The 461,373-nt window shown below is 52.3% G+C and carries 419 protein-coding genes, 1 tRNA gene, 2 other RNA genes, 23 pseudogenes and 1 riboswitch; of the genes and pseudogenes, 101 read left to right on the top strand and 344 right to left on the bottom strand.

What is annotated here, in order from left to right; translation table 11 throughout:
* Nucleotides 1–72: 72 nt before the first annotated feature.
* A complete protein-coding gene (locus QWV57_RS08195; protein WP_240673904.1) occupies nt 73–621 on the top strand; it encodes a hypothetical protein in 549 nt (182 codons plus the stop codon).
* A 270-nt stretch (nt 622–891) separates the two neighbouring features.
* Here QWV57_RS08195 and QWV57_RS08190 read toward each other — a convergent pair whose 3' ends face one another.
* The 9 genes from QWV57_RS08190 to QWV57_RS08150 all read right to left on the bottom strand — a co-directional run bounded on the left by QWV57_RS08190 (nt 892) and on the right by QWV57_RS08150 (nt 9,263).
* Nucleotides 892–1,872, bottom strand: a complete 981-nt coding sequence (locus tag QWV57_RS08190; protein ID WP_011231139.1) for an ABC transporter permease — start codon at nt 1,870–1,872, stop codon at nt 892–894.
* Nucleotides 1,865–2,779 carry an ABC transporter ATP-binding protein gene (locus QWV57_RS08185; protein WP_011231138.1) on the bottom strand — a complete coding sequence of 305 codons (915 nt, stop codon included), beginning with the start codon at nt 2,777–2,779 and terminating at the stop codon, nt 1,865–1,867. The genes QWV57_RS08190 and QWV57_RS08185 overlap by 8 nt, the downstream gene beginning before the upstream one ends.
* Nucleotides 2,776–3,573 carry an SGNH/GDSL hydrolase family protein gene (locus tag QWV57_RS08180; RefSeq protein ID WP_060787776.1) on the bottom strand — a complete coding sequence of 266 codons (798 nt, stop codon included), beginning with the start codon at nt 3,571–3,573 and terminating at the stop codon, nt 2,776–2,778. The genes QWV57_RS08185 and QWV57_RS08180 overlap by 4 nt, the downstream gene beginning before the upstream one ends.
* A gap of 17 nt (nt 3,574–3,590) precedes the next feature.
* Nucleotides 3,591–3,899, bottom strand: a complete 309-nt coding sequence (locus tag QWV57_RS08175) for a transporter suffix domain-containing protein (protein ID WP_060787777.1) — start codon at nt 3,897–3,899, stop codon at nt 3,591–3,593.
* A gap of 203 nt (nt 3,900–4,102) precedes the next feature.
* Complete coding sequence (locus tag QWV57_RS08170) at nt 4,103–5,059, bottom strand: MBL fold metallo-hydrolase (protein ID WP_301101796.1); 957 nt, start codon at nt 5,057–5,059, stop codon at nt 4,103–4,105.
* 287 nt (nt 5,060–5,346) lie between these two features.
* The gene (locus QWV57_RS08165) at nt 5,347–6,234 is read right to left on the bottom strand and encodes a sulfite exporter TauE/SafE family protein (RefSeq protein WP_060787779.1); all 888 of its coding nucleotides are present in this window, start codon (nt 6,232–6,234) and stop codon (nt 5,347–5,349) included.
* A 266-nt stretch (nt 6,235–6,500) separates the two neighbouring features.
* On the bottom strand, nt 6,501–7,859 hold the full coding sequence (gene glnA / locus QWV57_RS08160) for a type I glutamate--ammonia ligase (protein ID WP_015374771.1): 1,359 nt from the start codon (nt 7,857–7,859) through the stop codon (nt 6,501–6,503).
* 191 nt (nt 7,860–8,050) lie between these two features.
* The gene (locus tag QWV57_RS08155) at nt 8,051–8,440 is read right to left on the bottom strand and encodes a gamma-glutamylcyclotransferase family protein (protein WP_015374770.1); all 390 of its coding nucleotides are present in this window, start codon (nt 8,438–8,440) and stop codon (nt 8,051–8,053) included.
* 259 nt (nt 8,441–8,699) lie between these two features.
* Complete coding sequence (locus tag QWV57_RS08150) at nt 8,700–9,263, bottom strand: thioredoxin family protein (RefSeq protein WP_033004757.1); 564 nt, start codon at nt 9,261–9,263, stop codon at nt 8,700–8,702.
* Nucleotides 9,264–9,399: 136 nt separating this feature from the next.
* Between QWV57_RS08150 and QWV57_RS08145 the strand changes: the two genes are divergently transcribed.
* The 5 genes from QWV57_RS08145 (at nt 9,400) to QWV57_RS08125 (ending at nt 14,533) form a co-directional block, all read left to right on the top strand.
* Nucleotides 9,400–10,374, top strand: coding sequence for a coiled-coil domain-containing protein (locus tag QWV57_RS08145; protein WP_356948121.1), 975 nt, complete (start codon nt 9,400–9,402; stop codon nt 10,372–10,374).
* Nucleotides 10,375–10,530: 156 nt separating this feature from the next.
* Nucleotides 10,531–11,535 (top strand): LLM class flavin-dependent oxidoreductase, encoded by a 1,005-nt coding sequence (locus QWV57_RS08140; RefSeq protein WP_301101791.1) that lies wholly within the window; start codon nt 10,531–10,533, stop codon nt 11,533–11,535.
* 4 nt (nt 11,536–11,539) lie between these two features.
* Complete coding sequence (locus QWV57_RS08135; protein WP_301101789.1) at nt 11,540–12,187, top strand: MOSC domain-containing protein; 648 nt, start codon at nt 11,540–11,542, stop codon at nt 12,185–12,187.
* Nucleotides 12,188–12,330: 143 nt separating this feature from the next.
* Entirely contained in the window at nt 12,331–13,209 is an 879-nt protein-coding gene (locus QWV57_RS08130; protein ID WP_060787781.1) for an IS982-like element ISGsp1 family transposase, read from the top strand.
* 205 nt (nt 13,210–13,414) lie between these two features.
* Nucleotides 13,415–14,533, top strand: coding sequence for an RNA-guided endonuclease InsQ/TnpB family protein (locus QWV57_RS08125; protein WP_190300102.1), 1,119 nt, complete (start codon nt 13,415–13,417; stop codon nt 14,531–14,533).
* Between the two features lie 218 nt (nt 14,534–14,751).
* On the opposite strand, the gene QWV57_RS08120 is transcribed toward QWV57_RS08125, so the two are convergent.
* The 8 genes from QWV57_RS08120 to QWV57_RS08085 all read right to left on the bottom strand — a co-directional run bounded on the left by QWV57_RS08120 (nt 14,752) and on the right by QWV57_RS08085 (nt 25,294).
* Complete coding sequence (locus QWV57_RS08120) at nt 14,752–16,554, bottom strand: ABC transporter ATP-binding protein (protein ID WP_301101784.1); 1,803 nt, start codon at nt 16,552–16,554, stop codon at nt 14,752–14,754.
* On the bottom strand, nt 16,538–18,274 hold the full coding sequence (locus QWV57_RS08115) for an ABC transporter ATP-binding protein (RefSeq protein WP_081133049.1): 1,737 nt from the start codon (nt 18,272–18,274) through the stop codon (nt 16,538–16,540). The genes QWV57_RS08120 and QWV57_RS08115 overlap by 17 nt, the downstream gene beginning before the upstream one ends.
* Before the next feature lie 406 nt (nt 18,275–18,680).
* Complete coding sequence (locus tag QWV57_RS08110; RefSeq protein WP_020754856.1) at nt 18,681–19,106, bottom strand: STAS domain-containing protein; 426 nt, start codon at nt 19,104–19,106, stop codon at nt 18,681–18,683.
* A gap of 93 nt (nt 19,107–19,199) precedes the next feature.
* Nucleotides 19,200–19,625: an ATP-binding protein gene (locus QWV57_RS08105; protein ID WP_020754855.1), complete on the bottom strand. Its 426-nt coding sequence runs from the start codon at nt 19,623–19,625 to the stop codon at nt 19,200–19,202.
* A gap of 12 nt (nt 19,626–19,637) precedes the next feature.
* On the bottom strand, nt 19,638–21,083 hold the full coding sequence (locus QWV57_RS08100) for a SpoIIE family protein phosphatase (protein WP_020754854.1): 1,446 nt from the start codon (nt 21,081–21,083) through the stop codon (nt 19,638–19,640).
* Between the two features lie 228 nt (nt 21,084–21,311).
* Nucleotides 21,312–22,415 (bottom strand): GerAB/ArcD/ProY family transporter, encoded by a 1,104-nt coding sequence (locus QWV57_RS08095; RefSeq protein ID WP_020754852.1) that lies wholly within the window; start codon nt 22,413–22,415, stop codon nt 21,312–21,314.
* Between the two features lie 54 nt (nt 22,416–22,469).
* Nucleotides 22,470–23,672, bottom strand: a complete 1,203-nt coding sequence (locus tag QWV57_RS08090; protein WP_301101778.1) for a Ger(x)C family spore germination protein — start codon at nt 23,670–23,672, stop codon at nt 22,470–22,472.
* Nucleotides 23,669–25,294, bottom strand: a complete 1,626-nt coding sequence (locus tag QWV57_RS08085; protein WP_301101776.1) for a spore germination protein — start codon at nt 25,292–25,294, stop codon at nt 23,669–23,671. The genes QWV57_RS08090 and QWV57_RS08085 overlap by 4 nt, the downstream gene beginning before the upstream one ends.
* Nucleotides 25,295–25,419: 125 nt before the next feature.
* On the opposite strand from QWV57_RS08085, the gene QWV57_RS08080 reads away from it, so the two are divergent.
* Nucleotides 25,420–25,647 (top strand): YczF family membrane protein, encoded by a 228-nt coding sequence (locus tag QWV57_RS08080; protein WP_020754848.1) that lies wholly within the window; start codon nt 25,420–25,422, stop codon nt 25,645–25,647.
* Between the two features lie 69 nt (nt 25,648–25,716).
* On the opposite strand, the gene QWV57_RS08075 is transcribed toward QWV57_RS08080, so the two are convergent.
* The 4 genes from QWV57_RS08075 to QWV57_RS08060 all read right to left on the bottom strand — a co-directional run bounded on the left by QWV57_RS08075 (nt 25,717) and on the right by QWV57_RS08060 (nt 29,070).
* Nucleotides 25,717–27,423: an ABC transporter permease gene (locus QWV57_RS08075; RefSeq protein WP_060787789.1), complete on the bottom strand. Its 1,707-nt coding sequence runs from the start codon at nt 27,421–27,423 to the stop codon at nt 25,717–25,719.
* Nucleotides 27,398–28,297, bottom strand: a complete 900-nt coding sequence (locus QWV57_RS08070) for an ABC transporter ATP-binding protein (protein ID WP_033005452.1) — start codon at nt 28,295–28,297, stop codon at nt 27,398–27,400. The genes QWV57_RS08075 and QWV57_RS08070 overlap by 26 nt, the downstream gene beginning before the upstream one ends.
* The gene (locus QWV57_RS08065; protein ID WP_223810906.1) at nt 28,294–28,671 is read right to left on the bottom strand and encodes a GntR family transcriptional regulator; all 378 of its coding nucleotides are present in this window, start codon (nt 28,669–28,671) and stop codon (nt 28,294–28,296) included. Before QWV57_RS08065 ends, QWV57_RS08070 begins: the two co-directional genes overlap by 4 nt.
* Before the next feature lie 120 nt (nt 28,672–28,791).
* Nucleotides 28,792–29,070: a YetF domain-containing protein gene (locus QWV57_RS08060; RefSeq protein WP_020754843.1), complete on the bottom strand. Its 279-nt coding sequence runs from the start codon at nt 29,068–29,070 to the stop codon at nt 28,792–28,794.
* A gap of 169 nt (nt 29,071–29,239) precedes the next feature.
* Here QWV57_RS08060 and QWV57_RS08055 point away from each other — a divergent pair, with 169 nt between their 5' ends.
* From QWV57_RS08055 to QWV57_RS08035, 5 genes and pseudogenes are all read left to right on the top strand, one after another.
* Nucleotides 29,240–30,331 (top strand): GerAB/ArcD/ProY family transporter, encoded by a 1,092-nt coding sequence (locus QWV57_RS08055; RefSeq protein ID WP_301102046.1) that lies wholly within the window; start codon nt 29,240–29,242, stop codon nt 30,329–30,331.
* On the top strand, nt 30,331–31,866 hold the full coding sequence (locus tag QWV57_RS08050) for a spore germination protein (RefSeq protein ID WP_301102044.1): 1,536 nt from the start codon (nt 30,331–30,333) through the stop codon (nt 31,864–31,866). The genes QWV57_RS08055 and QWV57_RS08050 overlap by 1 nt, the downstream gene beginning before the upstream one ends.
* Complete coding sequence (locus QWV57_RS08045) at nt 31,863–33,011, top strand: Ger(x)C family spore germination protein (RefSeq protein ID WP_301101770.1); 1,149 nt, start codon at nt 31,863–31,865, stop codon at nt 33,009–33,011. Before QWV57_RS08050 ends, QWV57_RS08045 begins: the two co-directional genes overlap by 4 nt.
* A 121-nt stretch (nt 33,012–33,132) precedes the next feature.
* Nucleotides 33,133–33,269 (top strand): annotated as a pseudogene (locus QWV57_RS08040) (MFS transporter); the annotation flags it as partial.
* Nucleotides 33,270–33,417: 148 nt separating this feature from the next.
* Nucleotides 33,418–34,710, top strand: a complete 1,293-nt coding sequence (locus QWV57_RS08035) for a sensor histidine kinase (RefSeq protein WP_301101768.1) — start codon at nt 33,418–33,420, stop codon at nt 34,708–34,710.
* A gap of 74 nt (nt 34,711–34,784) precedes the next feature.
* Here QWV57_RS08035 and ltrA read toward each other — a convergent pair whose 3' ends face one another.
* Both ltrA and QWV57_RS08025 read right to left on the bottom strand, forming a co-directional pair.
* Complete coding sequence (gene ltrA, locus QWV57_RS08030) at nt 34,785–36,044, bottom strand: group II intron reverse transcriptase/maturase (protein WP_301101766.1); 1,260 nt, start codon at nt 36,042–36,044, stop codon at nt 34,785–34,787.
* 609 nt (nt 36,045–36,653) lie between these two features.
* Nucleotides 36,654–36,860, bottom strand: coding sequence for a DUF6501 family protein (locus QWV57_RS08025; protein WP_014195730.1), 207 nt, complete (start codon nt 36,858–36,860; stop codon nt 36,654–36,656).
* A 195-nt stretch (nt 36,861–37,055) separates the two neighbouring features.
* Between QWV57_RS08025 and QWV57_RS08020 the strand changes: the two genes are divergently transcribed.
* Entirely contained in the window at nt 37,056–37,829 is a 774-nt protein-coding gene (locus QWV57_RS08020; RefSeq protein WP_020754836.1) for an SDR family NAD(P)-dependent oxidoreductase, read from the top strand.
* Nucleotides 37,830–37,894: 65 nt separating this feature from the next.
* Complete coding sequence (locus tag QWV57_RS08015; RefSeq protein ID WP_164832316.1) at nt 37,895–38,071, top strand: hypothetical protein; 177 nt, start codon at nt 37,895–37,897, stop codon at nt 38,069–38,071.
* Nucleotides 38,072–38,187: 116 nt separating this feature from the next.
* Here the strand turns inward: QWV57_RS08015 and QWV57_RS08010 are convergent, their stop codons facing one another.
* From QWV57_RS08010 to QWV57_RS07945, 14 genes are all read right to left on the bottom strand, one after another.
* Nucleotides 38,188–38,382, bottom strand: coding sequence for an NETI motif-containing protein (locus QWV57_RS08010; RefSeq protein WP_033015194.1), 195 nt, complete (start codon nt 38,380–38,382; stop codon nt 38,188–38,190).
* Nucleotides 38,383–38,471: 89 nt separating this feature from the next.
* The gene (locus tag QWV57_RS08005; RefSeq protein WP_079936670.1) at nt 38,472–38,621 is read right to left on the bottom strand and encodes a DUF2639 domain-containing protein; all 150 of its coding nucleotides are present in this window, start codon (nt 38,619–38,621) and stop codon (nt 38,472–38,474) included.
* A gap of 130 nt (nt 38,622–38,751) precedes the next feature.
* Nucleotides 38,752–40,464 (bottom strand): DHA2 family efflux MFS transporter permease subunit, encoded by a 1,713-nt coding sequence (locus QWV57_RS08000; RefSeq protein WP_301101756.1) that lies wholly within the window; start codon nt 40,462–40,464, stop codon nt 38,752–38,754.
* A gap of 10 nt (nt 40,465–40,474) precedes the next feature.
* Nucleotides 40,475–41,113 (bottom strand): HlyD family secretion protein, encoded by a 639-nt coding sequence (locus tag QWV57_RS07995; protein WP_301101754.1) that lies wholly within the window; start codon nt 41,111–41,113, stop codon nt 40,475–40,477.
* Nucleotides 41,114–41,116: 3 nt separating this feature from the next.
* Nucleotides 41,117–41,557 carry a MarR family winged helix-turn-helix transcriptional regulator gene (locus tag QWV57_RS07990; RefSeq protein WP_060787796.1) on the bottom strand — a complete coding sequence of 147 codons (441 nt, stop codon included), beginning with the start codon at nt 41,555–41,557 and terminating at the stop codon, nt 41,117–41,119.
* Nucleotides 41,558–41,757: 200 nt separating this feature from the next.
* Nucleotides 41,758–41,946, bottom strand: a non-coding RNA gene (gene ssrS, locus QWV57_RS07985) — 6S RNA.
* A 63-nt stretch (nt 41,947–42,009) separates the two neighbouring features.
* Nucleotides 42,010–43,563, bottom strand: coding sequence for an acyl-CoA carboxylase subunit beta (locus QWV57_RS07980; RefSeq protein ID WP_301101752.1), 1,554 nt, complete (start codon nt 43,561–43,563; stop codon nt 42,010–42,012).
* Between the two features lie 169 nt (nt 43,564–43,732).
* Nucleotides 43,733–44,515 carry an enoyl-CoA hydratase gene (locus QWV57_RS07975; protein ID WP_033012204.1) on the bottom strand — a complete coding sequence of 261 codons (783 nt, stop codon included), beginning with the start codon at nt 44,513–44,515 and terminating at the stop codon, nt 43,733–43,735.
* Between the two features lie 19 nt (nt 44,516–44,534).
* Entirely contained in the window at nt 44,535–45,428 is an 894-nt protein-coding gene (locus tag QWV57_RS07970; protein ID WP_301101748.1) for a hydroxymethylglutaryl-CoA lyase, read from the bottom strand.
* A gap of 14 nt (nt 45,429–45,442) precedes the next feature.
* A complete protein-coding gene (locus QWV57_RS07965) occupies nt 45,443–45,655 on the bottom strand; it encodes an acetyl-CoA carboxylase biotin carboxyl carrier protein subunit (protein ID WP_014195717.1) in 213 nt (70 codons plus the stop codon).
* 22 nt (nt 45,656–45,677) lie between these two features.
* Nucleotides 45,678–47,030: an acetyl-CoA carboxylase biotin carboxylase subunit gene (gene accC, locus QWV57_RS07960; protein ID WP_020755510.1), complete on the bottom strand. Its 1,353-nt coding sequence runs from the start codon at nt 47,028–47,030 to the stop codon at nt 45,678–45,680.
* A 71-nt stretch (nt 47,031–47,101) separates the two neighbouring features.
* Nucleotides 47,102–48,736, bottom strand: coding sequence for an AMP-binding protein (locus QWV57_RS07955; protein ID WP_301101745.1), 1,635 nt, complete (start codon nt 48,734–48,736; stop codon nt 47,102–47,104).
* 59 nt (nt 48,737–48,795) lie between these two features.
* Entirely contained in the window at nt 48,796–49,938 is a 1,143-nt protein-coding gene (locus tag QWV57_RS07950) for an acyl-CoA dehydrogenase (protein WP_044743976.1), read from the bottom strand.
* Between the two features lie 137 nt (nt 49,939–50,075).
* Nucleotides 50,076–50,702, bottom strand: coding sequence for a TetR/AcrR family transcriptional regulator (locus QWV57_RS07945; protein WP_013145419.1), 627 nt, complete (start codon nt 50,700–50,702; stop codon nt 50,076–50,078).
* 192 nt (nt 50,703–50,894) lie between these two features.
* Here QWV57_RS07945 and QWV57_RS07940 point away from each other — a divergent pair, with 192 nt between their 5' ends.
* Complete coding sequence (locus QWV57_RS07940) at nt 50,895–51,143, top strand: hypothetical protein (RefSeq protein ID WP_013145420.1); 249 nt, start codon at nt 50,895–50,897, stop codon at nt 51,141–51,143.
* Between the two features lie 6 nt (nt 51,144–51,149).
* Nucleotides 51,150–51,284, top strand: a complete 135-nt coding sequence (locus QWV57_RS07935; protein ID WP_020755515.1) for a hypothetical protein — start codon at nt 51,150–51,152, stop codon at nt 51,282–51,284.
* Between the two features lie 49 nt (nt 51,285–51,333).
* On the opposite strand, the gene QWV57_RS07930 is transcribed toward QWV57_RS07935, so the two are convergent.
* On the bottom strand, nt 51,334–52,122 hold the full coding sequence (locus tag QWV57_RS07930; RefSeq protein ID WP_033005911.1) for a GNAT family N-acetyltransferase: 789 nt from the start codon (nt 52,120–52,122) through the stop codon (nt 51,334–51,336).
* Between the two features lie 167 nt (nt 52,123–52,289).
* On the opposite strand from QWV57_RS07930, the gene QWV57_RS07925 reads away from it, so the two are divergent.
* On the top strand, nt 52,290–52,547 hold the full coding sequence (locus tag QWV57_RS07925; RefSeq protein ID WP_020755517.1) for a DUF6154 family protein: 258 nt from the start codon (nt 52,290–52,292) through the stop codon (nt 52,545–52,547).
* Nucleotides 52,548–53,116: 569 nt separating this feature from the next.
* Here QWV57_RS07925 and ilvA read toward each other — a convergent pair.
* The gene (gene ilvA, locus QWV57_RS07920; RefSeq protein WP_033006938.1) at nt 53,117–54,325 is read right to left on the bottom strand and encodes a threonine ammonia-lyase; all 1,209 of its coding nucleotides are present in this window, start codon (nt 54,323–54,325) and stop codon (nt 53,117–53,119) included.
* Between the two features lie 412 nt (nt 54,326–54,737).
* Here ilvA and QWV57_RS07915 point away from each other — a divergent pair, with 412 nt between their 5' ends.
* From QWV57_RS07915 to QWV57_RS07905, 3 genes are all read left to right on the top strand, one after another.
* Nucleotides 54,738–55,907, top strand: a complete 1,170-nt coding sequence (locus QWV57_RS07915; protein ID WP_020756909.1) for an alanyl-tRNA editing protein — start codon at nt 54,738–54,740, stop codon at nt 55,905–55,907.
* A gap of 136 nt (nt 55,908–56,043) precedes the next feature.
* Nucleotides 56,044–57,306 (top strand): two-component system sensor histidine kinase NtrB, encoded by a 1,263-nt coding sequence (locus tag QWV57_RS07910; protein ID WP_020756910.1) that lies wholly within the window; start codon nt 56,044–56,046, stop codon nt 57,304–57,306.
* A gap of 97 nt (nt 57,307–57,403) precedes the next feature.
* A complete protein-coding gene (locus QWV57_RS07905; RefSeq protein ID WP_033006937.1) occupies nt 57,404–58,771 on the top strand; it encodes an MATE family efflux transporter in 1,368 nt (455 codons plus the stop codon).
* Between the two features lie 98 nt (nt 58,772–58,869).
* Here QWV57_RS07905 and QWV57_RS07900 read toward each other — a convergent pair whose 3' ends face one another.
* The 7 genes from QWV57_RS07900 to QWV57_RS07870 all read right to left on the bottom strand — a co-directional run bounded on the left by QWV57_RS07900 (nt 58,870) and on the right by QWV57_RS07870 (nt 64,037).
* Nucleotides 58,870–59,763 (bottom strand): DUF1028 domain-containing protein, encoded by an 894-nt coding sequence (locus tag QWV57_RS07900; protein WP_060787802.1) that lies wholly within the window; start codon nt 59,761–59,763, stop codon nt 58,870–58,872.
* 140 nt (nt 59,764–59,903) lie between these two features.
* Nucleotides 59,904–60,038: a YjcZ family sporulation protein gene (locus QWV57_RS07895; protein WP_081212792.1), complete on the bottom strand. Its 135-nt coding sequence runs from the start codon at nt 60,036–60,038 to the stop codon at nt 59,904–59,906.
* Nucleotides 60,039–60,071: 33 nt separating this feature from the next.
* The gene (locus tag QWV57_RS07890; RefSeq protein WP_013145429.1) at nt 60,072–60,170 is read right to left on the bottom strand and encodes a YjcZ family sporulation protein; all 99 of its coding nucleotides are present in this window, start codon (nt 60,168–60,170) and stop codon (nt 60,072–60,074) included.
* A gap of 127 nt (nt 60,171–60,297) precedes the next feature.
* Nucleotides 60,298–61,227 (bottom strand): EamA family transporter RarD, encoded by a 930-nt coding sequence (gene rarD, locus QWV57_RS07885; RefSeq protein ID WP_060787803.1) that lies wholly within the window; start codon nt 61,225–61,227, stop codon nt 60,298–60,300.
* A gap of 185 nt (nt 61,228–61,412) precedes the next feature.
* On the bottom strand, nt 61,413–61,517 hold the full coding sequence (locus QWV57_RS07880) for a YjcZ family sporulation protein (RefSeq protein ID WP_013145431.1): 105 nt from the start codon (nt 61,515–61,517) through the stop codon (nt 61,413–61,415).
* 197 nt (nt 61,518–61,714) lie between these two features.
* The gene (corA, locus tag QWV57_RS07875; protein WP_023634444.1) at nt 61,715–62,671 is read right to left on the bottom strand and encodes a magnesium/cobalt transporter CorA; all 957 of its coding nucleotides are present in this window, start codon (nt 62,669–62,671) and stop codon (nt 61,715–61,717) included.
* A gap of 478 nt (nt 62,672–63,149) precedes the next feature.
* Nucleotides 63,150–64,037 (bottom strand): cation diffusion facilitator family transporter, encoded by an 888-nt coding sequence (locus tag QWV57_RS07870; RefSeq protein WP_047753178.1) that lies wholly within the window; start codon nt 64,035–64,037, stop codon nt 63,150–63,152.
* Between the two features lie 167 nt (nt 64,038–64,204).
* Between QWV57_RS07870 and QWV57_RS07865 the strand changes: the two genes are divergently transcribed.
* On the top strand, nt 64,205–64,903 hold the full coding sequence (locus tag QWV57_RS07865) for a class I SAM-dependent methyltransferase (RefSeq protein ID WP_013145434.1): 699 nt from the start codon (nt 64,205–64,207) through the stop codon (nt 64,901–64,903).
* Between the two features lie 38 nt (nt 64,904–64,941).
* Here the strand turns inward: QWV57_RS07865 and QWV57_RS07860 are convergent, their stop codons facing one another.
* The 3 genes from QWV57_RS07860 to QWV57_RS07850 form a co-directional block, all read right to left on the bottom strand.
* Nucleotides 64,942–65,763, bottom strand: coding sequence for a M15 family metallopeptidase (locus QWV57_RS07860; RefSeq protein ID WP_081133104.1), 822 nt, complete (start codon nt 65,761–65,763; stop codon nt 64,942–64,944).
* 49 nt (nt 65,764–65,812) lie between these two features.
* Entirely contained in the window at nt 65,813–66,523 is a 711-nt protein-coding gene (deoD, locus tag QWV57_RS07855) for a purine-nucleoside phosphorylase (RefSeq protein WP_013145436.1), read from the bottom strand.
* A 511-nt stretch (nt 66,524–67,034) separates the two neighbouring features.
* Entirely contained in the window at nt 67,035–67,442 is a 408-nt protein-coding gene (locus QWV57_RS07850; RefSeq protein WP_013145438.1) for a hypothetical protein, read from the bottom strand.
* Between the two features lie 126 nt (nt 67,443–67,568).
* On the opposite strand from QWV57_RS07850, the gene QWV57_RS07845 reads away from it, so the two are divergent.
* The gene (locus QWV57_RS07845) at nt 67,569–67,727 is read left to right on the top strand and encodes a protein YoyE (protein ID WP_008879283.1); all 159 of its coding nucleotides are present in this window, start codon (nt 67,569–67,571) and stop codon (nt 67,725–67,727) included.
* A 35-nt stretch (nt 67,728–67,762) separates the two neighbouring features.
* Here the strand turns inward: QWV57_RS07845 and QWV57_RS07840 are convergent, their stop codons facing one another.
* Together QWV57_RS07840 and QWV57_RS07835 are read right to left on the bottom strand one after the other, a co-directional pair.
* Nucleotides 67,763–67,927 carry a hypothetical protein gene (locus tag QWV57_RS07840; RefSeq protein WP_015374739.1) on the bottom strand — a complete coding sequence of 55 codons (165 nt, stop codon included), beginning with the start codon at nt 67,925–67,927 and terminating at the stop codon, nt 67,763–67,765.
* A gap of 105 nt (nt 67,928–68,032) precedes the next feature.
* Nucleotides 68,033–68,350 carry a YodL-like protein gene (locus tag QWV57_RS07835; RefSeq protein ID WP_015374738.1) on the bottom strand — a complete coding sequence of 106 codons (318 nt, stop codon included), beginning with the start codon at nt 68,348–68,350 and terminating at the stop codon, nt 68,033–68,035.
* A gap of 222 nt (nt 68,351–68,572) precedes the next feature.
* Here QWV57_RS07835 and QWV57_RS07830 point away from each other — a divergent pair, with 222 nt between their 5' ends.
* The gene (locus QWV57_RS07830; RefSeq protein WP_081133103.1) at nt 68,573–69,694 is read left to right on the top strand and encodes a DUF2515 domain-containing protein; all 1,122 of its coding nucleotides are present in this window, start codon (nt 68,573–68,575) and stop codon (nt 69,692–69,694) included.
* 11 nt (nt 69,695–69,705) lie between these two features.
* Here the strand turns inward: QWV57_RS07830 and QWV57_RS07825 are convergent, their stop codons facing one another.
* Nucleotides 69,706–69,885, bottom strand: coding sequence for a YozD family protein (locus QWV57_RS07825; protein WP_011231069.1), 180 nt, complete (start codon nt 69,883–69,885; stop codon nt 69,706–69,708).
* A gap of 130 nt (nt 69,886–70,015) precedes the next feature.
* Here QWV57_RS07825 and QWV57_RS07820 point away from each other — a divergent pair, with 130 nt between their 5' ends.
* Nucleotides 70,016–70,138: a hypothetical protein gene (locus tag QWV57_RS07820; protein WP_013145441.1), complete on the top strand. Its 123-nt coding sequence runs from the start codon at nt 70,016–70,018 to the stop codon at nt 70,136–70,138.
* Here QWV57_RS07820 and yodN read toward each other — a convergent pair.
* From yodN to QWV57_RS07800, 4 genes are all read right to left on the bottom strand, one after another.
* Nucleotides 70,120–70,764 carry a germination protein YodN gene (gene yodN / locus QWV57_RS07815; protein ID WP_020756799.1) on the bottom strand — a complete coding sequence of 215 codons (645 nt, stop codon included), beginning with the start codon at nt 70,762–70,764 and terminating at the stop codon, nt 70,120–70,122. The genes QWV57_RS07820 and yodN overlap by 19 nt on opposite strands.
* Before the next feature lie 132 nt (nt 70,765–70,896).
* Nucleotides 70,897–71,115 carry a YozE family protein gene (locus QWV57_RS07810; RefSeq protein ID WP_011231067.1) on the bottom strand — a complete coding sequence of 73 codons (219 nt, stop codon included), beginning with the start codon at nt 71,113–71,115 and terminating at the stop codon, nt 70,897–70,899.
* Between the two features lie 346 nt (nt 71,116–71,461).
* The gene (bioB, locus tag QWV57_RS07805) at nt 71,462–72,463 is read right to left on the bottom strand and encodes a biotin synthase BioB (protein ID WP_011231066.1); all 1,002 of its coding nucleotides are present in this window, start codon (nt 72,461–72,463) and stop codon (nt 71,462–71,464) included.
* A gap of 157 nt (nt 72,464–72,620) precedes the next feature.
* Nucleotides 72,621–74,060, bottom strand: a complete 1,440-nt coding sequence (locus tag QWV57_RS07800; protein ID WP_013523669.1) for an NAD(P)/FAD-dependent oxidoreductase — start codon at nt 74,058–74,060, stop codon at nt 72,621–72,623.
* 178 nt (nt 74,061–74,238) lie between these two features.
* Between QWV57_RS07800 and QWV57_RS07795 the strand changes: the two genes are divergently transcribed.
* Nucleotides 74,239–74,832, top strand: a complete 594-nt coding sequence (locus QWV57_RS07795; RefSeq protein ID WP_060787806.1) for a DUF502 domain-containing protein — start codon at nt 74,239–74,241, stop codon at nt 74,830–74,832.
* Nucleotides 74,833–74,874: 42 nt separating this feature from the next.
* Here QWV57_RS07795 and QWV57_RS07790 read toward each other — a convergent pair whose 3' ends face one another.
* Nucleotides 74,875–75,813 carry a magnesium transporter CorA family protein gene (locus tag QWV57_RS07790; RefSeq protein WP_060787807.1) on the bottom strand — a complete coding sequence of 313 codons (939 nt, stop codon included), beginning with the start codon at nt 75,811–75,813 and terminating at the stop codon, nt 74,875–74,877.
* Between the two features lie 314 nt (nt 75,814–76,127).
* Nucleotides 76,128–76,274, bottom strand: coding sequence for a hypothetical protein (locus tag QWV57_RS07785; protein WP_013145445.1), 147 nt, complete (start codon nt 76,272–76,274; stop codon nt 76,128–76,130).
* Between the two features lie 182 nt (nt 76,275–76,456).
* On the opposite strand from QWV57_RS07785, the gene QWV57_RS07780 reads away from it, so the two are divergent.
* The gene (locus tag QWV57_RS07780) at nt 76,457–76,747 is read left to right on the top strand and encodes a HesB/YadR/YfhF family protein (protein WP_015374734.1); all 291 of its coding nucleotides are present in this window, start codon (nt 76,457–76,459) and stop codon (nt 76,745–76,747) included.
* A 25-nt stretch (nt 76,748–76,772) separates the two neighbouring features.
* On the opposite strand, the gene QWV57_RS07775 is transcribed toward QWV57_RS07780, so the two are convergent.
* The 16 genes and pseudogenes from QWV57_RS07775 to QWV57_RS07700 all read right to left on the bottom strand — a co-directional run.
* Complete coding sequence (locus tag QWV57_RS07775; RefSeq protein WP_301102040.1) at nt 76,773–77,180, bottom strand: hotdog fold thioesterase; 408 nt, start codon at nt 77,178–77,180, stop codon at nt 76,773–76,775.
* Complete coding sequence (locus QWV57_RS07770; RefSeq protein ID WP_060787808.1) at nt 77,180–77,494, bottom strand: hypothetical protein; 315 nt, start codon at nt 77,492–77,494, stop codon at nt 77,180–77,182. Before QWV57_RS07770 ends, QWV57_RS07775 begins: the two co-directional genes overlap by 1 nt.
* Nucleotides 77,495–77,508: 14 nt before the next feature.
* Nucleotides 77,509–77,925 carry an acyl-CoA thioesterase gene (locus tag QWV57_RS07765; RefSeq protein WP_013145448.1) on the bottom strand — a complete coding sequence of 139 codons (417 nt, stop codon included), beginning with the start codon at nt 77,923–77,925 and terminating at the stop codon, nt 77,509–77,511.
* Nucleotides 77,926–78,042: 117 nt separating this feature from the next.
* Complete coding sequence (gene tlp, locus QWV57_RS07760) at nt 78,043–78,270, bottom strand: small acid-soluble spore protein Tlp (RefSeq protein ID WP_013145449.1); 228 nt, start codon at nt 78,268–78,270, stop codon at nt 78,043–78,045.
* 30 nt (nt 78,271–78,300) lie between these two features.
* On the bottom strand, nt 78,301–78,444 hold the full coding sequence (locus QWV57_RS07755; RefSeq protein WP_011231056.1) for an acid-soluble spore protein N: 144 nt from the start codon (nt 78,442–78,444) through the stop codon (nt 78,301–78,303).
* 55 nt (nt 78,445–78,499) lie between these two features.
* Complete coding sequence (locus QWV57_RS07750) at nt 78,500–78,631, bottom strand: FbpB family small basic protein (protein ID WP_011231055.1); 132 nt, start codon at nt 78,629–78,631, stop codon at nt 78,500–78,502.
* 122 nt (nt 78,632–78,753) lie between these two features.
* The gene (locus QWV57_RS07745; RefSeq protein ID WP_301101701.1) at nt 78,754–79,281 is read right to left on the bottom strand and encodes a TlpA family protein disulfide reductase; all 528 of its coding nucleotides are present in this window, start codon (nt 79,279–79,281) and stop codon (nt 78,754–78,756) included.
* Between the two features lie 138 nt (nt 79,282–79,419).
* The gene (locus QWV57_RS07740; RefSeq protein WP_015374731.1) at nt 79,420–79,569 is read right to left on the bottom strand and encodes a hypothetical protein; all 150 of its coding nucleotides are present in this window, start codon (nt 79,567–79,569) and stop codon (nt 79,420–79,422) included.
* A gap of 249 nt (nt 79,570–79,818) precedes the next feature.
* The gene (locus QWV57_RS07735) at nt 79,819–80,667 is read right to left on the bottom strand and encodes a sulfurtransferase (RefSeq protein WP_015374730.1); all 849 of its coding nucleotides are present in this window, start codon (nt 80,665–80,667) and stop codon (nt 79,819–79,821) included.
* A gap of 120 nt (nt 80,668–80,787) precedes the next feature.
* Nucleotides 80,788–81,063 carry a YpbS family protein gene (locus tag QWV57_RS07730; RefSeq protein WP_015374729.1) on the bottom strand — a complete coding sequence of 92 codons (276 nt, stop codon included), beginning with the start codon at nt 81,061–81,063 and terminating at the stop codon, nt 80,788–80,790.
* Nucleotides 81,060–81,248 carry a hypothetical protein gene (locus QWV57_RS07725; protein ID WP_013145453.1) on the bottom strand — a complete coding sequence of 63 codons (189 nt, stop codon included), beginning with the start codon at nt 81,246–81,248 and terminating at the stop codon, nt 81,060–81,062. The genes QWV57_RS07730 and QWV57_RS07725 overlap by 4 nt, the downstream gene beginning before the upstream one ends.
* The gene (locus tag QWV57_RS07720) at nt 81,248–84,997 is read right to left on the bottom strand and encodes a dynamin family protein (RefSeq protein ID WP_060787811.1); all 3,750 of its coding nucleotides are present in this window, start codon (nt 84,995–84,997) and stop codon (nt 81,248–81,250) included. Before QWV57_RS07720 ends, QWV57_RS07725 begins: the two co-directional genes overlap by 1 nt.
* 179 nt (nt 84,998–85,176) lie before the next feature.
* Complete coding sequence (locus QWV57_RS07715; RefSeq protein ID WP_015374727.1) at nt 85,177–85,800, bottom strand: isoprenylcysteine carboxyl methyltransferase family protein; 624 nt, start codon at nt 85,798–85,800, stop codon at nt 85,177–85,179.
* Entirely contained in the window at nt 85,797–86,864 is a 1,068-nt protein-coding gene (locus tag QWV57_RS07710) for a type III polyketide synthase (protein ID WP_060787812.1), read from the bottom strand. Before QWV57_RS07710 ends, QWV57_RS07715 begins: the two co-directional genes overlap by 4 nt.
* 586 nt (nt 86,865–87,450) lie before the next feature.
* Entirely contained in the window at nt 87,451–88,284 is an 834-nt protein-coding gene (locus tag QWV57_RS07705; RefSeq protein ID WP_301101694.1) for a hypothetical protein, read from the bottom strand.
* Nucleotides 88,285–88,441: 157 nt separating this feature from the next.
* Nucleotides 88,442–89,401, bottom strand: a pseudogene (locus QWV57_RS07700) (nucleobase:cation symporter-2 family protein); the annotation flags it as partial.
* 198 nt (nt 89,402–89,599) lie between these two features.
* Here QWV57_RS07700 and QWV57_RS07695 point away from each other — a divergent pair.
* The 3 genes from QWV57_RS07695 to QWV57_RS07685 are packed head-to-tail and all read left to right on the top strand — an operon-like array spanning nt 89,600 to nt 91,889.
* On the top strand, nt 89,600–89,746 hold the full coding sequence (locus QWV57_RS07695; protein ID WP_015374723.1) for a cytochrome c oxidase subunit 2A: 147 nt from the start codon (nt 89,600–89,602) through the stop codon (nt 89,744–89,746).
* A gap of 21 nt (nt 89,747–89,767) precedes the next feature.
* Nucleotides 89,768–90,238 (top strand): cytochrome c oxidase subunit II, encoded by a 471-nt coding sequence (locus QWV57_RS07690; protein WP_011231043.1) that lies wholly within the window; start codon nt 89,768–89,770, stop codon nt 90,236–90,238.
* A 1-nt stretch (nt 90,239) separates the two neighbouring features.
* A complete protein-coding gene (locus QWV57_RS07685; protein ID WP_015374722.1) occupies nt 90,240–91,889 on the top strand; it encodes a b(o/a)3-type cytochrome-c oxidase subunit 1 in 1,650 nt (549 codons plus the stop codon).
* A gap of 132 nt (nt 91,890–92,021) precedes the next feature.
* Here QWV57_RS07685 and QWV57_RS07680 read toward each other — a convergent pair whose 3' ends face one another.
* The 5 genes from QWV57_RS07680 to gpsB form a co-directional block, all read right to left on the bottom strand.
* Nucleotides 92,022–93,524, bottom strand: a complete 1,503-nt coding sequence (locus QWV57_RS07680; protein ID WP_301101690.1) for a carboxypeptidase M32 — start codon at nt 93,522–93,524, stop codon at nt 92,022–92,024.
* A 118-nt stretch (nt 93,525–93,642) separates the two neighbouring features.
* Nucleotides 93,643–95,580 (bottom strand): ATP-dependent DNA helicase, encoded by a 1,938-nt coding sequence (locus QWV57_RS07675; protein ID WP_301101688.1) that lies wholly within the window; start codon nt 95,578–95,580, stop codon nt 93,643–93,645.
* 122 nt (nt 95,581–95,702) lie between these two features.
* The gene (locus QWV57_RS07670; protein WP_301101686.1) at nt 95,703–96,845 is read right to left on the bottom strand and encodes a THUMP domain-containing class I SAM-dependent RNA methyltransferase; all 1,143 of its coding nucleotides are present in this window, start codon (nt 96,843–96,845) and stop codon (nt 95,703–95,705) included.
* A gap of 147 nt (nt 96,846–96,992) precedes the next feature.
* Nucleotides 96,993–97,389, bottom strand: an RNA gene (rnpB, locus tag QWV57_RS07665) — RNase P RNA component class B.
* A 99-nt stretch (nt 97,390–97,488) separates the two neighbouring features.
* The gene (gene gpsB, locus QWV57_RS07660) at nt 97,489–97,785 is read right to left on the bottom strand and encodes a cell division regulator GpsB (RefSeq protein WP_011231037.1); all 297 of its coding nucleotides are present in this window, start codon (nt 97,783–97,785) and stop codon (nt 97,489–97,491) included.
* On the opposite strand from gpsB, the gene QWV57_RS07655 reads away from it, so the two are divergent.
* Nucleotides 97,784–97,978 (top strand): hypothetical protein, encoded by a 195-nt coding sequence (locus tag QWV57_RS07655; RefSeq protein ID WP_014195685.1) that lies wholly within the window; start codon nt 97,784–97,786, stop codon nt 97,976–97,978. The two genes, gpsB and QWV57_RS07655, sit on opposite strands and share 2 nt — an antisense overlap.
* Nucleotides 97,979–98,020: 42 nt before the next feature.
* Here QWV57_RS07655 and QWV57_RS07650 read toward each other — a convergent pair whose 3' ends face one another.
* The 14 genes from QWV57_RS07650 to QWV57_RS07585 form a co-directional block, all read right to left on the bottom strand.
* The gene (locus QWV57_RS07650) at nt 98,021–98,266 is read right to left on the bottom strand and encodes a CotD family spore coat protein (protein WP_025950050.1); all 246 of its coding nucleotides are present in this window, start codon (nt 98,264–98,266) and stop codon (nt 98,021–98,023) included.
* 439 nt (nt 98,267–98,705) lie between these two features.
* Complete coding sequence (locus QWV57_RS07645; RefSeq protein ID WP_015374718.1) at nt 98,706–99,971, bottom strand: ribonuclease H-like domain-containing protein; 1,266 nt, start codon at nt 99,969–99,971, stop codon at nt 98,706–98,708.
* An 83-nt stretch (nt 99,972–100,054) separates the two neighbouring features.
* Complete coding sequence (locus QWV57_RS07640) at nt 100,055–102,331, bottom strand: DEAD/DEAH box helicase (RefSeq protein ID WP_301101681.1); 2,277 nt, start codon at nt 102,329–102,331, stop codon at nt 100,055–100,057.
* 245 nt (nt 102,332–102,576) lie between these two features.
* Nucleotides 102,577–103,362 (bottom strand): IclR family transcriptional regulator, encoded by a 786-nt coding sequence (locus tag QWV57_RS07635; RefSeq protein WP_031213154.1) that lies wholly within the window; start codon nt 103,360–103,362, stop codon nt 102,577–102,579.
* Nucleotides 103,363–103,537: 175 nt separating this feature from the next.
* Complete coding sequence (locus tag QWV57_RS07630; RefSeq protein WP_023634476.1) at nt 103,538–104,326, bottom strand: fumarylacetoacetate hydrolase family protein; 789 nt, start codon at nt 104,324–104,326, stop codon at nt 103,538–103,540.
* 6 nt (nt 104,327–104,332) lie between these two features.
* The gene (locus QWV57_RS07625) at nt 104,333–105,550 is read right to left on the bottom strand and encodes an NAD(P)-dependent malic enzyme (RefSeq protein ID WP_301101675.1); all 1,218 of its coding nucleotides are present in this window, start codon (nt 105,548–105,550) and stop codon (nt 104,333–104,335) included.
* Between the two features lie 188 nt (nt 105,551–105,738).
* Complete coding sequence (locus QWV57_RS07620; RefSeq protein ID WP_301101673.1) at nt 105,739–107,922, bottom strand: malate synthase G; 2,184 nt, start codon at nt 107,920–107,922, stop codon at nt 105,739–105,741.
* Between the two features lie 107 nt (nt 107,923–108,029).
* The gene (locus QWV57_RS07615) at nt 108,030–109,475 is read right to left on the bottom strand and encodes an FAD-linked oxidase C-terminal domain-containing protein (protein WP_014195677.1); all 1,446 of its coding nucleotides are present in this window, start codon (nt 109,473–109,475) and stop codon (nt 108,030–108,032) included.
* Nucleotides 109,472–110,833 (bottom strand): (Fe-S)-binding protein, encoded by a 1,362-nt coding sequence (locus tag QWV57_RS07610; RefSeq protein WP_014195676.1) that lies wholly within the window; start codon nt 110,831–110,833, stop codon nt 109,472–109,474. Before QWV57_RS07610 ends, QWV57_RS07615 begins: the two co-directional genes overlap by 4 nt.
* Nucleotides 110,833–112,155, bottom strand: a complete 1,323-nt coding sequence (locus tag QWV57_RS07605) for an FAD-binding oxidoreductase (RefSeq protein ID WP_129447030.1) — start codon at nt 112,153–112,155, stop codon at nt 110,833–110,835. The genes QWV57_RS07610 and QWV57_RS07605 overlap by 1 nt, the downstream gene beginning before the upstream one ends.
* A gap of 244 nt (nt 112,156–112,399) precedes the next feature.
* Nucleotides 112,400–113,305 (bottom strand): NAD(P)-dependent oxidoreductase, encoded by a 906-nt coding sequence (locus tag QWV57_RS07600; RefSeq protein ID WP_060788279.1) that lies wholly within the window; start codon nt 113,303–113,305, stop codon nt 112,400–112,402.
* The gene (gene hyi / locus QWV57_RS07595; protein ID WP_083509287.1) at nt 113,302–114,099 is read right to left on the bottom strand and encodes a hydroxypyruvate isomerase; all 798 of its coding nucleotides are present in this window, start codon (nt 114,097–114,099) and stop codon (nt 113,302–113,304) included. Before hyi ends, QWV57_RS07600 begins: the two co-directional genes overlap by 4 nt.
* Before the next feature lie 181 nt (nt 114,100–114,280).
* Nucleotides 114,281–114,919 carry a Bax inhibitor-1/YccA family protein gene (locus QWV57_RS07590; RefSeq protein WP_020755708.1) on the bottom strand — a complete coding sequence of 213 codons (639 nt, stop codon included), beginning with the start codon at nt 114,917–114,919 and terminating at the stop codon, nt 114,281–114,283.
* Nucleotides 114,920–114,967: 48 nt separating this feature from the next.
* On the bottom strand, nt 114,968–116,101 hold the full coding sequence (locus tag QWV57_RS07585; protein ID WP_020755709.1) for an AbrB family transcriptional regulator: 1,134 nt from the start codon (nt 116,099–116,101) through the stop codon (nt 114,968–114,970).
* Nucleotides 116,102–116,253: 152 nt separating this feature from the next.
* Between QWV57_RS07585 and QWV57_RS07580 the strand changes: the two genes are divergently transcribed.
* Nucleotides 116,254–116,637, top strand: a complete 384-nt coding sequence (locus QWV57_RS07580) for a hypothetical protein (protein ID WP_015374709.1) — start codon at nt 116,254–116,256, stop codon at nt 116,635–116,637.
* Here the strand turns inward: QWV57_RS07580 and cysK are convergent.
* Nucleotides 116,623–117,546 (bottom strand): cysteine synthase A, encoded by a 924-nt coding sequence (gene cysK, locus QWV57_RS07575; RefSeq protein WP_301101667.1) that lies wholly within the window; start codon nt 117,544–117,546, stop codon nt 116,623–116,625. The two genes, QWV57_RS07580 and cysK, sit on opposite strands and share 15 nt — an antisense overlap.
* A gap of 193 nt (nt 117,547–117,739) precedes the next feature.
* Between cysK and QWV57_RS07570 the strand changes: the two genes are divergently transcribed.
* Together QWV57_RS07570 and QWV57_RS07565 are read left to right on the top strand one after the other, a co-directional pair.
* A complete protein-coding gene (locus tag QWV57_RS07570) occupies nt 117,740–118,843 on the top strand; it encodes a histidine kinase N-terminal domain-containing protein (protein WP_033006779.1) in 1,104 nt (367 codons plus the stop codon).
* A 46-nt stretch (nt 118,844–118,889) separates the two neighbouring features.
* Nucleotides 118,890–119,243 carry a hypothetical protein gene (locus tag QWV57_RS07565; RefSeq protein WP_033006776.1) on the top strand — a complete coding sequence of 118 codons (354 nt, stop codon included), beginning with the start codon at nt 118,890–118,892 and terminating at the stop codon, nt 119,241–119,243.
* A 19-nt stretch (nt 119,244–119,262) separates the two neighbouring features.
* Here QWV57_RS07565 and QWV57_RS07560 read toward each other — a convergent pair whose 3' ends face one another.
* Nucleotides 119,263–119,403, bottom strand: coding sequence for a hypothetical protein (locus QWV57_RS07560; protein ID WP_015374705.1), 141 nt, complete (start codon nt 119,401–119,403; stop codon nt 119,263–119,265).
* A gap of 593 nt (nt 119,404–119,996) precedes the next feature.
* Between QWV57_RS07560 and QWV57_RS07555 the strand changes: the two genes are divergently transcribed.
* From QWV57_RS07555 to QWV57_RS07545, 3 genes are all read left to right on the top strand, one after another.
* A complete protein-coding gene (locus QWV57_RS07555) occupies nt 119,997–120,182 on the top strand; it encodes a hypothetical protein (RefSeq protein ID WP_015374704.1) in 186 nt (61 codons plus the stop codon).
* Nucleotides 120,183–120,202: 20 nt separating this feature from the next.
* Nucleotides 120,203–120,427 carry a spore coat protein gene (locus QWV57_RS07550; RefSeq protein WP_015374703.1) on the top strand — a complete coding sequence of 75 codons (225 nt, stop codon included), beginning with the start codon at nt 120,203–120,205 and terminating at the stop codon, nt 120,425–120,427.
* A gap of 398 nt (nt 120,428–120,825) precedes the next feature.
* Nucleotides 120,826–122,187: a S8 family peptidase gene (locus QWV57_RS07545; RefSeq protein ID WP_129447033.1), complete on the top strand. Its 1,362-nt coding sequence runs from the start codon at nt 120,826–120,828 to the stop codon at nt 122,185–122,187.
* A 197-nt stretch (nt 122,188–122,384) separates the two neighbouring features.
* Here QWV57_RS07545 and QWV57_RS07540 read toward each other — a convergent pair whose 3' ends face one another.
* From QWV57_RS07540 to QWV57_RS07525, 4 genes are all read right to left on the bottom strand, one after another.
* Nucleotides 122,385–122,960, bottom strand: coding sequence for a YitT family protein (locus tag QWV57_RS07540; RefSeq protein WP_015374701.1), 576 nt, complete (start codon nt 122,958–122,960; stop codon nt 122,385–122,387).
* Nucleotides 122,961–123,127: 167 nt separating this feature from the next.
* Nucleotides 123,128–123,298, bottom strand: coding sequence for a twin-arginine translocase TatA/TatE family subunit (locus QWV57_RS07535; protein WP_011231011.1), 171 nt, complete (start codon nt 123,296–123,298; stop codon nt 123,128–123,130).
* Between the two features lie 108 nt (nt 123,299–123,406).
* Complete coding sequence (locus QWV57_RS07530) at nt 123,407–123,586, bottom strand: H-type small acid-soluble spore protein (protein WP_011231010.1); 180 nt, start codon at nt 123,584–123,586, stop codon at nt 123,407–123,409.
* Entirely contained in the window at nt 123,587–123,748 is a 162-nt protein-coding gene (locus tag QWV57_RS07525; protein ID WP_223813664.1) for a hypothetical protein, read from the bottom strand. It lies immediately after the preceding gene.
* Between the two features lie 125 nt (nt 123,749–123,873).
* Between QWV57_RS07525 and QWV57_RS07520 the strand changes: the two genes are divergently transcribed.
* Entirely contained in the window at nt 123,874–124,869 is a 996-nt protein-coding gene (locus QWV57_RS07520) for an acyltransferase family protein (protein WP_015374699.1), read from the top strand.
* A 90-nt stretch (nt 124,870–124,959) separates the two neighbouring features.
* Here the strand turns inward: QWV57_RS07520 and thiE are convergent, their stop codons facing one another.
* From thiE to QWV57_RS07495, 5 genes are all read right to left on the bottom strand, one after another.
* Entirely contained in the window at nt 124,960–125,625 is a 666-nt protein-coding gene (gene thiE / locus QWV57_RS07515) for a thiamine phosphate synthase (protein ID WP_013145493.1), read from the bottom strand.
* 5 nt (nt 125,626–125,630) lie between these two features.
* On the bottom strand, nt 125,631–126,431 hold the full coding sequence (thiD, locus tag QWV57_RS07510; protein ID WP_053413475.1) for a bifunctional hydroxymethylpyrimidine kinase/phosphomethylpyrimidine kinase: 801 nt from the start codon (nt 126,429–126,431) through the stop codon (nt 125,631–125,633).
* An 18-nt stretch (nt 126,432–126,449) separates the two neighbouring features.
* Nucleotides 126,450–127,259, bottom strand: a complete 810-nt coding sequence (gene thiM, locus QWV57_RS07505; RefSeq protein ID WP_013145495.1) for a hydroxyethylthiazole kinase — start codon at nt 127,257–127,259, stop codon at nt 126,450–126,452.
* 172 nt (nt 127,260–127,431) lie between these two features.
* The gene (locus QWV57_RS07500) at nt 127,432–128,454 is read right to left on the bottom strand and encodes a glycosyltransferase family 2 protein (RefSeq protein WP_015374695.1); all 1,023 of its coding nucleotides are present in this window, start codon (nt 128,452–128,454) and stop codon (nt 127,432–127,434) included.
* Between the two features lies 1 nt (nt 128,455).
* A complete protein-coding gene (locus tag QWV57_RS07495; RefSeq protein WP_013523628.1) occupies nt 128,456–130,135 on the bottom strand; it encodes a DUF6044 family protein in 1,680 nt (559 codons plus the stop codon).
* Between QWV57_RS07495 and QWV57_RS07490 the strand changes: the two genes are divergently transcribed.
* Nucleotides 130,125–130,295: a hypothetical protein gene (locus QWV57_RS07490; RefSeq protein WP_155467694.1), complete on the top strand. Its 171-nt coding sequence runs from the start codon at nt 130,125–130,127 to the stop codon at nt 130,293–130,295. The genes QWV57_RS07495 and QWV57_RS07490 overlap by 11 nt on opposite strands.
* Before the next feature lie 219 nt (nt 130,296–130,514).
* Here QWV57_RS07490 and QWV57_RS07485 read toward each other — a convergent pair whose 3' ends face one another.
* The 9 genes from QWV57_RS07485 to QWV57_RS07440 form a co-directional block, all read right to left on the bottom strand.
* On the bottom strand, nt 130,515–131,495 hold the full coding sequence (locus QWV57_RS07485) for a phosphotriesterase family protein (RefSeq protein WP_015374694.1): 981 nt from the start codon (nt 131,493–131,495) through the stop codon (nt 130,515–130,517).
* Nucleotides 131,495–133,177, bottom strand: a complete 1,683-nt coding sequence (locus tag QWV57_RS07480; RefSeq protein ID WP_060788285.1) for a long-chain fatty acid--CoA ligase — start codon at nt 133,175–133,177, stop codon at nt 131,495–131,497. The genes QWV57_RS07485 and QWV57_RS07480 overlap by 1 nt, the downstream gene beginning before the upstream one ends.
* 302 nt (nt 133,178–133,479) lie before the next feature.
* Nucleotides 133,480–134,223 (bottom strand): 2-thiouracil desulfurase family protein, encoded by a 744-nt coding sequence (locus tag QWV57_RS17990; protein ID WP_015374692.1) that lies wholly within the window; start codon nt 134,221–134,223, stop codon nt 133,480–133,482.
* Nucleotides 134,220–134,990, bottom strand: coding sequence for a 5-oxoprolinase subunit PxpA (locus tag QWV57_RS07465; RefSeq protein WP_015374691.1), 771 nt, complete (start codon nt 134,988–134,990; stop codon nt 134,220–134,222). The genes QWV57_RS17990 and QWV57_RS07465 overlap by 4 nt, the downstream gene beginning before the upstream one ends.
* On the bottom strand, nt 134,987–135,958 hold the full coding sequence (locus tag QWV57_RS07460) for a 5-oxoprolinase subunit C family protein (RefSeq protein ID WP_033006630.1): 972 nt from the start codon (nt 135,956–135,958) through the stop codon (nt 134,987–134,989). Before QWV57_RS07460 ends, QWV57_RS07465 begins: the two co-directional genes overlap by 4 nt.
* The gene (pxpB, locus tag QWV57_RS07455; protein ID WP_015374688.1) at nt 135,951–136,643 is read right to left on the bottom strand and encodes a 5-oxoprolinase subunit PxpB; all 693 of its coding nucleotides are present in this window, start codon (nt 136,641–136,643) and stop codon (nt 135,951–135,953) included. The genes QWV57_RS07460 and pxpB overlap by 8 nt, the downstream gene beginning before the upstream one ends.
* Nucleotides 136,640–137,389 carry an IclR family transcriptional regulator gene (locus tag QWV57_RS07450; RefSeq protein ID WP_015374687.1) on the bottom strand — a complete coding sequence of 250 codons (750 nt, stop codon included), beginning with the start codon at nt 137,387–137,389 and terminating at the stop codon, nt 136,640–136,642. Before QWV57_RS07450 ends, pxpB begins: the two co-directional genes overlap by 4 nt.
* 132 nt (nt 137,390–137,521) lie before the next feature.
* Complete coding sequence (locus tag QWV57_RS07445) at nt 137,522–137,965, bottom strand: GNAT family N-acetyltransferase (protein WP_033006629.1); 444 nt, start codon at nt 137,963–137,965, stop codon at nt 137,522–137,524.
* Between the two features lie 314 nt (nt 137,966–138,279).
* Nucleotides 138,280–139,800: a bifunctional ADP-dependent NAD(P)H-hydrate dehydratase/NAD(P)H-hydrate epimerase gene (locus tag QWV57_RS07440; RefSeq protein ID WP_015374685.1), complete on the bottom strand. Its 1,521-nt coding sequence runs from the start codon at nt 139,798–139,800 to the stop codon at nt 138,280–138,282.
* Between the two features lie 275 nt (nt 139,801–140,075).
* Here QWV57_RS07440 and QWV57_RS07435 point away from each other — a divergent pair, with 275 nt between their 5' ends.
* Nucleotides 140,076–141,266 (top strand): MFS transporter, encoded by a 1,191-nt coding sequence (locus QWV57_RS07435; RefSeq protein WP_015374684.1) that lies wholly within the window; start codon nt 140,076–140,078, stop codon nt 141,264–141,266.
* 12 nt (nt 141,267–141,278) lie between these two features.
* On the opposite strand, the gene QWV57_RS07430 is transcribed toward QWV57_RS07435, so the two are convergent.
* From QWV57_RS07430 to QWV57_RS07385, 10 genes are all read right to left on the bottom strand, one after another.
* Nucleotides 141,279–141,677 carry a hypothetical protein gene (locus QWV57_RS07430; protein WP_015374683.1) on the bottom strand — a complete coding sequence of 133 codons (399 nt, stop codon included), beginning with the start codon at nt 141,675–141,677 and terminating at the stop codon, nt 141,279–141,281.
* Between the two features lie 63 nt (nt 141,678–141,740).
* Nucleotides 141,741–142,145, bottom strand: coding sequence for a thiol-disulfide oxidoreductase DCC family protein (locus tag QWV57_RS07425; RefSeq protein ID WP_015374682.1), 405 nt, complete (start codon nt 142,143–142,145; stop codon nt 141,741–141,743).
* Nucleotides 142,145–142,828: an SOS response-associated peptidase gene (locus QWV57_RS07420; protein WP_015374681.1), complete on the bottom strand. Its 684-nt coding sequence runs from the start codon at nt 142,826–142,828 to the stop codon at nt 142,145–142,147. The genes QWV57_RS07425 and QWV57_RS07420 overlap by 1 nt, the downstream gene beginning before the upstream one ends.
* Nucleotides 142,829–142,924: 96 nt before the next feature.
* Nucleotides 142,925–143,866, bottom strand: coding sequence for an alpha/beta hydrolase (locus QWV57_RS07415; RefSeq protein WP_060788290.1), 942 nt, complete (start codon nt 143,864–143,866; stop codon nt 142,925–142,927).
* Nucleotides 143,867–143,992: 126 nt separating this feature from the next.
* The gene (locus QWV57_RS07410; RefSeq protein WP_129447035.1) at nt 143,993–145,675 is read right to left on the bottom strand and encodes an acyl-CoA dehydrogenase family protein; all 1,683 of its coding nucleotides are present in this window, start codon (nt 145,673–145,675) and stop codon (nt 143,993–143,995) included.
* A 95-nt stretch (nt 145,676–145,770) separates the two neighbouring features.
* Nucleotides 145,771–147,297 (bottom strand): class I adenylate-forming enzyme family protein, encoded by a 1,527-nt coding sequence (locus QWV57_RS07405; RefSeq protein ID WP_060788292.1) that lies wholly within the window; start codon nt 147,295–147,297, stop codon nt 145,771–145,773.
* Entirely contained in the window at nt 147,294–147,683 is a 390-nt protein-coding gene (locus QWV57_RS07400) for a MerR family transcriptional regulator (protein WP_025950097.1), read from the bottom strand. Before QWV57_RS07400 ends, QWV57_RS07405 begins: the two co-directional genes overlap by 4 nt.
* A 351-nt stretch (nt 147,684–148,034) precedes the next feature.
* A complete protein-coding gene (locus QWV57_RS07395; protein WP_301102036.1) occupies nt 148,035–148,823 on the bottom strand; it encodes an ABC transporter permease in 789 nt (262 codons plus the stop codon).
* Between the two features lie 2 nt (nt 148,824–148,825).
* The gene (locus QWV57_RS07390) at nt 148,826–149,599 is read right to left on the bottom strand and encodes an ABC transporter permease (RefSeq protein WP_081132510.1); all 774 of its coding nucleotides are present in this window, start codon (nt 149,597–149,599) and stop codon (nt 148,826–148,828) included.
* A complete protein-coding gene (locus QWV57_RS07385; protein ID WP_081132509.1) occupies nt 149,596–150,567 on the bottom strand; it encodes an ABC transporter ATP-binding protein in 972 nt (323 codons plus the stop codon). Before QWV57_RS07385 ends, QWV57_RS07390 begins: the two co-directional genes overlap by 4 nt.
* Before the next feature lie 158 nt (nt 150,568–150,725).
* Here QWV57_RS07385 and QWV57_RS07380 point away from each other — a divergent pair, with 158 nt between their 5' ends.
* Nucleotides 150,726–151,070 (top strand): hypothetical protein, encoded by a 345-nt coding sequence (locus tag QWV57_RS07380; protein WP_081132508.1) that lies wholly within the window; start codon nt 150,726–150,728, stop codon nt 151,068–151,070.
* 392 nt (nt 151,071–151,462) lie between these two features.
* On the opposite strand, the gene QWV57_RS07375 is transcribed toward QWV57_RS07380, so the two are convergent.
* The gene (locus QWV57_RS07375) at nt 151,463–153,451 is read right to left on the bottom strand and encodes an acetoacetate--CoA ligase (protein ID WP_165754959.1); all 1,989 of its coding nucleotides are present in this window, start codon (nt 153,449–153,451) and stop codon (nt 151,463–151,465) included.
* A 237-nt stretch (nt 153,452–153,688) separates the two neighbouring features.
* On the opposite strand from QWV57_RS07375, the gene QWV57_RS07370 reads away from it, so the two are divergent.
* The 3 genes from QWV57_RS07370 to QWV57_RS07360 are packed head-to-tail and all read left to right on the top strand — an operon-like array spanning nt 153,689 to nt 156,033.
* Complete coding sequence (locus QWV57_RS07370; protein WP_081132506.1) at nt 153,689–153,943, top strand: FeoA family protein; 255 nt, start codon at nt 153,689–153,691, stop codon at nt 153,941–153,943.
* On the top strand, nt 153,936–154,670 hold the full coding sequence (locus QWV57_RS07365) for a FeoB small GTPase domain-containing protein (RefSeq protein WP_081132505.1): 735 nt from the start codon (nt 153,936–153,938) through the stop codon (nt 154,668–154,670). The genes QWV57_RS07370 and QWV57_RS07365 overlap by 8 nt, the downstream gene beginning before the upstream one ends.
* Nucleotides 154,639–156,033, top strand: a complete 1,395-nt coding sequence (locus tag QWV57_RS07360; RefSeq protein WP_081132504.1) for a nucleoside recognition domain-containing protein — start codon at nt 154,639–154,641, stop codon at nt 156,031–156,033. Before QWV57_RS07365 ends, QWV57_RS07360 begins: the two co-directional genes overlap by 32 nt.
* A gap of 249 nt (nt 156,034–156,282) precedes the next feature.
* Here QWV57_RS07360 and QWV57_RS07355 read toward each other — a convergent pair whose 3' ends face one another.
* The 8 genes from QWV57_RS07355 to QWV57_RS07320 form a co-directional block, all read right to left on the bottom strand.
* The gene (locus tag QWV57_RS07355; protein WP_301101632.1) at nt 156,283–156,909 is read right to left on the bottom strand and encodes a histidine phosphatase family protein; all 627 of its coding nucleotides are present in this window, start codon (nt 156,907–156,909) and stop codon (nt 156,283–156,285) included.
* Between the two features lie 176 nt (nt 156,910–157,085).
* A complete protein-coding gene (locus QWV57_RS07350; RefSeq protein WP_301101630.1) occupies nt 157,086–157,541 on the bottom strand; it encodes a GNAT family N-acetyltransferase in 456 nt (151 codons plus the stop codon).
* 54 nt (nt 157,542–157,595) lie between these two features.
* Nucleotides 157,596–157,895 (bottom strand): DUF5634 family protein, encoded by a 300-nt coding sequence (locus tag QWV57_RS07345; RefSeq protein WP_033016592.1) that lies wholly within the window; start codon nt 157,893–157,895, stop codon nt 157,596–157,598.
* A 77-nt stretch (nt 157,896–157,972) separates the two neighbouring features.
* Entirely contained in the window at nt 157,973–159,952 is a 1,980-nt protein-coding gene (locus QWV57_RS07340) for a putative bifunctional diguanylate cyclase/phosphodiesterase (protein ID WP_301101625.1), read from the bottom strand.
* 132 nt (nt 159,953–160,084) lie between these two features.
* Nucleotides 160,085–160,822 (bottom strand): IucA/IucC family C-terminal-domain containing protein, encoded by a 738-nt coding sequence (locus QWV57_RS07335; RefSeq protein WP_060788297.1) that lies wholly within the window; start codon nt 160,820–160,822, stop codon nt 160,085–160,087.
* Complete coding sequence (locus QWV57_RS07330; protein ID WP_081132501.1) at nt 160,822–161,634, bottom strand: ABC transporter ATP-binding protein; 813 nt, start codon at nt 161,632–161,634, stop codon at nt 160,822–160,824. Before QWV57_RS07330 ends, QWV57_RS07335 begins: the two co-directional genes overlap by 1 nt.
* Nucleotides 161,635–161,646: 12 nt before the next feature.
* Nucleotides 161,647–162,699 (bottom strand): FecCD family ABC transporter permease, encoded by a 1,053-nt coding sequence (locus QWV57_RS07325; protein WP_020756817.1) that lies wholly within the window; start codon nt 162,697–162,699, stop codon nt 161,647–161,649.
* Nucleotides 162,696–163,697 carry a FecCD family ABC transporter permease gene (locus QWV57_RS07320; RefSeq protein ID WP_060788299.1) on the bottom strand — a complete coding sequence of 334 codons (1,002 nt, stop codon included), beginning with the start codon at nt 163,695–163,697 and terminating at the stop codon, nt 162,696–162,698. Before QWV57_RS07320 ends, QWV57_RS07325 begins: the two co-directional genes overlap by 4 nt.
* Before the next feature lie 199 nt (nt 163,698–163,896).
* Between QWV57_RS07320 and QWV57_RS07315 the strand changes: the two genes are divergently transcribed.
* Together QWV57_RS07315 and QWV57_RS07310 are read left to right on the top strand one after the other, a co-directional pair.
* Entirely contained in the window at nt 163,897–164,871 is a 975-nt protein-coding gene (locus tag QWV57_RS07315; RefSeq protein WP_013523560.1) for an ABC transporter substrate-binding protein, read from the top strand.
* Between the two features lie 428 nt (nt 164,872–165,299).
* Nucleotides 165,300–166,239: pseudogene (locus QWV57_RS07310) on the top strand (IS110 family RNA-guided transposase); the annotation flags it as partial.
* A gap of 241 nt (nt 166,240–166,480) precedes the next feature.
* On the opposite strand, the gene QWV57_RS07305 reads toward QWV57_RS07310, so the two are convergent.
* From QWV57_RS07305 to QWV57_RS17945, 3 genes and pseudogenes are all read right to left on the bottom strand, one after another.
* Nucleotides 166,481–166,984 carry a DUF4411 family protein gene (locus tag QWV57_RS07305; RefSeq protein WP_020756559.1) on the bottom strand — a complete coding sequence of 168 codons (504 nt, stop codon included), beginning with the start codon at nt 166,982–166,984 and terminating at the stop codon, nt 166,481–166,483.
* Nucleotides 166,981–168,135, bottom strand: a complete 1,155-nt coding sequence (locus tag QWV57_RS07300; protein WP_081212921.1) for an ImmA/IrrE family metallo-endopeptidase — start codon at nt 168,133–168,135, stop codon at nt 166,981–166,983. The genes QWV57_RS07305 and QWV57_RS07300 overlap by 4 nt, the downstream gene beginning before the upstream one ends.
* Before the next feature lie 138 nt (nt 168,136–168,273).
* Nucleotides 168,274–169,147, bottom strand: a pseudogene (locus QWV57_RS17945) (restriction endonuclease); the annotation flags it as partial.
* Between the two features lie 122 nt (nt 169,148–169,269).
* On the opposite strand from QWV57_RS17945, the pseudogene QWV57_RS07285 reads away from it, so the two are divergent.
* The 7 genes and pseudogenes from QWV57_RS07285 to QWV57_RS07255 all read left to right on the top strand — a co-directional run.
* A pseudogene (locus QWV57_RS07285) lies at nt 169,270–169,617 on the top strand (IS982 family transposase); the annotation flags it as partial.
* 78 nt (nt 169,618–169,695) lie between these two features.
* Nucleotides 169,696–170,740 (top strand): IS630-like element ISBs2 family transposase gene (locus tag QWV57_RS07280; protein WP_301101616.1). Its coding sequence is split into 2 segments (ribosomal slippage): nt 169,696–170,199 and nt 170,201–170,740, totalling 1,044 coding nucleotides; the frame shifts between segments, so codons are not numbered across the junction.
* Nucleotides 170,741–171,050: 310 nt separating this feature from the next.
* The gene (locus tag QWV57_RS07275) at nt 171,051–171,251 is read left to right on the top strand and encodes a helix-turn-helix transcriptional regulator (RefSeq protein WP_020753652.1); all 201 of its coding nucleotides are present in this window, start codon (nt 171,051–171,053) and stop codon (nt 171,249–171,251) included.
* A 5-nt stretch (nt 171,252–171,256) separates the two neighbouring features.
* Complete coding sequence (locus tag QWV57_RS07270; protein WP_129447624.1) at nt 171,257–171,685, top strand: hypothetical protein; 429 nt, start codon at nt 171,257–171,259, stop codon at nt 171,683–171,685.
* A gap of 161 nt (nt 171,686–171,846) precedes the next feature.
* Nucleotides 171,847–173,022, top strand: a pseudogene (locus tag QWV57_RS07265) (ISL3 family transposase).
* A 170-nt stretch (nt 173,023–173,192) separates the two neighbouring features.
* Nucleotides 173,193–174,398, top strand: a complete 1,206-nt coding sequence (locus QWV57_RS07260; protein ID WP_013523552.1) for an MFS transporter — start codon at nt 173,193–173,195, stop codon at nt 174,396–174,398.
* A gap of 73 nt (nt 174,399–174,471) precedes the next feature.
* Entirely contained in the window at nt 174,472–174,960 is a 489-nt protein-coding gene (locus QWV57_RS07255) for a PCYCGC motif-containing (lipo)protein (protein ID WP_081212818.1), read from the top strand.
* A 174-nt stretch (nt 174,961–175,134) separates the two neighbouring features.
* Here the strand turns inward: QWV57_RS07255 and QWV57_RS07250 are convergent, their stop codons facing one another.
* The 5 genes from QWV57_RS07250 to QWV57_RS07230 all read right to left on the bottom strand — a co-directional run bounded on the left by QWV57_RS07250 (nt 175,135) and on the right by QWV57_RS07230 (nt 179,155).
* Entirely contained in the window at nt 175,135–175,863 is a 729-nt protein-coding gene (locus QWV57_RS07250; RefSeq protein WP_033006931.1) for a 3'-5' exonuclease, read from the bottom strand.
* A complete protein-coding gene (locus QWV57_RS07245; RefSeq protein ID WP_015374638.1) occupies nt 175,856–176,908 on the bottom strand; it encodes a DUF294 nucleotidyltransferase-like domain-containing protein in 1,053 nt (350 codons plus the stop codon). The genes QWV57_RS07250 and QWV57_RS07245 overlap by 8 nt, the downstream gene beginning before the upstream one ends.
* A gap of 17 nt (nt 176,909–176,925) precedes the next feature.
* A complete protein-coding gene (locus QWV57_RS07240) occupies nt 176,926–178,227 on the bottom strand; it encodes an ammonium transporter (protein WP_020756901.1) in 1,302 nt (433 codons plus the stop codon).
* Nucleotides 178,228–178,402: 175 nt separating this feature from the next.
* Nucleotides 178,403–178,810, bottom strand: coding sequence for a VWA-like domain-containing protein (locus QWV57_RS07235; RefSeq protein WP_015374636.1), 408 nt, complete (start codon nt 178,808–178,810; stop codon nt 178,403–178,405).
* A 150-nt stretch (nt 178,811–178,960) separates the two neighbouring features.
* A complete protein-coding gene (locus QWV57_RS07230) occupies nt 178,961–179,155 on the bottom strand; it encodes a YozQ family protein (RefSeq protein ID WP_020755559.1) in 195 nt (64 codons plus the stop codon).
* A 148-nt stretch (nt 179,156–179,303) separates the two neighbouring features.
* On the opposite strand from QWV57_RS07230, the gene QWV57_RS07225 reads away from it, so the two are divergent.
* Entirely contained in the window at nt 179,304–179,432 is a 129-nt protein-coding gene (locus tag QWV57_RS07225) for a hypothetical protein (RefSeq protein ID WP_013145583.1), read from the top strand.
* Between the two features lie 15 nt (nt 179,433–179,447).
* Nucleotides 179,448–179,960, top strand: coding sequence for a YndM family protein (locus QWV57_RS07220; RefSeq protein ID WP_060788300.1), 513 nt, complete (start codon nt 179,448–179,450; stop codon nt 179,958–179,960).
* 229 nt (nt 179,961–180,189) lie between these two features.
* Here QWV57_RS07220 and QWV57_RS07215 read toward each other — a convergent pair whose 3' ends face one another.
* Together QWV57_RS07215 and QWV57_RS07210 are read right to left on the bottom strand one after the other, a co-directional pair.
* Nucleotides 180,190–181,380 carry a toxic anion resistance protein gene (locus QWV57_RS07215; RefSeq protein ID WP_301101606.1) on the bottom strand — a complete coding sequence of 397 codons (1,191 nt, stop codon included), beginning with the start codon at nt 181,378–181,380 and terminating at the stop codon, nt 180,190–180,192.
* Between the two features lie 2 nt (nt 181,381–181,382).
* On the bottom strand, nt 181,383–182,027 hold the full coding sequence (locus QWV57_RS07210; RefSeq protein ID WP_301101604.1) for a 5-bromo-4-chloroindolyl phosphate hydrolysis family protein: 645 nt from the start codon (nt 182,025–182,027) through the stop codon (nt 181,383–181,385).
* Between the two features lie 160 nt (nt 182,028–182,187).
* Between QWV57_RS07210 and QWV57_RS07205 the strand changes: the two genes are divergently transcribed.
* Entirely contained in the window at nt 182,188–182,316 is a 129-nt protein-coding gene (locus QWV57_RS07205) for a hypothetical protein (RefSeq protein ID WP_013145587.1), read from the top strand.
* A gap of 20 nt (nt 182,317–182,336) precedes the next feature.
* Nucleotides 182,337–182,999 carry an SIMPL domain-containing protein gene (locus QWV57_RS07200; RefSeq protein ID WP_014195621.1) on the top strand — a complete coding sequence of 221 codons (663 nt, stop codon included), beginning with the start codon at nt 182,337–182,339 and terminating at the stop codon, nt 182,997–182,999.
* Here QWV57_RS07200 and QWV57_RS07195 read toward each other — a convergent pair.
* From QWV57_RS07195 to QWV57_RS07170, 6 genes and pseudogenes are all read right to left on the bottom strand, one after another.
* Complete coding sequence (locus QWV57_RS07195) at nt 182,989–183,738, bottom strand: zinc ribbon domain-containing protein (RefSeq protein ID WP_301101601.1); 750 nt, start codon at nt 183,736–183,738, stop codon at nt 182,989–182,991. The two genes, QWV57_RS07200 and QWV57_RS07195, sit on opposite strands and share 11 nt — an antisense overlap.
* A gap of 134 nt (nt 183,739–183,872) precedes the next feature.
* On the bottom strand, nt 183,873–185,138 hold the full coding sequence (locus QWV57_RS07190; protein WP_238980582.1) for an MDR family MFS transporter: 1,266 nt from the start codon (nt 185,136–185,138) through the stop codon (nt 183,873–183,875).
* A 210-nt stretch (nt 185,139–185,348) separates the two neighbouring features.
* On the bottom strand, nt 185,349–186,083 hold the full coding sequence (locus tag QWV57_RS07185; RefSeq protein ID WP_015374629.1) for a CAP domain-containing protein: 735 nt from the start codon (nt 186,081–186,083) through the stop codon (nt 185,349–185,351).
* Nucleotides 186,084–186,542: 459 nt separating this feature from the next.
* The gene (locus QWV57_RS07180) at nt 186,543–186,773 is read right to left on the bottom strand and encodes a glycosyl hydrolase-related protein (protein ID WP_301101598.1); all 231 of its coding nucleotides are present in this window, start codon (nt 186,771–186,773) and stop codon (nt 186,543–186,545) included.
* A gap of 79 nt (nt 186,774–186,852) precedes the next feature.
* Nucleotides 186,853–187,606, bottom strand: a pseudogene (locus QWV57_RS07175) (SIS domain-containing protein).
* 146 nt (nt 187,607–187,752) lie between these two features.
* Nucleotides 187,753–189,189: an NAD-dependent malic enzyme gene (locus QWV57_RS07170; RefSeq protein WP_011230936.1), complete on the bottom strand. Its 1,437-nt coding sequence runs from the start codon at nt 189,187–189,189 to the stop codon at nt 187,753–187,755.
* Between QWV57_RS07170 and QWV57_RS07165 the strand changes: the two genes are divergently transcribed.
* Nucleotides 189,158–189,580: a hypothetical protein gene (locus QWV57_RS07165; protein WP_133051530.1), complete on the top strand. Its 423-nt coding sequence runs from the start codon at nt 189,158–189,160 to the stop codon at nt 189,578–189,580. The genes QWV57_RS07170 and QWV57_RS07165 overlap by 32 nt on opposite strands.
* On the opposite strand, the gene QWV57_RS07160 is transcribed toward QWV57_RS07165, so the two are convergent.
* The gene (locus QWV57_RS07160) at nt 189,549–190,100 is read right to left on the bottom strand and encodes a DJ-1/PfpI family protein (RefSeq protein ID WP_015374626.1); all 552 of its coding nucleotides are present in this window, start codon (nt 190,098–190,100) and stop codon (nt 189,549–189,551) included. The genes QWV57_RS07165 and QWV57_RS07160 overlap by 32 nt on opposite strands.
* A 145-nt stretch (nt 190,101–190,245) precedes the next feature.
* Between QWV57_RS07160 and QWV57_RS07155 the strand changes: the two genes are divergently transcribed.
* Entirely contained in the window at nt 190,246–190,974 is a 729-nt protein-coding gene (locus QWV57_RS07155; RefSeq protein WP_060787951.1) for an NAD-dependent deacylase, read from the top strand.
* On the top strand, nt 190,971–191,843 hold the full coding sequence (locus tag QWV57_RS07150) for a fructosamine kinase family protein (protein WP_020755542.1): 873 nt from the start codon (nt 190,971–190,973) through the stop codon (nt 191,841–191,843). Before QWV57_RS07155 ends, QWV57_RS07150 begins: the two co-directional genes overlap by 4 nt.
* 24 nt (nt 191,844–191,867) lie before the next feature.
* Here the strand turns inward: QWV57_RS07150 and QWV57_RS07145 are convergent, their stop codons facing one another.
* The 5 genes from QWV57_RS07145 to gltB form a co-directional block, all read right to left on the bottom strand.
* On the bottom strand, nt 191,868–193,961 hold the full coding sequence (locus tag QWV57_RS07145) for a GDYXXLXY domain-containing protein (protein ID WP_060787952.1): 2,094 nt from the start codon (nt 193,959–193,961) through the stop codon (nt 191,868–191,870).
* Nucleotides 193,962–194,107: 146 nt separating this feature from the next.
* Complete coding sequence (locus tag QWV57_RS07140) at nt 194,108–195,148, bottom strand: coiled-coil domain-containing protein (protein WP_301101592.1); 1,041 nt, start codon at nt 195,146–195,148, stop codon at nt 194,108–194,110.
* A 176-nt stretch (nt 195,149–195,324) separates the two neighbouring features.
* Nucleotides 195,325–195,921: a phosphatase PAP2 family protein gene (locus tag QWV57_RS07135; RefSeq protein ID WP_060787954.1), complete on the bottom strand. Its 597-nt coding sequence runs from the start codon at nt 195,919–195,921 to the stop codon at nt 195,325–195,327.
* A gap of 79 nt (nt 195,922–196,000) precedes the next feature.
* Nucleotides 196,001–197,485, bottom strand: coding sequence for a glutamate synthase subunit beta (locus QWV57_RS07130; protein WP_060787955.1), 1,485 nt, complete (start codon nt 197,483–197,485; stop codon nt 196,001–196,003).
* 143 nt (nt 197,486–197,628) lie between these two features.
* Entirely contained in the window at nt 197,629–202,188 is a 4,560-nt protein-coding gene (gene gltB, locus QWV57_RS07125; RefSeq protein WP_060787956.1) for a glutamate synthase large subunit, read from the bottom strand.
* 125 nt (nt 202,189–202,313) lie between these two features.
* Here gltB and gltC point away from each other — a divergent pair, with 125 nt between their 5' ends.
* Entirely contained in the window at nt 202,314–203,225 is a 912-nt protein-coding gene (gene gltC, locus QWV57_RS07120; protein ID WP_020755536.1) for a glutamate biosynthesis transcriptional regulator GltC, read from the top strand.
* A 199-nt stretch (nt 203,226–203,424) separates the two neighbouring features.
* Here gltC and QWV57_RS07115 read toward each other — a convergent pair whose 3' ends face one another.
* Nucleotides 203,425–204,411 carry an NADPH:quinone oxidoreductase family protein gene (locus QWV57_RS07115; RefSeq protein ID WP_060787957.1) on the bottom strand — a complete coding sequence of 329 codons (987 nt, stop codon included), beginning with the start codon at nt 204,409–204,411 and terminating at the stop codon, nt 203,425–203,427.
* Nucleotides 204,412–204,602: 191 nt separating this feature from the next.
* Here QWV57_RS07115 and QWV57_RS07110 point away from each other — a divergent pair, with 191 nt between their 5' ends.
* Nucleotides 204,603–205,190 carry a Uma2 family endonuclease gene (locus QWV57_RS07110; RefSeq protein ID WP_033011094.1) on the top strand — a complete coding sequence of 196 codons (588 nt, stop codon included), beginning with the start codon at nt 204,603–204,605 and terminating at the stop codon, nt 205,188–205,190.
* Between the two features lie 222 nt (nt 205,191–205,412).
* Here QWV57_RS07110 and QWV57_RS07105 read toward each other — a convergent pair whose 3' ends face one another.
* The gene (locus tag QWV57_RS07105; protein ID WP_129447271.1) at nt 205,413–206,765 is read right to left on the bottom strand and encodes an aspartate aminotransferase family protein; all 1,353 of its coding nucleotides are present in this window, start codon (nt 206,763–206,765) and stop codon (nt 205,413–205,415) included.
* A gap of 204 nt (nt 206,766–206,969) precedes the next feature.
* The gene (locus QWV57_RS07100; protein ID WP_060787960.1) at nt 206,970–208,592 is read right to left on the bottom strand and encodes a PucR family transcriptional regulator; all 1,623 of its coding nucleotides are present in this window, start codon (nt 208,590–208,592) and stop codon (nt 206,970–206,972) included.
* 228 nt (nt 208,593–208,820) lie between these two features.
* Between QWV57_RS07100 and gabP the strand changes: the two genes are divergently transcribed.
* Nucleotides 208,821–210,212 carry a GABA permease gene (gene gabP, locus QWV57_RS07095; protein WP_033005920.1) on the top strand — a complete coding sequence of 464 codons (1,392 nt, stop codon included), beginning with the start codon at nt 208,821–208,823 and terminating at the stop codon, nt 210,210–210,212.
* Between the two features lie 183 nt (nt 210,213–210,395).
* Nucleotides 210,396–210,707, top strand: coding sequence for a hypothetical protein (locus QWV57_RS07090; RefSeq protein WP_020755528.1), 312 nt, complete (start codon nt 210,396–210,398; stop codon nt 210,705–210,707).
* Between the two features lie 101 nt (nt 210,708–210,808).
* On the opposite strand, the gene QWV57_RS07085 is transcribed toward QWV57_RS07090, so the two are convergent.
* The 5 genes from QWV57_RS07085 to QWV57_RS07065 all read right to left on the bottom strand — a co-directional run bounded on the left by QWV57_RS07085 (nt 210,809) and on the right by QWV57_RS07065 (nt 218,932).
* Entirely contained in the window at nt 210,809–212,245 is a 1,437-nt protein-coding gene (locus QWV57_RS07085) for a site-specific DNA-methyltransferase (RefSeq protein ID WP_060787961.1), read from the bottom strand.
* A 226-nt stretch (nt 212,246–212,471) separates the two neighbouring features.
* Nucleotides 212,472–215,096, bottom strand: coding sequence for a DEAD/DEAH box helicase (locus QWV57_RS07080; protein WP_060787962.1), 2,625 nt, complete (start codon nt 215,094–215,096; stop codon nt 212,472–212,474).
* Nucleotides 215,041–216,321 (bottom strand): hypothetical protein, encoded by a 1,281-nt coding sequence (locus QWV57_RS07075; protein WP_020755523.1) that lies wholly within the window; start codon nt 216,319–216,321, stop codon nt 215,041–215,043. Before QWV57_RS07075 ends, QWV57_RS07080 begins: the two co-directional genes overlap by 56 nt.
* On the bottom strand, nt 216,318–216,989 hold the full coding sequence (locus tag QWV57_RS07070; RefSeq protein ID WP_033005917.1) for an OmpA/MotB family protein: 672 nt from the start codon (nt 216,987–216,989) through the stop codon (nt 216,318–216,320). Before QWV57_RS07070 ends, QWV57_RS07075 begins: the two co-directional genes overlap by 4 nt.
* Nucleotides 216,986–218,932: a MotA/TolQ/ExbB proton channel family protein gene (locus QWV57_RS07065; protein WP_301101579.1), complete on the bottom strand. Its 1,947-nt coding sequence runs from the start codon at nt 218,930–218,932 to the stop codon at nt 216,986–216,988. The genes QWV57_RS07070 and QWV57_RS07065 overlap by 4 nt, the downstream gene beginning before the upstream one ends.
* Nucleotides 218,933–219,246: 314 nt before the next feature.
* On the opposite strand from QWV57_RS07065, the pseudogene QWV57_RS07060 reads away from it, so the two are divergent.
* A pseudogene (locus tag QWV57_RS07060) lies at nt 219,247–220,416 on the top strand (ISL3 family transposase).
* A 255-nt stretch (nt 220,417–220,671) separates the two neighbouring features.
* On the opposite strand, the gene QWV57_RS07055 reads toward QWV57_RS07060, so the two are convergent.
* A complete protein-coding gene (locus tag QWV57_RS07055) occupies nt 220,672–224,433 on the bottom strand; it encodes a bifunctional RecB family nuclease/DEAD/DEAH box helicase (RefSeq protein ID WP_301101576.1) in 3,762 nt (1,253 codons plus the stop codon).
* Nucleotides 224,434–224,604: 171 nt separating this feature from the next.
* Between QWV57_RS07055 and QWV57_RS07050 the strand changes: the two genes are divergently transcribed.
* On the top strand, nt 224,605–225,291 hold the full coding sequence (locus QWV57_RS07050; RefSeq protein WP_015374608.1) for a coiled-coil domain-containing protein: 687 nt from the start codon (nt 224,605–224,607) through the stop codon (nt 225,289–225,291).
* Nucleotides 225,292–225,329: 38 nt separating this feature from the next.
* Here the strand turns inward: QWV57_RS07050 and QWV57_RS07045 are convergent, their stop codons facing one another.
* The 18 genes from QWV57_RS07045 to QWV57_RS06960 all read right to left on the bottom strand — a co-directional run bounded on the left by QWV57_RS07045 (nt 225,330) and on the right by QWV57_RS06960 (nt 248,398).
* Nucleotides 225,330–226,289, bottom strand: coding sequence for a siderophore ABC transporter substrate-binding protein (locus tag QWV57_RS07045; protein WP_129447265.1), 960 nt, complete (start codon nt 226,287–226,289; stop codon nt 225,330–225,332).
* Nucleotides 226,290–226,957: 668 nt separating this feature from the next.
* Nucleotides 226,958–227,713 (bottom strand): iron ABC transporter ATP-binding protein, encoded by a 756-nt coding sequence (locus QWV57_RS07040; RefSeq protein WP_015374606.1) that lies wholly within the window; start codon nt 227,711–227,713, stop codon nt 226,958–226,960.
* A complete protein-coding gene (locus QWV57_RS07035) occupies nt 227,707–228,657 on the bottom strand; it encodes an iron chelate uptake ABC transporter family permease subunit (RefSeq protein WP_129447264.1) in 951 nt (316 codons plus the stop codon). The genes QWV57_RS07040 and QWV57_RS07035 overlap by 7 nt, the downstream gene beginning before the upstream one ends.
* Complete coding sequence (locus QWV57_RS07030; RefSeq protein WP_301101567.1) at nt 228,650–229,597, bottom strand: ABC transporter permease; 948 nt, start codon at nt 229,595–229,597, stop codon at nt 228,650–228,652. The genes QWV57_RS07035 and QWV57_RS07030 overlap by 8 nt, the downstream gene beginning before the upstream one ends.
* 673 nt (nt 229,598–230,270) lie before the next feature.
* The gene (locus tag QWV57_RS07025; RefSeq protein ID WP_015374603.1) at nt 230,271–230,594 is read right to left on the bottom strand and encodes an AtuA-related protein; all 324 of its coding nucleotides are present in this window, start codon (nt 230,592–230,594) and stop codon (nt 230,271–230,273) included.
* Nucleotides 230,595–230,599: 5 nt separating this feature from the next.
* Nucleotides 230,600–231,910 (bottom strand): acyclic terpene utilization AtuA family protein, encoded by a 1,311-nt coding sequence (locus tag QWV57_RS07020; RefSeq protein WP_015374602.1) that lies wholly within the window; start codon nt 231,908–231,910, stop codon nt 230,600–230,602.
* Nucleotides 231,911–231,953: 43 nt separating this feature from the next.
* Entirely contained in the window at nt 231,954–233,243 is a 1,290-nt protein-coding gene (locus QWV57_RS07015) for a CitMHS family transporter (RefSeq protein ID WP_015374601.1), read from the bottom strand.
* A gap of 315 nt (nt 233,244–233,558) precedes the next feature.
* Entirely contained in the window at nt 233,559–234,992 is a 1,434-nt protein-coding gene (locus tag QWV57_RS07010; RefSeq protein WP_020278757.1) for a sigma-54 interaction domain-containing protein, read from the bottom strand.
* Between the two features lie 133 nt (nt 234,993–235,125).
* Nucleotides 235,126–235,707: a Uma2 family endonuclease gene (locus tag QWV57_RS07005; RefSeq protein ID WP_015374599.1), complete on the bottom strand. Its 582-nt coding sequence runs from the start codon at nt 235,705–235,707 to the stop codon at nt 235,126–235,128.
* 137 nt (nt 235,708–235,844) lie between these two features.
* The gene (gene gucD / locus QWV57_RS07000) at nt 235,845–237,311 is read right to left on the bottom strand and encodes an alpha-ketoglutaric semialdehyde dehydrogenase GucD (RefSeq protein WP_108437844.1); all 1,467 of its coding nucleotides are present in this window, start codon (nt 237,309–237,311) and stop codon (nt 235,845–235,847) included.
* Between the two features lie 184 nt (nt 237,312–237,495).
* On the bottom strand, nt 237,496–238,458 hold the full coding sequence (gene kdgD, locus QWV57_RS06995; RefSeq protein WP_020755078.1) for a 5-dehydro-4-deoxyglucarate dehydratase: 963 nt from the start codon (nt 238,456–238,458) through the stop codon (nt 237,496–237,498).
* Nucleotides 238,459–238,510: 52 nt separating this feature from the next.
* The gene (gene garD, locus QWV57_RS06990; protein WP_015374595.1) at nt 238,511–240,028 is read right to left on the bottom strand and encodes a galactarate dehydratase; all 1,518 of its coding nucleotides are present in this window, start codon (nt 240,026–240,028) and stop codon (nt 238,511–238,513) included.
* Between the two features lie 71 nt (nt 240,029–240,099).
* Complete coding sequence (gudD, locus tag QWV57_RS06985) at nt 240,100–241,428, bottom strand: glucarate dehydratase (RefSeq protein ID WP_033005630.1); 1,329 nt, start codon at nt 241,426–241,428, stop codon at nt 240,100–240,102.
* Nucleotides 241,429–241,453: 25 nt separating this feature from the next.
* Nucleotides 241,454–242,770, bottom strand: a complete 1,317-nt coding sequence (locus QWV57_RS06980) for an MFS transporter (protein ID WP_129447261.1) — start codon at nt 242,768–242,770, stop codon at nt 241,454–241,456.
* A 22-nt stretch (nt 242,771–242,792) separates the two neighbouring features.
* On the bottom strand, nt 242,793–243,803 hold the full coding sequence (locus tag QWV57_RS06975; RefSeq protein WP_015374592.1) for a mannonate dehydratase: 1,011 nt from the start codon (nt 243,801–243,803) through the stop codon (nt 242,793–242,795).
* 156 nt (nt 243,804–243,959) lie between these two features.
* Complete coding sequence (locus QWV57_RS06970; protein ID WP_015374591.1) at nt 243,960–244,691, bottom strand: FadR/GntR family transcriptional regulator; 732 nt, start codon at nt 244,689–244,691, stop codon at nt 243,960–243,962.
* Between the two features lie 136 nt (nt 244,692–244,827).
* A complete protein-coding gene (cysI, locus tag QWV57_RS06965) occupies nt 244,828–246,549 on the bottom strand; it encodes an assimilatory sulfite reductase (NADPH) hemoprotein subunit (RefSeq protein WP_301101553.1) in 1,722 nt (573 codons plus the stop codon).
* 25 nt (nt 246,550–246,574) lie between these two features.
* A complete protein-coding gene (locus QWV57_RS06960; RefSeq protein WP_081132481.1) occupies nt 246,575–248,398 on the bottom strand; it encodes an assimilatory sulfite reductase (NADPH) flavoprotein subunit in 1,824 nt (607 codons plus the stop codon).
* A 241-nt stretch (nt 248,399–248,639) separates the two neighbouring features.
* On the opposite strand from QWV57_RS06960, the gene QWV57_RS06955 reads away from it, so the two are divergent.
* Nucleotides 248,640–249,527: a LysR family transcriptional regulator gene (locus QWV57_RS06955; protein WP_301101550.1), complete on the top strand. Its 888-nt coding sequence runs from the start codon at nt 248,640–248,642 to the stop codon at nt 249,525–249,527.
* A 31-nt stretch (nt 249,528–249,558) separates the two neighbouring features.
* On the opposite strand, the gene QWV57_RS06950 is transcribed toward QWV57_RS06955, so the two are convergent.
* From QWV57_RS06950 to QWV57_RS06935, 4 genes are all read right to left on the bottom strand, one after another.
* Nucleotides 249,559–250,482, bottom strand: a complete 924-nt coding sequence (locus tag QWV57_RS06950) for a cation diffusion facilitator family transporter (protein ID WP_020755087.1) — start codon at nt 250,480–250,482, stop codon at nt 249,559–249,561.
* Nucleotides 250,483–250,499: 17 nt separating this feature from the next.
* Nucleotides 250,500–250,808 (bottom strand): ArsR/SmtB family transcription factor, encoded by a 309-nt coding sequence (locus tag QWV57_RS06945; RefSeq protein WP_011230902.1) that lies wholly within the window; start codon nt 250,806–250,808, stop codon nt 250,500–250,502.
* 193 nt (nt 250,809–251,001) lie between these two features.
* Nucleotides 251,002–251,319 carry a YbjQ family protein gene (locus tag QWV57_RS06940; RefSeq protein WP_011230901.1) on the bottom strand — a complete coding sequence of 106 codons (318 nt, stop codon included), beginning with the start codon at nt 251,317–251,319 and terminating at the stop codon, nt 251,002–251,004.
* 67 nt (nt 251,320–251,386) lie between these two features.
* On the bottom strand, nt 251,387–251,857 hold the full coding sequence (locus QWV57_RS06935; protein WP_011230900.1) for a DUF2935 domain-containing protein: 471 nt from the start codon (nt 251,855–251,857) through the stop codon (nt 251,387–251,389).
* 167 nt (nt 251,858–252,024) lie between these two features.
* Between QWV57_RS06935 and QWV57_RS06930 the strand changes: the two genes are divergently transcribed.
* On the top strand, nt 252,025–252,783 hold the full coding sequence (locus QWV57_RS06930; protein WP_020755091.1) for an SDR family oxidoreductase: 759 nt from the start codon (nt 252,025–252,027) through the stop codon (nt 252,781–252,783).
* Nucleotides 252,784–252,914: 131 nt separating this feature from the next.
* Here QWV57_RS06930 and QWV57_RS06925 read toward each other — a convergent pair whose 3' ends face one another.
* Nucleotides 252,915–253,172, bottom strand: coding sequence for a membrane protein (locus QWV57_RS06925; protein ID WP_033005632.1), 258 nt, complete (start codon nt 253,170–253,172; stop codon nt 252,915–252,917).
* A gap of 357 nt (nt 253,173–253,529) precedes the next feature.
* On the opposite strand from QWV57_RS06925, the gene QWV57_RS06920 reads away from it, so the two are divergent.
* The 3 genes from QWV57_RS06920 (at nt 253,530) to QWV57_RS06910 (ending at nt 256,528) form a co-directional block, all read left to right on the top strand.
* Complete coding sequence (locus tag QWV57_RS06920) at nt 253,530–254,369, top strand: MBL fold metallo-hydrolase (RefSeq protein WP_020755094.1); 840 nt, start codon at nt 253,530–253,532, stop codon at nt 254,367–254,369.
* A 136-nt stretch (nt 254,370–254,505) separates the two neighbouring features.
* A complete protein-coding gene (gene speD, locus QWV57_RS06915; protein WP_015374578.1) occupies nt 254,506–255,300 on the top strand; it encodes an adenosylmethionine decarboxylase in 795 nt (264 codons plus the stop codon).
* Nucleotides 255,301–255,406: 106 nt separating this feature from the next.
* Nucleotides 255,407–256,528, top strand: a complete 1,122-nt coding sequence (locus QWV57_RS06910; RefSeq protein WP_015374577.1) for an NAD(P)/FAD-dependent oxidoreductase — start codon at nt 255,407–255,409, stop codon at nt 256,526–256,528.
* A 104-nt stretch (nt 256,529–256,632) separates the two neighbouring features.
* On the opposite strand, the gene QWV57_RS06905 is transcribed toward QWV57_RS06910, so the two are convergent.
* The 7 genes from QWV57_RS06905 to QWV57_RS06875 all read right to left on the bottom strand — a co-directional run bounded on the left by QWV57_RS06905 (nt 256,633) and on the right by QWV57_RS06875 (nt 261,531).
* Entirely contained in the window at nt 256,633–257,187 is a 555-nt protein-coding gene (locus QWV57_RS06905; RefSeq protein WP_015374576.1) for a YpiB family protein, read from the bottom strand.
* 284 nt (nt 257,188–257,471) lie between these two features.
* Nucleotides 257,472–258,986 carry a malate:quinone oxidoreductase gene (locus tag QWV57_RS06900; protein ID WP_301102029.1) on the bottom strand — a complete coding sequence of 505 codons (1,515 nt, stop codon included), beginning with the start codon at nt 258,984–258,986 and terminating at the stop codon, nt 257,472–257,474.
* Nucleotides 258,987–259,199: 213 nt separating this feature from the next.
* A complete protein-coding gene (locus QWV57_RS06895) occupies nt 259,200–259,430 on the bottom strand; it encodes a hypothetical protein (RefSeq protein WP_301101521.1) in 231 nt (76 codons plus the stop codon).
* A gap of 744 nt (nt 259,431–260,174) precedes the next feature.
* Entirely contained in the window at nt 260,175–260,555 is a 381-nt protein-coding gene (locus tag QWV57_RS06890; protein ID WP_050488640.1) for a hypothetical protein, read from the bottom strand.
* The gene (locus tag QWV57_RS06885; protein WP_020755101.1) at nt 260,533–260,880 is read right to left on the bottom strand and encodes a CDI toxin immunity protein; all 348 of its coding nucleotides are present in this window, start codon (nt 260,878–260,880) and stop codon (nt 260,533–260,535) included. Before QWV57_RS06885 ends, QWV57_RS06890 begins: the two co-directional genes overlap by 23 nt.
* A 335-nt stretch (nt 260,881–261,215) precedes the next feature.
* Nucleotides 261,216–261,288 (bottom strand) — tRNA-Arg (locus tag QWV57_RS06880).
* 21 nt (nt 261,289–261,309) lie between these two features.
* Entirely contained in the window at nt 261,310–261,531 is a 222-nt protein-coding gene (locus QWV57_RS06875) for a hypothetical protein (RefSeq protein ID WP_223810899.1), read from the bottom strand.
* A 763-nt stretch (nt 261,532–262,294) separates the two neighbouring features.
* On the opposite strand from QWV57_RS06875, the pseudogene QWV57_RS06865 reads away from it, so the two are divergent.
* Nucleotides 262,295–262,505, top strand: a pseudogene (locus QWV57_RS06865) (IS1634 family transposase); the annotation flags it as partial.
* 45 nt (nt 262,506–262,550) lie between these two features.
* Here QWV57_RS06865 and QWV57_RS06860 read toward each other — a convergent pair.
* Complete coding sequence (locus QWV57_RS06860; RefSeq protein ID WP_301101514.1) at nt 262,551–263,609, bottom strand: 2,3-butanediol dehydrogenase; 1,059 nt, start codon at nt 263,607–263,609, stop codon at nt 262,551–262,553.
* Nucleotides 263,610–263,752: 143 nt separating this feature from the next.
* Here QWV57_RS06860 and QWV57_RS06855 point away from each other — a divergent pair, with 143 nt between their 5' ends.
* Entirely contained in the window at nt 263,753–264,886 is a 1,134-nt protein-coding gene (locus QWV57_RS06855) for an IS4 family transposase (RefSeq protein ID WP_301101512.1), read from the top strand.
* A gap of 32 nt (nt 264,887–264,918) precedes the next feature.
* Here the strand turns inward: QWV57_RS06855 and lpdA are convergent, their stop codons facing one another.
* The 5 genes from lpdA to QWV57_RS06830 form a co-directional block, all read right to left on the bottom strand.
* Entirely contained in the window at nt 264,919–266,340 is a 1,422-nt protein-coding gene (gene lpdA / locus QWV57_RS06850) for a dihydrolipoyl dehydrogenase (RefSeq protein WP_301101507.1), read from the bottom strand.
* A gap of 79 nt (nt 266,341–266,419) precedes the next feature.
* Nucleotides 266,420–267,691, bottom strand: coding sequence for a dihydrolipoamide acetyltransferase family protein (locus QWV57_RS06845; RefSeq protein WP_060787978.1), 1,272 nt, complete (start codon nt 267,689–267,691; stop codon nt 266,420–266,422).
* Between the two features lie 82 nt (nt 267,692–267,773).
* Nucleotides 267,774–268,808: an alpha-ketoacid dehydrogenase subunit beta gene (locus QWV57_RS06840; protein WP_020753733.1), complete on the bottom strand. Its 1,035-nt coding sequence runs from the start codon at nt 268,806–268,808 to the stop codon at nt 267,774–267,776.
* A gap of 28 nt (nt 268,809–268,836) precedes the next feature.
* Entirely contained in the window at nt 268,837–269,829 is a 993-nt protein-coding gene (locus QWV57_RS06835; protein ID WP_020753732.1) for a thiamine pyrophosphate-dependent dehydrogenase E1 component subunit alpha, read from the bottom strand.
* A 162-nt stretch (nt 269,830–269,991) separates the two neighbouring features.
* Complete coding sequence (locus QWV57_RS06830; RefSeq protein WP_060787979.1) at nt 269,992–271,833, bottom strand: sigma-54-dependent Fis family transcriptional regulator; 1,842 nt, start codon at nt 271,831–271,833, stop codon at nt 269,992–269,994.
* A gap of 167 nt (nt 271,834–272,000) precedes the next feature.
* Here QWV57_RS06830 and QWV57_RS06825 point away from each other — a divergent pair.
* The 4 genes and pseudogenes from QWV57_RS06825 to QWV57_RS06810 form a co-directional block, all read left to right on the top strand.
* A pseudogene (locus tag QWV57_RS06825) lies at nt 272,001–272,344 on the top strand (DDE-type integrase/transposase/recombinase); the annotation flags it as partial.
* A gap of 868 nt (nt 272,345–273,212) precedes the next feature.
* Nucleotides 273,213–274,043, top strand: coding sequence for a MerR family transcriptional regulator (locus QWV57_RS06820; RefSeq protein ID WP_033004934.1), 831 nt, complete (start codon nt 273,213–273,215; stop codon nt 274,041–274,043).
* A complete protein-coding gene (locus QWV57_RS06815) occupies nt 274,033–275,781 on the top strand; it encodes an ABC transporter ATP-binding protein (RefSeq protein ID WP_033004936.1) in 1,749 nt (582 codons plus the stop codon). The genes QWV57_RS06820 and QWV57_RS06815 overlap by 11 nt, the downstream gene beginning before the upstream one ends.
* Nucleotides 275,782–275,965: 184 nt before the next feature.
* Nucleotides 275,966–276,289 (top strand): hypothetical protein, encoded by a 324-nt coding sequence (locus QWV57_RS06810; protein ID WP_301101501.1) that lies wholly within the window; start codon nt 275,966–275,968, stop codon nt 276,287–276,289.
* Nucleotides 276,290–276,527: 238 nt separating this feature from the next.
* On the opposite strand, the gene QWV57_RS06805 is transcribed toward QWV57_RS06810, so the two are convergent.
* From QWV57_RS06805 to QWV57_RS06785, 5 genes are all read right to left on the bottom strand, one after another.
* Nucleotides 276,528–279,482: a type III restriction-modification system endonuclease gene (locus QWV57_RS06805; RefSeq protein WP_020754183.1), complete on the bottom strand. Its 2,955-nt coding sequence runs from the start codon at nt 279,480–279,482 to the stop codon at nt 276,528–276,530.
* A 3-nt stretch (nt 279,483–279,485) separates the two neighbouring features.
* On the bottom strand, nt 279,486–281,387 hold the full coding sequence (locus QWV57_RS06800) for a site-specific DNA-methyltransferase (protein WP_301101498.1): 1,902 nt from the start codon (nt 281,385–281,387) through the stop codon (nt 279,486–279,488).
* Complete coding sequence (locus QWV57_RS06795) at nt 281,338–282,162, bottom strand: DUF4391 domain-containing protein (RefSeq protein ID WP_060787981.1); 825 nt, start codon at nt 282,160–282,162, stop codon at nt 281,338–281,340. Before QWV57_RS06795 ends, QWV57_RS06800 begins: the two co-directional genes overlap by 50 nt.
* A 5-nt stretch (nt 282,163–282,167) precedes the next feature.
* Entirely contained in the window at nt 282,168–282,674 is a 507-nt protein-coding gene (locus tag QWV57_RS06790) for a hypothetical protein (RefSeq protein ID WP_223810898.1), read from the bottom strand.
* Between the two features lie 643 nt (nt 282,675–283,317).
* Entirely contained in the window at nt 283,318–284,523 is a 1,206-nt protein-coding gene (locus QWV57_RS06785; RefSeq protein ID WP_015374550.1) for a trans-sulfuration enzyme family protein, read from the bottom strand.
* An 884-nt stretch (nt 284,524–285,407) separates the two neighbouring features.
* Here QWV57_RS06785 and QWV57_RS06780 point away from each other — a divergent pair.
* From QWV57_RS06780 to QWV57_RS06765, 4 genes and pseudogenes are all read left to right on the top strand, one after another.
* A pseudogene (locus tag QWV57_RS06780) lies at nt 285,408–286,262 on the top strand (ISL3 family transposase); the annotation flags it as partial.
* Between the two features lie 98 nt (nt 286,263–286,360).
* Nucleotides 286,361–287,692 (top strand): IS4 family transposase, encoded by a 1,332-nt coding sequence (locus tag QWV57_RS06775; protein WP_190300095.1) that lies wholly within the window; start codon nt 286,361–286,363, stop codon nt 287,690–287,692.
* A gap of 147 nt (nt 287,693–287,839) precedes the next feature.
* Nucleotides 287,840–288,181, top strand: a pseudogene (locus tag QWV57_RS06770) (ISL3 family transposase); the annotation flags it as partial.
* A 209-nt stretch (nt 288,182–288,390) separates the two neighbouring features.
* On the top strand, nt 288,391–288,819 hold the full coding sequence (locus QWV57_RS06765) for a DUF3888 domain-containing protein (protein WP_015374612.1): 429 nt from the start codon (nt 288,391–288,393) through the stop codon (nt 288,817–288,819).
* Nucleotides 288,820–289,029: 210 nt separating this feature from the next.
* On the opposite strand, the pseudogene QWV57_RS06760 reads toward QWV57_RS06765, so the two are convergent.
* The 6 genes and pseudogenes from QWV57_RS06760 to QWV57_RS06735 form a co-directional block, all read right to left on the bottom strand.
* A pseudogene (locus tag QWV57_RS06760) lies at nt 289,030–289,500 on the bottom strand (IS630 family transposase).
* A 56-nt stretch (nt 289,501–289,556) separates the two neighbouring features.
* A complete protein-coding gene (locus QWV57_RS06755) occupies nt 289,557–289,970 on the bottom strand; it encodes a helix-turn-helix domain-containing protein (protein ID WP_301102027.1) in 414 nt (137 codons plus the stop codon).
* A gap of 198 nt (nt 289,971–290,168) precedes the next feature.
* Nucleotides 290,169–290,597: pseudogene (locus tag QWV57_RS06750) on the bottom strand (IS1634 family transposase); the annotation flags it as partial.
* Nucleotides 290,598–290,864: 267 nt separating this feature from the next.
* On the bottom strand, nt 290,865–291,311 hold the full coding sequence (locus tag QWV57_RS06745; protein ID WP_128570075.1) for a DUF8837 domain-containing protein: 447 nt from the start codon (nt 291,309–291,311) through the stop codon (nt 290,865–290,867).
* Between the two features lie 58 nt (nt 291,312–291,369).
* A complete protein-coding gene (locus QWV57_RS06740) occupies nt 291,370–291,945 on the bottom strand; it encodes a hypothetical protein (RefSeq protein ID WP_200861011.1) in 576 nt (191 codons plus the stop codon).
* A 381-nt stretch (nt 291,946–292,326) separates the two neighbouring features.
* Nucleotides 292,327–292,764, bottom strand: coding sequence for a DUF6262 family protein (locus tag QWV57_RS06735; protein WP_020754776.1), 438 nt, complete (start codon nt 292,762–292,764; stop codon nt 292,327–292,329).
* On the opposite strand from QWV57_RS06735, the pseudogene QWV57_RS06730 reads away from it, so the two are divergent.
* Nucleotides 292,695–293,396, top strand: a pseudogene (locus QWV57_RS06730) (ExeA family protein); the annotation flags it as partial. The gene QWV57_RS06735 and the pseudogene QWV57_RS06730 overlap by 70 nt on opposite strands.
* Nucleotides 293,397–293,719: 323 nt before the next feature.
* On the opposite strand, the gene QWV57_RS06725 reads toward QWV57_RS06730, so the two are convergent.
* Nucleotides 293,720–294,634, bottom strand: a complete 915-nt coding sequence (locus QWV57_RS06725; RefSeq protein ID WP_033005380.1) for a tyrosine-type recombinase/integrase — start codon at nt 294,632–294,634, stop codon at nt 293,720–293,722.
* A 540-nt stretch (nt 294,635–295,174) separates the two neighbouring features.
* Entirely contained in the window at nt 295,175–296,833 is a 1,659-nt protein-coding gene (locus QWV57_RS06720; RefSeq protein ID WP_190300093.1) for an IS1634 family transposase, read from the bottom strand.
* Between the two features lie 817 nt (nt 296,834–297,650).
* Between QWV57_RS06720 and QWV57_RS06715 the strand changes: the two genes are divergently transcribed.
* Entirely contained in the window at nt 297,651–297,845 is a 195-nt protein-coding gene (locus QWV57_RS06715) for a hypothetical protein (RefSeq protein ID WP_014194626.1), read from the top strand.
* A gap of 42 nt (nt 297,846–297,887) precedes the next feature.
* On the opposite strand, the gene QWV57_RS06710 is transcribed toward QWV57_RS06715, so the two are convergent.
* The 14 genes and pseudogenes from QWV57_RS06710 to QWV57_RS06645 form a co-directional block, all read right to left on the bottom strand.
* Nucleotides 297,888–298,691, bottom strand: coding sequence for a hypothetical protein (locus tag QWV57_RS06710; protein ID WP_014194627.1), 804 nt, complete (start codon nt 298,689–298,691; stop codon nt 297,888–297,890).
* Nucleotides 298,692–298,971: 280 nt separating this feature from the next.
* Nucleotides 298,972–300,126: pseudogene (locus tag QWV57_RS06705) on the bottom strand (ISL3 family transposase).
* Between the two features lie 250 nt (nt 300,127–300,376).
* On the bottom strand, nt 300,377–301,513 hold the full coding sequence (locus QWV57_RS06700; RefSeq protein WP_062899035.1) for an IS110-like element ISGka2 family transposase: 1,137 nt from the start codon (nt 301,511–301,513) through the stop codon (nt 300,377–300,379).
* A gap of 397 nt (nt 301,514–301,910) precedes the next feature.
* The gene (locus QWV57_RS06695) at nt 301,911–303,191 is read right to left on the bottom strand and encodes an IS110 family RNA-guided transposase (protein WP_015864039.1); all 1,281 of its coding nucleotides are present in this window, start codon (nt 303,189–303,191) and stop codon (nt 301,911–301,913) included.
* 336 nt (nt 303,192–303,527) lie between these two features.
* Nucleotides 303,528–304,352 carry an ABC transporter permease gene (locus tag QWV57_RS06690; RefSeq protein WP_060788888.1) on the bottom strand — a complete coding sequence of 275 codons (825 nt, stop codon included), beginning with the start codon at nt 304,350–304,352 and terminating at the stop codon, nt 303,528–303,530.
* Nucleotides 304,353–304,361: 9 nt separating this feature from the next.
* On the bottom strand, nt 304,362–305,303 hold the full coding sequence (locus QWV57_RS06685) for an ABC transporter permease (protein WP_020756994.1): 942 nt from the start codon (nt 305,301–305,303) through the stop codon (nt 304,362–304,364).
* 37 nt (nt 305,304–305,340) lie between these two features.
* Nucleotides 305,341–306,900, bottom strand: coding sequence for an ABC transporter substrate-binding protein (locus tag QWV57_RS06680; protein ID WP_060788885.1), 1,560 nt, complete (start codon nt 306,898–306,900; stop codon nt 305,341–305,343).
* Nucleotides 306,901–306,938: 38 nt separating this feature from the next.
* The gene (locus QWV57_RS06675; protein ID WP_060788886.1) at nt 306,939–307,640 is read right to left on the bottom strand and encodes an HAD family hydrolase; all 702 of its coding nucleotides are present in this window, start codon (nt 307,638–307,640) and stop codon (nt 306,939–306,941) included.
* 37 nt (nt 307,641–307,677) lie between these two features.
* Entirely contained in the window at nt 307,678–309,411 is a 1,734-nt protein-coding gene (locus tag QWV57_RS06670; RefSeq protein WP_033006135.1) for a CocE/NonD family hydrolase, read from the bottom strand.
* Nucleotides 309,412–309,573: 162 nt separating this feature from the next.
* Nucleotides 309,574–310,911, bottom strand: a complete 1,338-nt coding sequence (locus QWV57_RS06665) for an LLM class flavin-dependent oxidoreductase (RefSeq protein WP_033006128.1) — start codon at nt 310,909–310,911, stop codon at nt 309,574–309,576.
* Nucleotides 310,901–311,932, bottom strand: a complete 1,032-nt coding sequence (locus tag QWV57_RS06660; protein ID WP_060788887.1) for an LLM class flavin-dependent oxidoreductase — start codon at nt 311,930–311,932, stop codon at nt 310,901–310,903. The genes QWV57_RS06665 and QWV57_RS06660 overlap by 11 nt, the downstream gene beginning before the upstream one ends.
* A gap of 143 nt (nt 311,933–312,075) precedes the next feature.
* Nucleotides 312,076–312,981 (bottom strand): LysR family transcriptional regulator, encoded by a 906-nt coding sequence (locus tag QWV57_RS06655; RefSeq protein ID WP_033006131.1) that lies wholly within the window; start codon nt 312,979–312,981, stop codon nt 312,076–312,078.
* 76 nt (nt 312,982–313,057) lie between these two features.
* Complete coding sequence (locus QWV57_RS06650; RefSeq protein WP_033006133.1) at nt 313,058–313,852, bottom strand: alpha/beta hydrolase family protein; 795 nt, start codon at nt 313,850–313,852, stop codon at nt 313,058–313,060.
* Nucleotides 313,853–314,373: 521 nt separating this feature from the next.
* Nucleotides 314,374–315,555 (bottom strand): IS701 family transposase, encoded by a 1,182-nt coding sequence (locus QWV57_RS06645; protein ID WP_301101466.1) that lies wholly within the window; start codon nt 315,553–315,555, stop codon nt 314,374–314,376.
* Nucleotides 315,556–315,854: 299 nt separating this feature from the next.
* Between QWV57_RS06645 and QWV57_RS06640 the strand changes: the two are divergent.
* Nucleotides 315,855–315,983 (top strand): annotated as a pseudogene (locus QWV57_RS06640) (IS982 family transposase); the annotation flags it as partial.
* 78 nt (nt 315,984–316,061) lie between these two features.
* Here the strand turns inward: QWV57_RS06640 and QWV57_RS06635 are convergent.
* Nucleotides 316,062–318,605, bottom strand: coding sequence for a restriction endonuclease-like protein (locus tag QWV57_RS06635; protein ID WP_301101464.1), 2,544 nt, complete (start codon nt 318,603–318,605; stop codon nt 316,062–316,064).
* On the bottom strand, nt 318,574–320,253 hold the full coding sequence (locus QWV57_RS06630) for an MrcB family domain-containing protein (RefSeq protein WP_020756107.1): 1,680 nt from the start codon (nt 320,251–320,253) through the stop codon (nt 318,574–318,576). Before QWV57_RS06630 ends, QWV57_RS06635 begins: the two co-directional genes overlap by 32 nt.
* 430 nt (nt 320,254–320,683) lie before the next feature.
* Between QWV57_RS06630 and QWV57_RS06625 the strand changes: the two genes are divergently transcribed.
* Complete coding sequence (locus tag QWV57_RS06625; RefSeq protein ID WP_033006288.1) at nt 320,684–321,451, top strand: DODA-type extradiol aromatic ring-opening family dioxygenase; 768 nt, start codon at nt 320,684–320,686, stop codon at nt 321,449–321,451.
* Nucleotides 321,452–321,685: 234 nt separating this feature from the next.
* Here the strand turns inward: QWV57_RS06625 and QWV57_RS06620 are convergent, their stop codons facing one another.
* Together QWV57_RS06620 and QWV57_RS06615 are read right to left on the bottom strand one after the other, a co-directional pair.
* The gene (locus tag QWV57_RS06620; RefSeq protein WP_223810896.1) at nt 321,686–322,177 is read right to left on the bottom strand and encodes a PIN domain-containing protein; all 492 of its coding nucleotides are present in this window, start codon (nt 322,175–322,177) and stop codon (nt 321,686–321,688) included.
* Nucleotides 322,178–322,190: 13 nt separating this feature from the next.
* Complete coding sequence (locus QWV57_RS06615; protein ID WP_033006286.1) at nt 322,191–323,351, bottom strand: helix-turn-helix domain-containing protein; 1,161 nt, start codon at nt 323,349–323,351, stop codon at nt 322,191–322,193.
* Nucleotides 323,352–323,934: 583 nt separating this feature from the next.
* On the opposite strand from QWV57_RS06615, the gene QWV57_RS06610 reads away from it, so the two are divergent.
* Complete coding sequence (locus QWV57_RS06610) at nt 323,935–324,372, top strand: hypothetical protein (protein ID WP_021321283.1); 438 nt, start codon at nt 323,935–323,937, stop codon at nt 324,370–324,372.
* 53 nt (nt 324,373–324,425) lie between these two features.
* On the opposite strand, the gene QWV57_RS06605 is transcribed toward QWV57_RS06610, so the two are convergent.
* The 3 genes from QWV57_RS06605 to QWV57_RS06595 form a co-directional block, all read right to left on the bottom strand.
* Nucleotides 324,426–325,331 carry a pseudouridine-5'-phosphate glycosidase gene (locus tag QWV57_RS06605; RefSeq protein WP_301102025.1) on the bottom strand — a complete coding sequence of 302 codons (906 nt, stop codon included), beginning with the start codon at nt 325,329–325,331 and terminating at the stop codon, nt 324,426–324,428.
* A complete protein-coding gene (locus QWV57_RS06600; RefSeq protein WP_301101458.1) occupies nt 325,331–326,272 on the bottom strand; it encodes a carbohydrate kinase family protein in 942 nt (313 codons plus the stop codon). The genes QWV57_RS06605 and QWV57_RS06600 overlap by 1 nt, the downstream gene beginning before the upstream one ends.
* A gap of 175 nt (nt 326,273–326,447) precedes the next feature.
* Nucleotides 326,448–327,671: a YeeE/YedE family protein gene (locus QWV57_RS06595; protein ID WP_301101456.1), complete on the bottom strand. Its 1,224-nt coding sequence runs from the start codon at nt 327,669–327,671 to the stop codon at nt 326,448–326,450.
* Nucleotides 327,672–327,820: 149 nt separating this feature from the next.
* Here QWV57_RS06595 and mscL point away from each other — a divergent pair, with 149 nt between their 5' ends.
* Nucleotides 327,821–328,216: a large conductance mechanosensitive channel protein MscL gene (gene mscL / locus QWV57_RS06590; RefSeq protein WP_015374498.1), complete on the top strand. Its 396-nt coding sequence runs from the start codon at nt 327,821–327,823 to the stop codon at nt 328,214–328,216.
* Between the two features lie 130 nt (nt 328,217–328,346).
* Here mscL and QWV57_RS06585 read toward each other — a convergent pair whose 3' ends face one another.
* The 5 genes from QWV57_RS06585 to hutG all read right to left on the bottom strand — a co-directional run bounded on the left by QWV57_RS06585 (nt 328,347) and on the right by hutG (nt 335,399).
* Complete coding sequence (locus QWV57_RS06585; protein WP_060788839.1) at nt 328,347–329,675, bottom strand: YjiH family protein; 1,329 nt, start codon at nt 329,673–329,675, stop codon at nt 328,347–328,349.
* A 98-nt stretch (nt 329,676–329,773) separates the two neighbouring features.
* The gene (gene hutI, locus QWV57_RS06580; RefSeq protein ID WP_060788840.1) at nt 329,774–331,048 is read right to left on the bottom strand and encodes an imidazolonepropionase; all 1,275 of its coding nucleotides are present in this window, start codon (nt 331,046–331,048) and stop codon (nt 329,774–329,776) included.
* Nucleotides 331,049–331,063: 15 nt separating this feature from the next.
* Nucleotides 331,064–332,719 (bottom strand): urocanate hydratase, encoded by a 1,656-nt coding sequence (gene hutU, locus QWV57_RS06575; protein WP_190300090.1) that lies wholly within the window; start codon nt 332,717–332,719, stop codon nt 331,064–331,066.
* Between the two features lie 222 nt (nt 332,720–332,941).
* Nucleotides 332,942–334,423, bottom strand: coding sequence for a helix-turn-helix domain-containing protein (locus tag QWV57_RS06570; RefSeq protein WP_129447478.1), 1,482 nt, complete (start codon nt 334,421–334,423; stop codon nt 332,942–332,944).
* Between the two features lie 4 nt (nt 334,424–334,427).
* The gene (hutG, locus tag QWV57_RS06565) at nt 334,428–335,399 is read right to left on the bottom strand and encodes a formimidoylglutamase (RefSeq protein WP_129447477.1); all 972 of its coding nucleotides are present in this window, start codon (nt 335,397–335,399) and stop codon (nt 334,428–334,430) included.
* A gap of 171 nt (nt 335,400–335,570) precedes the next feature.
* On the opposite strand from hutG, the gene QWV57_RS06560 reads away from it, so the two are divergent.
* Both QWV57_RS06560 and QWV57_RS06555 read left to right on the top strand, forming a co-directional pair.
* Nucleotides 335,571–337,007 (top strand): DDE-type integrase/transposase/recombinase, encoded by a 1,437-nt coding sequence (locus QWV57_RS06560; protein WP_060789010.1) that lies wholly within the window; start codon nt 335,571–335,573, stop codon nt 337,005–337,007.
* Between the two features lie 519 nt (nt 337,008–337,526).
* Nucleotides 337,527–337,943: a PaaI family thioesterase gene (locus tag QWV57_RS06555; RefSeq protein WP_081133113.1), complete on the top strand. Its 417-nt coding sequence runs from the start codon at nt 337,527–337,529 to the stop codon at nt 337,941–337,943.
* Here the strand turns inward: QWV57_RS06555 and QWV57_RS06550 are convergent.
* The 5 genes and pseudogenes from QWV57_RS06550 to QWV57_RS06530 form a co-directional block, all read right to left on the bottom strand.
* Nucleotides 337,927–338,169, bottom strand: coding sequence for a hypothetical protein (locus QWV57_RS06550; protein WP_133051538.1), 243 nt, complete (start codon nt 338,167–338,169; stop codon nt 337,927–337,929). The two genes, QWV57_RS06555 and QWV57_RS06550, sit on opposite strands and share 17 nt — an antisense overlap.
* A gap of 34 nt (nt 338,170–338,203) precedes the next feature.
* Nucleotides 338,204–338,686, bottom strand: coding sequence for a PaaI family thioesterase (locus QWV57_RS06545; RefSeq protein ID WP_060788845.1), 483 nt, complete (start codon nt 338,684–338,686; stop codon nt 338,204–338,206).
* 100 nt (nt 338,687–338,786) lie between these two features.
* Nucleotides 338,787–339,170 (bottom strand): VOC family protein, encoded by a 384-nt coding sequence (locus QWV57_RS06540; protein WP_015374489.1) that lies wholly within the window; start codon nt 339,168–339,170, stop codon nt 338,787–338,789.
* A gap of 15 nt (nt 339,171–339,185) precedes the next feature.
* Nucleotides 339,186–339,509, bottom strand: a complete 324-nt coding sequence (locus QWV57_RS06535) for a hypothetical protein (protein WP_015374488.1) — start codon at nt 339,507–339,509, stop codon at nt 339,186–339,188.
* 81 nt (nt 339,510–339,590) lie between these two features.
* A riboswitch (SAM riboswitch) is annotated at nt 339,591–339,695 on the bottom strand.
* Between the two features lie 61 nt (nt 339,696–339,756).
* Nucleotides 339,757–340,566, bottom strand: a pseudogene (locus QWV57_RS06530) (ABC transporter substrate-binding protein); the annotation flags it as partial.
* A 164-nt stretch (nt 340,567–340,730) separates the two neighbouring features.
* On the opposite strand from QWV57_RS06530, the gene QWV57_RS06525 reads away from it, so the two are divergent.
* The gene (locus QWV57_RS06525; protein ID WP_301101449.1) at nt 340,731–341,840 is read left to right on the top strand and encodes an RNA-guided endonuclease InsQ/TnpB family protein; all 1,110 of its coding nucleotides are present in this window, start codon (nt 340,731–340,733) and stop codon (nt 341,838–341,840) included.
* Nucleotides 341,841–341,923: 83 nt separating this feature from the next.
* Here QWV57_RS06525 and QWV57_RS06520 read toward each other — a convergent pair whose 3' ends face one another.
* The 6 genes and pseudogenes from QWV57_RS06520 to QWV57_RS06495 form a co-directional block, all read right to left on the bottom strand.
* Nucleotides 341,924–342,826 carry an ABC transporter permease gene (locus QWV57_RS06520; RefSeq protein ID WP_081133000.1) on the bottom strand — a complete coding sequence of 301 codons (903 nt, stop codon included), beginning with the start codon at nt 342,824–342,826 and terminating at the stop codon, nt 341,924–341,926.
* A gap of 16 nt (nt 342,827–342,842) precedes the next feature.
* A pseudogene (locus QWV57_RS06515) lies at nt 342,843–343,262 on the bottom strand (ABC transporter permease); the annotation flags it as partial.
* 238 nt (nt 343,263–343,500) lie between these two features.
* Nucleotides 343,501–344,991: a glycerol kinase GlpK gene (gene glpK, locus QWV57_RS06510; protein ID WP_301101448.1), complete on the bottom strand. Its 1,491-nt coding sequence runs from the start codon at nt 344,989–344,991 to the stop codon at nt 343,501–343,503.
* A 49-nt stretch (nt 344,992–345,040) separates the two neighbouring features.
* A complete protein-coding gene (locus QWV57_RS06505) occupies nt 345,041–345,859 on the bottom strand; it encodes an MIP/aquaporin family protein (RefSeq protein ID WP_081133002.1) in 819 nt (272 codons plus the stop codon).
* Nucleotides 345,860–346,063: 204 nt separating this feature from the next.
* Nucleotides 346,064–346,465 carry a sporulation protein gene (locus QWV57_RS06500; protein WP_013145663.1) on the bottom strand — a complete coding sequence of 134 codons (402 nt, stop codon included), beginning with the start codon at nt 346,463–346,465 and terminating at the stop codon, nt 346,064–346,066.
* 194 nt (nt 346,466–346,659) lie between these two features.
* Nucleotides 346,660–346,911: a hypothetical protein gene (locus tag QWV57_RS06495; RefSeq protein ID WP_013145664.1), complete on the bottom strand. Its 252-nt coding sequence runs from the start codon at nt 346,909–346,911 to the stop codon at nt 346,660–346,662.
* Between the two features lie 321 nt (nt 346,912–347,232).
* On the opposite strand from QWV57_RS06495, the gene cspD reads away from it, so the two are divergent.
* On the top strand, nt 347,233–347,433 hold the full coding sequence (gene cspD, locus QWV57_RS06490) for a cold-shock protein CspD (protein WP_003251474.1): 201 nt from the start codon (nt 347,233–347,235) through the stop codon (nt 347,431–347,433).
* Between the two features lie 129 nt (nt 347,434–347,562).
* Nucleotides 347,563–347,832 (top strand): DUF2564 family protein, encoded by a 270-nt coding sequence (locus tag QWV57_RS06485; protein ID WP_015374483.1) that lies wholly within the window; start codon nt 347,563–347,565, stop codon nt 347,830–347,832.
* Between the two features lie 280 nt (nt 347,833–348,112).
* On the opposite strand, the gene QWV57_RS06480 is transcribed toward QWV57_RS06485, so the two are convergent.
* Nucleotides 348,113–348,328: a zinc-finger domain-containing protein gene (locus QWV57_RS06480; protein ID WP_013145666.1), complete on the bottom strand. Its 216-nt coding sequence runs from the start codon at nt 348,326–348,328 to the stop codon at nt 348,113–348,115.
* A 6-nt stretch (nt 348,329–348,334) separates the two neighbouring features.
* Entirely contained in the window at nt 348,335–349,000 is a 666-nt protein-coding gene (locus tag QWV57_RS06475) for a ribonuclease H family protein (protein WP_015374482.1), read from the bottom strand.
* A 232-nt stretch (nt 349,001–349,232) separates the two neighbouring features.
* Here QWV57_RS06475 and QWV57_RS06470 point away from each other — a divergent pair, with 232 nt between their 5' ends.
* Complete coding sequence (locus QWV57_RS06470) at nt 349,233–350,159, top strand: DMT family transporter (protein ID WP_301101447.1); 927 nt, start codon at nt 349,233–349,235, stop codon at nt 350,157–350,159.
* A 102-nt stretch (nt 350,160–350,261) separates the two neighbouring features.
* Nucleotides 350,262–350,399 (top strand): small, acid-soluble spore protein L, encoded by a 138-nt coding sequence (gene sspL, locus QWV57_RS06465; protein WP_011230846.1) that lies wholly within the window; start codon nt 350,262–350,264, stop codon nt 350,397–350,399.
* Nucleotides 350,400–350,436: 37 nt separating this feature from the next.
* On the opposite strand, the gene acnA is transcribed toward sspL, so the two are convergent.
* Nucleotides 350,437–353,157: an aconitate hydratase AcnA gene (acnA, locus tag QWV57_RS06460; protein WP_013145670.1), complete on the bottom strand. Its 2,721-nt coding sequence runs from the start codon at nt 353,155–353,157 to the stop codon at nt 350,437–350,439.
* Between the two features lie 233 nt (nt 353,158–353,390).
* Between acnA and sspO the strand changes: the two genes are divergently transcribed.
* On the top strand, nt 353,391–353,540 hold the full coding sequence (gene sspO, locus QWV57_RS06455; RefSeq protein WP_008879509.1) for a small acid-soluble spore protein SspO: 150 nt from the start codon (nt 353,391–353,393) through the stop codon (nt 353,538–353,540).
* A gap of 70 nt (nt 353,541–353,610) precedes the next feature.
* Here sspO and QWV57_RS06450 read toward each other — a convergent pair whose 3' ends face one another.
* Complete coding sequence (locus QWV57_RS06450; protein ID WP_015374479.1) at nt 353,611–353,871, bottom strand: hypothetical protein; 261 nt, start codon at nt 353,869–353,871, stop codon at nt 353,611–353,613.
* Nucleotides 353,872–353,996: 125 nt separating this feature from the next.
* On the opposite strand from QWV57_RS06450, the gene QWV57_RS06445 reads away from it, so the two are divergent.
* A complete protein-coding gene (locus tag QWV57_RS06445; protein WP_011230843.1) occupies nt 353,997–354,143 on the top strand; it encodes a small acid-soluble spore protein P in 147 nt (48 codons plus the stop codon).
* A 211-nt stretch (nt 354,144–354,354) separates the two neighbouring features.
* On the opposite strand, the pseudogene QWV57_RS06440 reads toward QWV57_RS06445, so the two are convergent.
* Nucleotides 354,355–354,474: pseudogene (locus tag QWV57_RS06440) on the bottom strand (PTS lactose/cellobiose transporter subunit IIA); the annotation flags it as partial.
* Nucleotides 354,475–354,527: 53 nt separating this feature from the next.
* Nucleotides 354,528–355,196 (bottom strand): cell wall hydrolase, encoded by a 669-nt coding sequence (locus QWV57_RS06435; RefSeq protein WP_174520695.1) that lies wholly within the window; start codon nt 355,194–355,196, stop codon nt 354,528–354,530.
* 267 nt (nt 355,197–355,463) lie between these two features.
* Here QWV57_RS06435 and QWV57_RS06430 point away from each other — a divergent pair, with 267 nt between their 5' ends.
* A complete protein-coding gene (locus QWV57_RS06430; RefSeq protein ID WP_011230841.1) occupies nt 355,464–355,898 on the top strand; it encodes a DUF2621 domain-containing protein in 435 nt (144 codons plus the stop codon).
* 189 nt (nt 355,899–356,087) lie between these two features.
* Here the strand turns inward: QWV57_RS06430 and QWV57_RS06425 are convergent, their stop codons facing one another.
* The 3 genes from QWV57_RS06425 to QWV57_RS06415 all read right to left on the bottom strand — a co-directional run bounded on the left by QWV57_RS06425 (nt 356,088) and on the right by QWV57_RS06415 (nt 357,891).
* Nucleotides 356,088–356,567 carry a CcdC family protein gene (locus QWV57_RS06425; protein ID WP_371198483.1) on the bottom strand — a complete coding sequence of 160 codons (480 nt, stop codon included), beginning with the start codon at nt 356,565–356,567 and terminating at the stop codon, nt 356,088–356,090.
* A gap of 191 nt (nt 356,568–356,758) precedes the next feature.
* Complete coding sequence (locus QWV57_RS06420) at nt 356,759–357,115, bottom strand: response regulator (protein WP_301101436.1); 357 nt, start codon at nt 357,113–357,115, stop codon at nt 356,759–356,761.
* A 68-nt stretch (nt 357,116–357,183) separates the two neighbouring features.
* Nucleotides 357,184–357,891: a cytochrome c biogenesis protein CcdA gene (locus QWV57_RS06415; RefSeq protein ID WP_011230838.1), complete on the bottom strand. Its 708-nt coding sequence runs from the start codon at nt 357,889–357,891 to the stop codon at nt 357,184–357,186.
* 168 nt (nt 357,892–358,059) lie between these two features.
* Here QWV57_RS06415 and QWV57_RS06410 point away from each other — a divergent pair, with 168 nt between their 5' ends.
* Nucleotides 358,060–358,239 (top strand): aspartyl-phosphate phosphatase Spo0E family protein, encoded by a 180-nt coding sequence (locus tag QWV57_RS06410; protein WP_011230836.1) that lies wholly within the window; start codon nt 358,060–358,062, stop codon nt 358,237–358,239.
* Nucleotides 358,240–358,296: 57 nt separating this feature from the next.
* Here QWV57_RS06410 and QWV57_RS06405 read toward each other — a convergent pair whose 3' ends face one another.
* The 8 genes from QWV57_RS06405 to yneA all read right to left on the bottom strand — a co-directional run bounded on the left by QWV57_RS06405 (nt 358,297) and on the right by yneA (nt 366,461).
* Entirely contained in the window at nt 358,297–360,075 is a 1,779-nt protein-coding gene (locus QWV57_RS06405) for an ABC transporter ATP-binding protein (RefSeq protein ID WP_081133005.1), read from the bottom strand.
* A gap of 90 nt (nt 360,076–360,165) precedes the next feature.
* A complete protein-coding gene (locus QWV57_RS06400; RefSeq protein WP_060788109.1) occupies nt 360,166–361,905 on the bottom strand; it encodes an ABC transporter transmembrane domain-containing protein in 1,740 nt (579 codons plus the stop codon).
* A gap of 124 nt (nt 361,906–362,029) precedes the next feature.
* Nucleotides 362,030–362,242: a YneF family protein gene (locus QWV57_RS06395; protein WP_011230833.1), complete on the bottom strand. Its 213-nt coding sequence runs from the start codon at nt 362,240–362,242 to the stop codon at nt 362,030–362,032.
* An 89-nt stretch (nt 362,243–362,331) separates the two neighbouring features.
* Nucleotides 362,332–362,769: a sporulation inhibitor of replication protein SirA gene (gene sirA, locus QWV57_RS06390; protein WP_015374473.1), complete on the bottom strand. Its 438-nt coding sequence runs from the start codon at nt 362,767–362,769 to the stop codon at nt 362,332–362,334.
* Nucleotides 362,770–363,015: 246 nt separating this feature from the next.
* The gene (tkt, locus tag QWV57_RS06385; RefSeq protein WP_301101428.1) at nt 363,016–365,022 is read right to left on the bottom strand and encodes a transketolase; all 2,007 of its coding nucleotides are present in this window, start codon (nt 365,020–365,022) and stop codon (nt 363,016–363,018) included.
* Nucleotides 365,023–365,122: 100 nt separating this feature from the next.
* Entirely contained in the window at nt 365,123–365,353 is a 231-nt protein-coding gene (locus tag QWV57_RS06380) for a DUF896 domain-containing protein (protein WP_013145682.1), read from the bottom strand.
* Between the two features lie 129 nt (nt 365,354–365,482).
* A complete protein-coding gene (locus tag QWV57_RS06375; RefSeq protein ID WP_015374471.1) occupies nt 365,483–366,136 on the bottom strand; it encodes a YneB family resolvase-like protein in 654 nt (217 codons plus the stop codon).
* Nucleotides 366,137–366,155: 19 nt separating this feature from the next.
* A complete protein-coding gene (yneA, locus tag QWV57_RS06370) occupies nt 366,156–366,461 on the bottom strand; it encodes a cell division suppressor protein YneA (protein WP_033006263.1) in 306 nt (101 codons plus the stop codon).
* A 151-nt stretch (nt 366,462–366,612) separates the two neighbouring features.
* Here yneA and lexA point away from each other — a divergent pair, with 151 nt between their 5' ends.
* A complete protein-coding gene (lexA, locus tag QWV57_RS06365) occupies nt 366,613–367,236 on the top strand; it encodes a transcriptional repressor LexA (RefSeq protein ID WP_011230827.1) in 624 nt (207 codons plus the stop codon).
* 63 nt (nt 367,237–367,299) lie between these two features.
* On the opposite strand, the gene glnA (QWV57_RS06360) is transcribed toward lexA, so the two are convergent.
* The 4 genes from glnA (QWV57_RS06360) to hflX form a co-directional block, all read right to left on the bottom strand.
* Nucleotides 367,300–368,634, bottom strand: a complete 1,335-nt coding sequence (gene glnA, locus QWV57_RS06360) for a type I glutamate--ammonia ligase (RefSeq protein ID WP_033006260.1) — start codon at nt 368,632–368,634, stop codon at nt 367,300–367,302.
* Between the two features lie 39 nt (nt 368,635–368,673).
* Nucleotides 368,674–369,075 (bottom strand): MerR family transcriptional regulator, encoded by a 402-nt coding sequence (locus QWV57_RS06355; protein ID WP_081133006.1) that lies wholly within the window; start codon nt 369,073–369,075, stop codon nt 368,674–368,676.
* Between the two features lie 76 nt (nt 369,076–369,151).
* A complete protein-coding gene (locus tag QWV57_RS06350; protein ID WP_047818179.1) occupies nt 369,152–370,423 on the bottom strand; it encodes a methionine gamma-lyase family protein in 1,272 nt (423 codons plus the stop codon).
* Nucleotides 370,424–370,436: 13 nt separating this feature from the next.
* A complete protein-coding gene (hflX, locus tag QWV57_RS06345) occupies nt 370,437–371,684 on the bottom strand; it encodes a GTPase HflX (protein WP_081133009.1) in 1,248 nt (415 codons plus the stop codon).
* A gap of 160 nt (nt 371,685–371,844) precedes the next feature.
* On the opposite strand from hflX, the gene QWV57_RS06340 reads away from it, so the two are divergent.
* Nucleotides 371,845–372,462, top strand: a complete 618-nt coding sequence (locus QWV57_RS06340; protein WP_015374465.1) for a trimeric intracellular cation channel family protein — start codon at nt 371,845–371,847, stop codon at nt 372,460–372,462.
* A 322-nt stretch (nt 372,463–372,784) separates the two neighbouring features.
* Here the strand turns inward: QWV57_RS06340 and QWV57_RS06335 are convergent, their stop codons facing one another.
* The 13 genes from QWV57_RS06335 to QWV57_RS06275 form a co-directional block, all read right to left on the bottom strand.
* On the bottom strand, nt 372,785–373,663 hold the full coding sequence (locus QWV57_RS06335) for a DMT family transporter (protein ID WP_081132761.1): 879 nt from the start codon (nt 373,661–373,663) through the stop codon (nt 372,785–372,787).
* A gap of 99 nt (nt 373,664–373,762) precedes the next feature.
* Nucleotides 373,763–374,332, bottom strand: coding sequence for a Uma2 family endonuclease (locus tag QWV57_RS06330; RefSeq protein ID WP_020756055.1), 570 nt, complete (start codon nt 374,330–374,332; stop codon nt 373,763–373,765).
* Between the two features lie 149 nt (nt 374,333–374,481).
* Nucleotides 374,482–375,633: a thiolase family protein gene (locus QWV57_RS06325; RefSeq protein ID WP_174520673.1), complete on the bottom strand. Its 1,152-nt coding sequence runs from the start codon at nt 375,631–375,633 to the stop codon at nt 374,482–374,484.
* Nucleotides 375,634–375,761: 128 nt separating this feature from the next.
* A complete protein-coding gene (locus QWV57_RS06320; protein WP_013145691.1) occupies nt 375,762–376,613 on the bottom strand; it encodes a 3-hydroxyacyl-CoA dehydrogenase family protein in 852 nt (283 codons plus the stop codon).
* Nucleotides 376,614–376,627: 14 nt separating this feature from the next.
* Nucleotides 376,628–378,247, bottom strand: coding sequence for a long-chain fatty acid--CoA ligase (locus tag QWV57_RS06315; RefSeq protein WP_060788115.1), 1,620 nt, complete (start codon nt 378,245–378,247; stop codon nt 376,628–376,630).
* A 3-nt stretch (nt 378,248–378,250) separates the two neighbouring features.
* On the bottom strand, nt 378,251–379,324 hold the full coding sequence (locus QWV57_RS06310) for a CaiB/BaiF CoA transferase family protein (protein ID WP_020756049.1): 1,074 nt from the start codon (nt 379,322–379,324) through the stop codon (nt 378,251–378,253).
* 14 nt (nt 379,325–379,338) lie between these two features.
* Nucleotides 379,339–380,484: an acyl-CoA dehydrogenase family protein gene (locus tag QWV57_RS06305; protein WP_060788117.1), complete on the bottom strand. Its 1,146-nt coding sequence runs from the start codon at nt 380,482–380,484 to the stop codon at nt 379,339–379,341.
* Nucleotides 380,485–380,509: 25 nt separating this feature from the next.
* Nucleotides 380,510–382,084 carry a fatty acid--CoA ligase gene (locus tag QWV57_RS06300; RefSeq protein WP_081212774.1) on the bottom strand — a complete coding sequence of 525 codons (1,575 nt, stop codon included), beginning with the start codon at nt 382,082–382,084 and terminating at the stop codon, nt 380,510–380,512.
* A gap of 167 nt (nt 382,085–382,251) precedes the next feature.
* Entirely contained in the window at nt 382,252–383,184 is a 933-nt protein-coding gene (gene spoVK, locus QWV57_RS06295) for a stage V sporulation protein K (RefSeq protein ID WP_020756046.1), read from the bottom strand.
* A 333-nt stretch (nt 383,185–383,517) separates the two neighbouring features.
* Complete coding sequence (gene hfq, locus QWV57_RS06290; protein ID WP_011230812.1) at nt 383,518–383,745, bottom strand: RNA chaperone Hfq; 228 nt, start codon at nt 383,743–383,745, stop codon at nt 383,518–383,520.
* 34 nt (nt 383,746–383,779) lie between these two features.
* Nucleotides 383,780–384,727: a tRNA (adenosine(37)-N6)-dimethylallyltransferase MiaA gene (miaA, locus tag QWV57_RS06285; protein ID WP_042382102.1), complete on the bottom strand. Its 948-nt coding sequence runs from the start codon at nt 384,725–384,727 to the stop codon at nt 383,780–383,782.
* Between the two features lie 193 nt (nt 384,728–384,920).
* Nucleotides 384,921–386,618 (bottom strand): methyl-accepting chemotaxis protein, encoded by a 1,698-nt coding sequence (locus QWV57_RS06280; RefSeq protein WP_033006253.1) that lies wholly within the window; start codon nt 386,616–386,618, stop codon nt 384,921–384,923.
* 211 nt (nt 386,619–386,829) lie between these two features.
* The gene (locus QWV57_RS06275; RefSeq protein WP_301101405.1) at nt 386,830–388,179 is read right to left on the bottom strand and encodes an MDR family MFS transporter; all 1,350 of its coding nucleotides are present in this window, start codon (nt 388,177–388,179) and stop codon (nt 386,830–386,832) included.
* A gap of 193 nt (nt 388,180–388,372) precedes the next feature.
* Between QWV57_RS06275 and QWV57_RS06270 the strand changes: the two genes are divergently transcribed.
* Nucleotides 388,373–389,893, top strand: a complete 1,521-nt coding sequence (locus QWV57_RS06270; protein ID WP_020756986.1) for a glycine betaine uptake BCCT transporter — start codon at nt 388,373–388,375, stop codon at nt 389,891–389,893.
* A 227-nt stretch (nt 389,894–390,120) separates the two neighbouring features.
* Here QWV57_RS06270 and QWV57_RS06265 read toward each other — a convergent pair whose 3' ends face one another.
* The 38 genes and pseudogenes from QWV57_RS06265 to dpaA form a co-directional block, all read right to left on the bottom strand.
* Nucleotides 390,121–391,146 carry a C40 family peptidase gene (locus QWV57_RS06265; protein WP_020754383.1) on the bottom strand — a complete coding sequence of 342 codons (1,026 nt, stop codon included), beginning with the start codon at nt 391,144–391,146 and terminating at the stop codon, nt 390,121–390,123.
* A gap of 209 nt (nt 391,147–391,355) precedes the next feature.
* Nucleotides 391,356–393,248 (bottom strand): DNA mismatch repair endonuclease MutL, encoded by a 1,893-nt coding sequence (gene mutL, locus QWV57_RS06260; protein WP_060788124.1) that lies wholly within the window; start codon nt 393,246–393,248, stop codon nt 391,356–391,358.
* 14 nt (nt 393,249–393,262) lie between these two features.
* Nucleotides 393,263–395,974, bottom strand: a complete 2,712-nt coding sequence (mutS, locus tag QWV57_RS06255) for a DNA mismatch repair protein MutS (protein ID WP_020754381.1) — start codon at nt 395,972–395,974, stop codon at nt 393,263–393,265.
* Nucleotides 395,975–396,070: 96 nt separating this feature from the next.
* Nucleotides 396,071–396,619, bottom strand: a complete 549-nt coding sequence (locus tag QWV57_RS06250) for an outer spore coat protein CotE (protein ID WP_015374452.1) — start codon at nt 396,617–396,619, stop codon at nt 396,071–396,073.
* A gap of 224 nt (nt 396,620–396,843) precedes the next feature.
* Nucleotides 396,844–397,275: a YlbF/YmcA family competence regulator gene (locus QWV57_RS06245; RefSeq protein WP_011230803.1), complete on the bottom strand. Its 432-nt coding sequence runs from the start codon at nt 397,273–397,275 to the stop codon at nt 396,844–396,846.
* Nucleotides 397,253–398,848, bottom strand: a complete 1,596-nt coding sequence (gene miaB, locus QWV57_RS06240; protein ID WP_013145701.1) for a tRNA (N6-isopentenyl adenosine(37)-C2)-methylthiotransferase MiaB — start codon at nt 398,846–398,848, stop codon at nt 397,253–397,255. Before miaB ends, QWV57_RS06245 begins: the two co-directional genes overlap by 23 nt.
* 228 nt (nt 398,849–399,076) lie before the next feature.
* Complete coding sequence (locus tag QWV57_RS06235; RefSeq protein WP_011230801.1) at nt 399,077–399,943, bottom strand: 2-oxoacid:ferredoxin oxidoreductase subunit beta; 867 nt, start codon at nt 399,941–399,943, stop codon at nt 399,077–399,079.
* On the bottom strand, nt 399,910–401,682 hold the full coding sequence (locus tag QWV57_RS06230; RefSeq protein WP_015374451.1) for a 2-oxoacid:acceptor oxidoreductase subunit alpha: 1,773 nt from the start codon (nt 401,680–401,682) through the stop codon (nt 399,910–399,912). Before QWV57_RS06230 ends, QWV57_RS06235 begins: the two co-directional genes overlap by 34 nt.
* Nucleotides 401,683–401,837: 155 nt before the next feature.
* Nucleotides 401,838–402,761, bottom strand: a complete 924-nt coding sequence (locus QWV57_RS06225; RefSeq protein ID WP_033005061.1) for a dipeptidase — start codon at nt 402,759–402,761, stop codon at nt 401,838–401,840.
* Between the two features lie 92 nt (nt 402,762–402,853).
* Complete coding sequence (gene spoVS / locus QWV57_RS06220) at nt 402,854–403,114, bottom strand: stage V sporulation protein SpoVS (RefSeq protein WP_003251598.1); 261 nt, start codon at nt 403,112–403,114, stop codon at nt 402,854–402,856.
* Between the two features lie 128 nt (nt 403,115–403,242).
* Complete coding sequence (locus QWV57_RS06215; protein WP_011230798.1) at nt 403,243–404,037, bottom strand: TIGR00282 family metallophosphoesterase; 795 nt, start codon at nt 404,035–404,037, stop codon at nt 403,243–403,245.
* A 101-nt stretch (nt 404,038–404,138) separates the two neighbouring features.
* The gene (gene rny / locus QWV57_RS06210; protein WP_011230797.1) at nt 404,139–405,695 is read right to left on the bottom strand and encodes a ribonuclease Y; all 1,557 of its coding nucleotides are present in this window, start codon (nt 405,693–405,695) and stop codon (nt 404,139–404,141) included.
* 374 nt (nt 405,696–406,069) lie between these two features.
* A pseudogene (gene recA, locus QWV57_RS06205) lies at nt 406,070–406,744 on the bottom strand (recombinase RecA); the annotation flags it as partial.
* A gap of 185 nt (nt 406,745–406,929) precedes the next feature.
* Nucleotides 406,930–408,837 (bottom strand): group II intron reverse transcriptase, encoded by a 1,908-nt coding sequence (locus QWV57_RS06200; protein WP_301101380.1) that lies wholly within the window; start codon nt 408,835–408,837, stop codon nt 406,930–406,932.
* Between the two features lie 710 nt (nt 408,838–409,547).
* A pseudogene (locus tag QWV57_RS18035) lies at nt 409,548–409,631 on the bottom strand (hypothetical protein); the annotation flags it as partial.
* Nucleotides 409,632–410,655: 1,024 nt separating this feature from the next.
* Nucleotides 410,656–410,943, bottom strand: a pseudogene (locus tag QWV57_RS06190) (recombinase RecA); the annotation flags it as partial.
* 177 nt (nt 410,944–411,120) lie between these two features.
* On the bottom strand, nt 411,121–412,365 hold the full coding sequence (locus tag QWV57_RS06185) for a competence/damage-inducible protein A (protein ID WP_015374449.1): 1,245 nt from the start codon (nt 412,363–412,365) through the stop codon (nt 411,121–411,123).
* 26 nt (nt 412,366–412,391) lie between these two features.
* The gene (gene pgsA / locus QWV57_RS06180; RefSeq protein ID WP_011230793.1) at nt 412,392–412,970 is read right to left on the bottom strand and encodes a CDP-diacylglycerol--glycerol-3-phosphate 3-phosphatidyltransferase; all 579 of its coding nucleotides are present in this window, start codon (nt 412,968–412,970) and stop codon (nt 412,392–412,394) included.
* An 80-nt stretch (nt 412,971–413,050) separates the two neighbouring features.
* Nucleotides 413,051–413,944, bottom strand: a complete 894-nt coding sequence (locus tag QWV57_RS06175; protein ID WP_060788131.1) for a helix-turn-helix domain-containing protein — start codon at nt 413,942–413,944, stop codon at nt 413,051–413,053.
* Between the two features lie 27 nt (nt 413,945–413,971).
* Nucleotides 413,972–414,763: a DUF3388 domain-containing protein gene (locus tag QWV57_RS06170; protein ID WP_015374447.1), complete on the bottom strand. Its 792-nt coding sequence runs from the start codon at nt 414,761–414,763 to the stop codon at nt 413,972–413,974.
* A gap of 131 nt (nt 414,764–414,894) precedes the next feature.
* Nucleotides 414,895–415,143, bottom strand: a complete 249-nt coding sequence (locus QWV57_RS06165) for a DUF3243 domain-containing protein (RefSeq protein WP_011230790.1) — start codon at nt 415,141–415,143, stop codon at nt 414,895–414,897.
* Nucleotides 415,144–415,205: 62 nt separating this feature from the next.
* The gene (gene ymfI / locus QWV57_RS06160; protein ID WP_015374446.1) at nt 415,206–415,922 is read right to left on the bottom strand and encodes an elongation factor P 5-aminopentanone reductase; all 717 of its coding nucleotides are present in this window, start codon (nt 415,920–415,922) and stop codon (nt 415,206–415,208) included.
* 54 nt (nt 415,923–415,976) lie between these two features.
* Nucleotides 415,977–417,266, bottom strand: a complete 1,290-nt coding sequence (gene yfmH, locus QWV57_RS06155) for an EF-P 5-aminopentanol modification-associated protein YfmH (protein WP_015374445.1) — start codon at nt 417,264–417,266, stop codon at nt 415,977–415,979.
* The gene (yfmF, locus tag QWV57_RS06150) at nt 417,247–418,542 is read right to left on the bottom strand and encodes an EF-P 5-aminopentanol modification-associated protein YfmF (protein WP_015374444.1); all 1,296 of its coding nucleotides are present in this window, start codon (nt 418,540–418,542) and stop codon (nt 417,247–417,249) included. Before yfmF ends, yfmH begins: the two co-directional genes overlap by 20 nt.
* 153 nt (nt 418,543–418,695) lie before the next feature.
* A complete protein-coding gene (locus QWV57_RS06145; RefSeq protein WP_011230786.1) occupies nt 418,696–419,655 on the bottom strand; it encodes an ABC transporter permease in 960 nt (319 codons plus the stop codon).
* Entirely contained in the window at nt 419,656–420,702 is a 1,047-nt protein-coding gene (locus QWV57_RS06140; RefSeq protein ID WP_025951132.1) for an ABC transporter permease, read from the bottom strand.
* On the bottom strand, nt 420,702–422,228 hold the full coding sequence (locus tag QWV57_RS06135; RefSeq protein ID WP_301101365.1) for an ABC transporter ATP-binding protein: 1,527 nt from the start codon (nt 422,226–422,228) through the stop codon (nt 420,702–420,704). The genes QWV57_RS06140 and QWV57_RS06135 overlap by 1 nt, the downstream gene beginning before the upstream one ends.
* A 525-nt stretch (nt 422,229–422,753) precedes the next feature.
* The gene (locus tag QWV57_RS06130) at nt 422,754–423,842 is read right to left on the bottom strand and encodes a BMP family lipoprotein (RefSeq protein ID WP_013145713.1); all 1,089 of its coding nucleotides are present in this window, start codon (nt 423,840–423,842) and stop codon (nt 422,754–422,756) included.
* An 84-nt stretch (nt 423,843–423,926) separates the two neighbouring features.
* Nucleotides 423,927–424,658 (bottom strand): GntR family transcriptional regulator, encoded by a 732-nt coding sequence (locus QWV57_RS06125; RefSeq protein WP_011230782.1) that lies wholly within the window; start codon nt 424,656–424,658, stop codon nt 423,927–423,929.
* 209 nt (nt 424,659–424,867) lie between these two features.
* Nucleotides 424,868–427,198, bottom strand: a complete 2,331-nt coding sequence (locus QWV57_RS06120; protein WP_015374440.1) for an FtsK/SpoIIIE family DNA translocase — start codon at nt 427,196–427,198, stop codon at nt 424,868–424,870.
* 108 nt (nt 427,199–427,306) lie between these two features.
* The gene (locus QWV57_RS06115; RefSeq protein ID WP_013145716.1) at nt 427,307–427,531 is read right to left on the bottom strand and encodes a YlzJ-like family protein; all 225 of its coding nucleotides are present in this window, start codon (nt 427,529–427,531) and stop codon (nt 427,307–427,309) included.
* The gene (locus tag QWV57_RS06110; RefSeq protein WP_015374439.1) at nt 427,528–428,268 is read right to left on the bottom strand and encodes a ClpP family protease; all 741 of its coding nucleotides are present in this window, start codon (nt 428,266–428,268) and stop codon (nt 427,528–427,530) included. The genes QWV57_RS06115 and QWV57_RS06110 overlap by 4 nt, the downstream gene beginning before the upstream one ends.
* 117 nt (nt 428,269–428,385) lie before the next feature.
* Nucleotides 428,386–430,056, bottom strand: coding sequence for a ribonuclease J (locus QWV57_RS06105; protein WP_063192393.1), 1,671 nt, complete (start codon nt 430,054–430,056; stop codon nt 428,386–428,388).
* A 167-nt stretch (nt 430,057–430,223) separates the two neighbouring features.
* Entirely contained in the window at nt 430,224–431,099 is an 876-nt protein-coding gene (dapA, locus tag QWV57_RS06100; protein ID WP_015374437.1) for a 4-hydroxy-tetrahydrodipicolinate synthase, read from the bottom strand.
* Nucleotides 431,100–431,104: 5 nt separating this feature from the next.
* A complete protein-coding gene (gene dapG / locus QWV57_RS06095) occupies nt 431,105–432,358 on the bottom strand; it encodes an aspartate kinase (protein ID WP_011230776.1) in 1,254 nt (417 codons plus the stop codon).
* A 20-nt stretch (nt 432,359–432,378) separates the two neighbouring features.
* Nucleotides 432,379–433,422, bottom strand: a complete 1,044-nt coding sequence (asd, locus tag QWV57_RS06090; protein ID WP_015374436.1) for an aspartate-semialdehyde dehydrogenase — start codon at nt 433,420–433,422, stop codon at nt 432,379–432,381.
* Between the two features lie 111 nt (nt 433,423–433,533).
* Nucleotides 433,534–434,139, bottom strand: a complete 606-nt coding sequence (locus QWV57_RS06085) for a dipicolinate synthase subunit B (RefSeq protein ID WP_020756309.1) — start codon at nt 434,137–434,139, stop codon at nt 433,534–433,536.
* Complete coding sequence (gene dpaA, locus QWV57_RS06080; RefSeq protein ID WP_013145722.1) at nt 434,136–435,041, bottom strand: dipicolinic acid synthetase subunit A; 906 nt, start codon at nt 435,039–435,041, stop codon at nt 434,136–434,138. Before dpaA ends, QWV57_RS06085 begins: the two co-directional genes overlap by 4 nt.
* Before the next feature lie 192 nt (nt 435,042–435,233).
* On the opposite strand from dpaA, the gene QWV57_RS06075 reads away from it, so the two are divergent.
* Nucleotides 435,234–435,476: a YlmC/YmxH family sporulation protein gene (locus QWV57_RS06075; RefSeq protein ID WP_011230772.1), complete on the top strand. Its 243-nt coding sequence runs from the start codon at nt 435,234–435,236 to the stop codon at nt 435,474–435,476.
* Nucleotides 435,477–435,538: 62 nt separating this feature from the next.
* On the opposite strand, the gene QWV57_RS06070 is transcribed toward QWV57_RS06075, so the two are convergent.
* From QWV57_RS06070 to rpsB, 23 genes are all read right to left on the bottom strand, one after another.
* A complete protein-coding gene (locus QWV57_RS06070; protein WP_013145723.1) occupies nt 435,539–436,786 on the bottom strand; it encodes a M16 family metallopeptidase in 1,248 nt (415 codons plus the stop codon).
* Nucleotides 436,773–437,756 carry a polysaccharide deacetylase family protein gene (locus QWV57_RS06065; protein WP_015374435.1) on the bottom strand — a complete coding sequence of 328 codons (984 nt, stop codon included), beginning with the start codon at nt 437,754–437,756 and terminating at the stop codon, nt 436,773–436,775. Before QWV57_RS06065 ends, QWV57_RS06070 begins: the two co-directional genes overlap by 14 nt.
* 87 nt (nt 437,757–437,843) lie before the next feature.
* On the bottom strand, nt 437,844–440,015 hold the full coding sequence (gene pnp, locus QWV57_RS06060; RefSeq protein ID WP_015374434.1) for a polyribonucleotide nucleotidyltransferase: 2,172 nt from the start codon (nt 440,013–440,015) through the stop codon (nt 437,844–437,846).
* Nucleotides 440,016–440,155: 140 nt separating this feature from the next.
* Nucleotides 440,156–440,425 carry a 30S ribosomal protein S15 gene (rpsO, locus tag QWV57_RS06055; protein WP_011230768.1) on the bottom strand — a complete coding sequence of 90 codons (270 nt, stop codon included), beginning with the start codon at nt 440,423–440,425 and terminating at the stop codon, nt 440,156–440,158.
* 87 nt (nt 440,426–440,512) lie between these two features.
* Entirely contained in the window at nt 440,513–441,493 is a 981-nt protein-coding gene (ribF, locus tag QWV57_RS06050) for a bifunctional riboflavin kinase/FAD synthetase (protein WP_033006431.1), read from the bottom strand.
* Nucleotides 441,494–441,536: 43 nt separating this feature from the next.
* Nucleotides 441,537–442,445, bottom strand: a complete 909-nt coding sequence (truB, locus tag QWV57_RS06045; protein WP_013523418.1) for a tRNA pseudouridine(55) synthase TruB — start codon at nt 442,443–442,445, stop codon at nt 441,537–441,539.
* A 54-nt stretch (nt 442,446–442,499) separates the two neighbouring features.
* Nucleotides 442,500–442,883 carry a 30S ribosome-binding factor RbfA gene (gene rbfA / locus QWV57_RS06040; RefSeq protein ID WP_015374432.1) on the bottom strand — a complete coding sequence of 128 codons (384 nt, stop codon included), beginning with the start codon at nt 442,881–442,883 and terminating at the stop codon, nt 442,500–442,502.
* Between the two features lie 15 nt (nt 442,884–442,898).
* Nucleotides 442,899–443,177, bottom strand: coding sequence for a DUF503 domain-containing protein (locus QWV57_RS06035; RefSeq protein ID WP_015374431.1), 279 nt, complete (start codon nt 443,175–443,177; stop codon nt 442,899–442,901).
* A complete protein-coding gene (infB, locus tag QWV57_RS06030) occupies nt 443,174–445,393 on the bottom strand; it encodes a translation initiation factor IF-2 (RefSeq protein WP_015374430.1) in 2,220 nt (739 codons plus the stop codon). The genes QWV57_RS06035 and infB overlap by 4 nt, the downstream gene beginning before the upstream one ends.
* 19 nt (nt 445,394–445,412) lie before the next feature.
* A complete protein-coding gene (locus QWV57_RS06025; protein ID WP_015374429.1) occupies nt 445,413–445,715 on the bottom strand; it encodes a YlxQ family RNA-binding protein in 303 nt (100 codons plus the stop codon).
* On the bottom strand, nt 445,705–445,995 hold the full coding sequence (gene rnpM / locus QWV57_RS06020) for an RNase P modulator RnpM (RefSeq protein WP_011230761.1): 291 nt from the start codon (nt 445,993–445,995) through the stop codon (nt 445,705–445,707). The genes QWV57_RS06025 and rnpM overlap by 11 nt, the downstream gene beginning before the upstream one ends.
* A 13-nt stretch (nt 445,996–446,008) precedes the next feature.
* Complete coding sequence (gene nusA / locus QWV57_RS06015; protein ID WP_015374428.1) at nt 446,009–447,160, bottom strand: transcription termination factor NusA; 1,152 nt, start codon at nt 447,158–447,160, stop codon at nt 446,009–446,011.
* A gap of 24 nt (nt 447,161–447,184) precedes the next feature.
* A complete protein-coding gene (gene rimP, locus QWV57_RS06010) occupies nt 447,185–447,658 on the bottom strand; it encodes a ribosome maturation factor RimP (protein WP_015374427.1) in 474 nt (157 codons plus the stop codon).
* Nucleotides 447,659–447,902: 244 nt separating this feature from the next.
* Nucleotides 447,903–452,207 carry a PolC-type DNA polymerase III gene (locus tag QWV57_RS06005; RefSeq protein ID WP_060787845.1) on the bottom strand — a complete coding sequence of 1,435 codons (4,305 nt, stop codon included), beginning with the start codon at nt 452,205–452,207 and terminating at the stop codon, nt 447,903–447,905.
* Between the two features lie 102 nt (nt 452,208–452,309).
* Entirely contained in the window at nt 452,310–454,013 is a 1,704-nt protein-coding gene (locus tag QWV57_RS06000) for a proline--tRNA ligase (RefSeq protein ID WP_015374425.1), read from the bottom strand.
* 23 nt (nt 454,014–454,036) lie between these two features.
* Nucleotides 454,037–455,302, bottom strand: a complete 1,266-nt coding sequence (gene rseP / locus QWV57_RS05995; protein WP_011230756.1) for an RIP metalloprotease RseP — start codon at nt 455,300–455,302, stop codon at nt 454,037–454,039.
* A gap of 2 nt (nt 455,303–455,304) precedes the next feature.
* Complete coding sequence (gene dxr / locus QWV57_RS05990; RefSeq protein ID WP_011230755.1) at nt 455,305–456,453, bottom strand: 1-deoxy-D-xylulose-5-phosphate reductoisomerase; 1,149 nt, start codon at nt 456,451–456,453, stop codon at nt 455,305–455,307.
* A gap of 20 nt (nt 456,454–456,473) precedes the next feature.
* On the bottom strand, nt 456,474–457,268 hold the full coding sequence (locus tag QWV57_RS05985) for a phosphatidate cytidylyltransferase (RefSeq protein ID WP_011230754.1): 795 nt from the start codon (nt 457,266–457,268) through the stop codon (nt 456,474–456,476).
* Nucleotides 457,265–458,038: an undecaprenyl pyrophosphate synthase gene (gene uppS, locus QWV57_RS05980; RefSeq protein WP_011230753.1), complete on the bottom strand. Its 774-nt coding sequence runs from the start codon at nt 458,036–458,038 to the stop codon at nt 457,265–457,267. The genes QWV57_RS05985 and uppS overlap by 4 nt, the downstream gene beginning before the upstream one ends.
* 82 nt (nt 458,039–458,120) lie before the next feature.
* Complete coding sequence (gene frr, locus QWV57_RS05975) at nt 458,121–458,678, bottom strand: ribosome recycling factor (RefSeq protein ID WP_011230752.1); 558 nt, start codon at nt 458,676–458,678, stop codon at nt 458,121–458,123.
* Nucleotides 458,679–458,680: 2 nt separating this feature from the next.
* Nucleotides 458,681–459,403 carry a UMP kinase gene (gene pyrH, locus QWV57_RS05970; protein WP_011230751.1) on the bottom strand — a complete coding sequence of 241 codons (723 nt, stop codon included), beginning with the start codon at nt 459,401–459,403 and terminating at the stop codon, nt 458,681–458,683.
* A gap of 68 nt (nt 459,404–459,471) precedes the next feature.
* The gene (gene tsf, locus QWV57_RS05965) at nt 459,472–460,356 is read right to left on the bottom strand and encodes a translation elongation factor Ts (protein WP_011230750.1); all 885 of its coding nucleotides are present in this window, start codon (nt 460,354–460,356) and stop codon (nt 459,472–459,474) included.
* Nucleotides 460,357–460,513: 157 nt separating this feature from the next.
* Entirely contained in the window at nt 460,514–461,221 is a 708-nt protein-coding gene (rpsB, locus tag QWV57_RS05960) for a 30S ribosomal protein S2 (protein WP_013145737.1), read from the bottom strand.
* Nucleotides 461,222–461,373: the final 152 nt, after the last annotated feature.

Genomic DNA, 461,373 nt, shown 5'->3' with positions numbered 1-461,373 from the left:
CTCACTTTCATCCCACGCCTAAAGAGCGTGGGCTTTCTCGTTCGCGAATCTGTAAAGGAAAGGGGGCGCTTTGTGAAACTCATTCCGCCGGCGCGGCGCAAACGGGCGCATTTGTCGCAATTGACAACCACCCATTTCCATTTGCGTCATCCGCTTGTCGTCGCCTTTTTTTCCTTTTCGTTTCCGGGTTTCGGCAATTTGATGCAGCAACGCTACGCCACGGCCTTTATGTTAATCCTCTGGGAGCTGTTTATCAACACAAAAGCCCATATCAATACAGGTATATTATACTCGCTGCTTGGCGATTTTGAAAAGGCAAAAGCCGTTCTTGACGAACGATGGCTCATGTTTTATGTGGCCATCTACATGTACAGCATTTGGGACAGCTACCTCGGCTCAGTCGACATGAACAAGCTGTATTTGCTCGCCGACCGCGAAGATGCGCCGATCTCTTCCATACCGAATGGGATCGTGCTTCTCATCCGTTGCGATGAACAGCAATGGCCGGCCGTGGAGCATATAGATGCAACAAAGAAGTTTAACATATCCTTGACAGAAAAGTGGTTTGCCCATTTTCGACTGTCGAAGGCAAGCGTGTGGCTTGCCTCCGTCACGCCTTAGCGTGACGGAAGACCGAACAACGACTCGCTTCACAGACCCATTCATGGGTCTGGAAGCGGCGTTGTTCGGTCACTCGACAGTCGGATGCAATGACCGGCAAAGACGAAAAATGTTAAAGCTTTAAATTGCATCTATACAGTTGCTGCGGGGCCATCACGCGCTTGGACTCGCCGGCGTTCACGACAAGCAGCCGAATAGATAGGCATTTCATCCCCTTTCACTGAAAAACCCGAGGGAACACCCCCTCGGGTTTTCGCCGCTCTGCCGTTTTCAATAGACATCTCGCCGCATAAAGACAAAAAAAGCGACAAGAAGCCCTGCAAGCCCCCAGACAGCCAGCACGGCCATTGAAAAGCCAAGCGTCATCCCCTCAATCGGCGGAGCCGCTCCTTTGATGTAATCCGTCAGCCGCAAATTGACCATAAACAAATATTTTGCCGAATGCCACGACGACACCATGTTCGACAAAATCGCGCCAGAAATCAATGCTGCCAGCATGATGCCCATCACCGCCGCCGTGCTCCTAAGCAGCACGGAAAACATAAACGTCAGTGTACCGACGACAACGCTCACAAACGCTGCCAGCCCGAGCTCGATCAAAATGTATTTCCATTGCGGAATCATGTGGACATTCGCTGTATTGAGATCCTCTCCTTGCTGGACAAATCCGGTCAACAGCGGCAGACGGAAGCCGCCATATCCAAACACGAGTCCGGAGATGGCATACGACAGCACCGCCGCCATCAGCATAATGAGCGACACCGACAGGAGCAACGCGATATATTTGCTCAACAAAATTTTCCACCGCTTCACCGGCCGAACGAGAAGCAGCTTGATCGTTCCAGCGCTTGCCTCGGACGACACTAAATCGGCCGCCACCACCATCACTAAAAGCGGCAAAAACAAGTCGATGGCGTTTTCGATAAACGTCCGCATAAACGTCGGCGCTCCAGGGGCGGACGGATTAATGTTGTGCTCTAAGTAGTACTGCTGCTGCTTGAGGCGGATTTGCAAGTATTTCCGCCATTCCTCCGACATGCTCGGCGACTGCAAGCGGTTTTGCAAATCGACGATTTGCTGCTGCAGCTGCGTCCGCCAGTCGGTCGTGCCAAGCCGTTTTCTCAGCTCTTCCGTCTCGCGGTATTGGGCGTATGTAAACAAGGCGACGAGCACCGCAATGATGGCGGCGATCACCCATAGCCGCTTTTTGCGGACGATTTTCAACATTTCATTATACACGAGCTTACTCAATCGTTTCGCCCCCTGTCAGCTCGATAAACAAGTCCTCGAGCGTCGGCAGCCGCGGTTCAATTTCCGAAACCGAGACGCCGGCTTGGACAAGCTTGGCGTTCCAAGCGGCTAGTCTCGACGGCTCATATGGCGTGACGATCGTCTCTTCATCGGCGCGCAACACCTCGGTTTCCGCCGCTAACAGCGCCCGCGCCCGATCCGTTGGAGCGGCTTTCCAGACGACGCGCGCCTGTTGGTTTAACAGCCGCTCAACCGTGTCCACGGCCAAGAGCCGTCCTTTCGCCATAATGGCGACGCGGTCGCACATTAATTGAATTTCACTTAACAAATGCGATGAAACAAGGACGCTCAACCCTTCCGTTTCCGCCAAAAAGCGGATGAAGGCGCGCATTTCGCGAATGCCGGCCGGGTCAAGGCCGTTGGTCGGCTCGTCCAAAATGAGCACCTTCGGCTTTCCAAGCAGCGCCTGAGCGATGCCGAGCCGCTGCCGCATGCCGAGCGAATACGTGCCCACTCGGTCATGGATGCGCTGTTCAAGGCCGACGAGCTTCGCCACTTCCATGATCCGATCTGCACCAATTCCCGGCATCATGCGGGCGAAATGTTCAAGGTTTTCCCAGCCTGTTAAATACGGATACATTTCTGGGTTTTCGACGATGCAACCGATCTGGCGGATCGCGTCGGTAAACTGGCGGTGAAGATCATACCCGCAAATCGCCACCGTCCCCGACGTCGGCCGAATGAGCCCGACGAGCATGCGGATCGTCGTCGTTTTTCCCGCGCCGTTCGGCCCTAAAAAACCGAATACTTCCCCCTCATGCAACTCAAACGAAATGCCTTTAATAATTTCCTTGCCGCGAATCGTTTTCCGCAGCTCTTTGACCGCTAACGTCACCTGTTTGGTCATTGCTCACCCTCCTCCGTCAACGTGATGAGCGAGGCGACGCGCTCTCCAATCCGCTTGTAGCCTGCCGCGTTTGGATGAAAATGGTCGCTGTACAAATAGTCGTTGACATGGAGGGCAAACAAATCAAACGTCGGCACCGCGACGATGTTCGGATAGCGGGCCGCCACTTCCGCTGATGCAAAATTCCAATCGCGCACAACCGCCGACGTCCATTTAGCATCGTCTAAATCGCCAAACGGGTTGTACAAACCGATCGCAAAAATGACCGCTTCGCTGTTGAAGCGGCGCAGCGCGGCGAAAATGCGGTCTAGGTTGGCTACATATCGCCGTTTCGCCTCATTCAGCTGCTTTCGATCCAGTTTCAACGCTTCCCCGCCTTGAAACAAGTCGTTGCCGCCGATGGTCATCACAATAAGATCCGCCATGGCGACTTGCCGCTGAATCTCAGGCTGGCCAAGCTGGCGAAGCAGTCCGTCAGAGCGAAGGCCGCGGATGGCCAAGTTCGTCACACGGATCGGTTTGTCCGTTTGCCGGCGAAGCTCATCGACCATATAGCCGACATACCCTTTTCCGCTTTCATCGCCCGTTCCTCTCGTCAACGAGTCGCCAAGAGCAACAATATCCATTTTCTCATCATGTTGCCTTGTTTCAGCCGTTGACGGCCGTTGTTCTTTCGTCGGCGGCTTGGCGGTTGCAAAAAACTGATCTTGCACCGCCAATGCCAGGCCGCCAAGCCAAAGCGCTCCGGACAGAGCGGCAACAACGATGAGAAACGAAACAGCTCTCCGTCTCATGCCACCACCTCATCTCTTTATTGGCTTTCTTCCAACCGTTCCTCTTTTTGCTTAACATCATTGGTTTGATCCAACCGTTGCCGATTTATGCGCCAATGCTTCGGATTCCAATACGCTTTCAGCTTCCTCGCTGCTTCTTTTCCAGCCAGCAGCACCCCAAGCCAAAACATGACTTCCGCCGCCGCAATGACCGTGGCGACAATCGTTGCCTTGACAGCGGCTGAAAACGGCAGAAACGGCGCGATCGGCACCGCCACCCAAACGACGAACGATGCGATGATGAGCCCGACGCCGATGTGATGCGTGACGGACCGCCTCTGTTTCACTCTTCCGTTCCCCCTTGCTCATTGACGCTCTTTCCAACAGGAATCATGATCGCTTATTTCCACTCTAACATATACACCGCGATTTCACGAAATGATCCGCCTAAAAACCGAACACACACAAAAACAGTTTTTCCCGTTTTTCCAATTTTCGCTTTCCCGTCAAAAAAAGAAACCCAGCCGAATCGGCCAGGCCAATCGAATGATCACCGTTGTTTCTGCCAATAATCGATCAACCCCATCGCGCACACTTGCAAATCAAGCTCGATCGCCGCATGCGCCGACGATGAAGATGGAGCGCCATGATCATCAAGAAACGCCATCACTTCGCCGCGCAACCGATGCGCTGCCATTTTCGCCTGCTCGGCAGCCGGCGCTTCCGGATGACGGTCGACCGCTTCTTTTCCCGCCGCCACGAACTTCGGCAGCCAAACGCGAAGCTGGCGGAACGCCTCCTGCGGGTCATCCAGCATGCCAAAATGGCCAAAATAAATGCGTTCCGGTCTCAGCTCCTCAAGTCTTGCCGCCGACTGCTCCATTGCCTCGGGATCAAATTGGTTCGGAGATGTTGAAGGCAGGCAAAACGTAAGCCCCGCTTCTTGCAGCTGCGGATAAAAAACGCCGATCGTATCGCCGGTGAACACGCCGCGGCTGTACGAATCATAAATCGAAACGTGATGGTTCGCATGCCCCGGCGTATCATAAAACACAAGCGTCCGCTCCGCACTCAACTTCAACGTTTCCCCGTCCTCTTTCACGATCAATCGCTCTTCTGGCACCGGAAGAATCGGATCAAAGAGCGACTCAAACTGCGCGCCGTACACCGCCTTCGCTCCAGCGATGAGGCGCGATGGATCAGCCAAATGCCGCTTCCCTTTCGGATGGACGACAACCATCGCATTCGGGCAATGCTGAAGAAGCAACCCCACGCCGCCCGCATGATCCAAATGAATATGGGTGACGATGATATAGCGAATATCAGACGGATCAATATGAAGCGCTTTCAACCCAGCAAGCAAATGCGGCACCGACGGGCTTGGCCCTGTTTCCACGATCGCCAAGTTCTCTTCGTGAAGCACGTATGTACCGGTGCGCTGCGGCATGCGCAAATCATACAAATCGATGAGTGAAATGCGGCGGCCGAGATCAAGCGGCTGTGCCATGTTCCCTCTCCCCCTTTGGTTGATGATGCAGAATATTTTAACATAGAAACCGGCTTCCCGCTACAGGGGTTGATAAAAAATCAGCCCCTGCCCAGAGGGCAAGAGCCGCCTTCTCGTTTCAACTGTCGTCAAACGGGGCAACAACTGCTCCGCGCGCTATTTTTGAGGGCAGGCGCTGTCGACCGTTGCCCTCCGCAGCACGAACAAGCTCCCTGATGCTCAACCCGACCGCATCCAACGCTGCCGCCAACAGAAAGACACTGTCGTTTGCCAAGCGCGCCCAATGCTTACGACGCCAACTCCCTGCTAGTCGCCTTTCCTTTCCGTCCGTTTCTGATCGCCAGCCATACCGCCGCCGCCCAGCCGATGACGATGAGGCCATAAACGGTCGGATACACCGGCGCAGGCGCCTCCCAAGCGTGCAGGAGCGTGCGGACGTTCGTCAAAATAATCAACCCGCCGACCAACACTCCAAGCAAATGGGACGGCAGTTTGCGCACAAGCCAAGCGGCGATCGGCGCAGCAACGACCCCGCCCGCCATGAGCGTCAGCACCCAGTACCAGTTCACTTGCTCCCAACCAAGCGAAATGACGAATCCGAGCGTTGCCGACAGCGCGACGGCAAATTCGGACGTATCGACCGTGCCAACCACCTTGCGCGCCTCCATGTTTTTATTGGCCAACAACACCGGCGTCGCAATCGGCCCCCATCCTCCACCGCCGGTCGCATCAAGGAAGCCAGCCACCAATCCGAGAGGGACGAGCTGCTTATTGGACCACTGTTTTCCGGGCGTCGACGGCGCGCGGCCGTTCAACACTAAAAATCGATAAATAATGTAAAAGCCAAGCGCCAACAAAAACAAGGATACATATGGTTTAATCAAATCTCCCGGCAAGTTGCTTAAAAAGCATGCTCCGACAAACGCGCCGACCGACCCGGGAATGATGAGCCTAAAGGCCATGCGGCGGTCGACGTTGCCGAACTTCCAATGGGAAGCGCCAGATGCCGCCGTCGTCACCACTTCCGCCAAATGAACGGACGCCGAGGCGACGGCCGGAGCGATGCCGAACGTCAACAGCAGCGTCGACGACGTGACGCCATACGCCATCCCAAGCGAGCCGTCAATCAGCTGGGCGATAAATCCTACAAACACAAAAACGATCAGTTTTTTCATTGGTTTCCCTCCGTTTGCAATGGTTGAGCGCGTTACTTATAATTTAAATCTCATTATTCATAGATGTCAACTATGAATTTTAAAAAAATAAAAAATGCGATCATTTATTTTAGTCCCCGCTCGCAAGATGACGTTGCGAACACCGACGGCTTGGCGGCCGACGGACGGAAGGCGCCGCGCGGCCGTCCATAAAGACAAACAGCCGCCTGCAGAAAAAAGGCGCCCCGAATATGGCGACGGGACACCTTTTGGATGCTGGCTTTCGATCAGAACTTCCCTTGATACCGCTCGACTTCCCAAGCGTGGACCGCCGTGCGGTAGCTGTTCCATTCGTCTTTTTTCATCGCGACGTATTCGTTGAATACGTGCTCGCCAAGCGTCGCGCGGCCGATTTCTCCGCTTTCGAACGCAGCGATGGCCTCGCCCAAGTTTTCCGGCAAGTTGTCAATGCCAAGCTCCGCACGTCGTTCTTCCGACATATGGAAGATGTCTTCATCAATCGGCGCCGGAGCGGTTAAACCTTTTTCGACACCGTCAAGGCCAGCGGCAGCGATGATGGCATACGCCAAATACGGATTGGCCGACGGATCCGGGCAACGGAGCTCAACGCGCGTCGCGACGCCGCGTTTGGCCGGAATGCGGATGAGCGCCGAACGGTTGGAAGCGGACCAAGCGATGTAGCAAGGCGCTTCATACCCTGGCACAAGCCGTTTGTACGAGTTGACAAGCGGGTTCGTAACCGCCGCGAAGTGTTTTACGTTTTTCAGCAAGCCCGCGATGAATTGGTACGCTGTTTCTGACAACTGGTTCGCATCGTTCGGATCAAAGAACGCATTTTCCCCATCTTTGAAGAGGGAAATGTTGACATGCATGCCTGAACCGTTGATGCCAAACACCGGTTTTGGCATAAACGTCGCATGGAGGCCGAACTTGCTGGCAATCGTTTTGACAACCCATTTGTACGTCGTCGCATTGTCAGCCGCACCGAGCGCATCGGCATATTTGAAGTTGATCTCATGCTGGCCTTCCGCCACTTCATGGTGCGACGCTTCAATCGTAAAGCCCATCGCTTTTAAGGCGCGGTAAATTTCAAGGCGAACGCGTTCGCCCAAGTCTTTCGGAGACGGTTCGAAATAACCGCCGCCATCATGGAGCTCGAGCGTCGGATTGCCGTTTTCATCGGCTTTGAACAGGAAAAACTCCAGCTCCGGACCGACCGAGATCGTATATCCTTTTTCCGCCGCCCGCTCGATCGTTTTTTTCAGCACGTTGCGCGGGTCGCCTTCAAACAGCGTGCCGTCCGGATTGGTCACCGAGCAGAGAAAGCGCGCTTCCGCATAGCCTTCCTCGACCGTCCACGGCAAAACAGCAAACGTATTCAAATCCGGCAGAAGATACAAGTCGGAACGGTTGATCGGCGAGAAGCCTTTGATCGACGAACCATCAAACATGATTTTCCCTTCGACGACATCATCAAGCTGTTCAGCCGTCACGGTCACGTGCTTTAAGATCCCTTCAATGTCGACAAACTGCAAATGAAGAAGTTCAACGTTCTTTTGTTGGATCGTTTCTTTAATTTGTTCAAGCAATCCCGTTTGGGTGGAGGAAACGAACGTTTTTGACATGTCACATTACCTCACATTCTTACGTTTATTTTTCTAACATGCTTTTATTATAGAAAAAGAGTGGCCGTTTGGCAACACTTTTTTAGCAATTTTTCTGTATTTTTATAACGATTTTTTGCAATCGTTTTCATATTCATGTAAAAAATAAACAGCCCAGAGGATGACCGTTCCTCATAGGCTGTTTCTAGATGTTACATTTTCTCCTCACGCCGCCGCCATGATCCGGACGGAATAAGCGGCAAGCCGGCCGCTTTTTCCGGCGGATAGACGTACACATATCCTTCGATCGGTTTACGCGCGTCGCGAACCCACACCCGTTCGTATTCGTTATCGCGCCGCCCTTCAACGTAATCCTCGAGCTCATCCATTGCCTTGAGCCCTTCTTCCGTCACCGTCAGCCACTCCCCTTCCACTTCCCCCTCTTCTCCAAGCACAAGCGCAGGGTATGGGCCAACGTTGTATAAGCGGCCGTTTACTTTCCCTGAGCATACAGCGCGAACGTACGGAGCGACCACTTCATGGTTTTCTTCGCCAGTCAGCAGCGTGCCATACACAAACACCCGATATCGCCCTTCCGCCATCTCCTCGTTCTCCTTTTGTTTACATAACATAGATTATGAAAACTCAAGGAAAGGAAACAAAAACAATGGAAGCCCTTCCTCTCATCCATCCTTGCCGCTCCGAGGCGGCGCCAGTGTGAATTTGTTCAGTAGATCGCGGCCACAAAAACGCCGTGCCGGCTGCACTCGCAAGCCGACGGCACGGCGATGGCGATTCCGCAACGAACGAATGATGCTTTCTCCATCATACCCGCTTCACAATGAAAAGTCAAGCAAATTGTTACAGTGCTTGTTTCCATTTAATGCTGCAGCCGATGCTCGGCTTTTGCTTTTCTGGGACCGGCCGGCCCTCGAGCAAAGCGTCAAGCGCGGCGCGGATCGACTCCCCAGTGACCGGGATGCCGTTATTCGGGCGCGAGTCGTCCAACTGGCCGCGGTAGACGCATTTCAGATCCCGGTCGAAAATGTAAAAGTCCGGGGTGCAAGCGGCGTCGTACGCTTTCGCCACCTCTTGCGTCTCATCGTACAAATACGGAAACGGATAGCCGAGCTCTTCCGCCACCTTTTTCATGTTTTCCGGCGAATCGTCCGGATATTGTTCAACGTCGTTCGAATTGATGGCGACAAACGACACCCCTTTGGGCATGTAATCGTTCGCCAAGCGGACGAGCTCGTGCTGGACATGTTTCACAAACGGACAATGGTTGCAAATAAACATCACGACCGTCGCGACGTCCGATTTTACATCGTCAAGGCGAACGAGCCGGCCATCGACGGCGTTCGGGAGAGCAAACGGCGGCGCCTGTTTGCCAAGCGGAAACATGTTCGATTCAACAGCTGGCATCAACAACACCCTTTCTCCGCTATTTTCTTTCATTATAGCAAAAGACAGCCAGATGCCACAAATGCGGCGCCCAAACCGAACCGCACAGCTCGGCATATGATGCCACATAGACGAACGGAAAGGAGGCTTTTGCGCGTTGATTTATATGAATAAACACATGACCCCGCGCGTGTACGGGCCGGCTGCCGCGCCGCCCGCATCCCACCCGGTGTTTTATTACCGCCGCACGGACGCTCAACAAATGCTCGAACAGCAAAAACAACAGTTCGATCAGCTGGCGGAACGGCTCGCCCAGCTTGAGGCCGCCATCGAAGAAGGGCAAAAGAAACAGGAGGAACAGCGCGAACAAATGGCCGACGTGTTCGCCCGCCTCGAACAGTCGCTTGCTGCCGGCTGGGCGCGGCAAAGCAGGCAGCTTGCCGAGGCGCTGGCTGAGCTCGAACAAACAGTGACCGCTGGTCAAGCAGCACAAACCAACTATTACGAAGAAATGGCCGCCATGGTTGCCTCGCTTCAGCAAGCGGCCGAAACCGGGCAAAAGCAACAGGAAGCGCAAAGCGGGCAGTGGGCGGAAGCGCTCGCCCGCATCGAGCGGCTGCTTATGGAAGCACAGGCGGGGCAAGCCGCCTTGGCCGGAACGCTCGAACGCCTCGAGCAGTCAGTCATCGCCCAGCAGGAGCGGGAGGAAAGGCGGCAATCGCGGTGGGAAGAGCAGCTGGCCAAAGAAGAAGCGGCGCAGCAGGCCGTCATCGAAGCGCTCACCGTGCAAAGCGACACGATGCGCCGGCTCGAACAGCGGACGGCCGAACGCGAGCAGCTCGCCGAAGGAATGGCCGCCCGCCTCGAAGGGCAAGAAAAACTGTACCAAAAGTTGATCGAACAGCTCGAGCTGCAGCACGTGTTCCACGAGACGGTCATCGAACGGCTTGAAGCGCAAGAGGCAGCGCAATACAAAGTCACCCGCCAGCTTGACAGTTTAAAAGAAGCGCTGTATGAGCGATGTTCATTTATCATTGACAGCATGAAACAGCTGTTTCATTCCTTCTTCCCTAAGCGCGGCCCCAAACCCGACCGCCAGGCGGCCGAACAAAAGCAGTCCGTCAGCTTGTGAACTGCCGTGCATCTTGACGGGATTGACCGATCCGCCGGCGGCGGATCGGTTTTTGCCGGACGGGCGGGCAAATGAATGGACAAATCGAAACAAAACAGCGCATAATAGAAACTAATCATTTTTCCCGCCGCTGCGGCGGAAGAAGGAGGAATCGCAATGGCGCTGCAACTGAGCGTCCTCGATCAGTCGCCGATCGCGGAAGGCATGACAGCGGAAGAAGCGCTCGAGAACACCGTCAAGCTCGCCCGGCATGTTGAGCAGCTCGGCTATAAGCGGTTTTGGGTGTCAGAACACCACGATACGAACAGCCTTGCCGGTTCGTCGCCGGAAGTGCTGCTCGGACACATCGGAGCGAAAACGTCGCGCATCCGCATCGGCTCGGGCGGCGTGATGCTGCCGCATTACAGCCCGTACAAGGTAGCGGAAAATTTCCACGTACTTGCCGGACTCCACCCCGGCCGCGTCGACCTCGGCGTCGGGCGGGCGCCCGGGGGGATGCCGCGAGCGACGATCGCGCTGCAAGGCGACAGACGACGGTCCGTCGACCGCTACCCGGAGCAAATTGACGACTTGCTCGGCTATTTGTATGACGCCTTGCCGCCGGTTCACCCGCTGTATGGCGTCAAGGCGACGCCGATCGTGCAGTCCCCGCCGGAACTATGGCTGCTCGGCTCCAGTTCGGAAACGGCGAAGCTGGCAGCCGATAAAGGGCTGCCGTACGTGTTCGCCCAGTTTATCAACGGGGAAGGCGGCGAACATTATATGCGGCTGTACCGCGACCGGTTTGTTCCATCGCCGTATTTGGCCGAGCCGCGCGGAATGGTCGCGGTGTTTGCAATTTGCGCCGAAACGGATGAAAAAGCGGAATGGATCGCGGGAAGCCTTGACTTGACGCTGCTCATGATCGAGCAAGGGATGGCGCTGAACGGCACGCCAAGCCCGGAAAAAGCGGCTGCGTATCCGTACAGCCCGTATGAGCGCAAACGGGTGGAAGACAACCGGCGGCGGATGATCGTCGGCAGTCCGGCGCGCGTCAAAGACGAGCTGTATCGGCTGAGCGAAAAGTATGAAACAGAGGAAATCATGCTCGTGACGATTACATACGACTTCGAGGATAAACTCGCGAGTTTCCGGCTCATCGCCGAGGCGGTATGGGGGTGAACCAATGCAAATTGTTTCAATTAATGTCGGAAAGCCGAAAACAATAGAGGTAAATGGCGAGCGGCTAGTGACCGGCATTGACAAAACGCCGGTCGCCGGGCCGGTCGCTGTCGGCAAGCTCAACTTGGTTGGAGATGGACAAGCCGACCTCGTCCATCACGGAGGAGAAGATAAAGCGATTTGCGCCTATCCGTCCGAGCATTTCGTCTATTGGGAAGAGCGATACGGCCGCCCATTTACGGCGGGGGCGTTTGGCGAAAACTGGACGCTTCTCGGGTTGACGGAAGACGATGTATGTCTTGGCGACATTTATGCCGCCGGCACAGCGCTCGTACAAGTGTCACAGCCGCGCCAGCCGTGCTCCAAATTGGCGTTCAAACATCAGCTGCCCGATTTGCCGAAAGCCGTCTGCCAGACAGGAAAAAGTGGGTTTTATTTCCGCGTCTTGCAAGAAGGCGTCGTAGAGCCGGGCGCGCCGCTCGTTCTCGTCGAACGGGGCGTGGGGGCGCTGTCCATCGCGTATATCAATCACATTTACTATCATGAGCGCGACAATGCTGCTGCCATGAAGCAAATCGCCAGCCATCCGGCCTTATCCGCAAGCTGGCGCGAAACGTTTCAAAAGCGTCTCGCCGCTCGGCCCCGGCCGTAAAGCACAAAGCGGCGGAAATGACTAACAAAATATCTTTATACCCGTGGTGCTAGATAAACTTGATCAAGCATAAAAATAGCCCTTGCTGGCGGATCTCCAGTAGAATGAAAGTGTCACCCAACATTCGAAAGGAGAGATCCCCCATGCAAGAGCACTTTCATTTTACTACAGATCCAGCCAAACTTCAAAAACAATATGCCGCTATTTTCTGTTTTGTTTCTGCCCAACTGTCGTTGATTCAAATGTATCTTCATCGCCGCAACCGTCACTTGGTCAAGCAAGAAGACGAAGTGGTCATGGCGGTTCACCTTTTGGGGAAGCTGCTGGGCTTTTCTTCCGAACGAGCCTGGCATCGTTTTGTCACGGGAAATTTGTTCACAAACGGCTCGTTTCTTGAACGCTCCCGATACAACCGCCGCTGCCGGGCGCTTGGTTTCGCCATCAAATGGATCCGTCATGAGCTGGCGAAACGTGGCCAACACCATGCTTATGCGGTCGTCGACAGCTTGCCTCTTCCGTTGTGCCATCCCGCAAGAATGCAGCGCGTCAAGCGGTTTCGAGAGATCGCGGATATGGGGTATTGTGCTTCCAAAAAGCAATGGTACTACGGTTTCAAGCTGCATCTTCAAGTGACCAACCAAGGGCTGGCCATGGGCTATGTCGTGACGGAAGCGTCCTGCCACGACGTCAAAGCCGCTGAAACGGTGATGACTCAAATCCCTCATCCCTACAACTTTGGGGACAAAGGGTACATCAGCCACGCTCTTCGAGAAAAGCTGTACGAAGAACACCAAGCCGCGTTCTGGACACCGTCTCGACACAATCAAAAGCACGGCCCATCCAAGGCATGGGAAGAATGGATCAGGAAAAAACGCAAAGTCATCGAGACGGTGTTTTCGATTCTCGTAGACCAATACCGGATCACCGACATTCGAGCGAATTCCATGGCCGGGTTTGAAGTGGCACTCGATGGCATCTTGTTGGCTTATTCCTTGGTCACACTAGGGCTGGTTGAGCGCTGACACTCAACTAGCACCACGGGTATCTTTATATTTTTGTTTAATTGTTTTTTCATCGTCTTTGGCGAGGAGACCCCCACTTCAACGACCAAAGGGAGTAAGTGGGGGAGGAATCGCTTTTTTGTTTTTGTATCACTACTAAAAAATATGATATAATATATGATATAATATATTATATAATATATTTAGTGAAAGAGAGGTGAGACAAATGGACATGACGTTAACAGCCAAAATCAAAATTTACCCAACAGCGGAACAAGCAGAAGTATTGAAAGCCACCCTTTCCGCTTATCGACAAGCGTGCAACGCTGTATCTGTTGTGATTTTTGACACAAAAGTGCTTGCACAAGCCAAGTTACACGACATGACCTATCGTCTACTTCGATCAAACTACGCTTTGCGTTCACAAATGGCGCAATCTGTGATTAAAACGGTGATCGCTAGATACCGTTCCCTAAAAAGCAATGGTCACGAATGGACATTGGTTCGCTTTAAAAAGCCTGAATATGATCTCGTTTGGAATCGAGATTATTCGCTTGTTCAAGGCGTATTTTCTGTCAATACGCTAGAAGGACGAATCAAAGTACCGTTCGAACCAAAAGGCATGGAACAATATTTTGATGGCTCATGGACGTTTGGCACAGCCAAACTCGTCTATAAGCATAACCAATTCTTTTTGCACATCCCCATGACCAAAACAATTCCAACCGTAGATGAACACAACATTCGCCAAGTGGTCGGTGTCGATGTAGGGGTTAACTTTCTTGCAACAGCTTATGATTCGCAAGGGAAAACTACCTTTTTTAACGGACGAAAAATCAAGCATATGCGGGCGAAGTACAAACGAATGCGAAAAACCCTCCAGCAAAAAGGGACGGCTTCTGCGCGTCGGAAGTTGAAAACAATCGGACAACGAGAAAACCGTTGGATGACGGATGTGAACCATGCTGTCACGAAGGCACTCGTTCGTCAATATGGAGAACGTACCCTTTTTGTATTAGAAGATTTAACAGGCATTCGTGAAAAAACAGAACGTGTACGTATCCATGACCGATATGAAACCGTATCGTGGGCGTTCTATCAGTTCCGTCAAATGTTAGAGTATAAGGCACGTTTGCATGGGTCAAAAGTGATGGTGGTTGCTCCGCATTACACCTCTTTGACATGTCCAAAGTGTGGTCATACGGAAAAAGCCAATCGAAACAAGCGTACACACACCTTTTGTTGTCGAACATGCGGATATACCTCAAACGATGACCGCATTGGTGCTATGAACCTTCAACGAAAAGGAATAGAGTACATCGTTGAAGGAACGACACAGGCATGACCTGCGTCGTTGGGCAGCTGTCAACCTGCCCCTGATGCAACCCCAAGTCAAGGAAGGAGGACGAAGTCCGCTCGCACTTCTGGGGAGTTGCAAGCCCCCACTTCAAGCGTTAGCGAAGTGGGGGTAGTTGACCCACTCTTCCTTTCCTGAGCACTCGAGTTCGCATGGAGGAGACACGCATTCATCTGAAGTCCTCTGCAAACGTGAACACCATACAGTTATGCCTGCTGCACATTGCGCAACCAATAGCGCTGATACAATTGGAAGTAAAATCCTTTTGCAGCCAACAGCTCTTCATGCGTCCCTTTCTCGATCACTTTGCCTTCGTTGAGCACAAGGATGCGGTCGGCATGTTGAATCGTGTTCAACCGATGGGCGATGACCAAGCACGTCCGGCCGTTCATGAGCCGCGCGAGCGCTTCTTGAATGCGCACTTCGGTCACCGTATCGATGTTGCTCGTCGCTTCGTCCAAAATCAAAATGGCCGGGTCGGCGATCATCGCCCGAGCGATGGCCAACAGCTGCCGCTGCCCTTGGCTGATTCCGCCGCCTCCTGGGGCCAAAACGGTGTCATAGCCGTCCGGCAGCTTCATAATAAAGGAGTGGGCGTTCGCCTGGCGCGCCGCCTCCTCGACTTCTTCATCGGTCGCCTCAAGCCGGCCGTAACGGATGTTGTCGCGGATCGTTCCGGCGAACAAAAACGTATCTTGAAGCACAAACGCCATATGCCGGCGCAAACTCGCCCGCTTGATCGTCCGGCTGTCGCGCCCGTCGATCAAAATCACTCCTCGATCTGGATCATAAAAGCGGGTCAACAGCTGCAATACGGTCGTTTTGCCGGCTCCAGTTGGGCCGACAAGCGCGACCGTCTCTCCTGGGGCGATGGAAAAGGTGACGCCGTCGAGCGCCGGGCGCTGTTTGTCGTAAGAAAAGACGACTTGACGAAACTCAATGCGTCCATCAAGCCGGTCCAAGGCCGCCGCTTCCCGCTCGTCTTCCTCTTCTTTCGGCAAATCCAAAATTTCCAACACCCGTTCAGCGCCAGCCAACGCCGACAGCAACGTGTTCCATTGGTTGGCCAAATCGTTGAGCGGTCGGGTAAACTGGCGGGCGTATTCGACAAACACGACGATCGTCCCGACCGATATCGCTCCTTTGGCCGCCAGCCATCCGCCGACGCCAGCGATGAGGGCGAAGCTTACGTTGTTTAAAAAGTTCATCAGCTTCGGGATGAAGCCGGAATACGTTTGCGCCCAAAACCCGGCTTGTTTCAGCTCGGCGTTTTTGCGCGCCAATTCAGACTCCATCCGCTCTTCTTGGGAAAACAGCTTCACGACTTTCTGTCCGGAAATGACCTCTTCGATAAAGCCGTTCATCTCACCGAGCGCCCGTTGCTGCTCACGGAAACGCACCCGCGTCCGGTTTGTGATCCAGCGCATGCCCACATACATCAGCGGCACGACAACAAGCGTTACGATCGTCAACACAACGCTCTGTGAAAGCATGACCACGATAGCGCCCATCAAAGTCAACGTGCTCGAGACGACCTGAACAACAGTACTGTTAAATGTCTGGCTCATATTGTCGATGTCGTTTGTAATCCGGCTCATCAGCTCCCCTTGCTGGCGGCGGTCAAAAAACGAAATCGGCAGCTCATGAAAATGGCGAAACAACCGCTCTCTGATCGCATGCACCGTCCGCTGGCCGACATCGATCATCCAATAGTTTTGCAAAAACGTCGCCGCGCCAAGGGCCATATAAATGGCAAGAAGCAAAACGAGCGTCGCTAAAAAACCGTCCGTCCTCCGCTCGATGATGTACACATCGACCGTCCAGCCGATGACGTACGGACCGGCGAGCGCCAGCGCTGAGCTGACGACAACCATGGCCATAGCCGCAAACAGCTTTCGCTTTTGCGGAGCGATAAATGCCCAGAGCCGCCGCAAGGTGCCGACGCTGTTTTTTGCCCGCTGCGGACTTGCTCCCAAACGCGCTCCGTGAGGACTATGCCGTAGTGACATCAATCGATCCCTTCTTTCCTTCCTGCGTGGCGACGATGCGTCGATACAGTTCGCTTGCCGCCAGCAGTTGTTCATGGCTTCCTTGCGCGATCAGGCGGCCGTCTTCCAAAAGCAAAATCGTATCCGCCGCCATCGCTGTGCTCACCTTTTGCGTCACTATCACCGTCGTGCACGCATACCGCCGCAACGCTGCGAGCAGCTTTGCTTCCGTCTCTGCATCGAGCGCGCTTGTGCTGTCATCCAAAAGCAAAATGCGCGGTTGCCCAACCAAGGCGCGGGCGATCGACAGCCGCTGCTTTTGCCCGCCTGATAAATTGACGCCCTTTTGACCGATCAGTGCGTCGTATCCATCCGGAAACCGAGTGATTGTTTCATGAATTTGCGCATCACGAGCCGCCTGCACAATCTCTTCCATCGTCGCTGTCATCTTGCCGAAGCGAAGGTTGTCGGCGACCGTTCCGGAAAATAGCAGCACTTCCTGCGGAACAAAACGAACATACATTCGCAATTGTTCGACAGAAAACTCGCGCACGTCGATGCCGTCGATCAACACTCGCCCGGCGCCTGGTTCATACAGCCGGGGGATGAGCTGAAGAAGCGTCGATTTGCCGGCCCCTGTCGCTCCTAAAATGGCGGCTGTCTCATGCGGACGGATGACGAACGACACGTCCGAAAGCGCCTCGCGCGGACTCGACGGATAACGGAACGAAACGTGCTCAAACCGGATTTCCCCGCGCTGAACGACCGGACCACCGCCCGCATCCGCCCCGTGTCGCTCGCCCGGGGCTTCAAGCAGTTCAGCGAGGCGGGCGGCCGAGGCGCGCGCCCGCGAGAACGCCATGGTAATAAACGTAAACATCGACAACGCCGCCGTCGCCCGCGTCGCGTAGTTGACGACGGCGACGACTTGCCCGGCGCTCGCCGTCCCGGACTCAACATCCAGGCGGCCGAAAAACAGCAGAGCGAGAATGGCCGTGTTCATCAAAACCAACAACACCGGGCTGATCGTCTCGATGAGGCGCAGCACGCCCATCGTCCGCTCCATGAGCGCATTGTTCGCCGCCGCAAATCGCTCCTCTTCATATTCTTTTCTCATCCATGCTTTGATGAGGCGCATGCCGGCCAAATTTTCACGCATCACGCCATTCACTCGATCGAGCGCCCGTTGGACGGCGGAAAAGGACGCCGCTGTCCTTTGCACAACCCACAATAAAAAAGCGGCGGAAAGCGGAACCGCGACCGCTAAAACCAACGCCAGACGAGCATGGACGACAAACGCCATCGCGACGCCAAAGACGACCAGAAGCGGTGCACGCAAGGCGATGCGCAAACTCATAAACAACATGTTTTGCACTTGGGTCACATCGTTCGTCATCCGGGTGATGAGCGAGGCCGGCGCCAACTGCTCGATGCGCGCAAGCGAAAACGATTGGATTTTGGCAAACAGCGCCGTCCGCAGCGCAAATCCGTACTCCTGACCGACGTAGGCAGCAGCAAATGAGTTGGCGATGCCCGAGGCAAACGCCAACAGCGACGCCCCGAGCATCACGGCTCCCCACGTGAAAATGGCCGCAACATCCTGTTTCATGACACCATCGTCGATGATTTTCCCCATCAACAGCGGCTGCCAAAGCTCGATGATGAGCTCGGTCAACATAAACAACCAAGCCAACGCCATCCACTTCCAGTATGGCCGCAAATAGATCAGCACCCGCCCCATGTCTGCGCCACTCTCCTCTCCATTCCGATCGCGGGGCCCAGCCGCCGTTCATCGTTGTGTATAATTTTATTCTAAACCCGAAATATTTATTTGACAATGAGAATGCATTTGCAGAAGCAGGGATGCTCCCGGCCAAGAGGAACAAAACCCCCGAACGAATGTCTCATCGCTCGGGGGCCATCGGCGGCAATAGGGGAACAACTGGTCTGTTCAGTCGTTTCGATCGAGATGCCCGACTGGCGGGTGACTGAACAACACCGCTTCCAGACCCATGCATGGGTCTGTGAAGCAGGGGGTTATTCAGTCTTCCATCACACCTTGCCTTCAGCAGTCGGAAAAATAGACGACACGCTTTTGGGCCAGCGAAATGTGAAACCTTCCAGTTGATTCGGCATGAGAGCCATGTCTATGACGAACGCTGACGCCATGCCGAATAAAGCGCCTCCTGGCTAATATGGTCGAAAGAGCTTGGCGGTGCAAGGGACAACAGCTGTTGTTCATCGCCAACGATCGGCAACAGCCGGTCGAGCTTGGCCATCCGCAAAATCTTTTCTATAGCGGCGTTATCCCGGACGACGATGGCCATGGCGCGGCTTTCGCTGACGATTTGCTTAAAAAAGCGGACAAGGAGCGCTAATCCAGTACTGTCCAAAAATCGAAGGCCGCTCACGTCGACAACGACAAGGCAGCGCTTGACAGCAGCCACCGCCGTCGCCAGCTTTTGTTCCGCCGCGAGCTGCGTATCATAGGCGAGCCGTCCAGTTAGCTTGATGCATTCGTATGCGCGTTCTACAACCATTTCCAATTCAAACGACAACCGATGCTGTTTCATTGTATCCCCCTATCGTTGACCAGCCATGTCCTGCCCTCGGCCACCACCCGCATTCGTTCCGATCACATGGGTGCATCATGGCACCAAAGCCCGTTATGTTGCATTCCGACTCATTTTCATGACAAGCATCCGACGGCCGCCCTTCCGCTCAACCCACGTGACGTCATCCATAATTTCACGGATGAGCAAGAGCCCTCGTCCCGATTCGGCGAGCAATACATCAGAGAGCGTCATGTGATCGAGCTGCTCGATCACGTCCGCCGGAACGCCGCCGCCCTCATCCTCAACCGCCACGGCCACATCAGCGCTTGTGACAAAAAAGGAGAGCGAAATCGTCCCCGCCTCCATCCCCGCCCGTTGAACAGCTTTAACGGCATTGACGACCGCTTCATGCACCGCCAACACAAACAATTCCGCATCACGGACCGCAAACAACGAAGCAGCCTGCTCCGCAAGGAGATGGCAAACCAAAACCGCTTCCTCGTCCGCCCGGCAGCGCACGATCCATTCACACACCACAAAGCGTCCCGCCTATCCATGAACCGTGATGGACAATAAGCAAATGTCGTCGGAAGGGCTGACGAGCGGCGGACCTTGGCTGATTAAACGTTCGAGGAAGCGTTTATCCGGCAAATGGCGGCACATTTGCGTGCATGAGCGAATTTTTTCAATGCTTTGCAAAATCGACGGATCGATCTCCTCTAAAATGCCGTCTGTATACAAAAGGAGGCGGGCCCGCTTGTCGTAATGAATCACCCCTTTTTCAAACGGCAAGGAAAACGGGCTGCCGATCGCCAAACCGCCTTTGTCCAACTCATGGACGCTTCCATCGTCAAACACGAGCAGCCCAGCCGGATGGCCGGCGTTGGTATATTCAATTTTTCGCTCTTTCGTGTCAATCACTAAATAAATCATGGAAAACAGGTGGCGGATGTCGTTGGCCTCATCAGGAAACAACGTTTGCACATGCTTTTCCAGCTCGCTCGCCACCGAGACCGGGTCAATGACGCGCACGATCAACCCGCGCAAAAGCGAGCGGAGCAACATGCTCACCAAGGCCGACGAAATGCCGTGGCCCATCACGTCGATGACGATCACCCCGTAGCGGTACAGGTCGATTTGATAGCAAGCGTAAATATCGCCTGACAAATCATCCGATGGAATATAGACGGCATCCATCGTCACCGCCTCGTTTTGAATGAGCGGCGTCAACAAGTTGTGCTGAATTTTTTTCGCCAGCTCGACTTGGCGCCGCCGCTCCGCCTCTTTTTGCTTTTGCTTCGTCTCGTCTTCGACAAGGACGATATATCCGTCCGCCTGAAGCACGGGAATGACCGTATAGGCGACATTGGCGGACGTGCCGTCCCGGCGCTGCACCATCCCTTCGCCGCATCGCTGCTCTTTGGGAGGAAACGGAAGCCATGTTTGGCTGCCGCAACGAAAGAGCGACCATATCGGGCGGCCGACCGCCTCTTCTTTTCGGCGCCCAAACAGCCGCTCGGCACTAAGCCCCCAATCTTGCACGGTTCCGTCTGCCGCCACCGGAACAACCGCAAACGGGGCGGAATCGTAAATGACCCCGAGCAACTCAGACGGCGTCGGTCGATCAGCTGGAGGCATAGCGGTTTGTTCAACAAAATGCCAAACGAGCCATTCTCCCTCGCTGCCTGATAACCTATAGACGTTCATCCAGCTCGTATAGATTTTCCCGCTTTTCGCCACATGGCGCGCTTCTCCTTGCCAACATCCGTCCTTTTTTACCGCCTCGGCGATGCCGTCCAACAACGCGGCCGACCATTCGGCTGAAAACAGAACGCCGACCGGCCGCCCGACTAATTCATGTTTGGCAAATCCGAGCCATCTTGGCGTCGGCTCGCTGACCGCAACAATCAAAAGTTGATGGTCGGTCATCACCATGCCGCTGCCCAACTGTTCCGCGTCTAGCTGATCGATCGCCTGTACATTCGCCTTCACCATCGTTCAACCCTTTTTCGTTATAATCAAAATCCATCGCTTTCAGCTGACACCGGCTTCCCGAAACAAAAACGCACGTCGGCGCCGGGTTGTTTCCACCCCGCCTTCGGGTTGCATGTTCAGCACCACTTTTCGCCCCATTGTTCCTCACAGGAACAGGTTATTGTTGTATTCGTGTTTTTTTGCGGTTTTTCCTGCTTGCTGCCGCATAAATCTTCTAGTCCGTTTTTCTTATTTTGCCGATGATCCAAACCGCCGGCGAATCGCCGCAATCACAAGCAAGAGCACCGGAATGATGATTTGCAGCGGGATGTGCAGATAGAACATGACAATCTTTAATCCTTCATGAATATGCTCCACATAGTTGCTTGCCATCGCCACGGACCACAATAAGACAAGCGCCCCAAACGGATAAACAAGCCGCTGGTGGTTCGAAAACCCGAATACATGAGCCACCCCCACGACGCCGGCATAAAAAAAGATGGAGACTTTGAAAAACCCCCCGATCACTAGAGCGACCATAAAAAAGACATCAAGCCGCTCTAAAAAGTGAGCGACTTGAATGCGGCGGATCGTATCGAGCAACGGAAACGATGAACGTGACACCGCATCAGCTCCCAAGACGGCCGTATTAACGACCATAATGATCGCCAGGTTGATCCCGGTCAACACCATCCCGGCAACGGCGGCCCGCCGCGCTTTTTCCGGACGATTCAAGTATGGAAACAGCATGGTAAACACGATCATTTCACCAAACGGCACGTACAACGTTTCCGTGAACACCGTTTTCCACACCCGTTTCCACCCTTCCTCTAACACTGGCTGGAGCTGGGTGAGATCAACAAGTCCGGAAGCGATAACCAAGATGAATCCGACAACCGCCAGTATTTGCAACAACGTATAAAGCAGTTCGCCGGTGCGCGCCAATACTTCGATGCCTTTATAGGCGCTGTACATGACCGTCATAGCCATAAGGGCATTCAAAACAAACAGCGGTGTTTCCGGATAGGCAAACGTGAGCAACAGTTCGCCAAAATCACGCAACACACGGGCGGCGATATAGAAAAAATAGGTAATATAGAGAACCGCCAACAACTTGCCGAGCGGCTTGCCGACGATATGTGTCACATAGGAAGTCAGCGGCTGATCAGGGTAATAGTGAAACAAACGCTCGTAAATCAAAATCAGCAACAGCCCTAGAGCCAGACCGAGCAAAGTGGCGATCCATACATCTTGCTTGGCGCTGACGCCGAGCGGAATGACGATCGCACTGCCATGCTCAAACAATACGATCAGGACAAACAGCTGGCGCATATTGATTTTACTATGTTCCATCTCGCTCCATCGCTCCTCACTCCACCGTATCCAAGTTTTTTGAGCCGAAAACGCTTATTTGATATATGGCGTATTCCGCAATCCCGTGCGCCGAATGTAAGCATCCACTTTCACTGTCACCCGAAGATGAGGGAAATAGCGGTCATCCCACTCTTTTTTGATTCTTTTCCACAGGCGGGGGTGGGCGCGATGCACCGCCTCGCCAAAACCAAAAACATCAGTTTTTTCATACTGGGCCGTTTCAATCGCCTGTTTCACTTCCCGTTCAATATCCCGGCCAATGGCCTTTTCCAATTGGAACAATTGCCGGTAGTCATCCAAACGAATCGGAACGTATGCTTCACTGATATCCCCTTCCGTTTGAATGTGAACCAAAATCGATGGCCTTCCCTTTTTCCATTGGGGCTTGACCTCTGTTTTCACCCGCACGGTTCGATAGCCAATCGCTTCTTTTTTTCCATTCCAGGGGATCGTGATATTCGTTTGTTTAATTCGATCCAGCACCCAAAGCACGCCCCTTGATGTCGACCCGCTCACCCAGCGAACAAGGTGATCTTTTTTAAATAATGCCAATCCGTCCAAACTGATTCGGACGTTCGGGACCGATGTCTGGACGTTGGTTTGCCGTTTGCCGCGCTGGGGATCCCCTTCAATGGTAATACCGGTCATCACCGGATTTCTTCCGGCTCCAGACAAGCTACGAATCGCCCACCAGACATCGGTGTTGATTGTCTGCCCCCAGGCCATCTCGGAAAACTCCAACGTCTTAATAATTTGGTTGGCGGAAATTTTATCAATCGGTGTCAACACAGCTAGCACATCTTTCGCCGAATGGCCACGGGCAACAACCAGCCGTGAGGTCGTGCGAAACTGGTTGTTCCGTTCCATCGCATCGAATACCCCATTCAACCCCTCACGCGCCACCTCTTCGCCGATGACCACCAAGTTCGTATGGCCATAATACAGAATGCGTGACAACTTCTTCGAGGCTTTTCGGCTTGCCTCGACCAACGTGTCTCCGGTCGACGTATACATGGAAACGGGCACGCCGGCCGCCCCGCCGCCACGCTGGGTCGCGCCGGCGACGTTGCCCGGGTTGACGACTTGAAACGAGGCCAAATATCTGCCGTCTTCTGTTTTATCAAGGCCAACGGCAATGACAAACGCTAAGTCAGGAAGCTCCTTTTTACTCCAACAACCAGCCAGCAACACCGCACAAACAAAAAAGGACACAAACATGGCGATAGATCGTTTCATGATCCATCCTCCTTTTCCTGGCGTGTTGGTGCCGGAGGCTGCGGTTTCTGATCCCCTGATTGGCGAATGATATTTTTCTGGTTAATCAGGCGCGGCCGCTCGCGGTACATCCATGTCGGGATTCGAAACAGGGTATCGCCCATATTAGATGGGGTGAACGGAGCGAGCGGCGACATGTATGGCACCCCAAACGAACGCAGGCTGCATAAATGGAGAATCATGACCAACAACCCCATCATGATGCCGTAAAACCCGAACATCGCTGCTAAAAACATCAACCCAAAGCGGATGAGGCGGGCTGAAATGGCGATGGCAAACGACGGCGTCGCAAAGCTGGCGATCGCCGTGATCGAAACGACGATCACCATCGCCGAGGAAACGAACCCAGCTTCCACTGCCGCCTGCCCGATGACCAAGGCGCCAACAATCGACACCGCCTGTCCGACTGCACGCGGCAGCCGAATCCCCGCTTCACGCAAAATCTCAAATGTCACTTCCATCATCAACGCCTCGACAAAACCAGGAAACGGTACGGCCTCACGCTGGGCGGCAATGGCGATGACAAGCTGAGTTGGGATCATTTCTTGGTGAAACGTCGTCGCCGCTATATAAATGGCCGGCGCAACGAGCGAGAGAAAAAAAATCAATACGCGCAAAAAGCGAAGAGCAGTGGCGATATCAAAACGGGCATAATAATCCTCTATCGCTTGAAAAAATTGGATAAACAAAGCCGGCACGATCAAGATAAACGGCGTCCCATCAATAAAAATCGCTATCCGTCCTTCCAACAGGTTGGCGGCTACCACATCGGGACGCTCGGTATGATAGATTGTCGGAAACGTCGTAAACGTTTGATCTTCGATTAATTGTTCAATATAACCGGACTCAAGCACGCTGTCCGTATCAATGCGGCGCAGGCGCGCTCTCACTTCCTCGATAACCTCGTCATTGGCAATGCCTTTGATGTACATGATCGCGACATCCGTTTGCGTCACGGTGCCGATTTGCATCGTTTCCAGCCAAAGATTGGGATTTTTAATGCGGCGGCGGATCATCGCGGTGTTCGCGCGCAACGACTCCGTAAATCCCTCGCGCGGCCCGCGGACGGCGATTTGCGTTTGCGGTTCCTCGATCGCGCGATATTGGCCGCCTTTGGTGCTGGCGCTGACAGCGGACGGCACCCCGTCCAACAAGATGATGGTCTCTCCGGAAAACAGCTCCAAAAACAGGTGTTCCCAATCGACGACATGCTTCACACCGCCCACCGCGGCCAACTTTTGTTCGATCCACTGAAACCATTCTTTTTCTGTTAATGACAGTGGAAATGACGCCTCCAGCAGCGGCGTCAGCAAAAATTCGTACACATGTTTGTCGTCAACAAGACCATCCACAAAGACGATGGCTGCTTTGATTTGCCTCTCTTGACCCAGCGAAAACCGACGGATGACGACATCGCTGCTTTGTCCAGTCGTTTGGCGGATGATGTCAAGGTTGACGGCTAATTCAGCTGACATCGGCTCTTGCGGGACGTCCGCCGCCTCGCCGCTATGGTCCGGTCCTTCTTGTTTCACCCCGTCATTGATCTGCTTTTTTTGTCGGCCCATTCCCCATTGAAACAGCATGTTTTTCCTCCTCACTCCGCTTCCTTTTTATCCCTCATTATGGACACGAAATCGGGAGGGCATACGCCCGTGCATCGGTTTTGAATCAATAGCAAAAACTAAAGAAAAACAGCAGGTGGAACGCCATGAAACTAATTGTTGTTTGGCTGATGTTTGCCTTGCTCGCCCTAGGAACGATGGTAAGCATGGATCAGTTGATGGGGATGACCTTGCATCAATCGTTGCATATCGTGCTGAATCCCTTTCGGGTAATGGAAGCGCCGGAACTATTTATTTTATCCTTGTTCATTTTTTTGCTGTTGCTCGATCTATTGAACGTTTGGATGTGGAAACGAAAAAACAAAACGTCTTGACCAACAGCCGGAGGCAAAAAGAGGAAGGTGCCCCAAAAGCAACGGGACACCTTTCCTCTTCATTGGGCATTACCTTTTCTGTATTTGCTCCCAATGATGCTGTTGTTGCAACCATTCGCGAACATGGGTGCTGTGTGAAGATAAGGGAACGGTAAACGAATCGCCGTCGCTTTGCAGCAATTCAATATCCCCCTGCCATGTGCTCCCCCCGCGGATGATGTCCTCCACCGGCTCATTCCACAAATCTTGTTTGAGCGCCTGGACAAACGACTCGATCTCCTTCGGATCGGCCAGCACGACCACCGGACGCCCCGTTTCGACATTGCGGATCGTCACTTGGCGGATCGGAGAATAGCTCGGGCGAAGGAGCAAATAATATTGCTGCTTATATTCGTTTGAACCCATGATGCGCTGAAAATACAGCATGTACGGTTCAATCGGCACTTCGTAGCGGCGGAGGAGACGCGTGCCGTCTTTGAGCACATACCCGATCACAATCGGCCGGACGTTGCCAAAACGTGACGGGAGCGGCTGATCGTGCACAAGCTGCGCATGAAGCGCCCTGACAGCTTTGATGTTGTCCTTCGTGCGCAAAAACTGATCGAATGCTTCAAACTCTCTTTCCATCAAGTTAGGATTTTGCCAATTCATCACCGACTGGCCGAAATAGACTTTCTCAATATCGGACAAATTCGGAACGTGTCTCACATATCCAACCGGATCAAGGCGCACAGTCAAAAATAAGACCGACATCACAGCGGCAAAGGCGATATACCCTTTCCATTTATGAAAAACACGCCATGTTTTCATCACGACCATTTGCGCAACGGCATACCCGATAAGCGAAAACGCAACATACCCAAAGATGATCCATCCCCACTGCCGTTGGACTTGTCCAAAGTAGAACCCGCCGGTCAAGCACATGCAAAACGCCACTCCATACACAAACAGTGGGCGAAGCACTGAAAAGGCGAGCGCCTGTCCGGCCGCTTCCGTCGGCCGCCGCTCGTACAACCAAATGGACACCCCGAAAAACAGAAGCGACAACAGCAGCAACAGTCCGGCTTCCCCCGCGCTCATCGCCTGATCCGTCAGCATCTTGTAACGAATCGGCAGCGCCCAATCCATCAGATTTCCCGATAAATAGTACCCATCGGGGAATCCATACAACCATAACGGCAAATTGCTAAACAGCAGCACCATGATGCCTGTCGGAAAAAAGAGAGCAATATTCGTTAACACAATATGAACGATCGATTGGCCGACGAGCACGCCGACCATGACACCTAGCGCAAAAATCATCGTCTCTACGACAAGCGTCTCGCCAAGCCATCGTCCCACATCCCCCGCTCCAATCGGCCACGGGAGATCAAGTCCGTACAGACATCCGATCGCAACCAAGGCGGTCAACACGAGCGGAACCGCCAAAAAGAGCCATCCAATAAGCATCTGCCCGGCAAGCAGTTCGGTGCGGCGGATGGGCAAGCTATGGATGAAATCAGCCGACCGTTTCTCATGCATATAGCGAACCACGCCGGCCGCCGCCAAAATCGGAACGAGCCAAGCGCACAGCGCTTCCATTCCATTGGCTATATCATACACACTGTACCATTGCGGAATATTGCCGACCTTTGGGTCATATTGAGAATACGCGAGCGCCATCGGCAGCACAATCGCCGCCAGCCATAGCAGCCAGTGAATGATGGCAATCCAGCCGATTTGACGAAGATTTTGCCCCCACATGGCGCGGTTAGCCGACCACTGTTTCACGGACATGAGCATCGCCCCCCATTTCATACATAAAAATTTCTTCAAGCGACAGCGGCAGCACATCAAGGATGAGAGGATGAAATGCGCGGACCGTCTCCTCTATGCGCCGCTTTTCCCCGCGGACAATAAGAAGAACGATGCTGCCGCGCTCCTCGCGATGCACGATGTCAAGCCGTTCGGCCAACTCGCTCGGAAACCCGCCGCGAAAGGCGGCTTGCAGCTTATGCATCCCCGCGCGCAGCTCGTTTAAATCACGCTCCATCCGTACGGTCCCTTGCGCCATCAATCCGACGATGTCGCATAAATCTTCGAGCTCGCGCAAATTGTGCGACGAGATGACAACGGTCATTTCCCGTTCTACTACTTCATCGATTAACAGCTGTTTCACATGGCGACGGACGAATACGTCGAGCCCATCAAGCGGCTCATCCATAATAAGCACGTCCGGCCGGACGGAAAAAGCAAGCCAAAACGCCGCCTGGCGCTGCATGCCTTTGGAAAACTGCTGAATCTTTTTGTTTGGATCAAGCGCAAAGACGGACTGCAATTCCAGAAACCGTCCGCGGCTGAACGAAGGGTACAGTTGCTCGTAAAAATCCGCCATTTGGCGAATCGTCGCGTGCGGAAAAAAGTAAACAAAGTCCGGCAAAAACAAAAGGCGTTGCTTGATGCGGACATTTTCCCACACATCCTCCCCGTCCACTGCAATCGTTCCGCGATCTTGGCGGAGAATGCCGGCCATCATCTTGAGCAGCGTCGTTTTTCCGGCGCCGTTCGGGCCGAGCAGCCCGTAAATCGCTCCTTTTGGCACCATCATGTTCGCGCCCTTGACGGCCGCAAACCGATCAAACGTTTTCGTCACGTCCACAAGTTGAATCACGATCCTCCCCCTCTTTCTTCCCCTTCTCGAATCCATTGCCATAACTGCTCATTCGTCACCCCTAAAAACCGCGCTTCCTTGACAAGGCGGACAAACTGCTCACGGACCGCGGCGACCGCCTCGATGTTTGGTTCTTTTGAACGCGGGGCGACGAAACTGCCTTTCCCTGGAATCGAATAAATCCAGCCGTCGCGCTCCAGTTCGCGGTACGCTTTTTGAATCGTATTTGGGTTGATCATCAGCTGTTTCGCCATCGTCCTGACCGATGGCAGCTGATCGTGCGGCTGCCATAGTTCGCGAACGATCATTTCTTTCATTTTGTCAATCAGCTGCTCGTAAATCGGCTGGCGGCTTCGCAAATCGAGCTCAAACATCTCCCCTCCTCCTCTCATTGTCACAACCGTACTATAACCAATAGTACACATAAAACAGAAGAAAGGCAAGAATTTTTTCCAAAATAAAGAAAGAATCCATTCCCGGATTCTTTCTTCATCTCATTCCGGCGCCGTTTGCCGCCGCGTTGACCGTTGCCGCTCGGCGGGCTGATACGTCTGAACAAACAGCCCATCTCCTTCGAGCCACTCGGCGATCAACACGTCTTTTGGCGAGGCAATTCCTTGTTTTTGCAGTTTGGCGGCCAGCCATTGCTCCGTTTTCCCAAGCTCCGCTAATTCGTCTGCCAACAGCTGGCCATCGCGGATCAGCGTCACCGGGACATACACCGGGTGGGGCGGCAGCTGGAAATCTTCACGCCGATCGTCAAATGAAGCCATTTCATGCTGCGCCCCCCTTGCATGCCGTTGATGTTCGCCCTTTCTTCCCTGTATTGTGCCCCCTGCCGCCTGAGAAGTTTCGCTGTTGGGTTGCCGTTTGCGCGGATAAATTCCCCTAGACTGGAAACACTATCGTTCTAGAGATTGCATGGAAAGAAAGGGATTCATGATGAACGGACAGCCGCTTAGCGCTCTGCAACTGTTATTTATGGTCATGCTGTCGGTCGGGCTGATGAATCATGTCATCATCATCCCCTTTATGCTTGAGGCCGCCCACCGCGATGCGTGGATCGCCGCCTTGGGAGCGTTGGCAGGTTTGCTCGTTTGGCTGCCGCTTCTTTATTTCATCGCCAAGCAGCTGAACGGGGAGCGGCTGTTTGACTGGCTGAAAAGCCGGTTTTCGAGCGCGGCTGCTTATGCGGTGGCCGGTGTCAGCAGCGCTTTTTTGCTTCTTCATAGTTTTGTCACGTTAAACGATACGGTCACGTTCACCACCACCTCTTATTTGACGGCGACGCCGAGATGGGCGCTGATTCTTGTCATCGTGGCCGTTTGTTTTTATAACTCGTACCAAGGCATCGACTCGATTGCCAACACTTCCATGATCATTTGCCCGTTCGTCATCGTGTTTGGTTTTTTCGTTATGCTCTCGACCACGCCTCATAAAGATTATTCACTGCTCAGACCAGCGCTTGAACATGGTGTTGGACCTGTGCTCAACGGCATGATGTACGCCGGAGCGGGATATGCGGAGGTGATCGTTCTTTTGTTTCTCTCCCATCGCCTGCCCCGCCCATTTTCATGGAAAACGCTTGCCGCCATCGCTGTTTTCACAGCCGGGCTGAGCATCGGGCCGACGATTGGCGCCATCACCGAATTTGGCCCCGAGCAGGCGACGCGCCTTCGCTATCCGGCGTTTGAGCAATGGCGGATGGTCAGTTTAGGGACGTACATTGAGCATGTGGACTTTCTGTCGGTCTATCAATGGCTGTCCGGCGCTTTCATCCGCATCTCCTTATCGACAGCGCTGATTGTAGAATTGTTTCCGATCCGCCATCCGCAAACCCGCCGTTGGGTGCTCATTGTCCTTTACTTGGCGATCACATTGGCGGCGCTGGCGCCGGTCAGCGATGAACAGTTTTTGCATGTTGTCAAACATGGGGTGCTGCCGGCATCGCTGCTGTTTAGTCTTGCGCTGTCCGTTGTGTTAAGTGGTTTCGCTTTGTTGGCATATCGCAAAAAGAAAAGAGGGATGACATGATGAAACGACCGATGCGCGCCGCCGAAGGCAAGCGGTTGAAAGACGATTACACAGGGCTCGAGACCGTCATCATCTCCGAAGAGGCGTTGCGCACGATGTACGCCAAATGCCCTGACGTCATCATGACGGAAGCCGCGATTCCATCCTCTTTGCCTGACGGCTCGGCGGCTGTCGTGCACTTGCTGTTTATTTATTGCGAGGAACTGTGCGATACGCAAATGCTGCAAAAAGCCATCTATCCGATGTTCCGCGCGCTGTGCGAACACCATCCATGCTTTTCGGCCGCCGACATCGAGGCCCGCAAACCGGCGGCGCTTGAGTATATGGGAAAAGAAGTGCGGATCGATGATCTCAACTTCAGGCTGTTTAGCGGCGATTTGCTCATTTATTTTCACGAAGCCGATGTCTTGTACACGATGCCGCTCGCCAGCCCGCCAAACCGCGACCCGGAAGAGCCGAACACGGAAGTATCGATCCGCGGACCCAAAGATGGATTTATCGAAGAAATCAGCAAAAACGTGGCGCTCATCCGCAAGCGGCTGCGCTCGCACCGGCTCGTCTATGAACCGTTTGTCATCGGCACGCGCAGTCAGACAAAAGTGGGGCTCCTCTATGTCGATGATATTGCCAACACGGCCATCATCGATGAGGTGAGAAGCCGTCTGCTCAGTTTGTACATCGACTCGGTGACAAGCACCAACCAAATTGAAGAGTGGTTGTCCGACACCCGGTTTTCTTTGTTCCCGATGTTCGGTTATACCGGGCGGCCCGATTTTGCCGTCAATTCGCTCCTCAACGGCCGTTTTATCATCTTGGTCGACGGGGCGCCGACCGCCTTGATCGGCCCGGGCAATTTAACCTTTTTGCTGAACACGTCGGAAGACAACAACACGTTTTTCTTGTTTGTCGTATTTCAGCGCCTGCTCCGGCTCGTCGGCACTTCGGTCGCCATTTATTTGCCGGGCGCCTGGGTCGCCTTGACTTCGTTCCATCCGGACCAGCTTCCGTTCACCTTGCTGGCGACGCTCATTTTGTCGCGCCAAGGAGTGCCGCTTCCGGTGCCGCTGGAGATGTTTGTGATGATGATTTTGTTTGAGGTGTTTAAGGAAGCCGGGATGCGGCTGCCAATCGCCATCGGGCAGACGCTGTCCGTCGTCGGCGGCTTAATCATCGGCCAGGCGGCGATCAACGCCGGGCTCGCCGCCCCGGCCACACTCGTCATTGCCGCCATTTCCGTCATCTCGACATTCACGCTCGTCAATCAAAACATGGCCGGCAGTGTCACCTTGCTGCGCTTTATTGTCCTGACGGTCTCCACCGTTCTTGGCCTGTTTGGCTTCATTCTGTCGCTGTTTTTCATCTTGACTTATGCGGTCAACTTGCGCACCTGCGGCGTTCCGTATCTCACGCCGCTGGCGCCGCCCTCAAAAGATATCGGGAAAGTATTTATCCCGAGCACATGGAAACAGTTCCGCACGCGCGACCGCATTGTGCGTCCCAACGATCTCATTGCGAAAGAGAGGGAACAAAAATGAGGAAGCGGCTCTTTCCCATCATCGCTTCCGTCATCTTGCTCAGCGGCTGTTGGGATACGCGCAACATCGATCATATTGTGTATATTCATGCCATTGGGGTGGATTATAAAGATGGCCAAGTGATCGCCTACGTCCAGCTGGTTGGTTTCACCGCCCTCGCCAAAGTCGAGGCCGGAGGCGGCAAAGAGAAAGCGGCCGTTTCCATCGGCAAAGCCGCTGGCGAAACGTTTAATATCGCGACCGACAAAATCTACCCTTCCATTCAACAAAGGGTGTCATGGGGCCATGTAAAAAGCATTGTCTTTACCAAACGGGCCTTGCAAAAAGGCATCGTGGCCGATGTGATCGATGTGCTGAACCGTTACAACGAAATTCGCCATACAGCATGGGTGTACGCCACCGATGAGCCGCTTTCCGAGCTGTTTGAAGCGACGCCGCTGTTAAACGCTTCCTCCTATTATTCGCTGTTGTCCAACCCGGAAGAAATCTTTCAACAAAGTTCGTTCATCCGCCCGATCCGGCTCAGCCGGCTGATTGTCGATATGGATGAAAAAGCCGATACGGCAAGGCTTCCGTATTTAACGCTCGACCGCCGGCGCTGGATCGAAAATAAAAAGCCGAAACCGATGCTCGCTGTTTCCGGCGTGTGTTTTGTCCACCATTACAGCCTGCAGCAATGTGTCCGCCGTTCCGATCTAGAGGGACTTCGCTGGCTCGAACACGACATTCGCCGCACCCCGATTTATGTCAAACAAAAAGGGAAAACGGTCGCCTCTCTTGTCGTCCGGGACCCGAAAACGAAATGGTCGATCAAAGTGAAGAGTGGAGAGCCTGCGTTTACTGTCCAAGTGCAGGCGCAAGGCGCCATCATCGAACTGCGTGAACCGCTCTCACGAAAACAACTGACCAAACTGGCGGAACAAACGGTGAAGCAGGAGATCCGCCGCTTGTATGAACTTGGCAAGAAGCAGCAGATCGATCTATTGAATCTGTCGGAGCAGCTGTATCGCCAGCGTCCGGATCTCTGGAAAAAACATCAGATCAACGGCCTCATCCCACTCCATAACAACACGCTATTCGTAAACGTCGAGCTCGTCATCAGTGCATCTGGAAAAGAAAAGCTGAATTACCGCGCTGGCGATTGAAAAGACAAAAATGAAGCGCCCTCTTGCCTGCGCTCACGCTGGGAAATGGGGCTTTCTCTGGTGGCAAGGATCAAGTATAATTTAGCCATATTAAGATCTATGGTTGGAACGGGGGAGAACGATGGGGGTTCATACGGAACGAACAAGCGCCGTCAGCATGACCGTCTACCCGATTTTGTTCGCATCAGCCTCGGCCACTTTTTGAACGATGCGATGCAGGCGGTCATCCCGGCGCTCTTTCCGATTTTGCGCTCGACGGCGGCTTCGTTTACGCTCGCTGCCGCTCCTTGGCGCCTTGGCGGTTTGGCTGCTGAAAGACCGGACATAGCCAATGCATATTTTTCTTTCAATCTCTTTCCGCTATAATGAAAGGTGATGATGTCTATTCAGTTAGGAGATTTTTCGTATGGCCGGTTTATACATTAACCAGCACGTCCTGAACAACTTATTTTATATTTTAGTCACGATCTTTGCCTTTTCGTTTATTTATGACCATAGTCGAGCGATCCGGCAGCGCCCGCTCTATGGCCGGGCGCTGCTTGGGATTTGTTTGGCGTTGGCGGCCGTTTTGTGCATGAAATTTCCGATTTACATGGATCCGCTGTGCGTCCATGATTTCCGGCAAATTCCGTTTTTGCTTGGGACATTGTATGGCGGCGGCGCGGTCGGGGCGGTGCTGTTTGTTGTCTTGATGCTGGCGCGCACCGTTTTGTACGGATTTCAACCGCTCACCTTGATCGTTTACGCCATCATGTTTGCCATAGCGGCGGCCGCCTCGCCGCTGTTTCGCAAGCTGCCGCGGCCGAGCAAGCTCGTTATGTCGCTTTGGCTGACGTTTTTGCTCGCGGTGCTCACGACATTTGTCGCCGTGATTGTTGCTGATTTTCCGGTAACGAGGCCGTATATCGCGTATTTCATTATAATGCCGCCATTCGTCATGATGTTCGCTGTCTATTTGATGGAGACGCTTCATGAGGCACAGCTCGCTCGGGCAGAGCTGATGAAGATGGAAAAAATGCAGATCGTCAGCCAAATGGCGGCCAGCATTTCCCATGAAATCCGCAACCCGCTCACCGTCGTCAAAGGGTTCATCCAGCTGATGCAAACGGGTCGGTTGCCGCGCGAAACCGAAGAGCGCTACATTCGCATCGCCTTAGAGGAACTCGAGCGGGCGGAAGCCATCATCCGCGACTATTTGACGTTTGCCAAACCGGCGCCAAAAGAGACTGAGCCGATTGATGTCGCCACCCAGCTTCAGAAAGTGCTGCAAATGATTACGCCAATGGCGCACATGCATTCGATCCATGTATCCTCTTCCCTCGAACATGGTGTCGTCATCGGAAACGTACAATATTTCCAACAGTGTTTTCTCAACTTGTTGAAAAACAGCATTGAGGCGATGCCAAACGGCGGCACGCTCCATGTTGCGGCCGAGAACCGGGGGGCATCAGTCGTCATCACCATTTCCGACAACGGCGTTGGCATGACGAAAGAACAAGTGCGCCGCTTCGGCGAGCCATACTTCAGCACAAAAGAAAAAGGCACTGGGCTTGGTGCGATGGTCGCCGTCAAAATCATCGAACAAATGGGAGGAACGTGGACGATCGAAAGCGCCGTACAAAAAGGGACGACGTTGACGATCACGTTGCCGGCAAGTCGGGTGGGACCGCCGACGGCAGAACAAAGCGCCGTCGGCTGAATCGAGTAGGAGAGGGTGACTAACCCTCGTCCTCTCACACCACCGTACGTACCGTTCGGTATACGGCGGTTCCATTAAGTCTGACGCAGAGATTCATATCGTTGATAAAGACTCTTCAGCCCTTGGCTCTCCCAATAGGAGTTGCCAAGGGCTTTATGCAGGATGGGACTGGCGGCCACTCTCCAATATTTCTTCCGAGTGTTTCCCCATTCATATGCTTTCTGCTTGGGCACTCCTAAACTTTGCAGTTTTCGGACTCTGGTTCTCGGAAGTTTCCACTCTTTCCATTGGCACATGCGCAGCCTTCGTCGAATCCATCCATCTAGTTCTTTGAACACACTTGGGGTCTCTGCTAGCGAAAAGTATCCACACCATCCCAGAATGTATTGATTGAGCTGTTCGATTCGTTCGGGCATGGGAATCGGTTTCGATCGGCTCGTCATGGTGCGTATCCTTTGCTTCATGCGCCGAATGCTTTCCTTTGCAATTCGGATTTTTGGCTCCTTATTTGGGGTGAAGCTAAAACCGAGGAATTTTCTCCTCCACGGACGATCCACTGCCGATTTGGTTTCGTTGACTTTCAGCCGGAGTTTCTTTTCGATGAATGCCGTGATCGATTTCATCACCCGTTCCCCGGCCTTCTTCGTCCTTACGTAGATATTGCAGTCATCCGCATACCGTACAAACTTGTGCCCTCGTTTTTCCAATTCTTTGTCCAGCTCATCCAGGAGAATGTTGGACAGGAGTGGACTGAGCGGCCCTCCTTGTGGAGTCCCCTCTTGTGTTTCCATGACCACCCCGTTGATCATGACCCCTGCCTGTAGATACTTCCGTATCAACTTTAGGAGGATTTTGTCTGGAATTCGTTTCGCTAATATCCCCATCAGTTTGTCATGGTTGACTCGATCAAAGAACTTTTCCAAGTCGATATCTACCACCCATGTATATCCTTCCTGAATATACTGCTTCGCCTTTTTCACCGCGTCGTGTCCTCTTCGACCGGGACGAAACCCGTAGCTGTGTTCCGAAAAGGATGGGTCAAAGATCGGCGTGAGCACTTGGGCGATGGACTGTTGGATGAACCGGTCTGTCACGGTCGGGATTCCTAGTAACCTGACTCCTCCGTTCGGTTTCGGGATTTCGACCCGTCGGACCGGGCAAGGTTCGTAGGTCCCTTCTTCTAAAGCGTGCCGTATCGCGTCCCAATGTTCCACGAGGTGTCTTCGCAGGTCTTTGACGGACATTCCATCGGTTCCATGGGACCCTTTATTCTTTTCCACTTGTTTGAGTGCTCGCAGGAGATTCTCCCGTGACATTACCTGTTTCATCCACATTCCGATTCTTCCTCTCTACGTGAACGGTCCGTTCTATTTGTGCCATCTTCTTCTCCACCCTCTTGAGGTTCCCCATGGACTTCACCATTTCCCCCCTCAAGCAGGCCCTTTCGGGTTATCTGCTTCATCAAAGAAGATGAACGCCTAGTGGCCGTTCTCCTTCATGGTTCGGTCCTTCCCCTTCTATCTAAGCTAGACGGGTACTATGACCTCTGCTGACTTCTGTCCGTTCAGCGTTGGATCGCTCCAACGGTTGCCAAGCGCACTTGGCTTCCCGGACAGACCTCCCCGGGTAAGAGTGCAGTCTTTCCTTCCATCCATCTGCTTCATTTACTCGGTATCACCTTCGGCAGAAAGGGCTTCGTTTTGTCGTGCAAACTCACCCAATGATACCCAGCCTCCTATGAAGTTCGTGTTCCTCAGACCGGAAGTTTGCCGCCCGCTTCCTTCAGATTCTGCGTCGCCGCAGACACCCTTGCGTTAAGCTAACTGCTACTTCTGCCTTCGCAGTTCGGGACTTTCACCCTATAGACTGCACCCATGCCGGGCGCACACGAAAAAACGGATGCCCTGTTTTGGACATCCGTTTTTTCTTGGTGATTGGCGCGATCATTTGACTTCCTCAAAATAATCTTTGTAAAACCCGCCGACTTTTCCGCTGTTGTCAATGACAAAATAAAACTCGTCGGTTTCGTTTTTTACTTCATATACCTTGCCCGGCGTCAATACATTGCTGACCATGTACTTTTCCGCGTTCGTGTGAACGCACTTTACTTTTTTGATCGTCGGCCGGGTCGCCCATGTGTGATGAATCATGGCGTCATCTCCTTCTCTTTATATTTTTCCCCTTCTTTATTGTAGCGACCCGGACAACCGGCTGCAACGTCCCATTCGCCATTTGCCGCTATGGCCGACGCCTCAAATCGTTGGCGGCGGGCAACCGTGCTATAGTGAAACTATGCGGACCCCCGCTAACAAGCCGAATGATCATGTTCGAAAGGAGAGACTCTTATGTTTTTGCCTTCATTCCGTTTGGACGGAAAAACGGCGCTTGTGACCGGAGCCGGACGCGGCATCGGCCGGGCGATCGCGATCGGGTTTGCGGAAGCCGGAGCCGATGTAGCGCTCATCGCCCGCACGGAAGCTGATTTGCAAGAAACGGCAAGCCATATCGAACAGCTCGGCCGAAATGCGTACATATACCCGCTTGATGTCACCGACCGACAAGCCGTGCACGACGCGGTCGCCGACATCAAACAACAAACCGGCTCGCTGGATATCGTGGTCAACAACGCTGGCATGAACATCCGCACGCCGGCTTTGGATGTGACGGATCATGAGTGGGAAACGATTATGAACACCAACTTAAAGTCGGCGTTTCTCGTCTCACAAGAAGCCGGTCGCGTCATGAAAGAACAAAAGCAAGGCGGAAACATCATCAACATCGCTTCCGTCGCCGGCCATGTCGCCTTGCGCACCGGGGTTGTGTACGCGGCAACGAAAGCGGCGCTCATCCAAATGACGAAAGTGCTGGCGTTTGAGTGGGGGCGCTACGGCATACGCGTCAACGCGATCGGCCCGTGGTATTTCCGAACGCCGCTCACCAAAACGCTGCTTGAGGACGAAGCGTATGTGAACGACATTTTGGCCGTCACGCCGCTCAAGCGGATTGGCGAGTTGCCTGAGCTCGTCGGCCCGGCTGTGTTCCTCGCCTCCGATGCGGCCAGCTACATTACCGGCCAAACGCTGTTTGTTGACGGCGGCATGACGATCCACGGCTTTTGATAAAGCGCGGCCAAATCGTACACCCTATAAATGCCCCAGACTATATTGACAAGGAGGCCGCAAACATGAGCGACCGGGAAAGCAAACGGCAATTTCAAGACGACTTAGATCAGTACCGGATGGACAACGTCATCCATGCCCCGAAACAATACGTGTACCAAGTCGGTTACGAAGCGTCAAGCGGCAATCCGACCAACGGCCATCGGGAGGCGAAAAAAACGCGCGAATGGCCGCACAGTTGAACCGGAAAGGACATTCCTTTCCGGCTTTGTTTTTTTGATCAGCTTTCCTCGGTTGCGACGTTTCAAGACAAAAACGAGGCGCAAGCCCCAGCCCCGCCGGCGCAAACGACCTGTTGCTACGGCTCATCGCGCACCCCCTCAAATTCAATGATGCGCCCGCACGGCTCAACCATCGTTTCGCCGTTCGTTTCCACTTCGCGGAAAATTGGCTGCTCGATGCGGCGGATGGGGCGGTAGCCTTCCTGTTTCATTCGCGCTAAACAGGCGGCGATCGTTTCCCCTTCCGCTACCGTAAACCGTTTTTTCTTCATCGCTTCCGGCGCGTTTGTCAACCATCAGGCGCGCCTCCCTCCTTTCCCCTTTAGGTTGCCCAAAAAAGAAGCCGGATGTTTCATCCGGCCTAGCGCGTTTTCTGCACATATTTTCGGTACAGCCCATACAGCTCGGCTGCTTTGTATGTCTCAATTTTTTTCCGTCCGACCGGATGGCGGGCGATGCCTGCCTTTTTCAACTCGGCAACAAGCCATCCTTTCGAGCCAAAATGCGCCATGGCGCTCCCCCCCCTCTTTTGTCATCCGCTTGTCTTTATAATGTATATGTGTGCAAAAAGGGAGCAAGAACATTGTTGTCCATATGGCATAAAACAAAAAAAGAAGCGGCTTCTGCGCCGCTTCCTTTGTTTACGCTGATGGCGATTTATGCTTTTTTCCCTTTAAGAAAAACGCCATCATTAACGCCAATACCGTCAAGCCGGTGGCGACGAAAAAGGCGTCGTTAATCCCTTCGACAGTCGATCTCTGCTGCACGAGCCCATACAGCAGCTGCACCACCGCTTCATCGCTCGGAATCGCCTGCTTCAGCTGGCCGACAAGGCTCATGAAAAACGGATTGTTTTCCGTCATCTCATTTCGGTACATGTCCGCATGGAATTTGGCCCGGTTGGACATGATCGTCACCAAGAACGCCGTTCCGAGCGAAGCGGCCACTTGGCGGATCGTATTGGACATCGCCGTGCCGTGGCTGTACAAATGGCGCGGCAAGGCGTTCAATCCTTCCGTCATAATCGGCATTCCGAGCATCGACATGCCGAACATGCGGAAAATATAAAGCCAAATTAACTGGCTGTACGGTGTATCCATCGTCAGCTTGCTGAATTCCCACGTCGTGACCGCGGTGATGATCAAGCCGACGATCGCCAGCGCCCGCGCGCCGATGCGGTCAAACACCCAGCCGGAAGTCGGCGACATGATCGCCATGACAATCGCTCCCGGCAGCAACAGCAAACCGGCATCAAGCGGCGTAAAGCCGCGCAAGTTTTGCAAATACACCGGAAGCAAGACCATGGCGGCAAACATCGCCATGTTAATGACCGAACCGATGACGGTCGCCAACGTAAACACTGGGTAGCGGAACACACGGAAATTGAGCACCGGATGCTCCGAGCGCAGCGAACGCCATGTGAACATGATGAGGAACAAGGCGCCGATGACAAGCGAAACAACCACTTCCGTCTCGCCCCATCCTTTGCTTCCGGCCTCGCTGAAGCCATACAGAACGCCGCCAAACCCGATCGTGGAGTAGACCGCCCCTTGCACGTCCAGCACTGGATTGCCTTTACGCGGCGTATGTTTCAGCCAGACGGAGGCAAGCACAATGTCTACAATCGCGATCGGCAACACGACGTAAAACAACAGCCGCCATGTATAATGTTCAACGATCCAGCCAGACAGCGTCGGCCCGATCGCCGGCGCAAACATCATGGCGATTCCGACCGTCCCCATGGCCACTCCGCGGCGTTCCGGCGGGAAAATCGACAACATAATGACCATCATCAGCTGCATGATGATGCCGGCCCCGACCGCCTGCGTCAGCCGTCCTGCAAGCATGACGGCAAAGGTTGGAGCGATCGAGCAGACAAACGCGCCGATGGCGAAAAACGACATGCCGGATAAAAACAGCCGTTTCGCTGGAAACTTCGCGATTAAAAATGGGCTGATCGGGATGAGCACCCCGTTGACGAGCATATATCCTGTCACGAGCCATTGGATCGTCGACGTTTCCACGTTGAAATCTTGCATCATATGCGGCAAGGCGACGTTGATCAACGTTTGGTTCAAGATGGCGACAAACGCGCCCAGCATGACCGTCGCCACAACCTTGCCGCGGCTGCCGATATCCCCGAGGCCGCCTTGCCCGGCTGGAGCGGCCGGGCGCCCATCCGTTTCTGCCGCTGGCTCTGCTTTCGTTTCCGCTAACGGTTGAGCGTTGGCTTCCGCCGCTTCATCCGCCGCCTTCCCTGCAGCTGAAGCCGGTTTGCGGCGGCGCAGCGCGATGTTGACCGCCGCCAAAACCAAAACGGCAAACACAATATAACCAATGACAAATGTTGTCATGTCCCATCACCTACTTATGGATGCGGACGGTGACGTTCATGCCCGGCACAAGTCCGGCTCCGCTGTAATTGTCAATGGAAATCGTGACCGGAATCACTTGGGTCACTTTCGTGTAGTTGCCGGTCGCATTGGAGCTCGGCAGCAGGCTGAACGTATTCGCTGTCGCATTGCCAATCTTTTCGACTTTGCCGCTGAATTTGCGGTCCGGATACGCATCGACATAAATATCGACGTCTTGCCCGACTTTCACGTCTTCAATATCCGTTTCTTCAATATTCGCCGTCACCCACAAATCGTTCAAATCAAACCCGCGGGCAAGCGGCGTCCCCGCGGCGACAAACGAGTCTTTGACCGCGTTTTGCTGCACGATGGTCATCCGATGAGGCACTGTCACCGGCACCGTCGTTTTGCCGTCAAACACCTGACCGATTTCTTCCCCGGCTGAGAACGTTTTTCCCGTGTCGCCCCGCCAGGATGTCAGTTTTCCGGACAGCGGCGCCGCAACCGAGATGACCTGGCCGTCGATGCGGGCGTTGTCTGTTTTAATGTAATTCGTCGCTTCGTTCACATAGTAGTAAGCGGCAAAGCCGCCGCCGACAAGCAAAATGAGCACAATGATGTTCAGCGCCACCAATCGTTTCACGTTCACTGTCTATTCCTCCCCGAGTAAAATCGCTTTAATTTTTTCATGAAGATGCAAAAACTGTTCAATCTCCTCTGGAGAGACGAGTTCTTGAATGCGGCGAAGCCGCCGGCGCAGCACCGACTGCTCGCCAAACGCTTCCGACACTGTCTCTTTTCCTTTTTCCGTCAAACTCAAAATGACCGCGCGCCGATCTTGCTTCGACGGCTCGCGGACAACAAGGCCGGCGCCGACGAGCCGATCGACCGTGCCGCTGACGTTGCTGTTGCTTAAATTTAATTTTTCCGCCAAGTCATTCAGGCGAATATGTTCTGTTTTCAACAGCGTATACAAGACGATCAGCTGCACCTCCGTCACTCCGACGCGAGCCGCGTCCTCGCGGATGAGGCGGTAAAGCGCCTTTTGCGTCCGGAAGACAGCATACATGATGTCCCGGCTGATTCCTTCCATTCATCCCCCCTCCTTGCTTCATCTTTCTTGTTGGAATAGTTTCAATGCGAATTATTTCTGCACGAAATATGATTATAACATGAAAACGAGGAAAATCAACTATATTGTTTCATTGTCTTGGCAAAAACATACGCAACAAAAAGAGTCCGACTGGATGTTTGGCATCCAATCGGACTCTTTTGCCCGCTTCTCATTCATGAATCCGCGCCGCGGTTGCCGTCGGCTGAATGCAGTTTCTCAACCACGCTCCACCAGGTGGGTGTTCGCAGAAGCGTTCCTGTCGTCCCCGCAGACGAATAAGGGGCATGACATTCCCGCTTCAATGTAGAACTCCCTTTTGATTGCCATCGGTTGAAACTTCATTCTACAACGCACAACGCAGCAGCGGATTGGTGATTATTATCATACACAATCTTTCTTCGTTTGACAAGGGGGACGTTTATCCAGTTTTTTCAAACCGGATACACCCCGTGTTTCCGCTCGGAAAAGACCATATATTTGGACATATACGCGGCAAACCGCCGGATGAGTTCGTCGCGCAAGTCGTTCGGCGCGACGATGCCATCAACGACCAATTCAGAAGCGAGCCGGTAGATATCGATGTCGCGCCGGTATTCCTCGCGTTTTTGTTCGACAAACGCCGGCCGCTCTTCCGGCGGCAGCTCGGCGATTTTGTTCGCATAAACGGCGTTAACGGCCGCCTCCGGCCCCATGACGGCGATTTGCGCGTTCGGAAGCGCGAGGCAGCAGTCCGGTTCAAACGCCGGGCCGGCCATGGCATACAACCCGGCGCCGTACGCTTTGCGGACGATGACCGAGATCTTCGGTACGGTGGCTTCCGACATGGCGGCGATCATTTTCGCCCCATGGCGGATGATGCCGGCCCGCTCGACCTTCGTGCCGATCATAAAGCCAGGGACGTCGGCCAAAAACAGAAGCGGGATATGGAACGCGTCGCAAAGCGTGATGAATTTCGCCGCTTTATCAGCCGAATCGTGGAACAAGACACCGCCTTTGACGCGCGGCTGGTTGGCGATGATGCCGATCGGCTGGCCGTTAAGGCGCGCCAGTCCCGTAATGATTTCTGGCGCAAACAGTTTTTTGATTTCACAAAACGATCCTTCGTCAATGATCCGCTCAATCAAATCATACATGTTGAACGGCGCATTTTGGTTTTCTGGCAAAATGTCCTCGATCGTTTTGTCAAACGATTTCGGCGGCTTCGCCTCGACCACCGGCGGTTTTTCGCCGTAATGGGACGGAAAATATGACAAATAACGGCGCGCATAGGCAATCGCTTCTTCTTCGGTTTTCACGAGCACGTCGCCGCAGCCGGAGACGGTGCAATGCATGCGAGCGCCGCCCATCTCTTCGAGCGTGACTTTTTCCCCAATCACCATTTCCGCCATGCGCGGCGAGCCCAAGTACATCGAGGCGTTGCCCTCGACCATGATGACGATGTCGCAAAACGCCGGAATATAAGCGCCGCCGGCTGCTGACGGGCCAAACAACAGGCACACTTGCGGCACTTTGCCGGACAGCTTCACCTCATTGTAAAAAATGCGCCCTGCCCCGCGCCGGCCGGGAAACATTTCGAGTTGGTCCGTAATGCGGGCGCCGGCCGAGTCCACCAAATAAATGATCGGGCAGCGCAGTTTTTCCGCTGTCTCTTGAATGCGGATGATTTTTTCGACCGTGCGCGCTCCCCATGAGCCGGCTTTGACCGTCGAATCGTTCGCCATCACGCAGACGGTGCGGCCGTTGATTTTGCCGATCCCGGTCACCACCCCGTCAGCCGGCAGGCCATCCGCCAAACAGTTGGCAAACAAGCCGTCTTCCACTTCCAAGCCATCGTCAAGCAGCAAATTCAGCCGCTCGCGGACAAACAATTTCCCTTGGGCCGCATTTTTTTCATGATATTTTGGCGCCCCGCCTTTCTTGATTTCCGCCGCTCTTTTCTCCAGCTCCGCTGCGAGCGTGTCTTGCTGATTGGCTGTTTCCTTCATCTCTTTGTTTCCCCTCCTTGTTTTGATAGATCTTGCTGTTCCATCCCGCGTGTTCGGCCGGGAGCACGGTTGGGGCCGTTTTTGGCTGTCGTGCCAATGTCGGTGCAGAACAAGCGCTCCGTGCGGCTTTTTCCTTATCCAAACAGCCTCATCCTGCCCAAGCGCAGGCTTACTCCCCTTTGTACACCGGCTTCCGCTTTTCTTTAAACGCCTGCAGACCTTCCAGACGGTCTTTCGTTGGGATTGTCGCCTCATAGGCGAGCTGCTCAATTGCGAGGCCCGTCTCCAAATCAACGTTGAATACGCTTTGGATCGCCCGTTTCGCCTGGCGGACGGCTATCGGCGCATTGTCAGCGATTTGCTGCGCCAATTCAAGCGCCCGATCCATGAGCTCGGCGCGCGGCACGGCGTATTCGACAAGGCCGATTCGCTCGGCTTCCTGCGCTGTAATCCGTTTGGCGGCAAAAATCAACTCTTTCGCTTTGCCGAGACCGACAAGGCGCGGCAGCCGCTGCGTCCCCCCCGCTCCCGGAATGATGCCGAGCGACGTTTCCGTCAGCCCGAGCTGGATATCGTCGGCGGCAAACCGGATGTCGCAGGCGAGCGCCAGCTCAAGCCCCCCGCCAAAGGCCGAGCCGTTTAACGCGGCAATGACCGGCTGCGGCACTTTCTCGACCTCGTTGATCGTTTTGCTGATTAAGGCGACGGCCTGCCGCACTTCCGTTTCATTCATCCCCGCCCGCTCTTTCAAATCAGCGCCGGCGCAAAACACCTTGTCTCCTGCCCCGGTCAACATGACAACGCGCACGTCTTTGCGAAATTTGATCTCCTGAAAGAGCGCGCCAAGCTCGAAAAGAAGCGCTCTTGAAAGCGCATTGGCCGCTTCCGGACGGTTTAATGTCACAATGGCGATGCCGTTTTCTTGTGTTTCAAACGATACAAGTGTGCTCACGTTTTCTCCCCCCTTATGATCAAACCGTTTGCAAATACCGGCTCGAAAGCGGGCGGCCGATTTTGTCGCGGATAAACAACGCCGCTTTCGTCAGCTGCTCGACATCGATGCCGGTTTCAATCCCCATGCCGTGAAGCATATATACTAAATCATCAGTGGCGACGTTTCCCGACGCTCCGGGAGCGTACGGACAGCCGCCAAGGCCGCCAAGCGAGCTGTCAAACGTCGTAATGCCCATCTCCATCGACACCAAAATGTTGGCAAGCGCCGTTCCTCTTGTATCATGGAAATGCATGGCAATCCGTCCGGCCGGAAAGCGGCGAAGCACCTCAGCAAGCACGTCCTCCACTTGCTTGGGCGTCGCGACGCCGATCGTATCGCCAAGCGACAGTTCGTCAACCCCCATCGCCAACAACCGATCCGCCACCATCAGCACTTGATCGACGGCAACTGCCCCTTCATACGGGCAGCCAAAGACGGTGGAAACGTAGCCGCGCACCGTTTTGCCTGCTTGTTTTGCCGTTTGCACGACCGCTTCCAGCACCGGAAATGTGGCAGCGATTGTTTTGTTAATATTTTTTTGGTTGTGCGTTTCGCTCGCTGACATAAAGACGCCGACTTCGTCAATCCCCGCGGCCAACGCCCGCTCAAGCCCTCTTTCGTTCGGCACGAGCGCCGCATACGTGACGCCGGCTTTTCGGCCGATGCCGGCTGCGACCTCAGCGGCATCGGCGAGCTGCGGGATCCATTTCGGATGGACGAAGGAAGTCACCTCAATGTACGACAGCCCCGTTTCGGACAATAAGTTGATCCACGCGATTTTATCGGCGGTCGCGATCGGCGCTGCTTCGTTTTGCAGGCCGTCGCGCGGGCCGACTTCTTTGATCGTCACCTTCGCCGGCCATCGGCTCATGCTCTGCTCCCCCTTTATTCAATCTCGACAAGCACGTCGCCTTCGTTTACGAAATCTCCTTCCTGCACGTGGATGTGCTTCACGACGCCGGACGCCTCAGCCGCAATCGGAATCTCCATTTTCATCGATTCTAAAATGATGACATCTTGGCCTTCTTCTACATGATCCCCGACAGCCACCAACAATTTCCATACACTTCCAGCCATTGTTGCCGTTACTTGGGTCATCGTGTCTTCCTCCGTTTCTGCTTCATTTTGCTTTTGCTGGCTTCCAATGCTTCGAAAGGAAATCGGTCGTCGTATCCCCCGCTTGAAACGCCGGATGGGACAGCACGGCCTCAAGCAGCGGAATGTTCGTTTTAATCCCTTCCACGCGATAGTGTCGAAGCGCTTCGAGCAAGCGTTCAATCGCCGTTTGCCGATCCGGTCCTTTGGCGATTAGTTTGGCGATCATCGGATCATAAAACGGCGTAACCGCGGCGCCGCTTTGAACCGCCGTTTCATGACGAATCCATTCGCCTTGTGGGGCGGAAAACGCCGTAATGCGGCCGGGCGACGGGTAAAACGTGTTCGGGTCTTCGGCATAAATGCGCACTTCAATGGCGTGTCCATCGCGGCGGATGTCTTCCTGCTGATAACGAAGCGGCTCGCCGGCGGCGATGCGCAGCTGCTCTTCGACAATGTCGATGCCGGTGATTTCTTCCGTCACCGGATGTTCAACTTGCAGGCGTGTGTTCATCTCCAGAAAATAAAAGTTTTTTTGCTCATCGACAAGAAACTCGATCGTGCCGGCGTTCGCATAGCCGATATGGCGCGCGGCCCGCACGGCTGCTTCGCCCATTTTCCGCCGTGTTTCCTCATCCAAAAACGGCGACGGCGCCTCTTCGACCACCTTTTGATGGCGGCGCTGGATCGAACACTCGCGCTCCCACAAGTAGACGCAGTTGCCGTAGGAATCAGCGAGCAGCTGAATTTCAATATGGCGCGGGCGATCGATATATTTTTCGATATACATCGTCCCGTCGCCGAAAAACGAAGCCGCCCGTTTTTGGCTTCCTTCAAACGCCTGGCGCAGCTCGGCTTCGTCGCGGGCGATATGCATGCCGATGCCGCCGCCGCCGGCTGACGCCTTCAGCATGACTGGATACCCAATCGAAGCCGCCGCTTTGGCCGCTTCATCGGCGCTATCAAGCGCAAAGGAGACGCCTGGGACGATCGGCACGCCGGCTTGTTCCATCGTCCGCCGCGCTTCGATTTTGCTGCCCATCGCCGCGATGACGTCCGCCTTCGGACCGATGAAGACGATTCCTTCTTCCTCGCAGCGGCGGGCAAACGCTGGATTTTCCGACAACAGCCCGTAGCCGGGATGGATCGCCTCCGCTTTCGCCGTTTTGGCAACCTCTATGATTTTTTCGATATTTAAATAGCTTTCCGCGACGCGCGGCTTGCCGATCAAATACGCCTCATCCGCGAGCGAGACGTGGAGCGAATCCGCATCCGCTTCGGAATAGACGGCGACGGTCCGGATGCCGAGCTTTTGGCACGTGCGGATGATGCGGACGGCGATTTCGCCGCGGTTGGCAATCAACACTTTCGAAAACATCGTCTCACCCTTTCTTAAAAGTACAGGTGCCGGCGCCGGACGGTTCGTCCGCCCGGCGCGGCGGTTTAGGCTTAGGTTGTTAAGCCGAGGCGCTGTTTCGCCATTTCCCGCAATTTGAATTTCTGAATTTTCCCAGATGCCGTCATCGGGTACGAGTCGGTAAATTCGATATAACGCGGGATTTTATGCCGGGAAATGTTGCCGCGGCAAAACTCGCGAATCTCCTCAGCGGTCGCCGTTTCGCCGTCTTTTAAGATGATCCACGCCATCACTTCTTCACCGTATACCTCATCCGGCACGCCGACGACTTGAACGTCCAAAATTTTCGGATGTTTGTACAAAAACTCTTCGATTTCGCGCGGATAAATGTTCTCCCCGCCGCGGATGATCATATCTTTCAGCCGGCCGGTGATGCGGCAGTAACCGTTTTCATCCATCGTCGCCAAATCGCCGGTATGCAGCCAGCCGTCTTGGTCGATCGCTTCATTTGTCGCTTCCGGGTTGTTGTAATACCCTTTCATGACATGATAGCCGCGCGTGCACAGCTCCCCTTGCACACCCCGCGGCACTTCCTTGTTCGTGCCCGGCTCAACGATTTTCACTTCCACGCCCGGCAAGGCACGGCCAACCGTTTCGACACGCAGCTCAAGCGGATCGTCGGTGCGCGTTTGCGTGATGACTGGGGACGCTTCCGTCTGCCCGTAGGCGATCGTAATGTCTTTCATCCCCATTTTCTCGATGACCGCCTTCATCACTTCGACCGGGCAAGGAGAACCGGCCATAATGCCCGTGCGCAGCGACGACAAATCGTATTTGGCAAAATCCGGGTCGTTGAGCTCGGCGATGAACATCGTCGGCACGCCGTGAAGCGCCGTGCACCGCTCCGCTTCCACCGTCTCGAGAACCCGCTTCGGATGGAACTCCACAACCGGCACCATCGTCGCCCCGACCGTCACGCATGCAAGCGTGCTCATGACGCAGCCGAAGCAATGGAAAAACGGCACCGGAATGCACAATCGATCGCCTTCGCCAAGTCCCATGCATTGCGCCACTTGGTGGGCGTTGTTGACGATGTTGTAATGCGTCAACATCACCCCTTTCGGGAATCCAGTCGTCCCGGACGTGTATTGCATGTTGATCACATCGTGCGGGTCGAGGCTCTCCATCCGTTCATCGAGTTCTTCTTCCGATACGTCGTGCGCCATCGCCAAGATGTCGTTCCATGTAAACATGCCCGGGTGCCGTTTGTCGCCAAGAAAGATCACGTTTTTCAACTTCGGCAGCCGTTTCGATTGCAGCTGTCCGGGCGCCGATGTGCGCAGCTCGGGAACGATTTCATATAAAATATCGATATACGACGAGTCGCGATATTGCTCAATCAAAAAGAGCGTCGTCGAGTCGGACTGCCGAAGCAAATACTCAAGCTCCGCCGCGCGGTAGTTCGTATTGACCGTCACGAGGACAGCTCCCATTTTGCCGGTCGCAAACTGGCAGGCGATCCATTCCGGGACGTTCGTCGCCCAAATGGCGACATGCTCCCCTTTTTTGATGCCAAGCCGTATCAACCCGCGCGCAACGAGGCGGCAATAGTCGTTAAACTGCCGATACGTCAGACGCAAGCCGCGGTCGGCATACACGACCGCCTCGCGATCCGCATATTGCCTGGCTCGCTCTTCCAACAATTTCCCCACAGTCACCGTCAACATCGGCCGTTTCCTCCCCTTTGTCCGAATTCATTGTTATGGATATGCAGGCATTTCCGCTTTTAGCATCCCAGTTGGCGGGCGATGACGAGCCGTTGGATTTCTGATGTGCCTTCGCCGATTTCCATGAGCTTGACGTCGCGCAAGTGGCGTTCGACTCCGTACTCTTTCATATAGCCGTAGCCGCCATGGATTTGGATCGCCTGGTTGCAGACGCGAAACCCCATTTCCGAGGCGAACAGCTTGGCGAACGATGCTTCTTTTGTAAACGGTTTCCCTTGATCCTTCAGCCAGGCTGCTTTGTACACCATGTTGCGGGCAAGCTCAATTTCCATCGCCATATCAGCCAGTTTAAATTGAATGGCTTGAAACTTGGAAATCGACTGACCGAACTGGACGCGCTCTTTTGCGTATTGAAGCGCTTTCTCAAACGCCGCTTGCGCAATGCCGACCGCCAGCGCGGCGATCGAGATGCGCCCGCCATCAAGCGTGTACAAAAACTGTTTAAACCCTTTTTGCGGGTCGCCTAAGACGTTTTCTTTCGGCACGCGGACGTTCTCAAAGACAAGCTCGCACGTATTGGACGCGCGCACGCCCATTTTGTCGTAATTCGAACGAATCGTAAATCCTGGGGAGTCCGTTGGCACGATGAGAGCGGTGATGATGTTTTTGCCGCGCGCATCTTTGCCCGTCACAGCTGTGACAATGACTTGCCGCGCGTATTGGGCGTTTGTGATCCAACATTTTTCGCCGTTGATGACATACTCATCGCCGTCCAGCACCGCGGTCGTGCGCGTGCCGCCGGCGTCCGATCCGGCGTTCGGCTCCGTGAGCCCAAAAGCGCCAAGCGTCTCGCCTTTCGCCATCGGCACAAGCCATTTTTGCTTCTGTTCTTCCGTCCCGAAGTAGTAAATCGGGCTCGCTCCGAGCGACACAGCGGCCGCATAGCTCAACCCGGTGCCGCCGCAGGCGCGGCCGATTTCCTCAACGGCGATGGCGTACGAAATCGTATCGCCCCCAGCGCCGCCGTACTCTTCCGGAAACGGCAGGCCCAACAACCCCAACTCGCCCATTTTGCGAAAGACATCGAGCGGAAAATGCGCTTCTTCATCCCATTTCGCCGCGTATGGGGCAATTTCCTTCTCAGCAAAGTCGCGAACCATTTCTTTAATCATTTGTTGTTCTTTCGTCAATGAAAAATCCATGTTCTCCCTCTCCCCCATAGAAAATGTTCTATCATTTGAACCGACTAGTCGGTTTCAGTAAGGAAACGAGTGTAAACGGTTTTGATTTTTTGAAGCGTTTCCGAAACCGACTAGTTGGTCTGTATACGATCAACAACTTATTCGGCGGCCGGCCGCAACAAAAACCGCGCCGCCGCTGGGTTTTCTGGTGTGCGGAGCACCGCATGCAAAATGAAATCGGCAAAATATGCCGCGATTTCCTCAATGGACAGCGGACCATCCGGATTGTACCATTTGTATGTCCAATTGACCATGCCGATAATGGACATGCCAGTAATCTCCACCGACAGCTCCGGACGAAATTCCCCGGCTTCAATCCCCTCACGAATGACCCGAAAAATGATTTGCTTGAACTCTTCTCGCTTTTCATTGATCGGTTCAGCGTATTCCGGTTTTAAGTACGTGCTTTCCTGGTAAAACACGGTGATGTGTGGTTTATACAAATGAAACACTTTGACAAACGACTGCACGATGGCGTACAAGCGCTCGGTCGGCGTAGGAAAGCCCTCATACGCCTCCTGCGCTTTTGTCAGCGCATACGTGATAAAGACATCATGGATATGGTACAAGAGCTCGTCTTTTGATTTAAAATTATGGTAAAAACCGCCTTTGGATGTGTCGCTTTCGGCAACGATGCGGTCGACCGTCACGCCGTGGTAGCCGTATTTCTCAAACAAATGAAGAGCGGTGTCGATAATGCGGTCTCTGAGCGGTTTGTCAGCCATAGAAAATCCCCTTTGCCATTTATAATACACTATTTTCTGAAAAAGTGAAATATTTTTTGTTTTGCCTTTACCATACCCGAACTGCACCATGATTGTCAACCATTGCTTCTCATGACCAACACGGTCGTACAGGGCCTGCTGATACATAATGGCCGCCATGTTTTCAAATGATAAAGATGGAGGTGGCTTCGATTGGAACCGATGCTATGCCCAAACTGCAAAACGAACCGGACGCGGTTTCATCTCATTGAGCAGCACCCGCGTGCGGTCAAGCTCGATCCGCACACCGGCGACATCGAGCACGAATACACAAACGAAGCGCTCGAACCGTTCCATCTCCCATACCGCGGCCCGAGCTACCGCGTCCAATGCGGCGTCTGCGGGCTGATCGAAGATGCGGACATGTTCATTCAGCGCGCTAAATCGTCTCCATTGAGGTGATTCGATATGGCGAACAAAAAACAAACACCTTCTTCCATCGCTGACCAAAAACAGCTCGTCAACGACAAGGCAAAAGCGATGCGGGAGCACGGCGGCGAGCACATTCGCCGCGGCACGCCCAACGGCGCAGACGGACAATAACCGCCAGCCTGCTTTTGTACACAAGCAAGCTGGCGGGACTTCCGCCCTTCTAACGGTACATCGCCCACAATCCGATATCGCGAAAACCAAGGCGATGGTAAATGCGGCCGGCGTCTGGATTGTCATAAAACAAGCACGGCATCTTCCCTTCAGCGAGCAAATCGCAAACGAGCTTCGCCACGATGGTGCTGGCATACCCTTTCCCTCGATGCTCCTGATCCGTGCAGACGCCGACGATCATCGCCGACAATGAGTTTTCCGCTGATGTCGATGCCGCGGCCACCATTCGGCCGTCTTGTTCAATGTAGTACGTTCTAGCTGAATTGGTTTCCATCCCTTTCACCAGCATATCGCGGGACGACGGCCTCGTTTCAAATTCGGCAATGCGGCGCCGCAAGTCGAGAATCCGGTCGACATCGGCCAATTCGGCTTTTTTGACGGCGAACGCCCCCATTTCTTGACGGGCGTATTCATCCGTCCGACACTCGCAAAAGTAAAGCGTTCGCTTCTCCCCAAGCGGCAGCCGCTCTTCGAACTGCCTGGCAATGTCCGCCTTGCCGGACAGCTGGATGGACGATGATGGGGCTGTCTCGCGGATGAGACGAGCAAAGCCATCGGCATCAAAATCGCCAGGCGCGTACGGAATGTAGGAATCGTAATAACGGAGCAGCACCGCCTTCAGCGAGCCGGCATCGTCAAACTGCCCCCAAACGTCTTGGAAATCGGCGTCATAGCCAAACGACTCAATATCGCCGATGATAAATAAATTGAACGACGGATCTTGCCGCAAAAACGAAAATACTTGTTGATCGTCTTCGGCCGTTAACCGGCGAATCATAGAATTCCCCCGCTTTTCGAATGATATTTTTTCCATTATACTATGAATCATCCCTGTTGCCAATGGCATTTGTGGCGTCAAACCGAGAGGACTGCCGATGCCCCTAAGTCTGCATCGGCCAACTGCAAAGAAAGGAGGAAGCCCGCTCTCAAAAAAGCGAGGCGACGATGCCGATGAAGTTTATTGACGATCTGTACGAATACTATAAAGATCGACTGACCGGGGATGAAGAAGATGCCGAAGCGGTGGCGATGTCGATTTTAGATGAACTTAGCCGCCGCGATGTGCTCAAGCTGATTGGTGAGATGACTGATGAAGAGCTGCTCGGCATGTTCGGCTTGTATGTCTTGGAAAGCTTGAAAGCGAAAATGGCTCGCGAAGGCCTCGGTGCAACGCGGCCGCAAGATGCGCCGCGCGTGCATTGACAAAACAAAACAGCTGTCCTCCATGTCATAAGGAACAGCTGCTATGTTGGGCAAATGATGGTTTCGTATTCATCCTATTTCGCGCAGGAGACTCCCACTTCAACGACCAAAGGGAGTAAGTGGGAGAGGAATGTGCGTTCCCCCTTTCTTTTGTGTATGATATAATAAAGGCATGGAGAAAACCGTTCAATAAAGGCACTCCAATAACGGCTGCTCGATGTATGGAGTTGGTTGCAGGAAACGTTGCAACCGTAAAACATCGAGCGTAGGTCTGTCTGTTGTGTGTGGAAGCCAAGTACTGCCAACAGACACACCGAGAGAATTGGTAACGATGCAGGCATGACCTGCGTCGTTGGGTAGTCGTCAACCTGCCCCCTGATGCAACCCCAAGTCAAGGAAGGAGGACGAAGTCCGTTTGCACTTCTGGGGAGTTGCAAGCCCCCACTTCAAGCGTTCGCGAAGTGGGGGTAGTTGACTTGGCAGCCCTGTGAACATGATTTCGAAGACGGCTTTTCCACTGTTTGCTTAACAGACAGTGGCGAAACACAAACCGTTTTCCCATCGCGCGCTCATCGGTAAAACTGTACATCATAGCCTTCTTTCAACAACACTTGGTAAATTTGCTGAATGTGGTCTTCGTTTTTTGTCTCGAGCGAAAAGTGAATTTCCGCCTGACCTGGCAGCACTTTGGCGCCGATGCGCTGATGGTGAATCGACATCACGTTTGCCTCAAGCTCCGCAATAATGCGCAGCAGCTTGTTCAACTGGCCCGGCTTGTCGGAGATGACCGTTGTAAACGTCACAAACCGGCCCGCTTCGACAAGCCCCCGCTCAATGATGCGGGAAATGAGCGTCACATCGACGTTGCCGCCGCTTAAAATGGCGGCGACTTTTTTGCCGCGAAACGGCAGCTTTTGATACAACAATGCCGCCAACGGACAAGCTGCCGCCCCTTCGATTAACAGCTTGTTCCGCTCGAGCACATACAGCATCGTCCGTGAAATTTCCGCCTCTTCCACGCACACAACGCCATCGACGTATTGCTCAATGTATTGGTACGTAATATTGCCCGGCTTTTTCACGGCAATCCCATCGGCGATCGTATTCGATGCGGCAATGGAGACGGGCTGTTTATGGCGTATGGCCGCCGTCATGCCGGGGCAAGCCGATGACTCAACGCCGTACACTTCAACCGATGGCTTCAGCTGTTTTAACGTAAACGCCACCCCCGCAAGCAACCCGCCGCCGCCGACCGGACAAAGAACGCCATCGACGTCGGGAAGCTGCTCGATCAGCTCTAAGCCGATCGTCCCTTGGCCGGCCATCACCGCCAAGTCGTCAAACGGATGAACAAATGTCATCCCCCGTTCACGTTGCAACTCTAATGCATATTCCAAAGACTCGTCAAACACATCGCCGTACAGCACGACTTCCGCCCCGTAGCTTTTCGTCGCTTCAATTTTGCTGAGCGGCGCCCCTTTCGGCATGACAATCGTGCAAGGAATGCCGAGCATGCCGCTTGCGTAGGCGACCCCTTGGGCGTGGTTGCCGGCCGAGGCGGCGATGACGCCGCGCGCCCTTTCTTCTTCCGTGAGCGACATAATTTTATTGAATGAGCCTCTCACCTTAAACGAACCTGTTTTTTGCAAATTTTCCAGTTTCATATACACGTCATTGCCGGACAGCCGGCTGAACGTCTGCGAATGCTCAAGCGGCGTTTGGTGGACGATGCCTTTCATTTTCGCTCGCGCTTGTTCAATGTCTGTTAACGTCAACATCATCAAACCACCCTTTCCGATCGGGCGACCGGTTCTTGTTCACCCCGCTTTATTATATACAAAACATTTCATCACCGACAAATGTTGCTTTTCTTTAGTTGGTTTTGGATTATTTTTAGCATATAGTTTTGTTGCATAAAATCATGTTCAACAAACATCGCTGCAACCCGCTTCCTTTGTCAAACCGTTTGAACGTTGGACTTGTCCCAAAACATCAGAGTGTTTCTAGGGGAAGAGCTGTCTACGGTCTGTTCTTTTTCTTTTGTGAATATTGTTTATTTAGAACATTGTTCTATAGATTTGGCCAATTGCCAACGGGAAAAAGCGGCCAAAAAGATCGGCGATAGGCAAACGCGAGGGAATTTGCTAATATGAAAGAAAAGCATTCGGAAGACGAAAGGATGAAACGGTTGTGACGAAAAAGTTGTACTATACGGCGCCGGATGTTGACGTGTGGACGACAACGGTGACAAGCGTCCGCCAAGACGGCGAAACATACATTGTCACCTTGGCGGAAACAGCGTTTTACCCGGAAGGCGGTGGCCAACCGTCTGACGCCGGCACGATCGCCGGCTTGCCGGTGCTCGATGTGTTTGACGAAAACGGGGAAGTGTATCACCGCCTTCCTGCCCACCCGGGAATGGGCGCCGTTTCATGCGTCCTTGATAGGAAACGGCGCCGCGATCATACACAACAGCATAGCGGCCAACATTTATTATCCGCTGTACTCGTTGAACAGCTCGGCGCCGAAACAGTCGGTTTTCACCTTGGGCGCGAGGTCGTCACAATCGACATCACGGCGGGTGCGCTGACGGAAGCAGACATGCTGGCAGTGGAAAACCGGGCCAACGAACTCATTTACGCGAATCTCCCGGTCGAGACGTATTGGGTGACGCCGGAAGAAGCAGAACGGATGCCGTTTCGCAAGCGTCCCGATGTCCAAGGTTCTGTCCGTGTTGTCGAGATGAAAGGGATCGATTTGTCGGCGTGCTGCGGCACCCATGTGAAACGCACGGGCGAAATCGGCGTGATCAAATTGCTGAAAGCAGAGCGCCATCGCGGCATGACGCGTCTTTCCTTTCTTTGCGGCGGCCGGGCGCTTGCCGACTACCAGCAAACCCACCGCGTCGTGCAGGCGGCAGCAGGTCGGTTCGGGACAAGCCGCGATCAGCTGCTCGACGTGATCGCAAAATGGGAACAAGAGAAAAAAGAATGGGAAAAACGGCTGCGCCAATACGAGGCAATCGTCTTTGCCGTCGAAGCCGAACGGGCCGCCGCCGAATCAGGACGTGCAGTGATTGGCCGTTACGACCAATATGGGGCAAAAGAACTGCAAATGATCGCCCGTCTGATCGCCGACCGTTATGGCAAAACCGCGCTTCTCGCCTCCACCTCCGATTGGCGCGCCGTGATCGCCAAAGCACCGTCTTCCTTGCTCCATGCAGGGAACTGGCTGAAAGAACAAGCCGCCCTGTTTGGCGGCAAAGGGGGCGGCAACGAGCGGCAGGGGCAAGCTGCTTTTCCGTCCCTTGAGGCGCTTAGCCAGTTCCTTTCCCGCGTGGAAACGGCAGGCATCGATTGACGGCTCCTGCCCGCACCGCCCGGTTGCTTCGATTCGTTTCGTCCTCCCGTCGGATCGATGCGATGTCCGCCATAGCCGACGGAGGGCGGTTTTTGTAAAATGAAAAACGAAATGTGCAGCTAAGGAGTTTGAAGAGATGAACGATCGACTCGTACAATCGCAAATCGAAGAGCTCGAACGAAAGCTGCGCGCTTATGAGCGGCTCATCGAAACGCTTCCGTTTCCGTTCACCTTTGCCGATTACGAAAGTGGAATCGCCATCGAAAAAAAGCGCGGCGACGTCCGGCCGCACCTTCGCACCATTCCACCGTCCCTTGAAAAGGAAGCCAAATGGCAGTGGGATATTGACTTGTATCACGACGTACCGTTTGAAAAAGTGGAAGCCTTTTTGACGCCGTTGCTCGATCTCGTGCCGCACCATATCGTTTTTGTCGACGACAAAGGGATCATCACGCTTTGCAATTTGCAGGCGGCCATTGACACGGGCGTCGAGCGCGACGCCATCATCGGCAAACATATTCGCGAGCTGCTGAAGCTGCCTGACGAGCTGATCGCAACGCTCGAATCGCTTGAAAAAGGCGAGCCGCTTTACAATTACGAAGTGCTCGACCGATTTTACGGCATCGTCAACACCCGTTTTATTTACAACGATGACGGATCGATCAAACGAGTCATCAGTATGTTTCAGTCGCTCAATATGATGAAAGAAACAGAAAAGCTGGCGGTCGCTGGCCGCATCGCCGCCGGCATCGCCCATGAAATCCGCAATCCGCTGACGACGGTGCGCGGATATTTGCAACTATTGAAAAGCGACTTGCCGGATCGCATCGCCTCGCTCGTTGAGCGGCTTTTAATTCCTGAGCTCGACCGGGCGAACGACATTATCACGGATTTTTTGAATATCGCCAAGCCGGCGGACGTCAAAATGGAGACGTTCAACTTGCACCGCTTTTTGCGCGACGATGTCGGCGTCCTATTGCAAAGCGAAGCGCTATTGCATAACGTCGACGTCCATTTTGACCTTGATGACCAGCTTGACGACTACGAAATGAACGGCGACCGCAGCCAGCTTTTGCAAGTGTTTTTAAACTTATTTCGCAACGCCGTGGAAGCAAAAGTGGCGAAAACGATGAAGGTGTCGATCTGCAGCCGAAAAATCAACCATCTCGTTCAGCTTCGCTTCTGCGACGATGGGCCCGGCATTCCGCCGTCGGTCATCGACCATGTTTTCGATCCGTTTTTTTCAACGAAGGAAACGGGAACTGGGCTCGGCCTGTCATTATCGAAAAAAATCGTCGAACTGCATCGCGGGACGATGAAAGTGCAAAGCGACGCGCACGGCACATGTTTTTTGATCGAATTCCCGCTTTGCAGCCAACCGCCGTTTCTTTCGTCATAAATCGCTTCCGAAGAGGGGGGTCATCCCAGCTTCGGAAGTGGAGAGATTGATGATTTAGAACAATGTGTCACTTTATTACGGAAAAGGAGGAGCCATTATGGCAACGACCGCTCCGCCCAACGGCAAATGGCGGCGCCTGTTCGCCTTGTTTCTTCCCATTTTTGTTTCGCAAACCGGTCAATATGCCATGAACTTTGTCGATGTCGCCATGTCCGGTCATGCGAGCGCCGAAGATCTTGCCGGCGTCGCGATCGGCTCCAGCTTATGGGTGCCGGTGTGGACCGGCGCCGGCGGCATTTTGCTCGCCTTGTCCCCGATCGTCTCGCATCATCTCGGCGCCGGACGCCATGACTCAATCGCCCGCGCCGTCGCCCAGGCGCTCTACTTGGCTGTCGCGCTTGCTGCCGCCATTGTCCTGATCGGCGCCGCTTCTGTGCCGTTTATCTTGAAACAGATGTCTTTGGATGAAAACGTTCGGCATATCGCCTTTCATTATTTGCGCGCCTTGTCGTTTGGGATCATCCCTCTGTTTCTTTATTCTGTGCTCCGCTATTTCATCGATGCGCTTGGGCAAACGAAAGTGACGATGTGGATTACGCTCACCGCCTTGCCGGTCAATATGCTGTTCAACTGGTTGTTGATTTACGGGCATGGCGGATTTCCGCGCCTTGGCGGCATCGGCACTGGTTACGCGACGGCGATCACGTATGCGTACTGCTTCGCGGCCGCTGCCTTTGCCGCTTTGAAATTTCGCCGCTTGGCTCCCTATCGTGTACTCGTCCGTTTCTACCGTCCGTCATGGGCCGCATGGAAAGAGTTGCTGAAAACCGGGGTGCCGATCGGGTCGGCCATCTTTTTTGAAACGAGCATTTTCGCTGCGGTGACGCTGCTTGTCGGCCGGTTTGGCGCGGAAACGGTCGCCGCGCATCAAAGCGCCCTCAACTTCGCTTCACTGTTGTATATGATTCCGCTCAGCTTATCGATGGCGCTGACGATCGCCGTGGGCGTTGAAGCCGGGGCCAACCGTTATGAAGCCGCCAAACAATATTGCTTGATCGGCATCACCCTCGCCTTGGCCGTCGCCGCCGCCGCTGCATTGTTTCTTTCCGTCTTCCGCGGCGATGTTGCTCGACTGTATACAAACGATCCGACAGTGGCGGCGTTGACGGAGAAGTTTTTGCTCTATGCGATCTTCTTTCAAGTTTCCGATGCCATCGCCGCTCCCATCCAAGGAGCGCTGCGGGGCTATAAAGAGGTAAGCGCCGTTTTTTGGTCCGCTCTTCTCGCCTATTGGGGCGTTGGGCTTCCGCTTGGCTGCGCGCTCGCTCTACTGACTGCCGCCGGGGCGTTCGGCTATTGGATCGGCCTGATCGCCGGATTGGCAACGGGCGCGCTGTTTCTCAGCTTTCGCCTGCGGGCCGTTTGGCGCAGACATGACAGCGGGCGTGCGCCATGCGCCTTTTAAGAGGGAGCGGTCGATAAACAAGGATGTCCCGCTCAGTTCTAGGGACATCCTTTTTGTTTCAGCATGATGGATCATGCAGTCGACAAGGCCGGTTTCCCTTAGCCGACCTCCTTAGGCGACGGCTGCTGCTTCATATACTGTAATACATCGAGGTCGATTTTTCCTTTCTCCACTTGGCGCTCCTCAAAATTTTCTGTATGTATATACACGGTCAGCGCCTCATGAAGCGCCTCGAGATCCGCCGAGCGCTCTTTCGATAAATAACCGAGACGGACCAAGTGGGCGGCCACCTCTTCCTTTACCGTTCCTTCAATCGCTGCCACTTTTTCGGGACGCGGTTTCTCAAAGTAAAGCTGGCGCAACTGATACAAGCGAATAAGCTCCTCGATCGGCCGCGGGTGATCATCGACGCGCAAATCGATATAGCGGTCATTGTAGCCGCCATATCCCCCTCCTTCTTTCACGACAAGCAAGGCGGCCGACTGTTGCCCGCGGCGGTCGCCCCCCGCTGCCTGACCAGCTTGAAGCGCCTTTAGCAATCGCTCGGCGAGCGGACCTTTTGTCTGCTCAAACGCCCTTCCCATTGCCAGCACCGTTTCCTCGCCTGCTAAAATATTGCCTTGAGCCGCATAGTTCGGCCCGGTGATGCCCCCGGCCCACGGGTAACATTTTTTCCCGGTGAACGTCGCCGCCCGTCCTTTCGCATCCACGATGCCGACTTGGCGCAAATCGCGCTCACTGTCATCGGCAACGAGCAACTCAAGCGCTTCTTGCGCCGATTTCCCTTTTGCCATCCATTCGAGGCCGCGCGGTCCGTACGACGTGTTGGCGTACGATTGCGTCGCCACCGCTCCGACGCCCGCTTTCGCCCACGGAACAACCGCACCAACGCCTAAAAATTTCGATTGAACAGCGATGCCAAGCTCCCCGGTCGCCGGATCGAACGCGACGATCGAAAACGTCGCGACAACATCTTTCGGAATGCGTTTCATTTTCTTACCCTCCACGCTACTTCCATTTTTTTATTCTCCTTATATTTCTCCTCTTCCCTCCCATCTTCCTCCCTCTTTCAAAAAATAGCGGGGGAAACAGCCGTTGCCCGGCCGTCTCCCCCCGCATGCCCATCATCCGCCTAGCACCATGTTGCCCCGACGATAATGAGCAAAATAAACAAAACGACAATCAGCACGAAGCCGTAGCCGTAGCCGCCATAACCCGGGTAGCCGAAGCCAAAGCCGCCCCAGCCGCCATAAAAGCCGCATGTCATATTCGTCACCTCCTTGCTAGCAAGTAAGAGGCATCAGTACACCCAACCACCGACACATGCACATCCGACAATAATCAACAAGATGAACAGAACGACGATCAACGCGAATCCGCCGCCGTAAGCTGCACCCATTTGCCAGCACCTCCTTCGTTTTTGTACTAGTAGACTATTCAGAAGCCGAGGAAATGGTTAGATGTTTCAGCAAAAATGGGTATTTGCCGCAGAAATGGAAAAAAAGCGGCCCGTCCTCGGACCGCTGCTACGCCTCGAGCGAGCTTCGCTTCCATTTTTTCCGCCCTGACGCCTGCTTGATTTGAACAGCAGAAAACAAAATAAGCGCCGCCCAGATGCAGCTAAACGCATAAAAATGCGCTTTCGTAAACGGCTCGCCGAACAAAAAGACGCCAAGGAGAAGGCTGATCGTCGGCGAAATGTATTGCAAAAAACCAAGTGTTGTCATCGACACACGCTTCGCCCCTTTGGCGAAATACAAAAGCGGCACGGCCGTCGCTGGCCCGGCTCCAGCCAACAGCGCCCATTGCCACCATTCGGCCGTCTTGACGAGGGCTGGCGTTTCGTTGTACACCCATAATAAGTAAACGGCTGAAAGCGGCATGACGGCCATTGTTTCAAGCGTCAAGCCAATGGACGAGTCAACGCTGGCCAGTTTTTTCACTAAGCCGTAAAACCCGAACGTCAATGCGAGCGATATGGCGACCCACGGAAACGCGCCATATTCCGCCGTCATCGCCGCCACGCCGGCGGCGGCCAGAAGAACAGCGGTCCACTGCCCTACGCTCAGCCGCTCGCGCAGTACGATCGTCCCAAGCGCCACACTGACAAGCGGGTTGATATAATAGCCGAGGCTCGTTTCAACAACATGATGATGATTCACCGCCCATATGTAGACAAACCAGTTGGCGCTGATGAGCACGGCAGCAGCGGCGATCCCCCATGCCTTAGCCGGCCGACGGCGCATCGCCCGAAGCTCCCGGCGGAAGGCGTCAGGCTGCCCAGTCGCTGCCAAAAGGATGGCCATAAACACGAACGACCAAACGATGCGGTGCGCCAAAATCTCAAGCGCCGGGCGCGCCTCTAGCAGCTTCCAGTAAAGCGGCAATACTCCCCACAGCAAGTACGAAGCAGCGGTATACAAGATGCCTTGCTTTTCTTCGCTCCAATGCCCCACGTCGTCTTCTCCTTTTCCATGATCATTTCTGTTCCATTATACCGCCGCCGCTTCACTTTATCCATCAAAACACTCACCCGCATCGCTCGACGCGGTTGCCCAATGGAGAAGGGGCGCAGCTGAATATGAGCACCCGCCCCCTTCGCGGCCCGTTTGACCGCCGTCCTTTCTTATTTTTTCGCTCATCAAGCGACACAGGCACAGCCAACAATAATCAGTAAAATGAACAGGACGATGACGACCGTATAACCGCTGTTGACAAAACCGCTCACGGCGGGCACCTCCTTCATCGGTTCACAGGGCCATCATATGCGCCCGCCCGCCCAAACGGCCGGGCGAATGCCCAAATTTCTAGAAGATTGGTGAAAAACCGCGTTTTCTTCAAAAAGATTGGTCCACGAACGCACGGAAGAGCCGTTGATCCATTGGCGAAAGCTCCTTGCTGGAGCGTTTTCTCCGTTACATCACCGACCTTCCAGAAAAACGCCTATTTTTCTTTCGTCCCTGTCTCTCCCCACCAGCCTTTTCGCTTAAAATAGAGGGCGATGAGCATCGCAACAGTTGCCATGAGCAACAAGGCAAACGGGTAGCCGTATCTCCATTTCAGCTCTGGCATAAACGCAAAATTCATGCCGTATACACCGGCGATAAACGTCATCGGCAAAAATATGACGCTCACCAATGTCAATGTCTTCATAATGACATTCATATGATCTGATTTGAGCGACAGTTGCAAATCGAAAATGGCGGACAATGATTCCTTAAACGCGTCGAGCGCGGCGGGCACGCGCGAGAATCGCGACGCCACTTCCTCGATATACGGATTCGTCTCTTGGTTGATATACGGCAAATCAGCGTGGCGGATCATTTTGATCGCTTCTTCCTGCGCCTCGGCGATTTGGCGCAGCTCATGAAGATGTGTTTTCATCCGATAAATCTCGCGCCCGATTTCGTTGGCAAACGGGGTCGCAAACACTTGCCGTTCAAGCGTCTGAATGCGGTCAGCGATCTGATCGATGACTTGCAAAAAACGGATGGCGGCCAAGTCTAAAAAGTGATACAGCACGTACCCAGGATACAGCGCCTGACCGCGATGGTTCAACAAACGTTCTTTCACGTGATCAACAAGCGGATCGTTTTCATCCATATAGCTGATCATATATTGGCTGCCGGCCAGCAAACGAACGTTCACTGTCCGGCCGGACGGACGAACGATAAACAGCGATAAGAAGAAACATCCTTCGTATTCGTCAAACGCGGGAATGTCTGTCCCGTTCATCAGCCGCTGTTGGGCGAGAGGGTGAATGGACAGCGAAGAAAGAAGCTGCTCCAAATCCGGCTTGGCGGCGGCGGTGAAATGAAGCCAACACGACTGGCTGCCTGCCGGCGCATGGCGTTTGTACGTTCCGTCAACCGTCAAACGAAAGTTATGCTCGATCGCCATAGACTGACGTCCTTTCCATGCAAACGATTTTAATTGTATTGTTTGCTGTTTGCCGCAAAACTACTCCCCTCCCGCCGCCAAAAACAAGTCAGCGGCAACGGTTTGGCCGCATCCGCTCGCTGTTGGCGATAAGCAGCTTCTCCCGGCTGCATCCCGCCTGCAAAGCGTCACATCCCGGCAAGTCATTCGCTGTCTATATAGATGCAACGAAAAAGTTTAACATATCCTTGATGGAAAAGTCACTTGTCCATTTTTCGACTGTCGAAGGCAAGCCACAGGCTTGCCTCCGTCACGCCAAGGCGTGACGGAAGACCGAACAACCACCCGCTTCACAGACCCATACATGGGTCTTTAAGCGGCGTTGTTCGGTCGCCCGACAGTCGATCAAATGCTCGGTAAAAGCTACAAATGTTAAAGCTTCAAATTGCATCTATATAGGCGCCTCGCCGCGTCGGCCCGCCAATGCGCCCGAAGCCAGTCAGCGCACCGCTTCCGGTTCCACATGGACGTGCGTCGCCCGAATGTTATGCCGGTTTCGCATCAAACGCTCGACTTCATCAGCGATTTCATGGCTTTTTGCCACCGTCAAATGCGAGTCAACGCGGATCGTCACTTCCAGCACAATGTCGTTGCCTAACATGCGCGCTTTAATGTCAGCGACATCGCGCACGCCGCTCACCGCTGCAATTTCGTCTTTATAAACGGCGAGCTGCTGTTCATCAAAACCGTCGGTGAGCGTATGCGCCGTCTCCATAAACACCTCCCACGCCGTCCTGCCAATCATCGCCCCGATCACAAGCGCCGCCAGCGGATCAAGCCATGGCCACCCAAGCCGCGCGCCGGCGATGCCAATGGCGGCGCCAATGCTCACCAGCGCATCCGATAAATTGTCTTTCGCCACGGCCGCCAGCGCCATGCTGTTCGTCCGCCGCGCCAGCCGACGATTGATGGCATAAACGCCAATCATAACGGCCGCCGAGGCGAGCGCAACCACAGCCGCTAAAACATCAGGAGCCGCTGCCTTTTCTTTGCCGAACAGCGAGCGGACGCCGCTTGTGATCACGTCAATGCCAATGGACATCATCAAAAAAGCAGCCAACAGCGAGGAGATGTTTTCCGCCCGCGAATGTCCGTACGGGTGGTTGCAATCACGTGGTTTTTTCGCGATTTTCATGCCAATATAGACTGCCGAGGAAGCGATAATATCACTCAAATTATTCCAACCGTCCGCTTCCACCGCATCCGAGCCGAACACCCCCCCAGCCAACAGCTTGCCGGCCGAAAGGAGAAGATAGACGAAAATGCTCAGCAATGCGCCCGCCTCGGCTCCTTGTTTTCGATCCACTTTCTTCACCAACCTAGCCATCTCATTTTTGCACGTATCAGTGTACCAGCTTGAAGCCGGTTGGGTCTACAGCAAGAAAATTTCCTCTTTTCATAAGAATAGGGACAAGCAAATTTTTTTGTCTAAAGGCAAAATTGATCGCATTTGCGTATGATAAACCAAGTCGAAACAAAAAAGGAGAGGAACAGATGTCTGCATATTTAGACTGGTTGGCGGACATGGGGATCGATGGCGCTCACCCAGGCGGTTTTGAGTTAACAAAACAAATCTTACGTAAACTTAAGATCGACCGTTCAACATCCGTGCTTGACGTCGGCTGCGGCACCGGACAGACGGCGGCTTATATCGCCGAACAGTACGGGGCCAACGTCACCGCCATCGACATCCACCCGACGATGATCGCCAAGGCGAAACAGCGTTTTGCCGCCAAGGCGGTCTCGGTCCGTTTGCATCGCGCCTCGGTCGAAGCGCTCCCGTTTCCCGCCGGGACGTTTGACCTCGCGCTTTCTGAATCGGTGCTTGCTTTCGTTTCATTGCCAAACGCGCTCGCCGAAATCCGCCGCGTGCTCAAAAACGATGGCCTATTCGTCGGCATTGAAGCGTGTCATGAGCGGCTGACCGCCGCCGAGCAAAAGCAAATCGCCGCCTTTTACGGCTTCCGTCAGCTCATGACATCAGCGGAGTGGAAAGAAGTGCTCGAACAAAGCGGCTTTGGCTGCCGCCAGTTTTCCTACGCGGCTGCAGCCGAAGCGCCAAGCCTTGGGGCACCCATCGTCATCGCCCTTCCGCCGACACCGGAGATGGCAAGCATGTGGCAGATGCACCAACAGTTGACAGCTCAATTCGGCGACCGTCTTGGCTATTGCGTCTTTTGCTGCGAACCATAGCTGGCAAGAAAAACGGCGTCCTCGACGAGGCGCCGTTTTCACACTTTTTTCACTACTTTGAAATATTCTTCAAGCGTCAAGCCGCGCTTTTTGATCACCGCGGCCGCCTTCCGCCCGACATAGCGGAGATGCCACGGCTCATACTTATAGCCGGTCACCGCTTCCTTTCCTTTCGGGTAGCGGATGATGAATCCGTACTCGTGCGCATGAGCGGCTACCCATTGCCCTTCTTTTGTCACCCCGAACGATTCGGTCAGCTGACAGCCGGCCGAGCGGCTGCTGATATCGACCGCCAGCCCTGTCTGATGCTCGCTCTGACCTGGATGAGCGACCGCTTGAACCGCTTTTTCCTTCCCTTTTTGCCGCACTTCTTCAGCAAAAATCACCTGCTGCCGCTCGTATGAACGATAAGCGGACACGGCCACCAGCTCAATGCCATCGCGGCGTGCGGCGGCAAACATCTCCTCAAGCGCCGCGGCCGCTTCGGCCCGCATATGCCGCTTTTCCGCGTTCGGGTCAGCACACAAAAACGGCACGCGCGGCACGACCAAGTCCGCCGGCTTATAGCCAGGCGGGAGCGACTGTTCTTTATTGACGAGCACCAAAATGTTGTCAGGGTTTTGAATCACTTTTTGTCCGTTTTGCACCTTGACGATGTTCCAATATTTCGCCTCAAGCTGCAAATCGGGATCGACGGGGCTCTCGCTCGTTTTCCCCTGTTGTTGATGATCGCTTGGGTGCACCGCGCTTTCCGGCGGCTGGCCGGACGGGCCGGCCGCACCGTTGCTGCCGCTCTCCCCTGTTTGGCAGCCGGCGAGCAGCAGGCACACCAACATCGCCGCTTGCCATCGCTGGTTCATGTTCCTTCTCCTTTTCTGTTTTCCCAGGCCCAAGCGCCCGGCAGCCCAATCACGCGCCATTGCGGATCGCCGCTTCAAGCGCCACTTCAATCATCTCGTTAAACGTCATTTGCCGCTCCTCAGCCGTCGTTTCTTCTCCGGTGAGAATATGGTCGCTGACCGTCAGCACCGACAGCGCCCGGCAGCCGAATTTCGCCGCCAGCGTATAGAGCGCCGCCGTTTCCATCTCGACAGCCAATACACCGTAGCGCGCCCACGTTTCCCAATTCGGTTCATCATTGTAAAACATGTCGGCGGTGAACACATTGCCGACTTTTAGCGCCAGCCCTTTTTCCACCCCTACTTCATACGCCGTCCGCAGCAGATGGAAATCGGCGGTTGGCGCATAATCGCGGCCGCGGAAAATGAGCCGGTTCATGTTGGAATCGGTCGACGCGCTCATCGCCAAAATGACGTCGCGGACGCGCACATCCGGCTGAATCGCTCCGCACGTTCCGACGCGGATGAGCGTCTTTACGCCGTAGCTTTGGATCAGTTCGTTCACATAAATCGAAATGGACGGCACGCCCATGCCGGTCCCTTGCACGGAAATGCGCTCCCCTTTATACGTCCCGGTAAATCCGAGCATGCCGCGCACTTCGTTGTAGCATACCGCTCCTTCCAGAAACGTTTCGGCAATGTATTTGGCGCGCAGCGGATCACCCGGCAGCAAAATGCGCTCCGCGATCTCCCCTGCCTTCGCTCCGATATGTACGCTCAATGGGATTCCTCCTTTGGTTTGAACGATTGTTGTCGGGCCATGCCCTCGTCTATCATATCATATGTTTGCGGAAAATGGCAGTCTTCCTTCGAGTAGCCGAGGCGGCGAACGGGCATACTATGTGTGCCTGCCCGAGGAGAAAGGAGGAAAAGACCGATGAAAAAGAAACTCGAACAAGCGGTGGAATACGCCAACAAAACCAATCCATCGTCCAAATCAAACAATCAGCCGTCCACATCGAAAAAGGAAAAGACCAAATTCTAACATCATTCCGAAAGAAGTCTCCCACTTCGAAACGTGAAGGTGCACGAGCACCCGTCCATGTGGGAGATGAATGTTGGCCGGCAATCGCCGTCGGATCGAATCACATGTTGTTCAAACGGGCACCTTCGAAACGAAGGGAAGCGGAAAGGGTCCTTGTGCATTGTCGTTTGGCACATACGCAAATCGCTGAAAGCTCCCCCTGTGCACTCGCGGAGGTGGGTGAGACATTTGCGGGGGAGCCGCTCTCTTACGATGTTTTGGATCGGCGATAATCGCCCCGATGGCGGCGCGCCAAATACCGCTCATTGATATACAGCACCTTTTTGTCTTTGCTGCGCGTATATTTTTTCTCGCGCTCGCGCCGCCTGGCGACAAGCCAACAGGAAAACAAATACAGTGGAAAGACGAGCTGCATCGCGCCGGCAAAGACATACCAAAAACCGTTGATATCGGCCAAATCGCGCAAGTACACGTCGATGCCGCTGAGCCGATAGTACATGTCAGCAACGATGGCAGCGATGATGACGACGTTGACCGCATGGAGAAGGGGCACGCTTCTCCAGCGGAACAAGAGTCGCTCAACTTGCCCTTTGACCCAAAGCAATGCCGCAATCGAGACAACGCACACAAGCAGCGACAGCGCCAGTGCGGCCATCGTTTCGCCCCCTTCCCTCTTTTCTCCTGCGCCCGCCGCATGATGCCGCCTGCAAACATTTTCCGTCGATGAACCGCCGTCAGACCGCATACACTAACGACGACGACGGTTCAAGGAGGGAAAACGATGGGCAAAAAACACCGCAACCGCATTAACGGGCAGAAAAAGAACAACCATATTCCAAAAGAAGCATTGATTGCTGAAGATGAGGCGCATGCCAAAGAATATTCCGCCGCCGGCGGCCGGAAAAACGGTCCGGGCCATCACGACAATCCAGAATCGTGACAAACCGCAGAAACCCTTGTGCGATACAAGGGTTTCTATCGCGGTTCCGACGGCTCGGATTCGTCCCAAGCAAGCGTGACGACTTTTGTATATTCCCCGCGTTCAATTTCCTCTTTTGTCGCTCTTTCATTCAGCTCCTCATCGTCGTCGATGCCCGGGGCCACCATCGGCATGTCGCGCCGCCGTTCGTCATGTTCCATCAAGTCCGCCCCCTTTCCTTTCTTATCCGTTCCCGAAACAAGGGGGCTTTATTCATATTATATCATCTCTAGCTCTTGCTGGCGACTATATTTTCGAATATTCCGTCAACAGATGAGCTGACGTTCCACTTGTTTCCATCCGTCTGGACAAAGGCGATAGTACGTCTGTCCTTTCCGCCCTTCATCGATCAGCACAACGTCCCCAGTCCGCATAAATCGAGCTTGACAGTTTTTCGGCATCAGATCGGCGACATTCAACATCCGATACAACACCGCCAGCACTTCATCATGTCCGGCCGCCGTCACCGTCATGCGGCACACTTGCCGGTAGCCTTTCGTTTCCCCAAAGCGCGGTGTTTGAAAAACGACCGCCTCATATGCACGTTTTGTCATCCACATCCGTTTCCCCCATAAACGAACCATTGTTTTCCTCTCCCTTCTCCCAATAAATCGGCCCTCCGCGTCCCATACTATGGTTGATGTCGAATTCGATCGCGAATCGTCTTCGGAGCCGAGAAAAACGTGTATTGTACTTATTTGGTGATTTGGCGTGTCGATTCCTTCAGCAAACGAGCACTCCTTTTGTCGAAACGATCGCGGTCTTCTGGCAAAAGTCCACAAATGATGCAAAGGAGAGACAGCCTGATGCCGACTCGCCCGTTCGCTTGGCTGCGCCATCCGCTTCAGTATGCCTACCGCTCCTTTTTGTACCGCCATCCGGTCCGCATCGCCGATGACGGCCTGCTTCGCCGGATGGCCGCCCGCACAACTGTCCCGACTGACGGACCGCTCAGCGCGGAAGAAAAGAGCATTGTTGCCGCCATTCGTCGGAAAACGGCGGAACATAACCGCAACAATGTGACGCGCACCGCCGCCTACTTAGCGTTTTTTGAGCGCCATCGGGAAATTCATTGGGCGTTTTTAGCCCATCTCGTCTCGCGCAACGGCGGTTGGAACATGACTGATTTGCGCGGCGGCCTTCTTCCGTTTTTGCTGCCGGAACAAATCATTGCACCCCTTTTTTTGTTTTTGGAGCGCGCCAATGCCCTCATTTTTCATGATGCCTATCCGCAGCTTCTGCTGTACGAAGAAAGCAAACGGAGGGAGACGCCGCTGTTTCATTTGTTGCCGGCGCTAGCGGTGTCTTCGTTTATGAAGCCGATGTGGGAACATTTTTGGGAAACGGGGAATGCCGCGCTTCTTACGGTTGCTCTGATCATCAACGAGCAGCAGTACATCCAGCTTCGCGTCATCGAACATCCGTTTTTCCGCACCCGCGTGCTGTCAAGCTGGCCGTTTATTGTCGAGCAATGGCTCGGGTTCAACGATGTGCTCATCCCATATGCCAAAGGCCGCCGCGTAGCGCTTGCCGGAACGACCGTGCGCGATTTCGCCGACGTCCACCACCGCATCCATATAGGCAAAACGCTGTACAGTCTGCTGCTGTTTGACGCCCGGCTGTTTCGCGGCGCCTGCCGCTTTGCCCGCTGCGTCCCCCACAGCGGCTCACGCGCCGACTTCTGGCCGCAATCGTTCGCTGAAACGCCTGATGGGCGCCGCTTTTACAGCCCCCGCCTTGAGGAAGCTTGGCCGGATCTTGCGCACCCGTTCCACGATCATCGCGATTGGTTCACCGATGAGGCGATCATGCAGACGCTTGAAACGCTCCCGCTTCCGGCCTCGGGCGACATGACCAGCCGCTACGAGCGGCATTTGGCCATGATGAAAACAGCCGCCATCGCGGCGGCCAAATCAACTTCATCATAAAACGACGAGGACTACTCCCCATCGATGTCAATCTCTTCATCGATGATGCATTTTTCAAGCAAATAGTCAAACGTAATATCCGCGAGCTCCTCAAGCTCCTCTTGCGTTGGCACAAAGCCGCGGCGGATGAGTTCTTGGTAAAAAAACTCAGCGATTTCTTCCGTATCGATAATCACTTCAATTTCCTTCACCGCATCTCGCCCCCTTTGTAATGTTGTATGTCGCCGCCTTCCGTTTTATGTCAAAAATCATGTTGTACTATTTTTTCAGTCTCCCCCATACATATGTACCAACAAAACAAAAAACACGGAGGCGGACAAAATGGACAAATTCACTGCGATCGATAAAATGATGGAAACAGTTGTCAATGGATTGGGCGCGATCGTCATTTTCGCCGGCATTCCTTATTTTCTTTTTATTCTTTATCAATTTCTATCCTGGTGATCGGCGATTGTCCGCAAACGTTTTACAACTGTTTCCATCATCCGTTGGTACTGTTCATCGCCGAACCATTCATATAACGCTTTATAATCGTTGTACATGTCAAGGAGCTCGTCGACCGACGGCCCTTTCTCTCCGTTGTCGGCCGGCGGCAATAGAAGCGACGCTTTCACCGGCGCGGCGATGACAATATCTTGCACGAGCGTAATAGACGTCTCCTCTCCGTCGGCAAGCGGAATGATGTCTTCCAGATGGACTTCAATCTCCCAACCATCCATCAGCCGTTTCAATTCGTAAATCGTCTCTTCCCATCCTTCCCCGTAGTAGCGGTAAATTTCTGTCCGCACCCCAACAATTTTGAACAAATGGCCGCCATAATCGCGGACGCGGACAATTTCGCCAAGAAAAAACGGCAACTCAATTTCAATCTCTTCCGCGATCCATAAATCACCCGCAAACTCAGACAATAAAATGAGCGCTTGCTCGGCAAACAAGCTATGGCCATGGTTGATTTCGTATAAAAACACACCGTCAATCTGCTGAATATCGGTGATCGTTCCGACCGTTCCGTACAATGTATTGACGACGATGTCGCCGACGGAAAATTTCGGGCGTTTCGGCGCGCTCATTGGCCTCTCCCCCCTTTTGGAACAAATGGTTAGTATAGTATATGCATGCCAAGAAGGGTGGACACCTGCAACCGCGCGGAAAAAAGCTATTTGAAAGCGCTCCCAATTTATGAAATGGGAACGCTCCCTTAGTTATGCTTCATGCAAAAATTGCTCCCATAGCTCATCAAACACAACCATACTTTCCAAATAGTCACCGTTAAGCTCCAAATAGCCGCTCAGTTCTTCGTAGTCCGTCGACCCTTTTGGAAAGCTGTGGTCTTCATACGCTCCGTTCGCAAACCGGACGACCGGATCTTCCTGGTGTCCATGGCGGAAGCGCAGCAAGTAACGGTAGAATGACTTTGCCATGTCCCCCATCCTCTTCCTTTCCTTTTGTTGCTATTATAATGAGCTTTTGGCTGTTTGTGAAGCCTTTTTTCGCCGCTTGTATTCCCATCGTACGCGTCGGGTTGGCTTTTCATGCCAAAAAAGCGCGTCAAACGGCGCAATAGGGGTTCAATCCGCTTTTCACGTCAGAGCATAGGCAGGCCAAGTCCACCGTCTTATCATGCGCTCCGCTTCTCGCCAAGGCTTGCGATGCGCCATCGTGGCGTCCCATCTGAAACCGCATGGCGCCTCCCATGCCTCCCGCTTCGCTAGGTCTTGTCCTCGGTGAGCGCACATACAAAAAGCCGCCATCTTCCGGCGGCATCGTTCATGATACGACTCCGGCTTGCGGAGCCGGGGCAAATTCGATTTCAAACCCAAGATCCTCAAGCATTTGATAATCGGCTGACTTTTCTTGCCCGGCGGTCGTCAAATAGTCGCCGACAAAAATCGAGTTGGCGGCATACAGGCCAAGCGGCTGAAGTGAGCGCAAATTCACTTCTCGCCCGCCGGCGATGCGGATTTCTTTGGTTGGATTCATATAGCGAAAAAGGGCCAGCACCTTCAAACAGTAACGCGGGTTTAATTCGTTCGTGCCAGCCAGCGGCGTGCCGTCGATCGCATGCAAAAAGTTGACTGGAATGGAATCGGCGTCAAGCGCCCGCAAACTGCGCGCCATATCGACGACATCCCGCTTCGTTTCTTTCATGCCGATGATGACGCCGGAACAAGGCGAAAGACCAGCTTCTTTCACCGTTTCCACCGTCCGCACCCGATCGTCGTATGTATGGGACGTCGTAATGTTCGGATGGTGCTGCTTCGATGTGTTGATGTTATGATTGTAGCGATCCACCCCCGCCTCTTTCAGCCGCGCCGCCTGCTCCGGCTTTAAGATCCCAAGGCAGGCGCACACTTTCAGCCCGAACCGCTCTTTAATTTCCTTGACCGCGGACACAACGGTGTCGATCTCTTTATCGCTCGGCCCCCGGCCGCTGGCGACGATGCAGTACGTCCCAATGCGCAAACGGTGTGCTTCTTCCGCGCCGCGCAACAACGTCTCTTTGTCGACCATTTTATACGTTTTCACCGGCGCCGTCGATACGGCGGACTGCGAACAGTAGCCGCAGTTTTCCGGACAGAGGCCGGATTTGGCGTTGATGATCATGTTCAGCTTCACTTTGTTTCCATAATAGGCGGAGCGAATCCGGTACGCCCCTTGCAGCAAAAGGAGCAACTCCTCATCCGGACAATCCAATATCGCCAATGCTTCCTCATCGGTCAGCTCGTGGCCTCCCAACACTTGCTCGGCCAACACCAGCCAGTTTGCCATCTCTCCTCTCCCCTTTCCATATCATTACATTTATCGTAACGGACCAGCCGCATATTTGTCAACTATATTTTCATTTCAGTTTACTTTTTAATCCGTCCCTAGGCAGACAGCAAAAAAACAGGCCCCCGTTTGAAGGGGCCTGCCCTCGGTTCCTCACCTAATGCGTCAATTTCTCGACGATGTCGCGGGCGATCCAGACGCCGCAGGCGCTCGCCTGCGCAAGGCCGCGCGTAATGCCGGCGCCGTCGCCGCCGACATACAGCCCGGCGATTTCGGTTTCAAAGCGGTCGTTCAGTTTCGGACGCGCCGAATAAAACTTCGCTTCCACCCCATAAAAGAGCGTATGCTCAGAGGCAAGCCCCGGAGTAACATGGTTGAGCGCTTCCGTCATTTCGATCAAGCTTTTCATCGTGTTGTACGGCAAAACGAGGCCTAAATCGCCCGGCACCGCTTCTTTTAGCGTCGGTTCGATGAACCCTTCTTTGATTCGCTTTTCCGTCGATCGCCGTCCTTTTAAAATGTCGCCGTATTTTTGCACGATGATGCCGCCGTTCGACAAGGCGTTCGCCAGCCGGGAAATTTCATGGGCGTATTCGTTCGGCTTGTCAAACGGATCGGAAAACTTATGTGAAACAAGAAGGGCAAAGTTCGTGTTGTTGCTGCCGAGCTTTGGATCTTTGTACGCATGGCCGTTGGCGAGCATGATGCCGGAATGGTTTTCGACGACGACATGTCCGGACGGGTTGCTGCAAAACGTGCGCACTTGCGTCCCAACCGACGTGTTGAAAATGAATTTCCCTTCATACAGATGTTCGTTAATTTCTTGCATGACGATGTTCGATGTTTCCACGCGCACTCCGATGTCAACCTGATTGTTGATCATCCGCAAACGGCGCTTGCGCAAGATTTTGCTCAGCCAAACCGAGCCATCGCGCCCCGGAGCGATGACGACTTTTTCCGCTGTCAACGTTTCGCCGTTTTTCAGCACAACGCCTTTCACTCGATGGCCGCTCTCCGTCCGCTCGGTCACGATATCATCCACTTCCGTTGTAAAGCGCATCGCAATCCGCTCGCGCAAATATTCAAAAATGCTTTTCAAAATTTCCAAATTTTGCTCTGTACCCAAATGGCGGACGTACGCGCGCAATAGCTTCAGCCCGGCCGCATAGGCGCGCCGCTCGATCTCTTTCACTTTATCCGTCATCGGGTCGGTGATCGATGTCGTCGCTCCGTGCTTCAAGTTGATCTCATCGACATAGCGGATGAGCTCAAGTACGGTCGAAGCCGGCAAATAGTCGGTCATCCAGCCGCCGAATTCGCTCGTGATATTGAATTTGCCGTCCGAATACGCCCCCGCTCCGCCGAATCCATTCGTGATCGAACAGGCCGGCACGCAGCCGGCATAGTCTTTTTTGCCGGCCGGCGGCGGACACTTTTCAATTTTTTTTTGCAAAATCGGACAATTGCGTTTATAGATATCGTGCCCTTTATCGATTAAGAGCACGTTCGCTCCAGGGAGTTTGAGCGTCAGTTCGTAGCAAGTGAAAATGCCGGCCGGCCCGGCGCCGACCACGATCACATCGTAATGATTGTTCATGATCCATCCCCCATTTCCCATGTTCCATTCGAAAGTATACGGAACATTTGGCAGTTCGTCAAGAAAAACACGAACTTTCTTGCCGAATATAACGAAAAACGTTCGATATAATAGAGAGTTGTATAAAGCCAAAAAAATTGGTATGGTGGTAGAGAATGAATAGCGGGGAGGGAAAGGGATGCGTTTTTTCGTGAAACATTTTCTAAACGGCATGCTGACGATCGTGCCAATTTTACTCGCCGTCTATGTGTGCTACAAAGTGTTCACCGTTTTGGATGGGCTGCTTGGCCAATACGTCCGTCCGTATTTGGATGGCCGCTACATTCCCGGCCTAGGCCTATTGGCGACTGTCGCGCTGATTACCGTCTGCGGTTGGCTGTCGACGCAATACGTAAGCGGCCGCCTCATTCGACTGATCGACCGGTTGCTTGAAAGCATTCCCTTGATGAAAACGGTTTATTCCGTCACCAAAGATACAATCGCTTCCTTCGTCGGGGAAAAACGATCGTTTTCGCAAGTTGTGCTCGTTACAATGCCAGAAAGCGGCTGGAAATGCCTCGGCTTCATGTCGATGGAAGATGTCGGCGCTTGGCACGATCCTCTCGCCGACTACGTCGCCGTCTATATCCCGCAGGCGTTTCAAGTCGCCGGGTTCACCCTGCTCGTCCCGAAAGAGCAAGTGGAAGTCGTCGACATCTCGCCGGAAGAGGCGATGAAATTCATCCTCTCCGGCGGTGTGGCCGTCCGAAAGCAAAAGCGGCTGCCCCAATGACAGGGCAGCCGTTCGCATGGCCATCCAAAACGCGCGTGGCCGTCAAAAGTATCGCTTTTTCCAAAAGATGTACGCCGTCACCGCTGACAGTGAACCGGCGAGCGCCATCGCGATCAAAAAGGCGTACGGAGAGTGTTGGTACGGAATCGGTACGTTCATGCCGTAGAAACTCGCCACCATCGTCGGCAGCGAAATGACGATCGTAATAGCCGTCAAAAACTTCATCACAATGTTTAAGTTGTTTGAGATGACCGAAGCGAACGCGTCCATCATGCCGCTTAAAATGCTGCTGTATACTTCGGCCATTTCAATCGCCTGCTTGTTTTCAATAATGACGTCCTGCAGCAAATCCTGGTCATCTTCGTACATGCGCAAATAATTGAGGCGCATGAGCCGCTCCATGACGATGTTGTTCGCCTTCAGCGACGTCATGAAATACACTAAGCTTTTTTCCATGCTGAGAAGCGAAAACAGCTCCTTGTTTTTCATCGATTGGTGCAATTCTTTTTCGATTTCGCTCGTCCGCCGATTGATTTGCTTCAAGTAGCGCAAATAATACGTTGAAATCATGTACAGCATTTGCAACGCAAACCGCGTCTTCATAAACGTGTAAAAGTTTTTGATTTTGTTTTTGGAGAATTCTTCGAAAATCGGATTCTCCTGCAAGCAAACCGTAATAAAACACGTGTTCGTAATGATCATGCCGATCGGAATCGTCTCGTAAATCGGGCCGTCCACTTCATCATGGGCGACAATCGGAATGTCGACGATAATGAGCACATGGTTGTCTTCCTTTTCGACGCGCGACCGCTCCTCGTCATCCAACGCGTCTTTGATCGAATCGATCGGAATGTCCAAATGGTGGGCGATGTAGCGAATTTCGTCTTCCGTCGGGGCAACGAGATTGATCCAGCAGCCATTTTCAATATGATCGATTTCGCGCATTTTGCCGCTGGCATCGGACAAATACATTTTCATCATCTGGCATCCTTCCTCCTTTTCACGCGAGGAAGGCGGCGCCTCTTCCTTTCCGTCCGGAGCCCGTTTTCGTATGATGAGCAGCCGGCAAGAAAAGGAACAGGCCGCGTTCCCCGCTATATTCCGGTTCCGGTTCGTTCGGGCTTGAACTACTCATATACGAAAACGCCACTCCTTTCGAAAAAGATATCCCTCAAGTAATGATAGCGCGGACCGGCCCGTTTGTATAGTAGGTGCCATAAAAAAAAGCAGCCTACTGGCTACTTTATTCACAAAACAGCGCGATGTTCAACCATCGCCCGTTCGATTCGGCTTTTTTATTCGCTCGATGGCGTCGTGTTGAAAAAATCAGGCGCTTGTTTGCCCGTTTGCCGGCTGTCCGAGCGGCGCGGATGCTTTTCATTGCTTTTCCCCATCAGTCCGTCGGATTCGTAGCTGAGCGGAAACGTCCGCTTTTTGCCCACCGCCCTCACCCCCTTCGCTTTTACTGTTTGCCGCCAGCCAGCGTTTTACTCCAACCGATGAAAACAAGGACACCGCCACTTTATGGAAAGCGTTTTATCCTAAAATTGTCAGCTAATGTTCACACAATCGTTTTACCGGCGCCGTCCATTCACTTATAATAAACAAGTGAGGAGGGGAAGCCATGAACATCATGATTACAAAAAAAGCGTTTGATTGGTACAAGCGGGAGCTCGGGCTGAAGCCGGGCGATGCGATCCGCTTTTTTGCCCGCTACGGCGGGTGCAGCACCGTGCAAAAAGGGTTTTCGCTTGGCATGGCCAAAGACGAACTGGTCGACAAGCCGGCGGCGCAGACGACGGTTGACGGCGTGACGTTTTTTGTCGAAGACAGCGACCAATGGTATTTTGACGGCCGCGATTTGACGGTTGATTTGGACGAAAAAAGCGGCGAACCGGTGTTTTTGCTCCATTAACCAGCGAAAAAAGCTAGCCGTGACGCTAGCTTTTTCGAATAATGGCGATCGTGCAGCGGGAGATGCAGACGAGCTCCCCTTGTTCGTCCGTAATGCGCACATCCCACACCATCGTCGTCCGGCCGCGGTGCAACACCGTCCCTGTCGCCGTCACCGTCCCGCGGCGAACGGCGCGGACGTGATTGGCGTTGATTTCCAATCCAACGACGTTTTCCGTGTTGGGGTCCACAAGCGCGTACGCGCCGATGCTGGCGACCGTCTCCGCTAAGGCGACTGAGGCGCCGCCATGCAGCAGCCCAGCCGGCTGGTGCGTGCGATGGTCGACCGGCATCGTCGCGACGACGCGGCCTTCGCCAATCTCAACAATTTCGATGCCGAGCGTATCGATCAACGTATGTTTCGACATTTCCTTCACAACGGCCAAATCGATCATCATTCCTTCTTCCCCCGTTTCGTGAATCGTTCCAGTTCAAACAGCCGTCCTTCCTGCTGCAAAATGCGCGTTTGCGTCTCACCGAGCAAATCGAAATGCGGAAACTCACTGCGCCGGTCGATCCACTCTTCCTTCAGCCCGTACTGCCGCCCCCAAGCGGCGAGTTTTTCGACATCGGCGCAGCCGACTTTCGTCACTGTCGTGCAATGCGGAAACCGTTCGTCGTACCAATAGTGGGTCAAAAAGGCGATTTCACCGCGCTTCACTTTCTCTTTCCATGCCGCGAGCTCATGTCGGCGGATGCCAAACGCCATCGCACCGCTCCCCTTTACCGCTTCGCCCGCTCATATGCTTCATGCCAGTCAGGAAAATATTTGCGGATCACGATCGGCCGAAACGTATCGCGCTTGACGCAAACGTGCTGCGACTTTCCGGTCACCGCCACCTCGCCGTCCGGGGCGAGAATCTCGTAGCCGTATGTCACGCGGATGCCGTCATAGGCGTCAATCCATGTGCGGACAGTCGCGGTTTCCCCATAACGAAGCGGCTTTTTGTACGACACTTGCAAATCGACAACAGGCGAAATGATGCCTTCTTTCTCCATGTCAGCATAATGAAAGCCAAGCTGTTTGATCAATTCCGTGCGCCCGACTTCCATCCAAACTAAATAGTTCGCGTGGTAGACGACGCCCATTTGGTCTGTTTCCGCATAACGCACTTCAATTTGTTTTTCTGCCACTTTCACGTTCGTTCTCCCTCCATTTTTTACCGGGCCTCCTCTTCTATGTTACCATTCGCCCGTCGGCTCGCTCAAGCGGTAGACAAAAAAACGAAGCCGCCCCCCGCATGAGGGCTGCTTCGTTTACTGGTAGCCGTGCTCCCGTGCAGCGGCTTCGTCTTTAATTTCCGCGCGCATGGCCGCGATCGCTTCTTCGCGGCGGCGGTTTTTCGCCCGGATCTTCTCCTGCTCCTCCGGCGACGCAAACTGCATCGTTTCTTCGGCTTTTTCTATGTTCTCAATGGTGTTTTGCACCATTTCTTGCAGCTTTTCCACATTGTCGCTGCGGTCATCCGGTTTCGGACGCGGCATGAATGCTTCCTCCTTTGCGCGAGTTTCCGGCTATTCGCCCTTCGTTTGGATGACTTGGGCGTGCTGGCCGGACTGGTCTTGCATTTGTTTGCCCTTGTTTCCTCCTGCGGCGCGAGGCTGTGTGCCGATATGGTTCGGCACGAAATGCTTGCGGCTTCCTTTCGGATTGCTCATTGTCTTCGCCTCCTCGCCATCTAGTCTGTCCGCCCGGAGGACCGCTATGCATGGGTCATTCTGCTTTTTTGAGCATCCGCTCTTCCAGCTTTTTCTCGATTTTTTCGAGCGCTTCCCGATCGTTCAACAATTGCCGTTTGTTCTCGCTGATCAGTTCTTGGAGAGTCATTTTGCGGGATCGTCTCATCGCTTCAACCTCCCCTCACTTTTATTGTAATCTTATTCATGCCCAAAAAAGATAAAAATTATGACAACTTTTCGAAAAATAATGAACCATGAAAAAAAGCGCCTTCCGTCAAAACTGTTCGGTCAACGAAAGAGCGCTGTCTTCTTTTCGAGTTGCGCGGCGGTCACCGGGCCGATGATTTTTTGCCGGATGACGCCGTTTGGGTCGATGATATACGTCGTCGGAATCGTCTGGATTCGGTATCGGTGAAGCGCCTCGCCGCGCACATCCAAGGCGACGGGCAACGTCAGTTTTTTGTCTTTCGCAAATCGCTCCGCATTATCGAGCGTATCTTGCGTCGTCAAATGGACGGCAAGCAACATGACTTCGCGGCCATGCCGCTCGTAAAACTTGGCAAGCTCCGGCATTTCCTTTTTGCACGGCGGGCACCACGACGTCCAAAAGTTGAGGACGACCGCTTTGCCGCGCAAATCAGACAGCCGGACGGCTTTGCCGCCAAGCGTCGGCAGCGTCAAATCAGGGGCCGTCTGGCCGATGCCCGGGCCGCTTTCTATTTCGTCTGTTTCCTGTTCGTTCCCGGCAGCCATCGCATTCCAAAGACCATAGCCGGCAACGGCCAAAAACAATAGGACGACGAACCATTTCCGCACGCATTTCCCTCCCTGCCGGCCGGCGCCCTTTCTTCCATCCAGCGCCCTCCGCCGCTCTGCCCATCATTATAGCACATACGTTTGTGTTTGCCAACGTTGACGTCTAAGGACGAAAAAACGAGGGGCGAGCCCTCGTCATTAACGGATGTTTTTATGGTCGTTTTTCAGTTTCTCGGCTTCCACCTCGGCGTACGAAGCAAACTCGCTCGTCCATTCATTGAAGCCGTTTTTCTTTTTGGCGTTGTTGTTTCGTTGGGCATTGGCATTGCCAAGCTTTGTCCGGCCCATGCGTCTCCTCCTCTGCTTCCGTCGGTTCACCTATAGTATCCGCCGGCGGCCAAAAAACTATGCATACAGCGGCTTCAACCGACGGCCGAAACAATGGAAGAAAAGCGAAACAAACACTAGGTGAAAATCGTTGAAAATCAACAACGCTTCGACCTCATGCGGACCGAAAAAAGAAAACGAAAAGGAAACAACGGTTCCATCCGACAACACTGAGGCGTCGAATGATGTTTCAGCCCGAATCGGAGAAAACTAAGCATCGGATGACGGGTCACCCGTTTCAATCGGGTTGTCCGGATAGGAAATCCAGTCGCTGAAACTGCCGACGTACAGCCGAACGTTGTGATAACCAGCTTCGTGGAGCGCCAACACGTTCGGGCAGGCGGTGACGCCGGAACCACAGTAAACGATCAACGGCTGCCCACGGTCAAAATCGGCAAACCGAGCCGCCTGCTCGACAGCGCTTTTCCAGTAGCCGCCTTCCGTCATTCCGTCTTTCCAAAACCGGTGCACCGCTCCTGGGATGCGGCCGGCTCGGCGGTCGATCGGTTCTTCCAGGCCGGCATATCGCTTCCATTCACGCGAATCAATGAGCACAGCCGAGCGATCGCGGACGGCGGCGCGCACATCCTCAACCGTCGCCAGCCATGACCGATCCGGACGCGGCCGAAACGGGCGGGACGCCACAGCAGGGACGACGTTCGTCACCGGATGCCCTTTCTTCTTCCATTCACGATAATTGCCGTCCAATACGTATGCGTGGGCATGGCCGAAATAGCGAAGCAACCACCAGCAACGCGCCGCCATCGCCCCGTCTTGGTCGTCGTAAGCGACAACGGTCACCGTTTCATCGATGCCGACCCGGCCAAACACGTCCGCCGCTTGCTCGGCCGACGGAAGCGGGTGGCGGCCGCCGTGCTCTCCGACTGGGCCCGACAAGTCGCGTTCCAAGTCCATATACACGGCACCGGGAATATGATCTTCCTGGTAAACGGCCGCTCCTTTCGCAGGATCGCCAAGCCAAAACCGACAATCAAGAATGCGCGTGTTTTCGTCGTGCAAATGGCGAAGGAGCCATTCATGGGAAACAAGCGACGCCATATGTCCTCCCCCTTTTTGTTTTTGCTGACGCCAAACGTTGTTTCTTGATCGGAACGGAAAGCAGCCAATCATCAACAGGACGCCGGCGGCGCCGACACGCTCAGCCAGCGCTCGCCATCGTCACGACCGCTCTTTCCCTTCAAGCCGGCTCACGTACTCGCGCACCATCTCCGGCGTCACGCACCGGCGCGCCGGCACGAGGCCGCTTTTGGCCAGTTCGTTCATCCGCTTCGTCACTTCATTGATCCCATCAACCGTAAACGGCTCGCCGCGGCGGCACCGCTCGACCGCTTCGTCGATGAGCCGCTCGCGCTCGGCGTCGAGCATAGCAAATTGCTTCAAGATGGTATGCTGTTTTTGCACATGGGCAGTGATCGCGTGATGCACTTCGCTCAATGGTCCTCGTCCTTTCCTGCTTCTTTTTCCATCAAACGCCGGACGTTCGGTTTCGGCGTCCAACAGTTGAACCGATAGTTCGGTTTCGTCGCATAGCCGAGCCGGCGGCAATACGTGTACAGCCCGTCGGCTCGCTTTTCTATACGGTAGTGGATGCATGTAGCGCAAGCGTGAAACCGGTTCATCAACGCGCCTCCCCGCCGCGGCCCGAAAGAAGGCCGCGAAGCGCCGCTTCGATGCGGGCGAGCGCCTCATGATCCGCCGTTGCGGAGAGCACGGCAAGCAAGCCCTCCATATAGCTGTCGACTTGTTCCGCGAGAGCGGCCGAAAGTGCGGCGACGGCAGCCTTGTATTGTTCTGCGTACGTCGCCACAAGCCGCTCTTTTTGCTCAGCCAAATAGGCGTCGATCGGCTCGACAAGCGCTGCCTCAATTTCCTCTTTCATCCGCCGCTTTTCGTCGCGCTCAAAAAATGATTTGGCGTTTTTATACAGCGAAAGCGCCTTGGTAAACCGCACCCGGTCTACATCCCCAAGGGCGTTGGCAAACTCCGGCGCCGAAAAGGCAAACGGCTCAGGCGGCGTGAGCGCGAGCGCATCATCGAAACGACGAAGCTCATGGAATAGGCGCGAGAACTGCTCGGCCAGCTGTTTGTGCAAAAACGACTCAACACGCAAGCTCGTCGCCCGCAACTCTTGGGCCAAATCAAAGCCAACCGATGCGAGCAACTCGTCGAGGCAACGCTCAAGCGCCCGACGCGCCGGGCCTTGGTCGTCGCGGAGCACCGCCGGGTTGAACGCCTCCTTAAACACATCGTTGAGGCGGAAAAAGACGCGCTGCTTGACGTAATAGAGCAATTCGTCGACTTCTTGGCGAAGCGCCTGCCGGCCGTAGGCATCATCAATGCCAGCAAGCACGGCGTGCATCTTCGTTTTCACCGCCTCAAGCGCCTGCCGTTTCCCCGCTTTTTCCGCTTCGCTTTGCCCGGCGGCGCGCGCGAATTCCTCTGCCGTCCGCCGCGCCCGCTCAAGCTCGGCATATGCGCTCTCGACGGCAACTTCCGCCAGTTCTTCCGTTAAGAAGCGGAAGAAGTCGGTTTCAAAGGCAGACAAGCCGGAGTCCGCCAAGACGCCGCGCGGACCGGGCTCGGCCCCCGTTTTTTCCGCCAGCGCCAAGCGGCTTGAGAGCGCATAAAGGCGCGGAAAGCGGATGCCAAAGCGCGCCAGCTCTCCGTTCATATAGGAAATGACGGCCTCAAGCTCCTCTTTCGACTGGGCCAAATCAGCCGCATTGATGACGAAAAACATTTTATCAAGCGCAAACGTGTCTTTCACGCGCCCAAGCTGAAGCAAAAACTCGCGGTCTGCTTTCGAGAACGCATGGTTATAATACGTCACAAACAACAACGCATCAGCATGCTTCATGTAATGAAACGCCACTCCCGTATGGCGGGCGTTAAGTGAATCCACCCCCGGAGTATCCACAAGCGTCACCCCTTGGCGGGTGAGCGGACAGTCGGCGTACAACACGACCTCATCTAAGAAACATGACACCGCTTCGTCAGCGACATACGTCTCGAGTTCTTCCCAACCGATGGAGACGATCTCCCCGAATCGACCGTTCATCCGCTCATAGCCGGCCGCGGCAGCTGCCAAAAAAGCCACATGCGGCTTTTGCGCCGGATGTTCGGCTCCCGATTCGGCCAGGCGGGCGCAAAGGCGGAGCGCTTCATCCCATGTATCCGCCTCATGGCCGCACTGCCGAAGCGACGATTGCACATCCGCCCAAATTTTCGGTTCGCTTTTCACCTTGACCACCGCCGTGCCGTGCGGATGCTTGTGATCAGGCGGGGCGATTTTGCTGATGGCGGCGGTTGTCGGGTTGGGCGACGATGGCAGAAGCGGGGCGCCGAGCAAGGCGTTCGCCAGCGACGATTTGCCGGCGCTGAAGGCGCCAAACAAGGCGACGGTAAACGATCGCTCGCGAAGCCGACGCGCCTTGTCGCGCAACGGTCCAGCGAAGCGGCCAAGCATTTCGGACCGTTCAAGCCAAGCCGCCGCCTCCTCAAGCCGATCGGCCGCCTCTTCGCTCCGCTGTTTTCCGCCGCTTGAAAGCGTCCGAGCTTCGTCCGCTCTTTCGCTCACTCCGAGGCCGGCCGCTTCCTGACCGAGCGCTTGCTCTTTGACGGAAAGACGGCTTGTTTCCGCTGGCTTGGATGCTGCTTGCGGTTTTGCCGCCTCGGCATGACGCGCTTTCCGGAAGACCGGCGGCGCCGTCAACGCGGCGAGACGGTTTTCATCAAGCGATGCAGACTCGCATGGAGCAGCGATCAGCTGCTCGAACGCACGCCGGCGCTCGTCCCGCTCGGCTCTGAGGCGGGCGAGGCGGGCGGCGAGCTCCACTTTTTCGCGCGCCGCCGAAAGCTGTCCGTTCAATGTTTCTGTTTGGGCGGCCGCCCGTTTGGCGATTTGTTCCTTCAGTTCGGCAAACAAGGCGAGCGCCGAGTCGCGGTAGCGTTTTTTCAGCGCCGCCGCCACCTCATCCGTATAATTTAATAGCGCGGCGCCGCTTGATTCCGCCCCTTGTTTGACGAGGCCGGCAAGCATCGTCTCATCCCACTCCGCCGTCCATTGCTGGCACTCGCTGAACCAATCGTCATCAGCATGCCATTCTTTCCCAAACTGAACAAGGAGCTGGCGGACGTGCCATTCGATTTGCGCCGCCGCTTGCGCTTTGACGCTTTCATAAAACGCCTCAAGCCGCCGCTTGCGCTCTTGCTCCGTTTTTGTCTTCGCGAACAACAAGCCCACTTTGAAATTCGGTTGCATCGCCTGCAAGTACGCCTCAGCCCGCTCCCTCGTCTCAAACGGCATCACGTACGCGTTTTGCAGCACGCGCTCAAGCTCCGAACGGAACGCCTCCTCCGCCCGCGACGGCGCTGTTTGCCAATCGGCAAGCTCCGCCTCAAGGCGATCGAGCTCCGCGATGGCAGCCGCCTCGTCATCGGCGCCGCCAAGCGCCTCGAGGCGCGCCTCAATCTTTTGCTCAAGCGGCTCGTGCCGCGCGCGGAGATGCTCAAGATGGCCGTCGGCGATCCGTTTTAACGCCGACTCGGCGCCGCGGACGAGCCATTCCTCCTTGTCGGCAAACAACCGGCGCAAACAAGCGACAAGCTCATGCCATTCGTTGTGCGGATGTGACGGGTCTTTCAGCGACAAGAAAAACAAACGGGCCGCCTCAACCCCCCAACGCCGGAACGCCTCGGCGGCCGAGGCGCGAAATTCAGCGAACGGCAGCTCGTCGTCGCGATGTTTATCGATTTGGTTGATGATCAAATAAACGGTCTTTCCTTCATCTGTTAATTGTTTTGTAAATTGGAAGTTTAATTCCGCCTGCACATGGTTATAATCCATGACGTAAAAGACGACATCCGCCAAATGAAGCGCTGACTCCGTCGCCAGCCGGTGGGCGTCATCGGTCGAATCGATGCCCGGCGTATCGAGGATCGCAACCCCCGGCGGGATGGCGTCCGTCGTTCGGCTGATTTCAATCCATTCGATCGTCTCCCCGTCCCGGCATTGGGCGCGAATCAAGTCCGGGTCGTACGGCGGTTCATACTCGACCGGCTCATCGCGGTGGAAAAAGACGCGCACATAGTCCGGACCGGCTTTCACTTTGACGAGATTGGCGCTCGTCGGAATCGGGCTGGACGGCAGCATCGGCTCGCCGAGCAACGCGTTGATCAAACTCGATTTGCCGGCGGAAAAATGGCCGCAAAATGCGACAATGAGCTCACCGGATGCCGCTTTTTCGATGAGCTGCTTCACTTTGTCCGCATGCTCCTGGTCATCCGCGGACTGAAGCTGATCGTGCATGTCGATCATTTTCGAAAGCCACAGCCGCAATGACGGCCGCTCAATCGCAATATGCCCCATGACCAAAACCCCTTTGTTTCCGTCAATGTCATTTACATTCATTTTACTGCATTTCGCCCCGTTTCCCAATAGAAAAAAAAGAAAAATCCCGCCGTAACCCGACAGGATGACATAGAGAAAGAGGCAACGCCCTGCCGCCGCCCGCAGGCGAACGGCGAACAGATGCCATCATAGACGGCTCAAGGGCTGTTTTTCATTTGTCCGCTGCTTTCAGCTTGCCGCATCTTGCGGATGGCAACCTCCCCCCTTAACCGGGGCAAAAAACGCGGCCGCTCCCGAAACGCCTCCCGGTAGTCGGTGAGCGCCGCCAGCGCTCTTTCCTCAACCGCGATGCGAATCGACAGCAAAAATGCGTTCAAAAGCGAAAAGACAAGCGCGGTGATCGGCGCTTGAAACAAAAGCGGCAACAGCGCGATCTCTAAGGCGACAACCACATAGTTCGGGTGGCGAAGCCATCGGTACGGCCCTTTTTTCACTACTTGGCCGTTTGGCACGATCAAAATTTTCGTATTCCAAAAACGGCCGAGCGACCCAATTGTCCATACGCGCAGCCCTTGCACGACAAGAAAAAGCGGAAACAAAAGCGGCCAGCGGCGCGACGGGCGCGCGCCTTTTCGAAGCGCCTCAACAGCCAACGACAAAAAGAAACCGACATGCATCAATACGATCAACGGGTAATGGCGAGCGCCGAACTCCCGCGCCCCGAGCGCTTTCACATACTGTTCGTTCCGTTTTGCAAGCCGAAGCTCAATGACGCGCATGCCGGCAACCGCCAAAAACACGAACCAAAACCGCACGATCATCCCCCCCATTGAAGCAGCACCATTTCCGCACTAAAGCCCGGGCCGAGAGCGATAAGCAGGCCGTGCCCGGGCGAAAGCGGCTGCCGCATCATCTGTTCGAGCACAAAATACACGGTGGCCGACGACATGTTGCCGTAGCGGGCGAGCACGTCTCTAGCGGCTTTTGTCTGTTCCGGACCGAATCCGAACGCCTCCTCGTACGCTTCAATGACTTTCCTCCCGCCCGGGTGGGCGATGAAATAATGAAGATCCCCAAGTCCTAACCCATGTTCCTGCAAAAACGACTCGACTTGCGGGCGCAGCCAAGAGCGAACAATCGCCGGAATGTCTTTTGAAAAGATGACAAACAAACCTTCGTCACGAACATCCCAGCCCATCACGTCTTCCGAGCCGGGCATGAGCACCGAGCGGGCGGCGATGACACGCGGCGCGCCAGCTGTCGGCACCGCTCCGTCGCCGGCCACAAGCAAGCACGCCACGCCGTCGGAAAAAAGCGACGTACCGATCACATTGCTTTTGGACCAATCATTGAGTTGAAACGTCAAACTGCAAAACTCAACGGCGATCACAAGCGCCTTGGCATTCGGAAACGCCCGGCAATAGTCGGCTGCCCGGGCGAGCCCAGCCGCCCCTCCCGCACAACCGAGCCCCCAAATCGGCACTCTTACGGCATGAGGGGAGAACGGCAATACGTTCATCAGCCGCGCCTCGATGCTCGGCGTCGACAGCCCTGTCGTTGAGATGTAAAACAGCGCATCGATCTCCTCATGCAAAACAGGGCCGGACGAAGCCTTGCGCAAACAGTCATTGACCGCCTCTCGGCTGTAGCGGACGGCACGGTCGATGTACACCCGATTTTTTTCACCGAAACCGCGCGGCGCGCTGTACCAGGCAAGCGGTTGGACAAACGTGCGCGTATGAATGCCGCTGTTGTCAAACGCCTGCAGCAGCCGCTCCGCACGCGCCATTCGACCGGCGAACAGCCTGGCGACATGCTGCTTCACCTCGTTTTGGGAGGCTGTATACGGCATCCTTGCTGTGCCGACGGATAAAAGAACCGGCATACAAACACCTCGGTCTGTTCCTCTTTATTCTATTAGGATGCGCAACAAGCCAAACTATATGCAATGGAAAATATGTTTGTACACCCGTTTTTTCAGGAACAGCGGATGGATCTCTATATAGATGCAATTTGAAGCTTTACCATTTGCAACTTTTACCCAGTATTTGATCGACTGTCGGGCGACCGAACAACGCCGCTTAAAGACCCATATATGGGTCTGTGAAGCAGGCGGTTGTTCGGTCCTCCGTCACGCCTTGGCGTGACAGAGAAGCCTGTGGCTTTCCTCCGACAGTCGAAAAGAGGCCAACCGCTTTTCCGTCAAGGATATGTTAAACTTCTTCGTTGCATCTATATAAGTTGCAATAAAGATTTTCCGATTGTTCGATTCTGTTTTCCTTCATAACAAGTCATTTTGATAGAATGCGGTGGGCGCTCTACTGGATGTAAAACAAAGTTTCAACTTATATATATTAGTTTTCGCAGCCCAAAAAAGTTGCTGCAATCAAAAAACAGGCGCGGACAAAACCGGCCTGTTTTGGAGGGAACATGATCATCAGCGAGGATGTACAATAGGAGAGGTTCGTTATTTATCTCGCTTTTAGCGCGCGGATTTCACTTTCATGCTCGAGCAAGTGCAAAGCGAGGGATTGAAGTACGAGCTCTTGCCGCGCTTGTCCGGCAATGACTTCATTGACTTTTTGTTGCATTTCTGTGAGGGTTTGTTTCATCGCCGAAATTTCATGGAGCGTTTCTAACGTTTCCACGACAGCTTGCCGAATAAACGGCAATTCGGCAACGTCCTCTTTCGTCGCCATCGTTTGTTCCATGCGCCCAATCCGGCTGTCGAGCGCCGCAATGTCATCTCTGTTGGCCGCCACGGTCTCTTCGAGCTGCCCGATGCGCCCATCCAGCGCTGCGACATCCTCTTTCGTTGCCATTGTCCGCTCGATGGTCCCGATGCGCCCATCCAGCACTGCGACATCCTCTTTCGTTGCCATCGTCCGCTCGATGGTCCCGATGCGCTCATCCAGCACTGCGACATCCTCTTTCGTTGCCATCGTCCGCTCGATGGTCCCGATGCGCTCATCCAGCACTGCGACATCCTCTTTCGTTGCCATCGTCCGCTCGATGGTTCCGATGCGCCCATCCAGCGCTGCGACGTCTTCTCTCGTCGCTGCCACGGTCTGCTCAAGCCGCCCGATGCGATCATTCATCCGGACAACGTCTTCTCTCGTCGCTGCCACGGTCTCTTCGAGTTGCCCGACGCGTCCGTTTAACCGCGCAACATCCTCTTTCGTCGCGCTCACCGTTTGTTCAAGCCGATCGATGCGATCATTCACCCGTACAACATCCTGTTTGGTCGCCATCTGATTCCGTATTTGCCGCAGCTCATCGAAAAGGCGCTCCACCCATTCATCCATTGTTTCACCCCCTTTCCTATTCGCTTTCCATTATACCATCATCCCTCCACCAGTTTCTATCATTTTCTCTGTCAATCGACACGCCAATAAAAAAGCCACCCCCATTTCCCGAGCAGTGGCCGGAAAACGAAGATGGCTATAAAAGCGATCAACACCATTATGAAATTTTTTGTTCCTGCAGCGGCAGGGCAACTGATTTTCTCGCTTTGCCTAGATGGAAGACGGCGTTTAAGAGGATGGCGGTCATGCTGCCGGCGACGATGCCGCTGTCGGTTAAAATGCGCAAGCCGGTCGGCAGCTCGGCAAACAAGTTCGGCACCGCCGTCACCCCAAGCCCCACGCCGACCGAGCAGGCGATGATCAGCAAGTTCTCTTGCACAGTTAGGTCAACTTGGCCTAACATTTTCACACCGTAGGCAATGACCATGCCAAACATCGCGAGCATCGCCCCGCCTAAAACTGGAGCTGGTATGATCGTCGCCACTGCGGCGATTTTCGGCACGAACCCAAGCAAGACGAGGAAGGCCGCCGCGGCGTAAATGACGCTGCGCGTTTTCACGCCCGACAATTGGACAAGACCGACGTTCTGCGAGTACGTCGTGTACGGAAATGCGTTCAACAGCCCACCGATGATGATAGCCAATCCCTCGGCGCGGTAGCCGCCCGCCAAATCCTCATCCGTCAGCCGGCGGCGGCAAATGTCGGATAAAGCGAAGTAGACGCCGGTCGATTCAACAAGGCTGACGATCGCGACGAGCACCATTGTGAAAACAGCGGGGCCATGAAACGACGGAGCGCCGAAGTAAAACGGCTGCGGCCAATGAACCCACGATGCCTCAGCGACCGCTGTCCAGTCCACTTTCCCCATCATGGCCGCTGCCGCCGTGCCAGCTGCCATGCCGAGCAAAATGGCAATGGAGCGAATGAACCCTTTGAAGCAACGGTACAACACGATAATGAGTGCAAGCACGCCAAACGACAACGCCAAGTTAGCCGGATCACCAAAGTCCTTCGCCCCTTGTCCGCCGGCCATATTGTTCACCGCTGCCGGGATGAGCGTCAAGCCAATGACGGTCACAACCGAACCGGTGACAACTGGCGGAAACAACGTCCGCAGAGAGAAAATGACGTCTTCATCATTTTTTCACAAACGTCACCATTTGTTCACACTTCCAGCATCGTTTTTGTGAGAAAAGTCACTGTTGCCTCAGTTTTGTACAGTTATGATAGTGTCAAAGCAGGGAAATTGGCCGTTTGGCGCACCTGCTGAATGGCTGTTATGGGGGATGAATCCAACAAAGAGGAGGGATACGGCATGGCAAAACTGATCACAGCGGCCCGGCAAACGAAACAGGAAAAAGAGCCGGCGCTCAAAGGCACGCTGGCCTCTGTGTTTCTGCTCGGCTTTTTCGTCATTTTTTCTTGGGTCAGCGTCTACTTTTTATTTTTGCACCGCCTGTAAGCGGCAAAGGAGGGAATCGGTATGCACATCCATAAGTATGAAAAAATTTGGCTTGCGTTTGGCATCGGCTGTTTGATCGTTTTTTTGACGGTCGTCGGCGTAAGTGCATTCGCCGCCGGACAGCAGCCGCCGAGCTGCCTGACAACGATCGATCCAGAAAAAGTCGATTCGACCCCGCCGTTTGATCATCCGGGGCTCGTCAAAAAAGGAGACAAGGAATACGAGTTGAACATCGTCGTCGCCGCGTTTTCTTTTACACCGAATGCGATCGAAATTCCAAAAGGAGCGAAAGTGACGATCAACGTCACTTCGAAAGACGTCATCCACGGATTTGAAATCCCGGGAACGAACGTGAACATGATGGTCGAACCCGGTTATGTGAACAGCTTAACAACCACGTTTGACAAACCGGGCGAGTATACAATTCTTTGCAACGAATATTGCGGCGCCGGCCACCATATGATGACGGCGCGCATTAAGGTGGTGGAGTAACATGGCACAACCGTTGGAAAAAGTCGATCGCCGCGATGCGAAACTGGCGCTTGCCCATTTGTTCGTCGCCTTTGCCGCCCTCGCGCTCGGGGGGTTCGCCGGCCTATTGCAAACATTAGTCCGTTCCGGCAAGTTTGAGCTCCCGGCTGGGATCAGCTATTACACGATTTTGACGACGCACGGCGTCTTGCTTGGGCTTGTGCTGACGACGTTTTTCATTATCGGCTTCCAGTTTGCCGCCGTCAGCCGCACGACCGGAGCGCTCTCGGACGGTTCGCGCCGGCTCGGCTGGATCGGTTTTTGGATGATGACGTCAGGGACGGCCTGCACAGCCTTTTTCATCCTAACCGGCCAGGCGTCTGTCTTATATACGTTTTACGCGCCGCTTCAGGCGCACGCTGGCTTTTACATCGGCTTGGCGCTTGTCGTCGTCGGCAGCTGGGTGAGCGGCTTTGCGATGTTCGCTCATTATGCCCGCTGGCGGAAAACGCACCGCGGTCAAGTGAGCCCGCTGCTGGCGTTCATGTCAGTGACGAATATGGTGCTATGGCTCGTCTGTTCGCTTGGCGTCGCCGCCACCGTTGTCTTTCAGCTCATTCCATGGTCGCTCGGGCTCACCGACCGGGTGAACGTGCTCTTGAGCCGGACGCTGTTTTGGTATTTCGGGCATCCGCTCGTCTACTTCTGGCTATTGCCGGCGTATATGGTTTGGTACGCCGTCATTCCGAAAGTGATCGGCGGCAAAATGTTCTCCGATTCACTCGCGCGGCTGGCGTTTATCTTGTTTTTGCTGTTTTCGATTCCGGTCGGCTTCCATCACCAATTGCTTGAGCCGGGGATTTCGCCGTTTTGGAAATACGTGCAAGTCGTCTTGACGTTCATGGTCATCATTCCGTCGCTCATGACCGCGTTCGCCATGTTTGCGACGTTTGAATCGTACGGCCGCTCGCAGGGAGCGACCGGCTTGTTCGGCTGGCTGCGGAAACTCCCGTGGAGCGACGCCCGCTTTTTCGCTCCGTTTGTCGGAATGCTGTTTTTCATTCCGGCCGGCACCGGCGGGATTATTAACGCCTCGCACCAACTCAACCAAGTCGTCCATAATACGATTTGGGTGACCGGCCACTTCCATTTAACGGTGGCAACGACTGTCGTCCTAACATTTTTTGGTGCGTCATACTGGCTCATTCCGCATTTGACCGGCCGTGTGATGACGAAAGCGATGAACCGGCTCGCCATCATTCAAACGATCGTTTGGGCGGTTGGGATGACGTTCATGTCCGGCTCGATGCATTTTGCCGGTCTGCTCGGCGCACCGCGGCGCTCGGCGTTCTCAACGTACGGCAATTCGCCGCAAGCGCTTGAATGGATTCCGTACCAAATCGCGCAAGCGGTCGGCGGCACCATCTTGTTCATCGGCATTATTTTGATTCTCGTCATCGTGATCAACTTGGCCTTTTTCGCCCCGAAAGGCGAAACGGAGTTTCCGGTCGCCGAGGCAGCTGCTCCGTATGAACGGGCTGCACTGGCGCTTGAAAACTGGAAGCTTTGGATCGGCCTCGTCGTTGCGCTCATTTTGATCGCCTATACGGTGCCGATCATCGACATCATTCAAAACGCTCCGCCGGGGTCGAAAGGATACAAATTATGGTGAAACAAGAAGGTGTCCCCAAGCGATCGGGACACCTTCCTCTTTATGTGCATAAAACCGAGACATAATAGGACTTTGTCGACAGAAAAACGAAACGAACAGCGTAAGAACGATGTTTGCACTGACGCGCCTGTTCTATAATCGATAAAGCGCCTTATATTTTTCTTCTAAATATTGAATAAGATAATCGGCTTTCAGCGTTTCGCCCGTCGCATCGCGCACAAGTTCGAGCGGCTTTTTCATTTTTCCAAACTGGTGGATATGAACGGTCAACCATTCACGGATCGGTGCGATGTTCCCCTCTTCAAGCAGCCCAGCTACATCCAACTCTTTTTCCATCGCTTGCTTGAATTGCGCCGCATACATATAGCCAAGCGCATACGATGGGAAATAGCCGAAGCTGCCGCCGGACCAATGGACGTCCTGCAACACGCCGACCGCATCGTTGTGCGGGCGGATGCCAAGGTATTGTTCATATTTCTCATTCCATACATCCGGCAAGTCGATTGCTTCCAGCTCCCCAGCAAACAGCTGCTTTTCGATTTCATAGCGGATGATAATATGGAGCGGATACGTCAGTTCGTCCGCTTCAATACGAATGAGCGACGGCTTCGCTTCATTGATCGCCCGGTAAAACGCATCAAGCGAAACGTCGGCGAACTGCGTGGGCGCGTATTGCAAAAGGCGCGGGTAATGCCGCTTCCAAAACGCATAGTGGCGTCCGATCATATTTTCAAAAAAGAGCGACTGCGATTCATGAATGCCCATCGACGCCCCGCTTGCAAGCGGAGTGCCGACAAGCGACTCGGAAATGTGTTGTTCATACAGCGCATGGCCGCATTCATGGATCGTGCCAAACACCGCGGTGCGGAAGTCGCGCTCGTCGTAGCGCGTCGTAATGCGCACATCGTTCGGGTTGAGCCCGATCGCAAATGGATGGACCGTCTCATCAAGCCTCCCCTTGCCAAAATCATAGCCGAGCTCTTTAAGCAACTCAAGCAGAAAAGCGCGCTGCTTTTCTTTTGGAAACGGCGCGAACAAAAAGGACACATTCGGTTTGTTGGACGCGGCGGAAATGGCGTGCACAAGCGGGACGATGCGTTCGCGCAGGCGGCTGAACAGTTCGTCAAGCAAATCGACGGTCATGCCCGGCTCGTATTGATCGAGCAGCGTATTATACGGGTGTCCTTCATACCCCCAATAACGGATAAAGCGGCGCTGAAACTCGATGATTTGCTCCAAATACGGGCGAAACCGGGCGAAATCAGCAGCCGCTTTCGCTTCTTCCCAAACGCTTTCCGCTTTGGAACAAAGCACGACAAACTCTTTGTATTCATCCGCTGGAATTTTTTTATTGCGCTCGTATTCTTTTTTGCATTCATCAAGCGTTTTCTTTGTCACATCATCGAGCTCTTCATAGACGGCTTTGGGCGACAGCTTGGCAATAAAGGCCGCCATCTCCTCGGATGTCGACATGCGAAACACTTCTTCTGACAGCATGCCGATCACTTCTGATCGCTGCTCGACCCCTTTTTTCGGGGCGCCAGTCCGCAAATCCCAATACATGAGGCCAATCGCTTCGCGGTAGCCCGTCATTTTTTTCACGTATTGCAAAAACTGCGCTTCGATTGGTTTCACTATACTCAGTCCCCCTATGTATTTCATGGCCGTATCATCATTTCCATAACAAGGTGCCATTTTCCTGCTTGCCAGCGAGAAAATGCTATTTTTGTGGAAAATGAAAAAGGGAAGAATATCATTCTTCCCTCACCGCTGTCGGCAACACGTCTTTGATCGCCGCAATGACCCGTTCATCTTCCCTGTCGGTGACGAAAATGGAAACGATGCCGCAGTCGTCGCGCGTGCGGATGAGCCGTCCGACTCCTTGGCGAAGGCGAAGAAGCATATACGGCACATCGACGTCCCAAAACGGGTTGCTATACGCTTTTCGCTTCGCCTGAAACACCGGATCATTCGGCGGATACGGCAGCGACCAAATCATGACGTTCGACAGCGACGGCCCCGGGATGTCCAGCCCCTCCCATAAATGTTCAGAACAAAGCACCGTCTCTTCCTCGCGCTGAAATTCAGCGACCAAATCGCTGATTTCGCGGTCGCCTTCAAACAAAAACGAAAATGGTTCGCCGGCTGCCGCCTCTTTAAACTGAAGAAGCTCCTCGCGCGTCGGGAACAAGATGAGCGCCCGGCCTCCGGTTTCGCGCAATTTTTCAAGCGCATATGCGTATTTTTTGGCAAACAGCGTCTCATCCGCGCGGAACGTCGGCATAAAAATCGTCATCTGTTCGTCGTAATCAAACGGCGACGGCACGCTGAACGATAAATAGTCATCAATGCCTAAGCTTTGCGCTATATATTGGAATGATTTTCCGTTTGATAGTGTTGCCGATGAAAAGACAAACGGCATGCGTTTCGCGAACACTTTTTCGCGCAACACTTCCTGAACGGTGCGCGGCATGACGACAAACGTCGCCTCTTGACGCGACGACTCAAGCCACGTAATGGCGTCGGCGTTTTTCAAAAACAAATCGAGTGAATACTGGATTTGATCCAAATATTCATCCACAATGTTCAGCTGGTAATGATCGATCGTATACGTCTCGCTTTCAAACACAAGCTCGTTGCCGATTTCGACCATTTGGCCGCGGAGCCGCTTCGCCCATTGTTCAAGACGCGGCGACGGCAAAATTTCTTTCCGGTTCGAACCCGGAACGTCTTTCGCGCACGCTTTCAGCTCATCAAAAAAGCGCGTGCTCGTCTCCAGCGTCTCCTCAATTAAATAGGCGAGCTCTTCACGGATGTCGTTTTCAAGAAGACGTGTCAGCAACGTCTCAAGCGTCGTCTCTTTCATTCGATATGTCAACGCCTTTTGCGCAGCGAACTCCAATAAATGCCCTTCGTCAAACACGACACAGCTCGCTTCCGGCAACAGCGGCAGCTGTCCTTCCCGCTTGCGCGCTTCATACGTCCAAACATGTTCCATATAAAAATCGTGCGAGCAGACGATCAAATCCGCCGCCTTCCGGTAATAGTCGCGCCAAAGCGTCTGTCCGCAGCGATGCCGCTTTTCGCACGTGAAACAGTCTTGAAACGGATCCCAGGCGATTTTTTTCCACTGTTTATCAGTCAGGTGGGCGTATTCTTTTCGGTCGCCGTAGCGGTAGAACGACTGCAACGGTTTGTTGTCATGGACGAAGGCCGGAAGTTCATCGTAAATTTGCTCATACAGCTCGATGTCGTCATCGTCATACGTCGTCACTTCTTCCAGTTTATTCAAACATAAATATTGATCCGGCGATTTCGCCAGCCGGACGTCGATTTCCAGCCCGAGCACGTTGGATAGCTTCGCAATATCGCCTTCCTTTTTGACGAGCTGCTCAATGAGCGTCTCATCGGCGCAGGCGATAATGGCCGGCTTGCCTGTATAACGGGCGTAACAAATCGCATACAACAAATACACGATCGTTTTCCCTGTGCCAACTCCCGCTTCGGCGAAGATCACCTTTTTTTCTCGAAACGCCCGCTCGAGCTGAAACGCCATATAAATTTGCTCGTCGCGCAGCTCAAAGCCGGCTTCCGGCAAAATGTCATAAAAAACATCGCCGATCCACTGGCTCAACTTATCAAAAAAGTTTTCATTTTTTTCTACAACAAACGGATAACGCTCATGGCCCATCGTCGCCACCCCTCCAATTGGCATAAACTCCCCCGGCATATCATGCATAAGCGCGCAACAAGTTTGTTGCGCGCCCGATCCCTAGTAACAAAACAATATTATGATCGATGGCCGCCGAGAAGTCAACTTCGAGCTTCGCGCGGCGGCCGCGGCCCCCAGTACTGGTAGTAATGCGTTTCAATAAAGCCGTTAAACAGTTTGCGCCGCTTCGTCGCCGGGCGGCCGTAATGCGTTTCAAAACCGCGGTGGGCGGTTAAAATGTACACCGACCACATATCCAAGGCGGCGAAGGCGCGGCCGATGGCGCGATAGAGCGCTTCGACCTCCCGTTGTTCGCCAAGCCGTTCGCCGTATGGCGGGTTGCCGACGATCACCCCGTATTGTGCATCGGTCCGAAACTGCTCGGCGCGGCCCTCCCGAAAAGAAATGAGATCGGAAAGCCCCGCTTCGGCTGCATTCATCTTGGCGATCTCGACCATGTGCGGGTCAAGGTCAATCCCGCAAATATCAAGCGGTTGGTCGTAACGCGCCATCTGTTCCGCCTCTTGGCGCGCCTCTTCCCATACCGATTCCCCGATCCACGGCCATTGCTCTGAGACGAAATCCCGGTTAAACCCTGGGGCGATGTTTTGGCCGATCAGCGCCGCCTCAATGGCAATCGTGCCCGACCCACAAAACGGATCGACAAACGGGCGCTCGGGCGTCCAATTGGTGAGCAACACTAAGGCGGCCGCGAGCGTCTCTCTTAGCGGCGCCTCCCCTTGGCGAGCACGGTAGCCGCGTTTATGCAGCCCGGCGCCGCTTGTATCGATCGTCAACGTAGCGATATCTTTGTGAAGCGCCACCTCGATCCGATACAACGGCCCGGTTTCCGGGAACCACGACAAATGATAGCGCGCTTTTAAGCTTTCGACGACTGCCTTTTTCACAATGGCTTGGCAGTCGGAAACGCTGAACAGCGTTGATTTGACCGACTTCCCGATCACCGGAAACTCGGCATCTTTCGGCAAGTAATCGGCCCATGGCAACGCCTTCGTTTGTTCAAACAACTCCTCAAACGTCGTCGCTCGAAACTCACCGACTTTCAGCTTCACGCGGTCAGCAGTGCGCAGCCAAAGGTTGGCCCGGCAAATGGCGAGCGCATCGCCTTCAAACGTCACTTTGCCGTTCTCCACTTGGCACTCATAGCCAAGCCGGCGCACTTCTTCCGCGACGACTGATTCGAGCCCCATCGCGGCCGTGGCAATCAGCGAAAACGAAGTCATCCTGTTCCCCCTATCTGATAGGTGTATGTATCCTCATTCATGGCCTATACTTCCATTATAGTCATATGGAAGGAAAACACACAAAAGAGAAAGCCCTCCTTCCTGCAGGAGGGCTTTCCCACGATTCCAATCACCGCGTTAATCATGTTCTGTAAGCCATGTTCTGTACCTTCGTACTGCAAGCGGCTTTCGCCTCGTACTCCGGCGGTAATCATCTATCTACAGGCAGCGTACGCCGCCTGTCCTTCCCTCCGTTCATTTCCTTCGGGAAGGTGCCCCTACCATCATTTGGGTTTCTCGCTCGTGGGGTTTACCGCGTTCCACCTCTAAGGTTTCCCTTAGAGCTGCGTCACTGTGGCACTTTCAGGGTAATCGAACCATATCCGCATGCGGACGTAGGTTCTTTCCCCGCCGTCAGCCCAGCCGAAGCCAGACTGCCCTAGCTTATGGATTCGCTAGGCACGAACACTACGGGCATCTCAGCACCGTGCGAGCATGGACTTTCCTCTACGGCCGAAACCGGCCGCAGCGATTACCCGAACATGATTAACGCTGCGAGCATCTTACAGTATAGCTGATCTTGGTGTGAGAATCAAGAAGAAAAAATTAGAAATCCCTGCATCAACTTCGCCCTGCCGGCTGGTTATTCATACAGTTTCCGGCCAAACACATGCTTTTCTAAGTTGGAAAGGCGCTGCAAAATGTCGTAGTTCGTCGTTCCCGCCGACATCGCCGGCCGTTTTTGAAGCTCCTCGACTTGCCGCTTCAGCCGGGCGTTTTCCTGGCGCAGCTCGTCAATTTCTTGCTGAAATGCTTCATAATCTTTAATAATGAGATCCAAAAATTGATCCACTTCGTCTTGGTTGTACCCCCGTATGCTTACCTTAAATTCCTTTTCTAAAATGTCTTTCGGCGTCAGTTTCACTTGATGGGCTGACATGGCTTTTCACCTCAATCCGCATTCAACGATCATCTTCTCTTTATTTTTTCAGAAATTCAGCCGGTTGTCAATTGACGGATGGCTTGCCGCATCGATCGGGAAGCCGCATGGCGCCCACGCAGACTTCCCGGCGGCGCCGAAACGCCGTCCTCCCGCCCAAACGCCGCCGGCTGCCGGCGTTTTCCATCCGTAAAAAAACAGAAGCCGACAAAGCGGCTTCTGTTTTTGGCCCTTACTATCGCAACGGAAACGGCGGAAATGGCATCGGTCCCGGACCCGGGCAGTACAGATGGCGATTGGCAGCCTGAGCCACCGCCGATTCCGTATGCGGGAAATAATGTTGATGTTCATACAGGTGATGATAAACATGCGTCGTATGCGATGGATGGATATGCGGCACAATCGTTGCTTCGAAATGATGCAAAACGTTGCAACGAGGCGGATGAACGATCGGCGCCGTTACATTCGGCAGGCAATGCATCATATTCCTCTCCTTTCATCAATTTAGGCTGTTGCTTGACAATACTAGCCTATGATGAACGGAGTGGACTCGTACTAGTATAAACACCCATTTTGAAGAGCCATTCGCGCCAACAATCTACCGGCTCTCTCGCCCCCGGTGCTTCGGACGTTTTGGCATCGTCATTCGTCTTTTTGAATCCGTTATGCGGCGCCGGCCTCTCTGACGTTCATTAATAGATATAATTGAACACGACAAACGTCAAACCGACGACAATAAAAAAGAGATACAAAATTTTTTTGTACATGCTCCGCATCGTCTTCTTCTCCCTGCCATCGTTTTCGTTCATTCCGATGCCATTGTACACGTTTTTTCTTTTTTCTACAAGATTCACAACAAAAAGACGAAACATTTTCGTTTTCTGTCATATTTTGCGCTTGCCAGGGAAATGGACGAGTTCTCACCCGTTTTTCTTGCGTTCAAGCCGCGCGAGCCGCCTGCGCCATTCCGCTTCTTCTTTCTCGCTATGTTGTCGGCTCATCCTAGCGAGCGACCGCCACGCTTCATATGCCATAACGGCATAACGGTGCGCTTCGGCCGCATCCCGGAAATAATGTTCATACACCTTCGCCAGTTCAAGCCCGGCCTTCGCCTTCCAATAGCCATTTCCGTGGATCAACAAGTCGCGCCAAAGGAGAGCAGCCTCTTCATATCGTTTTTCTTTTCGGTATAAAAGCGAAAGCTGCCATTTCGCCGCCTGCGCTTCCTTCGCCCCTTTGCCGCTCGCCTCCTCGTACACCCCCCTTGCAGCCGCTGTTTCCCCGACCGCTTCGAACCAACGGGCGGCGGCCAACTGCTCCTTGGGGTCAGCGAGCCGGTCCGCTTCAAGCAGCTGAACGGATAGGTGAATGTAGAGAGCAATGAGCGACAACACGTCGCGCTCGTTATGGCGCAATACTGGCATGAGCCGGTCTGGATGGGGCGTTTGCAAAAACTCCTTGTACATCATCGGCGCCAAAAAGCCCGGCACATCATCGCCCCGCTCGACATGGAGAATGTGCCGCTCCACTTCCGAAAGGCGCAGCGAATCCAATTTGTCTTTCCATAAGCGGCGGGCGGCGTGATACAAATCAAAATGACCGAACGCTGGCAATTTTGGCACCATGTTGCGGACAAGCGCATGGCGCGTTTTCAGGCGCGGCCAGTCGAACGCTTTTCCATTATAGGTAACAAGCGTCGTATAATCGACGTCAGACAAAAAACTTTGATAGAGCGCCACTTCCGCCCCTGGGTATGGCAGAAGATGCTGGCGGATGGTGACGAAATCGCCAAGAATGCGGGCGTGGCCAAGCAAGAACATGATGTTTCCCGCCCCGCTTGAAAGTCCCATCGTCTCCGTGTCAAAAAAGAATAAGTCGCGAACGGCAAAGCCGCGGCAGGAGAGCGGATGGGAAAACGGCGCTTCCTGCCATCTTTCGTGCACTTCATACAGCGCTCCGAGCCGATAGCGGCCGTGCTGATAGTCAAGCGGATACACCGTTTCCCGAATGAGGCAGTAATCGCCGGCAAACCAATACGGCTTGGCGCCGTACTCCCGCCAAACGTCGGCATACGGCACGTCCGTCACAGGTCGTCCGTCCGGTTTCTCTTCTTCTTTTTCTTCATCGTTCTCCTTTTTATGCCGGGCGGCAAGCAATTCTTTCCATTGCGCCAACTTCGGCTTCATCCGTTCACCCCCTCCTTGCTTGACGTCGGCTTGCTTCTATAAGTTGATTCTCCCACACTCGGCAAAAACACGCATGACGACGCTTAAACGGACGGACCGGCCCAAACGGCAAGTTGTTCGTCCAAAAACTGGACAAGTTCACGCTTCAACGACGGTCCGTCAGCGCTTGAAATGCCGATGCACGATGGGCAGCCGTCCGCACACGGGCAACGTGCGACCCATTCTTTCACATGTTTCATGATCTCTTCATACCGTTCAAACACCGCCTCCGACAGGCCGACTCCGCCTGGATAGCGATCATAAAGGAAAATCGTCGGCCGTCCGGAATGCGGCGCCTTAAGCTGCGGCACGACGTGAAGATCGGAGCGGTCGCACATGACAAACACCGGCACGAGATGACCAAGCACATTGGCGATGCCGACAAGGAGTTGTTCAAACAGCGCCGGGGAAAACCGTGACGGCACCGCCTCCCACTCGATCCACGCCGCCGATGTATGCAGCGTTTCCTCGGGAAGCCGGATCGGCCCTGATCCGATGTTTTCAAACGTCGACAGCTTCAGCTTTTTAAAAATCGTCGCCATCGCTCGGACCGATACATCACCGTAACGCACCGCCATTTGTCCGCGCGTTTCGCTCCGGTCTTCCGACAGCACATCAAGCCGGACAGCCAAATTGGCGTCCGTAAAATATTCAACATCGACTTGGCGGACGTACGCCTTTTTCTCCTCCCAGTCGAGCTTTTCGACTTGGTATTGTGCTCCTTCGTGCAAATAAATCGCTTCATCATGAAGCAGCGTCATCGCGCTGAAGCGGTCCATTTCGCCAATGACGCGATGGCGGGCGGTGTCGGAAATATCGATGATGACGACGTTTTCCTGAGCTGCGGAGCGCAAACTGATATCATGCGCCGGAAACGCGTCGCTCATCCAATGCCAGCGCCCAGCGCGTTCGTTTAGCACCCCTTGCTCGGCCAAAAAGTCGAGCACCTCTTCGACCTCGACGCCGCCGAACGTCTCGCCGCGCCGGAACGGAAGCTCATAGGCGGCGCATTTGATATGATCGACCAAAATGAGCAGATTGTCCGGGTTGATGCGCGCCGCCTCCGGCGAGCGGGCGAAAAAGTATTCTGGATGGGAGATGATGTACTGATCGAGGGGGCTTGCGCTTGCGATCATCACAACGAGCGAATCGCCCTGGCGCCGGCCGGCGCGCCCGGCTTGCTGCCACGTGCTGGCGATCGTTCCCGGATACCCTGTTAAGATGCACGCTTGCAATTGGCCGATATCAACACCGAGCTCGAGCGCATTCGTGCTCACCACACCGATAATCTCCCCGCTGCGCAACCCTTTTTCAATGGCGCGCCGCTCGTTCGGCAAGTAGCCGCCGCGGTAGCCGCGGATCGTCGTATCGCCGATTCGTTCGTTCACCACCGCCTGCAAATGGCTTAAAATCAACTCGACACGGACGCGGCTGCGGGCGAAAACGATCGTCGGAATGCGGTTGACAAGCAGCTGTCTTGCGAGCTCAACGGCCGTTTTTGTCGCGCTTTGGCGGATGTTCATCGTCCGCTCGACAACCGGCGGATTGTAAAACACGAAATATTTCCGCCCGCGCGGCGCCCCATTGTTGTCAATAAGCGTCACCGGTTCGCCGATCAGCCGCTCCGCCAACTCTTTCGGATTGGCGATCGTCGCCGACGTGCAAATAAACGTTGGTCGACTCCCGTAAAAGGCGCAAATGCGCTTTAAGCGGCGGATGACGTTCGCCACATGGCTGCCGAATACGCCGCGGTATGTATGCAGTTCATCGATGACGACGTAGCGCAGCTGTTCAAAAAGAGAAATCCATTTCGTATGGTGCGGCAAAATGGCCGTATGGAGCATATCTGGGTTGGTGATGACAATATGGCCCGCTTGACGGATTTTTTGCCGCAGCGCCGGCGCCGTGTCGCCGTCGTATGTATGGCTGTAAATCGACACCCCCATCTCGGCGATGATCTCGTTTAGTTCATTTTTTTGATCTTGAGCGAGCGCCTTCGTTGGAAAGATATACAGGGCGCGGCTTGATGGCTCTTTGGCAATGGCATCGAGCACCGGCAAATTGTAGCAAAGCGTTTTCCCTGAAGCGGTCGGCGTCACGGCGACAATGTTCCGCCCGCTTTGGACCGCGTCATAAGCGGCCGCCTGGTGCGTATACAACGAAGCGATGCCGCGCGCTTTGAGCGCCGCGCCAAGCCGCGGATCGAGTTCGTCTGGAAACGGAACGAAATTCGCTTCTTTCGGTTCGATTTCATGCCAATGCACGACATTCGGATCTTGGCGAAGCTGTTCGATCCATTCCGAAAGCGTCTGTTTTCTCACGTCGCATATCACCTCGTTTCTATTTTACATGCATTCCGTTTGTTTGCACTACAAAAAACGCCCACCCAGAGGCAGTCCTGTCTCGTTTCAAACTGGCAGACAACCGATATATCGGAGCCGGCCGAACGACAGAACGTTCGATTGTATCTGAACAGTTTTGGAAAAAGGATGCCTTCCTCTCATCTTCCCCGCCAAGGCGGCATCCACATGGGTCATTCTTCTTGGCACAAAAAAACGTCCAGCCGCTACAGCTGGACGGAATGGGCTCCACGATAGCCGAGCCTTGCCGACAGTTCTTTGCCGATCTGCCGCATGCGCACAGTGAGCGATGTGATGCGGTCGTCCGTCATGCGGATCGTCGGGCCGGAAACGCTGATCGCCGCGACGACGCCGCCAGTATAGTCAAAAATCGGAACGGCAACACATCGGATACCGTACTCGTTTTCTTCCAAGTCAAGCGCATACCCGTTTTGCCGGACGGTCTCAAGTTCGCGGAAAAATGCCTCGCGGTCGGTGATCGTCCAATCGGTATGCTTCGGCAGTCCTTTCCGATCGATGATCTCTGCAGCCACCGCGGGCGGCAAATGGGCTAAAATGGCCTTGCCGACCGCCGTGCAATGCATCGGAGCCCGCTTGCCGACTTTGGAGTGCATGCGCAGCGTCTCCGTTCCTTCCAATTTTTCAATATAAATGACTTCCCCTTGATCATAGACGACGAGGTGGATGACCTCGTTCGTTTCTTTTTCGAGCTCGCGCAAATATGGCTTCGCCTCTTGGCGCAAATCGATCGAATCAAGCAGCTTTGAGCTGAGCTCTAAAAACTTGTAGCCGAGCTTATACCGCTCCGTTTCCGGATGTTGTTCGATATAGCCGTATTGGGCAAGCGTCGTTAAAATGCGGTACACCGAACTTTTGTTGATGTCCATTTGTTTCGCGATTTCCGTCACGCCCAGCCCGTCCTTTTTCGTGCTGACGATTTCGATAATTTGCAGCGCCCGGCGGACCGATTTGACCGTGTTTTCTCGTTCCATCGCATTCACCTCGATTTGTTCTCTCCGCTCGCCATTATACACGAACAGCCGGGCTTTTGCAGGCGGGAGAGCAGCGCAGGCGCGCATGGCAGCGAGCGCCGCCTTAACGGACGGAACGTATTCACCGTCAGGACGCGCCTGATGCCTTGTTTGGCCCAGAGATGCCGCAGGTTCGTTATGAACGTCGGATGGAAACGGCTGGCGCTTTGGCGGCGACGAACGTATTGCGGAGCGTGCCGATGCCGTCCACATCGCATTCAATGACCGTCCCCGGGCCGACAAGCTCGGCGCCGACCGGGCTTCCCGTCAAAATGACGTCGCCCGGTTGCAGCGTCATGACATGAGACAAATACGAGATCATTTTGCTGATGGAAATGATCATCAGCTTGGTCGAGCTGTTCTGCTTTTCTTCACCATTGACCCGCGCTTTCACCGATACAGCCCGAGGATCGAGCTCTGTTTCAATGACCGGGCCGAGCGGTGTAAACGTATCGAACGATTTTCCGATCGTCCAATGGCCGTCCGGGTGGAAAAACTGCGGCGCGGTGACATCGTTGGCGACCGTATAGCCGAAAATATACGACCACACGTCTTCTTCGCTCACCTGTTTTGCCTCTTTGCCGATCACAACCGCCAGCTCGGATTCAAATTTCACTTCACCAACCCCGCTCGGAATGACCACCTCCGCTTCCGGCCCGACGACCGACGAGGATGGTTTAAAGAAAAAGACAGGAATATCTGGCAGTTCCACCGGCAGCTGTTCACTGGAGGCCACATAGTTGGCGCCAATGCCGATCACATGGCGCGGCGCAAGCGGCGCCACGAGCGAAACGCGATCATAGCGAAATACGTTTCCCGTATAATCCCAAGCGGTGAACATATTTCCTTCGATTTCGCGGATCACTTCACCGTTCACCACACCGGCGCGAATCGCGCCATCAGCGAGAAAACGGGCAAATTTCATCGATGGCTACCCCTCTCTGACACGATTTTGTTCCTCAACTTTTTCCTTGACTCGAGCCACCCCGGTCTCCATGGCGGCACGGGCGACGGCGGAAGCGACGGCCTCGACGACGCGCCGGTCAAACGGGTTCGGGATGACATACTCTTCCGTCAGCTCTTCCGGCTGGATGAGCCCGGCGATGGCTTCGGCAGCGGCAATTTTCATCGCCTCATTAATTTGCGTCGCCCGCACATCGAGCGCGCCGCGGAAAATGCCAGGGAACGCCAACATGTTGTTCACTTGGTTCGGCAAATCCGACCGGCCGGTCGCGACCACGGCGGCGCCGGCGGCTTTTGCCTCATCCGGCCTGATCTCAGGCACCGGATTGGCCAAGGCGAATACGACCGCCCCGCGGTTCATCGTCCGAACCATCGCCGGCGTCAACGCCCCAGCAACCGAGACACCGATAAACACATCCGCGCCTTGAATGACGTCCGCAAGCGTCCCGGAGATACGGCGGTGATTCGTTTGCCGGGCGATTTCTTCCTTGATAGCGTTCATCCCATGCGAGCGCCCTTCATAAATCGCTCCTTTTGTGTCGCAAACGATCAGTTCGCCGACTCCGATCGACAGCAGCAATTTGGCGATCGCCACCCCGGCAGCGCCGGCGCCGTTGATGACAACCCGGCAATCGGCAAGCTGTTTGCCAACCACTTTCAAGGCGTTCGTCAGCCCAGCGGCCACGACAATCGCCGTGCCATGCTGATCATCATGAAACACCGGGATCGCCATCTCTTGGCGAAGACGCTCTTCAATGACAAAGCAGGCGGGGGCGGCGATATCTTCCAAATTGATGCCCCCAAACGCCGGTTCCAGCAACTTGACCGTTTGAATGATTTGTTCCGGATCTTCAGTATCGAGGCAAAGCGGCACGGCATCGATCCCGGCGAACGCTTTGAACAAGGCGGCTTTCCCTTCCATGACCGGAAGCGCCGCCCGCGCGCCAATGTTGCCAAGCCCAAGCACCGCCGTGCCATTCGAGACGACGGCGACAAAATTGCCCTTCACTGTATAGTTGTACATTTCGTCTTGGTCGACGTAAATTTCTTTGCACGGTTCAGCCACTCCCGGCGAATAAATGAGACTTAAATCATTGGCATTCACGACCGGCACTTTCACTTCAACTGACAGCTTTCCTCTTGCCTGCCGATGGACAAGCAACGCTCGTTCTCGCAAATGTTCCATCACTGATCCCTAGCTACTAGCCTTCCCCATCCCCTTGTACCGCCTTTTGTGCTGCTTTGCGTTTGACAACCGGCCAATAGTAACTAGGAGCTGCCTCCTTTCTCCATTTATTTTCTTAATTTTCTGATCATAATAGATAGGAAGGAACAAGGTCATCCATCCCTTGTTCCTTATACAACTTTTGGCGTTTATTGCTGAATGGCGGCAAATTTCGCTTTTGCTTCTTGACGGCGGCGGTGCAAAATCGGCTCGGTATAGCCGTTTGGCTGTTCATAGCCGCGGAAAATGAGATCGCACGCCGCTTGGAACGCCACCGAATCATCGTAATTCGGCGCCATCGGACGATAGTTCGGATCGCCGGCGTTTTGTTCGTCGACGACTTTCGCCATCCGCTTGAGCGTCTCAAGCACTTGCTCTTTCGTGCAAATGCCATGATGGAGCCAGTTGGCGAGAATTTGGCTCGAGATGCGAAGCGTCGCCCGGTCTTCCATCAGTCCGACGTTGTGAATGTCCGGCACTTTCGAGCAGCCGATCCCTTGGTCGATCCAGCGGACGACATAGCCTAAAATGCTTTGGCAGTTGTTGTCGAGCTCTTCTTGAATCTCTTCCGCTGTCCATTGCGGATGGTCAACGACCGGGATTTGCAACATGTCGTCGCGATAATCGTTCCGATCGTTCGCCAGTTCGCTTTGCACAGCGGAGACGTTCACTTGATGGTAATGAAGCGCATGGAGCGTGGCCGCTGTCGGCGACGGCACCCATGCCGTATTGGCGCCTGCTTTGAGCTGCGCTCCTTTTTGCTTCAGCATTTCTGCCATCAAATCCGGCATCGCCCACATTCCTTTGCCGATTTGCGCCCGGCCGCGGAAGCCGGCGGCAAGCCCAACGGCGACGTTCGATTTTTCATACGCCTGCAGCCAAGTCGATGATTTCATCTCGTTTTTGCGCAGCATCGGCCCCGCTTCCATCGACGTATGAATTTCGTCTCCGGTCCGATCGAGGAAGCCGGTGTTGATAAAAATGATGCGGTCGCGCACTTGGTAGATGCAGTTTTTCAAGTTGAGCGACGTGCGGCGCTCCTCGTCCATCACGCCGATTTTAATCGTATTCCGCTCAAGGCCGAGCATATCTTCGACACGGTCAAACAGCTCGTTGGCAAACGCCACTTCCGCCGATCCGTGCATTTTCGGCTTGACGATGTAAATCGAGCCTTTGCGCGAGTTCAAATAGCGCGTATTGCCGATGAGCGAGTGTTTCATGATCAAGCTCGTAATGACGGCATCGATGATCCCTTCATGCACTTCTTCGCCATTCGCATGCAAAATCGCGTTGTTCGTCATTAAGTGCCCGACGTTGCGCACGAACATGAGCGAACGGCCCGGCAGCACAAGCTTTCCGCCATCCGGCGTTTCATAGACGCGATCCGGGTTTAACGCCCGCGTCATCAGCTTGCCGTTTTTCTCAAACGTCGCCGTCAAATCGCCTTTGATGAGGCCGAACAAGTTGCGGTAGACAAGCACTTTGTCTTCGGCGTCAACGGCCGCCACCGAATCTTCACCGTCCATGATCGTTGTCACGGCCGCTTCTAGGACAATGTCTTTGACCCCGGCTTGATCCGTTTTTCCGACCGCATGCTCGCGGTCGATTTGAATTTCAATGTGAAGGCCATTGTTCTTCAGCAACACCGCTGTCGGATGTTGCGGGTCGCCTTGGAAGCCGACGAATTTTTCCGGCTCTTTCAGCCCCGTCGTCGCCCCGCCTTCTGTCGTCACGACAAGCTGGCCATCAACAATGGCGTACTGGACAGCGTCTTTATGGGAATATTGCGCCAGCGGCACCGCTTCATCTAAAAACTGCCGCCCGTAGGCGATGACTTTCGCCCCGCGCACCGGGTTGTACGACGAACCGCGCTCGGCGCCGTCTTCTTCGCTGATGGCATCGGTGCCGTACAGCGCGTCGTACAGGCTGCCCCAACGGGCGTTGGCAGCGTTTAATGCATAGCGGGCGTTCGTCAACGGAACGACGAGCTGCGGCCCGGCTTGCACGGCAATTTCATCATCGACATTGTCGGTCGTAATCTCAAAGTCCTCGACTTCCGGCTCCAAATAGCCGATGTCTGTCAAAAATGCTTTATATTCGTTAAAATCAAAGCGGCCGCGATGCGCTTTATGCCACTCATTCAATTTTTCTTGAATTTCGTCGCGGCGGGCGAGCAATTCTTTGTTGCGCGGCGTCAAGTCGGAAATGAGCGCGCCGAAATCGCTCCAAAACTTGTCTTGATCCAACCCGCTGTTCGGCAGAAGCTCCTCGTTGACAAAGTCGTACAACACTTTGGCGACTTGGATGTTCCCTTTTTGTACGTATTCGCCCATTATTCTCTTCCCCTCTCTTGTTTCTTATTACGAAACATCGTTTCTCAATTTCTCTAAAAAGATGATACCATGAAACGAAATGACTGGCAATCGTTTTCAAAAAATTTTCATTTCACTGTCGACGGCATCTTTGTCTCTACACAACGCCCCGGCGTCGGGAACAGCTTGCCGGCGTTGAGCAAGTTTTTCGGGTTAAACACGTCGCGGATTGCCGTTTGCGCCAAAATTTCCTCATCAGTGAAAATGAAGCGCATCTCTTCTTTTTTCTCAATGCCAACGCCATGTTCCCCTGTAATTGATCCGCCGACCGCCGCGCACGCCTTGAGGCATTCGCTTCCGGCGGCAAGCGCCCGCTCCGTCTCCCCAGGCTTGCTCGCATCAAACAGCACAAGCGGGTGCAAATTGCCGTCGCCGGCGTGGAAAATGTTTGCGATTCTCAGTCCATACTTGCGGCTGATATCGGCGATTTCCCGCAGCACTTCCGGCAGACGGCTGCGCGGAATGACGCCATCTTGCACTAAATAGTCAGGCGAAATCGCCCCCATGGCGCCAAAGCCGGTTTTCCGGTTCGCCCACCAGCGGGCCCGTTCTTCCTCTGACTGGGCGACTTTCACTTCGCGCACATGATGGCGGCGGCAAATCGTTAAAATATCGTTGATTTGTTCGTCGATCCCGGCGGAAATGCCATCCACTTCAATGAGCAACAGCGCGGCGATGTCTTTCGGATGCCCCACCGGAAACGCGGCCGCTTCGACCGCCTCGATGGCCGTTTGGTCCATCATCTCGAGCGCCGCCGGCACGATTCCAGCGGAAATGATGTCGGAAACGGTCTGGCTCGCATCTTCCACTTCGTCAAAATAGGCGAGCACCGTCTGTTTGGCCTCGGGATTTTTCAACAAACGGACGGTGATTTTTGTCACGATGCCAAGCGTCCCTTCCGACCCGGTCAGCAGCCCGAGCAAATCGTAGCCTGGCGGATCGGGAACGCCGTTTCCGCCGATTTCAATCACTTCGCCGTTCGGCAAGACGACTTCAAGCCCTAAAATATGGTTCGTCGTCACTCCGTATTTTAAGCAGTGGGCGCCGCCAGCGTTTTCAGCGACGTTGCCGCCGATCGTGCAGCAATATTGGCTTGACGGGTCGGGCGCATAGTAATAGCCGCGGTGGGCGACCGAGTTCGTCAACTTCAAGTTGACAAACCCCGGCTCGACGACGGCGCGCCGGTTTTCGAGATCGACGTGCAACAGCCGCTTCATCCGCGTTAGGCTGATGACGACTTCGCCGTTTAGCGGAATCGCCCCGCCGCTTAACCCCGTGCCGGCGCCGCGGGCGAGAAACGGAAGATCATGCTCATGGCAGTATTTGACGACCGCCGCCACTTGCTCCGTGCTGTTTGGAAATACAACCGCCCTTGGCAAATGGCGGTGGACGGTGAAGCCGTCGCAGTCATACGCCATTAAATCTTCTTTCCGGTATAAAATCGCCTGTTCCCCAACGATGCGGGCGAGCGCTTGGATGTGCGGGTCGTTCGTTGCAATCGGCCGTTTTCTCATATGCGCACGTCCTTCCCTTCTTCTTTTTGGTACGCCCAATCGAGCAGCTGCACCGTATGGACGATTTTTTGGTTTCGTCCATGTTTCATGACGCCAAGCGCCATTTGCAGCATGCAACCTGGATTGCCCATCGAGATCAGCTCCACCTCTTGCGGCACGTGTTGCATTTTGCTCTCAAGCACCGCTTGTGCCATCTCCGGATGGGTGAGGTTGTAAATGCCGGCGCTGCCGCAGCAACGATCGGCGTTTGGCATGGCGACCATTTCCACCCCCGGAATGCTTTCAATCAAAGCGCGCGGCTCTTGGCGGATGCCCTGGCCATGGGCCAAATGGCACGCATCATGGTAGGTGAGGCGCACGTTCAATTCCGCTTTCGGTGGTTTGAAGCCCGTGTCATGCAAAAATTTGGACACATCCTCAACTTTGGCGGCAAATTGCTCCGCCTTTTCATGCCATTCCGGGTCATGGCGGAACAGTTCCGGATATTCTTTCAACATGCAGCCGCAGCCGGCGGCGTTAACGATGACATGGTCGACATGTTGAAACGCCTCAATATTTTGCTTGGCGAGCTTCCGGCCGGTTTCGCGGTCGCCGGCGTGAACGTGAAGCGCCCCGCAGCACGTCTGGTTCGGGACGATGACGACATCGTTGCCGTTATGGGTCAACACACGGATCGTCGCTTCGTTAATATCACTAAACATAACATCCATGACGCATCCGGTCAAAATCGCGACGGTTCGCTTTGTTTCCCCCTTCGCCTTAATGAGCGGCTGATGTTTATACTTTCTCCGAACCGGCGTACCGACCGCTGGCAAAATCGCCTCCATCTCAGCCAAGTGATCGGGCATGACACGCAGCAGTCCGGTTTTGCGCGCCACCGTCTGCAAGCCGCTTTTTTGGTACCATTTCAGCAGGCGGCCGAGCCAATCGAGGCGCGACGGATGCGGAAAAATGCCTTTTAAGAAAACGTCGCTGACAAGCGCCTTCCAACCGGTGAGCGGAACCGCCTGGCGGAGCTGGCCGCGCACTTGTTCAATGAGCCCACCGACATCGACATCGGCCGGGCAAGCCGTCGTGCATGCACGGCAATCCAAGCACGTAAAAATCGGATCGAGCAAATCAGGCGTCAACTCAAGCTTCCCTTCGCCGACCGACTTCATCAAATGAACGCGGCCGCGCGGAGAGTGCTGTTCTTCACCCGTCTGTTCGTACGTCGGGCATGATTCTAAACACATGCCGCAATGAACGCAATCAGCCCACTTGCTCGGGTCCGGCAAATCGTGAAAACGATAGTTGCCAAGACTCGCGGTCGCACACGCCGGGCTGTCCGCCCGTTCATTGGTCATCGTGCTCATCATTAAATCCCCCCAATAAAGCGTTGATCGTTGACCGTTTTGTTCGGATCGATTTTTCGCTTAATGCCTTCGAGCAGGAAAAAGTACGACGGCTTTCCGCCCCAGACGTCGACGCGCTGGCGCAGCGAAAGCGGCAAATGTTTCACAATCGCGTAGCCGCCCAGGCGAACCGCTGCCTGACGCAGCTCCTCTATTGCCGCCAACACTCCTTCTTCACTCCCATGTACATACGCCTGACAAAGCCCGTGGCCCAATCCGCCGTGCGCCTCGATGCGGACATGGCAACGGTCAGCGATTAAAACGCTTTCACGCAAGACCGAAAGCACATCCAAGTTGACAACCCCGATTTTCACTGCCGCTTCAACACTGTTTTCCGCCTGCTCCAGACGCCCGTTCGGTGCAATCGTGTAAAACGTCCGCCAAAACGCCGCTGTCTCTTCGCCGGCTAAAATGGACATTTCCACCGCTTTCGGCCGCAGTCGTTCAACCCAATGCTCTTGGTAATGGACGGCGTTTTCCACATCTTCAAACCCGATCACAAGCGTATAAACCGGCCGTCCCGTCAGCCGCTCGGAAAGCGCCGGATTGAGCAGTTCAAAACAAATCGGCTCCATCATTGTATCAAGGAACGAAACGGCAAACGAGCGAATGTCATGAAGATCGCCGCTTGGGAACGACAGCAACACAACGCTTTCATATTTCGCGAGCGGTCGAAGCTTGAGCGTAATCTCGCTCAGCACCCCGAGCGTCCCCATCGCCCCAATGAACAGCTTGTTCATATCGTAGCCGGCGACGTTTTTCACCACTTTGCCTCCGGAACGAATGACGGTCCCGTTCGGATAGACGACGCGCAGCCCGATCACCGAATCGCGCGCCGATCCGTAGCCGAGCCGCTTCGGGCCGCTGTCATTCGCCGCAATCACCCCTCCGATCGTCGCTTCCTCCGGCCAAAACGGATCCAAGGCGACCTTTTGCCGATACGGGGCGAGCTCGCGCTGCAAATCGCCAAATTTCGTTCCTGCCTTGACGGTGACCGTCATATCAGCGGCCGCATGTTCGACGATGCCGGTATACTGTTCAAGCGACAACAAGATGTCCGCCTGTTCCCGCTGCCCGCCAAATCCCCGTTTTGTGCCGCGTCCAGCGATGACGACTTTTTTGCCATGGCGGTCGGCATAGCGGAGCACCGCAGCGATTTCTTCCTCTGCTCGCGGATAGACGGCCACCGCCCCATCATTGCCGAGGGGATGGAACGATTCATTCCGTTTGATCTGTTCTGGATGCAAAAACGCCTGCAGCTCCTCAATCCATGTCAATGAAAGCATGAGCGCCCTCCTTCGTTTCGTAATAAGAAACATCGTTTCTTTTTATCTGTAAAAAAAAGCGAACCGCTCGAACCGTTTTCTTTATCAGGCGGAGGGTGTCCCAAAAGAATCAGGACACCTTTTCTGATCACCGTCATATATACAAGTGATTTAGCGCAAAACAACCTTTGGAGCCAACCCTCCCTGCTACTTCTATTAAACCATCGCTCCTCCATTTTTTCAACGAATTTTTTGAATTTGACGATCATTTTGTCCATTCTGTCTCTTTTACCACCACCCCGACCTGCTGCTCGAGCGGCTGAATGACCGCGGCCATATCCAAGTCGGCAAGGCCTGCGGCGATCGCTGCGGCAAACGCTTTTTCCGCCTGCATGCCAAGACGGTGGCCAAGGCCGATCTCGTCCATCAACTCGTTCGCCAGGCGCACGTCCTTGTGCACATACTTCACCGCCCCGCCAGGAGTGAATTGACGCGGCAGCACGAACTGCTCCATATGGCGGCGCAGCATCCGGCTGTCTCCGTAGCTTTCTTTTAACAGCCGATACAGCTTCCCGGCATGAAGCCCATAAGCGACGCCAGCGACCATCGCTTCCGCCGCGGCGACGGAATGGACAGCGACTAAGTACTGGTTGATCACTTTTGCCGCGCTGCCGGCGCCGCTTTCTCCTAAATATTCAACCGTTTTTCCTAACACCCGAAGCAACGGGCGCACCTGCTCCCATGCTTCTTTCGCCCCGCCGACCATGATCGTCAGCGCCCCTTGCTCCGCCCCTTCCGGCCCGCCGCTTACCGGTGCGTCCAAATAGGCGACGCCGTGCTCATCGGCGCGCCGAGCGACAAACCGACTTGTTTTCGGACCGACGGTTGTAAAATCAAGGCAAATCGTCCCCGGACGGGCCGCGCTAAGGACGCCGCCTTCACCTGTATACACCTCGATGACATCATCCGGCATCGATAAGCACGTGCAAATGATATCCGCCTCACCAGCCAGCTCTGCCACTGTCGCCGCCTGTCGGGCGCCAAGGTTGACAAGCGGAACCGCTTTTTCTGTCGTGCGGTTGTACACCGTAACATTGAATCCCGCTTCAAGCAGCCGCTTCGCCATGCGCGATCCCATCACGCCCAATCCGATAAAGCCGACGCGCATCATCGTCCGCCTCCCCCTTTCATTCCACGGTATTCCTCATACCAGGCAAAACTTTCGCTGCTTTTCCCTGATGGAATGTACTCAAGTCCAATCGCTCCATTGTAGCCTTGCTCTTGCAAAAATGCGAAAATCTCGCGATACGGAAGCGCTCCCGTCCCCGGCTCATGCCGCCCGGGGGCATCGGCAAATTGCACATGGTCAATCAATGGTTCATAGGCCGCAAACGTCGCTGTCACATCGCGCCCAAGCCGCGCCATATGGTAGATGTCGTATTGCACTTTCACATTTGCCCTGCCAAGAGCGCGAATGATGGCCACGGCTTCATCAATATCCGTTAAAAAGTAGCCCGGCATATCGAACGGATTGATCGGTTCAATCGTCAGCGTCAAACCATGAACAGCAAGCGTTGCAGCCGCTTCGTCAATGCGGCGCATATACGTCTCCTTCGCCCGCTCGCGCGGCAAGTCCCTTGGCAACACTCCAGCCATGCAATGAAGACGCGGCGCGCCAAGCGCGAGCGCATAGCGCACCCCTTCCTCAAGCGCACGGCGGAAATCGTCATGACGGCCGGGAAGAATCGCCAGTCCGCGCTCCCCCTTTTCCCAATCGCCGGCCGGCAAGTTGATCGTAACGAGCGACAGCCCGTATTCCTCCAGTTCAGCGGCAACCGCCTCAGGCGCCGCAGCGTACGGAAACTGGCACTCAACGTGCGAAAACCCGTGCTGCTTCGCCTTGGCAAACCGGGCAAGAAACGGCGCTTCCGTGAAAATCGTCGAAACATTGACGGCAAACTTCATCATGAGGCCCCTTTCTTCTCCATTTCTTTCTTTTATTCGCCCCACCATTTGCCGATTCCTGCCTCACCGCGTTTCACCTTTAATGCCGTAAAAAAACAGCCGCACCATTTCGACTTGCCGCTTTGATCTGTGCCATCGTCATAGAAAAAGGGCTGCTCCTTTTGGCAGCCCTTTTTGGCACTCAATCCTCATCGCTGGCGAAAAAACGCAAAATGTAGACAAACAAATTGATGAAATCAAGGTAAATATTGACGACAATCATCGGGATATCCGCTTCCGTAAAGCCGTAGCGGGCCAAACGGTTGATGTCGTAAATCGTAAAGCCAAGGAAAATCAAAATCCCTAAAGCAGCGATGCCCATTTGCCCGACGCTGGAAAATGGAATGAACCATTGGATGATCAGCAAGCCAAGAAGCGCAAACGCGCCAAGCATCAAAAACCCGCCGAGGAACGAAAAATCTTCTTTCGTTCTCGCCGCGTAAATGGCAACGCCGGAAAACGAGACGACGGCCAGCGCAAACGCTTTGAACACCGCCGCTGCGCCGATGACGGACAAGTAATAGCCGATGAGCGGATAGAGCGTCGCCCCCGAGACAAACATAAACGCAAACATGAGCGGATAGCCGACCGCTTTTTTGCTGCGGGCGAAGATCATCACCAAAAGCAAAATGAGTTCCAAGCCATAGAGCGGCAAGTACATCCCGGCCGGCACCCATTGCCCGGCATACAGCCCTGCGGTCGCAACAGCCAGCGCCGCTAAAAAGGAAACCGCCAACTTCGCCACCGGGCTGTGCGGACGATAAACGGTCGAATGGTTCATGGCAACCCCCTCCTTTTTCTTTCTAGTTTAGCATATATTTGTTTCTTGTCACAGCCCTTTCTTTTGGATTGACGCAGACGGCATGACCCATCGTTCAATCGATCGAAACCAGCGGGCGGCAAACCATTTTTTCAGCACCGGCGGAACGACAAGCAAAATGAAAAAAATGCGGAACATTTGATAACTTGTCACAACAGCAAGATCGGCATGCGCTTCCCGCGCCAAAATCCCCATTTGATCCATACCCCCCGGCGCCAAAGCGATGAACGCTGTCAAATACGGCACGCCATGCAAAACCGTTAAGACAAATGCGGAAGCCATGGAAAACAAAATGAGCGCAAGGCCGGTGGCCATCGCGGCCAGCACCGCTCTTCCTTTTTCCGCGATGCGGGCCGGTTTCAGCATGACGCCTAGGTAAGCCCCCATCGCGATTTGCGCGATATCCAACAAAGGAGCAGGCAAAGGCGGCGCCGGCGCCCCGGCCATGACCAGAGCCGCTGTTCCGATGATCGGGCCGAGCAAATAGGCAGTCGGCAGTTTGATGCGTCTTCCGATGATCGCGCCGGCGACTGTGACGATCACATACAGCCAAACAAGACCAACGCTCCAATGCGCCTCTTGTCCGCTTTCTGCGCCCGTCCCTGCCTCAGCGCCGCCGGAAAAGAACGGGCTTAAGGCGATGAGGGGAACGAGAAATACAACGCCCATCAGGCGCATGACTTGAAAAAACGTGACAATCGTGGCATCGACACCGTCGAGCTCTTCGCCCAACACAAGCATTTGCGACAATCCGCCGGGGATGCTGCCGGTGACGACTGAACGGAGCGGAATCTTTGTCCATCTCGCGACAAGGCAAGAAACAAGGAAGCTAAACAGCAAAATCAACACCGTCGCCAGCAACATCACCGGCAATTGCCGGCCCATCTCCACAAGCGTTCCTGCCGTCATCGATGCCCCTAGCGTATAGCCGATCGGAATAAGCGCAGCGTTGCGAATGCCGACCGGCCAATACAACGCTCCCTTCCAAAAACGGCCGACCAAAAGCAACGCGGCGGCTGGGCCGAGCATCCAATGGAGTGGAATGCGGAACAAGGCGAAAATAAAGCCGCCGAGCGCCCCAATCACCAGCGTCAACGCGATGCGCGCCATGTTGTTCCACTTCTCTTGTCTTTTCGAGGCCAAGCGAACACCTTCTCTCTTCCTTTCACAACGACTTTCACCGAATCAACCATTCTCTGTGCTCTCCCTCATGCACATAGCGAAAGCCTTCAGCCGTCCATCGTCAATCTATAGTCAACACACAGCGATGAGACCGTGCCAACAAGAGGAAAAATATGAAAAAACAAAAAGGGTTATTGGTATCATATTGTCTGATTTATCAAAAATGGAGGAATTCGAAATGGTTCATGAAATCCGTCACTGTTTTTATCATTCCGACCATGACGCAGCGCTGCGCTCGTTCGATCTGCCAAAAGAACAGCAACGATTCACCGCACTCCCCGCTGAGGCGCTCAACGCATGCGCCAAGGAACCAGAAAGAAAGCCGATTGTTATCCTTCATCAAGAACGACCGGTCGGTTTTTTTGTTCTCCACACCGGCAAACGATCAAACAAAAGCATTCCTCTTTGTTTTGCAGAGAGGAATGCTTCACTTCCCAATGAAAGGCAAGAAATCCTCGCTTTTTTCGTCGATCGACGTCCGCTTAATCGGCGAATAAATCGGATGACAAATACCGCTCGCCGGAATCGGGCGCCATGCAAAGGACGCGGGCGCCTTTCGGGAGCTGTTTTGCCACTTTGATGGCGTAATAAGCGCTCGCCGCCGCTGAGGCGCCGACCAAAATGCCTTCCTTGGCCGCCAGTTGGCGCGCCATTTGCTGGGCATCCTCATCTTTGATCAAAAAAATGTCATCGTAAATCGAGCGGTTTAAAATTTTCGGGATAAACCCCGGACCCGTGCCGGGAATTTTGTGCGGCCCCGGCTTCCCGCCCGACAACACCGGCGAACCGTACGGTTCAACGACGTAAATGCGCAAATTTGGGATGCGCTTTTTCAGTTCCTCCCCTGTTCCCGTCACCGTCCCGCCGGTGCCGGCGGTGAGCACGAACGCATCGAGCCGCCCATCAAACGCCTCGTAAATTTCCACCGCCGTTGTATGGCGATGCGCATCCGGATTGGCCGAATTTTCAAACTGCATCGGAATGAAGCTGTCAGGGATTTCGCTAGCAAGCCGGTTTGCCTCATCGATCGCCCCTTGCATCCGCTTCTCCGCCGGCGTCAAATAGACTTTGGCTCCGTACGCCTTTAAAATTTTCACCCGTTCGACCGTCGCATTGTCGGGCATCGTAATGATGCAGCGATACCCCCTGGCGGCGCACACCATGGCCAGGCCGATGCCGGTGTTGCCGGACGTCGGTTCGATGATCGTGCTTTTTCCCGGTGTAATTTTCCCTTCCGCCTCCGCCCGGCGGATCATTTCCCAAGCGGGCCGATCTTTGACGCTGCCGCCTGGGTTGAACGATTCGAGTTTTATATATACGTCCGCTCCCTCCCGATCCGGGAGACGGTTGAGCTTCACGATCGGCGTGCCACCGATCAAATCTAAAATCGAGTCATACAATTTCACGATCGTCCCCAACCTTTTGCAAAATATTTGTTCGTCCCATTCATTATAAATGATTTTTCCGTTTTTGTTCAAACCACCCGCCTTTTTCGCGGAAGGAAACTAGTTTTCTCGGATATGCAGCCATTTTCCCTCTGTTCTAGTTCGATGTTCCCAATTATAATAAAAATAAACGACAGAAAGCGAGGTGGCTTTGTTGGCATCTGCCGCACAGCAGCTTGTCACCCATTTGGAAACCCATTTGCCGGACTTCCTCGCCTATTGGCGGCAGCAAATGAAAATTGCCGACGATGACAAATATATCGACTGTGTCGAACAAAACGGCTTGGCGGTGTTCACCTTGGTCAAAGAGGCGCTGCTGCAGTCGCGGCCCGGCGAGATGGTTGAACGGCTGGCGAACAAAATCGCCAAAGAACGGGCGGAGATGAACGCCGGCATCGGCGCCCTTGTTTACAACGTAAACTTGGGACGGCGCCTGATCATCAACCATGCGTTGGCCGCACCGCTGTCCGTCGATGAGCTCGCCCCGCTCATTGACCATATGAACGAGTTGTTTGACCAGTTTTTGTTTCATGCGGTCACCAAATACAATGAGTTAAAAGAAAAGGAGCTGCATGAGAAAAATGCGCTCATTGCCCGGTCGCATCAAGACCGGCTGACGCTGCTCGGACAAATGTCATCGAGTTTTGTCCATGAGTTTCGCAATCCGCTTACGGCCATTATTGGGTTTATCCAATTATTAAAATTTGAACATCCTCATTTGCCATATTTGGATATTATCGACCATGAGTTGCAGCAGCTGAAATTTCGCATTTCGCAATTTTTGCATGCCTCACGCAAAGAAATTGTTGAAAGCGAAAAGGAAACGTTTTCGCTTTGCCAGCTGTTGGAGGAAATTATCGAGTTTTTATACGCCACGATCGTCGACAGCGATGTCGACCTTTCGGTGGCGATCGATGAATCCATACATATATTTGCCTATAAAGATCAGCTGCGCCAGGTGCTGGTAAATATTTTGCTCAACTCGATCGAAGCGTTGAAAGAGAGGGAAAAACCGCGGCGGATCAACATCGCCGCCCGTTGCCAAGACGGAAGCACCATCATCGAAATCGCCAACAACGGTCCGTCCATTCCGGCCGACATTGTGGAAACGATTTTCGAGCCGTTTTTTACGACGAAAAAACTCGGAACCGGCATCGGGTTGTACATTTGCAAAAAAGTGATTGAAGACCATGGCGGAGATATCCGCTGTTCATCCGATGAAGACATGACGACGTTTTCCATCCGCCTGCCCGCATAACAAAGGGCGAAAATGGGCATGCTGGATGTAAAAAAGGATGATGTCGATGACACCGTCATGGAAACATTTGCTGGAACAGACGGCAGCCGCCATTCGCGAATGGCTTCAGCGGGAAAACCATTCGTTTGCCGAGCTGGCGGAGCTGATCCGCCATCATCCGGACACCGTCCGGTCCGAGCGCACTTGGCTCGGTTTGACGTACCGCTTTTACTCGCTGACACTGGCGGATGCGGCGCTGAGGATGGAAACAAAAGTCGCCCACAACGGGAACGAGCGCATTTTATCGTTGTCGCTTCACGCTCCGCGGACCAAAGCAGCCGTGTATCGTTCTTATGACGAAGAGAGCGACTTGTCCGATGTCGTCACCACCCCTCCGCTCGCAGAAAAAACCGCACCGTAACCGAACCGGTGCGGTTTTTTTAGCCTTTCATGCCCTGCAGCCATTCTTGGTAACATTCCGGACAAAGCGCTTCCTCGCGTTCTTCATCGTTCGCATGGAACGAGACGTAATGCACGTTGTCGTCGCACTCGCATTGGCAATAGAAACACGTTTCGTTCATCGATTGTCCCTCCTTGTCCGTTAGTGTGGACAATCCGAGGAACGTCATTGCAAGGAAAACATCCCCAAAAGCGATCAGCACGACGTGTGCGACAACAAATAGTCTAAGACGGCCTTTTGCTCTTCCTTCGTAAACCCGGCTTGCCGGTCGATCCAATATCGATGCCCCTCTCCTGTCACATGCACCGCCTTTAAAGCAGGATCGGCGCGGCATTCGTGGCCATGACGCGCTCGCGCTACGTCCGGTCAATGAGCGCCCACAGACTGTTGCGCGCATCAAGGGCGATGCCTTTTTGAACGTGCTCGAAAGCCCGAACTCACCTTCGGCCCAACCGCCACGCCACCATCGTGCAAATACGAAGTGCTCCACGCCAGGCCGATGAGGCTCGGCACCTTATAGTCGACCGGTGAATTGCCGTAGGCGAACGACAGGCGGTTTGGTCCGCACCGCTCTGGACAAAACTTGAGCGCGCAGGCAGCACTTCTTGTTGGGCGGTCCAGCTGCCCGAACATCATCGCCCATCTTTTCCAAAATTCCCTATCTATACGTGAGACGGCCGAGCACATACTATGTCACGGAAGGTGGTGAAAGAGATGAAAGCGACAGGAACACATGAAACGCTCGAGCTGCACGAACTGCTCATGTTCAAAAACACGTGCCTCGCCAAAAGTGCCGCCATGCAGCAAATGGCGAGCGACCCGCAGCTGAAATCGCTCATTCAACAAGACATGCAAAAAACAGAGCAGCACATCCGCGACTTGCAAAACTTATTATCGTAACGAACGGAGGAGGGACAACGATGCAGGCAACGATGACGCCGACCGGCGTATTCAATGATCAAATGATCGCCGCCGACTATCTCATTGGGGCGAAAAGTGCGATCAAAGCGTGCGCAATGGCCATTGCCGAAGCAACAACCCCGGAAGTGCGCAATACGCTGAAGCAACATGTGAACTACCCACCACCTACGCTTCGCTTGGAGGTGGGGGCTTCAAGCGACTTGTGCGTGTTCGCCGAACGGTAAGCCACACACAAGAACCCTTTACGCTTCCCTTCGTTCCGAAGGTGTCCGTTCTAGCCATATTCTATCCTATTCGTTGGCTAACGCCAACCGACATTCATCTCCCACTTTCACTGGTGCTGGCGCACCTTCACGTTTAGAAGTAGGAGACTTCTTTCGGAGGGAAGTTAAATGACGCGATTGCGTTTCACGAGCAAATTAGCCAATACATAATCAACAAAGGATACTATCATCCGACCAACGTCCAAGAGCAGCTGCGCGTCGATATGCAAACGGCGCAGCAAGTGTTGCAATCAGCCGGCCGCTGAACGCACAAATGGGATTCGCCCGCTGCAAGTGGAATCCCATTTTTCATGATTTGCCCTCCATTCGCCCATCCTAACAACAAGGAGGTGAACAGCGTGAAACGCCGATACCGAATATGGGCCGCGACCAGCGCGGTTGTTGCTCTACTCGTTGCCGCAGCCGCCTTGGGGCGACCGGCTCTAGAAGAAAACGCCCCGGCTCCACCACGGCTGAAGCCGTTTGACGCCGAGGTCGCACCCACCCATCCAACCGTTGTCGCCTTAGACAGCTTAAGCGCAGGCGAACAGCTGAAACAGCAGTTGAACAAGCACCCGCGCATTCGGGAAATCCTCCATAATCGCCGCGGTGACCGAAGCCATTATTTCGCCAATGAGATCGTCGTCCGCTTTCGGGCATTGCCATCGGAAAGCCGTCTTCAACAAATGGAGGCAGCCATCGCCGGCCAGCTCATCAAGCAGGTCGACCACGTGTTTGTATTCCGTTCGCGCGGGCAAACGTACGAAGAGATGCGCCGCTATTTCCGATCCCTTCCGATGGTTGATTATTGCGAACCGCACTACATTTACATGCAAAATGAGTGGAACAAGCCGGCGCTGATCCCGAACGATTCGTTTTACGCCCGCTACCAGTGGAACTTGCCGGCCATTCATACTGAAGACGGCTGGACGTTGTCGCGCGGCAAACAAACCGTGCCTGTCGCCATCATTGACAGCGGGGTCGATTTGACCCATCCCGATTTAATCCGCCGCCTTGGTCCCGGATACAACGTATTGGCCGACGACCGCTCTCCGAATGACGAAAATGGCCATGGCACCCATGTCGCTGGCATTATCGCCTCACAGCCGAACAACGACGAAGGAGTCGCCGGCATAACATGGTTCAACCCGATCATGGCCGTCAAAGCATTAAATGCGGACGGCTATGGAACGAGCATCGACGTGGCGAAAGGCATCCGCTGGGCGGTCGACCACGGGGCAAAGGTCATCAATTTAAGCCTTGGCAACTACCAACCGTCCTCGGTGCTTGAAGAGGCGATCCGCTACGCCGACGCCCATGATGTCGTGCTTGTCGCCGCTTCCGGCAACGACAGCACATCACAGCCGAGCTTTCCGGCCGCGTATCCAGAAGTGATCAGTGTTGGCGCTGTCAATCCGGATCTTTCCTATGCACTTTATTCCAACTACGGCGACTATGTGGATGTCGTCGCGCCTGGAACGAACATTGCCAGCACGTTTGCCGGCCACCGGTACGCCGCCCTTTCCGGCACGTCGATGGCCGCGCCGCACGTCACCGCACTCGCCGCTTTGATCCGCTCCGTCAACCCGCGGCTTTCGAACGATGAAGTGCGCGACATTATTCTCGAAAGCGCTGATGACTTAGGCGAGAGAGGAAAAGATCCGTATTACGGCTATGGGCTGATTAACGTCTACCGCGCGCTCGAGCTGGCTAAGCGATAACCGATGCTCCTTCCGCCAATGATTGGGGAACTCGTCGCTGGGAAAGGTCAAACGGACAAAATTCTCATCTCCTGTGCGAACGATGTTAAAACTCCCCCACAGCATCAATCAGCAAACAGCCGGAAACGGCGCCTTCGGTGCCGCATTCCCATAGAGGAGCGCCTATCTGCTGAAACGAAAAACGATGGGGATTCGAGCTATACCCCCATCGTTTTTTCGCGCGTCAACATCGTCGTCACCGCCCCGACGACCGTGACAACGACAAGCGAGTGGACAAACGGCACTGAGTCGATGATCATGCTCCCAGCTGAAATAATGCAGGCGTCAATGACAAAAATGATGATCCCGACGTTCCAGTTCGTCCATCTAGCGATAAACTGGGCGAGCAGGTCGGTCCCGCCCGTGCTCGTCTCCTCGCGCAGCATCAAGCCGATGCCCGCGCCGACCAGCACCCCGCCGATGACCGCGCTTGGAAGCGAATCCAACACCACCACGCCGCGCAAAACGGACAATACGTCAATCATCCATGAGGAAAATAAAAGTCCGTGCAAGCTGTTGTAAAAAAACGGGCGGTAGTAAAACCATGCGGCTGCATAAAGCGGAACGCTTAAGACGATCATCGTCAACCCAGCCTGAACGTGCCACACGTATTTGGCGATCAGCCCGAGCCCGATCATCCCCCCATCAAGCAAATGGTGAGGGACGAAAAAGACGTTGATGCCAACGCCAAGAAGCAGACTGCCGACAATCACCGCCGCCATTTTTTTGATCATCACGAAACCCCTCCGCCACGGCTTATCCCAACGAGCCAACATACCTCCATATATATGTATATGGCGCCCCTTGACAGAGCTTGTCTCTTTTTTGCCGCATCGCGGAGGAAATGGCTAGTCACGGACGAAATACAAAAATAAGAGGCCAGGCCTCTATGCCCAACCTCTTATTTTTGCGCTTTTGTCGTCTCGTCATCGTCGATGATGCCTTTTGTCGCATTCTTAAATTCGCGCAACGTTTTCCCGGCCGCTTGTCCTAACTCCGGCAGCTTTTTCGGTCCGAAAATGAGCAAAGCGAAAAAGACGATGAGCGCAATTTCTCCAAAGCCGATGTTCATGTTTGTCACTCCCATGTTCAAGCGTCGTTTCTTGAATCATTATACCATAGAAGAACGGACGGTGTCATCGTCTTTCCCTTGACAAAACGGCGACAATTTGCCCATCTCTCATTGTTCCTCAAGCAGTCGCACCGGTACGTCTTGTTCGTGTTCCGGCTCATCGGTGAAATAAACGCGAGCCATTTCGCGCTCATCATCGACGTGCTGAATCACCACTTGTTTCCCTTTATACATCACCGGAACGATCTCCCCAGCTTCAGCCATTCGCTTCGCCCGCAACAGTTCCATCTACTCCCCTCCTTTCGCACTGTCCTCCGCCTGCGCCCGCAAGCTTTTCCAAAACAACTCGTCGCTGCAGACGATCTCATGAAGCTCTCCTTCGTCTCCTTTGGCGTTGATGATTTCAAGCAACTGCGTCATATCGTCCATTTCGCGCCGATCGTTTTTCACCGAATCATCCCCTTTCTTTGGCAAACTGATGACAGCGGCCATCCCATCGCTTCGTTTCCTGCGTTGACTCCCTCAAAAAGAAGGAGTATGATTCGAATTGGTGTGTATAGAAAGGAGGAAACACTATGAAGGAGCGGGACTATTATTTTGACAACGCGAAATGCGCGCTCATGCTCCTCGTCGTGTTTGGCCACTTTCTACGCCCGTACATTGACGGCGTCTTATGGGTGCACAGCTTGTATACGTGGATTTTCTTTTTCCACATGCCAGCGTTCATTTTCATTTCCGGCTATTTCGCCAAAAAATTCCATGAGCACGGCTACTTGCAAAAAATCACGAAAAAATTGCTCATCCCGTACGTTCTGTTCCAGCTGCTGTATTCGATCTACTATTTCTTCCTGTATGACAAACAGTCGCTGGAACTTGACTTATTGACCCCGCATTGGAGTTTATGGTTTTTGCTCAGCCTGTTTAGCTGGAACGTGCTGCTGTTATGGTTCGGCCGGCTGCCAAAGCGGATCGCATTGCCGATGGCGCTTCTTCTCGGCTTGACCAGCGGCATGATGGAAGCGGAAAAATGGCTGAGCTTGTCGCGGACGCTCACGTTTTTCCCGTTCTTTTTGCTTGGATTTTTCTTTCAAAAGTCGGCGATCGAGCGCTTGTTTGCCGCCCCAGTGCGCCTCGTTTCGCTATTTGTGCTTGTTAGCATGTTTTTCGTCATCCATTTCGGGTTTCCGGATTTGCCGCAAGATTGGCTGTACGGCTCGAAATCGTACGATACGCTCGGCGTCTCGGAACCAGCCGGCATTGCGAGCCGCCTCGCCATTTATGGGGCGAGCCTGCTCATGATGTTTGGCTTTCTGTCGCTCATCCCGAGCCGTCGCTTCTCCTTTTCCGTGCTCGGGGCGCGCACGTTTTACATCTATATCTTGCACGGGTTTATTTTAAAATATTTGCACGAGACGCCATTCCCAGACTTTATTATGGATGTGCACGGCTATCCGCTTCTGCTTGCACTGTCGGTTGCCATGATGCTCATCCTTGGAAGCAAGCCGGTCGTCCGGCTCGTGCGGCCGCTGTTGGAATGGCGATGGCCGAACTGGCGGCAGACAACGACCTAGCCGTCAAAAAAGAAGGTGTCCCGAACTATCAACGGGACACCTTTTTTCATTTATGGCGCTTTGCCTACAAGTGGAAACCGACTTTTTCATTCAGCGCGTGCGAGCTGCCCGCACCGCTTCCGCTAAGGCGGCGGCCGCCGCCTTTGGCGACGGAGCCGAAGCGATGGCGCTGATGACGGATACCCCATCCGCCCCGGCTTCCACAACGGTTTTGGCGTTCGCAGCCGTAATGCCGCCAATGGCGACGATTGGAATGGTGATGCCGGCTTCGCGCAAGCGGCGGAGAACATCCGGTCCTTGCGCTTCCTTTGCATCCTCTTTCGAACTGGTCGGGTAAATCGGGCCGACGCCGAGGTAATCGGCGCCCGCCTCAACGGCCGCCATCGCTTCTTCGACGTTGTGCGCTGAGACGCCCAAAATTTTATCGCCGATTTTTTCCCGCACGCGCCGCGCGTCCTCATCGTCTTGACCGACGTGGACGCCGTCGGCATCAATGGCGAGAGCCAGCTCGACGTCATCGTTGACGATAAACGGTACCCCATAAGCGCGGCAAAGGTGCTGCAGCTGCCGGGCGAGCTCCTCTTTGTCCGCCCCTTTTAAAGCGCCCGGCCCTTTTTCGCGGAATTGAAACAACGTCACACCGCCGTCAAGCGCTTCTTTCAGCACATCGGCGGCCGGACGTTCGCTGTTTTGGCTTCCCATAATGAAGTAAACAGCCAGCCGCTCCTTCATTTCACCGCTCGCGATGCGCGCCATCGTTCTCACTCTCCGTATTGGCGGTACGCCCAATGGTTCGTCGGCCCATGGCCTTGGCCGATGCCGAGCGGATGGGCAATCGCCGATTGCACAAACGCCTTCGCCGTCGCGACAGCGTCGACAGGATGCCGCCCTTTCGCCAGCTCAGCGGCGATCGCCGCGGCAAACGTACAGCCGGTTCCGTGCGTATGGCGCGTGTCAATTCGCTTGCTTTTAAAATAGGAAAATTCGCTGCCGTTATACAGCAAGTCGACGGTTTCTTCGCCATCATCGTCATGGCCGCCTTTCACGACGACATAGCGGGCGCCCATCCGGTGGAGGAGGCGCGCGGCTTCACGGCGGTCATCCATCGTGCGGATGACAACGCCCGTCAACGCTTCCGCTTCTGGAATGTTCGGTGTAATGACAAGCGCCATCGGCAGCAGCTCTTCTTTCAGCGCGGCCACCGCCTCTTCTTGCAACAGCGGAGCGCCGCCTTTGGCGATCATCACCGGGTCGACGACCAGCCGCTCCCATTTCTGTTTTTTCACTTGTTCAGCAACCGTACGAATGATCTCGGCACTAAAGAGCATGCCGGTTTTCACCGCATCCGCGCCTAAATCGGCGGCCACCGATTCGATCTGGGCGGCGACTGCTTCCGCCGACAGCGGAAAGACGCCTTGCACGCCAAGTGTGTTTTGCGCCGTCACCGCCGTGATCGCTGACATGCCAAAGACGCCGAGCTCCTGGAACGTTTTGAGATCGGCTTGGATGCCGGCGCCGCCGCCGCTGTCCGACCCGGCAATCGTCAACGCTTTGTACACCATCGTGTTTCTCCTCCCCTTTTACCGTTGTTCCACCCGGCCATACCGTTTGACATCATCGACGCTTGTATACGCCAACGCGTCCAAAAACGCCGTCTGGAAGCTGCCCGGTCCGCGCTCCCCGGCTTTGGCCGCCGCCTGCTCCGCTGCGACGCCGTAATACACAAGAGCGGCCACCGCCGCTGCCGCCGCATCGCGCTCCACGGCCGCAAACGCTCCGACAACTGATGTCAGCAAGCAGCCCGCTCCGGTCACTTTTGTCAACAACGGATGGCCGTTCTGAATCAGATACGTCGTCTGTCCGTCCGCAACGACGTCCTCTTTTCCAGTAATCGCGACAACGGCGCCGAGCTGCTCCGCCGCCCGTTTGGCCAACGCCACTCGATCGCCGCTTCCTCCGCCGGCGTCAACTCCTTTAATCGCCCACGCCTCACCGATCATATTGGCGATCTCCGCCGCATTGCCACGGATCACGGCGAGCTTGACTTGTTCCGCGATGCGGCGCGCCGTCTCCGTCCGGTAGCGCGTGGCCCCGGCCCCGACCGGGTCGAAAATGACCGGCACGCCGGCTTCATTGGCCGCCTGGCCGGCGACAAGCATCGCTTCCACCTCTTTGTCATTCAACGTCCCAATATTGAGGACAAGCGCTCCAGCGAGCTTCGCCATCTCGCCCACTTCCTCTTTCGCATACGCCATCACCGGCGAAGCGCCAAGCGCAAGCAGCCCATTTGCCGTAAAATTCGTCACAACGACATTCGTGATATTATGGACGAGCGGATTCTCCTCTCTTACCCGCTCGAGCAGTTCCGCCCATTCATGCCAATTGGCCATTTCCGGTTTCTCCCCTTTCCAAGCCTTTTCGCCGGCCATACACTGACTTTCGCCGTATTTTCGGCCAATGGAATGATCCATTCTCCCCATCCATCAGTCTACTCTTTCTTTTTTTGAATTGCAAGACAAAGAAAAAAGGCGGCCGCCAAAGCGCACCTCCCTTTTTGTTCCATTACGAACGCGGCCATTCGGCCGCGCCTCCCTCTTCGGGCGGCGCCGCCGGCGACAGCCGCTGCGGCAGCGGCCAATTCCACAAATCCAAATCGATGATATAACGCGGCCTCCGTTTCGTTTCTTTGTAAATTTTTCCAATATATTCACCAATCAGCCCGAGCGCCATCAGCTGCAAGCCCCCTAACAGCCAGATGGACGTAATGAGCGACGTCCAACCCGTTTCCGTATGCCCGACCCATTTGAGAAAAAGAAAATAGGCGCCAAACATCAAGCTGACGACAAACGAGAGAAACCCAACGAGCGAAATGAAACGGATCGGGGTGACGCTGAACGACGTCACGCCGTCAAGCGCAAAGGCGATCATTTTTTTCAGCGGATATTTCGTTTTCCCGGCCGGCCGCTCTTTTCGGTCATAATAAACCGTCGCCGACCGAAAGCCCAAAAGTGGAACGATGCCGCGCAAAAACAAGTTCACTTCCCCGAACTGTTCAAGCGCGTCCACAGCGCGCCGGCTCATAAGGCGATAGTCGGCGTGATTGTAAACGATATCGACGCCAAACGCCTTCATCAACCGATAAAACCCTTGCGCCGTATGGCGCTTGAACCATGTATCGGCATCGCGCCGCCGGCGCACGCCGTAGACGATGTCATAGCCTTCGCGAAACTTTTGCACAAATTCCCGAATCGCCGCTACATCATCTTGCAAATCGGCGTCGATCGAAATGAGGCAATCGGCATGCCTTTTCGCGGCGAACAGCCCAGCAAGCAGCGCGTTTTGATGCCCGGCGTTATGCGCCAGTTTCAGCCCTTTCACTTCCGGGTGGCGCAAACTCGCTTTGTATATGATCTTCCATGTGTCATCACAGCTGCCGTCATCGACGAACAAAAGCGCGCTGTTGGATGAAATGAGCTGCTCTTCAATCAATTGTTCGCGCAACTCCCGTAAGCGGCGGATCGTCTCCGGCAGCACCTCTTCTTCGTTGTAACACGGCACAACAATAGCCAACGTCGGTTCGAACATGTCACCTTCCTCCCTCCGGCACGACTTTGTATAAATAGATGGTCCACGCGGACTCTTTGGAACGGAACACCCGCTCAAGGCTCAAGGCGTTTTTGCTGGCATTTTCAATCGGCAGCGCTGAAAAAATGTAGCGCCCGCCCATGTCATAAAACACGTTTGTGTTCAATTCCAAGTTGCGAATCGTCCGCTTCGAGTTTTTCTGAAACATATACCGCTTGCCCAGCTCATCGACGAACAAATAGCAGCGCCCGCCCCATTCATCGAAATACTGGCGCAGTTTTTTGTTTTTCGCGAGCTCCTTGGCGATGATGCGGCGAAACCGATGCTTGTATTCGAGCGGATAAAAGTTGTTGTACGTATCGAGTGTGTAAAAGCCGTTGTATTGAGCGATCGCCGGGTGGATGCCGATGCTGGCGACACGGTATGTATGCACCGGGCGGCCGATATAGCGGCGAATGGCGGCAAACTGCTTTTCCGCGTAAAACTCGCGAAACGACGGCTTGTCGCGGTAGACGATTTCCTCATTGCATAAAGCAAGCACGACAAGCTGCAAGACAATGGCCGCCGCACCAACCGCCCGCCACCTTCGGCCTTCCTGCCAAAAAATTTTCAGCGCCAGTGCAAACAAGACGTAAATCACCATTGGCCGCAAAAAATGGTAGCGGGCGAAATTGAACTTATCGAGCAAATCAAACCGTTCGGTGAGCGGCAGCCATCCTTTGTAAAACCAAAACGCATACCATGTCGACAACGCGAAGTTCAACCCGTGCAAAATCAAAAACAGTTTCTCCCGCCGCCAGCTTTTCCGCTTCCATACAATGTACAAGGCAACGAGCGTCACCGGTAAAATGACGAGCCCATGCACGGTCATGACGTGGGTGTGGCCGAGCACATAGTTTTTGAACGTCAGCCGGATGACGCGCCAAAGCGGCAGACGGGCGTGGAAATATTCGTCGCGGCTTGTCGGCTCATTGGAAAACAAGAGCGAATGGACAAGCCGGTAATCGACCGCCAAATAGAGCATCGTCATATAGACGATGGCCGCCAAAAACCGCCAATTCCAACCCTTGCCGCGGATGACATCAATGAGCCACCAAATCCCAAGCGCGCTCAAGAAAAAGAAAAATCCAAGCACGAAGCTCGAATAGAGCGGCAAAAGCGTCAACACCGCCCAGTTCACCCATGAACGCTCGCCGCCCCGAATGTTTAAAAACGCCCAAAGCGCAAGCGGCATCCCGAGCGTACTTAACATTCCCGATGGCCAAAACGGCGTCAAGGCAAACGTCAACGAAGAGCCGATGCGAATCCATCCCCAGCGCTCGCCCGGCAGCACATGTTTTCGCAGCAGCAAATACATGCCGATGAACGCCAATACGCGGGTTGCGGCTTGACTGAGCCCATAGGCGTAAATGGATGGAAACAGGGCGTGAAGCCAAACGATGCCGCTGAATTCTGTGCCGAACGCGTTGCGCGGCAGGCCGTTGATGATTTGCGGAATGACCCCATCGACCGGTCCGAACAGCTCACCGCTTCGAGTGAGCACCTTATACCAAGCGATGTTGGAATCCAAATTGTCATGAACGCGCATATGCGCATCTTCACCGAGCACAAAGTACGGCGACACGTACAAGGCGATGGCAACGAAAGAGAAGAGCAGGAGTCTCTTTTCGATGGACGGCACCTTTTCTCCCCCTTTCGCTTTTACTCATGTCTTTCCTTATTGTTCAACCCAACAGGAAAATTATTCATGGGAATGGAAAAAAACGGACTCCCGTCCAAACAAAAAAACCGCCGTCGGCCAATTGAAGCCTGATGACGGCGGTTTTCTATTCACCTTTTGAACAGCCTTTTGCAGGCAACACAACGTTGCCCAAAAAAGCTGGTGATGGAACGAAAAAACGCGCGAACCATGGAGATTTCGCTCTTGAACGCTCTCCCACCTACGCTCACGCGTGGAAGTGGGGGTTTTCTCGGTTCAGGATGATCAACAACCGCTTTTCCGCGCGTTCGCAACAACGATTTTGCAGAAAGCGCGGTTTTTACCGACCTTGCAAACGGCGTCAAGCCGAGAACAGCGCCGCCGGATTGCCGATGAACATTTGCTCAAGCACTTCGTCGCGGATTCCTTCATTTTTCAGCGCGGGAATGAGGTTCACAAACAAATGCTCGACATGCCAATTTTTCATCATTTCCGCAAACGGCTCCGGCAGCGTAAACGGCCGGCCAAGCCAAACGTTGACAGTGTCATGCGACAGCATAATTTGTTTCTCGTACCCATCGCGGAGCAGAGCAAGGAGCGTCCGCACCCGCTCCTCATCAGTCGGCGCGCCGACCATCCCTTGGATGCCGAAGCGGTCAAACGCAATGTAAACGCCGTAAGCAAGCGTCTTTCGATGATAGTCCGGGTCCGTGTTGCCGCACATATGGCCGATGACAATTTTTTTCGGATCGGCGCCGTGCTCAAGCAAATAGGCGGCTTGTTCCGGCCCCATCGTTCCTTCTTGCGTATGGGTGATGATGACCGCACCCGTCTCTTTTTGCGCGCGGGCGGCAGCGCGGAAGAACATCTTTTCGTACTCGGTGATGCACCCTTTGCTCGAGGCGAGCTTGATGACACCCGCCTTGATTCCGGTATCGGCAATGCCCTCGGTCAGCTCGGCCATAAACATGTCGTAAATATCATCTTCCGCTGTTCCGAGAAGCCGGCGGAATTGGAAGTACGGCGGCGCCCCTTCCCCTTCATAATAATAGCCGGTGGCGCAAATAATGTTCAGTCCCGTCTCTTCAGCAACGCGCCGCAAAAATGCCGGGTTGCGCCCGCAGTCGTTCGGCGTCGGATCGACAACCGTTTGAATGCCGTGCCGCTTCATCTTTTCCGCCGCCTCGACTGCGACGCGAAGCGCCTCGTCTTCGCGGAACGTGCCGCGCGTCACATCGCCTTGAAACCCTGGATAGCCGAAGAGGAAATGCTCGTGGATGAGCGTTTTGCCAAGCTGTTCCACCGGCACTGGGCCAAGGACGGTTTCGACCGTCTTCGCCATCAGGCGTTCACCCCTTTCCCCGCTTTTTCATATTCCTCTTCCTGCAATTTTCGCCAAAGCAACTTGCCGCTTGACGTCATCGGCAGCGACGAGCGGAATTCGACGAGGCGCGGATATTTGTACGCCGCCATTTGCGTCTTGGACCATTCAATGATCTCTTCTTCCGTTACTTTGCCGACATACTCGTCATGAAGGACGATAAACGCCTTCACCGTTTCGCCGCGGCGCGGATCCGGCACGCCGACGACGCACGCCTGCTGAACAGCCGGATGTTTGTACAAAAGCGACTCGACTTCGGTCGGCCACACTTTGTATCCAGAAGCGTTGATCATCCGTTTGACGCGGTCGACGATGAAAAAGTAGCCTTCCTCATCCATCCGCCCGATGTCGCCGGTGCGGAAAAACCGCTTGCCGTCGAGCTCGATGAACGCTTCTTCCGTTTCTTTTTCACGCCGGTAATAGCCGCGGAACACTTGCGGACCACAAACGACGATCTCCCCGACTTCGCCGACGCCAAGCTCCCGCCCCGTCGCCGGGTCGATGATGCGCGCGTCGACGTCAAACGACGGAACGCCGAGACATTGCAATTTCGGCCGGTCCGGCGGATTGAAATGCGTCTGCGAAATCGTCTCCGTCAGCCCGTAGCCTTCAAAATAACGGACGCCGGTGAGCTGGAACAATTTTTCCCCGACCGCTTCCGGAAGCGCCGCTCCGCCGCCGGAAATGCTCGAAAGCGAGGAAATGTCATACCGGCCAAGCGCCGGGTTGGCCAAAAAGTCGATCAGCATCGTGCTGATGTTCACCCAATGCGTGCAGCGGTGCAATTCAATCAGTCGGGCGGCCGCGTCCCGATCCCAGCGCGTCATCAACACCATGGCGGCGCCGGCGAAAATCGGCGTATGCATGCTATGGACCATCCCCGTGACATGGAAAAACGGCAGCGTCGCCAACGCGACCGAATCGCTCGTCACATCGCCCCAGTGGTAGGCGCCGACGATGTTGGCGTTCACCGTCCGGTGCGGGTGGATGCAGCCTTTTGGCACCCCGGTCGTCCCGGATGTGTATGGCAAGACGGCGATGTCATCAACATGGCCGTTGTATGGAAGCGGCGGCAATTGGGCGCCGAGGCAGTCCGCCCATAAAAGAATGCGCTCATCCCCAATGGCCCGCCGCGGCGCCGCCACTTCAGCCGGAAGCGAAACCGGCGATTCATCGGAAGCATAATCAGAATAAGCGGCGACGATGATTTGTTCCAACGCCGTTCGTCCAAGGAGCGGGGCCGCTTTGTCAAGCAGCTCCTGTCCAACGATGGCGACTCTCGTTTCGCAATCATGGACGTAAAAGGAAAGCTCCTCTGAGGTGTTCATCGGATTGATCGGCACGACGATCGCTTCAGCGCGCAAAATGGCATAGTAGGAGATGACAAACTGCGGAGAATTTTGCATGTACAAGAGAACGCGGTCGCCCGGTTTGACGGACAGCTTTTGCTGCAAATAGCCGGCCAACGCGTTCACTTCATCGAGCAACTGTTTGTACGAATACACGGCTCCGTAATAGTAAATCGCCGTTTTGTTCGGATAGCGCTTCGCCGTTGTTTCCAAATGGTCGACCAGCGTCGTCTCCGGCACAGCCAGCGTTTTTGAGAGCCGTTTCGGCCAATACGGGTAATGTCTCGTATTCATTCCGTTTTCCTCCTCCTTTTCACGCGATCGTTCACTGCGGCAGCCTCCACGCAAGCAGCATTGGATAGCTTTTTTTACTGACCAGTTGGTATATAGCCGACTATTTTTTATTGTACACGCTTTCATGAATATTTTCAATAATTTTCTGAATATACAAAACAAAAAATACACCGCCTACAACAGGCGGCAGACGATCGCTTTGATGTCTGCTCCGTGCATACCGTTTCCCCTTTCTTGGCCCGTCATCATTTGCTTGTTCGTTTTTGGTTGATAGACAAAAGCCAATATGGCAAAATATGATTCTAGAAAAGCTTACCATTATGTTGCAAAGAGGAGGAACACATGATGAGATTCGTGATCCCGCTTGTCCTTTCCTTTGCGCTCGCAGCCAGCTTTTTCTTCGACTCGTTCCGTTCGGCCGAAGCGGCAGCCAAAATCAAAACGTATCCAAACTGCACCGCGCTGAACAAAGAGTATCCAGGGGGCGCGGCCCGCTCCGCCTCTGTCAAAAACAAAGGAGGTGGCAAATTCATTTCCCTCGTCCAATCTCGGTTCGTCGACGACTGCACAAGCCGCCTTTCCTCGCCTCGTTTCACAAGTCGGACCGTCTCCCGCGGAACCCCAAGCCCAATGGCCACTTCTGGGCATACAGGCACAAGCCGAGCAAACTCCCCTAAACGAGAGACAAACGAATTGTGAATGATATCGCCGTTATACCGGCAGGCAGAAAAGCCGAGGCATTCGCTGACCACCACTGTCGGAATGGCGTAGTGCATCCTTTTGTACTCCTTTCTCGTTCCGTCACCTCTCTTTGTTATTGTAACCAATTGAAGATCGACTGTCATGAAGGCCATTTCATTGAGCCAGCCAAAAAATCGGTATAAGTTAGAAGAAGCAATAAACAGCTCCAAATGAAAACAGCGCCCTAAGCGAGTTTCCTGCTTAAGGCGCTTATTCGGCAGCTGCTGCATGGCAGTGCACACGCCCATATACACCATTAAAGAAGACGGCAAGGGCGCCAAATATGGTGTTCCGGCTTTCTTCATCGTCTTTCCTCTCGGCGCGGCGCCTGAATGGCGATGCCTTCGTTTTGCAAGGCTTGATAGAGCCGCTTGGCAAATCGCACCGCCTGTTCATTGTCGCCATGGAGACAGACGGTGTCGGCTTCAATCGCCACGTCCGTCCCTTGCACCGAGCGAACGCGCCGGTCGCGGATCATCATAAGCACTTGCGTGACCGCTTCGTCTTCATCCGCGATGATGGCGCGCGGATCGCTTCTTGGGGTGAGCGAACCGTCCGCCTGATACGTCCGGTCGGCGAACACTTCGCTCGCCGTACACAAGCCGTAGGCGCGGCCGGCGCGGATGAGTTCGCTTCCCGACAAGCCGTATAAGACAAGCATCGGATCGACATCATGCACCGCTTTGGCGATCGCTTCGGCCAGCGCCGCGTCTTTCGCCGCCATATTGTACAAGGCGCCGTGCGGCTTCACATGCGTCATCACGCCGCCTTCCGCCTTCACAAACGCAGCCAGCGCGCCGATTTGGTAGACTACATAGGCGTATACCTCCTCTGGCGAAACGGCCATGGCGCGCCGTCCGAAGCCAAGCAAATCCGGAAACCCCGGGTGGGCGCCGATGGCAACGCCATGCTGGATGGCGAGTTGCACCGTCCGCCGCATGACGAGCGGGTCGCCGGCGTGAAACCCACAGGCGATGTTGACAGAGGTCACGTACGATAAGATTTCTTCCTGCCCAAGCCTATACACCCCAAAGCTTTCGCCGAAATCGCAATTCAAATCAATCGTCCTCACCGTTCTCCCTCCCATTGACGGCGAATGGCCGCAATCCATCGAGCCAGCCGTTGCTGTTGTTCCTTATAAAGCCACATCGCTTCTTCCGGCCCGATCGGCTGAAATTGGATAAAGTCACCCGGGCGAGCCTGCGCGAGAATCGGCAAATCCACAGCCGCGACTTGGGCGATGCGCGGGTAGCCGCCGGTCGTCTGGCTGTCCGCCATCAATACGATCGGCTGGCCGGATGCTGGGACTTGCACCGTGCCGAAAACGACCGCTTCCGAGACCATCTCCCGCTCGCGCACAAGCGCCAACGTTGGACCGGAAAGCCGATAGCCGATCCGATCGGACTGCGTCGTCACCTCATAGCGGGCGGCGAAAAACTGGCGGCGGCTCGCCGGCGTAAATTCGTCATACTCCGGACCGGGAACCGCGCGCACCGTTTTCGTTTTCCCACCGATATAGCGGCGGGCGGCCGAAGCAAGACCCCAACGCATCCGGCCGATAACACGACGCCCATGAGTAACGCCGACCGGCAGTGCATCGCCCCGCTGCAACGGGCGGCCTGAAAGCCCGCCAAGCTGGGCTGGAACGTACGTGGAACGGCTGCCCATCACGGGCGGGACGTCGATGCCGCCTGATACAGCGATATACGCTCGAAACCCCGTCCGACACACCCCTACTTCGAGCACATCGCCCGGCTCAACAGCCATCGGCTTCCAAAGTGCAAACGTCCGCCCATTGAGCGTACACGGGAAATCGCCGCCGCATACCGCAACAACGGCCTCGACGCGAAACCGAAGCGTCGGTCCGGCCATCGTCGCCTCAAGCACCGCCTCATCACCGTTGTTGCCGACAAGCGCATTAGCCAGGCGATACGCCCACGCATCCATCGCCCCGCCCGCCGGCACGCCGGCATGCCGGTAGCCAAAACGCCCGCCATCTTGCACGGTTGTAAACAACCCAGCCTCGATGACGTCAATCATGTTCCTCGCTCCAACGTGCAAATTCATCAGCCCCAATCGGCTGAAACGCGACGATATCACCAGCCGCAAGCAAACTTGGCTTCTCTCGGTGCGGGTCAAATAGCTTCAGCGGCGTTCGACCGATCAGTTGCCAGCCGCCCGGCGTCGCAAGCGGGTAGACGCCCGTCTGTCCGCCGGCGATGCCGACCGAACCGGCAGGCACTTTTGTGCGCGGCACCGACCGCCTTGGCGTCGCCAAGCGCGGCGACAACCCTCCTAAATAGGCAAATCCAGGAGAAAAGCCGATCATATAAACTCGGTAGCGTCCGGCCGAATGGAGCGCTACCACTTCGTCTTCTGTCATCCCATGGAAACGAGCGACATCCGGCAAATCCGGACCGAATTCGCCGCCGTAACAGACGGGAATGACGACCGTCCGCGCCGAACGCCGCACCGCTTGTTCAGACCGCCTGATGTTTTTCCTTAGCCATGCGCCTATGCCGATGTAATCGATCATCAATGGATCATAGTAGATGGTGAGCGACGAAAACGCCGGCACGATCTCCTCGATGCCTTCTTTTCGCTCGGCCTGAAGCCGGGCGGCCGTTTGGTGGACGATATCATTCACGTCCTCGTCAATGCGGTCTGAAAACCGAACCGTCACCGCATATTCGCATAATGGAAACAACGTATACTCCACCGTCATCCCTTCCCCCGAAAGCCGAGTTCGCGCGAAATGTCCATCGCCGCCTGCTTCAATCGCGGAACGATGCGCGCCACATCATCTGGCGAAAAGCGTTGTTCCGGCCCGGCGACGCTCAGCCCGGCAACCGCCGTCCCTTCATGGTTGAAAATCGGCACCGCAACGGCGGCCGAATAGTTTTCCAGCTCAGAATAGCTGACCGTATAGCCGCGGCACCGGTCTTCTTCCAACAACCGGCGAAGCGCTTCTTTGTCGGTCACCGTATGTTTGGCGATTTTAACAAGTTCGACTTGTTCTACATAACGTTCCCGCTCCGCCTTGTCCATAAACGCAAGCAACACGCGGGGACACGCACCGGCGTACAACGGAGCGCGCCGCCCGACTTTCGTATAGACGCGCACCGGCTCGGACGTCTCGACTTTTTCGATATACAGCGCCTCATCACCGTCGCGAATGACAAGATTCACCGCTTCGTTCGTCTCCTCTTTCAGCCGCTTCATCACGGGCAGCGCCGCCCGGCGAATATCAAGCCGCTCGGCGACGAGTGCGCCAAACGTCAAGAAGGCTAAACCGAGCTCATAGTGATCGTCTCGTTTTTGCAAAAAACCGAGGACAACAAGCGACTGGGCCATTCGATACACCGACGTTTTCGGCATCCGAAGCCGTTCGACCATCTCCGGCAATGTCAACCGTTCGCAATCGAGAAACAAATCAAGCAGTTCTTTTGTTTTTAACACCGTTTTGTTCATCGTCGCCCCTCTGTTCCGAATATCAGAATATCAATTCCAAAATACGACCTATATATTTCGTATTATAATGAAAAGTGGGACAACTTTCTACTCCAAAAATGAAAAGCGTCTGCTGAACAGACGCCGTTGGATTCAACTCGATAAGCGTTTCAAAAACACATAACTGACTTTTTCATATTCCATTTTTTCCTCATAGAAGCGATGGGCGTCAATCCGCTGCAAGCCGGAGGAGAGCGAGACAATCCCGTAGCCGTGCTCCTTCGCCCACTCGTGTACATAGGACAGCAACGCTTTTCCATACCCTTTCGAACGTTCGCTCGAAGCGGTCACCAAATCGCACACCCAAATAAAGCGGCCGTTATAGAGCGTGATCATCGGCATGAATCCGACAACGGCAACCATTTTGTCCTGATCATATAACGCCGCAAGCTTATACCCTTCTTTTTCTTGCGCTTCCCGCACAAGCGCCGTGTATGTTTCCTCATCCAAATGGGTGCGCAGCTCGCGCATCACCGGAAAGGCGCTTCTCACTTCTTCCTCCGTTTCAAGCCAAACGAATTGCGGCACGATTCCCATCTCCCTTCTTCTATTTCTACATTCATTATAGCCATGTTTGTCCAAAAATGGAACTGCCGCCTTTCCGCAACGTTGATCATCGTTTCGAAAGAAGACTCCCGCTTCAAGCGCGTGAAGGGCGCAACCCAGCGATCAGCGAAAGCTGAATGTCGGCTGATAAACCAACCATTACAGCCGCAGCCGCAAATACGGCCTCAGCGGTTTGCGCCCGAACCGCATGCCTTATGCGCAGGAAAAAGACAACGCCAGCCGGTCATCGCAAACCGGCTGGAATCGTGTTCATCCCCCAGCGCTCCTTTCATTGAAGCGGTTGATCACGTCAGCGAAGCAAGCACAGCCGGCAAGGCATCCACAACGTCCGACGCCAATACATCCCAGGGCGAATGACCGTGTTGAACAAGCCTATCAGCAGCCTTTCCATGCACGAACACCGCATTGCTCACCGCCGGCTGCACCGCCTCGTGCTGCAGCAAAAACGCCGCCACGATGCCCGTCAACACGTCGCCGCTCCCGCCTTTCGCCAAAGCCGGGTTGCCGGTCGTGTTGACATATTGCGATCCATCCGGCGCCGTCACAATCGTATACGGCCCTTTCAACACGACATACACGCCATATTCCATCGCCAGCCGCTTCGACACGCCAAACCGGTCGCGTTCCACCTCGCTGACCGGGCGGCGAAGGAGGCGCGCCATTTCCCCCGGATGCGGCGTGATCACCGTCGGCGCGCTCCGTTCGCGCACCAGCTCGGCGTAATCGCCCCAAAAAAACAAGGCATCGGCGTCGATGACAAGCGGCACCGGCTGGCGCACAAGCTCATTGACCAAGCGGCGAACCCCTTCCGTCCGGCCCATCCCTGGGCCGACAGCGATCGCATCGATCTCAAGCCCATCCCAATCGGCCGCGCCGGCAAACGCGCCGCCCTCGGCCGGCCATGGTCGGCACATCGCTTCCGGCACGCGGTTGGCAACCGCCTCATACACCGTTTCCGGAACGGCGATCGTCACCAGCCCCGCCCCGCTGCGAAGCGCCGCCTTCGCGGCGAGCGTCACCGCTCCGGCCATCGCCTTGGACCCGCCGACGATGAGCAACTTGCCGTACGTTCCTTTATGAGATGACCGTGTTCGCTTCGGCATCGTCCGCACCACATCGCTCTTTTCCCACAAAAACCGAGCAGCCGCCTTCGCCTGCACCGCCGCCGGCGGAATGCCGATATCGACAACAGCGATTTCTCCGTAATAATCGGCTGCTGGGAACGTATACGCCCCAAGCTTTGGGCATTGAATGGTAAATGTCACATCCGCACGTACCGCTGCAGTCACATCCCCACCACCGGCCGGCACTCCGCTTGGCACATCGATGGCATATACAACCGCCCGCGAGCCATTCACTTGTTCAATGATGTCTTTGTACGGCTGGCGCACATCCCCTTTGACGCCGATGCCAAGCAAGGCGTCAATGATGATGTCATAATGCGGCAAGAGCGCCGCCAACTCCCGCTCTTTTCCTTCATAAGCGATCCATGCATAACCGGACCGCTCGTACACCTCAAGCGCCGTGCGCGCCGCCCCTTTCACCTTTTCCTTTGGCGGAACGAGCCAGACATCGGTTTCATAGCCATAACTTTTCAACATGCGCGCGATGACGAACCCATCGCCGCCGTTGTTGCCCGTGCCCGCGAGCACCGCCACCTTGGCAGCGGGCGGAATCCGCTTCTTCAGCGCCCAAAACAGCGCCTGTCCGGCGTTTTCCATCAACGAGTCAGCGCTGATGCCGATCCGTTCTGCCACTTCCCGGTCAATGGCGTACATTTCCTCAGCCGTTACGATCGGAATCATATACGTTGCCCCTTTCGATTGTTCTTCCCATACATATAAATTGTACAATTTTACCAGGAAACTTCGCAAAAGAATACCACTTAGATCTTTTAGAGGCCATCGTTGCACCGACCGCCCCGATGGGCATTGACTCGGACAAATTCAAATCTCACCAACATCTGCCGCCTTGCGGGCGGCGGGTGTTTCTTTTTGTAGACGATCAATCGGGAAAAGCAGTATAGTAGAAAGTAGAAATGTTCAGTCTTCGTTCACTCGAAAAAAAGAGGCGACCGACCTTGACATACATCGAAAAGGGAAGCATCACCTATCTGAAAGCAAGCATATCGCTCTTTTTCGGCGGGTTTGTGACGTTTGCCGTGCTGTATACACCCCAGCCGTTGCTGCCGATTTTCGCCAAACAGTTTCACGTTTCGGCCGCAGCGGCGAGTTTAACCGTATCAGCATCGACCGGCGCACTTGCCGTCGCGATGCTGGCCGCGGCCAACTTGTCGGACCGGATCGGCAAAAAGCGGGTGATGGCCGCCTCGATGTGGCTGACATCGCTGTTGGCCATCGCAATGGCGTTCAGCCCGGATTTTCCGACGCTGCTTGCGGCGCGCACGCTCGTTGGCATCACGGCAGCCGGCATCCCTTCCTTGGCCATGGCGTATGTCGCCGAAGAGTTCCATCCGGCCAGCATCGGCAAGGCCATGGGGCTCTATATTAGCGGCACATCGATCGGCGGCATGGCCGGGCGGATTTTGACGGGCGTACTGACCGATCTTTTTTCCTGGCGCTCGGCGCTGATCACGATCGGATTTCTATCATTGGCGCTTTCCCTTGCCTTTACCGTCTTTCTGCCCGCACCAAGACAGGCCGTCCGGCGGCGGAACAGGGAAACGCTGCGGCAGGCATACGCCGTCCACCTTCGCAACAAGCCGCTTATGGCGCTCGTAGTGCTTGGCTTTTTGTTCATGGGCGGGTTTGTGACGCTGTACAATTACATCGGCTTTTTGCTGAGCGAGCCTCCGTATTCATTCCGACAATCCGTGCTCGGCTTTTTGTTTATCGTTTACATATTTGGCGGCATCGGCTCTGTCTATATGGGACGGCGGGCGGATCTTCGCGGCCACGCCTGCACCTTGCGTTTGTCGGTCGCTTTGACGGCGCTCGGGGCGCTCGCCACGCTCGCTCCGTCCGTGCTCGTGAAAATAGCCGGTTTGGCGCTGTTTACGTTTGGCTTTTTCGGCTGCCACTCCATCGCCAGCGCCTGGATCGGCGAACAGGCGCACGTCTATAAGGCGCAGGCGTCTTCCTTGTATCTTCTTTTCTATTATTTAGGGTCAAGCCTTGCCGGAACAGCCGGCGGCTACGTCTGGACGCATTTCCATTGGAGCGGTGTCATCGCTTTTGTCATCACACTCCTCGCTCTGTCCGGCCCGCTTATCTTCTATGCGGAAAAACGGCGGCCATCGCCTTCGCGATGACCGCCGCCTCCGTCATGATTGCTTGGCGATCACTTGCAGCCCAAACTGCAGGCAATCGTCGCAAATCGCCGCCAGCGGACCTTTGGCCAGCCTTGGTTTTTCTTTGAGACAAAACGAGCAGCGGACGCCGCCATGCGCCTCTTCCGTCTCCATGGCCAGCGTTTCCTCAAGTTTTTCCAATGAGAAGACAGCCAACGCCTCGTATACATTATCAAGCAAATGATCATCAATATAGGCACATTTTCCTTCCCAACGGAGCGCGATGAGTTTCGCCGCCACCGCCATCCCTTCGTAAAACCGGCGCCGAGCCTCGTCCTCCCTTTGCTCGGCCATAGCGATCAATTCATCGGCAAAACGCTCGAGCGCCCGAGGCGTGCATTCATCAAGCCATCTTGTTGTTCCGCTTGTCATGCACATTTCCCCTCCCTCGTTTCTTTCCCTTTTCAATACGACAAACGGGCGTATTTTCCTTCTTCACCGCGGCCATTCATCAAGAAAACGGGATCGCAGCTCAAGCGGCGGCAGCTGACAATGATCACGCTTTGGAACGAGACGATGCCGACGATTGGCAATCGCGTCATACATATGATCGCGCAACAGCCGAGGGATGAGAAACCCAGCCGCTGCCATCCAATTCCACGGCCAAGCTAGACGCCGGCCGATGCGCAGGACAGCCTCGGATTTTACATAACAGCACCCGTTCTCGATGAGGACGACGCTGTCTTCTGCTGACATCTCCTGCTTTGCCAGCAACGCTTGGCCAACGATGCTCTGTTGCGCCGCAAAGCGGAACACCGCCTGGCGGTCGCGGGCGGCGATCCAGTGCGCGCTCGCATGGCAAAACAGGCAATCGCCATCAAATAAGATGACAGGATGCATCACGTTCCCTCCATTGACCGGCTGTCGACCGGCTCGATGCAGGCGATCACGTCGTTTTTCGGCGAGTTGACCAGCGGCGCCACTTCGTACATGCGCATCTCGCCGCTCGGATACGGCAACAACAACGATTTCAAATACTCGCTGTCATCAAAGCTTGCATCAAGCCAGTCGTCATGCCGCTCGGGAGGCAATATGACCGGCATCCGGTCGTGAATGGGGGCGATGAGCTCGTTCGCCCTCGTCGTCATGATCGTGCACGTCTCAAGCGGCCCGCTCGGCCCTTTCCAACGCTCCCACAGTCCGGCAAAGGCAAATGGCTCGCCCGTTTTGAGGGTGAACCGGTACGGCACTTTTTTCGTTCCTTCCTTTTTCCACTCGTAAAACCCGTCAGCTAAAATGAGGCAGCGCCGCCGCTTGAACGCATGGCGAAAACTCGCCTTTTCATCGACCGTTTCCGCCCGGGCGTTGATCATCTTGGCGCCGATGCGGGCATCTTTCGCCCAAAACGGCACAAGCCCCCAGCGCATCATTTTCCCGACTCTTTCTCCCCCCTCGGCGACGATGGTCAACACATCTTGACCCGGAGCGATGTTGAACCGGGGCGCGAGCAGGCCTTGATAACGGAAACGAAACAGCGTCTGCAATGTTTCCGAATCAGCGGTTAACGTAAACCGGCCACACACAGCATTCACTCCTTGACCAGTTGGCCGATGCCATCTTGATCCTCTATTGCATCCATTATAATACAAAAAGCGGCCGAACACGAATCGCAGCCGTCTCTAGGAAGCAGTCTTTTCCAATGAGCGCAAAAACACCAACACCCGTTCTACATACTCATCGCTGTAGAGAGAAAAACTTTTCACATGATCCGCTTTGTCCGTCAGCCATAGCTGAAACGCATCCGGATGGGTTTTGTACAGTTTTACGCTTTCTTCATACGGAATCGAACGGTCGTCTTTGCTGTGAATGAACAAAATCGGCCTCGGCGCGACACGATCGACGGCATGGATGGGCGAAGACACGCCTAGATCCAAATCGGCCAGCGCCGGAACGATCGCCAAAATCAAATACGTAAACGGCACGTTCGGCAGATGCGTCCATACCGGCATATTGGCTCGCAAATACGATTCGAGGTCGCTGAACGGGCTGTCCGCAATCACCCCGCGCACGTCATTGTCTTCTGCCGCCGCCAAGATCGATGTCGCCGCTCCCATCGAAACGCCGTATAAGGCGACTGGCTCGCGATAGTGCCGCTTCGCGTAATCGATGACGCCAAGCAGATCGTCTTTCTCTTTGACGCCGATCGTAATCATATCGCCTTCCGACTCACCGCTCGCACGAAAGTCAAACAAGATGACGCGGTACCCGTCGTCAACAAGCCGCTTGGCGAGCGGCAAAAACGGCACGTTTTTCTGAATCCGGTTGCCGGCATACCCATGGGCAAAAATGACCGTCATCTTCGCCGCTCCTTTAGGCGGAATGATCCAGCCTTCGAGCGCCGTTTTCCCATCTTTGCTTGTAAATGTCGCACTTTCATACGCCATGCCATAGTCTTTCGGCGTCATGGTAATCGGCTCGCGCGGTTTATGCGTCAGCTGCCAGCCGACATAAACGGACAAACCGACGCAGGCGAGCACCCCCAACATCACGACGCCAATGGCCGCCGAAATCCACACGCGCCGTTTCGTCCGGCGCGGCGTGCGCACCAATTCCATGCGCATTTCCCCCTCTCGCTTTTCCCTTTTCTTTCATCCTACTTGTTCCATTGCTCATTTGGCAATCAAAAAAAGAGATGTCCGCCCAACACGAACATCCCTTTCACTCACGGCCCGCTTCATGCCGCCAATTTACGAATGGGCAAGCGGGGCAGACGCTCCTTTACATCTGACGATCAAGTCAAACTCACGCACCGACGTCATGCGTTCATCGACGAGCCCGCGCTCCCACACATGACGCACAAACAGCTCGGCGATCCGCTGATTCCGATCGTTTTCCTGTCCGCGTTCAAGGGCGATGATGCTCAAATACAGATCACACATCCGATTGGCAATCGCTTTCGCGTGGAACGTCTGCACCTCATCCGCTTGGCCGCCAAGACGGGCGAGCGCGGCCACCAATTCCTTCAACCCTTCTTCAACCGGGCGGGCAAGCGGCTTGACTTCGGCCGTCAACCGCTCAACCTTCTCCTTCATCTCTGTGATGAACCGCTCGTGAATGCGGTATTTGCGCATCAAACGCAGCACCTCGAGCGCCAAAATATTCGCCGTTCCCTCCCAAACCGTCAGCACTTGCGCATCGCGCAACAGGCGTGGCGTAACAAAATCTTCAATATACCCGTTGCCTCCATGCATTTCAATCGCCTCATGGCTGAACGCGATCGCCTCTTCGGCGGTGCGCATCTTAAGGAGCGCAATCAGAAGCCTGAGCCATGCTTTCTCCGCCTCGCTCGCTTCATGCGGCGCGGCCATGACGCGGTCAAACAAGGCGATCATGTCAAAGCAGGCGCTCGTTTCCACTTCCTGTCTCGCTGTCAAATTGGCGAGCGTCCCGCGCACCATCGGGTAATTCGTCAACACATGACCAAAGGCCGTGCGCCGCTCGGCGTATTGTTTCGCCTCTTCAAGCGCCCGCTTCATGATGCCGACGGAAGCAACCGCATTGCAGACGCGCGAGAGATTAAGCGCTTCCATCATATAATAGAAGCCTTTCGCCGGATCGCCGACGACATACGCCTTGGCGCCGTCAAACACGACTTCGGCGGACGGCACGGCGCGCACCCCTAATTTATCCTTTAAGCGGCGGATGGTGATGCCGTTTAATGTCCCATCCTCGTTGCGCCATGGGACGAGAAACAAGCTCAGCCCTTTCGTCCCCGGCCCGCTCCCGTCGATGCGCGCCAACACGAGCGCTACGCCGCAGCGGCCGGCGTTGCTGGCAAAATATTTTTCCCCGTATAACTGATAATGATCGCCGCACGGCACGGCGCGCACCGCATTGGCACCAACGTCCGACCCGCCTTGGCGCTCGGTTAAAAACGTCGCTCCTTCGTACAACTCGACTTCCCCGGTGGAGATGACATGGGGCAAATACGTCGCCTTCAGCTTTTCATCGGCAAAATGCTCGAGCACATAGGCGGTCGCCATCGTCAACGTCACCGGACAATAAAACCCGGGCTCGGCTTGGGATAAGATATACCCTTGGGCATATGAATAAACATAGTTTCCTTTTCTCCCAAGCTCGGGAATCGGCTTGTGCACATAGCCGACAATCCCCGTTTCGTACGTCTGTTTTGCCGTCTGCTCGTATCCTTCGTTCACCCACACTTCAGAAATGTCGTTTCCAAACCGGTCGTACTTAATGAGGCGCGGCTGCCCTTCGCGGTCGGTATGCACAGCGCGGCGGTCAACGTCTGTCAAACAAAATTCGTAAAACGACGCGAGCTTTTCTTCCGCATACCGATACAATTCGTCATCCAAATGCCGTTTCAAATTCGCCAACAAATTCGGATCGACTTCACAAAGCGGTTTCATCGTCTCTCCCCTTTCTTCGATTTTCGTTCCCCTCACAATTTTTGGAGCTCTATCAAGACGGCTAGGCGATCCCATTGCGCCGCCCCCAACGCTCCTTATCTTCCTTGCGCGACCGCCTCCCGCGCCCGCAGCACTTGTTTCAACACTTTTCCCGTCGCATTGCGCGGCAGTTCGGCGATCGCCTCATACAGACGCGGAATTTTATAGTCAGCCAGCTTGTCAGATAGGAAGCGCTTACATTCCTCCGCAAGCGGTTCAAGCGGTTGATTTAATACCACAAATGCTTTTGCCGTTTCGCCCCACTCCGGATGCGGCACGCCGATCACAGCGACATCCGCGACCGCCGGATGCGTCCGCAGCACATCTTCCACTTCCTTTGGATAAATGTTGACGCCACCGGAAATGATGACATCTTTTTTCCGGTCGACGATCCAAATGTAGCCATCTTCGTCGCGGCGCGCCAAATCGCCGGTGTACAGCCAGCCGTCTTTGATCGCTTCGTTCGTTTTTTCTTCGTCCTTATAGTATCCTTTCATCACGCTCTCCCCGCGCAGCACGATCTCCCCGACCTCGCCGGGCGCGACCTCCTGTCCGTTCTCATCGACGATGGCCACCTCGCAATGAAGAGCGGCATAGCGGCCGACGCTTCCCGCTTTTTCGCCATGCTCCTCAGGGGACAAGTACGTGCCGTTCGGGCCCGCTTCAGTCAAACCGTATAAACCCATCATCCGCCCGGCGCCAAAACGGCTGGCGACAAACTTCACTTCCTCGCGCGACAGCGGCGCCCCGCCGTACATCCAGCAGCGGACCGAAGAAAGGTCGTATTCGTCAAAGCGCGGGTGCTTTGCCGTCAACAAGTACGCCACCGGCGCGCCAAAAAAGTGGGTGATCTTATGGCGCTCAACGAGTTCAAGCAAGGCATCCGGGGAAAAGGAAGGAGCCAAGACATGGGTCGCGCCGACATACGTGCCGCCTATGAAAAACAAATGAAGTGGCGCCGAGTGGCTGAGCGGCATGAGATGCAGCAGGCGGCTTTGACGGTCGATTTTCGTTTCGATCACGATCATGTCCGCAACCGTGATCACATTGCGATGCGTGAACAACACCCCTTTCGGCCGCCCCGTTGTCCCCGATGTATACAAAATCGTTGCCTCATCATCCTCTTTGGCTGGGCAGACGATCTCGTCGGAATCACCCGAATCGATCAACTCCTCGAGCGACAGCCAGCCGCCTTCCGCCTTCCCGGTCTTCACCCAGATCACATCGCTTCCGCCGACGAGCGGGGCGAGCACTTGATGAACCGAATCATGAGCGATCAGCGCCTTTGCCTCGCTATGGCCGAGAATATACTGCACCTCAGCCGCCGTCAAGCGCGCGTTAATCGGCACAACCACGGCGCCGAGGCGCAAAACGGCAAAGTACGAAACGGCAAACTCTTTGGTATTGGGCATATACAGCGCGACTTTATCGCCGCGTCCGACACCAAGCCGCGCGAGCGCTGACGCCAGACGGTTGACCGTTCGGTTGACTTCGGCGTAGGAAAGCTCCGTTTCCCCATCGATAATCGCCGTCTTGTCGGGAAATTTCCTCGCATTGCGGGCAAGCAGCTCTGAAATGTTCATCCATCCGATCCCTCCCATTGTCGCAATCGCTGTTCAAAATCGGAAAGCAGCGCTTCCATCTCCGCCTTCAGCTGCAGCAAATCCTCAATCCGCTCGTTCACCTCCTTCAATTTCCGCCGCCCGTATTCGACCGTTTTTTCCAGCTGTTTCTTCCCCGTTCGGTCCTCATCAAACAGCGAAATCATCTCATGAATCTCGTCAAGCGAAAAGCCGAACCGTTTGCCGCGCAAAATGAGCTTGAGCTTCGCCCGCTCCTTTTTCGTGTACAGCCGCTGCCCTGACTCGGTCCGAATCGGGGAAAGCAATCCGCGTTCTTCATAATAGCGGATCGTCCGGGTGCTCACATCAAACTCGTGCGCCAAATCGGAAATGGTGAAATAGTGCATAGCCATCCCTTTTCTAGAAGTAATATTCTGAATTTTATTTTAATTGACGTTGACGTAAAAGTCAACGAGCAGGAATACAAAGAAGCGGGAGTACGGCCTTCCATTATAGGATGAACATTTTGCCCAAACAACGCTTCCCCTTCAGCCAAAAGCAACGAGTCCGGCAAAAACGGCCGCTTTTTTACGAGCCTTCTAAGTTCATGCGCAACCTAACACGTCTCAAACCATCTGCACAAGCCGGCCACGAACGATGCGCCGCTCGCCACCCCCGCTGACCGACCACTGTCGAGATGCAGGCGAAACAGTGATTGACCAAAGAAAAAAAGCCCTCGTCTAAGAAGGCTTTTCCTCTCACCCGCCCGCTCCCGTATAAAAGCGCAAGGCAAACCGCCAAAAGCGGCGGGAAGCCCATAAAAAGAGCATAGCCACAGCCAAAGCCGCCAGCACCGCAGCCATGCTCCATTTCCCAAGCAGCGCCAAAGCCGGCGTATTGGTGATCAACACCGCCGGCAGAACGTACGTAATCACGAAGCGCACCGCGCCGCGGTACATGCTGCCCGGGAAGCGGGCCGTGTCAAAAAACGAGTCGAAAATAAACGACAAATCATCAATGCGCACCACCCAAAACGACGTCGTCATGAGCATCATCCATAACGAATAAATAAGCAAGAGTGACGCGGTCATCACGACGAAAAACATCAAGACGTCCGCCGCCGACGGCACGTAGCGTTCGACATACAAGCCGTAGCCGATGACGCCGAGGCCAAGCGCTACATCGATCAGCCGCCAAAAGACAAGATGGCGGAAGCTGACGTAAAACATGCTGTCGACCGGCTTCGTCAAAATATAATCGAGCGTGCCGCGCTGGACATGCTCAAGCAGCCGCGGCATGTTCGGGCGGAGCGCAAAGTCAATGAATCCGCGCAGCGTATTAAAAACGCCGAGCAGCACAAGCACTTCCCCATACGTCCAGCCGCCCAAGCGGTCCGTCTGGTAAAAAAAGATATGGACGGTGAGCAGGGCGATGCCGACGCCAAAAAAGCTGGCGATAAAATTGCCGAAAAATTCGCTCCGGTATTCCATTTCCTCGACCAAACAAGCGCGGAAAAACTCGCGGAACACCCGCCCGTATCGCCGCATGTTCATCCACCTACCGCCTGGTTTTTTCGCATTCCTGCTTTCCAAAGCCACTGCACCCCCGCGACAAACACGGCCATCCACCCGGCCGCCACCGCAAAGCCGCGCGCCAACTCTCCTCCATCCACCGCCCCGGTGGCGATTTCAATCGGAAAACTGATCATATAGCGGAACGGCAGCCATTCGCTCCATTCGCGAAGCGCCGGCGGCAGCATTTCAAGCGGCGCAATTCTGCCCGATAAAAACAACGAAATGACATCGATCACGCCGTACACCGCCGCCACCTTTGTGACCCAAAACGCGAGCAGCCCGCACGAGTAGCTCAACAAAAACCGAAGCGCCGCACCCAATACGACCGCCGCCAAAAACAGCACCGCTTGCCCTGCCGTCATATGCGGGCGAAGCGGCGGCCAAAACACCGCCCCCACCAGCCAAACCGGCGCTAAAATGACGGCAAACAGCCATTTGTAAACGATGTTTTCCGCAATCGCCCAATGGATCGGATGAACCGGCCTAAGCAGCAAATTCGAAAACGTCCCTTCGCGAATTTCACGGTCGAGCTCCCATACATCCCACGCGCTCGTCATCCGCTCGACAAAAATGACCGCCATAAAATAGAACAGAAACGACTCGCTCTCTTCCGGATGAATGTTCATCCAGACAAACATCGTAATGAGCGGCTGCGTGATGGCGCCCGTCATCCAGACGAACGTCGCAAGCCGATACGCAAGCATTTCGATGTATTTCATCCGCAATAGGGCGATATATTTGCGAATCATACGTGTTCCTCCCAAAACGCGCGCGCAATCACTTCCTCAAGCGGCGGGTCTTCGATGTTGATATCGCGGACGTCAAATCGTTCCAACAACCGCGCTGCTGTCTCCGCCGCCGTCTCGCGCGCCACCCTGAGCACAATCGTCCCTTCTTCGATTTCCGCCACTTCGCCGTACTCGCTCCAATCGACATTTGGCAGCCGAGAAAACCGAACCTCGAGCCGCTTGTACGGCGCCAGCTTCTCCGTCAGCACCGACAAATCCCCGTCGTAAATCAATCGCCCGTAGTTAATGATCATCACCCGGTCGCAAAGCGCCGCGACATCCCCCATGTAATGCGACGTCAACAAAATCGTCGTCTCGTGCTCCCGATTGTAGTCCACGATAAAGCGACGCACGTTTTCCTGCGTATGGACGTCAAGCCCGATCGTCGGCTCATCCAAAAACAGCACGTGCGGCCGATGCAACAGCGCGGCCGCCAGCTCGCAGCGCATCCGCTGCCCGAGCGACAGACTGCGCGTCGGCTTGTCAAGAAGCGGCGCCAAGTCGAGCAGCTCCGTCAATTCCTCGAGCGTCTGGCGGAACGACCGATCGTCGATGTCATAAATCGCTTTATTGACCAAAAACGTCTCCATCGGCGGAATGTCCCAAATGAGCTGGCTTTTTTGCCCCATCACCAAGCTCATCATTTTTTTAAACTCCGGCTTTTGCTCAAACGGCACAAACCCGCCGACCGTGATCTCCCCTGACGTCGGATGCAAGAGGCCGGCCAACATTTTCATCGTCGTCGTTTTCCCCGCCCCGTTTGGCCCTAAAAAGCCGACGATTTCCCCTTTCTCAATCGTAAACGAAACGTCCTTCACCGCCTCAATGACGCGATAGTCGCGCCGCCATAAATGACGCACCGCCTCAAGCCATCCCGCATCGCGGCGATGGACGCGGAACGATTTATGCAAATGGCTGACACGGATCACAGTGCCCATCCTCCAATAGTGTACTGTTGACATTCTTTTGTTATATCACATCGAGGGGGCGCGCCGCAAAGAAAAACATTTCGCCATCTTTTCTCTATCGTTCCCATCTTTCGTCATGTATAATAGAGAGAGAATCGAACGAGAAAGGAGATTGTCGAATGGGGGACATTACAAATGAAATGATTTGGCAAGCCATTAAAGAACTTGCGGAGCAGCTGCAACAAACGAACGGACAAGTGCAGCAACTGGGCCAACAAGTCCAACACCTTAACAGCCAAGTGCAGCAGCTGAACCACCAAGTACAGCAAACTCATGAGCAAGTCGACCAGCTCGCCAAACAAGTGCAACAAACGAATGAACAACTCAGCCAATTAAGCCAGCAAGTGGCCGACATGGACAAACGGCTCACCGATGTCGCCAACGGCCAAAACATTTTGGTCGAAGAGCTGTTTGAAAACAAAAAGGAGATCAAGCGCGTCAAAACGGCGCTCAATATGTACTAGACGTCAGTCCGCTCCATTTCGTTGATCTCTTCGACGTTTAACGCTTGTTCCATATCCTGTGTGAACATAGCCATCATCAAACAACATCCCCCTGCTTACGTCATACTAAAACTCCGAATCATCGTCGCCGCAAATGAAGCCCGGAAGGTTCTCCTAAACGGATCTTCCGGACTTTCTCATCATGAAAACGGACACGGTCTCGTCTCATCAGCCCAGCATCTCTTTCACCGTCGTTCGCTCCTCAATCACCGATGGATTTCCAAACTAGCCTAGTCCGCTTGCTTTCTTCCATGCCCCCGACTCCTCTACTTATAATTCACTAATACATAGAAAGGTTGTTATTAAGCGCCGTCACTTAATAACAACCTTTCGCACGTTTCAAGAAAAGGACTTCAGCTTATCTGCGTCTTCGCCGCCAGCGTCTTCGCCAGCTCGAGGAAAAAGTCGAGCGCCTCTGGATTGGCCATTGAGCCCGGGTTGACTGCCTTTTCGAGCGGGAAGCCTAAGAGCAGTTTCCGGATCGGAATCTCCATTTTCTTTCCGTTTAGCGTTTTCGGAATTTGCTTCACCTCGTAAATTTCATCTGGAACAAAGCGCGGCGAGACGTGTTGCCGAATCGATTGGCGGATGCGTTCTTTCAGCTCGTCATCGAGCGCCACGCCCGGCTTGAGGACGACAAACAGCGGCATAAACGACTGCTTGCCCATCATTTCCAAATCGACAATGAGGCTTTCGAACACCCCGTCGACCGCTTCGACCGCGCGGTAAATTTCGCTCGTACCCATGCGGACGCCGGCTCGGTTGATCGTCGAGTCGGAGCGTCCGTAAATGACGCATCCCCCTTGTTCGTCAATTTTAATCCAGTCGCCGTGCTTCCAGACGCCCGGGTACGTGTCAAAATAGCTGTTCCGATACCGTTCGCCGTCCGGGTCGTTCCAGAAAAAGAGCGGCATCGATGGCATTGGTTTTGTGATGACAAGTTCGCCGACTTCATTGACAAGCGGCCGGCCGTTTTCGTCAAATGCCTGCACATCCGCGCCCAACGCGCGGCACGAGAGGACGCCGGCGCGCACCGGCAAAATGGGGGAGCCGACGACAAACGCGGTGCACACATCCGTTCCCCCGCTGCATGACGCTAGACAAATATCGTCCTTGACGTTTTCATACACCCATGCGAACCCTTCGACCGTCAGCGGCGAACCGGTCGAGAGCACGGCCTCGAGCTTTGACAAGTCATATTGCTCTTTTGGCTTCAGGCCGAGCTTCATGCAGATGTTGATAAACGCCGCGCTTGTGCCAAAATGGGTGATGCCCGCCTTTTCGGCCAAATCCCATAAGACGTTGCCATCTGGATACGTCGGGCTGCCGTCATAGAGCACGATGGTCGACCCGGCCAGCAGTCCGCCGATCAAAAAGTTCCACATCATCCATCCAGTCGTCGTAAACCAGAAAAACGTGCTGTCTTTCGTCAAGTTTTCGGAAATCGTCAATGCTTTCAAATGTTCAAGCAAAATGCCGCCATGCCCCTGGACGATCGGCTTCGGCAAACCGGTCGTTCCCGAAGAATACAAAATCCAAAGCGGATGGTCAAACGGAACGTCTTCATAGACGAGCTCCGCCTTGTCCGCCACGACATCATCCCACAGCACGACGCCCTCATCCGGTGCTTCCATCTGCCCGCGCCAATACGGAAGCAGTACCGTCTTTTTCAATGACGGCAATTTGGCGCGCAATTCGGATACGACCGGCATTTTGTCAAATTCTTTGCCGTTGTATTGGCAGCCCTCGACGGCAAACAAGACAGTCGGCTCGATTTGCGCGAACCGGTCAATGACGCTGCCAGCGCCAAAATCCGGCGAGCAGCTTGACCAAATGGCGCCGATCGAGGCGCACGCCAAAAACGCCATCACCGTCTCGGGGATATTCGGCATATAAGCGACGACGCGGTCGCCGCGCTTCACTCCCATCGCTCGCAATGCTTTGGCGATCGCCGCCGTTTTTTCGCCGAGCTCCTGCCAGGACACTTCCCGGTACGACACGCGTTCCGAGCGGAAAATGATGGCCGGGCGGTCGGCGCGCGCATGCCGGAAAATATGTTTCGCATAGTTGAGCCTAGCGCCTGGAAACCACTCCGCCCCTGGCATCTTCCGCTCCCGCAGCACACACTCATACGGCGTTGCCGCCTGAACACCACAATATTCCCAAACCGTTTCCCAAAATGACTCAAGCTCGTCGACCGACCATGTCCACAGCTCGCGGTATGAAGAGAAGGAGAGCCCTTTATGTTCTCTCAACCAATCCATATATCGATGAAGGTTGGAGCTCTTGATTTGTTCCTCCGTCGGCTGCCAAAGAATCGTCCCTTCCGTAATCGCTTTCATTTCATCGTGCGTCAATGGACGCCGTCACCGCCTTTCTGCCGATAATTTGTTCAGACTATTCATATGATAACATGATTTCCTACTGTTTTGAATAGTTGTTGGTTCGACAACTCTGTCAGAAAAAGATGAAACAAATTTGTTGACAACAGCGAGGCAACTGGAATATGATAAATTCAAAAGTTGGTCTAAGCAAAAAAAATGTCTTTAGTAAAAAATATTAACCTGAGGTAAACTTTTATGGCACAAGGAAAACGTTGCCGCCTCTCCGATATGAAACCGGGCGATCGATTTCGCATCGAAAAGGTTGATGTTCCTGATCCTATGTTAAAAAGGCGGTTGCTTGATTTGGGATTTGTACCCGGCGGGGAAGTGAAGGTTGGACAAAGAAGCCCGCTTGGCGACCCGACCGCCTATCGCGTTTGTGGAACGACGATCGCATTAAGGAAAGAAGAAAGCGACTATATTTACGGGGAGAAGATCGACCATGACTGATATGACGTATACGATTGCCTTAATGGGAAATCCGAACACCGGCAAAAGCACGTTGTTCAACGTCTTAACGGGCCTGCGCCAACATACCGGCAACTGGCCCGGGAAAACGGTCACTCATGCCGAAGGAGAATGCCACCACCGCGGCACATTGTACCGGATCGTCGACTTGCCGGGAACGTATTCGCTCTATTCCAATTCAGCCGATGAAGAGGTGGCGCGGGATTTTCTCCTGTTTCAACGTCCTGACGTTACGATCGTTGTAGTCGACGCTACGGCATTAGAACGCAACTTGAATCTAGCGCTTCAAGTATTGGAAATGACCGACCGCGTCATTATCGCTATCAATTTGATGGATGAAGCGAAAAAGAAAGGCATTCATATCAATACAAAAAAATTAGCCGCCAAACTCGGCGTGCCGGTCGTGCCGATCTCGGCCCGCAACCGGGAAGGAATCGATGCACTGCTTGATACAGTGGATGCCATGGCGCATGGCCGCATCAACACCAACCCGCTTTCCATCCGGTACAGCCCGGAAATCGAACGAGGCATTGCCAAACTTCTTCCACTCGTGAAAGACGTAATGGGAGACACGTATCCTGCTCGCTGGATCGCTCTTCGTCTCCTTGACGGCGATACATCGCTGCTTCAAGCGCTGAAACAACCGCCGCAACCATTGATCAAGGAGGGGAACGCGTATGCCTGCTGCGGATCTGTCAAATCAGTTTGACCAGCTAATGAACGAAGCCAAGTCATTAGCACCGGCTGACACGCGTGAACAGATCGTTTCTGCCATTTTCCAAACGTCAGCTGCGCTTTCTCAAGAATGTGTCACGCATACAGCGGTCGCAAAACGCGATCGAACGGAACAAATTGACCGGATCGTCACGTCGAAGCGGTGGGGATTTCCAATTATGCTGGCGCTTCTCGCCGCTGTCCTTTACATGACGATCGCCGGCGCCAACGTATTTTCCGATTCGCTCGCCCGCTTGTTCGGAACGATCGAAACGTATCTCACCATGGCCTTTCAAGCGATTCACGCCCCCGACTGGTTGCACGGCCTCATTGTACTTGGCCTATACCGCGGCACGGCTTGGGTCGTCAGCGTGATGCTGCCGCCGATGGCGATTTTCTTTCCCGTATTCGCGTTGCTCGAAAATTATGGCTACTTGCCGCGTGTCGCCTTTAACATGGATCGCTTGTTTCAAAAAGCGGGAGCGCATGGCAAACAATCACTGACGATGGCCATGGGCTTCGGCTGCAACGCGGCGGCCATCATGTCGACGCGCATTATCGAATCACCGCGCGAACGAATGCTGGCCATTTTGACCAACAACTTCGTCCCCTGCAATGGACGTTGGCCAACGCTGATCCTGCTTTCCTCCTTATTTATGGCAGCCGGCTATACAGGCGGATGGAACACGTTCGTGACAGCAGGTGTGGTCGTCGCCATGGTGTTGTTTGGCATCGTCGTCACGTTGACCGTTTCATGGGTCTTATCCAAGACGGCCTTGCGCGGCATTCCGACCCATTACACGCTGGAGCTGCCGCCGTACCGACGCCCGAAAATCATGGAGACGATCATCCGGGCCACCCTCGACAAATCACTCTATGTGCTGAAACGGGCGGTAACGGTTGCGGCGCCGGCCGGCATTCTGACATGGGTGCTCGGCAACGTTCACGTGGGAGATACGACCGTGCTGGCGTATTTAGCCGACTGGCTTGACCCATTTGCCAAAGCATTGGGATTGGATGGCTACATTTTGATGGCGTTCATTTTAGGCTTGCCAGCCAATGAAATTGTCGTGCCGATTTTGCTGATGGGCTATTTATCCGCGGGGGCGCTCATCGAAGCCGATGGTCTGCATTCTCTTAAACAACTTTTGCTCGACCACAGCTGGACGTGGCTCACCGCCCTCAATATGATGCTGTTTTCCCTGCTTCACTACCCATGCGGCACGACGCTCGTCAACATTTACAAAGAAACGAAAAGCGCAAAATGGACGTTCGTCGCCTTTGCCTTGCCGACAGCGATTGCCATTGCGGTCACCTTTACGACCGCACAGCTGGCGAGATGGCTCGGGCTCGTATAAACGGCGCAGCCCCGCTTCCCGATCGAGGGAAACGGGGCTGTTTTTTTGGACAACTAGACTTGATAAGAAAAAGCAGTTCTTCACCAAACGTTGTACTGGAAGGCGCCCACTCATGTCTTTCATCCATTTCTTGAATCATGAATGAGGTTGCATGATGGCGCAAGAAACCGATCCGATTGGCCAAGCGCATATTATGGCGATGAACCGAAGAAACAGCGCCGCCTCCAATTCTCCATCCTTCTTCCCTATCTATACTTCCTTGACTTCTTCTAGATGGGAAACATCGCCTTCCACAACCAGGCGAAACACGTCCGCATTCACCTCCACAATCGTCACGCTCGTGCCGTACATATACGGCGGCGCCCAAAGTTGCTCAAGCGGCGCGCCTTTGAAGGCTGTGACAAGCGTTTTCAGCACGACGCCGTGAGTGACGATTAACACCGTTTCTCCCTCGTGCCGCTCGATGATGCGCCGCACCGCTTCAAGCGCCCGCTGCTGCACGTCGCAAAACCGCTCGCCTCGCCTTGGAGCGTACAGATGGGGCGCGTTCCAAAAATGATCGAACCCAGTCGGATCCATTTGCCGAATCTCGTCATGCGTCTTGCCTTCCCAATCGCCAAGACGAATCTCGCGCAGCCGCTCGTCTTGATAGATCGGAATGAGCCGCCCGCCGCGGACGAGCTCGGCCGTTTCCAGCGCCCGGCCGCTTGTGCTTGTGTAAATCGCGGCCAATTCCACCGCTTCAAGCCGCTTTCCAAGCCGCATGGCGTCTTGCCGCCCTTTTTCCGTGAGCGGCGAGTCTTGCCAGCCTTGCATCCGCTTTTCGACGTTCCACTTCGTTTCCCCATGTCTGGTCAAATACAAGGTTGTCCCCATGTGTTCCTTTGCTTCTCCTCTCTATTCATCTATCAATCATTCAACCGCCCGCTCAGGCAAACGAAACGCAACAGATCCGCTTTTCATCTCTGCTTGAGCGCCTTTCGGCAGCACTGCCATTGGATCTGTATGGCCAAGATCGGCATTATGCACAACTGAAAACTCACACCCGCTTGTCATCCGCTTCGTTTCACGAGTTTCAGTAACTCGATTTTTTCTGGTGTTTCGATGCGCTCGATGGCGCGAAACCCATGGCGTTCGTAAAAGCAAATGGCCGGCGCGTTGCCGCTTCCGGTCGTCACGACGATCTCGCTGATCGACGGTTCTTGCTTGATGACAAAGTCGAGCAACGTGCTGGCGATCCCTTGGCGGAAAAAATCCGGGTCGACCATCAGCCGGCAAAGGTGAAGCGTCGGGCCGCTTCGCTCATAGGCGATCGCCCCAACGAGCCATTCGCCTTGAAAATAGCCAAAAAAGCGCTCGCTGCATCGTTGCAGAGAAGCGATCGCATCGTGAAGCGGCGGAAGCGCTGTGCTGCCGATGAGTTGCGCCTCGATCGCATACGCGCGCCGCTGCAGGCGCAGCACCATAGCGGCCATTTTTTCATCTGCTATGCGGAGTTCCGCAATCATGCTCCTCTCCCCTTCCGTCAGCCAAAAAAGCGGCCGAGCTGGGCCGCCTGCTTGTTAATGGATGATTTCTTTCATCGCCTCTTGCAGCGAATGAAAGCCTTTTTTCTCCCGACCGTCTTTTCGAACGGTCCATTCCTGCTTCTCAAGCGCCAGTTCACCGCGTTCGTTTTTGACAAACGGCATGTGAATGGTGATCATCTCGTCGTCTTTGTTGATCGTATAACCGATATAATAGCGATTGCCTTCACCATGCTCTTCAAAAATGCCGACTTGGTCGAGGCCATACGCTTCCATCATCGGCTCAAGCGTGTCGATAAACTCGTCGATCACGACGCTTCTTGGCACAAATTCCATCTTCTTTTCCTCCTCTTTGCCCATGCTCAATGTTAGTGTGCGGCAAAACGAGGAAAAGAATGAACGGAAATGATCGGCTACGCCGGCGGTTCGCCGCAAGCGTTGCGGTTGTGTTCTTCTAGCCATTGTTGCAGCTTTTCCGCTTCAAGCGAACGGCTGAAATAAAATCCTTGCGCGTAGTCGCAATCCATTTGCGACAGAAGCGCCACTTGCGACTCCGTCTCGACTCCCTCCGCCAACACTTCAATATCCAAACTTTTGGCTAAATGAATGATCGTATCGACAATCGTGGCATCTTTCGAATTTTCCGCAATGCCTTGAATAAAACTGCGATCAATTTTCAACAGCGACACCGGCAAATTGCGGATATACGCGAGCGAAGAGAAACCGGTGCCAAAGTCATCGATCGCCGCCTGTACACCAAGTCGCTGCAGTTCGGTTAAAATGTGTCTTCCTGTCTCAATGTTTTCCATCAGCCCGCTTTCTGTCACCTCTAAAATGAGCCGATCAGGCGCTAGCCCCGTCTCGCGCAAAATGCGCTTCACATGCTCGACAAGTTCGGGGCGGTTGAGCAAAAACGGCGATAAATTGACCGCTAACTTCAGTCCGGGAAATTTTCTTTCCCATTCTTTCACTTGGCGGCACGCCCGTTCCAACACCCATAGCGTAATTTCAAAAATAAAGCCGCTCTCTTCAGCCAGCGGGATGAAATCAAGCGGCGGAATGTCGCCAAGCGCCGGGTGGCGCCAGCGCAACAGCGCCTCAACGCCCATTGCCCGGCCTTTGGCAAGCCTCACTTTCGGCTGATAGCATAAATAAAACTGCCCGCGCATAATAGCAAACGGCAAATCTTGCTCAATCACCGCCTGCCGATGCTCGGTCGGGCGGTAAAAGGCATAGCCGTTCCGCCCCCGCTCTTTCACTTCGTACAGCGCTTGATCAGCGTATTTCATCACTTGCTCGATCCGATCGCTGTCTTTCGGGAAAAAAGCGATGCCGATCGATAAGGTCGATTGGATGAGCTGTTTTTCGTAATAAAACGGCTCGTGAAACGAACTGACAAGCCGCTCCGCCAAGGCGGTCATCTCCGTTTTCGTGATGTTCGGCAACAAGAGAACAAACTCATCACCGCCGATGCGGGCAAAAAAGTCGCCGGGACGCAACGCCCGCTCGACGCGCTTGACCGCCTCGCGCAAAAAGTAATCGCCGGCTTGATGGGAAAAATGATCGTTGATCCATTTGAATTTGTCAAAATCCAAATAACAAAGAGCAAACGGCGTCTGACTCGCGATCAGCTTATGAATATGCCGCTCGAAATAGCTGCGGTTGGCGATGCCCGTGAGCGAATCGAAGTAAGCAAGCTGACGGAGCTTTTCTTCGTACCGCTTCCGCTCGCTGATGTTTTTCACGGTCACAATGACGCAATCGAGCGTCCCCGCTTCATCGATGATCGCCTTCCCTTGCGCCTCCATCCAAACCCATTCGCCTTTCTCGCCTTGCTTGCGAAATTCGGCGGATTGCGTCTCGTATGTATCGTACAGCTCAGCCAATTTTTGTGCCACGACCGGGGCGTCATCAGGGTGGACAAACGTCAGCACCTCTTCGTATGACACTGGAAGACGCTTGTTTGTTTTTCGCTTCCATGACGGCGGAATGTATGACAATTCACGATTAGGAGAAAAAATCAACACGTAATCGTTCGAATGCTCAACAATCAGCTGCAGACGCCGTTCCGCTTCGGCAAGCCGCGCTTGCAGGCCGCGCTCCTCCGCTTGGCGGCGAAGAACGCATAGGACAGCGGCCGTCTGTCCGTTTTCACCGATGATCGGCGACACGCCCGCAACCAATAAGCCGTCAAGCAACTCCCAGCGAAAGGCAGCCGGGCGCTGTTTCACCCGTTCAACCAACGCCCGTCCTTCGACGGACAGCGTCCTCTGTTCTTCTTCACTCAGCGCCAAGCCGGCAAAAGCCGGATTGTTGTAAATGATCACGCCTTGCAAATTCAAGATGACCACTGCTTCTGTGAAGTGATGAAAAAAGGCCGTATATTTGTCCATGCAAGCTACCTCGCCGTTTCACCAAAATAAGCGATGTCCACACTTCCATTTTCACGAAAATCACGACAAAAATCAACAAATTTCGCAAACATTTTGTCAAAAATATGGAACTGCCCGCCGGCGGCCTTCCGGTCACCCGGTTTGCCGTTGGCGGGCGCGAATGGGACACGTTTGACAGCACGTTCCCCCATTTGTTTTCACGTACAGGCAGCACGTCGTCCGCTGCATGCCGCTCGCGCCTTTCCAAAAGCGACGGAGCGGATTGTCTTTTTGGCCAAACAGGCGGCCGTCTGCGTCATAAACAAGGAAATAAAAATCATCGCGCAGCCGGTCGGCGACCGGGGCAAGCGACTCATCCTCAAGCCAACGTTCATATACCCAATACACGTAAATCGCGACATTTTCCCATAAGACGAGCGGCGATACGCGCGTCAGACGCCGCAACCGAGCGATGAGCGGAGCGAACAAGCCGGCGAACACGTCGCGAACGGCTTGCTCGCGCCAGCGGCTGCGCTCAATGCCGCACATCTCCGCTTCCGGCGACGCAAGGCGAAAGCGCGGCATCCACATTTCCCCTTCGCCGTCCGTATCAAGCCAAATTCGCTCAGGATCGAGCACAAGCCGCTTGTTCCACACCGACATGGCGTATAAGGCCATCGGCGCCAAAAAGCTTAGGCGCTTGACGAGCATCGAAGCGGCAACCGCGTCGTTTGCCGCCCCCATCTCGGCGTGGACGTGCGCCACATACTTCGCGAGCTGCCCGTCATCATTCAGCAGCCAGGCCAACAACATCGATGACGAGACATCAGCAGCTTCGCTCGAAAAACGGTACGTTTCCAACGCTTTCACTTCTTCTTCACTTAACCTCATCACGATACGCCTTCTTTCTGTAGGATGCGCCGCCCTTTGCCGTACGGAATGCAAAGCGGAGTGCCAAAGAGCGGATCATACGTGATTTGGCAATCCATTTGGAACACATCTTTCACGAGCTGGCGGGAAATGACATCCTCCGGCTTCCCTTCGGCGTACACCGTTTTGTTGCGAATGGCGACGAGATGATGCGCATAGCGGCACGCCAAATTTAAATCGTGAAGCACCATGACGATCGTCCGCCGTTCTTTTTCATTCAGCTCAAACAATAAATCTAAAATGTCAATTTGATGCGCGAGATCCAAATACGTCGTCGGCTCGTCAAGCAAGATGATGTCTGTTTCTTGCGCCAGCGTCATGGCAATCCATGCGCGTTGGCGCTGGCCACCGGACAGCGAATCAACCGGCCGCTCGGCAAGCTCTTTCAGCCCTGTGGCCGCCAAGGCGCGCGCAACGGCGCGCTCATCTTCGTCACTCCATTGCTTGAACCACGTTTGATACGGGTAGCGCCCTTGCTTCACAAGTTGCAAAACGGTCAGTCCTTCCGGAGCGACAGGTGACTGCGGCAAAATGGCGAGCCGGCGGGCGATTTCTTTTGTCGGCTGTTTGGCGATTTCTTTTCCATCCAGCAGCACAGCGCCGCTTGTTGGTTTTAGCAGCCGGGCCAAGGCGCGCAGCAACGTCGACTTGCCGCAGCCGTTCGCGCCGATGAACACCGTGATTTTTCCTTTCGGAATCGTCAAGTCTAAACGGTCAATCACGATCGCCTCGCCATAGGATAGCGTCAACTCTTTCGCCTGCAACCCATGCATGCGCATCCCTCCTTATAATTTCCGACTTCGGTACAATAAATAAATGAAATACGGTGCTCCAATCGCCGCGGTAAACACTCCGGCCGGAATTTCCGTCGGCGCCAAAAGCAGCCGCCCAGCCAAATCCGCCCCCATGACGAACACACCGCCTAACAGCGCAGCGGTCGGAAGAAGCGCGCCAAACGCCGAACCGACAAGGCGGCGCGCCATATGCGGCGCCATCAGCCCGACAAAGCCGATGCCGCCGGCGAAAGCGACCGCGCCGCCGGTGAGCGCGGTGCTAAGCAAAACAAGTCCTAGCCGTTGCCGTTCGACCGCCCCGCCAAGCCCAATCGCCAGCTCATCGCCCAGCTCCTGCACATTGACATGCCGCGCGGCCAACATCGCCACAAGGAGCAGTCCGATGACCCATGGCGCCATGAGCGAAACGTGTTGCCAAGAAGCACCATACACACTGCCCGTAATCCACACGTTTGCCTGGCTCGCCCGATAGATGGGTCCTGTGATCATCAACAGTGTCGTCAACGCCTGCATGAGCGCAGAAACGCCGATGCCGACAAGCACGAGCCGAAGCGGGGCGAGGCCGTTTTTCCACGCCAGCATATATACGAGCCAAGCAGCGGCCGTAGCGCCGAGAAAGGCGGCAAGCGGCAGCCAGTGGATGCTGACGGTGAGAGAGTTGTTTTCATCGCTAAACAGCGCCAAAAAGCCAACAACCGCGGCCACCGCTCCGCCGGTGATGCCGAGCACATCCGGTGAAGCGAGCGGATTGCGCACCATTCCTTGCAAAACCGCGCCGGCGACAGCCAGCGCCATCCCCGCCATCCAGGCAACCAATACGCGCGGCAGGCGGAACGTCACAATCACCGTCTGATGAATTTCCTCTCCGTATCCGAACAGCGCGGCAGCGGCCTCAAGCGGGGACATGCGCATTTCGCCGCTGCCAATGCTGATAACGAAAAGGAAGACGGCCGCTGCTATGAGCGCGGCGAGCACCGCAACAGCTTTTTTGTCATAGAAAAACGAGATGTGTTTTCCCATTCGGACCGTGATGTATTTTTTCATTTTGCGGCGATCCCCCTGCGGGCAATGTAGATGAAAAATGGAACGCCGAGCAAGGCGGTGACGATGCCGACCGGCACTTCGCGCGGCATCAGAACGTAGCGCGCCCCAATATCGGCCATAAGAAGCAAAATCCCGCCGAGCAAGGCGCAATACGGGAGCAGCCAGCGGTGGTCGACGCCGGCCAACGCCCGCGCCATATGCGGCACCATGATACCGATAAAGCCGATCGGACCGGCGACGGCGACCGATCCGCCAGCCAGCAGCACGACTAACAGAACGGCGGCAGCCTTGATCAAATTCGTTCGCTGTCCGAGTCCTTTCGCTACATCGTCTCCCATCATTAAGATGTTGACATGGCGCGCCAGCAGCATGGCCCCAGCCCAGGCGGCCGCCAAATACGGAAAAACGGCCGTCAACAACTCGAGCTTCCGGCCAGCGACCGACCCGGCCAGCCAAAAGAGCACTTCTTCAAGCGCTTTTTCATTCATCGCCAGCATTCCTTGCGTCAGCGAGGCAAATAAAGCCGCGACCGCCGTGCCGGCAAGCGTCATCTTCAGCGGTGTCAGCCCGTCTTTCCCTGCGGCGCTGATCACAAACACGATCGCCGCCGCGGCCGCCGCCCCAATAAACGCGATCCATGACAACATTTGCAATGAAGAAATGGAAAAAAAGGTGACCATCACAACAATGAAAAAACCGGCCCCGGCGTTAATGCCGAAAATGCCTGGCGAAGCGAGCGGGTTTCGCGTCAGCGCTTGCATGAGCGCCCCAGCCATCGCTAGGCTTGCGCCAACGACTGCCGCAATCAACGCTCGCGGCAGCCGAACCGTCGCCACGACTAAATGGGCGTTCGATCCGTTATTGTCGATAAGAGCCGCCATCGCCTGCCGCCAACTCGTGTCGGTATATCCACAAACGATGCTCATCCACATGGCGGCAAGCAGCACAATCAGCAAACCGATGAGGCCAACCATTTTTTGACGGTTTGTCGACAGCATCTCTGAGATCTCCCTTGCTTCATTCTCTATATCTCTATCGTCAAGTCTATTTGATAATGACTCTCATCGTCAATGTTTTTTCGCATTTTCTTATGATTTTTTTATCATTTTTTCATTTATAGTTGACAATGATTCTCAATTTTATTTATTATATCAACGTAAATGAAATTCATTATCAAATTCAAAGGGGGATTAGCTAATGAAATCAAGGCATCTCACCCTTCTTTCCGCCTTCATCCTTTCCCTCCTGCTTCTTGCCGGCTGCGGCGGAAAGCAGGAAGAAAAAACAGCCAAACCAGCGGAAAACAATGGGGCGAAAGCGGAAGTGAGCTACACGGTCGAACACGCCATGGGCACGGCCGAAATCAAAGGAACGCCAAAACGAGTCGTCATTTTAACGAACGAAGGAACGGAAGCGCTGCTCGCGCTAGGCGTGAAACCAGTCGGCGCCGTCAAATCGTGGACGGGCGATCCGTGGTACGACCATATTAAAGATAAAATGGAAGGCGTCAAAGAGCTCGGTTTGGAGTCAGAGCCGAACGTGGAAGCGATCGCCGCCTTGAAACCAGATTTGATTATCGGCAACAAACTGCGCCATGAAAAAATTTATGAACAGTTGAACCAAATCGCCCCGACCGTGTTCTCAGAAACGCTGCGCGGCAACTGGAAAGACAACTTTATGCTGTATGCGAAAGCTGTGAACCAAGAGGAAAAAGGGAAACAAATCATTGCTGAATATGACAAACGCATTGAAGACTTAAAAGCAAAACTCGGCGACAAGCTGAAGATGAAAGTATCGATCGTCCGCTTTATGGCCGGCGACGTGCGCATTTACCATAAAGACTCGTTCTCCGGCGTCATTTTGGATCAACTTGGCTTCGCCCGCCCGGAATCGCAAAACGTAAACGACTTTGCGGAAACCGGCGTGACGAAAGAACGCATTCCAGCAATGGATGGCGACATCCTGTTCTACTTTACATATGAGACAGGGGACGGCAAAGCGAGCGAACTTGAAAAAGAATGGATCAACGACCCGCTCTTTCAAAACTTAAACGTCGCGAAACAAGGCAAGGTGTACAAAGTGAGCGACACGATTTGGAACACGGCTGGCGGTGTGCTCGCGGCTCATTTGATGTTGGATGATATTGAGAAATATTTCTTGCAAAAACAGTGAAGCTTTCAGCAAGGGCTGTATGGAGGGGTGCGTATCCGCCTTCCGCACAGCCATCTTTTTCCATGTACCATGCACTCATTACTCCTCTGCCCGGCAAAGACATAAAGTTGGGAGTTTACTATGACGGAATGATCACAATTTGCCTTAAGACGGAAAAGATCCATGAGCAACGTTTTGCCCTCCACCCGGGCATGAAAATCCCCTTTTTCTTCCCATAATGAAGAGTAGGCGCAAACAGCTCAATAGGACGTTATACTTAATGGTGGCTTGGACCCTGTACAGAAAAGCGTTCGAATCCACTGGGTGCACCACCCATTGTCCGCCCTTTCCCGATGCGGAGGAAAGGTAACGACGAACGGAAAACTGCCGCATGTCTCCCGTGGATTCGCTGTTTGCGCACTCGATCATCGAAAAGGAGGATTTTCATCATGGATGTCATCTATCCTCGCTGCGCAGGATTGGATGTTCATGCCGAAACCATCGTCGCCTGCGCACTATGGGAAGAAGATGGACACATTCAAAAGGACATTCAAACCTTCTCCACGTTCTCGAAGGGACTTGGCGACCTGCTGGAGTGGCTCGAAGAACATGGCGTCACCCGTGTCGCCATGGAATCCACCGGCGTGTATTGGAAACCGGTCTTCGCCTTCCTCGAGGGCTATGTCGACTTGACACTGGCCAATCCGCAACGGATCAAAAATGTCCCGGGAAGAAAAATCGATGTCTCTGACGCCGAGTGGATCGCTAAGCTGCTCCGCCATGAACTCGTTGAAAAAAGTTTCGTCCCCCCAGCGGATATTCGCGAATTGCGGGATTTTTACCCGCCTCCGCAAAAAGTGGGTCGGACAGCTGACTTCGGAGAAAAACCGGATTCAAAAAGTGCTCGAGTCTTCCAATGTCAAAATCGGCTCGGTCCTCTCCGATCTCTTCGGCGTTTCTGGAAAAGACATCCTTGCCCGGCTGCTTGAGAAGGGATACGTGGACAAGGACGAGTTGGATCAATGCCTGCGCGGAAGGCTCAAAAAGAAAAAGCAAGCGGTGTACGATTCGCTGCTCGGCACCTTGACCGAACACGAGCTCCGTCTCCTTCGCCTCTTGTGGAAACACGTTGAGGAATTGGAGCAGTTCATCGAAGAAGTCGACCAGCACATCGACCGCCTGCTCGAGCCGTATCGCGAGGAAGTCGAATTGCTGATGACCATGCCCGGAGTGAAAAAACAAACCGCCGCCGTCATCATAGCCGAGATGGGAACCGACATGAGCGTCTTTGAAACGCCGGAACGGGCGGCCTCATGGACCGGATTGTCCCCCGGCAACCATGAAAGCGCCGGAAAGCGAAAGAGCACGCGCACGACAAAATGTTGCCCTGCGCCAACGCGTCATGGCTGTTCGCTTGGTCATGGAAGGATATCTTGGAAAAGACGTCGCTGCCATGCTCCATCTATGTCGCCAAGGTGTGTTTATTTTGTAATTTGAAAAAGGATTCTAAAATAATGTGCTAATTTACACCAATCACTCATATTCTTTTACCCAATTCTTCTTTCAATTCAATAGGCCGTTCACCGCAAATGTTAAAAGACTAGTACTCCAGAGAATGACAGACATAGGCTCAAAACTTTATACTTAACCGGCGCAACATGTCAAATGTATCGACATAGGGCACATTGAATGCATGGCAAACATTAGGAATAAAAATTCTGCTTTTAGAATTAGGATGAAATTGTTCATGTGTTACTACAATAAAATTGTATGTCTTTGCAAACGCTATTAACCAACTATCTGCTGCACTAGCAAACTCTCTTTTTGCCGCCTCAAAATATTGCTCCTGCTGAACAGCCCAAGTAATAATTTCCTGATATGTTCTAAGAACTTCAATTTTATCGGTTGACTCGAACCATCGGGCAAAATAATGGTTGGCCCACTCACTTAATTCATCATTTTTATGAAAGCTATTAATTTCCTGTTTAACACGGTCAATGCTTATGATGTTGCCGTTTTCGGCATGTTGAAGCAGGGCATCCCAAAAGGAAGGAGCGATATCAAAAGAATAATACCTTTTATAGGCTTCAATAAAAATGCTCGTATCCATTACAAATTTATGGCTAGAACTCATATATATCTCCCCGTATCGACATATTCGGCAAACTTAGCAAAAGTGTCACCAGAAAGCCCCGTCAATTGATAGGCTTCACGATAAAGGATCGTTCCTTCCTTTGCCGCGCTTATGACTGCTTCCGCAAAATGACGGCCGATACGCATCGTTTGAGTTGCGTAAAAATTGCCTCCGCTTGTTTTCGTTTGTTCCGTTTGTTGTCGAAGCCGTTTCATATAATCTTCATAAAATAAAAAAAACTCCTCTTTTGTCACAAGGTTTAAGTCTAGAGCTCTACGTGCCGCCACAATTTCACTAACCTTAAAATAGCGAGCCGCCTGTTCAAAACGATCTTCCGATTGACCAACCTGTTTCCATATAATAATTAACTCATCTTCAGGAACAAGAAACTCAGCGGCTACTTTGTTGCATGCGTTTTCAATTTCAGCATCAGCAGGCTGAAGATTTTTCAAATCGAATGCGGCACTCTCCCCGTACCAAATATGAGCAAGTTCGTGGGCCAATGTAAACATTTGCGCGGCTTTTCCGTCTCTTCCATTTATGAATATTAAAGGGGCATAGTCATCAATAAGGACAAAACCACGAAATTCCGCAACATCCAGTTTTCGATGTGTATTATTGCCAACTACTCCATTAATGACTACAATAATGCCGATATCTTCAGTTTTTCTAATAAGATTGCGTAAAGCTTCCTGCCAAGTTGATTGTTTTGATGCCCATCCATCTTCCAAATTTAACGTCCTTCGCATATCTTGTGCAACGAGTTTTGGATCCATTAACAAGTTCGCACGCCCCACATAATTTAAAGGCGGATTGCCTAGCTGAATTAAATAATCTCGCATCCACTGTTGCCGTCTTTCCATCGTTTGAACCGTTTCCAAAAGATTTGGACTCGGGCGAACAGCTCCTTCATCTCTCACCGTGCGATAATGAGGAATTCTCAACTTCTCCTCTGGTGGATTAGGGAGAAAAAAATAACCAAGAGGTACAGCTGTCATTTTTGCAAGCTTTTCTAACTGCTTAAGCGTCGGCTGGCTCTCTTGATTGATCCATTTATCAATATTAGGAAACTGATCCTTCAGCCGATCAAAATTATCCATGCGTTTGATCACCCATTGTAGGACATTGGGTTTAACCTCAACCTTAACCATTGTATTGCCCCTCCTCTTTGACTATAGTATGCCACAAATGCTGGAAAGAAAAAAGAGAGGAGAGAGCATTCAATAAAAAAAGCTGGCCTCAAAAGGTCATTGTACCACCTTTTGGGACAGCCTCCTGTAAATGTATCACTAACGGCTAACCGCCCGCAGCATAAACGCCTCCACATCATTCTCCGGACCGACAAATTCAATATCCGTGCCGATTGCTTCAAAGTGCTTGCGGGCAAACTCGATTTTTGCCGATTCGCCCGGACGCAAATCTCCTTCCCATTCCTGTCCTTTCGTTTCTAGGACGAAGTACAGCTTTTCTTCTCCGTCTTTCTCAATGACAAGTGCCCAGTCAGGGTTGTAGGAGCCAATTGGCGTGTCAATTTTAAACCAGCTTGGCATCTTCACATATACTTTTATTTTTCATCGTTTTCAAAGCGTTTGACAAAACGCTCTTCCACATCCGAATCATAGACGACATGGTCAAACGGCGATTTTTCGCTCGGAATCGCATTGTCGTTTAAATAGGCAAGCAATTCCTCGTTTTGGAACAATTCGACGGCATAATACGCATCGTTGCCGATTTTATAATATTTCCCCCCGTCTTTTAACAGCTGCTTCATTTCACGCTGGATGATCTTTGTCACTTCTTCGATAAATTTTTGCGGATTGTTTTTGAAATCCTCAAGCCGCTTGCAGCGGGTTAAGATGCGGACAATCGTCTTCCGCGTTAAATTCGTGCGGTTTTGTAGTTCGGTAATGACGTCTGGAAGTGTATGGTGCAAGCTGACGTAATCTTCGACACTTTCGCTTACCGTTGCGCCTGCACCCCTGTCACGCGGTCAATTTCCACTTTTCCCTTGCGGCTTAAAATGCGAATTTTCTCAATGCGCGGCATCGTTTGAATGCTTTCGACGCACTTTTGAATCAATTGTTCGCTATCAAAATCGACGGAATAGACCGTTTTATATTTGATTTTGTCCCATAACTGTCTGAATTCTTCCTGATTGAATACCCGACATATTTAACCCGTGGTGCTAGATAAAACTCAGACAAGCATAAAAATAGCCCTTGCTGGCGGATCTCCAGTAGAATGAAAGTGCGACCCATCATTCGAAAGGAGAGATCCCCCACCCCATGCAAGAGCACTTTCATTTTACTACAGAAGATCAAGCCAAACTGCAAAAGCAATATTCCGCCATTTTCTGTTTTGTTTCTGCCCAACTGTCGTTGATTCAAATGTATCTTCATCGCCGCAACCGTCACTTGGTCAAGCAAGAAGACGAAGTGGTCATGGCGGTTCACCTTTTGGGGAAGCTGCTGGGCTTTTCTTCCGAACGAGCCTGGCATCGCTTTGTCACGGGAAATTTGTTCACAAACGGCTCGTTTCTTGAACGCTCCCGATACAACCGCCGCTGCCGAGCGCTTGGCTTCGCGGTCAAATGGATTCGTCATGAACTGGCGAAACGTGGTCAACATCATGCTATATAAATTGAAATAAAGGTTTTCTCCCGTTCCACGGCGAATAAATACAAAGAGAAAATAGGGGAACGGAGAGAAAATATGATGCCAAATCACAAAGACGAGATCGAAAAGTTGTCCACTGCCATGAAAGAAGCAAAAAGTAAACGAGCATATGAACGCTACCAAGCGATTTATCTTCATTTGCAGGGATATACCAAAGGAGAAATCGCAACGATTATTGGTCGATCCAAGAAAACTATTTATAACTATATTCATGCCTACGCCCAGCGCGGTCTTGATGGACTGGAGATGAAATACTCACCTGGCGCCCCACGTCGATTGACCCCTGAGCAGGAAAAAGAGCTGGCTTTGATCATTGAACATCAGCTCCCTGTAGATGTGGGATTCGAAGCAAAATATAATTGGACGCTTGCGATAATCGCTGAACTCATTCAACAAAAGTGGGGGCCAACATACACGCTTCGCGGAACAAGTGACATTCTGCATCGGTTAGGGCTAAGCTATACGAAACCGACCTATACACTAGCCAATGCCGATGAAGAGAAACAAAAAGAATTCGTCGAAATCACCTTCCCTGAAGTAAAAAAAACTGGTAGATGGGAACATCGCCCATGTCCTCTTTCAAGATGAGTCGATGATTCGTGATTACCAAGCGATTCAAAAAACATGGTTTGTCAAAGGAAAACAACGAATCATTCCGACGTTTGGAAAACATCAAGGGCTGAAGCTGATTGGCACGTTGAACTACGAAACAGGGGAAGTGTTTTGCATCGAAGAAGAACGCTATGACGCGGAAACATTTCTTCGATTTCTTCAACTTGTGTTAGAACGCTATCCCACAGGCAAAATAGTGATGATTTTAGATAACGCTCGAATTCACCATGCCAAACCCATTCAGCCATTTTTAAAAGAACACGAAGATCGGTTAGAGCTCGTCTTTTTGCCACCATACAGTCCGCAATTGAACTTGATTGAAGGGCTATGGAAATGGCTGAAATCAGACGTGATTTACAACGTGTTCTATTCGAGTGTGCAAGAAATTAGAAAGAATGTCCAAGCCTTTATTCAGCGAATCAACCAGAAACCAGAACAAACGATCGATCGTTTGTGTGTTCAGTTGTAAATCTTTAATTCAACTTATATAGGTTGTGTAAAGAATTATTGAACGAATGGAGAGATCACTTATTAACTAACGGATTCCCTTTTAAAGTGCAAAATTAAAAATAACTTTTGAAATCACATTAAAAAAGCAGGGTAATTGTCATATCAAATTACCCTGCTTTTTTCTACCTATCATTTCCTCTTTGGTAAATCAAAAATATAAATAATGTAAAATTTTTTATCCAAAATGTAATATATATATTGAATTATGTAATATATATTGTATAAAATGTAATATATAATAAATTACATTCAGAGGGGGTTTTGAAATTGTGAAAAACAATCTTAAAGTTGCTCGTATCCAAGTAAATCTGACCCAACAACAACTGGCAGAAAAGGTTGGTGTAACTCGCCAAACTATCAGTTTAATCGAAAAAGGAAAATACAATCCTACTTTAAAATTGTGCCTCGAAATTTGTTATGCGGTTAATAAAACGTTAGATGAAATTTTTTGGGTAGAAAAGGGAGAGTGATTAAATTGCAAAAAATAAAAGACGAACGATTATTATTGAAAAATCTGCAAAATTTACGAATTGCCTACATTTTACAGACGCTTGGAATCATCGGAATATTAGGCTATGACCTAATAACAAAAGGAATAGATGGAATGAGAGAAAATCCATTATGGTTTGTGTTTATCCTTACAACGGTCGTATCAGCTTTCTTATCAATGAACATTAGTGTGGAATATGAAAGTCAAAAAAGGTCACCCAAAAAAGGATTCCTAATATCACTTGTTGTATTAACACTTATTTCAACTATAATAGGAATCCTCACATCATTAAGTGAAGGCTTTACTGCAATTAATGGTGTTTTAATTGCAGGAATAATTTTTATATGTGGAATCGTTCCGATTTCTTATCTATATTATTTGAGAAAGAAAAGAATAGATGATCATACAGATTGAAGGAATAAACAATTGGAAAAACTTTTTAAAAAAGGCTCTTCACCACAAGTTGTACTTGATCATTGAAGATCGGTGTGCATAGAGAAAATAGAGGGTACAAAAAATGCGAATTTTCCTGTATGGTAAAGGTGTCCAAACCAAACCATTGGAGGAAAATTCGCATGTACGCTCAGTTTATCAAAGAACTCATCGATTTACCAGATGTTTTGATTCAAAAGGTGCGAAAAGAAGAAGAACGTTGGATTTTCGAACTTTCTCTTCCCGAACAATGCCCGTTATGTCCTGTTTGCTTGAAACGCACGATCAAAATGACAGGAAAAAAGAAGCAATGGATGCATGGGTATGCTCAACGGATCGGCATCTTTTGGGTGGAACTCCCTGTGGAGCGTAGACGTTGTTGTACATGTGGCATGACATTCAGCACGTCTTATCCCGGAATTTCCCCTCGAAGTGCAGCGACGGATGCGTTTCAGCAATGGGTGGCGCAATCTTGCATCGGAACATCCATTCAGGCGGTGGCTCGTATGCTCAAGCTTCCGTACACGACCGTTGAACGCTGGTTTTATACTCATGCCCCTTCCTTCCTATCGAATGACATCCAACCAAAGGCAGTTTGTGTCGATGAGTTTGCGTTTCGAAAAGGACATGATTACGGAGTGGCAGTCATGGATGCCGAAACGGGAGAAGTGTATGCCGTTGAAGCAGGAAAGAACGAGGAAGCCATTGGACGTGTGTTGGCTCCTGTGTCTGGTTCTGTTCAGTATGTCGTGAGTGATTTGGCTCCAGCGATGAAAAAAGCCATTCAAGGGGTGTGTCCGGAAGCGAAGCATGTGGTCGATTCTTTTCATGTGATTCAATTGTTTACGGAAGCGTTGGATCGATGCCGCCAATCCTTCGGAAAAGGGAACAAGAAACACGGGCATGTTCGGTATGTTTGCCGCTGATTGACCCAGTGTCCCGAGAAACTCACCGAGGAGGAGCGCCAAACGGTGCGGGAGTGGCAGAAAGAGAGCGATTCCTTGCAGGCTGTCTATCAATCCCTTCAACATTTTCGTTATGTATCCAAAAGCCAAAGCGAGCGACAAGCGAAACGTCGTTTGAACGCCTGGGTTCATCGGTATTTGTTTTGTCCTTGTTCTGCTGTTCGCGCCATCGCAAAATCACTCGTCAAACGAACAGACGAAATCATATCGTGCATTTTATCCCCTTATTCAAATGGGAAAATGGAGGGAACAAATAACAAGATCAAGCTGATGAAACGTCGGGGATACGGATACAGAAATATCCAGCGTTTTGCATTGCGGGTTCGGCTAGAAATAGCTAACATACTTTCATGACAGGTGCAAGTACAACTTTTGGTGATGAACCAACTATGAGCATACAACTAGAAAAATCAAGTCAGAAGTATTATCATAATTTTTACACAACTCTTATTCAACGCAGGCGGAGGCGTCACATCGCCGCTCCCCCTGCCATTTTTCCTTTTATGGGGGAAGGAGCGTGATTCATGGGCCAAGAAGCATTGTGGACAAAACACTTTGCCAGCCTTTTTATTTGCAATTTTTTCTTGTTTGCCAACTATTATTTTCTTTTGGTCACCATGCCGATTTACGCCATTCATGACTTGCACGTCGAGGAATCGCTGTCAGGGCTTGTGTCGGCTGTTTTTTTGGCGGCGGCCATTATCGTCCGTTTTGCCGCCAACCAGTTTGTCGAACGCTACGGGAAGCGATTGATGCTGAGATGGTCTCTTCTTCTTTTCATTACATCTTCCGTATTGTACCTATTTTCCCACAGCCTGCTCAGTTTGCTTGCCATCCGCTTTTTGCACGGCTTAGGGTTCGGCATTGCCACGATGGTAGGCGGAGCGCTCGTCGCTGATATCGTTCCATCGACACGGCAAGGGGAAGGAATGGGCTATTTTGTTTTGTCCTCCAATCTCGCTATGGTGGCTGGGCCGTTTTTCGGCCTCTTTTCTCTTGAACGCCTTGGGGCGTTTTGGATGCTGATCATTGCGCTTGTATGCACCGTCGCTTCTTTCCTTTCTGCGCTGTCTATCCGTTCGGCAACGCCGCAGGCGAAGCAGTCATCTTCGAAACTGCGAATCCAGCTGTCGCTGAAGCAGATGATCGAGCCTTCCGTGCTACCGCTGGCGTTCATCGGTGCATTGTTCGCTTTGACGTACGCGCCCGTGCTGTCGTTTGTGTCGGTCTACGCCAAATCGCTTCATCTTGGGGAAAGCAGCAATCTCTTTTTCGTGATTTATGCTGCGGTGCTGCTTGTTTCCCGTCCGTTTACCGGGAGATGGTTTGACGCACACGGACCGAAGGCGCTTATTGTATTTTGCACATCTTCATTTGCCGTCGGGCTGTTTTTGTTAAGCATAGCGAAAACGACAGGAATCTTTTTATTAAGTGCAGCTTTGATCGGAATGGGCTGGGGCAATTTGTTTCCGGTTTTGCAGACGATGGCGATTCAATCAGGCTCTTTGTCGCGCAGTTCTTCTTCCCTCGGCACGTTTTTATCGTTTTTTGACGTTGGCATCAGCGCCGGCTCTTTTCTCACCGGCGTGCTGATGGCCTCAATCGGATTCCGACCGCTTTACGCCGGAGATGCATTGTTTCTGCTCGCTGTTTTTGCCCTTTATTTCGCCATGATCGAAAAACGACGAAAACACAAACACCGCCACGCCCAACAACAGCAACGCGCCTGACCATACGACGGTTGCCGCCTGCCGCGAAGTATGGTACATTCAAAATGCAGACTGTACGGAAAGGAAGAAGAGGATGAAACAACTGACATGGATCGCCACATGCATGTTGTCGCTCAGCGTTCTGCTCTCAAGCTGCACCGATGACGGCGTTCAGGAACAAAGCCACTCGCAGATGACGAAAACCGCCACCGGCGATATTCGCGAAACAACAAAATCGATCGAGCATTTGCCAAGCTTTTTGAGCGCGTTTGAAGAAGAGATGGCGGTCTTGTACCAGCAGGCGGCCGAACACCGCGAGCTGCTTGAGAATATCCCTTGCTATTGCGGCTGCGGGCAATCAGCTGGCCATAAGAACAATTACGACTGCTTCGTCTATGAAAATAAACAAGACGGCTCGGTCGTCTGGGATGATCATGCGACCAAATGCGGCGTCTGCTTGGAGATCGCCGCCGAATCGATCGCCGCTTACGATCAAGGGAAATCGATCAAAGACATTCGGCATATGATCGATGAAAAATATAAAGAAGGCTACGCCGAACCGACGCCGACCAAACCGCTCTAATACCAGCAAAAAAAGCGCCAAACTTAGCGCTTTTTTTTTTCGTTCAGCCGATGCCCTAGGCCAAAACGACATTGATCCTGTAAAATCAACTCTTTGTTCACGGCGAACTCGATCGCTTGGCGAACAATGACCATTCTCCACCAACCTTCCAGCCCTCTGCCCTGCCTAGGAGCGTCAGTGGCGGCTGAGCGCCGCGTACAAATCGTGCAACGTATCGATGCCGCGCCCGTGAAGCTCCTTAAGCAAAATCGCCCATAGCTTCGTCATCGCTTCGACATCGCCGTCGGCCGTATGGCGGCGCGGGCAACGGATGCCGTAACAAGCTAACGCATCGTCAAACGTCGGGCACGAATGGCCGATCAGCGTCATCATCGGCTGCAAGTCAAGAAATCGTCCGCTCCATTTTTGCCGATAATGACGCCAAAGGGCATGGCGCAAAAACGCCAAATCATGACCGATATGATAGCCAATTAAGACGCCGGCGGCAATAAACGGCACAAACGTGCGCAGCGCCTCGGCAAGCGGCGGAGCGAACACCACATCCTTCGCCTCAATGCCGGTCAAGGCGGAAATATGTTCCGGAATCGGCTTTTCCGGCTTGACGAGCGTCATGTACGCATCGGTCACGACTCCTCCAACCGTTTTCGCCGCCGCCATGGCCAAAATTTCATCGCCTTGCTCCGGGGAAAAGCCGGTCGTTTCCATATCGATGATGACAAACGGGATGTCAGTCAAACGGTCATGCCAATCGATGATGTGCTGTTTTTCCTTTTGCAGCGAGCGAAGCCATGTTTCCTGTTGCAGCGAATGGTCATGCCCAAATAAGGCGGATGATGCCTCGCGCGGAACGCCGAGCGACAACAAGCGGAGCGCCCGCTGCCAAAAACGGTGCCGCTCATGCATGAATGTTAGCCACCCGCCGGGCGACAAAGCGCTGCAACCGTTTTGCGGTGCGCATCGCTTGCTTCAGCTGCTTTTGCTCTGTCCGCTCAAGCGTCCGCCATAACACATATTCACGCCCGTCCCCCGCCTCGGTGCTGTACTTAAGACGAATCGAATAGTAAACAGACAGCGCCTCGCAAACGGCGGCGGAAAGCGGCGCCGTCAATACGCCAGCCGCCTCAAGCGTCCGTCGCCGCTCAGCCGTGTCCGCCGCCGGGACGCGCGCAAAACAGGCCAACCATTTTAAGGCATTGGTGAGCTGCACGTAGCCGCTTTGTTTCATATGAACGGCCCCGCTGTGCGGCCCCCATCGCTCCGTTTGCACGTTGCCCAGCCAACCGAGCGGAACCGGAGGAAATTGAACGTGCTCCCCCATGCGCGCCAACAGCGGCGGCCGTTTGGCCACCGCCGAAAACAGCATCCTCCTGCCCTCCTCAGCCAATTCCGTCTCGCCATAAAGCGGACGCATATCCATCGCGATCAACAAAAAGCGAATGTCGTTCGGCCACCCGCTGTCTAAATAGGAAGAAAGTTGTTGCTCCCAACCGCGGACCGACTGCGCCCACCGCTTGTTCGTCGCCATCACGTAACCGGAGCAGTAGGGATACCCAGCCTCATGCAACATGTCCACCCCAACCGCCGCCATATGGCGGATGAATTCATAACAAGCCGCCTCCTCTTCCTCAGGACAGTCGAATAAAATGCCGTGGTCCTGGTCCGTCCAAATCGTCGGCTCACGTCGGCCGATGCTTCCCATCACATACCAGCACCACGCCGGGGGACGAATGCCGACCGACCGTTTCATCGTCTCCCGCTCCGCAAGGAAAAACGCGCGGCGAAGGATGGCTTCATGCACGCAAACGACGTCGCCTGCAAGCTGCTTCATTTGTTCAGATGCCAGACAGCGCCGCAGTTCGCGCGCCAGTTCATCATGACAAAAACGAAGTTCGGCGGCCGACTCGGCTTGGTTGAGCCGCTCGACCACCTTTGCCGCCAACGATTCCATCACCTTTCCCCTCCTGGCTACTGCTGGGCGAGGGTCTTGGGCTGATACGCCGGATCGAGCTGTTCCGGATAGCCATAAGAACCGTGCTCGCTAATATCAAGACCTGAAATTTCTTGTTCCGCCGTGACACGCAGCCCGATCGTTTTCTTCAGGGCATATAAGATGACAAACGAAACAGCAGCGACATACACCGCAGCGCCGAGCACCCCGACCGTTTGCACAATCAGCTGATCAAATCCGCCGCCGTAAAACAGTCCAGCCTTCCCGATGCCCGTGATCTCGACTAAACGCGGCGAGGCGAAAAACCCGGTTGAAATCGTGCCAATAATGCCAGCGACACCATGGACGGAAAAAGCATAAATCGGATCGTCAATCCCTTTGCGTTCAAAGTAGATGGATGTCCAGAACGTAAACGACCCCGCCACTGCACCGATCACAACCGCCGCCCACGGTTCGACGAACGCGCACGCGGCGGTAATGGCAACCAAAGCCGCGAGCACGCCGTTGACCATCGCTGGAATGTCCGCTTTGCCGACCAAAATTTTCGCCGTCACAATCGCGGCGATCGCTCCCGCCGCGGCGGCCAAATTCGTCGTCAGCGCGACATAGCCGAAAAATCCGTCGCCAACCGCCATCGTGCTGCCAGCGTTAAAGCCGAACCAGCCGATCCATAAAATCAATCCGCCAATGACCGTATATACTTGGTTATGCCCAGGAATGACGTTTGGAGTCTTATCTTTATTGAACTTGCCGATGCGCGGCCCGAGCAAAATGGTAGCCACGAGCGCCGCAATCGCGCCTTGCAAGTGGACAACGGTCGAACCAGCGAAATCTTGCATTCCCATTTTCCCAAGCCAGCCGCCGCCCCACACCCAATGGCCGATCACCGGGTAAATGGCGATCGTAAAAATCGTGCCAAAAAGAAAATAAACAGACAGTTTCGCCCGCTCAGCGAAGCCGCCCCAAGCGATGGCCAGCGACACGCCGGCAAAGCCGAGCTGGAATAAAAATTTGAGCTCGAGCGGCACATTCGCCCACGACAACGAGTCAAACGTTCCTTTTCCTTCTTTTAAAAACCATCCTTCCGTCCCGATGAAGCTATTCCCAGCCCCAAACGTAATAGCAAAGCCGAACGCCCAAAACGCCAATGAGGCGATGGCAAAGCTTAAAATTTGTTTGCCAGCCACATGCCCGGAGTTTTTCATGCGCGTTGATCCAGCCTCAAGCAAAGCAAACCCTGCCTGCATACCGATGACGAGCACCGCCGAAAGCATGACCCAGAGGGCATCCAGCCCAAGCGTCAACGTTTTTTCATCCATTTACGCATCCCCCTTTTTGTTATTTTTCATTCCTTTTATATGTCATAATATATAACAAAAATGCACCAAAAGCAATGTCTGTTTTTGGTTGTAATCGGTTTCATTCACAAAAAACTTGTTAAATTTCCTAACAAAAAGAGAATGCCCTTCATCACGAAGGGCATTCCTCACAGTGTTACGCCACGCGAATCGGCTTGCCAAACGGCACGCGCGGCATATAATCGTCCGGCACAAGCCAAAACACTTCATAGTCGACTTCGAGTTCTTCATAAAAATAGCCGGTTACATCGGTGATGTAAAACAACGTATCGATTTTTTGCGCAGCGGCCCATTCCAGCACTTCGGTGTACGACGATTTCCCGTGCTTGAAATATTGAATCGTCGCCACGCCAACCGGAGATACATCGCGAATTTTAAAATCCGCTTGGACGAGCAGCGTGTCCGGGCGCAGCTTTTCAAACAGCTTCACAATGTTTTGAATGAGCATTGGCCGCTCCGGACGGTTTGATGTGTCGATCGCCAACGCGATGGAATGGTCTTTCCGCTCTTTGAGCAACGCCAATAAAGCCCGCTGCCATCTCACGATGATCATCCCCCTTATATCGGTGAATCGCCGTGCGCACTACTAGTATAGACGACGATGGGGGAAAGTACGAACTGTTTTTCTTTCCTTTTTCCCCTCCCGTTTCACAAACATCAACCAAAACGCCAAGGAACAGCTCCTTGACGTTTCTTACTCCCGCGGAGAAAGGGGGATGTCTGAGCCATTTTTGTGTTCGATCGTGGCCTCGATGGTTCCCTCCGCGTACATATCGCTCACTTGTTCATGTGTTTCAGCCAATGCTGAACCAAGAAACGAAGCTGCCTCATCATTCGACGGGACATACTGCTGTAAAGCCATCTCAAGCGATTGTTTGTTTTCCGCCATCTGTATTCCTCCTTGTTCATGCCGTTCATTATATTAATGTAGAACAGGGGGGGAAATAAAAAGAGGAAGTTTATGGATCATGTATGTATACATCAAGACAAACGCGGCAAACTAACGATAAACAAATGGAAAGAGAGGATGATGGCTAATGAGACAGCCAAAGCAAAACAACAGCCCTGAACAACAAGAAAAAAAACAACAACCGGACAAAGACAGGGAAAAACAGCCGGGATACGGCGATAAAAAATTGGAAGGACCAAACCATCCAGCAGAATAAAGGCGGCGAATCCCAATGAGACATTTGCTTGCGTTAGTGCTGAAATATTTGCTGACCACCACGGTGATGTTTGCCATTTTACCGCTGTTTTTGCGCATTTCATCGGCAGAGATTTTATGGTTTAGCCTTTGGCTGACGCTTGTCGCCTATGCGCTCGGCGACTTGTACGTTCTGCGGCGCCTTGGCAACGTCTCAGCGACGATCGCCGATTTTGGGCTTGTGTTTGTAGCGGTATGGATCGGCATCGGCGCGTTTTATGACATCGCCGGCGCCGCCATATTAAGCGCGGCGTTTTTTTCCGCCCTGCTTGCGGCGATGGGGGAATTGCTGTTTCACGCCTATGTGCTGCGATTTGTCACTGTCGAGCACGGTGAAAAAGACGCTCCGCTCATCGGCCGCCAATGGCAAACGGAGGCGGCGGAAGAGTTTGACGTCCGCGCCGCCCGTCCGGATGACAAAGATCGTGAACGAGCGGAACAAGAAAATGATCGGTACGGTCAAGAGCCTCCTCATCCCCCTATTCTATAAAGAAAATGGAGGCTGCACAGCCGGGATGCCGGCCGCTTCAGTTGACAGTCCGTCCTCCTCCCGTTCAAAACCAAACGGATGGCAAGTGAAAAAAACGGGTGTCTTCTCGTTCGCTAGACACCCGTTTCGCATGAGGCTCTTTGATTTTCTGGCGCTTTCTTCTACAGCCATGGACGGATCCATCGACCGCTTGGCCGCAAGCCGAAACAGGGCAATCTCCTATCCGCCCTTATTGCTCCGGTCGTTTCAGCGCAAGCAGCGTCTGTTTCAATTCCGCTTCCATCGCCGCCAGCTCGCGTTCGGCCTGCTGCCGTTTTAATCGGCCTTCCGCTTGGATTTTCAACGTTTCTTCGAGCGTAGCGATCAAATTTTCTTGTGTTCGCTTCAACGTTTCGATATCAACCAAGCCACGCTCGTTTTCCTTGGCGATTTCAATGCTGTTTGTTTTTAACATCTCCGAATTGCGCAATAACAGCTCATTCGTCGTTTCGGCGACCTGCTTTTGCGCCGCAGCCGCCCTTTGCTGCCGAAACAGCGTCAAAGCAATCACGACTTGATTTTTCCAAAGAGGGATGGCATGCAAAATCGACGATTGAATCCGCTCGACAAGCGTTTCGTTCATATGCTGAATCATGCGGATTTGGGGCGCAGTCTGGATCGTCACTTGCCGGCTGAGCTTTAGGTCATGCACCCGCTTCTCAAGCCGATCGGCAAACTGACGCAAATCTTGCACCTCTTGCCATGCCATTTGGTCGCCGGAGCGCTCCGCTTCCGCTTGCTTTTCTGGAATCGTCTTCGTCCGCAGCTCTTCGAGTTTGTATTCCGCTGCCGCAATATAAATATTGAGCGCTTCAAAATAGTCTTTGTTTTTTTCATAGAGCGTCTCAAGCATCATGATGTCGCGAAGCAACAAATGCCGGTGCTTCTCAAGCCGATCAGCGATTTTGTCAATTTCAACGCCGATTTTTTGGTATTTCGCCACCATCTCTTGCAGCGGCTTGGCCACTGCGCCGAACAAGCGGGACAGCCACCCTTTTTTCGCCGGCATTAGGTCATCGGGGTTGACCTCCTTAATTTTGGCCATCAGTTCGCTGATCACTTCGCCGACCGGCCCAGCGTCTTTCGTTTGCACATGATGCAAAATCGCATGAGAAAACTTCGACAGCTCGGCTTGCGCCGCCACACCGTATTGCAAGACGGCCTGATGGTTGGCCGGGTCGATTTGTTTGGCGAGCGCAAGCGCTTTTTCCCGATGCTCAGGCTTCAACGCATCAAGCGCGCGCGCCGGCTTTTCTTCCTCCTTGAGCCGCGGTTCGGCCGGCGAAGAAAACGGCTTTGCAAGCAGCTCATCAAGGGAACTTGTCCGTTCCAGCCCTTGCAGCCAATCCGTCGATTCCATCCCGTGATTCCGTTCGTCCATCGTCATTCTCCTTTCTTTGACAGCGGCAGACGAAGCCCATCCGATTGTCGGAGCGATCGCTCGAGCCATTTCGCTTCCGTTTGCAGCGACCAGATGTCGTTCGATAACACCTCAAGCAACTGCCGTTCAGCCGCTGAAGTCAGCTCGTCAAGCACTCTTTCCGTCTCCTGCAACGCTTTTGCCATATCGGCGCTTTGCACCGGCTGTTGCGCCAAATAAACGTATTTCTCCACCATCTCCACCGCCGTCGGCCATTCGTTTAAGAAAAATGGCTGGGCGAGGCGCAGTTGATGTGGTTGTTGCTCGATGGCGCGAATGATTCGATCGACGATGGCACTCAACCGGGAAACCGTTTGCCACATCACCACAGAACGAAGCCGATAGCGAGCGCGACGCAGCCGCTTCCATAACGCGCGCGCTTCGCCAAGCTGGCTGCGAACGTAGACAAGCTCCTCAGCGGACACATCAGCCGGCAGGCGATGATGCCGCCTTTTCATGATGGCGGACACCCCCCACATCGCCCCCATTCCGGATAAAATCGAAGGCCAAAAGCGAAAATCAGTAGCGATGAATACGATCACCGCGACGATGACCCCTGCGTTCCATGAGACAAACCAACGCCATATCGTACGAAGCAGCTGCTTCATGGTCCCTCTCCTTCTTTAATCTTTTCTTTCATTATAGCATGTCCATTCCATGATACGTACAAGCGCCCAAAGAAGTTTCATCGCCAACTGGACGGCGCGCATAGGACAATGGCCGTTTCGAATAGGCTATAGTAACAGGGCCATCGAAAGGGGAATCGGGATGAAAGCGATCAATTGGCAGCTTGTCTCCTTTGTCGCGATCTCGCTGTTGAAAGAATATTGGTGCTATGCCGGACTGCCGCGCGTCTACTATTGGCAGGCGGCGGATGATGACAAAAAAACTGCCTAACAGCAGAAGGAGGGAACACGATGCAGCCTTGGCACCGCCCCACACCGCCAACCGCCTCCCGCGCCGCACTGACCGTCACCGGCCAAGGGACAGTCATCGCCAAGCCAGACACCGTCCTCATTGCGCTCGGGGTGCGCACCGAACACGTCCATATTCAAGAAGCGCTTGCTGACAACGCGAAACGCACCGACGCAGTCATTGGAGCACTCAAGGCGCTTGGCGTGCAAACAGAAGATTTGGAGACGACGGCGTTTTCCATCTATCCCCAATACGAACATCACAATGGAGCCGACGTATTATCCAGCTATGGAGTCGAACATTGGCTTGAAATCACCGTCCGCGACCCTAAAAAAGCCGGCGCCATTTACGAGGCGGCCGTTGCCCATGGAGCAAACCTCGCCCGCGGCTTGGAATTCCGTCTAGCAAACGAACAAGCCTATTACCAGCAGGCATTGGCGTTGGCCGTGAAAAACGCCAAAGAAAAAGCGCTGGCCATCGCCCGCGCTCTCAGCTTGCCTCTTTATGACACGCCGATTGAACTGAAAGAACAGTCATCGATCCGGCCGACGCCATACGGTCCGGCTGTTCTCAGCGTTCCCTCATCAGCGCCGCCTGTGCAGACGCAAGATGTTGTCATTACCGCCGTCGTGGAAGCGGTATTTGCTTATTCGTTCATTTCGTGATGTCGACTTCATGGACACGAGCGCCGCCAAACAGCTCGACGCGGGTGGTTTTCTTTTTCCCGTTCGAATGGACGATGGTCACAGCGTACGCGCCCGGCAAATACGGGCCGATTTTTTTGACAAATGGGTCTTTCGTCGCCTCCTCTTCCGTTTTCACCCCATTGACGACAAGCGACGCCTCCGGATCATCGACGCGCACATGGAGAAAATAGAGGGCTGGCTCAAACACATACCGGTCCTCAAACACATGAATCGTAAACACCGGCGGGTGAGATGTCAATCCTTTAATATACACGTGGCCGCTCTTGCGCTGGCGGGCAAACTCCCGATCTAGCTGTTCATACGCTTCTGGGTGCCGTTCCACATACGCGAACAACGGCGCCAACGTTTTCTCGTTGATCGGCACGCTTTCCGCCGTCACCCGCAGCATCGCCTGCAAAGCGGCCACATCGCGGTCTTCGATCGCATCTTTTAAGCGCATAATCGCCATTTCTCGGCTCGCGGCCGTCTTCAACGCCCCATACCCGCTCCAAAGAAGCGTGCTCGCCCCCCACAGAACGACGATGGCGACAAGCAGCCAGCCGATGAGACGGTATTGCTTTTTTCTCCTCTTTTCCCGAGACAAAACGCGCGCCTGCTGCCTCTTTTCGCTGCGCGCCAACGCCGCGGCGCCGTTCTGACCGCCGCGGCTTCCCGTTCCCCCCTCAATGGCATCCGGTTCGAACACGCGCGGTTTCATGAGCGCTTCCCCTCTCCTTCTCGCTGTCTAGTTCCACTTTATGTCAGAGACAGGGAATATATGTTACACGAACAACGGTGCGCTTTTTATTATACCCGCCTGAGCGAAAAACGGATAGCCGTTTGCACCGCCCATTATCGCGAAAACGAAGCGTTCGGTCGCTCCATTCGCCGCCCGACTTGTTGAAACATCCAGGCGTATAAGGCCGCGCTTCCTAGCGCCAGCATCCCAAGGACAACAAACGTCCATGCATAGCCGATCCATTCCGCCGCGGCGAGCGACAGCGGCGCCAACATCCGCCCAATCGTAAAACGGAGACTGGCGGCGGCAAAATATTGGCCGCGCATCGCCTCCGGAGCCAAGCGGGAAATGAACGACTGCTGCAAGCCAGCTGTCATCAACTCAGCCAGCGTAAACAGCGCCATGACCGCGATCAATCCGAGCAGCGAAGACGTTTGACTAAACAGCCACATCGAGATGCCGTATAAGACGGATGAACCGACAAACGCCTGCCGCTCCGAGTAGCGAGACATCCAACGCGTCACAGCCACCGTGCATAGTGCGACCAACAGACCGTTTTCGGCAATGAGCCAACTAAAGGCGCTCGCGCCGTCAATCGTCCATCCTGCCCATGTTTCGGCTTCGACCGTTTCTTTTGTATATACCGGGATCAGCAAGTCAAGCTGTGTAAACGTTTGTGCCACCAACACTCCAGCAACGATAAACAGGAAAAAGACACGGTCGCGGACAATGATGGCATACTGCTTGAACTGCGTGCGCAAAAAAGACTGCCATGTCCCTCTCCTTTGTTGGCCGGCTGCGGCTAGAGGCGCCGTCTCACGCAACGTTTTGGAGAGCAGTGTTGCCATCGCAAAACATGAACATGCCGCCAAAAGCAATAAGGCAAACCGATGCTCAGCATAAAAAAGACCGCCAATTGTCGGGCCGATGACAACCGAAATATTGATGGATGTGTAAAACACAGCAAACACATCGCTCCGGTCTTTCTCCGGAACCACATCGGACACCATCGCCTGGCTCGCCGGCCAATAAAATGACCCGCAAATGCCAGCCAGCGTAAAACTAAGAAATCCAACAAACGGCGACGACCACCAAGGGGAGCTGGCCAAGGCGAAAACGAAAAACGCCGCCCCCTGTCCATAGGCGGATAACACCATCATCCGCTTGCGTCCGAATACATCAGCACAATAGCCGCCCATTAAATTGGTGATGACCGAGAACAACTGCGAAACAATCAACAACAACCCCGCTGTCTCTTTGCCAAAGGCATCGGCAAAATAAATCGATATAAACGGAAAAAACATCCAAAAGGTCGTATTCATGAGCGCCTCGCCAAACAGGCGCACTTTTAGGTTGCGGTCCCAATCGCGTATTCGCATCCGCTGTCCCCCTAATCTTTCGTCTTTCGAATTTCTTTGGAAATTATATCATATTTTGATAGGGGATCGGAGAAATATTTTTCAAATAAAAAAGGGCTGAACCAAAAGGGTGTTTTTCCTTAAACGAAACACAACATATTGTTTCATGACTATATAAAAAAGGTGTCCCGATCCTTTTGGGACACCCTCGACTTGCATTTCGTTTGTCTCTTACTTGCGGATGAATTGCTGTGTCCAAATATATCCATTTTCTTCAAAACCAACGCCGATATGCGTAAAGTTTTTGTTCAAAATGTTTGCCCGATGGCCTTCACTGTTCATCCACGCATTGACCACTTCTTGCGGGGTGCGTTGGCCTTTGGCAATGTTTTCCCCGGCAGCCGTGTACGAGATGCCGAATTTTTTCATCATCTCAAATGGAGAACCGTACGTCGGGCTGTTGTGCGAGAAGTAGTGGTTCACCGCCATATCGCGCGATTTTTCGCGGGCGACTTTGCTGAGGGCCAAGTCAACTTGAAGCGGCGGCAAGCCGTATTTTGCCCGCTCTTTATTCGTCAGTTCAACGACTTGTTGCTCATAGGCGTTTAAGCCAGTTGCTTTTTGCGGCGCTGCTGTTGGGGCCGTCGCTGGCGTTTTTGCCGATGCTTGCGTATTCGCAGCCGGTTTCGTCGCTGGCTGTTTGACCGTTGCCGGCGCCTGCGGTTTTGTCGTTGGCTGTTTTGCCGCCGGTTGTTGGGTTGCCGGTTTTACCGGTTGGAACGACACGAACGGGAAGTATTGTTGCAGCCATTTCTCAAAATCTTGAACGTTTGTGCTGACATATTTTACTTGATACGCATTCGCTGTCGGACACGTCGTCCCAGCTGCTTCCGTTTTCGTTGCCGCGAACGAAGCGCCGGCGAGCGCGACCGAAGCGGCGATGGTTGCTAACGTTTTTTTCTTCATCGGAATTCCTCCTTGTATCCTCTATTTGAAAGTTTCAGAGATCTTGCGTCCGTCAGTCATGCCTACACGATGAGATTCGAAGAGGAACGGTTTCGTTGTTCCCTTGCCTTCGCCCTCATTATAACACGGGTTTTTTGTAATATTTTTGGGCTAAAATGGAAAAAAACGCAGGCTGGCAACACCCGGAAAAACAAGCGCTTGTTTTCATTGCCAGTTGGCTGCCCATCACGGCAGTTGCAACGATTGGAAGCGGCATCCTTTCACTAACTGCCCTTCCTTTTTCCCCTCTATTATTCTAGCCACCCACATTTTTCTAGGAAAAAGGGAGTTGACAGCCTCTTTTTTGGACCATTTCGTTTAACAATTGTTACAGCTGTGTTACAAAACAGATAATCATGTTTCTCCTGTTGTGTCAAACAGAAAAAGCCGGGGTTGCAAGCCCCAGCTTTGATGACCATTTTATTCTTTATCAACGACAAGCACGGTTTGCACTTCGTTCGGCTTCACCTCGACCACAAACGTTCCGCATTCGTCCGCCGTGAGCGAGTCAAGCAGCTCCTCGTTGAGATTCGTGCGAAAAACGCCCGAGAACGGCTTGTTCCATTGGAACGCCGCCGTCGTTATCGTTGGCGTTGAATTGTAAAAGAGGAGCTTATCGGCATACAGCCGCACCCGTTCGTCAAAGCGCATCGATCTCCATCCCCCACCGTCTCATCGTTTGCTACTATTTTAACAAGAACGGATGGCGATTGGCTATAGAGCGCCTCTTCTATTGCGATAGTTGATGCCCCTCAACCAACACCGGAATGCGCGCTTTATACTTCTCCACCCATCGGCGGTTATGTTCATCCGCCCCCTCAATGTTGCCGCTTAAAAAGACGGGCGGCTCAAATCCATTTTCCACCATGAGGACAATCGCCTCGGCGAAAACGGCGTTTAAAATCGCGCTGCCGATCACGGTCGAAGTAGGGGCAAATGACGGAAACATTCGGATGAGCTAAAATCGCGTCTCCTCTCACACAATGATTGTCAATCACCAAGTCCACCACTTCATACAATAACCGACCGCTCTTATGCCGCGACGGTTGACTCTTCGAATATTCCAAAGATGTAATCGCGATCGTATACGCTCCTTTCTCTTTTGCCGCCAACGCCACATCAATCGGAACCGGATTGCGCCCCGATGTGGACAACACAAAAAACACATCTTCAGGACGGATATCCTCATGATTGATAAAATGTTGTGCGAAATCATTCATTCTCTCCAACATGGACGACCGCACCGCCCCTTCGTGAAGCATCAGCGGCTCGACAAAGATCGGTTTCACCGGAACAAGCCCTCCCGCCCGGTAAAACACTTCCTCTGCTAAAATATGAGAATGGCCGCATCCGAATAACTGAACGATTCCGCCGTTTTGAATCGCTTCGCTTACCATATGGGCGGCCTTTTTTAGATTGTCCTTTTCATGGCTTAAAACGAGTTCCAGACGTTCATTGATTTTTTGGAAATATTGATCGATCATCGGCCATTCGCCCCTTAAGCGCTTGGTTTCCTATCCCTAAACTAGATTTAGCCCGCCGCAGCCACGGTTAGACCCGCTCCTGCAGCCAAAAAAACGGCTTCCCCTATATAAGGAAGCCGTCCGTCGGTTCCATCGCATTCCTTGCTTTACTGCCCTGTATATCCGCCAACCGGGATATTGTCCTTCCGCGCCACCCCAGTGCGGTAAGCGGCTTCGATGACCGCTTGTCTGACGCGTTCAACGACTTTGCTGTTGAAGACGCTCGGGATGATGTATGTTTCGTTCAATTCATCCTCCGTCACGACAGAGGCAATCGCCTTCGCGGCAGCGAGCTTCATTTCCTCGTTAATTTCTCTCGCCCGGCAGTCGAGCGCCCCGCGGAAAATGCCCGGGAAGCAAAGGACGTTGTTAATTTGGTTCGGATAATCAGAACGTCCGGTCGCCATAACGCGCACGTACGGTTCGGCCAGCTCCGGATCAATTTCCGGAATCGGGTTGGCCATCGCAAACACGATCGGGTCGCGCGCCATTTTTTTCACATCTTCCACTTTTAAAATGCCGGGAGCTGAGACGCCAATAAACACATCTGCGCCGGCGATGACATCGGACAAGCTTCCTTTCAGATTATCCGGGTTCGTGATTTGCGCATATTCTTGCCAATACGGATTTTCATACGTTTCATCGCGATGGATGGCGCCATGACGGTCGACCCCGATAATGTTGCGTACGCCGGCCGCAAGCAAAATTTTCGTGCAGGCGATGCCAGCGGCGCCAATGCCGGTGAGAACCACTTTAATGTCCTCGAGCTTTTTGTCGACGATTTTCAACGCATTAAGCAACCCGGCCAAGAGCACGACCGCCGTGCCGTGTTGGTCGTCATGGAACACCGGGATGTCAAGCTCTTCCTTCAACCGCTTTTCAATCTCAAAGCAGCGCGGAGCGGAAATGTCTTCGAGATTAATGCCGCCAAACGCCGGAGCGATCGCTTTCACAATTTGGATGATCTCTTCCGTATCTTTCGTGTTCAAGCAAATCGGAAACGCGTCCACTCCGGCAAACTCCTTAAACAGCATCGCTTTCCCTTCCATGACCGGCATCGCCGCATACGGGCCGATGTCGCCAAGCCCGAGCACCGCCGTGCCATCCGAGACGACGGCTACCGTATTCCGTTTAATCGTCAGCGAATACGCCTTGCGCGGATCCTCAGCGATGGCCGTGCAGACGCGCGCCACGCCCGGCGTGTACACCCGCGACAAGTCATCACGCGTTTTCACTGGGATTTTTGAATTTGTTTCAATTTTCCCCCCGATGTGCATCAAAAACGTGCGGTCGGAAACGTTGATGATTTTGACGCCTTGAATTTTTTTCAGCGCCTCAATGATCAAATCGCACTGCTTCGTGTCGAGCGCGCTGACGGTGATGTCGCGCACCGTATGGACTTTGCTTGATGAAATGACGTCAATCCCGACAATGTCCCCGCCCGCTTTGCCAATCGCGGCGGCGATATCGCTGAATGAGACGATATCTTTTTCGAACTGGAGACGAATCGTAATGTTCATTGCTGCCCCGCCTGGTAATGCCATAGATAACCGCCTTCCTTTTCTCTATTTCATGGTAAGACACTCTATGGTACAAATGTTATCTCATGAATGGGAAAAAGACAACCCTTATCCTCCATCAACCTCTTTTCCGCGGCCGCTTCTTGCTTACCGCCGCATTGCGTTTAGGCTTGGGGCTATGCGGTCCATTTTCGAATTCGCCACCGGTGCGGCCATCCCATTCGGCATCTATTGGGCAATCAAAGCACGGAACAAAATGGAGGTCGCCAAGCAACCATCTGTCCTGCCGCCCCACACGGTTGGTCTGAACGGCAAACGGTCGGGAACACAACAAAACAACGGCCTCCCTTCCTTTCACCCAAAGGGAGGCCATTCTCTTCCACTTATTGAAGCAAGCGGAGAAATTCACGCATAAACGCCGGCAAATCCGGCCACGCATGAGCGGAGACAAGGTTGCCGTCAACATGGACCGTATTGTCAGACACATACGTTGCTCCGAGCGCTTCGACACCGGGTTTGCAGGCAATATACGCTGTCAAGCTCCGTCCTTTCAACAAATCCGGCATCGTTTCAAAAATGAGCGAGGCGTGGCAAATTGCGGCAATCGGCTTATTCGCTTCAAAGAAATGGCGAACGATTCGTTGCACGTTCTCATCAAGGCGAATGTATTCCGGAGCGCGCCCGCCCGGAATGACCAATCCGTCGTATTGCGCCGGGTCAACCTCGGGGAACGACGCATGAGCGTCGATCAAATAGCCTTGTTTTTCTACATACGTATCCCAATCGGCAAAATCATGAACGACCGTGTGCAGTTTCTTTTTCTTCGGCGCGGCAATCGTCGCTTCATAACCTTCTTCAAGCAAACGGTAATACGGATAGTATACTTCAAGCGCCTCAACAGCATCACCCGCGATGATCAGCACTTTTTTGCTCATGGATTCCCGCCTCCTTGTCCATTTTTTTCTTTCATTTCTATCATACTGGAAACGAGTGAAAAGGAAAAGTAAAATGATTGGTGGAAAGGGATGAAGCAGCAGAAACGAGAGTCGCTATGGTTGCGACAGTAAGGAGGGAAACGGAATGACCATCACCTCATGGCTGGCCGCCTCGCGCCGCACCGTTGTGCTGACCGGCGCCGGCATGTCAACCGAAAGCGGGCTGCCCGATTTCCGCTCGCCGCGCACCGGGCTGTGGGCGCGTTTTAACCCGAGCGAACTCGCTACCATCGATGCGCTGTACCATCGCCGTGAATCGTTCGTCGAGTTTTACCAATATCGCATTCGCACATTGCAACAGTGCCAACCGCATGACGGACACCGCTTGTTGGCCGATTGGGAGCGGCGCGGGATCGTGCAGACGATTGTGACGCAAAATGTCGATGGCTTTCACCAAGAAGCAGGAAGCCGACGCGTCATCGAACTTCACGGCTCGCTCCGCACCGTCCATTGTCAGCGGTGCGGGGAGTCAAAACCCAGCTTTGTCTATTTGCACGGTGTGTTGACGTGCGAATGCGGCGGAGTTTTGCGCCCGTCGGTCGTGTTGTTTGGCGAGCCGTTGCCGGAGAAAGCCATCACGGAAGCATGGAAGGTTGCCCAACAGGCTGATCTATTCCTCGTGCTCGGCTCCTCCCTGCAAGTGTCGCCGGCCAATCAACTGCCGCTTGTCGCCAAACGAAACGGTGCGAAGCTTGTCATCATCAATTGGGAGCCGACTGACTTGGACGATCTCGCCGACGCTGTCATTCACGGCCGGAAAATCGGCGAAGTGCTGAACGAGCTCAATGAGCAATTGGCGGAGGTGAATCCATGACTAAAGAAATCATGTTGCAAATGGCGCTCGAATCGATCGGCGACCACTCCCCCATCCGCCATTGGCGCCGCGTCTCGGGCGGCGACATCAATGACGTCTATCGCGTCCAAAGCGGCAAACAAACGTACTTTATCAAAATGCAACGTTTCCCGCCGAGTGGATTTTTCGCTGCCGAACAGATGGGCCTCGAGCTGATCAGGCAAGCACGCGCCATCAACGTTCCGCATACCTTCGGCTTCGGGGAAGCGGACGATTGGGGCTGGCTCGTCTTGGAGTGGATCGAAGGAGCAGAAACGGAACAGACGGCCGAACAGCTCGGCCGCGGCCTTGCCCGCCTCCATCAATGCCGCGGACCGGCGTTTGGCCTTGACCGCGATACCTATATCGGCATGCTGCCGCAGCGCAACGGCTGGTACGGCCGCTGGCCCGACTATTACCGCGACGCCCGCCTTAGACCACAAATGACGCGAGCGGCGGCAAGAGGCCTCCTGCCCGCCAAGCGGCGCAAACGTCTCGAATGGCTGCTCGAGCGGCTTGACCAATGGCTCCCAGATGACTGTTTTCCGTCGCTTTTGCATGGCGATTTATGGAGCGGCAACTGGATTCCAGGGCCAGACGGAGTGCCGTATTTGACCGATCCGTCTGTTTTATATGGCCATCATGAGTTTGAGATCGCGTTTACCGAGCTGTTTGGCGGCTTCCCATCCCGATTTTACGACAGCTATCGCGAGCTTATGCCGCTCTCGGCTGATTATCATGACCGAAAACCACTCTACCAGCTGTTTTACTTGCTCGTTCATCTCAATTTATTTGGCGAAACATACGGCAACGCTGTTGACCGCGTGCTGGATCGTTACGCGGGGGAGTAGTTTTTCCTGCTTCCCCCGCCATCCTTATTCAGCACGGATCGCTTCGAGCAGCGCATCACCGTTTTCGCTCACGCGCACATAGGCAAACCGAACATTCTCTTGCCGTTTCATCCCCGTTTTTTCCGGAATGAAATACGATTCAATGCCATACACGACTTGCGGGCCGTGAAACGTACCGGTGATGATCACGTCCCCCGGTTGCGGCGTGTATCCCGGCCTTTTTTCCCCATTGACCATATATACGCCAGCCAAACGGTGCACCCCGTCCTCTCCTTTTCGCAGCCCGACTTGCACCCGTCCGCTTCCGTCAAGCGACGGAATGGTGGAAATATCGTACCGAAGCTGAATATAATCCCCTTGCAGCATGGAACGTGGATCGATCGGCTCAAGCTCCAGCTTTACGACGTCACCATATCGCAGCAATCGCTCTTTTTGCCACACGGTATAGCCTAAAAATGAAAATTGAGCGATCACGACTATGAGCGTCAACAACGAAACGCGCCGCCCCCAGCGCACGCCCCGCCCCCATGTGAAGCCATTTCGTTTCTCAAGCCATACCGCCCATGCGAGCAACACCGCTCCCGCCGCCAGCAAACTGACCGATTTATGAAGCAAATTCCATGCGAGTTCATAATATTTCAGCACGAGATAAAGCGCTGTGTACACCCAAGCGGTCTTCCGCTCCAGTTGCCGACCGCGGAAAAGAAAGAAGGCAAGCGCCAAAATCATGGCGATATTCAACGTCACGTACAGTCCATCAGCCGCAAACACATCAACGCTTGTCGCGATCCCAAGCGCGCCGAACGCCAAGACAAGCGGAGTGAGAAACGGCGTTCCGCGAAAGCGGCCATACGCATACAACCCGCCGCTGACCAAAGCCAAGGTGAGCAACACCTTCCGGCCGTCATCCATCACCGAACTTAAGGCGATCCCGAAATAGACCGTCAGCGCCACCGTCGTCAACCGGCGCACTCCGCTGTCTGATGATCCGATGACGCCAATCGCGAGCCCAATGGCATAGAGGAACAGAGCCGACCGCGAGACCTCCCACGCCATCGCCACCCCGAGCCCATAGCCAACAGCCAGCAGTGTATAACGAACGACCGGATTCCAACGCCGACCAAATGAGGCAGGAACGACAAACCCAAAGATGGAAATGAAAAAGAGCACGTAAGGAGACCATGACTCTGTCCAAAGGAAATACAAGCCAAGCAGGCTTTGTATGGCCAACGCCGAAGCCGCGAGCGTGACAATCGCTTGAAACACCGCCAAAAACCGCCTTCCAGCTTTCGTCTCCGCTGAAAACAGCCCAGCCCGCCGCAATAGCACAACGCCGCCGTATAGCACTGCAGCGGCTGCCATAAGCCCAATAAGAAGCAACCACGTTTCAAAATGATCAGCGAGCAGGCGAATGTATTGAATGAACAAAAACAGTCCAGCAAACAAACTCGTCAACAACACGTACGGCCGCTGCTTGGCGATGACAAGAAAATAATAAAGCAACACGGCGAGCAACACGGTATACACGTATGGCCACCATGCGTCGCGCCCATAGGAAAAACCGGTTACATCAATCACAAGCAGCCAACCTTGCATGGCCATGTAAGCCAAGCAAGCCATGAGCGGTGTCCGAACGAAAATAAAAAGAACACCGTTTACGATCACGAATAACGATAGCACGCCAAACGAAGACCATTCCGTCCACTCAATCCGATAAGCGGACGGAAAATAATAAAACCAGCACGCAAGCTGCAGCAACCCAATCGCGATCACAGACAGCACCTGTTCTTTTGTCAGTGACGCCAGCACAGCAGTCGGCGCAAGCCAGGCAAGAAACAGCCAATAACTGTCAGCATGCGAATTGTAAATTTGTCCAAGCAACGCCAACGCAATGCCAAATGACAACACCCCGCCGATCAGCATCCAGCGCCCTAAGAAACGATGGCGGCCCCAAAGCGCCGCGCTTGCGATGTAAAATGCCGCCATCACGCCGATGCTGATCCCGACTTTCACCTCTCGCCCCATCTCCGGCCAGTTGGCGGCAAAAAAATACACAATGCCGGCAATGATGCACAAAAACGCCAACGCATACCCCGTTTTTACGATACGGGCCGCCATATCGCTTCCCCCTTGTGACTTGATCTTTTCTATAACATATGCTGAAAAAGCTGTCTAGAAGACCAGTGAAAACACGCCTTATTCCATCGCATTTTCCTAGTTACCACCGGCCTTTTAGACTTTTTTCTTTGTTGCGGTGAAGAACATTATGGTTGGAGATAATTTTTTAAGTGGAAAATTTCCATATCATGCTCTGCGACTTTTTTCATCAAATAATCGATGGATGCCTGTTTAGAAGAGAACTCGCGCGAAGCCATATCAAGAGCGGCCTGATGCTTATGAAGCATGTTCTCGATGTGGCGAAAATGGCTCCGCATTTCTGTTGTGAGGTTGTCAACTTTTTCTTCGACCCGTTCAACTTTCGCTTCAAGCCGTTGTTGCCCTTCTTTGAGCGTTTGCACGTCGCCCTTGATCATGTCCATGTCCGCTTTCAACGTTTGCACGTCGCCTTTGACCGCGTCCATGTCCGCTTTCAACGTTTGCACGTCGCCTTTGACCGCGTCCATGTCCGCTTTCAACGTTTGCACGTCACCTTTGACCGCGTCCATGTCCGCTTTCAACGTTTGCACGTCGCCTTTGACCGCGTCCATGTCCGCTTTCAACGTTTGCACGTCACCTTTGACCGCGTCCATGTCCGCTTTCAACGTTTGCACGTCGCCTTTGACCGCGTCCATGTCCGCTTTCAACGTTTGCACGTCACCTTTGACCGCGTCCATGTCCGCTTTCAACGTTTGCACGTCGCCTTTGACCATGTCCATGTCCGCTTTTAATGTGCGCACATCCTCTTCCACCCGGTGAAGCCGCTGTTCCAAGCGGGCTTGTCCCTTCTGTAACAACTGCACTTCATCTTCCAGCCGCGCCTGTCCTTCCTTGAGCGCTTGCACCTCGCCTTCCAAGCGCGCCTGTCCTTCCTTGAGCACCTGCACTTCTCCTTCGAGGCGTGCTTGCCCTTCTTTGAGCGCCCGCACCTCGCCTTCGAGGCGCGCCTGCCCTTCTTTGAGCGCCTGCACCTCGCCTTCGAGGCGTGTCTGCCCTTCTTTGAGCGCCTGCACCTCGCCTTCGAGGCGCGCCTGTCCTTCTTGAAGCGCTCGGACATTTCCTTCGATCCGATCGAGCCGCACGTGGATGGGATTGAGCTTTTGGTCAAGCAGTTCGGCCATCATTTGCACGAGTTCGGCTTGCTCCATCGTTTCACCTCCTTTTCCCCATTGTATCATTGTCTCGGTCAACGCGATAGTATAGAAAAAGAGATTTTCTCCCTAATTTCGACAACGGCAAAGCTCAACACAAAGCCGCAAAATTTGCTTTTCACCGCGCGAAATCAAAACAAAAATCGTTTTTTGTCCATGTTCTAAAATCCGCTTCAGCGAGTGAACCTACGGTAAAGAGCCAGGCAGGCTGATACATAGGCAACCCCGAGCAAAAACCCACCAAGCACATCAGATGGATAATGCACTTGCAGACTTAACCTGCTTAAGCCAGTCAACAGGGCAAGCGCTCCAAAAACGCCGTAAATCGCGGCCCGTTCGCCGCGCTTCGGGCGTGTTTGCGCCAAAAAGTACGCCAAAAGCAACAAGTAAATCGTCCCGATCATCGCGTGACCGCTCGGAAAACTAAATCCCCCGATTTCAGCATGAGGAGGTCGAGGCCGTCCAATGATATGTTTTAGCCACTCATTGATGCCATATCCCCCGCCGACCGCGATTACAACCAACGCCATTCCGTAGACGTCGCGGCGAAAAAACCATAAACCAATGACAAGCATAATGCTGATGGTGCCAATCGTCTTTCCATTGCCAAGAAACGTAAACGGGTCAAGCCAATTCCAATAATCAAACAGACGCAGCCCCTCTTCATCCATTCTCTCCGTCCATCCAGCGGCCACGCCTGTCCAAACAAGCAAAAAAAGGCCAAGACTCATAGCCGCAGCGATCCATAATCGTCGATTCATGCTGAGCATCACTCTCCTCCTTATATCTTCTTTTCCAGAAAAACAAAAAATCCTCCTTAAAAAGCGGTGCTTTTTAAGGAGGGATCCATCACCACGGCAACTTTGTCTCTCCCATCAGGAACCGATCGACTTCACGAGCCGCCCCTCGGCCTTCATGGATGGCCCAGACGATCAAGCTTTGGCCGCGGCGGGCGTCGCCGGCGGCAAACACGCCCTCGATGTTTGTTGTATATTTGCCGTATGGGGCTTTCACTTTGTTGTTGGCCGTTTCAACGCCAAACTGCTTCAACAACGGCTGCTCTGGCCCTTCAAACCCGATGGCGATAAACACCAAATCGCACGGCCATACTTGTTCCGTCCCCGGAATTTCTTTAAAGATCGCTTTGCCGTTTTCATCGATGATTTTTTCCATTTGAATCGTATGCAGCTCTTTCACGCGGCCGTGCTCGTCGCCAACGATTTTCTTTGTTTGAATGCAATATTGACGCGGGTCGGCGCCGAATTTCGCTTTTGCTTCTTCATACGCGTAGTCAAGCGTAAAGACGAGCGGATATTGCGGCCACGGATTATCGTCCGGGCGCTTGTCCGGCAAGGCAGGGTGTTTGCCGAACTGGACGACGCTTTTGCAGCCTTGGCGCAGCGCGGTCGCCACGCAGTCGGCCCCCGTGTCGCCGCCGCCGATCACAATGACATGTTTGTCTTTGGCATCGATAAACTGGCCGTCGGCAAAATTCGAATCCAATAAACTTTTCGTCACGCCGGTCAAATAATCCATCGCAAAATGGACACCCTCAAGCTCCCGGCCTTCAATGGCCAAATCGCGCTGCTTTTGCGCACCGATGCACAAGACGACGGCGTCGTACTGAGCACGCAGTTCGTCAGCCGTAATATCTTTGCCGACTTCGGTGTTCGTAATAAACGTGATGCCTTCCTCTTCGAGCAGACGCACCCGCCGCTCGACCACTTCTTTTTCCAACTTCATATTCGGAATGCCGTACATCAACAATCCGCCGATGCGGTCAGCGCGCTCATACACCGTCACCGAATGGCCGGCTTGGTTGAGTTGGTCAGCGCAGGCCAACCCGGCCGGACCGGAGCCGACGATGGCCACCTTTTTCCCCGTGCGCGTCTTCGGGATGCGCGGTTTCACCCATCCCTCGGCAAACCCTTTATCAATAATGGCCCGTTCGATTCCTTTAATCGCAACCGCTGGGTCGGAAATGGCCACCGTGCACGATCCTTCGCACGGCGCCGGACAGACGCGACCAGTAAATTCTGGGAAGTTGTTGGTCTTTAAAAGTCGGTCAAGCGCTTCTTTCCAACGACCTCGGTACACCAAATCGTTCCATTCCGGGATCAAGTTGTGCACCGGACACCCCGAGGTAAGGCCGTTTAGCTCCAATCCCATATGACAAAACGGCGTGCCACAGTCCATACAGCGGGCGCCTTGGCGGGCCAGCACGTCTTCGGAAAACGGCTGCGTGTATTCTTTCCAATCATCGAGACGGGAAAGCGGATCGCGCTTTTTCTCTTCCTCGCGTGCATATTCCATAAATCCTGTTGCTTTTCCCACGATGGTTCCCCTCCTTCTTTCCGTACGTATCCTCTCTTCTCTCATGCGGCCTTCCCGCCTGTTGGCCGATCAAAAAGCGGGCCCCGCGAAGCCGCGGAGCCGAAGCGGCGTCGTCACTTCGCGGCCAATCGCAAGCCACAGCGTTACTTCGCCACCGCTTGCAGCTGATGGACGCCGCCGACAGCCGCTTTTTTCTGTTTTGCCACCGTTTCAAACGCCGCCATGACAGCTTCTTCGTGCGAAAGCCCGGACTGTTCGAGCGTTTCGATCGTCTCAATCATCAGTTTGTAATTGCGCGGAATAACTTTGACGAAGCGGCGGACATACGCATCCCACTCTTCGAGCACTAACGCCGCCCGCGGGCTTCCTGTATAGCGGTAATGGTTTTCGATCATCCGGCGCACGTCGCGAATTTCTTCCTCGTCTTCGAGCCGCTCAAATGAGACGAGCTCAAGGTTGGCGGTTTGCTGCCAGCTGTCTTCATCGGCAAGAACGTAAGCGATCCCACCGGACATGCCGGCGGCGAAGTTTTTGCCAACCGAACCGAGGATGACAACGCGGCCGCCGGTCATATATTCACAGCCGTGGTCGCCGACGCCTTCGACAACAGCATGGACGCCGCTGTTGCGGACGCAGAACCGCTCCCCAGCGCGGCCGCGAATGTACGCTTCGCCGCTTGTAGCCCCGTAAAACGCCACGTTGCCAATGATGACGTTGTCAGCCGCGGCAAACGGCGCCTCATGCGGCGGACGGACGATCACTTTGCCGCCGGAAAGCCCTTTGCCGACGTAATCATTCGCGTCGCCGACGAGCTCAAGCGTCATCCCTTTCGGCACAAACGCCGCAAAGCTTTGCCCGGCCGATCCGGTGAAATGGAGGCGGATCGTATCATCCGGCAGCCCTTCCTCGCCGTAGCGCTTCGAGATTTCGCTTCCTGTCATCGCCCCGACCGTGCGGTGGACGTTGCGGATGGCGAGGTGAAGTTCGACCGGCTCCTGCCGCTCAAGCGCTGGCTGCACCGCCGGTAAAATTTCCGTATAGTCGAGCGTCTCTTCCATTCGATGGTTTTGCCCTCTGCTGCCTGTGCGCGGGCCATCGACTTGATACAAGAGGCGGGACAAGTCAAGATGTTTCGCTTTCCAGTGCGCTTTTGCCCGCTCGCTCACTTTCAGAATATCGACGCGGCCGACCATTTCGTCGATCGTGCGGAATCCGAGTTCCGCCATCATTTCCCGCACTTCCTGAGCGACGAAATACATGAAATTGACGACATGATCCGGCTCGCCGGTAAATTTCTTGCGCAGCTCCGGATTTTGCGTCGCCACGCCGACCGGACACGTATCCAAATGACAGACGCGCATCATGACACAGCCTAAGACGACAAGCGGAGCCGTCGCAAACCCAAACTCTTCAGCGCCGAACAAAGCGGCCATGACAACATCGCGTCCTGTCATCAATTTTCCGTCCGTTTCCAAGACGACGCGGTCTCGCAAACCATTCAACATGAGCGTCTGATGCGTTTCCGCCAATCCGAGCTCCCACGGCAAGCCGGCATGCTTGATGCTCGTTTTCGGCGACGCACCCGTGCCCCCGTCATAGCCGCTGATGACAATGACATCGGCGTTCCCTTTCGCCACGCCAGCGGCGATCGTGCCAACGCCGGCTTTGGCGACGAGCTTCACGCTGATGCGCGCATCTTTGTTGGCGTTTTTCAAATCATAAATGAGTTGGGCCAAATCTTCAATCGAGTAAATGTCATGGTGCGGCGGCGGAGAAATAAGCTCCACCCCTGGCGTTGAGCCGCGCACTTTGCCGACCCACGGATACACTTTGTTGGCCGGAAGCTGCCCGCCTTCACCCGGTTTTGCTCCTTGGGCCATTTTGATTTGCAATTCATCGGCATTGACCAAATAATGGCTTTTTACGCCAAAACGTCCGGACGCCACTTGTTTGATCGCGCTGCGGCGCCAGTCGCCGTTTTCATCTTTCACATAGCGGGCCGGGTCTTCGCCGCCCTCGCCGCTGTTGCTTTTTCCGCCGATCCGGTTCATAGCGATCGCCAGCGCCTCATGGGCTTCCTGGCTGATCGAGCCGAACGACATCGCCCCGGTTTTAAAGCGGCGGACGATCGACTCGACCGGTTCGACTTCGTCAATCGGCACCGGTGTCCGGTCCGGATCGAAGTCGAACAAGTTGCGCAAGAACGTCAACTGTTCTTCATTCGCCAGTTTGGAATATTGTTTATACAAATTGTAGTCGTTTTTCCGGCACGCCCACTGCAGCAAATGGATCGTCTTCGGGTTGAATGCATGATGTTCGCCGTTGCGCCGCCATTGCAACTCGCTGCCCGTATCGAGCACATCGTCTTCATGCCGCGCTCCGAAAGCGGCTTCGTGGCGCATTTTCGCTTCTTTTGCAATTTCCGCAAGCCCGATGCCGCCGATTTGCGATGCCGTGCCGGTGAAGTATTCCTCAATGACATCGTCGCCGATGCCGACCGCTTCAAAAATTTGCGCGCCGCGGTAGCTTTGCACCGTCGAAATGCCCATTTTCGACATCACTTTGACGACGCCGTCAACAGCCGCCTTGATATATGTTTTCACCGCTTCACGGTAAGACAAGGCGATCGTGCCGTTTTCTGACGCCTGGCGGATGGTCTCGAGCGCCAAGTACGGGTTGATGGCGTCCGCCCCGTAGCCGATGAGCGCCGCAAAATGGTGCACTTCCCGCGCTTCGCCGCTTTCGACCAGCAGGCTGACGTTTGTGCGCGTCCCGTTGCGGACAAGGTGTTGATGAAGCCCGCTTACCGCCAGCAACACCGGAATCGCCACATGCGTGTCATCAACGCCGCGGTCGGACAGCACAAGAAGCGCCGCCCCGTTTTCGATCGCTTCATCCGCTTTGGCAAACAGCTCATCAAGCGCCTGTTTCAAATCATCAGTAAACAGCGTCGGCAGCACCGCGCACGCAAATTCCGGGTACGGATTGGCTTTTAACGCTGCCAGCTCTTCGTTCGTCAATAGCGGAGTTTCCAAGCGGATGCGCCGCGCCGCTTTGGCGTCCGGATGCAAAATGTTCCCTTCTTTGCCAAGCAGCGTCATCGTCGAGGTGACGACATATTCGCGGATCGCATCAATCGGCGGATTTGTCACTTGGGCGAACAGCTGCTTGAAGTAGTTGAACAAGCTTTGCGGCCGCTCGGACAGCACGGCAAGCGGCGCATCCATGCCCATCGCCCCCGTCGGATCTTTCCCTTCCGCCGCCATCGGCAAAATCGTTTTTTCCACATCTTCAAACGTGTAGCCGAACGCTTTTTGCAGCTTGACAAGCTGCTTCGGCGCTTCGACGTCCTCCGGAATTTCCAGATCGCCAAGCGTGATCATTTGCTCGTTGATCCATTGGCGATATGGCTTTTCATGAGCCATTTCTTCCTTGATTTCCTGGTCAGAGATGATGCGCCCTTGCTCGAGGTCAACCAACAGCATTTTCCCCGGGCTCAGCCGCTCTTTATATAAAATGTTGTTCGGGTCAACATCGATGACGCCGACTTCGGATGAGAAAATAATGTAGTCGTCTTTGGTGACATAATAGCGGGCCGGACGCAAGCCGTTCCGGTCCAAAATGGCGCCGATTTGCTTGCCGTCGGTGAACGAAATCGCCGTCGGTCCATCCCACGGCTCCATGAGACAGCTATGGTACTCGTAAAACGCCTTTTTCGCCCCGTCCATCTGCTCATCCCAAAACCACGGTTCCGGAATGAGCATCATCGCGACATGGGCCGGCTTCCGGCCAGCAAGAACGAAAAATTCGAACGCATTGTCCAAAATCGACGAGTCGCTACCGTTCGTATCCAAAATCGGCACGACTTTTTCCAAATCCGCGCCGAACGCTTCGGACACAAATTGCTTCTCGCGCGCCGTCATCCAGTTGACATTGCCGCGCAACGTGTTGATCTCGCCGTTATGGATCAAATAGCGGTTCGGATGGGCCCGCTCCCAGCTCGGGAACGTGTTCGTGCTGAAGCGCGAGTGCACGAGGGCAAACGCCGAACGGAACCGTTCATCTTGCAAATCCAAATAAAACGCATCGATTTGTTCCGGCGTAAGCAACCCTTTATAAACGATCGTCCGGCTCGAGAAGCTCGCTACATAGCACTCGTTGTTTTCCACACATTTTTCGAATTGTTTGCGGATCACATACAGCTTCCGTTCAAACGCCAACTCATCAGCCACGTCATCACTTGCCGCGACAAACACTTGGCGGATGAACGGCTGGCTTTGCCGCGCCAGTTTGCCAAGCTTTTCACGATCAACTGGAACTGTCCGCCATCCGAGCAGCCGTTGCCCTTCTTGAGCGACGATCTCATTGAACATCGATTCATAGTACGCCCGTTTCGCTTCCTCTTCCGGCAAAAAGAACATCCCGACCCCGTAGCGCCCTTTTTCCGGCAAGTTCATCCCGCCGCACACCGCTTGAAAATACTCATGCGGAATTTGCGTCATAATGCCCGCGCCATCGCCCGTTTCCGGATCGCTCCCTTGTCCGCCGCGGTGTTCAAGCTGGCGAAGCATATGAAGTGCCTTTTTGATAATGTCGTGCGACGGTTTTCCTTTCAAATGCGCATAAAACCCGATCCCGCATGCATCATGTTCAAATTCCGGGCGATACAGCCCTTGTGCTTCCGGTAATCCGTAGTGTTTCATGCTGCCTTCCCCTCCCGTTCCGAATTGTCTGTAATATTCATTGTAGTTTTCAAAATTAATATAAACAATATATAATTTAGATAAAATCCATCTCTTTTTGCGATCAATCAAAAGGAGGGAGAAAAATGGAGCTGCGGCAACTGCAATATTTCGTGGAAGTCGCCCGGCGCGAACACGTCTCCGAAGCCGCCGACGCCCTCCATGTCGCGCAGTCGGCGATCAGCCGGCAAATTGCCAACCTCGAAGCGGAGCTTGGCGTGCAGCTGTTTGAACGGGAAGGGCGAAACGTGAAGCTCACCCCGATCGGCCGCCATTTTTTGCCGCACGCCGAAGCGGTGTTAAAGGCGGTCGAGGATGCAAAGCAACAAATCGAAGAGTATTTGGACCCGGAACGCGGAACGATTAAAATCGGGTTTCCGACAAGCCTGGCAAGCCACATGATGCCGATGGTCATCTCCGCCTTTAAAGCGGAACACCCAAACGTCTCGTTCCATCTCCGCCAAGGGTCGTACTATTATTTAATCGAAGCGGTGAAAAAACGGGAGATCGACCTTGCCTTTCTCGGACCGATTCCGGTTCGTGAAATCGGCATTAAAGGAGAAATTTTGTTTTCCGAACCGTTTGCCGCCCTCCTGCCGAACAGCCATCCGCTCGCCCGCCGCGACCGGATCGTATTGAACGAACTGCGCCATGATCCATTTGTAACGTTTCCAAAAGGATACATTTTGCATCAAATCGTTATTGACGCTTGCCACCAAGCCGGATTTTCGCCCAACATTTCATCGGAAGGCGAAGATCTCGATGCCATTAAAGGGCTTGTCTCCGCTGGCATCGGCGTGACCCTCCTGCCGGAAAGCGCCTTGTCGGAAAGCCTCCTTCGCTACGCCGCCAAAGTGCCGATTGAGATGCCGCAAGTAAAGCGAAACGTCGGCATTATCATTTCCGACCACCACGAACTCGCTCCGTCGGTGAAAGTGTTTTACCAGTTTGTGAAAGACTTTTTCGCGGAGCTCGAGCGGTATCAATTGAGGGGGTGAACGCTCCCCCGCCTACGCTCACGTCGAAAAACGGATTCGAGATCACAAAAAAAAGACGCAGGTGCTTCACTCTGCGTCTTTCCTTTCTTCTTCTGCACACTTCCCCTTTCCGGCGCCTTCACTCATCAAGGATCATTCAAAAAGAAGATGTGGAGAGCACCAAATTCGGACGCTGCTTCAGTTAGATTGCGTCCGAACGTCATCCTAACCGCACGACCGTCCGGCCGCGCAGCTCGCCGCGCAAAATGCGCTCAAGCGCTTGCGGCAATTCAGCGAGCGAAATTTCTTGAACAATCCGCTCCAAATCCGGCTTTAAGTCGCCAGCGAGCCGCTCCCAAATGCGGAGGCGCAGCTCCATCGGGCAATAGACGGAGTCGATGCCAAGCAAACTGATGCCGCGCAAAATGAACGGATGGACGGTTGTCGGCACCTCGACGCCGCCTGTCAACCCGCTCACTGCCACCGCTCCGCCGTAGCGGATGCGGCTTAACACCGTGGCCAGCGTCCGACCGCCGACCGGGTCGACCGCCGCCGCCCAGCGCTGCTGATCAAGCGGACGAATGCGTTCAGCCGTGACGTCTTCGCGCGTCAACACTTCCTTGGCGCCGAGAGCACGCAAATAATCGTGCTCCGCCGCTTTTCCTGTGCTTGCTTCCACCGTATAGCCGCGCTTCGCAAGCATCGACACGGCCAAGCTGCCGACGCCGCCCGTCGCCCCCGTGACGAGCACCGGTCCGCGTTCCGGCGTCAGCCCCTGCTCCTCAAGACGGTGAATGGACAGCGCCGCTGTAAACCCAGCCGTCCCAATCGCCATCGCTTCTTTCAACGTCAACCCTTTCGGCAGCGGCACGAGCCAATCGCCATGCAGCCGGGCGTACTCGCTGTAGCCTCCGAAATGCGTCACGCCGATTTCATAGCCAGTCGCAATCACCTCATCCCCTTCGCGGAAACGCGGATGGTGCGACGAAACAACCACCCCGGCCAAATCAATTCCCGGCACAAATGGATACGTTTTCACAATTTTGCCGTCCGGAATGGACGCCAATCCATCTTTGTAGTTGACGCTTGAATAATGGACGCGGACAACGACGTCTCCTTCCGGCAAATCATCCATGGATATCGTCTGCACGCCGGCAGTAAATTCTGTTTCGGTTTTGTTGACAACGAACGCTTGAAATACGGACATCATTCTCTCCCTTTCCCATACATTTTTCACTCATGTCATTCGACAACCAAACGCCAGATTCCTTTCTGAACCAAGAAAACCCTCGCTTCCGGTTGTCAGCGTAGGCGGGTGATGAATAAATGTCTCATGAAAGTCCTTCCTACACTTCCTTGACTTCTTTATGTTAAACTGTAAACAAACATATCTTTAAGATGAAAGAAGGTGAAACAGTGGGCAATACCCCTGACTTGAACAAAATTTACACGTACGCTGACTGGAAAACATGGGAAGGCCGCTGGGAACTGATAAATGGAAAAGCCTATAATATGACACCTGCTCCATCTTCGGAACATCAATTTGCCGTCGGAGAATTGTATTTTGCTTTGCGCCATTTTTTCCAAAACCAACATTGTTACGTCTTTATGGCGCCGTTTGATGTATTCCTTAGCAAAAATGAAACGTATGAAACCCCTGATGACATTGTCCAACCCGATATTGCCGTGATTTGCAATAAAAAACAGATTGTCCAAAAAGGATGTTACGGGGCGCCTGCGCTAGTTGTTGAAGTTTTGTCACCTTCAACCGCTTTAAAAGATTACAACGAAAAATTTTACACGTACCAACACTATGGCATTGCAGAATATTGGATCGTCGATACGGCTAACAAAATGATTCATGTATACCATTTGCACGAAGGAGCCTATCAACGGCATGCCACATACGGGCAACAAGACACGCTGCATTCCGCACAATTTGAGGACTTAGCTATTCCACTAACGTATGTATTTGGATGGAGTTAAAACGGTTCTGACCATTCAGTGTTCATGATCGATCTTTCGTCAAACGCACAGGAATCGATGATCGGGCAGCCGGCCCTAAGGCAGATGTCTAAGAATCTCCCATCTCGAAACCGGGAGAACGTCCAACCCTAGCGACAGCGGCCTGCTTCTATGTTTTTCCGAATGTCTGCACGAAGGCAAACAAAACACCAGCCTGTCGACCCAAGCTGGCGTTTGTTCTTCTTATTGAATGGCCGCTAGCGCCCCGCTCAAGACGCGGACCACAAACGAAAGTTCATCATCCGTGATGCAAAGCGGCGGCGACAAGGTGAGCACGTTGTTGTACCCGGCGACTGTCGTTCCGTTTTTGCCAATGATGAGGCCGTTTTCTTTGCATCGATGGATCACTTGATTGACAAGCGACACATCAAGAGGCTCTTTCGTCGCCTTGTCAGCGACAAGCTCAATGCCCACAAGCAGCCCTTTGCCGCGCACATCGCCGACATACGGGTGGCCGGCTAGGTTCGTTTTGAGCTCATCAAGCAGCCATTCCCCTGCCTCGCGCGAGCGGTCAAACAGCCGCTCTTCCTCCATAATCTCGATGTTTTTCAGCGCCACCGCGCACGAAGCCGGGTGGCCGCCAAACGTATTGACATGGCGGAAATAGTCGTATTCGCCTGTTCCTTTGAACGCCTCGTAAATCTCTTTCCGAACCGCCGTTGCCGCCAGCGGCAAATACGCGCTTGTAATGCCTTTCGCCATCGTGATGATGTCCGGCTTGACGCCGTAGTGTTGAAATCCGAACGCTTTTCCCGTCCGGCCGAAGCCGCAGATGACTTCATCGACAATAAGCAAAGCGCCGTGTTTTTCACACACTTCTTTGACCGCTTTCATATACCCGTCCGGAGGAATGAGCACACCGCCCCCGGTGATGATCGGCTCCATAATGACGGCCGCAATCGTTTCGCTCAACTCCCACGTCATGACATCATCAATGGCCTTTACCGCCCGCAGTCGGCGCGGATCGTCCGCCGCATCCGGGTCGCGGTACACATCCGGCGGCGGCACGTGGATGAAACCTGGGGCGAGCGGTTCGTATTTGTATTTCCGCTGCGCCTGTCCGGTGGCTGAGAGCGCCCCCATGGAATTCCCATGGTACGCCCGGTAGCGAGAAATGATTTTGTACCGATGATGCTCCCCGCGTTGCTGATGGTATTGGCGGGCGATTTTAAACGCCGTTTCGTTCGCTTCCGACCCGCTGTTGGAAAAGAAAATCACATACTCATCGCCTAACAGTTCGTTGAGCTTTTCCCCGAGCTCGATCGCCGGACGATGGCTTTGCGTGAGCGGGAAATACGCCAGCGTCTTCAGCTGCTCATACGCCGCTTCGGCGAGTTCCTCGCGCCCATAGCCGACGTTGACGCACCAGAGCCCCGCCATCGCATCCAAATACTGGCGTCCAGCTGCATCCGTCACCCAGCAGCCTTTCGCTTCGGCCGCAATCAGCGTTGCTTGTGGGTTATACGGCTTCATCGAATGCCAGATATATCGGTCGTCTTTTTCGAGCCACAGTTGGTGGGGTTGTTCCGTTTTCATCGCCGCTTGACTCCCCTCTATTTAGAATCGTTTCATGTTATAGCCATTATCGCTCAATTCACCATGCTGTTCATTAGACAGAGTGTAAAAACGGTGAACACATTTGCTCCACAGTTTGACCACTGCGTTCACTCCCAACCGCGACCGTAGGATATTTTTAAGCGAAAAGCTTTTTCACGAATCCGTCGTCTTGTCCGATCCTCCTCAATCAGCCCAACGCTGCACATTCCGATGTCTGTACGAAATCTCGTCCGCATCCATCAAACAGTCGTACGCTTTGATCATCAGCTCAATGGCCAGCCGTTTATCAGGCGCCATGAAATCGGGGCCAAGGAAACTTTCCAGCTTCTCTATACGGTGATACAACGTTTGCCGGACAATAAACAGCCGCTTCGCTGTCTCTTGTTTCGAGCCGTTGCACTGCAAGTACACCTTGAGCGTTTCTAGCAGCTTCCCATTGTACTTCCTGTCGTACTCGATAATCGGCCCTAAATATTGACAGGCCGTTTCGCGCAGATTGCTATATTTATCTAGAACCATGATCATCCGATACAAATGCAAATCCTCGTAAAATGGACTGACCGTTTGATCCTTCAACCGGTTTCGAATTTTCAGCGCCTCCAGCGCGGCTCGATAGCTTTGATTCATGGCAGAAAGAGAGTTGACAAACGTTCCAACGCCTATGGATAAGGAGGGAAGACGCGTCCGTACAAAATCTGACGCCTTAATGGATTCAATTCCATCTTCGACCCGCTTTTTCCACGTGGACTCACCCCGCCAATCAAGGGCGATAAACGCCAGCTGCCGGCCTATCTCCACAGAAAACACGAAAAATCCTCGCTGCTCAAATAGCGAACGACATAAAAGCTTGAAATATGTCAAATCAAAATTTCCTTTTTGATGAGCCCTTTCCACCTTGCAAACCCACACAACTCCCCGACGGCTGTCAAAAGAGGGATGATGATCCAATAAAAAGGAAGAAATCTCTTGGTCTGAGTATTCCCCTTCAAGCCATCCTTTCAGCCACTCGTTTTCCTCCGTGCGCCGTTTCTCCTCAGCATAAAGGTTCCGCAATAAGTGTTGCGCCAAAGCAGTCGCAGTGCGATCCAAAATGAGAAGGTCAAACTCATTGACATCGCGGCCGTCAGGGAGAAGGGCCAGCTCCGCATACTCGGCGCCGAACAAAGAAATCGGCTTGACGACCGCATCTACGGGCCATCCGCTGTTCCCCGAACAGATGCTGGCCTCGCGTTTCTGCCTCGGCCGACATGGAATGTACTCCACATCCCCGCCCTGCATTTTAAAAGCCACGTGATGGCCTAAACAATCATGCAAACACGTTAAAATCTCCCGATGGTCATGAACGGTCAACAGCTTTTTGTTTAACTCTTGGGAATACGATTCAAGCTGGGAAATCATTTGATACTGTTGGTTGATCAAATGCGTATGGATGTCATGGGTGATTTCAACGAACGGGACTTCTTCAAGGAAAAAGACGATCGGGAAATCGTGCTGATCCGCCAGTTTTAACGCTTCATCAGGGATGGAAGAAGCATATGTTCCTAGTTCGATGCACAACCCGGAGGCATCGCATTCGATCAGTTGCCGAAGCAGCGATAAAAACAACGAAGCATCTTCCCGCCATCCGACTCCAGTGGATAAAATCAACTCTTTGCCCCGTAACAAATTGCTGATTTTCGTCACCTCGACGACATGCACCCACTTGACGATTCTGGACAACCCGCCTTTTCCAGCGGCAACAACGGCTCTTTCAAAATATTTTCTCCTTAAAACGTCAGCGACCGTAAGAGGAAAGCTGCATTCCATTCTTGCCTCTCCCCCTTTTGCTTTGTCTTTATTATCACAAATATTCGAAACTTTATAACTAAACTCCTTCTATAGCCGAGACGCCTATTGACAAATCGTCCAATGAAACTCCATTTTTAGTTGGCATTTTGTCTAATGTGTAGAGTGAATTTTTCCATATACACTAAAAACAATCGCGTAGTGAGATTATTTGAAAAATTTAAACTCTTTTTGAGAGGGGGAATAGGGATGAATGATTCCGGTCTGCAAAAAGGATTGAAAGAGCGCCATATGGCTATGATTGCCATCGCTGGGGTCATCGGCGCCGGATTGTTTGTCGGAAGTGGAGCTGTTATCCATTCGACAGGACCGGGAGCTGTGTTTTCCTATGCCTTAGCGGGTGCTTTAGTCGTTCTCGTGATGCGGATGCTCGGGGAGATGGCCGCGGCTCGTCCGACAAGTGGTTCATTTGCTGCTTACGCCCATGAAGCAATCGGTCCTTGGGCAGGATTTACGGTCGGATGGCTTTACTGGTTTTTCTGGGTGATCGTCATCGCCATTGAAGCGAACGCAGGAGCCGCCATCATCCAATATTGGTTTCCTTCCATTCCGTTATGGCTCCTAAGCCTTATCCTGACTATATTGATGACACTCACCAATATTTGGTCGGTTAAATCGTACGGGGAGTTTGAATACTGGTTCGCGTTCATCAAAGTAGCAAGCATTGTCCTTTTTCTTATTCTTGGTTTGGCCTTCATTTTCGGCCTTGCACCGGGCAGCGATCCGGTCGGCTTAAAAAATTTGACTGGTCACGGCGGATTGATGCCGCATGGCATCGGTTCCATCCTTGTTGGCATTGTCATCGTTATTTTCTCCTTCTTCGGAACGGAAATCGTCACGATCGCCGCCGGAGAATCAGCCGAACCGCAAGAAGCAGTATCCAAGGCAACTAAGTCGGTCACATGGCGGATTTTAGTGTTTTACATCGGCTCCATCGCCGTTGTCGTCACATTGCTCCCTTGGAACTCAGCGAGCGTGTTGAAGAGTCCGTTTGTCGCCGTGCTCGAACACGTCGGCGTCCCTGCGGCCGCCCAAATCATGAACTTTATCGTATTGACCGCCGTGTTGTCCTGCCTCAATTCCGGACTGTACACAACGTCGCGCATGCTTTACTCTCTCGCAGAGAAAGGAGAAGCGCCAAAGTCATTTTTGCGGCTGAGCAAAAACGGTGTTCCAGTGCGGGCGGTCATCGCTAGCACGTTGTTTGCGTACATCGCCGTCATCATGAACTACATCTCGCCGGACAAAGTGTTTCTGTTTCTCGTCAACTCTTCCGGCGCGATCGCGCTGCTCGTCTATTTAGCCATCGCCGTCTCGCAGCTCCGCCTGCGGAAAAAACTCGAACGCGAAAACAGCGATTCGTTAAAAATTAAAATGTGGCTGTTTCCCCACTTGACCTATTTTACGATTCTCATATTGCTCGTGATCCTCGCCTCAATGCTGTTTATCGATTCGATGGTGTCTCAGTTGCTGCTGACGTTGCTCATCACCGCCGTCGTCATCGTTTGCTACTTCGCCTTTGCAAGGCGCCGTCTCGACCCAACCTATGAGCCGGCGGCATCCACAATAGCGAAAGATTGATTTTCACCACATGAACAGGCGTCCATCGGCACGGGCGTCTGTTTTGTCTGTTCCGCCCCGCCCAAACGGCGGCGGAACAGAAAAATGACAACTTTCCAAACTTCCGTCGCCGCCTATTACCTTTGCCGTCATTTCGTTGTATACTGACATTGAGAATAATTTCACAAATCAGGAGGCCTAAACATGATCGTCCACGAACTGACGGACATCGAACATCTATTCACTGAACAATTGCGGGAAGGCTACTACGTGATTCGTGAAACATACCAAAACGTACTCGTTGAGCCGGAAGACGGCGACACCGTCCGGCAAGTGGACGCCGGAACGGAAGAAGTCGTCACCATCGTATTTGATCCCGGCGACGAATACTCCCTCATTTGCCTTGACACCTACACGTTCGCCGACGGCATCCCGTCTTTAGCGGAGCTCAAAGAAACGATTGCCGCGGAGTACGACGTCTTTGTCGACCACCGCTGGGCCGCGCCGTCATTGTAAAAAGCGCCTGAAACGACGGACATCAGGGACTCGGACATAGACGCAACGCCTGTTTTACCAAAGCGCTTTTCATCAGCCGAATCGAAAAGCAGCCCGTCCACCTAGCGAGCGGGCTGCTTCGATTTCTTCTCGAACCGAAACACGCGGAAGCCAATATCAAGCTCCGTCTTCCCCGTTTCATAAACGATTTTCTCCCCCGCGCGGCGAATGCGCTCGCGGCCGATGTCGCAAATCGTCCGAAACCCCACCCGATACGCCTCGGACGTTTCCGCAAGCCGTTCGGGAAGCTGCACCATTATAAACGACCGCCGGCCGCCGTCTTCTGCGTTTTGCTGCATGACGGCATGGGCCGTTGTCGCCGAGCCGGAAAAAAAGTCGAGGATGATGTCATTGTCCTTCGTTGTCAACGCCACCATGCGCTGAATGAGCTTCACCGGCTTCGGGTAATCCATCACCGCCAGCCCGTCGAACAGCTCCTTCAGCTCCTTTTTCGCCTCCTGCGAATGGGACACCTCGTCATGCGTCCAAATCGTAAGCGGCGTCACCGTCGACTTCACTTCGCTTAAAAACCGCTTCAGGCGCGGCACCCCGTTTCCGTCTTTGCCAAACCAAATGCGGTTGTCTTCCACCAGTTCGGTGAAGCGCTCCTTCGTCACCCGCCAGCAATACCCGTTCGGCGGGGAGACGACCCGGCCGCTTGGCGTCACAATCTCATAAATCTTTTCCGGAATCGGCGGACCGACCGACAAATCACCTGACGTCCACGGCCCCCGCGGGTCATTGTCTGGGTTGGCATACCGCCCGTCCGCTTCCGGATGGCGCGGCAAGCCGTACCAAGCTAAACGGTCGATATTTTTCGCGTAACAGAGGATGAAGTCATGGTTGCGCGAGGCAAACTTGTTCATATTCACAGGCGAAAACGCCCGCTGCCAAATGAACGTGGCGACAAAATTCCGCTCGCCAAACAGTTCATCGCACATCTTTTTCAAATTCGCCTGTTCTGTATCATCAATGGAAATAAACATCGCCCCTGTCTCCGCCAACAGCTCTCGCGCCACCCAAAGGCGCGGGTACATCATGTTAAGCCAGCCGACATGGCCGCGCGCTTCTTCCTGGATTCCGCTAGGAACAACGGCTTTCCCCTTGCGCCAATTGTCTTTGTACGTGAGCACTTTTCCGGTATTGTACGGCGGGTCGATGTAAATCATTTGAATGGTTCCTGCATGCGTTGCTCGCAACAGCTTTAACGCCTCTAAGTTATCCCCTTCAATATACCAATTGTTCGTCGTCTCCCACTGTTTGCTCGCTGCCTGATCCGGCCGCAATACTCCGGACGCAGGCAGCTCAGCGAGCCGCCTCGCCTCCGCCTTCCCTGGCCATGTGAACTCATACGATTCTTCCCGGCCCCCACAGCCGAGTTCCTTCCGCAACCGATCCCAATCGATGTCCCCGTCCACCACCGCTTCCGGAAAGAGCTTCTTTACCGCTTCAAGCCTTGCATCCGCTACCTGTTTCCTTCTCCCACCGACGTTTGCCATGGCACGCCCTCCCTCCCCCTCCGCCATCTTGTCCGCAACGTTTTTTGTCCACGAAAAAGAGATCGTATTTCCAATATTTCGCCATGGCAAACCGTTTTCCTGCCACAACTCTTAGCTAAAAAATATCCCCGCCTCCTGCAAACGGAAGCGGAGCGTAGAACGTTTCATACGGAGCGATTCCCTTGTCAGACAAGAGAATCCGCCGATCGGACACGAAAACGGCTCTTTACACAAGCTGTCTTCGCCCCACCGCCTTCTCAGCGACCGCTTGCTGGATCTCGCTCATATTAAACGGAATAATGACATTTTCGGCTAAATGGCGCTTGCTTTCAAGCAATTCATGCATCAATTCCTCTACTGTCCCCTGCGGAAAGTGGGAACTGTCCCTCGTAATAATATGGTAGACATACACGTCCTTTTGCTGGCCGATGCGATATGCACGGTCAGTTGCTTGATTTTCGACCGCTGGATTCCACCATCGTGTGTAATGAATCACATGGTTGGCACTTGTGATCGTCAAGCCGACGCCGGCCGCTTTTGGGGATAAAATCATAATGCCAAAGCCTTGCATTTCGTTAAAGCGCCGGACAATCAATTGCCGATTTTTCGCATCGCCATCAATCACTGGAACAGAAATGCCGTATGTCTCCATAAAGATTCGTTTTAAAAGAGAGTGCAGTTTGCGAAATTCAGTAAAGATGAGCACTTTCTCTCCCTTTTGCCGAATCGTTTCAATGATATGCATCGTTTCTTTCAGCTTCGGCACTTCTTGATAAGAGAGCTGTTCATATTTCGGAATGACCGCACCGGGATGGCCGTACAGTTGACGAAGTCTCGTAATCATATTCAAAATGGCGACCTGACCCATCTCTTTTGTGGCCAACATTGACCGGGCAATTTCCTTCTGTATGGGTGAAGCTTCAACATAAATCGGCGGAACAAGGTGTTTTTTAGGCAAACGGCCATCGAGAATTTGTTGCTTCGTGCGGCGCAAATAGTACGGTTGTAGGGCCACAAGCAACGCATCATAGTCCGACGTTTCTGCATAGCGGAAGCGAAATTCTTTTAGAGAGCCTAAAGCACCAGGCTGGACAAAGTCCATAATCGCCCAAAGTTCGTCTAAACTATTTTCGACCGGCGTGCCGGTCATCGCTAAACGGAAACGTCCTTGCATGGCGCGAATGGCGCGTGAGCGCTGGCTAGTATGAGATTTAATGTTTTGCGCCTCATCACAAATAATCGCTTGAAATTCAATTTTCCCCAACAGAAGCTGGTCCATTTTGAGCGTGTCATAGCTTGTCAAAACGATATCAAACTGTGAAATGAGCTGCGACGAAGCCAGCCGTCCTCTTCCTTTATGAATATATAAACCGTCCAACAAGCTTGGGGCAAACTTTTCGATTTCCGCCACCCAGTTCTCAATCAGGGCTATCGGCAGGACGATCAACGTCGGCTTCAACCGCCCATTTGCTTTTTGATGCAACAAAAACGCAATGACCTGAATTGTTTTTCCAAGCCCCATATCATCGGCAAGCAGGCCGCCCCTTTCTTGCTCTGCCAAGTGACAGAGCCACTCAAAGCCTTCGATTTGATGCGGAAAAAGCTCCGCTTGCAGCCCGGATGGAACCGGATAGCGCCGGCATGGTGCCCCTTGGGCGCTGTCCATCTTGTATTCAAGTTGTTCTTCGTTATCTTTAATATCAAGAATATACCGGCGCTTCAACGCTTCATCGGCGTCTTTCGGCAGCTGCAGCAGCTTCCGGCGCAATAAAGGATCTAGGTAAATCCATTTGCCGTTGTATTCGACATATTGCTGATCCGGATATTTTTCCATCAGTTCGCGCAATAACGTCTCATCGTACGGAACAGTATGCCCGCTCTCCTCATCAAACCATTGCATTCCGGTCCGCTCATGAAAAAAAGGGCGAACCCGTTCAATCGGGATAAGGCCGCGGACACGTTCTGAAAACTGGTCCAAATCAAATAAATAATCATGCTCAGGCAAGACGGCCGCCGGATTTTCCAAAAACAGCGGCACTTCTTCTCCCGTAATATGCCGTTTTTGCTGCAAATGCATCATATCAGCATGAACCTGCTCCGTGCTGACGAAACGGCTGCGCCCATGGCCTTTTTTTATGCTGCTGACCCGTTGCAGTCGTTGAAGATGGCGGGTTTCCTCCTCATTTCGTCCTTTAACGACAAGCTCGATATGGTCATGGCGGTGCACAGCAACGTCTATATCGTACGCATCAACGACGTGATACGTTTCGTTTTGTAAAAAGTGTTCAAGTTCAATTCCTGCTTCGTTGGCCAGCTGTTGGCAAATGCCGATTTTTTCATATCCTGATTCGTACGATCCCAAAAGCGCTTGTTTCAGCCGATATACGCGTTCCGGGAGCAGCATGAGACGGTCTGGCAGCACATAAATCGCCCCGGCCTGCTTCCCAACCCGATCTAAGTTGCGCCCGCCTGCATCAAACAGTTGCAAAACTAAGTCCGCTTCATGCGGCAACGAACGAAGTGAGAGCTTTCCGCCCACTTGCTCCTCAACAACGGGAAGCCCTAAATGTTGGAGCACTTCTTTGGCGCTTTCGTCTTTCAGCAATTCATAATACTCGCTATACGGCAAAGTCGAATCGACAAGAACGCCCGAGTCGTAAAGCTCCTCCCAAGCGACATACTGCTGAAATCCTTGCACTTTGTAATATTTTTCGATGTCTTCTTTGGCCATAGGCAGCTTCAGTTCGGCGACGGTTTTGCCGTCATGCAACTGAAACGAAAAATGAATCCCATCCTCATTCGGCGTCAAAACTGCCTTCATCATTTTCCGTTTCTTTTTGAAGAAGAACATCCCTTCTTACCTCCCAGCCGAGTTCGCGGCGAAGCCATTCATCAAATTTCCATTGCCACCCACCGTTATGGCGCAGCCAGCCGCCTGGAATTGTCAAATCTCTATCCATCAGCTCGGTTCGTTTCACTTCCCGCACTTTTCGCCACGCCTTGTTGGCAAACTGCTCGCGTTCGGCGAGCATCCGGTCGATTTTGGGCTGAAAATGGCGCCGGAATACGTCGGCGCGGTAAATATAAACCGCCCCAGTTCCGAGCACTTCCATAATGACAACGTCATGAAAATACATAATCAACGTCGTGCGTTCATCCGTCACAACGACATCCTCTAGCTTTGGAATAAACTTTTCCCAATATTGAAACCGTTCATGGTTTTTATTCACGCCGCCAAAAAAGTCTTTCAATTCCAACCTCATAATCCACTGAGCAAACCGCTGCTTTTCCTCTTCCCCGACATATCTCCATAGCATTGGTTTTCTGTGATACGTTTGCAACTTTTCAAATATCAATCTTCCGAGCGGCTTGACGTGATTCAGTTTGCACTTTTTGATCAATGCGTTCGCCATTTTTTGTTGCTGCTCATTTGTCGAAGAAACAAACATATCCCGGTACAACTCTTGTTCTTTGAGAAAAAACGATTCATCGGCCAGCTGGAAAATTTCCATCAGCACGAGTTTAAACAACGGGAAATTTTTCGTTAAATAAAACGTCTCCAATTCCTCTAAAATGCCTTTCTCGCTTTCATACGCCGTCGTCGCCAAATATACAATCGGGTCTTTGCTTGACAAATAACGCCGCCATTTTTCGCTCTTTTCTTTTTCCATTCTTTTTTCAATTTTTTCGATATGAGAGGCATAAGCATAGCGTAAAAGCTTCCAAATTTCATCCAAATCACATGTTTCATACACCACATCGACCAACACACGAAAAAGGCGGCGCTCATGACGAACGTGTTGCTGGATCACATCAATCATCGCTTTTTTCATCTCTTCCGGAAGCTCTTTTTTATATAAGTTTGGCAAAAGAAGCTTTTCCCGCCTCGACAACTGTTTGACCCATTGTTCGAATGCCGAAGACGGTGCATCGACTAGCCCCGCAAACTGGTCGGACAGCCGTTCGAGCAGCCCCCGATATTTCTCATTGCTGTTTTCCATTGTTTTCTCCAAAAGAGGCGGACGCACTTCGCGTAGCCATCGTTTCAGCAATACCGGTTCATACTCATACTTCATTCGTTCACCAACTTTTCAATGGCTTTAATTGCTTCATCGTCCTTAAGACGGAATAAAAATTCAACCCGGCGTGATCGGTCAGGATCATACTTGCCGTTTTCATCCGTCAGCGGATTGCTGAAGCTCCGGCCATTTGCAGTAATGTACTTTTTCGACAGCTCCCGCTCTTTAAAATTAGGAAACTCTTTACTATAAATATACTCTAAAACGGCGTATGCCCGTCGCTGTGACAAAGACATGTTGTACATGTACGTCCCATTTCGGTCGGTATGTCCTTCGATAATGATACTTGAAATTTCATCTTTAAACCGATCCTGCAATAAAATCCCCATATACTTAGGAATAAATTGTTGCAAAAACGCCTTCCCCTCCGGAGAAATTTCCGCCGAGTTCGATTCAAACAAAATGCTGCCGGGAAAGCGGATGGCTCCTGTTTGCTGATCGACCTCAATGGCCATATTCGACTTTTTAAACGCTTCTGTTAAAGCCCGAATGATCTCCGTTTTGACGCTGACAACCTCTTCAATTTGTTTTTCTTTCTCTTCTAACAATTCACGGTAGTCAAGGATGACAAACATCAACAACAAGGCAAACACCATCAACATGGCGCTCATTAAATCCGCATAGGACATCCAATAATTAACTTCCGTCCGTCTCCGATATTTCATGTTGAAGCCCCTGCTTTCCATTTATCCAGATGATCGACTAAGTCTTCCATATTCTCAATGAAATCGTTCTGAACCTCACTGAACTGATAAACGAGCCCGCTCACTTCCTGAACGGCTTTTGTCAACGTCTCATCAAAGTGTTGATACGTTTTGCTTAGACCGCTGTCAATGTTCTCCGCAAAATCTTTCATTGAAAGATGAAGGGCTTCTGTAATCTTCGCCAACTGTTCTTTCGTCATCGCCCAGTTTTGCTGCAGCGTCGCGATTTGCTCTGTCATCTCATGCATGTACACTTTCGTTGTTTGTAATGCTTCCTCCACCGTTTCATTTGTTTGCGTGCGCAGCTGCACAAGCTCTGGAAGAAGCTGTTTTTGCGCTTCCTGCATTTTAAGCAGCTGCTCCTTCAGCTCGCGAACGCGATTGAACGTTTCGCGCAATTCGGAAACGAGCGGGGACAGCGCAGCCACAGCCGACTGGACATCGCCGAGCAGCTGCTGCGAATCATGCAGCGATTCTTTTTGAATGCGGAGAGACTCCTCAAACTTGTTCGCCATCGTTTGAAACGAGCCGGAAAGTGAGGACGATGCATGGACAAGCCGCTCAAGCAGCTGGCTGTACTGTGTTTCCACTTCCGCATTAAATCGGGTGAACTGTTCTGCCAAATGATCATACTTCTGAGCCAACAGCTGGTTGCTCCGCATCACTTCTTGCTGAACTGGAAGCTGGTCTTTTGTCAGCTGCTGCAACTGGTAAAATGTTTCTCCTAATCCGTTCATCATCCCCGCCGTTTTTTGATAACTTTCCTTCATTAATTCAAGTTCTGCAGCCATTTTCTCAAATTGCGCAAACATTTTTTCCGTCCGCTCAAGCGTCATCGCCTGCCGCTCTTCCGTATAAGCAAAACGGCTTGTGAATGACTCAATCGTTTTCATCATTTCTGAGTGAAGCACTTGCGATTGTTGGACAAACTCGCTAAACTTTCCAATTGACTGTTGTGTCCCGCCTGTAATCTCATCAACAAGCCGACTCGTCACATCGGCGCTTGTACTTTTTGTCAACTCAATTTGCGACTCAAGCAACCTTGCCTGCGTCTCCATCCCTTCATGCAGCTGGGCGAACTGGTCATGAAGCTGACCGAACGCTTGCTGCAGGCTGCCGTGCGACTGCTGAAGCGATAGAGCGATCGGCTGCATCGCCCTTTCAAGCGCATCAGTCAGCAGCGTCTTCAGATGGTCAGCCTGATGACGTGATAACTTTTCTAAACGGTTAAGAAACAGCTCCTCATCATCGGTGCTAAGCAAAAAGTCAAGCCGCTCGGAATGCCAGTCGATATTGCGCTCAAGCACGCCACTGATCCATCGGTCGAACATCGTCCATATTAAAGAAAGCAACACGCCCCATACAGAAGTGTAAAAGGCGACTTTCATCCCATTTATTAAACTATCAATTCCAGACCGCAACATTTCTGTATCACTGACATGCAATTGAGCCAATCCTACCGAGAGACCAACGAAAGTGCCAAGAACACCGAGACTGACGTGAATGCCCGCCCCCATGTCCATCAATGTTCGGTAGCCCATATGATGGTACATCACATCAAATCCAAAAAACGGCTCTACATTAATACGCTCATCCTCATTTTTCTGCGACACGCGATTATAATACCGCTCCCAAAGTTCTTTATATTTCGACTTTTTCACTTGGGCAAAAAGATTGTGAATGGCCTGATCAATCTCGTAGACGCTTCCATCTAAAGGACGGTTTAATTCCAAAAGCTTTGGCTTCAACTGGTTCATCACCGCAATCTCCCTATGAATGCGGACAAACTGCCAAACAGCCATCACCAAAAACAAACTAAACTGAAAATAAAGAAACAAATCAGTAAAACCTTCATTTCCGATTTTGTTAATCAAGGAAAACAACGTCTCAAAAACGGTATACAACGTCCCTCACCCGCGCTTTCTATTGTGTAAAGTCATCTGTTGCTAAGAAAAATCCAATCCGTTCCATTCGTCCCCTTCGCTGTTCATCTGATTATTCACTGGAATGGCAAAAAGCGTTCTTCTCTCCGATTCTTACAAAATCATTTTACAGGCGTTACGACCTATCGGCAATATGTAACAAAATAACAATTATATGGCTCTTCACCACAAAATGTACTTGACAATCAGGTTGTTTTCTGATCAAGGGTACAAAAAATGCGAAATTTCCTGTATGGTAAAGGTGACCAAACCATCAACCATGGAGGAAATTTCGCATGCAATCTCAGTTTATCAAAGATTTGATCACTTTACCAGGCTTTCTTATTCATGGAGAACGAAAAGAGGGAGAACGATGGATTTTTGAACTTTCCCTCCCTCCTCATTGTCCGATCTGCCCGACTTGCTTCGGACGGACAACCAAAATATCATCGAAACGAAAACAATGGATTCATGGCTATACAAATACGGTCGGTTTATTTTGGATTGAACTTCCTATAGAAAGACGGCGTTGCCAAGCCTGTTTTCTGACGTTCACCGTTTCTTATCCGGGACTTCCGTCTCACAGTATCGCGACGGAATCGTTTCAACATTGGGTCGCCCAGTTATGCATCGGAAAAACGATTCAAGAAGTCGCTCGCTTGTTACAACTCGCCTATACGACAGTAGAACGCTGGTTTTATCAATATGCCCCGGCTCTTTTACCAACATCGAATCCTACAGTAGTATGTGTGGATGAATTCGCTTTCCGAAAGGGACATGATTACGGAGTAGCGGTGATGGACACACAGACTCGGAATGTCCTTTCCATTGCTTCTGGAAAAAATGAAGAAGCCATTGTGGAGGCGCTTCAACCCGTCGCCTCCAAAGTGAAGTATGTTGTCAGCGACTTGGCTCCTGCCATGAGAAAAGCCATTGAAAAGGTATGTCCAAAAGCCATCCATGTTCTTGACCACTTCCATGTGATTCAGTTATTCACCGATGCGCTGGAACGTTGTCGCAAATACCTTGCCAAAGGCGGAACCAAACATGGAAGCGTTCGCCGCGTGTGCCGATGGTTAAGCCAACGTCCAGAAAAATGAACAGAAGAAGAGAGACAGGAAGTTCGACAATGGTGCCAAGAAAGTGCTTATTTACGTGATGTCTATCAAGCACTTCAACATTTCCGTTACGTATCCAAAAGCCAAACAAGAAAGCAAGCCGAAACTCGTTTGACCCAATGGTTTGACCGGTACCTTTTTAGCGACTGTGCCGCCGTACGCAGTATTGCCAAGGCACTCATCACCCGAAGAGACGCAGTGCTTTCTTGCATCGTTTTTTCTTACTCAAATGGTCCAATGGAAGGAATCAACAACAAAATAAAATTGATCAAAAGGCGAGGATATGGGTATCGAAATATCCAGCGTTTTACTTTGCGTGTCCGTCTAGAGACCTCTATCACATTTTAACGTAAAAATCAAGTACATCTTTTGGTGATGAACCAATTATATAGATGACTTGGTCGTCCAAAAGAAATCGCCATACCCTCCTTTCCCCGGCACGAAAAACAAAACGAGCCAACAAACGGAGAAGGCGGCATGGCGGATGGTGACTGCTTATGCGTTTTTTGAGCAAGAAAATGGGGGATTCTCGGATGCATCAAAGAATTTCTCAAGTTGAACAGCGCCTTGATTCATCCTTTTTTCCTGTCAAACTCAGCAGCTTCATAGAGTGTCCATGTTTTCCATCTTCGGACGACTGACTCGGTACATTTGCAGCGCAACACCGTCGACCATAAACGTTTGCGCTTCCCCATGACGTAAAGCGTACTGCTCAAGCCCAACCATAAAGTTGACTCCTTCACGGTATTCCTCGTTGCCGATCACCTGAAGCGGCGGCGACATGAGTTGGCGCGAGAGGAAGAGGATCGCCTTTTTCCGCGCCCGTGTGAGCGAAACGTTGAGGCGGTTCAAACTGTAGATGAACTCCCCTTCCATCACAGCCAGTTCCGGATCGGCGACGCCGTAGCTGATGATCGCCGCATCCACTTCTTGCCCTTGCATTTTATCAACCGTATCGACGAAAAACGGTGGGCGCAATCCTCGGTGTTCAAGCTCACGGCGAATGGCGCGGATTTGCGCCCGATGCGGCGAGATGATAAACAGCCCGCGGCGCCAAAACGCTTGGTCGCCTTCTGATGAGTCATCGTACCGTTTTCCCTCGCTGTCAAGAAGCCGTGCCCGCAACACCTTCGCGATGCTCGCCACCCAGCGCGCTTCCGCCTCGTTTTCTTGGGCACCGTACACGCCGTCATACGTGCAGACGACAAGCGGATAGTCAGGGTCGATCGCTGCTTCCACCCATTCATCGGCAGTTGGGGCATCGGCGAGCGCCAACGTTTGCTCGGCAATTTGCCGGTTGAACGCCGTGTACTCGGAGCCGTAGATCCGGTCGGCTGGATAGCGGCAAAGCGCCTCATTCATGCGGAAATTGTCCGTCAGTTGGCGGGTATACCGCTTCTCGACATCGGCGTCAAACAGCAGGCGGAAAATCGAGTCGAACAAAGGCGGCTCCCCTTCTGCGGCCACATACGCCCCTTGAATGATTGGCGGCAGCTGGAAATGGTCGCCGACAATGAGCAGCCGGCCTGCTTTTTTGACATGGCGCAGCGCCAATAGCGAATCGGCGACGCGAATTTGCGATGCTTCATCCAGAACGACGACGTCAAACTCTTCTAGACAGCCTTTTTCATATGCCCTTTGAATGCCGTACAGCGTGGCGCCAAGCACCCGATGGCCGCCGCTGCCAAACCATCCGAGAAGGTCACGGTCTGCCACCTCGGCGATTCCTTTCGCATTTTCCGTCTGAATCTCGCCAAGTTTCGCGATATGGACGCTGCGCCGCGGCGCAAGCTCCTGAATTTTGCGCAGAACGTTTTCGATCGCCGCATGGGTGAAGCCCGAAACAAGAATGGCAAGCCTCCGCCCCCGTTTTTCATACATTTCCATCAGCAACCGAAGAGCAACGGCAATAAAATGCGTTTTCCCGGTGCCAGGCGGCCCCCAGACGAGCGTCAACGTATGGCGGAGAAAGTGGAGAAACGCCTGACGCTGGCTTTTTGTCAACCCGCTTCGGCGGAGAAGCGCCTTGACTTCCTCTGCATCCCAGTTGGGACGAAACGTTTTCCGATAGCGAATCGGATCGCGAACTAAGTCCAAGATGCGATGATTGTCCTTATCCAACTGTTGCAACGCCTGCAAGACGCGCGGGGTGGTAAAATCGGCATGCCGAAGCGACAGCCAATACTCCCCTCCTTCCACAAGCGGGAACCGGTCGAGCCATTTGGGCAACTCGAGCTCGAGTTCAGCTGTCTTGCCATTATCTTCGATGGCGCGAATGCGGACAAAATAGACATTGGCCCATTGGGGCGTCTTCCATTCACTGGCGTACTTATGATCAGGAAACGTCTGTTGCGCCTTTTCCCCTTCCTCATTGCACTCCGTCAAAAGCCAGCTCGCCTTTAGATCGATCGCTTCAAGCGCCTGGCGGTTGTTCAATCGGAACCGATCGCCGCCAAGGTACGTGACATGAAGCGTCACTCCGTTCTCAAGCCGCTCCGAAAGCGGGAGCAGGCGCTTTTGGCGAATATCCAAGTAGTTTAATAGCGCCTCGTAGCGCGCCATAAACGCCAGCTTGGACACAAGCGGATCGCGGTAATCAGCCGAATGAGGAAACGCAAATTTTTCCGGCCAGACCATAAGTGGCGAAGGATGGACGCTCTCGGCCCACGCACGGATGCCTTGAATGATGCTGTGAGCGGCCCAAAGGCGGCGGCTCAGCTCCTTCTCGACCGCTTGTCGTTTTTCCATGTCCCCTGTTTGCCAGGCATCATGCAGCACATCCAGTTTCATGGCGTTTGTCAAGCGGAACGAAAAGCGCTCGCTCGCCGAGTACAGAAACGGCGAATCATGGTAGGCCGCAATATACCGCGACAAGTCTTCAAGACGGTACGCAACATGCGTCGGCAAGGCGAACAGCTGGCTCACGGCCGTTGTCAGAACAACGACAGGAAGCGGAACGATTTCATCTGGATGATCGTTGGCACTTGCTAGTGAGCTGCTATGAAAATACGACAGCAGCCGAACAGCTTTTTCGTTATAGTCTGGATCGAACAAAAGCGCTTGAAGTAGCTGCTGCACATTGTCCCATTCATAGTTGTCGATGACATACGCCTGCACCGATTTTTGCGACCGCCACTCTCGCTCCCGGTTGTAATCGTGCACCGTCTGAAGCAGGCGGTCCAGCGCATCGGCAAACGTTCGGCCGACCGCGTCGCATTCTTCCAGAGAACCAGCAATAACATGATGCATTTCCGATCCCGTTCCAAACACATCTGTTCCACCAACACGGTACAACGATGCCGCCGCAATCTTCCCCGTCAACGGATCGCGTTGCGCGGTGAGAATCAGACGGATGTCTTCCCATATCGGCATATGCGTCACCGCCTGGTCATACGGAACGACCTTTTCCTCCGCAATCGCCTCAAGCTGCGCTTCAAGCCGCCGAAGTTGACGCGCCAATCCAGCGTTTTGTTTTAGGACGTGTCTCGTTTCTTGACGCTCAAGAAGTTGGCGAAACTCATCGATCGTCTCCGGAAGCTGCCGCTCGCGGATAAAGCGGGACGCATGACTCGATAAGTACGGAACGAGGGAAATATGCGACTGTTTCCGCGCTTTGTCGAAACAGTAATCATAGAACGGGCACCATTCACAGCGATAATCCAAATGCCAAAACAGCTCATCAAGTTGCTTCCCAGCCAGCGCCGTCAATTCGCTAGCCAAAAACTGCTCAAGAAACGGAAGCAGCTGTCCGATATCTGTCAGCTGCGGCTGCTCGGTTTTGTACGTCCATATCCCGGCTTCGCGCAAATCGACGCTGCCCTTAACACCGTGCTCCTCTAACACCGAGGACAACATCAACGCGTACAGCGCCGTTTGCACGCGGTGGGAAATCTTTAACACATCTGATGATTTGATGTCGATGATGCGGAACACAAAGCCGTTTTGCCCCGGAATGCACTCAATCAAATCCGGACGACACGCCGCAAATCGGATCGCCTCTGGATCCAACCCGTACTGTTTGTAAAAGCGCGGCGGCGCGATCAATGTCGGCTGGTATAAATAGCGCTTGCTCGGCTGCTTCAGCTCGCGGATCGTCTCCTCTCCATCCAAATAGCAGTGGGAAATCGGTGCGCCAGGCTCTCGCTTCCCCATCTGCACTTGGCCGGCCAAATAGGTCGTAATCACTTCCTCTTCCCACTCAACCCCTCGGCGCAGCACGCTCTGATGCACCGCGGGCCGCTCAAACAGCTCTTCCGGCACATCGAGCTCGCTGCGCCGTTCTTTCGCCAACGACTGAAAATAAAAATTCCGCTCGCACTCGTGATAAAAATAGCTTGCGATTTTGGCAGGAGAAACGTAAAGCATACATCGATCCCTTTCTAAAAACATACTAGCCGATATCCGCACTGGGACTTGTCAGTTTGTTTATTCATTGTATCATATGTTTGTACGCTTTCCTATATACACCATTCGTGCTTGTCCGACAAGAACATATGTGCTATAATGAAGGAAATTAGAATGAAAGAGGGGCCAACCATGAGCGAAGAGATCCTCTTGCAGTTGTTCAACCGCCTTGGTCATATCGAGAACACGCTGCACCTCCTCGTCGAAAGCCACAAACGGCTGGAAGCAGAACAACAAGAAATCCGAAAAGAACAACAGGAAATCCGAAGAGAACAACAAGAAATGCGAAAAGAACAGCAGGAGATCCGTAGAGAACAACAAGAAATGCGAAAAGAACAGCAGGAGATCCGTAGAGAACAGCAAGAAATACGGAAAGAGCAACAGGAGATCCGTAGAGAACAGCAAGAAATGCGGAAAGAACAACAGGAGATCCGTAGAGAACAGCAGGAAATGCGCAAAGAGCAAGAAGAATTCCGGCGGATCCAGCAAGCTCTCCTTGAAGGCCAAAAGCGGTTAGAAGAAGAACAAGCCCATATCAAAGCCGGCCAAAAAGAACTGTATGATCTGATGTCTGCCCTGCTTCACCGCCAGGATGAAACCGACGCCGCACTCGACGCCCTCGCGATGGACGTGCACAAACTTCACGGTGAAGTTTCTTCCATCCACCAAAGACTCGACTCCTTAGAGAAAAAAGTCGATTCCCATGCCCAATCATTCAATGAACAGCTGAACAACATCAAACTTGACATCACCTTCCTCTCGAACAAAGTCATCGAACACGAACGGGAAATCTACAAAATTAAGAATATCATTTTATGACGATAAAGCAGGCGGGCCGCCTAAGCCCGCCTGTCCTTTTATTTCAATCCTTCTTCCACCTGTTTGATCATTTCCGACACCGACGTCAATCCGCCGCCTGAGAGATACCAATAATTTGGATCCAAGTAGACAATGTGGCCGTTTTGATATGCTTTCGTCTTTTTCACAAGCGCATTTTCAATCGTTTGCTTCGCTGTCGGCTTTCCTTCTACAACAGCGTCGCGGTCAATGACAAACAAGTAATCCGGGTTTTTCTTGGCAATGTACTCAAATGATACGCTTTGTCCATGAGGATTCGTCACTTTCAAATTCGGGTCTGCGGCTGGCACGCCGAGCACATCATGGATGAGCCCAAAGCGCGAACCTTTGCCGTACGCACTCACTTTCCCACCGGTCGTCAAAATGATCAGCGCTTTTTTGTCTGCAGCCTTTGTCTTCACTTCTTCGATTTGTTTTTCAATATTGGCCAGTTCCTCATCTACTTCTTTTTCTTTGCCAAACATTTGCCCGATCAGCTTCATATTGTTTGTAAATGAATCCCAATAATGTTGAGTGTCAATCCCTATATACACGGTTGGGCCAATCTCTTTCAACTTGTCATACAAATTTGCTTGACGACCGGAAATAAAAATGACATCCGGCTTGATTTCGCTCAATTTTTCAAAATCCGGCTCCATCAAGCTGCCGACGTTTTGGTAGTCGCTGCTTTTATATTTCTCCAAGTATTTCGGCACGTTCATCTGCGGCAAAGCTGTCACCTTCACCCCTAGTTTATCAAGGGTGTCTAGCACTCCGAAATCAAAGACAACCACTTTCTCTGGATTTTTCTTGACTTTCGCCTCTCCAAGCTGGTGCTTGATCGTCATTTCCTCGGCTTGTTCCGTTTTCTTCTCGTCATTCTTCCCACTTGCTCCGTTGCTTGTATTCTCCTTATTGCCGCAAGCAACCAGTACGACAAGAAGCAAAGCAACCACTACCATCAACCAACGCTGTTTCATTGGCTATACCCCCCTTTGGAAATTCAAATTATATGTTGACGGCTTTCGTATTCACTCGACAAGGGGCGCCCTTTCTTGCCGATGTCAACATGAAAGCCGGCTCAACCATTTTTTACTTAATTGGAATCTTCTTCATCCTATTTCGCGCAGGAGACTCCCACTTCAACGACCAAAGGGAGTAAGTGGGAGAGGAATGCGCGTTCCCCTTTTCTTTTGTGTATGATATAATAAAGGCGTGGAGAAAACCGTTTAATAAAGGCACTCCAATAACTGCTACTCGATGTATGGAGTTGGTTACAGGAAACGTTGTAACCGTAAAACATCGAGCGTAGATCCGTCTGTTGTGTGTGGAAGCCAAGTACTGCCAACAGACACACCGAGAGAATCGGTAACGATGCAGGCATGACCTGCGTCGTTGGGTAGTTGTCAACCTGCCCTGATGCAACCCCAAGTCAAGGAAGGAGGACGAAGTCCGCTTGTACTTCTGGGGAGTTGCAAGCCCCCACTTCAAGCGTTAGCTAAGTGGGGGGAGTTGACATACTTGACTTTGATCGCGTCTCCCCGTCCCATGTTTGAATCCGAGACGGAGCTCTTCACCAAGCATGCCCATAGGCTTCCACAGCCTGCTTTTTCACTAGTCAAGATGGACGCTTTCTCATGGGAATTTGCTAAAAATACACACAGATGCGCCGATTTTCAATCGTCTGCACGCGCACATCCAAATCATAAATGCCGCGAAGTACTTCATCGCTCATGATCGATGAAACATCCCCTTCACAGACGACCGCTCCATCTTTTAACGCGACCATATAATCGGAGTAACAGGAGGCAAAATTAATATCGTGCATCACCATCACGATCGTTTTGCCAAGCTCATCGACCAGCTTGCGCAACACTTTCATCATTTGCACGGCGTGTTTCATATCCAAATTGTTCAACGGCTCGTCCAAGAAAATATAATCCGTATCTTGCGCCAACACCATCGCGATATAAGCTCTCTGCCGCTGTCCGCCGCTCAACTCGTCCATATAGCGGTCTTGCAATGGCTCCAGCTCCATATAGCGGATCGCCTCACGCACATAGTCGCGATCTTGGCGCGTCAAGCGGCCGCGCGAATACGGAAATCGACCGAACGACACCAATTCGTGTACCGTCAAGCGAGCCGCAATGTGGTTGGATTGCTTCAAAATGGAAATTTTTTTCGCCAACTCTTCTGTCCGATAACGAGCAATTTCCTTTCCTTCAATCCAGATTTCTCCGCCATCTTTTGGAATTAAGCGGCTCATCATGGACAAAAGCGTGCTTTTCCCCGCCCCGTTCGGGCCAATGAGCGATGTGAGCTTGCGGCGTGGAACAGATAAAGATACACGGTCAATCACGGTCTTCCCGCCGTATCGCTTCAATACTTGTTTCACCTCTACCATGCTTTTCGCTCCTTTAACAAAAGGTATAGAAAATAGACGCCTCCGACCATGTTGACAATGACAGACAACGTCGTCGAAAAGGTGAACACTCGCTCGACTACCAGCTGGCCGCCAACGAGGGCGATGATGCCGAACAGCGCCGCTCCTGCAAGCAAATAACGATGTTCATACGTTTGAAAAAACGCATACGCCACATTGGCGACTATCAATCCGAAAAACATGATGGGACCAACAAGCGCGGTCGAAACCGACACCAACACCGCCACAATCATCAGCAGCCGTTTGACGACCGTTTCATACGCCACGCCTAAATTGATCGCATGATCTTTGCCGAGCGACAGCACGTCCAACTCGTGAAGATGACGGTATGTATACAATGTCGCAGCCGCAATGAGCAGGCCTGCCGGCCAAAGCAAGTCTGTTTTTATATTGTTGATGCTCGCAAACATTCGATCTTGAATGATGGAAAATTCATTTGGGTCAATCAAATATTGCATGAAAGACGTCAAACTTTGGAAAAACGTACCGAGAATCATCCCAACAAGCAAGATGAAATATAAATTTTGCCCTTCACGGCGAAACAAAAACGAATACAATAAAACTGAAAAACCGATCATCGACCCAGCAGACAAGAGAAAGTGCAAGGTGTTGCCCATCATGGTCAACGTCGTCGAACCGAACAAAAACACCACAGCAGTTTGTACAAGCATATAAACGGAATCAAGCCCGATAATGCTTGGAGTTAAAATACGATTATTGGTCATTGTCTGAAATAAGACGGTCGAAACCGCCCCCGCCCAACCGACAAGCACCATCGCGACAATCTTTTCGCTCCGCGAGCGCAACACATAGTCAAAATCCCCTCGCAAGTGTGCAAACAAAAACAGCACGATCAATCCGAGCGCCAATACCACGAGCACAACCACTTTCATCCGATTAGACATACTGCTTCGTTCTCCTTACGAGCAAATATAAAAAGGCGCCGCTTCCGATTACTCCAACCGTCAAGCCGATCGGAATTTCGTATGGATAAATGGCGACTCGGCCAAATACATCGCAAATTAGCACAAACAAAGCGCCAAATATGGCTGTCAACGGCAATACTTTGCGCAAATGATCCCCATAATACATCGTGACGATGTTCGGAACGATCAGCCCTAAAAACGGCAGCGTCCCAACCGTCAACACCTCAACAGCAGAAACAACAGCGACAATGAGGAGACCAGTGTAGACAATCGAACGGTAGCGAACCCCTAAGTTCGTCGCCATCTCCTCCCCCATGCCGGCGATCGTAAACCGATTGGCGTATACATAAGCGATTGCCATGAGCGGAACGCTCACATACAGCATTTCATAACGTCCTTGCATCATAACGGAAAAATCGCCGTGCATCCATGCGGACATCGATTGAATCAAATCATATTTATAAGCCAAAAACGTCGTGACAGAACCGACAATATTGCCAAACATCAAGCCGATGAGCGGAATAAAGATCGAATCTTTGTACTTCACACGATCCAAAACCGTCATAAACAGCAGCGTCCCCGCAAACGCAAACACAACGGCAATAGCCGCCTTCACAAGCGGCCCTGCGGCAGCGAATGCAATCATGGACACCAACAGGCCAAGCCGCGCCCAATCCATCGTTCCCGCCGTCGTCGGCGACACAAATCGGTTTTGGCTCAACTGCTGCATGATCAAGCCGCAAATGCTCACGCTTGACCCGGCGATCAGAATGCTGATGAGCCTCGGCAAGCGACTGATCAAAAACACTTCCCACGCCTCACGGTCGCCGGCAAACAGCTCGCGAGGCGATAAATCATGCACACCGACAAACAATGATGCCGCAGCCAAAACAACAAGGAGCACCATCCATTTTTTCATGTTTTCTCATCCTGTCTTCCGTTCTATCCCATCATACAAGTCGAATGACGATGCCATGTCCAGACTCAATTGCTTTACAGGTGCAATTATGATATTGATTATCTTTCCTAATTAAAAAGATAAATTCTGCTTGTGTTGAGAAGCAACCAGCACCGCCAAGATGGCTGGCATCTCCTCAATCGCTGTTCTTTTCAAGTCAAGCCATTCTGTCCGCATGCGGCCACCACATCTCACTCCATTCTTTTGAAAACCATGTCCCCGCCCAAACCTCTAAAAAGAGAAGGATTATCATTTTCACATACCATATTTTAATTGATAAAAATTATCATTGTCAATATTTTCATCATTTTTTTTCTGTTTTCTTATTTTTTCTTCATTTATCGACAAAAATAAGGTTCTCTTTCGTTTGAGACACCCTTCCTCTAGAAGGACGATGGTGGGCAAAAGAGGGGCGAAATACGTTCAGCCTTCTAAAATTCCTGCACCTCTCGAGGTTGCCAATTTCGGCGCAGCATCCATTGTTGACCAGCAAGATCGGAAGGCTGGAAAATGTTGTACAACATGCTGTTGGTCCCAACATCTTTTTCATCTTGTATAATTCAGCTTTTTCTCGCGAAAATGCTGCCGATTTGTATGCAACAGCATGTTTTGTCCAGCCTTCCCGTATCTAGACTTATATTCCTTTCTGCAACTCAATCTCCATCTCGAGCAAAGCATAGCTTAACGTTTTGCCATGCGGGTCAAGGGCCAATGAGGTAGTGACGCCGCCTTCAAGCGCATCTTGACAGACAAATTGCAAGGAGGCGATGTTGGGAAGTTCGTATCGAACCACATCCCCTTTCACAATCGAGCTCAAATGCTCCTTCACTTTTTCTGCGGTTACCATTTGGGACAGCAGAGGATAATCCGTTTCCCGAAAAGGAATAAGCGACAAGATTAACGTATTTCCTTTGTCCCCGGCCCGGCAGTGGGCCAAATCATACAACTTCACTCTCATCGTCGTCACTCCCGGATCGTTATTTGTACATTGACCATTTGGCGTGGAATCAATGTCGAAATAATGCCAATGACCTCATGCACGTATTTCCTTGCCCCGCCGCCGCCTGCCGGGCCGTTTGTGTACAGCGATTCCACTTCCTCACCAATCAGTTCAGCCTGTTCTTTTGTATCCGCTTTCCCTGCCACCCGCAACCGGACTTCATACGGCTCGCCGCCCTGTCCTAAAAATGACCGATGGGCTGATGATAAGCCAATATAGTCCACCTTCAGATTCACAAAACAGTCTTTTAACCGCTCATACACAATTTCCCCGGCAAGCTGCGCCCGCCGCAAAGCGTTCGGCCCCGCATACGAAATTTCGCCTTCCCCGACAAAACCGCCATGATAGCCAATGCTCACCTTTAACATATCTGGTTTTGTTTTGCCACTTCCTCCGGTGATCTCAACACGGTCCGGACCGATTTCGCGCAGTTGGACTGTTGTCAAATCAACAACCACATCAGGGGTGATATAGGCTGTCGGGTCAGTCACTTCATATAACAGTTGCTCTTTGACAGTCATCGGGCAAATGATCCCTCCTGTCCCGTCTACCTTGCTGATCACAGCCGTACCGTCAGGCATCACATCAGCAAACGGAAACCCAAGTCTAGCCATGCCAGGGACGTCTTTCTTTCCCGGATCCGCAAAATAGCCGCCGGTAATTTGTCCGGCACACTCGAGCAGGTGACCGACAATCGCTCCCTTAGCTAAACGTTCTGTATCATCAAGCGGCCATCCATAATGGTAAATCATCGGCGCAAGAAATAACGACGGATCCGCTACACGGCCTGTCACGATTACGTCTGCCCCCGACTGCAGCGCAGGCAGGAGCGCATCAGCACCAAGGTAAGCATTCGCGGATAATATCGTTCCGTAGCTATCGATCGGTTTCCCTGACTCAATTGCCAACATTTGTTTATCAATCTTTTCCATTACATCATCCCCGATGACAGCCGCTACTTTTATTTTTAGTCCCTTCTCCCGCGCCATAGCGGCGATGCGCTCCGCTGCCGCTACTGGATTGGCAGCCCCCATATTCGTAATCAGGCGGACGCGGTGCTTCACAATGAGCGGAAGAAGCAGTTCCATTCTTTTTTCTAATAACGGGTCATACCCGCGGGAAGGGTTTTTCCATTTTTGTTTTTGCGCCAAAGCAATCGTTCGCTCCGCCAAACATTCCAAAACAAGATAGTCCAACTGTCCCTTCTCTACTAAAATCGCGGCAGGCTCCAACCGATCACCGGAAAATCCTGCTCCAGCTCCTATTCTGACCATTTTCTCGCCTCCGTTTGCTTTCTTGTTACATTCCTTGTTATTATCAGAGAGAAATCGCCCCCGTAGCTAAAGCGACAATCGTCATCACAATAGTCGTTCCGAACGCCCATTTAAAAATAAATCGTTGGTGGGCACCAAGATCGACACCTGACAAGCCGATAAGTATAAAGGTGGATGCCGTCAGCGGGCTGAGCGGAAAACCAGTTGTCATCTGTCCCAAAATGGCAGCGCGCCCGATTTCGACGGGATCGATGCCGAATGAAGCCGCCGTTTCGCTTAAAATCGGCAAAACTCCAAAATAATACGCATCAGGGGTAAAGACAAGACTTAACGGCATGCTTGTGACCGCCACTATAAGCGGCAAATAAGATCCCATCGCGTCAGGAATGATCGAAACCATCGCTTTCGCCATCGCATCAACCATTTTTGTACCGGTTAAAATGCCAGTGAAAATGCCGGCTGCGAAAATCATCGTCACCACCAATACAACATTGCTCGCATGAGACGTGAGCCGCTCTTGCTGATCCTTGACATGCGGATAATTAACAAGCAAGGCAATCGCAAACGCAAGCATAAACAAAACCGGAAGCGGCAGCCACCCTTTAATTAAGGAAACGAGCAACACAATCGTCAAAATGACATTAAACCAAAATAAGTTAGGCCGTTTCGCCTCTCCCCCGTCAAGTGACGGTGTCAGTTGTTCCGTATCCAGTTCGACGACTCCCACTCGTTCCCGTTCCTTTTTGCCGAGCCAATAAGCAGCAAACAACACCCAAACAATCCCCGCCAACATCGCTGGAAGAACAGGGTTAAACAACTCGGTTGAATCGACATGCAGTGTTGCCATAGCTCTAGCCGTCGGACCACCCCAAGGAATCATGTTCATTACTCCAGCCCCTAAACAAACGACACCCGATAGTGTAAGCGGATTCATTCCTAAACGCCGATAAAGAGGAAGCATCGCCGAAACGGTAATCATAAAAGTCGTCGCCCCGTCGCCGTCGAGGGCAACCAGCAATGTTAGCGTTGCTGTGCCGATGACAATCTTTAACGGATCACCTTTTACTAAACGAAGGATGCGCGAAACAATCGGATCAAACATGCCGCTGTCGATCATCAACCCGAAATATAGGATGGCGAATGCAATCATAATCCCCGTCGGAGCTACTTTTTGAATTCCTTCCAACATCATCGTTCCCATCTGCGTCCCAAACCCGCCGATCAGCCCAAAAACCACCGGTACAAGCACTAAGGCAATCAATACCGAGATTTTTCTTGCCATGATTAAAGCCAGAAAAACACCAATCGTTAAAAACCCCAATAACGCCAACATTATCCCATTCCCCCTTCAAAATTGTTTCGTTCTATTTTCTTGCAAAATAAGTGCCAATGCCAAAAACAAAAACATCCGCTTTACATTCAATACAGCGGATGCGCCTTTTCTTATTCTTTAGAAAATGAATGGCTAAAACATGAATGCACTCCTTGTTGCTGCTCATTTCTAAAAAACTAGAATCGTTTCTAGGAAATTAAAAAAGACAATGAGCGATTGATTGCCAAAAAAGAAAAACCTTAACAGGCAAGGTTTAGTGGATAGCGCTTACAAATCAAGAATATTTGCTTCACCACAGCTCCCCTCTAATATTTATCATCCGTTAGGAGCAGAAGAAGGCAAATCCTCGGAAATCCCTAACTTTTTCAATTTGTTATACAACGTGGCGAGTGACACGCCAAGCTCTTTAGCCGCTTGTTTCTTCCCTTGTACATCGGTGCCAAACTGACGAAGCGCTTCGACAATCAAACGCTTTTCTGTTTCTTCAAGCATCTTTCGTAACGGTTGGATCGATGTAGAGGAACGGAAAACCTCCGGGTCTTTCATGATCGATGGGGGAAGATGATGCAGATCAATTTCCATTCCATCAGTCATGCAAATGGCATAATCAATCACGTTTTTTAATTCTCTTATATTTCCAGGCCAATCGTATGATTGCAACAAAGCCATTGCAGCCTGGCTGATTGAGCAAACAGGACGCTGTCCCCCACCACCTGAGGCTTGTATTATAGAATGAGCCAAAAGAGGGATATCTTCCTTCCGCTCACGGAGCGGGGGGAGATGAAGCGTAATTACATGAAGGCGATAAAACAGGTCTTCCCGAAAATACTGCTTTGCTACAAGCTGGCGCAAATCCTTATTTGTTGCGGCAATGATGCGCACGTCAATCCTCCTTTCGTGTGTATCTCCAACTTTGCGAATTGTCTTTTCTTGCAGCACACGCAATAGCTTTGCTTGCAAATCATACGGAAGATCCCCGATTTCGTCCAAAAAAATCGTTCCCCCGTCCGCCAGTTCAAACAGCCCGATTTTCCCTCCTTTTTTCGCATGTGTAAACGATCCCTCCACATAGCCGAACAATTCGCTTTCCAGCAAAGCGGCAGGAATGGCCGCACAATTTACAGGAACAAATGGATGTTCAGCACGCGGACCCTCCTGGTGAATCGCCTGAGCAAACAGTTCCTTGCCGGTTCCACTTTCCCCCATAATTAACACTGGCAAGTCCGACTCTGCCGCCCGTTTCGCGATACGGATCATTTCCTTGATCTTGTCATTATGGCCGATGATATGCGCAAACGTATAAGTAGCCCGATAAATCGAATAGACGGTCCTTTTCAATTCATTCAATCTTTCTTTGTTTCGCTTCAGCTCCTGCGTCAATTTGTGCACTTCCGTCAGCCCTTTGCAAACTGATACCGCTCCAATCACTTGGCCATGGACAACAATCGGTGCCATATCAACGACATACTCATTGGAACCTTCCTTGCGGTACACCCCGGTTCTCACTTTCCCGTCCTTCAACGTTTCTGGGAGAAGGGCGTTAGGCCGCACATCGCGCAGCCGTTTACCTATAATCTCGTTTTCCTTCACACCTGTTATGCGTGTATACTCCGGATTGACAAGGCGCACAACCTCACAGTCATCGATCACTAGTACGCCGTCATGGACGGACTGAAGAATGGCGAACAGCCATTGCGCTTGTCCATCAGCATCTTTGACGAGCTTGTCGAAACGACTCACCACTTTCATTCCCCCTTCCACAAAGAAAAAAGCTATTTCTCCCCTTTGTCTTTGATTTCTAAGCGTTTCTATCAGCCAAGCAACAGCAGACTTCTGGAGCGAAACGTGTTTGTTGTTATTTTGTATGCAGCTTCACCGCTCTTCACGACGTCAAAAACGCAAAAATCTCCTTCACGGAAAAGCGCACCTCGGGAAACGTGGTCGATGCAGCCGCCCCGTTGGCTGCATCGTACACGTCTTCTAGCTGAAACGCTCCCGATTGCCAAACGTATTTTTCCATCACCTGGTGCTGATAATCGACAATCCAATACTCACGGACTCCCGCCTTCTCATAATAATGGCGCTTCAGCAGCCGGTCGTTGCGGGCGGTGCTTGGCGACAACACTTCCACCACTAGGTCGGGGGCGCCGTAACACCGACCTTGGCACAGTTTCGTTCGATCACCAATAATAGATAGGTCGGGCAGCACCGTTACATTTTTCGTTCCTTTTTGTTCATCTTCAAACAAAAGGACGACTTGGAGGTTGCTGCCGAACACAAGACAAGGACTTCCTTTTAACGCCATGCGAAACTCGGCGATCAAATTGGCCACTACACCTTCATGTTCATAAGGAGCTGGGGACATCAACACAATCGTTCCTTCGTACAGCTCCATCCGCTCATCTCCAGCCAAAGAAAAAAACTCGCCGAGCGTATACCGGCGTTGTTCGCCTGGTTGGCTCATGCCGTTCTCCCTCCCTGCACATGCTCTTTCTTCTATTGTAAGCAAACCGTTTGCTCGCCGACAATCGCCTTCACCAATGGCTTGACGCTAAAAAAAAAAGCGCCCTGCCTAAACGGCAGCGCACTTTGCTCCATTTCTTATCCTTTGACCAACACCGTTTTAATCGCCGTGAAAAACTCGATGGCTGCCCGCCCTTGCTCACGCGAGTGGGAGCTCGACTGCTTCATCCCGCCAAACGGCGCTTGCAGTTCGACTCCTGCGCTTTCTTCATTGATCCGGACGAGCCCGGCCTCGATGTCTTGGATGAACGCGAGCATCTTGCCGATATTTTGCGTGAAAATCGAGGCGCTCAATCCAAACGGTGTGTCATTGGCGAGAGAAAGCGCTTCTTCCAGCGAATCCACTTTGATTAACGCCAACACCGGCCCGAAAATTTCCTCGCGAGCGATCGTCATGTCGGGCGACACGTTTTCAAAGATGGTCGGCTGCACATAAAACCCTTTTGCCCGTTCCCCATCCGTCAAACGTTGGCCTCCGTAAACGAGCGTCGCCCCTTCTTCGATTCCTTTTTGGATATAAGAAAGGACCGTCTCGAGCTGCTTTTGGCTGGCGCACGGCCCCATCCAAACGCCGTCCTCGAGTCCATTGCCGATGTTCAGCTGCTTCACTTTTGCCAACAATTTTTCCTTAAATTGATCATAGACGGTGCGCTGGACGAACACGCGGCTTGTCGCCGTGCATTTTTGTCCCGTGGAGCGCAGCCCGCCGCTGATCGTTGCTTCGACGGCGCGATCAAGATCAGCGTCCTCGAGCACGATCACCGGATTCTTTCCGCCCATTTCCAGCTGGTATTTCGCCCCTCGGGCCACCGCTTTTTGGGCGATCGTTTTGCCGACTTCATTGGAGCCGGTGAAGGTGATGCCGTGAATGTGAGGGTGTTCGGCGATCGCATTGCCGATGACCGATCCTTTGCCTGTCACCAAATTCACCACACCGGCCGGCAGCCCCGCCTCGTCAAAGCATTCCACGATTTTCGCTGCCGTGACCGCCGTTTCCTGCGCCGGCTTAAACACCACCGTGTTTCCATAGACGATGGCGGGTGCGATTTTCCAAATCGGAATCGCGACTGGAAAGTTCCACGGCGTGATGACCCCGACCACGCCAAGAGGCACGCGCGTCGTAAACATCAACGCTTCGCTGTCCGTGGATGGAATGACCTCACCGATCGATCGCATCCCCTCTCCAGCGTAGTAGCGCAAAATATTGACTCCCCGCTGCACCTCCCCTTTCGCTTCCGGGAGCGTTTTTCCCATTTCCCTTGTCATCGTTTCCGCGATCTCGTCAAGCCGTTTCTCAAGAACGTCAGCCGCGCGGAACAAATACTCTCCGCGTTTCGGGCCGGATAACTTCCGCCATGCCGCCTGCGCCCGCCGCGCCGCCTCCACCGCGGCGTTTACATCTTCCGCACTAGACTCTTGGACATAGCCGACGATGTCATCGATGTCGGCTGGGTTGAGGCTCGCTTCTGTTTTCCCGGATGCAGAAGGGACCCATTGTCCGTTGATGTAGTTCAAGTATGTTTGTTGCTTTGTGCGTACCGTCATTGCACCTTCTCCTTTCCATAAATAAGATTGCTACCGTATATGATTTGAGAAAGAATTTTCGTTCCTGTCATGTTTCGGAAATATTGCCTCGCTTCCTGTTCACAATCAAACTCAAACATTTTGAAACTGCCATCCGGTGCGTACAAGGTAATAATCCACATTTAGAACACTCTCCACATCACCGTCATGAACGTTGCCCTACTTTTTTTGGGAATCGTTCAAACGCGGTTTGAATGATCGCTTCTAATTGCCGGTAATGTTCCTTTTCCACGCGGACGATAGGCGGACGGACATATGGCCCGACCGGCAGGCCGACAATTTCCATCCCCGCTTTGACAAGAGCGACTTCGTATCCTTTTCGTTGCTTCCGAATGCGATGGATCGGAAGGATAACATGCTCATAAAGCTCTCCTAACAACGCCTTGTCACCGTCAAGCAGCGCCTGATAAAACAACCTAGAAATATGAGGAATGTAATTGGAAATCGCTGATGAATAGCTGGTAAATCCTAGCTGAATATAAGCGGGCATCGTCACCTCTGCCATTGGCATGCCGTTCAAATAATGCAGCCGTGAGCCGATCGTTTGAGTGATTTCAATGTTCAATTCCATATTTCCCGTGCCGTCTTTCAAGCCGACAATTTGCGGATAGTGAAGCAATTTTTGGAGCGTCTCGACTGTTAATACACTATTGGCCCGCTGATAGACAATGGCGTTGAGCGATGTGCTTTTGACAATCGCAGAAATATATTCGTATAGCCCTTCCTGATGGGGTTCAATTAAATAAGGCGGCAAAATCAAATATCCGTCTGCTCCTTTCCTTTCGGAAATCTCCGCCAATCGAAGTGCATAGATAATATTTCCTCCAACCCCCGTATACACAGGAACCTTCCCACCAACGATCGACACGGCTGCTTCCACCATTGCCTCGTACTCTTTTTCGCTAAGCGATTGAAATTCTCCAGATCCACAAGCAATGAAAACGGCGTTTAACCCCTCTTTAAGTAAAAATTGGATATTCCGCTCCAAAGCTTGGAAATCTATCTCTCCATTTTCGCGCATCGGTGTAACCGGAAATCCTAAAATTCCATTTGGTATGTGTTTATTCGCGTTTCTTGCCACTGATTCCTTCCCCTCTCCACAAAACATATTTATATTACAATTTTATTGTAAGACAAATTTAATATAATATCAATCTATATTACGTCAGCGGGGCTGGATTAAATAAACATAAATCATTGTGTATGCCGTGCTGTTCTGCCTTTGTGCGCTTTCCGCTCGCGGTATCAATGATAAAACGGAAAATTTCCCATCCAATCTCTTCTATCGTTGCTGTTCCCGTGGCAATTCTTCCGGCATCAATATCAATTAAATCATGCCATTGCGTCGCCAATTCCGTCCGCGTCGCCACTTTAACGACTGGAGCCATGGCTAAACCATAAGGCGTTCCTCTTCCTGTTGTAAACACATGCACATTCATTCCAGCTGCCAACTGTAGCGTTCCGCATACAAAATCGCTGGCCGGAGTGGCCGCAAACACAAGACCTTGTTTCTTCACCCTTTCGCCAGGGGGCAACACATCAACAATAGCGCTGCTTCCCGATTTCGCAATCGATCCTAATGCTTTTTCCACAATATTGGAAAGTCCGCCTTTTTTATTTCCAGGCGACGGGTTGGCGCTTCGGTCAGCTTCTCCCCGTTGCAAGTATCGGTCGTACCATTCCATTTCTCGAATGAGCGCATGTCCTACTTGTTCATCGACAACTCTTGGTGTCAGCAAATGAACCGCGTCTCTGACTTCTGTCACCTCGGAAAACAGTACAGTCGCTCCGGCGCGAACAAGCAAATCGGCCGCGTAGCCGACCGCAGGATTCGCCGTCACACCGGAAAAAGCATCACTGCCGCCGCATTGCAGTCCAACCACTAACCCAGAAAGAGGACATTCCTGACGTTGACGTTCATTTAACCGTTTTAGCCGCTCCTCTGCTTTTCTCATAATAGTCTCAATCATATCCGCAAATCCTTGATAATCCTGCAAAACGACAAGACTGTCCTCTTCTCCTTTGGCATTGAGCGACTGCGGCGATAATTTCTCACATCCAAGCCCGACGACGAGCACTTCGCCGCCAAAGTTAGGATGGGTCGAAAGGTTTTGCAATGTGCGAATCGGGATCACGGCTTCCGGCGCATGGATGGCTACGCCGCAACCGTAATGATGCTCCAATGCCACGACATCGTCCACATTTGGATATTTGGGAAGCAACTCCTTCTTGATTCGCTGCACTGCAATATCCAACACCCCTGCAACACATTGAACACTTGTCGTAATACCTAAAAGATTGCGCGTGCCAAAACTGCCATCAGCATTCCGATAACCTTGAAAGGTGTACCCTTCTAACGGTGGTAAAGCGACAGGCGTTTTCGTCGCGATGGGCAACTGGTGCAAATCTGGCGGATGTGGAAGACGAATGGACGATTCTTTGACCCATTCTCCTTTTTGAATGCGTTTTTGCGCGTAACCGATCACTTCCCCGTAGCGGACAATGGGATCGCCTTCACGAAAATCTGCTAAAGCAACTTTATGCCCTTGAGGAATATCTTCCATCAGCGTCAATCCACACGGAAAACGCGTCCCTTTCGTCAATCCGCCGGCATTGGCTACAATAGCAACATTATCCCGATCATTCACCTTAATATAAAGAGGCATTTGTTTCACCATCGAACATCCCTCCATAAAAAATGGATTCCTAAAGGCCGCGGATCATCCATGACCTTTAGGAAAAATGATCGCTAGCGGACGAGACAAGGCTTTTTCGGATGAAAGGTCCATCCAGGAATTAAGTACTGCATAGCCATGGCGTCGTCGCGAGCTCCTCTTCCCCATTTTTGATACAGCTGATGCGCTTCTTCAATTCGCTCCATATCAATCTCAATCCCTAAACCTGGTCGATCGGGAACATCAATCAGGCCATTCACAATTTGAAACGGCTCTTTCGTTAATCGCTGCCCATCTTGCCAAATCCAATGCGTGTCAATCGCCGTAATCTCTCCCGGCGCCGCAGCAGCAACATGGGTAAACATGGCTAACGAAATATCAAAATGGTTGTTGGAATGCGATCCCCATGTCAATCCCCATTCATGACACATTTGCGCCACACGGACGGAACCTTGCATCGTCCAAAAATGCGGATCAGCCAACGGAATATCTACGGCATGAAGCTGAATGGCGTGCCCCATTTGCCTCCAGTCCGTAGCGATCATATTTGTTGCTGTCGGCAAGCCGGTCGCTTTGCGGAATTCCGCCAATATTTCACGCCCAGAATAGCCGTTTTCAGCACCGCACGGATCTTCTGCGTAAGCCAAGATATGATGCATATTCCGGCATAAACGAATAGCTTCTTCCAATAGCCATGCCCCGTTTGGATCCAAGGTGATTCGCGCTTTAGGAAACCGTTTGGCTAGCGCCGCAACAGCTTCTATTTCTTCCTCTCCCGGCATCACGCCGCCCTTTAATTTAAAATCCGAGAATCCGTACTGTTCATAGGCGGCTTCTGCGAGCTGAACAATCGCTTCTGCTGTCAATGCTTCTTCATCCCGCAAGCGGAACCATCCATCCCGGTCTTGCGGTTCCCGATATGGCAAATCCGTTTTCTTGCGGTCTCCAATATAGAACAAGTAACCGAGAACTTTCACCGACTGCCGCTGTTGCCCTTCACCCAGCAAAGCTGCAACTGGGACTTCCAAAAACTTCCCTAACAAATCAAGCAGTGCGGCTTCGATGGCTGTTATGGCATGTACGGTTGTCCGTAGGTCAAAGGTTTGGTTTCCCCTGCCGGTTTTATCTCGATCGCCAAAAGTTTCGGATATCCGACGCAAAATGTTTTTGTAATCGCTGACCGCTCTTCCCACAACAAGAGGTTTCGCTTCTTCTAGCGTTTTTTGAATCTTTTCTCCCCCCGGCACTTCTCCGGCTCCTATATTTCCATAGTTGTCTTTCAACAAAACAATGTTTCGTGTAAAAAATGGTGCATGAGCTCCACTTAAGTTAAGGAGCATGCTATCATAGCCTGCAACCGGGATGACGATCATTTCCGTGACAACAGGAACGTTCCTTTTCATCAACGCTTCGACTCTCCCTTTCCAATTAAGCGTTTACACTTTTCGCTGTTTGCCCTTGCTCATGCGGAAGCTGCAAACGCTCCACTTTGTTGACGATAAACATATAGGACAGTGCGCCAATCAACAACACAACGCCGATAAACAGCAGTGCGTAGCTGAACGAATGGGTATGTTCAAGAATAAAGCCTACAACAATGGGAGTGACAATCCCCGCCAAATTCCCAGAGGTGTTAAATATCCCTGCACTGAGCCCAATGATCTCTTTTGGCGACATATCCCCGACCAGCGTCCATGTCAGTCCTGCCATCCCTTTGGCGAAAAACGAAACACATAAAATCAAAACAATGAGCGCGGGCGAATTTGTATAGTTCGCCAATAAAATGCAGCTTGATAGCAGGAAACCGATGATGATCGGTGTTTTTCGGGCCACCGCCAGCGATTTGCCGCGCTTCAGCATCGAATCCGACCAATAGCCGGCCAATATTCCACCCAAGAAGGCAGCGGCATATGTGAGCGATGTAACGAAACCTGCTTTCAAAATGGATAAATGCTTTTCTTGCACAAGATACGTTGGAAGCCATGTTAAGAAAAACCATACGATCGTATTTAAGGAAAACTGGGCAATGTAAATGCCGATCATTTGTCGATTCGTCAGCAACAAGCGAGCGTGCGACCATTTAATAGGCGATTTTTGTTCACTCGCATCCACTAAGGCTCCGCCTTGTTCGATATACTCAAGCTCTTTTTGATTGGCCAGCGGATGGCGCTTTGGATCATGGATCAGCTTAAACCAAACAAACGTCAAAATGATCCCCATTCCCCCTGCCACATAAAAGATGGCTGGCCACCCATAAACATTGAGGAGAGAAGCTAAAACGGGAGTGAATAAAGCGAGCCCGAAATATTGAGACGAATTGTAAGTGGCCACCGCTTTCCCCCGCTCATTGGTTGGAAACCACATCGTTGTCAGGCGGCTGTTGCCAGGAAACGAGGGAGCTTCGGCAAGCCCGACAATAAACCGGAATAAAAACAACATGGCAACCCCAGTAACGAGCCCTTGCAGTCCCGTAAACAGCGACCATGTAAACAACCCTATGCCATACACAAGTCGTGTGCCAAAACGATCAAGCAGCCAGCCGCTTGGAATTTGCATAAACGTATACGCCCAGTTGAACGCTGAAAATGCAAACCCTAAAGCGACCGCATCCAATGCTAAATCTTCCTTCATCACCGGAGCGGCGATGCTTAACGCTGAACGATCAATATAATTGATAGCGGTTACAACAAATAAAATCGCTAAAATAAGATAGCGAACTCTCGTCCTTTTTACCGTCTCCCCCATTGTCTGACCCTCCCTAATCGTTTTATCCCGCAAACTCAACCAACGCCGCCAACAGCGCTTTCATATATCCAATCGAATAGGCATAACCAACATTGTTGTAACTCCAGTGGATGCATGTGTTGGGCCAAGAAGGATGCTCTGTATATGCGGCTCCTTCTAAAATCGGAACATGATCTGGATTTAAGCAACCACGAAAGCCTACTTTATATAATTCTAGCAAGATTCTGCACATATTCAGATCGCCGTCATCGAGCAACGCCTCTTCAAACGCTTTTGTCGTCGGCAAGCTGCCGCGGACATTGCGGAAATGAACGAGGAAAATTCGCCCTTTTCTCCCATAGTGGCGTATTTCATCATAGACGAGCGAACTCCCTCCCTCTTCTGCCCGCGTCCCGATGCAATATATATAGCCGACATGCCGGCTGGGAAATTCATCAATAATTCGCTGGTAGCCAAGGCCGCCAAATAAAGTGCCGGGATGAGGAACATCGGATGGATGCATGCCAATGGACACCCCATACTCCTCAGCAATCGGCACAAGCCGTCGATATGCTTCACAAAAACGCTTCCAATTTGTTTCAAACGACTTTACCAATTGTTCACCATTCATCTCGTTCGTCAGAAGCATTTCGCCGCGCGCGATGGCTCCTCCCCTGTGCAAAGCTCGATACTTTACAGTTAGATGCGGAAATGTATCTCCTTCAAATCGCTGTCTAACAATTGGAATACCTGCTTCGCCAAATACTTTCAGCGCCTGAACAGAATTTTCCAGCTCTTTTTCACCATCATGGTTCCCTTCCATAAAATTCTTTGTTAAATCAGGAAGTGTGACACGGTTGATGTCAAGTCCAAAAGAACGCAAACGCCGCTTCAGTTTCAGCAGTTCGTCAAGATCCGGGTATCCTTGTTCTTTCACCCCTCGAAATGCCGATCCGCTGCCAAAGTCAATACAATCGACGCCAAGCTGACTCAACTGTCTCAATTCCGCATCACTCAAATCCGTTGAATAAACCGTCACTGAAATTTTCATCATCGTCGCTTCCTCCTTTGCGTATGAATCGAAATGTCCTCTTCGATATAGCCTCCCCTCTAAAAATATGTAATATTGTATTCATGTAAAATTGTAATACAAATTTATTTTATAGTCAATTCCGAAAATAAAAAATAAAAGGGCAAAAGCCCTTTCCCCTTACATTGGATCGCTGGTCAAAACTGTTGTGTTTTCTAACCACTGTTGCTCGTAACTCAAAAGTTTTTCCCTTACAAAGCTTAAATGCCGATACATTTGCGCAAAAGCCTCATATGGGTCTCGCTTCTTTAAAGCATGATAAATGGCCAAGTGATGTTCAACTGTTATCTCACGATCACGCGTCCGAATGAGCCGATCCATTTTCTCATGAGTGATGAGCAAAGAAAAAATCATGCCTTCTACGACAGGATTGTTGGCGCTTAGCGCAATAATTTTATGGAAACGCTTGTCGTACACTCCATAATTATCATCTTCGCTATCCGCGATCATATCAATCGTTTCTTTCAATTGCTCGAGCTGCTCATCGGTGATTTTTTCTGCAGCTATTGTCACAAGCCCCAACTCTAACGCCATTCGAGCTTCAATAATAGCAGGCAAATTGTCGATCGACAATGCCAACATCACCGAAAATGGCTCACTGCCGATTTTGTCGTTAAAATACGTCCCGCCCCGCGTCTTTCGTGTAATCACCCCCATTGTCTCAAGCGAGCTCAACGCTTCGCGCAGTACAGGCCGGCTGACCCCTAACTTCTCCATCAATTCCATCTCTGGCGGCAATTTATCGCCTGGCTTCACTTGACCGCTTGCCAAAAGCTGAACAATCTGTTCAATGACCTGTTTGGACAACGTATTTCGATTTACCGATTTTACAAATATGTCGTGTTCACTCATGTTCCTCACCTTCCCTTCACTATATTATGATTGTAAGACAAATTCGAACGCTTCACAATATAGAAATTACAATAAAAACCAGCCCCTCCTTTTCATTTTCGCCAAGGAGAAGCTGGTTTTGATCCATTATTCGCCCTCAATCATGAAAATTCGTCCCATCCGTCACTTCTTTGACGATGCCGGCGCGGATGACGAAGTCGCCGAAATGTTCACCGTCAAGACGCTCTTTCGCATAGCGGGATAGGAGAACGCGCAGTTCGCGCAAAATTTCTTCTTCGCCGATGTTTTCGCGGTACAGTTTGCCAAGGCGCGTGCCGTTGAACGCAGCGCCGAGGTACATGTTGTATTTTCCGACCGCTTTGCCGACGAAGGCGATTTCTGCGAGCACGTGGCGGGCGCAGCCGTTCGGACAGCCCGTCATGCGGATCGTGATTTCTTCGTCACGCAAACCGTTTTCATCGATAATTTCCTCGATTTTATCGAGCAGTTTCGGCAAGTAGCGCTCCGCTTCCGCCATCGCCAAACCGCACGTCGGCAAGGCGACACAGGCGAGCGCGTTGCGGCGCAAGGCGGTGTACCGGCGGCCGTCGGTCAAGCCGTATTTGGCGATGAGCGCCTCGATTTCCGGCTTTTTCTCGCTCGTGACATTGGCGATGATCAAGTTTTGGTTTGGCGTCAACCGGAAATCGCCGGTATGGACTTTCGCGATTTCGCGCAGGCCGGTCATCAGCTTGTAATCGTCGTAGTCTTTGACGCGGCCGCCTTCGACAAAGAGCGTGAAATGCCATGTCCCATTGACGCCTTCGACCCAGCCGTAGCGGTCGCCGCTATGCTCGAAATGGTACGGGCGCGCTTCGCCGAGCCTCCAGCCGAGGCGGCGCTCAATTTCTTCTTTCACCGTTTCAAGGCCAAGGCGGTCGATCGTGTATTTGAAGCGGGCGTGTTTGCGCGATGAGCGGTTGCCGTAGTCGCGCTGAACGGTCATAATTTTCTCCGCCACCTCGACCACTTGATCCGGCCGGCAGAAGCCGATCACCTTGGCAAGCTGCGGATACGTCGTTTTGTCCCCATGGGTCATCCCCATGCCGCCGCCGATGGCGACATTAAACCCGGCGAGCTTGCCGTCTTCGACAATGGCAATGAACCCGATGTCTTGCGAGAACACATCGACGTCGTTCGACGGCGGAACGGCAATGCCGATTTTAAACTTCCGCGGCAAATACGTCGGTCCGTAAATCGGCTCTTCTTCGCCGTCAACCGCCGGCGTGCCCGCCACTTTCTCGTCGTCCAGCCAAATTTCGTAGTACGCCCTCGTCCGCGGCAACAAATGGTCGCTGATCAGCTTCGCCCATTCATACACTTCCGCATGCACTTCCGATTGGTACGGATTCGGGTTGCACATGACGTTTCGGTTGACGTCGCCGCAGGCCGCAAGCGTCGTCATCAGCGCGTTGTTAATGGCTTGCATCGTTTTTTTCATGTTCCATTTTAAGACGCCGTGCAATTGGAACGCTTGGCGCGTCGTCAGCTTCAACGTGCCGTTCGCATACTTGCGGGCGAGCTCATCCATGACAAGCCACTGTTCCGGCGTCGCCACCCCGCCCGGCGTGCGGACGCGAACCATGAACTGGTATGCAGGCTCCAGTTTTTGTTTTTGCCGCTCGGTGCGCACGTCGCGGTCGTCTTGCAAATAGCTGCCGTGGAATTTCATCAACCGGTTGTCATCCTCTGGAATTCCTGCGCTGAGCGGGTCTTCCATCGTTTCGGCAAGCGTGCCGCGCAAGTAACGGCTTTCCTGCTTGATGCGCTCGACATCGCTTGGCGGTCCGTCCGGCGCTTTTAACTCGACTTTCGCCATTTCCGATTCCACTCCTTCTTTGAGATTAATAGACGTCGCGTTGGTATCGTTTTTGCTTTTGCATCTCCGTGACATACGCTTCCGCCTGTTCACGGCTCATTCCGCCTTCTTTTTCGATAATCTCGATCAACGTCTGATGGACGTCGCGCGCCATGTGTTGTTTGTCGCCGCATACGTAGACGACAGCACCTTCCTCAAGCCAACCGAACAGCTCTTTGCTTCGTTCAATCATCCGGTGCTGCACATACACTTTCTTCTCCGTATCGCGAGAGAAGGCGACATCCATTTTGGTCAGCACACCGCTTTTCAACCATGCGAGCCATTCGGTTTGATACAGGAAGTCGGTCATAAAGTGTTGGTCCCCGAAAAAGAGCCACGATTTTCCTTTCGCCCCGATGGCCTCGCGCTCTTGCATAAAAGCGCGGAACGGCGCAACCCCAGTGCCTGGACCGATCATAATGATCGGCGTCGATGGGTCTTTTGGCAGCTTAAAATTCGGGTTCGGCTGCACAAAGACCGGCAACGTATCGCCGATTTGGACGCGTTCGGCGCAGAACGTCGAGCACACCCCTTTGCGCAGGCGGCCGTGCGACTCATAACGGACCGCGCCGATCGTCAAGTGCACTTCATCTGGATAGGCCGCTAAGCTGCTCGCGATTGAATACAGGCGCGGAGGCATTTTGCGCAAAATCGAGATGACTTGTTGCGGCGCCGCATCCCATGGGCCGAAGTCGCGGAACGCATCCAATAAGTCGCGGCCTTTGGCGTATTCTTTCAGCTTCACCTCATTGCCTGGGGCAACGAGCGCTTGAAGCTCGCTGTTTTTCGACAGCGGCGCAAGCTTTTGCAACAGCGCTTTGGTCAACACAGTGATTTCAAAATGGGACGTGAGCGCTTCTTTGAGCGACCGCACTTCCCCGTCTTTGTCGATCGTCACCGTTTCTTCCGGGTTCCATTTCATTTCTTGAATGATGAGATCGACAAGCTCCGGATCGTTTTTCGGGAAGATGCCAAGCGCATCGCCCGGCTCATACTTCAACCCCGATCCTTCAAGAGACAATTCGAGATGGCGCGTTTCTTTGTTCGATCCGCGGCCGTTTAAGTTGATGTTTTCCAGCACCTCAGCCGGGAACGGATTTTTCCGCGAATAGACGACCGCCGGTTCGGCTTTCGGCACGGCCGCAGCGGCCGACAACACTGGCGCGGCCTCGGCATTGATCCCCTTGCTCAGCTCGGCAAGCACGCCGTCAAGCCATTTCGCCGCCGCTTCCTCGTAGTCGACGTCACAGTCGACGCGCGGATAAAACCGCTCTCCCCCGAGCTCCTCGAGCCGCTTGTCAAAATCTTTCCCCGTCTGGCAAAAATGTTCATACGACGTATCGCCAAGCGCCAAGACGGAAAAGCGTAAATGATTCAGCTTCGGCGCCCGTTTGCTGTGGAGAAACTCGTAAAACGACACCGCGTTGTCTGGCGGATCGCCTTCCCCATGCGTGCTCACGACGATAAGCAGCGTCTCGACTTTCTTCAATTCATTCGGTTTAAAGTCAAGCATGGACAACACTTTCGCTTCAAACCCACGCTCTTTGAGCGCTTTGCCGGCTTTCTCAGCCAACTTTTGTGCATTGCCGGTTTGCGAGCCGTACAATACCGTCACTTCTTTCGAAACCGGTTTGCTGCTTCCAGCAAACAGCGCTGGCGCTTCGGCATCCAAAACGGCAACCGCCGCCTCGGCAGCAGCCAAATACCCGCTCAGCCAAAGCTTTTGCGACGGCGTCAACGTCGGCAACAAACGATTCAAGAGCTCAATCTGCTCCTGGGTAAACGGACTGTTGGTTACTTGCAGCTGCAACGGTGTCCACCTCACAATATAAAATAAAATGGAACGATTGACGTCGTTTCGGTCTCAACGACAGAACGAGCGTCAAATTCCATTATTCCTATAAGGCAAGTATACTTTATCGAAGATATCATATTTACACTTTACCGCAAAACAAAACATTAGTAAAATAAATATAAATTATTGAAACTATTAATTTTTATAATAGATACTCTCTGCAACAACGATCGAGCGATGGGCAGGAGGAATGAAGATGTACTATGACGAACTGAAAACATTTATTACATTGGCGGAAGTGAAAAATTTCACAAAAACAGCGGAAATTCTCCATTTGTCGCAGCCAAGCGTCAGCTTGCACATCAAAAATTTAGAACAAGAGTTTCAAACGAAACTGTTCATCCGCTCCCCAAAGCGGCTGCGCATGACGCCGACAGGTGAACTTTTGTACGATCGCGCCAAACAAATGATGGCGCTCTATGAACAAACGAAGCAAGACATTTTGGAGCACCATCACTCAGTGAAAGGCAAATTGACCATCGGCGCCAGCTTTACGATTGGAGAGTATATTTTGCCCCCGCTTTTGCCCGATTTCCAAAAGCGCTATCCAGAATTGGAGCTTGAGGTGATGATCGGCAACACGAAAGAAATTGTCGAACTCGTCAAATCGTATCAAGTCGACATCGGCTTGATCGAAGGGCAAACGAACGAAAAAGAATTGTCCGTCCACCCGTTTATGCAAGACGAGCTCGTCATCGTCGCCTCCAAGCGGCACGAGCTAGCGCAAAAAGGCGAAGTCACGATCAGCGAGCTGCAAAACGAGGCGTGGGTGGCGCGCGAAGTCGGGTCGGGGACAAGGGAATATTTCAATCATTTCATCCGCTCGAACGGGCTGAAAATCCAATCGCTCATGATCATCAGCAGCAACCAAGGCATTAAAGAAACGCTGATCAACGGCAACGCTTTGTCCTTGCTGTCGCGCAGCGTCGTCGCCCGCGACATCGAGCACGGCCACCTGTCCATCGTTCACTTGAACCATCCACCGTTTTACCGAATGTTTTCCTATATTTGTGCACCGATTATGGAAAACAAGCAAAATGTACGTATCTTCCTTGAAACGTTGCAACACAATTGGAGATCCTAAAAAACACGGGGAGAAGCTTGGCAGCCCTCCCCTATACTTCCATCTCCCCATGGCGAATATGCGGCATTTCGATTTGAATCGTCGCATGGCGAATGTGAAAGCGCGTCTCGATCAAATCAATCGCCCGCTGCAAAACCGCCTGCCCATCGCAACCTTCCTCAATGAGCAAATGGCAGCTTAACGAATCAAGCCCCGAGGTGATCGTCCAAATATGCAAATCGTGCACATCGATCACGCCATCAATGCCGGAGAGCGCCGCTTTTACTTCCCCATGGTCAATCGCCGCCGGCGTTCCTTCCATTAAAATATGCACCGTCTGTTTCACCACGGCCAACGCCCCTTTTAAAATCAGCACCGACACCGCAATGGAAATGAGCGGATCAGCCGCGTACCAATCGAACAGCCAGATGACAAGCCCCGCCGCGATCGCCCCGACCGAGCCTAACGCATCGCCAAGCACATGAAGATAGGCGCTGCGGACATTGACGTTCTCTTTGACATCCCCTTTGCGCATTAACACCCAAGCGCTTGCCAAATTAGCCAGCAACCCTATGACAGCAATGGCCATCATCGGCCCGCTCGCGACAGCAGGTGGATTCACAAACCTCGCGACCGCTTCCCAAATAATCCAAGCGGCAATCCCCACCAACGTGCCCCCGTTTACTAGCGCCGCTAAAATCTCGAACCGGTAAAATCCATACGTTCTCTTCGGCGACGCGGGCTTCGCCGCCAGCCAAACCGCCGCCAGGCTTAACAGAAGCGAAATGGCATCACTCAGCATATGCCCCGAATCCGAAAGAAGAGCAAGGCTGTTCGTCACAAGCCCGCCGACAAACTCGAGCACCATGATCCCGATCGTTACACCGAGGGCAATCGCCAGCCCTTTTTGATTTCCTTCTCTGCCGTGATGATGCCCGTGATGGTGATCACAATGGCCGTGCGCGTGATGATGCATCCATCTTCTCTCCTTATTTATTGGTGTTGTGCGTGATCAATCGCCTGCTTTAGCAACGATATGACATGTTCGTCATCACATGAGTAAACCAACATCTTCCCCTCACGGCGATATTTCACAAGCCGCAACGTCCGAAGCAGCGCCAACTGATGGGAAACCGCCGATTGCGACATGCCGAGCACTTCCGCAATATGGCCTACATGGCATTCTTCCTGCGACAACAAATACAACATCTTCATCCGAGTCGGATCCGCTAGGGCTTTAAAGATCCGTGACACTTCCTCAATCACACTTTCATCTAAAAACGAATGATCCTCTGCGTTCATGGCTGTTCCCTCACATTTTAATATATGAGCATTTGTTCATATATGCGAATCATAAACCGCTTTTTTTTCTTCTGTCAATCCTATTTCAAGCTGCAAAACCCCATCAGCATCAACAGCCGATGCACTGACACCCCCACAACGGCAGCCGACAAAGCAAAAAAAAGCAGGGGCCGATAGACCCGCTGCTTTCCCATTACGATTTCAGCCGCACCGCCGTCCCCGTCGCAATGCACATCATCATGCCGTCGCGCAGCGTTTCAAAATCGAGATCCACCCCGATGACGGCGTTGGCGCCAAGGCTTCTCGCCTTATTGACCATCTCCTTGATCGCCATCTCCCGCCCTTCGGCCAGCTTGCTTTCATACGTTCCGCTCCGCCCGCCGATGATGTCGGTGATGCTGGCGAGAAAATCACGGACGACATTGGCGCCCAAAATGACCTCTCCCGCTACGATGCCCAAATACTCTTCAATTTCTTTTCCCTCAATGGTATTGGTGGTCGTGACAATCACAGCTATGTCCCCCTCGTGGCTCATCATAATAGGTGGAAGCACCCAATTCCATTATACTACATTGCATCTATGACGTCGCCGATGAATCTGTCCGCAGTGCAGCCAATGCCGAATGAGTACCGTACAGCAACAACTGCGCGATGCCGACAAAATACTCCGATTCGCGAATGATGTGATCGAGCACCACCTTGGCGGTCGGGTTTTGGCTGACGGCTTTGCTGCGGGTTTTGATTTGCCGGCATAATTCGATGAACTGAAGGCTCTGCTCTAGGCAGTACGACACAAAATGGAGCACTTGTTGATGCAGTTGTTCAGGAACATAATGGCCGGCCCGAACCACCGATTCGATATAACGGACCGCGTGCTGATGCGCAGCCGAAAGCGCCTCCTCCCATTTTTTCAACGCTTCTACATATGGCGCTTCCAATCCAGACGCAAGCTCGCGAATGACGACCGTATGTTCTTCCTCTTGGTGCTTCCAGAATTCAATCTCATCCAAAACGCGCAGCGGCATGTGTGGGCCGTAGTAAAATTGCACGCTCTTCCCTCCCTGTTTCCCCTCTTCTTTCAATGTATGGATCGATCAGTGGAAGTATGCACTAATATAAACTAGAAAAATATTTTGATCTTTCCTGTGACAAAAGACAAGCGCATGGGTACAAAATGGAAAAGATAATGTTTTGAAATTAGGGAGGAGCTTGCGCTATGAAATTAGAGGGAAAAGTTGCCGTTGTTACTGGAGGCGCCTCAGGGATGGGAAAAGCGATAGCACTGTTGTTTGCCAAAGAAGGAGCAAAAGTAGTCGTCTCAGACATTCACGAAGAAGGGCAGTCTGCTGTGGTCAAAGAGATTACAGAAAACGGTGGAACAGCTATCGGCATCACCGCCAATGTCGCTAATAAGGAACATGTGGAACGATTAATCGATGAGACGTTGCAAGCGTTCGGCTCACTCGACATTTTAGTCAACAATGCTGGAATTATGGACAACTTTGTTCCTGCTGCCGAGGTGACGGACGAGCTGTGGGAGAAAGTGTTTGCGGTTAATGTAACAAGCGTCATGCGTACGACTCGTAAAGCACTATCCATTTTTCTCCCCCAAAAAAGCGGGGTGATCATCAACATCGCCTCCGTTGGCGGACTTTATGGCTCGCGAGCCGGAGCCGCCTATACTGCTTCAAAGCATGCTGTCATTGGACTGACGAAAAACGTGGCATTTCAATATGCAAAAGAAGGTATCCGCTGCAACGCCATCGCACCGGGGGGCGTCAGTACAAACATCGGCGCCACGATCACTGCGCCCAATCCATTCGGAATGGAGAGGGCCATGGCAGGTGCGGCTCTCAACCCTCGTGCAGGCGAGCCGGAAGAAATCGCCAGCATCGCCTTGTTTTTAGCTTCCGACGATGCCAGTTTTCTAAACGGCGCCGTGATCGTTGCCGACGCCGGCTGGACAGCGTATTGACAACGACACTGCTGCCACCCACCTTTTCGGTTATAGGCGAGATAGATCTTTCAGAAACAAAACAGAAAAGGAAAAGCCGCCCCAACACGTTTCGTTCCCCTTCGGGACCGGCTTTTTCCTTTTCCTTTTTGTCAGCCGCGAACCATTTGGTACACGTGCATTACCAAAGCGACGACCGTTGCCACTCCAACAAACGACACCAAATACAAAATCGGCGACCCCGTGTGGCCAAACACCACTTCATTTTGCAGCATGGCCGCTTTCTCCCAAGCATTCTCCACATCGGGCTTGTAAAGCTTCGTTTTCCAATACCCTATGCCGATGGTTGATGCCAAATACACGACATGAACGATGATCGAAATGACGAAAGCGTGAATAACGGTTTTCATGAACATCCCCTTCTCACCTTTCGGAAATATGGACGGTCCTCCATTGGAGGCGTCGGCGCAAATGTCCATCCATTGCATCCGCATTCCGATACGATCTTCTATCATTTTATCATACAAGTTGCGCAAAACCATCCCCTGCATATTTCCGAATCGTTCCTTTTGATCAAACGTTCAATCCCCCAAAAGAGGGGATATTCACAGACGCTTGATTGAAGTAAGCTTAACTGTAGCATCGCTTTTCTCCATCCCATCAAGCACATGATGGGTGTGAAACGCCAATAACAAATGAATGAACATTCATTCTGTTGTGGTATAATGGTAACAACATCCTCACACCAATAAGGAGGCCCGTTCGCCATGCTGATCGAGAAAGTGATCAAAAAACGGTTTGAAACGGAAGTGGTTCAAAACGTGCATATCGCCAAAGGAACGGCGACGTTTCAAGGCGTCCGCCTCACCGTCCGCTGCTTTGTCATCGATGGGGTGCTGATTGACACCGGCGCCAAATCAATGGAGCACGAATTCACCTCGTTTTTTCAACACCAAGACATCGATCAAGTCGTCATCACCCACTATCACGAAGACCATACCGGCTGCGCGGCATTTTTGCAGCGAAAGATGGGCCTGCCCATCTACATGCACGAACTGATGATCCATTATTGCCAGCAAAAGGCGGACTATCCGCTATACCGAAAAGTGTTTTGGGGCAAGCGCGACCCGTTCGTTGCCAAACCGATCGGCGCGACGTTTTCCTCGCGAAGCGCAACGTGGGACGTCATCCCGACGCCAGGTCATTCCATCGATCATGTGGCGTTTTTGAACCGCGAAACGGGGCAATTGTTCAGCGGCGACTTGTACTGTCAGGAGAAAACGAAAGTCATCTTGCGCGAGGAAAACATCCCGGCGATCATCGCCTCCTTGCAACACGTGTTGACATACGATTTCGGCGACGTCTTCTGCGCCCATGCCGGCTATCTCCCAAACGGGCGCGAGGCCTTGCAGCGAAAACTCGATTACTTGCTTGAACTTCAAGGCAACATCATCGATTTATACGAAAAAGGCATGCCGCCGAAACAAATTCAAGAAACGCTTTTCCCGAAAAAATATCCGATCGTCTTTTTTTCGGCGAAGGAGTGGGACTCCCTTCACATTGTCCGGTCGGTCATTCAAGAATATCAAGCGAAACGGGCAAGCTGAAGCGGACGCTTCCCGGAAATGGCCATAGACCATTAGGGCAAGCCCATATTCCGTTTTCTTCCATTTCAAATGAAAAATTACTATCTTCGCCAGCAACGGGACAAATTAAGAAAAAACGAAAGGATGGGTCCCGTCGATGAACGAAACACCGCGCGTCAAGCTGCACGGGTTCAACAACTTGACGAAATCGCTCAGCTTCAATATGTACGATATTTGCTATACGAAAACGGCGAAGGAGCGGGAGGCGTATATCGAATACATTGACGACGTGTACAATGCCGAACGGCTGACGAATCTTTTAAAACGTGTCGCCGACATGATCGGCGCCCATGTGTTAAACATCGCCAAGCAAGATTACGTTCCGCAGGGCGCGAGCGTGACGATGCTCGTTTCCGAGGGGCCGGTCGTCGAGGTGCCCGAAGATGACGGCCCTTTGCCGGAGGCGGTGGTGCTTTCCCTTGACAAAAGCCATATCACCGTCCATACATACCCAGAATATCACCCGAATGACGGAATCAGCACGTTCCGCGCCGATATTGATGTCGTCACATGCGGGGAAATTTCGCCGCTCAAAGCGCTCGACTATTTGATTCATTCATTTGACGCCGACATTATGATCATCGACTACCGCGTGCGCGGATTTACGCGCGACATTCACGGATACAAGCTGTTTATCGACCATGACATTACGTCGATTCAAGATTATATCCCGGAGCACATTCGCGAAAAGTACGATATGATCGACGTAAACATTTACCAAGAGAATATTTTTCACACAAAATGCAAGTTGAAACAGTTTGACTTGGACAACTACTTGTTTGGCTATGCAAAAGAGGATTTGAGCGAACAAGAAGCGAATGAAACAACCGCCAAGCTGAGAAGGGAAATGGATGAGATCTTTTACGGAAAAAATATGCCGAACACCGTTTGACGCGGGCGCCTTTTTGACGCCTGCCGGCTTTCGGGCCGGCCCACACCGGTTCCCGATTGGCGCCGTCTATGGTATGCTAGTAGAAAAAAGGAAAAGGTGTTCATGAATGAAGTACATCATCGTCGGAGCCGGCATTTTAGGGGCCTCGACCGCTTACCATTTGGCCAAGGAAGGCGCAAACGTGATCATCATCGACCGCGGCGACAAAGGGCAGGCGACCGGTGCGGCGGCGGGGATTGTCTGCCCTTGGCTGTCGCAGCGCCGCAACCAAAAATGGTACCGATTGGCCAAAAACGGAGCGAAGTTTTACCCCTCCCTCATCGAAGAACTGCAAGCGCTCGGGGAAACGGACACCGGTTATGCGCGCGTCGGCGCCCTATGGCTGCACACGGACGAACAGAAACTGAAACAAATGGAGGAGCGCGCTCGCAAACGGCGCGAAGACGCGCCGGAAATGGGAGAGATCGTGCGGCTTCATCCCCATGAGGCGAAGGAGCTGTTTCCGCCGCTTGGCGGTGAGCATCATGCCCTATATGTGAGCGGCGCCGCCCGTGTGAACGGCCGGTCGGTGCGGGACGCCCTCACAAACGCGGCCCAAAAGCTTGGCGCCGCCTACATCCGCGGAAACGCCCAGATCCTGTTTGAAGGCTCCCGCGTCATCGGCGCGAAAGTCAATGGAGCGAAATACACGGCCGAAGCGGTCATCGTCACAGCCGGCGCATGGGCTGGCGAACTGCTCGAACCGTTGGGCGTTCGGTTTGCCGTCAGCCCGCAAAAAGGACAAATCGTTCATCTCGAATGGTTGGCAGGCGAGACCGACCGATGGCCGGTCGTCATGCCCCCGAACAATCAGTATATGCTCGCCTTCCCTGGAGGGCGAATCATCATCGGAACGACCCATGAAGATGAAGCGGGGATGGATGTCCGCGCCACCGCCGGCGGCATCCACGAAATACTGGACAAAGCGCTCGCCGTCGCGCCAGGGCTGTCGGCGTGCACCTACGTGGAAACACGGGTCGGGTTCCGCCCGCGCACGCCTGGATTTCTCCCTGTCTTCGGGGCTCTTCCCGGTTTTACCGGCCTTTACGCAGCCAACGGCCTTGGCTCTTCCGGGCTCACCGTCGGGCCATATTTAGGCGCAGAACTTGCCAAGCTTGTGCTCGGCCGCCCGACTGAACTTGATTCGTTCGACTACAACGTCGCCGAGGCCATCATCCCGCCTTCCTGACGCTGCCTCACGGTGCAACACTAGCACTCCCACCCGATGCCCAACTGCCGCGTTCAGCGGCCAGCGCCGGCTGCGGGCTTGCCCCATGCAGGCCCGCAGCCCGTTTAGCTGTTTTGTCCTTCGTATTTTTTCAACTGTTCCGTCAGCTGTTGAAACAACGCCATATCTTTTCGGTCAAGCGCCTGGTCAATTTGCATTTTCAACACCGATAGTTCATGACGTTTCAGCGCCTCATCCAACACTTGCTCGGCCGCCTTCGCCATTTTCTCATGCCGCTCGTGCCGCCTGACATTTTCAAACGCTTGGTGATCAATAAGCCGAAGGTACGAAAAATTCCTTGCCTTTCCTGGAAAATGGAGCGTCAAATAGAGCGTCTCGTTCGGATGCAGCGCCAAATCGCCCATAATCGAGGCAAGGCTCGTGCTTTTTTGACCGCGCCGATAAAAGACGAGCCCTTCCTCTTCCGCCATCGCAGTCGAAATGATCAGCCACCGCGCCTGCTTTTGCTCGGTTTCCGTAAAATGGACGTTCTCAAGCAAATGGGGGTGTTGAAGCAAGTATTGCAGCACAAATCGGGCATCGGGATGCTTCAAACGATGCTGCTGCAAAAACGTTGTTAAGAACTGCCGCTTTTCTGAATAGGACACCCATCTCGTCATAGCCTCACCCCCTTCAACTGCTTCTCCATGGAAGATAACAGCGGCCGCAGCGCAAGATCGTCTCAACAAGCCTCGATGATCCATTGCTATTCCATTCACGTCTTTGTTTTCCAGTATACTTGATTGCGCCCCGCCGTGCATCTGAAAACCACAGGGCAAGGCCCCTTTCATTCCGACACCAAGCGGCAAACGAAATAGAAAAACAGCCGCCCTTCATTTCCAGGCGGCTGCTCCTTCTAAGCAACGGGCTCTCGGCTTTCCTTTCCATTGCTAAGACCTATGGCCTACGCCAACTGCATCGCAAAGTGGCCGTTCAATCCGAGCGCTTCGGCTGTGGATGCTTGCACTTGCCGCAACAGCGCTTCGTTTTTCATCAACGACTCGCCGTAAGACGGAATCATCTCTTTCACTTTCACCCGCCATTCGTTCATCCGTTCTGGGAAGCACTTCTCCATCACTTCAAGCATGACATGAACCGCCGTCGATGCCCCTGGCGACGCGCCGAGCAACGCCGCGATCGAACCATCAGCCGCATGGACGACTTCCGTGCCAAACTGCAGCGTTCCTTTGCCGCCAGCTTCCGTGTCTTTGATCACTTGCACGCGCTGACCCGCCACGACGATGTCCCACTCGTCGCTTTTTGCCGTCGGGACGAATTCCCGCAGCTCTTGCATGCGCTGTTCTTTCGACAACAGCACTTGCTGGATTAAATAGTTGGTCAAGGACATATTTTTCACGCCCGCCGCCAAGATCGTCAAGACGTTATGCGGCTTGATCGAGGTGAACAAGTCGAGCATCGAGCCGTTTTTCAAAAACTTCGGCGAAAACCCGGCAAATGGCCCAAACAGCAGCATCTTTTGATTGTCGATAAACCGCGTGTCCAAATGCGGCACCGACATCGGCGGCGCGCCGACTTTCGCTTTGCCGTACACTTTCGCATGGTGCTGCTCGACAACCTCAGGGTTGTTGCACACCATAAACAACCCGCTCACCGGGAAGCCACCGATTCCCTTCCCTTCCGGAATGCCGGACTTTTGCAACAGATGGAGGCTGCCTCCCCCGGCCCCGATGAAGACGAACTTGGCCGCATGAAGCTCCACCGCGCCCGTGTCCAAATTCCGCACTTTCAGCTCCCATAAGCCGTCGCTTGTCCGTTTGATATCCTCGACATGATGGCGGTAGCGGATCTCCACGTTCTTCCGTTTCAAATGTTCAAACAGTTGGCGCGTCAACGCCCCGAAGTTCACGTCCGTCCCCGATTCGATGCGGGTCGCCGCGATCGGCTCGTCCACCACCCGCCCTTCCATCATGAGCGGCACCCATTCGGCCAGCTTCTTCGGATCATCTGTGAACTCCATCCCTTTAAACAGCGGATTGGCCGCCATCGTTTCGTGGCGCTTCTTCAAAAACGCCACATTGTCTTCCCCTTGCACAAAGCTCATATGCGGCAGCGGACGGACGAAATCTTTCGGGTCACGAAGAATACCGCTGTTGACTAAATAAGCCCAAAACTGCAAAGAGACGTAAAACTGCTCATTGATTTTAATCGCTTTGCCGATGTCAATCGACCCATCGGCCTTCTCAACCGTATAGTTCAACTCACACAGCGCCGCATGCCCCGTCCCGGCGTTGTTCCACTCGTTGGAGCTTTCCGCTCCCGCTTCCTCCAGCCGCTCAAACACGGCAATGTCCCACTCGGGCGCCAATTCCTTCAAGAGCGTCCCCAACGTCGCGCTCATAATGCCCGCGCCGATTAAGATGACATCCGTTTTTCCTTGTTTGTTGCCCATGTTTACCATCCCTATCCATGAATAGTTGTAAAAGACCATCGAGCGAGCGCTCGAAATGATTCCACCGATACCCCTTTTGTTTTTGAGGGCGATTTCAACATTTATTATAACACAATTGATTAATAGTATGTCACTATTATCAATTCGAACAAAATATATTACTATAATTCAATGCAACATCGTATATCCATAACATCAACACAGCCATCCCAACATCGCCCTTCATAATAATTTTACAAAATCGTTGAATATTTCGCCACCATCTCGAGAAAAAACGCAGAGATTTTTCAAGAAGGCTGATGAAAAACACATTTTATAGCAGCAAAAAAGACGGCTCCATGCTTCGATGAGCACTCTCGTTTCCCATTGTTCAATCACTTTTTCTCGGCTCGGCTGATGTTTCCAAACTGCTTTTTCGGTCAAGTCAAACATATGGGGATGCAAATCGTTCACTTCCAGTATACTCCATTCAGCAACCGGATTGTCATACTGAATGTCATTCCGTTAGTGTTGCTTGCACAGCTCCACAGGGAAAAGCGAAACTGCAACACTTCGCCAAAGGGAAACACCATTGAAAACACGGAAAGTTCATTGCTGAGGGCCTCACAGCTGAAGAGAGCAATTGGTGCAATGTTGCGGTGGCATTTCTCAAACAGGCGGCTGAAATCGAAAAAAAGCGCCCTTAGGAAATAACAATTGTACACAATCGCCTTCTCATTCCCGTCGAATGCTGTGGAGAAATTCCGCATCGATTACTTTCCTGTCATCGACAAGATCTAACAGTTCATCGTGCGGGCGAATCTCATCATTGCTGTCGGAATAATAAAGGGTGATATGCACTCCTTCTGATTGGGGCGATTTGTAACGCGGGCAAAAAATCACTGTCCCACGAATAAGGCAATTCGCGAATACAAAGCATTCCCTCCCGTCCATGGCAATGAATACAAAAGGAGCGGCGATGCCGCCCCCTCTCTTGACCTGCCATCCATCCGAACGGCAACGGTTATTCTAAATATCATTATAATTGGAAAAACGGTGCATGTAAATCCCTCAGTTGAGATGAACAGGCCATTCGCATCGAGCCAGTTGGCCCCGAGAAGCTTATGTCCCGTGCGTCAATCCATGCAAAAAGGCGGAGCGATTCGCCTTTTCTTTACCCAAAATAAAGCGATCATTACCCCCCCTGACAACAATGACCTACACTTCTTCCAGCTGAACCTGCTTGCAAATAATTTGCAGCAACGGCTCTGTATAATCAAAGGTATAGATACGAAAATGCTGAAATCCGCTTGAATCTGCTGCTGCATGTTCGAAGCGAATCATGGTAAACAAGCTGTCAAAATGGAGATCCTCCCTCGACATTCCTATGACTTCCTTCCTCATTGTGTACTCTACAGCCAAGCAATCCGTAAAATGCAACACGAATGTTCTATTTTCCTCTCTATTCTCCTGTACATCCCAATAATAGTCGATTGTGATAGACAAATCTAACGGATTGTTCCACTTGATATCCGTTATAATGCTATCTGTGAAGTCAAAATGGTCTTTGATTTCTTTATAGTTGTTGGCAATGATCATTTGACTCCCCCTCCTCTCCAGCATGAAAATGCCTCTTCTTTTCAGGAACACCGATCGTCACAACACCATCATGAAAACATTCGATTGCATACTCTCCATGTTGGCAAAGAATAAAAGTGTCTGACCCCACTGCCACCACATCATCAATAGCATGCAGAACTCTCTCTAATGTCGTCTGGATGCCAGGGTTATCAGAATAATTCCATAGCACAATCACATCGTAATGATCAATTCCCCTTTGCCGCAGCCAATCAACTACTTCCGATGCATGCTTTATGTGTTTCTTTTCCGATACCTTTTCCCAATCGATTCTCCCCCAAGGCAAGATCGGGAATCATGTGCACAAATAATCAAAATATGTTTCGGTTTCCCCGCTCGTTAACATCCTCAAGTTCTCATGGCCTATTGCATAAACACACTCTTCAAATAATGTCATGTTTGCCCCCCGCTTCAATATCGTTCGATGCCACTGTATGTACTGTATATATTTTCATGTCTTTTCCACATGCATTGAACTCAACGTGAGCGCCACTCTACATTCCTTGCCTCAATAAGAATGATATTCACCCCATCGGATTCCCAAAAAATGAAAAACGACTGCAAACGCAGTCGTATCAAGGAGTTTACGAATGTTCATCCGAACTAGTCGGATCATTGGAACGGCCCCGAGAGGATTCGAACCTCCGACGCACGGTTTAGGAAACCGACGCTCTATCCACTGAGCTACGGGGCCATATGGCTCTCCTTTTTCATTCTATCCATCTGCGCCTAAAAATTCAATAGCTGATAGACAAACAAAATAGAGAACTCCACCCCCGATCTCTCCAAAGTTCGCTTTTCGTTCCCGGCAATTCAACCGCCGACGGCTTCTTTGCACGACGATCCATCCCCACCGATCGCTCCAATCCGCATCGATCAGCCGAATCCCGCTTCGTTCCGACGCAATGGAATAGAACGTATAGGTGACGATTGACACCACTCATCCCTCATAGAAATGTCATCTTTATCACCACACACCGCCATTGCTCCCGCATTTTTACGAGGCGCCCCGTCTGCACGGCAACGCGAAGCGATGGGATTCGCCGCAGCCTTGAACCGCTGCTTCCCTGATCGCAGGCAAGACGACCTTCTCCGTCCACCGCCCTTGCAAACACACGCAACTGGATCAGCGTCCTCGACGAGCGCCATCCGCACAACGAACGGTTGGCCGTTTGCCATGATCAACATCCTTGGCGGAATCGTTCCCATCGTGGAAAGGACGGTTCCTCACGGAGGAAACCAACAATAAGGGATATCATTCGTGAACATAAGGCCGAAATCCTGCATGGAGGAAAAACAGAGAGCTGGGGAAAGCTCTCCGTTTTTCGCTTGTGTGTTCCATCCAAGCCAATACGACGAAATCCCTGCCTTGGCATAAAGGCTCAACAAACATCAACTCGCTTAATCGGGAAAACCTCGAGCAACTAGGAAATCGGCCCCAAACGGCTTTTATTCAGGCACATACATTTTCTGCAGCGGAAGCAGCGCTCTCGCATCGCTGGGCATGTTCTCGTACCAATGGACAAGCAAGTTTACTAATTCTTCTAAATCAATCAGTTTCACGGAGTTGTGCCTAGCAACCCATTTTACCATAACAGCGCGGGCGGCCACAAAAAGGGACAGACCCGAGATGGAGACGCTGTTATCAGTTGCGCCTAGCATCGATCTTGACCAACAGGCATGAGAAAATAGGAAGTCCAACGATGGCTGCCTGAGAAATCTTGAAGTTGTATAAAGCACAAGTCTCGGTAGAAATGAGCTCATTTCTCAAAGTGCCTTTCTTCACCGACGAGATTGATGTCAAAAAACTAGAACGGGTTGATGGGTGTTGGGCGGTCTACTTCCCTTGTCCTTGGTGATCTACCGTTTTTTCAGCGCCGGATGCGGCTGTTCATCGCCCTAGAACGCCCGTAGAAGTGCGCGAACGGCCACAAGTTGCCCCTTTATTGCAGCTCATTATAAGAATGGATTAACCAAAATTTTAATTTGATTTTTATTCTTTGTTAGTGCTTCAAAGCCTTCTGATACGATTTCATCTAAACTGATAATTTTGGTGACTAAGTCCAACGCTTTTATTTGACCGTTCGCAATTAGCTGAATGACGTTAGGAAAAATGTTACGGTACGCAATTATACTTGTCATTTGTCTTTCTGTCAAAATGAGATTGTTCAATGGAATATTTGCTGTATTTTCCCAAATGCTGATATTTACTACATTTCCCTCTCTTTTCGTGGATTGAATTGCTGTGTTTAACGTTGAATTTACTCCAGCAACTTCAAATGACACATCTACTCCTAACCCATCTGTATGGCGCTTGATTTCGTTCACAACATCATTTTCTAGCGGATTGATGACGATATCCGCTCCTATTTTTTTGGCAAACTCTTGACGTTCAGGCGAAACTTCTGTTGCGATAATTTTACTTGCACCCGCCGCTCTTGCTGCCTGAATCACAAGCAAACCGATGGGGCCTGTTCCAAATACAGCAACTGTATCCCCAATTTTCAACGTGCTTTGACGAACAGCATGGACAGCAACTGCAGTAGGTTCAACCAGTGCCGCTTGTTCCCAAGACATTTGCTCGGGAATTTTATGCACCATATTGACAGGAACAACACTGTATTCCCCATATCCTCCATACCCTCCAGATAGCCCTATAAACCCCAATTTTCCACAAACATTGTAATGTCCTTTTTTACAAGAGACACATTCACCACAACTGTAAATTGGTTCTACACACACGCGGTCGCCCACTTTTACATTTGTCACATCTTCACCGATTTCTACTACCTCCCCTGCATATTCATGCCCCATCACAATCGGTGCTTTATCTTTTGAAAGCGGATGTGGTTCACTTACAGGTATAAAAATCGGCCCGACCAAGTATTCGTGCAAATCAGACCCGCAAATCCCGCAGTACGCCACTTTAATTTTCACTTGCCCCTTCGCCACTTTCGGCTCTGGAATTTCCTCGACTCGAATATCTCTCGCATTATACCATCTTGCGGCTTTCATTTATATTAAAACACTCCTCGTATAATTTATTTTATTCATACAGGCGTGTTGATTATCCAATAAAATCCAAAGGGTATAGAAAAAAGAGCACCTTTCCTGTAGAATGTGAGTAGCGACACAAACAAACCCAGGAGGTGCTCTCTATGAACAAGCATACCACACTCCCGAATTTGATGCAAAAACTTGTTTCGGATGAAGAGATTCAACTGATTGCCGAAGCGGTTGGGTATCGTGATTCGTCTCGAACCTTTACGTTGCGCGAGTTGATTCACTTCTTCCTGCTGGCCGCCATGCATCAATGGAAAAGCTTTCGCCACGGAGCCGATGTGGGGCCTCTGTATGGATTGCCGCGATTCCATTATTCAACTGTATCCAAGAAAGCGAAAGAAGTTCCCTATGACATCATGAAACGCTTGTTGGCGTTGATCATTTCCAAGTGCAACCGCCAAACCCGCCGCTCGCTTCGGTTTCCCAAACCGCTTCGGGTGGTGGATTCGACGACCGTCACGGTCGGGAAAAACCGCCTGCCATGGGCGCCGTATCACGGTGAACGCGCCGGAGTGAAGCTGCACGTCGCGTATTCGCCGGAATCCTCGTTGCCGGCAGACGTGGTGGAAACGACCGGGCTGCGTCACGATGGCCCAGTGGGAGAACAGTTGACGAACCCTCAACAAGTGCTCGTGGAAGACCGGGCGTATTTCAAAATCGAACGCCTCGATCGATTTGTGGAGCAGCATCAGCTCTTTGTCATTCGGATGAAGGACAACATCGAACTTCATCAGAAAAAAAGCTTGAACCGCCTTCCGAGCGCATCTTCATCGGTTCAAGCCGACTTCACGTGCCAGTTGGGAACGAAACAATACCGCTCCACCAAGCGTCACCGGGTGGTGATCTTTCGAGATGCGAATGGCCGCGACATTCGGGTCGTGACGAACCTCTTCCATGCGTCTGCGGAAACCATTGCCGACATGTACCAACAACGTTGGACTGTTGAGATCTTTTTCCGTTGGGTGAAGCAATATCTGAATGTCCCGACCTTGTTTGGCACGACGGAAAATGCGGTATACAACCAACTGTTTGCGGCGTTCATCGCGTATGTGTTGCTGCGATGGCTGTATGATCAAACCAAAAAACAGACGAACGTCTCTCTTTCCTTCATTTCGTTCGTTCGCCGTTTTTTCTCTGGGCAGCTTCCTCTCGATTGGAAATCCGGGATGGCCGCTGCTTTGTTTGAGTATGCCCAAATTTATGGAAGGCGTATGTCTAATTTTGGATAATCAACACTCGTGTTATTCATAAGTATCATTCATTAATTCATTCTACGATTTATGATATGGATAGGCGTACCAAGAACTGCTTCAGCTGCTTCCATCGCTATTTCCCCCAATGTTGGGTGAGCATGAATCGTTACAACGATATCTTCTGCTGTCATACCTGCTTCAATTACAAGACATAACTCTGCAATCATGTCTGAGGCGTGTGGACCAACAATTTGTGCCCCAATAACGACGTTGTCTTCCTTGCGGACAACAAGCTTCATAAACCCGTCCGTTTCATCTAAAACAAGAGCTCGACCGTTAGCTGCAAAAGGGAAGATCGCTGTCATTACATCAATCCCTTTCTCTTTCGCTTGCTGTTCAAAATAACCGACAGATGCGCACTCCGGATCCGAAAAGACAACCATCGGCATAGTTAAGTAGCTGATTTGCGATTGAAAACCCGCAATCGCTTCAGCAGCTATTTTTCCTTCATAAGAGGCTTTATAAGCCAGCGGTGGCCCTTGTACGATATCACCGATCGCATAAATATTCGGCACGCTCGTACGACATTGTTTGTCTATTTCAATGAAACCGCGGTCGTTCATTTTCACACCGATTCTGTCTATACCAATTTTATCTGTATTCGGACATCGGCCTACTGTGACTAGAACGTAGTCGGCAGCAACCTTTTTTGTTTTCCCTTTTACCTCAAATGTCACTGTCACACCATCCTCACGCTCCTCAACCCCTTTGGCAAAAGCATTGGTGAAAATATCGACTCCTTTTTTCTTTAATCGCCGTTTCACAATCGCGCTCATTTGTTTTTCGAATCCCGGTAAAATTTCATCTGCGCTTTCTACAATGATTACTTTCGTTCCGAAGTTCGCATATGCCGTCCCTAATTCCGTACCAATATAACCGCCACCGATCACCACAAGCGATTTCGGGATTTCCGGCAAGTTCAAAGCGCCAGTGGAATCAATAACACGCTTCGAAAATGGAAAATTAGGCAGTTCAACTGGCCTCGAGCCTGTCGCAATAATCGCGTTTTGAAATTCATATGTTTGTACATGGTTTTCTGCCATAATACGCACCGTGTTCGCATCCACAAAATATGCTTCGCCATAGACAATTTCGACGTTATTCCCTTTCAACAGTCCCTCAACACCATCGGTCAATTTTTTTACAATGCTGGTTTTCCATTCTTGGACTTTTGAAAAGTCAACCGTGACATTTTCCGCTTTAACCCCCGTTTTTTCAGAATGTTTTGCCATCACATAACGATGACTTGCCGAAATAAGGGCCTTGGATGGAATACATCCTACGTTTAAGCATGCTCCACCAAGTTTTCCCTTTTCTACAATTGTTACTTTTTGACCTAATTGCGCGGCTCGGATGGCTGCTACATATCCCCCCGGACCTGCTCCAACAATAAGTGTTTCCGTTGCGATTGCAAAATCACTAGTTATCATTTCGCTACTCTCCCATCTCCTATTTCCTCATCCAACGGCTTCATTCTCAACACCATATCTCATGCCATGCCGCCCAAAATTATGAATAAAATAATTGATATGGATTCTCCAAATAATGCTTCACCATACCAAGGAACTGACTTGCAGGCGCTCCGTCGATCACTTGATGGTCAAATGTCAAGCTTAACGGTAATTTTTTTCTCTTTTCAACAATGTCTCCTACCAAAACAGGAACATCTTCGGCAGTCCCTACCCCAAGAATCCCTACTTCCGGAGGGTTCAGTACTGGTGTGAAAAACTCTACACCGTAAGCTCCTAAACTTGTAATCGTGAACGTCGAACCTGTCATTTCTTCACTGCTTAATGCCCCCTCCCTTGCCCTGGTACTTAATTCCTTAATTTTTTGCGAAATTTCTTTTAAAGAAAGCTTCTCCGCATAGCGGATGACTGGAACAACGAGGCCGTTTTCCACTGCAACGGCAATTCCTAAATGAACAGAATCATACGTATAAATACGTCCGTCTTGATAAAGACTGTTCATTTGCTTATGTGTTCGCAGTGATAAAATCACTGCGCGAGCAATAAAATCAGTAATCGTGAATTTGATCGTTGACTCATCGCGCAATTCATTTTTAATATTTTCATTCACTTCCATTAATTTTGTAATATCTGCTTTCATATGAATGGTCAGCTGAGCTGTCTGATGAAGGCTTGCAAACATTCTTGTTGCAATGACTTTCCGCATACCTGTTATCGGTTTTACCGTAACGTCTTTTTGTTCTATTGCCATCTCACTTATTTGTCCCGACATTTTTTTCTTAAGGTTTATACTTTCTGATGTGTTGATGGCTTCCTTATTTATTTGTGTAAACCTTTGCTCCTCGCTTTCTAGTTGTGAAGACGCCTGTCTAGTTTGAATAGCCTTTTCTACATCTGCTCTCGTAATTCTCCCTTTTGGTCCTGAACCTGAAACACGACGCAAATCTATTCCCGCTTCATGTGCTAATTTTCGAGCAGCAGGAGAAACCCGTAACATAGTTTCGGATATTGCCTCGATTTCCTCTTTCATACTGATTGCTACCGATTCATGGTCAGCTTCCTTCAAAACTTCACCTTCTTGTCCGATGTAACCAATCACTTTCCCTACTTCCGCTGTTTCATCTTGTTGAACAATAATTTCTAATAATACTCCGTCTTGCGGCGCTTCGATATCCTTTTCGATTTTGTCAGAACTAATGACGACGATCGATTCTCCCTTTTTCACTGGATCTCCCTTTTTCTTCAGCCACTCTACCACCGTTCCCTCTTCCATGCTCATTCCTAGCTTTGGCATAATAATCTCAACGGCCACGTTTTCTCTCCCCCTTTTTCAAATAAATGCAATGCAAAGAACGCGTGTTGCCGCGTACAACCAAGGCAACACGCTCTATCATTTATACTGGCACAATCGTTTCGTCTCCTATAATTTCCGCCGCAGCACGCAGTACCTTCTCCGGCGTCGGCAAGTAAAGATCCTCTAATGCCGGTGAAAATGGCACAGGGCAATGCGGAGCAGTAATCCTTTTAATAGGCGCGTCCAAATAGTCAAACCCTTTGTCTGCTACAAGAGCCGAAATATCAGCAGCGACACTGCAGCGAGGATTCGCCTCGTCAACAACAATGAGCCGTCCTGTCTTCGCTACAGACGACAGAATCGTGTTCTCATCAAGCGGGGACAATGTCCGTGGATCAATTACTTCTGCTTCAACGCCTCTTTCCTGCAATATCGCTGCCGCCTTCAAGGCGGTATGCACTTGCTTGCCGATAGCGACAATCGTTAAATCATCGCCTTGTCTTTTAATATCCGCTATTCCGAATGGGATCGTATAAAACCCTTCTTCCACTTCTCCTTTCATGTTATAGAGCGTTTTATCTTCAAAAAAGATGACAGGATCATCATCAAAAATCGAAGCAAGCAAAAGACCCTTAGCGTCGGCAGGAGTGGAAGGAACGACAACTTTCAACCCTGGAATGTGGGTAAAAAGGGCGTACAAACTTTGCGAGTGCTGCGCCGCCGCCCGAAATCCAGCGCCATGCATCGTCCGAATCGTTAATGGCACTTTCGCTTTTCCGCCGAACATATAGCGAAGTTTGGCCGCTTGGTTCATTACTTCATCTAAGCAACTGCCGATAAAATCGTTAAACATCAACTCCGCAATCGGTCTTAAACCCGTTGCCGCCGCAGTAACCGCCGCTCCAATGTACCCGGCCTCGGCAATCGGCGTATCTAATACGCGTTCCCTGCCGAATTCCTGCACGAGCCCTTTCGTGACTCCCATGACCCCTCCCCAAGCTTCGTCGTCTTGTAAATGATCGACTGTTGCGCCTCCCGCAACATCTTCGCCCAACAAAATGACATGTTCATCTTTTCGCATGGCTAGTCTCATCGCTTCGTTCAGCGCCGCTGAGAAAGAAATCGTTCTCGCCATTCTGTTTCCCTCCTAAACCGTTTCTGTTTTAATAAGAAACATAGACATCTCGCAACAAATCTTCTTCCGTCGGAAACGGGCTGTTTTCGGCAAACTCCACTGCTTTTTCAATCGCTTTGGCGACGCTTTGTTCGATCTCTGCGAGCTCTTGTTCAGAACATAACTGATTGACAAGGAGATACTCGCGAAACTTCACAATGGCATCCAACTCTTGCAAATGTTTTTGCTTCTCTTCCAATGACTTATATGTTTGTGCATCTCCCTCAAAATGCCCATAGTTTCGATATGTTTTGCATTCGATCAAGGTCGGCCCCTCGCCGTTGCGAGCTCGTTCAATGGCTCTTTTTGCCGCCTCGTATACAGCGATGACATCCTTGCCATCGACAACTTCCCCCGGAATGTTGTATGCCGCAGCACGGTCGGCAATGTTTCGGCAACTGGATGCATATTCAAACGGAGTCGACTCCGCATATCCATTGTTCTCGGCTACAAAGATGACCGGCAATTTCCAAATGGCCGCCAAATTAATTCCTTCATGGAAGGTGCCATGGTTGTTTGCCCCGTCTCCAAAGAAGCAAACGGCGACAGATCCTGTTTTCTTTAGTTTTGCCGTCAGTCCAGCTCCGACAGCGAGAGGAAATCCTCCGCCAACGATGCCATTCGCGCCAAGCATCCCCTTGGAAACGTCAGCGATATGCATCGATCCCCCTTTTCCTTTGCACAACCCCGTCGCTTTCCCATAAATTTCAGCCATCATTCCGTTGACATCACATTCTTTAGCGATGCAATGTCCGTGTCCGCGATGGGTGCTCGTAATGTAGTCCTTTTCCGTCAAATGGGCGCAAACCCCTACCGCCACGGCCTCCTCCCCCGCATATAAATGAACGAAACCAGGCAGCACTCCCCTGCTGAAAATTTCATGCACCTTGTCCTCAAATTGGCGAATTTCCTGCATTTTCTGATACATCCATTTAGCCTTTTCTTTCGTAAGAACGATGGATTGTGATCGAGCAACAGCCATACAGAAACCTCCCTTTGTTTTAAGTAGTTTCGTTATTTATCTAAAGCAAACTCCATGCCAACAAAAAAGCGCTTACACCCCCCTTGTTGTAAGCGCTTTCTTAAATGCTTCATATCCCTCTTTTTTACCCCTTTGCATCAATCTGTGTCATTTTGTTTTATTTCAAATCAATTTGTACTTTTTCAGCTTGCGATAGCACGTGCTGCGAGAAATGCCTAATAGCTCCGCCATCTTGCTAATATTTCCTTTCGTCTCTTCAAGCATGTTCATCATTTGTTCTTTTTCCACCTGCTCCCGATAGGTAAGCTCGCCTCTTCCCTTCTCGTCGTTCTTCAACGCTACAAGCATTGACTTTATTCCAGAAATCGGGGGGACTGCCTCTCCATACTCAATTCTCATTCGTTCCAACACATTAAATAATTCCCTGATGTTCCCAGGCCAATAATAGTCCATCAATAAGTTCATCACTGAATTAGGCAAACAAACATTCCAACCGTTTTTTCGGCAATAGTAGTCAACAAAAAACGGGATATCCTCTTTCCGCTCCCTTAACGCTGGGAGCTTGATCGGATATACATGCAAACGATAAAACAGATCTTCTCGCAACTTCCCTTCCTTTACCAACTCATACAAATCGCGGTGTGTGGCTGTGATGACCCGAACATCAACAGAAATCGGTTTGGTTCCGCCAATTGGCACGACTTCTCTTTCTTGCAACACTCTTAACAAAGCTACTTGCATTTCTAGTGGAATTTCACCGATCTCGTCTAGGAAAAGCGTTCCACCGTGAGCTTGGACAAATTTTCCCATATACCCTGTCCGCTTTGCGCCAGTAAACGCCCCTTCCACATACCCAAACAATTCGCTCCCGATGAGCTCTTTCGGAACCGCTCCGCAATTGACGGCGACAAATGGGCCATCCTTCCGCAGGCTGTTTTGATGAATCGCCCGAGCAATCAACTCTTTTCCTGTCCCTGTTTCCCCTGAGAGATAAACCGTTGCATCCGTTTTCGCAACTTTAGAACAACTTCTTAACACAGCAGCAAAAGACGGACTTGTTCCAATCACCCCGTCAAAGCGGAATGATGGCAGGGAGCAAAAAAAAGCCTCCTCGTCTTGTGCTTTTTGCAAAGTTACTTTATAGCCGATAAGATGACCGTAAACTGAAGAAAAAATGGGAACTTTGGAGAAGACTTTCCACGTTCGTTGGCAAAATTGTTGCAACGGCTGGTCGATGATGCTGGAACAGAATGAACGCAAGCGATGATTGGCCCACACAATGTTCTCTTGATCATCACATACAACTGAGTAAGAAGCCGAATCTTCCATTTGAAAACCGTGGCGGAAAAGTTCCAATAGATTTTCTTTCTGTTGGATTCGCAGTTGCTGCTCAATGGTGTAGGAGGCGGCGACAATCGTGGCAAGTACATAGTCTTGAGCGTCGGACAAACCGTGATAGATTGGGTAGGACATATCAATGATACCAAGAAACTCTTTGTTTTCATCGTAAATCGGAGCCGCGGAACAAACCCATTGTTGGGAAGCAACTGCATAGTGATCGAGTCCGACAACCGCAATCGGTTCTCTCGTCCTTAAGGCTGTACCAATGGCATTCGTCCCGACTTCCTCCTCCGTCCATTTGACTCCCTCTAAAAAATTGATTTCTTTCGCCTTTTTCATCGCCTGTTGATGTCCTTTAGCCCACAACACATACCCTTCTTGATCGATAAGGAGAAAAATCGCAGGAATTTCTTGAAATAATTGTTGCAACTTCTCCAAAATCGGAACAGCACAACGGAGCAACCTTTGATTTTTTTCCCTTCTTTCCAGCAATAAACGGCCAGTCAAAAACATTTTCCCTTTCCCATCATAAGGATCCACGTTTTTCTGGCGGCAAAGATACCACGACTCTTCAATTCTTTTGCTTATTCTCGCTTGATCTAACGTTCCCTCTTGGACAAACCGGCGCCAAATTTCCCGCTTCGATGGATCCATCACATTCATCGTCATCCCCCCGGCATATCGTTAGGTATTGTCAAAAGTTCATCCTCCATACTCACGCTTTCTCCTTGAATTTCAACGGTCGGAAGAAAAAAGCTGGCCACCCCTCGTTATTTTCGGCCATCATGAAGCAACGACACCAAACAGCCAAAACAAAGGAGTGACAAGCTTTGTTACCTCAATTATTAGCCTATTTGCTCGAAATCATCAAGACCCAATATCAAATCATTGTGTATTTGATGGGTGTGATATTGGGAAAATCCTTGAATCTCGAGGACTTGGACGAACCCATCCAAAAACCGTACCGGAAACTCCAGGTCGATGACCTTCCGATCATCGGTGTGCCGGCAATCCTTGATTACCGGAAGCTGTTGGCAGACTACGAGTCGCAGCACGTCCGTCCTTCGCGGCCCATAGAGCGCCGCGCCAATGCGAAACACCGTGCTCCGGATTCGTTGACCTGCCCTCGCTACTAGGTGCCCTACTCCTACACCTGTACGCCAACAATGGCGGACTTCATAGATTTGTGTCGTTTTCTTTTTCAAACAATGCCGGCACGAAATCCGCTTTGCAATCGTTGCCCTGGTGATCATCCCCTCTTTCGTTCCTACAACAAAAATCTCATTCAATTCGATTGTACCAATCGTTGCAAAAAAATGTTGAACATTGTCAAATTATCCATAAATTGGTTCGTCACCAAAAGATGTACTTGACTTTTAAAGACAAACATGATAGCAATGTTGTTCAAAGAGATGTGTGGTATAAAAAGGAAAAATGCTGTTTTGGTTTTTCTTTATCATGATCGTCTTTCTTTTTCAAGTACATTTTGTGGTGAAGAGCCATTTTTTGTATCCTCTATTTTCCCTATGCATACCTATCTTAAAATCTCAAGTACAACTTGTGGTGAAGAGCCCATAAATTAGTTAATTACCAAAAGATGTACTTGACTTTTAAACCTGAATTCGTGACGGATGGAAGTCAACTTTGATTTCGGTGTTAGTTATATTGAATGATCCATCAATCCCTTTTTGTGATGATTTCCTGCACTATTTTCATGTCCCGAATCCGTGACAGAAGTGTATTAAAAATGTTGGAAAACCCAATCATGCCAAAGTATCAACTCTATTCCGAATGTTCACCTATCAGGTGAAGAACCCCGAGTGCAATATTTGTTGATTGATCAAGTTTTCTTGGCAGTTTGAACGCGTCTTTATCACGGATTCAGGTATTTTATATCGTGCAAAATGATCTCCAGTGCATCAATCCATGCACAAAGGCGGAGCGATCCGCCTTCCTTTAAACAATTCCCTCTTGAACCTCCAGTTGCGTTAGGGTGTATGATAAGGGAGAGACTAGCAAAAGAAAGAAGGAGGACAACTGTCATGGAGACGTATTCGATCGGCGAAATCGCCAAAAAGACAGGTGTATCCATCCGGACATTGCGGTATTATGATGAAATTGGACTGCTGCAGCCAACGAAAGATCCGTCATCAGGACATCGAATCTATACGGAAGAGGACATTCTTCAATTGCACAAAATTATGAGTTTGAAGTTTATTGGGCTTAGCTTGGAAGAGATTCGACAATATATTCACCAACCAACATACGACCTTACCTTAAAAGAAACGTTGATGCTGGAAAAAAACATGCTAGAACAGAAACGAAGACAGTTAGAAAGATCCATTCAAGCCATTGAATATGCCATCACCCTTTTAGAGGAAGAAGGAGAAATTGACAGCCTTCTCTTGATGAGCTTAATCCGCAGCATTCAAACAGAAGATGATCAAAAACGATTGATGACACATTACCTAGACCAAGAAACGGTTGATGCCATCTTCCATAATGAAGAACTCAAGCAAAAAGAGAACGAAATGATCAAATCCTATGCCCAATTCGTCAAACAAGTTCACGAACTGTACGGACTCCCCGCCGACCACCCTGACGTACAGCACATGATTGAAACGTTCCTGCGCTCTACTTTTGGTCTTTTGAGCTTGGAGACCGTTGAAAAGATTACCGAGCTACTTAACCAGAACCAATGGGATTCTTTTGAGTGGAAAGAAGAATGGGATGTTCTTAGTCCCCTCCCCTTTTCCAAAGAAGAGACGCAGTGGCTTGAACAAGCGATGGATGACTACATGCAACGTCTTGAGCACATGGGTATAGATATGAAGGAATCAAAGGAAGGAGAGAACAGTGGATATGAAAAATAGGATCGAAACGAAACAAGGCAGTCCAAAACCATTTTGGTATTTGCTCAAACAAGGAAAATTGAACAAATCGCTCATTGCTTTCGCCCTCATTCTTGGATTGATTGAAAGCGGGGCTGGGTTGATCATCCCCCTGTTTGCGAAAGACTTTATTGATCTCTTAGCCCATGGCGGAATGAAGTGGCAACAAATTTTTTGGCTCTTATCTGCTTTTCTCATTCAAACGGCGGCAGGCGGCATCTCGTTTTATCTCATGTCGTATGCCGGAGAAGCTCTAGTAGCCCAGATTCGAAGTCGATTATGGAACCACATCCTTCATTTGCCTGTTTCCTTTTTTGACCGCTATGAATCGGGGGAAACGATGAGCCGCATTACTCAAGATACAGCAGTCATCAAATTGCTTATTTCCAACCATCTCGTCACATTTTTTAGTGGCATCGTCTCTGTGATCGGTTCCATCATTTTACTGATTATGATTGATTGGCGAATTACTCTCTTTATCTTTTTGGCCGTTCCCGCTGCTATGCTCATCATCATGCCGTTGGGAAGAAAGATGCATCAAATTTCTTTGCGCACGCAAGATGAACTGGCCAAGTTTTCGGGACATCTTGGCCGGATCTTGCAAGATATCCGTCTCGTGAAATCTTATAACGGTCAACACATGGAAGCAGAAAAAGGAGATCAAGAGATCAAAAATTTAATGACCTTCGGTTTGAAAGAAGCGAAAGTCTATGCCGTCATCTCACCGATGATTGCCACCGTCATGATGCTCGTTGTCGTGATCATTGTCGGTTATGGCGGCGCCCAGGTTGCATCTGGGCATTTGACGGCGGGAGAGCTTGCGGCCATCATCATTTATATTTTTCAAATTGTCATGCCTTTCACTGCTACAGCTTCCTTTTTCACCACCTTTCAAAAAGCATTGGGGGCTACAGAGCGGATTAATGAAATCTTTCAAGAGCAACGGGAACTGCTGGGCTCACAAAAAGAACCCGACTTCAATCAAACATTGCAGTTCAAACATGTTTCCTTTTCTTATCATCAAGATAAACCGGTGCTAAAAGGCATTCATTTTACCATTGAGCCAGGCAAAATTTACGCTTTTGTTGGCCCCAGCGGCGGCGGAAAAACCACCATTTTTTCACTGATTGAACGCTTTTATCTGCCAGACGAGGGACAAATCTTGTTAGGAAACATACCTATCCATGAAATCGATTTACAAAAATGGCGACAAGCGATTGGCTACGTTTCTCAAGATATTCCCATTTTGTCAAGCACCATTCGAGAAAATATTTGTTATGGATTCGAAAGCATGCCTGAGCATGAAGAAATCGAACAGGCCGCTCGGCTGGCCAACGCTCACGAATTTATTCAAAAATTGCCGAATGGCTATGAAACAGAAGTCGGCGAACGAGGGATCAAGCTTTCAGGAGGGCAGAGACAACGTATTGCGATTGCTCGAGCCATCTTAAAAAACCCAAAACTCCTGCTATTAGATGAAGCCACTTCTAACTTGGACAGCGACTCAGAAAGCCTAGTGCAAGAAGCGCTGAAAAACGTGATGAAAGGTCGAACGACGTTGATTATTGCCCATCGGCTTTCTACCGTCACCGATGCAGACACGATCTTCGTTGTCGAAGACGGGCGCATTACTGGACAGGGAAACCATGAATTATTGCTGGCTACCCATCGTTTATATCAAAAGCTGGTCACCCATCAGTTTTCCCAAGGCAAAAGGTAATTAGGCAGCCATATACTCACCGACTTTCCAACTCACATTTCGCACCTTAACAAGAGGAAGAACAAAGGACTTTGTGAGCCACTGAACGCCAGCACCAGCAGGAGGCTGGCATTGAGAGTCCACCGCACCCAGCCGGTCAATCAATGGTGGAAGACCAAGATCTTACGAATGCGGATGTCCATAGGTGCAACCCTCTTTGCTCCCCTTGCGTGTCAAGGATTCATTCTGTGAAGCAACCATTCTTCCAAAAACAGGAGCTGAAACAATGAATCAGCTCCCCACTATAGGCAACACGTTCAATTTGATTGTGTCAATTTTTGTAAAACATTGCCATCGAACTTTGTCGACCGATCAAAAATACAAAAAGAGCGGTGCGATGCCGCTCTCTTTTCTACACCGATGGCGAAGCGATGAAAACTCGCAACGCTTCCGCTTTGAAGCTCATTTTTTATCAACCACTATTTCTCTAAAAGGCTGGTGGAAAACAGTTGTTTCCCCTGATCGATGAGTGAATGCGTGAAAAGAAGGACTGATGCTACAAAGTTTTTCTATTTGAAAAACGATGTTGTGGAGCTATATGCTTCATTAAATCACCGGCCTCCTAAGTGTGCCATGCACTAGCGCCTTGTTGCTGTACGGGAGTGTGCTCTTGAATGTCTCCACCATTTTGCACTCAACCGGGTCGATTCATAATGTGATGCTAAGACAAAGCAGAAGCCCGCTTGGCTTCTGTTTTGTCCCCACCTTCAACGGCTTAAGGCTCGTAACATAAACCGCTCGACATCATTCTCCGGTCCGATGAATTCCACGTCTGTTCCGATGGCTTGGAAGTGTTTGCGGGCGAAGGCAATTTTCGCTGCTTCACCGGGACGCAGTTCGTCCTCCCATTCCTGTCCTTTCGTCTCGAGGACGAAGTACAGTTTTTCCTCTCCATCCTTTTCGATGACAAGCGCCCAGTCGGGATTGTAGGAGCCGATCGGTGTGTCAATTTTAAACCAACTCGGCAGTTTGACGTACACTTTTACGTTCTCATCGTGTTCAAAACGTTTGGCGAACCGCTCTTCCACATCGGAATCGTAAAGGATATGGTCAAACGGCGATTTTTCGCTCGGGATGGCGTTGTCGTTCAAATAGGCGAGCAGCTCTTCGTTTTGGAACAGTTCGACCGCGTAATACGCATCATCACCAATTTTGTAATATTTCACGCCATCTTTCAGCAACAGCCTCATTTGGCGCTGGATGATGTTTGCCACTTCTTCAATAAACTTCTGCGGATTGTTTTTGAAATCATCGAGCCGTTTGCAGCCGGTCAAAATGCGCACGATCGTCTTCCGCGTTAAATTCGTCCGGTTTTGCAGCTCCGTGATGACATCCGGAAGCGTATGGTGCAAGCTCACGTAATCCTCCACTTTTTCGCTGACCACCTGAGCCTGTACGCCTGTCACATGGTCGATCTCAACCCGTCCTTTCCGGCTGACAATGCGGATTTTTTCAATGGGCTTCATTTCCTGAATGGCGGCGATGCACAAGTCAATGAGCTGTTCGCTGTCAAAATCGACCGAATAGACGGTTTTGTATTTGATTTTGTCCCACAATTGCCGAAACTCTTCTTGATTGAGAACCGCCATATTGACATTGACTTTTTTCTTTTTCGTCCCATCTTTGATCGGCAACGCTTGCAAGTGCCGTTTGATCTCTTTCACGATGGACGACCGCCACGGCTGGAATTCGTCGCCTAAACGGAGGTCGTAGTCTTCAATGGCCTGCTTGAGCTTTTCCGTTGCTTTGCCCTGTTTGTCAATATAGCCGTTTTGTTTTAATTCCTCATACAGCTTCAATGATAAATCATAACCCATTTGCACCGGCTCGTCCGTCGCCTCGTCCAAATAGATGAGTTTCGCAAAGACATGCTTTTCAATTTTGCCGAACCGAATGCCCGTATCCTCTTCAATCTCTTTTTGCAACGTAGCGACGAATTCTTCATACGACTCATTCGCCATCACCGTTAATATGTTGACATGATCGTCATGCACCCGCTCTCCGTTTTGATCGACAGCCAACCGCAATCCGCGCCCGATTTCCTGGCGCCTCGATACGTACGTGCCGGAGGAGTCTTTCAACGTGCAAATTTGGAAGACGTTCGGGTTGTCCCATCCTTCACGGAGCGCGGAATGGGAGAAAATGAAGCGGAGCGGCTCATCGAGGCTGAGCAGCCGTTCTTTGTCTCTCATAATAAGGTTGTATACATCCGTATCCGCCTCTGTATTTCCTTTTGTATCTTTCAACCGTCCTCTTTTATCTTGGGCAAAATATCCGTTATGCACCTTCTCGATATCTTGGTCAATGCCCGGATCTTCCCAGAGGGGACGGTATTTCGGCTTTTGCATTAAGTTCCGATACTCTTCCTCAAACATGATCGCATATTTTCCTTTTACCGGCTGGCCTTCTTGATCATAGTCGCGGTAATGGGCAACTTTGTCGATAAAGAACAAGCTGAGCACTTTAATCCCGCGCGGGCGAAGCCACAATTCTTTATTTAAATGCTCTTCAATCGTTTTGCGGATTTGATACCGCTTGATGGCATCGTCATCGACATCCCCAATCGCCTCGCCCACCCTGAGTCGATAGCCGTTGATTTCAACCGCTTCATTTCCTTCCGTCCAATCGATTTGCTCGACGATATAGCCGCGGTACAGTTCGCGCTCCCCCGAAACGTCATACAAGTCATCGCCGTATTTGACCGTTTTCGTCGTTCGCTTCACCTTTCCGCGCGATTCGACATCGAGCTCAAGTTTCGCTTTCCGCTCTTTCACCTCGACAAGTTTGATGTACGGCACATTGAACGACGGCTCAGAGCGGACAGACATGACCTCAATTTTTTTCACAAGCTTTTGATTGTACGCATCGACCGCATCGAGGCGATATATCATATTGTATTTATCCACATGCGTCGCCGAGTAGCGCAGCGTACAAAGCGGGTTCAGCGACGCAATCGCTTCCCTCGACTTCGGCGTCGTATCGACGCTTTGCGGTTCGTCGATGATGACAATCGGATTCGTCTGTTGGATAAATTCAATCGGGCGGTATCCGTTTAGACGGTCGTTCGGCCGATGAATGACGTTCGCTTTATCTTCTTTTTCTGGATCTTCAAAGCTTTTGCGGAACGCATCGATATTGATGATCATGATTTGAATCGTTGTCGCCGTCGCAAAATTGCGGACTTGATCAAGCTTCTGCGAGTCGTAAATAAAGTACTCAACCGGCGTGCGGTCGTACAGTTCTTCAAAATGGTCGCGGGTGATTTGCAGTGTTTTATACACCCCTTCACGAATTGCCACTGACGGGACGACGATAACAAATTTTGTAAACCCATAATGTTTATGGAGCTCATAAATCGTCCGCAAATATACGTACGTCTTTCCTGTTCCGGTCTCCATTTCAATCGTAAAATGCATGCCATCGAGCCGTTCGCTGCGTGGCAGTCCGTTTCTCACCTGGATGTCTTGGACGTTTTTTAAAATTTCCTCAGGCGTCAGGTCAAGCCGATTCCCGACGCCTAAGTCCGTTTGAAGCATTCCCGCATCAGGGCCGTACGAAACGGTGAAGTTCGACTGACTCAGTTCCTGTCCTTTGAAAATATGCACCACCGACTCAATCGCGCGCCGTTGGTAGTCCAAATCCGCGTGAAACTTCAGCTTCATCGGTTATACACTCCTCACATCCGTGATGCCGTGCTTTTTCAATGTTTGCAAGGCATTCGTTTTCACCGCGTCGCTCATAAAGCCGGATTCTTTCAAAATAACTTTCGGCGGCATATGCTCAGAACGGTGTTTCAACATCTCCTGAACAAGGTCAAGATCGATTTCGTCTTCCAAGCAAATAAGTACGGAACCATAGGCAACGTTGTAAATCGTTTTGCCCCGGCAGTCGATTTCCTCAATCGGCACCGTCAACGGCAACCCGATTTTCAACAAAATCTCATACAATAAATCTTCTTTCGTCCGATCTTCCTTAATATTGTTTTGCAAATCGAAAAGCGTTTGTTCGAGGTTGTCAAAGTCCGGATCCCATTCTTTGATATTGGAGGAATCGAGCTTAAACACTTTAAAGCCGATATCCAAATCCGTCTTCCCGGTTTCTCGAATAATCTTCTCCCCCGCCCGACGGATGCGTTCCTTGCCGATTTCGGATAAAACAGGAGGTTTACCAATAAATTTTAAGTATTCAAAAGTTTTCTTTTGCTGGTCATCGCTCGGATCTAGAAATTCATCTAACTGAACCATAATAAATTTTCTACTACCATTGTCTTGTGCATTTAAACTCATCACGGCTTCTGCAGTAGCAGCGGATCCAGCAAAAAAGTCTAAGACTATCATGTCCTTATCATAATAACCTAATGTATTAATCAAATATTTCACTAAACTTACTGGTTTGGGGTAACTAACCACTCCTTCTTCTCCAAAAAGCGTAAGACATTCTTCATAAGCATCTTCATTTGTCCCAATATCTAGCTTGTTATCTAATAAAGTTGGTGGTCTTTTGACTTTACTTTCTTGATCAAATTTTAGTACATTAAAACCAAATTTACTCGATAGTGATACTGAAGTTCCTAACCTTAGCTCTTCATCTAGTTTATTTTGCGTCCACACAAACGGCCCATCGACTGTAATTTTGGATATAACCAAACCATTTTTAACTATAAAAGGTTCCAAAAAATTCACGGAAGTGCTACCCTCTCCGTATATTCCAGCTTCATAAGTTCCATCTTGCAATGTAGTTTGTACTGAATTAGCAGGAAAAACTAGCACCTTATGACTATTTGTCCTCTTCACTAATGGTTGCCATTTGTCAGAATATGCATTTTCTCCAAACAATTCAATGTTTATATCTTTCTTTTTATAAGCAATTACATATTCAGTTACGTTACGGATAGTTTGGGACAAATGACTACCTTTCTTCTTTTTCACCCAAGTAAATTGGGCAATGAAATTATTTTCTCCAAATATCTCATCACAAATTTTCCTCAAATTCGCAACTTCATGATCATCAATACTTATAAATATAACCCCATCCTCCCTCAATAAATTCCTCGCCAACTTCAACCGCGGGTACATCATATTCAACCAATCGGTGTGGTAGCGCCCGTTTGTCTCTGTATTCGCTTTGGTCATTTGCTGCGTGATTTCTTTGTAATTTCGGATATTGTCGCGAAAGTCGTCTTTGTACACAAAGTCTTTCCCCGTATTGTACGGCGGGTCGATGTAAATCATTTTGATTTTGCCGAAATACGATTTTTGCAATAGTTTCAGTACTTCCAAGTTGTCGCCTTCGATATACAAGTTTTCCGTTGTCTCCCAGTTTTTGCTTGATGCTTTGTCCGGCCGCAAGGTGCCAGTGGACGGCGTTTGGGCGAGTTTCATCGCTTGTGTTTTGCCGTGCCAGGTGAATTCGTACTTTTCGTTGCGCGTTTCGATCTCTTCGCCGAGAACAAGCTTCAATTTGTCAAAATCGATTTTCCCCTCCGTGACAACTTCTGGGAATAGTTGCTTTAACGCTTCAATGTTTGTTTTGACAAGGTCGAGCGATTTTCCATCCAGTTTCTCCATCGTGCTGCTCCTTTCCGCGCAATTGTTGCTTCCATTGTTCGATTTGCTTCGTTAGCTGTTGAATTTTCATATGGTATTCTACTTTTCGATTAAACTGTGTTTCTTTTTTGATTTCGTTTTTCCATTTTGCGATTTCGACTTCCGCCTGTTCGATTTGCGCGACGAGCTGTTTGGATTGTTCATCAGCGGCGATGTAAAAGGCGCCGATCGCTTTGGCGTGCTGGAACGCCTGCACCGCCAGATGGATGTCTTGATAAAACCGAAAAAAGTTGGCGAACGACAGCTTCGTCATATGGACGGCGCGAAGAAACTGCTTGACCGTCTCGTCAGCATGATCGAGTGAAAACCACGGCGTATACGCCCATTCTTCGGCCACGGTTTTGGTTCGGTCGTTTTTGTTCAGCCGCTTTCGGCATGTTCCAATTCGAACGTTTCCTTCTTTTTCAAACACGATAACGGTCGGATTGGGCACTGTTTTTTGGATGATTTCCCCGATCACGGAAACGTGCGCATCCTTTGATTCCGTGCGCAGCCGAACGGTGATAAACATGACCCCTTCGTAATGGTAGTCGTCGTTGACGAACGGCTGAATGTTGATGACCCTTGAGGTCAACAAGTATGTCAACTCGATCCGCTCGATGTCTTTCGTCATATAGTCCTTTTCTTTTTTCGTCAAATCCGCATAGTCGTAAAACATTTTTTTGTCAAGCTTTTTATGCAACGGGCGGACGCGCTCGTCCAGTCCTATTGTAGCATAAAATGCGGATGCGGCCATGATCCTCACCCTTTAATGATCAAATACGAAACGATCTCAAAATCTTGCAAGCTCGTGTTGGCGTTCGTCACGAAGGCGTCCAAGTTCCCTAGGCTGAAGATGTTGAGCATCAATTGCTGATCCATCTTGCCGACGATCTCTTCCACCGCTTTTTCCAGCAGGGCCTTGTATCGCCCCATGTCTTTTCCGTTTTTCGTCTCTTGGTAAAACGCCTTGTACAAGCCCCATTCGACGTCTTTTTTGCCGTTGCAAAGCGAGCGATACAGGTCCAACATTTTCTTGACATGCCCAGGATGGTACAACACCGTGCCGTCTTTGCGGACATACACCAAATAATAGGGATGAAGCGCGTTTTGTTCATGCGCAGATGCCATCGGCGCCGTTTGTTTTAGGCAGAAAATGACGCCTGGCTGAATTTCGTCTTTCAGTTTTTCATTTTGATTAGCGGTAATGCTGAACAGTCCAAACGGCGCCCGCTCGAGCTCTTCTTTATGTTCCTTCATGAAATTCAACAAATCCATCCGGAAGTCGTCTAAATAAATATCCCGCTTATAAATTCACGATACCGAGCCGCCGTACACCACCAAATACATATCCATCCCTTTTCTGCGCGCAGAAAAATCTTTTTGCTCCCATACAAACCACATACATAAAAACAGCCAACTCTCCATAATAGGGAGCTGGCTGCTCTTTTTCCTCTCAACGAGGTCAGCTTAAAAAAATCTTGAAAAGAATTTTTTGTGTGATTAAAGAGAGATGCTTCAATCCTCTAAACAAGACCTGCTTTAAAAAAGGTTTATGAACCGTTTCATTCACATCAAAGCGGAAGCGTTTCAATCCTCTGAACGAGGCCAGCTTTTAAAAAGAGCACCTTCATTTTACCATGATTCTCTAGGGCGGCAAGGTGCTTTTTTGCACAATCCTGCGAATCTCTTGAAATTGAAAAGTAAGTAATGTTATGTTGATTGGAAGATTGGCTCGTGACCTGTTCTCGAAAAAACACTTTTTGGCCACGAAATAGGAGAATTGTCTTTTTTACTTGCCTGATTGGCTGGCTCGATGATAGCACATATATTCGCTTTTATGAATCAAAAACTTCCCGATTCATCTCCCCCCTTGCCTTCGTTTCAAGGAGAGAGACTCTTCGGGACAACGTTAAACTACCTGCAGCGCCTGCCACACATCCGCTTTCAGATCATCGATATGCTCGATGCCGACCGAGAATCTCACGAAGTTGGACGGAATCCCAGCTGTCTTCATCTGCTCCTCGGTCATCACTCCTTCCCACATCGCTGCTGTATGCACCACAAGGGAATCGACGCCACCCAAACTCACCGCGTTAGGCGGCAGTTTCAATGCAGAAACGAAGCGCTGAGTTTCTTCATAGCCACCTTTAATGGCAAAGGCAATGACTGCTCCGAACCCTTTCATCTGACGTTTTGCCAACTCGTGTTGCGGATGGCTAGGAAGACCTGGATAATATACACGCTCTACCTGTGGCTGCTGCTCTAAAAACTCAGCCAGGGCTAAAGCGTTGGCATTAATGCGTTCCATCCGTATCGGAAGCGTACGCAGACCGCGCAATAATAGCCATGCATCCATTGGCGAGAGGACCGAACCGATGGAAATATGCGTATGCCAAATACGCTCGGCTAACTCCTCGCTGGTGCAGATGACACCAGCTGTCAAATCATGGTGTCCCCCCAAATATTTTGTTGCGCTGTGAATAACGATATCGACACCTAGATCATGAGGCCGCTGATTGATCGGCGATGCGAAGGTGTTATCGGCCACGACGATAATTCCATGCGGGCGCGCCAACTCCACCACAGCAGCCAAATCCGTCAACACCAAAGTCGGATTGGCAGGCGTCTCGACCATGATGAGCTTTGTGTTAGGCCGTATCGCTTCTGCAAAGGCGTTGATGTCCGCTTGTTCGACCAGAGTCACTTCCACGCCAAACCGCGGCAGCATCTCATCCATAATCTTGGCGGTGCTCATATAATGCCGCGTTTGGGCAATCACATGATCTCCCGCGCTGACTAGAGCTAGAATGGCCGTGGCAATTGCCCCCATCCCGGAGCCAGTTACCAGTGCGGTTTCTGTACCTTCCAGTTCAGCCATAATCTTCGCAACGCGCTCATGCAATGGATTGCCGTAGCGCGTATAATACCGAGAATGGCGGGGTGTTCCCGCCATTTCTGCGAATTCACGGGAATTATGCGCACGAAACGTAGCTGTGTAATAGATGGGCGGAGCCACCGTCCCATCATCGGTGACCCAATCATCGCCATGGACAACCAAGGTTTCAGTTCGAAGTCCTTCAAGATTCATTTTCTCACGATTATCACGTTTGTCCATCTATTCTCTCTCCTTTGCTTCTCTAGATACCCGGCTCGACAAGAGTTCTTGATAAAAATAGTTGGTATCGGTCAAAAAAATCAATCTTTATGACAAAGAATTTTATTACCCTTTTCTCGAAGACTACATAACAAAATGATCGATGAAACAATTTATGTATGCTGGCTTGTTTATGAACCTCTTTTATTTTGATTTGTCTGGATTTATCTTTTATAGACAGAATTTTTGTTTATTTCAGAACTTAATAGATATTATATAATTTTTTTTTAAAAAAGTAAACCTATGATTTTGATTTTGATAAAGTTGCCAACTATAAAAACGTCCTTGCATGGGGTTGTTTCCTTAAGGAATACATGTGATACGCGAGCCCATCGCCAGTGCCGCGAGTTGGCGTACGGCGCGATATCCCGTAAATGATCATTTCCAGCTTGGCATAAGAACAAACAGCAAAGCATAGCGGAACTCCTATATTGCTTCTTGTTGCTAAGATGTGTTATTGTTTCAATCCTTTAATGAAGTCTTCCTTTATTTAAAAAGCCCCTCCATTTTGCCATTGATTTTCTAGAGATACAAGGAGGATTGCGGTTATTAGCATAATCCTATATAGAGCATGGAACCGGCTTGATAGTTCGGTCCTATCGTATCGTTAGATACGATTAACCGAGAAGTCCTACTTCTAAAACGAAGCATAGGTGGAGGATAGTTCACTGAATATAAAAATACCGAATGTTAATCGTTTAAAAAAATTGGTATATCAATTTATTTTTATTTAAAAATTCTGGTTCATCACCAAATTTTGTGATTTAGTGACAAAAAAGAGAAAGCACTGACGAGATCCTGGCAATAATGTTAGCGGTGAAATAAACATTAGGGAGGTCTCGTAAGTGCTTTCTATATCACTAGGATTGCCAGAATTTAAAGTGATTAAACACGAACTTCTTTCCTATGGTTATGCGATTCATGTAGAGAAAACAGAGACACAGGAACGTTGCCCTCATTGTGGGTTTGCCACTTCCTCTGTCCACGACAGACGGACAAGAAAAGTACGGGATTTGGCGATTTTCCATCAACCGGTGTACTTGTTCGTAAAGGTAAAGCGCTATCGGTGCTGGAATTGTTCCCAAGTGTTTTCCGCCTCTTTGGAATCGATTTCACCCAATCAACATTACACCAATCGATTTTGTGGGTATTTGTATGAACTTTGCGAAGGCACCACCATTCAAGAGGTTAGTCGAAAGCACCGCATCCCATATACGACATTGGAACGCATTTATTACTCCATCGCATCGAAAAAAGCAAAAGAGCGTCAAACAGCGATAGAAGCATCTTCTCAAGAAGGAATGGTGCTTAGTTTAGATGAAATCGCGGTAAAAAAGGGACATCAGTATGAAACTGTATTGATGGATGCCAGAGCCGGATCGGTCATGGGAATGCATGCCGATCGCCAATGTGACTCCGCCATCAACTTGTTGAGCCAAAATATCCTGTCGAAAGAAATGGTCCAAACGGTGATTCTTGACATGTGGGAACCTTATCATAAGGCGGTTCGCTCCCTGTTTCCATCTGCTTCGATTGTCATCGATAAGTACCATGTGGTTCAAAAAGTGACACAAGCCTTGGATCAAGCAAGAAAGGAATTTTCTCCATTGAAAAAGGCTCGATATCTTCTCTTAAAAGGCTGTGAAAAGCTTCGTAAGGACCAACGGCTTCGATTAGACGATATCTTGGAGGAGTATCCGACACCATACCCATCAAGTTAAGAATTTTGGTCTTTGTGCATCGTCAAAAACATGGTATCCTTTCTAACGAACACTCCACGTTAGAAAGGATTTTTTTCATGGAAAAACAAATGAAAGCATGGGTTCAAACCATTCGTCAACTCTTTTCTCCCGAAGAATTAACCCGTCTCGCACGGAAAACAGGCTTTATCCGGCGGCAGCGTTCGTTAACGGCGGAAGCCTTTCTGACTCTCTGTGCATGGGGAGATGGCTCACTGGCCAAACAGTCGCTTCAGCGGTTGTGTGCGGCCTTGACGCTCTGGCATGGCTGTTCCCTTTCAAGCGAAGGCTTGAATCAGCGTTTTACCGATCGGGCCGTGGCATTTTTGCGAGAAGTGTTTTTCCTTCTCCTCCTGCATCAACGTCCATTGCTTTTGTCAGCCATGGAGACCTATCGAACTTGTTTTACCCGCCTGCGGATTTTGGACTCAACCAGCTTTTTGGTTCCCGCTGACTATGGGGAAGACTATCGAGGTTCCGTTTCGTCGGGGGTGAAAATTCAGTTTGAATATGACTTGTTATCCGGCGCCTGCCTTCAGCTATGCGTTCAATCGGCCAATGACTCGGACGCTCGTTTTGCCTATCATGCCCAGCATACGATTTTACCGAATGACCTATGTATTCGGGATTTGGGCTTTTTCTCCGTTGCCGCACTGGCCGAGATCGACGCCCGCGGAGCGTATGATATTACTCGGCTCCGTTCCGATATGAAAGTGTATATCAAGGAGAATGGCCAGTGGAAGGAATGGGATTGGGAATCCCTTGGGAATCAATTAGAGGAAGGGGAATCAGTGGAAATGGAACATGTATACATCGGACATGAACGCTTGTATGTTCCACGGTTGGTTTTCCGCCGTCTGACGGCGGAAGAATGGCAAAAACGGATGGCGTATGTGCGGAAAAAGGAAAAAAGAAAAGGGAAGGCGCTGGCACGCCAAACCCTCGAACAAAAGAAATACCACATCTTACTGACGAATTTACCACAAGAGTCGTTTGATGGTCAACAGGTTTATGAGCTCTATTCCCTGCGCTGGCAAATTGAATTGTTGTTTAAAGCCTGGAAATCCGTATTTGATTTGGAGAAAGTCAAGGAGATGAAAAAAGAACGTTTCGAATGCCATTTATACGGGACGTTGATTGCCATTTTGGTCACCCAGACGTTTCTGTTTCAAGCTCGGATGTATTGGCATCAAAAGGAAGACATTGAAATCAGTGAACGGAAAGCGCTCGATCTTCTCCAATCGTATTGGCACCAGTTGCTTTTGCGTTCGCATATGGCGGAAATCAACCTTTTCTCTCTCCTTTCCCTGTTACGAAAACATGCCAAGAAAGGTCGAAGGAAAGGGGAAGAAACGGCATCAGATATCTTAACGAAATTAGAGATATGGTAGAATTAGATATGGATATAAATACCAAATACCCCTCTTCTGGAGGGGTATTTGGTATGCCCAATAATGGATGTGATCCCCATCATTCACTGCGGGGATGAACACGAGTATCGTCTTAAAAATTTTATACCGCTAACTTGACGGGTATGGTATCCGACACTTTCCATTGCTTATTATCTGAAAGAGTTGTTTCGGGATTTTTACCGAACCGATGGATATAACGAAGCAAAGGAACGCTTGGAAGAATGGATTAAGTTAGCCAAACAGAGCCCTTTTGCTTCTTTTCAGGAAGCAGCCAACACGCTTGAAAGGTGGAAGGAGCCTATTCTTTCCTACTTTTTGTGCCCATATACGAATGCCCGAATCGAGGGGACGAATCACAAGATCAAAAACATCAAACGCCGGGCATATGGCTATCGAAATCTAGAACGGTTTCGTTTACGTGTATTTCTGGAGTGTACAGGGAACACTACAGGTAGTCAGGCTGCCTAAGCACTCCCTTCTTCCGCTATCGGTATGATAGTTGGTAGAATGGAACCCGTCAAGGAAAGCACTTGACTGTTTCCATTCTACCAACTTCGTGGTCTGTATGCGGAAGAAGGATCCTGACTGATGAACCTATTTCATCCAGCTAACATGTCTCTAGGATTGAGTAGAAATCACAGAAAATGGTGAAGACCCATAAAAGGAGGAATTCAAATATGAACAGGAAATTTATAGGAGTAATGTCCCTCTTTTTGATAATATTATTCGGAATGTATGGTGTCGGGACTAAAATTGTCGCCAAATCAAAAATTTATGAAACAGAGTCAACAACTACATTAGTGGTTAATAAAAATGATTTAGAGGACCTTTCAATTTACTTCTTAACGCCTTATATAACCAAAGCAGTACAGGATTATTATGGAAAACCATCTGGAATTCAGTGGTGGAAGCCTAAAATATTAGAGATTAAAAATTTAGAACCCGGGAGTCGTTATAAATTCTTACTCAAAATTCGTGTAGAAACATTTAAAGGGGCTCACAACCCTCCTTACGGAATTGATATAATAACACTTGAAATCGATTTTGACAAAATTCGTATTATTGATTACAAGCACATCGAAGAGAAGATAAAAAAACAAACATAGGGTATTACCTCTTTTATTTTTCCTAAATAATGGACTCACTAATCAGCGAGGAACAGCTGAGCTTATACAGCTACTTTCTCCTGCCCGAGTTCGACAGTGACTAGGCAAATAAATCGCCTCTCAGTCCTTGATGCAGAAGGGCTGAGAGGCGATTAGGTATACTTGTGGCGTGTATCTATATAGATGCACCTTGAAAAGTTAACTTCTGGATTACACTGCACACCCTAGGCGTTGTAGCACTTCCTTCGGGCGTTCATGGATGTAGTCCACAAACCGGGCAATGGCTTGGGCGATATCGTTTTGATCTTTGTGAAACACATTGGCAATGACAGTGTCTTTCAGCCATTTCCACAAGCGTTCGATCGGGTTCAGTTGCGGAGAATATGGAGGAAGGTAAATGAAGTGAAAACTCCGTCCTTCTTCCCGCAAAAACTCTCACACCATTTTGGCATGATGAATTCGGGCGTTATCCAGCACCAAGACGATGAGACGATCCGGGTAACGCTCTTTGAGAATCCGCAGGAAATCCAAAAATGTTGTCGCATTGGCCGCTCCTGCTTGATAAAGAACTGTTTCGCCATCATGGACGTTAACGGCGTCAAACAGCGATACGTGAGCATGATGGCCGAACGTCGGCACTTGCTTTTGACGGCCAACCTCTGACCATGTCGTACGCAACACATGATACGATCGGATATGCGTTTCATCGATGTACAACAGGACGGAATCTGGATCGATTAAGTTTTTTTTATTAGATCCATTTGTTTTTCGAAGTGTTTTTGCCGATCCGGATCTCCTTTCGCCAACGTGTAAGTCGGCCGGGTCCACGAAAGCCCTTTTCGATGCAAGAGTTTTCGCAAGGCTTCGCGGGACATGGAGATGCCATAATGGTGGTGTACATAGGATTGAAGGATCTTCGTATTCCACGCCGAAGCGATGTCCCAGCCCAGCTCCGCGGGTGTCGTGGTCAACACAAGGTGTTTGATCTCTTCCTGCTGTTCTTCGGTGAGAAACGGCTCTCGCCCAGGGGCAAAATCCCGATGAAGCAGGAGTTCCAGGCCCCCTTCGTTAAACAGCGACACATAATGGGAAACGGTTTGGCGGCACACGTTGACCATGGAGGCCACGTCTTTGCCCAAATAGCCTTCCATGACCAGGCGGACGGCCATCACACGTTGGCGGAGATGAGCGTTTTTGATCTTCCGTTCCTGCTTGCGGAGTTTCCGGGGCGTCCATCCATGGTTGTCGGTGATGTTGAGACGTTTCATGCAGAATTCCGCTCCTTTCCCATGCTTTTCCTTAGGAGCAGTATAACCAGAGTGGGCACCGCTTATGCGAAGGTTAACTTTTCAATGAGCATGTATATAGGAGCGAGGATGAATGTCTAGGATCTTCGGGGGAGGCTCTAGTCCTAGAGTCGCAAAGGTTTGCCCTTATTTGGCGGTCAGTTCTGTCCGCTGATAAAGGTCCCCGTATTTCGAAGAAAAATGTCCGAGTGTGAGACGCTAGCATTCCTCTCTTACTTTCGGCCACGATTCGTTGGTCCGAATCTTTACGATGCGAACCAGCAAGAGAACCAGCTAACTGAGCAGCACATGCACACGAATGCGGTCTTCCAAGCGATGATACATGGGTCGCAATTCCAATGTCGATTTCAGTGTACGAAAAGCCAGCTCGATATCCACCAGCTGCTTATATCCCAGCGCGACATCCTCGGCAGACAGTGTGTCATCGGACGTGCGGATAAGATATTTGCCATCATACTTTTCGGCTAAACGTGTGCCTATGGAATTCAGGGTTTTTTCCTAGGTTGACAACCCCAAAGTCCTTGATATAACGGGATTTCTGGACTTTTTATTTGCCTAAAATGGCCCTCAAACTGTCGAACTCGGGTCCTGGTTAGTCTAGTAAAAGCAGTTTCAAATTCATATCTCCGAGCAAACAAGAAAAAAGCAGGATGTTACCCTGCTTACTAATCCAATTCCTTGTTTCAGGAGATTTTATTTCATTGAAATGTTGAGAGCTCTGATCATTATTCGTAAATATTAATAAGTTACAGTGTAGCTAACAGTTTTTATACCGAATAGATTGGCTTGATTTATATCACTTGAAGTATAACCGAAATAAATATCAAACCATTGTCGAGTTAAACCTCGGGAGCAAAATACATCCCCCATATCCTCAACTGTAAAATATTGCATAGAAGTTCCAGACGGAGTTTTTAAAACTGTGGAAGTTTTAATAACTGCTCCGAAAGGAAAAATTGTTCCTGAACTCGGACTACCGCAAGTTTTAGGATGTACTGCAGCAGTTTTATATTTTTGAGGGGTTGTACCATAATAAGTTAACGAACCTGCTGGTGCAGTATACGCTGTTACATCTTGATTTAAATAAGTGTAGGAGGCTGCACTAGCATAATCAATAAAAAGTGAAGTCAATAGGATCGCTGAAAAAAGACTCGTAACAATCTTAGTTTTAAGCTTTTTAAACATGTTAAACACACCTTTCACAAGAAAATTTGTTAATTAATCATTATTTTATCAGTAAATACTAAGATGTTATCTTGGTAACGAATTTTCCAGTCCTAGCATTGAAGATAATCTTTATAAACCTACCCTTTTTATCCCTACCAACCACTTCAACAGTCGGGTCACTGTTTAACTTTCGCAAAACAAAATGATATCCTTCGGCCCAACCTTTTCCTGGTAATAGGTTATATTCCTTTTTTGCTTTATCAACAATTTTATCGCTATCAAAATGAATCTTGTTTAAATCTACTATATTTTCATTGTTTACAGGTTCAGTCAATGCTAATTTTTCTACTACTTTTTGATTATGAATTGTATATAACATTTGATCATCTGTACCTGGTTTAGCTAGAATTACATTCCAATATCTTCTTTTCCCGTGTTCCCCTTTACTTTTACTTTCTTTTTCCTTATCGTCAACACTTAATACATAATAGATTTCTGCATCTTTACTCCACTCCTGTCTAGCTTTTTCCTTTGCAAACTTACAGGCTTCTAAAAGTGAAAATTCTTTTGAAGAGGCAGAACTGTTGGAATGGTAAGTAAACACAATTGCTAGAATAAATATTGTGAGAACACAATAAATAAGTTTCTTCATCAATTACCTCCTTTTATATATTAAGGTTTTTATAAACATAAATTCAATTAATATGGTAAAACTCCTTTGTAGAAAAACTACTTTTATTGTCGAAACTTGATAAGAATATAATGAAGTGAGTTGTAAAATCACCATTTAATTACATATGCTTTGCGGATGGTGTCAGCTACGCTGGTACTACCCCTTTTTATATACATGCAACGAAAAAGTTTAACATATCATTGACGGAAAAGTCGCTTATCCACTTTTCGACTGGCGGTGACCGAACAATCACCCGCTTCGCAGCCCCATACATGGTTCCGGAAGCGGCATTGTTCGCTCGCCCGACAGTCGATCCAATCGCTCTGTAAAAACTACAAATGTTAAAGATTCAAATTGCACCTATATAGAATAAAGTTCCCCATATAATTTTTGAATTTGCTTTTTCAATAATAAATTTTCCTCTTCTAAAACCTTGACCCGTCCTTTTAAGTTTTTTATCAATACCTCTTCGGACTTTAAACTTTTTTGTTTTTGAAGCTTTAAGGCACCATTTAAACTTTTTTGTTGTTGTCCCCGAATTGATTCAATTCTTTTTCTAATTTCAGGCTCTTTATAAAACCATGATTTTGACACACCAGCTTCCTTAGAAACAGTATTAAAGTTGATTGTTTTTCCCTCTAAAGTCATTCTTGATAGAACTTTCTCTGCGTTATCTCTTGTTTTTAAGGCTTTTTCTCTTGATAAACGAACAATTTCACCTGTATTGCGCTTTGGACTACGTGAACCGAACAAGAGGGATCGGATTATTGATTGGTGAACCAGGGTCCGGCAAGACATTCGCCCTTCGGGCGTTTAAGGAATCCCTGAATCCGTCACTGTATCACGTCGTTTATTTTCCATTGTCAACGGGAAGCGTGATGGACTTTTATCGCGGCCTTGCCTTCGGGCTCGGGGAAGAGCCGAAGTACCGTAAGGTCGACTTGTTTTATCAAATCCAACAAGGGATCGAGCGCTTGTATCATGAACAACGGGTAACGTCAGTGTTCATCCTCGATGAAATGCATTTAGCGAAGGATGCCTTTCTGCAGGATATCGCGATCCTGTTCAACTTTCACATGGACTCAACGAATCCGTTTGTCTTGATTTTGGCGGGGCTGCCCCATTTACAGGCAAAACTACGGTTGAATCAACACCGTCCGCTTCACCAACGAATCATCATGCGATACCAGATGGGGCCCCTTGATAAGGAAGAAGTGGTGGGATATATCGAACACCGCCTGAAACAGGAGGGGGCGAAACACCCGATTTTTACCCCAGCTGCCTTAGAAGCGATCGCCCTGCAGTCGCAGAGGTGGTTGCGGATCATCAACAACCTTGCCACCACTTGCCTGTTATACGGCGCTCAATTAAAAAAACATATGATTGACGAAGACATTGTGCGTATGGAAGCCGAAGAAATGGGGTACTGACACAGGAGGGGCTGATCGGCCCCTGTTATGTTTCATCCCGATCCATCCTCATTCTAGTTGATCATCCGAAATAATGTGCAAACGTTCGGAAATAATCTGCAAAACCTGGAATAATTCGCAAAGATTTTGCACATTATTTCCGAATAAGTTCGAAATAATTTGAAAAAGGGATTCTGAAATAATGTGCTAATTTACATTAATGGGGTAAGAAAACGTCAAAGGACATGGCAATCCTCGAATAAGGATTTAAAGATGTCATGGTCGTACTGGACTATCCTAATCGTTATCGGTACACCTACCACACCTACGCACAACCAACTTTATTAAAATTTCGGCAACGCCTCCACGGCATCCGCCAAATCACTATAGCTGTCTTTTAAGTATCGAGACGTCGTGGCAATATTGCTATGACCAGCGAGCCGCCGCACTTTCTCGATATCGTTGTTCGTCGCCTTTAACATCCACTTACAAAACGTATGCCGGAACATATGGGGCGTCAGTTTTTTGTTCGGCAGGCTGTAGCTTTCGATCATTCGCTGAATGCCCCGGACCGAAAATTTCGGAGAACGCTGGCTGTAAAAGACATATGGCGATGCGGCCACATGCGATTTCTTTTTCGCCATTTCCGCACGAAACTTCAGCCAATCCTCGAGTTCTGCCAGCAAGATATTCGAAATAGGCACCGTTCGAACTTTCATGCCTTTTCCTACAATTCGAATTCGTTTCATTTCTAAATCTAAGTCCGTTAATTTTAAATTGGATAACTCTTCCACCCGCAATCCCGCATAAGTAAGCAGGTACACCACCGCGCGGTCCCGCCGATATTTCTCCTCGGGATCGACTCCCCGGCTTTGCACCGGTTTTTTCCGCATCCGATGTAATAAGTCCTCAAATTCTTCTTCCGTCAGCCACATAATTTTTTCGTTGTCTTCATCAGCCGATTTTAAATCCTGGATGTCTTTCATTGGGTTCTGTTCGAGCTTATGATGTTCGACTGCCCATGCATAAAAGCTTCGCAGCGAATTAAGCCGACGGTTGATCGTGGAAATGGCCAATGGTTTCCCTTCCTTTGGATTCAACATTTGCTCGATCCATTTGCGAATGTCAGCCGCCGTGACGTAATCACCTGGACGGATATGTAAATCATTGAAAAAGATATTTAAGTCATTCGTGTAGGAGATGATCGTGTTTGAAGAAGCTCCTTTCTCCTGAAGGTAGGTGACATACTCATTTAGCATCTTTTTCACCCTTTCACTTATACGACGAGTTTAAATCGATTCAAAGAGCAAATAATCGCTTTAAAAAATAACATTATATGACGAGTATATCATAAAAAAGAATCAATTGTTAGTCATATAATGTATATTATGCGGCTAGTTAAATCGATCTAATGTTGAATGATGAATATTATGTTACGTTCATCAATTCTCAACAAAACGAGTAATTTGAAAAAGGTTTACGGGAGAGGAAAATGAGATAATTTATAAAAAAGCTAGTTATCATATAACTAGCTTCAGACTGTTGACAAAATGGGTTTCAGACGAATGTCTGAAACCCATTTTGTTCCATAAATAGACTATGTTTTCAAAAAAAGTGGGTAGGATGGGAAGCCATGCAAAGGAAAAGGAAGGGCGGTGCTTCGCCTTCCATCTCACATTTCGCACCCTAACAAGGTCAAAACAAAGGATTTTTTATTTAGTTTTTCAGAATAATTTTTTGACCAACACAACGAGCGATGGCAATCCTTTTTTTACCATCGCTGGTCGTTCCGTATCACGTTACACGTAGATGCTCTCATCCATGCCCAATCCCTGCAGAATCCTTCGCTGATCAGGGGTAAGGGAGCGATCCAGTGAGCGTTGGATGCGCCCATCCGGCAGCTTGAACAGGACGACGTTCACATATTGAAACAGCTGAAAAATCGCCCGTCCCGTCGGCCGGGTCAGCTTGCGGCCTCCAGGACCCTTCAACGGGTGTTCTGGAGTAATAAACTGACGCACTCGGCGCTGAAAAACGCGGTAAATAGCCAAGGCCAACAGAAACAAATAGCCTAATACTGCGACCCGTTCTGGTTTTTTGACGTAAATCTCATCCGTGAAAAACGGATCTTTCAAAAAAGCGAAGTTCATTTCCACCGAGATCTGCCCTTTATACAGCTTCAAGATCTCTTGGGCATCCATGGGTTGGCCTTTCCATTCCTTCGGAACGGTCGTGACAAGGACAAACCGGGACGCTTTCCGTCTCGCCTGTTCCCACGCGTCTTGGTCGAATTCGACGTCAAGGTGCAAGAAATACAGCGTCTCCACCTCGGGTTCCGCCCCTTTTTTCGGCCGTCCGCGCCGTTTTTTCAGGCGTACGATCTCTTCGACCGCGGCCTCAACCCGATGAAACCGGGGGCGAAGGGACGCCTTGAGGGACGCCAAGGCTTGTTCGGCATCTTCCCGGCAGGAGAAGGGGTGACGCTCCCAACGGGCTTGTTCCTCGCGAAGAAGCTCCGCTTCTTTGGTTCGTTCTTTTTCAAGCGTCTTTCCTTTTCGCTGGTCGAGCGCGCTCGATTCAACAACGATCAGCCGAACGGGGTGGCCTTCATACGTCGAGGCCGTTTCCCATACCCGGTACGTGGCGCCGTTTCTCTCCGCCAACGTAAAGGGATCGCTCCACGTCGTGTCCTCAGCATCCGCTTCGGCCAGCGCGGTTTTCACGATCCGGAGCGACGAAGGGCCTCTGGTGATCAAAAAGGCGTTGGCCGCTTTGGTTTGCGCCAGGGTCTCTTTCGTCATCGCGGCGGAATCGGCCACGTAAATCCATTCGTCTTCGATTTTGGCCTGCTTCAGCTGTTCATGGACACGAGACAGCGCCTCGGGATTCCATGTTTTATCGGGCAGGTTGCCATCGTGCACATCGCCGTAAAACGGGATGCCGTCCTCGTTGCCGACCAGTCCGAAACCGATCTGTTTTTGCCAACGATGATGGCGGTTGTAGCCATGTGTGATTTGTAAGGCCTCTAACGAGGCCGATTCATACGCGCCGTAAACGGTCTTGTCCGTCGTATCGGCGTGGAAGGCTCGGAGGGAAAGGCCTTCTTTTCGATAAATATGAATCAAGCAAGTGCTGATGACGTTGTGAATGCCAGCCTCATACAGGCGATCGAGATGACGGGCCAACGCATCGTCGTTCAACCAGGAAGGATGGAGATCGGGACGGATGAGTTTCTCACAATCGACCTCCTGAGCCCAATGTTCCAAGTGAACAAGGGCTTGCCGGCCGTCAAACATATTGTAGAGGATGGCCTGAACGGCATCGCTGACTCGCGTTTGGCACTGCGGATCGACGGGCACGAGATGGTCAATCAATTGAGGCAGACCCAGTTTCTTGAATAGGGCACTTATTATATTCAAATAAGAATTGCGATAGACCTTTTTGACTTGAACGTTCATAAGAGAAAAACTCCTTTACGTTCCTTGTGTGTCAAGGATTCATTCGACATCGGAACGAAAAAATCCTCCCGATTTTCGTCGAGAGGGTGCGAAATGTGAGTTATAAGAAGAAGGAATTATACACTAAATTATAGTGTATATCAACCTATACAGGGAGGTGATTGGGTATTATGACAAAAAAGGAATTTTTTAAGTTGATGGTTCATGCAATTATTCTCTCTATTATTGTATATACCGTCTATGCAATTATCGGATATGGCTTTGGGGTTGATTTCTTTAAATTTTACAAACATCAAACAAGCGTTGGAACGACATCTGATTATTTTGATTTTACTCCTATTGTCATTTCGTTCATTGTTGCTTTCTTCTATAAAAGAGAATAACGACATCCATAGTAATGGGGAAAAAGTAAGTGAATGATTTGTTTTTCACTTACTTTTTCTTTTTTGAAGATATTACTTAATTTCCATGCCAATTTTACTTATTGCTTTTTTAAATAAGCCGTTGTGTGAGAACAGGTAAAGAGCTTTCATTAATGGAAATAATTTGGTATTATGCTGGAATTTTAGTCGGGTAAATTTGAGCTTTTGTTTTTTGATAAACCTCTCTGTCCCCAATTTAATATTTTTGTTGATCAAAATTATTTTTAATGTTAGAATAAATTCGAAATTGTTTTTGTAATTATTGGTTATATTTCCTTGATTTGTTCTTATGGTACTAAGTTTTTTATAATTGCAATCTACTCATATACGATTTACAACACAAACATTTTTAAGTGTGTTTTTTGATTATAAATCAAAAACAAGAAGGTGAAACAATGAATATCGGATTAGCCATTTTATTAATTATAATTATTATTCTCTTATCAATGTTTTTAATTCCTTTAAAAAAAATTAAACCTAATTTATTCAAAATGGGGCTAACTTTTATTGGTATTTTAATTATTATTGTATTTTTACTTGTAACAGGAATATATGATCCTTATGCAGATCACATACCAAGCAAAAAATAAAGGGGCTGAATGCTTTTCGGCAAGCCCCTTTATTTTTTTATATTAGTAATGCCATTTAGTTCCTTCGAAATTATCGTGCCAGTGGAATTTTGTAGGATGTCCCATAGCTGGTGAGCAATTTCTCGTACCATCACAATATTCTGTGCTGTCCCATTTATCTAAAGCGCATTGAGGTGTACGCATCCAAACCGCAAATACCCAATAGCAATCGCTTCCTTTGAAGTGGGTCCAGTCATGCACATGTCTGCCATCTGAATCTACGCCATTATAATCATTACAAGGAATATGAGGGGATTTATGGCTCTGAATAGTTATCGTCCCCGTGTTATCCATGCTATTATCGTTATGATTGTCGTTTTCATCTATAGCAGGATGCATTTCATCCAAAAAATCTTTAAGAGGAATGAGAGCCTTAAATTGATATGTTTTTTTATTGCCGACTTTTACTTTATCTGTATAAATGGTTTTCTCTCCATATAAAACATTAATTTCGTATTTACCTGGATCCAGTTGTGGTGATTCGAATAAACCATTTACATCAGGATGTAATGTTGATACTGTATTTCCATTGGAATCATTTATATTTATCGTTAGTCCTTGTGGGTTTAAGACTATTCCTTCTTTTTTATCTTTACCAATAAAATGTACTCCATCTTGTTTCATATTGTCGATTAAGTCTTTTGGTGCATCATCCAAAGAAATTCCAAATGTAACTTGTCCATTAAGAGTTAAGTCTTTTTCCTTAGCATAAGTAAATGATTTAACAGATATTGCAATAAGAGAAAAAAACAATAATACACCTACAAATAATACACCTAAATTTTTCGTTCTTCTTGACAGAATCATAGCATTCCCCCTCTAATCTTTTAGATTCTGTTTTCAAGTATATTAAACCATTATTGGTTTTTAATGTCAATTCATAATTTAATCATTTTTTGGGTCTTCACCATTTTCTGTGATTTCTACTCAATCCTAGATACATGTTAGCTGGATGAAATAGGTTCATCAGTCAGGATCCTTCTTCCGCATACAGACCACGAAGTTGGTAGAATGGAAACAGTCAAGTGCTTTCCTTGACGGGTTCCATTCTACCAACTATCATACCGATAGCGGAAGAAGGGAGTGCTTAGGCAGCCTGACTACCTGTAGTGTTCCCTGTACACTCCAGAAATACACGTAAACGAAACCGTTCTAGATTTCGATAGCCATATGCCCGGCGTTTGATATTTTTGATCTTGTGATTGCTGCCTTCCATTCGTGCATTCGTATACGGGTACAAAAAGTATTGAAGAATAGGCTCCTTCCACCTTTCAAAAGTGTTAGCTGCTTGTTGAAAAGAGACAAAAGGGCTTTTCTTTGCTAACCAAATCCATTATTCCAAGCATTCTTTTGCTTGGTCATAATGATCGGTTCGGTAGAAATCTCGAAATAGCTCCTTGAGATAATAAGCAATCGAAAGTGCGGGATATTCCTCCAAGATATCGTTCAATCGAAACTGCTGATTCTTACGAAGTTTTTCATACCCTTTTAACAGAAGGAATCTAGCCTTTTTCAATCGCGGGAACTCTTTTCGCGCCTGATCCAAGGCTTGTGTCACCTTTTGAACCACATGGTACTTATCGATAACAATCGAAGCAGATGGAAACAGAGCGCGAACCTCCTTGTGATAGGGTTCCCACATGTCAAGAATCACCGTTTGGACCATTTCTTTTGACAGGACGTTTCGGCTCAACAAGTTTATGGCAGAGTCATATTGGCGATCGGCGTGCATTCCCATGACTGATCCGGCTTTGGCATCCATCAACACGGTTTCGTACTGATGTCCCTTTTTTACAGCGATTTCATCTAAGCTAAGCGCCATCCCTTCCTGAAAAGATGCCTCCGTTGCTGTTTGGCGTTCTTTTGCTTTTTTTGACGCGATGGAGTAATAAATGCGCTCCAATGTCGTATATGGGATGCGGTGCTTTCGACTGACCTCTTGAATGGTGGAGCCTTCACACAGTTCATACAAGTACTCATAAAATCGATTGGTGTCATGCCGGTTTGGTTGAATCGACTCCAAAGTGGCGGAAAACACTTGGGAACAATTCCAGCATCGATAGCGCTTTACCTTTACGAACAAGTACACCGGTTGATGGAAAATCGCCAAATCCCGTACTTTTCTTGTCCGTCTGTCGTGGACAGAGGAAGTGGCAAACCCACAATGAGGACAACGTCCCTGTGTCTCTGTTTTCTCTATATGAATCGCATAACCATAGGAAAGAAGTTCTTGTTTAACCATTTGAAATTCTGGCAATCCTAGTGATATAGAAAGCGCTTACGAGACCTCCTTAATGTTTGTTTCGTCGCTAACATTATTGCCAAGATCTTGTTAGTGCTTTCTCTTTTCCGTGAAAATCCCCACCACTTGGTGAGTGCGGTATACGCTCCTGATCCGTGCGGGTATACTGAAAATGGCCAAAAAAGGCAATAGGAAAGCAGAGGTGCCCGATTTTAGGCATCTCGTATAACCTGTCTGCCTTTTGGCTAGACTAAATAAGTTGTGGTTGGCGGAACGGCTCTTTGCGGGAGATCATGCAAAAGATGATCACCAACATCCGCCGAGCAATGGCGATGAGGGCTTTTTTCTTCCCGCACCGGGCCGCCAACGACCAAAACTTTCGGGACAAGGGATGCGTCTTGGATCGAGCTGCTGACCATGCCGCCTCGCATAACGCCGATCGGAGATGGGGATTGCCTTTTGTCGTGCGCGTGCTCTTTCGCTTTCCGGCGCTTTCATGGTTGCCGGGGGACAATCCCGTCCATGAAGCCGCCCGTTCCGGCGTTTCAAAGACGCTCATGTCGGTTCCCATCTCGGCGATGATGACGGCGGCGGTTTGTTTTTTGATTCCAGGCATGGTCATCAGTAAGTCCACTTCCTCCCGATACGGCTCGAGCAGGCGGTCGATGTGCTGGTCGACTTCTTCGATGAGCCGCTCCAATTCCTCCACGTGTTTCCACAAGAGGCGAAGGAGACGGAGCTCGTGTTCGGTCAAGGTGCCGAGCAGCGAATCGTACACCGCTTGCTTTTTCTTTTTGAGCCTTCCGCGCAGGCATTGATCCAACTCGTCCTTGTCCACGTATCCCTTCTCAAGCAGCCGGGCGAGGATGTCTTTTCCGGAAACGCCGAAGAGATCGGAGAGGACCGAGCCGAGTTTGACATTGGAAGACTCGAGCACTTTTTGAATCCGGTTTTTCTCCGAAGTCAGCTGTCCGACCCACTTTTTGCGGAGGCGGGTAAAATCCCGCAATTCGCGAATATCCGCTGGGGGGACGAAACTTTTTTCAACGAGTCCATGGCGGAGCAGCTTGGCGATCCACTCGGCGTCAGAGACATCGGTTTTTCTTCCCGGGACATTTTTGATCCGCTGCGGATTGGCCAGTGTCAAGTCGACATAGCCCTCGAGGAAGGCGAAGACCGGTTTCCAATACACGCCGGTGGATTCCATGGCGACATGGGTAACGCCATGTTCTTCGAGCCACTCAAGCAGGTCGCCAAGTCCCTTCGAGAACGTGGAGAAGGTTTGAATGTCCTTTTGAATGTGTCCATCTTCTTCCCATAGCGCGCAGGCGACGATGGTTTCGGCATGAACATCCAATCCTGCGCAGCGAGGATAGATGACATCCATGATGAAAATCCTCCCTCTAGAAATGTTGATTTATCAAGGCTTTTCGGCCTCTCAGGGGTGTCCAAAAAATATTTTTCGACAAAATCTCTTACATCCTTTTTCAGTTTTGTGGATATCTTACAGACCTAGGGTGCGCTTCGCGGCCACGGCTGGGGATATTTTCCTTCCGTGGGGAGAAGCGTATTCGATGCACCCTTTGGATCTCCGCGTCGCTGATGAGGACGAACCCTCCCATGTCTCCGGGCGTCTTCGCGCCAACATTCCCTCGTTCGGTCTCGTCATCAGGCGGAGGCCGGCCAAGCTCCTTTGGGGACTCAAGGTCGAATGGATAAAATCACGCCAGCTTCTCCGGTGTCATCCTGTTGTCCAACGATTCTTCCGTTCGCAGGGGGAGGCCTTAGGCCGCCCGTTGCACTTGGGACAAGACGTCCTGCTTCATTCGCTCCGCGTCAAACGCTTGTTTCTTCGTACAAATCGCAAACAGCACATTCAACAGCTTCCGGCACAAGGCGACGATGGATTGCTTTCCGGTCAGCGGGTTGACGGATCGGGTCGTGTAATATTCATGCAGCTCGCGAAACGCCTCGTTGTGCCGGATCAGCGGAATCATCGCCCGAAACAGCACCGAGCGCAGCCGTTTCCGTCCCCGTTTGGAGATGTGCTTTTGCCCTTTGCGCTGGCCGGAGGAGTTCTCCTTGAGCGTCAGGCCCGCCAACTTCACCAATTGACGCGGGTCCCGATAGTGGGCGAAGCTGCCGATCTCCGCCAGAAGATCGATAATCGTGGCGTCTCCCAACCCGTCGACCGTTTTCAGCCATTGATACTCCATCGTCGTTTGAACCAATGCCTTCAACTCGGCGTCCAGTGCGGCGATCTCCGCCTCCAATTGGCGGTATCGGCGGACGAGCGCGGCGATCTCAAACCGGGCCATCGTCGTCCCTTCCGTCACCCCAATCGAGTCCTTCGCGGCGTTGATCAACGCCTGAATTTTGGCCTTCTGCGGGCATTTCAGCCCTTCGCTTTGCCGGTACACCTCGATGAGCTCCTCGGCGGTCCGACCCGCCATATCGGCCGGAAACGGCGTCCACTCCAACACCGAAAGCGCCGTTTTTCCCAGATCGCGAAACACCGTCCAAAACTCCGGAAAATACCGGTCGGTCCAGCGGACGATCGCGTTTTTCACCGCCGTCTGTTCCTTGCGGAGCTTCTCTTTGAGCGTGCTTCCCACGCGCAAATCGGCTTCGATCTCGTGCAGCAGCCGGGGAACGAGGAATCGTCCGTCTTTTGCCAGTCTGGCAATGACCAGGGCGTCTTTGGCGTCGTGTTTCGTCGGCAGGTTGTCATCGAGTTCTTTCGACCGGCACACATGCGCCGGGTTGACCATGACCAACGGGATCCCGTGCTCCTCGAGGAAGTAGGCCAGGTTCAACCAGTAGTGCCCGGTCGGCTCCACCGCGACGATCACCTCTGACTTCCCAAACGCTTGCATCGCCTCCTGAATCGCTTTATACAGCTGCTGAAACCCCTCTTTCGACTGGAAGATCGGGAACGACTTGCGAAGAACGCGCCCCCGGTCATCCACGAAGCAGGCGTAGTGGGTTCGTTTCGCGATATCGATGCCCACGACAAGCGTTTGTTCCGTAACTTGATCAATTTTATAGTTTTGTGTACAATTCATCTGAAGTCCTCCTTGGTATGGTGAGTGATGTGTTTGACACCCCTGCATCATACCAAGAGGGCTTTTTTTGATCAAGTCCCCGGAAAAGCTCCTAACGGGAATGCTCCTTTCTATATAGATGCAACAAAGAAGTTTAACATATCCTTGACAGAAAAGTGGTTTGCCCATTTTCGACTGTCGAAGGCAAGCGTGTGGCTTGCCTCCGTCACGCCTTAGCGTGACGGAAGACCGAACAACGACTCGCTTCACAGACCCATTCATGGGTCTTTAAGCGGCGTTGTTCGGTCACTCGACAGTCGGATGCAATGACCGGCAAAGACGAAAAATGTTAAAGCTTTAAATTGCATCTATATAGTCCTTCCGCGCCATCAAATCCCTTATCCCATCTCCAAGCAAATTGAAGCCAAGCACCGTCAACGTAATGAATATGCCGGGAGCAAGTGCATACCAAGGCGCTTTATGAATATAACTTTGCGATTCATTCAGCATTCTGCCCCAGCTCGGATCCGGAGGCTGAACACCTAAGCCTAAATAGCTGAGTGCCGCTTCTATTAAAATAGCCGCTGAAAAGTTTAAAGATGCTGCCACGATCACAGGAGACATCATATTCGGCAAAATATGATAAACAATGATCCTAAGATGCCCTGCTCCTAAATGTCTGGCCGCTATGACAAAATCAGCTTTTTTATAGGCCAAAAAGCCGCTGCGAATAATTCGCGCAAATCCGGGAATAAAAAAAATACCAATCGCGATTATCGTCTGCGTTAAATTGGGCTTAAAAATAGAAACAAGAACCAGTGCGATGATAATTCCGGGAAATGCTAATAAAGCATCCATCAGGCGCATCAAAATTTCATCTACCCATTTTCCTATGTAGCCCGCAGTAGCCCCGATGATCAACCCACCGGTGATGCCAATGGCAACAGAAAAGAAACCTACTGTAAAAGCAGTTTGCGACCCCTCCATTACACGGCTGAGAATATCTCTTCCGAAATTATCGGTTCCTAAAAGATGCTCGCGGCTTGGACCGGCAAGGCGATCGTCCATCTTCATCTCATTCATGTCGTAGGGCAAATAAAAGAAACTTACTAACATAAATAAAAACATTGCAGAAACGAGAAATATCCCAATCCATAGATTGCTGTTTTTTGGCAAGTTCATGCGGACCACCTATTTTAATTCCATTTTTGGATCCAACCAACGATAGGTTAAATCCACTATTAAGTTAACCAAAACAACAAGGAACGCAATAATAAGGACCATCCCTTGAATAAGCGGATAATCACGGCTGCCTATGGCGGAAACAAGCAGGCTTCCGAACCCCGGAAGCGTGAAAACCTGCTCAATGACTAAACTTCCTGCGAGAATTTCGCCAAAATTCATCCCAACTACTGTAACGACAGGGATAAGCGCATTTTTTAACACATGTTTGAAATAAATAGTCGATTCTTTTAACCCTTTACTATATGCTGTGCGTACATAATCTTCATTCAGCTGTTCAATTATCGTTGTCCGTAAATAACGGACAACGATGGCAATTTGCGGAATCGCTATCGCCAGCGACGGCAAAAAAAGGGAACGCAAAGCAAGGAATGGGCTCTTTGACCACGGGACATATCCTCCAGCAGAAAACCAATTCAATGTAAATCCGAAAATCAATATAAGCAGAATGCCAGACCAAAAGGAGGGAACCGAAAGACCAATTTGTGTAATGATGGAGATCAGAAAATCCATCGTTTTCCCTTTGCTCTTTGCCGCCAACATTCCTAAAGGTATCGCTGTAACAACAGTGATGATTAAAGCAATGATGGCCAAAGAGAAGGTAACGGAGGAGCGGCTTATGATTAAACTTAAAACAGGTTCGGAAAACCGCAATGATTCGCCAAAATCGAAATGCAAAACATTAATCATCCATGATCCGAATTGTTCGATAAGAGGTTTGTCAGCTCCGAGTTTTTTATTAAGTGCTTCCAATTGTGCCGGGGTGGCCTCCGTCCCTAAAATCGCCAAAGCGGGGTTCCCAGGAATAATGCGAAATGCGCAAAAAGACAGGAAAACGACAAAAATCAGCGTCAGAAAAAACGTAAACATTCTCCTTACCACAAAATTCATACCATCACCTCGTACCTTTGCCTTAATCCATTGCCTCTTACTCTTTCACCTTTATTGCTGCCATATCTTGGACATAAATTGGATACGTTTGATATCCTTCCAAATTGTCTTTGAATGCCGCATTCGTGTTCGGATCCATAATGTAAACAGCCGCTGCTTCCTCTGCCAAAATGGTCTGTGCCTTTTTAATGAGTTCTACCCGCTTATTTTCATCCACTTCTGTTCTCGCCTGCTCCAGCACTTGATCAAACTGATGGTTAGAAAAATTAAAGAAATTATTTTTTGCTGTTGATAAATATTTATTTAAGATTTCGTACGGATCTAATTTTCCATCCAGCCCTATAATCGTCGTGTCATAATCCCTGCCTTGATAAACACGCTCCAGCCATACTCCCCACTCCACAGTTTCAATGTTTGCTTTTACTCCAATCTTTTTAAGCTGCTGGGCAATTACTTGAGCTGTATCTACATGAAACTGATAATTGGACGGAACCGTGATCGTTGTTGTAAATCCATTCGGGTAACCCGCTTCAGAAAGCAATTGTTTCGCTTTTTCGATATTAATCGCATACTTATCTTCTAAACCTTCTTGATAATATTTGCCCATAATCGGGCTCATATTCGAACCGATTTTTGTTCCTTTTCCTAAGGCAACCCCTTTAATAATCTCATCTTTATCAATGGCATAATTGATTGCCTGACGAACGAATTTGTTATTGAATGGTTTTCTTTTATGGTTGAATGCAAGCAATTGCACTAAGTTTTGCGGGGCGCTAACATACTTATATCCTTTGCCCAATTCTTCTAATTTTTCGCTTCCGATTCGAGGATAAATGTCAATTTCTCCTGATTGAAAAGCTAAGAAAGCAGCTTCTGCATCTTTAATAATGCGAAACTCCACCTTGTCCAAATAAGGAACACCTTTCACATAATAATCAGGATTTTTCTCGAGAACGAGACGCTGCCCCGGCAAGTATTCCACGAACTTAAAAGGGCCTGTCCCAATCGGAGTTTTATTGCTGTCCTTATAACCTTTCGGAATAACGGCAGCGGTCACTGCCGTCAAGAAGGAGGCTTCTCTTTGCTTCAGTTTAATGGCGACCGTTTTCTTATCCGGTGCCGTAATCGATTCCACATTGCTAAACGAAGTGTACAACGGCTTTCCTGTATCAATTCCCGCTAAAAGATCATAGGAATACTTTACATCCTCAGCAGTCACCTCTTGCCCATTATGAAATTTCACGCCATCTCTCAATATAAATGTATAGGTTAGCCCATCTGGGGAAATTTTATAAGATTCCGCAATTGCCGGGATAAGCTCCCCTTTATTATTTGGCTTTAACAGCCCTTCAAAAACATTGAACATTATTTCTCTCGTTCCCGCGGCTTGAGCCAAAAACGGGTCCAAGTAATCCGGATCTTGGGGAACCGCAACAACCACTTCTTTATCCACTTTTTCTTTAGTAGAAGCTGTGCCATTCGCTGTTTCTTTTTGGCTGTCACATGCGGTTAGCAATAGAACAAGCGAAATGCTCAACCATAGCCCTTTCATGAAATTTGTTTTTTTCTTTTTTCTGCTTTTTATCATCAATGCCATCCCAATTAACTCCCCTTTACGTTAAAAAATTATCATTATTAAAAAAGCCCCATTTTATTCAATAAATCTGGCACTTCTTCGATAGAACGAATCGTGTGAGGATACCGGATTTCCTCTATCCCTTCCCGATTAAAGCGATTAATCAATAAAGCTTTCATTCCAACTTTCGAACTGCCAATCACATCATCATAATAGTTGTCTCCAACGTAGATGCACTCTTCTCCAGACACTCCAGCATCTTTTAAGGCTTTTTCAAAAATCGCGGCATCCGGCTTTTCCACGCCAACTTCTGCAGAAATAATAATATGATCAAAATAGGCAGTTAAACCATGTCTCTCCAGAAGTTCTCTGGCACTGCGATCCCAGTTGCTGATCACTCCAAGCCTGATGGAGTGCCTTTTTAACTGAGATAATACCGAATTCACAAAGGGGAAAGGATGCCATTGCTCCATATACTTTTGCATCTCCTGCATTCGTTCACTTTGCCTGCGCAAATCAAAATGGAGGCCGAGCTTAAAATTCAAAACACCTAAATACCAAGGGTAGAAAGTTTGAATCTCTTTTCCTAACACACTCGGATACTCTCTCATAAAATATTTATCTGTCAGGTGATAAGCCTTTTCGATTTTTTCTAACGAGATATAAATGCCATTTTCTTTAAGAAATTGCTGGTAGATGGATTCTCGCTGCTGGTAAAAAAGGGTATAACCTAAATCAAACCAAACGAACTTTTTTTTCATGTCTTCCTCCTTCTTGTTAACATGGACATTCTTGAAATCATCGTTGTTCTTTAACAATTGGCAGGATGACATGTGATGGATATCGTCCGCCATGATAGATCGTTTGAGTTGCAGCAATAAAATCCGCTTCCGTCGCGCTTCCTGGCTTGACCAATCTATTTGGATTGCGGTCAAATGTCGGAAACAATGAACTAGTGATATCCAGGCGAATAGAGTGTCCTTTTTTGAAAACATTGGCAATAGCGCCTGCGTTGATTTCATATTTAATGACTTGTGAAGCTGGCACAGGTTCTTGTCTTTCCAAGGAATTCCGAAAGCTTGCCCTAATGATTCCTTCAGCAACGTTATACGCATTTCCATTTGGATGAACATCGATGAGCTTCACGACAAAGTCCGTATCTTCCGCAGTCGTCGATGCATACAGAATCACTTTAATGTCGCCAACAACGGAAACATCTTCTTCTAATATGTCTGATGTGTAAACTAAAACATCGTTCCGTGCTTCAATCGGAAGTTGATTTTTTGGCCCCATCGGCGTTAAAACCGGATCTGCTCCTGATCTTCCGCCAAGTGCTGGTACTGGAATGGATGGGTGATAAACAAAAATATCAGATGCTTCTTTTTCGGGGAGATGAATGGACAGTTTTCCATCTCCATTGATCGAATTTGCTTTATATGAACTGTGCAGATAGTAATTGGTGTTTATCGTATTAGGAGGCGGCCATTGGGACGCCTCTCTCCACTCATTGCTGCCCATCAAAAAGTACTTCACTGGCTTTTTCTGGCACCATTCGTTTTCTTCATCTTTTAACCATCGATTAAACCAGCTCAGTTGAATTTCATCGATTCGGTTGCGGGCATGTTCTCCAAAATCTAGTTCACCAACATATCTCGACCATGGCATGTGGTACCAAGGGGCAATAAATAAATATTGTTCACTGGCTGCCTTAGCATCCGCATATTTTTTGATGCCTTGAAAGTTTTCAATCGTTCCATCAATGAAGATGTCATACCATCCGCCAATATGAAGAACAGGAACGTTGATTTTCTCATAGTGATCCTGCATCGAGTAGCGGTCCCAATATTCATCTCTTACATGATGTTCGAGCCACTTTTGATAAAATGGCGTTAATTCCTCTTTGACAGCCGGAACATCCTTTAAAGGCAGATAATGATACAATGATTGGATCGCTGCAGTATTGAAAGAAATCTCTCTCAACCAATCCCATTTTCCTCTGCGAAATGCCTCGTCCTGGCTAACAAACAATGTCCAAGACAAATTCAAAGCAAGAGCAAATGCGCCATGTTTATAAACATGTCCGTTATAGCCATCTGAACCAATCATAGCCGGAACAATACACTTTAAATGTGGCGGCCTCTCAGCAGCGGTTAATAATTGCACTGCAGCAGCATAAGAAAACCCGTACATCCCTACTTTAGGTTCTACATCAGGCAAATGTGCCGTCCATTCAACCGTATCATAGCCGTCCTGTCCTTCTGCCTTATAAGGATCAAATGTACCTTCAGATTTCCACCTTCCACGAGTATCTTGAACAATGACCACATACCCATTTTTGGCATACCAGATTGGATGAGCGTAATTCATTGTCTGAGCATCGCTCTTGTTGTAAGGAGTTCTTAATAGCAAAATGGGGTATTTTTCCTGGTCGTCTGGCCGGTATATATCTGCATACAAGATGGTCCCGTCTCTCATCGAAACGGGCACATCTCTTGTAATTTTAATGTTCTCTGTTACTTTCTGTTTCTTCATGACCAAGCATGCCCCTCCCTTCCTTTTTAAGGTGGCAACCCTACTGCTGCCTTTCAGACCGCTCCTTTTTCCACAGCGCCAACTATTCATTCCGTTGATTTTTCCCGGCTTTCGTCTCCATAACATCTGCAACGGCATCGATGGAATTACTTTTGCTCCTTATTAATGAATCGCTTCTTTTGATTTTTTCGTATATTGATTTTCCTTGTACGGCAGCCCCAAATTTCCCCGCAATGTATCACTCTGATACTCCCGGCTGTAGTAGCCCCGCTCTTCCAGAATCGGGATGACGTGCTGAACAAAATCGGTTAAACCGCTACCGAGAACAGGCGGGGCAAAAATGAATCCATCGGCTCCATTGTCCTCCACCCAGGCAATCAATTGATCGGCCACCTGTTCATATGTTCCGAAAAATGCTCCTTTTGGAGTGGTTACCTGCAAAGCCACTTCCCGCAGTGTCAAGTTCTGTTCACGAGCGATTTTCTTAATCCGATCAGTTGTCGATTGGAAGCTGTTTTTCCCGACATCACCCACATCCGGAAACGGCTCATCAAGCGGGAATACACTGAAATCGAAGTGATCAAAGAACCGGCCCAAATAATGAAGCGCCTCTTCGATCGACACAAGGTTTTGAATCGCTTTGTATTTTTCTTCCGCTTCTTCAATGGTGGCCCCGGCAATTGGATGAATCCCCGGGAAAATGAGAATCTCGTCTCTGCTCCGCCCATTCGCTTCTGCCCGCCGTTTCACATCTTCATAAAAAGCCTGCGCCTGTTCAAGTGTCTCTACATTGGTGAAAACGGCATCTGCCTCTTTTGCAGCCAGATTCTTGCCGGCTTCGGAAGAACCCGCCTGAAAAATGACAGGTTGCCCTTGATTCGAACGTTCAATATTCAACGGTCCTTCAACAGAAAAGAAACGGCCTTTATGATTTAAAACATGAAGCTTATTTCTATCAAAAAATTGCCCGGTCTCACGGTTGCGTACGAAAGCATCATCTTCCCATGAATCCCAAAGGCCTTTAACGACTTGCAAAAATTCTTCGGCAATTTCATAGCGAAGCGCATGCGGCGGATGTTCTCCTTTGTTGTAGTTTCTTGCAGAGCCTTCTAACGGAGAAGTGACTACATTCCATCCAGCACGGCCGCCGCTTATTTTATCCAGCGATGCAAATTGGCGGGCAACGGTAAATGGTTCACTGTAAGTCGTCGATACCGTGCCGACAAGCCCTATTCTCGATGTCACTGCTGCAAGGGCAGACAGAATGGTTATCGGTTCAAAGCGATTCAAAAAATGAGGAATCGATTTTTCATTAATATATAATCCATCGGCCACAAAGGCGAAAGAAAATCCTGCTGCCTCTGCTTGCTGGATAATGGACTTATAATATAGAAAGTTCACACTTGCATCTTTTGGAACACTCGGGTCTTTCCATGCATTCATGTGACTGCCCGGGCCGTGCAACATGATTCCCAATTTAATCTGTTTTTTATGAGACATATTCTTCATCCCTTTCTGCACTTTTGTGATCCTCATTCGAGTGAATCGGACTTAGCAATTGAAACGACCGAAGCCGTTCTTCCGCTTTTTGAAGCGGGGTGTGCAAAATAAATTCATCTACTTGATATTTTTTGTGAAAATTTGTTAAAACGTTTTTGACATATAAAGGTGTGCCTGCAATAATATTGCTCGCTTGTTCTTCCACTTCGTAAGCTTCGTCAGCTTGCTTTCCGAAGGCATGCGCTTGTTCTAATGATGAAACCGTTACCGTGCGACCGCTTTGGAGATGCACTTTGAATATTTTTTGCTCTCCCGCCAGTTGTTCCGCTTCTTGTTGTGAAGGGGCGGCGACAACGGCAACGGATACGAGAAAACGCCCATCCGGATAGCCCTTTCGATAAACGCGTGCCGCTTCTTCAAGCACCTTCATATCGCCATTAAGAAATAGACCGAATACAAAAGCAACACCAAGGTCAGCGGCTAGTTGCGCACTTTGGGGACTGGCTCCAAGCAAAAACATTTCAGGTTTTTCTGGAGGGATTGGTGTAGCACGAATGCCGGCGAGCGGATGGTGTTCGTCGACGGAATCTTCAATCAATTTTTTTAAAAAAACGAACCGCTCTTTAAAGTCTTTTCCGTCATTCATCGTTCCGAACTGTAATGCCTTCGTTGACAATGGGAGCCCTCCCGGCGCTTTCCCAACACCAAGATCGACTCTTCCAGGTGCAAGAGAAGACAAAACATGGAAATTTTCCGCAACTTTAAAAGGGCTGTAATGTTGAAGCATGACTCCCCCTGATCCAATCCGAATCGAATTGGTCCGGGCGAGCAAATACGAAATCAATACTTCTGGTGAGGAGCCTGCCAGTTGTTCGGTGTTATGATGCTCTGATACCCAGAAACGCGAATATCCCCATTCTTCGGCTTTTTGAGCGAGGCGGACTGTTTGCTGCAGGGCATCAAACGCCGAAGCCCCTTCAGGAATCGGGCTTTGATCCAACAATCCAAGCTGATAACTCATACATATTTCTCCCCTCGTTTTTATTCCAAGTTTGTAGGTGCGAATAATTGGTTTTATTTTGACATTTATCCTACCACCGGAAAAAGGAAAAAGGCAATACTTCCGGTGATAGAAAGATTTATACGATTCATCAAAAAAATCTATCAATTCGTTTGTGATACCGGCGTAATTGCATTTTTTGCAAACTTTTCAACAGATGAAAGAATGGTATTCCATATAAAAGGGGGCTCAGAGCCATAATATATTCCATGAATATACTGTTTCAGCATCATCAAATGAGCGACATTGACTTCCGCAAGCTGGCCAGTTGCCAGTTCATTTTTTATGCATAAATAAGGCAAAAATCCGATCCCACATCCACTTTGAATGAGCGATTTTGCCACTTCGAGATGATCCACCTGAAATTCAATTCGCGGCTCCACGTTCTCTACTTCAAAGATTTTGTGAACGCGATTCCAGTCAAATGCACCGCACTCAAAAAACACTATCGGTTCAAGTGCGAGCTGCCGCGCGGACAACTTTGACTGAAACTGAAATGGATGTCCTGGCTTTACAACAAGCCGTATCGAATTGTCAAGGAGCGGTTTATGCTGCAGCGAATGATGCGACACTTCTTTCATGAACGCCACATCAATCTGCTTTTGAAGCAGCTTATCCATTAGCACCTCATTAGACGCTGAAATAAACTTAAAACGAAGATCCGGATGTGCTTTTTTCCAGAGCGGCAGTGCGAACGGAATAAAATATTGGGATGCAATGAGATTGGCTCCAATGACAACCTCTTCCTCGTCCGCTCTTTTTTTCAGTTGTTTTTTCCCCTGATGGAAGGTGCGGAGAATCTGCTCGGCATACGGAACAAACATTTTCCCTTTTTCTGTAAGTACAATACTCCTGCCTTGCCGTTCAAACAGTTCTGTATCCAATTCGCGCTCCAATGCTTTGATCCGCGCCGTAACCGTTGGCTGCGATAAAAACAACGCGTCGGCTGCTTTATGAATGCTGTTAAAATGAACGACATACATAAACGCTTCAATATAATCAATATTCATGTTTCTCTCCCCCTCTTTTTTGAATCTGAAAACAAAAAGCTCCTGAATGTAGACGCACTCAAGAGCTCTTGGATGACTAATTAGTTTCAATTAGGGATAATTCTTTTTCTAGCCAGTCGCTTGTTATCTGCAAAAGTATTTGTCGATGTAAGAGTGATGAGAATGTATGATTAGCTCCTGCAATCACTTCCTTCTCGCAATTCCCTTTCTTACGGAATTTAAAAGCTTGATCATATGAATCGCAATATTCAACAGGAATTACTTCATCATTTGTTCCATGTACCACTAACACATTTCCAGGAAACTTCTTTGCCTCTTGCAATGGATGGTAATGTGATAAAGATTCAAAAAAATGAGAACCTAATCGATATCCACAATAATCGATGCTTCCATCCAAATTAGATATCTTTGTTTGTGTTCTTACAATTCGGGTGATATCATCATAGGGATTAGCAGACGGAGCCCAAAGTATCAAAGAATCAACCCTCGTATCTATCGTTGCTGTAAGCAATGCGACTGCGCCACCTAAACTATGACCGAGAAGAATGATTGGATTATTCTTGAACGATTCTATGTTCTTGACATAATCAATTACACTTCTCGTCTGGTCGATTAAATCTTCCAATCTATTATCTCCATACTCCCCGCTGCTTTCTCCGCATCCGGCATAATCAAATCGCACTACTAACATTCCTCGCGAAGCCAGATAATGTGCAGTTTGCACAAACAACCTATCGATTCCTATACGTGTACTAATAAATCCGTGACAAATGATCACAATAGGAATTTCTTCCACTGGAAAAAGCGAATCAGGATAGTGCATGGAAGTCGCCAAAAATTCTTTTCCGCTGGCAATTTGCAAAAACTTCATCAAATTTAATTCTCCTCTCCACTCAATGAAGATTTTTTACAATTCAATACAACTAAATTAATTTATCCTTTTTAATTCATACTATTTAAATAGGAATAATATGTTTTTTTATTATCTTATCATCCCAAATATCAGCGGTCAATATTTATTTTAAAACCTTTCTTTTGTTTACAATGGCTAATCGCATATATAACTAGGATAAGAGAGGGGTAGGATCGACAAATTGAAAAAGAATAGGTATATCGTAACTATGGTATTATCAGATAATAAATAAGAAAACGTTACTTTCTAATGCTGTTTTTTCTGGTTTGTACGATTTTTTTAATAATGTATATAAGTTGAAACTTTGTTTTACATCCAGTAGAGCGCCCACCGCATTCTATCAAAATGACTTGTTATGAAGGAAAACAGAATCGAACAATCGGAAAATCTTTATTGCAACTTATATAAATTAAATAACTGTAGATGAGCATTTTTCATTACAATAATTTCCATGATTAGAGAGACAAACAGGGTACCCCTTATGCGATACGGAGCTGTTTTTTGATCACATCAATAGGAATCTCTTGCTTTGCAGCGTCATAAATGAACTCTATGACGCTATGGCCTTTCCGCGACCGAAGAAGCTCCAGCCCGGTGGAGAGGTTTTGTCGGGATTCGGCGATGCTGTACACGCAAGCCAATAAAACGGTCACCCAATACCGTTTTACCGCCCGAACGTGACGGACCTGGTATCCATCCAGCTTCAGTTGATCTTTCGCCTGCCGGAAAAAGCACTCGATCGTCCAACGCTGAGCATAGTAACGCAAGATGTCTTCGTCCCCGAGTTCCCGGTCGGTGCTCAAGATGCAATGAAGATGTTCCGGCGCCATCGGCTGATCCGCCTTCCAAGCCAGCAGCACCACCGCGTCATCGAGGCCATGGATGGCCCCCTCATAGCGATACACGCGATAACGCTCCTTCCCCACCGTGACGAGGCGGGTGTCTTTGGACTCGATATAGCGGGCAAACTGCTTGGCTTGGATGGCGATGCCTTTTGGGTAGAGAATCCGGTTCGTCTTGAGCATCGCGATGACATGGAATCCCTGTTTCAAGCAGGCTTCAATGAGCTTTTTGGACGGATACCACGAATCCATGAGCACATACACCGGCTGAGCCCGCTTCACCTTGAGCGAGGAAAGCATCTCGATCGCCAGGTCGATTTTGCTTCTTCCCTCCTTCTTGTCATACAGGCGGAACGCAAATGGGAACGCCTGCGTGAAGGTGTGCACCATCAGCCAAACGAGCGAATGCCCCCAGATCGATTGATGATCTTTATGCGAGTAGTGCCAGTCGCACCCTTGAATGGCGTGCGCAGCCCGTGACGAAGGCTTTGTTTTTTGGCAAATCGTATCATCAATCGAAACAAAAAGGGGTTGATTCTTCCGTTTGGCCAGTCGTTCGACCTGGGAAAGGATCCACTCTTGAAGCTTCCCAAGCAGCCTTTCCTCGTTCCAAGGGCTTTTCGTGAAAAAGTGACTGAGCGTCGTTCGATGATTCGGATGAAAGCTCCAGTAATGAATCAATGTTCCCGAGAATCCCTTGGTGGTCAAGGCATCGACAATATGAATGAGATGCTTGATGACCGGTTTGGAAAGCTGCAGCGTCAACCCCAGCGTGAAGAAAAACTTGTGGATTCCTTGGTGATGTGCTAATCTATTCATGAGACATGAACCTCCTTGTGGATAGTTGGTGGTACATCTATTCTAACCAAGGAATCGGGTTCATGTCTCCTTTTTTGTTTAGTTGTCAATTTATGTCAGTGAATTTGCTCATCTACAGTTAACAATTATATTTTCCAAAAAAAGTCAAGAAGAATCGCTACTAAAAATTCAACATTACTCGACAAACAAGTTGAACCCGTGGTGCTAGATAAAACTCAGACAAGTATAAAAATAGCCCTTGCTGGCAGATCTCCTGTAGAATGAAAGTGTGACCCATCATTCGAAAGGAGGAATCCCCCATGCAAGAGCACTTTCATTTTACTACAGATCCAACCAAACTGCCAAAACAATATGCCGCCATTTTCTGTTTTGTTTCTGCCCAACTGTCGTTGATTCAAATGTATCTTCATCGTCGCAATCGTCACTTGGATCAAAACGTTTGCTTCCGTAAAAGCGATATTCATAAACGCCCAGAGGAAATGCTACAATGCTTGAGGTGTGCAATGTCATCGCAAAGTTGACTTTTCAAGGTTCATTTTCTGGTCGCACCCCTCCCCCATCATCCCCACCACTTCGCGAAACACGGCCGACGGCTGCCTGCGGAGCAGGTCGGCGGGGATTGTTTTGTGCTTTGCGCCGTTTGTGATGATGAGACGGCCGCTTTCCAGGCGGATGGACACGTTTTTGACGCGGTATGCGGTGATTTTGGACGCCTGATCCAAGTAGCGGGCGTCAAGGTCGAAGCGGATGCGGTCGGACAGCCGCCGCAGGATGCGCCAAAGGACGATTTCGTCGCTTGATTTCATGAACAGTTCCGGCAGTTCTTTCGCCTGTTTGAGCATGTTGAACGTCGTCATCGCATAGACGGCGATGCCGTAGCCGACGGGACGGATGACGTTTTGGAGAAAGTTCCAGCTTTCGACTTCGAAGCGAACGTATTCCTCATCGCTTCGTTTTGGCAGTTCGGCGATGGCCGAGCGTTTGACGATGTTCACGGCGGTGATTTTGCCAAAGCACGTGACCCCGTTTTGCGGGGCGGCTCCTTGTTTCGGGTAAAGGGCGATGTAGCGCGCGTTTTGCCAGCCTTTTTTCAGCTGCTTGACTGGGATGTGGTAGAAGCGGTGCTTCACGTAGGCTTCGTAATGCCGCGCGCTTGGCACCATGCCGACAAGCACATGCTCGTCGAATGCCGACCGCCATTCTTCGATGATCCCTTGCGGCAGGATGCCTTCTTGTTGCAGTTCTTCAGGATTGTTTTCGATCAACCGCTCGATGAACTGCTCGACCAGGCGGGTGGCGTTCGGCAAAAACGGCAGGCCGCCGATGTTGACGTCGTTGATGCTTTTGTACAGCGGGTGCGCTTGGTAGCTGTCTTCGTCATGCCACGGGAACAGCACGTAGGCGCCAAAGGCGGTGCGCTCGTATGGGCCGCCGCGGCGGGCGACAAGCGAATCGCGGTAGCGGTGCATCGTGTTGATGTCGTCTTCCATCGGGCCCGGCATTCCGTACCGTTTTTCATACGCGCTGCCGGAAACGGCGAAATCAAGGCGGTATTTGGCATCGAAAATGTAGTTGAACGTATAGTCTTTTCCCTTCTTTTCAATCGCCAAAACCGTGTCGGGCATTTGCGGGACGGTCGGCAGCCTCCCTTCGTACAGCTGGTACGTGAGCGTGATTCGCTCGCCCGTGTGCGGATGTTCGTACACTTGCTTGGCGGAGCGGGTTTTGTCGAGATGGACGAACAGCCCCAAGCGGTTCACTTGGATGACGTTTTGACTGATGAGTCTGTATTTTTTCCCGAGAAGTTGCCCGAGTTTTAGAAACGTCCAATACTCGTACAGCGTCGCCACGTCTTTGACGGACATTCGGTACAGCGTTCCCTGCAAGGCGAGGCCGCGGGTGATGAGGAGAAACAGCTGATAGGCGTCGCGGTAGCCAGGCGCCATTTGCAGGACGAGGCTCGCAACAGAGCGGTCAAGCCGCCCGATCGGCCGCCAAAAGGAGTGGCGGAGACGGGTTTCGAGCGCGCGGATCATCGATTGGATGCGCTCCAGCAAATCCGGATCCGGTTCTGTTTCGTACCGCTTTTGTTTCCCTTGCACGTGTTCGAACAAATCGCGCAGCTTCTCGACAAGGCGCGTCATCATCCATTTGACGAACCGGTTTTCGAGCGTGTCGTACGTCAGTTCTTGTTTCGCTTTGAGCCCCGATTGCGGCATGACGGTTCGACTTCCAATGTCGATGCCGCTTTTGACATCGCGGAACACATGCGGCCGCTTACGCAAATCATTCCGTCCTGCCGCATCCAAACGGCCGAGCTGGTCGCCGCGCACCCTCACATGGACGGTCGACAGTTGATGGTGCGGCTGCCGCTCGATATGGCGAATGGCCTGCAAAAAATCGCCGATATGCGCCTCCATAAGCCGGAAAAATTCGCTTCGGGACGGCGCGCCGCTGCGCTTCGCCTTCGCCCGCTGGTACGTGCGCTTGATAAAGTGAAACGCCAAGTTGTAAATTTCTTCGCTCACTTCATCAAGCAGCCGCTGGTAGTCTTGTTTGTAGGTCAATTTCGTCGGGAAAATTTCGATCGTCACGTCCAAAACGGAGCGGTGGCCGTCGCGGATTTCGAACGTCGACAGCCCGACTTCATTCGGGAAGTGAAGATTTCCCATCAACACCGCCTGTCCACCGATGTCAACACGGCTGATGGCGTTTCTCAGCGCTGGCGACTCATGGTAAAAGGAGAGCACCCGGTCGGTTTTCGGAACGACAAGCAGCTGATAGATGCCGTTTTCAAAGAAAATCGGGCGGTGGCCGCCCGACCAGTCGACAAGCGCCCCCGCGTCCACGTCAAACAGCTTGACGTTTCGCACCCCTTCGCCGCTTGCGAAAAACTCCATCGTCTCGTGGAAATCGAGGCGGCGGTACTGCTTGAGCCCTTCGTATTGTTCGTGGTACGGCTTTCCTTTGATTACGAGCGTGAGCTGTTTCGTTTCGATATGGACGAGCTCATAGTCGTCACGCCCCAAGCCAGAACGAAGTGAAGCCATCGTCCTCCAACCTCCGCAGCATGCGCCAAATTTTCTCCGCGCTTTTTGGATAGCGGGCGTACGACACATCAAGCGCACCGCTGTAGTCCCCGTCCGGTTCAAAACCGGCGCAAAGGACAAACAGCTGCTTGAGCGCCCGCTCGAGCCGCGCGTCGCTTCCTGAAAGGCGCGGCAACATTTTTTGCATGAGGCAATAGTCGAACGCCTTGTCAAATTCCATCAGCTTTCCTTCTTCGTTGTAAGCAAGATAAAAGCAGATTTCATCGCGGACGCGGTAGCCGATATGCGCCCCGAGCGGCTCAAGGATGCGGTTGATGTCCACGAGCTGTTTCGTCACCGTTTCAACAAGCTCTGGGCAGCGTGCGTACACATCTTTCAAATGCAAATACCGCGCCGCGAACAGCTCCTGCCCGACAGGTTGGGGTGCAACGGTCGGCACATCGCGCAAAAAGTCGAGATGGTCGAGACGGACACGGTTGAACTCGATCGTGTTCGCGCGGTCGAGCACTTTTTTGCTGAAGGGGTGGGTCGTCTCGTCCATGTTGACCGTGCCGATGATGTAGACGTTCGGCGGGAGAAAAAGGTCGCGCCCCGCCGTTTCTCGCGGCAGCAGCCGCGACGACGTGATGTGCCCATTTTCCCAGCGGCGGCTTTCCATGACGCTCAGCACATCGCTGAAGTAATGCTCGACGCGGGCGAGGTTCATCTCGTCCAACACGACGAAATACGGTTTGTCGGGATGGTTCTCGGCTTCGATGATGACGTTCGCAAGCGGCCCAGGCTTGAACTCGCCTTTAATGTCGACATAGCCAAGCAAATCGGAGCCGTCGTTCCAGTCCGGGCGGACGGGGATCAAGGCGAAGCGGCCGTTGTCTTCCGTGGCGCCGACGCTCTCGGCGAGCCATTGAACGATTTTCGTTTTCCCCGTTCCGGAAATGCCGGATAAGATGACAAACGGTTTCGTTTTTAATGAAAGAAAGAGGTTGGCCACTTCCTCTTTTGTGTAATAAAAACCTTTGGCGGATATGTATGAATGAATATGCTCAACCGCCTCCCGATAGGAAAAGGCCTGCTCGGGCGGTGTCATTGGTTCTGTTCGCTCTACATACTGTCGGTAATAATCGATCATCGTTTCGAGGTCGCGCGCGAGTTGTTCATCGGACGGCAAATCGTCAAACGAATAGGCGATATACGCCGCCACCGACCGTTCGTAGTCTTTCGCCCGTTTGCTTTCGCCAAGACGGATGTCATCATCGGTCCGCACGCGCTCTTCGGCAGGAATGAGTTGGCGGATGCCGCGCTTCACCCGCTCCATTTCGTCTTTCGGCGTCTCCGTCACTCCTTGGGCAAGCGTCAAATAGAGACGGCGCATATCTTCGCTGAACAAGTAGACGATATAATAGCCGCGCTGCGTTGAATCCGTCACTTCTTGGTCCATCACCGCCACCCACGGCACGTCGGTCCAATTCCCTTGACCGACCGACCCTTTCACCATATACCGGTCAGGCGGCAGAAACGGCAGCGCTTTCAACGCCTCTGGAATCGCCCGCGTCACTAACTGAAACGTCCGCCGCTCTTTCGACAGTTTTTCCTGTTTGTCTTGCTCGTAGATGGCCATCACTTCACGGAACAGATCGTGCAATGACATAAGAATAGCTCCTTCGTGCCGAAATGTTTTCTTCGTTTCTATTTTTCTTCTATTCTACTAAAAAATCAGCTCTCTTAACTAGTAGGAGAGCCACTTTTTCGAGCATTCACGGAGGAGAAGCGCGTTGAAGGAGCACATTCGTCTTGGTGATATCTCTCTTTCATTCTCCCCAAACGCCCGATCGGTTTGGGCGGCGATGAATATGGCGGGAGGCAAGGAAAAGCTCCTCATCGTAAGGGAGACAGAAACGCCTACGAGAAGATTCAAACCTCCATCGCACGGTTTAGGAAAGCGAGTGCATAGAAGAGCAAAAGATGTTTATGCTACACTAGGGATGAGAAATTCCGGCGCCGTTTTTCGGCGAATCGTTTGGAGGCGGCATTAGGCCGCAAGCAGATTTGTCAATATGGTTCAAGGGAGGAATGGAACGATGAGACCCCCCGCCCTATTTCTCGCTCACGGTTCGCCGATGTTGGCAATCGAAGACAATGCGTACACGGCGCTTTTGGGCAAACTCGGGGAAGGAATTCGCCCGCAGGCGGTCGTCGTCTTTACCGCCCATTGGATGACGCGCCAACCGACGGTTTCGGTGGTTGAGGGGACGTATGACATGATTTATGATTTTTCCGGATTTCCGCGCGAGTTGTATGAAGTGGTGTATCCGGCGCGCGGGTCGGTCGAGTGGGCGGAGCGCGTGCGGGAGCGCCTAGGCGGTGTGGCGGAAGTGGCCGTCGATCGGACCCGGGGGTTGGATCACGGTTCGTGGGTGCTACTCTACCGCTTATTTCCGAAAGCGGATATTCCGGTTGTGCAGGCGTCGGTCGTGCCGTGGTGGACGCCGAAGCAATTGTTGCAGCTCGGGGAAGCGCTGCGCCCGCTGCGGGATGAGGGCGTGATGATCATCGGAAGCGGCGGGACGGTGCACAATTTGATGGCGCTCCGTTGGGAAGGGCATGCGGAGGCGGACGAATGGGCCGTCGCATTTGATGATTGGCTTCTCAGCCGATCAGCCGCCCACAGTGAAGAGGTGTTCGAGTATGAGAACAAAGCGCCGTACGCCAAGCAGGCCGTGCCGACGCCCGAGCATCTCGCGCCGTACTGGATCGCCTACGGGGCCGGCGATCGCGGCGGGGCGCCGCGCGTGTTGTTCCGTGAGTACCAGTATGGGAGCTTAAGCTTGATGGCGGTGGCGTTTTAAGCGGAAAGCCCGCTCCCTGCTTCAACGCATGGGGCGGGTTGTTTCTTTGATCGAAAACAGCGTTGCTACTGCCCGGAGCACGTTTTATACGTTTGCCCGTTGCCACATGGGTCTTTGCGGCCAGTTTTTGGTGGAAGACGTGGAATGTTCTCAAAGAAAGGCCGTCCTTGAATCGCATCCAGACAGGACCGTTCCCTATTTCAATGCAAAAGGCGCTAGTCTTGTTCAACACGGCTACACATCTTGCAAATGATACTGTTTATAAATTTGGTTCTTCAACCTCGGATGCAAGTGGCAGCTGCACTCATCGGAAAACAACCGGTCAATCAATCCCTTGAATTCTTCCCGTCCGATCAACCGACGCTCATACGCGCAACATAAAATTCCTAAAGTTCCCGTATATTCGATGCCATAACTTTCACATGCATTGATGATCCTTTTTTCATTCGATGTGCATACAATCATATCTTGACCGGCAATGGCAATCAGTTCTGCATCATATTCGCTTAAACCTGTCCATTCTGTCAGCAGCTGATACATGAGCCCGTATCCCTCTTCCGTATGCAAAGAGACCGTTTCGTAATCGATTTGTCGCAAAGCCGTCCGGATATCGTCAGGAGTCTCATTCCACAAAATACTTTCGGGAACACACACTCGGCCAAACACTCTCGTCAGTAAATCCATCCTGTCCAACTCATAAAAATCGTTTAACACATTGTTGTCCACCACCGCTCTCTTTTTATAAAGCCCCCGTATTTTCTGAACATCCATGCTCCTTATACCATCCCTTGACCATTTCTCTAGCAGTCCGCAAATCGCATCCAAGGATTTCGCATACTTTGTTAATCGTAATGCTCCCCTCAAAATACGCCTGTTTCACAAAATAGGTCAGTTTGCGGTTTTTGGGAATATACTCGATTGGAGCGGGTTCTTGTTCTTTATATCCTTGCTCCCGCAACGTTTTTCGCAAATGGCCGTACGTCCTTCCGGAAATGTATTGTTCATCCAATAAGGCCCTCATGAAGGCTTCAGCACTGACAAAAAATTGGCGCTTAAGCTCCATAATCGTTTCAAGGGTAACATATCGTTTAAAATAATAAGCATATTCCCGCAACTGTTCGCGAGGAATAAGAAAGTAGCTTGCAAACAACGTGGCGACTTTTTCATTGATTTCCCTTCTTGCGCTGCTGTAAGTAAGAGAGCTAAGATCACTTCGGTACTCCTCGCGATGAAAAATAAGATGGCCAAGTTCGTGAATGACGCTGAACCGTTTTCGTTCCTCAGGTATTTCGTCGTGATCATTAAGGAAAATAAAAGCTCCTTTTTCCTCGGAGTAAGCCGATAAACCATCAATTTTTTTATCAATCGTTTTCAACGCGATGACATGTATACCATGGCGCTCTAAAACCGCATAAATATCGCTTGGGATCACATGATCAAGGCCAAACATTTTCCTCGTTTGTTCCGCTGCTTGTCGAATAATGGTTTTATGCTCCTCCGTTAACTCATGATCAACGAGCTTTACTTTATACGTCGGGGGCAAATAAGCAACACTAGCCTCTCCAAAAGAGGCAAGCAGCTCATAATAATCATCCATGATCCGATTCACTTGATTTTGATCAATCAGACGAAAGTTTTCTTTAGGGTTATCCGCGCGAAACATGAAAGAAGACATTGGTTCACGCTGATCGTCTGAAGAAACGATCAAATCCTTCATCGGGATATTCAAGTGTCGCGACAGAAGAAATAATTTTGCACTGTCAGGAATTTGTTCCCCTTTTAAATATTTGGCAATCGTTTGTCTCGTCACGCCCATCAATTCGGCTAAATCTTGATTCTTCAACCCCATCTCTTTTTTGACCCGATTTAGATTTTTCGCGATCGTTTGTTTAATCTCCATCATCACACCTCCTTTGTGTTAATTATTTTTAACACAAAATAGAGTCATAAACCGATATTAATGTTAATTTTTATTAACCTTTTCTTTTAACATACCATATCGGGTTGGCATCAATCAACTTTACCATTCATTTTGGGAATAAGCATTGTACATTATTGGTAAACGTTTTCAAATAGGTTTAAGTCTTTGTTAAGCAACAAGCCCGCCTCTCGCTTCCATGCGCGAAGGCAGGCTGTTTTTTTAGCCAAAGTACGTGTACTTGCTTTTCGCAGCACTTTTCTACTTTTCCCGCTGCCGATTTCGCCCGTAGTATCGGCTGGGCGTCGACGTTCAGCTAGCCTCACGACGGGTTCACGATTTCTGTTTTATAATAAGAATACCAATGAAAACACTGACAGCGACAGCGGCCGCAACGATGGTGATCGGCAGCCAGTCAGTGGCAAAAGATGAATACGTGATCATTTCAGCCATAGCAGCGCCCCTCCTTTATCCATCATAAACGAAATCCCGCCAGATTTGAAACTGTTGTTCCTTCTCGCAAACTCGCTTGTTTGATATACTAGAGTGGAAGGAGGTGAAGAGGGTGGAAGAAAAAACGATATTGGCGCAAATTTTGCAAGTGCTGGATTTGTACGCGTCCGATATGCGCAAGCAGTTCGAAGCGCTCCATGAGAAATTCGACTCGCTCCAACGCCAAGTCCAAGCGTTGAGCGAACAAACGAACACGATGAACAAACGCATCGAAGACATGGACAAGCGCATCGAAGACATGGACAAGCGCATGGAAGGAATGAATGGACGTGTGGAAGGAATGGACGGACGCATCGAGGAGATGGATGGACGGTTTGAGCGGCAGATCGCCCAGTTGGAGCGCACCGTGAATGAACGGTTCGAACGGCTCGAAGCGAAACTCGGCCACATCCGCGTCGAACTAGTTGAAACACAAGAAACGGTCGACTTCCACTCCGTCAAAATCGCCCAGCACGATCGAAAAATCCGCCATTTGCTTCACGCTCGATAAATCCTCCACTGCCATCATGCCCCCGCCCTGATGGAAGGGCGGGGGCGTTCGCATCAAGAAAGCTCTCGGGCAAGGTCGGCCGCCAAGGCGGCGTTGTTTTTCACTAAGGCGATGTTTGCTTGCAAGCTTTTGCCTCCGGTTAATGTTTTCACACGGTCAAGCAAAAACGGGGTGACCGCTTTGCCGGTGATGTGCTGCTTTTCTGCTTCCTTAAGCGCTTGTTCGATGATGGCGGTGATATACGACTCCTCGAGCTCCTCTTCTTTTGGGACAGGATTGGCGATCACAACACCGCCGTTTAACCCAAGCTTCCATTTCGTTTCGATGAACTGAGCGATTTCTTCTGCGCTGTCGAGGCGATAGTCGACGCGAAACGGGCTCGTCCGCGAATAGAACGCCGGCAGGACGTCCGTCTGATAGCCGATGACCGGAACGCCATGCGTCTCGAGGTATTCAAGCGTCAAGCCTAAATCCAAAATTGATTTCGCCCCGGCGCAGACGACCGCGACGTTGGTGCGCGAGAGTTCCTGCAAGTCAGCCGAGATGTCCATCGTCTGTTCGGCGCCGCGGTGCACGCCGCCGATGCCGCCGGTCGCAAATACGCGGATGCCCGCCATCTGGGCGCAAATCATCGTCCCCGCCACGGTCGTCGCCCCGTGTTTCTTCATGGCGACGACATACGGCAAGTCGCGGCGGCTCACTTTTTCTACATCGCGGCTTGTCCCGAGCTGTTCAAGTTCGTCTTCGGTCAACCCGATTTTGATGTTTCCGTTTAAAATGGCGATCGTCGCCGGCACGGCGCCGCGGTCGCGGATGATCCGCTCGACGTCTTTCGCCGTCTGCACGTTTTCCGGATACGGCATGCCATGCGAGATGATCGTTGATTCTAAAGCGACAATCGGCTTTTTTTCGGCCTTCGCTTGAGCGACTTCTTCGGAAAAGACGAGAAAATCATTCATCACTTCGTTCCCCCTTCGCGAAAATACCGCTCATAGGCGGCTTGCAACAGGTGTTCATTCAAAGCGGGATGCACCGTTTCGGCCGTTTGCAGCGTAAGCGCCGCGCTGCTCATCCCAAAGCGGCAGGCGTCTTCCACCGTATGTCCGCCTAAGACGCCGTACAAAAATCCAGCCGCAAAGGCGTCGCCCGCTCCGGTGGCGTCGGTGACTGTTACGTTTGGCGCCGCGAGCGTCCCTGTTTCCCCTTGCTTGGCGGCGTACGCAACGCCGTTTGCGCCGCGGGTGATGACAACGTTCTGGGCGCCGGCGTGAAGGATCGCTTTCATGATGTCGCCCGTATGCCCATCTTTTCCCACAAATGCCTTCGCCTCCGCTTCATTCGTGACAAACCACGTCACACCAGACAAATCGCTGGGCAATCGCTTCACTTTTGGAACCGACACCGTCACAACACAAAGCGGGATGTCCTCTTGGCGACATTGTGCGAGCGCCGCACGAATGACATCCTCCGGGAAATTCGTGTCAAGCACGACCGCAGAAATCGGACCGAGCCGAGTCCATTGCTGCTTTAGCCATTCTTCCCCCACTGTATCATAAATGGCCATATCCGCCAAGGCGAGAACCATCTCGCCGCGTTCATCGAGCACCGCTGTATACGTCCCGGTGTTCGCTTTTGGCGTTCGCATGATGAAGCTCGTATTGACATATCGGCTCGTCACGTCAATGAGCCACTGTCCATCGCGATCATCGCCAACGGTGCTGACGAGCGAAACAGGTTGAGCAAGCCGCCCTAAGTTTTCGGCGATGTTTCTCGCCACCCCACCCGCGGTTTGCGTCGTGGTGACGGGATGAGACGTGCCGAGCCGAAACGAAGTGAGCAACCGCGCCTTTCGGTCGACGTTCGCCCCGCCAATGCAGACGATCGAGGCCGTTTGCCGCATGCCTTTTCCCTCCTTCCAATAAGCACCGCTGCGCCCTTTCCTCTGCCATCAAAAAGAAAACGGTTTCGAAAAAGCGGACGCGGGGTATGTCAAAGCACTACGGCCATTGTATCATATTCCGTCCGGCATAACGAAAGCATCCCGCCAACATGACGGGATGCCGATGTTCGAACGTTTAGTTTTTGTACGCACAATACGGACGCAACTTGACACCGATCAAGCTGCCAAGGAAAGCAAAGACAAACCAAATCCAACCATGGACGCTGAAGGAAGCGATGCCGCTGAAATACGCGCCGATGTTGCAGCCGAACGCCAACCGGGCACCGTATCCCATCATCAATCCACCGATGAGTGCACCGATTGTCATGCGCGTCGGCCGCTTCCATTGCACGGGTTTCGCATAGCGGCCAGCGAGCGCTGCGGCCAATAAGGCGCCGAACATTAAGCTAATGTCCATGACCGTCGTTGTATCGTAGTAGAGCGGATTGGCGAGCGCCTGCCGTTTCGCCTCATCTTGCCAATACGCCCAAGCCGTCGGATCGACACCAAATAGCTGCACGAACTTCGCTCCCCAAAGGGCGAATGCGGATGTGATGCCCCACGGCGAACCTTTGAACATGAGAACAAGCACGTTCATCAGCGCCAATAATAACGCGCCAACCAACAATGACCATGGGCCTTTGTAAATGGTTTTCCATCCGTGGCGGTGTTCAAGCGGTGTCGTCAACAGCTTGCCGTGGCGCCGCTTTTCCATCACCGTCACGACATAATAGACAACCGCCAGCAAAACAAGTTGCAGCAGAAAGCCGCCCCATGCACCAAACGAAGCAATAAGCGAAATCGGATCGACGTGCGGCATACGCATCCAAACATCAAAATGCGTCGTCGCAATGACCGATCCAGCGATAAACCCGATCAAGGTGACGACACCGTTCGTATCACCGCCGCCAATATGGTACAGCGTCCCGGACGCGCAGCCGTCACCCAGCTGCATGCCGATCCCGAAAATAAAGGCACCAATCATGACAGCAATGCCGACTTCATGCACATTCCCAGCAACGGAATGGCCGAATATCGATCCTTTTATCAGCAACGGCAAAAACAACGCACTTGCCACCGCCATCATGACCATCTGTGCTCGAATGCCTTCCCCTTGACGGTACAAAATGAATTTCCGCCAGGCCGAAGTAAAACCGAAATGGGCTTGATAAAGCACAAAGCCGCCAAACGCACCCAGCACGTACAAAAGCGCCTGTTGCCAAGACACGCGGCTATATAAGAACAGTGCTCCGCCGATTAACACAAAACAGGAGACCGCAATGATCCATGCGGTTGGATTTTTCGGGGCGTTCGCTGCTTGTTTCGCGCGAACGTCTCGTTGTTGTGCGGTCACTTCCACGATGCGTTCCCCCTTTTGTTTTGGTTGATGAACGTATTCTATAATACTATAAAACCAATTGATTTGCTACGATTTAAACTAAAAAGTTTCAATGTTGCGGCCGGTCGGGTATAATAGCAGACGAACATTTTCTTCGGAAGGAGATGACCATGTGGAACGAGTTTAAAAAATTCGCCGTCCGCGGCAATGTCATCGACTTGGCCGTCGGGGTCATTATCGGCGGGGCATTTGGCAAAATCGTGTCTTCGCTCGTCAATGACATCATCATGCCGCTCGTCGGCTTATTGTTGGGAGGCATCAATTTCAGCGGCCTGTCGTGGAAAGTCGGCAAAGCGGAAGTGAAATATGGGGCGTTTATCCAAACGGTCGTCGACTTTTTGATCATCGCGTTTTCGATTTTCCTGTTTGTGAAATTGATCAACACGCTGTATGAACGGGTGAAAAAGCAGGAAGAGGTGAAGGAAACCGCGCCGACGCTGACGAAAGAGGAGGAGCTATTGACAGAAATTCGCGATTTGTTAAAGCAGCAGCGGGAAACGCTGTGAAAGCCTGTCTCGGAGGTGGACAGGCTTTCATGGCGCTGAAACTTCTCAATCGGGTTGATGGAATGGCGGCGAACCTGAAAATCGCAGCCACCCCATCGATGTCCGTTTTCATCGAAGCGCCGCACTCCCGTCAAAGCAGCCAATATGCGAGCGGCGCGGTGAGGATGAGCGTCAAGACGGTGCGTTCGAACCAGATGACCAGCAGCCTCGGCAAGCTGAGCGGAATTTCTGTAGATAAAATGCATGGAATGACAGCGGAAAAGAATAGGATCGCCGAGACGGATACAACAGCAATAATGAATTTTGTGACAAGCGGAGCTTCGGTGACAAGCAAAGCGGGCAAAAACATTTCCGCGATTTCAATGGCCGAAGCTTTCGCAGCCAACAGCGGTTCAGGGATTTGCAACAGAAGGGTGAATGGGTAGAACAGGTAGCCCAACCAGTCAAACAACGGCGTATATTCAGCGAGCAACAGCCCGATCAGTCCGACTGACATAATGGACGGCAAAATGCCCATCGTCATGATGAAGCCATCTCGCAAGTTCTCCCATATGTTTGTCCCAATCCCTTTTGACTGCTCTACCGCCCTCATCGCTTCAGCCCAAGCTTGTTTCATATAGTTGCCCGTTACTTTTTGCTCGGGATCCCCCTTGCCGTCGTAGTATTCATCGCTCATGCGGCTTAGCGGCCAAATCCGAGCGGTGAACGCTGTAACGGCAAACGTGACAAGAAATGTCACCCAAAAATACGTATTCCAGATTGGCATGAGCCCCAATGTTTTCGCCACAACGACCATAAATGTCACGGATACAGTGGAAAAGCCGGTGGCGATGATCGCCGCTTCTTTCACGGTATATTTGCCTTCTTTGAACACTTTATTAGTGATCAATAACCCAATGGAGTAGCTGCCGACAAAGGAAGCGACGGCGTCGATCGCCGAACGGCCCGGCGTTTTCCAAATCGGCCGCATGACGGGTTGCATCCACACACCGACAAATTCAAGCAGCCCGTAACCAACAAGAAGAGCGAGAAAAACCGAGCCAATCGGCACAAGGAGACCGACGGAAATGACGAGTTTGTCATACAAAAACGGCCCCATATTCGGTTGAAACAGCCACGACGGACCGATGTGAAACACAAGCATGACCGCCGTGATCAGTCCTAGAACTTTCAACAGTGAAAAAACGGTTGTCACAGCATCTTTGTTCCACGTTTTTTTGTAAAACGGATAAACGGCACCGAGAGCGATCACGATCAGAGCATAATAAGGAACAAGTGCTGAAAACTGGGTGCGAATCCATGTCACAATATGATCGAGCAAAATCGATGATGTGCCGCCGATGGACACCGGGACGAAAAATACGAAAATGCCGATGGCGCTAAAGACGAAAAACTTCCATGCCCCGCTGGCCGGCGTTGGCGTCGGCACGGATGGCGCTATATTTGTATCCGCTTTCATCTTTCTCCACCCCCATTGTCCTTTTTACCCCAACTTGCGCGGCCGGAAGCATAGCCGCTTCCGGTCGCCAAACGCTTCGACGAAAGAACGTTTCCCTTTTAGATGCACACCTTGCCTTCTTTCACCACCACCCCCCCGCCTTTGATCACCGTCTCAACATGGTTGACTCCGTAATGGTACATGATCTGCACATAATTCGGAACGTTGAACATGACCAAATCCGCCTTCTTCCCCGGCTCGAGGCTGCCGACAAGATGCGCGCGGCCGATGGCGTGGGCGGCGTTGATCGTGGCGGCGGCGATGGCTTCGGCCGGGGTCATGCGCATATGCAGGCAGGCCAAGGTCATGACAAGCGGCAGCGAGACGGTCGGCGACGAACCAGGGTTGCAGTCGGTCGCCAAAGCGACGGGAACGCCGGCGTCGATCAAACGGCGGGCATCGGCGGCTTTTGTCATTAAGAAAAAGGCGGTGCCGGGCAAAAGGACGCCGATGACGCCACGATCGGCCATGCGGCGGATTCCTTCGTCCGACGCCCGAAGCAGGTGGTCGGCGGAGATGGCGCCGACTTCGGCTGCCAGTTCCGCCCCGCCATACGGCTCGATTTCATCGGCGTGGATTTTCGGCGTCAAGCCGTGCGCTTTCCCTGCTTCCAAAATGAGGCGGGCTTGTTCAGGCGTAAACACGCCGCGCTCGCAAAAGACATCGTTGAACTCGGCCAACCCAAGGCGGGCCGCTTCGGGAATCATCTCGTCGATGACAAGGCGGACGTATTCATCCGGATCGTGCTTCCACTCCGGCGGAACGGCGTGGGCGCCAAGAAACGTGGAGACGATATCGACCGGGTGGGTGTCATCGAGACGCTTGGCGACGTTAAGCTGCTTGATTTCGTGCTCAAGGCTTAACCCATAGCCGCTTTTTGCTTCGACGGTCGTGACCCCATGAAGCAAAAACTGATCGAGCCGTCGCTTGCTTTCCTCATACAACATCTCTTCCGACGCCTCGCGCGTCGCTTTTGTCGTGGCATGAATGCCGCCGCCGGCGTTCATGATTTCCATGTACGTCGCTCCATGAAGGCGCATCGTCCATTCGTGTTCGCGGCTGCCGGCGTAAACGAGATGAGTATGAGGATCGACAAGCCCAGGCGTCACCGTTTTGCCCTTAGCGTCAATGACTTCCGCTTCGGCGAGCCGATCGGCAAATTGGCGGGCCAGTTCATCGTCCGCACCAACCGCCACGATCGTGCCATGTTCGATCCAGACGCTGCCGTTTTCGATGATGCCTAGATCGCTCATCTTCTCCTTGACGAGCGGAGCCGCGGAGCTTCCCGCCAGCGTCACGAGCTGGCGGGCGCGGCGGACAAAAAGCGGGCGCATAGGCGGTTCTCCTTTCTATTTCAACATCGGCATATCGATGCCTTTTTCTTTCGCCGTCCGGATGGCGAGCTCATAGCCGGCATCGGCGTGGCGGACCACACCAAGCCCCGGGTCGGTCGTCAACACCCGTTCCAACCGTTTTTCCGCCTCTTTCGTGCCGTCGGCGACGATGACCATGCCGGCGTGAATCGAGTAGCCCATGCCGACGCCGCCGCCGTGGTGAACCGACACCCAGCTCGCGCCGCCAACCGCATTCAACAGCGCATTTAAAATCGGCCAGTCGGCGATGGCGTCGCTTCCGTCTTTCATTCCTTCCGTCTCCCGGTTCGGCGAAGCAACGGAGCCCGAATCCAAATGATCGCGACCGATGACGATCGGCGCTTTCAGCTCGCCTTTGGCCACCATGTCGTTGATGATTTTGCCAAATTTCGCCCGCTCGCCGTAGCCGAGCCAACAAATGCGCGCCGGCAGCCCTTGGAATTGAATGCGTTTTTGCGCCATGCGAATCCAATGGCAAAGCCGCTCATTGTCGCGAAATTCACGCAAAATGACTTCATCGGTTTTGTAAATATCCTCAGGATCGCCCGAGAGCGCCACCCAGCGGAACGGCCCTTTTCCTTCGCAAAAGAGCGGGCGGATGTAGGCCGGCACAAAGCCCGGGAAGGAAAAGGCGTCGTCCACCCCTTCGTCTTTTGCCACTTGGCGGATGTTGTTGCCGTAATCAAACGTCACCGCCCCTTGCTTTTGCATCGCCAGCATCGCCCGCACATGCGCGGCGATCGACTGTTTTGCACGGGCGATGTACTGCTTCGGATCGCGCGCCCTGAGTTCGGCGGCCTCATCAAGCGTAAGGCCAGCCGGGATGTAGCCGTTTAACGGATCATGGGCGGACGTTTGATCGGTCAAGACGTCCGGAACAAAGCCCATTTCGACGAGACGCGGCAACACTTCAGCCGCATTGCCGACAAGGCCGATTGACAGCGCTTTTTTCTCTTCCTTCGCTCGTTTCGCCATCACAAGCGCCGCCTCCAAGCTGTCGGTCATCGTGTCGAGGTATTTCGTATCAAGGCGGCGCTGAATGCGGGCCGGATCGATTTCGACAGCGAGGCAGACGCCGCCGTTCATCGTCACCGCGAGCGGCTGCGCCCCGCCCATGCCGCCAAGGCCGGCGGTTAGCGTGATCGTCCCGGCGAGCGTGCCGCCAAAGTGCTGGCGTGCCACTTCAGCAAACGTTTCATACGTTCCTTGAACGATTCCTTGGCTGCCGATGTAAATCCAGCTGCCAGCCGTCATTTGTCCGTACATGATCAATCCTTTTTTGTCGAGCTCATGGAAATGATCCCACGTCGCCCATGCGGGCACGAGGTTGGAGTTGGCGATCAGCACGCGCGGGGCGTCCGGATGCGTGCGAAATACCGCCACCGGCTTGCCGGATTGAATGAGCAACGTTTCATCGTTTTCTAAACGAAGAAGGGTGTCCACAATCGCCTCGTAACATTCCCAGTTGCGCGCCGCCTTGCCGATGCCGCCGTAGACGATCAATTCATCCGGCCGCTCGGCGACATCGGGATGCAAATTGTTGTTCAGCATCCGCAGCGCCGCTTCTTGAATCCACCCTTTCGCCCGCCGCTCAGTTCCCGCGGGCGGGCTGACGGTCCGTTTTTCTGCCATCGTCATCCTCTCCTTTTTCCTCTTTGCTTTTCATTGTAAGGGAGCGAAGAAGGAGAAGATAGGCGCACGTCTTTTAAAAGTGATCACATTTTTTTGAATTTTCTATTTCCTCTCCGTTTTATTTGTTCATTTTTTTCGATATCGATCCATTTCTTTTGAAATAGACGCCCCCCCTCTCGCCCGCGATCCGGCAAGGCTGCGCTTTGTCACAGACAAAACCGCCTACCGCGGCGATGGCGGTTTCGGCCGTTGTTCGTCGCGGTAGGCGGTCGGCGTCTCATTCAGTTCGGCTTTAAAGACGCGCGTCAAATAATGGGCGGTGCGAAACCCGGTTTGTTCGGCGATTTCTTTGATCGACAAGTCCGTCTGCCGAAGCAGCCGCTTCGCTTCCTCAAGCCGCCGATTCGTCAGCCACTGGCGAAACGTCACGCCCCGCTTTTTCGACAACAAATGGCTGAAATACGCGGGACTGCGCCCGGCAGCGGCCGCGACCCGCTCAAGCGTGAGCGACGGATCGCGAAAATGCGCCTCCATATAGCGGAGGCCGCGCTCCACGGCGTCGACGCGCGCATCTTCCTCGGCCTGCTTGGCCTCATGGAACAACCGATATAAAAATAAAATCAATTCTTGAACGATGCGATACAAGACGGGATTGTACAAAATGTCTTGAAAGATGCGCATATATTCCCGCTCGGTTCCGCCGCGGTCAAGGCCGTATGTTTTCATAAACCGGCGGATTTGCGCCAAGATGCTTGTCAGCCGCGTCCGCACCATCTCCGGACTCGGAAACGGCGGCGACCAGTGCCAAAACTCGCGCTGCAGCCACCGTTTCACCGCTTCGTGGTCGAACCGCTCGAGCATCTCGATCCATTGCCGCTGCTCCTCGGGCGTCAAAAACGGATCGAGCTCACGCCACTGTTCGTATTCCGAAGCGGGAGCGATCACTTGGCGATAGCCAATGAAAAACGTCGTCTCGAGCAACCGGCGCGCCGCTTGGTATTGCGCGCGCACCGTCCTCCGGCCATCAGGCGGCATCACGACAACCGCGAGCGGCTCATGATGATCTTCCTCCCAATCGCGCAGCAACTTCCACGCCTCTTCTTTCCCGTCGCCCGGCAAATCGGGAAGCAGGCAAACCGCCATACGGGTGAGCGGCAATACACGCGCCCGTCCGCGAAACGGGTAATCCATCAAGAAACGGATCACTTCTTGAGACAAAGCGGGCTGTTCCGCCTGCACGAGCCATACATGCGCGGAGGCCGTGGAAGGAACATCGCAAAATAAGGAGCGGTAATCGTCGTGATGGGCGTCCAACCCCGTCGGCAAGCCTGGACGCCCCGGGGAACGCGACGCCGCCGTCCGCAGCGCCTGCTTCAGCTTGGCGGGCTCAAGCGGCTTCACAAGCAAATCGACGCATTGCCAGTCGATGGCTTGTTTCGCCCGCGCAAACGTCGCTTCAGCCGTTGCGGCAATCACCCGCTGGCAAAACAAGCGGACGTGGGCGGTCGCCTGCGGCCATCGTTCATACGGAATCATATCGAGTTCGACGTACAACAGCTCCGGCGCCTCCCGCTCCAAGACGGCCATCATCTCCTCCACGGTGGCTGCCGTATACACCCGCTCAATCGGCAAGGAATACGCGGACACGAGCCAGCGGATCGCTTCCCGTTCTTTGTCATCCCGTTCGGCAATGACCAATTTCACGTTCTCACCGCCTTGGCTGCAAGCGTTGAAAATGAAGGAGCGCCTCCATGCAAAAGGCGGCCGCCAACGCCACCGTTTTTCCGCCTTCATCCAAGAGTGGATTGACTTCGCAAAGGTCGACGCTGATCGTTTTCGGATGGGAAACGATTCGGCGGATGAGAGCGCGCGCCAGAGACGGGGCGAGCCCAAACGGCGACGGCGCGCTCACCCCCGGCGCGGCGGCCGCGCTGATGGCGTCCATGCAAAAGGTGAGCATCACCGCATCATGATCGGCGGCAAATTTCTCAATTTGTTCATAGGCAGCCTCGATCGGCCCTGCGGTCAGCTCGTCTTCCAGCATGTAACGGCACCGATACGTCTCGGCGTCTGCAAACAGCGCCGCCGTATTGCCGAGCCGCTGAATGCCAAGGCAGAAGTAGCTCACTTGATCGTCTTGATCCAATATTTGCCGAAACATCGTCCCGGATGTCGGCCCGTCATCATACGGCCGCAAGTCGAAATGGGCGTCAATGTTGAGGATGCCAAGGCGGGCATCCGTCCCGAGCGCTTCGCGAACGCCCAAGTAATGGCCGTACGCCGTCTCATGGCCGCCGCCGATCACGATAGACGCCATGTTGTGTTGCAGCAGGCGGGCGACCGCCTTCCCAAGTTCAGTCTGGCTTTGTTCGAGCCGTTCATCGACGCAAACGACATCGCCTGCGTCATAGACAACGACCCCTTCCGGAAGATGCCAAGGCAGGCGGGCGAGCGCGGCTTTGACGGCAGCGGGCGCCTCTTTCGCCCCTTGGCGTCCTTGGTTGCGGCGCACGCCTTCGTCGCACGCAAACCCGATGAATGCCGCCGCTCGTTCTGCCGCTGTCTCCAATGGTTGGGACAAGTCGAGCAAGCGAATGCGCTGATGAAGACGAAACGCCCGTTCATCGCTCACGCTGTCAATCCGTCCCGTCCAACGGCCGGCGTCTGGCGGTTGATACATAAGACCCTCTCCTTTCCATCATCGGTATTGTCAAAAGTTTATCCTCCACACTCACGGTTTTCTCCTGAGTTTCAACCGTTGGAAGAAAAAAAGCTTGCCACCCCCGTTGTTTTCGGCCATCATTGAGGTAACCACACACTCAACAGCCCAAACAAAGAAGGAGTGACAAGCTTGTTACCTCAATTATTAGCCTATTTGCTTCAAATCATCAAGGCCCAATATCAAATCATTGTGTATTTGATGGGTGTGATCGTGGGAAAATCCCTGAATCGTAAGGACTTGGACGAACTCGTCCAAAAACCGTACCGAAAACTTCAGGTCGATGACCTTCCGATCATCGATGTGCCGGAAACCTTTGATTACCGGAAGCTGTTGGCGGACTACGAAGCCCAGCACGGACGTCCTTTGCGGCCCATCCAGCGCCGCGCGAAGGCGAAACACCGTGTTCCGGATTCGTTGACCTGCCCTCGCTGCCAGGCTCCCTCTTCTTACCTGTACGCCAATAACGGCGGAAACGGGCAATACCAATGCAAAGTGTGCCAGTGCCGGTTCAACCACCGGAACCGGTTCACCAAGCAAGCGGTCTTTCGCTGCCCGCACTGCAAAAAGACGCTGGAAAAAATCAAGGAACGCAAAGAATACCACATCTATAAGTGCAAGAACAACGATTGCCCGTTTTACCAGGCCAACCTTCGCCGGATGACCAAGAAGGAGCGCCAACAGTTTCAACAGGATCCTCAAGCCTTCAAGGTGCGGTATTTGTTTCGAGAGTTCTTGTTTGACTTTCTCCCGTTGGCTTCCTCGTCGCCCATCCAACCGAAGGTCGATTTGTCCCGGCTGGCTGCGTCGCCGCACGTGTTGGGGCTCGTGTTGACGTACTACGTCAACTTTGGGATGTCCTCGAGGGAGACCGCCGCCGCCATGAAGGACATCCATGGCGTCTCGATCTCCCATCAGACGGTGCTCAACTACGCCAACAGCGCCGCGCTTTGGATCAAGCCCTTTGTCGACCGGTTCCCGTATGAGCTGTCCGGTTCGTTTTGCGGGGACGAGACGTATATTCGCGTCAAAGGGCGCTGGCATTACCTGTTCTTTATGTTCGATGCCGTCAAAAAGATCGTGCTGTCGTATCGCGTCTCGCCCAACCGAGACACGCTCTCGGCCATCCAGGCCATCGATGATGTCCTGCGGAAGCTGCCGTCCCTCCCAGACGACTTGTCGTTTGTCGTGGATGGCAACCCGATTTACCGGCTGGCGCAACACTTCTTCGCCCAGCACGGGATTTCGTTTGACGTCCGCCAGGTGATCGGCCTAACCAACGAAGATCCGGTCTCGGAAGAGTTTCGCCCTCTCAAACAGATCATCGAGCGATTCAACCGGACCTTTAAAGGCAACTACCGCCCGACCCATGGGTTTGGTGCGGAAGAAGGCTCGGTGTCCTTTGTGACGCTGTTTGTGGCGTATTTCAACTTCCTGCGCCCGCATAGCGCACTCGAAGGCCGGGTCCCGGTCGTCATCCCGGAACTGGCGGATCTTCCGCATATGCCGGCCCGGTGGACGAAGCTCATCGCCATGGCACAAGCGTTTCTCCAACAAGAGGCGGCCTGACTTTTTTGTCCGCCGGAGCCCGTTGAACAGAACTCCTGCCGGATTCGGCGAAGCGAACCCTTGACCAACCGAACACCGCCAAAGGTAAAATTCGGTCATGGCAAGGGCGGCTTTCTTATTGCCTTCTTTTTGTCCCCGTCGCCCTTGATGACTCTTCCGCACCTTTGGCGGGTGTTGGTCAAGGGCGAATCCGGCCCTCCGCATGCCCCACGATGCTCAATGGGATGATCTGTGTGGAGTTTTCATAGAACTTTTGACGCTACCCCATCATCCGCTGTTTGTTTCTTTCGCCGCCGCTTTGCCGTACTCCTCCCTTGCGCACGAAAAAGAGGAAATCGCCGCCGTTTGGCGAATAAAACATCCATGAGCTCATTTCGCTCACCACCCGATGAAAATCGCTGCTTTAGGATCCATGATGTTCACCGAAACGATCCGCGGGCGGCGTTTTGCCCTCCATCCGGGCATGAAAATGACCCTATTTTCATGGAAACGCAATGGATGACAGAAAGGATGTTCGAGATGAAGCCAATTACCAACTTGCATGACGTCATTGCCGGAAAAAGCGCGCCGCCGCCGTGCGATGAGACGATCGGCGTCCGCCTGGCGGAAGCCCGGGACGGCTATGCGAAAGGGGTATGGACGATCCATGAATCGCTCCTCAACGGCAACGGGGTGATCATGGGCGGGTTCGTCGGAGCGGCGGCGGATATTCTCATGGCGTATGCGGTGACCACCTTGCTTCGCGATGACCAGCTGCACGCGTCCATCAACTTGCAGACGACGTTTCACCGCCCCGCGGCGGCAGGGGAAGCTGAAGTGGAAGCGCGAGTGGAAAAGTTCGGGAAAACTGTCGCCTACGTGACTGCCGTCGTCCGGCAAAACGGCAAAGAAGTGGCGAGCGCGACCTCCTCGGTGCTGATTATGGATAAACCGTAAAAAAGCGCTTTCGTTTATGGAAGGGACGTGAAACGCTGGCGCCGAGGCAGACGCCAAACCGGTCCAACTGAATCGGGCTGTTGGCAGCAGCCATGCCTAGAAGCGTTCGATCGGCAACCTGTTTCGCCCCGCCATCCAAGGATGAACATGTCACTTGTGAAGATGTCCGCTTTTTCCCAAGCGGGATCGAGCGCAACGAGCGAAGCGCCGGAGAAAGCGCTGTCAAAAACAGCCGCCCTCCGGCGCTTTTCGTTTGCTTGTCATCCCTGGACAAACGTTTTCGGCATGACGACCGCGACGACTTGACCGCGGGCGCACAGTTCGCCGTTGGCGAACACCTCGGTGTCCACTTGCCATTTTTTCGGGTGAATCTCCGTCACCGTTCCGACGGCGACAAGCGGCACGCCATGCGGCGTCGGCTTGACAAAGTCGACGTGAAGCGACGCGGTGACAAAGCGCGGCGGCGTTTCCCCGCTTCCCGGCTCATGGCCGTTTTTCCGATGCAAGGCGAGCGCCGCCGACCCGGTGCCATGGCAGTCGATGAGCGAGGCGATCAGCCCGCCGTACACAAACCCAGGGATCGCCGTATGTTCCGGGCGCGGCGTATAGACGGTCACCGTTTTGTCTCCGTCCCAGCCGGTGCGGAAATGATGGCCTTGCTCATTCAGCCGTCCGCAGCCATAGCACCAGGCAAATTCATCCGGGTAGTCGTCTTGAATGGCGTGGATAACTTGCGGCTCCATCTGTTCTCCTCCTCTCCCCTTTACCTATACGCGGTGCACTCCCTATTTTCCTTCTTGCACGGCAAAAGGCGGCCATACCGATGGCCGCCTTCCCCTTCGTTCATTGCGCCGGCTCGTAAAACTCGATCCATTCGCCGTCCGGGCCAAGGAAAAATAAGTATTTCGCCCCGTTTGGGAGCGTTGTAATTTCATCCCACACTAGCGGGACGCCGAGCGACTGAAGCCGTTCTTTTTCCTGCTCGATGCCTTCGACCGTAAACGCCACGTGGTGCACTTTTCCTTCCGTCGGCAAATCCGGGTTGTATCCTTCGATCAGCTCGACGACGATCGAGCCGTCAATCCCTAAAAACGCCAATTTCATCGTTCCGTTCGTATGAATCATTTCGTCGAGCAGCTCCAGGCCGACGACGTTTTGATAAAACGCTTTCGATGTCTCGATGTCCTTCACTTGAATGCCGACATGCTCAAATTTTTTGACTGCCATTCGTCCTCTTCCTTTCTATGACTCCATTAACCATACAGCTTGTAAATACGGCGTCATCCGCATTGGAAAAACCCCTTTTTTCCCAAGCTCTGTCCATATGTAGCGATCAAGGGCGTACGGTCCGTCCGCCTTCCATTCGTCCGCCTCGCTGTCGGTCAACAACACTGAAAAGGTTGTCCCTTGCGCTTTCCCATACAAGTGGGTATATCCGCCCCCGCGGTCGACATAAACCGCCGCTTCAGGGTCAAACCGAATCAGCTCCGCCTGCACGCAGCGCATGACATGAACGGCGAACGCAGCGGCACGGAGATGAGCGGCCATGCAAGCTCGGATCGACATGTCCCTCTTCACTATTTCCCCCTTCACCCCCTATCGACAAAAACCCCTTTCGCCTCGGAATGATGCGAAAGGGGGCAGCCGTTCTTATCATCCAAAGCGAGACCGCTTTGCGGGTGTTAGCACCTTGCCGGCGGCAGGTTGCTGTGGGGTCATCAAGCCCGTTCTCTCGCCCACTCTTGATAAGACGTATGATCATTTGTCTTTCATGTTACCATATCGAATCCCATAGAAGCAATCGCTTTTTTGTTTATTCCGCCACTTCTGGTTGCTCGGACGTGACGCCGACATCTTTCCACGTCAGCTTCGAGCTCGGGTCAACCGTAAAGTTGGCGACACGGTTGTTGACCGCATAGATGGCGGAACGATACAACGTTGGGATGACCGGCACTTCTTCGTTCATTAGCTTTTGCCACTCGCTGTAAATTTTCCGGCGATACTCCTTGTCAAACGCCTGCTCGGAATGGCCTTTTTCCAGCAGCTCATCATTTTTCTCGTTCACCCAACGCGAGTAGTTGAACATGACGTTGCGGCCGTACAGACCGTACGGGTCGACGTCCGTTCCCGTTGCCCAAGCGGCAGCGTAAACATCCACTTTCGGGTCATCTTTTTCAACCATGTCATAGAACGAGTTGAACTCCGCCAGACGGCCGTCCACCAATTGGACATCCAAGCCAACGTCTTTCCAGCATTGCATGTAAAACTTCGCCAACGGCTCGGCAATATCGCCGCCGCTCATCGCCAAAAAGTTGATCGTAAACTTTTTGCCGTTCGGATCTTCGCGCAAGCCGTCGCCGTCCACATCTTTATAGCCGGCCTCATCAAGCAGCTGTTTTGCTTTTTCCGGATTATACGTGTACCCTTTGATCGAGCTGTCATGGTATCCCGGGAACGACGGCGGGATCAGCGTGGTCGCCGGGAAGCGCAAGCCGTGGTACAAGTGATCAGCCACTTCTTGGTTGTTGATGGCGTACGCCATGGCTTGGCGCAGCTTTTTGTTCTGGAATTTCGGATTGTCCATCACATTTTCTTGCTTTTTCGCATCCCAATGACCGAGTTTAACATCTTTCCGAAAGAAGTCTCCCACTTCGAAACGAAGTGAAAGTGGGAGATGAATTTTGGTTAGGTATAGCCTAAAGTTGTCTCTTTTTTTGTGTGTTATGATACAATCAGTTTTAGAAAAAATATATCGAAAATCAAGGTATGAAGTGATGTGGTGTCGATATGGCAAACAAAGCCTATCAGTTCCGTCTATACCCAACAAAAGAACAAGAACAACGGCTCGCCAAAACCTTCGGCTGTGTCCGTTTCGTTTACAACAAAATGCTTGAAGAACGCATACAAATGTATGAAAAGTTCAAGGACGATCAAGAATCCTTGAAACAGCAAACATTTCCGACCCCTGCCAAGTACAAAAAGGAGTTTCCTTGGCTAAAAGAAGTGGACAGCCTTGCGCTGGCAAACGCCCAATTGAATTTGCAGAAAGCATTTCAACACTTCTTTTCTGGCCGCGCTGGATTTCCCAAGTTCAAAAACCGCAAGGCGAAACAGTCGTACACCACAAATATGGTAAATGGCAACATCAAGCTTTCAGATGGCTATATCAAGCTGCCCAAACTGAAATGGATCAAGCTCAAGCAACATCGGGAGATTCCTGCCCACCATATCATCAAGTCTTGTACGATCACGAAAACCAAAACAGGAAAATACTATATTTCTATTCTCACAGAGTACGAACATCAACCTGCCCTAAAAGAAGTGCAAACGGTTGTTGGGCTTGATTTTTCCATGAGTACGTTGTATGTCGATAGCGAGGGTAAGAGAGCCAATTATCCTCGATTCTATCGCAAAGCATTGGAAACATTAGCGAAAGAACAGCGTAAATGGTCTCGTAAAAAGAAAGGCTCGAATCGTTGGCACAAACAGCGTCTGAAAGTAGCGAAGCTGCATGAGAAAATTGCGAACCAACGAAAAGACTTTCTGCATAAGGAGTCGCACAAATTAGCGAAACGGTATGATTGCGTGGTCATCGAAGACCTCAACATGAAGGGAATGTCCCAAGCCCTCCATTTCGGTCAACGCGTTCATGACAACGGCTGGGGCATGTTCACCTCTTTCCTTCAGTACAAGTTGGCCGAACAGGGGAAGAAGCTGATCAAAATCGACAAATGGTTCCCCTCGTCCAAAACGTGTTCGTGCTGCGGTCGAGTCAAGGAGTCTCTATCGCTTTCTGAGCGTACATTCCGCTGTGAATGTGGATTCGAGAGCGACAGGGACGTCAATGCGGCCATCAATATCAAACGTGAGGGCATGAAACGATTGGCGATCGTCTAACTTGTCCTCGAACCGTGGGGCACACGGGGATCGCTCGGTCAACTTCCCATCATGAGATGGGATTACCCGAGAAGCCCCCACCTCTAAGCGAAGCGTAGGTGGTGGGAGTATGTCACCGCTTGGCCGATGAAATTTATGCACAGCATCATCACCAAAATGAGCAATGATGCAGGCAGCCATACCCACCATTTGTTTTGCAGCACATCGGGATTGGTCGCATAGCTGACCAGCGTCCCAAGGCTTGGCGTGCTTTCCGGCAGCCCGAACCCCAGGTATGTAAGACCTGACTCAATGCCGATGTTGCCAGCTAAGTTCAACGTCAAATTGACGATGATAATGGAGCTTAAGTTCGGCAAAATTTGAAACAAAATGATTTTCCAATCCGGCGTCCCGAGCGTCTTGGATGCGCTGACATAGTCCAATTCCCGCTCGGCAAGCGTCTTGGCGCGAATGAGCCGGGCTTTGCCCGTCCATAAAAACGCGCTCATAATCAAAATGAACGTCGCCACATTGTATTTCGGGACGATGGCTACAAAGACGATCACCAACATTAAAAACGGCAAGACAAGAATAAAATCGATGATGCGCATGATGACGTTGTCGATCCAGCCGCCGAAATAGCCGGCCACAAGCCCCACCACAAGGCCGATCGCACCTGTGATTAGCGTAATCGCCAGGCCGATCGTAAAGGAATTGCGGGCTCCAATGATCAGCTGGCCGAACACATCGCGGCCGCCATAATCGGTGCCAAGCCAATGTTCCGCCGATGGCGGTGAATAAATGGCCAAAAAGTCTACCTTTACAATTTCCTCTTGGTCTAAAAAAATGGAAGCGCCGTAGACAATCAGCAAAATGACGGACAATATAATGAGCGAAACAAGAGCCAGCCGATCGCGGACGAGCTCCCGCCACATAATCGAAAGAGCGGAAGGGCTTTTCTCACAGGCTATTTCAACTGGAGCAGGACGGTTCACCTCAATTTTCATATTCCACGCCCCTCCCTTACTCAATGCGAATGCGCGGATCGACCGCACTTAAAATAATGTCAGAAAGCAAGGTCCCCACAAGCGTCGCGACCCCGGAAATCATCACAAGCGCCGTTACGACGCTGTAGTCGCGCTGCATAATCGACTGCAAAAACAGTTGTCCAAGCCCTGGATAACTGTAAATGGACTCTAAAAACACGGAACCGCCGATGAGACCCGTAATTTCATAGCCTAAAAACGCTGCGATCGGCAAAAACGAATTGCGCAAAATGTGCCGCCAGTAAATCTGGCGTTCTGGAACGCCCTTGGCGCGCGCTGTTTTCACGAAATCTTTCACTTTCGTATCAATGATTTCGCTTCGCAAATATTGAATGGTGACGACCGTGTTGATGAGCGCGCCCGATAAAGCCGGAAGCATGAGATGATTCAACTTGCTTCAACATTTTTTGTAATTTGATCCTTATCATATATGATTATTTAGAACATAAATTTGTTTGACTATATTAATGTTTCAAACGCTCAGCTTTTTTTGCTTTGTTGAATGCGCATCGAAAAAAATCGCCTTTACTCGACAAACAGAGGAGGGCGATGCTGTTTCATTTTTTCCGCCCCGTAACGTGCAAGCCAAAACGCAAAAACGCAGATGCCCATGACGAGACATCCGCGTTTTTCCATCATTTAAACGCCATCGCCGCCCGCACCGCTTTTTTCCAGCCATCGTAGAGCATCGTTCGCTTGTCATCATCCATCTTCGGCTCAAACCGGCGCTCGAGCTGCCATTGGGCGGCGATGTCATCTCGGCTGTTCCAGTAGCCGACCGCCAACCCAGCCAAATACGCCGCACCCAAGGCCGTCGTTTCATTCACAACCGGACGTTCGACCGGAACGGCAAGCAAATCACTCTGGAACTGCATAAGGAAATTGTTTTTCACCGCCCCGCCGTCAACGCGCAGCGTGGTCAGCGAGATGCCAGAATCGGCTTCCATGGCGGCGAGCACATCTTTTGTCTGGTAGGCGAGCGATTCCAAGGTGGCCCGGATGAAATGCTCTTTCGTCGTGCCGCGCGTGAGGCCAAACACCGCCCCGCGCACCTCGCTGTCCCAATACGGCGTGCCAAGACCGACGAACGCCGGGACGACATACACCCCGTCAGTCGACTCGACTTTTTCAGCGTACGCTTCGCTGTCCGCCGCTGTTTTGATCATCCGCAAGCCGTCGCGCAGCCATTGAATGGCCGAGCCGGCGACGAAAATGCTGCCTTCAAGGGCGTATTCGACCTTGCCGTCAATCCCCCAGGCGATTGTTGTGAGCAGCCCGTGTTTCGATTGCACCGCTTTTTCCCCCGTATTCATCAGCATAAAGCAGCCCGTGCCGTACGTATTTTTCGCCATCCCTTCCCGAAAGCACGCCTGGCCGAACAAGGCCGCCTGCTGGTCGCCCGCGGCGCCTGCGATCGGCACCTCGACGCCAAAGAAGTGATAAGGGGCGGTTTTCGCGTACACTTCTGACGACGGCCGAACCTCAGGAAGCATTGCCTTCGGTACGCCTAGGATATCAAGCAGCTCTTCATCCCACTCGAGCGTATGAATGTTGAACATTAATGTGCGCGACGCGTTCGAGTAGTCGGTCACATGGGCGCGGCCGCCGGACAGCTTCCAAATGAGCCACGTATCGATCGTGCCGAAAAGCAATTCGCCGCGCTCCGCCCGTTCGCGCGCTCCGTCGACATGATCCAAAATCCATTTCACTTTTGTCCCGGAAAAATAGGCGTCAATAAGCAAGCCGGTTTTTTTGCGGAATAGCGGGTCATACCCTTTCGCCTTCAGTTCATCGCAAATATCGGCTGTCTGCCGCGACTGCCAGACGATGGCGTTGTAAATCGGGTTGCCGGTGTCTTTCTCCCACACCACCGTCGTCTCCCGCTGGTTCGTAATCCCGATCCCTGCCACTTGTTCTGGCTTCACTTGCGCCTCGGACAAGACGCTCGCGATGACGGCGAGCACCGAGCCCCAAATTTCGTTCGCGTTATGCTCGACCCAGCCGGGCTGCGGAAAATATTGCGTAAACTCTTTTTGAGCGATATGGACGATTTCGCCCTTTTGATTGAACAAAATCGCGCGCGAGCTCGTTGTGCCTTGGTCGATGGCTAACATGTATTGATTCATAACCTTCTTCCCCCTTCTCCTTGATGAGCTTGCAATCCCCATATGCCAGCTACAGAGAACGGCGGCTTGTGGCGCTCACTGTCTTTCCGTTTGTCATCTTCGGCGCCGCCAAAACGACTGCGGTTGCCGCCAGCACTCCCCATAATGCGGCTGACGGTTTTCCCAAGAAAACGGCTTTATAGACCAAACTGCCTAACGCACCCCCAAGCAGCGGTCCGACGATCGGCACCCACGCATACGCCCAATTCGATGACCCTTTCCCTGGGATTGGCAACAAAAAGTGAGCTAACCGAGGCCCAAAGTCTCGAGCGGGATTAATGGCGTATCCCGTCGTACCGCCGAGCGACAGTCCAATCGCCACGATCAAAAAACCAACGACAAACGGATTAAGCCCATCAGCGAATTTGTTGGCGCCAATGGCCAAGATGGCCAAAACCAACACAAACGTTCCGATGATCTCGCTAAGCAAGTTGGCAGCCGCATCCGGCACAGCCGGACCCGTCGCAAACACGCCAAGCTTGACACCCGGGTCGTCTGTTTCCTTCCAATGCGGCCAATAGTGGAGATAGACGACGGCAGCCCCAACCATAGCGCCAAGTACTTGTGCCAACACATAGCCAGGGACATCTTTCCATGGAAAATCGCCGCTTATGGCCAGTGCCACTGTCAGCGCTGGATTGAGATGGGCGCCACTATACCGGCCGACAGCGTATACGGCCACGGCCACCGCCAACCCCCACCCCATCGTAATGACCATCCAGCCCGAATTGGCCGCATATGATTTCTTTAAATTGACCCCGGCGCACACACCAGCGCCGAAAATGATGAGCAGTGCCGTACCGATGAATTCCCCTAAAAATGGCGACATTTGTTCTCTTCCCCCTTTTCATTCGTGATTTCCTCTGCTATTTCCTGCTTGGGCGGCCCCTCCGGAGGGTTAGCCGTTGGGTGGAAAAACAAAAACCCACACACTTCCCCGCTCATCAACGAGGAATATGTGTGGGTCTCCGCTTCTCCACCACAACATTATTAACTTGCTTTTAGCATATCATCTGTTGAAAACGCTGTCAACCTATTTCTTCGGCAAAATTTGCACGTAATCGAAGTCGAGCGTATCGACCGCGTCTTCGATATGAAGGCGGGTGATGAACCGGTACGACCGGCCGGGGCGCGATGGCGGCAAGGTTTCCGGAATCGTGTAGGAAAACGGGATCTCCTTTTTCTCGCCCGGCTTGATCGAAAACGCTCCGGCCGCCGGAATGACGGCGACAATGTCATCCAGTTCCTTGCCGTTTTCGATCGTTTTTTGCACGAGCTCCACATCGAGCCGCTCGATCATTTGTTCCACCGTTCCGCCGTAAATGTGGACGATCCCTTGAATCATTTCCCCCTGGCGCCATAACGATTTATTTAAGATCAAGTCGACGTGCGCCGACCCGACTCCGACTCTGGACATCATTTTGCGCAATAACACCGCAGTCACCTCTTTGTCTCTCTTGTCATATCATCATACGAAAAAACGAAGCCGCCTGTTTCAACGCGAGCCAAAAAAGAAACAGACGATGCTGGCGCGGCACGTCTGCCCCTGGGAGAAACAGGGACGAATGCGGCTTATTTTGTTACCGCTTACATTTGAGATTACCGCATTCGCCTTCCGCTGTCAATTGGTTATTCGTACACATTTTCGTTTTCGATAATGTAATCGATCCGAATGACCGGGACGTCCTGTTGCTCGACTTCCGCAACAATCAAGCCGACGCGGTCATTATAGATGCAAAACATATCCTGCCCTTTGCGAAACGCCGACTCTCCGTACGAAAGAACCATGTGGTAAATTTTATTATCGCTGAAATAGCGGCGGCTGACCCGGTTGCCCAATCGAACGATCACTTCTTTTCCCGCGATTTTTCCGCGGTACATCCGCTTCTCCCCCTTTTCGTCGTTCCTATTCCAATGTATGGCCGTTGTTGCCCGCTCATGACTTTTTTCTCCCCAGCGGCCCGCTTTCCTTTTCAACGCATTGTTTTTCGGGCCGGCAAACAATTTTTTTCGGAAATTTCCTTTCTTTTGCTTGACGCAGCCACCCGCGGTAGTGTATAGTAAAGTCATCACATAACAGAATATATTTCAGGCATTCAACATGAAGACGCATCTTGGATGGCTGTGAAGTATATTTTGTTATTTGATAAAAATCTTGAGGTTAGCCGAACAGGCTAAAGGTATTAGGAGGAATTCAGTATTATGCAACGTGGTAAAGTAAAATGGTTTAACAACGAAAAAGGTTACGGTTTCATCGAAGTGGAAGGCGGTTCCGACGTATTCGTCCACTTCACGGCGATCCAAGGTGAAGGGTTCAAAACGTTAGAAGAAGGCCAAGAAGTTTCGTTTGAAATCGTCCAAGGAAACCGCGGACCGCAAGCAGCGAACGTTGTCAAATTATAAGACTTCGTTGACATAGACGAGAGAACGGGAGCGGAACGAGAGGCACTCTGTTTAAGCAGGGTGCCTTTTTCATTACGATTTGCATAGATTCCATCAAACGGCAAACAATAAAGAAAGGGAGGTGTTCATATGGCCAGACGCGATGCCGACATACATACGGGATACAACGACGTAAAGCAAGTGGAAATGTTCGTCGAGACGGCGGAGAAAATGGTCGGCCAGGCGACGATGCAGCTCGACCCCGAGATGCTTCGCCACGCCGAACAAGCGGTGAAAAACGCCCGCGACCAACTTGCGCGCGCCCGCCAAGAAGCAACGGGCGTCGACGGTGATTTTCTCGCCCGTTGCGAACAAACATTGGCCCGCGCCGAACACCAGCTTCGCGAGGCGCAGCAATAACAGCAAAACGGAGCTTCGCTTGGCGAAGCTCTTTTTGCACCATCTATAAGGCGGAGGACAAACAGCGATTTCCTTTTGGAGTGAAAAGAAGAACAGCTTTTGAGGTTTCTCCATGTTAAAACGTATGTTCTGTCAATCACCGGCCTTCGCAGCGCATCCGCTTCCTCCGTTCAAACGCCAGAGCTTGCCTGGTCGCAGCCGGCACCGCCCCAGGCTCGCGAAAGCGCAGATTGGGGCTCCTATCGCCCGCACCAACCGCCTCTTAAAAAAAATTCCTTCATTACCGACGCGGACGCGGCGGCGCTGATAGAAGCATCTCCCCGTACTGCCGCATTTGTTCCCCGACCGTGCATTGCTGGATGCAAAACGATTGGGCGTACGTTTTGCCGTACTCTTTCCGGAACGTGCTTTTTAAAAAGCAGCCATCGCAGTACGTTTCCTCCAGCCAAGCGATTTGGTCCAATATTTCTTTGCGTCGGTTCCGCTTCTTTCCCATACGACCTTACCCTTTCCCTGTCAATTCCGTTCGGCTTGTGATGATCTGCCCTTCAAGCGCCTGGCGGGCGAGCGAATCCGCCTCTTTATTTTGTTTGCGCGAAATCGGCTCGTACGCCGGTTCGATGTGAAGTTCGCGCATTTTCGCTTCAATGCGGTCAAGCCAGATGTTGAAATCGTCCTCAAAACACGGCCAATCGCCGGACAGCTGCTTTAACACGACGTGGGAGTCGCCGCGGAACGTCACCGGCAAATGATGAACACCAAGTTCCTCGAGCAGCTGCATGACAAACCAAAACGCCGCATACTCTGCCTCGTTATTGGATTTGATTTCGCCGAGCCGGCGGTTGGCGCGCAACCGGTAGCGATGATCGTTTTGCTTATAGTATACGACCGCGCCGGCGCCGCCTTGGGACGTCTCATGGTCAAAGCCGCCGTCGAAATACACAACGATCTCATGCGGCTCGCCGGCGATCTCCTCAAGCAGCTTTTGCAGCTCTTTTTTTGACCACACCGTGCCGTTTCGATCGATGAACTCCACTGTTTTCGTCCGCCCGGTTTTTTCAAAATCATCCGCCAAAGCGAGCGCCTTTTTGGCATCGACCCAATCGGAGACAAGAAACGCCTCTTGTTTTTTCGGCGTGATATACGTCCAGTGGATTTGTACGTCCAACGCATTGTCACCCTTCCGCGTGGCGATGATCGGAGCTGGTTTTTATTTTACCACACTTGCGCCCTTGTTCATTACCTAATATTATGCGCAAATTCTTCTTGTATCAACCATTTTGCCGCAGGCGCCCATCTTTTTTCCAAAATATCTATCTTTTTCGGCCTACTTGTGGTACACTAGCGGCTAGCACCCAAAATGAGATGGGGCGCAAGCATATGAAGAGGGAGGATTCGAATTGAAGCGTCAAACCATAGCCGATCTGAGTCTGCTCATGGTGACGTTCGTCTGGGGGGCGACGTTCGTCGTCGTCCAAAATGCCATTTCGTTTTTGGAGCCGTTGTCGTTTAACGCCGTTCGCTTCAGTTTGGCCGGCTTGTTGCTTCTCACCTGGATCGCTGCCGCTTCCCGCCCACTCTTCGGCCAGTTGTCATGGCGAGTCATCGGCGCTGGAGCGTGGATGGGGCTATGGCTGTTTTGTGGCTACGCATTCCAAACGATCGGACTGTTGTATACCACTTCCTCGAAAGCCGGCTTTATTACCGGACTGAGCGTTGTGCTCGTTCCATTGTTTTCCTTTTTGATTTTAAAGCAAAAACCGTCTGTGAATGCGGTCGTTGGAGCGGCACTTGCCGCGTTCGGCCTGTATTGGCTGACAGGGGGAGCGGAGCTGTCGTTCAATCAGGGCGATTTCTTTGTCTTTCTTTGTGCTGTTTCCTTTGCCATGCACATTATCGTCACCGGCCGCTATTCCTCTCAGCATTCGACGATGCTGTTGACCATGGTGCAAATTTTTACCGTCGGCATCCTCTGTTTCTTCTTTGCCTTTTGGTTTGAAGACGCCGCGCAAATCTGGAATATGGCGGTGCTCCGCCGTCCGGAAGTATGGGGGGCGCTCGCTGTGACATCGTTGTTGGCGACGACCGCGGCGTTTCTCATCCAAACGGCGGTGCAAAAATATACGACTCCCGCCCATGTCGCGCTGATTTTCGCCATGGAGCCGGTGTTCGCCGCTTTGACCGCCTACCTTTGGGCTGGAGAGCGGCTGTCGCCATCGGCCTGGCTTGGCGGCGCTGCGATTTTGGCCGGCATGATTTTCGCCGAACTGCCAAGCATGCGCCTCTGGGGCAGACGGTGGCGGGAAAAGCGGAACATCCCATCGTAGCCGCAACGATTGCTCTTAGCGAAAAACAGTGAAGCTTTCCTCCTTTGCTTATATTTTGACCAAGAGCGGCCATACTATCCGTAAAGAGCGGAGGTGAGAGCAATGACCAAAAACGGCGGCCGAAACCGCGGCACGAAGGCGCCGGGCGTCAACCCGCAAGGCTTTGGCCAAGACGGAACGTTCACCCCGGATCCAAAAAGCAAGCTTGAGAACGCAGCGAAAAAGCTCAACACAAAATAAAAGCAGGCTTCCCGATATGGGAGCCTGCTTTTTGTCGTTATTGTTTCACTTTCGCCAATTTTTCGCGCAACACCATTTGCAAAATGCCGCCGTGGCGATAGTAGTCGATTTCGACTTCACTGTCAAAGCGGACGATGACCTCAAATTCTTTCTTCTCACCCGTATCCGGGTTCGTCGCCGTCACTTTGACGAGATCGCGCGGTTTGACGTTTTCATCGATGTGAATGTCGAACACTTCTTTACCCGTCAAGCCGAGCGTCTCCGCATTTTCGCCTTCTTTGAATTGCAGCGGCAGGACGCCCATCAAAACGAGGTTCGAGCGGTGGATGCGCTCAAAGCTTTCGGCGATGACCGTTTTAATGCCGAGCAAGAACGTCCCTTTCGCCGCCCAGTCGCGCGAGCTGCCCATGCCGTAGTCTTTGCCGGCGATGACGACAAGCCCAGTGCCGTCTTGTTTGTATCTCATGCACGCATCGTACATCGACATCACTTCGCCGGTCGGCCAGTACGTCGTATAGCCGCCTTCCGTGCCCGGCGCGATTTGGTTGCGGATGCGGATGTTGGCGAACGTGCCGCGCATCATCACTTCATGGTTGCCGCGCCGCGAACCGTACGAGTTGAAATCTTTCGGCTCGACGCCTTTCGAGATCAAGTATTGGCCTGCCGGCGTGTTTTTGCCGATCGACCCAGCTGGCGAAATATGGTCAGTCGTGACCGAATCGCCGAACTTGCCGACGACGCGCAAGCCGGTGAGAGGTTCGACTTTGCGCACTTCCGGCGACAAGCCTTCAAAGAACGGCGGATTTTGAATGTACGTCGAGTTTTCATCCCATTGGTACAGCGGCTCATCCGTCGTTTCGATGGCGTTCCAGCGCGGATTGCCGTCGAACACGCGCTCATATTCTTTGCGGAACAGTTCCGGATCGACCGCTTGCTTGACGACATTCTTCACTTCTTCCATCGACGGCCAAATGTCGCGGAAATAGACGTCGTTGCCGTCTTTGTCTTTGCCAATCGGCTCGTTAAGCAAGTCAATGTCGACCGTGCCGGCGAGCGCATAGGCGACAACAAGCGGCGGCGATGCCAAATAGTTGCCTTTGACAAGCGGGTGGATGCGGCCTTCAAAGTTCCGGTTGCCGGACAGGACGCTTGTCACGAGCAGATCGCTTTCCGCGAGCGCTTTTTCGAGCTCCGGCGCAAGCGGACCTGAGTTGCCGATGCATGTCGTGCAGCCGTAGCCGACAATGTTGAAACCGAGCTGCTCAAGATACGGCAACAAGCCCGAATCGCGCAAATAGCCGGTGACGACTTTCGAGCCCGGCGCGAGCGACGTTTTCACGTATTTCGGCACTTGCAAGCCTTTTTCGACCGCTTTTTTCGCCACTAAACCAGCGGCGACAAGCACGTACGGGTTCGACGTGTTCGTACAGCTTGTGATGGCCGCGATGACGACAGCGCCCGTTTTCAATTTCACTTGTTCGCCGTTCAGCTCGACCGTAATTTCCCGCTCCAAGTCCGCTTCCGTCAAGCCAAAGCCTTGGTTGCCTTGCGGCGCTTTCACCGCGTCGCGGAACGACTGTTTCATTTTCGAGAGCGGGATCAAGTCTTGCGGCCGTTTCGGGCCAGACAAGTTCGTTTCAATTTCCGACAAGTTGATTTCCACCACATCCGTAAACACCGGCTCCGGTGCATCCGGCGTGTAGAACAAACCGTTCGCTTTGCAATACGCTTCGACGACTTGAACGTGATGTTCGTCGCGGCCGGTCAAGCGCAAATAGTCAAGCGCTTCAGCGTCGACCGGGAAGAAGCCGCACGTTGCCCCGTATTCCGGCGCCATGTTGGCAATCGTCGCCCGGTCGGCAAGCGGCAAAGTCGCTACTCCTGGTCCGAAAAATTCAACGAATTTGCCGACGACGCCTTTTTTCCGGAGCACTTGCGTCACCTTAAGCGCCAAGTCCGTGGCCGTCGCTCCGTCCGGCAGCTTGCCTGTCAGGCGGACGCCGATGACTTCCGGCACCGGGAAGTACGACGGTTGGCCGAGCATGCCGGCTTCCGCTTCAATGCCGCCGACCCCCCAACCGAGGACGCCGAGGCCGTTGATCATCGTCGTATGCGAGTCCGTGCCGACAAGCGTATCCGGGAACGCTTCGTACTCGCCGTTTTCCCCTTCGACCGCGTGAACGACGCTGGCCAAATATTCCAAGTTCACTTGGTGGACGATCCCCGTTGCCGGCGGAACGGCACGATAGTTGTTAAACGCTTTTTGCGCCCATTTCAAAAACTTGTACCGTTCGGCGTTCCGTTTGAATTCCAAATCCATGTTGTACTCCAGCGCATCGTCTGACCCGTAGCGGTCGACTTGCACCGAGTGGTCGATAACGAGATCGACCGGAATTTCCGGGTTGATTTCGTACGGGTCGCCGCCTAGATCCGCCATCGCTTTGCGCATCGAAGCCAAATCGACGACGGCCGGCACGCCGGTGAAGTCTTGCAAAATGACGCGCGACGGCTTAAACGGCACGTCGATGTCTTTCATTTCCGGCGTTCCCCATTTCGCCAAGTTTTCGACGTGCTCTTTCGTGATGACGCGCCCGTCGACTTGGCGAAGCACCGATTCAAGCAATACTTTGATCGAGTACGGCAGGCGGCTCACCTGGCCGATGCCCGCTTCTTCAAGCGCTTGCAAACGGTAGTAGTTGTACGTTTTGCCGTTTACAACAAACGAAGAGCGGGCGTTGAACACATCTTGTTTCGCCATATGTATAACCCCCTTCACTTCACAATAATACTATACTATTTTTTCGCACAAAAGTCGAAAAAATAGCATGAATTCTCCCAATCCCCATAAAGTTCGGCACGACTTTATCTTATTATAGAACAGCACAAGTTGTAAATAATGATTTCCAATGTCTCGCCATATTACTTCCTTACCGCGGCAAAAGAGGAATAAGGCGCCCGTTTCGTCGCAAACTAGAAGCGGAGGTGAAACGAATGGCAAAGCGAAAAGCAAACCACGTGATCCCTGGCATGAACGCCGCCAAAGCGCAAGGAATGGGAGCCGGCTACAATGAAGAGTTTTCCAATGAACCACTGACAGAAGCCCAGCGCCAAAACAACAAAAAACGAAAAAAGAACCAATAGCATGGCGGCCATTTCGCCATCCCGGACTGCCATAGCATGCAAAAAGGGAATGACCGCCGCCGGCATTCCCTTACTCGTTCTCATTGACTTCGTCAACGATCGCCTGCAAATCGCTGCGGAATTTCTCAAGCTGCATGCGCTGCGTTTCCGAGGCGACTTCAAGCGCGTTTTCAATTTGTGCAAACGCTTCGTTCACTTCCTGCCGCAAATGGGCTAACTGATGGCCGTAATCGGCTTGATCGCGGACGAGATGGTCATGCCACTCTTTTGCCTCCATCGTCGCCTTTTGCGCCGCCTGAAACGCGTCTTGCTTCGTTTTATGATAAACCATGGCTCGTTCCTCCTTCGCAGTCATCGCGGTCATCCACTACTTATCGTTTCAAACCGGGCGCAAATTATGCGCCGAATAAGCAAAAGCACAACGCCGCATGCTAACGGACAAAGGAGGGACAACAAATGACGAACAAAAACGACGGCAAAGATATGCGCAAAAACGCCCCAAAAGGCGACAATCCTGGGCAGCCGGAGCCGCTTGACGGTTCGAAAAAAGTGAAGAACCGCAATCACACGCGGCAAAAGCACAACACAAGCCACGATATGTGACGAAAACAAGCGGAGTTTCCTTATCTCCGTTTAGCCGCGCCCGGCGGCAGCCGGGCGGGCTGAACGGCTGGTGTCATTATGTTTACATAATAAAATTATTGTAAAATCAACAAAGCGGGCGGTCGCTAGAACAGCCCGTTGCCGCCCGCCTTGGGTTCATTCCCGTTGAAGCGAATCATCCTCACCCGGTCAACAAGCCGGCCGACGGCGATTATGATTCGGCTGTTTGCCGCTTGAGCGCTTCATACAGCTCCACGAATTCAGCGGCTAAGTCCTTGACCGTGATCGCCGTCATGAAATGATCTTGGGCATGCACCACAAGAATCGTCACCACCGGCTGCCGCTATGCACAAAACAAAAGAACGAGGCCTTATTCGACCCCGTTCATCTCGTGAAGACATGGTGCCCGATGCGAATCGTCACCGGACGCGACAACATCCATTTGTCTTTTGTGATTTTCGGATTGTAGAAATAAAGCGAGCCGCGGCGATCGTTTGGGAATAAGGCCAGCGCCTTGTCGACCGCCTCGTAATCCTGCTTGGTCGGCTGAATGCGGGTCAATTTCCCCGTTTTGGCTGGTACAAACGCATAGCCGGATTTCGTTTTTTGATAAATGACGCCGCGCACCGTCTTTGGAAACTCCGGATGCTTTGTGCGGTTTAAAACCACAAGCGCCACTTCCACCTTGCCGACCAACGGCTCGCTCGAACCGGTCTCCGCTTGCACAAGCTGGGCGAGAAGCTTCCGGTCAGCGGCGCTTAATGAGATCGATTTCTTCTTTGCCGGCGCCGAAGCCGATCGCTTCGCCGCAGCCGGCACTTTCAGCCTTTCTCCGGCATAAATGGCATCGCTTTTTAAGTGATTTAACAACTTTAACGAAGCAACCGTAGTATGATATTGTTTGGCGATCTTCGACAACGTATCGCCTTTTTTCACTTGATAGTATGTATACGAGCCAGCCGCTTCCGCCGACAGCCCATGAGAGCTTAACGCCATACAGCAAGTGATCGCGAGCGCTGCAATCGTCTTTTTCACTCTGCGCATCCCCCTCATCGTTGCCTTTTGGCTTTTTTCTGTTTACTAGATTAGCAGGCAAAGAAGGGAACGTCACTGTATATCTTTTCCATACAAAGCGGCCGGCGGCTTTCCATCCATTGGCGCTGTATGGCGGGACAAGCTTTTTTACAGTTGCATTACAGTTGCGTTACACTTCGTAACAAGCCGCCGTTTGAAACTTGCCAAACAGCAAGCTTTTCGACATAATAGTAGACGAATCTTGCCTATGGCAAAACAGTTGATCATCATGTTGGGGTGGGGATCGTGCTGACCGGATGGTTTCTTTGGTTTATTTTGCTTTGGGTCGTCTTTTTGCTTGTCATGATGTCGATCGGCGGCTTTTTCATGTTCCGCAAGTTTTTGAAGCGGCTGCCGAAAGAAGATGGAAAATCGGAGCTCGACTGGCAGGAATATTACATTGAACAGACGCGCCATTTATGGGGGGAAGAAGAAAAAGCGCTGCTTGAGGAATTGGTTCGCCCTGTGCCGGAATTGTTCCGCGACGTGGCGCGGCAAAAGATCGCCGGCAAAATCGGCGAGCTTGCGCTCAAGGAGCAGGCGCCGCGCATCACACGCGACTTGCTCATCCGCGGCTACATCATCGCAACCCCCAAGCGCGACCATAAGTTTTTGATCCGGACATTGCAGGCGAAGAACATCGATCTCGCCCCTTATAAACATTTATTGGAAAGCCGCTGACGTTCCGCCTTTCGTCTAAGGCTGACCGGCGGCTTTCGTCTGTTTCAGCATGAAAAAAGCGGCCCAAACAAGCAGCTTTTTCGGCCGGGACTGACGACTTCAGCTCCGTCTGCGGGACAATTCCAGGGAAGCGAAGTGAAGTGGCTTGGCGCAACAAAAAAGGGAGCTGTCCATCAGCGGGACAGCTCTTTATGTCAGCACTGGCGGTTTCAGCTGCGCCGCCAGCTTTCTATACGAAACGTACATCGCAATCCGCCATGGGACGATCATCGAAAACGCGAGCAAATAAAACATGCCGCTTAACTGGCGGTAGTCGATCGTTCGTCCTAAATACGTTTTCAAGCCAAGACGAATGACAATCAACCCGAGCAAAATCCAAATAAAGGATTTTGAGCGTTTCAAATAAATCTCATTGCCGCGGATTTCAAATTTCGACGTTTTAATGAGAAACAGCGAGAAAAACAGGCCGAGAATGACCGCCTCGATCAGTTCCCCGCGCGTAACGCGAAAGACCGGATCGATGAACATCAGCGCTCCGGTGCTCATAAACAGCGGCGGCAAAATAATTTTTTTGGCATTCGTCGGCTTTTCCGACGCCTTCATGCGCACAAAAAAGATGAAAAACGCCATCACAACGGCGATGAGCGATGTAACAAGCGCCAAAGCCATCACCTTCTTCCGACAAAATTCACGAACAACGCCATTATAGCAAAAAGCACTTCGCTTGCCTATCGTGCTCTAAAGCCGCCTCCGGCCAACATCGCGCCAGCGCCCCTCCTCTTCCTTGCCATGAGAAGCGCCCCCAGCTGTCTTCGGTCATAAGCCGGCGCCTTCCTATGCCGTACGGAGCCGAAGCCCGCTTACAAAAGACGGGCAATCGCCTCGAGCACGCGGGTTTCTTCAAACGGCTTGACGATGAAGTCGGCCGCTCCGGCTTCAATGGCCCCAACGACCATACGCTGCTGCCCGAGCGCCGAGCAGATGATGATTTTCGCCCCGGGATCGATCTCCCTAATCGCCCGCACCGCTTCAATCCCATTCATGACCGGCATCGTAATGTCCATGATGACAAGATCGGGGCGCAGCCGGCGATACAGCTCGACCGCCTCTTTGCCGTTTTCCGCCTCACCGGCTACGGTGTGATCCGTTTTTTCCAATATGCGCGCCAGCGTTACCCGCATAAACTTCGCATCGTCAGCAATTAAAATGGCAGCCATCTTTCCATCGCCCTCTCCTCAACGATATTCCTCCAACAACAGCCGCACAAAGGGCGGCTCCATCGCCGCTAAAAACCAGTAAATCCGCCAAACAAGCTTGTCGTATAAGCAATCAGCTTTGTCATCCAGTCAAAGTACAAAACGACGCCCATCGCCACCATGACATAGCCGCCCGCCTTCATGATGGATGCGCTATGGCGGCGGATCCATTGCAGCTTGCCGATAAAAAACGACAACATGAAAAACGGAACGGCAAATCCGAGCGTATAAGCAAGCATATACATCATTCCTGAGCCCGGGTTGGTGGCGGCTAGAGCGACAACCGCCACCAAAATCGGCCCCATGCACGGCGTCCAACCGGCGGCAAACGCCATGCCGATCAGCACGGAGCCGACATATCCCGATGGCCGTTCACGAAACGAAATGCGCCGGTCTTTCAGCAAAAACGCCGGCTTCCACAGCCCGGCGACGACGAGGCCGAGAGCGACGATCACGACCGCGCCGATTTGCCGGATCGCATCTTGATAATCAACAAACAGCCTTCCAAGAAGCGAGGTGCCAAAGCCAAGCGAGATAAAAATGAGCGAGAAGCCGAGCAAAAAGCAAAGCGTATGCCATAAGCTGCGGCGGTTCAGCATCGCGTTTTCCTCTTTCAACTCGCTGACCGACACGCCGGTGATATACGATAAAAACGCCGGATAAAGCGGCAAGCAGCACGGGGAAATAAACGACAAAAACCCGGCGCCGAACGCTAAAAATAGATTGAGATCATTCATTGGTGAACCAGCCCCTGCTTTTTTACTTTTTATTTTAGCAGAATTCCTTCTTCCCGTAACATGTTTCTCATTGTTCCTGGTCAATTTTTCTATTTTCCATTTTTGCGTTCACTGATAAAATAGTATAAAGCACCATACACAATACTTCAAGCAAAGGACGGTCGATTCGTGCCGAAATGCAAATTGTTGACCTTGATTGAACAAAAGCGGATGGAGCTTGTCGACACGGTGGCCAAAACGGGGTTAAACTCGGCGGCGGCCATGAAAATCAGCAAAGAACTTGACACGTTGCTCAATGCCTATCAACGCGAACAAACCAAGCGGCGAAAGCAAAGCGCCTCCCGCTAGGCGGGACATGGCGCTTTCTTCTTTTTGTTCCAAGCAGGGGCGGCAAAACGCCGCCATTTACGCATGGACGTCGACGAGGCCGTTTTGCAGCAAGTACATTTGGTAGTAAAGCCCTTTTTGCGCCAGCAGTTGCTGATGCGTACCGCGCTCGATGATTTCGCCGCGGTGGAGGACGAAAATTTGATCGGCGTCTTGAATCGTTGATAGACGGTGGGCGATGACGATCGTCGTCCGCCCTTTCCGCATGCGCATGAGCGCATCTTGAATCGCTTCCTCTGTTTCGGTGTCAATATGGGCGGTCGCCTCATCGAGCACCAAAATTTTCGGATCAGCAGCGATCGTGCGAGCAAAGGAAAGAAGCTGGCGCTGACCGCTTGATAACGTCGCCCCGCGCTCGGCGAGCACATGGTCGTAACGATCGGGCAATTGCTCAATAAACGCATCGGCCTGCACGAGCCGAGCGGCCTCCTGAATGGCTTCGTCGTCCAGTTCCTGATTATACATGCGAATGTTCTCTTTGACCGTCCCGTAAAACAAAAACGGATCTTGCAAGACAAGGCCGAGGCGGCGGCGCAGCTCGGCGCGCGAGTAATCGCGGATCGACCGGCCGTCAAGCAAAATATCGCCGCGGTCAAACTCATAAAAGCGCATGAGCAAGTTGATGATCGAACTTTTGCCGCTGCCGGTATGGCCGACAAACGCGACCGTCTGACCTGGACGGATGACAAACGACAGCCGTTTCAGCACATCCCGTTTGCCATCGTAGGAAAAGCTGACATCCCGAAATTCGATTTCCCCGCGCTCGATCGCATGCGGCGACCAGTTTGGATTGGCCGGCGCCTCTTCTTGATGATCAAGAAGGGCAAACACGCGAGAGGCGGAAACGATCGCCTGCTGGTAAAGAGACAGGCGCATCATCATTTGCGTCACCGGTTCGAAAAAGCGCTCCAAATAGTTGACAAACGCATACAGCACGCCGATCTCAACTGGGCCATCAAGCGCCGTGATGCCAAAAAAGCTGAGAACCACTATGATTGACAACATATACACCACATCGATCGCCGGTCGAAGCAGCAGTCCATCGAGGTGGATGTTTTTCATCCCCGCCTTGCAATGCGCTTCATTGACGGCGGCAAACTCTTGATATAAACGGCGCTGCTGGCGGAACGCTTGAATGACGGCCATTCCTTGCAGCGATTCGTTCAATTTGGCGTTCAGTTCGCTCAGCCGTTCGCGCATCTCTTGATAAAACACCGAGCTGTAGCGTCGGTATGTGTGCATGATGAACGCGATCGCCGGGAGGATGAACAGGCAAAACAACGCAAGCTTAGCATCAAGCGAAAACATGGCGACAAACACGCCGATGACAAACAAGCCGTTTTGCACAAAGGCCGCTAGGACGCTGATGAACATGTCCTTGATCGCTTCTGTATCGTTCGTCACCCGCGAAACGATGCTTCCGCCCGGCGTCCGGTCAAAATAGCTCATCCCGAGCCGGTGCACTTTCGCAAACACATCCATCCGCAGCGCTTGAATGACGTGCAAAGCGAGCCGCTGAAACTCGACAAGCTGGAAGTAGGAAATGATCGTTTTCAAGACGAGCACGCCGAGATAGGCGGCGGCCAGCGCCGCCACCGGTCCAAAAGCAAGGCGGCCCGGCACCAAATAGTCGTCAATGAACACTTTCACCAAATACGGGCCGGAAAGCTCCCCGGCCGTTGCCAACAGAAGAAGCGTAAACGCAAGCGCAGTTTCTTTTTTGTATCTTCCCATATAAGCGAGCAGCCGCCATAAAACGCGCCGCTGCTCTTTTGTTGTCAACCATCGGTCGTTCATCCACTTCCCCCTATCTCCACAAACAACTTGTGTTTTCATGTTTTTCGATCCGCTCGTTTTTGGCGGGAGCTCGAACGTTCAGGTCTGTTGTTACTCCGCAAGCGCCTCAAGCTGCTGGCGTCGATGCATGTCACGATACCAGCCGTCTTCTGCCATCAGCTGCTCGTGCGTTCCGGCCTGCACAATTCGCCCCCCGTCAAGGACGAGAATCCAATCGGCATGCTCAACCGCGCTTAAACGATGAGCGGCGATGATCGTCGTTTTTCCGCGCCGCTCCTGTTTGAGCGCCGCTAAAATCCGCGCCTCGGTCTTCGCATCCACGGCCGACAACGCATCATCAAAAATGAGCACTTCCGGGTCAATGAGAAGCGCCCGGGCGATGGACAGCCGCTGTTTTTGCCCACCGGATAGGGAAACGCCGCGCTCGCCGATGACCGTCTCATACCCGTCAGGAAACTGCAAAATGTCATCATGAATGTCGGCCAGCCGCGCCGCCCGGACGACCTCGTCCTCTCCGGCTTCCGGCTTGGCAAAGGCAATGTTGTCGCGGACAGAGGCAGAAAACAAGAAATGGTCTTGCGGCACGTAGCCGATCGCCGAACGGAGCGCGAAAAGCGTATAATCGCGGATGTCGCGGCCGCCGAAGCGAATCTCGCCGTCATAGCCGTCAAACTCGCGCAGCAGCAGGCGAAGCAGCGTCGTTTTGCCCGCCCCGGTTTTGCCGACGACGCCAAGCGTCGCCCCGCGCTCCAGCGAAAAACGAATGTCCGCGAGCGCCGGCTTTGTCTCTCCCGGATAGACGAACCGGCGAACACGGTATTCAATGTCCCCTTTCGGCGGGACATCTACGGCATCGGGGTGCTCGATGATTTCATCTTGTTCAGCCAACAGCGCCCGCACCCGGTCGTACGAAGCGCGCCCTCGCTCAACAATGTTAAACAGCCAGCCGAACGCCAACATCGGCCAAATGAGCAGGCCAAGGTAGGTCGTAAACGACACAAGCTCGCCGATCGTCAATTCGCCCGCCAAAACCATTTGGCTGCCAAACGCCACAGCGAGAAAAAACGACAGCCCAACAAGCAGCCCGATCGTCGGATCAAACAAGGCGTCAATTTTGGCGACGGCAACGTTTTTCGCCACGACGTCTTCCGATTGACGGCGAAACGCCTCGACATCGTGTTCCTCATAGCCGAACGCCTTGATGACGCGGATGCCGCTGACGCTTTCCTGCACCTTGTCGTTCAGCGACGAAAACGCCGCTTGCGCCGTTAAAAACCGACGATGGAGCATCGTCCCATAGCGGCTCGTCGCCGCCGCCATCAGGGGCATCGGCAATAGGCTGATGAGCGTCAGCTTCCAGCTGATCGAAAACGCCATCGTCGCCAACACGAACCCGCCAAGCGTCACTGAGTCAACAAGCGTCAAAATGCCGCTTCCGGCCGTCTGCTGAATCGCCTGCAAATCGTTGGTCGCATGGGCCATTAAATCGCCGATCCGCTTCCGCTGGTAAAACGACGGCGACATGTTCGTAAAATGCTGATACAGCTCGTTGCGCAGCTGGCGGGCAAGCTTGACCGCCGAACCGAAAATGAAAATGCGCCAAGCGTAGCGGAGCCCGTAAAGCGCCGCCGCAACGGCGGCGAGGACGGCGATCCAGCGGATGAGCACTTCTTTTGTCATCGTGCCGTTTTTCATATGATCGACCAACAGGCCGAGCACTTTCGGCGGGACGGTCTCCAAAAACGCCACGATGACAAGCACGAAAATGCCGGTGATATACGCCTTCTTTTCTTGACGGAAAAACCAAAACAAATCGCGAAACACGCGCATAAGGCCCGCCCTCCTTTCATTTGGCTGACGAACAATCGCCATATTATTGTAACAAAACTAGAAAAATTTTGAAAGAACATTTTGGCAAAATAAAAAGACACTCTCGATCGAGTGTCCGTTTCGCTTATTTCAGTTGATTGTTCATCATTTTCATCATCTGATTGATTTTCTTCTGGGATGGCGTCATTCCCATTTGCATCATCATCATGCGAATCATTTGTTCATTGATCGGCGGGTTTTTCTTCAAATAATTGATCATCGTTTTGCGGGCGACGAAAAATCCGATCGCCACCCCGGCGATGAGCGCCAGCACGCCAACGAGAATCGTACCCCACATAACAGCGATTTTCCTCCTTCTTGTTGTCTCCCTAACAGTGTACTAAACGATGCGTCATTAGACAATATTTCGCGGCAAAAATCTTTTCATTACGCAAATTTTCTTCCTTGTCGAGGCGCAGACAGCCAGTAGTAATCGACAAAATCGGCGTCGACCGCCAAAAACGTCGGCGAAATCCGAGCGAGCGCCCGTCCGATGTCCGCGGCAAGCGGCGCGCTGTCAGCGACAAGAAGCAAGCGGCGCTTTTGCACGACAAGCAACGCTTCCTCGCCGGAATCGTTTTGCAAAACAAACATATTGCGCTCCAAATTTTTGCCGACGCGGCCGGCAAAATATTGCTTTAAGCCAAGTTCCAGGCGCGAAAATGACAGCCGTTCGGTGATAAATTCGACTTGCTTGCGGCAAATCGCCTTCAGCGGCGCTTTCGCGTATTGATGCTCACGAAGCAGTTCGACAATTTTTTCTGCCCGATGGCGGTAATGCGACGCCACATCGTCATTCAACAAATAAATCCAATAGCGGACCATGCCCCATCCCCCATTTCTGTTCAATCTATTTTCTATTATAGAAAATGAAAGGGGAAAAATATGTCTATTAACGGCAAGTTTTTTCACTAACATTGTCGATTTTTGTTTGCGATGGCCATGCGGCCGCAAACAGGCCAACAAACAAGCCTTTGTCCTCGATTCAACCCCGAAAATACTTGACCAAAGCGCAGCCATCTTTCACAAAAACAAGCTGCCCCTGCAACAACGCAAGGGCAGCTTTTCCGGTTACTTGCCGAGCAATGCTTTCACGCGGCGGACGACGTTGTCAACCGTAAAGCCATACTCGGCCATGATTTTCTCTCCCGGAGCGGAAGCACCGAATCGGTCGATGGCCAAAATGTCGCCCTCGGCGCCGACGTAGCGCTCCCAACCGAGCGACGCGCCCATTTCAATGGCGAGCCGCTTCGTCACGGCCGGCGGAAGCACTTCATCGCGGTACGATTTTGGCTGCGCTTCGAAGCGGTCCCACGATGGCATGCTGATGACGGAGACATGGATGCCCTCAGCGGCAAGCGCTTCTTGCGCTTTGACGGCCAGACCGACTTCCGAGCCAGTCGCCAACAACAGCGCCTCCGGAGCACCGTTTTTCGCCGGTGAAACGACGTACGCACCTTTTTTCACGCCTTCATACGCCAACTCAGCTGTTGCCGCCAACGTCGGCACATCTTGACGCGTCAAGACGAGCGCAGTCGGCTTGTCCGTCGATTCGAGCGCCAGCCGCCATGCGGCCGCCGTTTCGTTTGCGTCAGCCGGACGGATGACCGACAAGTTCGGCATCGCCCGAAGCGAAGCGAGATGTTCGATCGGCTCGTGCGTCGGGCCGTCTTCGCCGACGGCGATGCTGTCGTGCGTCAAGACGTAGATGACCGGCAAGCCCATCAGCGCCGCCAAGCGGATCGCCGGACGCAAATAGTCAGAGAACACGAAGAACGTGCCGCCGAACACTTTCAATCCGCCGTGAAGCGCCATGCCATTGAGCGCCGCCCCCATGGCAAACTCGCGCACGCCAAACCAAATGTTGCGCCCTTCGTAGCTGTCCGGCAAGAAGTTGCCGCCGCCTTTGATGAGCGTTTTATTCGAGCTTGCCAAGTCCGCCGAACCGCCAAACAATTGCGGCACCGCTTTGGCGATGGCGTTGATCACGTCCCCGGACGATGAGCGGGTCGCCAGGCTTTTGCCTGCTTCGTATACCGGCAAAGAAGCTTCCCATCCATCTGGCAGTTTGCCTTCGATCGCTCGCTTCAATTGGGCGGCCAGTTCCGGATGGGCCTGTTCATAGGCGGCGAGCTGCTCATTCCATTCCGCCTCTTTTTTCGCTCCCGGCTCTTGCACCGTCGCACGGAAGTGGGCGTACACTTCTTCTGGCACGTAAAAATCTTCCGCAAATGTCCAACGATACGCCTCTTTCGTCAGCTTCGCCTCTTGGGCGCCGAGCGGAGCGCCGTGGACGCCGGACGTGCCCGCTTTATTTGGCGCGCCGTAGCCAATCGTCGTTTTGACTTCAATGAGCGTCGGCCGGCTGAGGTCCGCCCGCGCCTCCTCGAGCGCTTTGGCGATTTCTTCAATATTGTTGCCGTCCTCAACGCGCAAATATTGCCAACCGTACGCTTGGAAACGTTGGGCGACGTTTTCCGAGAACGACAGGTTGAGCTCCCCGTCCAGCGAAATGTCGTTCGAGTCATACAGGACGATCAGACGGCCGAGCTTCAAGTGGCCGGCGAGTGACGCCGCTTCGCTCGCCACTCCTTCCATCAAATCGCCATCGCCGCAAATGGCGTACGTATAATGATTGATAATCTCAAACCCGTCGCGGTTGTATGTAGCGGCCAAATGCCGCTCCGCCATCGCCATGCCGACCGCCATCGCGATCCCTTGGCCAAGCGGTCCCGTCGTCGCTTCCACGCCCGGCGTATGGCCGTATTCCGGATGGCCCGGCGTTTTGCTTCCCCATTGACGGAATTGTTTCAAATCATCCATCGATACGTCGTAGCCGCTTAAATGAAGCAAGCTGTACAATAACATCGACCCGTGCCCGGCTGACAAGACAAACCGGTCGCGGTTGAACCAGTTTGGATTCGCCGGGTTATGATTCATAAATTTCGTCCAAAGCGTGTACGCCATCGGCGCCGCGCCCATCGGCATGCCCGGGTGCCCGGATTTCGCTTTTTCGATCGCGTCAATCGACAGCGTTCGAATCGTCGTAATCGCCAACTCCTCGATTGAATGCGCCATCGTCTTCCTCCCTTTCATCAACATGGTGTCATTTACTATCATATAGAAAATCGATCGGCTTGTACAACGTTATTTTCCGAGCCACCCCTCTTTCGACCGTTTAATGGAAGCGCCGCCGCTGGCTTTCCTTTAATTTTTTCGGCGTCACGTCGTTGCCGTTCGGGTCAATGACGGTCACTGTATGGAGCATATCGGTCATCGCCTTGCGGAACGCTTGAATGTACTCACGGCGCAGCTTCGCTTGCTCGAAGGCCTCTTCGGCCGACAAGCCGGCCGTTTTCGCTTTTTTCGCCAGTTCATTGATGCGGGCTAATTTATGTTTGGCAAGCATTGATCATCTTCTCCTATCTGCCATATTCTCACTCTGTTTTATCTTATCTGATCAACCGGGAAGATGGCAACGATGGCATCTTGGCTTCCTTTGCCCGCTCGCCGCTTTAGGGTCAGGCGCAGTACACGATCAACGCCGCCTTTGTTGCTCGTCCATATATTCCTGGTAACGCCGATGGACGGTCGCCTTGGACGCCTCGTAACCGAAGCTTCGCATCGTCGCGGCGATATCGGCAAACGTCAGTCCGCGCTCGCGCAAGCGGACGATCTCCTCAACCGGCAGATCAATTCGATCGCGCCCGGCGTTTTCGCCCCGGCGCCTTAGGTTCCGCTCCGGTCGGTAGCCGCTGGCGATGGCTCGCTGCATGCCACGCTTAATTTTGGCGTTATGTATTTTTCTTTGGTACTCCTCGACAATCGCGATGATGGATAACACCATCTCATCGGCCTCCGACAGCGGCATCTCCCCGCGGTGGCTGGCGCTGTATATTTTCACCCCTTGCTTTTTCAAGCAATGCAGCACCGCCATGCGCGCATGGCCGCGCCCAAGCCGCGTTTCATCTTGAATGAGCAGCACATCGACCTCGCCTTCCTCGCAAAGCGAAAGCAGCTCCAACACGCCGTCGCGGTCGGCTTCATAACCGCTCGCCTGCTCGGCGATCACTTTAACGACTTCAAATCCACACTCGGCCGCCAGTCGCTCGAGCTCATCTCGTTGCCTCGCGAGCGACGTTTCCTGTTCAGCTTTGTCCGTGCTGACTCGGCAGTAAATGACCGCCCTCATGGCCAATCCCTTCTTTCCATCACTGATTGACGGCCACCGAGCCGCCCTGCTTTGATTTTAACACAGGAATGACAATTTGTTCACCGGCGGCAAGACGCGGGCTCGGCAAATGGTTGACATCGACGACCCAGCGGATGAACTCATCAGGCGGCATATGGTGTTCCTGTTCGTACTGTTTTGCCAGCCCCCAAAGCGTATCGCCGGGAGCGACCGTGATCGTCACGTATTCTTTTTTATCGACCGGGCTGCTGGCGTAAACGAACCCTGCCAACACGAGCGCAAACAAAAATGAAAACAAAACATAGTGCAGCAACGTTCTCCCCATTCTCCCCACCCTTTCTAGAATGTTTGTTCGCTTTCCTTCATTATAGTCAAGAACATTTGTTTGTGTCAATAAAAAACTCGAACTTATGTTTGTTTTTTCGTCTTCCGCATGGTATAATGAAGGCAAATGATGTGGCGAGAGGTGTGAAACCATGACGAAACTGTCAAAACGACAACAGCAAATTTTAGAGTTTATTAAACAGGAAGTAAAAACAAAAGGCTATCCTCCGTCGGTGCGGGAAATTGGGGAAGCGGTTGGACTGGCGTCAAGTTCGACGGTCCACGGGCATCTCGCGCGCCTAGAAAGCAAAGGGTACATCCGCCGCGACCCGACAAAGCCGCGCGCCATTGAAATTTTGGACAACGATATGGCCAAGGAGAGAGAAAAAGAGGAGATCATCTCGGTGCCGATCATCGGCAAGGTGACGGCCGGTCAACCGATTACAGCGGTGGAAAACATCGAAGGCTACTTTCCGCTGCCGAAGCGGCTCGCCGCCGGCGAGGAGCAGCTGTTTATGCTTGAAGTGATGGGCGACAGCATGATCGAAGCCGGCATTCTCGACGGCGACTACGTCATCGTCCGCCAGCAGTCATCGGCCAACAACGGCGACATCGTCGTCGCCATGACGGAAGACAACGAGGCGACGGTGAAGCGGTTTTTCAAGGAAAAAGACCACATCCGCCTGCAGCCGGAAAACGCCCATCTTGAGCCGATCATCGTCCGCGACTGCACGATTCTCGGCAAAGTGATCGGCGTCTATCGCCTGTTCGACTGACTCGTGCCGGCCTGCGCCCATAAAAAAGCTGCCCTGAAAAAAACGGGGCAGCTTTTTTATGAATCAGTAGAGTTCCATATATTGGTCCAATTCCCATTGATGAACCGTTGTCCGATACATATCCCACTCGATTTCTTTCGCTTCGACGAAATGCTCGAATAAATGTTTGCCGAGCGCGTGAATCATCACTTCATCGGACTTCAAGTTTTCCAACGCTTCATAGAGCGTTGCCGGCAAATCGACAATGCCTTCTTCGAGCCGTTCTTCTTTCGTCATGACGTAAATGTTTCGATCCACTGGCGCCGGAGGAGTGAGCTTGTTGCGAATGCCGTCAAGCCCAGCGGCTAAAAGCACCGCCATGGCCAAGTATGGGTTGGCCGACGGGTCAACGCTGCGCACCTCAATGCGCGTGCTCATGCCGCGCGAAGCTGGAATGCGGATGAGCGGGCTGCGGTTGCGCGCCGACCAAGCGACGTAGCACGGCGCTTCATAGCCTGGAACAAGCCGCTTGTACGAGTTGACGGTCGGGTTCGTCACCGCCGTAAAGTTCGGCGCATGCTTCAGCACACCGGCGATAAACTGCCGTGCCGTATCGCTCAACTGCAAGTCGCCGTTCGGATCGAAAAAGGCGTTTTCACCGTTGCGGAACAGCGACAGGTTGCAATGCATTCCTGAACCGTTAATCCCAAAAATCGGCTTCGGCATAAAGGTCGCATGCAATCCATGTTTGCGGGCGATCGTTTTGACGACGAGCTTAAACGTTTGAATGTCGTCGCACGCTTTAATCGCATGGGCGTATTTAAAATCGATCTCATGCTGGCCCGGGGCGACTTCATGATGGGACGCTTCGATTTCAAACCCCATTTCCTCAAGCTCGAGCACAATGTCGCGCCGGCAGTTTTCCCCAAGATCGGTCGGCGCCAAATCGAAATAGCCGCCGCGATCGTTCAGCTCCATCGTCGGGTGTCCTTTTTCGTCAAGCTTGAAAAGGAAGAATTCAGGCTCAGCTCCTAAGTTAAAGGCGTTGAAGCCAAGCGCCTCCATCTCTTTCAGCATCCGCTTCAAGTTGTAGCGTGGGCAGCCTTCAAACGGCGTGCCGTCCGGGTTGTAAATGTCGCAGATAAAGCGGGCGACTTTCCCTTTTTCTGCGGTCCACGGGAAAATGACGAACGTATCCAAGTCCGGATACAAATACATATCCGACTCTTCAATGCGGACAAATCCTTCGATCGACGACCCGTCAAACATAATTTTGTTGTTAAGCGCTTTCTCCAGCTGGCTGATCGGAATTTCGACGTTTTTGATCGTGCCCAAAATATCGGTGAATTGCAGGCGGATGTACTTGACATTTTCCTCTTTGACGATGTGTAGAATGTCGTCACGCGTATATTTTGCCATGTCCAAACTCCTCCCCGGCTCGGAAATCATGTTCCGTCATTAATGAAAGAAGCGAGCGAGATCTCCTTGGCGAAGCGATGCGCGCTGGAACCGCCCGGCCTGCAGCAATTCATTCCGCAAAATTTCGCGCAGTTCTTCGTCCGACAGCTTCGGTTTTCCTACTTTTTCGACTTTCTCCGCCTGCTGGTGGCGTCCTTCCTCCCGCGCGGCAAAAAGTTGCTTAATGCCGGCCAGGTTGACGCCTTGGTCGATTAAATCTTTAATTTCAAGCAAACGGTCAATGTCATTGAGCGAAAACAGCCGCCGGTTGCCTTCCGTGCGCGCTGGCGTGACGAGGCCGTGCTCTTCGTAATAGCGGATTTGGCGGGCCGATAGATCCGTCAGCTGCATCACGATCCCAATCGGAAACAATGGCATGGAACGACGAATATGGCTGCTCATGCCAATTCCTCCTCGCTTTTGATACCTTCATTTTACCATAATGTCAAGAAAACAGTCAATGATGCGTCATATTTTCTCACAAACAAATGAGCTGTTGCTCAAGCAGACGGTGGACGGCTGAACAAATGGCGATTTTGACGTGTGAATACGTCAGCCCGCCTTGCACGTAGGCGACATATGGGGGCCGCAGCGGCCCGTCTGCCGTCAGCTCGATGCTCGCGCCCTGCACGAACGTGCCGGCCGCCATGATGACTTTGTCTTCATAGCCCGGCATCTCGCTTGGGTGCGGGGTAAAATGGGCGTTGACGGGAGAAGCGGCTTGGATGGCTTGACAAAAAGCAACCATTTGTTCTGGATCGTCAAAGCGGACCGATTGCACAAGGTCCGTGCGCTTCTCCTTCCACGACGGCGATGTCGAAAGCCCGATGCGCTCGAGCATCGCCGCCGTAAACACCGCTCCTTTGAGCGCCTGGCCGACAATGTGAGGGGCGAGGAAAAACCCTTGGTACATCTCCGGCAACGCATACAGTGACGGACCGACTTCCGCTCCGATGCCCGGCGAGGTCATCCGGTAAGCGCATGCTTCGACGTATTTTTGCTTTCCGACAATATAGCCGCCCGTTTTCGCCAAGCCCCCGCCCGGGTTTTTAATGAGCGAGCCGGCCATCAAATCGGCGCCGACATGGCACGGCTCTTTCTCCTCCACAAACTCGCCGTAGCAGTTGTCGACAAACACGACGACGTCGGGTTTAATCGCTTTGACAAAAGCGATCATTTCCGCGATTTCATCCACCGTAAACGACGGACGTGTCGCATAACCGCGCGAGCGCTGAATGCCGATCATTTTCGTCCGCTCGTGGAGCGCGCCGCGAACGGCTTGAAAGTCAACGGAACCGTCCTCCGCCAGCGGCACGCTCCGGTAGCGGATGCCGAACTCTTTCAGCGAGCCGACGCCGCGGCCGCGGATGCCAACGATTTCCTCAAGCGTATCGTACGGAGCGCCGGTGATGTAAAGCAGTTCATCGCCCGGGCGCAAAACGCCGAACAAAGCGATGGCAATCGCGTGCGTGCCGGAGATGATTTGCGGGCGCACAAGCCCCGCTTCCGCCCCGAATACGTCGGCGTAAATGCGGTCAAGCGTATCGCGGCCGATATCGTCATAGCCATACCCGGTCGACGGAATGAAATGCCCGTCGCTCACTTGGTGGCGGCGGAAACTGTCGAGCACGCGATATTGGTTCGCATCGACAATCCGGTCGATGCGCCGATGGATCGGCGCAATTTGCCGTTCGACTTCCTCAACGAGTGCAGCGATCATTTCCCCATGTTTCCATTGTGTCCAAAACATCGATGAACCCTTTCTACCGTTGGAATGATTGCAATTCCCCATACAAGGGGTGCGCTGGCAGCACGTACCCTTGACAGTCGTACGTGCCCCCCTGTTCATTATAATGCCATTCGTGCAAAATGGTGTCCGATTTTAGCTGGGCGAGCAGTTTTCCTTCCCCGCTCGGGATCGATACGTCATAATGAACCATCTGCTGTTTCACCGCTTCTTCAATAAAGCGGCGGAGCCGGTCGACATCGGCAGCCGAGAGCGCGCTCATCACGATCGCATCGGTTGTCGTCGGGAGAAATTCCAGCGTTTGCCGGTCGCTTTTATTGTAAACGGTGACGGCCGGAATGGAAGAAGCCCCTAGTTCCGCCAAGAGCCGCGATACCGTCCGCTCATGCTCGGCGTAGTCCGGATGCGACGAATCGACGACGTGAAGCAATAAATCCGCTTCCTTCACTTCTTCAAGCGTCGAGCGAAACGCAGCGACAAGCGTCGTCGGCAAGTCTTGGATGAACCCGACCGTATCGGTGAGAAGCACCGTATAGCCGCATGGCAAGACGCATTTGCGCGTCAACGGGTCGAGCGTGGCAAACAGCAAGTTTTCCTCGAACGAATCGGCGGCGGTCAGCCGGTTGAAAATCGTCGACTTGCCGGCGTTCGTATAGCCGACAAGCGCCACTTGAAAGGCGCGGTTTTTTTGCCGGCGCTCGCGGTAGCGTTCGCGATGCTCAGCCACCCGGCGAAGTTCGCCTTTAATATCGTCAATGCGGCGGCGAATGTGACGGCGGTCGGTCTCCAGCTTCGTCTCCCCCGGACCGCGCGTGCCGATGCCGCCGCCCAAGCGAGACAGCGCCTCCCCTTGGCCGCTAAGGCGCGGCAGCATATACTCCAGCTGGGCGAGCTCGACTTGCAGCTTTCCTTCTTTCGATCGGGCGCGCTGAGCAAAAATGTCTAAAATGAGCTGCGTCCGGTCAATCACTTTCACCTCGCCAAGCATGTTCGTCAAATTGCGCGCTTGGCTTGGAGAGAGCTCGCTGTTGAAAATAACCACGTCCGGTTCCAGCTGCTTGACTATGGCGGCGAGCTCTTCCGTTTTCCCTTTTCCGATATACGTCGCCGGGTGCGGCGCTTCACGTTTTTGCGTCACCTCTGCCACAACCTCGCCGTTCGCCGTCGCAACGAGCGAAGCGAGCTCCTCCATCGAATAGCGAAACCGTTCATCATCGACACCAGCGAGCTGGCAGCCGACAAGGATCGCTTGTTCACGGCTCATGGCATCCCCCTTCCTTTCCCTCGCGGCGAACATGTTCTCTACGTTCATGATACCAAATCCCACCGTCGGTCTGCTAGTTCGTTCCAAAAAAACGATTGATTTTCCGCCGCTTTTGCCTCTACAATGATACAAGAACACGACACGGAAAGGAACAGCACGAATGACGTGGGAAGTATTGAGCATCATCGGCACGATCGCCTTTGCCATCAGCGGGGCGATCGTCGCGATGGAAGAGGAGTACGATTTGCTTGGGGTGTACATTTTAGGGATTGTCACCGCTTTTGGCGGCGGGGCGGTGCGCAATTTGTTGATCGGGGTCCCCGTGTCGGCGTTATGGGAACAGCAGCCGCTCTTTCTTGTCGCTTTGGCGGCCATGACAGTTGTGTATTTGTTCCCAAAGCAAATGCTGCCGCCGTGGAAGCGGTGGGGCAACTTTTTTGACGCCCTTGGGTTGTCCGCGTTCGCCATTCAAGGGGCGCTGCATGCCGTCAACATGGGGCATCCATTAAGCGCGGTCATCGTCGCCGCGGTGTTGACCGGAAGCGGCGGCGGCATGATCCGTGACGTGTTGGCGGGAAGAAAGCCGCTCGTGTTGCGCGCAGAAATTTATGCCGCCTGGGCCATTCTCGCCGGTCTCGCCGTTGGGCTGAAATGGGCCGAATCGCCCATGGAGCTGTATGTGCTGTTGATTGTCGTCGCCGCCCTCCGCATTTTGTCGTACACATACGGTTGGAAGCTGCCGCGGCGGGCGGTTGGAGAAAAAGCGGGCGAGCAATGATCAAACGGCAAAAACAACATCTACTCATTGATTCGTACGAAAAGATAGGCGGCTCCTCGCTTTTATATAGATGCAATTTAAAGCTTTGCCATTTTTCTTTTTTACCGGTCATTTCATCCGACTGTCGAGTGACCGAACAACGCCGCTTAAAGACCCATATATGGGTCTGTGAAGCAGGCGGTTGTTCGGTCCTCCGTCACGCCAAGGCGTGACGGAGAAGCCTGTGGCTTTCCTCCGACAGTCGAAAAGGGGAAAACCGCTTTTCCGTCAAGGATATGTTAAACTTCTTCGTTGCATCTATATAGTTTGCTGACGCTTTCCTTTACGCGCTTTGCCCGCTTCGCACCGCCACGACCACCCCAGCAACGATCAGCGCCTCACCAAGCCAAAACGAGGCGGTGAGCTCCTCATGCAACAGCAGCCAGCCAAAGAGCGAGCCGACAAGCGGCTGGAAAAAGAAAAAGAGCGAGCCGACGCCGGCGTCGATCATTTCCATCCCTTTGTTCCAAAGAAAAAATGCCCCCGCCGTCGATACAACGCCAAGATACAACACTCCAAGGGCGACGGGAACGCTCCAATGGCTCGCGGCAAGCCCTGGCCCTTCGGCGAACATCATCGGGGTCATGCCAATGAATGCCACAAAAATGGCATACGTAGTGACCGAAAACACGGACAGGCGAGCTGACGCCATTTTCACCAGCACCGACAACAGCGCCCAAGTGATCGCCGCGCCGACTAACGCCATATTTCCAGCGAACGTCGACTCCCCGCTGCCCCCGAGGCCAACGATGACGATGACACCCGCTGTCGCCAGTAGCAGCGCGGCCATTTTCCGCCATGTAAGCGCCTCGCCAAGCAGCCAGCGGGCAAACAAGACGACAAACGCCGGCGTTGAGGCGGTAATGAGCGAAGCAGTATGGGCGTTCGACCATTTCGTGCCGACAAACTGCAAGGAAATAGAAACGACGTAGCCGATGATTCCGATCGCGATGACCATTCCCCAATCACGCCCGTTTTTCGGCGGGCGCTCGCGTTTCACCGCGGCGATGGCACCGAGCACAATCAAGGCAACGGCGTAGCGCAGCCAGACGAGCGTAAACGACGGAATGTAGTCCAACACGTATTTGCTCACGACGTACATCCCGCCCCAAATGCTGGCAGCAAGCGATAAACACAAGGAAGCGAGAACAGGTTGTTTCATGGCATCGATCCCCCTATGCGTTCTTCTTTCTGCTGCTGACATCAAAGGCGAAGCCGTTATTTCCAGAGATGGCAGTCAAACAAGGCTGTTCTCCATCAGCTACACATCGCTTTCTTCCGGAGGAAACACGGGGGCGAGCGAAACCGTCAAATCCGGTTGCCAAAACGAAACCAACTCATCGCTTGGCCCGAAAACCGCTCGCTGCTCGAATCGTCCATCTTGCCAGCTGAGCACTTCGATCGTTCGATTGCTGGGGTCTACCATCCAATATTCATGCACCCCATATTTTTCGTATAAATAGTATTTCTGGTTTCGATCGCGCAGGGCGGTGCTTGGCGACAGCACTTCCACAACGAGATCGGGAGCCCCTTTCATTCGCCGATTCCCGATTTGCTCAACCCGACAAACGACTGATAAATCCGGCTGAACAACCGTTTTCGCCATCCGTTCCGGCTCTTCAGGATCAAGCTGAACATTAAACGGGGCAAGAATAACATGACAGCCGCGCGCCTGAAAATGCGAAGCCAATGCAAGGTGCAGTTGTCCGACCACATACTGGTGCTCAAACGACGGAGACGCCAATAAATAGGGAACGCCATCGATCAGTTCCCAATTTCCTTCCCAATGTTCAATGTCGCGATACGTGTAAAACGGCTTCTCCTTCTGCACTGCGCTTCCCCTTTCACTTTCTTTTCTTTCATCTTATCACACGGCACTGGCTCCGTCCCATACTTTTATGTTCCCGTCACGAAAGAAAAAACAGCGGGCGCCCCCGCTGTCGAGCGTGTGTCACACAAATGTTTTTCCGCACGTTGCCCTTACTCCCGTTCGATGATCGTCGCCGTCGCCATCCCGTGGCCGATGCAAATCGTCAATAGCCCATAGCGGCCGCCGCGCCGTTCCAGTTCGTGAACGAGCGATGTCATGAGCTTCGCACCGGTGGCGCCGAGCGGATGGCCAAGCGCAATGGCGCCGCCGTTGACATTCACCTTCTCAAGCGGAGCGCCGATTTCCTTTTGCCAAGCGAGCACGACCGGGGCGAACGCTTCATTGATTTCAATAAGGTCGATGTCGTCGATCGTGAGGCCGGCTTTTTTCAATACTTGCCTCGTCGCCGGGATGACGCCATCCAGCATATACGTTGGGTCGGAGCCGACGACCGTTTGCGCGACAATGCGCGCTTTCGGCTTCAGTCCGAACCGCCTCGCCGCCTCCCGTTCCATCAAAAGCACAGCAGCCGCCCCGTCGCTCATTTGGCTCGCATTGCCGGCGGTGATGACGCCGTCTTCTTGAAACACCGGCTTGAGCGCGGCGAGCGCTTCCGGTGATGTATCGGCCCGCGGCCCTTCATCATCGGTGACAAGGATTTCGCGGCCATCGCGGTCAAGCCCTTTCACCGGAACGATTTCGGCGCGAAATTTCCCCTCGCGCAAGGCGGCCAAGGCGCGCCGATGGCTTTCGTAGGCATAGGCATCCAGCTCCGCGCGCGTCAGGCCGTATTTTTTGGCGATCCGCTCAGCCGAGACGCCCTGGTGGATGAATTCGTATTTTTCATGAAGCGACGGCGGAATCGTCTGCTCGTTGCCATCGCTTAAAATCGGCACTTTCGTCATGCTTTCGACTCCGGCGGCGATCGTGACATCCATATCGCCAGAGCGGATTTCCTGGGCGGCGAAATGAATCGCCTGCTGCCCCGAGCCGCACATTCGGTTGATTTGCACGGCCGGCACTTCGATCGGGAATCCGGCCTCGAGCGCCGCCAGCCGGCCGATGTTGTACCCTTGTTCGGCGATCGGCGTCACGCAGCCCATGACGATGTCTTCGACCATCCGTTTCTCAATGCCCGCCCGGCGCACGACTTCATCGAGCACCACCGCGGCAAGATGCACCGGATGAACATCCCGGAAGACGCCGTTTCGCTTGCCGACCGGCGTCCTGACGGCTTCCACAATCACCGCTTCACGCACCATTTTCTCCTCCTTGTTGATGTTGTCAACGCCACGCCTTGACGGCGCAGCCGCACCGTTGTATCCAACGATGCACCGCGGCGCCGCCAAACGAGCCCGTTTCTGTCCACCTCTCCGTGAGAGGCGCTTGTTCATTTTGCATACGTATAGAACCCTTTCCCTGTTTTCCGCCCTAAATGCCCGGCTTCAACGAGCTTGCGCAAAAGCTGCGGCGCCCGGAACCGGTCGCCGTATGCTTCCGTCATGTTTTCACTCACAAACAGGAGCGTATCAAGCCCGACCATGTCGGCGAGCTCAAAGGGACCCATCGGGTAATTGAGCCCAAGGCGCACCGCTTTATCGATGTCTTCCACAGAGGCTACTCCCTCTTCGTACATGCGGATGCACTCGATCATATGAGCGGCGATCGCTCTTGTCGTCACAAATCCTTGCCGGTCTTTCACGACGACCGTTTCTTTGCCAAGCTCCACAGACAGCCGACGGATGGCGTCGACTGTGTCGTCAGAAGTCGTCTCACCTTTCACAATTTCGATCAACTTCATCACTGGCGCCGGATTGAACCAATGCATGCCGATGACGTTTTCCGGCCGCTTCGTCGCGGCGGCAAGCGCCGTGACGCTCAGCTCGGATGTGTTGGTCGCTAAAATGGCGTCCGGCTTCGCCAGTTGATCAAGCTGCTGAAACACGTCTTTTTTCAGCGCCAAGTTTTCCGGCACGGCTTCGATGACGACATCCGCCCCGCGCACCGCTTCGGCCAAATCGACGGTCGAGCGGATGCGCCCGAGCGCCGCTCGCGCTTCCGGCTCGGACAGCCCGCCGGTTTTGACAAAGCGGCGCAAGCTTTTTTCCGCCGAAGCGAGCCCATTTTGCAAGGCCGCTTCGGACACGTCATATAAATACACCGTTTTTCCCGCCATCGCCGCCGTTTGCGCGATGCCGCTTCCCATCACCCCGGCGCCGATGACCGCAATGGTGTCTGCCACGGTGTCCGCCTCCTTTACTCCTTCGCCGCATCGGCATAGCGCGCTGCCATCTCATCGCGCAGTTTCCGCTTCAAAAACTTGCCGACGCTCGTTTTCGGAATTTCATCGAGAAACACAATGTCATCCGGCAGCCACCATTTTGTAAATTGCGGGCGCAAAAAGTCGTACAGCTCTTCTTTTGTCACGCTTTTGCCTTCTTTCAGCACGACGCAGGCAATCGGGCGCTCTTGCCATTTCGGATGCGGCACAGCGACGACCGCCGCTTCGAACACCGCCTCATGGGCCATAAGCGCATTCTCCAAATCAACCGATGAAATCCATTCGCCGCCGCTTTTAATGACATCCTTCGTCCGGTCGACAATTTTCACAAACCCTTCTTCGTCCACGGTGACGACATCGCCGGTATGGAGCCAGCCATCGCGAAATGCTTCGTTCGTTCTCTCATCGTTGTAATACTCGGCCGCAATCCACGGACCGCGCAAGCAAAGCTCGCCCATTTCCTGGCCGTCCCAGCGAACCGGCCCGTTTTGGCCGATCACTTTCATCTCAAGCCCCGGCGCAAGCAGCCCTTGCTTGGCGCGAACATCAAGTTTCTCCTCGTACGACAGCCCGTCTTGATAGCTTTTCAGGCGTGAGACAAGCACAAGCGGGCTCGTTTCGGTCATGCCGTACGCGTGAATGAACGGAATGCCGTATTTTTCTTCAAACGCGCGGATGATCCCTTTCGGCGCGGCTGAACCGCCGCAAATGACGCGCGTCAGGCTGCTGACGTCATAGTTTCCTTTCTCCAACTCTTGCAACAGCCCGAGCCAAATCGTCGGCACGCCAGCGGTGATCGTCACTCGTTCGGCGTCAATCAGCTCGGCAAGCACTTTCGGCGTAAACGCCGGACCCGGCATGACGATCGTCGAACCGAACCAAGTAGCGGCAAACGGCAGCCCCCACGCGTTGACATGGAACATCGGTACGACCGGCATGACGACATCGCGCTCGCATAACCCTTGCGTATCAGCCAGCCCTAACGCCATCGCGTGCAAGACGGTGCTGCGGTGCGTATACACAACCCCTTTCGGATTTCCCGTTGTCGCCGACGTATAACACATACCAGCCGGTTGGTATTCATCGAGGTCTTTCAAGAACGGAAATGTTGGATCGCCCTCGGCAAGCAGTTTCTCGTAATGGTACACCGGCGAGAGCTTCGTTTCCGGCAGCTCGTCGGCATCGGTCATGACGATGAAAGCGCGTACGTTCGGGATCTCGTCCTTGATCGCTTCAATTGCCGGCAGCAAATCATCATCGATCAGCAGCACACGGTCATCGGCGTGGTTGATGATGTAAGCGATATGCTGCGGCGAAAGGCGGATGTTGATCGTATGGAGCACCGCCCCGATGCCGGGAATGGCAAAATACGCTTCCAAATGGCGGTGATGATTCCAAGCGAACGTGCCAACGCGGTCGCCGACTTCCACCCCGATCCGCTTCAACACGCTTGACAGCCTGCGCGTCCGCTCGCCGATCTCCTTGTATGTATGGCGGACGATGCCGCCTTTCATGCGCGAAACGACTTGCTTTTTTGGGAAAAACAACTCCGCCCGCTCAAGCATCATGGAAATGTTTAACGGTGTTTTCATCATCGGTTATTCCTCCCCCTTTACCAAATGCGCATGTTCATTGACTTTAGGCGGCTCCCCGCCGCCCCATTGGCCGTCCGGCCCATGTGCGGCCGTCCACACGCCGCCCGGCTGCAGCCGAACGAGATGGCGGAGCCGGCTGTCAGCAAACAGCGCCTTCGCCTCACCCGTCTCCAGCACCGGGGCAAGGCAGACGTCGACCGCTTCGGCGAACGCGCTCCACTCATCCAATGTCTTTTCACGGAACAAGGCGGCGAGCTCGTCATATACGGCTTCCCCCGATCGCGCCGGCGCCCATTGCGCCTCCGTCCATTCCGGATGGCCGACCGCCTCGCAAAACCGCCGCCAAAAGTGCGGCTCGAGCGCCGCTAAACTCATATAACGGCCGTCTTTTGTCTCGTACAGCTGATAGCACACCACCTCCCCAGACAACTCGGAAAGACCGGTCTTCGGCCCACCGCCGTGTTCAATGGCAAAATGGCCAGCCATCATCGCGACCAATCCGTCCACAAGCGAGACGTCAAGATAAGCCCCCTTGCCGGTCCGCTCGCGGGCAAACAGCGCCGCCAACACGCGCTCGGCCGCCGCCATGCCGCCGATAAAATCGGCAAGCGTGATCTTCGGATGAACCGGTCGGCCGCGTTCATCGGCCAGCTGCGCCAATAAGCCGGAGAGCGCCATATAGTTTAAATCATGGCTGCCAAGCAATGAGCGGCCGCTCTGTTGACCGAAGCCGCTGATCGAGCAATAGATGATTTGTTCGTTCATGCGGCACATATCGTCATAACCGAGCCCAAGCCGCGCCATCACCCCGGGGCGGAAGCTTTCGATCACCACATCGGCGCGGGCGGCGAGCCGCCGGGCTTGCTCGCGCCCCGCCTCCGTCTTTAAATCAAGAGCGATGCTTTGTTTACCGGCGTTATAGGCGGCAAACAACCGGCCCTCGGCGAACGGGCGCAGCCGGTCGCCGGACGGCGGCTCGATTTTGATGACGTCCGCTCCGAGCTGCGCGAGCCGCCAGCTGGCAAACGGGCCGGGCAAGTAATGGGAAAAATCAACGACTACAATGCCATGAAGCATGTCTTTCCCTCTCTCTACAAATCTAGCTGCCGGGCGATGATCGTTTTCATCATCTCGTTCGTCCCGGCGTAGATGGCGCTTACGGGAATGTCGCGATAGCGCCGGGCAATCTCGTATTCTTCCATATAGCCGTAGCCGCCGTGCAGCTGCATCGCCTCGGCGGCGACGCGTTTGGCCATCTCGGTAATCCACCATTTCGCCATCGACACTTCGGTGACGATCTGTTTTCCTGCCATATGCTCCTCGATGACACGGTCGACAAACGCGCGGCCAAGGGTGATTTCCGTCGCCATCTCGGCAAGGCGGAACTGGACGGTCTGAAACTCGCTCACCCGTTTGCCGAACGCCGTGCGCTGTTTGACATATTGCTTCGTCAAGGAAAACATCACTTCCGCCGCCGTTTGGGCGGCAATGGCGACAACGAGCCGCTCCTGCTGGAGCTTTTCCATCAAATAGTAAAAACCTTTTCCTTCTTCGCCGAGCAAGTTATGCGCCGGCACTTTCGCATCTTGGAAAAACAGCTCAGCGGTATCTTGGGCGTGCAGCCCGACTTTCTCAAGCTTCCGGCCGCGCGTAAACCCCGGCGTATCCCGCTCCACGACAAGCAGGCTGATGCCGCGGTGCGGCGGCTTTGCCTGCGGATCGGTTTTGCAGGCGACGACGATCAAGTCGGCATGAATGCCGTTCGTGATAAACGTTTTTTGTCCGTTGACGATGTAATAATCGCCGTCTTTGATGGCCGTCGTTGAAATGTTCGCCAAATCCGAACCGGCGCCTGGCTCGGTCATGGCGATCGCCGTGATGAGCTCGCCGGTGACGCATTTTGGCAGCCATTTTTGTTTTTGCTCCTCCGTTCCGTACGATGCGATATACGGCGTGACAATGTCGTTGTGCAAGCCGATGCCGACGAGGCTCGATCCAACTTTTTCTAGTTCTTCGTTAATGACAACCGAATAGGCAAAATCGGCGTTTAGACCCCCATACTTCTCATCGACCCAGGGGCAAAGAAAGCCGTTCTCGCCCATCTTCGCCCAAAACGAACGCGGAATGATGCCGCGCTTCTCCCAATCGTTATAATGCGGGTACGCTTCTTTTTCCAAAAACTTGCGAAACGCCGCGCGGAACATATGGTGCTCCTCACGCAAATAGCGAGCCGTCACCCGTTCATCCCTCTCTTCTGTTCGGTCACTTTTTCTCTGTTCCGCCCGCCGCCTGTTTTTTCAGCTGTTCGCGCAGCAAAAACTTTTGGATTTTCCCGCTCGCGTTGCGGGGCAGAGCATCGATGAAATAGTAGGCGCGCGGACGTTTGTACGGAGCAAGGCGGTCGCTCGTTTTGCAAAACTGCTCGAGCTCATCGGCGGTGAGGCTGATGTCCTTTTTGACGACAAACGCAACGACCTTTTCGCCCCACAGCTCATCCGGCTCGCCGAGCACAGCGACATCAAGCACTTTCGGATGCTCGTACAACACGTCCTCGACTTCGCGCGGATAGACGTTTTCCCCGCCGCTGATCACCATGTCATCGACCCGGTCGGCGACATACAAGTAGCCGTCTTCATCAAGGTAGCCGAGGTCACCGGAATGATACCAACCTTTGTACAACGCTTTTTCCGTCGCTTCCTCGCGCTTGTAGTAGCCGGCCATCATGCACGGCCCGCGCATCACAATTTCACCGACTTCATATGGCGGCAGCACATCGTCTGGGTCGGACGGCCCGTCTTCACGCGCGCGGACGACGCGGATCTCATGGTTCAGGCAGGCGCGTCCAGCGGAACCGGCTTTTTTCAGCTGCTCGTCTTCCAACAAAAACGTCACCGCCGGCCCCATTTCCGTCATGCCGTACGCTTGAATCAGCTCGATGCCGAGCCGCTCTTGGCATTGCCTGACAAGGGCTGGAGCCATCGGAGCGGCGCCGTATAGGCCGAGGCGAAGCGAAGATAAATCGTAACCGCTTACATTCTCCTGCAAGATCATGTTCCACATCGTTGGGGCTCCGAATAGGATCGTAATCCGCTCCCGTTCGATCGTTTCAAGCACGAGCTTGGCGTCAAAATGGTGCAAAATGACGCTCGCCGCTCCGGCATGCACGCGCGGCAGCAAGCAGCAATGCAGCTCGGCGCAATGGAACAGCGGCGCTGCCGCCAGCCCGCGATCCGTCTCGCGGATGCGCATGACGCCATGGCAAATGACGCTTTGCTCGATCATGTCGCGGTGACGGTGCATCACTCCTTTTGGACGCCCAGTTGTGCCGCTTGTATACATAATGGCATAAAGATCGCTCTCATCCACATGAACACGCGGCGCTTCCTCTCCAGCCCGCGCGGCCTGCTCGTGAGCGTTTTTGGCAAACGGCGGCGGATCGCGGTCGATCGACCAAAATGACACGTGCGGGAAACGGCTGTGAATCGCGGCAAGTTCCGGTTCCACCGCCCGTTCAAACAGCACAATTTTCGGCTCGGCGTCCATCAAAATATAGGCAATTTCTTCCGCCCTCAGCCGAAAGTTGATCGGATTGAACACCGCGCCGATTTTGGCGCAGGCAAACAAAGCGGTCGCGAGCTCAAGCGTATTGTACAGCACCGTCGAAACGCGGTCTCCTTTGCGGACGCCCGCTTCCAAAAACGCGTTCGCCCACCGGTTGACCTCCCGCTCCCATTCGGCGTACGTATAGCGGCGCCCGGTCGCCACTTCGACAACCGCTTCCCGGTCCGGAAACTTTCGCACTGTTTGGGAAAACATCTCTCCAATCGTCACGTACAAACGCCTTCTCCCCCTTTTTCGTGTCTCGACAGAGGGCGGGCGGATCCCATAGACAGACAATTCAAATAATTTAGTGCATATGCCCCCGTTGTTTATGTATTCGCTCTTTTGGCCGGCATTCCTCTTTTTACGGCACAAAAAAAAACGAAAAGGAGACCCCTTTCGTTTTACGCATGGAAGACGAAATCGCGGTCGCGGATCGTCATCAGCTCTTTTTTGTCATAGCGCCCTTCGTGCAGAAGACGGACCGCCTGCTTGCGGATCGCTTTTTCGATCAAATTGCGCACATAGCGGCCGTTGCTGAACTTGAGGCGGCCGGTCGCTTCCAGCGTCCCTTCGAGATGAATGTACAGTTTCCGCTCCGCTTCCGGCGTCATTTCATACTCGCGTTCGCGCAGCATTTGTTTGGCGATTTGCACGAGCTCTTCGACGGTATAGTCCGGAAACTCGATCGTCAGCGGAAAGCGCGACGGCAACCCTGGGTTCAACGATAAAAAATAGTCCATTTCTTTCGGATAGCCGGCCAAAATCACAACCAAGTCGTCGCAATAGTCTTCCATCCCTTTGACAAGCGTGTCAATCGCTTCTTTGCCGAAATCTTTTTCGCCCCCGCGGGCGAGCGAATACGCTTCATCGATGAACAAAATTCCGCCGCGCGCTTTTTTGATCAAATCGCGCGTTTTGCTCGCCGTATGCCCGATGTACTCTCCGACCAAATCGGCCCGCTCCGCCTCGATGAAATGCCCTTTGGACAGCACGTTCATCTCAAAAAACAGCTTGCCGAGCAAGCGCGCCACCGTCGTTTTGCCGGTGCCGGGATTGCCTTTAAAAATCATATGGAGCGCCTGGCGGTTCGCTTTTAAGCCGTTTTCTTTGCGCATCCGGTTAATGTACAGCCAGGCGTAAATTTCCTTGACAATTTTTTTGACATGATCGAGCCCGATCAATTGGTCAAGTTCTTTCTGGATGTTGCGAAGCGCCTGATGCTCTTCGCCATCGAGCCAGTCGTTTCTCTCTTCTTTCACTAAATGGTTTACCGTTTTGGAGTTCAACACGATGTTGATTTGCCCTTTCGCCTTGTTCATCGTCAATTCCGACAAAGGGCGTCACCTCGCTTCCCGTTTTCTGCCATCCGCACACGTTCCGCATTCGCTGCCGGCGCCTCGCGCTTTTGCTATTAGTATACGTACGCCGCCGCCGATCCGTGACAATCGCCCAAGCGAACAGCGGGTCGGCTATAGCGGAAAAAGTTTGTATATGTTTATTCACAAAAGCGGCGGTTTACGCCTGAATTCACCTCGTCCCTCACTTCCCTTCGGGTGACGCAGGAGCTTGTCGATCAAATAGCGGGCGCGGAAGGAAAACGGAAAATGGCAAAAAGCGCCCTCCGCGAAGGAAGGCGCCTTTTTTCGGCGGCATATGTACCGTCGGTCTTACTGTTCGGTTTCAAAATGGATGTTCCGCTCCGGCGCAAACGTCGAAATGGCGTGCTTGTAAATGAGCTGTTGTTTTCCTTGCACTTCCAAAAGTACGGTGAAGTTGTCAAACCCTTTAATGTACCCGCGCAGTTGGAAGCCGTTCAATAAGAAGACGGTCACTTGAATGCCCTCTTTGCGCAGCTGGTTTAAAAACTGGTCTTGAATATTGATCGTATTTTTCATCAAACGTCCTCCTCTTTTCTCTCTAAGGATATACTTATATATTCGCTTCAAGTTGAAGCTTTCCTGCTACATAGCGAGAAATTTCCTGCACCTTGGCGGCGAACTGCTCGGCGTCGGTCATGTCAAACCATTTCACCGGCATTTGGTTGCGAAACCAAGTGAGCTGCCGTTTCGCATAGCGGCGCGAATTTTGTTTCAGCTGCTCGATCGCTTCATCAAGGGAAACGCGGCCGTCAAAATAGTCGTACAGCTCCTTGTAGCCGATGGCTTGCACCGCCTGGCAGTCGCGCAGGCCGCGGTCATAAAGCGCTCTCGCCTCTTCGATCAACCCTGCGGCGATCATCTCATCGACCCGCTCGTTGATGCGGCGGTAAAGCGCCTCCCGCTCCGCCGTCAAGCCAACGATGGCCGCCTCATACAAAAGCCGCTTTGACTGCCCTTGCTGCCACTCGCTGAACGGCTTCCCGGTGCAATGATACACTTCTAAGGCGCGGATGACGCGGCGGATGTTGTGCGGATGAATGCGGGCCGCACTTATTGGATCAACCGCCTCAAGCCGCCGGTGAAGCGCTTCGGCTCCTTGCTCGGCCGCCAGCTGTTTGAGCGCCCGGCGGTACGCTTCGTCGGAAGGGGCGGCGGAAAATTGGTAATCGTAAAGGGCTGCCTGAATGTACAGCCCGGTGCCGCCGACGATGATCGGCAACCGGCCGCGCGCCGAAATCTCGGTGATGAGCGCACGGCAAAGCCGCTGAAATTCGACGACGGAAAACGGTTCGCACGGCTCTTTGATGTCCAGCAAATGATGCGGGATTCCTTCCATCTCATCGGGCTTCACTTTCGCCGTGCCAATGTCCATCCCTTTATAAATTTGCATCGAATCGCCGCTGATGACCTCTCCGCCCAGCTTTTTCGCCAACGCGATGCCGAGCTTCGTTTTGCCGACCGCCGTCGGCCCGACGATGACGGCGACTTTTTCAGCCATAGCGCGTCACTGCTTTCTGTTGTGGGACTTGTGTCAACCATCATTATACATAAAAACAGCTGTGCATGGAACCATTTCTTTCATACGTTTTCGCCATCCACAAATCGTTTTATACATGGCAACGCGAAAAATCGCCTTTCTTCCCTTTCGCCATAACCATATGGAAAAAAATGAACGCCATAAAAGGCGCTCATCATAATGAAAACTTGTTGACAATCGCCTGCAAATCGTCCGCCATTTTCGAGAGCGACGCGGCCGAAGCCGAAATTTCCTCCATCGACGCCAACTGTTCTTCGGTCGCCGCCGACACTTCCTGGGCGCCGGCGGACGTCGATTCGGCCACATCAGCGACAAGCCGGACAGAGCGGGCGATTTGCTCGGAAGAAGCGGCCATCTCGCTGACCGCCGACGATACGTCGCGAATTTGCACAGCGACTTCATCGACGGCAGCGCGAATGCGGGCAAATGTTTCCCCGGAAGCGCGAATGACCCCCGTTCCGCTCGCCACCTCATGGACGACCGACTCCATCGATTGGACGGCACGAGCCGTTTCGTCTTGAATAGCGGCGATCAGCTCGGCGATTTGCTGCGCCGATTCCGCCGACTGCTCGGCGAGTTTGCGCACCTCATCGGCGACGACGGCAAAGCCGCGCCCGTGCTCCCCGGCGCGCGCCGCCTCAATCGCGGCATTTAACGCAAGCAAATTCGTCTGCGCCGCAATATTGCGGATCGCTTCGATGATGGAGCCGATTTGCTCGGAACGGTGGCCAAGCCCTTTAATGAGGTCAGCCAGCCGCTCGACCGTATCGTTCACTTTGTTCATTTGCGCGACGCCCGCCTCGATCGTTTGCCCGCCCTCAGCCGCTTGTCTCGACGCCTCACTAGCGATGGCGGACACGCTTTGCGCCCGTCCGGAAATTTGCTCGATTCTCTCAGACATCGAATCGACGGCGGCGGACGTTTCTTCCACGCTTTGCATTTGCTTGTCCATGCCGGAAGCAACGCCCTGAATCGTCATGGCGATTTGCTCGGTCGCCTTGCTCGTCTGTTCGGCGCTCGCTGCCAGCTCCTCCGACGAAGCGGCGACTTGCTCGGCGTTTTGCGCCACTTCCTTTAGCACTTCGCGCAAATTTTGGGCCATTTGTTCAAACGAAGCGGCCAGCTCGCCGATTTCGTCCCGGTTGCGGACGCCGGTTTTCGTCTTGGTCAAATCGCCGGCAGCGATCCGACCAGCCGCATCCGACAGCACCAATAGCGGGCGGGAAAGCGAGCGGCTGATCCAATAGTTGGCAATCGCGCCGACCGCCACGGTCAATATGCCCACAACGATAATGAACTTCTGCACATCTGAAGCTTCATCATCCGCTTTTTTGCTTGCTTTGTTCATCTCCGACTGCTGGCTGGAAATAAGCCGGGAAACGACGTCATCGAACTGATTTGTAATGTCTCGACCCGTCGTCACAATGAGTGCATTGTATTCCGCCGTTTTGTTTTGATCTTTTAAATCAAACGTTTTTTGCCCCAGTTCGTAAAACTGCTGCTCCAATAAATCAAGCTGAGCCAGCCATTGTTTTGTTTGGGCTTGCGTCAACTCCGCCGCAAGTTTTTCGCTTATTTTCTTGTACTCCTCATGCGCTTTTTCAAAGTTTTTCCTTGACGTCTCATCGCCAGTCAACAAATAGCCGCGCATGCTGCCGACTTGGCGGCGGATGAGCACCTCCAGCTCCTTGACGTTGACGAGCTTCGGCACCCGTTTGTCAATGACATCGGTATATGTACCGTTCAGTTTGGAAATTTCGTAATAAGAAAAGCCGACTAGCCATACAATCAATACGTAGACAAGGCCAAACCCAGCCAGCAGTTTTTTGCGCACGGTCATTTTCATGTTCATTGGCAAATCCTCCGTCTGTGAATCAGTATGTTGTTCCATCTACATTATCGGATGATCACAGACAATGTTTAGGGTTTTTTTGGCTCTTTCGCCATCTTTGATGAAAAGGCCTGCTTCATTGAGAAAATCAACTGGATTTTCTCAATGAGCCTCCTCTTTCACCGTCAACTCGCAAAGAGCAAACAGGCCGCACCCATGCCGCTTCCCCGCCTTACGCCGTTCCTTCCGGCTGCCACGTGTTTCGGCCGGCTTCCGCTTCATCGCGGATAAAAAATGAGGTAATGAGCGCGATGATGCTGCCAATTAAACCAAATAAAAACAGGTGGCGAATGCCGGTCATAAAGGCCGACGCCTGCGCCAAAAACGCTCCCATCACCGTGACGCCGATCGCCGTGCCGATATTGCGGCAAAACATAAAAAAGGCAGTTGCAATCCCCTTTTCATGGGCATCAGCAAGCTGCTGCGAGCCGATAACGCCCACGGTTGACGTCAAGCCGAACGACAGCCCTTGCAAAAACATGATGAAAAAGACGTACCAAAACCCATGGCTTTCATTCAGCAAGGCGAGGAAAAGGCCGGAAGCGACAAGTAGCACGTTGCCGATGATGAGAAGCGGACGATAGCCATAGCGCAAAATCCACTTCCCCGCCGGCACGGCGGCGATCATCCAGCCGACCGAGGAGCCGAGCAAGGCGACGCCGCTGGCAAACACGGACAAGTGGGCGACATTTTGCAAAAAGAGCGGGATGTAGCTTGACGTCCCAAACAAGGCGACACAGCTGACAAAGCCATTAATGTTCATCCATTTGAGCGTCCGATGATGAACAAGCGACAGCGGCACAAGCGGAGATGGCTGCCGTTTTTCGAAATAATAAAAGACGACAAGCAACAACGCTCCGGCCGCACCGTACCACCATCGCCCCTGTTCAACGACCGTGACGAGCAAAAGCAAGCTGATCGCCGCCGCAAACAGCGCCGCGCCCATATAATCAACCGCCGCCCGCTTCGGTTCATACACTTCTTTATACGGAAGCAGCGTCAAAAGCGAGAGCAAGCAAATCGGAATGTTGACATAAAAAACCCAGCGCCATGTCGCATACTCGACAAACAGCGAACCTAAAAGCGGCGCCAACACGGCAGAAAGTCCCCACATGGCCGTAAAAAACGCTTGGATTTTTCCGCGCTTTTCCACGGGGAACAAATCGCCGGCGATAATCGCCGGAAACGGCATCATAAATCCGGCCCCCACCCCTTGCAAGGCGCGGAATAAAACAAGCTGCACCATGTTTTGCGACAACCCGCAAAAAAGCGAGCCGATTAGAAATAAAATAATGCCAAAGCTGAATACTTTTTTGCGGCCGAATAAGTCCGACAGACGACCGGCAATCGGCGACAGGACAGTCGTCGCAATCATGTACGATGCAAACGTCCACGCATACAGGGAAAATTCCCCAAGCTCTTCGGCGATGATCGGCATTGTCGTGTTCATGATGGTCGTATCCATGGACGCGACGAGCATCGCCAGCACGATGCTGACCATGACCGACAGGCGGCTGCTCATACAAATAACCTCCTTTTTTGGTAAACTACAAGTATTTTATTTTACACGATAAAAAATCATGGCACAAAATGATATGCGTCAAAAATTTGGATCGTTTGTATTCATTGTCGAATTTTGTTACCCTAAAAGTGCAAAGCCCCAAAACCGCTAACACGATCCTCATGAGATTATTGTACAAATAAGGAGGAATGAGATGAAAAAAACAACAAGCGTCTTTTCTATTTCCATTGTGATCGCCATTATGTTCATTATTTGGGGAACCATTCCGGAGTCCTCTCTGCCGCGCTATCATTTAAACGCGGTCAGCGGTGCGGTGCACACGTTTCTAATCGATAAATTCGGCTGGTTTTATTTGCTCAGCGCTTCGTTGTTTTTGGCGTTTTCTTTGTTTCTTATTTTTTCCCGTTACGGAAATATCCGCCTCGGCCGCGACGGGGAAGAACCGGAATACAGCTATATGACGTGGTTTGCCATGCTGTTTAGCGCCGGAATGGGAATCGGGTTAGTGTTTTGGGGAGTGGCCGAACCGGTGTCCCACTATTACACGCCGCCAACAGGAGAAGAGGCAACGGCGGAAGCGGCCCGTCTGGCCATGCGCTACTCGTTTTTCCATTGGGGGCTGCATCCATGGGCGATCTACGGCGTCCTTGCCTTGGCGCTCGCTTACTTCCAGTTTCGCAAGCGAGAAGCCGGGGTCATCAGCCGCACGCTGCGCCCGTTGCTAGGAGCGCGGACAGAAGGCGGTCTCGGTGTAGCCATTGATACGCTAGCCGTATACGCAACCATTTTTGGCGTCGCCACCTCGCTAGGGCTGGGAGCCATTCAAATCAGTGGGGGATTGCATCAGTTGTTCCCAAATATTTCAAACTCTATTTCAACACAACTGCTCATCATTGTGGTTGTCACGGCTCTGTTTATGCTCTCGGCGCAAACCGGCCTAAACAAAGGCATAAAATGGCTGAGCAACATCAACATTGCGCTCGCATTGTTGCTTATGTTGTTCATGCTGTTTGCCGGTCCAACGAATTTTATTATGGATGTGTTCACGTCGACGATCGGGACGTACTTACAAAATCTTCCCTCGATGAGTTTCCGGCTCAACCCGTTCGAGCAAAATGATTGGCCGAAAGTGTGGACCATTTTTTATTGGGCGTGGTGGATCGCATGGGCGCCGTTTGTGGGGACGTTTATTGCTCGCATTTCCCGTGGGCGCACGATCCGTGAATTTATGATCGGTGTCTTGGTGGTTCCAACGATTTTCAGCGCCCTTTGGTTTTCCGTGTTTGGCGGCTCAGCTCTTTATTTGGAGCAGTTCCAACATGCCGGCATTGGCGAGGTAATGAATGAAAAAGGAGTAGAAACAGCTCTGTTTTTTACATTCGAACATTTCCCATTCGCTCCATTGCTCTCGGGAATTGCCATTTTGCTCATTTGCACATTTTTCGTCACATCGGCAGACTCAGCAACGTTTGTGCTCGGCATGCAAACCACTAACGGCAGTTTAAACCCGCCAAATTCGGTCAAGTTCGTCTGGGGCATCATTCAATCGGCAGCTGCGACGATCTTGCTGTGGACTGGCGGTCTGCAAGCGTTGCAAACCGCTTCGATCATCGCTGCATTCCCGTTTGCGATCATCATGATTTTGATCGTTCTGTCCCTTATCCGTTCATTTCAGGAGGAAGTGACGCGAAAAGCGAAAAAACCCATCCAATAATGACCAAAGGTGTCCCTCAAGCAACGGGACACCTTTTCTTATTATAGGATGTACGAAATGATTGACAGGCCTTATGATTCCCTTGGTTGTGACGATCAGCAGCTGAAGCAACATCTTTGCACGGGATGCATAAAAAAAGGCTGCCCGCCAAAGCCACAAATGTGCTTTATGCGAGCAGCCTTCCGCCGCATTCGGTTATGTTTAAGCCGACGTCCATACGCATCCCGTTAGTTAAGCACCCGGACCGCTTTTACAAACCGCGTTTTCCAATATGAGGACGTGAGCGACGAATACGTGACACCGAGCGAAACGGTGGCGTTGATCATTTGCCCGTTGCCAGCATAAATGCCGACGTGGTTGATTGTGCCGTTCGAATCGGTATCAAAAAAGACGAGATCGCCTTTTTGCAACTGGCCAAACGACACCGTTCTTCCCGCTTGCGCCTGAGCGATGGATGTGCGCGGCAGCGAAATGCCGGCTTCGCCAAAAACGCGCATCGTAAACGATGAGCAGTCAAACACATCGGTGCGCGACGGGCTTGCTCCGTACAAATAGCGCGCCCCTAAATATTTTTCCGCAATATCGATGATTCGGTCGGCAAGCGATGCGGAGGACTCAGCGGCAGCCGAGTTGGCGGCCGACACCTGCTGCTTGGCCTCCCGGACATCAGCCGTTCCGCCCGCCACTTTAATGGCTTGGCCAATGCGAATAATGTTCGGGTTTGTAATTTGTGGATTCAGTGCCAATAGACGGTCGACCGTCGTTTGAAACTTGTTCGCAATCCCAAGCAGCGTATCCCCCGCCTGCACGATATACCGGCCGCTTGTCGGCACGGCTGCCGGCTGCACATTGTATGTATTGGAACGTTCCTGTCCCCCTGCTACTTGCAGCTTCTGCCCGGCGCGAATGAAGTCTGGGTTCGCAATGCTTGGATTGAGCTTGAGCAGCGCATCCACAGTCGTGCCAAACTTGCGGGCGATTCCGCTTAACGTATCACCAGGCTCGACCGTATATGTATTCGAAGAAGATTCGTTCGATTCATTTGGCTCATTGACGCGCAATACTTGTCCGGGAAAAATCAAATCCGAAGACAAATCGTTTTCTTGCTTTAACGCTGCGACCGTCGTGCCGGATTGCCGGGCAATCTTCCAAAGCGTATCGCCTTTTTGCACCGTATAGCTCGCCGCCGATGCCGCGTGGCCGGCCAACAACGAGCCGATCAACGTGCTTGTCAATACAACCGTTTTTTTCATGCTGCATCCCCCTATGACGTCGATGTATCCATCTTTATGTATCCATGTTTATACAAAATTCGCTATCACTCTACAAAATTCACCACAGTATTCCTGCACATGTGCCATTATAGTAAAATCAAAGCAATCCGTCTGTAACAGAAAGAATAAAAGTAGATTACAAAACGATTACAAAAAGCGCCCCCTTTGTCGCGCAAAGGGGGCGCAGGCTACATCACCCGTTTAAATAGTTTTTCAATTTCATATGTCGAAAAATGAACGATGATCGGCCGGCCGTGCGGACAAGTAAATGGGTCCGTCGTCTGCCGCAGCGCCTCAAGCAAAGCGAACAGTTCATCCTGGCGCAAATGTTGGTTTGCTTTAATGGCGCGCTTGCAGCTCATTAAGATCGCCGCTTGTTCGCGCAATTGCTTGATGTCGACCGTTTTGGCCGCCAACACTTGTTCGATCATTTCCTCGATGATTTCCTTTTCTCTCCCTTTCGGAAACCACGTCGGATGGGAGCGAACGAGAAACGCCCGCGGCCCAAACGGCTCAAGAAACACGCCGCAGCGCGCCAACTCATTGCGGCAGGCGGCGATTCGCTCGTACTCGTCGGCTGGATATTCAAACATCAACGGAACGAGCAGCTCCTGCACTTCCTTCGTGGCTTCGCCAAGTTTTTCCCGGAAATATTCATAGTTGATCCGCTCTTGAGCCGCATGCTGATCGATCATATACAGCCCATGTTCGTTCTCCGCCAAAATGTACGTCCCATGCAATTGTCCGATCGGATAAAGCGGCGGCAGGCGATCGGCCGCCGCTTTATCCTCCGCTTGCCCATCTGTCGGCAAGCGGAGGGCGCGCCGCTCTTCTCCCACCTCTTCCTCCTGCTTTCGCTCGAAAGCGGGCCCATGTTCGTCCGGTATTCCCCATTCATCCGTCTGCACAGCCGCGGATGGCCGCTCAGCCGGTGCGTCACCGGTTAGCGGCGCAAAAGGGGCGGTCGCATCTTCCCCGCCGCCGATGTCGCTCGATAAGACAGACGGCTCGCGGACGCGATGAATGAACGTCCAAGCCGCCTGCTCCGCCTTTGGTTTTGCCATCTTGCTGTCGGCAGATACGGACGGAATGAGCGTCCGCTCGCGAAATGCCTGGCGGATGGCGTCTGTGACGAGCTCATTCAGCTCTGCTTCCTTGCTAAAGCGGACTTCGAGCTTTGCCGGATGGACGTTGACGTCGACAAGCACCGGATCCATTTCAATGGATAAAAACACAATCGGATAGCGGCCAATCGGCAAGAGCGTATGGTAGCCGGCTTCAATCGCTTTCATGAGCGGCACGCTGCGCACATAGCGGCCATTGACAACAAGCGAGATGTAGTTGCGCGAGGCGCGCGTCACGTCCGGCGGCGAAATGTAGCCGCGAACGGTAAAATCGAGCGATTCCGCTTCGATGGGGATCATTTGTCTCGCCGTCTCCATGCCGTAAATGGCGGCGAGCACGTGCCGAACGTCGCCGCTGCCGTTTGTCGCCAGCAGCGTCTTGCCGTGATGGCGAAGCCGGAATGACACGTCCGGATGGGCGAGCGCTAGCCGGTTGACGACATCGGCTGCGTGGCCGAGCTCGGTATGGATCGTTTTCATATACTTGAGCCGCGCCGGGGTGTTGAAAAATAAGTTGGACACCGTAATCTCCGTTCCTTTGCGTCCGGCCGCCCGCTCGCGGGAGACGAGCGCGCCTCCTTTTAACACGAGCTTCGTCCCCGGTCCGCGGCCTGTGCCGGTCGTCAGCTCCACTTCGGATACAGAAGCGATGCTCGGCAGCGCCTCACCGCGGAACCCGAGCGTGCGGATGCGGAACAAATCGTGCTCGTTGTGAATTTTGCTTGTCGCATGGCGTTCAAAAGCGAGCAAGCAGTCGTCTTCCTCCATGCCGTCGCCGTTGTCAATGACGCGGATTTTCGCCATTCCCGCCTCTTCAAGCTCGATGTTGATGACCGTACTATGGGCATCAATGGCGTTTTCCACCAACTCCTTGACGACCGAAGCCGGCCGCTCGACGACCTCGCCGGCGGCGATTTTGTTTGCCAGCAGGTCATCGAGCTTGCGGATGCGTCCCATCGGGCCTCCCTCCTTTACTTGAGGAGCTTTTGCAGTTCATACAGTTTGTTGAGCGCCTCAAGCGGCGTCATCTCGAGCAAATTGATCTCTTTCAGCGCCGCGAGCGCCTTTTTCTCTTTGCTTGAAAGAGGCGGCTCCACAGGCGCCGGGGCAAGGTCAGGAAACATGCTCAGCTGCTCAAACGCCGCTTCCGCCAAAACGTCCTCCCGCGCCGCGCCGGCTGACGGACGGGAGGCCTTCTCGCGCTCAACCTTGCTGCCGACGTCTAACGCTTCGTTCCCCTGAAAAGCCAAACCCGCTTCCGCCAAAGCGCCATCGTCCATCCTGCCTGCGGCGGCTTCCTGTTTTCCCGCCGCTTTCTCCAGTTCCGCTAAAATGGCCCGCGCGCGTTCAATGAGCGAAGCCGGCAGCCCGGCCAGCTCGGCGACGTGAATGCCGTAGCTCTTATCGGCCGGCCCGTCGGCGATTTGATGCAAAAAGACGACTTTGCCGTTTTCCTCGATGGCGCGGGCATGGACGTTCGAAAGCCGCGGGAGCGAACGCTCCAAGGCGGTGAGTTCATGGTAGTGGGTGCTAAATAGTGTTTTCGCGCCGATATGGTCGTGAATGTACTCAATGATCGCCTGGGCGAGCGCCATGCCGTCGTACGTCGATGTGCCGCGCCCGATTTCATCAAACAAAATGAGGCTGTTTTGCGTCGCATGAGCGATGGCGTGGCGCGCCTCCAACATTTCGACCATAAACGTGCTTTGTCCTGCCGACAGGTCGTCAGCAGCGCCGATGCGGGTGAACACTTGGTCAAAAATGGGCAGCACCGCCCGCTCGGCGGGAACGAAACAGCCGATTTGCGCCATGACGGCGGTGAGCGCCACTTGCCGCATGTACGTGCTTTTTCCAGCCATGTTCGGTCCAGTGATGAGCAGCATTTCCCGCTCGCGGTTCATGTAGCAGTCATTCGGCACGTACATTTGCGCGCCGAGCACTTTTTCGACAACCGGGTGGCGGCCGCCTTGAATCACCAAGACGCGCTCCGTGGAAAACTGCGGACGCACGTAGCGATACTCGTCGCTGATCGTTGCGAATGATTGAAGCACATCAAGCTCGGCAATGGCTTTCGCCAACGTCTGCAGGCGCGGGATGTATTGCTTCACCTGCTCGCGAATGGCGACAAACAGTTCATATTCGAGTTCGATGCTTTTTTCTTCCGCCTCCAAAATGAGCGCCTCTTTTTCCTTCAACTCCGGGGTGATAAAACGCTCGGCGTTGGCGAGCGTCTGCTTCCGTTCGTAACGTCCTTCCGGAACAAGGGGGAGATTGGGCTTTGTCACTTCAATATAGTAGCCAAACACTCGGTTGTAGCCGACTTTGAGCGATTTGATGCCGGTCGCTTCCCGCTCCTTCGCCTCAAGTTCAGCGATCCACGCTTTGCCGTTGCGGCTCGCATCGCGGTAGCGGTCGAGCTGCTTGTCATACCCGTCTTTGATGAGGTTCCCTTCTTTGACGGAAAGCGGCGGCTGTTCTTGAATCGAGCGCTCGAGCAAATCGACGAGCTCTTCGCACGGGTCAAGGCGCTCGCACAGCTTGTCCGCTTCAGCGAGCGGCAGCGCGCCGACCGTCTGGCGGAGCGCCGGCACTTGAAGAAGCGACTTTTTCAGCTGCACGAGATCGCGGGCATTGGCGTTGCCGTAGGAGACACGGCCGACAAGGCGCTCAATGTCGTAAACGCCGCGCAGCCTGTCGCGCAGCTCCTGCCGTTCAAAATAGCTCGTTTTCAACGTTTCCACAAAATCGAGGCGCCGTTCGATTTCGCGCCGATCAATGAGCGGCCGGTCCAGCCATTGTTTTAAGAGCCGCCCGCCCATCGCTGTCACCGTTTCATCCAAAAGCCATAACAACGAGCCTTTCCTTCCTTTTGACCGCACCGTTTCGACCAATTCCAAATGCAGCTTGGAATGTCGGTCCATTTTCATATAGTGGTCAACTTGATACAACTCAGCCGGCTGCAAATGATCGAGCCGCCGCTTTTGCGTGCGGACGAGGTAATGAAGCAAACGGGCTGCGGCCTGCCGCAGCTTTTCTTGCGCCACATGGCCGATGACGCCGTTCCATTCGTCGCATAGAGATGTGTCGTCCTCATAAGAGACCGCCGCCCCGTACCGCTCTTTCAGCTCGCGCACCCACTCTTCGCCGCTGTCTGTGGCAACGATGATCTCCCGCGCTCCAACGGCGTGCAATTCGTTTGCTGCTTCCTCCCACGAAGAAAGAAGCGTCAATCGGACCTCGCCGGTCGACAAATCGGCGTAAGCCAATCCGTATGTACCATCAGCAAACGGCGTGAGCGCCGCCAAGTAGTGGTTTTCCTTCTCGGTGAGCCCTTTGCCTTCCATGAGCGTCCCTGGGGTGATGAGCTGCACCACTTCGCGGCGAACGACGCCTTTGGCCGTTTTCGGGTCTTCGACTTGTTCGCAAATGGCGACTTTATATCCCTTTTCGATTAACTGTTCAATATATCCTTGCGCCGAATGGTACGGCACCCCGCACATCGGCACCCGTTCATCGCCGCCGCCATCGCGGCTTGTGAGCGTAATTTCCAGCTCTTGCGCCGCCTTGATGGCGTCGTCAAAAAACAGTTCGTAAAAATCGCCAAGCCGGAAAAATAAAAACGCGTCCGGATATTGCGCTTTAATGTGCAAATATTGCTGAATCATCGGTGTGTACGATGGCATCGCTTCTCCCCAACCTTTTCGGCCCGAAGGCTCGTTGATTGCGCTACTATTATAACAAGCGGCAAAAGAAAAAACTAGGAAAGAAATTTCCTAGTTTTATTCTTCTTCGCCAAGCAGCAAATCTGGGCTTAAATCTTCTAATTCTTCATCAAGGTCATCCTCGTCGCAAAAATCGTCGTCCTTGCCGCAGCCTTCCGGATTGATGGCAACGCACACCTTCGTTTCGCCGATCACTTCGGCGACAAACTCCCGCTCAACATCGACGACGATTTTATTGCCGTTTGGCGAAATCGTGCACTCGAGGCAGTTCGGCTGCTGGATGACGCGGACGATGACATCGGTGTCATCGCTGATTAAATGATCTTTGTCGCGATATTTTAATTTGACGACGTCCGTATACGACACCGTTTCGGTGACGACTTCGGTTTTTGTATTGTGGTTGTACGAATACCAGACGTTGATGTCATAATGGCCGTGAATTTCGACCGTTTTATCGCATTTTTTCGCTTCATAACGGTGGTTGATGATCCAGCAGCCGAGAATGCTTGACGGGCGGTTCGGCGCCGTCACCGTATGGGTCGATTGTGTAAACTTGCGGCCTTTGCCGACAACGGCTTTCGTAATAATTTCTCTGTATTCAGACATCGAACGGAACCCTCCTCAAATGAATCTTCATTTCATCCTATGCGCCATCTCCGCTAATGTGCACAGCAAATGAATCATTATTCCGTATAGTTCATTGTATGCGCCTGCTCCGTTCGATGTGCCTTCTTTTTTGCCGCCAGATAGCCGCCCGCGGTTCGGGGAAAGGGAGAGCGCGCCCATAAGAAAAAAAGCGCCCCCAAAGGACGCTTTTGAGCCGCATGCCATTAATGGCAGCCGCCGTGTTTGTTGTAGCGAAGCGCGGCGCCGGTTTCGCCGCGCAGCACGTCGCCTCCCGTCGAAGCGAGAATTTCATCGGTCACCGTATTCGAAATCGTCGAGGCGACGAGCTGAAGCAGGTCGTTCACATCGGATTGGGACTGCTGGAATTCGCTGACGATCGGGATTTGCGACAACTCTTCGTAAATGGCGTCAATTTTGGCCTCAACCTGTTTCAGCGCTTCATGTTTTCCGTAATGCTGAAGGTTGACCGCTTGCTTTTGCAGCGATTTCAGCTCGTTGATCAACGTGCGCACTTTTTCGTTTTGGTGGATTTTTTCTTCCGCTCGTTTGAAAAAGTCGACTTCTTCCGTTTCGGCGATCATTTTCGCCAGCTGCTTCGCCTGGGCCAAGATATCATCCCGCGTATATTTTGCCATGTTCGTTCACCTCGATCGCTTCATTGACTAGCTCGCCCGTCAGCGTCCACGTCTTTGCCTGCGTAATGCGCACGTTGACCAATTGGCCAATGAGCGATTTGGGGCCGACGAAGTGGACGAGCTTGTTTTTGCGCGTATAACCCGCCAATACATCCGGATTCGTTTTGCTTTCGCCTTCCACAAGCACTTCGACGACTTGCCCTTCGTATTGCTTCATTTTCTTGGCCGCGATTTCTTGAACAAGGTCGTTGAGACGCTTGAGCCGCTCTTTTTTCACTTCCATCGGCACGTTGTCCTTCATGTTCGCCGCCGGCGTGCCTTCGCGCGGTGAATAGATGAACGTGTAGGCCGAGTCAAATTCGACTTCACGGTAAAGCGACAGCGTTTCTTCAAACTGCTCGTCCGTCTCGTTCGGGAAGCCGACGATAATATCCGTCGTCAACGCGACATCCGGAATGGCGGCTTTGATTTTGCGAACGAGCTCCAAGTACTCCTCGCGCGTATATTTGCGGCCCATCATTTTTAAAATTTCCGTGCTGCCCGATTGCACCGGCAGATGGATATGCTCAACCAAGTTGCCGCGTTTGGCGAGCACTTCGATGAGCCGGTCGTCAAAGTCGCGCGGATGGCTCGTTGTGAAGCGGATGCGCGCAATGTCAATTTTGCGCAGCTCATCCATTAAATCGCCAAGGCCGTACTGGATGTCGGTGAAATCTTTTCCGTAAGCGTTGACGTTTTGCCCAAGGAGCGTAATTTCTTTATAGCCTTGGGCGGCGAGCTGGCGCACTTCTTGGATGATGTCTTCCGGACGGCGGCTTCGCTCTTTGCCGCGCGTGTACGGGACGATGCAGTACGTGCAAAACTTGTCACAGCCGTACATAATGTTGACCCATGCTTTAATCTTCCCTTTGCGCACTTTCGGCAAGTTTTCAACAACGTCGCCCTCTTTCGACCATACTTCGACGACCATTTCTTTCGACATGTACGCCTCATGCAAAATGTACGGCAGGCGATGGATGTTGTGCGTGCCGAAAATGAGGTCGACGTATTGGTATTGTTTTAAAATTTTCTTGACAACCGATTCTTCTTGCGACATACAGCCACACACGCCGAGCAATAAGTCCGGGTTCGTCGTTTTGAGCGGCTTTAAGTAGCCGAGCTCGCCAAACACTTTGTTTTCCGCGTTTTCACGGATCGCGCACGTGTTGAGCAAAATGACGTTTGCCTCTTCCGGACGGTCGGTCGGCTCATAGCCGAGCGCCATGAAAATGCCGGCCATCACTTCCGTATCGTGCTCGTTCATTTGACAGCCATACGTGCGGATGTAAAACTTCCGTCCGCGCCCCATGCCGCGAAACTCTTCAGGAATCGCAAAGTCTTTGACGTACTTGACTTCCTCTTTGCCGCGTTTCTTCGCCTCTTTTAAATTCGGCGGGAGAAACACGCTCGTGAAATATTTCTCATAGTCTTTCGTCGTTTTTTCTTTCAGCCGGTCCAAGGCGGATTTTCTGTCCGCTGGATGGCTTTCGGTTTTGATTTGTCCCGTTTGCTCCAAACGTTGTTTTTCGTTCATAGCAATCTCCTTTCTTCACAAAATCATTCGATCATCCGGGACGAGCGGCCGCCTTTTCCTGTGCAGCCGGCCTCGCCTCGGCAAATTTCTTCCAACCACACACTACCATAGTATATCGCGAGCGGCAAGGAAACACAATGGGGTTTGTTCCGGAGGACCGGAACATGTCATGATAACAAAAAACACCCAATGAGGCAAGCCTCCATCGGGTGCAAATGGTTTCCATTTTTACATAAACTCTGCTACGAGTTCGGCGAACTTTTCTTTGCTCATTTTCAGCTCCGCCTCGGCAAGCGGCGCCTCGCTGTAGCCTGGCACAAGCTCTTGGTACGACTTTTGTTCTTTGTTTTGATAAATGATCCCGGTGACGAGACCATCGTATTTCATGACCGTCTGCATCGCCATCTCCCGGTCGGACGGGTCGTATCCTTCGATGTCGCTCACCTTGATGAGCCGCTCTTTGAACCACTCGTACGTATTCACTTTGTTGTACGTCACGCACGGGCTGAAGACGTTGATGAGCGCAAAGCCTTTATGCTTGACGCCTTCCTCAATCAAGCTTGTCAATTCTTTTAAATCGCTTGAGAAACCTTGCGCGACAAACGTCGCTCCGGCGCTTAACGCGATCTCGAGCGGCGACAAAGCCGGCTCGATCGACCCGTGCGGCGTGCTTTTTGTTTGGAAGCCGGCAGCGCTGCGCGGCGATGTTTGTCCTTTCGTCAACCCGTAAATTTGGTTGTCCATGACGATGTATGTGATGTCGATGTTGCGGCGAATGGCATGAACCGTGTGCCCCATGCCGATCGCGAATCCGTCGCCATCCCCGCCGGCGGCGATGACCGTCAAATCGCGGTTCGCCATTTTCACTCCTTGCGCCAGCGGCAAAACGCGGCCGTGCGTGCCGTGAAAGCCGTAAGAGTGAATGTAGCCGGAAATGCGGCCCGAGCAGCCGATCCCGGAAATGACCGCGAGTTCGTGCGGCTCCAACCCGAGATTGGCGGCCGCGCGCTGGATGGCGGCCTGCACGGAAAAGTCGCCGCACCCCGGACACCAGTTCGGTTTCACATCATTGCGGAAATCTTTAAAGGTGGCCATTGCGCTAACAACTCCTTGCATTTAGTATAGACGTCGCCCGGCAAGAACGGATTGCCGTCGAATTTTAAGACGCTGGCGATTTTATCAGCGTGCCCGACGTTCATTTTCAACAAATTCGCCAGCTGCCCGGTAGCGTTTTGCTCGACGACGACGACTCGTTTCGCTTTCTCGACAAGCGGCCGCACGTCGTCAACCGGGAACGGATGAAGCAGACGGATGTGCGCATGGTTGACTTTGACGCCATCTTGCTCGAGCCGCTCCATCGCTTCTTCAATGGCTCCGCGCGTCGATAAAAAGCCAACAAGGAGCAAATCCGGTTCTTCGTGGCGGAGTTGTTTGTGCACCGGCGTCGGGAAGTGGATGTGCTCAAGTTTGCGCATCCGTTTTTCCATTTGCGCCCGGCGGTTTGCCGCCGTCTCTGACGGGCGGCCTGTTTCGGCGTGTTCGACCCCGGTGACATGGTGGATGCCGTATTTTGTTCCCGGCAGCACCCGCGGCGAAACACCGTCCGGCGTGATTTCATACCGTTTGAAGTTGTCTTTGTCCGGAAGCGGCGGCAGTTCACCATTCATCAGCTTGCCGCGGCGGATCTCGATCCGATCGTAATCAAGCGGCTCAACCGTCTGCTTGCCGAGCGACAGCTGCAAATCCGACAGGAAAATGACCGGGCATTGGTATTCCTCGGCTAAGTTGAACGCTTCCGCCATATCGTAAAACGCTTCTTCGACCGTGCTTGGCGCCATGACAATTTTGGGAATTTCCCCGTGCGTGCCATAGATCATCGCGAGCAAATCCGACTGCTCTTGCTTTGTCGGCAAGCCGGTGCTTGGACCGCCCCGCTGCGTATCGACGACAACAAGCGGTGTTTCCGTCATCCCGGCCAGCCCAATCGCTTCGGCCATAAGCGACAACCCGGGTCCGGCCGAAGCGGTGAACGCCCGCACGCCCGCATAGTTGGCGCCGATCGCCATCGTACAGGCGGCGATTTCATCTTCTGTCTGGATGACCGCGCCCCCAAAATCCGGCAGCTTTTTAATCAAATACTCCATAATCTCCGAAGCTGGGGTGATCGGATAGGCGGCCATAAAGCGCGCCCCGCCGGCAATGGCGCCCAAGGCGATGGCATCGTTGCCAATCATGAACATTCGCCGTTTGCCGTCGGCTTTGGCTAGTTTCATCGTTTTCGTCGAACCATCGAGCTGCTCTTTCATATATTGCGCTCCAGCGCGAATCGCTTCCATGTTTTTCTCAACGACTTGCGCCCCTTTGCGCCCAAATGTATCCACAACAACACTTTCGAACACGGCGGCGTCCAAATCGAGCACCGCACTTGTCGCGCCGATGGCAACCATGTTTTTCATCAGCGGATTGCCAAGCTGTGTGGCGATATCGGTGAACGGAACGGCGTAAAGCGCCACTCCTTTTCCTTCCGGAATCACCGGATTGAATTTGGCGTCCGCCATGACGATGCCGCCGTCACGCAGCTCGTGGAAGTTGAAGTCGATCGTCTCTTGGTCGAACGCCACCAAGATGTCCAAATCATCAGCGACCGCCCGCACCGGTTTTGTGCTGACGCGAATTTTGTTGTTCGTATGACCCCCTTTGATGCGTGAAGAAAAATGGCGGTATCCATATAAGTAATATCCGAGGCGGTTCAGCGCTGTGGAGAAAATTTCCCCTGTACTTTCAATTCCTTCCCCTTGCTGGCCGCCCACCTTCCATGACAGCTGTTCGATCATGCATTACACCCCTTTATATTCACTCCAGCCTTTCGCTACTATTGTACCACTTTTCTGACAAGGAAACTACCATTTTGGACGCCTTTTTCAGCCGGCGCCGCCGATGCCCTGTCTTCTATTCTAGGATACGCAGAGCCGATACTCCGTGATATTCGTCACTCCGGCAAATGGGCGTAGAAGTTGCCGAATAAAAAGCGGGATACTTGCTCGGTGGAGTAATGCTTGTACAACTCGTTGACAAGCCGCGCATATTCCCTTACCGTTCCAAGGCCGGCGACCGTCTCCGTGATGCCATCGAAGTCGGAACCAAACCCGACGTTGTTTTCCCCCCCGAGCGCGCATATATGGTCGAGATGGCGAAGCACATCAGCGATCATCGCCTCGTTTTTCTTCGCCGTCAAAAAATACGGAACGAAATTAATGCCGATCATGCCGTCTTTTTCGATCAACGCTTTGATCTGCTCGTCGGTTAAGTTGCGTGGATGCGGGCATAGACGATGCACGTTGGAATGGGAAGCGATGGGGAACCGAGCCATCTCGATGACATCCCAAAACGCTTTCTCCGATAAGTGGGACACATCGACCCATCGTTTTGCTTCATTAAGAAGCGCAACGACTTGCCGGCCAAACGCCGTCAGCCCGGCGCCGCGCTTCTCCCACGCTCCGTCAGCGACAGCGTTCGGGAAGTTCCATGTCAACCCTACGGAAGCGACGCCGAGGCGAAGGAGCGTCTTTAGCTTGACAAGGTTGGCGCCGATGGCGTCGCACCCTTCCAGCGTCAACATGGCGCCGACTTCCTCTTTTTTAAGGGCGGCGATATCCCGTCTCGTCCGCACGAACTTCACAGACGGAAACGCATCGATAATGCGGACAAAGAAGATGTCCACCATCTCCAGCGCAACAGTGAACCGGGCTTCCTCCGGCACCGTTTCCGGTATGTAGATGGCAAAGCATTGCACTTTCACCCCTGCTTCCGCCATCCCGGAAAGAGTGACGTGAAGCGAAGCTCCGTCGTAAAACGACAGAGACCGATCTTGCCATAACTTCATCAACACATCGCAATGGGCATCGAAGATCATTCCGTTCCCCCCTTGAAAAAGCAAAAATAACCTGCCTGCCTTCGCAGCCGAAGGCGCCAACAGGTTATAGCCGCCATTGTCTGATCATCCAGTTAACGAGGTTCGACAATCAATTTGATCGCTGTCCGCTCTTCTCCGTCGATGATAATATCCGTAAACGCCGGAATGCAAATCAAGTCCATGCCGCTCGGTGCCACAAACCCTCGTGCGATCGCTACTGCTTTAACGGCTTGGTTCAATGCACCTGCGCCGATCGCTTGAATTTCCGCTGCGCCGCGCTCGCGCAGCACCCCGGCAAGTGCACCAGCTACAGAGTTCGGATTCGATTTTGCTGAAACTTTTAATATTTCCATTCCTAGCTCCTCCCTCGTTTCCTTGGAAAATGATTTCGGTAAAAGGTCTTCATTGTAACTATATTCACTGTTTCGACAACTATTCCTGCATGGGAGGAGGACATTTTAAAAAATTTTTAAAAGATGGACTATTCAAAATAAGGGTGGTCATCGTTAATGATCAACCGTTCAATTCGAAACGCCCGTCCGCTTTTTTCGTCGACATCAACAAAGACGGCATTCAATTGGCTTCGTCCTTCCTTGACGTCGAAACGAACTGGCAGGCCGGTTAAAAATTTGCGCAGCACCGCCTCTCGATCGACGCCTAAAATGCCGTCGTATGGACCGGTCATGCCAACGTCGGTAATGTACGCCGTCCCTCTTGGCAAAATGCGGTTATCGGCCGTCTGGACGTGTGTATGCGTGCCGATGACCGCGGATACGCGGCCGTCTAAGTACCAGCCCATCGCCTGTTTTTCACTCGTCGCCTCGGCATGGAAATCGACGATGATGACCGGCGTGCGCGCGGAGGCGGCGGCGATCAGCTCGTCCGCCTTTTGAAATGGGCAGTCAATCGCCGGCAAAAACGCTCGCCCTTGCAAATTGATGACCGCCGCTTCGCCATGCTCGGTCGGCACAAAGACGATGCCTTTTCCCGGCGTGCCGGGCGGGTAATTCGCCGGGCGGATCAGCGCCTTCGCCTGATCGATAAACTCAAAAATATCGCGTTTGTCCCATGCGTGATTGCCCAACGTGATCACATGAGCCCCCCAAGCGAGAAGCGCCCGGTAAATCGGTTCGGTGATTCCTTTCCCGCCGGCGGCGTTTTCGCCGTTGATCACAACAACGTCCGGCCGATGTTTTTCCTTCAGCCTTGGCAAATAGTGCTCCACCATTTTTTGCCCCGGCAAACCGACGACGTCGCCGATAAATAAAATTCTCATCCTTGATCCCTTTCTAAACGAAACATATCGCCTTGCATCTATCTCCGCATCGCTATACCCTCCTATTTTACGCACAAAAAAAGAAAGTGGCAATAGCCACTTTATTTCGCGTATTCGACCGCCCGCGTTTCGCGGATGACCGTCACTTTAATATGGCCCGGGTAATCGAGCTCTTCTTCGATTCGTTTGCGGATGTCACGCGCCAGCCGGTGCGCTTCCAAATCGTCGATCATATCTGGTTTGACCATAATGCGCACTTCACGTCCAGCTTGAATGGCGTACGATTTTTCCACGCCTTCGTACGATTCGGCGATTTCTTCAAGCTTCTCTAGACGACGGATATAGTTTTCCAGCGTTTCGCTGCGCGCTCCCGGCCGCGCCGCCGACAGCGCATCGGCCGCCGCGACGAGCACAGCGATGACCGACGTCGGTTCCGTATCGCCATGGTGGGAAGCGATGCTGTTGATGACGACCGGATGTTCTTTATACTTCGTCGCCAGCTCAACGCCGATTTCCACATGGCTTCCTTCCACTTCGTGGTCGATCGCTTTGCCAATGTCATGAAGCAAGCCGGCCCGGCGCGCCAGCATTTCGTCCTCCCCAAGCTCGGCCGCCATCAGTCCGGCTAAAAACGCCACTTCCACCGAATGTTTCAGCACGTTTTGTCCGTAGCTCGTTCGGAACTTGAGCCGCCCTAAAATTTTGATCAAATCCGGATGCAAGCCGTGAACACCGACTTCAAACGTCGTCTGTTCGCCGACTTCGCGGATATGCTCATCCACTTCGCGGCGCGCCTTTTCGACCATTTCCTCAATGCGCGCTGGATGGATGCGGCCATCTTGCACAAGCTTATCGAGCGCGATGCGCGCCGTCTCGCGGCGAATCGGGTCAAATCCGGACAAAATGACCGCTTCCGGCGTATCGTCGATGATCAAATCGATGCCGGTCAACGTCTCGAGCGTGCGGATGTTCCGCCCTTCGCGCCCGATGATCCGCCCTTTCATTTCGTCGTTTGGCAAATTGACGACGGAAACCGTCGTTTCGGCGACATGGTCGGCGGCGCAACGTTGGATGGCAAGCGACAAAATCGCCTTTGCCCGTTTGTCTGCCTCCTCTTTCGCCCGCGTTTCCGCCTCTTTGATCATCATCGCAATCTCATGCGACAGCTCTTTCTCAACGCGCTCTAAAATGAGCTGGCGGGCATCGTCGCGCGTCAGGCCGGAAATGCGTTCAAGTTCGGCTTGTTGTTGTTTGACGAGCGCTTCCACTTTGCTTTCCATTTGTTCAATATGCTGTTGTCTTTCGTTCAACGCTTCTTCCTTTGCCTCAAGCAACGCCTCACGTTTGTTGAGCGCTTCATCTTTGCGGTCGAGATTTTCCTCCTTTTGCATCAGGCGGTTTTCTTGTTTTTGGAGCTCGCTTCTCCGGTCGCGGATATCACGCTCCGCCTCCGTACGCAGTTTATGAATCTCGTCTTTCGCTTCGAGAAGCGCCTCTTTTTTCAAGGCGTCCGCCTCGCGTTTCGCCTCCTCAATCAGCTGTTCGGCAGCGGCTTTCGCCCCGCCGATTTTCGCTTCGGCAATCGATTTGCGAACAAAAAAGCCAACAACGGCACCAATGACTAAGGCAAGCAAAGCGGAGATGATGATCGAACCCATCGTTTCACCTCCTCTTGCTGTTCGGTTTCCTTTCGTTCTCTCTTCTCACCGCCATGACCGGCGCAGATGGACATTCCCGTTTTCAATCCATTAGCTCAGTCGCTTGGCATCACAATCGACCCGCGCAGCCTTCCGCACGAAGGCGGTCCGCCGCAGCGGGCGGGCGTATGGCCCTGCCGCGCGTATGGACAAATATACATGTTCATTGTAAAGGCGGCAATAGGAATTGTCAAGATATTACACCGACGCGCCTAGAGGATGACAACGGAACAAGACCGTTCCGCCCGCCGTCCTTTTTAGGCTTATCGCTCTCCTTGGCAGGCCGGACGGATGGAAAAAGGCGCCCCAGCCACTTGCCAGGACGCCTTGTGCCGTTATTCTTCAAGCAATCCGAACCCGTCTTGCTGCGGTTCGCTCGTTCCCTCTTCAACGTCGATGCCGTAATGCTGGCGGATGGCGCGGGCGATCTCATCGGCGATGTGCGGGTTTTCCTTCAAAAATTGCTTCGCGTTTTCCCGCCCTTGGCCAAGCCGCTCGTCTTTGTACGAATACCACGAACCGCTTTTTTGCACGATGTCCAATTCGGACGCCATGTCGAGAATTTCCCCTTCGCGGGAAATGCCTTCGCCGTACATAATGTCGACGTCAGCCGTTTTAAATGGCGGCGCAACTTTGTTTTTGACGACTTTAATTTTCGTCTTGTTGCCGACCATATCATTGCCTTGCTTAATTTGCTCGGCGCGGCGCACCTCTAGGCGGACGGAAGCGTAAAACTTGAGCGCCCGCCCGCCCGGCGTCGTTTCCGGATTGCCAAACATGACGCCGACTTTTTCGCGAATTTGGTTGATGAAGATGGCGATCGTTTTCGATTTGTTAATGGCGCCAGACAGCTTGCGAAGCGCCTGGGACATAAGCCGCGCTTGCAAGCCGACATGGGCGTCGCCCATCTCCCCTTCAATTTCCGCTTTCGGCACAAGCGCCGCCACCGAGTCGATGACGATAATATCGACCGCGCCGCTTCGCACGAGCGCTTCCGCGATTTCGAGCGATAGTGATAGGTAAGCCTTTGATGCAATCTCCGGCTTTTCCCCCACCCCACACCGTGCGTGCGAGTTTCCCCGCACACGGCGTTCCACCGGGACAGCTTCGATAGCCCCTTTGGGCTATCTCTCCACCATATCACCTCGCGATGACATGGCAGCAGCACCTACAATTCTTCCAGCGAACAGGACTTTTATATTTTCAGCTTGTTCCTATATTTCGTTAGTTTGTCAAACATTTTTCGTTCTGTAAACGGCGGTTCTTGGTTGCTATGGACAAGCCTATGGCATTGGTTGCATAAGCTAACTAGATTAACGGTCTTATTGATCTCACTTAAAGGTTTACTCGGGTCAATATGATGGCAGTGGAAGTTACCGGGACTTAAGTATACAGCACATATTTTGCATTTTCCTTTATCTCTGTGAAATACATTCACCCTATTTAAGAAATATTCAAGATTATATTTCCCATCATTATGCTCAGATAAAATGTAGATGAATATCGAATCGTGATCAAACAGACTCATTTTATCTGGCAATCGTATTTTTCTATGCTTTTCTTCATACATTTTTCTGCCGTCTGCAGTGTATGGGGTCATTTCTTGTTTGAATACTGTTGCATACTGTATAGGCGTTATTTTTGCATGAGTAATCCCTACTCTTATGCCATCCTCTGTGACGACAGAAAAATGTTTCATTTGATAGCCTTTATGTCTGTCAATCCGATTGTGAAACTCTGACACAGGCCTTTTATATTGCGCCGCTTTTTCTTTCCCATACATTTTAACCCAGGTGCGGTAGGCTGTCTCTTCAATGACGCGATCTACTTTGCCCATAATGTACTTGGAAATGCCTATTTTTAGATGATTGGCTAATCCTATAATTTTGGCGTTAATGTTTTCAATATCAAGGGCTTTCTCTAATTCCGATTTTCTCGTTCTTAACAATCGAATATCGCGCTTAATTTCTTTGACCTTGGCATTGACTTTTTCCATATTGGGAATCATTCTAGCGGCGAATCCTTTTTTATGAAAGCGCCGCTTTCCTGCCTCAATACAAAAGCCAAGAAACTTAACCCGTTGTTCGCGGATATCTGCAATGAACGTTTTCTCATCCGATAGAGTTAAGTGCAACTCACAGGCTAAATACTGCTTACATTGCTCCCTTATTTTTTCCGCATATTCTTTCGTATCCGTAAGAATAACCCAATCATCAGCATAACGAATGTAAAAGACGGGATGATGTCCCTTGTTCCTTAACGCCGCTAATGCGTTTTTCTTTTCCCGATAGTTTGCGTTATTAGGGTGATACTCATATTCTTGGCCAACCATCCAGTCAAAGCTGTTGAGATATACATTAGCCAACAACGGGCTAATAATTCCTCCCTGAGGAATCCCCCTAGCGGTTGGATAGAATTTACCTTGTATCACTTGCCCCGCCTTCAGCATTTTCTTAACGATGCATAGTACCCGTTTATCCCTAACGCCCATATTCCACATGATGTTCAGAAGCTTCTTATGATTGATGTGATCAAAATAACTTTCAATGTCACCTTTTACAACCCAATACAGCTTGCTTCCGTTGATGATTTTCAGCATCCAGGCTAAGGCATGTTCGGTGGAGCGATACGGTCTGAACCCATAACTGTGCGGATAGAATTGGGCTTCGAAAATCGGCTCGAGCACTATCCGGAGCATCTCTTGGATGATTCTATCCGTCACCGCGGATATTCCTAAGGACCTCGTTTCCCCTTCCTCATTCGGACTATTGCCTTTTCTTTTTGAGCTTTTGGCATTTCCTTTGGGCTTGTTGCACCTTCTCACTGGTATAGGCTTATAGTCATTGAGTTTGGCTTTTATCATCCCGAAAACCTTTTCCGTTGGCATAAGCAAATAATCATCTACTATTTTCTGATCAATCCCCGCCGTTTTGCTACCTTTATTGCTTTTAATATTGCGAATAGCTTCTAAAATGACAACATCATTTTGAAGCAACTCAAGCATCCCGTAAAAATGTTTTCCCTTTTTAGCTTCTTGATAAAGAAGATCCAAGCAGTTTCTCAAGTCCTGTTCGCTTTTTACGACAAGTTTGTTTACCTTCATGCTCCTTTCTCCCTTTTTATAATACTGGGTGGAAGTGCCATGAATTAGCCTGCTTGCCGTAACATGTAGATACTTTGCCGCCCCGGCTGGTTCCCTTCACTCCAGAGCGTTTTTTCCTCCCCCATCGTTGCCTTTGGGGTTCAAACGGCGCTCCTTCATCATTACTATGGAACCGCTGACTCCCCCTAAGATATCATCGACCAGCCCTGTCTCCTCCTTAGGGGGCCTCTCACGTTCCCTACAGCCTATCCCTTCTTTTGAACGCCCTTAGGTGCCTACTCTACTCGGCAGGACCTCTGATTGGAACGTCCGCTACCCATCAGAGCAGTAACCGAACTAAGCCAGCCGGTTAAAGGAAACACCGCAAACAAGACACGGTGGTTCGTCCTGTATGGTCCCTTTTCAGGGAGCACCGGTAACCGAGCTTCACGCATAGGTTCCTTTCGTCACCATAGGCGTCTTTTAAGGAGCCCCGCACCACTTTCGCCATAGCCACATTTTGCGGCCTTAGGCTACTTGGGTTACGACTTCACCTGGCTTCATACATCCCGGTGAGGGTGCACCGGAATGCATGCAGGAGTCTCAGGCTCGTGGATATAGGACTATCACCACGGGAAGGAATTTCACCTTCCAACTCGGCTGTAGAGTTGTCCCGATGTTCCCATCGGACTCCGCTTTCGTGCCTACGCACTTATACGGAAACGTGACGCACCTTGCTCGCCCGTGTCAGGCTGGGAAAGCAGCAATTCATCGATATTGACCCCTAATTTTTGTGCATAGATGGGGTCGAGCGATAGCGATAGGTAATAGTCACCCTCGGCATTACCCGGAGGGGCTATTTTCCCCCGCTTCACACCGTGCGTGCGAGTTTCCCCGCACACGGCGTTCCATCGAGTACCCCGGTTACTAATCCGCTCTAGACTTTACTAGTGTACGCACTTTCTGTATTCCTCGAGTTTACTTATTGTGTAATGGCGTACATCTTGTCTTGTAGGTCGCGGAATTCCTGCTCCGACCTAGGAATGATTAGTTCTTGAAACGTTTGGTTGATAGTATCAAATCCTTTCTAGCGGATTTGTACCATACACGTTTTTAGTCAGTTTTGCTCACCGAAACCCTTACGGATTTCCTCACGGCTTCCTAATCATTGTCTGGGTTAGTAACCTAGGGTACTCGACTATGCCCCTTCGCTCCGCAGGAGTTACCCTGCTTCATCACTACTACGGGCTGCTGCCCCACCCCTTCAGCAGTCATTTCCTCCTGCTTAGCGGCATCGGGATGCGCATCCCTTGGCATCCGCTGGGGTGGTTCACCTGTACCGCATCACCTATCCTTGCATGCTCCCTTAGGCTCCACCTCTGACCCGTCAGCCGCCTTTCTGCCCATGGTTGGAGGGCTCAAGGCAAAGATCCTCTACGGGATCAATCCAGACTCGGCAAACACGAATACCTCATCCAGGGCTGAACCTCACTTAGGAGGTGAGCGCCTTCTTTTTTCGGCGCCCCACGCCTTACGAGCCGTACTTCCGGTGGTTCGTTCCAACGCTATGCGTTCTCTAGCCATAGGAGCTTTATGGACCCCCGGCTACTTCGCTAACCGCTTCTCAGGTCTGCTTTTCGCCGTCCTCTCCGAGCTTCGTACAGCCATGTTGCGCACCATGACCGCACGTCGGGGTATTAGGGCGGGAATGCCAACCTTCATTCCCGTCTCGGATTTTCACCGAGCTCTCGGTGATGCAGTTAGGACCTACTCATGCTCAGTCCCGCTGACTTTTCGCACGGCGTTTCCGCCATACTTCAGTCAGCAACAGGTCGCACCGTGCTCTGCGTCGATGAAAGCTGCTTGCCCGCCCCGCTTTTGCACTTCCGCGATCGCGTGAAGGGCAACGGTCGTTTTCCCGGACGATTCCGGGCCGTAAATTTCCACAATCCGCCCGCGCGGATAGCCGCCGACGCCTAACGCGATGTCGAGCGCCAGCGAACCGCTCGGCACGACCGACACTTTGCGGTCGACTTGCTCGCCGAGCTTCATGATGGCCCCCTTGCCAAACTGTCGTTCAATTTGTTTTAATGCCTGCTCCAATGCAGCTTGACGATCTTGGTTCACTAACCTACTCCTCCTTATTCTAGGACTACTTATACTATACCGCGTTTTGCGGCCATTGCCAAGCAAAAAACGAACGTCCATTCGTTTTTTCGGTGGAGAAACTAGCAACAATCGCCATACTCATGCGGTGGAAAAAACGATGTGCGGTGGAGAATGGAGAAGGAAGGGGGCGGCCGATCAGCAGTCGGCCGCGAGCATCTCAAGCAGAAAAAAACAGCCGTATTTGGCGGTGCGGATGCGAATGGCATCACGCGTGCCGGACAGCGTCAGACGGTGGACAGTTGCATCGCGCCCGCGGACGGCGATGCCGATATACACGGTGCCGGGCGGGTGGCCCTCAAGCGGATCGGGTCCGGCGACGCCGGTGAAGCTGATGCCGATATCCGCATCGCACATCGCGCGGACGTTTTCAGCAAGCAAACGGGCGCACGGCTCGCTCACCGCCCCTTCTGCCTCAAGCAGCGTGCGCGGTATGCCAAGCACCTGTTCTTTGACGCCGTTTGTGTAGCAGACGACACCGCCCTGCACGACTTGAGACGCGCCGGGGATGGCGGTGAGCTGTTCGAGGAAAAGGCCGCCGGTCAAACTTTCGGCCGACGCGATCGTCCATCCTCTTTCTTTTAACCGCTCGAGCGTCTTTGTAAACAACGTTTCATCGTTATATCCGTAGCAGTGGCGGCCGACGCGCGCCAAAATGGCCGCTTCCACTTCGTCAAGAAGCCGCTTCGCCTCCGCCTCATCCTGATGCTTCGCTGTCAGACGAAGCGTCACTTCACCGTCGCCGGCCAGCGGCGCGATCGTCGGATTCGACTGGGCGTCGATCAAATCCGCAATCGCCGTCTCGAGCGCTGATTCACCGATGCCAAAAAAGCGGAGCACGCGCGACTCGATGCGCTCGGAAAGCGAAAACGTACGGCGCAAAAAGGCGTTTCCGTATTTTTTGAACATCGGCCGCATTTCTTTCGGCGGCCCGGGCAGCAACATGTACGTAATGCCGTCTGCCACAAGCGCCATCCCTGGCGCCATGCCGTGCTCGTTTTTCAGCACCGTCGATCCTTCCAAGACGAGCGCCTGCTTTTTATTGTTTTCTGTCATCGGCCGGTTTGTGCGGGCAAAATACGCCTCAATCGCTCGGAGCGCTTCCTCGTCGATCACGAGTCGGCGGCCAAGCAAACGGGCGATCGTCTCCTTCGTTAAATCGTCTTTCGTCGGGCCGAGGCCGCCGGTGAAAATGATGAGGTTCGCTCTCGTTTGCGCCGTTTTCACCGCCTGTTCGAGGCGGCCGGCGTTGTCGCCGACGACGGTATGGAAATAGACGTTAATGCCAAGCATCGCCAGCTGCTGCGACAAAAACTGGGCGTTCGTATTGGCGATTTGCCCAAGCAACAGCTCGGAGCCAACGGCAATGATCTCCGCGTTCAACAGACTTTCTCCCCCTTTGCGGCCGGCTATTTCGAATGGGAAAACGCATGTCTGTTTTTCGCAAAATAATCCCAGCCAGACCAAATCGTGAAAATGACCGCCACCCACAGCGCCAATTCAGCGAACGGAAACGAAATGAGCGAGAATGGGAAGTTATGTAACAATAAAGCGGAAATGGCGACAATTTGCGTCCATGTCTTGATTTTGCCAAGCATGTTGGCAGCGACGACTTCCCCCTCGCCGGCAAGCACGAGCCGCAAGCCGGTGACGGCAAACTCGCGGCTGATGATGACAATCACCATCCACGCCGGAACGGCCCCGAGCTCGACAAGCACGATCAGCGCCGCCGACACAAGCAATTTATCGGCAAGCGGATCTAAAAATTTTCCTAAATTCGTCACCAACCCGTATTTGCGGGCATAGTAGCCATCGATCCAGTCCGTCGCTGAGGCGATGATGAAAATGAGCGCGCCGGCAAGATGGGCAACCGGAAGCTCTGTCCCGCCGATTTGGATGCTTCCCCACCCGAACGGAACGAGCATCACGATCAAGAAAAACGGGATGAGCATAATGCGCGCTACCGTAATTTTATTCGGCAAGTTCACCACAAATACCTCCGCTCATTCAACATCGTTCAGTCCGTGCGAAAAGCAGGCGCCTTCCTGCGGAAAAGCGCCCTGTTCCATCATTTCTTCAACACGAAATGCAGCTTTTGGTATACTTCCTCTTTCGGGGCAAACGGATAGGCAAACGGCTGGCCGTTTACCTTCATGTCGACGTCCAGCGTACGCCCGATTTTCACCCATACTTCGCTTTCGGCCGACAGATCGAACGTTTTCGTCTGCCCGCTTGTCAAGTTGCCGCGGTAAAACGTATGGCCTTTCGTATTGTATACTTCGACCCATGACGTTCCTTTGGATGAAAGCTCGATGGAAAACGCGCCGGAGCTTTCGACTTCAATCGTCGCCGTGTTGCCGCGCTTTTCCGTCACATTCATCGCCGCAGCCGGCTGTTCTTCTTCGCCAGTCGGCGCTGGCTGTTCATTTTGCTGTCCGTTTTCATTCGTTGCCTTCTCGTCCGTTTCCTTCGCCGGCTGCTTTTGTTTCGCTTGCTCAAGCGGCGAATGTTTCGGCTTTTCGACCTCCGCTGTTTTTGGGCTTGTCTTTGTCGGCGGCTCATTTGCGGCGCCGTGCTGGAGCAGCACCCAAACGAGGACTGCCGCCCCGATGACGACCGCCGCGACAACCACTTTCGGCAGCCAATCGAGCCATTTCGCCCCCTCGGCAGACAGTTGCTGGTGCGTCTTCACGCGCGACAGCGTCTGCGGAATGTCATCTTGATAAGACTGGGGAATGTCCTGTTTATACTGTTCAAACAGCTCATCCGGATCAAGCCCGACCGCTTCAGCATATTGCCGGATGAAGGCACGCACATAAAAATTTCCAGGCATGATGGCATAGTTGCCTTCTTCGATGCCGATCAAATACCGCTTTTGAATTTTCGTCATCTCCTGCAGCTCGTCCAAACTCATCTTTTTTTCTTCCCGTGCTTCCCGCAAACGTTTTCCTAGTTCCGTCAACGGCCAACACCTTCCACTTTTTTTAAATTAAAACCCAAATTCGGAAAACCCGTCATCGCCCAACAATGACGGGCGGTCAATCGCTTCGTAGGAAATATCTTCGTCCGGTTCATGGCGCAGCTCAATCATATAATCAAAATCATCGAGCGTGTATTCCGTATGGCGAACAAACATGTCCGGATGCTCGACGACTTTCGTCGCCTCAAGGCGCATGAGCTCACGGATGAGCTGCCAGTGCTGCTCGTTCCCGCGGCGCGTTGAGACGATGCCGTCGATAATGAAAATGTTGTCCTCGCTATACTCATCTTCCATCAACTGCGTGCGAACCGTCTGTTTAATCAGCGTCGATGAAACAAACAGCCATCGTTTGTTGGCGCACACGCTGGCGGCGACGATCGATTCTGTCTTGCCGACGCGCGGCATCCCGCGGATGCCGATGAGCTTATGCCCTTTTTCTTTAAAAAGTTCCGCCATAAAATCGACAAGCAGTCCAAGTTCATCACGGACGAAGCGGAACGTTTTTTTGTCATCGGCATCGCGCTGGATATAACGGCCGTGGCGGACGGCGAGGCGGTCGAGCAGCTTCGGCTGGCGCAGCTTCGTCACCGTAATGTTGTCCATCGTCCGCAAGATCGTCGCCAACCGTTCAATTTGCTCGTTATTGTCGCACAAAAGCAACATGCCGCGGCGCGAATCCCGGACACCGTTGATCGTCACGATGTTAATGGACAACATACCGAGCAGCGAAGCAACGTCGCCGAGCAACCCCGGGCGGTTGACATGAATTTCATATTCCAAATACCATTCCTGCTTGCCCATCCCGTCTCCTCCCTTGCCGGTGTCCGCACGAACGCCTTATGCTAAGTTCATACTACTATAATTATAAATGGAAAAGCAACCGAAAAGGAGGAAGAAAAAAGAGAGGGAGGCCCCTCTCTTTTACCGGGTGATTATTTTTGTTGGACCAGCTTGACCATCATGTTGGCAAGGGCGTGCTGCTCTTTTTCATCCGCAACGCTCCAAAGATCAGCGAGCACCCGTTCTTCCGGGTTTTTCGGGTCGACGTGTTTCGCCAAATAATCCCCGATTTGGTAAGCGACATCTGTGATCACTTGCTGGGTCAATCCTTGCTGTTGCGCTTGTTCTAAACGTTCCGCCAAAAAGTCTTTCCATTGTTCAAAGTTATCCAGTACCGACATGTCAATCCCTCCTTGTTGAATGTTTCAAGGATAGTTTGCCTGCCGAACCGGAAAATATACGTTCAACAATACCAGCCGCCGTTGACGGAAATGACTTGGCCGGTGATATACGAAGCGCCATCAGACAGCAAAAACGCCACCGTTTCCGCCACCTCATCCGGGGTGCCGAGCCGGCCGGCTGGAATTTCGTCAGTGAGCGCTTCCAGCTCCTCAGGACGAAACACCCGCAGCATATCGGTATCAATCGCCCCCGGTGCAACAGCGTTGACGCGAATGCCGCTTGGGGCAAGCTCCTTGGCCAGCGCCTTGGCAAACGCGTTCTGCCCTCCCTTTGTCATCGAGTACACCGCCTCGCATGAAGCGCCGCACAATCCCCAAATCGAGGAAATGAACACAATATGACCGCGCTTTCTCGCCACCATTGATGGGATCAGCCTTTTGATGAGCAACACCGGGCTTGTCATGTGAAGCCGCACCATCCGCTCGATTAATTCATCGTTCATGTCGGTCAACAATCCGTAATAGCTTGCACCGCTGTTGTAAACGATGGCATCAACCGGGCGATCGATTTGCGAAACGAGCTTTTCCACCCCATCCGGTGCCGACAAATCGGCCTCAATCGGCACAATATGCACATCGTTAAGCTCTTCTTTCAGCGCTTCAACAGGCGCCCGTCGCCGATAGTAATGGAGAAAAAGTCCGTACCCCTCCCGAGCGAGCACACGGGCGATGCTTTGTCCGATGCCTCCAGAGGCTCCCGTAATCAAGGCGTAGCGCATGAAACCATCCTCTCCTTTTTGCCGCAAAAAAGCATCCTTCTCAGGAAGGATGCCTTATTGCCCTTTTGGAACGACTTCGCAAACCGCGATTTGCGAATCGCGGAAGCAAGAAGAGGCAACCGCCGAGATATCGTCCATGGCAAGGGATGAAAGCGCCGGCAAAATGTCAAACAAGTTGGATCCGTAAAACGCGTAGCGCGTAAACTGGTTGGCGATGTATTCCGGCGAGTTGAGCGCGCGCAAAAAGGCGCCGATTTTTTTCTTTTTCACCCGTTCAAACTCTTCCTTTTTGACTGCTTCCGACGAAAACGACAGCAGCACCGTTTGAATTTCCGAAGCGAGCCGTTCAGCGTCCCTTGTATCGCCGCCGATCAACGCGAAGCCGAACCCGCGCTCTTCTGTATAATCGTACATAAATGTATCATCGATCAATCCTTCGCGGTACAGCCGTTCATAATGCGGCGAGCTTTTTCCAAACAAATAGTCCAATGCGACGTGGAAGGCAAGCTCATGCCGAAGTTTTTGTTCGCCGGCTTCAGGAACGGACGGCGCTTTGATGCCGACAAAGCACTTGTTCGTCTGCACATGCATCGGAATCACTTTTTTCTTTTCCGCTACTGCGCTCGGTTCTTCATACGCAAATCGCTTCACTTCCGGAGCTTGCGGGAACGACTTTTTCGCCTGGTTGTCGCGGATTTGCTGCATGATTTTTTGTTCATCGACCGGGCCGACGACAAACAAAAGCATGTTGCTCGGGTGGTAAAACGTTTCGTAGCACTCATACAGCAACTCTTTCGTAATTTGGGCGATCGATTCAACTGTGCCGGCGATGTCGATTTTGACCGGATGGTTGTGATACATGCTTTCGATGGCGCCGAAATAGACGCGCCAGTCTGGGTTATCGTCGTACATCCGGATTTCCTGGCCGATGATCCCTTTTTCTTTTTCCACTGTCTTGTCGGAAAAGTACGGGCTTTGCACAAAATCGATCAACGTTTCCAAGTTTTTCTCGACGTTGTCGGTGCTTGAGAACAAATAGGCGGTGCGGGTGAACGTCGTAAAGGCGTTCGCCGAGGCGCCTTGTTTGCTGAACTGCTGAAACACGTCGCCGTCTTCTTTTTCAAACAGCTTATGCTCCAAAAAATGGGCGATGCCGTCCGGAACGCGCTTCATCTCCGTTTTACCGAGCGGGACGAACTGGTTGTCGACCGAACCGTAGTTCGTGGTGAATGTCGCATACGTTTTGTTGAATCCTTTTTTCGGCAAAATGTACACGTCAAGGCCGTTGTCCATTTTTTCATAAAACAGCTCTTCGTGCAGCGTCTCATACACCCGTTTTTCCATCTTCCGTCGCCTCCATTCCGGTCAAAAAGTACACCGTATCAAGCTTCACCTTGTCAGCGACGCGCACCACATCCTCGCGCGTCACTTGATCGGTGCCGGCCATCCATTCATCGATCGGGCGCTTTCGCGTTGAGACGACGTTATGGTACAACACCTCGACAAGCCCGCGCGGCGTATCGAGCGTCTCAAGCAGCTGGTTGCGGATGACCGCTTTCGTCTGCGCCATTTCTTCATCTGTGAAATCGCCGTTTTTCATCGCCTGCATTTGCTCATCGATGATGCGGCGCGCCTTCTCATAGTTGGCCGGTTCAATGCCGGACATGACCATCAAAAGCCCTTTATGGCTCTCAAGCCTTGAGGCGGCATAATAGGCAAGGCTTGCCTTCTCGCGGACGTTGATGAACAGCTTCGAATGGGAAAAACCGCCAAAAATGCCGTTAAACATTTGCAAGGCGTAATAATCGTCATCTTCATACGTCACATTTGTCCGATAGCCGATGTTGAGCTTTCCTTGCTTCACGTCTTGCCGCTCGATGACTTCGCGAACTTCCCCTTGCGGCTTGACAGAAACCGACGATGCGCGCTCCCGCTTTGGACGATCCGGCAGAGAAAAACGCTGCTTCACCGCATTGAGCACCGCCTCTTCAGCCACGTCGCCAATGACATATAGATCCAGCTCATCCTCGGCCAGCGCTCGTTCATAATAGCGATACAGCCCTTCCGCCGTGATGCCGTCCACGTCTTCAAGCTCGCCGTTTGGAGAGAGGGCGTACGGTTCGCCTTTGCACATTTCTTCTACAAGGCGCATGTTCGCATAGCGCATTTTGTCATCATACACCGCCTGAATGCGTTGACGGAGCGCCCGCTTTTCCTGCTCAACAATGTCAGTGACAAACCGGCCGCCATCAAGCGCCGGGCGGAACAGAAGATCGGCCAAGAACTGAAACGCTTTCGCAAGAAGCGGCGTTTGCTCCGGCAAAAATCGTTCATTGGCGACATCGATGCGAATCGTCATGATATGATGTTCGCCTTTTTTCGTTAAATCGACGTTCAGCGTCGCCCCATACAGTTCATCCAAATAGGTGCGCAGCGCCTTAACGCTCGGATAGTCGGCCGTGCCGCTTTGCAAGACGTATGGCAAAAGCGCGCGCAGCGTGACCGTCTCTTTAGCAAGAGGGGCCTTCATTTTCCAAACGATCGTGTTCGTTTTGTACTTATCGGTCGAAATCGTATGGACGCGAACCGGTCCGACCGCTGTGACTTTTTCGTCGACCAATCCAACTCCTCCTTACTTTTTCTCTTTGCAGATATGCACTATCTTTCATTTATTGTAAAGCGTCTTATCAACAATATACCTTTTGCCAATGGAAAAATGCAAATCATTCCATTCAGCAAAAACGGCCGTCCGTTTTTCGGACAGCCGCTTTCATCACCGTTTTCCTTTGATGTATGGCGTGCCAGCCGCTTTCGGCGCCTCAGCGCGGCCGATGAAGCCCGCCAGCGCCAAAATCGTGAGTGCATACGGGGCGATGAGCAAGTAAACGGTCGGGACGTTTTTCAAGAACGGAATCGTTTGCCCGACGATGCTTAAGCTTTGCGCCAACCCGAAAAAGAGCGCCGCCCCCATCGCGCCGATCGGATGCCACTTGCCGAAAATCATCGCCGCAAGCGCCATAAATCCGTGCCCGGAAATCGTCGCATGGCTGAAATCGCGGGAAATGATCGTCGCGTATACCGCACCGCCCAAGCCGCCGAGCGCGCCGCTGATCATGACAGCGATGTAGCGCATTTTGGCGACATGAATCCCCATCGTATCCGCCGCCATCGGATGTTCGCCGACCGCACGCAGCCGCAGGCCAAACGGCGTTTTGTAAATGACATACCATGATACAAACGCCAGCGCAATGGCGATATACGACGGCGCGTACGCGTTGGAAAACAACAGCGGCCCGATGACGGGAATGTCGCTTAACACTGGCACGTCAATTTTGTCAAACCCAACTTGAATTTGGTCCGTCTGCCCCTTGCCGTACATTTTCTTCACTAAAAACAGCGACAGACCAAGCGCCAAAAAGTTGATCGCCACCCCGCTTACGACTTGGTCGGCGCGAAATGTGACCGACGCGACAGCGTGCAGCAGGGAAAATACAGCGCCGACCACCATGGCAGCCAATAAGGCAAGCCACGGCGTCCATTCGCCAAACCGATCGGCAAACGTCAAATTAAAGACGATGCCGACAAACGCGCCGATGGTCATCAATCCTTCAAGCCCGATGTTGACGACGCCGGACCGTTCGCTAAACACGCCGCCAAGGGCGGTGAAAATGAGAGGAGCCGCAAAGAAAATCGTTGTCGGGACAATCGTTTGCAAGACGTCATACACGCTCACTTACTCCGCCCCCTTTTGCCAACGAGATAACAGCCAGCGGATCATGTAGCTGGATGCAACAAAGAAAATGATGAGCGCGATAATAATATCGACGAGTTCGGTCGGCACGCCGGCGCTTGACGGCATTTCCAACGCCCCGACTTTTAAGGCGCCAAACAACAAGGCGGAGAGCAAAATGCCAAACGCGTTGTTTCCTCCGATCAAGGCAACCGCGATGCCATCAAATCCAAGGCCGGTAAAGCCGGCTTTCGTCGAGATGTTTCCAAATGTGCCAAGCCCCTCCATCGCCCCGGCGACGCCGGCAAAAGCGCCGGAGATGACCATCGCTAAAATGATGTTGGCGCGCACATTCATGCCCGCGTACTGTGACGCATGCTGATTGAAACCGACCGCCCGCAGCTCAAACCCTTTCGTCGTCCGCTCAAGCAAAAACCACATGACAAATGCGGCGGCGACAGCGATGAAAATGCCGTAATGCATGGTGGAATGATGCGTAATGGCATCAAAAAAGTCGGAGTGAAGCGATGCGCTTTCTTTCACCGGCTTTGATTTAAATCCCTCATCAGACAAAACGGAACGGATGATGGCGTTCGTTACATGCAAAGCAATATAGTTCATCATGATCGTAATAATGACTTCGTGCACTTTTAAATACGCCTTCAGCACACCCGGAATCAAGCCCCATAGCGCCCCGGCCAACGCGGCGGCCAACAAGGCAAGCGGCAAATGGATGATTTTGGGCAAATCAAAGGACACCCCGACCCAGACGGCAGCGAGCCAGCCGACGATCAGCTGCCCTTCAACCCCGATGTTAAACAAGCCGGTGCGAAAGGCAAACGCCACCGCCAAGCCCGTTAAAATGTATGGCGTCGTCTGGCGGATCGTTTCGCCGATATAGTACGTATCGCCAAACGCCCCGTACACGAGAGCGTAAAACCCAGCGATCGGGTTGTAGCCGCTTGCAAGCATCACGATCGAACCGGCGATCATGCCAAGAAGAACGGCCAACAATGGTATCAAAAATTGCTGGAGACGATTCGACTTCATCACGACACACCTGCTTCCTTCCGTTTGCTTCCAGCCATCAACAGCCCGAGCTCCTGTTCGGTTGTTTCTTTCGGATCAACGATGGCGACGATGTTTCCTTCATAAATGACAGCGATCCGGTCGCTGACGTTCATCACTTCGCCAAGCTCAAACGAGACGAGCAGCACCGCTTTCCCGCGGTCTCGCTGTTCAATGAGCCGCTTATGAATAAATTCGATCGCTCCAACATCAAGCCCCCTCGTCGGCTGGGCGGCGATCAACAAGTCCGGGTCGCGGTCGACTTCACGGCCGATGATCGCTTTTTGCTGGTTTCCGCCCGATAGCGCCCGCGCCTTCGTATATTCATCCGGCGTGCGCACGTCAAATTCGCGGATGAGCTGGCGCGCTTTTTCGTAAATGGCTTGAAAATTCAACAGACCCCGTTTCGAGTACGGCGGCTGATAGTACGTTTGCAGCACCATGTTTTCGCCGATCGGAAAGTCAAGGACAAGCCCGTGCTTATGCCGATCTTGCGGAATATGGCCGACGCCGGCTTCGATGATTTTGCGCGGCGGCAAATTCGTAATGTCTCGGCCGTTGAGGCGGATTGTCCCTGATTCAGCTTTGATCAAGCCGGTTATGGCTTCAATGAGCTCGGTCTGGCCGTTGCCGTCGACTCCAGCAATGCCGACGATCTCGCCGGCGTGCACCGTCAAGTTCAAACCGTTGACCGCTTTGATCCCGCGCGCGTCCTTGACGACTAAGTCTTTAATTTCCAACACCGGTTTTCCCGGCTCAGCCGGTTTCTTAGCGGTCGTAAACTGCACCTCGCGGCCGACCATGAGCGCCGCCAGTTCGTTCGGATTCGTCTCCGCCACATTGAGCGTCGCAATTCCTTTGCCGCGGCGGATGACGGTGACGCGGTCGCACACTTCCATAATTTCTTTAAGTTTGTGTGTAATTAAAATGATGGATTTTCCTTCGCGGACGAGCGTGCGCATAATTTGCATGAGCTCGCGAATTTCCTGCGGCGTCAACACCGCTGTCGGTTCGTCAAAAATCAAAATATCGGCGCCGCGGTAAAGCGTCTTTAAAATTTCCACGCGCTGCTGCATGCCGACGGAAATGTCGGCGATCTTCGCTGTCGGATCGACCGCGAGTCCATATCGTTCCGACAATTCGCGCACTTCCCGCTCCGCCCGCTTCATATCGATCGTTCCGGCCCGCGTCGGCTCGCTGCCTAAGATGATGTTTTCCGTCACGGTGAACGTATCGACGAGCATAAAGTGCTGATGCACCATGCCGATGCCAAGATCATTGGCGACGTTCGGGTCGGTGATGCGCACCGGCTTTCCTTTCACGCGGATTTCGCCGCCGTCCGGCTGGTATAAACCGAACAGCACGTTCATGAGCGTCGATTTGCCGGCCCCGTTTTCGCCAAGCAGAGCGTGTATCTCCCCCTTTTTCACTTGCAGCGTAATGTTGTCATTGGCGACAAACGTGCCAAACACCTTGCGGATATTGAGCATTTCAATCACGTATTCCAAGCCATTCACTCCTTACTCAAGCAAGGTCAAAATCACAAAATGAAAGGCGACAGCGAAACAGCCGCCCTTCATCCTATTTCGCGCAGGAGACTCCCACTTCAACGACCAAAGGGAGTAAGTGGGAGAGGAATGCGCGTTCCCCCTTTCTTTTGTGTATGATCGAATAAAGGCGTGGAGAAAACTGTTCAATAAAGGCACTCCCATAACGGCTGCTCGATGGATGGAGTTGGTTGCAGGAAACGCTGCAACCGTCAAACATCGAGCGTAGGTCCGTCTGTTGTGTGTGGAAGCCAAGTACTGCCAACAGACACACCGAGAGAATCGGCAACGATGCAGGCATGACCTGCATCGTTGGGTAGTCGTCAACCTGCCCCCTGATGCAACCCCAAGTCAAGGAAGGAGGACGAAGTCCGTTTGCACTTCTGGGGAGTTGCAAGCCCCCACTTCAAGCGTTCGCGAAGTGGGGGTAGTTGACGATTTTGAAGAAGGCTAGCGGCTCGCGCTAGCCTTCTTCGCCGTTATTCGTCACTTGATCGTCGCAGCGAATTGCTCGTACTCTTTCCGGTTTGTCGGAACTTTCACTTCGCCTTTGATGATTTTTTGCTTCCATTCGTCAACAGTTTTTAACACGTTCTCCGGAATGTTGTCTTGCGTCGGGGCAATGCCAACCCCATTTTCCGGCAACCCGTACTCAATCGTTTTGCCGCCCGGGAAGTCGCCCTCTTTCGCCCGTTTCGCCGTGTCATAGACAGCGACGTCGACGCGCTTCACCATCGAAGTGAGCGTTACGTTGTACGTTTTGCCGCCGACTTTCACTTCTCCCTCCGGCGCTTGGTCTTTGTCAACACCGATGACCCAAATTTCGCGGTTCGGATCTTTCTTCTTCAAATCTTTCGCTTCCGAGAAGACGCCGTTCCCAGTCGCTCCAGCTGCATGGTAGATGATGTCGATGCCAGACGCGTACATGCTCGAGGCGATCGCTTTCCCTTTATCCGCTTGGTCGAACGCCCCGGCGTATTGCACTTCCACAGTCGCCTTCGGATTGACCGCTTTCACGCCGGCGCGGAATCCGCTTTCGAATTTTTCGATCAACGGAATCTCCATCCCACCGACAAAGCCGATTTTATTCGTTTTCGTCATTAGCCCGGCGACAACACCGACAAGGAACGAGCCTTCATGCTCCTTGAACGTGATGCTGGCGACATTTGGCTCGTCAACAACCGTGTCGACGATGGCGAAATGTTTTTTCGGGTTTTGCTTCGCGACTTCTTTCACCGCGTCGCCCATCAAATACCCGATGCCGAAAATCAAGTCAAAGTCGCTGCGCACAAGCTTGTTTAAGTTCGTGGCATAGTCAGCGTCGCTCGATGACTGCAAGTAGTCGTAGCCGCCGCGGCCTTTTTCAAGCCCGTTGTCTTTGCCGAACTTTTGCAGCCCTTCCCAAGCCGACTGGTTGAACGATTTGTCGTCAATGCCGCCGACGTCGGTGACCATGGCGACGCTGAACGTGTCTTTTCCGCCCCCGGCATTATTTCCCCCTTGACCGCCACAAGCGGCAAGCAGCGTGCTGGCGGCGAACAAAGTGGACAAAAGCAATCCCATTCGCTTTTTCATCCATCACTACCCCCTGCTTTGAAAATTGGTTCCTTTATTTAGTATGAAACTTCCGGCTTCTTTCTATGTACCCTTTTCACCCCCTTAAAAGCTGAACCGCTTCCGCATGACATGGAAGCTGAACTTGTCGGAGCGGAAGTAGTTGACGGAATAAAAAATCGGCTCATCGTTTTTATCGAAATGCATTTGCTTGAGCACAAGCAGCGCCGTTTCCGGGTCGCATTGCAAAATCGGCGACACTTTTTCATGATAGCCGAGCGGCACGATGCGCGCGACCGCATAGGCGATGTCGCGATGCGTTTGGTTGTGCAAGTTTTCAAACAACGACTCTTGCTCATAAGAGATCCCTTTGGGCAAATATTTGCATAAAATTTTATCCAAGCAATAAACGACCGGCTCTCCATCAGCGGTGCGCACCCGCTCGATGAGCAGCAAATTCTCGTCCGGCCGGCATTGGAAACGGCGCATATCGTCTTCCGTCGGCTGTTGGATGGAGGAAGACAAAAAAATCGTTCCTGGCTTGCGCCCCGCTTGACGAATCATATCCGTGACGCTTGAGAGCTGCTCGATGCCGGACGTAAACAGCGGACGGGCGTTGACAAACGTTCCGACGCCGTGGCGGCGGATGATAATGTTTTCTTCTTCAAGCACCCTGAGCGCTTCCCTCAATGTCGCCCGGCTGACGCCAAGCTGTTTGGCGAGTTCAAACTCGGACGGCAGTTTTTGCTTTTCTTTGTACACTCCCGTTTCAATATCGCGCTTGATGCGATCAATCACTTGCAAGTAAAGGTGGCGGCTGTCTGATTTGATTGACATGACAACGTCCTCCGTGTTACGCATTTGCGTTAAGATCAGACCTCTGACATTAGACATATAACCTTTTTGAGATTACTATATCATTTTTTACTGGGCAAATAAATAGGTGATATCAAATTTTGTCGAAGAAAAAGAAATAGGATTGGCAACGCTTCCAATAAGATGTATGATTGAGCGGGCAGGCTTTTTTCGCCCGCCCTTTTTTTCATTTATGATGTCTTTTTTAAATCTTCCTTCGACCAAAGAACAGCGCGCGGCTTGCTTCCTTCATACGGGCCGACGACGCCGCGCTCCTCCATGGCATCAATGAGCCGAGCGGCGCGATTGTAACCGATGCGGAAGCGGCGTTGCAGCATCGAGACGGAGGCGCTTTGCATTTCAACGACAAGACGGACCGCCTCATCGTACAACTCGTCTTCAAGGGCTGAGGAAGAGGGTTCGCTGTCTTCGACGAACATCTCCTCATAATATTGCGCCTGCTGCTGTCCGATGACAAACCGAACGACGTCTTCCACCTCTTGGTCGGAGACAAACGCCCCTTGGACGCGCACTGGTTTTGAGGCCCCCATCGGCAAAAACAGCATATCGCCGCGGCCGAGCAGTTTTTCCGCCCCGCCCATATCCAAAATGGTGCGCGAGTCGATTTGCGATGATACACTGAAGGCGATGCGCGACGGAATGTTCGCTTTGATGACGCCGGTGATGACGTCCACCGACGGGCGCTGGGTGGCGATGATCAAATGGATGCCAGCGGCGCGCGCCATTTGCGCCAAACGGGTGATCGCCTCTTCCACATCCGAGGAAGCCACCATCATCAAGTCGGCCAATTCGTCGATGATCACGACGATGTATGGCAAAAGCGGCTGCTGTTCCGACGCCGTTTCGTTATGGTGGCGGATATGCTCGTTATATCCTTCAATGTTGCGCGTGCCGGTATGCGAGAACAGCTCGTAGCGCCGCTCCATTTCTTGGACGACTTTTTTCAGCGCCTGGGCCGCTTTTTTCGCGTCGGTGACGACCGGTGTCAACAAATGAGGAACACCGTTGTACACACTTAACTCCACCATTTTCGGATCGATCATCATCAGCTTCACCTCATGCGGCTTCGTGCGCATGAGCAGGCTGACGATAATGCCGTTGATGCAGACGCTTTTGCCGCTGCCGGTCGCGCCGGCGATCAACAAATGCGGCATTTTGTTTAGTTCTGCAGCGACGACTTCACCGGAGATGTCGCGCCCAAGCGGAATCAAAAGCTTCGCCTTGTCCCGTGTATGCTCAATGGCTTCCAGCACTTCGCGCAGCGAAACAGTGGCGATCTCTTCATTTGGCACTTCGATGCCGATCGCGGACTTGCCGGGGATCGGTGCTTCAATGCGGATGTCTTTCGCCGCCAAAGCGAGCGCCAAATCGTCGCTTAAGCTGACAATTTTGCTCACTTTCACCCCGACGTCCGGATACACTTCATATTTCGTCACCGCCGGACCGAGGTGCACTTGCGTCACTTTCGCCTTGACGCCGAAGCTTTGGAACGTTTTCTCCAGTTTTCGCGCGTTGGCGTAAATGTTCGCATGATCGGCCGATTGCCCGGCCGGCTTCGGCAGGCGAAGCAAATCAAGCGGCGGCAGGTCGTAATTGGTGTTTTCATGCTCGGAAAACGCAAGCGGCGGCGCCGGTTTGTCCTCCTCCCCCCCACTGTCGCCTTCCACCAGTGGATTCTTCTCTTCTTCCGGCTCAGCGGCCGACCGGACTGCGGCAAAATCGGAAATGATCGGCGGCGGGGAAAGCAATTCCTCATCCGGCTCGACGCTGCTTGCTTCAGCCGGCTCGTCTTCCCGCTTTGCGGCCGCCCGCCGCGAGCGTCGGCTTCGGCCGCCGCTTTCCTTGCGCTTCCTCCCCGCCCGCCATTGCTTGATATCTTCGACAAACGCCAACCATTCTTTTCGCACAAACGCTGCGGCAAAAGCAACCCATTTGCCGGCCGTCTCGCGCAGCGATTTCCCGGTCAGCACGACAAAGCCGACGATGAACAGAAGGAAACAAATCCATTTCGTCCCGGGCGAATCGAACAGCTGGTAGCTGGCGGCAAATAACAGGGCGCCGACCATTCCGCCCCCTAAATCCACATCGGCCGCCTTGCCGCTTGCTTCGTTCCAAAACAGCCCCCACGTCGTCCGAATGATGCTCGGATCAAGCTCGCCGCGCCGCGACATGAGTTCAAACAGCTTGTCATGGCTCAAAAGCAGAAGCGCCGCGGCGATGGACGAAGCGCCGACAAACGGGCGGCCCGTCCATGACGGCCACTCCCGCCGCCACATGACGATGAGCGATAATAGGAAAAGTCCGCCTACTAATAGCATGTACCATTCGCCGAAAAAAAAGCGGCCCACAAGCACGAGCGTCTCCCCGACAAGCCCGAGGCGGGCCATCGCAACGACAGCGACCGCGAGCAAGCCAAGTCCGATCAATTCAAAGCGGATGGTTTCCGTCCATGGCTGTGTTTTTGACGGTTTCCCTTTTCTTCTTCGCTTTCGTTTCGCCATGATCGTTCACTCCAGCATGAATGAATTGGCAAGCCGGAAAAAAGCAGCCAACAATGGCTGCTTTTTTCCGTTTGTTTACTATTATATCATGAACGGCTGAACAATTCATTACGATGTTGCCAGAGAAGCCGGAAATCGCGCCCCAGGCGCATATTTGGCGTTTAAAAAATGGAACGGATTCGTGCTTAAGTTTTGTACGATTTCATATTCTCCCGTTTCGACAGATTGGACGAGAAACGGAATGCCATCGTAATACACCATTTTCCGCTTCTCATAAACAGCGGCATCGACCGGAAAAATCAAATGTTCGGGCATGATCGTATACAAAATCATTGGATCATCTTCCCTTCCCCGTTTTTCCTCATCGCGATCAGCTCGCGCAGCTTCGCCATCGCTTGGGACACGCCCCCGACTTCATCGATGAGCCCATACCGAACGGCGTCAGGCCCAACGACGTTCGTGCCGATGTCGCGCGTCAAATTGCCTTTGGAAAACATGAGCTCTTTAAACTTTTCCTCGCTGATCTTCGAATGTTTCGTCACGAAGCGGACGACGCGCTCCTGCATTTTATCCAAGTACTCAAACGTCTGCGGCACGCCGATGACAAGCCCCGTCAAACGGATCGGATGAATCGTCATCGTCGCCGTCTCAGTGATGAACGAATAGTTGCACGACACAGCGATCGGCACGCCGATCGAATGGCCGCCGCCAAGCACAACGGAAACAGTCGGTTTCGAGAGCGAGGCGAGCATTTCGGCAATGGCGAGCCCTGCTTCCACATCGCCGCCGACCGTATTTAAAATGACGAGTAGCCCTTCAATTTTCGGGTTTTGCTCGATGGCCACAATCTGTGGAATGACGTGCTCGTATTTCGTCGCCTTATTTTGCGGAGGCAGCTGAATATGCCCTTCAATCTGTCCGACGATCGTCAAACAATGAATGTTCGTATCGGGATCCATTTGCGGGACGTTCGTCTGCCCAAGCTGGGTGATGGCCGCAGTCGCTTCCTCGGCCTTTGTTTCCGGCTGTTCGCCCTCGGTTTCCGCTTGAAAATAACGTTCCTTCTCCATCCATTTCGTCTCCTTTCTTGTCGATCATACGCTTAGTATGGCCGAAAGAAAAAAGAAAAATGCCGGCAACGACTGACCGTTTCCGGCATTTTCCAGTTGACTTTGAGCATGATTGCATTATACTTCCATAATAATAGGCAAAATCATGGGTCTGCGCTTCGTTTTTTCAAATAAAAACTGGCTTAACGCTTCACGGATGTTCGCTTTCAACGACGACCATTCAAGCATGTACGATTCAAGGCAGCGCTCGATGATTGCCGCCACCATTTTCTCTGCTTCCTCAAGCAGTGTCTCAGACTCGCGCATGTAGACGAACCCCCGCGAAATGATTTCCGGGCCGGCGGCGATCGTTTTCGCTTCTTTATTCAGCGTGACGACGGCGATCAAAATGCCGTCCTGGGACAATAAGCGGCGGTCACGCAACACAATGTTGCCGACATCGCCAATGCCGAGGCCATCAATTAAAATGTTGCCGTACGGCACTTTGCCGCCGGGGCGGGCGGCACCGCCGCGGAACTCGATCACTTCGCCTTTGTCGATTAAAAACGTCCGCTCCTCCGAGATGCCGACCGCCTTCGCCAACCGGGCGTGCGCTTTTTGCATCCGATATTCCCCATGCACCGGAATAAAGTATTTTGGCTTCATTAAATTGAGCATCAACTTTAATTCTTCTTGGCAACCGTGCCCAGATACGTGCACTTGCCGGTCGCGGTAAATCACGTTGGCGCCGGCCCGATACAAGGCGTCGATCGTTTTCGCGAACCCAAGCTCATAGCCCGGCATGACGGATGCGGCGACGATGACGGTATCCCCTTCTTTGATGTTCACTTGTTTGTTCGCTTGACGCGCCATGCGCCAAAGCGCGCTCATCGGCTCGCCATGCCCGCCGGTTGTCAAAATGACGAGCTCGCGGTCATGGTAGCGATCGATATCGTGCGCAGAAATCGTCACCTTGTCTGGAACGTGCAAATAGCCAAGGCGCACGGCGATGTCCATTACTTTATGCAGCGTTTTGCCGATGACTGCCACTTTACGCCCGGATTGGCGGGCGGCGTACAGCACTTGCTGGATGCGGGTGATGTTGGAAGCGTAGCAGGCAACAAACACGCGTCCTTTCGCATGGCCGATCACGTCAGCGATCTCATAGGCGACTACCGTATCGGAGCCGCTGTAGCCGGGGCGTTCGGCGTTTGTGCTGTCCGACAAAAGACACAGCACCCCTTCTTCGCCGATTTGCGCCATTTTCCCTAAGTCGGTGCGGTTGTTGCCGTACGGGGTTTGGTCAAATTTAAAATCGCTCGTGTACACGATCGCACCTTGCGATGTATGCAGACTGATGCCGATCGAATCGGGGATGCTGTGGATCGTGCGGAAAAACGTCACTTTCGCCTTGTCAAACACGAGCTCCGCATCCGGATGAACTTCATTGAGCTTTGCGCCCGACACCCCTTGTTCTTTTAACAGCGCCTCCGCCAACCCGAGCGTCAGCTTCGTTCCGTATACCGGCACAGACAGCTGCTTGAGCACGTAGGCGATCGCCCCCATATGCTCCTCGTGCCCGTGGGTGAGAAAAATGGCCTGAATGCGATGCTGCCGTTCAATCAAATAGGTGATGTCCGGGATCACTTTGTCGATGCCGAGCATTTCGTCTTCCGGAAACATCACCCCGGCGTCGATGACAAAAATGTCCTCGTCCAATTCGACAACATACATGTTTTTGCCGATTTCTCCGACTCCCCCAAGGGCAAAAATGCGTATTTTCTCTACCGGCTTTATTTTCGATTTCAAGGCTGCGTCCTCCCAATTGTGATGCTAACCCGCTCAAAGTCACTTGCTTTTATTATAACGAATCGATGCTGAAAAACACAAGATGGTTCATTCACCAGCCAATGGATTTCACAGCCAAGGCAAAAAAAGGCCCCAACGCGCAAGCAAAGCGTTGGGGAATCGTTTCGTTACGACAGCGCATCGAGCAGGCGGCTTAGCTCCTTCCGCTCTTGTTCGGCAAGCGGCACAAGCGGAAGGCGCACCGAACCAACGTCCAGCCCGCGCAGCTGCAGCGCCGTTTTCACCGGCACCGGGCTTGGGGCGGCAAACAAGCCTTTCATGAGCGGCAGCCATTTTCGATGCAGCGCCGCCGCCTTCTGATGATCGCCCGCTAAAAAGGAACGAATCATTTCCTGCATTTCATTGCCAATGATGTGCGAAGCGACCGAGACGACGCCATTACCGCCGATCGCTAGCACTGGAAGCGTCAAGCTGTCGTCGCCGCTGTAGAGCAAAAAGTCGTCCGGCGTACGCTCAATGATTTCCGCCATGGCGTCCAAATTGCCGCCCGCTTCCTTGACAGCGACAATGTTCGGAACTTCGGACAGCCGGATGACCGTCTCCGGAGCAAGACTCACCGACGTGCGCCCTGGAACGTTATACAGCATCACCGGCAGCGATGTGCTTTCGGCAATCGCTTTGAAATGTTGATACAGCCCTTCTTGGTTCGGCTTGTTGTAATACGGCGCCACAAGCATGACAGCATCGACGCCCGCCTCTTCCGCCTTTTTCGTCAGCTCGATCGACGCGCGCGTATCGTTCGTGCCCGTTCCAGCAATGACCGGCGCCCGGCCGTTGACGACGGAGACGACATGGCGAAAAAGCGCGATTTTTTCCTCGGTCGTCAACGTCGGCGACTCGCCGGTCGTGCCGGCGACAACGAGCGCATCTGTGCCATTGTCAAGCAAATAGTTGACAAGCTCCGTTGTTTTTGCCAAGTCGAGATTCCCTTTTCGGTCAAATGGCGTAACCATCGCCGTTATGATGTTCCCGAACTGAACCACGGTTTTCACTCCTCGCTCCAAATCGCTTCATCTTCGCCCGCATCCGCCTCGGATAAACAGAAGGCGTCATGCAGAGCGTTGACCGCCTTTTCCATATCGTCTTGCTTCACTAGCACCCAAATCGTCGTATGGCTGTCGGCGGACTGCAAAATTTGAATGCCTTGCTCCGACAAGGCAGTGACGATTTTCGCCGTCACCCCCGGTACGCCGGCAATGCCGGCGCCGACGACCGACACTTTGGCGCATCGGGGCGTCACGGCCGGTTCGTAGCCGATGCGGCGCAGGGCGGCCACCGCTTTTTCCGTCATGTCGCCGCTCACGGTGTACACAACACCGTACGGGGAAATGTTGATAAAGTCCACGCTGATCCCTTCATGGGCCATCGCTTGAAACACATCAGACTGCAGCTCATAGTGGCCTTCTTTCGCCAGCACTTTGATTTGTGTGACGTCGGCGACGTACGTAATGCCGGTGACAAGCCGCTCTTTCACATCGCTTCCTTTTCGGCCGCGCACCGATGAAGTGACGAGCGTCCCGGGGGCATCGGAGTACGTCGAGCGAATGCGCAGCGGCACTTTCGCCTGCATGGCGATCTCCACCGCGCGCGGATGGATCACTTTCGCCCCTTGGTACGCCATGTTGCAAATTTCCGTATACGTAACGACGTCAAGCGGCCGGGCGCTCTCAACGATGCGCGGGTCGGCGGTCATGACGCCGTCGACATCGGTGAAAATATCAACCCACTCCGCGTTTAACGCCGCGCCGAGCGCTGCCGCCGACGTGTCGCTCCCGCCGCGGCCGAGCGTTGTTATGTCGCCGTTTTCCGCCATGCCTTGAAAGCCGGCGACAACGACGACGTCGTATTGCCGAAGCGCCTCAAGGAGGCGGTCGCAGCGCATTTCGAGAATTTTCGCGTTCGTATGATCGCTGTTCGTGCAAAATCCTGCCTGGGCGCCGGTGAACGCCGTCGCTTTGATGCCGTGTTCGTTCAACAAGTTGCTGAACACAACGCTTGAGATGATTTCTCCGCACGCCATAAGCATATCTTGCTCTCGTTTTGTGACATGGTGATGAACGCCGCCGATCAAACTAAGCAGCGTATCGGTCGCATATGGATCGCCGCAACGTCCCATAGCCGATACGACGGCCACGACTTTATAGCCATCTTCCAACGCCCGTTCAATATGGCGGCGCGCCAAGTTCCGCCCGCGCTCGTCGCGGACGGACGTGCCGCCGAACTTTTGAACAATGAGTTTCATGCTAACACCTCGATGCTTTTTCAAATGAGCCCGAGCTTCAACAAACTTTCTGCGATTTGCACCGAGTTCGAGGCTGCACCTTTTAGCAAGTTGTCAGCGACAATCCATAGATGGAAGCCGCGGCGGTTGTCCAAATCGCGGCGGATGCGGCCGACAAACACGTCGTACTTGCCGACGCAATGGGCCGGCATCGGATACAACTGTTCGCTCGGATCATCTTGAAGCACGACGCCCGGCGCTTCGCGGAGCACCGCCTGCAAGTCAGAGGCGGTGACGCCGTCTTGTTCAATTTCGATGTACACCGATTCCGAATGGCCGCTCGCCACCGGAATGCGCACGCACGTCGCCGCCACTTTCAGCTCAGGCATATGCATGATTTTTTTTGTTTCATTGATCATTTTCATCTCTTCAAACGTGAATCCATTGTCTTGAAACTTATCGATTTGCGGAATGGCGTTGAACGCAATTGGGTAATGCTTCCGGTCCGATTTCACTGGCAAAATGTTCGCCTCAACCGGCTTGCCTTCGAGCACGGCTTTCGTCTGCTCGTTGAGCTCTTCAATGGCCTGCGCTCCCGCCCCGGAGACGGCCTGGTACGTCGAGACGATGACGCGCTCTAAGCCAAACGCTTTTCGAATCGGCTCCAACGCCACGACCATTTGAATCGTCGAGCAGTTCGGATTGGCGATAATGCCGTTATGCCACGTCAAATCGCTTTCGTTCACTTCCGGAACGACAAGCGGCACGTTTTCCTCCATCCGAAACGCGCTCGTATTGTCGATCACGATCGCCCCGCGCCGCACCGCTTCCGGCGCCAGCGCTTTCGATACGGCGCCGCCGGCGCTGAACAAGGCGATGTCGACCCCGTTAAAGCGCTCGGGCGATGCCGCCTGCACTTCGATCTCCTCGCTGCGAAAGCGCATTTTTTTGCCGGCTGACCGCTCCGATGACAACAAAGTCAATTTTCCAACCGGGAAGTTCCGGTCTTCAAGCGTCCGCACCATTTGCTGCCCAACTGCCCCCGTTGCTCCGACGACAGCGACATGATATTGTTTTTGAGCCATCAACCATTCTCCTTCCACATCGTCACTCTAAGAAGTGAATTCATAGTCTTTATTTTATCACATTCCGCTGTGGACGAGAGAACATTTTTATGCGGAACATTGATTTTTGATTCAGTTGTAGCGGAACCGCTCGATAATGACCGGCTGCAGCTGCTTCCCTTCAAGCGCGGCGAGAATCGTATCGCGCAAAAGCGGCATGTAGGCGACCATGGAGTTCGGCTTCGCCTGCGGGGCGTCTTGGCCGAACGGGATGAAATAAATGTTTTTTGCTGCCATAAGCCGCATTAGATTGACGCCGTTTAAGCCGAGCGCATCGTTCGTGGAGATGCCAAGCACGACCGGGCGGTGGTTGCGCATCGTCGCTTTCGCTGCCATCAGCACGGGGGAATCCGTCATGGCATTGGCCAGCTTGCTCATCGAGTTGCCGGTGAGCGGGGCGATCACCATGCAGTCGAGCGGGATTTTCGGTCCGAGAGGTTCTGCTTTGACGATCGTATCGATCACCTCGTTTCCGGTCAGTTGCTCCAGTTTTTTCACCCATTCTTCCCCTTCCCCGAAGCGGGTGTTCGTCGTTTTCACCGTATAGGTGACGATCGGCAGCACCTCCGCTCCTTCGTTGACAAGCTTCTCGATCTCCGAGAACACCGCATCATATGTGCAATGCGACCCGGTGAGGCCAAAGCCGATCCGTTTTCCTTTCAAGCTGTTTCCGCTCATGCATGATTCTCCTCCCGTTTTTGTAAATCTGCATATAACAGCTGCGCCAAGACGTTGGCGATGATTTGCCCAGCTGTCTTCGGCGCGACGATCCCCGGCAGCCCGGGCGCCAAAATGGCTTTCACTCCGCGTTTTTCGGCATAGCGGAAGTCAGTGCCGCCCGGTTTTGACGCCAAATCGATAATCAGCGTATGGGGCGGCATTTTGGCGATGACGCTCGCCGTCACGATGAGATGAGGCACGGTGTTGATGCAGACGTCAATGTCACGCACTTCTTTTTCCAAATCGTTTAAGTGAAACGGCACGAGCCCCATTTCTGTAATGCGGGCGAGATGCTCCGACCGGCGCGCCCCGACTTTCACTTTCGCCCCCAACGCGGCGAACGTCCGGGCGACGGTCATGCCAACGCGTCCAAGCCCCAAGACGGCAACGCATGAGCCGTGGATCGTAAAATCCGTATGCTGAATGACCATCATCACCGTGCCTTCCGCGGTCGGAATGGAGTTGTAAATGGCGACATCGTCGCGCTCAAACAACTGCACGTGCTTGCGCCCTGTTTTTTTCACCAATTCGTCCAAATACGCGTTGCTGATGCCGGAATAAATCGTGCATTGCCGCGCCGTTTTTTGCACCATCTCTTCTGTAAACGGAATCGGTTCGTGGGCAAACACGCTGTTGACGTTTCCGTCCAGCGTCGTGCCGTGAACCGGCAAAATGATCGCATCCAAATCGGCAAAATCGACTTCGCCAATCGGCAGCTTCATCGCCCCGGTGAAATGATGGGCGAGCTGGTCGAAGCCGACAAGCGACAACTTCGCGTCGAGTTCAACGAGTTTGCGGATGACTTCAAGCTGCCTAGCATCGCCGCCGATGATGGCGATATGCATTCCTGTCAGCATCATGTTGTACGCTCACCTTCTTTTCTGGCAAACTGCTCCGTTTCCTTTCCCATCTTATGTTGGAGGGAAAATATAGGTGAATATCCTTGCAGGAAAAAATGGGCGATATGCGCCCAAAGCTGACAAGAGGCAGTCATTTTTTCTGTTTTTGTTCCTTACATATAAAGTAAAGAAGCGAAAAAGGAGGAAACCAGCATGAGGCTGAGCGAATTAAGCGGAAAAGAAATTGTCGATGTAAGCCGAGCCGAGCGGCTCGGGGTGCTCGGGCAGACCGATTTGGAAATCAACGAGCAAACGGGGCAGATCGAGGCGCTGCTCATCCCAACGGGAAAATGGTTCGGGTTTCGCAAAGACGGACAGGAAATTCGCGTGCCGTGGAAATATATTCGCAAAATCGGCGCCGATATGGTGATGATCGACGTCCCCGAGGAAGGGTGAAAGAGGCGGAAACGAAAAAGCTAACAACCTAGCGAAAGGTCGTTAGCTTTTTTGAGCTCGGTCTATGAACGGAGCGGGCGCGGCAGCACGCCGTCCGGGCTGATTAAGGCGAGCGCGTAATCGTCCGTGAAAACCGTGCGCGCCAGTTCGTTTACTTTTTCCACCGTGACACTTTCAATCTCTTCAATGATCTCATCAAGCGAGCGGTGGCGGCCGAGAAGGAGTTCATTTTTGCCGTTGCGGCTCATCCGGCTGTTCGTGCTCTCGAGCCCAAGCATCAGGCTTCCTTTCATCTGCTCTTTGCTGTTATGCAACTCTTTTTCGGTCACTCCGTCCTCCTTCAGCTGGCGAATGGTCTGCTGGATCGTTTCGAACAGCACATCAAGCTGGCTGCTTCCTGTGCCGGCGTAAATGGCGAGCAGGCCGCTGTCTTGGTAGGCGGAATGGTACGAGAACACCGAATACGCCAATCCGCGCTGTTCGCGCACTTCCTGAAACAGCCGGCTGCTCATGCTGCCGCCTAAAATATTGTTCAAGATGAGGAGCGGGTACGCGTCCGGATGGCCGATCGGCAACCCGTTGAATCCGATGCATACGTGCGCCTGCTCAGTGTCCTTTTTGCGCGCGATCTTTTGCGGCACAAACGCCGGCGTCCCTGAAGAAGGCGGCTTGCTCTCTGCGGCGAACGAGCCGAAATAGCGCTCGACCTCATCAATAAACCGTTCGTCGACGTTGCCGGCGACCGAAATGACGACGCGATCCGGTGTATAGTAGTCCGCCATATATTGGCGCAGCGTGTCGCCAGTAAACGTGCGCAGCGTCTCTTCCGTGCCCAAAATCGGATAGCCGAGCGGATGACCCGCATAGCACGCTTTGCCGAGCAAATCGTGGACGATGTCATCCGGTGTATCTTCATACATTTTGATTTCCTCGAGCACGACGTTGCGCTCCTTTTGCAGCTCATCCTCCACAAATGTCGAGTGGAAAAACATATCGGCGAGCATTTCAAGCGCCAGCGGCGCGTGTTCATCCAACACTTTGGCGTAGTAACACGTATACTCCTTCGATGTAAAGGCGTTTACTTGCCCGCCGATGCTGTCGAATGCTTCCGCAATGTCCCGGGCCGTGCGCGTCGTTGTCCCCTTGAAAAACATATGCTCTAAAAAATGGGAAATGCCATTGGTTTGCTCCGTTTCATTGCGCGAGCCGGTCCCGATCCATATGCCGATGGCCACCGACCTTACAGTCGGAATTTGCTCGAGCACGATTCGCACACCGTTTTTGCACGTATATTTGTTAATCAACTCCATGTTCCTCCTGTTTGTTTGCCAGTCTTTTCTCATCGAATAAGGCCGTCAAGCTGCCTAGGGCGTAGCCTTTTTGCTTAATCGAGGTGATCAGCTCGTCAAGTGCAGCCGCCGTCGGCATCGTTGGGTGCATCAAAATGATGGCGCCAGGATGAACTTTCGATGTCACCCGTTTCACTATAACAGATGGCGACGGTTTTTGCCAATCAATTGTATCGACGCTCCATAGAATCGTTTTCATGCCGAGTTCCGCGGCGACCTCGACGACCTCGTCGCGGTAGCTGCCGCTTGGCGGGGCAAACCATTTGCATTTCACCGATGTCGCCGCCTTAATCACTTCGTTTGTTTTCTCGAGCTCGCGGCGGATGTCATCGACAGCGAGCGTTTTCATATCGGGATGGCTGTAGGAATGGTTGCCGATTTCATGGCCAGCGTCTGCTATCATTTTTGCCATCTCCGGGTGTTTTTTTACCCATCGTCCTTCCAAGAAGAACGTCGCCTTGACATTGTATTTTTTCATCGTCTCAAGCATGTCGGGGAGGTATTCTTCCCCCCAAGCGACATTGACCGCAAACGCCACCATCGGCTTGTCAGGATGGCCGCGGTAAATCGGCGCCGGCGGCAAATCGTCCAAATGGACGCGCGGGGGCACTTGACGGAACACGAGTTTTCGCTCATCAAACATCCCCGTTTTCTTCATGTTTTGATAGGAGGCGTCAATGTCGACGGCGAGCCCGTTGTAGCCGGGCGTCGCCTTCCATACTTTATCGATGACCGCATCTTGGGCGGGAATTTCATATTGCTTCGCTTGTTTGACGATCGTGTCGTACAGCTTGTCGCGCTCTTTCATCGCGGTTGTTTCCATCGGGCGCCAGCTCGCGATGTAATCGCCAACCGGAGGCCAATGAACCGCCGCCCAGGCGGCAAGAAACATGACCGCTAGCGCCATATAGCGGGCAATTCCGTTGTTCACCCTTGTCCCCCTCCTTTTTTACTACTACAACATATGTCTTAGGGGGACAGGATAGAACATAACAAAAGAGCCTTAAGAAACAAATTCCTAAGGCTTCATGCGATGGCGCTCCGGCCGTCTTCCTCGTTTTTCCCTAGATTCCCGCGGCAGTTCCCCTCCAATGTTGCGGGCATCGCGCAACACCGCTTTGCGCGACAGGTTGACGCGCCCTTGCTTATCGATTTCCGTTACTTTCACTAAAATTTCATCGCCAATCGAAACGACGTCTTCGACTTTGCCGACCCGCCCTTCAGCGAGCTCGGAAATATGGACAAGCCCGTCTTTGCCGTTGAACAACTCAACGAAGGCGCCGAATTTTTCAATCCGTTTCACTTTGCCTAAGTACACTTGGCCGACTTCGACTTCACGGACGATGTCTTCGATGATTTGCTTCGCTTTTTGGTTGGCTGCTTCATCCACAGACGAGATGAAAATCGTGCCGTCTTGTTCGATGTCGATTTTGACGCCGGTTTCGTCGATGATTTTGTTGATCTGCTTGCCGCTTGGTCCGATCACCTCCCGGATTTTGTCCGGGTTGATGTGCATGATCAAAATTTTCGGTGCATATTTGGACAGCTCTTTGCGCGGTTCGCTGAGCGTTTGCATCATATGATCCAAAATCTCGAGCCGCCCTTTGCGCGCTTGCATGAGCGCCTCTTCCAAAATCTCGCGCGTCAATCCTTTTATTTTAATGTCCATTTGCAATGCCGTCACGCCTTTTCTCGTGCCGGCGACTTTAAAGTCCATATCGCCAAGATGGTCTTCGATGCCTTGAATGTCCGTCAAAATCGTGTAATGGTCGTCGTTTTTCACAAGCCCCATGGCAATGCCGGCGACCGGTGCTTTAATCGGCACCCCAGCATCCATCATCGCCAGCGTGCTGGCGCAAATGCTGGCCTGCGATGTCGAGCCGTTCGACTCCAGCACTTCGGAAACGAGGCGGATCGTATACGGGAATTCGCGCTCCGACGGCACGACCGGCTCGAGCGCCCGTTCGCCAAGCGCCCCGTGTCCGATTTCACGACGCCCCGGCCCGCGCATCGGCCCGGTTTCCCCGACGGAAAACGGCGGGAAGTTGTAATGGTGCATAAACCGCTTCGATTCTTCAAGGTCAAGCCCGTCCAAAATTTGCACGTCGCCAAGCGCCCCAAGCGTACAAATGCTCAACACTTGCGTCTGCCCGCGCGTAAACAAACCGGAGCCGTGCGTGCGCGGCAGGACGCCGACCGCCGATGAAAGCGGACGGATTTCATCGACTTTGCGCCCGTCCGGACGGATTTTCTCGACCGTGATCAAACGGCGCACTTCCTCTTTTACGAGTTTATGCAAAATTTCCTGTACTTGCTTGAGCTTCTCCTCATCCGCTTCTTCCGCCTCATATTTGGCGATGACGCCAGCTTTCACATCTTCAATGGCAGCATCGCGCGCCAGTTTCTCCGGCACTTGCACCGCTCGCTTAATGTCCGCTTCAGCAAGCTGGCGGATTTCCGCCTCCAGCGCTGGATCCGGCTCGTAAAGGACGACTTCCATTTTTTCTTTGCCGACTTGGGCGGCGATTTCCTCTTGGAAGGCGATGAGCCGCTTCACTTCCTCATGGCCGAACATGATCGCTTCCAAAATCACTTCTTCCGGCACCTCATCTGCCCCGGCTTCCACCATGTTGATCGCATCTTTTGTGCCGGCGACGACAAGATGCAGATCGCTTTTTTCCATTTGCTCGACCGTCGGATTGATGACAAACTGGCCGTCGACGCGGCCGACGATGACACCGGCGATCGGCCCTTCAAACGGAATGTCGGAAATCGTCAGCGCCACCGACGAACCGATTAAGGCCGCTACTTCCGGCGCGCAGTCTTGATCAACGCTCATGACCATCGAGACGACTTGCACTTCGTTGCGGAATCCTTCGGCAAACAGCGGGCGAATCGGTCGGTCGATGAGACGGCTCACCAAAATGGCTTTCTCGCTCGGGCGACCTTCGCGCTTAATAAACCCGCCAGGAATTTTTCCAACCGCATACAACCGTTCCTCGTAGTTGACGGTGAGCGGGAAAAAGTCAACGTTTTTCGCCTCTCGCGACGCGGTGGCTGTGCTCAACACGACCGTATCGCCGTAGCGGACGAGCGCCGCGCCATTCGCCTGTTTCGCCAGCTCGCCGGTCTCAATGATGAGCGGCCGCCCGGCCACATCGATGGAAAACACGCGTTTCTCTTGTTCCATACAGACGAGTACTCCTCTCTATGTACAGATGAAATTATAGATCCGCTGATGATTAGTATAGACGAATTGGCACCATTGTTATCATCGCCGTGTCAATCACGCCTATAAACTAGCAAAAAAGCGGGAATGCTCCCGCTTTTTTATCGACGTAATCCAAGTTTCTCAATCAATTCACGGTAGCGCGCCACATCTTTCTTGCGCAAGTAGGCCAATAAGTTGCGGCGCTTCCCGACCATTTTCAGCAAGCCGCGCCGTGAATGATGGTCTTTTTTATGAATGCGCAAATGCTCGTTCAAGTTGTTGATTTGCTCCGTCAGGATCGCAACTTGCACTTCCGGAGAACCAGTGTCGTTCTCATGGATTTTAAACTGCTCGATGATTTCGCGTTTGCGCTCCTGCGTCAATGCCATCCTTGTTCACCTCCCTAGTCCTAGATCCCCGATTGCCGAGCGGGCGTCGGTGACTCGCCTAGCCAAGCAATGGTTCGCATACATTGATTAGAATACCTCTTTTTCCGGCAAAATGCAAGTCTTTTCGCTGAAACAGCGGAAATACTGCTCCGCCTCTTTCTTGTCGCGGGCGATTTGCGCCGTCAGTTCATCGACACTGGTAAACTTCTGCTCGCTCCGCAGACGGCGGTGCCACTCAATGGTCATCGTTTGTCCATAAAGATCGCCGGAAAACTCGAATAAGTGCACCTCAATATTCGGCAATCCTTCGCGCGTTTTATGGAACGTCGGTTTGTAGCCGACGTTCGCCACCCCTTCATATACTTGCCCGCCGATCACCGCCTTGACTGCATAGACGCCGACTGCCGGCAAGGCATAATCGCTGTTTAAAGCGATGTTCGCCGTTGGAAAGCCGATCATCCGCCCGCGCCGTTCCCCGGCAACGACCGTTCCTTCAAGCTCATAAAAGCGGCCGAGCAGGCGGGGAAGCTGTTCGACCGCCCCGTCTTCGAGCAGTTTCCGCACCCGGGACGAGCTCACTTTTTCCCCGTCGACCGCGAGCTTCGGAATGACCGTCTGTCCAAAGCGGCCGCGCGCATGAATCGGCATCGTCTCCATCGTTCCTTTTCCGAACCGCCCATAAGTGAAATCGAAGCCGGCGACGACATGTTTCACGTGCAACCCGTCCAAATATTGGTCAACGAACGCTTCTGGCGACAGCGCAGCAAACGTCGGCGTAAATTCAACGATGTACAGCCGGTTGACGCCAAGTGATGCAATCAGCTGCTCCTTTTTGCCAAGCGGCGTGATCGAGCGCAGCTCGGACTGTTTGCCAAGCACAACGAACGGATGAGGATGAAACGTCATCACCGCGCTTTCGTACCCACGCTCGTTGGCGATCTCGACCGCGGTACGGATCACTTTTTGATGGCCGAGGTGGATGCCGTCGAAATAGCCCAGCGCCATCACCGTCGGAGGGAGCGCCTGGCGTTCGAGACGGTGGGGATGCGAAAGAAACAGCGTTTCCATGTCCATGACCTACCTTCTTTATTTCCGCGCTGCACCCGCGGCGTTAACGAAACACTTTGAGCGGTTTCATCAAGCCGGGGCGCGCCGGATGCTTCACGTACAGGGCCAGCGCTTCCCGCTCGGGCGAAACAAGCACGACCGGCCCGTCAAGCTTCTCTAAAAAAGCGGGAAGCCGGAGCAGCGCCCCGTTTTTTACCTTCTCTGCTACTTTATCATTGATTTCATATTTCGGCAAATGAAAAAGCGCCCGCTCGATCGGGATGAGCAAGGCATCAGCCGTCCCGTCGGCCGCCCGGCGCTCAACGTCTTCAAACGTTACGCAATCTTCAAGCCGAAACGGCCCGGACGCCGTACGGATGAGGTCGGACATATGCGCCGGATAGCCGAGCCGCTCGCCGATCATCACCGCCAGCGTACGCACGTACGTGCCTTTGCTGCACGTGACGCGAAAGCGAAATGACACCGTTTCCCCAAAGAATTGTTCACGTTCATCAAGCAGTTCGAGCTCATAAATGGTCACGCGCCGCGTCGGACGTTCGACTTCGATGCCGGCGCGCGCGTATTCATACAGTTTTTTGCCGCCCACTTTCACCGCGGAGTACATCGGCGGCGTTTGCTCAATTTCTCCGGTCAAGCTGTCAAACACCGCTTCGATTTCCGCGCGCGCAATCGGCCGGTCAACCGGACGGGCGGCGATGATGTCGCCGTCCGCATCTTCGGTTGTCGTCGCGGCGCCAAGCGTCACTTTTCCTTCATACGTTTTCGTCGTCCCGGTCAAAAACTCGGCGATGCGCGTCGCCTTGCCAAGGCAAATGGGCAGCACACCGGACACGTTTGGGTCAAGCGTGCCGGTGTGTCCCGCTTTTTTTACGCCAAGCAGACGGCGCACTTTGGCCACGCAGTCGTGAGACGTCATCCCTTTCGGTTTATTCAGCAGCAATACCCCGTCCATCGACGCACCCTTTCCGTTTCCATGATCATGAATGGAAATGGATAGACGGTTCGTCTATCCATTGTTCGGCTCCCCATCCGCCTCTTTCGCCGGGTGGTCATCGCTTGAAATTTGCCGGATCAGCTGTTCGATGCGGCTGCCGTATTCCATCGTTTCATCGATTTCAAAGAAAATTTCCGGCGTCTTGCGAAGGCGGATGCGCTGCCCGATTTCCGAACGGATAAACCCTTTCGCTTTCTCGAGCGCCTTCAACGTCTCTTCCCGCTGCTTGTCATCGCCGAGGATGCTGATGTACACTTTCGCCTGCTGCAAATCACCGGTGACCCGCACATCGGTCACCGTGACAAAGCCGATGCGCGGGTCTTTCAGCCTGCGGCTGATGATGTCGCTCAACTCTTTTTTCATTTGCTCGCCAACGCGAGTTGCCCGTATATTCATCACCCATCACCTCGGTTACAACCACTCGAATGATGTGGCCGCCCGCTCCAGCTCAGGGAACGAGTCGATCAAAGCAAGCGCCCGCTCGAGCTCCCGTTCGGTCGCCCGGCGGCTGGACGTAATGGCAACAAGGCCGATTTTGGCCCGCTGCCATGCGTCTTGATGATCAATTTCGGCCACAGAGACGTTATATTTTTGCCGGATTCTTGTCATGACCCGCTGCAGGACGGCCCGTTTATCCTTGAGAGAGCGGGCGTTGTAGATGATGCATTCGCACGCGGCGAAGCCGATCATGCCCGGGCCACTTCCTGCATGATGTATGCTTCGATGACATCTCCTTCTTTGATATCATTGAAGTTTTTGATCGTCAACCCGCATTCATACCCTTGCGCCACTTCGCGCACATCGTCTTTATACCGCTTGAGCGAATCGATTTCCCCTTCGTAGACGACGATGCCTTGGCGAATGAGGCGCACCTTGCTGTCGCGGGTAATTTTGCCGTCCGTGACATAGCAACCGGCGATCGTGCCGACTTTCGATACTTTGAACGTTTGCCGCACTTCCGCCTGACCGATCACTTTCTCTTCGTACTCCGGATCGAGCATCCCTTTCATCGCCGCTTCAATTTCCTCGATGACATTGTAAATGATGCGATGGAGGCGGATGTCGACTTTTTCCGATTCAGCGGCGCGCTTTGCGTTTGCATCCGGACGGACGTTAAATCCAATGACGATGGCGTTCGATGCCGTCGCCAGCGAAATATCCGATTCGGTGATGGCGCCGACAGCCGCGTGGATGATTTTCACCCGCACGCCTTCCACATCGATTTTTTGCAAGGCGGCGACAAGCGCCTCAACCGATCCTTGAACATCGGCTTTGACGATCAAATTCAGCTCTTTCATTTCGCCTTGCTTAATTTGTTCAAACAAATCATCCAAGCTGACGCGCGTTTTGGCGCTTCGCTGCTCCTGCAGCTGCCGCTGCGCCCGCGCCTCCGCGATTTGCCGCGCCTTTTTCTCATCCTCAAACACCATGAAGCGGTCGCCGGCTTGCGGCACTTCATGCAGCCCCGTAATTTCGACTGGCATGGACGGAGTCGCCTCTTTGACGCGCCGGCCGCTGTCGTTCACCATCGCGCGCACGCGCCCGTATGTTGTGCCGACGACAATCGGATCGCCGACACGCAACGTTCCCGCTTGAATCAAAAGCGTTGCCACCGGGCCACGCCCTTTATCAAGCTTCGCTTCGATCACCGTACCGACCGCACGCCGGTTCGGGTTGGCTTTTAATTCTTCCATCTCACTGACAAGCAAAATCATTTCCAAAAGATGATCAAGGCCCTCTTTCGTTTTCGCCGACAACTTGCAGAAAATCGTATCGCCGCCCCATTCCTCCGGAACGAGGTTGTATTCCATCAATTCTTGCATGACGCGGTCCGGGTTCGCTTCCGGCTTATCGATTTTGTTGATGGCGACAATAATCGGCACGTTTGCCGCCTTGGCGTGGTTGATCGCTTCCACCGTCTGCGGCATGACCCCGTCATCCGCGGCAACGACAAGAATGACGATATCGGTCACTTGCGCGCCGCGCGCCCGCATCGTTGTAAACGCTTCATGCCCCGGCGTATCGAGGAACGTAATTTTTTTGTCATTGACCGTCACTTGATACGCACCGATGTGTTGCGTAATACCGCCGGCTTCTTGCTCCGTCACTTTGGAATGGCGGATCGCATCAAGCAACGTCGTTTTCCCGTGGTCGACGTGCCCCATGATCGTCACGACCGGCGGCCGTTCAACCAAATCTTCCGGCGCATCGACAATTTCGATCGCTTCAAAGTTCGTCTCATCGATCGTCACTTTTTCTTCGACTTCAACGCCGTAATCCGAGCAGATGAGCTCGATGGCGTCTTTGTCTAAATCTTGGTTGATTGTCGCCATCACGCCGAGCATAAACAGCTTCTTAATAATTTCCGACGGTTCGCGGCCAAGCTTTTTCGCCAGTTCGGCCACGGTAAGCGAGCCTTCAAACGTAATTTTTTTCGGCAGCTCTTTTTCTTTTTTCGCCGGCTGCGGCGCTTGTTTGGCGGCTGGTGCTGCCTGCTTTTTCCCTTTCGCCGGCCCTTTTCCTTTCTTTTTCGCCGCTTGGAGCAGTTTCTTTTCTTGCTGTTGCGCCTCGGTTTTTTTCGTTTCCTTCCCTTTTGGCGCTCCCTTTTTCTTCGCCGGTTTCATTTTCGCCTCTTCTTTGCTGTCGTCAAACATTTCCTCATCAGCAAAATCGGCCGCTTTCGCCGGCGTCGGCCGTTTCGGCTTCTCCGTTTTCTTTTCCGCTTTTTTCTCTTCTTTTTTCCCGGTGTTCGGGCGATATTGATGGTCGAGTTTTTCGACGACATCAGCCTCCAGCATCGCCATATGGTTGTTCACTTCAATGTTCATTTCTTTCAATTTATGAATGACGTCCTTGCTTGGAACGTTCTGTTTTTTCGCGTATTCATACACACGCATTTTCGACATACATTCACCCCCATTAAGATCAGTCGAGCATCGTTTGCAATTGGCGCGCAAACCCTTCGTCGATGACAGCGACAACGACGCGGGCGTCCTTGCCGATCGCGCCGCCAAGCACATACCGGTCCGGCACTTTGCAAAGCGGGACGCCATAAAACGTGCATTTGTCCGTCACTTTTTTTTCGGTGTTGACCGATGCGTCTTGCGAAAGCAAGACGAGCCGCGCCCGACCCCGCTGCACTTCTTTGACGACAAGCTCCTCGCCGGAGACGACTTTGCCCGCCCGCTGCGCCAATCCAAGCAGCGATGCCCAACGGTTATGCTTCATGTCCGGCCTGTTTCTCCTTTTCCGCCAAGGCGAGCAATTCGTCATAAATCGCATCATCGATGTCTGCTTTTAAATGGCGGGCCAAAATGTTTTTCTTTTTCGCCTGCAAAATGCATTCCGGATCAAGGGTAATATACGCGCCGCGCCCCGCCTTTTTGCCGGTTGGGTCGATCGACACTTCCCCCTCTTTCGAGCGGACGATGCGCACCATCTCCCGTTTCGGCTTCATCTCTCCAGTGACGACGCATTTGCGCAACGGAATTTTCTTTTGCGCTGCCATTTTTCATTCCCCCTCACTCGATTTCCGCTGATTGATCAAACGATGGGCCGTTTTCTTCGCTATTTTCATTATCGGCCGCCGCATCGCTGAAATCAAGCGAAGTGGATGGCGCATGCGGATCAATGCCCATCTCCCGCGCTTCCGATTCGCTTTTAATATCAATTTTCCAGCCGGTCAATTTCGCCGCCAGCCGCGCGTTTTGCCCGCGTTTGCCGATGGCGAGCGACAGCTGATAGTCCGGAACGATGACCGTCGTCGCCTTTTGCTCCTCGTTGACAATGACGCGCAACACTTTCGCCGGGCTTAACGCGTTGGCGACAAACTCCACCGGATCGGCCGACCAGCGGACGATATCGATTTTTTCTCCGTTCAGCTCATCAACAATGGCCTGCACGCGTTGCCCTCTCGGTCCGACGCATGCGCCGACCGGATCGACTTCCGGGTTGTCGGAGTGGACGGAAATTTTCGAACGGTCGCCGGCTTCGCGGGCGATCGATTTAATCTCGACCGTTCCGTCGTAAATTTCCGGCACTTCGAGCTCAAACAGCCGTTTCAACAGTCCCGGGTGGGTGCGGGAGACGAAAATTTGCGGCCCTTTTGTCGTTTTTTCCACTTTCGTAATGTATACTTTCAACCGGTCGTGCGGCTTATATGTTTCATTCGGCATTTGTTCGTTTGCCGGCAGGAGCGCCTCCGCCTTGCCGAGGCTGACGTAGACAAAGCGCGGGTCGACGCGCTGAACGATGCCGGTCATAATGTCCTCTTCACGGTCGACAAATTCGGCGTAGATGATGCTCCGCTCTGCCTCGCGCACGCGCTGGGTGACGACTTGCTTCGCCGTCTGTGCGGCGATGCGCCCGAAATCGCGCGGCGTCACTTCGAGCTCGACGACGTCGCCGATTTGATAATTCGGATTGATCCGCTGCGCCTCCTCAAGCGAAATTTCAAGGCGCGGATCGGCCACCTCTTCGACGACATCTTTGCGCGCGAACACGCGGATCGTGCCGGTGTCCATATTGAGATCGACGCGCACGTTTTGCGCCTGCCCGAAATTGCGTTTATACGCCGAAACGATCGCCGCTTCGATCGCTTCCATCACGACTTCTTTGCTGATGCCTTTTTCCCGCATCAGATCGGCTAACGCCTCAAGCAATTGCGTGTTCATGCAACAAAAATCCCCCTTTTGCGATTAGAAGAAAATGACGGCTAATCGGGCGCTTGCCACTTTTTCATACGGAATGGCGACCGTTTTTTGTCGTCCGCGGTCTTTGACCAACAGCGTCACGGTCGTTCCGTCAAAAGCGGTTAGTTCGCCTTCAAACTGCTTTTCTCCTTCAATGGGCTCATACGTTTTGATATATACATGTTTCCCAATGGCCTTGGCAAAATCTTTTGCCTTTTTCAGCGGCCGCTCCGCTCCGGGCGATGATACTTCCAAAAAATAGTTATGCGGAATCGGATCGACTTCATCGAGCTTTTCGCTCAATTTTTCGCTGACAGCACCGCATTGTTCAATATCGACGCCATCGTCAGAGTCAATGAAGACGCGCAAAAACCAATTTTTCCCTTCCTTCACATATTCAATATCGACGAGTTCAAGCCCCATTTCGTCTAAGATCGGTGTGACGAGTTGTTCGACCGTTTCTGTCACCTTTTTGCTCATTGTGTTCCTCCTTACCGAGCAAACGTGCATGCGTGGCATAATGAGAAAATCCCCTGCACAAGGCGGGGAATGAACGAGAGATGGGTGCCCATTCAAGACGAAAGAGTGGGTTTCCCCACTCTCTGCTTGCCATTATCTTTGCCAATTCCACTAAAACTATAACACATTGGGAAATATATTGCAACGGGAAACTGCCGCTCGGGCGAAAGAGCGCTGTCCGCTTCCTTCAGCGGCGGCGTTTCCACTAAAACAGCGACAGCTGGTTATGGTCTGGAAGCGAGTCAAGGCAGCCGCGGCTTTCTAGATACTCGAGCAGCGTTTTCGACAATTTGCCGCGCTGTTGCAAATCCTCCTTCGACAAAAACTCGCCTTCCTCGCGGGCGCGCACGATCGCCTGCGCCACGTTCGTCCCAAGCCCCGGAATGGCGTTGAACGGCGGAATGAGAGAATTGCCGTCAATGACGAATTCCGTCGCCTGCGAGCGGTACAAATCGATATTTTTAAAGGAAAAGCCGCGCTCGCACATCTCTAAGGCCACCTCAAGAACCGTGAGCAAGCTTTTTTCTTTCGCCGTCGCCTGAATGCCTTTGGCGTTGATTTCCTCAATCCGCTTGCGAATGGCGGCTGATCCTTTGATCATGGCGTCAAGGTCAAAGTCCTCCGCCCGCACCGTAAAGTACGACGCGTAATACAAAAGCGGATGGTGCACCTTAAAGTAGGCGATGCGCACCGCCATTAACACGTAGGCGGCGGCGTGCGCTTTCGGGAACATGTACTTGATTTTTTTGCATGAATCGATGTACCACTCCGGCACATCATGTTTGCGCATTTCTGCTTCAAACTCCGGCGTTAAGCCTTTTCCTTTGCGCACGGATTCCATGATTTTAAAAGCGAGCGACGGCTCGAGCCCGCGGTAAATCAAATAGACCATAATGTCGTCGCGGCAGCCGATGACTTCCGATAACGTACACGTGCCGTTTTGAATGAGCTCTTGCGCGTTGCCGAGCCACACATCGGTGCCGTGCGACAAGCCGGAAATTTGCACGAGTTCGGAAAACGTTTTTGGCCTTGTCTCTTCCAACATTTGCCGAACGAAGCGCGTGCCAAACTCCGGAATGCCGATCGTGCCGACATTGCACATGATTTGCTCCGGCGTAACGCCAAGCGGCTCGGTGCTGCTGAAAATGCCCATCACATCCGGGTCGTCGGTCGGGATCGTTTTCGGATCGATGCCGCTTAAATCTTGCAGCATGCGAATGACCGTCGGATCGTCGTGCCCGAGAATATCGAGCTTCAACAAATTGTCGTGGATCGAATGGAAGTCGAAATGAGTCGTCCGCCATTCAGAGGACGTGTCATCGGCCGGATATTGAATCGGCGTAAAATCGTAAATTTCCATATAATCCGGGACGACGATGATGCCGCCCGGATGCTGCCCGGTCGTCCGCTTCACCCCGGTGCAGCCAGCCGCGAGCCGGTCGATTTCCGCGCCGCGCAGCTCTAAGTTATGGTCGCTCGCATACGCTTTGACAAATCCGTACGCCGTTTTGTCAGCGACCGTGCCAATCGTCCCGGCGCGGTAGACGTTGTCTTCGCCAAACAGCACTTTCGTATAGTTGTGGGCGCGCGGTTGGTATTCGCCGGAAAAGTTCAAGTCGATATCCGGCACTTTGTCGCCTTTAAAGCCGAGAAACGTCTCAAACGGGATGTCGTGCCCGTCTTTCTTGTATTTCGTCCCACATCGCGGGCAGTTTTTATCCGGCAAATCAAACCCTGAGCCGACTGAACCGTCGTTAAAGAACTCCGAATGCTTGCAGTTCGGGCAAACGTAATGCGGCGGCAGCGGATTGACCTCGGTGATTTCCGTCATCGTCGCGACAAACGACGAGCCGACCGATCCGCGCGACCCGACAAGGTAGCCGTCATCGAGCGATTTTTTCACAAGCTTGTGCGAGATCAAATAAATGACCGCAAAGCCATGGCCGATGATGCTTTTTAGCTCCTTCTCAAGCCGCTCTTCAACAAGTTTCGGCAACGGGTCGCCGTAAATTTCCTTCGCCCGCCGGTAGCTCATTTCCCTGATTTCCTCGTCCGCCCCTTCAATGCGCGGCGTATACAGCTCATCTTTGATCGGCTTGACATCGCCGATTAACGAAGCGATTTTTTGCGTGTTGTCAACGACGATTTCCTTCGCTTTTTCCGGCCCTAAAAACGAGAAGCAGTCAAGCATTTCATTCGTCGTACGGAAATATACATCCGGCAGTTCATGGCGGTTGAGCGGATTCGCCCCGCCTTGCGAATGGATTAAGATTTTCCGGTAAATTTTATCTTCTGGGTTCAAGTAATGGACGTTGCCAGTGGCGACAACCGGGATGTCAAGCTTCTCACCAAGGGCGACGATGCTGCGGATGATGTTTTTGATCATCTCTTCGTCTTTCACATAATCCATCTCGATGAGCGGCTTGTACACGTCCGGCGGATGCACTTCAAGAAAATCGTAAAAACGGGCGATGTCTTCGACTTCTTCCGGCGCCTTTTGGATCAAGTTGTCAAACAGCTCTCCTTTGTCGCAGCCCGAGCCGACAAGCAGGCCGTCGCGGTGCTTGACGAGCACGGAGCGCGGGATGCGCGGCACACGGTGAAAATATTGAATGTGCGACAATGACACAAGCTTGAACAAATTTTTCAATCCAGTCTCGTTTTGCGCCAACAGCGTCACATGGAACGGGCGCGCAAGCCGATAGGACGCTTCGCTGTGCGTGCGGCTGTTTAATTCGTCATGAAACAGTATGCCGCGCTCTTCCGCTTCCTTCAACAGCCGCATAAGCAAATGCCCGGTCGCCTCCGCGTCGTAGATGGCGCGGTGATGCTGCGTCAATTCAATGTCAAATTTTTTGCACAATGTATTGAGCCGATGGTTTTTCAAATCCGGGTATAAAAAACGGGCCAGCTCGAGCGTATCGATGACTGGATTCGCGATTTTGCCGCGCCCCATGCGAGCGAGGCCCGCGTTTAAAAAACCGATGTCAAAGCTGGCGTTGTGGGCAACAAGCGTCGCATCGCCGGCCCAGTCAACAAAACGGGCTAGCACCTCGTCCGGCTTCGGGGCGTCTTTCACCATCTCATCGGTGATCCCAGTCAGCTCCATCGTTGTCACTGACAACGGATGTCCAGGGTTGGCAAACGACATGAACCGGTCGATGATCTCGCCGTCTTTCACTTTCACCGCCGCCAGCTCAATGATCGTATTGTACACAGCCGACAGGCCCGTCGTCTCGACGTCAAAGACGACGTACGTTTCCTCCGAAAGACGGCGGTGCGTTTCATTGTAGGCGATCGGCACGCCATCGTCGACGATGTTCGCCTCAAGGCCGTAAATGACCTTCATGCCGTGTTTTTTCGCCGCGCTGTAGGCCTCCGGAAACGACTGAACAACGGCATGGTCGGTGACGGCGATCGCCGGATGCCCCCATTTTTTCGCTTGCTCAATGAGTTTTGTCACCGAGGTGACCGCGTCCATTTGGCTCATCGGGGTATGCAAATGGAGCTCGACCCTTTTTTCCCCTTCCGGCGCCGTATCTTGCCGTTCGTTTGCGGCGATTTCGTTCAAATCGTTGGCGATGATGACCAAATCACGGACGAACGTATCGTTTTGCACGCTGCCGCGCACTTTCACCCACATGCCTTTTTTGACGCCGCTCATGAGCTCGGCGTCCTCTTTGTCGCGCGAGAACATTTTGACTAAAATCGAGTTCGTGTAATCGGTGATTTTCATGGTCAACAGCGTGCGGCCGCTTTTTAATTCGCTCACTTCGGCGTCAAATACATAGCCTTGCACCACGACGCGCCGCTCTTCTTCGACGATCGTTTCAAGCCGCCGCACCGGCTCCTCGTCGCGGATCGGATAGCCGATGACAAGCGGACCGGACGGCGGCGCAGACGCGGCCTTTTCTTCTTCCCTCGCTAAATCGGTCAGTACAGCAAGCGCTCGCTCTTCGTCCTCTTGCTGTTTTTGCGCCAAAAACTGTTCCATTTCTTGCTTGGACGGCTCGACGCTGACGTCAAGCTGAAGGGGGGGAAACCCAAACGAAGCGTACACATCAGCGATTTTTTTGGCGAACCGCCGTTTGATCGCCAGCGCTTCCGCTTCATGGCGGGCAACGACAAGCAGCTTGTTTCCTTTCAGCTCAGGCGTCTGCCGGCTGAGCCAATCGACAAGCGGCGACATGCCTTCTTGCAGCTCGGCAAGGCAAAGCGGCCAATACGCCTGCACATCCGCCTCAGTTACGCGCGGCGCTTCGACCTCCATCGTATGGCGGACGGCGGCGATATGGCGGAACGCCGTCTGCAGCCGATCGGCAAACGTTTTGTATACATGAACCGGCAGCACGTTGTCGAACTGAAAATAAAAATGCCAGCTTTTCTCCTCTTTATCGATCACGACTTTGCGAATGGCTGCCTCACGAAAATGCGGCATCCATTCGTCCGACGTCATCTTCAGCTGCTCAAGCAGGATGAGAAACCGCTCTTTTTGCTCTTTTGTCACCATGACGTCCGTTTGTTCCCCTCTCAACATCATTCTCTTTCTATATCATACCATAACAAAAGCGCCGGCGAAAAAGACAGAATTCTTTTTCGAAAGCGCCGGCACTCATGATTGAAGGAGACGGCGCGCAGTGTCGACAAGCTCGCTGACCGGCACATCGAACGTCTCGCCCGTTTTCCGCACTTTTACTTCCACAACGCCTTCGCCCGCTCGCTTGCCGACGGTGACGCGGAGCGGAATGCCGATCAAATCGCTGTCGGCAAACTTCACTCCGGCCCGTTCGGGGCGGTCGTCATACAACACTTCAAACCCAGCCTGTCCGAGCTTTTCATACCACTCTTCCGCCAACGCGCGCTGTTCATCGCTTTTTGCGTTCGCTGTAAGCAAATGGATGTGAAACGGTGCGACCGAAGCCGGCCACACAAGCCCGTGTTCGTCAGCAAACTGTTCGGCGATTGCGGCCACCAATCTTGATACGCCGATGCCGTAGCAACCCATGATCATCGTCTGCGTTTGGCCGTTTTCATCCAAATAGACGGCGTTCATCGCTTCGCTGTATTTTGTCCCCAGCTTAAACACATGCCCGACTTCAATGCCGCGGGCAAAGCGGATCGTCCCTTTGCCATCCGGCGACGGGTCGCCTTCTTTTACGAAGCGCAAATCGGCGTATTGACTGACGGCAAAATCGCGGCCCGGGTTGACTCCGATGTAATGGTATCCTTCCTCGTTCGCGCCGCAGACGCCGTTCGTGATGGCGGCGACAGCATGGTCCGCGATCACCGTGACGTCTTCGCTGACGCCGATCGGGCCGAGCGAACCGATTGGAGCGTTCATCACCCGCTCCGTTTCTTCCGGCGTCGCCAATTCGACGACCGTCGCGTCGAGTGCGTTTTTCACCTTCACCTCGTTCGCTTCATGATCGCCGCGGACGAGAACGAGCACATAGCGGCCGTCCACATTGAACAAGAGCGATTTAATGCAACGCTCCGGCGAGACTTGCAAATAGGACGTGACTTCATTGATCGTTTTTTGCCCCGGCGTCGCCACTTTTTTCAATTCGGCTGGCGGCTCATCGCTTTTTTCGTACGTGGCCACGACCGGCGCCATCTCGATGTTGGCGGCATAGTCAGACGCATCGGAGTAGGCGATCGTATCTTCGCCGATGTCAGATAACACCATAAACTCATGCGTATCTTTGCCGCCAATCGCCCCCGAGTCGGCGATGACGGCGCGGAAGTTCAATCCGCAGCGGCGGAAAATGTTCGCATACGCCTCATACATGTTGTTGTACGTTTCATCCAAGCTTTCTTTCGACGTATGGAACGAGTAGGCGTCTTTCATCATGAACTCGCGGCCGCGCAACAGCCCAAAACGCGGACGCTTTTCATCGCGGAATTTCGTTTGGATTTGGTACAAGACAAGCGGCAGCCGCTTGTACGTTTTCACTTCGTCGCGGACGATCGCCGTGATCATTTCCTCATGCGTCGGCCCGAGGGCGAAATCGCGCTCGTGCCGGTCTTTTAAGCGCATCAGTTCCGGCCCGTACGAGTACCAGCGGCCGGACTGCTGCCAAAGCTCAGCTGGCTGCAAGGCCGGCATGAAGAGCTCCATCGCTCCAATTCGGTTCATTTCCTCGCGAATGATGGCTTCCACTTTTTGCAAAACACGCTGCCCAAGCGGCAAAAACGTATAGACGCCGCTTGCGCTTTGACGAATGAAGCCGGCCCGCAGCAGGAGCTGATGGCTTTTCACTTCCGCATCCGCCGGCACTTCACGCAACGTCGGAATAAATGCTTGACTTTGTCTCATCCATTAGCCACCTCGTTTTCTCTCTATAGGAAAAATTTTTGAATGTCATTCCATGTCACCACAAGCATCAGCAACATCAGCAAGGCAAAGCCGATAAAATGAACCATTCCTTCTTTTTGCCGGTCGACCGGCTTGCCGCGCACCGCTTCAATGGCGAAAAAGAGGAGCCGCCCGCCGTCTAGCGCCGGCAATGGCAACAAGTTGACAATCCCCAGGTTGATGCTTAAAATCGCGCCCCATTTCATCAAGTAGTAGATCCCAGACTCCGCCACTTTGCCGGTCGATACAGCGATGCCGACCGGTCCGGACAGCATGTCAAGCTGAAACTGGCCGGTGATCAATTGGCCGAGCCCCGTTACAATTTCCCGCGTCCAGTAATACGTCTCAACCAGCCCCTGCTTGATCGAGCCCAACACCGATTTTTCCATCGGCTGATAGACGCCGATCAAGCCGATCGTCTCCCCTTGCACCGTTTTCGCCTCCGGAGTGACCGTCACACTCCGTTCTTTCCCATTCCGCTCAATTTGAAACTGAAGCGGTTCTCCCGGATGGGCGCGAATCGTGTTGACGATTTCCGTCCATGTTTCCATCCGTTCGCCGTTAATGGCGATCACTTTATCCCCTTGCTTCAAGCCGGCGGCGCGCGCCGCTCCTTCCGGCGTCAGCTCGCCGATCACCGGCTTGTCGACCGGATAGCCTTGCAAAAGACCGATGATGATAAAGACAACGAGCGACAAGAGAAAGTTGGCGAGCGGTCCGGCCAAAATCGTCATCGTTCGCTGCCCGAGCGTTTTTGCCGCAAATTGGCGATGGTACGGAGCAATTTGAATCTCTTGGCGGTCGACGACGAAAAACGCCGGCTCCTTGACCGTAAACCGCTCGAACCGCTCGCCGTCCGTATAGCCGGTCACATACATGCCATGCTCTAAATCGGCCTCTTCCACTTCCACTACGCGGATATTCGGATAATCGTCCTTATGGTTGAGGACGATTTTTTCCACTTGGCCGCTCTCATCAAGCAAAAGACCGACGACTTGCCCACGCTTCAATTCAATCGTCTCCGGGTCTTCACCGGCCATGCGGACGAAGCCGCCAAGCGGGAGCAGGCGGATCGTGTACACCGTTTCGTTTTTCTTGAACGAAAACACTTTCGGCCCGAAGCCGATGGCAAATTCGCGGCACAAAATGCCGGCCCGTTTTGCTAGCAGCAAGTGGCCGAGCTCGTGAAAAAAGACGAGGGCACCAAAGACGACGATAAATGAAATGATCGATTCCAACGTTTCAACCACCTTTATGATAGTAGTGAGCGGACGTAGGCGCGCGCGTCCGCATCGATTTCACGAATGTCCTCAAGCTGCGGATTGCTCACTGGCCGATGGCGCTCGAGCGCGCGTTCAATCCACTCCTCGATGGCCAAAAACGGTATGCGCCCGGCTAAAAACGCCGCCACCGCCTCCTCATTGGCCGCATTCAACACCGTCGGCAGCGAGCCGCCGCGCTTGCCAGCCTCATAGGCGAGACGCAAACAGCGATAGCGGTCGAAATCAACCGGGGCGAAATGGAGCGCCCCAAGCGAGATGAAATCAAGCGGCTTGGCGGATGGGAGCGGCAACCGCTTTGGATACGCAAGCGCATATTGGATCGGAACGCGCATATCCGGCGTTCCAAGCTGCGCCAATACACTTGTGTCACGGAACTGAACGAGCGAATGGATGATGCTTTCTCGATGCAAAACAACCTCAATCCGCTCATACGGCAGCCCGAACAGCCAATGAGCCTCAATGACCTCAAATCCTTTATTCATCATGGTCGCCGAATCAATCGTAATTTTTGCCCCCATCGACCAGTTCGGATGGCAAAGCGCCTCCTCAACCGTCACATGAGCGAGCTCTCGGCGCGTCTTGTCGCGGAAGCTGCCGCCGGATGCGGTCAGAATGAGTTTGTCAACGTGTTCCATCCTTTCCCCTTGCAGACATTGAAAAATGGCGGAATGTTCACTGTCAACTGGCAACAGCGGCACACCGCGCCGCTTGGCTGCAGCCATGACGAGATGTCCGGCGACAACGAGCGTCTCTTTGTTGGCGAGGGCGATCGCTTTTCCCGCTTCAATCGCCTTCAGCGTCGGCACAAGGCCGACGCTGCCGACGACAGCGGTGACGACAACATCGGCTTGTGGGCAAACGGCTGCTTCAATCAATCCTTCCTCTCCGTACACGATCGTCGTCCGCCCGCGGTACTCGCGATAAAGAACTTTATACGCATCACGGTCAGCGACGGCGACAAGACTTGGGGAAAATTCAGCGATCAGCCGCCTCGCCGCCTCGATATTTTTCCCGACCGATGCGGCGGCCAAGCGGAATTCGTCCGGATGGGCGCGGATGACATCGAGCGTCTGTGTGCCGATCGATCCGCTCGCCCCTAATATACTAATATATTTCAATCGTTTCACTCCTCACCCGCTTATCGTGCGATTTCAAGCAATATGTACAATATCGGCAGCACGAACAGCAAGCTGTCAAACCGGTCTAAAATGCCGCCATGTCCCGGCAAAATCGCCCCGGAATCTTTGACGCCGTAATGGCGCTTAAATGCCGATTCGATCAAATCGCCGAGCTGACCGAACACCGACAGCAGCAGCGCGACGCCAAGCGCGGCCGCCAAACTGCCAAACGGCGCCGCCGCCCACTCGTAAATCGCGGCGACAACAGCCGCGGAAGCGATGCCGCCGATGGCGCCTTCCACCGTTTTTTTTGGGCTGATCTCCGGCCATAGCTTGCGCCGGCCAAACGCGCGGCCAAAGAAATACGCCCCAATGTCAGTCGCCCAAATGACAAACAAGGCATAAACGAAGTACACGAACCCAACCAAACGAACAGCGCCGAAACAGAAAAACCCTACGCCGACATAGACGACCGCCAAAACGACAAACGCCGCCTCATCGAACGAGAGCGCATTTTTCGTCACGACCGTACCGACAAGCAACAAAAAAGCCAAAGCGGCGAGCACGCCAAATTTGGCGGTCCCAGACGCCAACCACTCGCCGCCGTAACGGGCGGGAACGAGCAACAGCCAAAGGGCGATCAATCCAGCCGCCCCGACAAACGACAACGGGTGCATCCCTTTCATCCGCAACAATTCAAACAGCCCAATCGTGGCCAATATATATGTTACTATTATAAACGGAAATCCGCCAAAAATAACAATCGGCAAAAAGAGCGCCGCCGCTATGACTCCGGTGATGATTCGCTGCTTCATCGCGCTGACACTCCTCCAAATCGGCGGTCGCGCCGCTGGTAAGCGGCAATCGCCTCTAAGAAATGTTGCTCCGTAAAATCCGGCCATAAGACATCCGTAAACCAAAGTTCCGTATACGCCAACTGCCAAAGCATGAAATTGCTCAAGCGAATCTCCCCGCTCGTACGGATGAGCAAGTCAGGGTCAGCGAGCCCGCTCGTCATCAAGTACGAGGAAATGAGCGGCTCGGTGATGTCTTCCGGCGCGAGCATCCCGCGTTCGACGTCTTTGGCGATCTGCTTTACGGCGGCAGCGATTTCCGCCCGGCTTCCATAATTAAGGGCAAAGTTTAACACAAGGCCGGTGTTGCCGCTTGTTTCCTTCACGGCTTTCTCGACCGCCCGGCGCGTATGATCGGGCAGCGCCTCCGTATGACCGATCACTTGGACTTTGACATTTTCGGCGACGAGCTCGGGAAGAAACGTCGTCAAAAACTGTTCCGGCAGCTTCATCAAATAATCGACTTCACTTTTCGGACGTTTCCAGTTTTCTGTCGAAAACGCGTAAAGCGACAAAATCTGAATCCCCAGCTCATTCGCAAAACGAGTGATTTTGCGCACAACTTGCATGCCTTCGTAATGGCCGGCCGCCCTCGGCAGCGCCCGCTTTTTCGCCCATCTCCCGTTTCCGTCCATAATGATGGCGACGTGGTTCGGCATCGGATGCCTGAGCACCTCTTCTTTCGTCACCGGGACGTCTTTCTCTTTTGTTTTTCGCATTTTATTGAACATACGAGTCCTCCGGGATCGTGTTTTGCCTTTCCATTATAGCAAAAAAACCCTCCATCAACATAGAGGGTTTGCATCGTTTTGCCTATACTTCCATCACTTCTTTTTCTTTTTCTTTTGTGATGGCGTCAATTTTGGCGATGTGGTCATCGGTCAGCTTTTGCACTTCGTCCGTGTAGCTGCGGAGCTCATCTTCCGTAATCTCGCCGTTTTTCTCGAGCTTTTTCAATTCATCGTTCGCATCGCGGCGGATGTTGCGCACCGCGACTTTCGCGTCTTCTGAATACTTTTTGACAAGCTTCGCGAGCTCGCGGCGCCGTTCCTCGGTGAGCGGCGGAATGACAAGACGAATGACGGATCCATCATTCGATGGCGTCAGCCCTAAATCCGATGCTAAAATCGCTTTTTCCATTTCTTTAATGGCCGATTTGTCGTACGGCTGAATGACAAGCAGCCGCGCTTCCGGCACGCTGATGGAGGCCAGTTGGTTGATTGGCGTCGGCACGCCGTAATAGTCAACGGTTACTTTCTCAAGCAGCCCTGCGTTCGCCCGTCCGGCGCGAATGCTTGCCAGCTCGCGGGTGAACGCTTGCACCGCTTTATCCATCTTTTCTTTCGCCTGTTGGATCACTTGCTTTGCCATCATTATTTCCCCCTTACGATCGTTCCGATGTTTTCACCTAACACAGCGCGTTTAATATTGCCTTCTTCCATAATCGAGAAGACGATGAGCGGAATGTTGTTGTCCATGCAAAGCGAGGAAGCAGTCGAATCCATGACGCCGAGCCCTTGCTTAATGACGTCCAAGTACGACAGCTCATCGTATTTGACCGCATTGGCGTCGACGTTCGGGTCGGCGCTGTAGACGCCATCGACGTTGTTTTTCGCCATTAAAATGACGTCCGCCTCGATTTCCGCCGCCCTTAAGGCCGCGGTCGTATCGGTCGAAAAGTACGGGTTGCCTGTGCCGGCGGCGAAAATGACAACTCGTTTTTTCTCAAGATGGCGAATCGCCCGGCGGCGAATGTACGGTTCGGCCACTTGCCGCATTTCAATCGATGTTTGCACCCGCGTTTCCACGCCGAGCTGCTCAAGGCTGTCCTGCAAAGCGAGGGCGTTCATCACCGTCGCCAACATGCCCATGTAATCAGCCGTCGCCCGGTCCATGCCCATTTCGCTTCCCGTTTTTCCACGCCAAATGTTGCCGCCGCCGACGACGATGGCGACCTCGACGCCCAGTTCAACAACTTCTTTCACTTGTTTGGCGATCGACTGAATGACCGCCGGTTGAATGCCAAACCCTTGCTTTCCAGCGAGCGCTTCCCCGCTCAACTTTAACACGACGCGTTTGTATTTTGGCTGTTCCATGTCCAACCTCCATGATGCGAATCACTTTGAAAAACAGGGAACACGCGCGTGTTCCCTGTTGCGGTCCGTCATTGTTTTCTGACTTGGCTCATGACTTCTTCTGCAAAATTGTCTTGGCGTTTTTCGAGCCCTTCGCCGACTTCGTAACGGATGAACTGCTTGACTGTTGCTCCGTTCGATTCGACGTATTGGCGCACCGTCACATCCGGGTTTTTCACGAACGCTTGCTCGAGCAGGCAGACGTCTTCGTAAAACTTGTTCAGCCGGCCTTCGACCATTTTTTCAACGATTTTCTCCGGCTTGCCTTCGTTTAAGGCTTGCTGCTTCAACACTTCACGCTCATGCGCAATCTCTTCCTGCGGCACGTCGTCGCGCGAGACGTATTTCGGATGAAGTGCGGCAATGTGCATGGCGACATCTTTGGCGACGTCTTCGCTCGCATTGCCGGCTAATAACGTTAATACGCCGATGCGCCCGCCCATGTGCAAGTACGCACCGAACGTTTCGCCGTCCGCTTTATTGACGACGGCAAAGCGGCGAAGCGTAATTTTTTCACCAATTTTGGCGATCGCTTCGTTGATGTAGTCTTGGACGGTCGAGCCGTTGTCCATCGTTTGACCGAGCGCTTCATCAAGCGAAGCCGGCTTTTGTTTCAGCAAGTGGGCGGCCAGCTCTTTGACAAGCGTTTGGAATGCTTCGTTTTTCGCAACGAAGTCCGTTTCCGAGTTCACTTCCAAAATGACGGCGGTATTGCCTTCCACCGCAATGTACGCCATCCCTTCGGCCGCGATGCGGTCCGCTTTTTTCGCCGCTTTGGCAATTCCTTTTTCGCGCAGCCAGTCGATCGCTTTCTCCATGTCACCATTTGTTTCGGTGAGCGCCTTTTTGCAGTCCATCATGCCTGCGCCTGTTTTTTCGCGCAGTTCTTTCACCATTTGTGCTGTAATCGCCATAAAAAAATCCTCCTTCTCATTGTCCCGTATATGTATCGGTGCCGGCAGCGGCTTCCCGTTTTGCCCTTATTCGTTAGTATAGCCAAAAGTTGCTCATTTCTGTCTCAAAAAAAGGTGATAAAAGGCTTTCCCCTCTTATCACCTTTCTTGTGCATCGTTACTCTGCTGCGACGGCCGCTTCTTCGCCTTGTTTCGCCTCAAGCACGGCGTCGGCGATTTTCGAAGTCAACAGCTTAACAGCGCGGATGGCGTCGTCGTTGGCCGGAATGACATAGTCAATTTCATCCGGATCGCAGTTCGTGTCGACGATGCCGATGATCGGGATGTTCAGCTTGCGCGCTTCCGCCACCGCGATCCGCTCTTTGCGCGGGTCAATGACAAACAACGCATCCGGCAGCTCTTTCATGTCTTTGATGCCGCCCAAAAACTTCTCAAGACGCTCTTTTTCTTTTTTCAAGCGAATGACTTCTTTTTTCGGCAGAACGTCAAATATTCCATCTTCTTCCATTTTTTCAATTTCACGCAGCCGTTTGATCCGCTTTTGGATCGTAGCGAAGTTCGTCAGCGTGCCGCCGAGCCAGCGTTGGTTGACATAAAACATGCCGCAGCGTTCCGCTTCTTCCTTCACCGACTCTTGCGCTTGTTTTTTCGTGCCGACGAACAAAATTTTGCCGCCATTCGCCGCCAATTCGCGAACGAAGTTGTAGGCTTCCTCGACTTTTTTCACCGTTTTTTGCAAGTCGATGATATAGATGCCGTTGCGCTCCGTGAAAATGTATTTTTTCATCTTCGGATTCCAACGGCGCGTCTGATGTCCAAAGTGGACGCCAGCTTCAAGCAGTTGTTTCATCGAAATAACCGACATGTATGCTCCTCCTGTTTCCTTAGTGGTTTTTGGTCCTCCGCCTGCCTCATCTTTCAGCAAGACTGGCGTTGCCAGCACCGTTGCTGAAATCACCAGGCGTGTGTATTCACACCATGAAAAAATATATCACAACTGCAAGCGGCAAATCAAGC

The organism is Geobacillus zalihae (genome assembly GCF_030414215.1).
GTDB classification, from domain to species: Bacteria; Bacillota; Bacilli; order Bacillales; family Anoxybacillaceae; genus Geobacillus; species Geobacillus zalihae.
This window is presented reverse-complemented; position numbering and strand designations above follow the sequence as displayed.

Bases quoted from the DNA above. Each gene is read 5' to 3' on its own strand.
- QWV57_RS08185 (WP_011231138.1), bottom strand. From the start codon at position 2,779: ATGACCAAACAGGTGACGTTAGCGGTCAAAGAGCTGCGGAAAACGATT.
- QWV57_RS08180 (WP_060787776.1), bottom strand. From the start codon at position 3,573: ATGAGACGGAGAGCTGTTTCGTTTCTCATCGTTGTTGCCGCTCTGTCC.
- QWV57_RS08170 (WP_301101796.1), bottom strand. From the start codon at position 5,059: ATGGCACAGCCGCTTGATCTCGGCCGCCGCATTTCACTCATCGATTTG.
- QWV57_RS08165 (WP_060787779.1), bottom strand. From the start codon at position 6,234: ATGAAAAAACTGATCGTTTTTGTGTTTGTAGGATTTATCGCCCAGCTG.
- glnA (WP_015374771.1), bottom strand. From the start codon at position 7,859: ATGTCAAAAACGTTCGTTTCCTCCACCCAAACGGGATTGCTTGAACAA.
- QWV57_RS08155 (WP_015374770.1), bottom strand. From the start codon at position 8,440: ATGGCGGAAGGGCGATATCGGGTGTTTGTGTATGGCACGCTGCTGACT.
- QWV57_RS08150 (WP_033004757.1), bottom strand. From the start codon at position 9,263: ATGCCAGCTGTTGAATCGAACATGTTTCCGCTTGGCAAACAGGCGCCG.
- QWV57_RS08140 (WP_301101791.1), top strand. From the start codon at position 10,531: ATGGCGCTGCAACTGAGCGTCCTCGATCAGTCGCCGATCGCGGAAGGC.
- QWV57_RS08135 (WP_301101789.1), top strand. From the start codon at position 11,540: ATGCAAATTGTTTCAATTAATGTCGGAAAGCCGAAAACAATAGAGGTA.
- QWV57_RS08130 (WP_060787781.1), top strand. From the start codon at position 12,331: ATGCAAGAGCACTTTCATTTTACTACAGATCCAGCCAAACTTCAAAAA.
- QWV57_RS08125 (WP_190300102.1), top strand. From the start codon at position 13,415: ATGGACATGACGTTAACAGCCAAAATCAAAATTTACCCAACAGCGGAA.
- QWV57_RS08120 (WP_301101784.1), bottom strand. From the start codon at position 16,554: ATGTCACTACGGCATAGTCCTCACGGAGCGCGTTTGGGAGCAAGTCCG.
- QWV57_RS08115 (WP_081133049.1), bottom strand. From the start codon at position 18,274: ATGGGGCGGGTGCTGATCTATTTGCGGCCATACTGGAAGTGGATGGCG.
- QWV57_RS08110 (WP_020754856.1), bottom strand. From the start codon at position 19,106: ATGAAACAGCATCGGTTGTCGTTTGAATTGGAAATGGTTGTAGAACGC.
- QWV57_RS08100 (WP_020754854.1), bottom strand. From the start codon at position 21,083: ATGGTGAAGGCGAATGTACAGGCGATCGATCAGCTAGACGCGGAACAG.
- QWV57_RS08095 (WP_020754852.1), bottom strand. From the start codon at position 22,415: ATGGAACATAGTAAAATCAATATGCGCCAGCTGTTTGTCCTGATCGTA.
- QWV57_RS08090 (WP_301101778.1), bottom strand. From the start codon at position 23,672: ATGAAACGATCTATCGCCATGTTTGTGTCCTTTTTTGTTTGTGCGGTG.
- QWV57_RS08085 (WP_301101776.1), bottom strand. From the start codon at position 25,294: ATGCTGTTTCAATGGGGAATGGGCCGACAAAAAAAGCAGATCAATGAC.
- QWV57_RS08080 (WP_020754848.1), top strand. From the start codon at position 25,420: ATGAAACTAATTGTTGTTTGGCTGATGTTTGCCTTGCTCGCCCTAGGA.
- QWV57_RS08075 (WP_060787789.1), bottom strand. From the start codon at position 27,423: ATGTCCGTGAAACAGTGGTCGGCTAACCGCGCCATGTGGGGGCAAAAT.
- QWV57_RS08065 (WP_223810906.1), bottom strand. From the start codon at position 28,671: ATGTTTGAGCTCGATTTGCGAAGCCGCCAGCCGATTTACGAGCAGCTG.
- QWV57_RS08060 (WP_020754843.1), bottom strand. From the start codon at position 29,070: ATGGCTTCATTTGACGATCGGCGTGAAGATTTCCAGCTGCCGCCCCAC.
- QWV57_RS08055 (WP_301102046.1), top strand. From the start codon at position 29,240: ATGAACGGACAGCCGCTTAGCGCTCTGCAACTGTTATTTATGGTCATG.
- QWV57_RS08050 (WP_301102044.1), top strand. From the start codon at position 30,331: ATGAAACGACCGATGCGCGCCGCCGAAGGCAAGCGGTTGAAAGACGAT.
- QWV57_RS08045 (WP_301101770.1), top strand. From the start codon at position 31,863: ATGAGGAAGCGGCTCTTTCCCATCATCGCTTCCGTCATCTTGCTCAGC.
- QWV57_RS08035 (WP_301101768.1), top strand. From the start codon at position 33,418: ATGGCCGGTTTATACATTAACCAGCACGTCCTGAACAACTTATTTTAT.
- ltrA (WP_301101766.1), bottom strand. From the start codon at position 36,044: ATGTGGATGAAACAGGTAATGTCACGGGAGAATCTCCTGCGAGCACTC.
- QWV57_RS08025 (WP_014195730.1), bottom strand. From the start codon at position 36,860: ATGATTCATCACACATGGGCGACCCGGCCGACGATCAAAAAAGTAAAG.
- QWV57_RS08020 (WP_020754836.1), top strand. From the start codon at position 37,056: ATGTTTTTGCCTTCATTCCGTTTGGACGGAAAAACGGCGCTTGTGACC.
- QWV57_RS08015 (WP_164832316.1), top strand. From the start codon at position 37,895: ATGAGCGACCGGGAAAGCAAACGGCAATTTCAAGACGACTTAGATCAG.
- QWV57_RS08010 (WP_033015194.1), bottom strand. From the start codon at position 38,382: ATGAAGAAAAAACGGTTTACGGTAGCGGAAGGGGAAACGATCGCCGCC.
- QWV57_RS08005 (WP_079936670.1), bottom strand. From the start codon at position 38,621: ATGGCGCATTTTGGCTCGAAAGGATGGCTTGTTGCCGAGTTGAAAAAG.
- QWV57_RS08000 (WP_301101756.1), bottom strand. From the start codon at position 40,464: ATGACAACATTTGTCATTGGTTATATTGTGTTTGCCGTTTTGGTTTTG.
- QWV57_RS07990 (WP_060787796.1), bottom strand. From the start codon at position 41,557: ATGGAAGGAATCAGCCGGGACATCATGTATGCTGTCTTCCGGACGCAA.
- QWV57_RS07980 (WP_301101752.1), bottom strand. From the start codon at position 43,563: ATGAAGGAAACAGCCAATCAGCAAGACACGCTCGCAGCGGAGCTGGAG.
- QWV57_RS07970 (WP_301101748.1), bottom strand. From the start codon at position 45,428: ATGAGCCGATGGCCGGCGAAGGTGACGATCAAAGAAGTCGGCCCGCGC.
- QWV57_RS07965 (WP_014195717.1), bottom strand. From the start codon at position 45,655: ATGACCCAAGTAACGGCAACAATGGCTGGAAGTGTATGGAAATTGTTG.
- accC (WP_020755510.1), bottom strand. From the start codon at position 47,030: ATGTTTTCGAAAGTGTTGATTGCCAACCGCGGCGAAATCGCCGTCCGC.
- QWV57_RS07955 (WP_301101745.1), bottom strand. From the start codon at position 48,736: ATGTTGACGGTGACTGTGGGGAAATTGTTGGAAGAGCGAGCCAGGCAA.
- QWV57_RS07950 (WP_044743976.1), bottom strand. From the start codon at position 49,938: ATGGATTTTTCATTGACGAAAGAACAACAAATGATTAAAGAAATGGTT.
- QWV57_RS07945 (WP_013145419.1), bottom strand. From the start codon at position 50,702: ATGGCTGACAAACCGCTCAGAGACCGCATTATCGACACCGCTCTTCAT.
- QWV57_RS07935 (WP_020755515.1), top strand. From the start codon at position 51,150: ATGGCGAACAAAAAACAAACACCTTCTTCCATCGCTGACCAAAAACAG.
- QWV57_RS07930 (WP_033005911.1), bottom strand. From the start codon at position 52,122: ATGATTCGCCGGTTAACGGCCGAAGACGATCAACAAGTATTTTCGTTT.
- QWV57_RS07925 (WP_020755517.1), top strand. From the start codon at position 52,290: ATGCCGATGAAGTTTATTGACGATCTGTACGAATACTATAAAGATCGA.
- ilvA (WP_033006938.1), bottom strand. From the start codon at position 54,325: ATGTTGACGTTAACAGACATTGAACAAGCGCGAGCGAAAATGAAAGGC.
- QWV57_RS07910 (WP_020756910.1), top strand. From the start codon at position 56,044: ATGAACGATCGACTCGTACAATCGCAAATCGAAGAGCTCGAACGAAAG.
- QWV57_RS07905 (WP_033006937.1), top strand. From the start codon at position 57,404: ATGGCAACGACCGCTCCGCCCAACGGCAAATGGCGGCGCCTGTTCGCC.
- QWV57_RS07900 (WP_060787802.1), bottom strand. From the start codon at position 59,763: ATGAAACGCATTCCGAAAGATGTTGTCGCGACGTTTTCGATCGTCGCG.
- QWV57_RS07895 (WP_081212792.1), bottom strand. From the start codon at position 60,038: ATGACATGCGGCTTTTATGGCGGCTGGGGCGGCTTTGGCTTCGGCTAC.
- QWV57_RS07890 (WP_013145429.1), bottom strand. From the start codon at position 60,170: ATGGGTGCAGCTTACGGCGGCGGATTCGCGTTGATCGTCGTTCTGTTC.
- QWV57_RS07880 (WP_013145431.1), bottom strand. From the start codon at position 61,517: ATGAAGGAGGTGCCCGCCGTGAGCGGTTTTGTCAACAGCGGTTATACG.
- corA (WP_023634444.1), bottom strand. From the start codon at position 62,671: ATGGCGATCGAGCATAACTTTCGTTTGACGGTTGACGGAACGTACAAA.
- QWV57_RS07870 (WP_047753178.1), bottom strand. From the start codon at position 64,037: ATGGCTAGGTTGGTGAAGAAAGTGGATCGAAAACAAGGAGCCGAGGCG.
- QWV57_RS07865 (WP_013145434.1), top strand. From the start codon at position 64,205: ATGTCTGCATATTTAGACTGGTTGGCGGACATGGGGATCGATGGCGCT.
- QWV57_RS07860 (WP_081133104.1), bottom strand. From the start codon at position 65,763: ATGAACCAGCGATGGCAAGCGGCGATGTTGGTGTGCCTGCTGCTCGCC.
- QWV57_RS07850 (WP_013145438.1), bottom strand. From the start codon at position 67,442: ATGGCCGCACTGGCGCTGTCGCTGCTTGTGTGCGTTGTCTCGATTGCG.
- QWV57_RS07845 (WP_008879283.1), top strand. From the start codon at position 67,569: ATGGGCAAAAAACACCGCAACCGCATTAACGGGCAGAAAAAGAACAAC.
- QWV57_RS07840 (WP_015374739.1), bottom strand. From the start codon at position 67,927: ATGGAACATGACGAACGGCGGCGCGACATGCCGATGGTGGCCCCGGGC.
- QWV57_RS07835 (WP_015374738.1), bottom strand. From the start codon at position 68,350: ATGGTTCGTTTATGGGGGAAACGGATGTGGATGACAAAACGTGCATAT.
- QWV57_RS07830 (WP_081133103.1), top strand. From the start codon at position 68,573: ATGCCGACTCGCCCGTTCGCTTGGCTGCGCCATCCGCTTCAGTATGCC.
- QWV57_RS07820 (WP_013145441.1), top strand. From the start codon at position 70,016: ATGGACAAATTCACTGCGATCGATAAAATGATGGAAACAGTTGTCAAT.
- yodN (WP_020756799.1), bottom strand. From the start codon at position 70,764: ATGAGCGCGCCGAAACGCCCGAAATTTTCCGTCGGCGACATCGTCGTC.
- QWV57_RS07810 (WP_011231067.1), bottom strand. From the start codon at position 71,115: ATGGCAAAGTCATTCTACCGTTACTTGCTGCGCTTCCGCCATGGACAC.
- bioB (WP_011231066.1), bottom strand. From the start codon at position 72,463: ATGGCAAACTGGCTGGTGTTGGCCGAGCAAGTGTTGGGAGGCCACGAG.
- QWV57_RS07800 (WP_013523669.1), bottom strand. From the start codon at position 74,060: ATGAACAATCATTACGATGTGATCGTGGTCGGCGCCGGGCCGGCCGGC.
- QWV57_RS07795 (WP_060787806.1), top strand. From the start codon at position 74,239: ATGCGTTTTTTCGTGAAACATTTTCTAAACGGCATGCTGACGATCGTG.
- QWV57_RS07790 (WP_060787807.1), bottom strand. From the start codon at position 75,813: ATGATGAAAATGTATTTGTCCGATGCCAGCGGCAAAATGCGCGAAATC.
- QWV57_RS07780 (WP_015374734.1), top strand. From the start codon at position 76,457: ATGAACATCATGATTACAAAAAAAGCGTTTGATTGGTACAAGCGGGAG.
- QWV57_RS07775 (WP_301102040.1), bottom strand. From the start codon at position 77,180: ATGATCGATTTGGCCGTTGTGAAGGAAATGTCGAAACATACGTTGATC.
- QWV57_RS07770 (WP_060787808.1), bottom strand. From the start codon at position 77,494: ATGGCGTTTGGCATCCGCCGACATGAGCTCGCGGCATGGAAAGAGAAA.
- tlp (WP_013145449.1), bottom strand. From the start codon at position 78,270: ATGCCGCGTCCGAAACCGGATGACCGCAGCGACAATGTGGAAAAGCTG.
- QWV57_RS07755 (WP_011231056.1), bottom strand. From the start codon at position 78,444: ATGAGCAATCCGAAAGGAAGCCGCAAGCATTTCGTGCCGAACCATATC.
- QWV57_RS07750 (WP_011231055.1), bottom strand. From the start codon at position 78,631: ATGAGACGATCCCGCAAAATGACTCTCCAAGAACTGATCAGCGAGAAC.
- QWV57_RS07740 (WP_015374731.1), bottom strand. From the start codon at position 79,569: ATGGGCCGGACAAAGCTTGGCAATGCCAATGCCCAACGAAACAACAAC.
- QWV57_RS07735 (WP_015374730.1), bottom strand. From the start codon at position 80,667: ATGGCGTCGCTTGTTTCCCATGAATGGCTCCTTCGCCATTTGCACGAC.
- QWV57_RS07725 (WP_013145453.1), bottom strand. From the start codon at position 81,248: ATGAACCGGTTTCACGCTTGCGCTACATGCATCCACTACCGTATAGAA.
- QWV57_RS07720 (WP_060787811.1), bottom strand. From the start codon at position 84,997: ATGGGGCATATTGCGATTGAGCGGCCGTCATTGCGGCTGTGGCTTTCG.
- QWV57_RS07715 (WP_015374727.1), bottom strand. From the start codon at position 85,800: ATGATCGTGCGGTTTTGGTTCGTGTTTTTGGCGGTTGCCGGCATGCGC.
- QWV57_RS07710 (WP_060787812.1), bottom strand. From the start codon at position 86,864: ATGCCGGTTCTTTTATCCGTCGGCACAGCAAGGATGCCGTATACAGCC.
- QWV57_RS07705 (WP_301101694.1), bottom strand. From the start codon at position 88,284: ATGGATGAATGGGTGGAGCGCCTTTTCGATGAGCTGCGGCAAATACGG.
- QWV57_RS07695 (WP_015374723.1), top strand. From the start codon at position 89,600: ATGGCAAAACTGATCACAGCGGCCCGGCAAACGAAACAGGAAAAAGAG.
- QWV57_RS07690 (WP_011231043.1), top strand. From the start codon at position 89,768: ATGCACATCCATAAGTATGAAAAAATTTGGCTTGCGTTTGGCATCGGC.
- QWV57_RS07685 (WP_015374722.1), top strand. From the start codon at position 90,240: ATGGCACAACCGTTGGAAAAAGTCGATCGCCGCGATGCGAAACTGGCG.
- QWV57_RS07675 (WP_301101688.1), bottom strand. From the start codon at position 95,580: ATGGGCCATGAGCGTTATCCGTTTGTTGTAGAAAAAAATGAAAACTTT.
- QWV57_RS07670 (WP_301101686.1), bottom strand. From the start codon at position 96,845: ATGACTTCGTTTTCGCTGATTGCCACGGCCGCGATGGGGCTCGAATCA.
- QWV57_RS07655 (WP_014195685.1), top strand. From the start codon at position 97,784: ATGGCTTTTCACCTCAATCCGCATTCAACGATCATCTTCTCTTTATTT.
- gpsB (WP_011231037.1), bottom strand. From the start codon at position 97,785: ATGTCAGCCCATCAAGTGAAACTGACGCCGAAAGACATTTTAGAAAAG.
- QWV57_RS07650 (WP_025950050.1), bottom strand. From the start codon at position 98,266: ATGCATTGCCTGCCGAATGTAACGGCGCCGATCGTTCATCCGCCTCGT.
- QWV57_RS07645 (WP_015374718.1), bottom strand. From the start codon at position 99,971: ATGAAGCCGAAGTTGGCGCAATGGAAAGAATTGCTTGCCGCCCGGCAT.
- QWV57_RS07635 (WP_031213154.1), bottom strand. From the start codon at position 103,362: ATGGAACGAGAAAACACGGTCAAATCGGTCCGCCGGGCGCTGCAAATT.
- QWV57_RS07630 (WP_023634476.1), bottom strand. From the start codon at position 104,326: ATGAAATTTGCCCGTTTTCTCGCTGATGGCGCGATTCGCGCCGGTGTG.
- QWV57_RS07625 (WP_301101675.1), bottom strand. From the start codon at position 105,550: ATGGAACATTTGCGAGAACGAGCGTTGCTTGTCCATCGGCAGGCAAGA.
- QWV57_RS07620 (WP_301101673.1), bottom strand. From the start codon at position 107,922: ATGGGCGAATACGTACAAAAAGGGAACATCCAAGTCGCCAAAGTGTTG.
- QWV57_RS07615 (WP_014195677.1), bottom strand. From the start codon at position 109,475: ATGAGAAAACGGCCGATTGCAACGAACGACCCGCACATCCAAGCGCTC.
- QWV57_RS07610 (WP_014195676.1), bottom strand. From the start codon at position 110,833: ATGATGAGCACGATGACCAATGAACGGGCGGACAGCCCGGCGTGTGCG.
- QWV57_RS07605 (WP_129447030.1), bottom strand. From the start codon at position 112,155: ATGCTTTCATTGACATGGATTGAGGAGCTGCAGGCGTTTTTGCATCCA.
- QWV57_RS07600 (WP_060788279.1), bottom strand. From the start codon at position 113,305: ATGATGCGCGTCGGCTTTATCGGATTGGGCGTGATGGGATCGCGCATG.
- hyi (WP_083509287.1), bottom strand. From the start codon at position 114,099: ATGAAGTTTGCCGTCAATGTTTCGACGATTTTCACGGAAGCGCCGTTT.
- QWV57_RS07590 (WP_020755708.1), bottom strand. From the start codon at position 114,919: ATGAACCATTCGACCGTTTATCGTCCGCACAGCCCGGTGGCGAAGTTG.
- QWV57_RS07580 (WP_015374709.1), top strand. From the start codon at position 116,254: ATGAAAAAACAAAAAGGGTTATTGGTATCATATTGTCTGATTTATCAA.
- QWV57_RS07565 (WP_033006776.1), top strand. From the start codon at position 118,890: ATGACACCGTCATGGAAACATTTGCTGGAACAGACGGCAGCCGCCATT.
- QWV57_RS07560 (WP_015374705.1), bottom strand. From the start codon at position 119,403: ATGAACGAAACGTGTTTCTATTGCCAATGCGAGTGCGACGACAACGTG.
- QWV57_RS07555 (WP_015374704.1), top strand. From the start codon at position 119,997: ATGAAAGCGACAGGAACACATGAAACGCTCGAGCTGCACGAACTGCTC.
- QWV57_RS07550 (WP_015374703.1), top strand. From the start codon at position 120,203: ATGCAGGCAACGATGACGCCGACCGGCGTATTCAATGATCAAATGATC.
- QWV57_RS07540 (WP_015374701.1), bottom strand. From the start codon at position 122,960: ATGATCAAAAAAATGGCGGCGGTGATTGTCGGCAGTCTGCTTCTTGGC.
- QWV57_RS07535 (WP_011231011.1), bottom strand. From the start codon at position 123,298: ATGAACATCGGCTTTGGAGAAATTGCGCTCATCGTCTTTTTCGCTTTG.
- QWV57_RS07530 (WP_011231010.1), bottom strand. From the start codon at position 123,586: ATGGAACTGTTGCGGGCGAAGCGAATGGCTGAAGCTGGGGAGATCGTT.
- QWV57_RS07520 (WP_015374699.1), top strand. From the start codon at position 123,874: ATGAAGGAGCGGGACTATTATTTTGACAACGCGAAATGCGCGCTCATG.
- thiE (WP_013145493.1), bottom strand. From the start codon at position 125,625: ATGGCGCGCATCGCGAGCGGTGAAATGAAGGAGCGGCTGGCTGTTTAC.
- thiD (WP_053413475.1), bottom strand. From the start codon at position 126,431: ATGGTGTACAAAGCGTTGACGATTGCCGGGTCGGACAGCGGCGGCGGC.
- thiM (WP_013145495.1), bottom strand. From the start codon at position 127,259: ATGGCCAATTGGCATGAATGGGCGGAACTGCTCGAGCGGGTAAGAGAG.
- QWV57_RS07500 (WP_015374695.1), bottom strand. From the start codon at position 128,454: ATGTTCGAACCGACGTTGGCTATTGTTGTGCCGTGTTACAACGAAGAA.
- QWV57_RS07490 (WP_155467694.1), top strand. From the start codon at position 130,125: ATGGACGGCACCTTTTCTCCCCCTTTCGCTTTTACTCATGTCTTTCCT.
- QWV57_RS07485 (WP_015374694.1), bottom strand. From the start codon at position 131,495: ATGGCGAAGACGGTCGAAACCGTCCTTGGCCCAGTGCCGGTGGAACAG.
- QWV57_RS07480 (WP_060788285.1), bottom strand. From the start codon at position 133,177: ATGAATACGAGACATTACCCGTATTGGCCGAAACGGCTCTCAAAAACG.
- QWV57_RS17990 (WP_015374692.1), bottom strand. From the start codon at position 134,223: ATGAAGAAAGCCGGAACACCATATTTGGCGCCCTTGCCGTCTTCTTTA.
- QWV57_RS07460 (WP_033006630.1), bottom strand. From the start codon at position 135,958: ATGATTGACGTCATCGAGGCTGGGTTGTTTACAACCGTGCAAGATGGC.
- pxpB (WP_015374688.1), bottom strand. From the start codon at position 136,643: ATGACGGTGGAGTATACGTTGTTTCCATTATGCGAATATGCGGTGACG.
- QWV57_RS07450 (WP_015374687.1), bottom strand. From the start codon at position 137,389: ATGAACAAAACGGTGTTAAAAACAAAAGAACTGCTTGATTTGTTTCTC.
- QWV57_RS07445 (WP_033006629.1), bottom strand. From the start codon at position 137,965: ATGGGAATCGTGCCGCAATTCGTTTGGCTTGAAACGGAGGAAGAAGTG.
- QWV57_RS07440 (WP_015374685.1), bottom strand. From the start codon at position 139,800: ATGATTCCGATCGTAACGGCTGAGGAAATGTACGCCATTGACCGGGAA.
- QWV57_RS07430 (WP_015374683.1), bottom strand. From the start codon at position 141,677: ATGACAAGCGGAACAACAAGATGGCTTGATGAATGCACGCCTCGGGCG.
- QWV57_RS07425 (WP_015374682.1), bottom strand. From the start codon at position 142,145: ATGCATCCTGTCATCTTATTTGATGGCGATTGCCTGTTTTGCCATGCG.
- QWV57_RS07415 (WP_060788290.1), bottom strand. From the start codon at position 143,866: ATGCGCATGGAATTGGTGCGCACGCCGCGCCGGACGAAACGGCGCGTG.
- QWV57_RS07410 (WP_129447035.1), bottom strand. From the start codon at position 145,675: ATGAAACCGCTTTGTGAAGTCGATCCGAATTTGTTGGCGAATTTGAAA.
- QWV57_RS07405 (WP_060788292.1), bottom strand. From the start codon at position 147,297: ATGAACATTTCAGAGCTGCTTGCCCGCAATGCGAGGAAATTTCCCGAC.
- QWV57_RS07400 (WP_025950097.1), bottom strand. From the start codon at position 147,683: ATGCACTATTTCACCATTTCCGATTTGGCGCACGAGTTTGATGTGAGC.
- QWV57_RS07395 (WP_301102036.1), bottom strand. From the start codon at position 148,823: ATGCGGCGATACGGGCGGGTGTTCCGCGAGTTTTTCCGCGCTTGTTTG.
- QWV57_RS07390 (WP_081132510.1), bottom strand. From the start codon at position 149,599: ATGATTCGCAAATATATCGCCCTATTGCGGATGAAATACATCGAAATG.
- QWV57_RS07380 (WP_081132508.1), top strand. From the start codon at position 150,726: ATGGGGGACATTACAAATGAAATGATTTGGCAAGCCATTAAAGAACTT.
- QWV57_RS07375 (WP_165754959.1), bottom strand. From the start codon at position 153,451: ATGAAAGCGATTACGGAAGGGACGATTCTTTGGCAGCCGACGGAGGAA.
- QWV57_RS07370 (WP_081132506.1), top strand. From the start codon at position 153,689: ATGGCACAAGGAAAACGTTGCCGCCTCTCCGATATGAAACCGGGCGAT.
- QWV57_RS07365 (WP_081132505.1), top strand. From the start codon at position 153,936: ATGACTGATATGACGTATACGATTGCCTTAATGGGAAATCCGAACACC.
- QWV57_RS07360 (WP_081132504.1), top strand. From the start codon at position 154,639: ATGCCTGCTGCGGATCTGTCAAATCAGTTTGACCAGCTAATGAACGAA.
- QWV57_RS07355 (WP_301101632.1), bottom strand. From the start codon at position 156,909: ATGGGGACAACCTTGTATTTGACCAGACATGGGGAAACGAAGTGGAAC.
- QWV57_RS07350 (WP_301101630.1), bottom strand. From the start codon at position 157,541: ATGATTGCGGAACTCCGCATAGCAGATGAAAAAATGGCCGCTATGGTG.
- QWV57_RS07345 (WP_033016592.1), bottom strand. From the start codon at position 157,895: ATGGAATTTGTGCCAAGAAGCGTCGTGATCGACGAGTTTATCGACACG.
- QWV57_RS07340 (WP_301101625.1), bottom strand. From the start codon at position 159,952: ATGGACAAATATACGGCCTTTTTTCATCACTTCACAGAAGCAGTGGTC.
- QWV57_RS07335 (WP_060788297.1), bottom strand. From the start codon at position 160,822: ATGAGGTTAAGTGAAGAAGAAGTGAAAGCGTTGGAAACGTACCGTTTT.
- QWV57_RS07330 (WP_081132501.1), bottom strand. From the start codon at position 161,634: ATGCATGGGTTGCAGGCGAAAGAGTTGACGCTATCCTATGGCGAGGCG.
- QWV57_RS07325 (WP_020756817.1), bottom strand. From the start codon at position 162,699: ATGAAAAAATACATCACGGTCCGAATGGGAAAACACATCTCGTTTTTC.
- QWV57_RS07320 (WP_060788299.1), bottom strand. From the start codon at position 163,697: ATGCTGTCGACAAACCGTCAAAAAATGGTTGGCCTCATCGGTTTGCTG.
- QWV57_RS07315 (WP_013523560.1), top strand. From the start codon at position 163,897: ATGAAATCAAGGCATCTCACCCTTCTTTCCGCCTTCATCCTTTCCCTC.
- QWV57_RS07305 (WP_020756559.1), bottom strand. From the start codon at position 166,984: ATGAGTTCTAGCCATAAATTTGTAATGGATACGAGCATTTTTATTGAA.
- QWV57_RS07300 (WP_081212921.1), bottom strand. From the start codon at position 168,135: ATGGTTAAGGTTGAGGTTAAACCCAATGTCCTACAATGGGTGATCAAA.
- QWV57_RS07260 (WP_013523552.1), top strand. From the start codon at position 173,193: ATGGGCCAAGAAGCATTGTGGACAAAACACTTTGCCAGCCTTTTTATT.
- QWV57_RS07255 (WP_081212818.1), top strand. From the start codon at position 174,472: ATGAAACAACTGACATGGATCGCCACATGCATGTTGTCGCTCAGCGTT.
- QWV57_RS07250 (WP_033006931.1), bottom strand. From the start codon at position 175,863: ATGCATGAGCGGCACCGTTTTTGGCAGCGGGCGCTCCGCTTGTTGTCG.
- QWV57_RS07245 (WP_015374638.1), bottom strand. From the start codon at position 176,908: ATGGAATCGTTGGCGGCAAAGGTGGTCGAGCGGCTCAACCAAGCCGAG.
- QWV57_RS07240 (WP_020756901.1), bottom strand. From the start codon at position 178,227: ATGGATGAAAAAACGTTGACGCTTGGGCTGGATGCCCTCTGGGTCATG.
- QWV57_RS07230 (WP_020755559.1), bottom strand. From the start codon at position 179,155: ATGGCGGAAAACAAACAATCGCTTGAGATGGCTTTACAGCAGTATGTC.
- QWV57_RS07225 (WP_013145583.1), top strand. From the start codon at position 179,304: ATGAGACAGCCAAAGCAAAACAACAGCCCTGAACAACAAGAAAAAAAA.
- QWV57_RS07220 (WP_060788300.1), top strand. From the start codon at position 179,448: ATGAGACATTTGCTTGCGTTAGTGCTGAAATATTTGCTGACCACCACG.
- QWV57_RS07215 (WP_301101606.1), bottom strand. From the start codon at position 181,380: ATGGACGAACGGAATCACGGGATGGAATCGACGGATTGGCTGCAAGGG.
- QWV57_RS07210 (WP_301101604.1), bottom strand. From the start codon at position 182,027: ATGAAGCAGCTGCTTCGTACGATATGGCGTTGGTTTGTCTCATGGAAC.
- QWV57_RS07205 (WP_013145587.1), top strand. From the start codon at position 182,188: ATGAAAGCGATCAATTGGCAGCTTGTCTCCTTTGTCGCGATCTCGCTG.
- QWV57_RS07200 (WP_014195621.1), top strand. From the start codon at position 182,337: ATGCAGCCTTGGCACCGCCCCACACCGCCAACCGCCTCCCGCGCCGCA.
- QWV57_RS07195 (WP_301101601.1), bottom strand. From the start codon at position 183,738: ATGAAACCGCGCGTGTTCGAACCGGATGCCATTGAGGGGGGAACGGGA.
- QWV57_RS07190 (WP_238980582.1), bottom strand. From the start codon at position 185,138: ATGCGAATACGCGATTGGGACCGCAACCTAAAAGTGCGCCTGTTTGGC.
- QWV57_RS07185 (WP_015374629.1), bottom strand. From the start codon at position 186,083: ATGAAGAAAAAAACGTTAGCAACCATCGCCGCTTCGGTCGCGCTCGCC.
- QWV57_RS07180 (WP_301101598.1), bottom strand. From the start codon at position 186,773: ATGCGCTTTGACGAACGGGTGCGGCTGTATGCCGATAAGCTCCTCTTT.
- QWV57_RS07165 (WP_133051530.1), top strand. From the start codon at position 189,158: ATGTTCATTGCTGCCCCGCCTGGTAATGCCATAGATAACCGCCTTCCT.
- QWV57_RS07170 (WP_011230936.1), bottom strand. From the start codon at position 189,189: ATGGCATTACCAGGCGGGGCAGCAATGAACATTACGATTCGTCTCCAG.
- QWV57_RS07160 (WP_015374626.1), bottom strand. From the start codon at position 190,100: ATGAGCAAAAAAGTGCTGATCATCGCGGGTGATGCTGTTGAGGCGCTT.
- QWV57_RS07155 (WP_060787951.1), top strand. From the start codon at position 190,246: ATGACCATCACCTCATGGCTGGCCGCCTCGCGCCGCACCGTTGTGCTG.
- QWV57_RS07150 (WP_020755542.1), top strand. From the start codon at position 190,971: ATGACTAAAGAAATCATGTTGCAAATGGCGCTCGAATCGATCGGCGAC.
- QWV57_RS07145 (WP_060787952.1), bottom strand. From the start codon at position 193,961: ATGGCGGCCCGTATCGTAAAAACGGGGTATGCGTTGGCGTTTTTGTGC.
- QWV57_RS07140 (WP_301101592.1), bottom strand. From the start codon at position 195,148: ATGGAGCAAGCCGAACTCGTGCAAATGATGGCCGAACTGCTTGACCAA.
- QWV57_RS07135 (WP_060787954.1), bottom strand. From the start codon at position 195,921: ATGCTCAGCATGAATCGACGATTATGGATCGCTGCGGCTATGAGTCTT.
- gltB (WP_060787956.1), bottom strand. From the start codon at position 202,188: ATGAAACACTACGGATTACCGGAAGCACAAGGGCTGTATCGCCCGGAA.
- gltC (WP_020755536.1), top strand. From the start codon at position 202,314: ATGGAGCTGCGGCAACTGCAATATTTCGTGGAAGTCGCCCGGCGCGAA.
- QWV57_RS07115 (WP_060787957.1), bottom strand. From the start codon at position 204,411: ATGTCCGTATTTCAAGCGTTCGTTGTCAACAAAACCGAAACAGAATTT.
- QWV57_RS07110 (WP_033011094.1), top strand. From the start codon at position 204,603: ATGAAAGAAGGTGAAACAGTGGGCAATACCCCTGACTTGAACAAAATT.
- QWV57_RS07105 (WP_129447271.1), bottom strand. From the start codon at position 206,765: ATGAAAACGGAACAACCCCACCAACTGTGGCTCGAAAAAGACGACCGA.
- QWV57_RS07100 (WP_060787960.1), bottom strand. From the start codon at position 208,592: ATGGAATGCAGCTTTCCTCTTACGGTCGCTGACGTTTTAAGGAGAAAA.
- gabP (WP_033005920.1), top strand. From the start codon at position 208,821: ATGAATGATTCCGGTCTGCAAAAAGGATTGAAAGAGCGCCATATGGCT.
- QWV57_RS07090 (WP_020755528.1), top strand. From the start codon at position 210,396: ATGATCGTCCACGAACTGACGGACATCGAACATCTATTCACTGAACAA.
- QWV57_RS07085 (WP_060787961.1), bottom strand. From the start codon at position 212,245: ATGGCAAACGTCGGTGGGAGAAGGAAACAGGTAGCGGATGCAAGGCTT.
- QWV57_RS07080 (WP_060787962.1), bottom strand. From the start codon at position 215,096: ATGTTCTTCTTCAAAAAGAAACGGAAAATGATGAAGGCAGTTTTGACG.
- QWV57_RS07075 (WP_020755523.1), bottom strand. From the start codon at position 216,321: ATGAAGTATGAGTATGAACCGGTATTGCTGAAACGATGGCTACGCGAA.
- QWV57_RS07070 (WP_033005917.1), bottom strand. From the start codon at position 216,989: ATGAAATATCGGAGACGGACGGAAGTTAATTATTGGATGTCCTATGCG.
- QWV57_RS07055 (WP_301101576.1), bottom strand. From the start codon at position 224,433: ATGCTTTACGTTTCTCCTGCCAAAATCGCAAGCTATTTTTATCACGAG.
- QWV57_RS07050 (WP_015374608.1), top strand. From the start codon at position 224,605: ATGAGCGAAGAGATCCTCTTGCAGTTGTTCAACCGCCTTGGTCATATC.
- QWV57_RS07045 (WP_129447265.1), bottom strand. From the start codon at position 226,289: ATGAAACAGCGTTGGTTGATGGTAGTGGTTGCTTTGCTTCTTGTCGTA.
- QWV57_RS07040 (WP_015374606.1), bottom strand. From the start codon at position 227,713: ATGGTAGAGGTGAAACAAGTATTGAAGCGATACGGCGGGAAGACCGTG.
- QWV57_RS07035 (WP_129447264.1), bottom strand. From the start codon at position 228,657: ATGTCTAATCGGATGAAAGTGGTTGTGCTCGTGGTATTGGCGCTCGGA.
- QWV57_RS07030 (WP_301101567.1), bottom strand. From the start codon at position 229,597: ATGAAAAAATGGATGGTGCTCCTTGTTGTTTTGGCTGCGGCATCATTG.
- QWV57_RS07025 (WP_015374603.1), bottom strand. From the start codon at position 230,594: ATGAGAGTGAAGTTGTATGATTTGGCCCACTGCCGGGCCGGGGACAAA.
- QWV57_RS07020 (WP_015374602.1), bottom strand. From the start codon at position 231,910: ATGGTCAGAATAGGAGCTGGAGCAGGATTTTCCGGTGATCGGTTGGAG.
- QWV57_RS07015 (WP_015374601.1), bottom strand. From the start codon at position 233,243: ATGTTGGCGTTATTGGGGTTTTTAACGATTGGTGTTTTTCTGGCTTTA.
- QWV57_RS07010 (WP_020278757.1), bottom strand. From the start codon at position 234,992: ATGAAAGTGGTGAGTCGTTTCGACAAGCTCGTCAAAGATGCTGATGGA.
- QWV57_RS07005 (WP_015374599.1), bottom strand. From the start codon at position 235,707: ATGAGCCAACCAGGCGAACAACGCCGGTATACGCTCGGCGAGTTTTTT.
- gucD (WP_108437844.1), bottom strand. From the start codon at position 237,311: ATGACGGTACGCACAAAGCAACAAACATACTTGAACTACATCAACGGA.
- kdgD (WP_020755078.1), bottom strand. From the start codon at position 238,458: ATGTTTTGTGGAGAGGGGAAGGAATCAGTGGCAAGAAACGCGAATAAA.
- garD (WP_015374595.1), bottom strand. From the start codon at position 240,028: ATGGTGAAACAAATGCCTCTTTATATTAAGGTGAATGATCGGGATAAT.
- gudD (WP_033005630.1), bottom strand. From the start codon at position 241,428: ATGAAAAGGAACGTTCCTGTTGTCACGGAAATGATCGTCATCCCGGTT.
- QWV57_RS06980 (WP_129447261.1), bottom strand. From the start codon at position 242,770: ATGGGGGAGACGGTAAAAAGGACGAGAGTTCGCTATCTTATTTTAGCG.
- QWV57_RS06975 (WP_015374592.1), bottom strand. From the start codon at position 243,803: ATGATGAAAATTTCAGTGACGGTTTATTCAACGGATTTGAGTGATGCG.
- QWV57_RS06970 (WP_015374591.1), bottom strand. From the start codon at position 244,691: ATGAGTGAACACGACATATTTGTAAAATCGGTAAATCGAAATACGTTG.
- cysI (WP_301101553.1), bottom strand. From the start codon at position 246,549: ATGGCGAAAGTCGAGTTAAAAGCGCCGGACGGACCGCCAAGCGATGTC.
- QWV57_RS06955 (WP_301101550.1), top strand. From the start codon at position 248,640: ATGTACTATGACGAACTGAAAACATTTATTACATTGGCGGAAGTGAAA.
- QWV57_RS06950 (WP_020755087.1), bottom strand. From the start codon at position 250,482: ATGCATCATCACGCGCACGGCCATTGTGATCACCATCACGGGCATCAT.
- QWV57_RS06945 (WP_011230902.1), bottom strand. From the start codon at position 250,808: ATGAACGCAGAGGATCATTCGTTTTTAGATGAAAGTGTGATTGAGGAA.
- QWV57_RS06930 (WP_020755091.1), top strand. From the start codon at position 252,025: ATGAAATTAGAGGGAAAAGTTGCCGTTGTTACTGGAGGCGCCTCAGGG.
- QWV57_RS06925 (WP_033005632.1), bottom strand. From the start codon at position 253,172: ATGAAAACCGTTATTCACGCTTTCGTCATTTCGATCATCGTTCATGTC.
- QWV57_RS06920 (WP_020755094.1), top strand. From the start codon at position 253,530: ATGCTGATCGAGAAAGTGATCAAAAAACGGTTTGAAACGGAAGTGGTT.
- speD (WP_015374578.1), top strand. From the start codon at position 254,506: ATGAACGAAACACCGCGCGTCAAGCTGCACGGGTTCAACAACTTGACG.
- QWV57_RS06910 (WP_015374577.1), top strand. From the start codon at position 255,407: ATGAAGTACATCATCGTCGGAGCCGGCATTTTAGGGGCCTCGACCGCT.
- QWV57_RS06905 (WP_015374576.1), bottom strand. From the start codon at position 257,187: ATGACGAGATGGGTGTCCTATTCAGAAAAGCGGCAGTTCTTAACAACG.
- QWV57_RS06900 (WP_301102029.1), bottom strand. From the start codon at position 258,986: ATGGTAAACATGGGCAACAAACAAGGAAAAACGGATGTCATCTTAATC.
- QWV57_RS06890 (WP_050488640.1), bottom strand. From the start codon at position 260,555: ATGATCATTGCCAACAACTATAAAGAAATCAAAGACCATTTTGACTTC.
- QWV57_RS06860 (WP_301101514.1), bottom strand. From the start codon at position 263,609: ATGAAAGCCGCAAGATGGTATAATGCGAGAGATATTCGAGTCGAGGAA.
- QWV57_RS06855 (WP_301101512.1), top strand. From the start codon at position 263,753: ATGAACAAGCATACCACACTCCCGAATTTGATGCAAAAACTTGTTTCG.
- lpdA (WP_301101507.1), bottom strand. From the start codon at position 266,340: ATGATAACTAGTGATTTTGCAATCGCAACGGAAACACTTATTGTTGGA.
- QWV57_RS06840 (WP_020753733.1), bottom strand. From the start codon at position 268,808: ATGGCGAGAACGATTTCTTTCTCAGCGGCGCTGAACGAAGCGATGAGA.
- QWV57_RS06835 (WP_020753732.1), bottom strand. From the start codon at position 269,829: ATGGCTGTTGCTCGATCACAATCCATCGTTCTTACGAAAGAAAAGGCT.
- QWV57_RS06830 (WP_060787979.1), bottom strand. From the start codon at position 271,833: ATGAATGTGATGGATCCATCGAAGCGGGAAATTTGGCGCCGGTTTGTC.
- QWV57_RS06820 (WP_033004934.1), top strand. From the start codon at position 273,213: ATGGAGACGTATTCGATCGGCGAAATCGCCAAAAAGACAGGTGTATCC.
- QWV57_RS06815 (WP_033004936.1), top strand. From the start codon at position 274,033: ATGAAAAATAGGATCGAAACGAAACAAGGCAGTCCAAAACCATTTTGG.
- QWV57_RS06805 (WP_020754183.1), bottom strand. From the start codon at position 279,482: ATGAAGCTGAAGTTTCACGCGGATTTGGACTACCAACGGCGCGCGATT.
- QWV57_RS06800 (WP_301101498.1), bottom strand. From the start codon at position 281,387: ATGGAGAAACTGGATGGAAAATCGCTCGACCTTGTCAAAACAAACATT.
- QWV57_RS06795 (WP_060787981.1), bottom strand. From the start codon at position 282,162: ATGGCCGCATCCGCATTTTATGCTACAATAGGACTGGACGAGCGCGTC.
- QWV57_RS06785 (WP_015374550.1), bottom strand. From the start codon at position 284,523: ATGGACAAACGTGATAATCGTGAGAAAATGAATCTTGAAGGACTTCGA.
- QWV57_RS06775 (WP_190300095.1), top strand. From the start codon at position 286,361: ATGGAAAAACAAATGAAAGCATGGGTTCAAACCATTCGTCAACTCTTT.
- QWV57_RS06765 (WP_015374612.1), top strand. From the start codon at position 288,391: ATGAACAGGAAATTTATAGGAGTAATGTCCCTCTTTTTGATAATATTA.
- QWV57_RS06755 (WP_301102027.1), bottom strand. From the start codon at position 289,970: ATGGAAGGCTATTTGGGCAAAGACGTGGCCTCCATGGTCAACGTGTGC.
- QWV57_RS06745 (WP_128570075.1), bottom strand. From the start codon at position 291,311: ATGTTTAAAAAGCTTAAAACTAAGATTGTTACGAGTCTTTTTTCAGCG.
- QWV57_RS06740 (WP_200861011.1), bottom strand. From the start codon at position 291,945: ATGAAGAAACTTATTTATTGTGTTCTCACAATATTTATTCTAGCAATT.
- QWV57_RS06735 (WP_020754776.1), bottom strand. From the start codon at position 292,764: ATGTCTTGCCGGACCCTGGTTCACCAATCAATAATCCGATCCCTCTTG.
- QWV57_RS06725 (WP_033005380.1), bottom strand. From the start codon at position 294,634: ATGCTAAATGAGTATGTCACCTACCTTCAGGAGAAAGGAGCTTCTTCA.
- QWV57_RS06720 (WP_190300093.1), bottom strand. From the start codon at position 296,833: ATGAACGTTCAAGTCAAAAAGGTCTATCGCAATTCTTATTTGAATATA.
- QWV57_RS06715 (WP_014194626.1), top strand. From the start codon at position 297,651: ATGAATATCGGATTAGCCATTTTATTAATTATAATTATTATTCTCTTA.
- QWV57_RS06710 (WP_014194627.1), bottom strand. From the start codon at position 298,691: ATGATTCTGTCAAGAAGAACGAAAAATTTAGGTGTATTATTTGTAGGT.
- QWV57_RS06700 (WP_062899035.1), bottom strand. From the start codon at position 301,513: ATGGATGTCATCTATCCTCGCTGCGCAGGATTGGATGTTCATGCCGAA.
- QWV57_RS06695 (WP_015864039.1), bottom strand. From the start codon at position 303,191: ATGAATTGTACACAAAACTATAAAATTGATCAAGTTACGGAACAAACG.
- QWV57_RS06690 (WP_060788888.1), bottom strand. From the start codon at position 304,352: ATGAACTTGCCAAAAAACAGCAATCTATGGATTGGGATATTTCTCGTT.
- QWV57_RS06685 (WP_020756994.1), bottom strand. From the start codon at position 305,303: ATGAATTTTGTGGTAAGGAGAATGTTTACGTTTTTTCTGACGCTGATT.
- QWV57_RS06680 (WP_060788885.1), bottom strand. From the start codon at position 306,900: ATGGCATTGATGATAAAAAGCAGAAAAAAGAAAAAAACAAATTTCATG.
- QWV57_RS06675 (WP_060788886.1), bottom strand. From the start codon at position 307,640: ATGAAAAAAAAGTTCGTTTGGTTTGATTTAGGTTATACCCTTTTTTAC.
- QWV57_RS06670 (WP_033006135.1), bottom strand. From the start codon at position 309,411: ATGAAGAAACAGAAAGTAACAGAGAACATTAAAATTACAAGAGATGTG.
- QWV57_RS06665 (WP_033006128.1), bottom strand. From the start codon at position 310,911: ATGTCTCATAAAAAACAGATTAAATTGGGAATCATGTTGCACGGCCCG.
- QWV57_RS06660 (WP_060788887.1), bottom strand. From the start codon at position 311,932: ATGAGTTATCAGCTTGGATTGTTGGATCAAAGCCCGATTCCTGAAGGG.
- QWV57_RS06655 (WP_033006131.1), bottom strand. From the start codon at position 312,981: ATGAATATTGATTATATTGAAGCGTTTATGTATGTCGTTCATTTTAAC.
- QWV57_RS06650 (WP_033006133.1), bottom strand. From the start codon at position 313,852: ATGAAGTTTTTGCAAATTGCCAGCGGAAAAGAATTTTTGGCGACTTCC.
- QWV57_RS06645 (WP_301101466.1), bottom strand. From the start codon at position 315,555: ATGAATAGATTAGCACATCACCAAGGAATCCACAAGTTTTTCTTCACG.
- QWV57_RS06635 (WP_301101464.1), bottom strand. From the start codon at position 318,605: ATGGCTTCACTTCGTTCTGGCTTGGGGCGTGACGACTATGAGCTCGTC.
- QWV57_RS06630 (WP_020756107.1), bottom strand. From the start codon at position 320,253: ATGTCATTGCACGATCTGTTCCGTGAAGTGATGGCCATCTACGAGCAA.
- QWV57_RS06625 (WP_033006288.1), top strand. From the start codon at position 320,684: ATGAGACCCCCCGCCCTATTTCTCGCTCACGGTTCGCCGATGTTGGCA.
- QWV57_RS06615 (WP_033006286.1), bottom strand. From the start codon at position 323,351: ATGGAGATTAAACAAACGATCGCGAAAAATCTAAATCGGGTCAAAAAA.
- QWV57_RS06605 (WP_301102025.1), bottom strand. From the start codon at position 325,331: ATGAATGATTTTCTCGTCTTTTCCGAAGAAGTCGCTCAAGCGAAGGCC.
- QWV57_RS06600 (WP_301101458.1), bottom strand. From the start codon at position 326,272: ATGCGGCAAACGGCCTCGATCGTCTGCATTGGCGGGGCGAACGTCGAC.
- mscL (WP_015374498.1), top strand. From the start codon at position 327,821: ATGTGGAACGAGTTTAAAAAATTCGCCGTCCGCGGCAATGTCATCGAC.
- QWV57_RS06585 (WP_060788839.1), bottom strand. From the start codon at position 329,675: ATGAAAGCGGATACAAATATAGCGCCATCCGTGCCGACGCCAACGCCG.
- hutI (WP_060788840.1), bottom strand. From the start codon at position 331,048: ATGCGCCCGCTTTTTGTCCGCCGCGCCCGCCAGCTCGTGACGCTGGCG.
- hutU (WP_190300090.1), bottom strand. From the start codon at position 332,719: ATGGCAGAAAAACGGACCGTCAGCCCGCCCGCGGGAACTGAGCGGCGG.
- hutG (WP_129447477.1), bottom strand. From the start codon at position 335,399: ATGTATCAACCGCCAGACGCCGGCCGTTGGACGGGACGGATTGACAGC.
- QWV57_RS06555 (WP_081133113.1), top strand. From the start codon at position 337,527: ATGAAGCCAATTACCAACTTGCATGACGTCATTGCCGGAAAAAGCGCG.
- QWV57_RS06545 (WP_060788845.1), bottom strand. From the start codon at position 338,686: ATGGAGCCGCAAGTTATCCACGCCATTCAAGACGACTACCCGGATGAA.
- QWV57_RS06540 (WP_015374489.1), bottom strand. From the start codon at position 339,170: ATGGCAGTCAAAAAATTTGAGCATGTCGGCATTCAAGTGAAGGACATC.
- QWV57_RS06535 (WP_015374488.1), bottom strand. From the start codon at position 339,509: ATGTCGATCCGAGCTTGCATGGCCGCTCATCTCCGTGCCGCTGCGTTC.
- QWV57_RS06525 (WP_301101449.1), top strand. From the start codon at position 340,731: ATGGCAAACAAAGCCTATCAGTTCCGTCTATACCCAACAAAAGAACAA.
- QWV57_RS06520 (WP_081133000.1), bottom strand. From the start codon at position 342,826: ATGAAAATTGAGGTGAACCGTCCTGCTCCAGTTGAAATAGCCTGTGAG.
- glpK (WP_301101448.1), bottom strand. From the start codon at position 344,991: ATGAATCAATACATGTTAGCCATCGACCAAGGCACAACGAGCTCGCGC.
- QWV57_RS06505 (WP_081133002.1), bottom strand. From the start codon at position 345,859: ATGTCGCCATTTTTAGGGGAATTCATCGGTACGGCACTGCTCATCATT.
- QWV57_RS06495 (WP_013145664.1), bottom strand. From the start codon at position 346,911: ATGTACCGCGGAAAAATCGCGGGAAAAGAAGTGATCGTTCGATTGGGC.
- cspD (WP_003251474.1), top strand. From the start codon at position 347,233: ATGCAACGTGGTAAAGTAAAATGGTTTAACAACGAAAAAGGTTACGGT.
- QWV57_RS06485 (WP_015374483.1), top strand. From the start codon at position 347,563: ATGGCCAGACGCGATGCCGACATACATACGGGATACAACGACGTAAAG.
- QWV57_RS06480 (WP_013145666.1), bottom strand. From the start codon at position 348,328: ATGGGAAAGAAGCGGAACCGACGCAAAGAAATATTGGACCAAATCGCT.
- sspL (WP_011230846.1), top strand. From the start codon at position 350,262: ATGACCAAAAACGGCGGCCGAAACCGCGGCACGAAGGCGCCGGGCGTC.
- acnA (WP_013145670.1), bottom strand. From the start codon at position 353,157: ATGGCGAAACAAGATGTGTTCAACGCCCGCTCTTCGTTTGTTGTAAAC.
- sspO (WP_008879509.1), top strand. From the start codon at position 353,391: ATGGCAAAGCGAAAAGCAAACCACGTGATCCCTGGCATGAACGCCGCC.
- QWV57_RS06450 (WP_015374479.1), bottom strand. From the start codon at position 353,871: ATGGTTTATCATAAAACGAAGCAAGACGCGTTTCAGGCGGCGCAAAAG.
- QWV57_RS06445 (WP_011230843.1), top strand. From the start codon at position 353,997: ATGACGAACAAAAACGACGGCAAAGATATGCGCAAAAACGCCCCAAAA.
- QWV57_RS06435 (WP_174520695.1), bottom strand. From the start codon at position 355,196: ATGAGGGGGATGCGCAGAGTGAAAAAGACGATTGCAGCGCTCGCGATC.
- QWV57_RS06425 (WP_371198483.1), bottom strand. From the start codon at position 356,567: ATGGCTTTGGCGCTTGTTACATCGCTCATCGCCGTTGTGATGGCGTTT.
- QWV57_RS06420 (WP_301101436.1), bottom strand. From the start codon at position 357,115: ATGGCTGCCATTTTAATTGCTGACGATGCGAAGTTTATGCGGGTAACG.
- QWV57_RS06415 (WP_011230838.1), bottom strand. From the start codon at position 357,891: ATGAATGATCTCAATCTATTTTTAGCGTTCGGCGCCGGGTTTTTGTCG.
- QWV57_RS06405 (WP_081133005.1), bottom strand. From the start codon at position 360,075: ATGAACGACCGATGGTTGACAACAAAAGAGCAGCGGCGCGTTTTATGG.
- QWV57_RS06400 (WP_060788109.1), bottom strand. From the start codon at position 361,905: ATGCGCGTGTTTCGCGATTTGTTTTGGTTTTTCCGTCAAGAAAAGAAG.
- QWV57_RS06395 (WP_011230833.1), bottom strand. From the start codon at position 362,242: ATGTGGGGTACGATTCTCGTTGGCGTGCTGGCGCTCATCGCCGGGGTG.
- sirA (WP_015374473.1), bottom strand. From the start codon at position 362,769: ATGGTCCGCTATTGGATTTATTTGTTGAATGACGATGTGGCGTCGCAT.
- tkt (WP_301101428.1), bottom strand. From the start codon at position 365,022: ATGGCGCATTCAATCGAGGAGTTGGCGATTACGACGATTCGAACGCTG.
- QWV57_RS06380 (WP_013145682.1), bottom strand. From the start codon at position 365,353: ATGCTTGCCAAACATAAATTAGCCCGCATCAATGAACTGGCGAAAAAA.
- QWV57_RS06375 (WP_015374471.1), bottom strand. From the start codon at position 366,136: ATGAGGGCGGTCATTTACTGCCGAGTCAGCACGGACAAAGCTGAACAG.
- yneA (WP_033006263.1), bottom strand. From the start codon at position 366,461: ATGGGGAGAACGTTGCTGCACTATGTTTTGTTTTCATTTTTGTTTGCG.
- lexA (WP_011230827.1), top strand. From the start codon at position 366,613: ATGACGAAACTGTCAAAACGACAACAGCAAATTTTAGAGTTTATTAAA.
- glnA (WP_033006260.1), bottom strand. From the start codon at position 368,634: ATGGCAAAATATACGCGTGACGACATTCTACACATCGTCAAAGAGGAA.
- QWV57_RS06355 (WP_081133006.1), bottom strand. From the start codon at position 369,075: ATGAGCAGCCATATTCGTCGTTCCATGCCATTGTTTCCGATTGGGATC.
- QWV57_RS06350 (WP_047818179.1), bottom strand. From the start codon at position 370,423: ATGTTTTGGACACAATGGAAACATGGGGAAATGATCGCTGCACTCGTT.
- hflX (WP_081133009.1), bottom strand. From the start codon at position 371,684: ATGAGCCGTGAACAAGCGATCCTTGTCGGCTGCCAGCTCGCTGGTGTC.
- QWV57_RS06340 (WP_015374465.1), top strand. From the start codon at position 371,845: ATGACGTGGGAAGTATTGAGCATCATCGGCACGATCGCCTTTGCCATC.
- QWV57_RS06335 (WP_081132761.1), bottom strand. From the start codon at position 373,663: ATGAAACAACCTGTTCTCGCTTCCTTGTGTTTATCGCTTGCTGCCAGC.
- QWV57_RS06325 (WP_174520673.1), bottom strand. From the start codon at position 375,633: ATGGTGCGTGAAGCGGTGATTGTGGAAGCCGTCAGGACGCCGGTCGGC.
- QWV57_RS06315 (WP_060788115.1), bottom strand. From the start codon at position 378,247: ATGATGAAAACACCGTTAAACATTTCCATGATGCTTGAGCGGGCGGAG.
- QWV57_RS06310 (WP_020756049.1), bottom strand. From the start codon at position 379,324: ATGCTTCATGGCATTGTAGTCGTTGATTTTTCCCATTACTTGCCCGGC.
- hfq (WP_011230812.1), bottom strand. From the start codon at position 383,745: ATGAAAAATACGATCAATATTCAAGACCAGTTTTTAAACCAGCTGCGC.
- miaA (WP_042382102.1), bottom strand. From the start codon at position 384,727: ATGGCTGAAAAAGTCGCCGTCATCGTCGGGCCGACGGCGGTCGGCAAA.
- QWV57_RS06280 (WP_033006253.1), bottom strand. From the start codon at position 386,618: ATGAACATGAAAATGACCGTGCGCAAAAAACTGCTGGCTGGGTTTGGC.
- QWV57_RS06275 (WP_301101405.1), bottom strand. From the start codon at position 388,179: ATGAGCAGCCGCCTGTCGGTCATGGTCAGCATCGTGCTGGCGATGCTC.
- QWV57_RS06270 (WP_020756986.1), top strand. From the start codon at position 388,373: ATGAAAAAAACAACAAGCGTCTTTTCTATTTCCATTGTGATCGCCATT.
- QWV57_RS06265 (WP_020754383.1), bottom strand. From the start codon at position 391,146: ATGAAAAAAACGGTTGTATTGACAAGCACGTTGATCGGCTCGTTGTTG.
- mutL (WP_060788124.1), bottom strand. From the start codon at position 393,248: ATGGGACGCATCCGCAAGCTCGATGACCTGCTGGCAAACAAAATCGCC.
- mutS (WP_020754381.1), bottom strand. From the start codon at position 395,974: ATGCCATCGTACACACCGATGATTCAGCAATATTTGCACATTAAAGCG.
- QWV57_RS06250 (WP_015374452.1), bottom strand. From the start codon at position 396,619: ATGTCTGAATACAGAGAAATTATTACGAAAGCCGTTGTCGGCAAAGGC.
- QWV57_RS06245 (WP_011230803.1), bottom strand. From the start codon at position 397,275: ATGGCAAAATATACGCGGGATGATATCTTGGCCCAGGCGAAGCAGCTG.
- miaB (WP_013145701.1), bottom strand. From the start codon at position 398,848: ATGAACGAAAAACAACGTTTGGAGCAAACGGGACAAATCAAAACCGAA.
- QWV57_RS06235 (WP_011230801.1), bottom strand. From the start codon at position 399,943: ATGGCCACCTTTAAAGATTTCCGCAATGATGTGAAACCGAACTGGTGT.
- QWV57_RS06230 (WP_015374451.1), bottom strand. From the start codon at position 401,682: ATGATCGAACAGCTGTCATGGAAGGTGGGCGGCCAGCAAGGGGAAGGA.
- QWV57_RS06225 (WP_033005061.1), bottom strand. From the start codon at position 402,761: ATGATCTTCGATGCCCATTGCGATGTGTTGATGAAGTTATGGCAAGAT.
- spoVS (WP_003251598.1), bottom strand. From the start codon at position 403,114: ATGGAAATATTAAAAGTTTCAGCAAAATCGAATCCGAACTCTGTAGCT.
- QWV57_RS06215 (WP_011230798.1), bottom strand. From the start codon at position 404,037: ATGAGAATTTTATTTATCGGCGACGTCGTCGGTTTGCCGGGGCAAAAA.
- rny (WP_011230797.1), bottom strand. From the start codon at position 405,695: ATGGGTTCGATCATCATCTCCGCTTTGCTTGCCTTAGTCATTGGTGCC.
- QWV57_RS06200 (WP_301101380.1), bottom strand. From the start codon at position 408,837: ATGAAGGTAAACAAACTTGTCGTAAAAAGCGAACAGGACTTGAGAAAC.
- QWV57_RS06170 (WP_015374447.1), bottom strand. From the start codon at position 414,763: ATGGGCAAGCAGGAATGGTATTTGGAATATGAAATTCATGTCAACCGC.
- QWV57_RS06165 (WP_011230790.1), bottom strand. From the start codon at position 415,143: ATGTCGGTACTGGATAACTTTGAACAATGGAAAGACTTTTTGGCGGAA.
- ymfI (WP_015374446.1), bottom strand. From the start codon at position 415,922: ATGCGCTACGCCTTGATTACGGGAGCCTCTGGAGGCATCGGACAAAGC.
- yfmH (WP_015374445.1), bottom strand. From the start codon at position 417,266: ATGGAAAAACGGGTGTATGAGACGCTGCACGAAGAGCTGTTTTATGAA.
- QWV57_RS06140 (WP_025951132.1), bottom strand. From the start codon at position 420,702: ATGAAGTCGAATCGTCTCCAGCAATTTTTGATACCATTGTTGGCCGTT.
- QWV57_RS06130 (WP_013145713.1), bottom strand. From the start codon at position 423,842: ATGAAAAAGCGAATGGGATTGCTTTTGTCCACTTTGTTCGCCGCCAGC.
- QWV57_RS06125 (WP_011230782.1), bottom strand. From the start codon at position 424,658: ATGTCAATCAAATCAGACAGCCGCCACCTTTACTTGCAAGTGATTGAT.
- QWV57_RS06120 (WP_015374440.1), bottom strand. From the start codon at position 427,198: ATGGCGAAACGAAAGCGAAGAAGAAAAGGGAAACCGTCAAAAACACAG.
- QWV57_RS06115 (WP_013145716.1), bottom strand. From the start codon at position 427,531: ATGATTTTGTATACGATCATGCCCGAACATTTGATTTTTCCGGTCGAT.
- QWV57_RS06110 (WP_015374439.1), bottom strand. From the start codon at position 428,268: ATGGAGAAGGAACGTTATTTTCAAGCGGAAACCGAGGGCGAACAGCCG.
- dapG (WP_011230776.1), bottom strand. From the start codon at position 432,358: ATGAAACTCATTGTTCAAAAGTTCGGCGGCACGTCCGTCCGCGACGAG.
- asd (WP_015374436.1), bottom strand. From the start codon at position 433,422: ATGGCTCAAAAACAATATCATGTCGCTGTCGTCGGAGCAACGGGGGCA.
- QWV57_RS06085 (WP_020756309.1), bottom strand. From the start codon at position 434,139: ATGAGCGGAAACAGCTTGAAAGGAAAACGGATCGGCTTTGGCCTCACC.
- dpaA (WP_013145722.1), bottom strand. From the start codon at position 435,041: ATGATGCTGACAGGAATGCATATCGCCATCATCGGCGGCGATGCTAGG.
- QWV57_RS06075 (WP_011230772.1), top strand. From the start codon at position 435,234: ATGAGGCTGAGCGAATTAAGCGGAAAAGAAATTGTCGATGTAAGCCGA.
- QWV57_RS06070 (WP_013145723.1), bottom strand. From the start codon at position 436,786: ATGGAGTTGATTAACAAATATACGTGCAAAAACGGTGTGCGAATCGTG.
- pnp (WP_015374434.1), bottom strand. From the start codon at position 440,015: ATGGAACAAGAGAAACGCGTGTTTTCCATCGATGTGGCCGGGCGGCCG.
- rpsO (WP_011230768.1), bottom strand. From the start codon at position 440,425: ATGGCATTGACGCAGGAGCGCAAACGCGAAATCATCGAGCAGTTTAAA.
- ribF (WP_033006431.1), bottom strand. From the start codon at position 441,493: ATGGAAACGCTGTTTCTTTCGCATCCCCACCGTCTCGAACGCCAGGCG.
- truB (WP_013523418.1), bottom strand. From the start codon at position 442,445: ATGGACGGGGTATTGCTGCTGAATAAACCGAAAGGGATGACGTCTCAC.
- rbfA (WP_015374432.1), bottom strand. From the start codon at position 442,883: ATGAATATACGGGCAACTCGCGTTGGCGAGCAAATGAAAAAAGAGTTG.
- QWV57_RS06035 (WP_015374431.1), bottom strand. From the start codon at position 443,177: ATGATCGGCTTCGCCGCGTGCGAATGCATCATCTACAACGCCCGCTCT.
- infB (WP_015374430.1), bottom strand. From the start codon at position 445,393: ATGTCGAAAATGCGTGTGTATGAATACGCGAAAAAACAGAACGTTCCA.
- QWV57_RS06025 (WP_015374429.1), bottom strand. From the start codon at position 445,715: ATGAAGCATAACCGTTGGGCATCGCTGCTTGGATTGGCGCAGCGGGCG.
- rnpM (WP_011230761.1), bottom strand. From the start codon at position 445,995: ATGGCAGCGCAAAAGAAAATTCCGTTGCGCAAATGCGTCGTCACTGGA.
- nusA (WP_015374428.1), bottom strand. From the start codon at position 447,160: ATGAACACGCAATTGCTTGAGGCGTTAGCCGATCTGATGCGGGAAAAA.
- rimP (WP_015374427.1), bottom strand. From the start codon at position 447,658: ATGAGCAAAAAGGTGACAGAAACGGTCGAACAACTCGTCACACCGATC.
- QWV57_RS06005 (WP_060787845.1), bottom strand. From the start codon at position 452,207: ATGGTGACAAAAGAGCAAAAAGAGCGGTTTCTCATCCTGCTTGAGCAG.
- QWV57_RS06000 (WP_015374425.1), bottom strand. From the start codon at position 454,013: ATGAGACAAAGTCAAGCATTTATTCCGACGTTGCGTGAAGTGCCGGCG.
- QWV57_RS05985 (WP_011230754.1), bottom strand. From the start codon at position 457,268: ATGAAGCAGCGAATCATCACCGGAGTCATAGCGGCGGCGCTCTTTTTG.
- uppS (WP_011230753.1), bottom strand. From the start codon at position 458,038: ATGTTCAATAAAATGCGAAAAACAAAAGAGAAAGACGTCCCGGTGACG.
- frr (WP_011230752.1), bottom strand. From the start codon at position 458,678: ATGGCAAAGCAAGTGATCCAACAGGCGAAAGAAAAGATGGATAAAGCG.
- pyrH (WP_011230751.1), bottom strand. From the start codon at position 459,403: ATGGAACAGCCAAAATACAAACGCGTCGTGTTAAAGTTGAGCGGGGAA.
- tsf (WP_011230750.1), bottom strand. From the start codon at position 460,356: ATGGCGATTACAGCACAAATGGTGAAAGAACTGCGCGAAAAAACAGGC.
- rpsB (WP_013145737.1), bottom strand. From the start codon at position 461,221: ATGTCGGTTATTTCGATGAAACAACTGCTTGAAGCTGGCGTCCACTTT.